Raw genomic sequence first — 420,876 nt, 5'->3', positions numbered from 1 at the left:
GATTCGAACCCCTGTTACCGCCGTGAAAGGGCGGTGTCCTAGGCCTCTAGACGAAGGGGACGCTGAACAAAACAAACAAGTCAGGTTTTCACGTGTACTGAGTGCAGTTTGGTGGAGCTAAGCGGGATCGAACCGCTGACCTCTTGCATGCCATGCAAGCGCTCTCCCAGCTGAGCTATAGCCCCACACCTTGGAACTGCTTCAGTACCCTGACAGCGGGGCGAATTCTAGGGTACTTCCGCCGCTGTCGTCAACCTTTTTTTCGCCTCAACGAACTGTTTGCTATTTTTTTAGGCAACTGCGCTGAAACCACGCCCAATCAAGTGGCTAAGATTCAAAATGATAGATTTCATCCAGCGCTGCGCGGCTATCAACAGTCACGTTCATATCGCGCACTAAACCGTCTTCAATACTATACACCCAACCGTGCAAATTGACCTCTTGACCACGGTCCCAAGCACTTTGGATGATGGTGGTTTTAGCGAGGTTACGCACCTGCTCTATCACGTTCAGTTCGCACATACGGTCAAGTAATGGCCGCGCCGCCAAGCCGACTAACTGCTGCCGATACTCGCGATGAATGTCGCGGATCTGAAACAGCCAGTTGTCCACTAAACCATGACTGGTGCTATCAATCGCCGCTTGCACCCCACCACAGCCATAATGGCCGACTACCAATATATGTTTAACCTTCAACACGTCTACCGCGTATTGCACCACGGATAAGCAGTTGAAGTCGGTTTGGATCACCTGATTAGCCACGTTACGATGCACAAACAGCTCACCGGGTGCCATACCCACGACTTGATTGGCGGGCACCCGGCTGTCTGAACAGCCGATCCAGAGATATTCAGGATTTTGTTGGGCTACCAAGCTTTGGAAAAACTCCGGATCTTCGGTACGTTTTTTAATCGCCCAATTTTTATTATTTTCAATTAACTGACGAATTTTTGGCATCACGTGAGCAACTCGCTGCTGGTTGGCATGATTCGATTAGTTCGCCGCATCAGCGGCGCGCGCCAGTATATAACGAAGTGCTCGCTCAATACGTCCTACCACTTGCTGCTGCTCTAATAACGCCAGGGTACTGTCTAAACTCGGTGAGTTACCGCCGCCGGTGACCGCCACTCGCAACGGCATCCCTACTTTGCCCATGCCAATTTGCAACTGTTCACAGGTATCGGCAATAGCTTGATGAATACCTTCGGCAGTCCAAGTCGACAACGCTGCCAGTTTATCGCGCACCACGCTCAGTGCCTCTGCGGCTACTGGACGCAAATGCTTTTTGGCAGCATCTTCGTCGAAATCAGCATATTCTTGATAGAAATAACCGCTAATTGTAGCCATCTCCTTCAATGTCTTCACCCGATCAGCTTGCACCGCAATAATCTGCTCCAAGCTTGGTCCGTTACTATAATCAATGCCTTGGTCAGCAAAATGCCAAGCTAAGTAGCCTGCCACTTCGCTGGCCGGCATAGTCTTCATATAGTGCTGGTTGAGCCAATTCAGCTTTTCTGTGTTAAATGCCGAGGCGGCTTTGTTCACCGCATCAAGACTAAAATGTTCAATCATTTCGGCCAGTGAGAAAATTTCTTGATCGCCATGTGACCAACCTAAACGCACCAGATAGTTCAGCACCGCTTGCGGTAAATAGCCATCATCACGATATTGCATCACACTCACCGCGCCGTGGCGTTTTGACAGTTTCTTGCCATCGTCGCCTAAGATCATCGACACATGCGCATACTCCGGCACTGGCGCACCCAAAGCTTGAAGAATATTGATTTGTCGGGGAGTATTGTTGATATGGTCTTCACCACGCACCACGTGGGTGATATTCATATCCCAGTCGTCAATGACCACACAGAAGTTATAGGTGGGTGCACCGTCAGTACGGCGAATGATTAAATCGTCCAGCTCGGTGTTAGCAAACTCAATCGGGCCGCGAATATGGTCGTCAAAGCGCACACTGCCGGTTTGTGGGTTGCGAAACCGCACCACAAAGCTATCGCCACTGGCATTAGGGTTGTCGCGGCAATGACCGTCGTATCGTGGTTTTTCACCGGCTGCCATTTGTGCTTCACGCATGGCATCGAGGCGTTCATGCGAGCAATAACACTTATAGGCGCTACCCTGCTCAAGCATCTGGTCAATAAACTGGTTGTACCGATCAAAGCGTTTGGTTTGATAGAACGGACCTTCATCCCAGCTTAAACCAAGCCATTCCATACCTTCTAAAATGGCATCAATAGCCTCTTGAGTAGAGCGCTCGCGATCAGTATCTTCAATGCGTAGCACAAATTTACCACCGTTGGCACGAGCAACTAACCAAGAATAAAGAGCGGTACGTGCACCACCTACGTGTAAATAGCCGGTTGGGCTTGGGGCAAATCGAGTGACCACGGTCATTGTTATATTATTCTCCACAGCATTAAGTGATGCGGCATAGTTTAGCAAGAAGCAGCGTGCTGCGCATTACTGCAAACGAAGACAATCGGCACAAATCAGAGTGGAATCGGCGAAAAAGCCAGCAGTCAGTGCATTGCGTTGTTTTTTCCTGTTGACAGTATCGTTCAGCCACCTATAATACGCCCCGCAACGCACGGAAATTGGATGGTTAGCTCAGCTGGGAGAGCACCGCCCTTACAAGGCGGGGGTCACTGGTTCGAACCCAGTACCATCCACCACGCGTTCCTCCCAATGGATGGTTAGCTCAGCTGGGAGAGCACCGCCCTTACAAGGCGGGGGTCACTGGTTCGAGCCCAGTACCATCCACCACTTTTTTACCCCTCTGAACTCACCAGTTATTGCCCATCATCTGCAGCTAACAGCTGCCAGAAGCGGCGTAGGCTGCGCGAAAATAGCAATAGCCACAACGCCACTAGCCAGCAAAACAGTAATACCCCTTTCACGACTGAAAATTCCGGAAAGCGTGCAGCGATCAAACTAATCAGCAACCAGCCATCGAGCAACCAAGCAATCCATAAAAAGTTAGGTGCCAGCGGTGCAACCCGCACTACCCAAGCTGGGATCTTATCGCCCAGTTGGCTCAGCATCACCACCACAATCAAGGCTGGTAGCCCGATGATCAGGGCCAATAAGAATTGTTCGGTACTGGTATAGAAGAACTGTAGCAAGCGCGAGCGATCTTCCATAAAGGTCAGCGAGATAATCCACGCCGCATAGCCCCGCATAAATAGCAAAATCAGCAGCCATAACGCCACTGGTGTTTGTAGTTTGCCTTCAGGGCTTATGTAGCGTTCGTCACCGGGTTGCAGCACACTTAACCCAACCGCTTTAATTGCTCGCGCAAGGTGGCCACTTCGTCACGCAGCGCCGCGGCTTTTTCGAATTCTAAGTCGCGTGCTGCTTGATACATGGCTTTTTCGGTTTGCTCGAGTTTCTGTACCAAGGCTTTCGGGCTCATTGCCGCTATGTCATAACCAGCTTTTGGCTCTGCCGCAGCGCGTTGCTTCTCTTTACGCGGCGCCCGAATACCACCTAAATCCATGACATCGGTGACCCGCTTGTTCAGACCCACTGGGGTAATACCATGCTTTTCGTTGTAGGCGATTTGCTTGTTACGACGGCGGTCGGTTTCATCAATAGCACGCTGCATGGATCCGGTGATACGGTCAGCGTAGAGAATCGCTTTACCGTTGAGATTACGCGCTGCCCGACCAATGGTCTGGATCAGTGAGCGATCAGAACGCAAAAAACCCTCTTTGTCGGCATCTAAAATAGCCACTAGGCTCACTTCAGGCATATCTAAGCCTTCGCGCAACAGGTTGATACCCACCAGCACATCAAATTCACCAAGGCGTAAGTCACGGATGATTTCCATGCGTTCAACGGTATCAATATCCGAATGTAAATAGCGCACACGAATATCGTGCTCATCCAAATAATCGCTGAGATCTTCGGCCATTTTCTTGGTTAATGTGGTCGCCAGAACACGTTCGTTGAGTTCCACCCGCTTACGCACTTCCGACATTAAATCATCCACTTGTGACGCAACTGGGCGGATCTCAATTTGTGGGTCAATCAAGCCGGTCGGCCGTACCACCTGCTCCACCACCTCATCACCACATTTTTCCAATTCATATTTACCGGGGGTGGCCGAGACATAAATAGTTTGCGGTGCAATAGCTTCAAACTCATTAAACTTCAGCGGCCGGTTGTCCAGCGCCGATGGCAAACGGAAGCCGTAATTAACCAAGTTCTCTTTCCGCGAGCGATCGCCTTTGTACATGGCGCCAATTTGCGACACCGTCACGTGAGATTCGTCAATGATAAGCAGCGCGTCATCAGGCAAATAGTCCAACAAGGTCGGCGGCGGTTCACCCGGCGCGCGCCCTGACAAATAGCGCGAATAGTTTTCAATACCTGAGCAATAGCCCAGCTCCAGCATCATTTCGATATCAAACTGGGTACGTTGGCTAATACGTTGCTCTTCAATCAGCTTGTTGGCTTCAAGTAGCTGTTGTTTGCGGTCTTTAAGCTCAACTTTGATGCTCTCAATGGCTTTAAGAATGGTCTCTCGTGGCGTCACATAGTGGGTTTTCGGATAAATCGTCGCCCGTGCTACATCAGCTTCGGTGACTTGACCTGTCAGCGGCTCAAAAAAGCTTATGCGATCAATTTCGGTGTCGAATAACTCCACCCGCACCGCCAATTGCTCCGATTCAGCTGGGAATATATCAATCACCTCACCGCGCACCCGGTAGGTACCACGCTCAAAAGCGGCATCGTTACGTTTGTACTGCAACTGCGCCAAGCGCCGCAAAATATCACGCTGATCCACCAAATCGCCACGGCGCAAATGCAGCATCATGCTCATATAGGCGTCAGGGTCGCCCAAACCATAAATACACGAGACCGAAGCGACCAGCACCACGTCACGGCGCTCGAGCAACGCTTTGGTGGCTGATAAGCGCATTTGTTCAATATGCTCGTTAATCGAGGCATCTTTTTCAATAAAGGTATCGGTGGTCGGCACGTAGGCTTCGGGCTGGTAGTAATCGTAGTACGAGACGAAATACTCCACCGCGTTATTGGGGAAAAACTCTTTCATTTCGCCGTATAACTGTGCCGCCAGAGTTTTATTGTGAGCTAAAATCAGAGTCGGTCGCTGCACCTTCGCAATGACGTTGGCCATGGTAAAGGTCTTGCCTGAACCGGTGACTCCCAACAAGGTCTGGTGGGCTAAACCAGCGTCAAGATTATCGACTAATTTGGCAATTGCCTGCGGTTGATCACCGGCCGGTTGGTAATCTGATTTTAGTTCAAAAGCCCGACTCATGTACTCTCCTGTTGCCGCTGTAAGGTTTTATTAAACCACCACCACGCTAAACTGGCAGTGATGACATTCGCCACCACACCGCCAATAAATAGACCGGTGATATCAGCCAGCACCGCACCGAGATAACTTAACGGCACGAACATCACAAATAAACGAATAATGCTTAGCATTAATGCTGACATGGGTTGATGTACGGCATTAAAGCTCGAATTGGTCAAAATAATCACCCCTTGCAAGCCATAACTGAGCGGCATGATATAAATAAACAGCCGAATCAATCGGGCCACTTCAGGATCGTTGGTAAATGCCATAGCAATGTAATGAGCGCTGGCGGCGAGTAACAGATAAATGACCAGTTGCACCCCGATCACCGCTTTGATGGCGGTACGGTAAGCCTCTTGCATGCGGCTATAATAAGCCGCCCCAAAGTTTTGACTCATCAGCGGCGGTAATGCCATAGATAGCGCCAGCACCACCACCAAGGCCAATGATTCCAGCCGTGTGCCAACCCCGAAGGCAGCCACGGCTGGTGCGCCATAGGTAGCGACAATAGCCGTCAGTACGGCCATAGCAATAGGGGTAAGCATATTGGCGCTAGCGGCCGGTAAACCAATTTTTAGAATAGCGCGGGCCGAGCGAAACCAACTAGCCCCCTCGGGGGCTTGGAAACTGAGCAGTTGCTTACGGTTAAGATACCACAACACTAACACCGAGCCGATCACCCAACTCAGTACACTAGCCACCGCAGCACCTTGAATACCGAGTTCAGGAAATGGCCCAATACCGAAAATCAATAACGGGTCAAAAATGGCGTTCAACAATCCCCCCGACGCCATAATCAACGATGGCGTGCGGGTATCACCTGCGGCCCGCAAAACCGAGTTACAAACCATTGGCACCACTAACAGAATGGCGCCAGCAAACCACGGTGTCATATAGGCACGGATATCTGGCATTAAGCGCTGTTGCGCTCCCAAAGCTTGGAAAATTGGCTCCATCAACAAATAGCCTAACAGCGCCAAACTGCCTGCCATAAGCGCTGCTACGCTGAGTGCCGCCATGCCATCAAACCGCGCATGTTCGTGCAGCCCGCTGCCACGTTTGCGCGCGATCACTGCCGAGGTGCCAATGCCTAAACCGATACTCAGGCTGACCACGGTAAAAGTCACCGGAAAGGTGAAACTGACCGCAGCGAGTGCATCAGTACCAAGCAAACCAATAAAAAAGGTATCCACCAAGTTAAAACTGATTAGCGTGAGTACCCCCACGATCACCGGCCAGGTCATGCGCCAAAGCGTGACTGGAATAGGATCATGCAACAGTGATTGGGCCTTAGCGGCAGAACTCATGGTGGTTTCACATACATCAAATTAGCAGGCGACCAGTGTAGCTGAATGGACAAAAATGACCAAGCGGTATAGAGTAAGTGCTTCTATTTCAGCCCCTCTTATTAGCCTAAGGATCAAGCCGTGAATTACCTGTTATCCGACCGCGTCAATGCCATTCAACCCTCACCGACTCTTGCGGTGGCGCAAAAAGCTGCCGAGCTCAAAGCTGCCGGCCACGACGTCATCGGTTTAGGTGTCGGCGAACCGGATTTCGATACCCCGAAACATATTGGCGATGCCGCCAAAGCTGCGATTGACGCCGGTTATACGCGCTATACCGCGGTAGATGGTATTCCACAGTTAAAAAAAGCTGTAATGGCCAAACTCAAGCGTGATAATCAACTCGACTATGTGGCCAAAGAAATTTTAATTTCAGTGGGCGGCAAGCACGGTATCTATAACTTGCTAGCAGCCTGGATCAACGACGGCGACGAGGTACTGATTCCAGCGCCATATTGGGTATCCTACCCCGATATGACCAAATTGGTGGGCGGTGTTCCGGTGATTATCAATGCAGGCATTGAGCAACGCTACAAGATTAATGCCGCGCAGCTGGCCGCAGCCATCACGCCAAAAACCAAAATGTTGTTTTTAAATAGCCCTTCGAACCCCACCGGTATGGCCTATAGCCGCGCCGAATTAGCGGCGTTAGCTGAGGTTTTGCGGCAGCACCCGCAGGTATTGATTGCCACCGATGATATGTACGAGCATATTTTGTGGGCCGCAGAGCCCTTTGCCAATATGGCCATGGTAGCTCCTGATTTACGTGATCGTATTGTGATTTTATCGGGCGTTTCTAAGGCTTATGCCATGACTGGTTGGCGTATCGGTTATGCCGCTGGCCCGGCACCTCTGATTGCCGCAATGAACAAGATTCAATCGCAAAGTACCTCAAACCCAACCTCTATCAGCCAGTATGCAGCGGTAGCGGCGTTAGAAGGCGACCAAAGCTGTATTCAAGAAATGGTTAGCGCTTTTAAAAGCCGTCATGACTACTTAGTTGCTGCGCTCAACGCTATTCCAGGTATGCGCTGTTTGGCCGGTGATGGCACCTTTTATACCTTGGCCAATGTTGATGAGCTGATGGCAGCAAAAGGCTGTGCCAGCGACGTTGAATTATGCGAACAATTACTGGAGCAAGCCAAAGTGGCGTTAGTGCCAGGCTCGGCATTTGGTGCCCCAGGTCACGTGCGTTTCAGCTTTGCCACCGCTATGACCATCCTGCAACAGGCGGTGGAGCGTATCGATGGCTTCGCTCGCAGCTAAGTCTTAACGCTTATGGCGGCGGCGCGCCTTCTGGTTGCGCCGCTGATACCATAAATAAATCCCAGTAAACGCCAACAGCAGCGGCAACACACCAACCACTGCATACAAAATTTTCACCGGCAGACCGCCCCACATGCCAAAATGTAAATGGCGGAAGCTATCCAGTGTTTTCGCCCCCAAACCCTGCTCGTTGAGATTATATGAGCTCAAAAACATGCCACTTTGTGCGTCATAATTCGACACACTGCCGTAGTCGCTCAGCAATGGATTACCGGTTGGTGCTTGGCCAAATACCGTAAACGGTAGCTCCGGCTCAAACGGAAACAACAGGTAGGTTGGTCGGAAGCCGTCAATACGTTGGCGACTATCGGTCAGCATGGCGTCAAGATCCACGCTATCGCTATAGAGCCGCTCGGTGACCTTATAATGCTGCTGCCCACCGCCGTGTTCGGTCCACTCTTCATAAAAGATCAAACCGTTGTAATACACCCCGGTAATGCCTAAGACTAGAAGCAATGGCGCCGCAAAGGTACCGGCCATTTTATGGATATCGCTAAACACCACGAGCAACCGTTGATTCCAACGTAAGGTGAAGAAACGTGCCCACCAACGCCGATAAATCACTAAACCAGAAATGCCCATAAACACCAAAAACAACCCTAATACCAGCGTCAGTAACAAGCCAAAATGTTCCGTTGCGAAACTGAATTCGAACGCTTTTAAGTCGTTGAGGAGTAGTGTGTAGTGCAACTCCAATAACCAATCCGTGAAATAATGACCATGCTCTGTCGGTTGACTGCGAAGTTCACCGGTATAGGGGTTTAAATGCACTTTGTGCCAGCTGTCGGTGCCCTCTTTAATCACAAACACACGGTCAGCTTCGTCATGACCGGCAGCAAAAAATTCCCAGCTACCAATTTCATAATCCGGCAGTTGCTGATTCACACGCTGCTGTAATTCAGCCATCGGTAAACGTGGTAACGACGAACTGGGCAAGGCTGCCACCTCGGGCAATAACCAGCTATCGAGTTCTTTTTTAAACACCAAAATGCTGCCGCTTAAGCAAATCAGTAAAAACGGGATCACTAAAATGATCCCGAGCCACCCATGCCAGCGGTGTAAGGTTTTACGATTCACCTGGGCACCTTAAAATTGATAGCGCAGGCTGGCCGAAAAATTACGCGGTGCGCCGTAATAGCCTTGTGCCCACAACAAGCTGTTCAGATAGGTTTTATCGAATACGTTGTTGGCGTTTAACGTCAGCATCAATTGCTCACTGAATTGGTAACTGGCCATTAGATTTAAGCGGCCATAGGCGCCCTGTTCAGTAATGATTGGCTGCCCAGCATTGGCGTAACTCGGCCCCACTAAGCCTTGCAAACGGCTAGTACTGTCTTGCCACAAAAAGCTCGCGCCCACTTTTAGCGCCGCCAGTTGCTCGAACTGATAGGTTAAGCTGCTACGAAATAAGTTTTCCGGGGTGTAGTTTTCCACCAACGCATCACCGTCAACGTCAAAGCTGGTGGCAGCAATACTGCCTTGCAAACCCGCCAACAATTCGCCACTCAGTTCAATTTCAAAACCACTACTACTGACGCCATCAGCGGCTCGATAGACCACCTCTGGCGCATTGGTATTTGGATTCATGACAGTGCCATCACTGACCGCCAAATTACGCTGGGTGATATCAAAGTAGGCCATAGATAACAGCGCTTTATCGCCCAATAGTGCGGTTTTCAAGCCAATTTCGGCGCTTTCACCGGTCAACGCTGGTAACAGCTCGAAATTCCGGTCACGCAGGTTTTGTGCTTTAAAGGTTTCGGTGTACGAAGCATATACCGTGGTGGCATCGCTAAGCGCATGCGTCACACCAAAATAAGGGATAAACTTTTGCTCATCACGGAATCGGTCGACACCATAGCCAATTCCTTCAGCCGTGAACTCATTCCAACGACCACCAACTAACAGCTTGGTATCAGCCCCTAAACTGAAACGCGCCTGGCTATAAAAGGCTTGTTGCTCAGTGTTGATGTCACTGCCGGCCAGCCCATCGGTAAAGCTAGGCAATGGTGTATTACCATCCCAATCTTCTAAACGCGGCATAGCTGGGAAACCGTTCCCTGTGGTGAAGTCGTACAGTGAGCTATCAATAAAATCTAAGCGCGCATGGCTGACCCCGAAGACTACCTCATGATCGCCACCAAAAGCGTTAAAGTTACCACTGAGGTAAAGGTCAAAATTGTCTTGCTTATCATCGTAATCATATTCGCTAGCATAACCGACTAAGCCGAGACCGGTTTGCGGATCGAGGCCAGTAGCCGGATCTGGTAAGTAGGTGTAAAACAACTGGCTGTCTTCGTCGGTGCGCGTGCGCTGATAAGCAGCACGTAGTTTCCAGCGGTCACTTAGCTGACTTTCTAGATCAATAAAGCTTTGCTTTTTAGTGACATTCCAGTACGACCAATTGGCTGAAATATTGGTTTCGCGGGCAAAGTTAGTCGGTGTACCGTCGCCATAGTATAACGTCAACGCGCCCCATAAATTGCCATCGCTATCATTGCGATGCTCACTGTAACCAAAGGTGATCAAAGTGCTGGTGGTCGGAGCATAATCCATGACTAGATAGGCGACCTGGCTGTTGGTGGCGTAGCGATCTAAATACGATTCACGATCATCAGCAACCAGCACCGCACGAGCTCGCCAGGAATCGGTCAAGGCGCCAGATACATCAGCTTCAACGCGTTTTGCCTGCCATGAGCCGAGCATCGTGCTGATACTCGCTTGGCTTGCTGAGGTTGGCTTTTTACGAATTAAATTTACTGTTGCCGCGGGGCTGCCCACACCGGTCATCACCCCATTGGCACCGTGAACGATTTCAATGCGCTCATAAAGCGCCGCATCAACGCGACCAGTGGTGGTGCCGTAATCATGATTCAACCCCAGCCCATCGGTTTGGATGTTGGTGAGCTCAAAGCCTCGAGAGCTGAAGTAGGTGCGATCGGTCTCGACTTGCTCAACGTTGACCGTGGCCGAATACTCCACCGCCGAATTGATATCATTGAGGGCAAAATCTTTCAGCTTCTCAGCGCTGATAACGCTCACGGTTTGTGGTGTGTCTTTGATGCTCAGCGGCAACTTGCTGGCGGAATCCTGATCGTTGACCAGGTAACCACTTTGCCGCTCACCGGTGATCTGCAAGCGTTCAATTGCTTCAGCCGTTTGCGGAAGCTCCGGAGCGGTTGGCGCGGCAATAGCAGGGGCACTGAGTGCAACACTAACAGCGATGGCAACACGAGATACTGCATTCATTTTCGGTTCCTCAATAGATTCACTTCATGACGATAGGCCACAGGTTAATCTAAATGAGAATGATTCGCAATAGTGTTATCGCAATTAATGCTGGGTTAGCTGCAGAAAAATTTCATGACTAGTCACACACTCGCCTACTCGCGCACTGATACGATGAGCGCCAGCACTGCTTAAGGTCAGCAATTCATTGTTTTGCAGCACTGCGCGTTGCCCATTCAGGTACCACTGTACCTGCTCAAAACGGCTACCCACGCGAATACTCAAACTGTCACTAATCAGCCATTCGTCGTGTTCAGGAAACTCAATGAGGCGTTCACAGTTAGTTTTGTCTGGTAGCGGCTTGTGATTGCCGGCCAAAGCAGTCTCTATGCGGCTCAGATTGCTTGGGCTCGCCAGTTGCAATGCATTAATGATAGCCAAGCCAAGCGGCGCAGCATGGCTGGCTCCAGACAATATATCACTGCTCTGATTATCGGCAGCACCCAGCCAGACCACCACCACATGCTGCTCTGTCACGTGTACTGACCAAGCATCACGGCGACCGTTACTGGTACCGGTTTTGTAAACTTGAGCGCCAGCCTGACTGCTATAACCCATGCTCTGGTCTGGCTGTATAGCAAGCACACTAAGCAATTGCTGGCTACTGCTGGCATTCAACAATCCATCGCCATAGCTGCTGCTCACTCCCTGCCAACTGAGTCGCGGAACGCGCTGTTGCAGCAAGCCCAGATAAAGTTGTGCCAACTGCTCGGGGCTCAGATACGCAGCACCAACCGCAAGAGCTAAGCCGGGATCATTGAGTTGACTGGCTGGCAACTGCAAAAACTGCTCGAGTTGCCGGGTGACTAAATCGGCATCGAGCTGCTCCAATGTGGTAATCGCCGGGATATTTAATGACCGCTGTAAAGCCTGTTGCAAACTGACTTGGCCATAAAAACCATCATCAAAATTACTGGGGCGATAGCCATCCACCTGAATTTCGCCATCACGTAAGACACTATTGGGCTGCAACAAGCCGCGTTGCAGAGCAAGTCCGTATATCAGTGGCTTTAAGGTTGAGCCGGTACTGCGCAAACGGGTCAGATAATTGATAGCGCCTTTGCGGGACTGTTGTTGATAGTCAGCTGAACCCAAGTAAACATTAATTGCACCGCTATCGCGCTGGACCACTAATACCGCGCCATTATGCTCATCAGAAAGTGGCTCTACGGCATTTTTTAGCAACTGCCGCGCTTGTGCCTGCCAATGACTATTAATGTCAGTGCTTATCACCCCACCGGCGCTATCTGCCAACCGGTCAATTAAATGTGCATCGCCGCTAACCAAGCTTTGATAACGCAATGGTAACGGCTCATCGCGCCATTCTTGCAGTTGTTCTTGGCTAAAATTAAGCCGCTCGGCGACTGCGTGCAACACCCGCGCACTGGCTTCTGCAGCTTCGCGCGGATGTCGATCGGGGCGTCGACGCTCCGGGCTTTGCGGTAATGCCACCAACAGCGATGCCTCGCGCCAACTCAAATACTCAGGGCTGCGCCCCAACCAGGCTTGACTCGCGGCAGCGACACCTTCGATATTGCTACCATAGGGTGCCAAAGTGAAATAAGCGCTGAGAATTTGCTGCTTGCTCCAATGCTGCTCCAAACGCAATGCCATCAGCAGCTGTTGGGCCTTAGCAAGAGCAGTTTTACGGCCTAACTCAGGGTACATCAGGCGCACGGTTTGCATGGTTAGGGTGGAGGCACCCGAGCGCACGCGTCCACTCACCAACGCATCGCCAGTGGCGCGCAACAACGCCAACCAATCGACACCGTTATGCTGCCAATAACGTTGGTCTTCATAGGCAATCAGTAATTCAAGCAAGCGTGGGTCGATGGCCGCCAAGCTGATGGGTTCGCGCCAATAGCCATCAGCACTCAAGCGGCGCGCCAGCACAGTGCCATCGCTGGCGAGCACCACGTGCGATAAGTATGCTAGCCGTGACGGCGGCAGTGGCTGATACAAATAAGCCAGCAGCGCGCCGCTAAGCGCGCTGACCAACAGGGCTAATACTAAGCCTGCAAGGTAGCCACGGCTGCTGCGCACTACCCGCTGGCTCAACGTGGTATCACCGTGACCTCGGTGCGAGCACTACGACCATGCACTTCTGGGCGATACATAAACTCCACGTGAGTGTCCGGTACCTGCATGGTACCAACAAAACTGGCGCGTACTTGGTACACCAACCGCACTGGCTGTTTGGCTTGCCATGCTGATGATAGCGCCGCACTGAAGCGATCATCCATACGTTCCACACGATCGGGCATGACGGTGATGTAGCTGGCTTTGCCAATATTACCCTTAGCATCGCTTACCCACGGGTCGTTATCATTATCGACCAACTCAAAACCGGCTGGCAGCAAATCAGTAATCATCAGGCGTTCAGACGGCAAATCATCGTCACTGGTGATGGTCAGCATGACGGTCATCAAGCTACCTTGCTGTACCTGCCAGTTACTGTCATTGTCACTGAGTAATTGGCCCTTGGCATCAAACCATTGTTTCTGCACGGTGAAACCACTGTTTTGTGGTTTACTCCCGGCCCGTAAGCCATCCAGTTCAACGCTTAAATACAGTGGCTGGTTACTGGTATGCCCCACACTAAAGCCCTGTTGTGCTTGGCGCGTGGTGATTTGCTGCCAATCAGTCAGGGCTTGACCATTAACTTTTAATTGCACCGATGCTGGGGTTATTTCCGCGTAACGCTGCAACAAAGCTGCTAAGCCGGCATTGTCCCAAGTTGAGCGGAAGCGCATTTGCGCTAAGCCTTGGCTCAATTGCTGCGACAATTTTTGCACGGTACTGCTCTGTTGATCGCTGGCAATAGCGGCCAACAACATGGCGCTGCGACTGCGCGTCAACCACTCCGATTGCGGCTCATCATCATCACTAAACCACTTGCCGAAGCGACTGGTCCAAGAATTTTGTTGGTTATAAAGTGCGGCTAATTGCTTATCAACGGCATCAACACGACCTTGATCTTTGAGCAAGCTGGCAAGCCAATAACCGGCAATCAATAAATCACGCTCTGCAGCATAGCGGTATTGACGCTGCCATGGTTTTTCGTCCTTACCCTCTTGCTGCAACATTTTAATCGCGCGCGGCATTTGCTCATCGAGGGCATACCGTGCGCGGCTGGTTACTTCATAACCTTGTTGCATTAGGATGCCATTGGCGTACATAGCTAACCAAGCATCGCGATAGAACTGCCCATCAATATACTTCAAAGCCTTATCAACCAGGCTTTGCGCCTGCTGCTTATCGGTCAGATAGCCCAACGCTTGTAGCAGCGTATCAGTGGCATACAAGGTATACAGCTCATCAATTTGGCCATTACGGCTCCAATAACCAAAGCCACCGCTACTGTGTTGCTTGGTCGCTAAATTCTGCACTCCCTGCTGCAGCATCGCTTGCCGTTCTGCAGTCATACCCTGCACCGCAATCATCGCCAGCAAGCCCCGTAAACCACTACTGGTTTGCTCTAAACAACCGTATGGATAGCGCTCTAAGCCAGCTACCACCTGTTTCAGCGTAGCGCCGGCTAATGGCGAGATACTCCATTGCATACGCACCTGCTCCGGCTTAGCATAAGCACTGAAATCAACCCCTGGTACTTGCCCCGAGCGACTGACCGGAAAACTCTGCAAGCTGGTCATTGGGTAAGAGCTATCACGCACCACGAGGCGGTAATCGCGACTGATATTTAATTGCGGATTTTGCGCATTCACCCGTACTACCAAGTCACCCACTTCGGCACTGGTGAGGTTCCAATCGATCACCTGTTGAGTATCTTTGCTACCGTTAATCTGCTGCTGACTCACTTGGCTGCCAATTTGCTGATTTAACTGCAAACCGGTCTGGTCACTGTGAAAGCGCAACATTAATTTACTCAGGAGTTCATCGCCTGGGCTCAAGAAGCGCGGTAACGAAACACCCAAGCTCACAGCATCACGCACCTGCACCTGTTGCTCAGCAAAGCCAACCCCAGCTGCACTAGCGCTAATTACCACCACGCGGAAGCGACCCTCCATATCGGCCGGCGCAAAACTATAACTGACGCGGCCATCAACGATATCAAGCAACGGCGAGGCTGCCGTGACGGTGTCAAAGAAGTCGGATTTTTGGATAATTAACGGTTGCTCTGGCGGGCTAGCCATACGCTCAGCCGTCACCATGAACGCGCGATCGCCACCCACACCAATAGTTTTTAGGCTGTCGTCTTGCTTCAGTAGTTGCCCGTAATTCGACAGAAAGCCCATAGCGAAGCGCCGCGCACCAAAGAAAAACTGCTGACTATTGCCATTGCGATAGCCATTTATGGCATGAATGCCTTCATCTACTAAGAAAATCTTCGCCTTACCGGTCGGGCTGCTAAATTCCACATCAATCGTGATTGGCGTGGTGGAAGTCAGCACCTGCGCAGCTTTCACCTTGGTGGTGATGGTGCGTTCTGGCGCTAATTGCGCAACCCAAGCGGTACCCAACGCCAATTGCGGCAAATGCTCACTACCACGGCTAATGGGGCGGACTAAATGGGCTAACACATGAAAGCCCGGCTCGCTGCTGGTTTGCTTACGAACTTGAATGCGGTTAGCGCCCGCTTTGATGGTGAAATCTTGCACCGCTTCAATATCGGTACCAGCCTGCAATACTTTCAAACGACCGGCAAACGGCGCCTGGATCTGAATGATCAGCTGCCCGTCTTGCTCGTTCACTTGCATGGGTAATACATCAGGCTCGTTGAGCGCGACGCCGTTACCCCAACCGACCCGGAATGGCAGCACAGTCTTATAACCATCGCTACTGACCGCGGTTAACTCATACCAGCCCCAGGCTAATGGATTGGCGAAGCTGAGCGTGGCTTGATCGGTATCGCCCTGCTCAATCAATTGATCAGTTTGACGTTTTAAGCGGAAGCGCCAGCCATCACCACTTTGATAAAACCAATCGTAACTGTAATCAACTTTGCGCAATTCATAGTTGACCTGCTGCAAGGCTTGCTCTTGACCTTGCCGATTGATGCGTTGCAAGCTGAACTTAACCGCCTGCCCCTCGTCGAAAGTCGCGCTATCATTCGTTGTCTGTGCGCGCACTCCTAAGTAACTGGCATGGGTATCTAGGCTTATGCGACCTTTAGCATCGTTCGCGCGCCCACTGGCGTCGAATACGCTGCCATCCACGCCGATACTGTACAGCGCTGGTTGCTCAATGGCGTCGGCATCAAGGGTAAATTCAGCACTGAACTTGCCATCGGCATCAAGGGTGCCGCTGGCTTCGTCAAGATAGCTGTAACTGTTGATGGCCTGCCCAAAAAAGTAGCCCTGCCAGCGTTTGTCCTCATGGCTGTTGCGGCCACTTAAAGCTATCGCAATATCAGCATTCAAACCCGCCGCAGCGCCGCCCGACAGATAATCAGCGCGAACACTCACGGCAATGGGTTCGCTCACCGCTACCTGTTCAGGCCCTGCAATAGCCGCCGCAATGGTCAGCGGCACAAAGTCGTCGACTTCAATCACATGGCGCGCTAGCAGGCTGTTATCCATGCTCAGTACCTGTAACTCATACACGCCTAACTGTGCTTGCGCGGCCAGCGGTACCTGAGCCGCGGCACTGCCACTGCTGTCAGTGGTGACCATGCTGCTAAATACCACCTCGCCTTGTGGGTCGCGCAACTGCAACTGCAAATCACGCTGTACCTGGGCATCCAAGCTGGCATCACGGGCTAATAGCAGCCACTCGATGGTATCGCCACCGCGATATAAATCGCGCTCAGTGGTGAGGTAAATATCGCCCGCCACACTGCTAGCGCGGCCACGTTGATTGCTACTGAGATTATTGCCAGCGGCACTAAACGGCATCAAAGCAATACCTTGCTGCTCGGTTTGTACCACGATAAATGCCGGTGCATGCTCACCACTGCCATTGAGCAGGGCACGCGCAATCCGCACCCGCCCTTGTGCATCACTGCGGCCCTCAAACAATAAGCGGTTATTTTTCGCCACCACGTTTACCGCGGCATTAGCGTGCGCTTGCGCCTGATCAAAACTGCCTAACCACACATCAACAAATTGCTGGCCATGAAAACTGGTTACCCCAACGTTAGATCGCAACAACCATTGCGTCGGCCGCTCCTGCCAGCGCTCTTGTTGCAACTCGGGCGAGTCCAATAGCGCAACAAAGAGCCCCTGCTCGTCACTTGGCAGGTACTTATTTAAATCGATATTAAAAGCCTGTTTTTGCTGCTCGCCAGCATTAAGTTTGACGGTAAAACTACCGACTTTTAAACCCACACCCTCAGCAAAATAATCGGCATCGTAACTATTCAGATTTTGGAACAAATCGTAGGCATTGGTGATACTGCGCAAATCTACTTTGAAGAGATTAATAGTTAAGGTATCAACATGAGTTACGGTAATTGGCACCATGGCATTTTGCTGCATTGGCAAAATAGTTTTACCTTGCTGCAATACAATCTCTGCTGGCCGACGTTCAGTGCTAGCAAACAATTTCAGGGTTTGTTCAAGAGTGACATGATGACAGCTGTCGGCCGCACAGTTGCTCAGTTTGAGCCCCGGTAACAGTTCAATTTGATAATCAGCGGCATACTCAAGGCGCTCTATACACAATTGCGCCGACTCATTGAGGTAATCGTAGTATTGCCGTGGCCGCTCTTTGGGCGGTTCACCTGGGCTATTCACACTAAAGCTAACCGCTTGGCCATCGCGAGTCACCCGTACGTAACCCTGCAAATCGCCTTGTTGTGGCCACAACAACTGCTTGTTATCGCGCCGATAAAAATTTGTACAAACCCGCGCTTGGTCGTTGCTCGGCTGGAATACCCAGCTTGCTACCGCAAAAGGTGCTGGAGCTGCTGCACGTTCAAAATCAGCGGCATCCGCAGTGTAGATTTTGCCGTCTAGAGTGAAGGTCAGCAATTGTCCGCTCGTCGCCAAGCTGACTGCCACCTCGTTCACGCCGAGTACCTCAACGGTAGCACCGGCTGGCACCTGCTGGCCCTGTGAGGTGGTCACGGTACGTTTAGCCACATAGGCCGTGGTGGCGTTTGCTGTATGGCTGATAAGCAAGGTGCTGGCTAGCATCACCACCAACAATATCTTGACTGCTAAGAATCGAACCGCCGCGTTCATGGCTATTTCCTTTTTTTATGTAACTGGACGGCGCGACTACTTGCCGAATTTGCGTGTTGAATTTGCGTGTTGAATTTGCGTAAAGAGTAGACTCTATTTTGTAGACAGAGTTGCACTAAAAAAGTATAGCCAAGTTTTCGCCTTTACCTAAACTTTACTTTACTCTGTAATACCAACACCCTCAGCAGTTGTGGTATTTTTGTTATGGGTCTAGAATTCGAGAAGTACCAATTAGATAGGGAAATGTATGAGCATCAAGACAGTAGTGACCGCCTGTGCGGTATTAGCCCTTGCCGGCTGTGCCAGCCAAGCACCGCAACCTAAAGTCAGTAGCGGCGGTGTCAGCAGCCAAGAACAACTGCAGGCTCAGCAGCAATTGCCGGAGCAGCGTCAAGGTTTGGGTCTGAAGCGTAAAATTGCTGTTGGTAGACTGACCAATGAGACCAACTATGGTCGCAGCCTTCTGCGCGAAGCCACCACAGGTGTGCATGATCAGAAGATCTCAGACATGTTTACCCAAGCTATTGCTAACACCAATCAGTTCCTGATTTTTGAACGCCAAGACCTCGCCGCTATTCAAGCTGAGCAAAGCCTCGCGGGTGTCAGTCAGCAACTAGTTGGTGTCGATACCTTAGTGATTGGCTCACTCACTGAATTTGGTCGCAATACCACTGGTGAGCGTGGCTTCGTTTCGAGTAGTAACAAGCAAGAAGCCACCGCCACCGTTGACTTGCGCTTGGTGGATGTTGCCAGCGGTCAAGTGATTGCCTCGGTATCTGGCACCGGAACCTCATCGCTCGAGCAATCACGCACCCTCGGCTTCGGTTCAGTGGCCGGCTATGACGGCAGCTTAAACGACATTGCTATTGGTGCAGCCGTAAACGCCGCGGTTGAAAACATGCTGCAACTCCTGCTCGAAAAGCCGTGGAGTGCTGATATTCTGGCGCAAGAAAACCAGCAGATTTTTATCAGTGGCGGCGAAAGCCAGGGCGTGAAAGCTGGCATGGTATTTGACGTAATGAGCAAAGGCCGAGAAATTTATTCCGCTACAGTCGGTAGCAACATCACCCTACCTGGGCAAAAAGTTGCGGAGCTGGAGATCACCGGCACCTTTGGTACCGATGCCATGAATCAGGGCGCTATAGGTATTATTCGCAGCGGTAGTATTGCTGGCCTTGACCTGAAAACTTTGGAAGTACGGGAGCAAAGCCAATGAAAAATTTCTGCATTATTTTAGCATTGTTGCTGGGCTTAAGTGGTTGTGTGCAAAAGCCCACGGCATTGACCGGCATTGCTGATACCTCACCCACTATAAATTTTCAGGTCAGCGATACAGTGGGTGACCTCGAACTCATCATTGATGGTATTTCCTATGGGGCACTCAAGCAATATCTAGCACCTGAACAGGCGCTGAAATTAATCCCCGGAAAACATGTTATTCAAATTAATCATGCTCAAGGTACGGCTTTTACACAGGAAGTGTATCTCAGCGAATCAACTCACCGTACTATTGAGACCAACCTCTAATGAACAAGAAACTGTTGGGCGCCCTCGTCGGCGCCGCACTTTTATCTGGCTGTGCCACCAATAATCAGTTGTATCAATGGGGTGATTACGAAGAGACTCTATTTGTCTACTTTCATGAGCCTGAAGTTCGCGATGCAATGCTCGCTAACTACTACGTATTCGTCAATAACGCGGCCACCGGCACCAGCAAAAACAAAAAGCCTTTAGCGCCGGGATTATTCGCTGAGGCGGGCACATTTATGTTGGAACAAGGTGATAGCGATGCCGCCATACGGTTTTATCAGCTTGAAGCCAATACTTGGCCGGAAAGTCGTCATTTAATGAATACCTTGATTAAAAATTTGCAGGCACAAAAAGCCAACCAGCAAGGAGCCGCTGATGAAGATTAAACTGCTACTGCCATGGTTACTGCTGTTGTTATCGGCCTGTGCGGTGCAACCACCGGATAAAAGCTACTTAGAACCACTGCATCAAGCGCGCTTGAAATCCATATTAATTGTGCCGGTACAGAATAACGTGATTGATGTGTTGGCACCAACGTCGGTATTGGCCACACTGCCCTATCAATTGGCAGAAAAAGGCTACTACACCTTTCCAGTGAATACCGTGAAAATCTTGCTGGAGGCTGAAGGCTATTACGAAGCTGCAGAAGTTCACAATGCTCCACCAGAGCAGCTAGCAGCATTATTTGGTGCCGACAGTATCTTGTATGTGACCATTCACGAGTGGGATGCCAAATATGTGTTGCTCAGCACCACTACGCAAGTGGATTTTGAATATAAGCTGGTGAGTGCTGATGGTGCCTTATTATGGCAAGCGCGCAAGCAAATGTCTTACTCGCCACAGCAGCAAAATAGCTCAGGCAACCCACTCGCCGACTTGCTGGTGATGGCGATTGCCGCGGCGGTTGAACGTGCTGCTCCGAATTACTTGCCACTGACACGTGCTGCCAATGCACAAGCTTTCAGTGGCATGGAAACCGCGTTGCCACCTGGTCCCTATAGCCGCGACTATCAGCTTTATTATCAAAAGCTCTCACCAGCATCGGTCACAACAAGTCCGACCACTGAAGAGAATTAACTGCCTGTTCCCTATGGGGCCTGTGCTGCCCCAATTTCTTTACAATGTAATATGATTTATGTCATTTGTCGGAATTGACCGGTTAAATTATAAACAAGCAGGCAAATTTGGAATGCACATCGTAACTTATGGATGCCAACAATAACGAGTCGTGCTGCTCAGGTTTTGATGCTAGCACTATGCTCAACAATAAACCTAAGGCAGAACACATGTTTAAAGCACTCAAAACTTGTTCAGCGATGCTCATGATCGGCTTCGCTAGCGTGTCAATGGCGCAAGAAACCACCGTATATACCAGTGATTCGTCGGTTACCGCATGGGACCCTATTTTACCCTCTGTTGCCTACAGCAATTGGCCTGTTGATGCATGTAAAGTGAACCCTGACGTTACCCTCAGTGACAACTGGGTGAACCCTCATGCCGCCTTCTCATTTGGTACCAATGCCCACCCGTGGCAGCCAGGCGCTGCGTTGAGTGCATCATGGATCAATGCATGGAGTAACCTGAATTCAGTTGGTCCTAGCGGTCAAAACTGGTCTCGTTACACCAAGGAAGTCAGCGGTAACGGTGACTTCGTGCTGAATTTGTTGGCCGACAACTGTTCATGGATCTACCTCGATGGCACCTTAGTTGGCTATCAAGGCCCAGTCTCTGTGCCAGGTGAGTATCCAGTGAGTTTAGATGGTACCCATACCCTAGACTTCTTAATCTTTGACGGCGGCGGCTTAGCCGGTGGTATGTTCCAATTAGAAACCAACATCGACACCACCTTTGTCGACACTGATGGTGATGGTTTAACTGATGCTGAAGAAGTATTGACGCAAACCGACCGTTTAAATGCCGATACCGATGGTGATGGTTATTCAGATGGCGAAGAAGTTGCTGCTGGCACCGATCCGAACGACGGTAATGACTTCCCTGTTGTCAATGCCGACACTGACGGCGATGGTATCTTTGATAGCGCTGATGCCTGTGCCAATACTGCTGCTGGTGCAGCCGTTGACCAATTTGGTTGCTCTGGTGTACAGAACGTTGGTAATGCCTGTGCTTGTGAAGGCAGCGCGCCTAACATGCCATGGAAGAACCACGGCCAGTATGTCAATTGTGTGGTTAAAGCACGCAATAGCCAAGTGAACATGGGCTTATTGACTGACGCCGAAGGTGCAGCCTTGGTGAGCTCTGCCGCACAAAGCAGCTGTGGCAAACCGGCTGGCAAAGGTAAAAATAAATAACCATTGGTTGTTGCTGCAAAAGCCGAGCTTGATGCTCGGCTTTTTTGTTGGTTAAGCGGTTAACCGCTTAGCCGTTAAAAGTAGATCGACCAGCCTAGCTTCACACCAAGGTATTGCTGGTGCTCAACGGTCAGCCGAAGATCCGACGACTGAGATTGATAGAGCGCGGCCGCACACTGCGAATGCAATCGTTGTGTGGTAACTCGCTGCGATACCGCTAACGGCTTGGTAAACTCGCATAGCCAAGTATGCTCACCGATAGTTCCCTCCACCCCAACCCGCCCAGTCAGCGTCAGGTGGTGATCATCCCCCAGCGCTTCGGTAGCGTGCAGCCGCGCCCCCGCTAAGGCATAAACGACCACACCTGAATCGAATTGATGCGCTTTACCGTAAGCACCCTCAACATAAACCGCCAAAGGTGCTTGCAACGTGCGGAAACGGCGCCGCTCAGCACCAACAGCTAGTAGCCACGATTCGCCGCCATCGCCAGGCAAGCCAGTATTACTGACGTTCAATGAGGTCAAGTTAAACAGTGATAAACGCTCCAGCAGCAAGCTGCCATCGCGCTGTGAGATAGTGAGCTCACCCATCATTAATTCCGAATGCTTGGGCTTACCGACTTTCGGTTGCAAGCGGTCATAGTAAGTGGGACGCATCGTCAGTTCCCACTGGTCGGCCTGCTCCGCTAGGTTCATATACGAAAACCGAACCAAATTGGGCGGCTGCCCCAAATGGGGTTGTTCCGCTGACGCCAGCACTTGGTGATTGTTACCAGGTTCATAACGCAACAATGCCCGTAATACAAGCTGACGCTGTTGGCTGTGGGCGGCTTCATCGGGGTTTTGCAGTAACAAAAAGTCAAAATATGAAGCGAGTGTAATCAGTACCCGCTTTTGATCCTGAGCCGTTAATTGAGTAAATAATGCCCCTTCAGGTTGGCTATAAACCCACTCATCAACGGCATTTTTTAAAACCTCAGGCAGAGCATTATAGTGTGATTGAAAACGCTTTTGTTCGCTTTCATTTAAGGTAATTGAGTGGACTAAATGTAACTCTGGAGCGGCCACATGAGCGACTACTTCGGATGGAAACACCGTCCAATCACTGTCGCTCACCAAATAGGTTCCCGCAACTAATTCCAGCGCTCTAGCGACATAATAAGCGCAATTCTTACTCATGAAATAGTATTGGTAATCGGTGCTGGCAAGCTCAAATAGATGTGCCGATAACAGCTGTGCGTCAGTGGCACTAACATTGAGTTGGTAATCCCACAAATTACGCAGTTCAATGCGGCCATAAGATAGATTATGGCGATAAAAATGCTGTGATGAATAGCGCGCGCGATAACCACCAAATAAGCCTTTGGCGATATAAGTCACAGGGTCGACATTCTGCGGAACTTCGGCGCCGTAATTGAGGCTGTTATCAAGCAATCGATAGGGTGATTGAGAGTTCGAAAGGTTGAGAAATAAATGTCCGTGAAACGACGCTGGGTTCTTCAAATAGCCATCTGCGAACACTAGAGAAACCTGGTCAATGGTCGCGCTTTTTTGCCAATTGACGAGTGCTTCACATTGTCCACTATCAAACTCAGCAATCAGACCTGCACGCATTAAAAATAACGCACGGGCCGGATATTGGCAGACCAATTCGGGTTCACCTTTAAAGGCAATGCGTGCCGCTTCTAATTCCGCACTTGGGTCGTGATGTCCGGTTGGCGAGAAGAAAAACTCCATCTGCTCAATTTCAGAATAACCACGTTCATTGTACTGAAGTAATTTTTTCCATTGCCACGATTGCGCAAGATCAGTTGCGAGAGCTGGCTGAGCACCAACGAGAAGCAACCCAATAACTACCCAATTCGCTACGCGCAAAACGACTGTCCTCTAAATAAAAACCCGGGCATAAGCGCCCGGGTCAAAAATTACTATCTCGAACAAATTAAGACGCTAACAAATCTTGTACCGTCAGGAATACGTGCTCAGCTTTCTCACTGCGCGTTAATTGCTCATCGATGATCATGGCAGCGCGAAGTTTTGGTAATAACTGGGCTTTTTGCTCAGCAGACACACCAAACATGTTAAACATTGTGTCAACATGCTGACCTTCACCGATAGCCAGCTCAGCTTCTAGCTTGGCATAGTTCTCATCAATGAAGCGTGCGGTCACAACTAATTCAGAATTACAGGTTTCTTTTGAGACAGTGGCCGACGTTAACGCGGTTGTTCCCAAATCCCAAATGATGTTAGAGATAGCAGACGCAGTCCCATTATCTGGGAATACCGCAGCACCGATACCACAATGGCGCCATGCGTTGAATTTCTCTGCAGCAGCCGGTTGGGCTACCATCATACCAGCAGCGATAACCAGTGCTGGAACTGCTAATAGAATACCTTTTTTCATAATGTCTTCCCTTGATTTATAGTGTAACAGCGCAGGCCGCTGTTAAAGATATGATAAGCACTTGTTTAAATAAATCAATGCGAACAATGGTGCAGATTTGGTTTTTTTGTAACATGGGTTACATTTGCTTAAGTGCCTGCCCCTTAACGACAAGGACGAACCATGAGCAAGAGCCATCAGCAATTGAAAGCCTATCAACGCGAACATCGCGAGCGCTGGGGAACTGGGGTAAACATTCGGGTGCATCGAGCACTGAGCTGGTTGCATCGCGCCGAACAAGAACTTAGCCGGGACGACAGCGACGCTGCCTTTATCTTTCTTTGGCTGAGCTTCAACGCAGCCTATGCTAACGAATACGAAGGTGTTACCCGCGCGAAAGCTCGCGAAACCTATGTGGCCTTCTTTGAGCGTATCGTCGGCTATGATCAGCAACGCGCCATCTACAACATCTTGTGGCAAAAATACTCGGGCGCCGTGCGTTCGTTGTTAGAAAATAAGTTCGTCTTCCAGCGCTTCTGGGACCACGCTACTAACGTACCCGGTGCCGAGGATTGGGAATCGAGATTCAACGCTGCCAAACGCGCCTCTCAGCAAGCTCTCGCTGCGCAAGATACCGTTACAGTGCTGAGTATCGTCATGGATCGCCTTTATACACTTCGCAATCAGCTTATTCACGGTGGCGCAACCTGGAATGGCAGCTGGAATCGCCAACAATTGCGCGATTCTGTTGGTTTACTGAGTGATTTGATGCCGGTAATCATCGAGCTAATGATGCACCATGGCACTGATGTATGGGGTGATGCGAGCTACTATTTGGGGGAATGATGGGCTTAAGTGCCTGCCCCTTAGCATCTTGGTCTGCCCACTAGCATCTGGTCTTGCGGCTTAACAGTTGGCGCTTGTAGAGTTCGCGAGAAATTTTTCAGCTGAATGAAACCCTTCGCGGGCTTGGCAAACTTTGAATAACCGAAATAGGTTTTTCGCCGTAGCGTTGCCTTGTGGGCTGACCATGCGACGTAATCCGGCTTCTTGCATATCGAGATCCTTGGCCACGTCGCCAAACGCCTGAGTGCCGTTAAGATAATCGCGCAACAATGAGTTACCTACTGCAATGTCACCTTCAAGGTAGGATTCAAGCGCTTCTAGCAGCAGTGCCGCGCGGTATTCGGGACTCTTGCAAAGCTCCATCACGGTTTGTTTAAATTCACGCGTTAACGCCATATTTTGCCTCATGATTTGCCGTTACTTCTTCGCAATTTGTAATCAGCTAAATACCCTTTAGCTTTTTCAATCGCATCGGACTGATCGGTCTTCTGACTGCCAGCAAACAGGATGACTAGCTCATCGCCCTCGGTAATGTAATAAATACGATATCCAGGGCCATAATCGATTCGACGTTCCTTCAGACCTTTGCCATTTGTGATCGATTTATGGTCACCGAAGTTACCAGCTTCCATTTGCGTAACGGCCTTTGTAACCTTCGCTTGGGCTCTGGTGTCTCGAAGTCCAAAAAGCCAGTCCCGAAAGGGCGCGTTACCGTCTGCAGTTTGATATTCTTCAGCCTTACGTTCGATAACGGGTATTGCCACTACAATACGCTCCTCACTGATTATAATAACATATATGTTATTATTCAATCCCTGATTTGATAGAGATAAAAGCGTAGCAATGAAGCAAATTTCAACCAAACCTATAGTTTGTTGGGATAATGACGAACTAAATCCTTAACTGCCTGCTCCTTAGCAGGTCGGTTAGCAGGTAGCGGATTGCAGTTCACGGATAGCGGCAATGTGGCGCGCATCGAGGTCATAAATGATCAGCACTTGTAAGTAGCGCAGAATGTAGGCGCACTGGTAGGCCTGATTGGGCGGTAGCCAAGCCAGCGGGTTCTTGTCGCCCTTTTGTCGATTGACGGTTTTCGATACCACCATCAGGTTGCGGGTATCGTTGGAGAAGCTGCGACGTTCAGCATCAGTCCACTTATCGGCACCGACAATCCACGCCACTTTTAATGGCACAATGTGATCCACATCGACGTCTTCGGCAGCATAAAAGATCTGCCCGGTGTACGGGTCGTTCCAGCGCCCACGCAACACCTTGCAACCGTCGGCGCTGGTGGTCACCGGCCCAGTTGATAAACTGCTAAGTAATTCATGGCGGGTATTGCGACAATTCCTGTCATCGTCGGCCCAACTGCCGAAAGCACTACGTTCATAGCTATCAGGCTGCTGCTGTTGCGGCTGGTAGCCCTTGGGTAAGCGGCCACCAGAGCTGAGGCACTGTTGCAGCGAGTCATAAGCCTGAAAATTCTTGGTGCGCTCATACCACGGGCTATCGGGGGCATGACAAATGCCGCTGGTGCTCTTTTTGACCACCCCACTCTGGGCATCAGCGGGCCAAGCAAGCAGCAGTAGCACAATGATGAGCCCGATATAGCTCAGCGCTGGCGTCGTTTGTACCCTCATAACTGGCTCTATAACCACTCTTCTGTGCATGTTGGGTTATATCTTACACAGTCGTAGGCGTTTATCGAGCTTTTGACATGGGTTTGTAGTCAAGTGCTGTTGGTACCGGCCAATTTTCAACCTGTAATTTCATCGCGATTTTTAAAGTGAACGAACAACTTTTTGTTGGCGAGTTGTCAATGCCTTATGGTTGAGCTTGTGTCTACCCTAACCCCACCTCAAATCCTAACAATTTCGAACACTTACGCGCTCAATCAATAAACGATATGCACAAAGCGCAAACAATGGCTGTACAAAACCGCGTCACTGCAATGCCGTTCATCGCAAAAGTATCATGAGATTTATAACTAATTGATTTAAAAGAATATTAATATTGGCAGCGAATTTTTAAGCAACAGCTAAAATGCGCCGCAGGGCGCGACACAGCGTACAATTCACAATGTTTTGCACAAGGTTATCCACAGATTTTGGGGATAAGATCATCTAGCCGTTGAACCACGCGAGATCCGTCGATCTGTGGATAACCACGGACCTACAGCAAACATAACTTTTGATATAAAAGCTGTCTAATTTGTCAGCCTTGCTGAATAAACGCGCAAACGGCATTTTTACTATTGACAGCCATCGCAACCACCTTTAACATTCGCACCCGTTGTTTGATGTTCCCTGATAGCTCAGTTGGTAGAGCGGTGGACTGTTAATCCATGTGTCGCAGGTTCGAGCCCTGCTCGGGGAGCCAACATCAACAACCCACACCAAATCAACAAATTGCAATTCCCCGATAGCTCAGTCGGTAGAGCGGTGGACTGTTAATCCATGTGTCGTAGGTTCGAGCCCTACTCGGGGAGCCATCCTTAGCTCCAAAAAACCAAATCAACCGCGTTTCAATAAATCCATGTAGTCATTCAGCTCAGCATCGTTCCATAAGCTGCGGCTTAGCTCGTTGATCGGCTGGCGAGCGCCATCGGCGAGCCATTCAGCTACGCGCCGCGCCACATTCGGCCAGCTCACTTGCCGCGCAGCGCGAGAACTAAACGCCGATAGCCACTGCGCCACCGCATCACGGTCAAGTTCGCTCATCACCGTGGCCAGCCCATGCTCACTCAAACAGCGCGCATTCGCCTGTTGTTCAAACTGCCCTGCTAACGGTCGCACCAACAACTGTTTGCCTTGGCTGAGTGCTTCACAGGCGGTTTCAAAGCCGGCGTTGCTAATCACCCCACTGGCACTCGAGAACTGCTGGGCAAAACCTAGCCGCGACAACGGGAAATATTGAATGTTGCCGACTCGCTGCAATTGCGCGTCGGGGTGAAAGACGCTGAATTGCTGGTCATCAAAGCCTTGCAATAACTTATGCACGGCGCTTAACGGCTCAAACGGCAGATACACCAGAATTTTGCCAGCTTCACGCGCCATTGGTTCGCCGCGATGATGCACGATAGGTGGCAGGATATGCGGTGCATCGGGTAACCAATGCATGCCGACCACGTCAGTGACCGGTGCAAACCAGCGCAACAGCGCGCGTTGGGTGGGATGAATATGTAAGGTAGCGGCGCGGTCGTAAAAGGCGTACTGGCGGCCCATACCAATCACCCGCCGCTGCTGTTTGCGGCCAGCCCAGGCGGTGACTGGCTCGTAATCGCTGACCACTAGGTCGTAACTACTGAGATCCAGCGTGTTGACGTCGTTCCAAAAGGTTTGCCACTGGTTGCGCCGCAAGGTTTCGCGAATTGCTAAGCGGCTGTCTTTCACTACAAAACTGAGACCCTGCCGCCATTGCCAATCGCCAAAGGCTTGTACGTCGAAGTAGCCCTCACGGTCGCGCCCCGACAGCAGATAATCCACCTGCACTTGCGGGTAACGCGCCAATTCTTCGGCTAATGCGCTACAACGGCTCAAATGGCCATTACCGGTTCCCTGTACGCCAATTAAGATACGCATAATAAACTCCCATAACCCAGCGCGCTGCCAATCAGCGCCCCAGCCACAATGTCACCAGGATAATGCACACCCAGCGCTACCCGCGAGCAGCCCACTAGGCTGGCCCAGCCAAACCATAAGGCGGCGTATTCGGGGTAGTAGGCATAACTAATGCTGGCAAAAAGAAAGGCGGCGGTGGTGTGCCCCGACGGCAGGCTAAACTGATCGTGCGCTTGGATCACCGCAATAAAGTCGGGCATTTGCTGATAGGGCCGCGGCCGCTTCCACCAGCGCTTCAGTGCCCGAAACAGCGGCACCTCCACCGCAAACCCCAGCACCAGCGCCTGCACATACCCCCAATCTAAGGGGCAGGCACTTAAGGTCAGCGCAAGTGCCAAGATGGCGTAACAGTAGCCATCACCGCTGCGTGAAATCCAGCGTACGGTCTTGCTATAGCTGAAGGTACCGAGTCGCTCGCTTAGCCAACAAACGAAGCGTTGGTCGTAACTACTGAGTTGCGCGAGCCATCGGGTCATCGGTAATCCTCAATATGAGCTTCGAATAGGCGTCATGCGCACACTGTAGGCGGTCACTATTTAACCAACGTGACACTTATATGAACCTTTTGTGACAGCGTAAATAGCTAAGGGGTAGGCACTTAACGACACGAGCTTAAGTGCCTGCCCCTTAGCACTAAGTGCCTGCCCCTTAACAAGGGCCTAATCCGCACACTTTGTCGGTTGTTTCATGGCGATAAAAAACCGATAATAAGCGCATTCTCACAAGGTAAACGCGAGCGCAGGCATGGGCGACTATCTGCTACTTCTGGTAGCGACGGTTTTGGTAAACAATTTCGTGTTGGTGAAGTTTCTCGGCTTGTGCCCATTCATGGGCGTGTCCAACAAGCTGGAAACCGCTATTGGCATGTCGGCGGCCACCACCTTTGTACTCACGTTGGCCAGTGTTTGCAGCTACTTGGTCAACGCCTATATTCTGGCGCCACTAAACCTGCTGGCCCTGCAAACGCTGAGCTTTATTTTGGTGATTGCGGTAGTGGTGCAGTTCACCGAAATGGTGGTGCACAAAACCTCGCCTACCCTCTACCGATTACTGGGTATTTTCTTACCGCTGATCACCACCAACTGTGCAGTGCTAGGGGTGGCCTTATTGAACATTAATGAGCAGCATAATTTTGTCGAATCCATCGTTTATGGCTTCGGTGCTGCGGTGGGCTTCTCATTAGTACTGATTCTGTTCTCGGCACTGCGTGAGCGTCTGGCTGCTGCCGACGTGCCGCTGCCCTTCAAAGGCGCTGCCGTGGCGATGATCACCGCCGGCCTGATGTCGCTGGCATTTATGGGCTTTGCTGGCTTGGTGGCGAGTACATGAGTTTAGTCACCGCACTGATTGTGCTCGGTATTCTGGCACTGATTTTTGGCCTGATTTTGGGCTTCGCCGCTATTCGTTTCAAAGTGGAAGCCGACCCCATTGTGGAGCAAATCGACGCTATTTTGCCGCAAACCCAATGTGGCCAGTGTGGTTATCCGGGCTGTCGGCCCTACGCGCAGGCCATCGCCAACGGTGACGCCATTAATAAGTGTCCGCCGGGCGGCCAAGCCACTATTGAAAAGCTCGCCGACCTTATGGGCGTTGAAGCCATTCCGCTGGACGACGCCCACGGCAAAGAAGATGTGAAAAAAGTCGCAGTGATCCGCGAAGATGAGTGCATAGGCTGCACTAAATGTATTCAAGCCTGCCCGGTCGACGCTATTTTAGGCGCGGCCAAACAAATGCATACGGTGATTGCCCACGAGTGCACCGGCTGCGACCTCTGCGTCGAGCCCTGTCCGGTAGACTGCATTGACATGGTACCGCTGCCGGTACGACCGGACAATTGGCGCTGGGATCTCAAGCAGATCCCTATTGAGGTGCGCGAATGAGTATTCCTATTACCTTTATTGAGCAAGGTCAGATTTGGAGCTTTCCCGGCGGTATTCATCCGCCTGAGCGCAAGCAGCTGTCTAACACCACGCCTATCTCCACGTTGCCGCTGGCTAGTGAATTCTATGTGCCGTTGCGGCAGCATTCTGGCGAACCCGGCGAGCTGCTGGTCAGCGTCGGCGACCCCGTGCTTAAGGGGCAGGCACTTAGTGCGCCCGGTCTGAACAACGCCCTGCCCGTGCATGCACCAACCTCTGGTACCATCATAGCCATTGAACCGCGCACCATTGCCCATCCTTCGGGCCTGCCGGACACCGTGGTGGTAATTGCCACGGATGGTCGGGACCAAGCCGTGCAACCGCAACCACTGCCGTTAGGCAGTGACCGCGTAAAACTCATAGACGCTTTGCGCCAAGCTGGCATTGCCGGTCTAGGTGGCGCTGGTTTCCCCACCGCGCAAAAATTAGCCCTGCAACGCCCGCTGGAATACCTGATCATCAACGGCGTGGAATGCGAGCCTTATATTAGCGCCGACGATCGGCTAATGCGCGAGTATGCCAGCGAGATCCTGCGCGGCACCGAAATTCTGTTGCACATCAGTGGCGCACCAAAAGCACTGATTGCGCTTGAAGACAATAAACCCGACGCTATTGATGCCTTCAAGCGGGTGTTACCGAAATACCCAGCCATGAGCCTGCGCGTAGTACCGACCAAATACCCCAGCGGCGGCGAAAAACAGTTAATTCAGCTGCTCACTGGCCGCCAAGTGCCGTCACGCGGGCTGCCGATTGATATTGGTCTGTTGATGCACAACGTCGGTACCGCGTATGCGGTGCAACAAGCTATCGATGAAGGCCTGCCGCTAACCCAACGGGTGGTCACGGTGACCGGTGAGAACGTCAGTAAGCCGGGCAACTATTGGGTACCACTCGGTACGCCCGTAGCGCATGTCCTGGAACACGCGGGTTTTACCCCTGAAAAAGCGCAAAAAGTCATCATGGGTGGCCCGATGATGGGTTTCACTCTTGGTAGTTTGCAGGTGCCGGTGGTGAAAATCACCAACTGCTTGCTGGTGCCCAGCAGCCAAGAATTAGCCCCGCCACGCGACGAAATGCCCTGCATTCGCTGCGGTGCCTGTGCTGACGTCTGCCCAGCGCAACTGCTACCACAGCAACTGCAATGGCTGGCTAAGGCCAATGACTACGATGGCCTCAATCAGCAAAACCTGTTCGACTGCATTGAATGTGGCGCCTGCGCCTACGTATGCCCAAGCGAGATCCCGCTGGTGCACTATTACCGTAAGGCTAAAGCAGAAATTCGCGATATTGCTCGTGAAAAAGCTAAATCCGAAGTGGCGCGTGAGCGTTTTGAGGCGCGTCAACAGCGTTTAGAGCGTGAAAAAGAAGAGCGTTTAGAGCGTCATCGGCAAGCCGCCGAAGCTCGCCAACAGGCGCAGCAACAAGCCGTTGCCGAAGGTGCGCCGAACCCCAACGATGCGGTGCAAGCCGCTATTGCTCGCGCCAAAGCGCGTAAAGCCGCACAAGCTGCCGCTGCGCAAGCAACTGAACAGGCAGCCGAACCTAAGGACGACAACGCATGAGCTTTAAAATTGCCGCCTCGCCGCACGCCCATCAACGCCGCACCACCCAACAGGTGATGCGCTGGGTGTATGTGGCGCTGATCCCCGGCTTGCTGGTGCAGAGCTACTTCTTTGGTTTCGGCGTATGGCTGCAAATAACCCTAGCACTATTCACTGCCTGGTTGGCTGAGGCCGCATGCATGGCGCTGCGCGGGCGCTCGGTCAGTCACGCTTGGCAAGACCATACCGCTATTGTCACCGCGGTATTGCTGGCTATCAGTATCCCCTCACTAGCACCGTGGTGGATCATCGTCATCGGCACCGCCTTTTCGATCATTGTGGTCAAACACGTATACGGCGGCGTCGGCCAGAACCTATTTAACCCAGCCATGGCCGGCTATGTATTACTGCTTATTAGCTTCCCAGTACAAATGACCTCATGGCCAGTACCACAACAATTAGCGCTATACAGCATTACCCTACAAGATACCGCGCAGCTGATTTTCACCGGCTTTACCGGCGCTGGTTATAGCCTCGAGCAACTGCGCATGGGCATTGATGGCGTCACCATGGCCACCCCGCTCGACAGCCTGCGCACTGACTTATCACAAGCTCTCACCGTCAGCGAAGCCACCAGCAAAGCAATCTTCGCCAGTGCCCTCGGCGGCGTGGGTTGGGCATGGCTCAATATGGCCTTTTTACTGGGCGGATTAGTACTGGTTAAAGTACGTGTCATCAGCTGGCATATCCCTGGCGGCATGTTGCTTGGCTTATTGCTGCCAGCGCTGTTGATGAGCTGGTTCTACCCCGATCAAAGTGTCGGTCCACTGCTGCATGCCCTTAGTGGTGCCACCATGCTCGGCGCTTTCTTTATCGCCACCGACCCAGTGACCGCCGCCACTTCCAACCGTGGGCGCTTATATTTTGGCCTGCTGATTGGCTTGCTGGTGTTCATTATTCGTACCTGGGGCGGCTATCCCGACGCGGTGGCCTTCGCCGTGCTGCTAGCCAACATGGTGGTGCCGGTGATCGATAAATATACCCAGCCGATTGCCTACGGCCACGGAGGCAAGCTATGAGAAACCACCCAATTTTCCAAAGTATGAGTCGCAATGGCCTGATTTTAGCGGCCTTCGCCATTGCTGCCACGGTGCTGGTGGTCGGTACCGCCAAACTCACAGCACCACGCATTGCCGCCCAACAACAGCAAGAGCTACTGAGCGTGCTCAACCAATTACTGCCGGCCGCTATGCACGACAACGACTTAGTCGCCAGCTGCACCCTCGTCAGTCACCCAGAGCTCGGTGGCGCCCAGCAGAGAGTCTACCGCGCCACCCTTAAGGGGCAGGCACTTAACGATGAACCGACAAACATCCCTCAAGCGCTAGCGCTCGAAGTTACCGCCCCAAACGGCTACAGCGGTGCCATCAAGTTATTAGTCGCCTTCAATGTAAATGGCACGGTGGCCGGCGTACGGGTACTGGAGCATAAAGAAACCCCCGGCCTCGGCGACAAAATTGAATTACGTAAAGATGACTGGATCTTAAGCTTCAACGGCCTCCGCGTGAACGGCTCAGACGATAAGCGTTGGGCGGTCAAACGCGATGGCGGCCAATTCGACGCCTTCACCGGCGCCACCATCACCCCACGCGCGGTGGTGCACGCGGTCAAACAAGCTAATCTGCTCTATCAGCAGCATGGCAGCAGTTGGTTCAAAGCCCCAGCCAACTGTAGCCTAGGAGCATCATCGTGAACGAATATAAAGAACTCACGCGCCAAGGCTTATGGAAAAATAACCCGGCACTGGTGCAACTACTCGGCCTATGCCCACTGCTGGCGGTTACTGCAACCGTTACCAACGCCTTGGGCCTTGGCTTCGCCACCCTGCTAGTGCTGATGGGTTCCAACCTCACCGTCAGCTTAGTGCGCCAATGGGTGCCGAAAGAAATCCGTATCCCGGTGTTCGTGATGGTCATCGCCACCTTTGTCACGCTGGTGCAACTGAGCATGAACGCCTATGTATATGGCCTCTACCAAGCGCTTGGCATCTTCATTCCGTTGATTGTCACCAACTGCGTGATCATTGGCCGCGCCGAAGCCTATGCCTCGAAAAACCCGTGGCAAAAAGCCCTGTTCGACGGTTTTATTATGGGCGTGGGCTTTACTCTGGTGCTGGTACTTTTGGGTGGTATTCGGGAAATCATCGGCAACGGCACACTGTTTGACGGTGCGGAATTATTACTCGGTGATTGGGCTACTGCGCTGCGCGTTGAAGTGGTACAGTTTGATTTTCCGTTGCTGCTGGCGATTTTGCCGCCGGGAGCTTTTATCGCTATGGGCTTTATCATTGCCCTGAAAAATGCCATTGACCAGTATCGTGCCGAGCGTGTCGCTAAACCGGTGAAAGCAGTCACCCGCGCCCGCGTCACGTCGCAATAACGGCTAGCACGAAACGCTATGAACAAACAAAAACGCATTGAGATGTTAACCCGCTTGCGGGCTAACAATCCAAACCCTACCACCGAGCTGGAGTTCAATTCTAGCTTTGAATTGTTGATTGCGGTGTTACTGTCGGCGCAAGCCACCGACGTCGGCGTCAACAAAGCTACGCGTAAACTCTATGCTGTTGCCAATACCCCGCAAGCCATGCTCGATCTCGGCTTAGAAGGTGTGCGCCATTACATCAAAACCATTGGCCTGTTTAACGCCAAAGCAGAAAACATCATCAAAACCTGCACCATCTTGGTGCAGCAATACGGTGGTGAGGTACCTGAAAACCGTGAAGCTCTGGAAGCCCTGCCCGGCGTAGGCCGCAAAACCGCCAACGTGGTGCTCAATACCGCCTTCGGCTGGCTCAAGGATAATGAAGGTAAGTATTTTATTGCCGTGGACACGCACATTCAGCGTGTCGCCAACCGCACCGGCTACGCTAAAGGTAAAACCGTTGAGGAAACCGAGCGCAACATCATTAAACTCACTCCGAATAAATCCGAGTTTATGTTCAACCTGCACCACTGGTTGATTCTGCACGGCCGCTACACCTGCATTGCCCGCAAACCGCGTTGTGGCAGCTGTTTGATTGAAGATTTGTGCGAGTTTAAAGACAAAACAGACTTATAAACTCGCACAAAACAGTATTACAAACTGAAGCGCACTGTTACTGGGTGATGACCGTCTTCTTCTAACTGAACAATCACTACTGCTTTGTCGGTGACTGCAATAGTCGCCACTAAAGCATCGGCACCATCGCTGGTCATGGTTGATTCGTGTTTTTTGCCGCCACTCAATACAGTGATCCGCGCTTTCAGGTCGGCACTTGGTAGCGGCTTACCGTGGTCCCGCACATACAACGTCAGTAGCTCAGCGCTATGCACCAACTCAAACTCCATATCATGGGACACTTGCACTTGCCCACCATGTAACGCCTTAGCGTCACTATGGGCAATACTCGGCGCTGATACCATTAACAACGCCGCCAATAATACGCTCATTAAACCTTTCATTATTTTCAGTCTCCGTAGTTACACTAATGCGTCAGACGCGGTTTGTTGCCAGTTGCGACTCGGCTCTCGACCGAATAACGCAAATAGCAGCGGGGTTAATAACAAATCTAATAACGTTGAGCTGATCAATCCCGAGAAAATCACCACCGCAACAGGGTGTAAAATCTCCTTACCAGGCTGATCAGCAGCTAACAACAGTGGAATCAACGCAAATGCGGTGACCATAGAGGTCATCATCACCGGGGCTAGGCGTTCTTGTGCGCCGCGAACCAACAGTTCTACACCAAAGGTTTCACCCTCAAAGCGCTGCAAGTTTAAGTAATGGCTGACCTTCAGGATACCGTTACGCGCCGCTATTCCAGTCACCGTAATGAAGCCAATGACGGTAGCCACCGATAGCGGTAAGCCTGTCAGCCACATGGCGAATACGGCGCCGAGTAGCGCCATCGGTAAGCTCGCCATAATAATGCTGGCCAATACCCACGAGTTATAACGCACGTACAGCACCAGAAAAATCAGCGCAAATGATAACAACCCGAGCAAGACCAATAATTGCATGGCTCGTTCTTGCGCTAAAAACTGCCCTTCAATGGCAATAAAAGCGCCATCGGGCAAACTAAGTGCCGCGGTTTGCTCACGCACACTAGCCAATATCTGCTCAACATCGGCGTCGCTGGTGGTATTGGCATACACTGCAATACGCCGACGACCATTCTCACGCAGAATCTGATTGGGGCCATCGGTTTCGGCAATGTCAGCAATCAACCCCACCGGGATCATGCCACTGGGGCTGCTAATCAATTGCTGCGCCAGTTGCTGTGGTCCGCGTTGTTGATCCGGTAGCCGCAGCAACAAATCATAGCGTTTCACGCCATCAATGAGCTCGCTAACTGCCTGCCCCTCTGTCAATAACTGCAGTTGCTGTAACGCGGCGCCGGGGGTCAGCCCATAGCGGGCCAGTTGATCATGGCGCAGGTTGACGCTGATCTGTGGAATCAATACTTGTTGCTCCACGCTGATATCGACGAGTCCAGGAATCACAGTGAGTTGCTCGCGCAGACCATTAGCGATTTGCTGCATGCTATCGAAATCATCGGCAAACACCTTCACCACCAGTTGCGCGCGGACACCCGACAATAAATGGTCCAGTCGATGCGAAATCGGTTGACCGATAGCAACTTGACCAGGGATCACCGACAACGCTTGGCGAATATCGGCCAACACCTCGTCGCGCGAGCGCTCCGACGGAATTAAATCCACATCGAGCTCTGATGCATGTACCCCCTCCGCATGTTCATCCTGTTCGGCGCGACCTGTACGGCGCCCTACTTGGCGAACTTCTGGCACACTCAGCAACAATTCTTCCGCCAGCGCTGCTAGGCGATTGGATTCAGCCAGCGAGGTAGATGGCGAAAAAATTACCCCCAACACCAGCGACCCTTCATTAAATGCTGGCAAAAATGCCCGTGGCAGCCAGCTAATAGACCCCACCGCAAGCACCGTCACCGCAACAAAACTCAGCAGCAGTGTCCGTGCCCGCGGCAACGCGAAAGCTAACCACGCCGCCTGCCAACGCTTAAGCCGTAGCACTAAGCCACTATCTTGTTGCCGGAGGGTTTTAACATGGGGGAGCAGCCAGTAGCACAGCACTGGGGTGATGGTCATCGACACCAACAACGACGCCAAAATGGCGACTATATAGGCCACCCCAAGTGGCGAGAATAGCCGCCCTTCAATGCCGGGCAAAGCGAACAACGGAATAAATACCAACACCACAATAGCTGTCGCATAAACGATACCACTGCGCACTTCAACACTGGCCTGCCACACCACCTGAAACACGCTAAGTGGCTCGTTGCGCTGATAATTTTGTTTCAGCCGGCGCAGAATATTCTCCACATCAACCACCGAATCATCGACCAGTTCGCCAATAGCTATGGCTAAGCCGCCTAAAGTCATGACATTGATGGTCTGCCCCAGCCACTGAAATACTAATACCGCAATGGCCAGCGACAAGGGTATGGCCACCAACGAGATCACCGTGGTGCGCACCGACAACAGAAACACAAACAGAATGATCACCACTAAAATGGCACCATCTCGCAAGGCTTCGCTGACGTTATCAATAGACGCCTCAATGAAGTCGGCCTGGCGAAATAGCACCGTGGGTTCTGCAAGTCCAGCCGGTAAACCTTGGCTGAGCTCGGCCAGCGCCTGCTCGACCTGCTCAGTCAGCGCCACAGTATCAGCGCCAGGCTGCTTCTGTACGTTGATAATGACCGCCGCTTCACCATTAAAGCCACCATCGCCACGCTTCACTGCGGCACCATAGCGTACCTCGGCAATCTCACCTAAGCGCAACGGTTGCTGCTGTTGCCAGCTCACCGCCAATTGCTCTAAGTCACTCACGACCAAACTACGACCTAAATGACGAACGAGATATTCGCGATCACCCTGATCAACAAAGCCACCGCCAATATTACTGGCATAATCGCTGAGGGCTTGCCGCAGTTGTTCAATACTGACACCGTAAGCGCGCATTTTGCGCGTATCGGGAATCACTTGCAGTTGTCGTACTTCACCGCCAATTGGGATCACCTGAGAAATACCGGCAATCGCTAATAAGCGCGGGCGTAGCACAAAGTCGGCGTATTCGCGGGCAATCATCGGGTTGACCCCGCCCTGCTCGCTAAGCGGCAAGGCAATCAGCATGATTTCACCCATAATCGACGATACCGGGCCCATCATAGGAGTAACGCCAGGCGGCAATTGACTGCTGGCTAAATCAAGACGTTCGGCTACCAACTGCCGATTACGATAGATATCGGTATCCCAGTCAAACTCGACATATAACACCGATAAGCCAATGCCACTGACCGAGCGCACCCGGGTTACCCCAGTGACACCGTTGATGAGGTTTTCCAATGGAAAACTGACCAATTGCTCCACTTCTTCCGGCGCCATGCCGCCCGCTTCGGTCAAAATCGTGATCACCGGCTTGTTCAAATCAGGAAACACGTCGACTGCAAGTTGTTGCGATTGCCACCAGCCATAGACCATGGTTAACAGCGCCAGCACCAGCACCACCATGCGTTGCTGTAAGCTAATGCGAACTAATTGACTAAACATAAGCCCTCCTAGCGGACCTGATTGATCCGTGAAGCTGCTTGCACCACTACCCGTTGACCGTCGCTGAGCCCAGCAACAATAACCACCTGCCCCGCACCAATGGCGTGATAACGCACTTCTTGCGGCATAAAGCGTTCAGCACTGACCTTGAGCCATACCACCGGCAGATTGGCATTATTACGCACGACCGCATCAGCCGGCAGCACCACGCCTTGTTGCTGCTGATCCAGCAGCGCCACAATTTCCAGGGGTTGATCAATCAATAATGGCTCACTACCATCCGCTTGGTACTCAAAGATCAGCTGTTGTAAGCCTTGCTGGATAGCAGGTGCCACACCGCGTAACACCAGTTCACCGGGACGGTCGGTAAAACGCGCCGCAGTAATAGCTGCCGCAGATAGCTGCTGATCAGCGCTGACCTCAAGCAGGCGCTGATCAGCCGACACCACTTCAAACAAGGTGGTTCCCGCCTCTACCCATTGGCCATTACGTACACCGTGATTGATGACATAACCACTGATAGGTGCCCGCAGCGGCTCAGGTAACTCCAGCCCGGTTTGTAGCGCTTGCTCTTGTGCCAATAAGCTCTGTAACTGAGTTTTTAGACGTTCAACACTTTGCTGATCAGCCAGCTCATCAAGGGCTTGTAGACGCTTCAAATCACGCTCGGTCTGGGCTAACTGATAACGAATTGCAGCTAATTCACTGCTCTGGCTTGCTTGTTCATAAGCATTGTCCTGAAATTGCAAATAGGCCAATGCTTGACCCTGTTCAACCCAATCACCAGTCAGTGGTAACTGCATCGCCACCGTACTAATACGCCCATCGCTACTGGGCTGGACTAACGCATGTCCGCGTGGATGGGCGCGTACCATAGCTGCTAACTGCACCGTGGTAGCTACTGACTGGCTCATGGTTAGCTCCGTACGCACCCCCAATACCGCCTGTTGGCGCATTGACAACGCTACGCTACCATCACTTTGCCGACCCCAACTACCGTCAACGCTGCTGTTGGTATCAAGATGCTCGCCATTCGGACCATGGGCGCCAGGAGCTGCCCACAGATTACTGGTGGCAATAACAATCAGGGTGACTAAAAATGTTCGTTTCATGCCATCACCTCCGCGCGCGCTTTGCTGGTACGACCGAGCCAAACGCCGCCAACCAATGCGACCAGTAAAGCGCCCAACCAGCCCCAAGGTACATGGCCATGATCATCGTACCCGTGCTGGTCAGCAGCCTGCTGCTCAGCAATGATCAAACTAGCCGGCACTAAATCAGCGATCTGCGCACTCAATACTGTCAGCAACAGATTATGCTCACCGGGTTGTTGCAAACGTGCCACCAGCGCCGCATCAGCGATCACATAATGGCCATGCTCGGTGTCATACGCAGCGCTTAGGTTAAAGCCGTCATAATCTAGGGTCATATCGGCATCATTAATGGGGGTATTACTAGCAAATTCATGCAAGTACACACGCAGGCCATCGGCCTGTAATTCACCGACTAGCTCAACCTGCTCGGTAGCGGCTTCAAAACGTGGATGTTGGGTACCAGCGGTGTCGCGCGATATCTCAATATGCTCACCATTAGGGCCATGTGCACCAGGTGCGGCAAAAAGTATTGGCGTGACCAAGGCCACGGCAACTGCGGCAATCATGCCGACAGCAATGGATGTAAGAGTTTTCATGACAGTTCCGTAATTAGCAAAGCAACAGGCAATGCGGCGTTCGCGCAGTGCCAATTAAGTGTGTGCTAAAGGTATTGTCTGGGTGGTGGTTTTTGATCGGATAAAATAGGTGCAAGCCACGATTGGCTCAGTGCCGTGCGTTGAAAGATAGCGGGCGCCGCCATGACTAACGGAAGCGTTAACGTTGCCAGTACCGGTAAGCCGCGATCATGGTGCGGGTTGCTGTGCTCAAATGCAGCATCGCTATAACTGATTTTAAAGTACTCGGGATGCTCGGTATGGTGCTCATGGGGCTGGCCAATATGATGCAAAAGGTGATGGCTATTAGCTTGTTCTATGCTCTGCTGACTAGCATGCTGACTGTGTGCAGAATCATGCGAAGAGCCGTGCACAGGGCTTACAAAACCGGCCAAAACCAGCTGTACAACCACAATGATCATGAGCCCGTATTGTCGCATGCGCTACCCTCTGATGTGCTGCGAAACAGGCTACCACTATTCACAATCAGCAACAAGTTCAATCCCCGCTGCTCGTTAAATATGATATAAATACGCCATAATTATCCGCAAGCCTTAACAGCATAACTAAGGAGTACGCTATGCGCATGTTACACACCATGTTACGAGTCGGTGATTTGGACCGTTCTATCGCTTTCTATACCAATGTCATGGGTATGCAACTGCTGCGCCAAAGCGAGAACGAAGCCTATAAATACACCCTTGCGTTTGTCGGTTACGGCGATGAAGCTAACCACACGGTGTTGGAATTGACCTATAATTGGGGCGTTGATAAATACGAGATGGGTGGCGCCTATGGTCACATCGCCATTGGTGTAGAAGATATCTACGCCACTTGCGACCGCATCAAAGCCGCTGGTGGCGAAGTGTATCGCGAGCCAGGCCCAGTCAAAGGTGGCAACACCGTGATTGCCTTCGTGCGCGACCCGGATGGTTACGCCATTGAGTTGATTGAACGCAAATGATGAAACAACGCTTTCGCGGCTACCTACCAGTGGTGGTCGACGTCGAAACTGCAGGCTTCAATGCCCGCACCGACGCTCTGCTGGAAATCGCTGCAGTCACCCTGCGCTTTGATGAGCAGGGTTTACTGCAGCTGGACCAGACCATTCACTTTCATGTCGAGCCGTTTGCGGGCGCCAACCTTGAACAAGCGGCACTAGATTTCAATGGCATCGACCCCTACCAGCCGCTACGTGGTGCCGTGCCAGAAAGCGAGGCACTCAAAGAAATCTTCAAACTGATCCGCAAATCGCAGAAAGACGTGGATTGCCAGCGCTGTGTGTTAGTGGGGCACAATGCCACCTTTGACCACAATTTTATGATGGCAGCCGCCGAACGTTCAGCCATTAAACGCAACCCATTCCACCCTTTTGTGACCTTTGATACCGCTGCACTATCGGCGCTAACGTTAGGCCAAACGGTGCTAGCAAAAGCTTGCCAAGCCGCCGGCATTGCCTTTGATGGACAGCAGGCTCATTCTGCGCTATACGATACCGAGCGCACCGCCGAACTGTTTTGCTTTATGGTGAATCGCTACCAACAACTCGGTGGCTGGCCGCTTAGTGGTCACAACAGCACCGATAACAACAATAACAATAAGGATGCCAGCGATGACAACGACCTCTCAGAATCCGAGCTCGACCAATAACCTGCGCCGCTACCCATATGCCTTAGCATTAGCCATCGTAGCGCTGATGGTGTGGTCGGTTATCAACCCCGCCATGATGGATGTTTGGATTGCCGAGATGATTCCGGTCATTGTGGTGTTCCTTATCATCGTCGTGACCTACCAGCGCTTCCAGTTCAGCAACGTGGCCTACACCCTGATGGCCGGCTGGCTGATCATGCATACCATTGGCGCTCATTACACCTTTGCTGAAGTACCCTTTGATTGGTTCGGCGAACTTACCGGCTTAGAGGGTCGCAATCATTACGACCGTATCGCCCATTTTGTGATTGGTTTTTATGCCTATCCGGCGGTGGAATTCTTACTTCGTAAGCAATTGGCAACCTTCAAAACCGCGCTATTTTTCGGCTTATTTATGATTATGAGTGTCGCCGCAGGCTATGAGATTATTGAATGGTGGTTCGCCCAGTATTATGGTGGCGACGCCGGTATTGAGTTCTTAGGCTCGCAGGGCGATCAGTGGGATGCGCAAAAAGATATGTTAATGGATACCTTAGGCGCCATCACCAGCCTGATTCTCTATTACTTCATCAGGCCGGATCTGAAACACGCAAAATAAGCGACTTATTCGCTCGGCGCTGGGTGACGCGCAGCAACATCGCTAATGATTTGCTGCAGCTCACCTTGCTGATACATTTCCATGATAATGTCGCAGCCGCCTACTAGTTCACCTTCAATCCACAGTTGTGGGAAGGTGGGCCAATCAGCATATTTCGGCAACTCGGCACGAATATCTGGGTTCTGTAAGATATCCACATACGCGAACGGCTGGCCACAGGCCATCAGTACTTGCGACGCTTGCGATGAAAAACCACAGCTGGGTAGCTTTGGCGAACCTTTCATGTAAAGCAAAATGGGGTGTTCGGCGATTTGCTGCTTAATTTTTTCAATAGTTTCCATGATCACCTCTAGTTGATGGTCAACGATCGGCGCGTAGTCTACCACAAAACAAATTTGCCTTGCCCTTGAAATAAACTAATTTGCCACTATGTAGGTATATAGAGACTGCAACGGTCGTATTCAATGCTAAACTAATACGACCCGAACAAATCATTCATGACTAACAATGGAGAGTCCACATGGCATTCGAATTACCTGCTCTACCGTATGCGAAAGACGCACTCGAGCCACATATTTCTGCTGAAACCATTGACTACCACTACGGTAAGCATCATCAAACCTACGTGACCAAGCTCAACGACGGTATCAAAGGTACTGAGTTTGAAGGCAAGTCGCTGGAAGATATCGTTAAAAGCTCAAAAGGTGGTATTTTCAACAACTCAGCACAAGTCTGGAACCACACCTTCTACTGGCATTGCTTGAGCCCAAATGGCGGCGGCGCAGCAACCGGTAAAGTTGCCGATGCGATTAATGCTAAATGGGGTTCTTTTGACAAGTTCAAAGAAGAGTTCACCGCTAACGCCCTGAACAACTTCGGCTCAGGCTGGACCTGGTTAGTGAAAACTGCTGACGGTGGCGTAGACATCGTCAATACTAGCAACGCTGGCTCAACCTTGACCGACAGCAGCATCAAAGCACTGTTAACTGTTGACGTATGGGAACACGCTTACTACGTTGACTACCGCAACGCGCGTCCAACCTACATGAATGCGTTCTGGAATCTGGTCAACTGGGACTTCGTGAACGAAAACTTCGCGTAATCTGCACAGCGCAACAAAAAAGGCGGCCCATAGGCCGCCTTTTTTATGACACAAAGAGAGTTAACCAATCAGATCAGTCGGAATATCAGCACGCATGCTTTGCCATATTTTGCCTGATTCGTAGCCGTATTGGCGGACTAATAATGCAGCGTCGTTCTTCTCACCCTGCTCGGCTTTAGCCAGTAAGTCAGCGTAATATTTGCGCGCTAATTGACGCGCTTCTGGGTTGGAGAAATAGAAGTTACCAATACGTGAATACAGCCCTTTAAAACCATTCAACACCAGCACATAAATCGGGTTGCCTGAGGCAAACGCTAAATCGTGGTTCAGACGGTAATCATATTGACTGAAGGCTTCTGCGGTATCAGCCAGATCATTGGCTTGCATCAGCAATTCGCGGACTTTCTCCGGCGCATTGCGCACCGCACCGCGAATATAAATAGCACTGATATTGGTCCGTGCTGACAGCAATTGATCCACTAACAATGGCATGCCGTCTTCGTCGAGTTGGGCCAAGGTTTCCAAAATATTTAAACCCGAGGTTTCCCAGAAATTATTCACTCGTGTTGGCTTACCATGCTGAATAGTCAGCCAGCCATCGCGGGCCAAGCGCTGCAACACTTCGCGCAAGGTGGTACGGGTCACGCCAATCAGCTCTGATAACTCGCGTTCGGCAGGCAAAATCGTGCCCGGCGCAAAATGACCGTTCCAGATTGATTTTACAATGTATTCTTCAGCAAAGCCTGCTGGACTCTGTGCCTTGATTAACATGAAATGGCCTGTGGTTTGAATAATCTGTACCTATATAGGTTGAACATCATAGTCTAGCTGGCGATTTTATCAGTCTTTGTAATGGTCGGACAAGTTAATCATCACATGGCCCGGCCAACCCCGTCGACTTTTTGTCGAAGCTGGGGTAATGTTGGCCGCAATAATAACTTATCAGGAACACTCCATGACACAGTCTCACTCATGGCTTTCACGCTTTGCGCAGTTACCCACCCAGCGCTGGCCGTGGGCACTGTTAGCGCTGTCGAGCTTTGCTCTGATTGGCGCCGCCATGTACTTTCAATATGCGATGGATTTACAACCCTGCGTGCGCTGCATCTATCAGCGTACTGCAGTATTAGCCATTGGCTTAATTGCTTTGCTGCCGTTGCTTAACCCGCAGATAAAACCCTTGAAATGGCTGGGTCTGGCTGGCTGGCTGGGAATCGCCAGCTGGGGTTATGTGATTGCTGCTGATCATGTTGCGCTGCAACAGTCCGCCAACTCGTGGTTTGCGGTGTGCGATATCAACCCACAATTCCCTGCCTTTATGCCCTTACATGAGTGGTTTCCCGGCTTTTTTGGCGCACCTGGCATGTGTGGTGATATCGACTGGCAATTCGTTGGTTTAAGCATGCCGCAGTGGCTGCAGGTGATTTTTGCGGGTTATGCAGTGAGTGCGATAGTCGTTATCGCCGCCCACCTAGCGGTTAAATCGAAGCAAAAATAGCCGCTAATCGCAGTCACGCAGCGGCCACGTGACGATGCGATCTTCCAGATCAGTCTGCAATTGATTTTCTCTTTCCACCCGGCCGACCACACTGATCCCCGCAGCAACCATAGCGCTGCGGTCACCGTTATTGAGGAGCGGATGCCAATCCGCCAAACCACGGCCTTCGGCCAAGCGCCGATAGGCACAGCTCGATGGCAAGTAATACAGCGTGGCGAGATTATCTGCGGTAATGGTTACACACTCAGGCACAAAGGTATGGCGTTGCGGGTAATTGCTACATTGCCCGGTGTCGGTGTTAAGCAACTCACAGCATATATCGGTGAAATGTAACGCTTCGGTGTCGTCATCAATCAGTTTATTCAGACAGCATTTGCCGCAACCATCGCACAACGATTCCCACTCGGTATGGGACATTTCATGGAGTTTTTTAGTCTGCCAGAATGGCTTCATGAATCAAACGCGACATCGGCCGGCCATTGCCAGCGCGTCGTGCCCTGAGTCAAACACAGTAGCAGCTGGTCACCAGCATTTAGTGGCCCGACCCCAGCAGGGGTACCGGTCATCACTACATCGCCTGGTAACAGCGTGAATTGCTGACTGATGTCGGCTAACAATTGCGCCAATGGAAACAATAGATCGGCGGTATTGCCCTGCTGTACCAACTGGTTATTTTTAAACAGTTGCAGCCCAAATGGCTGGGCGAAATCAACCTCAGTGGCATGAATAAAAGGCCCCAATGCACACGAGCCATCAAAAGCCTTAGCGCGTTCCCATGGCTGGCCAGCAGCTTTTAATCTGCTCTGCACATCGCGCAAGGTCAAATCAAGCCCTAAACCTACGCCAGCAACCGCGGCGAGCGCCTGGTCAGTAGTCGCACGACGCAATGGGGTGCCGATTAACAACGTCAATTCCAACTCATGGTGGCAGGCACCTTGATGCAGAGGGATCAGCACCTGCGGCAAACGGGTTACCGCAGTCGACGGCTTAATAAACAGCAATGGTTCGGCCGGCAGCGGGTTATTCAGCTCCGCGGCATGCTCGGCATAATTACGCCCCACACAGACAATTTTACTCGGCGTTAACGCCCCAGTGGTGCTGCTCATTAGCGCGGAAAACGAATACGATCAGACAGATAGCCTACCGCCGCAACAAAATAGTGTGAGCGGTTCCAACGCATTAAGGCGTCGTAGTTGTCATAGGCTAAGAATACCCGACCTTGGCGGTCATCAGGGATCACCACCGCAGCAACAATATCGTCTCGCTTCGGCAGGTCGCTGCCGTCCATGCTACGAACACCTAGAGCCTGCCATTCTGCCAGCGGTTTTTTAATGCTTAATTTAGCTTGCTCGATATCAAATTCATCGGGCAATTTCACTTGCCGCCCCCAGGTTACATCGTCATTCCAACCAACATTTTTTAAGTAGTTGGCGGCCGAGGCAAACACGTCGCCCATGGAGTTCCAAATGTCTTTACGACCATCGCCATCATAATCAATGGCATAACTCATAAATGAGCTTGGCATAAACTGGGTTTGGCCCATAGCACCTGCCCATGAGCCTTTCATATTGGCAACATCAATGTGACCTTCTTGAACAATAGTCAAAGCATGCCATAGCTCCTTCTTAAAGAATGCTTCGCGGCGACCTTCATAGGCCATAGTGGTCAACGCCGATACCACATCAAAACCGCCGGTAAACGAGCCAAAGTTGGTTTCAATACCCCACAGCGCAACAATGAAACGCGGCTGTACGCCATACTCAGCACCTATTTTTTCTAATAGCTCACGATGTTTCGCATACATTTCTACCGCTTTCGTGGCTTTCCACTCCGGCACGGCGCGCGGTAAATAGGTATCTAAAGTAAGCTTAAACTCAGGCTGGTTTTTGTCAGCCTCGACTGATTTTTTATAAAACTTAACTTCAGCAAAGGCTTTATCGAGAGTCTCTTGCGTGTAACCGGCAGCCAGCGCCTCGGCTTTCAGCTGCTCCACATAAGCGGCAAAGGCTTCGCCCTCTTCTGCTTGCGCCCATGGGCTTAGCAATAGCGCGGCGGTGAAACTTAGTAGTAGCAAAAACTGTTTCATCCCTGTGACTCCTTATGTTGTTTTAATAGATTTTCCACTGGTGGAGGTAATTGTAGGTAATAGCCGGGCTGGTCTAAATGACGCCGCAATTCATCCACGCTGAGATGGGCTAATTTACGCTCTGTTTTCAGCGCAAACACCATCACTTCTATAGGTTGACCAAAATGTTGCCGCAACGGTTCCGGCAATTTAGAAAAATCTGCCGGATGGGGCATGTATAGGTAAGTATCGGCGCGCCGCGAACTGCGGTAAATAGCACACAACATGAGCGCTTCTCGTCTTGGTTAGCGCTGCACTAATTGCAGCAAATCGGCTTCCAGCTTAGCGCCACGCCAGCCGCTTAACAAGTCAGGTTTGGGTAAAGATGCCTGCCAATCAGCCGGGATCTGCCACAACCAATGCAAGGTATCGTTGATTTGTCGCCGTGAGGCCACCAACACTGGGCTGATATCAAGTTCAGCAGCGAGGGCATCACAGCGTTGCTTCACCGCGGCATACGCGGCTTTATAGCCGTTCATATCGGTCAAGCGTTGCAGCGGCGCCAGCATGTCGGTGCTGGCTTTGCCACGGGCAATCGCGGCCATGATGGCATCGCCGTTATAGCGCACTGTCACCGGTGATAAGTCGGTAATACCTTTGAGCGCCTGCACTGAGCTGATGGGTTTACGTGCCATTTCTAACAGGCTGTGGTCTTTGGCAACAAAGCTTAGCGGAATATCCGACTGCCGCGCCCGTTGTTGCCGCCAGATCAATAACTCGCGCAGCACTCGCAGTTGTTGGTCATTGCACTGCCAGGCATTACCAAAGAACAGATACAAGGCTTGGTCGGGTAAATTACCAGCGCGCTTCTGAATTTGCTCGGCAGTTTCGGCCAAAACCAAGTCGGCAACGCCTTTGTTGCTGACCTGCTCCAGTAACTGCGGATAAATCTCGTACAGATAGTCGACATCCAGTGCCGCATAGTCGAGCTGTTCTTGTGCTAACGGGCGTTGCATCCAGTCAGTGCGTGACTGTGATTTATCCACCAGCATGCCGGTGTATTGCTCAACCAAGGCTGCGTATCCAAGCGCCTCACCGCTGCCGGCAAAGGCGGCGGCAATTTGACTATCAAACACATGGGTTGGGATATGCCCCATCTGCTGCGATAAGATCTCGTAGTCTTCACCACCGGCATGAATCACCAGCTGGGTATGGCTATCACCCAACAACTGCCACAACGGTTGAATAGCGCTGCCGGTTAACGCAACAGTATCGATTAACGCCAACTGGTCGGCTGCGCGTACTTGTACCAGGCCTAATTTGGCGTAATAGGTGCGGGTGCGAACAAATTCGGTATCGATTGCGAGGTAAGGTGCTGAGCGTGCTTGCTGACAAAAATCAGCAAGCACCTTAGCATCAGTAATCAATTGGTAAGGCATCAATGGGCTTTTTTCGCCTCTTCGTCGCGCAATTCCCGACGCAAAATTTTGCCAACATTGGTTTTCGGCAAGTCTTCGCGGAATTCCACGAATTTCGGTACCTTGTAGCCCGTTAGGTTCTCGCGAGCATATTCAATCAGCTCTTTTTCGGTCAAGCTGTTGTCTTTGCGTACCACGAACACTTTCACTGCTTCGCCGGATGAATCATGGGGTACACCCACGGCAGCGACTTCAAGAACTTTCGGGTGCGAAACGACCACATCTTCAATTTCATTCGGATAGACGTTAAAACCAGACACCAAGATCATGTCTTTTTTACGGTCGACGATTTTGACAAAGCCTTGCTCGTCCATAAAACCAATATCACCGGTCATAAACCAGTCATCTTGCATGACCTTAGCGGTTTCATCTGGACGGTTGTAGTAGCCAACCATCACTTGTGGACCACGTACTTGGATCTCGCCGGTTTCGCCAATGGCAAGTTCTGCCCCACTCTCGATATCGACGATACGTACATCGGTAGACGGTAATGGAATGCCAATCGTGCCGGTAAATGACTGAATATCGGTTGGGTTGGTGGTGACCACTGGAGAACACTCAGTGAGACCGTACCCCTCGAGCAAGCGTGACTTGGTAACCCGCTCCCAATGTTCAGCCACAGATCGCTGCACCGCCATACCGCCGCCCATAGCAATTTTCAGGTTGCTAAAATCGAGGTCTTTAAAGCCTTCGGCGTGCAAAAGGCCGTTGAATAAGGTGTTCACCCCTGAAATCATCGAGAACGGATGCTTTTGCAACTCTTTCACAAAGCCGGCCATATCGCGCGGATTGGTGATCAGAATGTTCTTACCGCCATGCTTGATAAAGGTCAGGCAGTTCACCGTTAAGGCAAAAATATGATAGAGCGGCAACGCGGTAATAATAGTCTCTTCGCCATCATTCACCAGCGGTGCAAAGACCGCCGAGACCTGCTCTAAGTTCGCTACCATATTACGGTGCGACAGCATGGCACCTTTGGCTAAACCAGTGGTGCCGCCGGTGTATTGTAAAAAGGCGAGATCATCCCCAGTCACTGTTGGACGGCTGTAGTCAGCCTGCGCGCCATGGCTCAGTACACTGCGAAAATCAATAGTATTGCTGAGCTGATAGCTCGGCACCATCTTCTTCACATATTTCACCACTAGGTTGACAATCCAGCGTTTAGGCGCGGGTAACATGTCACCAATGGCGGTGAGAATCACGTGTTTAACCGGCACGTCAGCCACCACTTTCTCAAGCGTGCTGGCAAAATTATCTAAGATCACGATAGCTTTACAATTTGCGTCGCTAAGCTGATGCTTTAATTCACGCGGAGTGTAAAGCGGGTTGACGTTAACCACCGTCATACCAGCGCGCAGAGTACCAAACAGCGCAATCGGATATTGCAGCAAGTTAGGCATCATAATGGCCACTGCATCACCTTTTTGCAGGCCCTGCGCTTGCAGGTAAGCGGCAAAATTACGACTTTGCTGATCCAGCTCTTTAAACGACAGCTGGTGGTCCATATTCACGTAGGCGATACGGTCGGCGTACTTGGCTAGACTTTCTTCGAAAATTTCTAGCAAAGAGGCATAATGGTCGGCATCAATGGTTGCGGGTACACCCGCCGGATAACGTTTAATCCAGACTTTTTCCACGCTGATAGCTCCAGAGAACAAATCGTTGTTCGTATTATTTTAGACGTTGATGTGCGCAATCATCGCATATCCGACCAGTTTAGACTAGCCGTTCGCGCGGTCGATCATCTGCTCAAACAAGCCGATAACCGCAGCCGCCTGTTCCATGTGTACATGGTGTCCGCCGGCTAAACGGTGAACTTTAAGCTGCGGTACCTGATGTTGCCAGAGTTGCAGTGCCTCGAGTAAGCGCTGATGACCTTGTTCGCCGAGGATCAATTCAATGTTGCAGCTTATCTCGCCCAATACGTTACCAATTTGCTCAGCAGTCAAGCGCAGCGGCGATAAACCACGCAACTGCCCATCGGCGCGAAAGCGATAGTCCCCAGTGCTGAGTTGCTCAATGCCGCGCTCAACCAGCAAGGCAGCGATCGCTTGGTTAAAGTCACCGGCAGCCTGCCGGGCTCGCACCCCGCTCTCTTTATTAGGGTAATGTGGTGGTTCTTTTTGCTGTTGCTGCCAGCGACTCATAAAGCCTTTACGCATGTCCTTGGCAGTTTCATCGGCCGCCGTAGCCAATAAACCAAACGCTTCGATCATCAGTAGGTTCTGAATTCGCAACGGGTCGATTCCAGCCAACATATTGGCGGCATAAGCACCCATCGAGTGCGCCAGCACATCAATATGAGCCCAACCTTGCAGCTCGCACAGTTGCCACAGGTCATACACGTAATCAATAAAAGGATAATAGTTACCAGCGGGGCGATGGTCGGAATGACCATGGCCGGCCCACTCCAAAGCGATGAGACGATGCGATTGCGCTAATGGCGAATTGAGAAAAGCTGCCGCTATGGGCACGAAGCTATGGGCGTTATCCAACCAACCGTGCAACGCTAATAATGGTTTGCCATCATTGGCGCCCCAGGCTAAACCGCGCACGATGCCCCAGTTGAGTTGAAACGAAACAGGCTCAGCCAACTGCTGAGCCTGTTGCCAACCATTGATATCATTACCTAGGGTCATAATAGTCCATTGACTGCTTGCTTAATTGTTGTCCTGTGGCGGTGTAACTGGCACAGGCACAGGATAATAAATTCGGTAAGGTGGGGTTAGATAATGATTACGGAACCATAGATCACTGTAATCAGGTCGCTGCTGACGTTGCTCCAGATCCTTCCACAAGTATTTACCCGTGACATTTAATACCGGAAAGGTATAGCTATAATCATTGATTTTACCTTCAACAGATGCCGCTACCGTTCCCATAAACGTGACACTTTTTCCCCGAGCATAAACAACAGGGTCAACAAAACTAGGTAAGACTGCACGGAATCGTCCATCACTATTATCGCCAACTTGCGGTCGACCATAACCACGTAATGGAAAGTTTACCACCTCAATTTCAGTGCCATCATCGGTATTGCGTATTTCAGCAATTACTCCACCCCAGCGCGCTGGTTGGCCGATACTTTGACCTGGGTCGGTCAACGCTTGGCTAAACGGCGTCAGATTGGTTCCCTCAGCAACGGCTAGCTCGTCAGGGACCTGTGAACAGGCTTGTAAGCCCAGTACGACTAATATCACTGCGATATATTTCATGGTTCCACTCCTTACGTCGACGGCCGTACCTTAGTCACGACCGGGCAATTTTTTCCATGCTACTTCATTACGCACATACAACGGCTGAAGTTCAGCTGCGCTGACCGCTGCACCACCATTTGCTATGGCTGCTAAGGCGATGTGCAACATATCCTGTGCATGCGGCAACAAGGCCGCTTCACACACGCTGACCTGCTGCTGAGGGTCTAATTGAGACGCGTAGGCAGCCCAACCAGTTCCCGCACCCTGCAACTTTTGCGCGTTATTAACGAGATGCGGCCACCACGGTTGTTGTGACAAATCAGTCAATGGTGCCATTTGCGCGGCACTCAGCTGCTCGGCTAGGCCATTAGCGTTTTTAAAGGTAGCGAGATACACTTCATCCATGCGTGCATCAATTGCACTAATCACCCTATCAGTACTGTCATCGAGACGGATCGCTTGCTGCGCCAAGGCCTGCAAAGTATCCACTGGGTATACCGGCAAATCACAACTAAACGCCAGACCCTGTGCTACCGACACCCCAATACGAACACCGGTAAAACTGCCCGGTCCAATTCCACTGACTAAACCATCCAGCTGCTGAAGGCTGATACCAGCCTCGCGCAAAACATCGTCAACAAAGCCGAGAATTTTCTGCGAGTGCTCACGCGGTGTCACTGCTGCGCGCAGGTACAACTGCCCATTGGCCTGCAGAGCCACGGAGCAATGTTCGGTTGAGGTATCGAGCGCTAAAAGATTCAAAGTCATGGGGTATCACACTGTTGTAAAAATTCGATGGCATCGTTTAAATCGCGGCTACGACGCATGTTAGGCAAGCTCTGTAAAAAGATACCGCCATAGGGTTTGCTCACCAAGCGCTGATCACACACAATCAGCACACCACGATCACTGGCATCGCGGATCAGCCTGCCCGCGCCTTGTTTTAAGGCAATAACAGCCTGCGGCAATTGTACCTGAGCAAAAGCATCGATGCCACGTAACTGACAATCTTCAACGCGCGCTTGTAGCAGCGGATCGTCCGGAGAAGCAAACGGTAGCTTGTCAATAATCACGCAGCGCAGCGCATCACCGCGCACATCAACACCCTCCCAAAAACTCGAGGTCCCGAGCAGCACACCATTACCCTGCGTAATAAATTGCTCCAGCAGATCACGCTTACTAGTACTGCCCTGCACTAACAACGGCCGCTCAGTCACCAGCGCTAGCTGCTGAGCAATCATCTGCAGCATACGGTGACTGGTAAACAGCACGAAAGTGCCGCCCTGTTGGTTGGCGTCAAGGACTTGCGTCACGATCTGTAAAATCGCTTCGGCCATGCCGCGCTCATGCGGCTGCGGCAAATAGCGTGGCAAACATAGCAAGGCCTGTTGCTGAAAATCGAATGGGCTGGGCAGACACAGCGTGGTCGGTTGGTGTAACCCGAGCTGGTCGGTGAAGTGATGAAAATCTTCATTCACCGCAAGGGTCGCTGAGGTGAAGATCCAGGCCATATTGCTAGCGCGCAAATAGCCACCAAATTTATCCGCGACACTCAGCGGTGTTTGATGCAAGGTAAATTGCCTTGGTGTGGTCTCGAACCAAAAACTATAGCCGGTGCGGCTGGTATCTTGTAATTGCTGCCATTTATGCAGGAACTGGCCACACCGCTCATAACCATTATCTAAATCATTATGCCGGCCCAGCGCACTTTTCAGTACCTCATGAAAAAAGCTTAGATGCTCTTCTACAACCAGTGCTGCGGCCTGCACCGCTGCTTGCTGGCGGAATGTGCGCCAGTTGCCACGGCTTGGGTCATTGGCAAACACCAAACGGAAATCACGCAGGCTAGTGAGCAATTTATCGGCGGCTTTATCCAGTTGCTTCAAGTCTTTTAAGGTTGCCAGGTAAAGCAGTTTCATCTCGTGCGCCAGCTCTTGCACTTGCCGACTCGATACCGCCTCACCAAAATACTGACTGGCGATATCAGGTAACTGATGCGCTTCGTCAAAAATCACCGCATCAGCGGCTGGAATTAGCTCACCAAAACCGACATCTTTGAGCGCCATATCGGCAAAGAAAAGATGATGATTGACGACCACTAAATCAGCTTCCAAGGCTTTTTTTCGAGCCTTCACCACATAGCAGTCGTCAAAATCGGGACAATCTCGGCCCAAGCAATTTTCTGCAGTGCTGGTCACCTGTGGCAGTACTTCGGCATCTTCTTGTAGGATGTTAATGGTACCCACATCACCGTCATCGGTGCGTTGCGACCAACTACGTACGGCAACCAGCTGACTTTGCAGCGTTTTGTTGTGTTGACCGCTGGCAATCAGTGCTTGGTTCAGACGATGTAAACACAAGTAGTTGCCACGCCCCTTGAGCAGTGCCACCGATTTGTTCGGTGCCAACACTGCTTTGAGCGCCGGTAAATCACGATGAAATAGCTGTTCTTGCAGGTTTTTGGTACCGGTAGAAATAATCGCTTTACCATCGCTTAATAGCGTGGGTACCAGGTAGGCATAGGTTTTACCAGTTCCAGTTTCGGCTTCCACCACTAATTGCCCGCGCTGTTTTAGCGCCTTGGCCACAGCTTCAGCCATGGTGGTTTGCGAAGCCCGCGGAGCGAAACCGCGAACCGTAGTAGCAAGACGGCTGTCCGGCTGAAATAACTGCTTAATGGTTGGCATGAATCGAGTTACCACAAGCCCTTGCAGTTTTCTGCGAGATAGCGCATACCCTGCTCCACCTGCGCTGCTTCATCGGCTGAACTAAGCCAAATTGTGCCTGGGGTTTGGTTGTATGGCGAATACCAGAAGCTAACTTGATTATTGTTACGCTGAATATTGCTTAACTCAGACCAATAGAATCCGTCTTCTAGGCCCATGATAGACGGCAGCGCTTCATCTAAGCGCAGCGTTACAAAAGGGCCGAGGATATTGGTTTCATAGTCGCTGATGTTGTAGCGCAGGTTAGAAATACATAACCGCGTTGGGTTAGCGTCGGTAATAAACGCATCCCCCTCATAATCGTAATCCATGTCGCTCATGTTCTTTAAAAAATTGACCATGTACGGGTCGAGGTATTTTTTTCCGTACAGCAAATTCGCCAACTGCGCCTGCTGGGCATTAATTTGTCCTTCGGGTATCTGCTTACCTGGTGCCTCTTCCTGAGCCCAAGCGCTGTGCCATGACATCACCGCCAAACTCACCAATGCTACTGTCATTAACCGGGTTGTCATCACTGCGCTGCCTCGAGTCATTTCACTGCCTGAGACTATAGCCTGAGGCTGAACTCAAATAAAGCCTGTTGAGTTGCTGTTGCCTATGGGAAGACAACCGCCAAAAATTAGACAACTAACATACAAGAATTTTCTAGCAGCCCTTAAAAACCAGACAAACCGACTTGCGCCAACAATTATCAATCTATACAATTGCACCTGGATTATAGCTAATCACTGTTACAGGTATACATATGCGCTACAACAACGGGCACCACCATCACCATCATTCACGATCGGCTTAGCCTTGTTGTGCGTTGAGGGCTGGCCAAATTTGGTTGCCCTCGCATGTTACTAGAACCCCCGCGAGGCAATCCTTGCGGGGGTTTTTTTTATGGAGAATGACAATGGTCGTTGAAAAGAATTCAAAACGTTTAACTATCGCGATTCAAAAATCAGGTCGCTTGAGCAAAGAATCCATTGCCATGCTTGAAGCCTGTGGTTTCAAATTTAGCCTGCACGAGGCGCGCTTACTGGCTCACAGCAATAACCAACCGGTTGATTTGCTGCGCGTACGTGATGATGATATCCCTGGCTTGGTGATGGATGGCGTTGTCGACTTAGGTATTGTCGGCGAGAACGTGCTGGAAGAAGCGCGTTTAGAGCGCCAAGCAACGCAACTACCCAATGACTTTAAACGGCTGCGGGCGCTCGACTTTGGTCAGTGTCGTTTATCGATTGCGGTACCCAAAGAAGAAGCCTACGGTGGCGTCAACGATTTACAGGGTAAGCGTATTGCTACCACCTATCCGTATTTACTACAGAACTATTTAGCCCAACGCGGCGTAAAAGCCAGCAATGCCATTTTAACCGGTAGTGTCGAAGTTGCTCCGCGTGCTGGTCTCGCTGATGCGGTGTGTGATTTGGTCTCAACTGGCGCCACCTTAGAAGCTAACGGCTTAGTTGAGCGTGATGTAATTTTTCGCTCGCAAGCACAGCTGATTCAACGCCCAGAACCACTGAATGCAGCCAAGCAGGCGGTCGTTGATCAGTTGTTGCCACGTATTGATGGGGTGCAGCAAGCACGCGAAAGCAAATACATTATGCTGCATGCACCGCGAGCCAAATTAGACCAAGTCAGCCAACTGCTGCCCGGTGCTGAACGTCCGACTGTGTTGCCACTCAGCCACACCGATGAGCTGGTCGCAGTACACGTGGTAAGTACCGAAACCTTATTTTGGGAAACCATGGAACAACTGAAAGCGATTGGTTGTAGTTCTATTTTGGTCATGCCAATTGAAAAAATGATGGGGTAGTCAATGCAAATTGTTGCTTGGAATTCACTGAACGTCGCTCAACAAACCCAGCTGTTGGAACGCCCGACCATGGCGCAATCAGCTGCGTTACAACAACAAGTGCAAACCATCGTCGGTGCCGTGCGTGAGCAAGGTGATGCCGCGGTATTAGCCTACACCCAGCAGTTCGATTGCCCTGATTTGCAGCAGTTGCGCGTTGAGTCAAGCGAGATCAGTGCCCGCGCTGCGCTATTACCCGCCAAGACCAAAGCCGCCATAGATAAGGCTTATAGCACCATTCGCGCCTTCCACGCTGCACAACAACCACAAACCGTAGCGGTTGAAACGGCTCCGGGCGTGATTTGTAGCCAGCGCTTTCACCCGCTCGATGCCGTGGGCTTGTACATTCCGGGTGGGTCAGCGGTGCTGCCATCAACGGCATTGATGCTCGGCGTGCCAGCACAATTGGCCAACTGTCGTCGCCGCGTGTTGGTGAGCCCACCAGATAAGGCCGGTCAATTATCACCAGCTATTATGTATGTGGCGCAATTGTGCGGTATTACGGAGGTGTATCGCTGTGGCGGTGCGCAAGCCATTGCCGCCCTCGCCTATGGCACTGAATCTCTTGCCAAAGTCGACAAAATATTTGGCCCTGGCAACAGTTACGTGACCGCTGCCAAGCAATTGGTATCACAAGATGCCCGCGGTGCCGCGATTGATATGCCAGCCGGCCCTTCAGAGTTACTGATTATTGCCGATGATAGCGCTCGGGCGGCATTTGTCGCCGCTGACTTACTCTCCCAAGCAGAACACGGTGCCGACTCGCAAGTCATCTTATTAACTCCGTCTGCGCAGTTAGCCGCCCAGGTAGTTGAGCAAGTCGCCGAGCAACTCGCACAGTTACCGCGCGCTGCCATTGCTACGCAAGCCTTAACCAGTAGCTCAGTGATCGTAGTGGAGAACATTGATCAAGCAATAGCGATCAGTCAGCAATATGCCCCTGAGCACTTGTCCTTGCAGCTTGATGGTGCTGACAACCTGTTGGAACGCTTAACCTTTGCTGGCTCGATCTTCGTTGGTCACTATACCCCAGAGGCCGGCGGTGATTATGCCACCGGGACCAACCACGTGCTACCGACCTATGGCTTTGCCCGCAACTACAGTAGCCTTGGCTTATTGGATTTCTATCGTCGCTACACCGTGCAAAAAGCCAGCCAGCAAGGCTTAGCCGACTTAGCGGAAGCGATTGTTGAATTAGCTGAAACCGAGGGCTTAGCGGCGCATGCCCGCGCCGTAACAATCCGCCTGGAGGCTGACGCATGAGTGCCGATTTAACCAATCAAACTAACATGGCTGAGCGGTTACAACGCAGTCACCTGCGCGACTTAGTGCCCTATGCATCAGCGCGGCGCAGTATGAGTGGTGGTGGAATTTGGCTCAACGCCAATGAAGCGCCGCGAACGCCATCAACAGCACCAGGCGGCGTTGATAACAACCGTTACCCACCGTTTCAAAGCGCGGTGCTGAATCAAGCCTACGCAGATTATGCCGGAGTCGCAGTCGATCAGGTACTGAGTGGGCGTGGTAGCGATGAAGCGATTGAGTTATTGATCCGGGCCTTTTGTGAGCCCAAACAAGATCGCATCTTGATTTGTCCGCCAACCTACGGCATGTATGCTATCAGCGCCCAAACCCACGGCTCAGACACCGTGCAGGTGCCGTTACAACAACGCGGTGGGGCTAACTGGCAACTTGATCTAGAAGGTATCCGCAATAATCTTAGCAGCGTTAAACTGGTGTTCGTGTGCAGCCCGTCCAACCCGTTAGGCAACCCACTGGATGGTGCTGATCTAATAGCATTACTCGAATTAGTCGGCGAGCAAGCCTTGGTCGTAGTCGACGAAGCCTACATCGAGTTCACTGCACAACGCAGCAGCCACACCATGGGCGTGGCCAGTTGGCTTGAGCGCTACCCGCAATTGGTGGTGTTGCGCACGCTGTCGAAAGCCTTCGGTTTAGCCGCCCTGCGCTGCGGTTTTGTGCTGGCTGCCAGCAGTATCATCACGGTATTACAAAAAGTGATTGCACCGTACCCGCTGCCGCAACCCACCATTGACGGTGCCATTAACGCGCTGCAGGCCGATGCTATTGCCGCCATGTGGCAGCTTCGCGATGACACCATCAATCAACGCCAACGCCTGCTTAAAGAGCTACAAGGGCGCAGCTGGGTGCAACAGATCTACCCAAGCGTAACCAACTTTGTATTACTCAAAGTCAGTGATGCCGAGGGATTAGTGCAACAACTTAGCGCCGATGGCATATTAATCCGCAACCAATCGAAACAATTTGCGCTTTCTAACAGCGTTCGTATTAGTATTGGCAGCGCCACCGAAATGGACCAACTTATTGCGAGGCTCCCAGCATGAGCGCACAACGTATTCTTTTTATCGATCGTGACGGCACCCTGGTTGAAGAGCCACCAATCGATAAGCAACTCGATAGTTTAGCCAAACTGCAATTTGAACCGTCGGTAGTGCCTGCCCTACTGGCGTTGCAAGCTGCTGGCTACCGATTAGTCATGGTCAGCAACCAAGATGGTCTGGGTACTGACAGCTTTCCGCAGGCCGACTTTGATGCACCACACCAGTTGATGATGCAAATCTTCGAATCGCAAGGCATTCGCTTTGATGACGTGCTGATTTGCCCGCACTTTGATAGCGATAACTGCAGTTGCCGTAAGCCTAAGCTTGGCTTGGTGGCCGACTATCTGCAACAAGGCAAAGTAGATTTCACCGACTCTTACGTGATTGGTGACCGCGACACCGATATGCAACTGGCGGCTAATATGGGTATCCGCGGGCTACGCTATGATCGCAACGCCACCAACTGGCGTGCTATCCAAGCCCAATTATTGGATAAGCCGCGTAGCGCGAATATTAACCGTAGTACCCGTGAAACCGCCATTGATGTAACGGTTAATCTGGACGCCACCGGCCCAATTTCGATAGCCACTGGGGTGGGCTTTTTCGACCACATGCTCGAGCAAATCGCCACTCACGCTGGTATTGCTCTGCAGGTCAAGGTGCAAGGCGATTTACACATTGATGAGCACCACAGTGTGGAGGATACCGCATTGGCTCTTGGTACCGCGCTGCGCCAAGCGTTAGGGGACAAACGCGGCATTGGCCGCTTTGGCTTTGCCCTGCCAATGGACGAATGCCGTGCCGAGTGTTTGCTCGACCTCTCGGGCCGTCCGTATTTAGTCTTCAATGCCGATTTCAGCCGCGACAAAGTGGGTGATTTATCAACCGAACTTGTACCACACTTTTTCCGTTCGCTGTGCGACACCATGGCCATTTCATTGCACTTAAGCACCACCGAAGGCAACTGTCACCACCAGGTAGAAAGCTTATTCAAAGTGTTTGGCCGCGCCCTGCGCGCTGCGGTTGCGCGTACCAGCGACGGCGCTATGCCGTCTAGTAAAGGAATGCTGGCATGAGTGTCAACAACAGTGTGGTGATCATTGATACCGCCTGCGCTAACTTAAATTCGGTACGCTTTGCTCTTGAGCGGCTGGGTGTTACGCCATTGGTAACTGCCGAGGCAGAACAGATCCAAGCCGCCGATAAAGTCATCTTACCGGGGGTTGGCACTGCGCAAGCGGCCATGCGTAATTTACAGCAACTGCAGCTAGTTGAAGTCATTCGCAACTTACAGCAGCCCGTACTCGGTATTTGTTTGGGCATGCAGTTACTCACCGCTTGGTCTGCTGAGGGTAATGTCGACTGCTTAAATGTGATCCCAGCGCGCACTGAACGCTTGCTCGGCAATGGCTTACCGTTACCACACATGGGTTGGAATACCCTTAAAAACGTCGGTGATGGCGCTTTTGATAGCTTTAATGACGGTGATTACGCCTACTTTGTGCATAGCTATGCCGTGGCTACCGACGCCTACACTATTGCTAGCAGCCATTACGGCCAGACCTTTGCGGCGATGATCCGCCACCACAATTTTTACGGTGCGCAATTTCACCCGGAGCGCTCAGGTGCCGTGGGTGCGCGCATCCTTAAACGTTTTTTGGAGCTGACTGATGCTGATACCCGCGCTTGATCTGATTGACGGTAACGTGGTGCGCCTGCAGCAAGGTGACTTTGCCCGGCAAACCACCTTCGCCAGTGATCCATTGCCATTGGTACAAGCCTATCAAGGCGCTGGTGCTCAGTACCTGCACTTGGTTGATTTGGATGGTGCTCGTGACCCTGCTAAGCGGCAAACCGAGTTATTACGGCGCATCAGCGCCAGCACCACCATGACCGTGCAAGTTGGTGGTGGCTTGCGCAGCCGCCAAGACCTCGAACAACTCTTTGATGCTGGGGTTAAACGCGCGGTGATTGGTTCGCTGGCAGTCAAACAACCGCACTTAGTGCAAGCTTGGCTCAATGATTACGGTGCCGACGCCATTGTGTTAGCGTTAGATGTCAATATCGCCGCCGATGGCAAGGCCTACGTCGCCACCCATGGCTGGCAAGAAACCTCGAACTTAACTCTCAACCAGTTAATTGATAGCTTTGCCGCTGATGGTCTCCGCCACGTATTGTGCACTGATATTAGCCGCGACGGCATGTTGAGTGGCAGTAATATTGCCCTGTATGCCGAGCTCAAACGCCGCTACCCACAACTAATCGTGCAGGCCTCAGGTGGCATCGCCAGCCTTGATGATTTGCGCCAATTGCAAGCAGTACAGTGTGACGCAGCCATATTGGGCAAAGCCCTGCTGACCGGAAAATTTACCCTTGAGGAGGCCTTGGCATGTTGGCCCGCCGCATAATTCCTTGTCTTGATGTACGCAATGGTGAAGTGGTGAAAGGCGTGCAGTTTCGCAACCACGAAGTGATCGGCGCCATTGAACCGCTAGCTGCCCGTTATGCCGCCGCCGGTGCTGATGAATTGGTGTTTTACGATATCACCGCCTCTAGCGATGCCCGCGTGGTCGATAAGTCATGGGTTGAACGCATTGCCCGGCTGATAGATATCCCCTTCACCGTGGCCGGTGGCATTAGCAGTATTGATCAAGCGCGCGAAATTCTTGCTATGGGTGCGGACAAAATCTCGATTAACTCGCCGGCACTGCGTGACCCCAGCCTAATTGACCGTTTGGTCGATGAATTCGGGCAGCAATGCATCGTCATCGGCATTGATAGCTTCTACAATGCCGAAAACGGCCGCTATGAGGTATTTCAATTTACCGGTGACGAAAGCCGAACTCAGCGTACGCGCTGGCAAACTGGTGATTGGCTGCTCGAAGTTATCGCCCGTGGCGCCGGTGAAATTGTCTTGAATTGCATGAATCAAGATGGCGTGCGGCGCGGCTATGATATCGACCAGCTCAGCCACATGCGCGATATTTGCCCAGTACCACTAATTGCCTCTGGCGGCGCTGGCACTATGGAGCACTTTGCTCAGGTGTTTTCACAAGCCAATGTCGATGGTGCTTTAGCAGCGTCGGTCTTTCACAAAGGCGTGATAAATATCGGTGAATTGAAACACTATCTGGCCCAGCAACACATTGCTATGCGCCCCATAGCAACCACGACCGAATAGGATTTTGGCATGAAAATTACCGCGACAACGCTCGACCAACTTGCTTTTGCCAAAAGCGATGGCTTGTTACCGGCTATTGTGCAGCACGCTTTAACCGGCGTGGTATTGATGCAAGGTTATATGAACCGTGCCGCCCTTGAGCATACCTTAAGCTCTCAGCAGGTCACATTTTTCAGCCGCAGCAAGCAGCGATTATGGACTAAAGGCGAAAGCTCGGGCCATACCCTGCAATTGCTCAGCGCCCACACCGACTGTGATCAAGACAGCCTGCTGTTACTCGCTACGCCACTTGGGCCAACCTGTCATAGCGGCTGTGATAGTTGCTTTCAGTTTGCCGATGATAGCACTGCGGCGGCATTGCTAAGCCGTCTTGAACAGACCATTGCCGCGCGTAAAAAGGCTGCCCCATCCAGTAGCTACACCGCAGAGTTATTTGCCGCTGGCACCAAACGGATTGCCCAGAAAGTCGGTGAAGAAGGTGTTGAAGTGGCGTTAGCTGCCGTCGCTGGCGACAATCATGAGTTGCTCAATGAAAGTGCCGATTTATTATTCCATCTGCTGACGCTGTTAGCCAGCCGTGACTTGCAACTCAGTGATGCCTTAGCAGTGCTGGCCGAACGCGAAGCACGGGCCAAGGCGAAGGTATCGCAGTAATGACCTATTGATGTTCTGCTACATAACGGCGGCTAATGATTTTTAGCCGCCAACTGAGTAAAATTGCTGCCACCGTTAAGCCCACAATAAAACCAACCCACATACCAGCGGCACCAATGGCTGGCATCAGGTAATCGGTGCGCGACAACAGTACCCCTAGGGTCAGCCCCAGCGGCCAATACGAAATGAAGGTCAGAATCATGGTAGCTTTGGTGTCTTTATAGCCACGCAAGGTGCCCATGGTAATCACTTGGTAACTGTCCGAAATGGTAAAAATAGCGGCCAATCCCATTAATGTGGCGGCCAGCTCAATCACCTCAGCATCGTTGGTGTAGAGGCTCGCCAACCACGCCCCACCTAAGTACATCAAGATGCCATTAACCGTAGCAAAGCTAAGCCCGTACCAACAAGCCAAGCGATGGTTCAACATGGCGTTTTCGGGCTTACCAGCGCCCAGCGCAAAGCCCACCCGTAAAGTTACCGCCATGGCAATACTAAGCGGCACCATGTAAACCAAACTAGAAATGTTCATAGCAATTTGATGGCTCGCCACCACATTTGCACCCAACGGGGCGATGACCAATGCTGCAGCGGCAAATAAGCTCACTTCAAAAAATAGCGAGGTGGCAATCGGAAAGCCTAGCCGAATGACATACCAGATATCATCCCAATTCGGTGCATAAAAATGGCTAAACACCGCCATTTTCTTAAAGCGTTTACCCCATATCACGTAGCCGAGCAAGCTCAATGCGGCCACCCAATAGACAATGGCTGAGGCCAAGCCACACCCTGCTCCACCCAGCTCTGGCATGCCGTACAAGCCGTGGATAAAGATGTAGTTGACTGGAATATTCACCAGCAAACCAATCACCCCGATCACCAGTGATGGCATAGTATGCGATAGGCCTTCGCAGAAATTGCGCAGCACCATATACAAGACTAAGGCAGGGATGCCGAAGGAGATATAAAATAGGTAATCTAGGGTGATGGTGCGAAAATCGTCGGCTACCTGCATGGCGGTTAAGATACTCGGTGCTAATAGCACCACCGCCAAACTCAACACGCCACCAATCGCACATGCGTACAAGCCTTGTTGCACCATATTAGCCACGCTGGAGCGTTTACCAGCACCATCAAAATGCGAAATGATCGGTGCTAATGCCATCGCTAAACCAAACATCAGCAAGGTCGACGGGATCCACACACTGCCACCCACTGAAACAGCGGCTAAATCAAGTGGGCTGACTCGGCCTGCCATCAGGGTATCGACCACACTCATCAGAATTTGAGTGAGCTGAGCGACTAGAATAGGCCCGGTCAGCTTGGCCAGTTTTACTGACTCTAGCCACCACGCCGTGCGTGCTGTCATGACAAGTAACTCCGCAATTAGATAAGAAGCGCGTGAGCCTGATCAAGTTGGCTCAATAAGTGCTGAATTTGCTGCGCGGTATTGTACGCGCCAAGCGAAACCCGTACCACACTTTCTACCCCAAAATGCTGTAACAATGGCTGCGCACAATGGCTGCCTGCGCGCACAGCGATATCCACGGAATCAAGCCAAACCGCCAAATCATAGGCATGAATAGTATCACTGTAAAAACTCACCAGCGGTGTGGCGGCCGCGCCGCTCGGTAGTACCTTTAACCACTGGCGCTGCTGCAGACCGTGTAGCAATTGCTGACGCAACTGGGCCAAATAGTCATGCAGGCCGGCCTGCTGTTGCTGCTCGAGCCATTGTAGCGCCGCCGCAAAGGTGACTATGGCCGCGCTATCGGGAGTGCCTGCTTCAAAGCGTTGGATAGCATCGACCCATTGCGCCTGCTCTCTACTGACCTGCGCCACCATTCCGCCACCGAGCAGCCATGGCTGCATCTGTGGCCATAATTGTGGCTGCATGTACAGTGCTGCTGCACCGGTTACGCCGTAACACTTGTGAGCACTAAACACTAACGCATCACAGCCGATACTATGTACATTGAAGCGCACATGCGCCGCCGCTTGGGCGGCATCGACCACCGCCAAAGCGCCAACGGCATGTGCTGCGGTACAAAGTTCAGGCAGCGGCAATAACGCGCCGGTGACATTGCTCGCCGCTGTGACGGCTAACAGTTTAGTCCGTGGATTAAATAGCTGCTGCCAATCGTCAGCCAGCTCGCCACTATGGCGATCTAATTCTAGCCAGCGTAACCGTAACTGATAGCGCTTTGCTAAACGCTGCCACGGTAACAGATTGGCGTGATGCTCGGCGACACTGAGCACAATCTCATCACCAGCTTGCCAGGCAATCGGTAACTGCTCAGCGAGCATATTCAAGGCTATGGTGGTACTGGCCGGTAAACACAGGTTATGTGCATCGGCGCCGATAAATTGGCCGATATCGCTGCGCGCCTGTTCGAGCTGTGCGGTTGCTTCGCGGCTGGCGGCATGGCTGCTACGATGCACACTGGCGTGATACTCACGGTAAAACTGCAGCCACTGTTGTAACACTGGTTCCGGCGCTAAACAGGTGGCGGCACTGTCAAAATAACAGGCGCCCTGGTTTAGCCGAGGAAATTGCTCGATTGGCGGAAGGTAATGACTCATCGACCACGCATCCTAGTCAGTTATGCGCTGTTTTGCGCGCGGCGCTGCTGCTGCAAAAAGGCCAGCAGCAGTGGATTCACCAGTTCCGAATGGGTTAACGGACCCATGTGACCACAATCAATGGTCGTGGTGGTAACTTGCGGTAACACCTGGAGTAATCGTGCCGCCACTTGCTGAGCACTGAGTTGGGTATACTTGCCTTGCAATAACAATACGGGTAGCGCCAGTTGTGCATAATCTGTGGCTTTGTGTGGCTCGCCCATCAGCGCCGCGAAATCTAAAATCACTTTGCTGGTTTGGCTGATCATGACTTGTTGTACACGTGCCGGTAAACGGGCAAAAAAGCCCTCATCATTCCAATAATCGACAAACCGCGCTGTTGCTTGTGCAGCATCTAATTGGTCCATTTGCCCGGCAATCTGCTCCACCTGTTGGCGACCACTATCTTGGGCATCTAAGATATGAAAAGCAACCGGTTCAAACACCGCGAGGCTAGCCACAGCAACGGGTTGTTCAAGAGCAATTTTCAGCGCTAAAGCACCGCCATATGAATGCCCTACCAAATGCACCGGTTGCTGCCACTGTGCTTGTCTAACAGCGGCGAGAATACGTGGTAATTCATCGGCAAAGCGGAAACTTTCAGGGCTATCCAAAGTTGCTGCTGGCGCATTACCATAGCCTAGTAAGTCGATGGCTAGCACGTCAAAATCATGCTGAAGCAAGTTAATAAACGCGCGCCATTGGCCGCTATTACTTTGTGAACTATGCAGCAATAACACCGGTGTAGCGCCTGCTACACCGCTGCGATAAACCCCAGCCAACTCGGTCATAGTTGGCTACCAATAAAATAACCGAGCAGGTAACCAGCGGCGACCAATAACACCACAAAGGTACTAATCATGCCGCAAAAACGCATCCATGACGTGCCTGAGGTCTTGGTAATACCCATAGCATGCAATACTCGGCCAAGGAAGAATACGCCACCCATCACATGTAACATCACCATAGATGCACCGGTTAATTCCATCATTAACAGCAGCACCAGTACCAGCGGTACGTACTCATTAAAATTGGCATGCACCCGCACCGCTTTCAGTAAGTCTTTTGAGTCACCGGTACCCAAAGGCACTTTATCGCGCCAGCGTAACTTTATAATCCGTACTGCTAACACAAAATACAGCAGCGTTAATAAGCTGGCATACAAGCCGGTAATTGCAATCTGTTCCATGGTCACCTCAGTGAATGTCATTATTAGTGGTATAAAAAAGTCGTATAAAAAAGCCCACACAAGGTGGGCTTCATTGAACCTGTTATCGCTTGGGGTGCTTACCGACTACCTGAGCAATGCTCCAAGTTCAGCACTGATAACCTCAACCTGACGCGTGCCATCAATGTTCTGAAAGCGCGTCTTACCTTGCTCGGCTAGTGTACGATAATACGCGACCAAAGGCTCGGTTTGTTCATGATAAATTGCTAAGCGCTTGCGCACTGTGCTTTCTTTGTCGTCATCACGAATAATCAGGTCTTCACCGGTTACATCGTCTTTGCCATCGGCTTGTGGTGGATTGTGATCGATATGGTACACACGGCCAGAGCCAGGATGCACTCGCCGCCCCGCCATGCGCTTCACAATGACTTCGTCCGGCACGGCAAATTCCAATACATAGTCAATTTCGATGCCGGCTTCATGCATAGCGTCAGCTTGTGGAATAGTACGTGGAAAACCATCCAGCAAAAAGCCGTTGGCGCAATCTGCTTGGGTCACCCGCTCTTTGACTAAACCAATCATGATGTCATCGGACACTAATTTGCCCGCGTCCATCACCGCTTTGGCTTGTTTGCCGAGCTCTGTGCCAGCAGTAATAGCAGCTCGCAGCATGTCACCCGTTGAGATCTGCGGGATCCCAAAGGTTTTCATGAGGAACTGCGCCTGGGTACCTTTCCCTGCGCCCGGAGCGCCCAACAGGATAATGCGCATGAACAACCTCTTTTGTACTGAATGTTCTGTTGTTTTTGACAACGCGCACTTTACCTTGCAGGCGGCGCCATTACAAGTCCGAGCATTGCCGACTTTGGTCGGACAATGCTCGACTTTAGCATCATCGATTAGGCTTCGGTAAGCTCTAACATCAAGCGATTCAAGCGCGTGACAAACTGCGCCGGATCTTTCAAGCTACCGCGCTCCGCTAACGTCGCTTGATCAAGTAGCAATTGCGCCCAATCATTAAAGCGTTGCTCGTCAGTCAATGCCACGACACGTTGTACCAAGGTATGCTCAGGATTCACCTCAAAGATATACTTGGTCTCAGGCACTTTCTGCCCAGCCGATTCCAATAACTTGGCCATTTGTGTGCTCATGTCGTCGGTATCAGTCACAATGCAAGCTGGTGATTGCGTCAAACGATGGGTAACCCGCACTTTCTTCACTTTGTCACCCAGCGCTTTGGTAAAGCGTTCAAGGTTATCCGCAAAGTCTTTCTCAGCCTGTTCTTGCTGGGCTTTGTCGTGCTCATCTTCTAGCTCGCCCAAATCTAAATCACCACGGGTCACCGACTTGAATGATTTCTCTTTGTAAGCATTCAAATGGCTCATCAACCACTCATCAATGCGCTCTGACAACAGCAGCACTTCAATGCCCTTCTTGCGGAAGATCTCTAAGGCTGGGTTATCACGAGCGGCTTCATAGCTATCGGCAACAATGTAGTAAATACTGTCTTGACCTTCTTTCATGCGCTCAATATAGGCATCAAGGCTGACGGCATTTACGCTGCTGTCGCTATGGGTTGAGGCAAAACGCAGCAAGCTAGCGATCTTCTCTTGGTTGGCTTGATCTTCAGCCGGGCCCTCTTTCAAGACGTTACCAAAGGTATCCCAGAATTCTTGGTACTGCTCGGGTTTGTCTTCGGCTAATTTGCTCAACATACTCAAGATTTTCTTGGTGCTACCACTGCGCATTGCACGGGTGATCTTGTTGTCTTGCAGAATTTCACGCGATACGTTGAGTGGCAGATCGTTCGAGTCCATCAGACCTTTAACAAAGCGCAGATAACTCGGCATCAGTTGTTTAGCGTCGTCCATAATGAACACTCGCTTCACGTAAAGTTTGATGCCACTTTGCTGGTCGCGATTCCACAAGTCCCAAGGTGCCCGTTTCGGTACGTACAACAAGCTGGTGTACTCTGAGGTCCCCTCAACCTTGTTGTGGCTCCACAGCAACGGCTCATCGAAGTCGTGGGCAATGGTTTTATAAAATTCTTTATATTCGTCGTCGCTGATATCCGCTTTATCACGCGTCCACAGCGCCTTTCCGCTGTTTACTGCAGTCCATTTCGGCGCTTTTTTATCGGCGTTGTCATCGTCATCATCTGCCGCCTCTGGCATCTCGACAGGAATACTTAAATGGTCCGAATATTTGGTAATGATGGAGCGCAGGCGCCACTCATCGACAAACTCCTTGGCATCATCACGCACATGCAAAATGATATCGGTGCCACGCTTAGCTTTATCGATGGCTTTAATATCAAACTCGCCTTCGCCTTTGGAGTACCACTCTACCCCTTCATCGGCTGCAGCACCGGCGGCACGCGTGCGCACGGTCACTGCATCAGCAACAATAAAAGCCGAGTAGAAACCGACGCCGAACTGGCCAATCAAGCGGCTATCTTGCGCTTGGTCACCGGATAACTGCTTGAAAAAGTCTGCGGTACCCGACTTAGCAATGGTACCGAGGTTGCTCATTGCTTCATCGCGGGTCATACCAATACCGTTATCACTAATGGTGATAGTACCAGCCTCTTTGTCGACGCTTACGCGTACCCGCAATTCCGCATCATCGCTGAGCAGACTACCATCACTCAAAGCTTTAAAGCGTAACTTGTCAGCTGCGTCCGATGCGTTGGAAACGAGTTCCCGAAGAAAGATTTCTTTATTGGAATAAAGTGAATGAATCATCAGGTGAAGCAGCTGCTTCACTTCGGTTTGAAAACCGTGGGTTTCCGCTTGACGGGTTGCCGCCATAGTAATATCTCCTACCAATGGTTAATGACTACATCAGCAGAGATGGGGCTAAGTGAGGCTATTTCAAGGGGCTTCAGGTAGATTCCTAGCAATCTACCTTAAAAATTTTTGCGCCCGCTAAAGGCGTGGCCAAGGGTTGCTTGATCGACATACTCCAACTCGCCACCTACCGGCACACCATGGGCAATACGTGAGGTGTTAATGCCATGTTTACGGGCTATATCGGCAATATAATAGGCAGTAGCTTCACCCTCTACCGTGGGGTTGGTCGCCAAAATAATTTCGCTGATGGCTTCACCGGCTAAGCGCTTCGCGAGGATATCTAAACCAATATCTTCGGGGCCAATGCCGTCTAGCGGCGACAAATGCCCCATCAGGACAAAGTACATACCGTGGTATTGGCCAGTTTGCTCTATGGCAATCACATCGGCAGGCGTTTCAACAATGCACAATAGCCCGCTGTCGCTGCGTTTGGGGTGCAAGCAAATACCGCACACCGGTGCCTCAGTTAGCGTGCGGCAGCGCTGACAATGGCCAACATGTTCAGTAGCATACAGTAACGCTTGCGCCAACCGTACACCGCCTTCACGCTGCCGTTCGAGGATCTGAAACGCCATCCGTTGCGCTGATTTGGGCCCAACCCCAGGCAACACCCGCAGCGCTTGAATCAACTCTTGAATAGCTGGGCTCAGTTTCATAGTGATTAGAACGGCAACTTCATGCCCGGCGGCAAATTCATACCGCCGGTCACTGCGGCCATTTTTTCTTTGCTGGCTACCTCAACCCGACGTACCGCATCATTCACCGCTGCAGCAATCAGATCTTCTAACATTTCTTGGTCGTCTTCGGTCATCAAGCTCGGGTCAATCGCAACCCGGCGCACGTTGTGGTTACCTAGCATGGTTACTTTAACCATGCCGGCACCGGCTTCACCAACCACTTCTAACGTGGCGATCTCTTGCTGGGCTTTCTGCATGCGCTCTTGCATTTGCTGCGCTTGCTTCATCATTGCGCCCATTCCACCTTTACCAAACATAACAACCTCGTTGATTAATTAAATTCATACGGTTCGATTATAACGGTTTGACACTATCATCGACCAGTTCAGCAGCAAATGTTTGTGTCAATGCCTGCACCAACGGGTCATCACTGAGCACTTGTCGTGCCCGCGCCAAGCGCCGTTGATCAATCTGTTGCTGCAATTCATGTGGTGTGGCTTGGGCTGATTCAGCCACTACCACAGCAGTGATCTGCAAGTCATAATTATGCTGCAAGCACTGCTGTAAATTCGCCACCACAGTGTCATTCAAGACATTGTTTAAGCTTGGCCGCACCAGTAACTGATAGCTGCCATCGCTATGCTTCTGTAGCACTGAACTACGGGCAATCTGCCGCGTAAGCCCAGTCAGGTCTAAATTATCGATCATTGCCGCCCAGCGGTCGATTTCCGCCGCCAGCTTGGTGTCATCGCCGATATCAGCAGCAACGACTGGTAGACTTGGCGCCGACTGCGGATCTGGCTGTGGTTGCGGCTGTGGTTGCGGCGGCAGTTCTGGCTGCAGTTCTGGCTCTGCTGCTGAGGCGGCGGCCAACTTAACCTCGGTATTAGCCAGATTATTCGATGACTTGTTCACCGCTTCATTGAGCGCACTCTGATAGCGCGATGGCGCCTCGGTGACCTTTTCATTCGGCTTTGTTGCAGCCAGTTGCTGACTTTTCTGTTGCAGCATAGTGCGCGTTGCCAGTAGAGCCTGTAAATCATCCTGCAGTGGCTCTGCGGCTGCCGATTCTGCTATCCCATCGAGCTTTGGTTCCGCTGCGTGTTCTGGTTCGACTGCCGGTTCTGGTTCGGCTACTCGCGGCGGATCAACTGTTACCGGCACATCACTGGCCAGCACATCATCAGCGGGTACATCATCAAACAGCGGCTCAACTGCAAGCGTCACCATCGACTCAGACCGTGGTTCTGCTACAAATTGGGGTGCCGCTTGGGCGTCAGCCGTGGGCTTTGGGCTCGGTGCTGGATTGACCTCGCTAGTGGCTTGGGTTGACGACTCACCGGGCTGCGCCTCGCGCAACACAATATGCTGTGGTCGGAACGCCAACAGTCGCAATAAGGTCATTTCTACCCCAGCGCGGGTATCAGCGGCATAGTTCAAGTCGCGTCGGCCTTGCACCAAAATATCGTAATACACTTGAATTAATTCAGCCGGCAGTTGCTGCGCCAAGTCACTCTCAGCAGCGCCGACACCGAGCGCTTCAGCACTTTCAGGTAAGATTTGCAGCAGTGCCAATTGATGCACTAAATTCTGCATCTCGGGCAGCAAACTAGCAATGTCAGGAACCTGCCCTGCCACTTGTTGCAACAACTGCATCATAGTTTGCGCATCACCCTTAACACAGGCGCGCAATAGCCCGATAAGTTGTAAGTTTGGCACTGCGCCAAGCATTTGTTGCACTGCATCCAGGGTGACCGCCTGCTCACCTTGGGCGATGGCTTGGTCGGTTAAACTCAACGCATCGCGCATACTACCTTGCGCGGCCCGCGCCAATAATATTAATGCGGCCTCATCAAAGGGGATGTTTTCGGCTCGTAATACCAACCCCAAATGGCTAGCAATATCCTGCCGACTCAAGGCCTTGAGATTAAACTGCAAGCAGCGTGAGAGTACCGTGATTGGCAACTTATGCGGATCGGTGGTGGCCAGCAAAAATTTGACGTGTTCAGGCGGCTCTTCCAGGGTTTTTAGCAGTGCATTAAAACTGTGCTTAGATAGCATGTGTACTTCGTCTATTAAGTACACTTTGTAGCGCCCTTGGGTGGGCTTATACTGCACGTTATCGAGTAATTCGCGAGTGTCTTCAACTTTGGTGCGTGATGCCGCGTCAATCTCCAGCAGATCGACAAACCGGCCCTCTTCAATGGCTTTACAGGCACCGCATTGCCCGCAAGGCTCAGCGCTCAGGCCCTGCTCACAATTAAGACTTTTAGCAAGAATACGGGCAATGGTGGTTTTACCCACCCCACGGGTTCCAGTTAACAACCATGCATGATGCAAGCGACCGGTTTGCAGGGCGTTAATCAACGGCTTCAAGACGTGTTGTTGACCGACCACTTGGGCGAAAGTATGCGGCCGCCATTTACGAGCAAGTACCTGATAACTCATGCACCATTCCTATGCTTAAAAACGCTAATAGATAATGCCTGTACGTTACCGCAAATCGCTCACAGGGTATAGTGTTTGCGTTGCGCTTAAGTCACTTAATAAGCGTAACAAGCGCTCACCATCAACGGGTTTGGATAGACACAAATCGGCGCCGGCTTTACGTGCCAGCGGCTCAACCTGACTGATCTCTTGCGTGGTTAATAACACGATAGGGGTTTGCTTGTAAGCACTGAGGTCGCGCAGATTACGGCATAGCGTTACGCCGTCCATGAGTGGCATTTTGTGATCGACAATAATCACATCAAAGGTGATTTGTTTAGCGTGGTTTAGGCCATCTAAGCCATCATTGGCGCAGGTAACACGAAACTCTGATTGCTGTAAAACAGTCAGTAATGCCGCTCGTGTTGCTGGCTTATCCTCAACCAGCAGTAACTGTAGGGCCATTGAGATTCCTCAATTGGTAAGTAATTTGATCCAGGATAATACGGCTGGAAGAATCGGAATGCCGACAAACACCACCACCGCTAGCACGCCAAACCCTTTACCCGAACTATCGCGAAATTCTTCATCGTGTGACATCTTAACTACTCCGATTACTGTTTCTGGCTACATCATACCTGACAGAATTTTTCGGCGCGGATCATACTCCATTAAGGTGCCTGTAACAACACACCTCGGTGGATAAAATCTATACATAATTGCGCGACACCTTGGTTAATCGTGGCGTTATCGAGCTGCGGCAACCACTGCTGTAATTGCTGCTGCAACTGCGCTAAGCTTTGCCCCTGCGGCTGCTGCTGTAAGCTACTGATTACCAAGGCAGTCATTGGCTGCAATTGCATAAACTCGACGCTATTGCGCTGTGGATGCCGATAAACCATCAAGATAAAACCACTGTTATTGACCGCCTCAGGTAACAAAGGTTCCCGCTGATGACCACTACCCAACCAAGCCACTGGGTGCTTAAACTGCGCCACCTGTACGCTGGCATTGAGTCGCCAGCGCCATTGTCCGACTAACGCGGTTGCCTGCGCTTGCTCAAGTGACTCAATATCGTCATCAAGCACGGCAAATTGCGCGTCGACTTCCATGCGCTCATAGAAAGCAAGTTCATAGGTAAATTCAGGAAAGTCGGCGTTATCGCTATTGCGTGAACTGAAATACACCGCCAAGAAATCAACAAACTCACGCCCCATATCGCTAAAGTACGGCGATTGCGCAGCGTGTTTGGCAACAAATTCATCCACTAATTGCTGCCATTGTTGCTGACTTAATAATTTTTTTAAAACCGGAAAACCAGTACTTAGAAAGCTAAATATATTGTTGCGGACGAGGCGGCGATAAACCGCCATACGGCGCGCTTCGATACCATTGGGCGTGTTGTTATCATCAGGATTGCGTAACCAGCGGGCAAATTCTTCCTGCACAGCCTTAAAATCAGTCATGCTCAACAACCACCATTAACGCGCTGCTGGGCACCATCAATTTGTTCTGCCTCGTGCAGCAATTGAGCCAAGGGTGGAATATTAAAATCACGCTCGAGAACGGTATCAAACACCCCATGCTGCTGGTACGCGTAATCTAACAACTGCCATACTTCATCACGCACATCAGCACCATGGGTATCCACTAAAAGATCGGGGGCTTCTTCACTATGACCGGCGATATGTCCATAAACAATTCGCTCAGACGGCAAACCAGCAATAAACTGCTTGGCATCGTAGCCATGATTAATACTGTTGACGTAGACATTGTTGACATCGAGCAGCAGCTTACAATCAGCCTCATCTAACACCTGACGAATAAACGTCAGCTCACTGAGTTGTTGCCCAGGCGCCGCATAATAGGAGATATTTTCGAGTACCAGCGGCCGTTCTAACAGTTCTTGAACGCGTTTGATGCGTTGCGCAGTATAGCTAGCCGCCGCCTCGGTAAAAGGAATAGGTAGTAAATCATAGAGCTGCCCTTGCGCCGAGCAATAGCTTAAATGCTCGCTATATAGCTCAATGTGAAAGCGGTCAAGAAAGCGCTTTACTTCAAGCACAAAGTTCTCGTTGAGCGGATCAGGGCTAGCAATCGACAACGATAATCCATGGCAGGTCAACGGGTAACACTCGCGCAACTGGTCTAATTGCCGATACGCTGTATTACCACGTGGGATCCAATTTTCTGGGGCGATTTCCCAAAAGCCGACGTTGGGCTGCTGTGTAACCACATCAGCCAAAAACTCGCGTCGTAAACCGAGACCTACGCTCCGCCGCACTTGCCCTCACCGCACTTACCTTCGCCACATTTGTGCTCTTCAGCTTTTTCATCTTTCTTAGCTGCTTTAGCATCGGCTTTTTTCTTCTTCATTTCAGCGCGATGATCCTCACCACACTTGCCTTCGCCGCACTTCCCTTCACCACACTTATGCTCTTTCGGCGGCTCAGTTTTTTGTTCTTTGACTTGCTCAGCTTGTTGATAGCCACCGGGTAATTCGGTGTAACCAAATGGATTGGCTTGTGCCATTGGTAAAGTCACTGCGCTGGCTAACAGAGCGCCTAGCGCTAATTGCGTTGATTTTTTCATGGTATTCATAATGCCCACTCCTGGTAACTGAACCTCGTGTATATAGGACCCTAATTTAGCAGGTAAGTTGCCAATAAAAAACCCCGCCAAAGCGGGGTTTTCTCAATCTTTAACCAGCTCAGATCTTACAGTTTTACACCACGGTTTTCCGCAGTACGTTTTATGTAAGCTTCCCAAGTCCGGGCACTACGACGTTGGTTATCGAATTTCTGCGCCTGTAAATTGTATTTCAATGCTTCAGCATAATTACGTGAGTAAAAATAAGCCTCTGACAAAGCAATCAACACTGGGCCTTCTTCTTCAATACCGTTATCAAGCGCCTTGTGGAAAGACTGCACTGCCTTATCGTACTGTTGAGCACGAATATAAGCATTGCCTTGGCGACGATACTGAGCCGCTTTGCCTTCAGCACTTGACTCCAACTCTGCCGCCATACCATAAGCTAATGCAGCTTGTTGGTACTCTTTGGCAGCTTCAAAGTTACTGGCAGCACCTTGGAAGTTACGCGCAGTCTTCTCGATATCACCACTGGTCAAATGCTTCATGGTGGTTTTTGCAGCTTTGTATGGAACTTCGTTGTTCGAATAAAGCTGTGCCAACGCACGATATTGACTATCGCGATCTAAATAGCCTGCTAAATAAGCAATCTCAAGTGTCTGTAAGGCTTTGTCGATACGCTCTTCAAGCATGTACATCATACCTAGTTGGTTCCACCAAGCTTTCTCGGTCGGTAACACACCTAAGCCTGTTTCTAACACTTTAATCGCGTCAGAGTACATTTTACGCTCGTAATACGAGGCAACTTTCAATACATACGGGTTCTTGTTGACTTCTTCGTAGTACTGAATAGCCATATCAGCTGGTTTGATGATCATGTCGTATTTTTTCTGCTCATAATAAATATTCGCAATACGTAAAAATACTTCTGGATCATACTCGCCAGTAAACTGCAGCCACTTACCGTAATACGTCAGAGCCTGTTGATAGCGTTCAAGTTGAAGACTTAAGTCAGCGGTCAATTTCAACGCACCAGCTTGGTCTGTCCACCCGAGTACATCGGCATCTGCGGCACTTTTCACCAACTCAAGAGCTTTTTCGAACTGCTCGTCGGCGGCATATAAGTTGCCCAAAAAGCGATTCACATAAGCCGTATCAAACGCTTCGCGCGGTTGCGCTTCAAGCAGTTCGGCAATTGCACCCTTGATGTCTTCTTTTTCGCTGTACAGCTCAAAAGCACCCATGATACGACGACCTACACGATCTGAAACGGCAATATTACGACGCGAGTCTTTCTGCTTTTGGATGGTTTCCGCAGTTGGCAACGTGTAATTAATGTCTTGCGCTTGCACGCTCACTGACGTGAGCGATAAGCCCAAGCACAATACGCTCGCTGTTGCGAAAGCAATAAGTTTGTTGTGCATCATAACTTACCCCTGATCATCCAAGTTGAAGTCCAACTGAACCGTCATGCCTGGCTGAGCCACTGCTTTTCCATCAATAATCTTCGGCTTGTACTTCCAACGCAGCAGCGCACGACGCGCTTCTTGATCGAAAGTACGACGTGGATTTGAATCAATCACTTCTACGTCTGTTACACCGCCAGTTTCATCGATGGTAAAGCGCAATAATACCCAACCATTGATGCCATCACGAGCCGCTTCTGGCGGATAGCGCGGGTTGATACGCACGATAGGTGTTGCATCACCATCAGTCATCAAGCCACCAGTACTAAAACCAGTGTCAGTGCCGCCGACATCGATTTCAAAACCAGGATCAAACTGTAGCGAATCATCCGCTTGATCAGGCTCATTCGGTGGCGTCTCCGGCGGTTGCTCCGGTGGCGTTGGTGGTGTTGGTGGTACCCGACGGCGTCGCTCAGTATCTGACTCCGGTGGTGTGGTCACCAATTCGATCGGTGCCGATTCCGGCGGGCCATCGGCCCGACCGTCACCGCCACTGATCAAGAATGCCATAAAGGCAAACAACAGGAACGTGGCAGCGGCACCTAATAGTAATGCTACTATGAAGCGCACCATATTAATCGTCCTCTGCGGCTATGGATATTTTCTCAATACCCGCTTCCTTGATTTGATCCATGACTTGTACGACAACGCCATGTTTGGCTTCTTTGTCAGCTTGAATCACGACCATATCGGTTGGCTGTTCGGCTAACAGACGTTCAATGTTAGCGCCTACCCGCTCTACATCGACCATACGCTTGTCCATCCACACCTCGCCGTTTGCACGGATAGCGATGAAGATGTTAGCCGATGGCTTTTTGGTGGCCTGGCTAGCGTCTGGTTTGTTCACGTCGATACCCGCCTCTTTTACAAACGAGGTGGTTACGATGAAGAAGATCAACATAATGAATACGATGTCGAGCATCGGTGTCATGTCGATCGCTGCATCTTCATCTTCACGAATACGTTTACGTGCCATAATTCTTCTCTCTTAATGGTGTGGCAGACTATCAATCAACTGATGTTTAGCGCGTTTAACACGAGCTTCTAGGCGCGTCGCAAAAAACATCCCCGACAAAGCCGCAACCATGCCCGCCATAGTCGGAATTGTTGCCATCGAGATACCCGATGCCATCAATCGTGGGTTACCAGTACCTTGTACTGCCATGATTTCGAATACTGAAATCATACCGGTTACGGTACCGAGCAAACCAATTAGCGGACAAATAGCCACGCATGTTTTGATTAACAGAATGCGAGCTGTAAGCTTTTCATCAGCTTCAGAAATCCATGCATCACGGATCTTATGAGCATACCAGGAGGTGGTGTCCTCGCGAGCATCCCAAGAGGCGATAATATCGCGCTTAATCTTTGGAAATACACCCGCTAGGAACCAATAACGCTCTATCATGAGTACCCACATGAGAAAGAGCGCTCCCATGACGACGTACAAGACGTCGCCACCGGTAGCCAAGAAATCCCTGATAGATTCCCAGAGTTCCATCAGGTAGATCATACGATTACCCCTTCTTCTCCGCGTGAGCGGCGACGATACCTGCAGCTTGCTCATCGAGCACATGGACGATGCTCTTCGCACGACCTGCTACCACTGCGTGAATCAGAATCAATGGCAATGCCGCGATCAGACCCAAGGCAGTCGTTACCAACGCCATTGAGATGTCACCCGCCATGATTTTCGGATCACCGGTACCAAACAAGGTGATTGATTGGAACGTACCGATCATACCTACAACTGTACCTAAAAGACCTAATAATGGTGCAATAGCAGCCAAGATCTTGATGATGTTTACACCCGCGTCAATACGTGGTGTTTCACGCAAGATAGCTTCATCAAGTTTCAGTTCTAGGTTTTCTACGTCAGCATTTTGGTTCTCTTGATACACTTTCAAGATACGGCCTAAGGCGTTACCAGATGATGGATTGGCAGTATTTTTCAGCTGCGCACGCATCTTGGTGCCTTCAATGCTTAAGGTAACGAGTTTGTAGAGAGCAATCAGGAAACCAACGATTAACGCAACAGTGATCACGTAACCTACGGTGCCACCTTGGTGATAACGCTCTTCCAAAGTAGCTTTCTGAGTTGCTAAGCCTAAGATTTGGCCACGAGCTGGGTCAATATACAGACCTTCGTAACCAGATTCAGTGCTTTCAAAAGCCTCAACAGTTGACAGTACAAAGCCTTCAGGCTGACGGCCAAGTGGTTGAATCTCGTTTGCAGTGTCATTGAAACGGAAGTATTCACCACCAGCAATCAGGTTGAATACACCGATACGCGTCACATCACGTTGCTCACTGCTACCATCTAACAGGGTTACTGTCGCTGGGAAGGTAACAACACGGCCTGACTCGCGCATTTCAGTTAACAAGGCAATCCACAGATCTTCAAGTTCTGCGATAGTTGGAAGTTCTTGCGCTTCAGCAAGGCTTTCCAATACTTTTTCACGACCAGGATACTGTGAACTAACGATAGAGGTAGCAATACGACCGATTGAGTCGCTGGCTGCACCACGGATTACACCGAAGATTTCGCCTAAAGTACCTTTTGCGTTTTCAAGTTCTTGCTCTTTGTTCGCCAATGCAATTTCGTTCTCAGCGAACTGAGTTTGTAAACGACGGCCACGAGCTTGCTCGTCAGACAGTTGTTTTTGTGCACGGTTTAACAAAGCTTGCTGATTAGCAGTAGCGCGAGTGAACTCGGCTTCACGTTCAGCATTGATTTTTTGCGATGCGGCGCGGTTCTGCTTCACTAGCTCAAGTAATTGGTCTAGTGATTGGGCTTGTTGTGCACTTGCAGAGAAAGCAGCGCCTGTTGACAGAGTTAATGCCACTGCGATCAGGGCAGATTTCACGAAATGTTTCATTGTGCACGCTCCGCTGCATAAATTGGCAATCTGATCAAATCAGGAGCAGTTTGCTTACGCGCCATCCGGATCGCTTTAGTCAGCGAGCTCAGATATTCATCACCTAAAGCTTCCCACTCGTTGGTTTCATTGTTGTAAATCCAACCATTTTTAAGGTCGAGTGATTGCGCCATTAAGGCAACGCGACCAAGGTGGAAAAAGTCTACCGAAATTTGCTCACCTTGAAATTGCAACTTACCTTCATACGCGATCAAGCCGGCGCCGTAATCCATCTCTGCCTGATAGGTTTCGATGATTTGACGGAAACGCTCTGAATCGGTGATGTTGGCTTCTTCCATAATGTCACGCAAACCAGCGACGCGCTCTAAGCGGCGTTCTTTATGAATTGGAATGTCCAACTCAATGAACTGCTCGAGTGAGTCGATCATTTTGTACATTAATGGCACCACGCCCTGCTTGGTCCCTTCGATACCGTCGATCTGACGCTGTAACGAAGCCAAAGAAGCATTCTGGTCATCGACCAGACGCTGGACGTGATCGTTATAGACTTTCAGGTTTTCATACTCGTCAATAACGCCGCGATATTGGAATAACAACTCTTGACCTTGCTCGTACAGGCTATCAATTTTAGCTTGTGAACGAACATCAGCCGCAGTTGTGCGTTGACCTTCACTTTGTAGTTCAGGTACAGATTGTGCGGCAACTGTGGCGCTGCCGGCAATCGCAAACAAACCTATTATAGCTGCTGCGACTTTGCTTTTATTGATTACTTTGGTCATAGTTCCCAACCAATTTGACTTAACCTTCTAGCATAACGGCGACATGCCGCCAGCTTCCGAGTTATTTGAGTGACGAAAAGAGTTTAATCAACACTTGCAGTATTACCACTAGATAAATAAGTGGCAATAATGACCCGATATTCCCACGATCTGGGCGTAGCTGTCAACAGCCGCAAAGCCCTGAACGCAAGATAGAATCAATATTCAAGGATCATTACTTTTACTTAACAGTTCTGCATAAAATTCCATAAATCCCACATAAGCATTTGATCAATACAACAGCACAAAGTTCAATATTAGTCGACAATGATTCGAATTACCGTAAAATTAGGCAACTTATCACCATCAGGGAAGAGCTTTGCATGAGTCTATCAAATTCACTGCTGACGCGGCTTCAACAAGAATTAGACAAGTTGCGTGACCAGGTGCAGCAGCTCGCTATTAATGAGCATGATTTTCAAGATTGGTTTGATGCATCATTGTTTCATCCATCGGCACAACTACCGCTGGATTATGTCAATGAGATAGAGCGCAACCTACACCGGTTACGCGTGGCTAGTGACAGTGCTGACCAGTTATGGCTAGCGGAGCGCTTAAGTCAGCAAATGAATGCTTTACATCGTGCCCTGTTCTATTTTGGCGGACCTTCGCTCGCTGCTCGATAGAATCCCAAGGCGCGCTGAACTTGTTGCGGTAACTGCGGTAAGGCACTCTTCGGCAGTAAGTACGTCGCCATCGAGAAAAAGTCTTTAAACACCCGGTTTTGCTCGGTAGTGCGGCGCAAATAATCATGCCCCGACGAACCACCGGTGCCTATTTTAGTTCCTAGCATACGCTGTACCATCATGGCGTGTTTATACCGCCATATGGTTAATTTCTCATCCATTTCAGCAAGCGCTGTAATGACTTGCCAGGCCAAGTTAAAGGCCGGCTCTTCGCGATATTGGGTGATGAACAATGCTGATAACATCGCTTGCTGCGACAACCGCACACGACCATCCTGTTGCAACTGCTGATAAGCATTGCCATCAAACAATGCATGAAAATTATCACGATTGCTTTGAATGCCAGCTAATTCTGTGGCTAATTGCTCCGTTGCAAAATTATTGGCGCGAATAATCGCTTCATCCTGATCCAGGGCTTGTTCCACAGCGCTTTGATAAACCTGCCAAAAGCTAAAATCTTCAACCTGCATAAACGGCATACGCGCAAGCCATTTGTCGACCAAATCAAACAAACTCGGCTGCTGCTCGAGTTGCTCGAGATAATTGCGATCATGCTCATTTAAGCGGTTAAAAAATGAGGATTGGTCAAAAGCAATGCGCTTATCACGATGCAAACCAAGAATAATTTCCAGCTCTTTAAATTGGATACTCTGAAAGCCTGACGCTGGCACCAGATAATCACGGAATTCGAGGAACTCTTGTGGGGTCATGGTTTCAATCACCCCCACTTGATCGTTCATCAAATCTTGAATCGTCAGCACCCTGCGCAAGCGATGGGCAACTAGGTACAAGCCTTTATCATCGAGGGTTGGTTGTTGAAATTCACGGTGAATAGCACGCAGTTCATGAAGTACTTGCTTAAACCACAGCTCATACACTTGATGCACAATGATGAAAAGCATTTCATCATGAGCTTCTTCGCCATAACGCGGGCTGTGAGGTTGTTGGGCACTAAGCAGAGTATCGAGCTTGAGGTAGTCGCCGTAATAAACCGGCGCAATGTTCTTGGCCATGGATTTCTCCAAAATTGGTGGCGACCTCACCAGCCACACCCCGGCACACATATCCCTAACTACGGCTGCTCCCTTCCGGGCCTGACCGGGTTCGCCAGTTCATGTTGCGAGGGGACCAATGAGGTCACCATAACGGGGCGCATTATCCATGAAAGGACTAGCACCCGCAAGGTAAGCTGGCTTACTTTTTCTGTAACCGCGCCGCAATAGCCGCTTTAGCCGCTGGTGAATGCAACGCCTTGGCGAATATTTCCGCTTCACGTTCAATACGGTCTGCCACTGGCTCCAAGTTTTCTTTCATTAATGCTTTGGCAGCTCGCAGTCCAGCCCGCGGCTTGCTGGCTAACTTAGCCGCTACCGATTGCAAGGTGCTGTGCAATTGATCCGCAGCTACCAATTTATTGACTAAGCGATACTGCAACGCCGTGGCCGCATCAATGGGTTCGCCCAACAACAGCATTTCAGCTGCAGCCAGATAGCCACAAGCCTGCGGTAATAAGAGACTGGAGGCTGCTTCAGGCACTAAGCCTAAATTGATAAATGGTAGCGCAAACACCGCGGTATCCGCCGCGTACACCAAGTCACAATGCAGTAATATAGTGGTGCCAATACCAATCGCCATGCCATTCACACCGGCCACCACAGGTACTGTTAAGCGGCTTAAGGTATAGAGAAACTCAAACGGTGGTGCGCTATCATCAAGTTCTTCTATAGCCAGAAAATCATGCAAATCGTTACCTGAGGTAAAGCTATCGCCACTACCGGTGATGACTACCGCAGCGATATCTGCATCACGCTCAGCCAACTGTAATTCATGGCTCAGCGTGCGGTACATTGCTTGCGTTAACGCGTTCTTTTTTTCCGTGCGTTGCAGTGTTAACCACAACACCTGATCACGCACTTCTACTTTGACATGTTCAGTCATGCTGACGTTTTTCCCACGCTGCTTTGGTATTGAGATGCAACGGCAAAATGAGATCGAGTGCCGACTGCCCATTACTTTCCAGTTGTAAGTTATTATCGCGCTTCGGGGTAATCCGTTGGCCCCATTTGATAATTCCGGCACCACAGGTCAAGCCGCCACCAAATACCGCCGACACGATGGTATCACCCGGCTTCACCATGCCCTGCTCCACCGCTTCGCAGAAGGCAATCGGCAAGGTAGCTGACGAGGTATTGCCATATTTTTGAATGTTAATAAAGGTTTTGTCTTCGGGTACATTGCACATTTTGGCGAGATAGTCGATTAAGCGCTTGTTAGCTTGATGGGGTATCAGCGAGTCAATGTCATCGGTAGATAGCCCAGTTTCGGCGAACACCTTTTCAATCGCAATGTTCATGCCCTTCACTGCACGTTTGAAGATCTCTTGGCCAACAAAGTTGAACGGCATGATGCCGTCAAAACCAAAGCGATCAAAACTTAAGCCAAATTCTAACGCCAAAACGTCACGTGCATCAGCATCACAGGTCACGTGTGATGCCAGTAAACCGCATTCGGTTTCACTGGCTTCAAGCACCATGGCACCGGCGCCATCGCCAAATAACACCGCGCTCTCGCGCTTGGTCCAATCGAGAATGCGGGTTAAGCGCTCGGCGCCAATGATCAGTACTTTTTTGTGCGCACCGGTACGAATGGCTTGCGTGGCGTAGTGCATACCATACAAAAAGCTACTGCAGGCAGCGTTCAGATCAAACGCGGCTGCGTACTTAGCGCCTATGCGTTGTTGTACTGCTGACGCCACATTGGGAATGATTTCATCAGCGGTACAAGTGCCGACCAAAATGAGATCTAAATCGTTGGGGTCAACATCAGCAGCGGCTAAAGCATTCAGTGCAGCAATGGTAGCAAGGTGCGAGGTTCCGACGTGACTAACGCGGCGCTCTTTGATACCGGTACGAGTTTCAATCCACTCGTCCGAGGTTTCCAAGAAAGTCGCTAAATCGTCGTTGGTCATAATGGCGGGTGGTAAACATTTACCCCACCCAGTAATTTCTGCGTATATTTTCACGTTATTGAACCTATAGTCACGGTGCATTTTTGGTTATCATAGCACGAATGTTTCGCAGCGAAATATCCGACCAATCGCTGCTTTAAATAAGGACTTGCTGTGGCTGCGCACGAATTACCCGCTGACTATTTATCTTCCGCTGCTGGACACTGGCGCCTGCAGCGTTATCCATTGCGTAGTCATGATCCATTACAAGCATGGGATAGTGGTGACGTATTGCTGCACCAGCGCATGGCTGCTCACAGCAGTCAGTTACCACTGCTGGTCAATGATCAGTTCGGTGCCCTTGCGGTCGCCTGTCAGCAGCCGCGTATTATCGCCATGAGCGATTCTTACATTAGTACCTGTGGCTGGCAACACAATCTTAAAATCAACCAGTTAGCCACAGAAATCGTGCCTATCACTGGGCTTGATACGGTTCCTGCTGGGGTTGATTTAGTAGTGTTGAAATTACCGAAAAGTAGCAGCCTACTGCAGTTTCAACTACAGCAGATTGCCGCCTCACTGAGCCAGCCTATACAACTATTTGCGGCGGCTAAATCTAAGCTATTTACCCCAGCTATTCGGGCCTTATTTGAGCAGTATTGTGACCAGGTGTCGGTATCACTGATTGAAAAGAAAGCCCGAGTGCTTAGCGCGCAACTGCGGCCATTGGCCAGTGCAGCAGCAACTCCTGCGCCGATGACCTGCTGGCACGACCCAGCCTATCCGTTGCAGCTCTGCCAATATGCCGGTGTGTTTGCCCGCAAGCAACTGGATATCGGCGCTCGGTTATTATTAGACAACCTGCCAGCAGCCGGAGCCGAACAGGTGATCGATTTGGGTTGTGGCAACGGTGTATTGGGTTTGCGTTATGCGCAACTGTCGCCGCAAAGCGAAGTACTTTGGGTCGATGAATCTTATCTGGCCGTGGCCTCATGTCAGCATAATATTACCCTAAATCTAGGTGCAAGCGCGCACTATCAGTGTCATGTCGATGATTGTTTGAGCCAACAAGCTGATGCTAGCGCTGACCTGATTCTCTGCAATCCACCGTTTCATCAAGAGCATGCCATTACCACCCACATCGCCCAACAAATGTTCCGTGATAGCAAACGCGTGCTGCGCTACGGCGGTGAATTGAGAGTGGTAGCGAACCGTCACTTGGCTTATCATCTGGTGCTCGAGCGATTATTTGGCGGCGTTACGGTGGTTGCTTCAAACCCTAAATTTGTGGTGCTATCCGCGCGCCGTTGATAGCGATTGATAGTCATTATTGAGAGGATTTTATGCGTTTAGCGTCTCTACTCGTTGTGCTTGTTGTTAGCTGCCTAGCTATGCCCGCTGCACAGGCTGAAATTCAGCCCAATAATCCATTTCCACGTGTGCGCATGGTCACTAGCATGGGTGACATTGTGGTCGAGCTCAATCGCCTCAAAGCACCGCTTACGGTAGCAAACTTCCTGCAATATGTTGAGATTGGTAGCTACGACAACACCGTGTTCCACCGCATTATCCCTGAATTTGTGGTGCAAGGTGGCGGCTTCGACAAAGACTTTAATTTAAAGCCTGAGCGCCCACCGGTGGTGAACGAATCGGGTAACGGCCTAGCCAACGTGCGTGGCACCATAGCTATGGCACGCAGCAGTGACCCACACAGTGCCACGCGGCAGTTCTATTTTAATGTTGCCGATAATGCGTCGCTCGACCCCAGCAGCAGACGCTGGGGTTATGCGGTGTTTGGCTGGGTGGTTGAAGGTGACGAGGTGTTACAAAACATGGCGGCATTAGCCACTACACCCTACCATGATATCACCGGATATCCTGATGTACCGATCGAACCACCAGTGCTGATTCGCATTGATGTATTACCGCCGCAGTAACCCACGGTGAGCAAACCAAGTTGGTCAGAGGATTTACGTGTCTACACCGAGCCTCGGGTGTGGATCATCTTTGCTTTTGGCATCATGAGTGGCTTCCCATGGGTATTAATTAGCTCAGTGCTATCAGCCTGGATGCAAGAAGCCGGTGTTTCGCGTAGTGAAATTGGTCTGTTTGCCGCGGTTTTTGCCGCTTACTCGGTTAACTTCTTATGGTCGCCGCTGGTTGAGCGGCTGAAGATACCACTGCTTTTTAGATTATTTGGCCAGCGCCGCAGTTGGCTGGTGTTATGTGCCACGGTAATTATGCTGCTGACAGCCTCACTCAGTCAGATTGATTTGGCCAATGACTTGTGGACAGTGGCATTGATCGCAGTATTGATTGCACTGTTTTCAGCCACACAAGATATCGCCATTGATGCCTTTCGCATTGAGAGTTTTGCCGCTCACGAAGCCCGTTTGCAGTCAGCTGGCGCTGCCATGGCTACCGCCGGTTGGTGGACCGGTTACAGTGGCCTGGGCGCTATTCCGTTCTTTTTAGTCAATGGTACCAGTTGGCAATGGCAAGACGCGTATCTACTCCTCAGTGGTGTGCTTGCGGTGCAGCTTCTGGTGGTCATTCTCACTCGCGAACCCACCCGCTACAGTGCTGTGCAGCTGCAATTTAGTCGTTGGCAAGATTGGCTAAAAGCCAGTGCCATTGACCCTATAACCGAATTTTTTAAACGCAGCGGCTGGAAGCTCGCGGTGGGAATGCTGGCGTTTATATTTTTATTCAAAATCGGTGAAGCCTTTTTGGGGCGTATGTCGATTGTGTTCTACAAAGAAATTGGATTTAGTAACGACGACATTGGCTTATATCCCAAACTGGTTACCTGGTGGGTGACCATTATCTTTGCCATGCTCGGCAGTTTTGTAAACTTGCGTATGGGTATTGTCCGCGGCCTACTCACCGGTGGAGTGGCAATGGCGGCCAGTAACTTGATGTTTGCTTGGATTGCTGTGACCGGCCCAAGTACCCAGCTGCTGCTGGCGACAGTACTGGTGGACGGCTTCACCAGCGCCTGGTCAACAGTAGCCTTTGTGGCTTTTATTAGTATGCTCTGCAGCCGCACTTTTACTGCCACGCAATACGCCTTATTAGCCTCGCTGGGTAATTTGGGGCGTACCCTACTCTCGTCATACTCCGGCATTATGGTGGATTGGCTCGAAGGCGATTGGCAAACCTTCTTTGTGGTGACTGCCTTGATGGTAATCCCCAGTTTACTGATTTTGTTTGCTTTGCGGAAACCTCTGACACGCCTTGAACAAGCCTATCAGGATGACTTAAAGCGATGAACTGGGTGATTGTCGGGCAAGGCGCACTAGGCTCGTTGCTGGCGGTTAAACTCCAGCAACAGCAGCAAACTGTGGCTGTTCTAACCCGCGCCAATGCGCCGGCTGAACCACGTTGGCTTGATCAGCAATGTTATCAGTTCAGCGCTATCACCCCAGCTGAATTACTGTGTAGCCAACAGCCCAGCACCGTGGTCGCGGCGGTGAAAGCCTATCAGCTCGACGCGCTACTCAAGCAACTTGCTGAGCTGCCCACACAGCACCAATTGCTGCTGAGTTACAATGGTATGCTCGATAACGAGGCACAGCGGCTACCGCCTAACTGCTTGCACTGGGTGACCACTCATGGCGCTTATCGGGACGCTCAGCAGCTCGTGCATGCCGGCGCTGGAGAGAGTTGGCTAGGCTGGCAACAACCTCAGCTTAAACCAGTACCAGCAGAGCTTATTACAACGCTGAGCGCCGCCTTACCACCATGCCACTGGCAGCCCGAAATTCAGCGCCAACGCTGGCAAAAGCTTGCCATTAATTGTCTCATCAACCCGTTCACGGTGATCCATAACTGTCTGAATGGTGAGTTGCTCGGCTTAGGTTTAGAGGCAGAAATGCTGCAATTAGCCGGTGAAATTAGTGCTCTGGCAGGTCGACTTGATGGTATTGATTTGCTCCCCGAACAATTAGTCACCGCCGCGATGGATGTAGCCACGCGCACAGCCGCCAATCGCTCGTCGATGTTGAGTGATGTGCGCGCCGGCAGACGTACAGAAATTGACTTTTTAAATGGCTTTGTGGCGCGTCAAAGCGCCCAACTCGGCTTGACTGCCAGCGCCAATCAGCTGCTCTGGCAGCAACTTAGCTAAGCTCGCTTAGCGCTCGTCAGGTTGTTGCGGATCTTCAATAAAATCGACCACTTCTAAGCCGAAACCAGACAGCGCCGAATAACGTTTTGGTGAACTCATCAAGCGCATGTCATGAACGCCCAAATCAGCCAAAATTTGTGAACCAATACCAACGTTACGAGACGCATTCGATGCCGCCGCAGTGGGCTTGCTCTCGCCGCGATCTTGCTCGGCAAAATTACTCACCAGTTCCAAAATATCGGCTGGGCTTTGTTGCCGACCAATCACCACCAGAACACCGCCATGGGTACCGATATAACTCATTGCATGCGGCAGCGGCCAGCTGCGCTTAGCGGCGCGGTCAGTGGCAAACAAGTCGTTAAAGGTATCTTGCAAATGCACCCGCACGTTAACCGTTTGACCATCCTCAATTGCCCCATTTACCAGCGCGTAATGCACTTGCTTATCGATAGTGTCTTGGTAGGTATATAGCTCGAAATTGCCATAAGCCGTTGGCAACTGACAATGGCCGCACTGCACCACGGTTTTCTCTTTGAGTGAGCGATACTCAATCAGATCAGCAATAGTGCCAATTTTCAGGTCATGTTCAGCCGCAAATTTCTCTAAGTCTGGACGCCGCGCCATGCTGCCGTCTTCGTTGAGTATTTCAACAATCACCGCCGCTGGTTCATAGCCCGCCAAACGCGCTAAATCGCAGCCTGCTTCAGTATGCCCAGCACGGTTAAGTACCCCACCCGGTTTAGCTTTCAGCGGAAAAATATGACCCGGCATGACTAAATCGCTGGGTTTGGCATCGGCAGCTACAGCCACCTGCACAGTGCGCGCTCGGTCAGCTGCAGAAATACCCGTGGTGACGCCAGTGGCCGCCTCAATGGATACGGTGAAATTGGTCGCGTAAGGTGACGAATTTTGATCCACCATCAGCGGTAGGCGTAATTGTGCGCAACGCTCTTCGGTCAAGGTTAAGCAAATCAAACCGCGCCCATAACGCGCCATAAAATTAATCGCCGCCGGAGTCACACATTCTGCGGCCATAATCAGATCGCCCTCATTTTCGCGATCTTCATCGTCCATCAGAATGACCATCTTACCCTGACGAATGTCCTCGATAATCTCGGCTGCACTGTGCAATGTAGTCACGACCTAAGGCTCCTGTTGCCGATTACGGCTGGTTGACATAATTAGAATAATCAATCACAGCGGTTAGACGAACGTCGTCGCCCACTAGCTCTAGCTCAGTAAAGCGTAGCTGTGTTGCTTGGTTAAGCTCAGTCAGCGCCGGTAACGCCAATAATGGCTGTGCTTGCGCACCTAATAGTTTCGGCGCCAGATAAACGATCAGTTCATCGGCTAGTTGCTGTTGAATCAATTGCCCTGCCAGGGTGGCACCACATTCGGTCCACACCGTATTGATCTGTTCCTGCACCGCTAAATGGGTCATTAATTGGTTCAAATCAAGCCCTTGCTTGGTTTCTGGCAAGGTTATGCTGCGCACATGAGCCGGCCACTGCTGCGCCACCGGCTCGGCTTGCTCGCCATACACCAACAGTATGGGGCCACCAAACGCCCGTACCAAGGCGCTATCTGGGGTGACTTGCGCGCGGCGGTCAAGCACCACACGCAGTGGCTGCGGCAATGCTTCATCGGGGCTTTCAATACGTACTGTTAACTGCGCATCATCACGCAGCACGGTTTGTGCAGTGGATAAGATGGCTTGGCTGGCAGCGCGGTGTTGATGAACATCAATACGTGCTGCGGTGCCGGTGATCCACTTACTGGCGCCGTTAGCCAAAGCGGTGGCACCATCTAAACTAGCGGCTAATTTAACTTGTAGATACGGTCGGTTACGCCGCATACGGCTGACAAAACCACGATTGAGCTGCTCGGCCTCAGCCGCCAACAGCCCCACCTCAACCTCAATACCCGCTGCGCGTAAGCGGGCTATGCCGCTTCCCGCCACCAATGGGTTAGGGTCTTGCATAGCCACCACCACTTTGCCTATGCCAGCTGCAATCAAGGCATTGGCACACGGCGGTGTGCGGCCAAAATGGCTACAGGGTTCAAGGGTCACATAGGCAGTAGCTCCATGGGCGTCACTACCCGCCTGCTGTAGCGCAAATACTTCGGCATGATGGCCACCGGGGCGTCGATGCCAGCCTTCACCTATCACCTGCTGCTGTTTGACAATCACACAGCCGACCATGGGATTCGGCGCGGCACTGAAGCGTGCCTGTGCAGCAAGCTGCAAGGCACGACTCATGTAGGCGTGATCGCTATTCGTCATTGTGGCTAGTCATTGAGGCGGGCAATTTCTTCGCCAAATTCGCGAATATCGGTGAATGCACGATACACCGACGCAAAGCGAATGTAGGCTACTTTATCTAAACTCTTCAGCTGCTCCATCACCAACCCACCAATAAACTGGCTGGTCACTTCACGCTCACCGGTTGCCCGCAGCGACGCTTTGACTTGGTTAATGGCCTGTTCAATGGCCTCAATACCCACCGGCCGCTTTTCTAGGGCGCGCAGCAATCCATTGCGCAGTTTATCTTCATTAAATGGTTCACGGGTGCCGTCCGATTTAATCACCCGCGGCATAATCAGTTCCGCCATTTCAAAGGTGGTAAAGCGCTCCCCGCAATCGGCGCATTCTCGCCGCCGCCGCACCGATGCGCCATCCGCCACCAAACGCGAGTCGATCACCTTGGTATCTTGTGCTTCACAAAACGGACAATGCATCGCTGCCTCCTTAACCGCTTAACCGTATACCGGAAAACGCTTACACAGAGCTTTCACCTGCTCACGGACGTGCGCTTCAACTGCCTCGTTTCCGAGCTCGTCTAACACATCACAGATCCAGTTTGCGACTTGCTCTGCTTCGGCTACTTTAAAGCCGCGGCGAGTAATAGCCGGGGTACCTAGGCGTAAGCCAGAGGTCACGAACGGTGAGCGTGGGTCATTCGGTACCGAGTTCTTGTTGACGGTGATAAAAGCCCGACCAAGAGCAGCATCGGCGTCTTTACCGGTGATGTCTTTATCAATTAAATCGACCAAAAACAGGTGGTTTTTGGTGCCGCCCGAAACGATCTTGTAGCCGCGTGACTGCATCACCCGCACCATGGCATTGGCGTTATCCAATACTTGCTGCTGATAAGCCTTAAACTCTGGCTCCATGGCTTCTTTGAAGGCCACCGCTTTAGCGGCAATAACGTGACACAACGGGCCACCTTGGCTGCCGGGGAATACCCCACTGTTAAGTTTTTTGTGCAGTGCTTCGTCATCTTTGCCTGACAAGATCAAGCCACTGCGCGGGCCAGCTAAGGTTTTATGGGTGGTGGTGGTGACTACATCGGCAAAAGGCACTGGGTTAGGATATAAACCAGCGGCGACTAATCCTGCGACATGGGCCATATCGACCAACAAGTAAGCACCGACTTCGTCAGCGATTTGGCGGAATTTGGCCCAATCAACAATACCCGAATAAGCAGAGAAACCGGCGACAATCATTTTCGGCTTGTGCTCGCGGGCTAGGCGCGCTACTTCAGCATAATCAATTTCGCCAGTGCTCTCGTCCAGACCATATTGAATTGGGTTGTAGTTTTTACCTGAGAAGTTAACGCTAGAACCGTGCGTTAAGTGACCGCCATGAGCCAAGCTCATGCCTAATACCGTGTCGCCATGATTCAGCAATGCCAAAAATACCGCTGCGTTGGCTTGTGAACCAGCATGCGGTTGTACGTTGGCATATTTAGCACCGAATAATTGCTTGGCGCGCTCAATAGCGAGGTCTTCAACTTTGTCAACGTACTCACAACCGCCGTAATAACGCTTGTGTGGATACCCTTCAGCGTACTTGTTAGTCAGCTGCGACCCTTGCGCTTGTAATACCCGCGGACTGGTATAGTTCTCTGAAGCAATCAGCTCAATATGCTCTTCTTGGCGCTGTACTTCGTCTTGCATGGCTTGCCATAAATCCGCATCGTAAGCAGCAATGGTCATATCACGTTTCAACATCAGGGTTCCTCCACAAAATTGTGCCGCTAGTTTACCAATATACTTGGGTTCACGCCAACTTCAGGGTTAAAATAGCGGCCTGAATTTTTGTTCACTGAGGAACAGTCGCTGCCATGGCACAATATATCTATTCAATGATGCGGGTTTCGAAAGTTGTCCCGCCCAAACGCACTATTTTAAAAGACATTTCTTTGTCATTTTTCCCGGGTGCTAAAATTGGCGTACTCGGCTTAAATGGCTCAGGTAAATCGACGCTGTTGCGCATCATGGCTGGCCTTGATAAAGAAATTGAAGGTGAAGCACGGCCACTGGCTGGTATTCAAATTGGCTATTTGCCGCAAGAACCGCAGCTGGATGAGCAAAAGACCGTGCGTGAAGTGGTTGAAGAAGCCGTTGCCGATGTCAAAAACGCCCTCACTGAACTCGACCAAGTCTACGCCGCCTATGCCGAAGAAGACGCCGACTTTGATGCGCTGGCCAAACGCCAAGGGCAACTCGAAGCGGTGATTCAAGCCAAAGACGGGCATAACCTCGACAACATGTTAGAGCGCGCCGCAGACTCACTGCGCCTGCCGCCTTGGGATGCGAAAATTGCCAAGCTATCGGGTGGTGAGCGCCGCCGCGTGGCCATTTGCCGCTTGTTGTTAAGCAAACCCGACATGTTATTACTCGATGAACCAACTAACCACTTAGATGCCGAGTCAGTGGCCTGGTTAGAGCGCTTCTTGCATGACTATGAAGGCACCGTAGTGGCAATCACCCACGACCGTTATTTCCTTGATAACGTGGCGGGCTGGATCTTAGAACTTGACCGTGGCCATGGTATTCCGTGGGAAGGCAACTATTCCTCATGGTTGGAGCAAAAAGAAGCGCGCTTAGAGCAAGAAGAGAAATCTGAAAAAGCCCGTCAGCGCAGCATCAAGCAAGAATTAGAATGGGTACGGCAGAACCCGAAAGGTCGCCAAGCGAAATCCAAAGCACGCATGTCACGCTTTGAAGAGCTGCAAAACAGCGATTATCAAAAGCGTAATGAAACCAATGAACTGTTTATTCCACCTGGCCCACGCCTAGGTGATAAGGTGATTGAAGTCAGTAACTTGCGTAAGTCTTACGATAAGCGTTTATTGATTGATAACTTGAGTTTCAGCTTACCCAAGGGTGCTATTGTCGGCATCATTGGCCCCAATGGTGCGGGTAAATCCACCCTATTCCGTATGATTAGTGGACAAGAACAGCCAGACAGCGGCACCATCACCGTCGGTGACACCGTCAAACTGGCCAGCGTTGATCAGTTCCGTGACAGCATGACCAACAGCAATACCGTGTGGCAGGAGATCTCCGACGGCCAAGATATGCTGCGCATCGGTAACTTTGAAATCAACAGCCGTGCATATGTTGGGCGCTTTAACTTCCGCGGTAACGATCAGCAGAAGCATATTGGTGAGTTATCCGGTGGTGAGCGTAACCGTGTGCATTTGGCCAAGCTATTAAAAGCGGGTGGCAACGTGCTGTTACTTGACGAACCGACCAATGATCTAGACGTAGAAACTCTGCGGGCGCTGGAAGAGGCAATTTTGGAATTCCCCGGCTCAGCCATGATCATCTCGCACGATCGCTGGTTCCTCGACCGCGTAGCCACACACATTCTGGATTACCGCGATGAAGGTCAGGTGAATTTCTATGAAGGTAACTATACCGATTACGAAGCCTACATGAAGAAAACCCATGGCGAGCATGCCATGGATCCGCATCGTATCCGCTATAAGCCAATTGGTTAATCTAATGACCAGCGTTCGCTAAGCGCTTTACAGCTTAGCGAACGAATCCACCGCAATGGCTGCCATGCGCAGTTTCTCGGTTTTCTTCAGCGACGTCTCTTCCTCGGCCGAAATCACCTCGGCCTTACGAGCCGCTTTGGCTAATGCATCACCGCTGAGGTCCTCAGCCATATCGCCTCGCTTCACCGCTTTACGAATACGTTTATACACCTCAGCCTGCTCACGCATAGCTATGAAGGCTAATTCCATATGACCGGTCATATCTTTCGGGTCATCGCGCCAATAACATAAAAACGTATGGCGATCGCGAGTGGTACCCGGCTGCATCATACTATTGGCAATATGCTGCAAGGTTTCATCGCGCGGTGCTTGATAACGAATACCGAACGGAAAAATACTCAGTTTCAACAGCCAAGCCAGACCACGCTTGGGCAGATTCGCTAAGAAACCACGGAAGGCTTCACCCAACTGATACAGGTGATGCTCCAGGGCATAGGTGACAAAAGGTTGATCACCGGCTTGGCGACCATCATCTTCGTAGCGTTTTAGCACTGCTGAAGCCATATACAGGTGGCTCAACACATCACCAAGACGTGCTGATAGCATTTCTTTGCGCTTTAGGTCGCCACCAAAGGTCAACATTGCCATGTCAGCGGTCAACGCTAAGGCACGGCTCATGCGCGTTAACTGTTGGTAATACGGCGCGGTAAAGCCACTGACCGGAGTTTTGATAAAACGCGCACCACCTAGGCCAAACCATAAGCTGCTGAAAAAATTACTAACGCCAAAGCGCAGATGTTTCATCAGCAATACATCAAACTCGCGTAAACCAGCTTCTTCATCGGGGTTACTCGCCGCTGCCATCTCCGCTAATACATACGGGTGACAACGCGTCGCACCTTGACCGAAGATCATCAGATTACGGGTGAGGATGTTCGCGCCCTCAACGGTAATCGATACCGGTGTGGCCATATAGCCATGCCCCAAATAGTTCTTCGGCCCCAACTGAATACCTTTACCAGCATGCACATCCATCGCCGCTTCCATCACGTGACGGCCCATTTCGGTCATATGGTATTTGGTCATAGCGGTGATCACTGCCGGGCTCTTACCTTCACACAGCGCAGTCACAGTCAGTCGTCGCATTGATTCGATGGTGTAATTCAAGCCACCAATTTTACCCATCGCGGCTTGCACGCCCTCAAACATGCCAATCGGCATGCCAAACTGTTGGCGCACATAACCATAAGCACCGGTCATGCGCTCTGCTACGTGGCCGGTTGCTGCGGCCAGTGCCGGCAACGAAATACCACGCCCAGCCGACAAGCACTCCATCAGCATCTGCCAGCCCTTGCCAGCATAATCGGGGCCGCCAATAATCCAATCCAACGGAATGAAAACGTCCTTGCCCGAGGTGGTGCCGTTCATAAAGGCTTGGCCTAACGGCAAATGACGATCACCGGTCACCACGCCTGGGTGGTTGGTTGGAATCAATGCACAGGTAATGCCCAGCTCTTCGTGCTCACCGAGCAGCTGCTCTGGGTCATATAATTTAAAGGCTAAACCCAGCACCGTGGCAACTGGCGCCAAAGTAATGTAGCGCTTGTCCCAATTCAGCCGAATACCTATGATTTCTTTACCATCATGCTCAGCGCGGCAAATAATGCCGTTATCCGGAATAGCACCCGCGTCGGAACCGGCTTCAGGGCCGGTTAAGGCAAAACATGGAATATCGGTACCGTCGGCTAAGCGCGGCAACCAGTAATTTTTTTGCTGTTCGGTACCATAATGAGTAAGCAGTTCACCCGGCCCTAGTGAGTTCGGCACCATAACTGTCACTGCGGCACTAATAGAGCGCGTAGCAATGCGCGACACAATATGTGAATTGGCCGCTGGTGAAAATGCTAAACCACCAAACTCTTTACCAATAATCATGGCAAAGAATTTTTCCTTACGAATAAAATCCCACACCGGCTTGGGCAGATCACGTTGCTTTTGTACGATTTTATAATCGTCCAGCATGGCCAGCAGCTGTTCTAGCTGGTTATCAATAAAATCTTGTTCATCGGCGGTAAAGACCGGTGCATTGACGCTATGCAAGCGCTCCCAATTGGGGCGGCCGCTAAACAGTTCAGCATCCCACCAGACATCGCCGGCTTCCATCGCCGCACGCTCAGTGGCAGATAACGGCGGTAGTACGCGCTTAAAAAACGCAAACATTGGGCGGCTAATGAGGCTCCGGCGAATATCGGTGACCACAAATAACAGGGCCACCAGCACCAACAACAAGATTAAAATACTCATACATCACCTATGTTAAGCAACGGCAGCGTCAACGCCACCGGCTACGAATGGAATCAGTTTGTCGATAATTTGGTCAGCGCGCACACTCTCACCAAAATCTGCCGCGGCGATTTCACGCAGCGCCCGCCCAGACACCTGAGCAAATACCAAGGTGCCAAGCACAAAGTGCAAGCGCCAGAACATATCGAGTGGGCTTAAATTGGGGTTGGCGCGGTGCATCATGGTCTGCAATAGCTGCATCACATCGCCAAAGTGAGTCATGATATAGCGCCGCAAATGCCCTTGAATTTCAGCGTAGGCAAAGCCTAACAGACTAAGAAAATAAGTCGGTCCGTGCTTGCGCACTGTGGTTAATTCCCGCAGCGGTTCACGAAAACAGTCGAATACTTGCCGTGAGTTGATGACCGGTTGCAGCGCGAGTTGCTCGAATTGACGCTGTAACGCCGGCATGAACACCTCAAGATAACGTGCCATCACCGCTTGAATCAGCGCTTTTTTTGAGCCAAAGTGGTAGTTCACCGAAGCAAGGTTAACCTCAGCCTCGGTGGTAATTTGCCGTAATGACGTCTGTTCAAAGCCGTGTTCAGCGAACAATGCTTCCGCAACGTTGAGAATTTTATCTTTCGTTGTTTCTCGCTTCGCCATATGGAGCGCCCTGTTGATGAGTTGCGCGTGTTTAGAACGCGTATTTTAAACGTATGTTTTAATTTAAAACAGATTGACAGACTGTGCAAGCCAATCCTTATCGCCCATAAAGTGGACATAAACATGACAAAATGGACTCACCTTATCTATCTCAGCATCATTGCTGTATTAAGTTATCTGTTATGGCAACAGTCGGCGACCATCACTGAACCTGCGCAGCAACGCGTGAATCCGCTGCCGTTAACTACGGATAGCCAACTTACCGCTTGGCAAGGTAAAGAGCATCAAATTGAACGCGAGATCACTGCCGATACCATCAAACATAGAGCGGTCGAAGTTGCTGAGGTGGATGTTACCGATAATATTTCACCAACTGCACCACCGCCCCGAACCGAATATACATCGCTACAGTATACCGACGCGGAAGTAGCCGAGCTGTTGAAAAAAGCCATTAACGTTGACAAGGTCAAGGAACTAATTCAGACCGAAGCAATTGATCAAGACTGGGCTTATGCCATGCAAGAAAATCTGCAGCTGCTCTATGACAAGAATGAGTCCCTACATAGAGCAACCTTAAATTACATTGAATGCTTTACCACGGTTTGCGAGGTAGAATTTACCAACACCGAAGCACCTATTGATTTTATGACTAACTTCCATCAAAAAATGGTGCAAGAGCAATGGTACAGTGGGCGCTATCAAAGCGTCATGATGACGGATAGCGAAACACAGACACAAACATTTTATATCGTGAAGATAAATTAGTTAGTGGTATCTAATAGTGGGAAATTTTTGACCAATTCATCCACTGCTTTCATTTGTTGTAAATACGGCTCTAGCTTCGCCAATGGCAATGCACAAGGGCCGTCACACAATGCTTCATCTGGGTTTGGGTGCGCTTCAATAAATAATCCGGCCAGCCCCAGCGCTACACCAGAGCGGGCTAATACCGCCGCCTGTGCCCGACGGCCATCAGCTGAATCGGCGCGCCCACCGGGCCGCTGTAGGGCGTGAGTGGCATCAAACATCACCGGTGCCAACTGCTTCATGTCATCCATGCCAAGCATATCGACCACTAAGTTGTTGTAGCCGAAACAACTGCCGCGCTCACACAAAATCACATTATGGTTGCCGGCTTCAGCAAACTTTTTCAAAATATGGCGCATTTCTGCCGGGGCCAAAAATTGCGGTTTTTTCACGTTGATGACGGCACCGGTTTTTGCCATCGCCACCACCAAGTCAGTTTGGCGTGCTAAAAAGGCTGGCAATTGGATGATATCGGCTACTTCAGCCACTGCCGCGGCCTGCTGAGGCTCGTGCACGTCAGTGATAATGGGCACGCCAAAGGTGGCTTTGATCTCGGCGAAAATCTCCAGCCCTTTGTCGAGACCGGGGCCACGATAGGAGTGAATCGATGAGCGATTGGCCTTATCGAACGAGGCTTTGAACACATACGGCATATTGAGCTTTTGCGTCACCGTGACATAGTGCTCGGCAATACGCATCGCTAAATCACGCGATTCCAGCACATTCATGCCGCCAAACAACACCAATGGCAAATGATTTGCCACCTGCACCTTACTACCAACCTGAATGACTTGGCTATTAATCACAGTATTCTCCGTTACAGCGCAATGGCGCGCAGCACTAAACCGCACAGGTAAGCAACATAAGTACCTACCGCGTAGCCGAGCACTGCAAGTAATACGCCTACTGAGGCGAGTGCTGGATGAAAGGCGCTGGCAACCACTGGCGCTGAAGCCGCTCCGCCGACGTTGGCTTGACTGGCCACCGCCATGTAAAACAACGGCGCCTTGATTAGACGCGCCACCCCAACAATCAGGCCGGCATGAATCAGCATCCAAATCACGCCAATCAGAAAGTACTTGGGCGCTTCAACAATAGCAGTGACATCCATGGTCAAACCAATACTGGCGACTAAGAAATATATCATCACCGAGCCGATACGAGAGGCACCGGCGCCCTCCAGATTGCGTGCACGGGTAAACGACAAGCCAATACCAACTGCGGTAGCAATCACAATCACCCATAAAAATTTAGCATCGAGGCTAAGCGCTTTCAGTGCTGGATAATTATCAGCAATAAAGGGCGACATCACATCCGCCACATAATGACCAATAGCAGCTGCGCCAAACGCCACCGCCAAAATCATCATCAGTTCGTTCAAGCTGGGAATACGTTTGTGTTCAGCTTCAAAGTTTTCAACGCGGCGTTTGATATCGTCAATAGCTGAAACATCGGCTCCCAATTTGGCATCAATGCGCTTACTGTTGGCAGCTAAATACAGTAATACTGCCATCCAGATGTTGGCGACAATAATATCCACCGTCACCATGGCAGAGAAAATACCGCCACCTACTTCGAAGGTTTCCTTCATGGCTAATTGATTGGCGCCACCGCCAATCCAGCTACCGGCCACAGTAGTCATACCGCGCCATACTGCTTCAGGGCTGTCGGCACCCAACATTTCTGGGAACATCGTGCCGACGATGAGTAAGGCAATCGGCCCGCCGATGAAAATACCAAAGGTACCGACAAAAAATAGCAGCACCAATTTCCAACCCAATTTGGCGATTGCTTTTAAGTCGAGACTTAACGTCAGTAACACTAAACAGGCAGGCAGCAAATAGGTCTTCACCACCTTGGCAACACCAGAGGTTTCGCCATCAACAATATTGAAGGTGTTCAATAGTGATGGAACGAAGTAGCACAACAGCAGTGCTGGTACCCATTGATAAAATTTTTGCCAGAAGCTATGGCTCGACTGCTGAGTATAAAACACCCCACCCAAAATGGCGGCTAGTAGGCCTAATACCATACCTTCGTTGCTAATTAACGCTGTGCTCTCCATGCGAACCTCATCGTGTTATTGGTTTATGGTGCTGCTCAATGCAAGGTATGCGTTGGCGTCGCCCAGGTTTCGAGTTGTAAGCGCAGCAGTTGTGCGCTCGGGTCATCAGGGCATTGTTCGACAAAATATTGGTAGTCGTCAACTGCTGCTTGCTGGCAATCCAATTCTTCGAAGACATACCCACGGTCACGGATCTCATATGGATCGTCAGGCAACAACTGTAAAATCATATGCACTACAGTGAGTGCATCAGCAAAGGCTAAATCATTGATAAACGCATGTTTTAGCTCGCTTAAATAGCGTACTAACAAACTTTTTTGGTCAGCGACTTCAAGCATATCCCAGCCAAAATCTAAGCTATCTTCGGTGAGATCTTCAAACCGACCTTGCACCTGCTCGCCCGCCAAAATTTCGCCATTGATCGGGTCAATAAAGTAGCTATGCCCGGCATCATCAAAGCGCAATAACGGATAGCCAGGAAAATCTATCAGTTCCAGCGTAAGTCCGGCATAGGCGGCGACTTCTTGCAACAAAATAGCTAAGCTCACCGGCATACCGGTGCGCAACCGAATCACCCGGTCAAGCAACACCCGCTTCGCACCAAGCACAGGCTCTGGCGCATCACTAAAGCCCATGTGCAGATAAAAGTTATCGCATAGCGCATTAAGCCGTTCCATGCCGCTCAAGTCTTCGGTGGCTTCAGCGGCGCCACGGGCTAACTGATAAAACTCGGCGATGTGCTGATCGCTATCACTATGAAACACACGGCTGATATCCCATGCAATTTCAATGGTCGGAAGCAATTCCTGATCGACATAGTCGAGATAACTAAAATTCATACTGTATTAAACCACTGACCCTTTCTTATCATTAGCCAAACAATGGCACTTTGGCATAGGCGATATGTAATAACATCATGATCCAGCCTAATGCTACGAAGAATCCAATATAACGCCATAACGCGGTTTGCGCGCGCATGGCCACAATGCCAAACACGATATAACCAATCAGCCCGATGGTTTTATTCATATACCATGCGGAACCTAACACCAGCCCCTGCCAAACCAAGGCGACAATACTCACCAGTAGCAAGGTATCGATGATGTGTGGAGCTATTTTAACCCACTTTTGCTTGGCAATCTGGGCATCTATGCTGCGCCAAAAAAATCGCAGAATAAAAAACAATACGCTAACCACTACCAGGGTGACGTGAATATGTTTAAGCGCTAGATAAGACATTTAGTGTTGCTCCTCGGATAAGCGTGCGGTGACCTGTTGATAAGCCGCCGGAAAATCGTGTTGTAATTGTTGTAAGACCTGCTCGAGTTGCTGCTGAACATGTTGGCGTTGCTGCTCAACGCGGATAATATCGCGATAGGAACGTAACGCTGACATGACCGCGGTAAACAATTTCTGCGAGGTCAGTTCGGTTTTCGCTTTATAGTCATTAATATCGTAATGTATCACCACCGCGCGCTCCGGTGCTTGGCCCGGTTGCCCGGTACGCAGAATAATCCGCGAAAATTGATTTTTCACGGTATTGCGAACAAACTCAGTCACCTTCAAGCCAGCATCGTCAGTATCCATCACCACATCGAGCAAAATAAGTGCAATATCCTGATGTTGGGTGACCAGTTGCTCAGCCTCAGCGCGCGAATAAGCACTTAAAAACTCAAGCCCGCGTTGCTCAAAGGTTAATTCCATCAGCGCTAGCCGCGTGACCGCATGCACCTCTTTTTCATCATCCACAATCAGCACTTTCCAACCCGGTAATTTTGGGTTCGCTTGCTGTTGTGGTTGCGGTTCATCGGCAAACAAAAATTCTTGATTAATCGTCATTAGCCTACCCATTGTGCCAGCGTAATACGTTCCAGCTTAGCATAATCGCGCTGGCTAGAAACCTGCTGATAACCGCGCTGCAGAAACAATTGCCGCACCGCTTCAGCTTGTTGCCAACCATGTTCCAGCAATAACCAGCCGCCGTGGTGAAGCAGCTGCGGCGCTTGTGCAATCAGCCAGGCTAAATCAGCCAAACCGTGCTGCTCCGCCACCAAGGCAGAGCGCGGTTCAAAGCGCACATCGCCTTGCTGCAAGTGCGGGTCATTGGCATCAATATAGGGTGGATTGCTGACAATGGCATGAAAACGCTGCTGTGCGGGCAGCTGACTAAACCAATCGCTCTGTAGCACCTTGATGTCGAGTTGAAGGCGCTCGGCATTGCGCTGCGCCAAAGCCACCGCACCAGCGTCACGCTCTAATCCAATAACTTGCCACTGTGGCCGCTCACTCTTTAAAGCCAGCGCAATAGCGCCGCTGCCGCAGCCTAAATCAGCTACCTGAGCCTGCTCGGGCAGATCAAGCGCTAGCGTCGCCTCAACCAAATGCTCGGTTTCTGGGCGCGGGATCAAAGTACTATCATTGACTTCGAGTGTTAGCGACCAAAACTCCCGCTGGCCGAGCAAATAGGCTACCGGCTGACCTTGCTCTCGGGCGCTAATCAGCTGTTCAAAAGCCTGCTGCTGGGCCGCGGACACTGCGCGCTCGGGCCATGTCAGCAGATAACTCCGTGGCTTATCCAGTACCTTCGCTAACAATAATTCGCTATCGAGTCGCGCACTATCGCTCTGCCACAAGCGCCGTTGCGCCTGTTGAATCAATTCAGCAATCGATAGTAACGCAGCGGTCATTAATGCTGTTCCGCTAAAGCCGCAAGCTGATCAGCTTGGTGCTCTTGAATAATGGCATCGAGCAGCAAATCAAGCGAGCCATTGAGCACTTCATCGAGACGATACAGCGTCAAGTTAATGCGATGATCACTGACCCGTCCCTGTGGATAGTTATAGGTGCGAATACGTTCTGAACGGTCGCCACTTCCGACCAAGCTACGGCGGGTGCTTTGTTCTTCTGCGGCGCGTTTATCATCGGCCGCTTTTTGCAAGCGCGCTTGCAAAACCGACATCGCCTTCGCCCGGTTTTTATGCTGTGAGCGTTCTTCCTGACATTCCACCACGACGCCCGAAGGAATGTGCGTGATTCGAATTGCTGAGTCGGTCCGGTTTACGTGCTGACCGCCAGCGCCCGAAGCGCGATAGGTATCAATGCGTAAGTCAGCCGGGTTAATTTCAATAGCATCCGCTTCCGGCACTTCTGGCAACACCGCCACAGTACAAGCCGAGGTGTGCACCCGTCCCTGTGATTCGGTCTCGGGTACCCGTTGCACGCGGTGACCGCCTGATTCAAATTTCATGCGGCCATAAGCGCCATCACCGGACATGTGCGCGATCACTTCTTTATAGCCGCCATGTTCGCCTTCATTACAACTGACGATACTAACTTTCCAGCCATTCACTTCGGCATAGCGGCTATACATGCGGAATAAGTCACCGGCAAAAATTGCCGCTTCATCACCACCGGCGCCGGCCCGAATTTCCAAGTAACACGGGTGGTCATCGTTCGGATCACGCGGTAGTAACAGTACTTGCAGTTGCTGCGCTACTTGGCTCAGTTTTTCTTTGCTTTCAGCAAGCTCAAGTTCGGCCATTTCGCGCATTTCGGCGTCGTCTTCTTGCAGCATTTCACGAGCACCGGCTTCATTGGCCTGTAGTTGCTGGTATTCACTGAAACAGGCAACTATTTCTTCTAGTTGCGAATACTCCCGCGACAACGCGCGAAAACGGTCTTGATTGCCAATCACAGTGGCATCGCCCAGCAAATGCTGAACTTCTTCGTAGCGCTCAAGCAAGCCTTCCAGCTTGCGGACAATCGATGGGTGAATCATAGGTTATTGGTCGTCTGTGTTTAATTGTTTAAAGACGGCGAGTGTCGCGTAATCGCCCTGCGCCCCAGCGGCACGAATGAGCCGTGTTGGTGCGTGTAAAAATTTGTTGGTCAAGCGTTGGGTCAGTTCATGTAACACGTCTTCAGCGAGTTTTCCTGCTGCCAGCTGCTGTTGTGCACGCACTAATTGATCCTGCGCTAAAGCCTCGGCGCGCTGACGGTAATCACGCAATAAATCAACATGGTCAAGACTACGCAACCAGGCATTAAATTCGCCGACTTGGCTGCTAATAATTTGTTGTGCTTCAGCGGCAGCCTGCTCGCGGCTGCGCATGTTATCACTAATGATGCCCTGCAAGTCGTCCACGGTGTACAAGTAGGCATCGTTCAAATCATTGACCTGCGCTTCAATATCCCGCGGTACAGCTAAATCAATCAGTAACATGGGTTGCCAGCGACGTTGTTTCAGTGCGGTTTCAACCATGCCTTTGCCGATAATCGGCAAGGTACTGGCAGTCGAGCTGATCACCACATCAGCTTGCGGTAACAATTCCGGCAACTCCGCGAGGGTATGAGCCTGACCATTAAATTTACTCGCTACGCTTTGCGCTCGCTCCAAGGTACGGTTCGCCACGAATAGTCGCTTAACGCCATGCTCGCGCAAATGCTGAGCCACGAGTTCAGCGGTATCACCAGCCCCCACCAGCAGCACCGTTGCTTGCTTCATTTCAGCGAAAATCTGGCGAGCTAAGTTGACCGCCGCATAAGCGACCGATACCGCATTGGCACCAACACTCGTCTCACTACGTACTGTTTTGGCCACTTTGAAACTATGCTGAAACAAGCGTTCGAGCACCCCGCCAACACTGGCTTGGTCTTTGGCAAATTGATAGGCTTGTTTGACTTGCCCGAAGATTTGCGGCTCACCCAACACCAATGAGTCGAGCCCACTGGCTACGCGCATCAGGTGTTGCATGGCTTGTTCGTCTTGGTAGCTGTACACGTGGCTGCGTAACTGCTCAATGGCGATGCCATGATAACCCGCTAACCAACCAATCAGGAGGTCAGCAGAGGCCTCACCATAGCAATACAATTCAGTCCGATTACAGGTGGATAATATCACCGCTTCATCCACACCTGCTTGCACACGCAAAGCTGGCAGCGCTTGATGCAGCTGCTCTAAGCTAAAGGCAACTTGTTCGCGTAACGCCACGGAAGCCGTTTTGTGATTAACACCGAGTGCAAAAATGGTCATAATAACCTGAGTAAACTAGCCCTTAGCTGCTGCGAAACGCTGGCAATTGTACGCCAATGCCCGCATGATGAAAAGCATACTGCTGTTTGGATACGCTGATGATACGAATATTCACCCTACTGCTGCTAGCGTTGCTACAAGTCACTCTCAATGGCTGTAGCAGTACGCCAAAACAACAGCATTTGAGCACGATTGATCGCAGCGCTGCGCTAAGCCATCAACAACAACTGCAAGGCATCACTAGCTGGCGCTTACAAGGGCAAATAGCGCTATTTGATGTGATCGCGCAGAAACGACATTCATTGTACCTAGATTGGCAACACAGTCCTGCCACCAGCACCATTCGCTTTTCGCACCCCTTGCAAGGAACCTTAGCGCGGCTTGAACAAACCCCAGCCGGTGCGGTACTGATTGACGATGACGACAATCGCTATTATGCCGCCGACGCTGAAACACTGCTGCGTGATTACTTTGACCTGGCGCTGCCGTTTAATCTGGTCAGCGAGTTGATGCTGGGCCGTGAGCAGCCCACTATGCAGCAACAACAGTATATTGTGCTAGACCAGCAACAACCGCCGCTGGCGTTACTCAGCAGCTATGCAATTCCAGCCTCGGGGCAGTTATGGCAAGCGCAACTAAGCAACTATAAAGCGGTACAAGGCATTCAATTGCCACAGCAATTTGAACTGAGCGCCCGCGAGTGGCGAATTAAACTGCGGGTTAATCAATGGCAACTTTAACCCTACCCGCGCCGGCAAAGTTAAATTTGTTTTTGCACATTACTGGCCGCCGCAACGATGGTTATCATCAGTTGCAAACCCTGTTTCAGTTTATCGACTACTGCGATCAACTCGACTTTCAACTCCGCAACGACCAACGCATCAGCTTTGATTGTGATGATCCAAGCTTGCGCGGTGACGATAATTTGGTGCTACGAGCGGCGCAGTTGCTTGCCCAGCACTATCCTGGCCAGCCCGGCGTGGCTATTTATCTGCACAAAAAACTCCCCTATGGCGGTGGCTTAGGTGGCGGTTCATCCGATGCCGCGACCACTTTGTTGGCGCTACGGCAGCTCTGGCAATTACCGCTCAGTGATGACCACTTAGCTAGACTCGGCTTGCAATTAGGCGCTGATGTGCCAGTGTTTGTGCGCGGCCACGCTGCCTTTGCCGAGGGAGTTGGTGAGCAATTACAGCGCGCCACACCAAGCGAATGCTGGTATTTGGTGGTACATCCTAATGTCCATGTCGCCACCGCGCAGATCTTTCAGCATCCCGACCTGCCCCGCCAGCATGCACCTCTGAGGTGGCCCAACTGGAGCTGGGACAACAGCAGTAACGACTGCCAACAACTGGTCGGTGATCTGTACCCCGAAGTTGCCAAGGCACTCGACTGGTTGGTACAATACGCACCCGTTCGTATGACCGGTACCGGAGCCTGTATTTTCGGTCGGTTTGAGCATGAAGAGGCGGCCCGTGCGGCGCTTCAACAACTGCCGTCGGCCTGGCGAGGCTTTGTTGCTCGCGGCTGTAATGAATCGCCGGTCTGCCATGCCCTAAGGCAGGCCGCCACTGTCAACCTGACCAACCAAGATTGAGGTTTAGTGTGCCTGATATGAAGCTGTTCGCTGGCAATGCCGTGCCAGAACTTGCCCGAAAAATTGCTGATCGCCTGTATATCAAACTCGGCGATGCCGAAGTAGGTCGTTTCAGCGACGGCGAGATCAACGTCAAAATCAACGAAAACGTGCGTGGTTCCGACGTCTTCATCATTCAATCCACCTGTGCACCCACCAACGATAATCTGATGGAATTGATTGTCATGGTCGACGCCCTACGCCGCGCCTCAGCGGGCCGTATTACTGCGGTCATTCCGTACTTTGGTTACGCCCGCCAAGACCGCCGCGTGCGTTCAGCGCGGGTACCGATTACCGCCAAAGTTGTCGCCGACTTTTTATCCTCAGTCGGCGTTGACCGCGTATTGACCGTCGATTTGCACGCTGAACAGATCCAAGGCTTCTTTGATGTGCCGGTTGATAACGTGTTCGGAACCCCAGTACTGATGGAACACTTACGTCAGCAAGCCTTCCACAACCCGGTAGTGGTATCACCAGACATCGGCGGTGTAGTGCGCGCCCGAGCGCTGGCGAAGTTATTGAACGATATCGACTTAGCTATCATCGACAAGCGCCGCCCGCGCGCTAATGAATCGCAAGTGATGCACATCATCGGTGATGTTAACGATCGTGACTGTATTATCGTTGACGACATGATCGACACCGGCGGCACCTTGTGTAAAGCCGCTGAAGCGTTGAAAAAACATGGCGCCCGCCGGGTCTTTGCCTATGCCACCCACCCGGTGTTTTCAGGCAATGCGGTAGCCAATATCCGCGACTCACACATTGACCAAGTCGTGGTGACTGACAGCATTCCACTGAGCGCCGAAATGAAAGCGCTGGATAAAGTGCATCAGCTGACCCTAGGCGGAATGCTCTCAGAAGCACTGCGCCGCGTTAGTAATGAAGAATCAATTTCAGCAATGTTCGAGTACTAATTGAATTCTGTCGGCGCTGGTGGTACTATTCCGCGCCCTCAAATCAGAGGTATATGTCGGTTATTTGGTCGCGAATAGCCGACGTTCTTTTATTTAACGGAGACACTACCATGTCGACAATCGATTTCGTAATCCATGCAGAACTTCGCACGGACACAGGGAAAGGTGCGAGCCGCCGCCTGCGTCGTGAAGAAAAGATCCCTGCAATTTTATACGGCGCCAATAAAGAGCCGTTGATGCTGACTGTTGAGCACAACAAAGTGAACAACATGGCGCAAAACGAAGCCTTCTACTCGCACATCTTAACCATTATGGTTGATGGCAAGAAGCATCAGGCGATCTTGAAAGACGTCCAACGCCACATGTTCAAGCCTAAGTTAACTCACTTAGACTTCCAACGCGTTGAAAAAGGCCAAAAGCTTCACACTCACGTGCCAGTTCACTTCATTAATGAAAAAACTGCACCTGGCGTGAAAACTGACGGCGGCGTCGTGATGCACCATATCGCTGATATCGAGGTGACCTGTTTACCAGAGCACTTGCCAGAATTCATCGAAGTGGATGTAGCTAACATGAACTTGGGTGATACCCTGCACTTAAGCGATCTGACCCTGCCTAAAGGCGTTGAGTCAGTTGAGCTTGGCAAAGGCGAAACACACAACCAAGCCGTGGTATCTATTGTTGCACCACGTGTTGATAAAGCCGCAGCCGCAGACGACGAAGCAGCAGCACCAGAAGCTGAATAAGGTCGAATGGCCACGATTCGCTTACTCGTGGGCCTGGGTAATCCAGGCCCCGAATATTCTCAAACTCGCCATAATGCCGGTTTTTGGTTAACCGACCAATACGCTCGGCAGCATCAAGTAAGCCTGCAACCCGAAGCTAAGTTTTTTGGCCATACAGCGCGTATTCAGCGCGGTAGCCTCGACTTACGTGTGTTGCAACCTATGACCTTTATGAATAGCAGTGGTCAAGCGGTGGCGGCACTCGCCAATTTTTATAAAATCAGCCCCAGCGAAATTTTGGTCGCTTATGATGAGCTTGACCTGCCCCCTGGTGTGGCAAAATTTAAGACCGGCGGCGGTGCCGGCGGTCATAATGGCATTAAAGACATGATAGCGCAGCTCGGTAGTGACCAGTTTCACCGCCTGCGCATTGGCATAGGCCACCCTGGCGACAAAGCTCGGGTCACCGGCTTCGTGCTCGGTAAAGCCCCTGCCAGCGAGCAACAGTTGCTCGAGCAAAGCATCGACCAAGCGTGCCGCGGTATTGACCTATTGGTCGACCAAGGTATGCTGGCCGCCCAGCAGTTCTTACACAGTTTTAAAGCACAGCGAGATTAATTATGGGTTTCAAATGTGGCATTGTTGGTCTTCCTAATGTTGGTAAATCAACCCTTTTTAACGCCTTAACCAAGGCTGGCATTGAAGCTGCCAACTTTCCGTTTTGTACCATTGAGCCAAACACTGGCGTGGTCGCGGTTCCGGATGAGCGCCTTGATGCCTTAGCGGCTATTGTGAATCCGCAGCGCGTGGTACCTACCAGCATGGAATTCGTGGATATCGCCGGGTTAGTGAAAGGCGCCTCGAAAGGTGAAGGTTTGGGCAACCAGTTCCTTGCCAACATTCGTGAAACCGATGCCATTGGTCACGTGGTACGCTGCTTTGAAAACGACAACATTGTGCATGTTGCTGGCAAAGTAGACCCGGCCGAAGACATCGAAATTATCAACACTGAATTAGCTTTAGCCGATTTAGACAGTGTTGAGAAAGCCATCCACCGCCAAGGTAAAAAGGCCAAAGGCGGCGATAAACAAGCAGCTGCCGAAGTCACTGTGCTGCAAAAATTGTTGCCGGCTTTAGAGCAAGGTGAAATGGCTCGTTCAGTGGCACTAAGCGACGATGAAAAAGCAGTGATCCGCTCATATAACCTGCTGACCATGAAGCCCACCATGTACATTGCTAACGTCAACGACGATGGTTTTGAAAATAACCCGTATTTAGACACGGTACGTGCCATTGCAGCGAAAGAAAACGCCATTGTGGTGCCAGTATGTGCTGAAATTGAAAGCGAAATTGCCGAACTAGATGAAGCCGAAAAAGCCGAGTTTATGGCCGACTTAGGCCTGACCGAGCCGGGCTTAAACCGGGTGATTCGTGGCGGCTATCAGTTATTGAACTTACAAACCTATTTCACCGCTGGGGTGAAAGAAGTGCGCGCTTGGACTATTCCAGTGGGCGCAACCGCCCCACAAGCCGCAGGCAAAATTCACTCGGATTTTGAGAAAGGCTTTATCCGTGCGGTGGTGGTAGGTTTTGATGACTACGTGCAGTTCAAGGGTGAAAACGGCGCTAAAGAAGCCGGTAAACGCCGCGAAGAAGGTAAAGATTATGTCGTTAAAGACGGCGATGTGATTTTATTCCGCTTTAACGTGTAACGCAATGACTGCGTTGAATACCAAGGGCGACTGCATACAGTCGCCCTTGTTCGTTTTAGCTGCTTTGAATCAGCCCCCACTCGGCCCACGAGCCATCATAGAGCTGCTTGCTCGGCGTCAACCCGGCATGCTCGGCCGCCAGCAATAAAATACAGGCGGTGATGCCGGAGCCACAGGTAAACAACAGCTGCTGTTTGTTGCTAAGGCCGAGCGTGCTAAAGGCCGCAGCTAACTGCTCTGGCGGCATAAAGCAAAAGCCCTGCATCAACTCACCAAATGGCAAATTACACGAACCGGGAATATGCCCACTGCGCATGTCGGCGCGGGGCTCGGGTTTGTGCCCGTGAAAGCGATCGGCCGAACGCGCATCGACAATACCAACCTGGGCTTGCTGCAGCGCCGCTTCAACCTGTTGCTTGTTCACCAGCCATGACGGCTCGAATTGCGCCATAAAATTGCCAGCGCTGCTGGCTTGCGCATAGTTCGATTCTGTAGCGCGCTGCTCGTTCAGCCATTGCGGTAAACCGCCATCGAGCACCGCCACCTGCTTATGGCCCATGGCTTTCAGGATAACCCAAGCCCGCGGCGCACTATATATGCCTTGATTGTCGTACAGCACAATGAGGCTGTTGGCATCAACGCCCAGTGCTTGCATCACTGCGCTGACTTGCGCAGCGCTTGGAAAAGCATTTGGTAGCGCCGCGCTTATATCCAGCAACTGCTGCTCTAAATCCAGTTGCTGCGCCCCCGGAATAACGGCAAGGCGTTCATACACTAGGGGCTCTTTACCTACCACTTTGCGCATGCTGCAATCCAACAGCACTAGCTCAGGGCGGCGCAAATTCTCCGCCAACCATGTTGTGCTCACGACTGCTGGAAACGCCGCCTGTTGAGTCATTAAAAAGCCACCTCATCGGTTTCTTCAACACTTGGGAAACACCATAAAATAATCACCACCACCGACCCTGCGGCAGGCACCAAATGCATCAATTGCCACCACGGACTCTGCCCGGCATCGCGCAACCGGCGACTACCAGCAGCCAGCATAGGCAGTAATACCATCAGCTTGGTGATTGTTGCGGCGATTGGATGAATGACCGCGGCGACGGCCAGAAGCACAAGAATGGGTAGCATAAACCACCAAAACTCCGCCCGCGACCAGCGCCCGTGGAATTGATCGAATTGCCGCAGCCCGGCCAATAAGGCGCTCAGCATTGGGCTGCGCTGATACCAAGACTCAGGTTGCTGTTGTGGCGTCAATAACAATTGCTGATAGTCCACCGCAAAAGCTACCGCTAAGGCTTTTAGGGTATCCACCGAGGCTTGAGTACCGCGTTCCAGCCGTTGAATGGTGCGCGCATTCACCCCAGCAATAGCAGCTAATTGTTCTTGTGACCAACCACGTTGTTGGCGCAGTTGGCGAATATACTCACTATTTACTTGCATTGGTTCGCTCTCCTTCTGAGGTCACCAACAGTGTCAATGGATTCACCCGCATTCGCCACGGCAGTCACCCGACTGCCGCACGACAGTGAACCGACATCGGCCACCGCTTAGCTGTAGCCGATGCTCACCGCCACCAGCATAGATACGGCACAGGCCAGCAGCAGCTTCACCATCAACGGCGCAATAAACTTAAACCAGCGCTCATAAGGCACTCCAGCAAGACCCAAAATGCCCATCAGCACCGCGTTAGTCGGCACGATCATATTCATCAGGCCATCGCCCATCTGAAAGGCCAGCACCGCCACTTGCCGACCAATACCTGCGGTATCGGCAATGGGGACCATAATCGGCATAGTGACAAAGGCTTGGCCGCTGCCTGACGGAATAAAGAAGTTGAGAATGCTTTGGATAAACAACATGGAAACCGCACCAAAGTGGGCGCCCAAGGCTTCTACCGGCATAGCCAGGTAATAAATCACGGTATCGAGAATTTGCCCTTGTTCCATCAGCATCGCAATGGAGCGGGCAAAACCAATCAAAATAGCCGTTCCGGTGAGTTCTGCGGCGCCCTCAATAAACCGGTTCGCCGCATTGCTGCTGGTCAGCCCCGATATCAACGCGGCGTAAAGGCCAAAGCCTAGGAACAAGGCACTGAGTTCAACCAGATACCAGCCATGCTCTTTAATGCCCCACACCAGCAAGCCTAGGGTGACTACAAAGCCCAGCAAAATAAATTTATGACGTGTATTTAAGGCCGGATAATCGCTAGCTTGGGTGACCGCACCGCTGGGCTGCAAATCCGCTAGTAGCGACTTGCTTGGGTCGGCAGCGACCATTTTGGCGTAGCGGTAAACATGATGAAAACCAATCGCCAACAGCACCGGCCATAACGCTAAGCGATACCATAACCCCGATGCTGGCGGCACTTCGGCAATGGCTTGCGCAATCAGCAAGGTAAACGGGTTAAACAACGATAAGCCATAGCCGATGCCGTACCCGACAATCAGAATCCCCATGGCGGTGATGCCATCAAGCTTTAAGGCGCGGCACAAGGCAACCAACATGGCGACGAAAATCAAGTATTCTTCTGCCACCCCAATCAGCGCCGAAAAAATACCAAAGGTCAGCATACCACCTAAAATCAACCAGCCGGTCTTATCGGCAAATTTGCGCAGCAGCAAACCAATCACTGCATCGAGCATACCCGTAGCGCGCAAAATACCCATGACCCCACCGATCAGCAGGACAAAGAAAATCACCCCTTGGGCATCGCCAAGGGCTTGCGGTATCACCATTAACAACGCCAGTGGTGATAATTGCTCAGCATCATCCACGGTACTATAGGTGCCAGGCACCACCACGGTTTGACCAAGGTCATTTACACTGATTTGAAATTCACCGGCGGGTACAACCCAAGTGAGGATGAGAGCCCCGATCATGATGTACAACAACAAGATCAGGGTGTGTGGAACTTTAATTTTTACCATGCGGCTACCTGTTATAAGTTGACGACTTCCTTATGCATGGCCGCCAGTATAGCAAGTAATCGGTTTTGTGCACTGACTGCAATCTCATGCTGCTCCATAGCCGCAATCAAATCTTCCACCAGCGCATTAAATTCAGCTGTGGTCACATTCATGCCAGTGTGCACGGTGACCATATCATCGCCTGAATAGCTGCAAGGCCCACCGCTGAGTTCACAAATTTGCTCGGTCAACATACGGTGCAGGCGTTCAATATCAGTTTTCTCAAAATGGTGCACAATACGCTCATCGTCAGCAATCTCAAGAATGAAGGTTTCCATCAAAGCACTGATGCCCTGTTGCTGACCTAAGGCTTGATAGAGCGAATCATCACTTGCTGCCTGTGCCGGCATGACCATACTGCCAAGTAGCAGCGCTAAAGACATGATAACGGGTCGAAACATAATCACCTCTGGTTACAGCGAAACTTGCAGGTTTATATAAAACCCTTTTTGCTCAGGCGCGCCGGCAATGGTTTTTAAATTGGTGTACGCACCGACCACGGCAAAGCGCTTATTCGGAAACCAACCGACGAACACATCGTGCCAATCCTGCTCAGCGGCAAAGCCCAGATTGTTCGGTTTTTGCCGATACTCAACACCGACGATCCAATGACGATTTAGAAACATACCAACACTGGCTTCGGTCATCAGCTCATAGTCGTTATTCAAATCACCGCCAAAACCCAGCAACCCAGTCTCGTTGGCTTTCGTCGCACGCAGTGTGATATTCGCCAGCCAGGTGCGGTGAAAAGGCCCATCAAGCCAGGCTTTGGTAGCCGCTAAGTAATAATCGGTGCCGCTATCAGAGCGCGCACCAACGGCTTGTGGCAGCGCAAAGGTTTGATTGCGTTTGTGCTGCATACCAATACTAAACTGTGGCAGTTCACCATAGATGACATCACCAGCAACACGTACTTTCACCCCATAAATATCTTGTTTGAGCGACCCGCCCAAACGACTGAGGGAAAAATCTTGCCGTGCATAGGATAACTCCAACCGATTTCCATAGTTTAAGGTGGCTCCTACAACGTCCAGTTGATAGTCCTCAACATCGGCGTAATTTAACTGAACCGTGCCGCCCCACTCGCCTTCAGCTGCATAACTCGATAAGGTTGCCCACGGCACGATACCACCGCCGGCACTACCCTCAATGGTGGTGGCTCCGCCAGTCGCTAGTAAGCGCCCCTCGGCATGCGCCGCCGGCACTACACTGACCGCTAGCATGATCAGAAAAAATACCCGAACCATAGCGAAATCTTTGCCGTACATACTAATCTCCATGGATTATGCCCTGGCTGTATTGTACGAGCCATTTATCAAACTCACTAGCGGCCAAGGGCCGGCTAAAATAAAAGCCTTGCATGGTGTCACAGCCAAGCTGTTGCAATACCGTCCACGCGCCCTCGTCCTCAACCCCTTCAGCCACCGTGGTGAGACCCATTTCATGAGCCAGCGCCAGGGTTGAGCGAACAATGGTTTGGTCCGCTGCGCTAGCAGGTAAAAACTCGATAAATGAACGATCTAGCTTCAACTCGTCGACTGGTAACCGTTTCAACTGCCCCAACGAAGCATAGCCGGTACCATAATCATCAATAGAGATACGTATACCTTGTTGTCGAATTGCACTCAACACCGAAATGGCTTGCTCGGGATCAATCATGACTGCACTTTCGGTCACTTCAAAGGTGATTTTTCCGGGGGCAAGACCCCGTTCACGCACCTGTGCGGCGATATACTGTGGTAATTCTTGCCACTGTAAATCAATAGCCGACAAGTTGATTGCCATCATCAGCTGCTGCCCTTGCTCATGCCAGAGTTGTAACTGATCAAGCGCTGATTCAATCACACAGCGGGTGATGCGATTAATTTCACCGGACTGCTCAGCCAATGGAATAAATTCATCAGGCCGCACGACGCCAAGCTCTTCGTCGCGCCAACGAATTAAGGCTTCAGCGCCAATCACCACGCCATTGGCGCAGGCTATTTTCGGCTGATAATGCAACTGCATCTTGCGACTGCGCACCGCTTCGGGAAGCTTTTGCAGGATCTGCAAACGACGCATGTGATGTTCATCCATGCCATCTTGATAATGCACCGCAAATTGCTTTTCGCTCTTGGCTTTGGCGGTACAAATTTGCGTTCGTCGCACTAAGCTGTCGACATCAGTACCCGCTAGCGGAAACTCCAAATAACCACAGCGGAATTCGCACATATAATGCGAGCCATCAAGTAACAGCGGTAGTTCCATCGCTTTGCGCAATTCTGCCAATAACAGCTGAACGGCTCGAATCGACTTTTGCTCGCCAATCAGCACAAATTCATCACCGGCCAGGCGCGCTAGCCACCAATCGCTGGGCACATGGTCACGTAGCCGACGTGCTACCAACTGTAGAATTTGATCACCAATACGTTGCCCTAAACGGTCGTTGAGTTCGCGAAACCGCATCAGGTTCAACAAGACCAAAATACCGGGCTGTTGTGCCTCTAACAGGCCATTTAAACGCTGCTGAAAACTTAAGCGATTGGGTAAGTCGGTCAATAAGTCATGCTCAACTTGGTAGCGAATATGACTTTCGCGCTCAGCAACCGCGGCTTGCATAGCATCAAAGGTATCACCCAACTGACCAAATTCATCGTTACGCTTGAGTGCTACTGGCTGCTGATAATCACCCTCTTGCAGCCTCTGTGCCGCTGCGCTCAGGCGCGCCAAAGGCTGATTAATCTTACGTGCGGTTACGCCAGCAAACACCAATGCCATCAGCAGCATGGCCGCACCAATGCCAACAAACTGCTGGCGCAATAAACGAAACTCAGCAGTAGCCTCGTCACGGTCGGTACTGACAATGATCGACAGTGCATTGGCCGAACTCATGTAACCCAAGCGATGCTGCTGCAAGCTCACTTGCCGTGCGGCCAAATGCTCTTCACCGAGCCAGCGCTCAAAACCTGCGGGGGTCAATTCACTGGCACGCAAACGCTGCTGCTGGTCGGCACTCAAACTCGAGGCAAAAATGGCACGCTGATTAAAGTCCATGAAGGTAATATCAGCTTCGGTGAGTTGCTGCAGTAATTGCGCCAGTTCATCATCAACAACAAAGCCAAAAGTCGCCCACGCAATTAAGTCAGGTGCTTTCACTGGCACAGTGACGAGTTGATAAATACGCTGGTCAATACGTAGCAGCCCTGAGGTACTATTCATACCGGCCAGCATATCCAGTGCTGGCAGCGATTGTAGCGCATGGGTCGCAGCAATTTCTTCACCCATAGGCGTTTGCAACACCATCAAGTCAGTACCGATACGTTCGCCATGATTCACCAGTGCGGAAATAATGGTTTGCTCATCGCCACTGCTCACCGCTTCACGAAAACCAAAATCATCGGAAAGAATCTGTGCGGCTTGCAACAATTGATCGCCACGCACATCCAATAATTCTTCCAGAACCCGTTCACTGACTTCTAGCTCACGTGAAATCGTCCGTTCTGATTGACTATTGGTGGCTAAACTAACTGCCACCAGCGACACAATGAGAGCGCCGCCGGCTAGTCCAGCAAATAAAACAAACAGTCGCGTACGAAAACTTCTAATCATTCGTAGTCTTTCGCTTGTTAAAGCGCTGTTGCAGCGGTGATAGCGGCGGTGGCTGCTGCGCATCCGCAGTGACCGCCAATTGCACCGCAAGCTGCTGTTGGTCAGCACTCACCGTTAGCTGCTGCTCGTTCGTCAGCTGCTCACCAAGGCGCGGATACCATACCCGTATCAAACTATTACCCTGATCAGCTATCGCAATCACCGCCTGCCCGTTCGCATCGGTCGTGACCGATTGTTGATGTGGGCTGACATAGATATAGGCACGCATGTGGTCATGGATATTGCAACCTAAGGCAACAATACCTGCTGTCTCAAAGTTCAAGCTCGGCGCCTGTTGATTACTGTAAAGTGGTAATTCAAACGATTTAGCACTCGAAAAGGAATAGACCTGATGGCGGATATTATCGCTATTGGGAAAACGAACAGTACTACCCACAGGTACGGTCAAAACAAACGGCGAAAACAATTGCTCGACCTGATCCATTTCAGCTTGCCGAGCAGCCGCTGGTGCGCCTTCGACACTGACCACCGCCAGTGCTAATGGTTGCCCTTGCTGATCGCGCACTGTCACTTGCAGCTCACCAGCTATGCTTGCTGTCTGCACACCCAGCAGGGCGAGCGCCACCACCGAACCGAGTAATTTTGTTTGAAACTTAGGCATGCTGCCCCCATGCTGTTATAACAGGTATGGCTATACTGTGTTACAGCATAGGCATTCTTTTCGATCACCACCAGTAGCAGGGGCGAGATATTTATGAGCAAAGCTTCAGCAACGCGCACCGAATACGACAGCATGGGTGCCATTGCGGTGCCAAGCGAGGCCCGTTGGGGTGCCCAAACCGAACGAGCGCGACAGAATTTTCAGCTCAGTTCCCTGCGCTTCCCGGTACTATTTTTAACCACTCTCGCGCATATCAAAGCAGCAGCTGCCAAGGCTAATCAACACTGCCAGGTACTAACACCCGAAGCAGCGCAGGATATTATCGCAGCTGTTGATGAACTGCTCAGTGAGCCCAACCTACAGCAACACTTTCCGTTGGATGTAATGCAAACTGGTTCGGGCACCAGCACCAATATGAATATGAATGAGGTGCTCGCCACCATGGCCAGCGCCGTGCATGGCAACCCGGTCCACCCCAATGATCAGGTCAATGCCTCGCAAAGTAGCAATGATGTAATTCCAACGACGCTGCTGGTGAGCAGTGCCCTAGCCATTCAGCAGATGCTGCTGCCGGCGCTGCAGCATCTACAAAAGGTGCTGGCAGACAAGGCCAGTAGCCTCACAGAGGTGGTCAAAACCGGTCGCACGCACTTAATGGATGCCATGCCACTCACCATGGCCCAAGAACTCACAACATGGCAAGCGCAACTAGCTGAAGTTGAACAAGCTTTGCGCGAACAACTGCCGCGGCTCTATCAACTGCCGCAAGGTGGCACGGCTATTGGTACCGGTATTAATGCGCCAGCAGCATTTAGCGAGCAGTTTTGCTTGGCCCTCAGTGAACGCGTGGCGCTGCCATTTCAACCGGCAAGCAATCGCTTTGCTGGCATTGCCGGGCAGCAGACCAATCATTTGCTGGCTGGCTGTCTGAGCGCTATCGCCGCAACACTGTTAAAAATCGCCAATGATTTGCGCTGGATGAATAGCGGCCCATTAGCTGGCTTAGCCGAAATCACCTTACCGGCGTTACAGCCCGGATCTAGTATCATGCCAGGCAAGGTCAATCCAGTCATACCTGAGGCTGTGGCAATGCTCTGTGTGCAAGTGCAAGGCCATTGTCACAGTGTCGGCTTAGCCGCTCAAAGTGGCAATTTTCAATTAAACGTGATGCTACCGTTGATTGGTTACTTACAATTGCAGAGCATTGAATTATTGGCCAATGGCTGCAATAGCCTTGCTGATCAGGCCATCGCAGAATTTACCGTGCAGCATGACAGTATCGCCGCTAATGTGGCACGTAACCCCATACTAGTCACCGCGTTGAACAGTAAAATTGGCTACGACAAAGCGGCACAAATTGCCAAGGCGGCCTATCAACAACAGCGCCCAATCATTGCCGTAGCGGCCGAAATGACGGATATCAGTGAGACTGAATTAAAGCAATTACTGGAGCCAAAACGATTGACGGAATAGCGATTTTTGGCACCAATGAGCATTAAATGAGCAATCTATTGGTTTTTTCGCCATTCGACTGTAATTACCGCTGAATTTGCGAAAAATAGGTTGACGCTATCGCCCCTGATTTGCATAATACGCGCCGCACTCACAGAGCGCATTAACGAAACTATTGATTGGCTACGTAGCTCAGCTGGTTAGAGCACAGCACTCATAATGCTGGGGTCGCAAGTTCGAATCTCGCCGTAGCCACCAATCAATAGGATGCATCGCGGACGTGGTGGAATTGGTAGACACGCTGGATTTAGGTTCCAGTGCCTATGGTGTGAGAGTTCGAGTCTCTCCGTCCGCACCACGATGTAGTGTCATTCCTGCATGTTGGGGTATAGCCAAGTGGTAAGGCAGCGGGTTTTGATCCCGCCATTCCTAGGTTCGAATCCTAGTACCCCAGCCATTTATCTCTGTGTACTGCGATCATTGAATACCGGTGTTTGGGGTATAGCCAAGTGGTAAGGCAGCGGGTTTTGATCCCGCCATCCCTAGGTTCGAATCCTAGTACCCCAGCCATTGCTTTCCGTTCGTTGCGGAGGTGGCGGAATTGGTAGACGCACTAGCTTCAGGTGCTAGCGAGCTTACGCTTGTGGGGGTTCGAGTCCCCCTCTCCGCACCACTTCGGTGGTGCAGCCAAAACGAACAGAAAAAACCGCCCATCGGCGGTTTTTTTGTGCCTGCTCGCCAGCGGCTGATTAGCCGCCCATGGCCTGTCGAATGATTTGCTGCTTCAACCACGGGGTGCGTTTCAGCAGCTGCAACCCAGTATCTACCACCAATTGCGGCAGCACGTGCTGACTGCTAAAACCAACATGAATAGCGTCCATAGCGCGCATCATGCGCTGGTTGGCAGCTACTCGTTGCCGTTCATAATGCGCCAATGCAGAGGCCAGTGTAGTTTGCTCGCGCAGTTGCTGCTGCAACTCCTGCACATCAGCAAAACCTAAGTTCACGCCCTGCCCAGCCAGCGGATGAATACTGTGTGCAGCATCGCCAATCAACACGACACTGTCATAAGCGTGATAGCTGAGCGCGCGCTGGCGGCGAATCGGGAAGCGCCCATGTTGACTCACGGTAAAGGCGCCAATGTGCGCGGTGAAAACCGCGGCTAATTCAGCCGTTACCTGCGCATCAGTGGGCAAGGTTTGCCACTGCTGTTGACTGCGATAATCAATTAAACACACCTGCTGAGCACCCAGCGGTAGCAACGCATATGGGCCGCACGGCCGAAACACTTCCCAGGTAGCCGCCGGCACCGGTTGTTCGGTGCGCGCAATCGCCAATAAGCAGGTCATGTCATAATCCCAGCCACGCATGCCAATACCGGCTAACTGTGCAACCTGAGAGTTGGCACCATCAGCGCCAATCACTAAATCGTAATCATACCACTGGTCGCCAATACGCAGCCGTTGCTGGGGGCTATCAAGTTGCTCAATGCGCTGCTGTGCCAGTAATGTGACCCGCGGGTGCTGCGCTAACTGCTGCCATAACGCCTGTTGCAAGCTGAGGTTTTCTACCATGGCGCCTAGCGCTGATGCGGCCACCTCACTGGCGGCAAAATCCACCTGCACACCATTACTGCTGCGCACACTGAGTTGTTGATAGGGGAACCATTTAGCGGGTGTAATCGCAGCCCAAACACCGAGTTGCTGCAACCAATCAACATTGGCCTGGTGTACCGATGAAATGCGCAAGTCCCAGCTATCACTGACGTCGTCACTGTAGCCCGGCCCAGCTTCCACCACGGTCACGCTATGGCCATCGTCGGCCAATGCCAGCGCTGCTGCGGCACCAACCATGCCGCCACCTACCACTATCACCTGCATGTTATGAATCACCCCGTAAATTTACTACGCATGATAAAAAATACTACGCCTAGTTTACATAAACCATGAAAACATTACTCAGTGTTAGTAAACCGATCGTGGTAAGATATGGGCTCATTTCCAGTCTGTTCCTTAAGGTCAGGTTCACGGCAACTATGGACACCCCCTACCGTAATATCGTAATCGCGTCACTGCTGATTTTATTTTCAGAAGTGTGTTTTGCCGGTGTCAGCGCCATGATTAAGTATTTGAGCACTGATTTACCGCAACAACAATTGGTGTTTTTCCGTAATTTAATGGCCTTTGTGGTGTTGCTCCCGTGGGTGGTGCGCAAAGGCCCTAGCGCCTTTAAGAGTCAGGCCTGGCGCTGGCATATCAGCCGTGGTTTAGCGGGTATTGTGGCCATGTACCTGTATTTTTATTCGATTGCCAATTTGCCCCTGGCCCAAGCCACCATTGTGTTGCTTATGGCACCATTTTTGATTCCTATCATTAGCCGTGTGTGGTTGAAAGAAATGGTCAGTCGGCAAACCTGGCTGGCGGTTGCTATCGGCTTTGTGGGCGTTACCATCTTTCTAAACCCCACCGCACAGGTGTTGTCACCAGTGCTATTGATTGCCTTTTGCGGTGCGATTTTAGCCGCTTACACCAAAACCTTGATCCGCAAAATGTCAGCCACCGAGTCGTCGTCAAAAATTGTATTCTTCTTTGCCGCCATGGCCACGGTGATCACCGCCATTCCATTGCTGTGGACTCAGCAAAGTATCGCCTCCGAGCATTGGCTGGGCCTTGCTGTAATGGGGGTTTGCGCGGTGGCTGGGCAATTAGGCATGACCAAAGCCTTTTCATTGGCCCCGGCCGCCAAGGTCGGTATTTTTATCTACAGTTCGGTGATTTTTGCCGCTATTGTCGGCTATCTATTCTGGGATGAGCCGGTCACTTGGCACATGTTAGTCGGCGCCTTGGTGATCACCAGTGCGGGCTATTTAGCACTGCGCAATCGCAGCAGTGGCTAATACTGCCGCAAAGTTGGCAGTTCGCGGCGGTTCAGGCTAAAATAACCGCCCGTTGTCGTCACTGCTGGCATCAGCCCGTGGTGTAACTCGTTAAATTATTGGATAAGCAGGACATTATGGCGAAGAAGTTATATATCAAAACCTGGGGTTGCCAAATGAATGAGTACGATTCAGCGAAAATGGCTGACCTGCTCAAAGCAACTCATGGCTACGATGTGGCGGCAGAGGCTGAAGAAGCTGATTTGATCCTGTTAAATACCTGCTCTATCCGCGAGAAAGCGCAAGAGAAAGTGTTTCACCAATTGGGGCGCTGGAAAAACCTGAAAAAAACCAACCCCAATTTGCTGATTGGCGTAGGTGGCTGCGTGGCCTCGCAAGAAGGCGATCATATTCGACAGCGCGCCCCATTCGTCGATATCGTGTTTGGTCCACAAACCCTGCACCGCTTGCCAGAAATGATCAAACAGGTGCAAACCAACCATACCCCCATGGTCGATATCTCGTTCCCTGAAATTGAAAAGTTCGACAGCTTGCCGGAACCGAAAGCCGATGGCCCTACCGCCTTTGTCTCGATCATGGAAGGCTGTAGCAAGTACTGTACCTTCTGCGTAGTGCCGTATACCCGCGGTGAAGAAGTCAGCCGCCCGGTTGATGACGTATTGTTTGAAATTGCCCAACTGGCCGAGCAAGGCGTACGCGAAGTGAACTTATTAGGGCAAAATGTTAATGCCTTCCGTGGTGAGCATCATGATGGCAGCATTTGCCGCTTTGCTGAGCTGTTGCATTTGATCGCCGCTATCGACGGTATTGACCGCATTCGCTACACCACCTCGCACCCGGTTGAATTTACCGACGACATCATTGCCGCCTATGCTGAGATCCCTGAGTTAGTGGACCATCTACACTTACCGGTACAAAGTGGCTCAGACCGTATTTTAACCCTCATGAAGCGTGGCCATACCGCCCTTGAGTACAAGTCGCAAATTCGTAAACTGCGCAAAGTGCGGCCGAATATTGCCATGTCATCTGACTTTATCATTGGTTTTCCGGGTGAAACCGATGACGACTTCATGGCCACCATGGACCTCATCCAAGCTATTGACTATGATCTGAGCTTCAGCTTTATTTACAGTGCACGGCCAGGCACACCAGCTGCTGATTTACCCGATGATGTCAGCGAAGACACTAAAAAGCAGCGTTTGCAGTTGCTGCAACAGCGCATCAATCAGCAGGCGCACAATCATGCTCGGCGCATGTTAGGCACCGTACAACGGGTTTTAGTCACCGGCCCATCGAAGAAAGATCTGATGGAACTCAGTGGCCGTACCGAGAACAACCGAGTGGTGAACTTTGTCGGTCGCCCAGACATGATCGGTCAGTTTGTTGATGTCACCATAACCTCAGTGTTCGCTAATTCATTACGCGGTGAGGTGCTGCGCACCGAAGCTGAAATGGGCTTGCGCGTGGATACAGCACCACAGGCTATTCTGGCGCGCCAAGCGCGACACCAGCCTGATGAACTCGGGGTGTCGACCTTTGTTCCAGCGCCAGCTAAATCGGCGCTGAACCAATAACCAAAAACGAGGTTTGTTTGAACCGCATTAGTACTGTAGAACTTACCCTAGAGCCCGCCGATAGCCGCCGTTTAGCGGATCTGTGCGGGCCATTTGATGACAACCTGAAGCAGCTTGAACGCCGTTTAGGGGTAGAAATCAGCTATCGTAACCATGATTTCCGTATCATCGGTGCCCAACATACCAGTAAAGCTGCGGCTAACATTCTGCGCGATTTGTATGTTGAAACCGCTACTGTGCAAGGCCAATCTAGCCCAGTTGATGCCCACACCGTGCATCTAGCCATTGCCGAGGCCAAAGTGCTCGAGCAAGACCAAAGCGATGAGGTGATGGCTGACGTGAAGCACGACAAGATGATGCACATCAAAACCAAGCGCGGTGTCGTCAAACCGCGCAATCCCAATCAGGCCGCTTATGTGCGGGCTATTTTGAGTCATGATATTAGTTTTGGTATTGGCCCAGCCGGTACCGGCAAAACATACTTAGCCGTGGCTTGCGCTGTTGATGCTCTGGAGCGGCAAGAAATTCGTCGTATTCTGCTCACCCGTCCGGCCGTTGAAGCGGGCGAGAAACTTGGCTTTTTACCCGGCGACTTGGCGCAAAAAGTCGACCCCTATTTACGCCCACTTTACGACGCCTTATTTGAAATGCTCGGCTTCGAAAAAGTCGAAAAGCTCATTGAACGGAACGTCATTGAAGTAGCACCCCTCGCCTACATGCGCGGGCGCACGCTGAACGACGCTTTTATCATTTTGGATGAAAGCCAAAACACCACCCCAGAACAGATGAAAATGTTCCTCACCCGCATTGGCTTTAATTCACGGGCGGTGATTACCGGTGACATCACTCAGGTCGACTTACCGCGTGGGGCAAAATCAGGCCTACGCCATGTCATTGATGTGCTCCATGATATTGATGCTATCAGCTTCACCTTCTTTCAAGCCGGCGATGTGGTGCGACACCCAGTAGTGCAGCGCATTGTGCAAGCCTATGAAGCCTTCGAAGAGAAGCATGCATGATTGAACTAGATATCCAATACGCTAGCGAGGCTGCTGATTTACCCACACAACCGCAACTACTGCACTGGGTAACAACGGCGCTAAATGGCGCCAAACAAACCGAGCCGGTCGAATTAACCATTCGTATTGTTGACGCCGAAGAAGGCCAAGCACTGAATCGTGACTATCGACAACGCGATTATGCCACCAATGTGCTATCGTTTCCGTTTGATGCTGATATCGAACTGCCGGTGCAATTGCTTGGTGATTTAGTCATCTGTGCGCCGGTGGTGGCGCGCGAAGCCAGTGAACAACAAAAACTGCTACTCGCCCATTGGGCGCATATGGTTGTACACGGCTGCTTGCATTTGCTAGGTTATGACCATATTGATGATGACGATGCGGTGACCATGGAAAGCCTTGAAATAGCCATTATGGCTGAACTCGGTTTTGCCAACCCGTATCCTGACGAATTGCACTAACTGGAGCTTTAGCTTGCATGAGCGATGACAATCCCCACTCGACCTCCGGCTCTTCTCGTAAGTCGTGGGCAAACCGTTTGCTACAACTATTTACCGGAGAGCCGAGCAGCCGCGAAGAATTAGTTGACCTCATTCAGGATGCCGAAGAACGAGACCTCATCGATAACGACACCAAAGAAATGATTGAGGGTGTACTGGATGTCGCCGAATTAAAAGTACGCGATATCATGGTGCCACGCTCGCAAATGGTGACCATTCAAATAACCCAAACTGTTGATTCCTTTCTACCCATTGTGATTGATTCACAACACAGCCGCTACCCGGTGGTGAGCGAAAATAAAGACCACATTGAAGGTATTCTGCTCGCTAAAGACTTACTGGCGTATGGCTTTGGCATGACCGACGAAGAATTTTCCCTACACAAAGTCATTCGCCCAGCTGTTATTGTGCCGGAAAGCAAACGTGTCGACGTGCTGCTCAAAGAGTTTCGCGAGCAACGCTATCACATGGCTATTGTGGTGGATGAATACGGTGGTGTGTCTGGGCTGGTCACCATCGAGGATATTCTGGAAGAAATTGTCGGCGAAATTGAAGACGAAACCGACTTTGATGAAGATAACAAAGCTGATATCCGACGTATCAACAAGTCACGCTATGCGGTCAAAGCCTTGACCACCATCGAAGATTTTAATGACTACTTTGACACCCGTTTTGGTGATGATGAGTACGACACCATTGGTGGCATGGTCGCCAACGGCTTTGGTCACTTACCCCAGCCTGGTGAAGAGATCACCATTGGCGGCTTTATTTTTAAGGTGACCGGTGCCGACAAACGCCGTATTCAGCAGTTACAAGTGACCGTTCCTGAGCGCGTACCAACCACCGATGCCGACTAGCACCCTGCTACAGCGCCTTATTCCATTGTTACTAGGTGCTAGCCTAGTATTTGCCTACGCGCCATTTGGCCAAGCCTGGATCACCATCCCAGTGATGGCCTTACTGATCCTATTTACCAGTCAGCACAACGCTCGCCAAGCCTTCCGCATCGGCTTTTTTTTTGGCTTTGGCTGGTTTGCCGCGGGGCTCAGCTGGATCTATGTCAGCATTGATCGCTTCGGCGGGCTAGCACCGATAGCCTCGATTGCTTTATTGGCTCTGTTGTTTGCCTATTTGAGCCTGTTCCCGGCCCTTGCACTATGGCTCTGGCGCCGTATTGGCCAACGCTTCAATACCCTAGCACTTGGCCTAGTACCATTGCTATGGCTCCTTGCCGAAAGCGCTCGCGGCTGGTTATTCACTGGTTTTCCATGGTTGGAACTCGGCTACAGCCAGACTGATAGTTGGCTAGGTCAATATGCCCCGTGGTTGGGCGGTAGCGGTATTACCCTGGTGATGTGGTTAGTGGTCATCAGCCTGATAAGTTGGTGGCAGCAACGGCGCTGGTATCAAGCGACCTTCGCGGCGTTATTACTGACCCTGCCCTTTGCCTTGCCGTGGCTACATCCCAGCGAACGTAGCGATGACAGCATCAAGGTACTGCTGGTGCAGGGTAATATTGACCAAAGCATCAAATGGAACCCTGAGCAGCACTGGCCAACCATGTTGCATTACCTCAATTTAAGTAAGCCGCATTATGCCAGCCATGACCTGATTATCTGGCCAGAGGCGGCGGTGACCATGCCCGAACCCTATACCGATGATATTCTGGCTAACATTCACAGCGCTACCGCTGATGAAGGCGTGGCATTAATTACCGGTATTATCGACTTCCGTGGCGGTCAGTATTTCAATAGCCTCATTACTTTGGGCCAAGATGGCGCTGATGCAGTCGCCGAAGCCTATTTTCATGGGCACAGCAACCGTTACCAAAAACATCAATTATTACCGATCGGCGAATTTGTCCCCTTTGAGGATCTATTAAGGCCATTAGCGCCACTATTTGACCTACCGATGTCATCATTCGCGCGGGGTAATGCCGTACAAGCGAACCTTCAGGCAGCTGGGCACCAGTTTGCCGCGGCCATTTGCTATGAAGTGGTTTTTCCCGACTTGCTGCGCAGCAATATCACCCCAGCGACTGATTTTATTCTGACCGTCAGTAACGATACTTGGTTTGGGGCCTCCCACGGTCCCGCGCAACACATGCAGATTGCGCGTATGCGCGCGCTAGAATTTGCCCGACCACTGCTACGTGCCACCAATAATGGCATTAGTGCTGTGGTTGATGAGCATGGTCATGAGTTGGCTCGCGCTGAGCAATTTGTCGCCACCAGTATCAGTGCCGAGGTGCCCTTAGTGCGTGGTGACACCAACTTTTATCGCTATGGCATGTGGCCGACTTGGCTATTCGCATTATTGTTCGCCTTGATCAGTATTTTCAACGTAGTCAAACGCCGCCAAAATCAGTAAACTGTCGGTTAATCACCACCTGTTATTCGGACCGACACGGAGCTTGCTATGGTCGACATTATCGGCGCAATTCTGTTTGCAATCATTACCGCCACTGGCACCTTAGGTGTTACTGCAGTTGGCTTCTTTATTTTTCACCGCAATGCCACCGACCGTGATGCACAGCAGCAAGAGCGTATTGAATACGCCTTCTTTGGCGTCGCCAGCCTGGTATTCATGGGCTTAGCGCTGTACTTATTTTATTCGCTGTAAGGACGAGCTATACCGATGTCTAATTTGCTGCAGGACCAGTACGATCCAGCTACTATCGAGCCAGCCGTGCAACAGCGCTGGGAACGCGAGCAAGTGTTCGCGGTACAAGAACGGCCGGATCAAGAAAAATTCTACTGCCTCTCCATGTTCCCCTACCCCAGTGGCAAACTTCACATGGGTCACGTGCGTAACTATTCGCTAGGTGATGTGATTGCACGCTATCAGCGCATGCAAGGCAAGAATGTCCTGCAACCTATGGGCTGGGATGCCTTTGGTTTACCGGCAGAAAATGCTGCCATTGCCAATCACACGGCTCCAGCACAATGGACCTATCAAAATATCGACTACATGCGTAAGCAGCTGAAGTCGCTTGGCTTTGGTTACGATTGGTCACGTGAACTAGCGACCTGCAAGCCCGATTACTATCGCTGGGAACAATGGTTTTTCACCAAGTTGTTCGACAAGGGCTTGGTCTACAAGAAAAACGCCACCGTCAATTGGGATCCAATCGATCAAACCGTCTTGGCTAATGAGCAGGTGATTGATGGCCGCGGCTGGCGCTCTGGCGCCAAAGTTGAGCAAAAAGAAATTCCGCAATGGTTTATCAAGATCACCGCCTACGCTGAAGAGCTGCTGAACGATTTAGACCAGCTTGAAGGCTGGCCAGAACAAGTCAAAACCATGCAGCGCAATTGGATTGGCCGCTCTGAAGGGGTGGAGATTGATTTTAGCGTGGTTGACCAGCAACAGCCGCTCACCGTCTACACTACCCGTCCAGACACCCTGTATGGGGTGACTTATATGGCGGTAGCAGCGCAGCACCCATTAGCCCAACAAGCGGCAGCAAATAATCCTGCCTTGGCGGCCTTTATTGAGTCGATCAAGGGCGTGAAAATGGCTGAAGCTGACCTTGCCACCATTGAAAAGCGTGGTATGGACACCGGTATACGTGCCATTCACCCACTCACTGGCGAGCAGATCCCAGTATGGGTGGCTAACTTTGTGTTGATGGATTACGGTTCAGGCGCGGTCATGGCCGTTCCAGCCCATGACCAACGCGACTGGGAATTTGCCACCACCTACCAGCTAGCCATTACCCCAGTTATTGCTCCGCATTCTGGTGAAGGTGATATTAGCCAGGGCGCTATTACCGAAAAAGGTATTACCATCAACTCGGGGGCTTACACCGGGCTAAGCAGTGACGATGCCTTTAATGCTATTGCTGCAGCTCTTGAAAAACGTGGTATTGGCCGCCGCCAAGTCAACTATCGCTTACGTGATTGGGGCGTATCGCGCCAACGTTATTGGGGTGCGCCTATTCCCATGCTGAATCTTGCCGATGGCACCTCAGTACCTGTCCCCGAGCACGAATTACCCGTACGTTTACCTGAAGATGTGGTGATGACCGGTGCCGCATCGCCGATTAAGGCTGACCCAACTTGGCGTAAAACCAGCTATAACGGTCAACCAGCCGAGCGTGAAACCGACACCTTTGATACTTTCATGGAGTCATCGTGGTATTACGCGCGCTACTGTAGTGCCAATTTTGACGACGGTATGTTGAACCCTGAGCAAGCCAACTACTGGCTGCCCGTGGACCAATATATCGGTGGTATCGAACACGCTATCTTACATTTATTGTACGCGCGGTTTTTCCATAAACTACTGCGTGATACCGGTTTAGTGGCCTCTGATGAGCCATTTAAGCGCCTGTTAACGCAAGGAATGGTGCTGGCTGATAGTTACTTCCGTGAAGATGCCAACGGTGCCATGACCTGGTATTCACCGCTCGATGTTGACATTCAACGCGATAGCCAAGGTCGCATCGCCCAAGCCATTTTGCGCAGCGATGGACAGCCGGTGCAGCACGGCGGTATGACCAAAATGTCAAAATCCAAGAATAACGGTATTGACCCGCAAGTTATGATCGATAAATACGGCGCCGACACCGTGCGCTTATTTATGATGTTTGCCGCTCCTCCAGAAGCTACGTTGGAGTGGTCAGACAGTGGCGTTGAAGGTGCGCAACGCTTTTTACGCCGAGTTTACCGCTTAGCCTATGATTTTAGTCAGCATCCTCAGCATACTGAGCAATCGCAGCATTGGTCGCAGTTGAGTGCCGAGCAAGCCGATGTGCGTCGTGCTGTGCATCGCACAATTGCTAAAGTCAGCGATGATTTTGGTCGTCGTCAGCAATTTAATACCGCTATTGCAGCCATTATGGAATTGCTCAATACGCTACAGAAAGCACCTCTCGACAGCCCTCTCGACCGTGCCATTATGCAAGAAGCACTGGATGCCATAGTGCTGATGCTAGCGCCAATCACTCCGCACTTAAGCGAGGTGTTATGGCAGCAACTAGGGCATCACAACGATATTATCAGTGCACCATGGCCGCAGGTTGATAACGCTGCCCTAGTTGAGTCATCGATTACCGTAGTGGTGCAGGTAAACGGCAAATTGCGTGGTAAAGTGGTGGTTGCCGCTGATGCCGATCAGGCCACTGTTGCTGCCGCAGCCATGGCTGATGACAGTATTACCCGTCACCTTGATGGCTTGACTATACGCAAGCAAATCTATGTGGCCGGTAAACTCTTTAACATCGTAGCCAATTAACAAGGAACCACAGATGCGCATTTGGATCATACTGCTGATCAGCTTGACCCTGAGTAGCTGTGGTTTTCAGCTGCGCGATACCTATCAATTACCGGCGTCACTACAGACCTATTACCTCGATGCACCTAAATTTAGTGAGTTCGCTGAGGTGGTCACCGAACGTTTTGAATTAGCTGGTGCTACCCGTCTGGACACTATCAATCAGCAGCCCAGCCCGGTAGTCATCCAAATTCTCGACGATGGCTTGGACCGCCGCGCGCTGTCGTTGTCGGCCAGTGGCCAAGTGGCCGAATACGAATTGATTTACAGTGTTGCCTACGTGCTGCACAAAAGTGACGGCACGGTATTAGCGCCACGCTCGGTTGAAGTGTATCGCGACTACCAAGACGACCCCAACTTTGCCCTGGCAAAAACTCGTGAACGCGAGGTCTTGGTGCGCGAAATGCGCGATGATGCAGCGCGAGCTTTACTGCGCCAGATTATCGCCACTTTGGCTGAGTAACCATGCAGTTATCTGCCGCGCAGCTTCCTCAATACCTGCAGCAGCATGGCTTGCCACCATTGTTGTGCATTTTTGGCGATACCCCACTACTGCTCGACGATAGTTTGCAAATGCTTCGCCAATTTGCCAAACAACAAGGTGTCGATGAACGTGAATACCACCGGCAAGATGCCCAATTCGATTGGCGCATGCTATCGCAACCCAGCAATAATCTGAGTTTATTCTCATCACACCGCTTACTCGAACTCGAACTGCCAGAGGGTAAACCGGGTCGTGAAGGCGGCGATGCCCTGCGCAGTTATGCCGAGCAGCCGGTTGCTGACCAAACCTTGGTGATTATTGGTCCAAAACTGAAAGGCGAGCAACTCAAAGCAAAATGGTTTTTACAGTTACAAGCCAACGCTCCAATAGTGGAAGCCAATAGCCCTGAGCGACGCCAGTTACCCCGTTTTATTGCCGAGCGCGCGCAACGTTATCAGCTGCAACTCGATAACGTAGCACTGCAATTGATGGCCGATTGGTATGAAGGTAATTTGCTCGCGCTCGACCAAGAATTACAGAAATTGGCGCTGATGGACTTACCCCAACCACTTGATCAGCAAGCTATTCGTGTGGCTAGCGCCGACCAAAGTCGATTTTCTGTGTTTGCCCTGCAAGAAGCCCTAGTAGCAGGACAGACCGAGCAAGCGCTCCATCGGTTGCAACGATTGTTTGAAGACGACGCCGAAATTGCCATCTTAAACTGGATGTTGCAACGTGAGTGGCAAAAATTGTGCCGCTTAGAGAGCGCTATGCAAAGCGGTGAATCACTATCCCGGGTGTATCCGCAGTTACAGATCTGGCGCCAGCAAGAACAAGCCTATCAGCAGTTTTTGGCACGCATGCAAGGGGGCAATCAACTGGCGCAAGCGGCCGACTTGTTGCGCCGCATTGAACTTGCTTTCAAGCGTGATAGCGGAGAACAGCTGCGCACCTTAGTGACCCATTTGGTCTGTCTCTATTGTCAGCCCAGTGTCGCCCATTTGCATGCACAATTATGCTACGACTCTTACTAGGCGGTAGTTTCGACCCGATACATTGGGGCCACTTAAAACCATTATTGCAGGCCTTTGAGCTCCTGCAGGCTGATCAGATGGTGCTGCTACCGAGCGCTCAACCACCTCACCGCAATGGCCTTGGCGCCAGCGCAGAGCAGCGTTTTACCATGGCGCAATTAGCCGCCGCCGCACTAGCACCAGCGCCCTGCTGTGCGGATGATTGGGAACTCAAGCAACAACGCCCGTCTTATACTGCCATCACCCTAGCGCAACTTGCTGAGCGTTGGCCGCATGACACGTTAGTATTTGTGCTGGGTGACGATGCTTTTGCCAAACTCGATAGCTGGTATAACTGGCAACAGCTTTTGCATCATGCGCATCTGTTAGTGTTGCAGCGCCCGCAAGCCAAAGTCCCCTGGTCTCCAGCACTGCAAAACCTGGTCCAGCAACGAGGTGCACAGTCCTTGTTACAGCTGCGTCAACAGACGCACGGTTTAATCGGTTTTATCGCCAGCACAGACGTTGCCATATCGGCCACCGAAATTCGTGCCGCGATTAGCACCCAGCAACCTTGGCAACACCTGCTCCCGAAAACCGTCGCCAATTATATTGAACAACAACAACTGTATCGCTAGACGCTGCTATTTCCGCCAACTCCGTGGTAAACTAGTCGACCTATTTTTGTGCCCTATATTAGTGCCTTAGTTAATGAGAGAGAGTGAGTCTTTTGCAAGCGGAACAATTACGCCAGTTTGTGGTAGAAAAAATTGAAGAATTAAAAGGTCGTGATATTCGCGTCATGGACGTGACCGAGCATACCGATGTAGCAACCTATATGATCGTGTGTTCAGGAAACTCTCGTACACATGTCAAAAGTATTGCCAATCATGTTGCCACCCAGGCTAAACACCATGGCGTTCTGCCGTTAGGTGTTGAAGGCCACGAGCACTCCGAATGGGTGTTAGTTGACTTAGGTGACGTGGTGGTTCACGTCATGCAAGAACCTATCCGTGACTTCTACGAACTCGAGAAGCTCTGGAGCCGCAAGTAATGCGTATACAGCTGATCGCAGTCGGACAAAAAATGCCTGACTGGGTCAGTACGGGTTATCACACCTACGCCAAACGATTCCCTATCGATTGCCAGCTGCAGCTGATCGAAATTGCCGCTGGTAAGCGTGGAAAAAATGCCGATATTGCGCGCATCTTGAAAGCCGAAGGCGAAGCCATGCTGGCTGCTGTCGGCAAAGGCGATCGTATTGTCACCCTGGAAGTCACCGGTAAACCGTGGTCGACGCCGCAGCTAGCAGCTCGCCTAGCACAGTGGCAAATGGATGGCCGTGATATTAGCTTATTAGTTGGTGGACCAGAGGGCTTAGCGCCTGAATGTATCGCCGCCGCTGATGAACGCTGGTCGTTATCAGCGCTCACCTTGCCGCACCCGATGGTGCGCGTATTACTGGCTGAGAGCCTCTATCGGGCTTGGAGTGTTAACGCTAACCACCCCTACCATCGCGAGTAGCAGTCCGCATGATAAAACGCCGCGCCCCCATTCGTGACCATCAAGCTGAAGCTGCGTTATTTGCCAGCCGCAGTATTGTTGCCTTGGTGGTGGTGATCGCGGTGTTTGCCGGGCTGCTGTTCAATATGTATCACCTACAAGTGCTGCAGCATGAGCAATATCAAACACGTTCTAACGACAACCGTATCAAGGTGGTACCGTTAGCTCCAAATCGTGGGCTTATTTATGATCGGCGCGGGCGAATACTGGCTGAAAATCGCCCGGTACTGAGCTTAGAAATCATTCCGGAGCGCGTTCCCGACCTCGCCGATACCCTGCGACGCCTCACCGAGTTACTTGAGCTCACCGAGCAGCAATTAGCACAATTTGAAGAAAATCGACGGCGCGAGCGGCGTTTCGATCAAGTCAGTGTGCTGGAACGTTTGACCGAGCAGCAAGCAGCTCGCTTTGCGGTGCGCCAGCATGAATTCCCTGGCGTTAGTATTGAGGCGCGGTTAATTCGCCATTACCCGCATGGTGAGGCACTCACTCACGCACTGGGTTATGTAGCAAAAATCAATCGTAACGATGTGCAGCGTTTACGTGCTAATCAGCAAGATGCTAACTATGCCGCTACCCGCACCATTGGCAAACTCGGCATTGAGCGATTTTACGAAGAGCAACTGCACGGTAATGTCGGTTCACAACAAATTGAAGTAGATATTCGCGGTCGTGCGGTTCGTACACTATCCGTGCAACCACCCATTCCAGGCCAAGATTTAATCCTCGAGCTCGATCTCGAACTGCAGCAATATGTCTATGATTTACTCGGTGATATGCGCGGCTCAATCATTCTCATGGATCCCCGTGATGGGGCAATTCGAGCCATGGTCAGTAAACCCAGTTTTGACCCGAACTGGTTCGTCCAAGGCATCTCTAACGAACAATATCGCAGCTTACTCAACTCGCGTCACTCACCGCTGCTCAACCGCTCTACCCAGGGTGGCTATCCACCAGCCTCAACCATCAAGCCACACTTAGCGGTATTGGCGCTCGAACAAGGCATCATCACCCCACAAAGCAAAATCTGGGACCCAGGTTGGTTCGAGATCAAGGGAGTCGATCATCGCTACCGTGACTGGTTATCCTGGGGTCATGGCTGGGTCGATGTTGATACCGCCATTGTTGAAAGTTGCGATACCTTTTACTACGACATCGCCTTACAAATGGGTATTGATACCATTTCTGAGCATATGATGCAGTATGGCTTTGGTGAACTTACCGGCATCGATATTCATGAAGAGGCAGCAGCAGTGATGCCGACTCGAGGCTGGAAACGGGCACGCTTTAACCAACCATGGTATGCCGGCGAAACGGTGTCGATTGGCATCGGTCAAAGCTATTGGACCAGCACCCCAATACAACTTGCGGTAGCCACGGCAACCTTGATAAACCGCGGCGTGCGCCCGGTACCACGACTATTGCGCAGTATCAGTGATGGCCATGTTGAGCTCCCAGCAGTGGTTGAACAAAAGCCACCGGTGGTGATTAAAAATCAAGCCAACTGGGACGTTGCCATACGCGCTATGAATCGGGTTGTTAGCTCGATCAAAGGTACCGCACACCGCGCTTTCAATGGTGCCAGTTTCACTTCGGGTGGAAAAACCGGAACCGCACAGGTACGCAGCATTGCTCAAGGCGAAACCTACAATGCTGAAGAAATTGAAGAACAGTATCGCGATAACGCCATGTATATGGGGTATGCGCCAGCCGTGAATCCGGAAATTATCATTATGATTGCGGTTGAAAATGCCGGCGGCGGTGGTAGTGTTGCTGCACCGCTAGCGCGCCAAATATTAGACTACTACTTTGCCCTCGAGGCCGCTCATGCAAACCTCTGAAGAACGTCAACGCAATCGCTGGTTACAGCGCCTGCGGCTGGATGGTCCGCTACTCTGTGGGCTACTTGCATTAGCTGCCATTAGTGCAGTGACGGTATTTTCTGCCAGTGGCCAGGATTGGGCCATGACCGAGCGCCAACTGATTCGTATTGGCCTAGCCTTTGTGGTTATGCTGGCGGTGGCTCAAGTGCCATTGGATACCATTCAGCGCTTCTCCTTACCGATCTTTAGTGCGGGTGTGGTGTTGCTGCTCGGGGTGTTGTTGTTTGGCGAGAGTAGCAAAGGCGCGCAGCGTTGGCTTAACCTCGGGATCGTCACGATTCAACCGTCAGAGCTCATGAAACTGGCGGTACCTATGGCGATTGCTTGGTTTATTAGTCAACAGCCGCTGCCAGCGCGCAAGCGCCGCCTCGCTGCTGCGTTTTTATTACTGATGATTCCAACTCTGATGATCGCCAATCAACCTGATCTCGGCACATCGTTACTGATCGCCAGCTCCGGTATTTTCGTGGTGTTTCTAGCCGGTATCAGCTGGCGCTTAATTGCCTTTTTCGCCGTTCTGGTTGGTTCATTCGTGCCGATTTTATGGTCATTTTTAATGCGCGACTATCAGCGTCAACGCGTGCTGACCTTTCTCGACCCCGAACGAGATCCCCTCGGTGCTGGCTACCAAATCATCCAATCCAAAATCGCCATAGGTTCTGGCGGTATTGAAGGTAAAGGCTGGCTGCAAGGCACTCAATCGCAACTAGAGTTTTTGCCCGAGCGCCATACCGACTTTATCTTTTCGGTATATAGCGAAGAATTCGGTCTGCTTGGGGTGATTTTACTGCTTGTCGTCTATGGTTTTGTGGTGGTCCGCGGTATGCAAATTGCTATGCGGGCGCAGCGGGTTTATCAAAAATTACTCGCCGGTAGCCTTACGCTCACTTTTTTTATCTACGTGCTGGTGAACATTGGCATGGTTTCTGGTCTACTACCTGTAGTCGGGGTGCCATTACCGCTCATTAGTTACGGTGGCACCTCCATGGTCACGCTAATGGCCGGGTTTGGATTATTGATGGCAATTGCCACTAATAAACGCTTGGTCATGCACAGTTGATAGAGAGGTAGATAGTGATGATATTTCGTTGCGCGGCACTCGTTGTTGTTATGCTATGGCTAAGTATGGCGCCGAAGATTGTTTCGGCACAGGCCAAAACGGATATTCCGCCGGCTCCGGCCATCGACCCGGCTGAGCGCAATGCCTTTATCAACGAACTCGTTGAGCAACATGGTTTTGACCGCGCTGAGGTTGAGCAAGGCTTGGCCCAAGCTAAATTCAACCAAGCCATCTATGAAGCTATACAGCGCCCGTGGGAGGCCAAACCCTGGCATCAGTATTATCCTATTTTTCTTACTGAGCGCCGCCTTGAGGCAGGTCTAGCATTTTGGCAACAACACCAAGAAACCCTGCAACGCGCCGAACAAACCTATGGTGTGCCAGCACATATTATTGTCGCCATCATTGGTGTGGAGACTTTCTACGGCTCTTACAAAGGCAATTATTCAGTGCTTGACGCACTTTACACGCTCGGTTTTCATTACCCGCCACGGGCAAAGTTTTTCCGCTCAGAGTTACGCGAATACTTTTTAATGACCCGTGAAGAGCAATTACCCCTTACCGAGTTAAACGGCTCCTATGCCGGTGCTATGGGCTATGGGCAATTTATCTCGTCATCGTATCGCTACTATGCCGTTGATTTTGACGGTGACGGCGTGCGTGACTTACTCACCAATCCCGTCGATGCCATCGGCAGCGTTGCTAACTATTTTGCCAAACATGGCTGGCAAACTGGCCAGCCGGTCACCCTAGAACTGGCGCCACATGAGAACCATGCAGGCTTAGTCACTAGCGGGCTAAAACTAGAGCAAACGCTGCAACAGCTGCTTGATGCTGGGCTACAACTCCCTACTGACCATGGCCTAGACCCGGCCGCAAAAGCAAAAGTTTTCGCTTTTGAGCAGGCTGATGGCAGCGACTACTGGTTAGGTTTGCAGAACTTTTACGCCATCACCCGTTACAACCACAGCCCGCTTTATGCCATGGTAGTGCACCAATTTAGTCAACAATTAAAACAAGGTCGTTAGGCTTATGCAGCGGGTAATGTGCGCACAGCGGTTGCTTTTGTCCGCAGTGATACTGATGCTTCTCGGGTTACTTCATGGCTGCAGTTTAGGCCCAAGCGCTGAGCCCAATGCCGGCCGTTATAGTCAAAAATACGATAGTATCCCAAGCCGCCTACCCAGCCCCGAGGAACTGCAGGAACCGTTGCCAAAAACCGAACCACCAAGTCGCCAAGGTAATCGCGATTATCAACTGTTCGGGCAAACCTGGAGTATCATTCCTGATGCCCGTGGCTACAAAGCGACTGGCACAGCTTCATGGTACGGTGAAAAGTTTCATGGCCATCTTACCTCTAATGGTGAAACCTACGACATGTATGCCATGAGTGCGGCACACAAAACTCTGCCGCTACCAACATATGTGCGCGTGACCAATCTTGCCAATCAACGCAGTGTGGTGGTCAGGGTCAATGATCGCGGCCCTTTTCACGGCAATCGGCTCATTGATTTATCGTACGTGGCGGCATACAAACTCGATATGCTGCGCAGTGGCACTGCCGAAGTCATGATCGAGGCATTACACCCCGACGCTGACCAATTGATTACGCCCCCCTTAGCGGCAGCAGAACCACGCTATTATATTCAAATTCATGCCAGTAGCGATTTGCAGCGGCTGCAACAAGAAGCGCATCGGTTAGCAGAAATTTATCATGTTCCTGCAACTACCCAAGCAAATAGCGGTCTACACAGACTATTACTGGGGCCATTTGGTGAAGCCCAAGCGGCTGAACTGATAGAGCGCTTAAAAGCAGATGGTTTTCGCGGCGTGTTTCGTCTGCAAGTGCCCTAACCGCTGCTATCATGGCGCAGATATGCTAGAATCTGCGCTCGTTTTTGTACTCATTCATAACTAACGAGATTGATTATCATGCCATCTGTTTTCCAGCAATTGTTTGCGACCATCACTGTGACTCTGCTGCTGTTAGCGAGTGCTGCACAGGCCGCTATTGTGCCGCCAGCGCCTACGGTCAATGCCCGCGGTCACATCTTAATTGACTACACCACGGGTCAAGTGCTCAGTGAAGCCAATGCCGATGAACGCCTGTCGCCAGCAAGTCTGACCAAAATGATGACCAGTTATATCATTGGTAAAGAGATGCAATCAGGCCGTATTGCTGGCACCGATATGGTGACCATTAGTGAAAACGCATGGGCAAAAAACTTCCCTGATTCATCAAAAATGTTTATTGAAGTGGGTAAGCAAGTTAGTGTTGCCGATCTCAATCGCGGTATCGTCATTTCATCAGGGAACGATGCGTGTGTGGCCATGGCTGAACATATTGCCGGTAGTGAAGATGGCTTTGCTGATTTGATGAACACCTACGCAAAACAACTCGGTATGACCGGCACTAATTTCGTCAATAGCCATGGTCTGCCAGATGCCAATCAATACACCACCGCGCGTGATATGGCCTTGTTAGCGCAGGCATTGATTCGCGAAGTGCCTGAAGAATATGCGCTGTATGCCGAGCAATCATTTACCTTCAATGGTATCAAGCAATATAACCGTAACAGCTTGTTATGGGATCGCAGCATGAATGTCGACGGCATTAAAACCGGCTATTACAGTGATGCCGGTTACAGCTTGGTGAGTTCAGGTACCGAAGGTAATACTCGCATGGTGGCCGTGGTAATGGGTACCAGTAGCGAGCAAACACGGGCTGCTGAAAGCAAGAAATTGCTTAACTACGGCTTTCGCTTTTTTGAAACTGTGAAAGCCTACAGCGCTGGTGACAGTTTTGTTGAACATCGGGTTTGGAGCGGCGAGCAAGATACCGTCGCCCTAGGCGTTGCTAATGACGTGGTATTGACCGTCCCGAAAGGTCAACGTAATGCCATCAAGGCCAATTTTGAGCTCAGTCAAAAGCTCGAAGCACCGATCGCCAAAGGTACTGTCGTAGGCACGGTCTATTTGCAAATCGATGGCGAAGATGTGGCTAACTTCCCGCTCGTCACGCTGCAAGAAGTGGTTGAAGGCGGTTGGTGGAAACAATTTACCGACTGGGTAGCGCAACAATTTAGTGACGACGTGTAAGGCCTCTATGCACAGCACAGTGTTTTTAAATGGCGAGTGGCTCGCCGCAGCAGCAGCAAAAGTCTCGGTCTATGACCGGGGCTTTTTGTTTGCAGACGGCATCTACGAAGTAGTGCCGGTATATCAACGTCGACCATTTTTGATGGCCGACCACTTGGCGCGCATGGAACGCTCGTTAGCGGCTCTGAATATTACTGCGCCAGGGGCTGATTACTGGCAAGCGGTGATCACCGAGTTATTAGCCCGTAATCAACTCGACGACGCCCTAGTCTATATTCAAATTACCCGTGGCGCCGAGGCAAATCGATCACACATACCAACTAGCGCCATGTCCGCTACATTATTTGCCTCGTTATCGCCGCTCAACGTGCATTGGCATCAACCCGCACCATTGGCTGTCACCCTGTTAGACGATATCCGTTGGCTGCGCTGCGATATTAAAAGCATCAGCTTACTGGGCAATATCATGCTCAAACAGCAAGCCCATAACAGCGGATTTGCTGAGCCACTGTTGCAACGCGATGGCTATATCACCGAAGGCGCGTCATGTAACTTTTTTGCCGTACGCGATGGCGTGGTTTATACCGCACCGAAGAGTCATTTGATTCTGCCCGGTATTACCCGTGACCATACCCTTGAGTTAGCGCGCGAATTAGGCTTAGAGGTGCGAGAAGAAGCCTTTGCAGTTGCTGATCTAGCGCAACTTGATGAGCTTTTCTTGACCAGTTCGAGCCGCGAAGTGCAGCCCATTGATCGAATTGATGCTATGATCATCGGCAACGGAGAGTGCGGTCCTGTCACCGCGCAATTGGTCGCGGCATATCATGCCAGCAAACGTAAGTTGTGTGAGATTTCCTAATGCAAAAAACCCGCTTTGACGAATTAGTCGAGTTTCCTTGTGTCTTTACCTTTAAGGTCATGGGCTTGGCAGTGCCGTCCCTGCCCGACAATGTGGTCGCTGTGGTTCAACAGCATGCACCGGGCGATTACTCACCGCAGGTGAAGCCGAGCAGCAAAGGTAACTATCACTCGGTGTCGATTCAAATTCAGGTGCACAGTCAGAGCCATATCGAAACCTTGTATCAAGCATTAGCGGCGATTGACGAAGTTCGTTATGTCCTTTGATTTACGCGTTCGTCACCTCGGCCGCCAGCCCTACCAACCGGTGTGGCAAGCCATGCAGCAGTTTACCGATGAGCGCGACGACAGCACCGTGGATGAACTCTGGGTGCTGGAGCATGACCCGGTCTTTACCCAAGGCCAAGCCGGTAAAGCTGAGCATATTTTGTTGCCAGGTGACATACCGGTGGTGCAAGTAGATCGCGGTGGTCAAGTGACCTATCATGGCCCCGGTCAACTGGTGGTATATTTTTTACTCGATATTCGCCGCCGTAAACTCGGTGTACGGCATTTGGTGACCGCTATCGAAGACAGTATTGTTGCCACCATGGCACAGTATGACATCAGTGCCGCTGCTCGGCCTGATGCGCCAGGCGTTTATGTTGACGGCGCTAAACTTTGTTCGCTCGGTTTGCGTATCCGTAAAGGCTGCTCGTTCCATGGCTTAGCACTCAACGTTAAGATGGATTTAAGCCCATTTGCTCGGATCAACCCTTGCGGTTATGCCGGCATGCAAATGGTACAAAGTGCTGACTTAGGGGGCCCGCAAACTGTTGCCGAAGCCGCCACATTAGTTACTGAAATTTTTGCAAAACAACTTGGTTATCAAGCCATTCAATCAGTTACAGGATTTGCCCACGATTATGTCTAAACCAGTCAGAGTTGAACCCGGAGTGAAACTGCGCGACGCCGATAAAATGGCTTTGATCCCGGTCAAAGTCGTGCCGATTGAACGCGAACAAATGTTACGCAAGCCATCCTGGCTAAAGGTGAAGCTACCGTCGTCGACGCAACGCATTGATGAAATCAAGCAAGCCATGCGCAAGCACGGTTTGCACTCAGTCTGTGAAGAAGCATCGTGCCCTAACCTACCCGAGTGTTTTAACCACGGCACTGCAACCTTCATGATTTTGGGTGCTATTTGTACTCGTCGCTGCCCGTTCTGCGATGTCGCCCATGGGCGGCCCTTGCCGGTTGATCCAGAAGAAGCGGTGAAACTCGGTGCCACTATTCGCGATATGAAAGTGAAGTATGTGGTAGTCACCTCGGTTGACCGTGATGACTTACGCGACGGTGGAGCTCAGCATTTTGCCGATTGTATCCGCGAGATCCGCGCGCAGAGCCCGGGCATTCAAGTAGAAGTGCTGGTGCCCGACTTCCGCGGGCGTATGGAGATTGCCTTAGATATCCTGCAAGCCGAAGCGCCGGATGTTTTTAATCATAATTTGGAAACCGTACCGCGTATGTATAAAGCAGCGCGCCCTGGTGCCAGTTACCAATGGTCACTGGATTTACTCAAACGCTACAAAGCAGCCCGCCCAGACGTGCGCACTAAGTCAGGCCTAATGGTCGGTTTAGGCGAAACCAACGAGGAAATCCTTGAGGTCATGCGCGATTTACGCGCACACAATGTCGACATGCTCACTATCGGCCAATATTTAGCGCCGAGTCGTCATCATATTGCCGTAACCCGCTATGTAACGCCGGAAGAATTTGATATGTTTCGGGTAGAAGGTGAAAAGATGGGCTTTACCCATATTGCTAGTGGCCCGCTGGTGCGGTCGTCGTATCATGCCGACCTGCAAGCTGCTGGTGTTGCAGTCAAATAACCCTGAGGTAGTGCTATGAGTACGCTGATTTGGTGTTTATTAATTGCAGGTCTGTTGCCGATAGCGGCAAAAGCGCCTGTGGTGTATTTCCAAAATCGTGACAAAGGCTACGACAATCGTCATCCGCGCCAACAACAAGCACGGTTAACTGGCCCTGGCGCGCGCGCCGTTGCCGGTCATTATAACGCTTATGAGGCCTTTCCATTATTTGCCGCGGCGGTGCTGCTGGTCATCGCGACCGACCAAGTCACTGAAACCAATGTCTGGTTTGCCCTTGCCTTTGTGGCGTTTCGAGTGATTTATCATGTACTCTATATCGCCAATTGGGACAAACTGCGCAGCCTGTTCTGGTTTTTCGCAATTTTGTGTCCGGTTCTGATGATTTCACAAACCGCTATTGCGCTCAATCAACTCTAAATAGAGCTGCGGCCAAGAATACACATCGACATAATGCATGGCGGTTAAATAATCCACAGGCCGCCATGCATACTTGCCAACTAAGTTACAGGTCTCGATGGCATGCAAACCGATACTGTTTGCAGCGCTGCCAAGTAACCACTGATCATCACCCAGCGACTGTCCTAAATCACGCCAATCAGCCACTGCAAATTGCCACGGTAACCGTCGCCACAAAGCCTCTAACTCAACACTGCTCAGCTGCTTTTCGGTGGTCACCACCACATTAAGTGACGGATGATCATAACGGCCCATACAATAGTTGTGTGCAATGGCGCCAGTCAACGGATACTCATCAGCTAAGCCCAAGGTGTGCGCTAGCTCATGTGCCAGCAAGTTAATCGAGGCATGGAGTGGAAGGTTAATCTGATAATCACCGGCGGCGCTGGCTATGCCCTGCTCGGCAAAGACCAAGTGTGTGCTACTGGTTTCACTGGGTAATAGCGGCAGTTCGCAATGTAAGCGCTGGCGTTCACCACGGAGCTCACAATGGACCTCGTTAGCATGATACCAACGCACTTGTAAGCACGACGCAAAACCAGCCAGTGGATGCTCTGGCCACGCCGCCAAACGCTTAAGGAATGTTGATAATTGCTGGGTTTGCGCCGGTAACCATAATTGCACCGCACTGCCGTGTTGGCATTGCAACAATGCCCAGCCTTGCTGAACGTCAGCATTTAATTGCTGCAATGGCTGTGTTAACGGCCATTGCGATGGTATCTGCCACCATGCGGTGCTGCTCGCAGCACTGGCAGTGAACAGCAGGCTACTGAGGGTTGCGACTAAGCTCAAGGATTTGCTGACTGCGTTCAATTTCCAATCCTGCGTAGCGATGCTCTAAAAAGGTAAACACGTTGGTACTTAGGGCCAGCTGAAAATACACCAGCGCACGCTCATTGTTGCCCTCTAGCTGTTTCAACTTACCCAGATAGAAATATGCTTCGCAGAGTCGTTCTGCCATGGTTTCATCGGCAGCCAAGTTAGCACCTAAATACTGCTGTAAAAACCTGCGCTCGGTCACGACACCCAGCATCAAGTCATTCAATACCCAACCCCATTCGCTAGTCGCGTGGCTCAAGCGACGTTGAGCCAAAGCAATACGAGCAGCTTTATCATCGCTGTGTTGCTCAGCGAAAAATAGCCATAAACTCCGGTATGGATCGCTCGGGTCGGCATTGAAATGACGTTGCAAATCATCAATCGCCAGCGTCATACGGTTATCATAATAAGCGGTAATGCCACGGTTCAAATAGGCATAGGGATGCTCAGGATCAAGCTCAATAGCCGCTTCAAAGGCTTCAAAAGCATAATCAAATTGCTGATTTTGGGTATCGTGAATACCCAGATAATTGTACGCGTCAGCCATACCCGGATTAAATTCTAACGCCATATTAAAATCAAAACGCGCCAGTATCGACAGGCCTAAAGCATCGTAAAGTGCCGCACGACGAAACCAAAATTCAGCCAGTTGTTGGTTATCAATCTCTTCACTATGATGACTGGTTAGGATCTCGGTCAGCTTAGCGATTTCTAATTGGTAGCGCACATTCATAGGTTGTGGTGCAGAGACCACTAAATCACTCAAGCTATCATCAGCAGCATTACCGTTGCCATTACTAGCACAGGCACTCAACAGCAGCGCTACAGTAATACTCAACCACCATTTGTTCATGCGGGTGTCCTTGTCAAAGCAACGAAATCTAGCGCTATCATACCCTAGTGAGCCGAAAAAAAGAAAAGGAGCCGCTCGGCTCCTTTTCGACATTCACACAGGTCAACCTATGCGATTATTCAGCAGTGTCGTCTTGTGCTGGTTCAGCCGCTTCTACAGCAGGTGCTGCAGCTGGCTTATCGCTGGCGTCTTTCATGCTTAACCGAACGCGACCTTGGCGGTCAATTTCAAGCACTTTAACGGCAACGGTGTCGCCTACTTTAATGTATTCGTTGACATCGTTAACACGCTCTTCAGCAATTTGTGAAATATGCACCAGGCCATCTTTACCTGGCAGAATAGTCACAAACGCACCGAAATCAACGATACGTGCCACTTTACCTTGGTAAATACGACCTACTTCGACATCTGCAGTAATCGCTTCGATACGGGCGATTGCGGCATCAGCAGAGGCTTGGTCGGTTGCAGCGATACGCACGGTACCGTCATCGTTAATTTCGATGTTGGTGTTGGTGCTTTCGGTCAGCTCGCGGATCACCGCGCCGCCTTTACCAATCACATCACGGATCTTCTCAGGGTTGATCTTGATGGTGTGGTAACGCGGAGCATAAGCTGACAACTCAGTACGTGCGCCAGTCAGTGCTTCGTCCATCACATTGAGGATATGTAAACGCGCGGCTTTGGCTTGCGCTAGGGCAATTTCCATAATTTCGCGGGTAATACCGTCAATTTTGATATCCATTTGCAAGGCGGTTACGCCTTCTTTGCTACCGGCAACTTTAAAGTCCATGTCACCTAAGTGATCTTCATCACCTAAGATGTCAGATAACACCACAAACTTGTCACCTTCCTTGACCAAGCCCATAGCAATACCAGCAACTGAAGCTTTTAACGGTACGCCGGCATCCATCAACGCTAATGATGCACCACATACTGAGGCCATTGAGCTTGAACCATTAGATTCAGTGATTTCAGAAACCACCCGAACGGTATATGGGAACTCTTCTTGGCTTGGCATCACTGCTTGTACACCGCGCTTAGCTAAACGGCCGTGGCCGATTTCGCGACGCTTCGGTGAGCCAACCATACCGGTTTCGCCCACACAGTACGGAGGAAAGTTGTAATGCAACATGAAGCGGTTGCTGCTGTTGCCAGTCAGGTCGTCCATAGTTTGCGCGTCGCGCTCAGTGCCTAAGGTAGCAGTTACTAAGGCTTGCGTTTCGCCACGGGTAAATACTGCTGAACCGTGGGTGCGTGGCAGCACGCCAGTCGCCATATGTAAGGCACGCACCATATCTGGGTCGCGACCGTCGATACGCTTCTCACCATTGGTAATACGGCTACGCACTACATGGCTTTCTAATGAGTGGAACAAGTCGCCAATTTCTTTCTTGTCTAGGCTCTCGTCCGCGGCGATCAACTGCTCAGTCACTTGTGCTTTCAAGCTACTGATTTGCTCGTAACGGGCGGCTTTCTCAGTGATACGGTAAGCTTCACCGATTCCGGCTTCAGCTAATTCACGAATTTTCGCTAATAACGCTTCGTTTTTAGCTGGTGCAACCCAATCCCACTTCGGCTTGGCCGATTCAGCAGCAAATTCATTGATCGCGTTGATAACGGTTTGCATAGCGTCGTGGCCATAAACCACCGCGCCTAACATGTGATCTTCGCTCAGCAATTGTGCTTCAGATTCAACCATCAATACTGCATTGGCAGTACCAGCAACTACTAGATCCAGCTTCGATACGGCGAGTTCTTCGGTAGTTGGGTTTAATACGTACTCATCATTCACCACACCAACCCGCGCCGCGCCAATTGGGCCAGCAAATGGTACGCCAGAAATGGCGAGTGCTGCTGAAGTACCAATTAACGATACGATGTCTGGATTGATTTGTGGGTTGACCGAGATAACCGTGGCAATCACCTGCACTTCGTTATTAAACCCTTCAGGGAACAACGGGCGGATTGGGCGGTCGATCAGGCGTGAGGTTAAGGTTTCGTTTTCTGATGGGCGGCCTTCACGCTTGAAGAAGCCACCTGGAATTTTACCAACGGCGTAAGTACGCTCTTGATAGTTGACTGTTAATGGGAAGAAATCTTGGCCTTCTTTGGCTTCTTTTTTAGCCACAACAGTGACTAATACCGTGGTGTCATCCATGCTCACCAGTACAGCTGCAGTCGCTTGGCGCGCCATCGCACCAGTTTCTAAGGTTACGGTATGACGACCGTATTGGAACTTTTTAGTAATTGGATTCACGTTTTATTTTCCTTCACTCTTCTTTTTTGCTCATGTTTTCTTACTTGGATTTCTTACTTACATTTCATGCTTAAATTTCATGCTTAAATTTCATGCTTAAAATAACAAAAAAGGGGCCTGTTGGCCCCTTTTTTTGAACACTGATTAGCGGCGTAAACCTAAGCGCTCAAGCAGCGTGAAATAGCGCTGGCTGTCTTTACGCTTGAGGTAGTCCAGCAATTTACGACGCTGGCTAACCATCCGCAACAGACCACGACGTGAGTGGTGATCTTTCTTATGCTCTTTAAAGTGACCTTGCAGAGCGTCAATGTTGGCGCTTAACAGTGCAACTTGCACTTCTGGTGAACCAGTATCGCCTTCGCTTTGTGCAAAGTTTTTTACAACTTCAGCTTTCTGTGCTGCTGTTAGTGACATAACTTACTCCAAAATAGTACTACGCTTTTAAAATGTCAGTGCCAATCACTAATTCAGCACCAACGGATAAGGCGTGCATTATACGCACATCAGTCAGTTTGTGCAATGCTCGCAACGTCATTCATCACTCGTTTTGGCAGCAACCGTTGGCCATCAAACACCGCCACTCCAAGTAGGGCGTTATCGCTCTCGCGCCAGACCCGCAGTAGGCTCTCAGCAGGCCATACTAAGTCGGCAAGAGTAATCGGCATGCCTTGCATAAACTGCTGCGCTGCTTGGTTATCTAATTGCACCGATGGCAGCTGTCGCACTACCGCGTCATTGCCTGCCAGCAGCGCATCAAGCGCAGCGTAATCGCCCTGCTCTGGGTTACACTGCGCCGCCACTTCTGCCACCTGCTCTAGCGTCAGCAACTGGCCTTCCACCCCTTCAATCCAGGTGCGACGAAGTTCAGCCACATGAGCACCACAGCCCAATTGCTGGCCAATATCATCCACTAGGGTGCGAATATAAGTACCTTTTGAGCAGGTCACTTCCAGTTCGGCACGCTGACCATCAAAACTCAGCAAATCGATAGCGCGAATGACAATGTCACGGGTCTTGCGCGGTACCTCAATACCCAAACGAGCATAATAGTACAGCGGTTTGCCTTCATGTTTGAGCGCTGAATAAATAGAGGGTGATTGCTGTTGCGGGCCAATAAACTGGCCAATAACCTGTTGTAACTGTGCCTCGGTGACATTCACTTCGGCTTCAGCGACCACTTCACCTTCGGCATCAGAGGTGGTGGTGCGCACACCCAATTGCGCCATCACGACATAGCGTTTGTCAGCTTCCAAACAGTAGTGACTGACCTTGGTTGCTTCGCCAAAACATAGCGGTAACCAACCCGTAGCGAGCGGATCCAACGCTCCAGTATGACCGGCTTTATTGGCATTAAAAAAACGCCGCACTTGTTGCAGGGCGGCGTTTGAGCTGAGATGTTTCGGTTTATCTAACAGGATCACACCATTGACGTTGCGCCCTGACTTACGACGCCCCATCACTGGTCTCCTGATTTGTCCTTCAATTGGTCGTTGCGAATTGCTTCGTCCACCAACCGTGACATACGAATCCCTTCGTTCAGCGATGGGTCATGCATAAAGCGCAGCTCTGGCATGATCCGCGCGCGTACCCGCTTACCCATCAATGAACGGATAAATCCAGCGGCGTCGTTGAGAATTTTTAGGCTCATCTTCAACTTGTCTGGATCTTCCTCAAAAAAGGTCACAAACACTTTGGCATAGGCCAGATCACGTGAAACTTCAATGGCAGATACCGTCGCCATAGACAAGCGCGGATCTTTGATCTCGCGCTGAATAATCATGGCTATTTCACGTTGATACTGTTCGCCGACCCGGTCGGTACGGCTGTAATCTTTTGCCATAAGGGCTTATAAACTCCGTTCCACTTGAATGGTTTCAAATACTTCGATGTGGTCACCGACGCGCACGTCATTGTAGTTCTTCACGCCGATACCACACTCCATGCCATTACGCACTTCGTTGACATCGTCTTTGAAGCGACGCAATGAGTCAAGTTCGCCTTCAAAAATCACCACGTTGTCACGCAGTACGCGAATCGGTGCTGAGCGCTTGACGATACCTTCAGTGACCATACAACCAGCAATGGCGCCAATTTTCGGTGACTTAAACACGTCACGTACTTCGGCTAAACCAATAATTTGCTGCTTGAATTCTGGAGCCAACATACCGGTCATGGCTAATTTCACTTCATCTAACAATTCATAGATGATGCTGTAGTAGCGCAGATCAACCGCATCTTGTTCCATCAAGCGCTTAGCGGTAGCGTCGGCACGCACGTTGAAACCAATCACGATAGCGTTCGAGGCACTCGCCAACGAGGCGTCAGTTTCGGTGATTCCACCTACGCCGCTACCAATAATGTTGACCTTCACTTCGTCGGTTGACAGCTTCTGCAATGAATCGGCAATAGCTTCTAACGAGCCTTGTACGTCTGATTTCAGAACGATATTCAGTTCTTGTACCGCGCCTTCTTGCATGTTGGCGAACATGTTCTCCAACTTGGCCTTCTGCTGCTTGGCCAGTTTCACTTCGCGGTATTTACCTTGACGGTAGTTAGCAACTTCACGGGCTTTACGCTCGTCCTTCACCACAGTCGCTTCATCGCCCGCTTGCGGTACGCCCGACAAACCGAGGATCTCAACTGGAATGGATGGACCAGCTTCTTTAATATCACGACCTAATTCATCGCGCATGGCACGAACACGGCCATACTCAAGACCACACAGAACAATATCGCCCTGGCGTAAGGTGCCTTCTTGCACCAAGATCGAAGCCACTGGCCCGCGACCTTTATCGAGCCGCGATTCAATCACGATACCGTGGCCCATGCCATCAGCAACCGCTTTCAAATCTAACACTTCAGCTTGCAACAAGATTGATTCGAGTAAGTTATCAATACCTTCGCCTGATTTGGCCGATACTGGCACAAACATCACCTCGCCACCCCAATCTTCTGGGATAACGTCACGCTGAGCTAATTCATTTTTTACTCGGTCTGGATCAGCTTCTGGCTTATCCATTTTGGTGATCGCAACCACCATCGGCACTTTGGCCGCCTTGGCGTGCTGAATCGCTTCTAAGGTTTGTGGCATCACGCCGTCATCGGCCGCCACCACCAAGATCACGATATCTGTGGCACTAGCACCACGAGCACGCATTGAGGTAAACGCCGCGTGACCCGGAGTATCTAAGAAGGTCACCATGCCGCGCGGGGTTTCCACGTGGTAAGCACCAATGTGCTGGGTGATACCACCGGCTTCACCGGCTGCCACTTTGGCTTTACGAATGTAGTCCAATAGCGAGGTTTTACCATGGTCAACGTGACCCATTACCGTGACTACCGGTGCACGCGGTACCGGTTGACCAGCAGTTTCACCGTCACGGTCAGCCAATACTTCTTGCTCCAGCGCGTTATCACTAACTAACAAGACTTTGTGGCCCATTTCTTCAACCACTAAACTGGCGGTTTCTTGGTCCAACACTTGGTTGATGGTGACCATTTCACCCATTTTCATCATGGTTTTGATCACTTCACTGGCTTTCACCGCCATACGGTTGGCCAATTCACCCACGGTGATGGTCTCGCCTAATTTAACTTCACGTTCTACTGGCATAGCGGGCTTATTGAAACCTTGATGGAGTGTTGAGCGTTTAGCACCTTTACGACGCTTCTCGCGGCGCGAACCATCATCGCGATCGTCATCGTAGCCACTACGGCGTTTCGCCGGTGCGCCTTTACGACGGCTGCTGCGACGCTCTTCATCGACGTCCTGCTCATCTTCGGCAACACGTGCGGTGGCCGAGGTGGTGAAATGCACATCTTCTTGCTCAGCTTTCTTGCGCTTGGCTTCTTCTTCTTGCCAGCGCGCCGAGTTCTCCTCAGCTAAACGGCGTGCTTCTTCAGCTTGTAGCGCCGCTTCTGCTTCAGCCTTTTTACGAGCTTCTTCTTCTTGTGCTTTACGCAAACGCTCCGCTTCAGCCTTCATTTCGTCAGCTTTCTTACGCTCTTCTGGCGTCATTGCCGCACGTTTTTCGGCATCTGCTTTCGCTTTTGCTTTGTCTTTTTCACGCCGTGCTAATTCAGCTGCAGCACGTTCTTCCTGTGCTTTCTTATCGGCAGCGATTTTCGCTTCAGCGGCCGCTTTGGCTTCGGCTTCACGTTTCGCTGCTTCAGCGGCTGCGCGCTCGGCTTCAGCCCGCTCTTGTTCAGCGCGTTGTTGTTCTTCAACTTCTGAGCGCTTCACATAAGTGCGGGTTTTGCGTACCTCAACTTGCACTGATTTTGAACGGCCAGGGCCACCACCAATACTCAGGGTGGTTTTTTCCTTGCGCTTCAGCGTCATTTTCTTCGGCTCAGCCGTGCCGGTGCCGCCATGTTGTTTGTTCAAATGCTTGAGCAGTGCCTGCTTCTCGTCTTCGGTGACGTTATCACCCGGCTGCTTTTTCAGGCCGGCTTCGGCAAACTGCTGGACTAAACGTTCAACTGTCGTACCCACATCTTGGGCTAGCTTATCTAGCGTTACTACTTCCATAGTCTGTTGTACCCCCGTTGACCTTATGCTTCATCACCGAACCAGCAAATATTACGCGCTTGCATAATCAGCTCACCGGCTCGTTGTTCGTCTAATTCTTCAATATCAGCGAGATCGTCGATACCCTGTTCTGCCAAATCTTCCAGTGTAACCACACCGCGGCTCGCCAATACATAAGCTAAATGACGATCTAATCCTGGTAAGTCTAAGAGGCTTTGGTCCGGTTCGGCTTCAAGCGTTTCCTCATTGGCCAGCGCCCGCGTCGTCAACACCGCTTTGGCACGGTTGCGCAACTCTTCAACGATGTCTTCATCCATACCATCAATGGCTAACAATTCATCCATCGGCACGTAGGCGATTTCTTCTAATGATGAGAAGCCTTCTTCAACTAACACTCCGGCGAAGTCTTCATCGATATCTAAGTGTTTGGTGAATAAATCAAGCACACGCTGGGTTTCAGCTTGGTTCTTCTCGTTAAAATCGGTGACCGACATAACGTTCAGCTTCCAGCCCGTTAATTGGCTTGCTAAACGCACGTTCTGGCCAGCTTTACCGATCGCTTGGGCTAGGTTGCCTTCTTCTACCGCCACTTCCATGGTGTGCGATTCTTCATCCACCACAATGGATGCAACTTCAGCCGGTGACATGGCGTTGATCACGAACTGTGCTGGGTTATCGTCCCACAACACGATATCGACGCGCTCACCGCCCAACTCGCCTGATACGGCTTGCACGCGCGCGCCACGCATACCAACGCAAGCACCGACTGGGTCGATACGACGGTCGTTACTCTTCACCGCAATTTTAGCGCGTGAACCTGGGTCGCGAGCGGCACCACGAATTTCAATCATTTCTTCGCCAATTTCTGGCACTTCAATGCGGAACAACTCAACTAAGAAATTGGGGTTGGTACGGCTAACAAATAATTGTGCACCGCGCGCTTCTGGGCGCACGTCGTACAGCAAACCACGGACGCGGTCACCGACACGGACAGATTCACGTGGCAGCATTTCTTCACGATAAATAATTGCTTCGGCATTGTTGCCCAAATCTAAAATCACGTGCTCGCGATTAGCGCGTTTGACAATACCGCTGACTAAGTCACCGACTTGGTCTTTGTATTCATCAACAATTTTTGCCCGCTCTGCTTCACGTACTTTCTGCACAATAACTTGCTTGGCGGTTTGTGTGGTGATGCGGTCAAATTCAATCGAATCGATCTGCTCTTCCACATAGTCGCCTTCAACCACTGACGGGTCTTCGTACTGTGCAGCGGCTAAGCTGATTTCGCGATATGGGTGTTCCAACGGCTGTTGGCTGTCATCCACCACCAACCAACGACGGTAGGTATCGAATTCACCGGTTTGACGGTTAATCGCCACGCGCACATCAATATCACCGTCATATTTTTTCTTGGTGGCATGCGCAAGCGCCGACTCTAGAGCCTCAAAAATGGCTTGTTTCGGCACGTCTTTTTCGTTTGATACAGCTTCTGCTACTAATAAAATTTCTTTTGCCATGGTCCTGCCTCGCCTGCGCGATCCTTAGTTAAACTGAGGAATTAAATGTGCTTTCTTGATGGCTGAGTGCTTCACCGAGAAGTTCTCACCATCAATAATAAAATCAATCTGTTCGCCATCGACTGCGCCGATAACACCCTTAAATTTACGTTTACCCTGCTGCGTCATGGTTAGCTCAACCGCGGCCTGTTCGCCAGTGTACAGCGCAAATTGTGCAGCACTAAAAAACGGTCGTTCCATACCTGGTGACGATACTTCTAAAAAATATTCGGCTTGAATAGGATCTTCCACATCCAAGATCGCGCTGACCTGATGACTCACTTGAGCACAATGGTCCACTGAAATACCATCGGCATGGTCAATATACACGCGCAAGGTTGAATGCTTGCCGGCGCGAACGAACTCAACGCCCCATAAGGCGAAGCCCATTGCTTCAACAGCTGGTGCTAACATTTCCGCTAAGCGGTCTTCCATTCGTGCCACGTGCCAACTCCTAAAAACAAAAAAAGGGCGTAATCGCCCAGTGTTTAGACTGCTAAATCGCTTACGCGCTGCAGCAGAGGTCAGATGATAAAAAGCCCCGAACATTGGCGGGGCTTAAACAACACTGGACCCTTTGTCTTACAAATGGTTGCGGGGGCAGGATTTGAACCTACGACCTTCGGGTTATGAGCCCGACGAGCTACCAGACTGCTCCACCCCGCGTCCGAAAACGTCCCGTATTATACGATTTTCCCTAAGGAAAGCAACCGTAAAGGCTGCAAATTTGGTGCCGAAGATGGGACTCGAACCCATACACCCGAAGGCACTACCCCCTCAAGATAGCGTGTCTACCAATTCCACCACTTCGGCAAAGCTGACTGCAACGTGGGCCTAATTACCGCCCGGTACGTCGCTATTATTCTGTTCTACTGGCACTTCTGGAACTTCGGTTTCAGTCATCGGAACTTCGATAGTATCAAAGTTGCTTTTGCTGTCGCCGCGGCCTGAGGCTAGGTTACCAAGCACCAAGCTGAGGACGAAGAAGATAACTGCCAAAATAGCCGTAGTACGGGTCAAGAAGTTGCCTGAACCACTTGAGCCAAATACGGTATTTGATGCACCGGCACCAAACGACGCGCCCATATCGGCCCCTTTGCCTTGTTGGATCATAACGAAACCAATCAAAATCAGGGCTACGATTAAATACACCACAAGTAAAATTTCATACAACATAGATTATCTGCTCCGTGCTTGTGCAGCTGTGCAAATTGCCAGAAATTCATCGGCGTGTAAACTTGCGCCACCGATTAAACCGCCGTCAATATCTGCTTCGGCAAATAGTGCCGTTGCATTATCGGCCTTCACGCTACCACCATACAACAGTTGTACAGCAGCGCCTGATGCGCCCCATTTATTCTCGAGCCACTTACGAATCGCCCCATGCACCTGTTGTGCTTGCTCGGGTGATGCGGTTAACCCAGTGCCAATTGCCCATACTGGCTCGTAGGCAATCACTAGGCGGCTGAGTTGATCAGCCTTGACCGTCGCTAAAGCGCTCTCTAGCTGCGCCTCAATGACCATCATCGTTTGTTCGTTGTACCGTTGCTCAGCGCTCTCGCCCACACACAATACCGCTCGCAAAGGCTGTTCAGTATAGGCCAAAACTTGGCGCAATTTAGCCGCAACACGCGCCTCAGTATCAGCATAAAACTGGCGCCGTTCTGAGTGCCCAATCAGCACATACTCAGCGCCTGCTTCAGCGACTAACTGCACGCTATGCTCGCCAGTGTGAGCGCCATCGGCATGCTCGTTAACATCTTGCACACCGGCGGCCACGGCTAGCTGTTGCGTCGCCTGTTGCCAAGCGTTTAGCAATACTGCCGGTGGACATACCGCTACATGCACCTGCCCTAGAAGTTCTGGCTGGCTGGCAAAAGCCGTCGCCAAGTGGGCGACCAGTGCCTTGCTGCCGTTCATTTTCCAATTACCGATCACTAACGGTTGCCGTTGCATGAAGCCTCTTCTGTATCCGCAGTTGAGAGCGGCGAGATATTACATAACCTGACCGCAACTTACAAGCAAGGAATCATGCCCTAAGCACGATTTGCTCACTATTTATTCAGTGTTTGCAGCAGTGATTAACTGGCTGCTTCCACTTCACTCGCAATTTCTTCAGCAAAGCGCTTAACCTTTTTCGCATCAGCACCTTCTACCATCACCCGAATCAGTGGCTCGGTGCCCGATTTACGCAATAATACCCGGCCATTCTTACCTAATGCGCGTTCAACTTCAGCAACCACCGCCTGCACGTTATCGGCAACTAATGGGTCACCACCCGGTTGGAAGCGCACATTAACCAGCGCTTGTGGGTACTTATCAAAACCCTGCAGCAGTTGATCAAGCGGTTTGCCAGCGCGTTGCATGGCGGTCAATACCTGCAAACCAGCAATAATGCCGTCACCGGTACTATGATATTGGCGATTGATAATATGTCCGGAGTTTTCACCACCGAGACGCCAGTCACGTTTGACTAGCTCTTCCATCACGTAGCGGTCGCCCACTTTGGCACGCACAAACGGAATACGCCGCTCAGCAAAATATTTTTCCAGCGCAAAATTACTCATCAAGGTGCCAACGACGCCACCTTGTAGCAACCCATCTTGCTGTGCTGCGCGGGCCAAAATAAATACGATATCGTCGCCATCGACAATACGCCCGCTAGCTGTCACCAGCATGATCCGGTCTCCATCACCATCGAGTGCGAAGCCAAGGTCAGCGTTCACTTCACGCACCTTGTCTTGCAGCGCATTGAGATGGGTAGCACCACATTTTTCATTGATATTGATGCCGTTTGGCTCACAACCAATTTCCCACACGTCAGCACCGAGTTCACGCAATACATCAGGCGCAATGTGATAGGTAGCACCATGGGCACAATCGACAACTATTTTTAGCCCCTTTAATGATAAATCACCTGGGAAGACACTCTTGCAGAACTCAATATAGCGACCCGCAGCGTCATGGATGCGACTAGCGCGCCCCATACGTTCCGACGGCACACAACGAATCGGTTCATCCAATAAGCGTTCAATTTCAGCCTCTACCGCATCGGCTAGCTTACTGCCTTGATCGGAGAAAAATTTAATACCGTTGTCGTAGAAAGGATTATGCGAAGCACTAATCACCACCCCTGCCGCAGCGCGGAAGTTACGGGTTAGGTATGCCACTGCGGGGGTTGGCATGGGCCCCAAAAATTCCACACTGACGCCGGCTGATAACAGCCCTGCTTCCAGGGCTGACTCCAACATATAACCTGACAGCCGGGTATCTTTGCCGACTAACACGCGGGTATTACCGCTTGCTGATAACACTGTGCCGGCTGCCCAACCCAGTTTTACCGCAAAATCTGGAGTAATTGGAAAGTCGCCCACACGACCACGGACGCCATCGGTACCAAAATATTTGCGTTCGCTCAAATGCCTTCTCCTGCAATGGTTGCGCTGACAATTCGCATGGCGTCAACCGTCTCCCTGACATCATGCACACGAACAATGTGTGCGCCTTTCATAGCGGCAATCGTTGCCGCAGCGATACTCGCCGCTAAGCGCTCGTTAACCGGACGGTCAATCACTGCGCCGAGCATTGATTTACGCGACAACCCAATCAGCAACGGCAAGCCTAATGACTGCAATTGCTCAAGTTGGCGTAACAGCTGATAATTATGCCCCACCGACTTACCAAAACCAAAGCCTGGATCGAGAAAAATACGCTCACGGGCTATACCCGCTTGTTCACAGGCAGATACTCGCTGTGCCAAGAACGCACCAACCTCAGCCACCACATCATCATAACTAGGCTGCTGCTGCATGGTGCGCGGTTCACCTTGCATGTGCATCAAACAAACTTGCACCTTGTCACTCTCAGCAACAGCTGCTAGCGCACCGTCATCACGCAGTGCTTTGACGTCGTTGACCATTCTGACACCGACCTTGATGGCCTCGCGCATGACTGCCGCCTTACAGGTATCTACCGACAGCGCCACAGGGCTCTCAGCAGCAATCAACTCCAATACCGGAATCACCCGATCGAGCTCTTCTTGCACACTCACTGCCGCTGCACCAGGACGCGTTGACTCGCCACCAACATCAATATAGTGAGCACCGTCTGCGACCATCTGCAGAGCTTGCCGCAAAGCCAAATCGCGGCCATTGAAACGGCCGCCATCAGAAAATGAGTCGGGGGTGACGTTGAGAATACCCATGACGTGGAGCATCGTGTGATCCTTATGCGCTGATAACCAGATGACTAACAAAAACCCCGCAGAACGCGGGGCTTTATCAGCTAGTTGGCCGGAGCGTCTCCGGGCTTGCCGGTAGCTAATGGCCGTTCTTCGGGTTCTACTTTCGCGCCCGACTTACCGCTGCCACTCTGGTCTGATTTTTGCCAATCGCGCGGTTCACGCACCGGACGACGATTCATTAAATCATCAATCTGGTCGGCATCAATGGTCTCGTATTTCATCAGCGCATCTTTCATGGCGTGTAAAATATCGAGGTTTTCTTCAATCAGTACTTTTGCCCGGTCATAATTGCGGTCAATAAACAGCTTCACTTCTTGGTCAATAGCGCGGGCAGTGTCGTCAGACATTTGCTTATGCTGGGTAACCGAACGACCAAGGAATACCTCACCTTCATCATCGGCGTACAACAGCGGACCTAATTTTTCGGACAAGCCCCATTGCGTCACCATTTTCTTGGCGATCATGGTGGCGCGCTCAATATCATTTGAGGCACCGGTAGTGACCTTTTCAAAACCATAGATAACCTGCTCAGCAATACGGCCACCAAACAAGCTTGAAATCATGCTTTCTAAGTACTGCTTACTGTGACTTACTCGATCTTGCAACGGCAAGTACATAGTCACACCCAGTGCGCGTCCACGCGGAATAATCGAAACCTTGTAAACGGGATCGTGTTCAGGCACTAAGCGACCGACGATGGCATGACCAGCTTCGTGATAGGCGGTCATGGTTTTCTCTTCTTCGGTCATCACCATGGAGCGGCGCTCTGAGCCCATCATGATCTTGTCTTTGGCTTTTTCAAACTCTTCCATAGCAACCACACGCTTGTTACTACGGGCAGCGAACAATGCCGCTTCGTTGACTAAGTTGGCCAAATCAGCACCCGAGAAGCCCGGTGTACCGCGCGCTATCACTGCGGCGTTAACATCGTCAGCAATCGGTACTTTGCGCATGTGTACTTTCAAAATCTGTTCACGGCCGCGCACATCAGGCAAACCTACCGTGACCTGACGATCAAAGCGGCCCGGGCGCAATAGCGCTGGGTCGAGGACATCAGGACGGTTGGTTGCGGCAATCACGATAATCCCTTCATGACCTTCAAAGCCGTCCATTTCAACCAACATTTGGTTCAAGGTTTGCTCACGCTCATCGTGACCGCCACCTAAACCGGCACCGCGTTGACGACCGACGGCGTCGATTTCGTCAATGAAGATGATGCATGGCGCTGATTTTTTCGCTTGCTCGAACATGTCACGTACCCGTGAGGCACCCACGCCAACGAACATCTCAACGAAATCAGAACCCGAAATTGAGAAAAATGGCACCCGCGCCTCACCGGCAATGGCTTTAGCAAGCAAGGTTTTACCTGTACCCGGTGGGCCCACCATCAACACCCCTTTTGGAATTTTGCCACCGAGGCGCTGGAATTTAGTTGGGTCACGCAAGTATTCCACCAGCTCCGATACTTCTTCTTTGGCTTCATCACAGCCTGCAACATCAGCAAAGGTGGTTTTAATTTGGTCTTCACTCATTAACCGCGCTTTACTCTTACCAAACGACATAGCACCGCGACCACCGCCGCCCTGCATTTGCCGCATGAAAAAGATCCACACACCAATGAGCAACAACATCGGGAACCACGAGATCAGGATCTGGAAGAACATGTTCGGCTCTTCCGGCAGTTTACCGTTCACTTCAACGTTGTTGGTGATCAGGTCATCGAGTAACTTTGGATCTTGCTGGGTTGGAATCACCGTTTTAATGGTGTCGCCACTGCGCGTTTGCGCGGTAATTACACGACCATCAATATCAGCTTGGCGAATAGAACCATTGTTCACCGAGTTAATAAACTGGCTATACGGCACGTTATTAGCGTTGCCACTACCGGGGTTCAGACCATTGAATACCGTCATCAACACAACGGCGATAACGAGCCAAAGGATAAGATTTTTTGCCATGTCGCTCAAAGCTGACTACCTCTTAATAAATGCTTGAAACAAGCCTACTACAATTTGTATCCAGTCGCTACCAGATAGACCTCACGCGAGCGTGCGCGTGACGAGTCTGGCTTGCGGGTTTTTACCGTGGTAAAAGCGGCTCTGACCGCCTTTAAAAACTCTTCAAAACCTTGACCATGGAACACTTTGACCACAAAACTTCCGCCCGGTTTCAGCACCTGGTGACACATATCCAAAGCTAACTCAACCAGATACATGCCTCGCGGTTGATCAACATTATCGTTGCCACTCATATTCGGTGCCATATCAGATAACACTATGTCTACGGTCTTGCCGCCAATTCGGCTCAACAGCGCTTGTAAAATTGCGTCTTCCCGAAAATCGCCCTCTAAGAAGTCAACACCGGCGATTGGGTCCATCGGTAAGATGTCACAGGCAATCACCCGACAATTACCATTGAGATGATCCACCACATACTGCGACCAACCACCCGGAGCCGCGCCTAAGTCAACCACCGTCATACCCGGCCGCAGCAACTTATCGCGTTGCTGAATCTCCTCGATCTTAAACACCGCACGCGAGCGAAAACCTTTCTTTTGCGCCTGCTGTACGTAATGATCGCTAAAGTGTTCTTGCAACCAGCGGGTACTGCTGGCTGAACGTTTTTTTGCCATTGTGTCCTACCAAACTAGCGTCTACCCCCGATATGGCGGTAGAATAGCCAAAATTCAAGTCATCAGTGGGATATTATTACATGGCAACCGCCACAAGCTTAAGCAATAAACAAAAACAACACCTAAAAGGTCTCGCGCATTCACTTAAACCAGTGGTGTTATTGGGTGCCAATGGGCTGACCGAAGGGGTTATGGCCGAGATTGAACTGGCCCTTGAACATCATGAATTGATCAAGATCAAAGTGCCGGAAGAAGATCGCGAGCTGCGTGACATGATTTACACCACCATTGTCAGCCAAACTGGCGCACACCGGGTACAAGTCATCGGTAAGATGTTAATTCTTTACAAGCCAAGTGCAGCCGCCAAAATCAGCTTACCGCGCAAGTAATTGCGCGGTTTTTGCCGAGCTGTTATTGCTTATGGTCCAGCGCTTTAGCGACTTGGCGTAAGGCAAAGTTTAAGCTCACCACTTCATTACGCTGCCCTAAGTACGTTTCAATCAATAGCTCTTTCTCGCTCTCGCTAAGATCTAAATTGAGCTCACGCAACAAGGGTTCAATCCGTGCCATCGCCTTAAGTGCCAGCTGCACCTGGCTGAGGCCATTGAATTCTTCAGCAATTCCTAACGCTTGCGATTCGGCTAAACCGGTTGGATAGGTAAGATGCTGCTGCGGAGCAAAAAATTGATCTAGCGATGTACCGTGCGCTAGCAACGCTTGTACTAAGGTACCGCAACTAACACGTCCACGCCGAAACCAATTACTGTAAGTAGAATAAGGAATAGCAAAATAGGCTGCGGCTTTGCTGTCGCGACTTTCGCCACTGATAGCTCGCAAGCGCGCCATGCAGGTATCAAAATCTAAGAATTCCGTTTTGTTTTCGTCGGGCATGGGTGTACTATTTAAATTCGCGTCAACTGATGGGTTTTTATTGTTTTTTGAGTCATTTGACATGTTAGGCGCTCATTTGAGTTATGTTTTGACTTAAATGTGACTTCAATTATGAATTCATACTTCAAACAGCACAACACCTAATGGAAAGTAAACAGATTAAAAAGGAATTAGCTGCGCGCGGTTTTGATTTTTCGATGCTTGCCGAAGCCATCGACAAAAGTCCGTCGTTAGTGTCCAAAGTAGCCGCTCGCAAGGCCACCTCGCGCTATGTTGCCGTGGCTATTGCTAAAGCACTAGAGCTATCCGTCGTAGAGGTATTTCCTGACGTCGAGGCCTATCACTATGCCCCAACGAGTGATGAAGAGCGCAAACAAAAACAGCGCGAACTGGTCGCGCTGTTAAAAAAATAATAATTCAATCGGCGCTTACTACAGGTACTCGACCTGAACCACCTCATACTCGACTTCACCGGTAGGCGTCACCACCCGCGCCGAATCATCGACCATTTTACCGATCAATGCGCGCGCCAGTGGTGAATTGACCGAAATCAGCTGCTGCTTAATATCCGCCTCATCATCACCGACAATTCGATACACCACTTCTTTGTCGGTGCTAGTGTTGTATAAGGTCACCGTGGCGCCGAAAATCACCTTGCCCTGATTAGGGATCTTGGTGATATCAATCACCTGCGCCGCACCGAGTTTGGCTTCGATTTCCTGAATGCGCCCCTCACAGAAGCCCTGCTGTTCACGGGCAGCATGATATTCAGCGTTCTCTTTCAAGTCGCCGTGCTCACGAGCCTCAGCGATGGCCTGAATAATGCGCGGACGGTCTTCTGTTTTCAGCCGCTGCAGCTCCTCACGGAGCCGCTCTGCGCCTTGTACTGTCATGGGTATTAAATTCATGCCAACAAAACCCTTTGATGCAATGATTGAAGTGAGTTCACCACCGCTCGGTCGTCAGCTTTGTTAGCACTAATGGTGGCAAACGCGGCATTCAATGTGGTGGTGTAAATCACTTTGTTTAATAACGCCTCGCGACGAATATAAACAGAATCGGTAATGGCTTGGCGGCCTTCTACCGTGTTAATAATGTAACTGTACTCGCCGTTCTTAATCGCATCAACAATATTCGGTCGGCCCTCTTGCAGCTTATTCACCACCGAGCACGGAATATTCAGACTTTGCAGATATTTGGCACTACCTCGAGTGGCTTCCAAGGTAAAGCCGATATCAAGCAGCCCTTGCGCCAGCTCGGCCAAGCGATGCTTATCACCATTACGCACTGATAATAACGCTTTACCGGCCTTGGCCAGCGCTACACCCGCACCTAAATTAGCTTTGGCATAGGCTTCGGCGAAATCTTCACCTACGCCCATCACTTCACCCGTTGAACGCATTTCTGGGCCGCGAATAGGGTCCACGCCTTGGAACTTAGCAAACGGAATCACCACTTCTTTGACCGAGTAATATGGTGGAATCACTTCTTTGGTATAGCCCTGTTGCGCCAAACTCTGACCCACCATCACCCGTGCGGCAATTTTTGCCAGTGGCAAGCCGGTGGCTTTGGAAACAAACGGCACCGTTCGCGCTGCCCGTGGGTTGACCTCAATCAGGTAGATATCATCGCCCTGAATCGCAAACTGCGCATTCATCAAGCCGTTCACACCGAGTTCAAAGGCGAGCTTGCTCATCTGCTCACGGAGCTGATCTTGAATACCTTGGCTCAGTGAATACGGTGGTAATGAGCACGCTGAGTCGCCCGAGTGCACACCCGCTTGCTCAATGTGTTGCATAATGCCGCCAATTAGCACGGTTTCGCCGTCACAAATGGCGTCTACATCCACTTCAATAGCATTGTCTAAGAAGCGATCGAGCAGCACTGGGGCTGAGTTGGATACTTTTACCGCATCGTTCAAATAACGCCGTAAATCTTGCTCGTCATAGACAATTTCCATGGCTCGCCCACCCAGTACGTAGGATGGCCGCACTACCAGCGGATAACCAATACGAGCCGCTTCAACAATAGCTTGTTCCACTTGAGTGACGGTGGCATTTTCTGGCTGTTTCAGCCCTAAGCGACGGACCGCCAATTGAAACCGCTCGCGGTCCTCAGAGCGGTCTATGGCCTCTGGTGAGGTACCAATAATCGGTACTCCGTTAGCTTCCAGATCACGGGCTAATTTCAATGGTGTCTGCCCGCCATATTGCACAATCACTCCAAGTGGTTGCTCAACACGGACAATTTCTAACACGTCTTCGAGGGTAATCGGCTCAAAGTACAAGCGGTCTGAAGTATCGTAGTCGGTCGATACCGTCTCTGGATTACAATTAACCATGATGGTTTCATAGCCATCTTCACGCAAAGCCAGCGCTGCGTGTACACAGCAGTAGTCAAACTCGATACCCTGCCCGATACGGTTCGGGCCGCCACCAATCACCATGATTTTTTTGTTGCTGGTTGGCGCTGCTTCACACTCTTCATCATAGGTGGAATACATGTATGCGGTATCTGAGGCAAACTCCGCCGCACAGGTATCCACGCGCTTATACACCGGCAACACGCCGAGGTCATGGCGACGGCGGCGCACTTCTGCTTCGGCCACATGCAATAAATCAGCGATACGCTTATCGGCAAAGCCTTTGCGCTTGAGCAATCGCATCACCCGCGCATCAAGACCGGCCATACCCATCTGCACAATTTCAGCTTCAATGGTGACCAGTTCCTGAATTTGCACTAAATACCATGGGTCGACATGGCTCAGCTCATGCACTTCGGCCACACTCATACCCAATCGGAAAGCATCGGCGATATAGAAAATCCGCTCGGCACCCGGCTCTTTCAGTTCACGAATCACTTTACTGGCGGCTTGCGAATCGTTGATGTCGACCATCGGGTCAAAACCTGACACGCCGATCTCAAGACCGCGTAAGGCTTTTTGCAAGGATTCTTGTTGGTTACGACCAATCGCCATCACCTCGCCCACGGACTTCATCTGGGTGGTTAAACGGTCGTTAGAACCTGGGAACTTTTCGAAGTTAAAGCGTGGGATCTTAGTCACCACATAATCAAGCGCCGGCTCAAATGAGGCGGGGGTTTTGCCACCGGTGATCTCGTTTTCGAGTTCATCCAGGGTATAGCCCACTGCTAATTTCGCCGCCACTTTAGCAATTGGGAAGCCAGTCGCTTTAGACGCCAGTGCTGATGAGCGCGATACCCGCGGGTTCATCTCAATGATGACCATGCGACCGGTATCTGGACAGATACCAAACTGCACGTTTGAACCGCCGGTTTCAACGCCGATTTCGCGCAGTACCGCCATGGCGGCATCACGCATCAATTGGTATTCTTTGTCGCTCAATGTTTGCGCTGGAGCTACGGTGATAGAGTCACCGGTGTGAATACCCATCGCATCAAAGTTTTCGATGGCACAGACGATAATGCAATTATCATTACGGTCACGCACCACTTCCATTTCGTACTCTTTCCAGCCAATCAGAGACTCATCGATGAGTAGCTCTTTGGTGGGTGATAAATCCAGACCGCGGCGGCAAATTTCTTCAAATTCTTCACGGTTATAGGCAATACCGCCACCACTGCCACCCATGGTGAACGATGGCCGAATGATACACGGAAAGCCTAAGCGCTCGAGAATATCAAAGGCTTCATCCAAGCTATGAGCGATTTCGGCATTGGGCGTAGCCAAGCCGATTTTTTTCATCGCTTGGTCAAACCGCTCACGATCCTCGGCTTTATCGATAGCATCGGCATTGGCGCCAATCATCTCCACACCGTATTTCGCCAGTACCCCGTGACGGTCAAGGTCTAACGCACAGTTCAGCGCGGTTTGACCACCCATGGTAGGCAGTACTGCGCAAGGGCGCTCCACTTCAATAATTTTTGCCACGACTTCCCAATGAATCGGCTCAATGTAAGTAACATCGGCCATTTCTGGATCGGTCATGATGGTGGCTGGATTGGAGTTCACTAAAATAACCCGGTAGCCCTCTTCGCGCAGTGCTTTACACGCTTGTGCACCGGAGTAATCAAATTCACACGCCTGACCAATGACAATCGGACCCGCGCCTAAAATCAAAATGCTTTTTATGTCGGTACGTTTTGGCATAGTTACTGGCTCATTAAAGTGATGAAGTGGTCGAATAGCGGCGCTGCATCATTCGGGCCGGGGCTGGCCTCTGGGTGCCCCTGAAAACTAAAGGCTTTCACGTCGGTACGAGCAATACCCTGCAAGCTGCCATCAAACAGTGACTTATGGGTAACCCGTAAGGTGCTCGGCAAGCTGCTTTCGTCTACCGCAAAGCCATGGTTCTGGCTGGTGATCATCACCCGTCCAGTGTCGATATCTAGCACTGGGTGGTTGGCGCCATGGTGGCCGAATTTCATTTTTTCGGTTTTGCCGCCACTGGCCAAAGCGAGTAACTGATGGCCTAAACAAATACCGAAAATCGGCACTCCGGCAGCAATCAGTTGTTGAATGGCGGTAATGGCATAGTCGCACGGCTCAGGGTCACCAGGGCCATTGGATAAAAACACACCATCAGGCTGTAGCGCCAGCACATCGGCAGCGGAGGTTTTTGCCGGTACCAGTGTGACTTTACAACCACGTTCAGCCAGCATGCGCAGAATATTGCGTTTGCAGCCGTAGTCATACGCCACCACATGGAACTTAGGCGCGGTTAATTCGGTAAAGCCAAGGCCAAGCTTCCAGCACTGTGAGGTCCACTCATAGGCTTCGCTAATGGTGACTTCTTTGGCTAAATCTAAACCTTTGAGGCCAGCGAATTCACCGGCCAGCTGCAATGCTTTATCGACGTCCGCGTTGCTGATGCCATCCGCCACGGTGGCACCGGTTACCATAATACAACCGTTTTGAGCACCTTTTTCGCGCAAAATGCGGGTTAACCGGCGGGTATCAAGGTCGGCGATGGCAACCACTTGGTTGCTCACTAGATAATCGTTAAGCGATTGTTCACTGCGGAAGTTGCTGGCTACCAGCGACATATCACGAATCACTAAGCCTTTGGCCCAAACGCGATTAGATTCTTGATCTTCAGAGGACGTGCCGTAATTACCAATGTGGGGATAAGTGAGTGTTACAATTTGTTCAGCATAAGAAGGGTCGGTTAATATTTCTTGGTAACCAGTCATGGCGGTGTTAAAAACCACCTCTCCGACTGCAACACCCGTGGCGCCAATCGCCGTACCGTGGAACACCGTCCCATCTGCCAGTGCCAAAATGGCAACCCGTGCAGACTGGCTCGCTAGAATACTCAAGGCCAACCTCCGTACATAAAAAAACGGGTGAATCAGCACTGACTTCCCCGTTGATTACCTTGCACCAGTGTGCTCAATTTTCGAGCTCTGGAGTGCGCGTTTTAGCTTGCCGAATTGTCTTGGCAAATTCTCGGTATTTTACAGAAATGGGGGCTTTTCGTCTATCAAAAATTGGCGTTAAAATTCACTCGTCGGATTGTTGCAAAAGGCGCTCAAAAGTAGCACTTAAATCCAACATATCGGCCATACGGTAGCGCCCTGGAGGTTGCTTTACCAGCCACTGGGCGGCACGCAATGCACCATCGGCAAATACCCGCCGATCACTCACCTTGTGGGTCAGTTCTACGCGCTCGCCAGGCTGCGCCAATACTACCGTATGCTCACCAATAATGTCGCCAGCACGGATGCTGGCAAAGCCAATACTTCCGGGCGCACGTTCACCATCACTACGAATACCGGCCGATAGTTGTGCCAAGCTACTATTGCGGCCGCGGGCCGCGCTATCACCAAGAATAACGGCGGTACCCGAAGGGGCGTCGCGCTTATGGCGGTGATGAGCCTCAATGATTTCGATATCGGCATCGGCCAAAGCGGCACTGGCAAGCTCGGTCAGTTGTTGTAACAAGGCTACACCGACGCTGGTATTCGCTGCATACAACAGCCCAATGTGCTGGGCGCTGGCGTGCATTAATTGCTGATGCTCTGGGCTTAAACCGGTGGTACAGACAACTATTGGAGTGCTCTGTTGAGCTGCTAGCGCTAAATTATCGGCCAACGCGCTGGGTAAGGAAAAATCGATCCACACCTCAACCTGCTGGGCCTGCAGCTGATCGCGGCTCTGATAACGCAAGTCATTAGTCACTGGCTGGCCAAGCTGTGCCGATTGCCCACTTACGACTGCCGCAGCAAGCTGCAACTGCGGGTATTTGCTAATTGCTGCAATGACCGCTTGACCCATGCGCCCACTGGCACCGAGTACCCCAATTTTCATGCTGTTTCCTTGTTCTGCTTATCGACCACTAAGGCTACCGCCATGTCACCGGTGACATTGGTCATGGTGCGGATCATATCAATAATACGGTCCACGGCGGCAATAAAGGCAATGCCCTCAAGCGGCAGGCCAACCGTACTTAAGGTCACCGTGAGCATCACCATAGCCGTTCCTGGTACACCCGCTGTGCCTACCGACGCTAAGGTGGCCGTTAGAGTAATCAATACATAGTCAAACCAATCCAGCGGGATACCGTAGAGTTGTGCAATAAAGATAGCAGCAATTGCCGGATAGATGCCACCACAACCATCCATATTGATGGTTGCACCCAGCGGTAATACAAACCCAGCGGTGGACGACTTGACCCCAAGCTTCTCGGTAACCGCCTGATGAGCTGCTGGCAAGGTGCCATAGCTGCTACACGTGGTGTAGGCCACTAACTGAGCGCTGAACACACTCTTAAAGAACAGCCAGGGCGACATGCCGCCAACAAAACGTACCATGCTGCCGTACACCAACAGAATGTGAATAATACAGGCCAGATAAATAGCACCAATAAAAGAAGCCAGCGGCAATAACGCGGTTAATCCAAAGTGTCCTACCACCCATGCCATCAGGCCGAATACGCCAATAGGTGTAAGCTCTAGCACCATTTTGGTGATGCGATACATCACCTGGGTAGCGGCTTGAATGGCATCGCCAAACGGCTTTGCGGCGTCGCCAACCTGGCGAATCGCAATACCGACCAGTGCCGCAAACACCACTATCTGCAGCACTTTACCTTCTGCCATAGCGGCAAATGGATTACTCGGAATAAAGTTGAGCAATACCTCGACTGGGGTCGGAACTACTTTAGGCTGATAATCGGCCTGCGCCACTAAGTCAGCCTGCGGTGCGATATTTAAGCTGCTACCAATGAGCAAACCAATAATACTGGCGATCACCGCCGTCAGTAAAAACCAACCAATGGTTTTGGCACCTAAAGCGGCCACACCTTGCTGGCCATTTAACTGCAGAATAGCACTGACAATGGCGCAGAAAATTAATGGCGCCACAATCATACTAATGGCTTTAATAAACAGCGTACCTAGCGGCCGCAGTTGTTCCGCCAATTCAGCGTCGACCAAGCCCACCACAATACCCAGTGCAAATGCCCCGAGTACACGCTGCCAAAACGGAATAGCAAACCAAGTTGCAATCATAAATTACTCAATCTCGTTAAAAAAACGCCTACTTTAGCGAAAGTAGGCGTTTGATGATTAGTCTGATTGAGTATGAGATATAACGAAAACTAGATCAGTTTACCTAGCGCACGCAGTTCGGCCGCTTACCTTGCGCACGGGCTTGCTGATAGCGTCCATAAACTTGATTGGTATAGGCAGTGAGTGCGGCAATACGGCTACTCGAGGTAGGATGGGTGGACAACCACTCTGGCACCGAATTGGGGTTTGCTGCCGCCATATTGCGCCATAGGTTGGCTGCTCCGTTCGGGTCAAAGCCAGCGGCAATCATATAATCCACCCCGAGCTGATCGGATTCACTCTCGTGTACCCGCGAAAACGGTAAGATTCCACCTATTTGCACACCTAAACCCAATGCCATCATGGCAACTGCCGCCGAGCCTTCATCAAGCTCACTATAGGCCAGCGCGCCACCCACTTGTAAAGCCAGACCAGCGCCCACTTGCGCAGTCATCCGCTCATTACTGTGCTCGGCAATAACATGGCCAATTTCATGCCCTATCACCGCGGCTAATTCATGTTGATTTTCAGCAACATCCAGTAAACCGGTATACACACCAATTTTTTCACCGGGCAAGGCAAAGGCATTGACTTGGTCACTGGCAAATACCTGTATTTCCCAATTAGCGGACCGGTAAGGCTCGGGCAATTCGGCAATCAAGGCCTGGCTGACACAGTTTACGTAGCTGATATCAGCACTGTTAGTGCTGAGTTGTTGCTGTGATTTTAAGTCGTCAAAACTAGCCGCACCAAGTGCAGCTAGCTCACTGGAGGGAAATAACTTGACGGTTTTGCGCCCAGTCGGCGAGGTGCTACACGACGTCACTGCGGTAATAGCCAACACCGCCGCTGTGACCAAACTGATTATTGCTTTCATGGACCACCTCTCCTACGTGCTAGGAATGATCAGCCGCGCAAGTCATCGAAAAATTTACGCACACCGTCAAAAAAACCTTGTTCTTTCGGCCGATAACGCGCCGCTTCAGCGCCTGTTCCCATGGAATTATCCAGCTCTTGCAAGAGTTCTTTTTGCCGCTCAGATAAATTCACTGGGGTTTCAATCACCACTTTACAAATCAGGTCACCAGCCGCTCCGCTGCGCACTGACTGCACACCTTTGCCGCGTAAACGGAAGAGTTTTCCGGTTTGGGTTTCTGCCGGCACTTTCAGCTTCAGCTTACCATCAAGAGTTGGCACTTCAATTTCACCACCCAGTGCCGCTCGGGTAAAGCTCAACGGTACTTCGCAGTATAGATTATTGCCATCACGCTGGAAAATTTTATGCTCACGCACATGCACTTGCACATACAAATCACCGGCTGGAGCACCCATCTCGCCCGCTTCGCCTTCGCCGCTTAAACGAATACGATCGCCGCTATCCACACCGGCTGGGATCTTCACCGATAGTGTTTTGGTTTTCTCCACGCGTCCTTCGCCATGACAGCTACGGCATGGGTCTTTAATGACTTTGCCACGGCCACGACAGACCGGACAGGGTTGTTGCATCACAAACGGCCCCTGGCGCACTTGCATATGGCCACTGCCATGACAATGCGCACAGTTTTCTGGCTTAGTACCAGCGCGGGCGCCGCTGCCATCACAATCATCACAATGACTGAGTTTTGGAATTTTCAACTCAACTTCTTTACCACGCACCGCCTCTTCTAGCGATAACTCGAGGTTATAGCGCAAATCTGAGCCACGTTGCGCTTGCGCACGGCCACCACGGCGACCGCCGCCAAAAATATCACCGAACACATCACCAAAAATATCAGCAAAGTCAGCTCCGCCAGCGCTACCACCACCAAATCCGCCCTGCCCTTGCTCAAACGCGGCGTGACCATATTGGTCATAAGCAGCGCGTTTTTGCTCATCAGTGAGAATTTCGTAGGCGTACTTCACCTCTTTGAACTTAACTTCTAAATCTTTATCACCCGCGGTACGGTCGGGGTGATATTTCATGGCTAATTTTTTATAGGCTTTTTTGATGTCGCGTTCGCTAGCATCTTTGGCTACGCCTAGTACTTCATATAAATCTCGTTTTGCCATACGCCTCAATCATCCACCTTATCATCATGCCTCAGAAACCAACACACGGCGGTCACCCTGCGGCAACCCCCGTGCGTTGTTTAGCTTCGACAGCTTAAGTGCTAACACTCGCCGGGCGCGTGCTTACTTTTTGTCGTCTTTGACTTCTTCAAATTCAGCATCAACCACATCATCAGCACTACCTTGTTGCTGACCACCTTGGCCGCCTTCAGCTTGCGCTTTAGCTTGTGCCGCTTCCATCAACTTAGCGGACGCTTCAATCAGTGCTTGTTGCTTGCTTTCAATGGCATCTTTATCATTGCTCTTGACCGCGGCTTCAAGCTCGTTGATAGCAGTTTCAATCGCTTCTTTGTCGGCTTCAGGTAAGCTGTCTTCAACTTCTTTCAGCTGTTTACGAGTAGCGTGTACCAGCGCATCGGCTTGGTTACGTACCTGTACCATCTCTTCAAATTTGCGATCTTCTTCGGCATTCAACTCGGCATCACGCACCATTTTTTCGATTTCTTCATCGTTTAGGCCTGACGAAGCTTTAATGGTGATCTTCTGCTCTTTGCCGGTATCTTTATCTTTAGCCGATACGTGCAAAATACCGTCCGCATCCAAATCAAAAGTCACTTCAATTTGTGGTGTGCCACGCGGCGCTTGGCGAATACCTTCAAGGTTGAACTGGCCCAGTGACTTGTTATCACTTGAACGCTTACGCTCACCCTGCAACACATGGATAGTTACCGCGTTTTGGTTATCATCCGCAGTTGAGAACACCTGTGACTGCTTGGTCGGAATGGTGGTGTTCTTGTCGATCAGCTTGGTCATCACCCCGCCCATGGTCTCGATACCCAATGATAATGGCGTGACGTCCAATAACAATACGTCTTTCACATCACCTTGCAGTACCCCAGCTTGCACCGCAGCACCAACGGCCACGGCTTCATCGGGGTTAACGTCACGGCGTGGCTCTTTACCAAAGAAGTCAGTCACCGCTTGCTGCACTTTCGGCATACGGGTTTGACCACCAACCATGATCACGTCGTCGATATCGCCCACCGATAGCTCGGCATCTTTCAATGCTTGCTTCAATGGCTCCAGTGACTTGGCAATCAAGTCTTCTACCAGCGACTCCAATTTAGCGCGCGTTACTTTAATGGCTAAGTGCTTCGGACCGGTGTTATCGGCGGTGATATACGGCAAGTTCACTTCAGTTTGTTGCGCTGATGACAACTCAATCTTGGCTTTTTCCGCAGCCTCTTTTAAACGCTGCATTGCCAATGGGTCTTTACGCAAATCTAAGCCTGAATCTTTTTGGAACTGTTCCACCAAGTAGTTGATCAAACGGTTGTCAAAGTCTTCACCACCTAAGTGGGTGTCACCGTTGGTCGCTAATACTTCAAAGGTGTGCTCGCCATCCACTTCATCAATTTCAATGATTGAAATATCGAAGGTACCGCCGCCTAAGTCGTACACGGCAATAACGTTGTCACCTTTTTTCTTGTCCATGCCATAGGCTAAGGCTGCCGCAGTTGGCTCGTTGATGATACGTTTGACATCAAGACCAGCAATACGGCCAGCGTCTTTAGTGGCCTGACGCTGAGCATCGTTAAAGTAGGCAGGAACCGTGATAACCGCTTCGGTGACTTTCTCACCGAGATAATCTTCTGCGGTTTTCTTCATTTTTTTCAAAATCTCAGCTGAGATTTGTGGTGGTGCTTTACGGTCGTCGTTGATTTGCACCCACGCATCACCGTTGTCCGCAGCAACGATTTTGTAAGGCATGATACCAATATCGCGCTGCACTTCTTCGTCTTTAAAACGGCGACCAATAAGACGCTTAATAGCGAACAAAGTCTTGTTTGGGTTGGTCACCGCCTGGCGTTTCGCCGGCTGACCTACCAATACTTCACCGTCATCGGTAAATGCTACAACCGATGGCGTGGTGCGGTCGCCTTCCGCGTTTTCAATAACACGTGCTTTACCGCCTTCTAAAACAGCCACACAGGAGTTGGTGGTGCCTAAGTCGATGCCGATAATTTTACCCATAATCAGTCTCCAAATTTATCAATCAATACAGCTTGGTTAACCTTTATATGGGGCTGGAAAAACTAATTTCAACAGCCGCAATAGGGTTATTTTTCTGTGGTTGACTGCTAAATGGGGCTGTCGTTTGGGAAAACAACCTCCGCGGCAAAAAATTTTCCTGATCAGGCTTATACCACCCAGCCCACTGGCTTCGCTGCCGTAGCATATTCAGCCATACCTAAATGTCGCTGCAACCATAATGCATGCGGCGGTAAATGCTGGTGGAAAGTTTGAAGGCGCTGCATAATCGCTGGGTGAACTTTAGTGACTGGGCGCTGACTGCCAAACCAACGGTCACATTCCTCGCGCATAAAATCCATACCGTAGAGAATGCATTCATAACTTTCGTGATTCCACAGCCCACCGGTGTCCACCGCCGGGCGCCGATCACTATCACATAATTCGACTGCTTGCGGCTGCTGGGTCATACCGGCAAACCATTGATCCTGAAAATCATGCGGCGTCGGCGGCTTGTGCTTCCACATTTCAAACTTAGCCTTTAATCGGTCGGTGATATGCTCGGGTTGTTGCACTGTGCGCCAATACTCAGTATCGCTGCGCTGAGTCAAACAATAGTGCATATTAATGAAATCAAGAATTTCGTAAAAACGATTCGACATCAAACGGTTATAGCGGCTGGCTAAGACCTCCATAGCGTCATCTTGCCAAGGAAAATGTTCGGCTAATAGCACCGCACCTAAGTCGCTTAAATACAACCCAGTCGACTCCAAAGGCTCAATAAAACCACCCGCAAGCCCGATGGCAATGACATTACCGGCCCAAATTTTCTTCCGTCGACCCACTTTGAAATCAACAAAACGGCAAGGTAAATCGTCGCAGCCTGGGCCCTGATAGGCACGCATTTCACGCTCAGCCTGCTCTTTGCTGATAAATGCACTGGAATGCACATACCCAATTGAACGGCGAGTTTGCATCGGGATATCCCAGATCCAGCCATTACTCAGCGCGGTTGCTGTGGTATAGGGTCGCACCATACCCGGGTAGAATCGCTCATACGGCACATGCATAGTAACCGCACGGTCATTCAGCAAGTACTGGCTACAGGATTCAACCCCAACACCCATTTCACCCTCAATCAACAAGCCGCGGAAGCCGGTGGAGTCGACGAACAGGTCGGCTTCAATAATGCGGCCGGTATCGGTATGCACGGCTTTTAAGTGGCCATTATTGTGCTTTTCGACCGCCACCATATTTTCTTGGGTATGAACCACCCCACGAGCCGTCGAGAAATCACGTAAATAGTCGGCGAATTTCTGCGCATTCATTTGATAGGCATAGTTTAACCGCGGCCCCAGATTCCATGGGCCCAACGTGAGCGGCGCACGACCCCACTCACAGACTTTTACTTGCGCTGAGCAAGTCTCCATAAAAGGTACGCTGCGGTCACTTTGCAGCCAGTCAAGTCCTGCCCGGTCAAGCGGTTGCGCCCGCATGCTAGAAAACGGGTGATGATAAAAACTATTATCTAAATGTACCCAATTGGTGTACTTAATCGATTGTTTGAAGGTTGCTTCGGTGGCGCGCATAAAATCCATTTCATCGAGACCGACTACCGCAAGTAAATGCCGCATGGACGGAATGGTGGCTTCGCCGACTGAGATACGTGGGGTATCAGGCGATTCCAACAGCTCGATGTCAACCCGCGGCTGCTCACCGCGCTGATTCAACGCACCATTTAAATAAGCCGCTGCCATCCAACCGGCGGAGCCACCACCAACAATCAAAATTTTTCGTTTTTTCATGCCCGTTTACCTATTCCTATCACCTTCGTTACAACTAGCAGTAACCAAGCATAGCGCGCAAGCCTGGAGCAGCAAAATCCACTAATCGCTGTTGCATTTCTGGTAAACGCTCTGGTAGTTCGATATTGATGTTAGTGAGGTTGTCGCGATAAGTACCACTTTGCTCGCGATCAGAGCCAACTTTAACGCGTTTACGCCAATCGCTGGGCAGTTTCTCTAACCCTAATGCTGGGCATAAAAGCGCATGGAAATAAGCTTCGGCATCGTCACTATCAAGCTTTTTCAAATGCTTGATAAGGTCTTCATAACGCACCAACGTCACCCCGGTGCCTAACCACGCTACCGAATTGGTATTAAAAATATCAGCGAGCGTCGGGGCTTTTTGATAGATGCCGAAAATCATCAAATTCAGTATCTCTTCCACACTAATCCGCCCGCTTTTCAGCAGTTGCATGTTGCCATCAAAGTTATCCGACAAGAAAAATCGCGCCCGCGCAATCACCCAGTCATAAGGGTCACGAACCATAACCAGGTGGTGAGCATGCTGAGTAGCTGCGGCTGAAGTATCGTTAAACAATAAATGGCCCCAACTCAGTTTAGGCTGCAGCGGGTTAAAAGCACTGATGTTTTGCTGCAGAATAGGCAGCTGCACAAAGGCATCTTGGTACTGCTGATTGACTGGTACAAACATCCGAAAAATATTCTTAATCAGGTGCGTGCCGCATTTCGGTACTGAATTCAAAAATACTGGTTTAAGCAGAATGGGCTGCTCAAATTGACCATTTACCGCATCCAAGGTATCCGGTTTGACCCGTACATTTACCATGATTTTGTTCTCTTTACGTCATTGAAAATAAAATGCCGACACGAAGTCGGCATTTTTCTACTACTTAACCAGTCACTTAGAACTGATAGGACAAGTTCACGAAGGCACGACGACCTAACCAATCGTATTGACTGTAGAAGGCAGTGTTGCCCATGCGTGATACACCGCCACGGTCAGATACTTTCGGTGGCTCTTTGTCGAACAAGTTGGCGATACCAAAGGTTACGCTAACGCCGGCATCACGGAAGTCACGAGTTGCCGATACCGCATGGTAAATCACCGGTGAGCTATCTAGCACTAAACGTACTTGTTGACCAAAGAAGTTAGCATCTTCACGGTAGGTACCTAAACCATAACGCTCGTGGTTTGATACCGCGCCGATGTAACGCGACGTCCAGTTATAGGTCCAGTCGTCTTGCTTCATGGTCAGACGTAAGTTACCTACGTGTTTCGGCGAACCGAATTCACCCACCCGATCAACTGGCTCACTGGCAGCAAATAACTGACGTGACGCCTCGATTTGAATGGTGTGTTCGTAGGTAATATCGAACTCAGCAAATTCGGTCGAGAACGGATAATTTAACTGCACGTCAATACCACGGTTGATCTGCTTCGCAATGTTTAAGTACTTACCAGTAATTTCCTCAACACGAAGGTCTAGGTTATTTCGGAAGAACTGATCACACAATGGTTCAGTATCAAAGTTTTCAGAGGCATAACAGCCGCGAACGATTTGCGATGCACTCAACAAGGTTACTTCACCATCAATTTCGAAGTTGAAGTAATCAACGCTCATGCTGAAATCAGTCCAGCTTGGAATCCACACCACACCAAAGGTTTCAGCAACCGAGGTTTCAGCTTCTAACTGCCCTAAGCCGCCACCAGTGATAACCGTCGCCGAGCTTGCGCCACCTACGTAATCCGGTGGAATGCCATCGGCGGCACAGTTGTTGCGGGTGATTTCTGAGATTTGGTTATTAGCAAGTGCAGTTTCATAGTTGATACATGGATCAACGGTACGCTGGCCAACAAAGCTTGACTGGTTGTTCAAGAACAACTCGTACAAGGCTGGCGAACGGAACGAGGTACCGCGCGATGCACGTACCCGCAAACCATCATCGATTAACCAGTTTAAGCTGGCCTTAAATGTACGGTCACTGCCATAAGTTGAGACATCGGTGTAACGACCGGAAAGGGTCATTTCAACTTGTTGCGCGAACGGCAGATCACGTAACAATGGGATATTTAACTCAGTAAATAACGCCCGTGTGTTCTGCTTACCTTCGGTAATACCGGCCGAGCTCATACCCCATGTGTTGCTCAACAAGGTTTGTTCGCCGGGAGTGTCAAGAATTGAATCTTGCTGATACGACAGACCAACTGCAAAGCCAATCGGTAATTCATTGATTTCAAACGCTTCACCAGATAAAACAGCTTCAAACGTACGTTGTTTGTAGACGGTGTTACCAATTTCTTCACCGAATAAGAAATCACGCACATCGCTACTGATATTACCCGCTAAGAATTGCGGATCTAACCATGGCACGTCGATACAGTCAGCTCCACGAACAGATGTTTGCGTGCCAACACATGAGCCATAATTAAACCACTGGTCTTCGATTGAGTCGTTGTAGATGATTTTATTTTTATAATCACCATCACTACGGCTGTCTTGGATGCTGATATCGTAGTCGTAATCACCAAGGGTGCCTTCAAGACCAACTACAAAGCGGCGATAATCAACGGTGATTTCGCTACCTGAGTGGTTGGTAATTGGCGTTGGGCTCAACCACTGTGCACCAGTCCAGCCTTGGCTTAACGGGCTACCGTTGCCATTACCGACATCAAAGTTAAAGAAGTCGAAGTTACCGTTATAGATATATGTCCAGAACTGGCGGTAACCATTGGTGGTGGTTTTACGACGGTTCAATAACACCTCAGAATATAAGGTGGTGGTGTCATCTAACCATAATTCGCCAGCACCAAATACTGTGACGATTTCTTGCTCAGGCGACAAGGTCTCTAAGTCTTGGAACGGGTGATCCGCGTTAGTGACCGAGTTTGATACGCGATCATAGTTGACCGGATACCAACCTTCAGGGGTACGCATATCATAGGGATCATTAGCGGTCTGATTAAAGCTAGGAATCAACCCACCTAAATTATTATCATAATCATACTGCGCTAACGTCAGAGTCCGTGTTGGCACGTTACTGTCACCAGTAAACAATGGCGCATAGTCATACACCCACACATGGCCCCACGGTAAGTCGTTACAACGGAATTCACCGGTACGCGGGTCGACTAAATCGGCGCGCTCGCCATTGCTTGGATCGAATAAGTAGTTATTACCACAATCAAAGAAGTCACGATCGCCGTTAGCAAGCTCATTCACGCGCTGATAGTCAGCGACTAAACGGAATGAACCGCTATCGTAGCTACGACCAAAGCTACCGCTCATGCGCATGGTTTCACCACCCGCTTCATTCGGCTGGCTCAAGTTCACGTCGAAGGCGCTTTCATCACCGGTTTTAGTCACGATGTTAACAACACCAGCAACCGCATCAGAACCGTACAGTGATGAGGCACCATCTTTCAGAATTTCCACGCGCTCAACAGCAGCCAAAGGCATGATGTTCAAGTCGAAGGCAGACACCTGACCACGGGTACCGGCTGGGCCGATACGACGACCGTTTAACAGCACCAAGGTACGGTTCGCACCCAAGCCACGCAGTGACAAGGTTTCAGTACCAGTACCGCCTTCGGTGACGAACGCGGTAGAGGCTGCAGCGGTAACCTGGTTAGAACCAGCGGCAACGGTAGAGGTACGCAACAAGTCACCCAAGGTCACTAAACCTTGGCCAATGGCCTCGCTGGCACTAATGATTTCAACTGGAGAAGCAGAATCAAGACCGTCCGTACGGATACGCGACCCAACCACAGTAATTTTTTCTGTGCCTTCACGCGCGGTTGAATCTTCAGTTGCTTCAGTGTCTTGAGCTTGCGCTGAGGTGATGCCACCACCCACCAACACATAGCCAATGGCAAGTGCAAGTGGGCTGCGCTTCAATTCTAGATTTTTCAGCATGTTAGTTAACCCTTGGATTTATTGTAGTGTTGTAGTCGGCCGAGCTTACAAAAACTTAACCCACATCTACTCTGATATTACTGAATAATTTCGAGAATCCAAGCGAAATAACATTTTTTTTAGACAACTACGGAACTTTTAGCTATTTTTCACCACCATCACCATAGCTGGCCGTAATAATCGACCTTGCAACAGATAGCCTTTCTGTAATACCGCCATAATGGTGTTATTCGCCTGCTCAGCATGAGGTTGCATGGCCATCGCCTGGTGCAGCTCAGGATTAAAGGTGTCACCCACCTCACCGACCGCCTCAACACCGAAGCGCTGTAAGGTATTCATCAAGCCTTTGTGCGTCAATTCAATACCCTCGACAAAGCTGCTTAAGGTGTCACTGGTCTCGGCGGTTACCGCAATGGCGAGTGCACGTTCAAGATTGTCCACTGTGGTCAACAAATCGTTGGCGAATTTTTCCAGCGCGAATTTATGCGCCTTTTCGACGTCTGCAGCCGCCCGCCGCCGTACGTTTTCCATTTCGGCAACGGCCCGCACCGCTTGATCAGCGGCGTCATTGGCGCGCTGTTGGGCTTGGCTTAAGGCCAATTCAAGCTCCGCTTCACGATCGCTACGTTGCGAATCATCACTACTTTCAGCACCTGCAGAGGCCAGCTCTGGCTGCTCTTGCTCAACCTCGGTATCATGCTGTGGTTGCTGCTGTTCAGGGTCTTTTGGGCTCATAGTTACATCGCATCCTTATTCTGCTATAAAATGACAACGCCACAATTATGGGGGCAGACGCCATTGAATCAAGGCTCGCTCCAATAAAAATCAGGAAATACTATGTCAACGCCGAGCCAACCGCCATTTCGTCGAGTCGCCCTGCTGGGTAAGGTCAACCACCAAGCAACCCGTAGCACTCTGCTCAATTTGCTCGATGGCTTGCAGGCCGCCGATTATAGCGTGGTATTAGAGCAACGGACCGCAGAACAACTGGGGCAACGGGCCGAATTGACGCTGCCACTGCATGAACTTGCTGGGGCCGCGGATATCGCCGTGGTGGTAGGCGGTGATGGCAATATGTTGGGTGCTGCACGGGTGTTTGCCGAGGCGGGCTTGCCGGTGATTGGCGTTAATCGTGGCAATTTAGGCTTTCTCACGGACCTCGACCCCGACCAAGCATTACAGCAACTGCTCGACGTGCTCAGCGGTCATTATCAAATAGAGCCACGCAGCCTGTTGCAAGCCACGATCATGCGAGGTCGGCAAACTTTAGCGGTGGGCCGCGCCATTAATGAAGTGGTACTGCACTCTGATAAAGTGGCCCACATGATCGAATTCGAAGTCTTTATTGATGACCAGTTTGTCTATAGCCAACGTGCCGATGGCATTATTGTCTGTACGCCAACGGGCTCTACGGCTTATTCATTATCTGGCGGCGGTCCCATAGTAACTCCAGCAGTAAACGCGATCACCTTGGTACCTATGTTCCCTCATACCCTCAGTAGCCGCCCTATTGTAGTATCTGGCAACAGTTGCATTCGCTTGCGCACCGCGCCGCATAACGCTACCTTGCAAATCAGCTGCGATGGCCATGTACGGATGGCGGTGGAACCGGGTGACGAGGTGGTGATAGAGCAATTCCCGCAACCCTTACATTTAGTCCACCCAACCGATCACTGCTACTATCGGGTGCTGCGCAATAAATTAGGCTGGGGCAGCCGGTTGTTTTAAATTTTTTTAAGTCGGTGCCAGCGAGTACCTTGCAATACTGGTTAAATACTGTATAACTACTGTATAGATAACCAGTGATTGGAGGTCTCCATGTTACTTCACCTGCAAATACGCAATCTTGCCGTAGTGCGTACCTTAGCCGTCGATTTTCAGCCCGGCATGACAGCTATTACCGGCGAAACCGGTGCCGGAAAATCAATCGCCCTTGATGCCCTTGGCTTATGCTTAGGCGATCGTGCTGATAGCGCCATGATTCGAGCCGATGCGGAGCAAGCCGAGGTTGTCGCGAGCTTCGCGGTTAACCCGCAATCACCGGCTGGGTTATGGTTAGCTGAGCAAGAGTTTAGTAGTGACCATGATGATGACGACCAATGCGTATTGCGCCGTATCATTACTCGCGAAGGCCGCTCAAAAGCTTGGATCAACGGCTACCCTGTGACCGTTGCCCAGTTGCGCGAATTAGCGCCGCTACTGGTTAATATTCACGGCCAGCATGAGCATCAATTACTGACCCGCAATGACCACCAACTGCACCTGCTCGATCACTATGCCCGTCATCAGCAGTTGCTAGACCAAGTCAGTCAGGACTACCAACATTGGTACCAATTGCGCAAACAACAAAAGCAGCTTGAACAGCAACAAAGCGACCGCCAGGCACGGACCCAACTCATCAGCTACCAACTACACGAGTTACAAGAGTTTGCCCTGCAAGCGGACGAGTTCGAAGAACTTGAGCAACAACACCGGCGCCTGAGTAACAGCGCGGCGTTGCTCGAAGATGCTAGTTTTGCTTTAAATGCGTTGTACGAGGGTGAGCACAATAATGCTTTTGGTTTGGTGCAATCAGCGCTCAATCGGCTTGAGCAGCAGTTAGAAAATGACACCAAGCTAGAGCCCATTGTGCGCTTGTTGCATGAAGCCAGTGTGCAGCTGCAAGAAGCCGCGAGTGAGTTACGGCATTATCACGACCATGTCGAACTCGACGATGAACAGTTAGCGCAAACCGAACAACGCGTCAGTCAGGCCATTAAGTTAGCGCGCAAACACCAGCTCGAAGCAGCACAATTACCGCATTTTCAACAGCAATTAGAACAAGAACTTGCCCAGCTGCAACAGCAAACTCAAAACGCCGATGAAAGTGAGCAGTTGGTTAAAGCAGCAGCGCAGCAATATCGGCTCAGCGCAGAAAAACTGGCTGCCAGCCGCAGTGCCGCGGCCATTGAGTTAAGTAACCGTATCAGCCAAGCGATGCAGCAATTGAATATGCCCCATGGCCGTTTCAGTATTGCCGTGGAGCACCAACCGCAAGCTCCCGCCAGTAAACTCGGTACCGACCAGATCCAATTTCAAGTCACCACCAACCCAGGCCAACCGTTGCAAGCACTCAACAAAGTTGCTTCGGGCGGCGAACTGTCGCGCATTAGTTTAGCGATTCAAGTCATTACTGCCAGTCAAATGACCACGCCAACTCTGATGTTCGATGAAGTCGATGTTGGAGTCAGTGGCGCTACCGCTGCCACAGTAGGCAATTTATTACGGCAGTTAGGGCAGTCCTGCCAGGTCATCTGTGTCACCCACTTACCGCAAGTGGCTGCCAAAGCTCACCAACAATTACGGGTCGATAAAACCACTGATGGTGAACATACTGAAACAGTTATGGTCGAACTGGAACATCAGCAGCGTGTTATTGAATTAGCGCGTTTACTTGGTGGTGATAGCGTTACCGCTGCAAGTACCGCCAATGCTGAAGAATTACTAGCAGTGAGTTAATGTCTAAACGTTAATTGCCAAGCAAAGAGGCTGGTCATTACCAGTCTCTTTGTTTATCATCGCAAAGCAATTGAGCGCTTTACCCCATTTGAGAGTCCATAGCAGGTCGTATGAAAAAATTATTACTCGTCGGTAGCCTTTTGATCATCCTTAGTGGTTGTTCCGTATTTGAAGGGTTGGTATACCGAATTGACATCCCCCAAGGTAACTACCTTGAGCAACGAGACATCGACAAACTGCGTATTAACATGACTAAAGCGCAAGTTGAATTCGTAATGGGAACACCGGTTGCCACCAACGTGTTTCGCCAAGATGTTTGGCATTATGTGTTTACTATGAACGCAGGTACGGGTCCGCAAGACAATTTTAAGAGTTATGCGGTACTGCGCTTCGAGAACGACCGTTTGGTATCCTATGAAGGGACCTTCAAGCGGCCAGAGAACTTCGATATTCCGCTGGATCAGTAACGCAGCTTAGCTGCCCAGCGCATTCACCCGCCTTGTCAAAAGGAGTGTTATGCAATCCGGCAGCACTAGTGCGCAAGCACGGTTGATTACCAGCCCGACCGACAAGCGACAATACCAATATCTGGTATTGTCCAACGGCCTGCGCTGTATTCTGGTGCACGACCAAGCCACTCGCCAAAGTAGCGCTGCATTAGCAGTTGCCGCTGGCCATTTCCAAGATCCAGACAATGCTCAAGGGCTGGCCCATTTTCTTGAGCACATGCTGTTTTTGGGTACCGAAGGCTACCCGCAAGCCACTGACTACCAAGATTTCATCGCGGCCCATGGCGGCAACCACAACGCTTGGACCGGCACCGAGTACAGCAACTATTACTTTTCCATTGCCAGCGAACACTTCGCCCCAGCACTCGACCGCTTTACTCGATTTTTCTATCAGCCGCTATTTGCCGAACAATGGGTACGCCATGAATTACAAGCCATTGAATCGGAGTTTCGGCTTAAGCAGCGCGATGAATTACGACGCCTCTACCAAGTTCATAAGGCGACCGCCAATCCGCTGCACCCGTTCAGTAAATTTTCGGTGGGTAATTTAGCCACCCTTAAAACCGGCAGCACCGCCGCTCTGCGTGACCAGCTCATGGCTTTTTTTCAAACTTGGTATCGGCCTGATCGCATGACTCTAGTGCTTGCTGGGCCGCAACCACTGACCGAGCTCCAGCAGCTGGCCGAACACTACGGCGCAACAATCCCAGCCCGCAGCGGACCAGAGTTCAGCGTTGACCAGGCGCTATATCGTCACGACCAGATGGGTGTGCTGATTCAGGTGAAGCCGCTGAAAGCCGCGCGGCGATTAATTATGGCCTTTGCACTGCCGGGCATCGATGCAGATTATCCGCACAAAACCACCAGTTTCATAGCCCATCTGCTCGGTTATGAAGGTCCTGGTAGTCTCTATAGCCATCTGCATCAGCAGCATTGGATTCACAGCCTAGCAGCCGGTGGCGGTATCAGTGGAAGCAACTTCAAAGACTTTAATATCAATATGCAGCTGACCGAGCTGGGCTTACAGCATATTGATGATATCGTCAGTTCGGTGTTCGCATTTATTGCACTGATTCGCCAACAGGGGCTGCAAGATTGGCGCTACCGTGAACGGCAAATTAGTATTGAAAACGCTTTTTCCTTCCAAGAACCTGCGCGTAGCGAAGATTTGGCGCCGCAGTTAGCGATTAACATGCATCACTACAGTCATGATGACGTTATTTACGGCGATTATCGCATGGATAGCTTGAATCATCGCCTAGCTCAGCAGCTACTGGACAGTATGACCCCGGAACGTTTACGTATTACGCTCATTCATCGTGGCGTCTACACCAACCGGCGTGAGCCTATTTATGGTGCGGAATATTCGCTGCAACCGCTGACCGCTGTGCAGCGAACTCGCTATACCGATGCGCAACCAAGCGCCACCATGCAACTGCCGTTGGCTAATCCATTTTTGCATCAACAATCAACTGTCAAATTACTGCCAACCGAGCACAGTGCGCAGCCGCAATTACTGGTTAGTAGCAGCAATCAGCAACTTTGGTGGTTACAAGACCCCGATTTTAGAGCGCCAAAAGCGCATATTTATCTGCATTTATTACTGCCCCATGCCGTGCAACACGCCTCAAACTATGCCTGCGCACGGCTCTGGTGCGACCTCCTTCTCGATCAGCTCAACGAACAGTATTACGATGCCGAGATAGCCGGTTTGCATTTTAATTTATACACCCAACAAACCGGCATAACCCTGCATTTGTCGGGTTATTCGAATGGTATCGTCGATTTATTTAAGCGACTATTGCTAGAGCTTCCGCAGCTAAGCATGCAGGACACCCGCTGGCACGATATGCGCAGTAAATTAAGTGCTAATTGGCAATCTTCGCTGGCCAGTAAACCGATTAGTTTGTTGTTTGCTCGCGTCAACGTCATGTTGCAGCCATACACGTTCTGTCTGCCCGAACTCGCCCAAGCAATTGAGCAGTTACAGGTCGCTGACTTTACCCAATGGCAACAGCAGCTATTTTCGTGTGTCAGTGCCAAAACCCTAGTACACGGAGACCTCAGCGAAGCTGACGCACAACAAATTGGCCATGCGGTAGAACACTTTATTGGTCATCCATGCACCCAGCCACAGCTCGATTTGACACCGCGTAGCATAGCCACCATGAGTGGCCACATTCCAACGCTGTTGACCACCCAGCATAGCGACCATGCCACCATGCTGGTCTTGCAACACCCCGAATCAAGCATTGCCGCTCAGGCTGCAGTTCTTCTGTTAAATGATTTGATCGCGCCGCGAATATTCTCGCAATTGCGCACCGAGCAACAGCTCGGTTATGTGGTTGGCAGCAGCTACTTACCCATTCAACAACAACCACAGTTGCTGCTCTATGTACAATCTAATAACTACAGTCATGACCAGCTCGAACAGCGCCTGAGCGATTTTGTGAACGATTTTGGCAAGCAACTGCAAACGCTCTTAGCCCAGCAGCTAGCCAGCAGCAAACTCTCCATTCAACAGCAGTTGCGTGAACCCGATACCAATTTGCGTATCCGTAGCCAACGGCTGTGGACCTCCATCATGCAGTCTGACCAAGACTTCGATCGATTAACCGCTCTGGCCACTGCAATCGAGAGCTGGAACCCCGAATCGTTGCTCGTGTTTTGGCAGCAATGGCGAGCCCTTGCGCATGCTCAAGTTTTTGTCCATGCGGTGCCAAAGAGCTTTGACAGTGGCAGCTGAATTGTTTAACGTAATCGCCAATCAAATAGAACGATAAGAGCTGGTTATTAAACCGCCAAACTCGGGGATTTACGTGCAGCAAAACCTTCCTCGCGGGGTCATTAACGCCTTTTATGAATACCTCCGCAGGGGGTGGTCTCGCGCCACGCTAACCGTGCTGAGTTACTTGCTTGTTGCGAGCATGCCTGCAATGGTTTTTGCCCAACAAAGTGACTGGCAGGTTGAGTTGATCACCTTGCGAGTGGCCAATCAGCCCATCCAAGCCAGTCAACTGGATGCCCGCAATCGGCCACAACTGTATAATGCAGAGACCCTCTATCTACCCAATTTGAACCAACCCTTCACCATTGAATTTGGTGCCCCGTACGCGCCGCAGCCACAGCGATTGTTCTATCGTTACCGCTTAGAAGGCTTTGATAGCGGTTGGATTTATACCGATGCGGAGTTTCGCCGCGCGACCTATACCAACTTAGGCTTTGGTCGTTTTCAATTTATTGTTGAAGCCTCGGTGGATGGCACCTCATGGCAAGGCCAGCGGCGTTTAAACCTAGATGTCGCTATGCCCAGCTGGCTATCGCCCTGGGCCATCGCCGGCTATTTATTGCTGACCATTGCCATTGTAGCGGCGGTAGCCTTTACGGTTCGGGCGCGGCGCTTAGCCATTCGACAATTACGTGACAGCGAAGAACGCCTTAAGTTGAGTTTATGGGGAAGCGGTGATCAACTCTGGGATTGGGATATTCGTGACCAAACACTGCACCGGCACAATCAATGGCGACAATTAGCTAGTTTTCCGCAAGACCGTATTCGCTTTGGCCAGCGTAGCCAATCATCAAACATCCACAGCCACGACCTGAAGCGCGTGCAGCAAGCTTTGCATGATTATCTGGACGGCCGCAGTGATTTCTTCGAAGCAACCTATCGGGTAAACAGCGATAACGGCTGGATTTGGGTCCTTGATCGCGGCAAAATTGTTGAGCGCGATAGTCAGCAACAACCCACCCGCATGACCGGTACACTGAAAGATATTACCCCGTTAGTGGCGGCCGAAGAGCGCTTAAAAATGCTGGCCGCTTCAATTACCAATATCTCTGACGGTGTGTGTATTTACGACAATGAATTCAAAGCCATCGAAATCAATCAGTCGTTCACCCGTATTACCGGGTTTCATCGCGATGATATGCTCGGTCGTGAGTTGCAGTTCCGCCTCTATAGCCCTGATTACCTGAATCAAATGAAGCAAACCATTACCCATCATGGTAGCTGGCATGGCGAAATTGAAGACTTACGCAAAGACCAATCCACCTACCAAATTGAGCTCACCTTAGATGCGATTCGTGATGAAGCCGGGCAAACCACCCATTATGTGGCGACCTTTTCTGATATCACTGAGCGTAAAAATGCCGAGCGCGAACTGCGGCGTTTATCCAACACCGACACCCTGACTGGATTGCCGAATCGCTCGTACTTTCAGGTCAGTCATTCCAACTTGGTCCGTAAGCGTATTCAACACGCCATGCTGCTGTTTGACCTCGACGACTTTAAAAAAATTAACGACTCCCTCGGCCACGAAATTGGTGACCAGCTGCTATTGCACGTTGCCGAGCGGGTTGCCGAAGTCGGTCGACCGCAAGATACCTTTTATCGATTGGGTGGTGATGAATTTATTTTATTGCTCGAAGATACCGCTGATGTACGCATCATTACTGCAGCTGCCAAACGTATCTTAGAAAATCTGAATCAGCCGTTTCATATCGCCGACAATGATATTGTGGTCAGTAGCTCTATTGGTATTGTGGTCTACCCCAGCGACGGCCTGTCATCGCAAGAACTGCTGCAAAATGCTGATACCGCCATGTATCACGCCAAAAGCCGTGGTGGTAACGGCTATCAATTCTTCAACGATTCGATGAACAAAAACGCCGTACGGCGCCTGCACATCGAAAACCAGCTACGTCATGCCCTGCGCAACAATCATTTACAGGTTCATTATCAACCCAAGGTATCGTTGCGAACCAACAAATTCGTAGGTTTAGAGGCTCTGGTGCGGCTTGAAATACCGGGCACTGGCATGATCAGTCCTGCTGAATTTATCCCGTTGGCTGAAGAAACCGGATTGATCATCGAAATTGGTGAGCGCGTGTTGCGGCAAACCTGTCGCGATATGCGTGAGTGGGTTGATGCGGGTTTGGTCAAAGGCCGTGTAGCGGTGAATTTATCGGCCAAACAGTTTCTGCTACCTAACCTGACTCAGCGCGTGGTTGAGATCCTTAAAGAGTACAAGTTAGAGGCCAAATACTTGGAATTAGAAATCACTGAGGGCATGGTGATGGAAGATCCTGAGCGCGCTATCAGCATCATGACAGAGCTGCATGCTTGTGGCATTCATTTGGCCTTAGACGACTTCGGCACCGGTTATTCGTCACTGGCGTATTTGAAGCGCTTCCCTATTCAAACGCTGAAAATCGATAAAGCCTTTATCGACGACATCAATGTCGATGAGCGTGACCGTAACATGGTCGCCTCGATTGTTGGTCTAGCGCATAACTTAGGCTTAGATGTGGTCGCAGAAGGCGTGGTCAATCACCAACAATTGAGCACCTTAGCCGCCATGGACTGCGAGTTTGCTCAAGGTTATTTGTTCTCTGAACCACTCGGTCGCGAACAATTCCTCCAACAAATCGCCAAACCCATCACTGCGGTACCAGCACCCGCCGGTACCTTACTCAACTAATACAGTGAACGCTCAGCGTGGCTGCCAGTAGACGTGGTCACGCCCGGCAGCTTTCATCACTAATAAGCGTTTGTGGCTAATAAACATCGGTAGGCTAAATGGCCCAAGGGTGAGGCCTAACAAGCCCCAGCGCTTGGCACCCATAGCGTTCTTCAGTGCTAGTACATAAAGTGTCAGCGCAGACAACAAATAACACAGCGCAATAATCACTTGGCAACTCCAATCAGGTCATTAATAAAAGGTCTTATTCTCGGCGGCATATTCTAACAATAATGGCGCTGGGGTGTAACGCTCGCCATGCACTTTTGCATAAGCTTGCAGGCGTGCCACGACTTCGCTGATACCAATCGCATCCATATAGCGGAACGGGCCGCCACGGAACGGTGGAAAGCCGATGCCGAAGATAGCACCAATATCACCATCGCGCGGACAGCGAATAATGCCATCGGCCAAGCAATAGGCTGCCTCGTTGAGCATTAACAATACCGTACGTTGGGCAATTTCAGCACCCGCCAACTGGCCGTTGAGTTCTACCCCAAGCAGCTTGTAGACGCTGTCATCGACCTTTTTACCAGCTGCTTTAGCGCTGTAGAGGTAAAAACCTTTGCCGTTTTTCTTACCTTTGCGCTCATCATCAAGCAACTTGGCAAAGGCTTCAGGCGCGCGGAAGCGATCGCCAAAGGCATTGGCTAAAATAGGCGCTACTTTGGCTGCTACATCAATACCTACTTCGTCCATCAACTTCATAGGTCCAACTGGGAAACCAAACTTCACCATGGCTTTATCAACCACTTCGATCGGTTCACCGCCTAGCACTAGTCGCGCTGCTTCATTCATATACGGCGCTAAAATGCGGTTGACATAGAAGCCCGCCCCATCTTTGACCACAATCGGTGTTTTGCCCTGGCGCTTGGCCAGCGCCACCGTGGTAGCGATAGTTTGTGGCGAGGTACCGGCATGGGTGATAATTTCCGCCAGTGGCATTTTGTCTACCGGCGAGAAATAATGTAAACCGATGACATTTTCTGGCCGCGCTGCTTTTGCGGCAATATCGGTAATCGGTAAGCTGGAGGTGTTGGTGGCAAAAATGGTGTGCTTGCCACAGACATTCTCAATATCGGCGACCATTTGCTGTTTCAGCGCTAAATCTTCAAACACTGCCTCAATCACCACATCAGCCCGCTCAAAGCCACTATAGTCGAGGCTACCACTTAACCGCAGCATGGTCTTTTCAAGCTCAGCACGACGCATGTGGCGACGCTTCACTTTCTTGTTGAGTAGGTCATAGGTGTATTTCAGCGCGTGCGCTATGCCCTGCTCGCGAATATCTTTGATACGCGCTGGAATACCGGCTTTAGCTGCGGTAACAAAGGCAATACCACCACCCATCAAGCCACCGCCCAAAATACCGACGCGTTCCACTTTGGCCGGTTTGACATCACCTGCCCCAGTTTCTTTTTTCATGTCCGTGGTAGCAAAGAAGATATTCCGTAGCTGCTTGGACTCAGGGGTCATCGCCAGTTCAGCAAAGGCCCGTGCCTCATACTCTAAACCCGCCTGAAAGCCATTGGCAGCGCCATAGGCAATGCTATCGATAATCTTATCAATGGCTGGATAGTTGCCCTTAGCTTTGGCTTGTGCCTGCTTACGGGCGGTATTAAAAATAAACGAACGGCCAAACGGCGTGCGCTCGAGGAGCTTATTGAGCAGGCTTAAACGAACTTTTTTCACCCGTGGCTTGCTGCTGAGAGCTAGTTTCACCGCGGCATCGAGCAAGATACTAGCCGGCACCACGTCATCAACAATACCGAGTTTCTTCGCTTGGGCTGGGCGCAACTGCTTACCGGTGAGGATAATTGGCAGCGCTGCTTGCAACCCAATCAACCGTGGCAGCCGCTGCGTGCCACTGGAGCCGGGTAACAAGCCAAGCTGTACTTCCGGCAGACCAAAAATAGTCTTGGCCGAATCGCTGCTAATACGGTAATGACACGACATCGCCAGCTCTAAACCACCGCCCAAACACACCCCATCAATAGCGGCAACGACTGGGATCTGCAGCTGCTCAATGCGGTCAAACATAGCCTGGCCTTGGCGCGCGACACTCTCAGTATCGGCCGCGGTTTCAAACTGATCAATCATGCTGATATCAGCCCCAGCTACGAACGAACCGGGCTTATCGCTCATTAAAACCAAACCTTTCAGATCACGACGCTGTTCCAGCTGATTCAATGCGCGCGTGACATCGTCGGCAAAGCTCATTTTTAAGGTATTCATCGACTCACCGGGTACATCAATGTGGAGTACCGCAACTAAGTCATCACGCACTTCGAGGGTAAAGGCTGGTTGTGTTGGCATGTTATCGCTCATTAGTTGCTCTCCAAAATCATCGCCGCACCTAAACCACCGGCCGCACAGGCTGTGGTCAACGCCGTACCGCCACCGCGACGGCGTAATTCACGCAAGGTTTGGGTAATTAAACGCGCACCAGTGGCGGCAAATGGATGACCATACGCCAACGAGCCACCTAACACGTTAAATTTGTCCATATCAATCTCGCCAATAGCTTGACTGCGATTCAAATGCTGCTCAGCAAAACGTTTGCTAGCAAACATTTTTACGTTGGCCAACGCCTGTGCCGCAAACGCCTCATGCATTTCAATCAGATCTAAATCGGCTAGCTGCATGCCGGCGCGCTCTAATGCCAACGGCGTGGCATAAGATGGCCCCATTAGCATGTCCTGATGCACGTCAATAGCCGTAAAAGCATAGCTACGCACATAGCCGAGCACCTCGTAGCCTAACGCTTTAGCTTTACTCTCGGTCATCATTAACAAGGCTGCTGCACCGTCGGTCAGCGCGGTGGAATTAGCCGCTGTCACTGAGCCATGCTTGCGGTCAAACACTGGCTTCAATTTGGCATAACCTTCGAGCTTGCTGTCGCTGCGAATGGTGTTGTCGCGGCGTAGAAAATCTTTAAATGGTTCGGCATAAGCGGTCATGACTTCATCGTCCAATTTGCCATCTTCCCAGGCGGCATGAGCCAGCGTGTGTGAGCGGTGCGCTAAGGCATCTTGATCAGCACGACTAATGCCATGAGTTTTAGCCATTTGCTCAGCGGTATCACCCATGCTCAGGCCGGTACTGTACTCGGCAATGGCCGGTGGCACCGGCAACAGATCCTTCAAGCGCAAACGGCGGAAAATTGCCAAGCGCTGGCCCAAACTGCGGGCTTTATTGAGGTCAACCAAGGCATGCGCAAGCGCCCGTGATACCCCAATCGGCAGCACCGATGATGAATCTGCACCACCTGCAATAGCTACGCTGATGTTGCCCGCCAGCATGCTCTCAACCACGTTGACGGTCGCTTGAAAACTGGTCGCACAGGCGCGTGACACGCTGTAGGCATCAGTGCTAACCGGTAGGCTAGTACCCAGCACAATTTCGCGAGCAATGTTAGGCGCAGATGGCATTTGTACCACTTGCCCAAATACCAACTGCTCAACTTCGCGCGGGTCTAAGTTGTAGCGATTCAGCAGCTCCTGCACCACCATCTTGCCCATATCCAACGCTGGTACGCCATGAAAATAGCTTGCCTGCTTGGCAAACGGTGTGCGTAAGCCTGCTACAATCGCGATGCGGTCGCCGCTCGCGGTGAGCAATTGTTGTCGTGCTGCCATCTGTGTTCCCCTGTACATGAATGCGGTGATGAATCGTTAATCTGGTCTGACCTCACACTTGATTACAAATTTTAGCGGGTCTGTGGCGAGAATAAAACCGTTGTTTTCGGTAAAGTGCACCCTTACAGTATAGCGATGTTATTAAACTCACTAAGGATTTTCATGGCAGCCGAACAATTTCAAGCCCTGCGCGACTATCTTGACAGCCAAGTTTTAGGTCAACCCGAGTTCACCGAGGCACTATTGATCGCTGTGTTGGCCGATGGCCATTTATTGGTTGAGGGCCCACCGGGGCTGGCTAAAACCCGCGCCGTCAATGCCCTTGCTGGCGGTATCGAAGGCAGCTTTCACCGTATCCAATTTACCCCAGACCTACTCCCAGCTGACCTAACGGGTACTGATATTTATCGCCCCGAAACCGGCCAATTTGTGTTTCAACAAGGGCCGTTATTCCATCATGTCATTCTCGCTGATGAAATCAACCGCGCACCAGCGAAAGTGCAATCGGCGTTATTAGAGGCCATGGCAGAGCGGCAAATCACCGTTGGCCAAACCACCTACCCGCTGCCAGAACTATTTTTAGTGTTAGCAACGCAGAACCCGCTGGAGCAGGAAGGCACTTACCCACTGCCGGAAGCGCAGCTTGACCGCTTTTTAATGAAACTTAATTTGGATTATCCGGCGGCGGATACCGAACTTAAAATTCTGCAATTGACCCGTGGCGAGCAACTCAGTGGTCAGCTCAGCATGCCTAAGCCCGTGCGCCAAAGCGATATTTTTGCTGCCCGCAAAGAAGTATTGGCTATCTACATGGATGAAGCGGTCGAGAATTATTTGGTGCAACTGGTTATCGCCACCCGCCAAGCACAGCATTACAGTGCTGATATCGCCCGTTGGTTAAGCTACGGCGCCTCGCCACGGGCCACTATTGCGCTTGATCGCTGTGCGCGTGCCAAAGCCTGGTTGGCTGGGCGTGATTTCGTCACTCCTGACGATATTCAGCAAGTGTTCTTATATGCCCTGCGCCATCGTATCATTCTCAGCTATCAAGCCGAAGCCGAGGGGGTTAGCCCTGACCAGGTGCTGCAAGCTATTCTGCAGGCGGTGCCTGCACCCTAATGATGAGCCCAACTGACTGGCTACAAACTTGGCATAGCGATGGCGTTCATGTCGGCAGCGCCGAGTTAATGTATTACCGCAGTAAAGTAGCAGCCTTTAGTCGGCTGCAGCGCAGTCGTCCGGCGCGCAGCAATAATGGTGCACTGCAATCAAAAATCAAAGGCCGCGGTATGGAGTTTGATGAAGTGCGTCATTATCAAGCCGGTGACGACGTGCGCACCATTGATTGGCGTGTCACCGCGCGCACTGGCGCACCGCACACCAAGTTATTCCGTGAAGAACGCGAGCGCCCAGTGCTGTTTGTGGTTGATCTCAGCCATGCTATGCACTTTGGTTCCAGCTTGCTGCTCAAATCAGTCCAGGCCTGTCATTTAGTGGCTGCCCTGGCGTGGCAAGCGGTCAGTCGCGGCGACCGCGTAGGAGCCTTAATAGGCAGCGCAGAAGGCCATAGTGAAGTACGCCCGCAAGCGCGTCAGCATGGGGTAATGCAAATAATTCAACAGCTGATCCAGCAACAGCAACACAGTATCAGTAGCTGGCAGCAGCATGACAGCGTAGACAACAGTGCTGAACAGGTCTGGCAAAAATTACTAGAGCGCACCCAACAACTGGCAAAACCAGGGACACGTATTTACCTGCTCAGCGACTGGGCTGCGACCAAAGAGCCACATTGGCAGCTGCTGCAAGCATTACAACGTCATTGCCAAGTACAGGCCATTCAGCTCTATGACCCGCTGGAACGGCAGCTGCCCAAGCAATTAGCCGGCTACAACTTGAGTTTAACCGACTCGGTAAGACAGTGGCGTATGCCGGCCCATACTGCTGATACGCGTCAGCAATTCCAGCATTTTGCCGCCAGCCAGCAACAGCAGCTTGAACAGGCCATGCAACAGCATGGCATCGTGTTAAGCCAGGTCAGTGCCGCCAGCGCACTGGAACAACAATGGCCGGAGCTACGCTTATGATCGATAGCGCGCAACCATTAGCCGAACTGCATGATATTGTTGCTGCCCCGGCCGCCAGTTGGTGGCCATTAGCACCGGCGTGGTATGTGCTCATAGTGCTGGCTATGGTGGCGCTGGTCACCAGCGCCATTGCCCTCAATCGTTATTATCAACACCGCCGTGTTCGCCGCGCCGCCTTGCGTGCGCTGCGCCAACCGGCAAGTAACTTTAATGCCATCACGCTGGTGCTCAAACAGGCCTGTTTGGGCTACTTTGATGCCAACCATGTCGCCTCGCTTTCGGGGGCCGCTTGGTTTGGGTTTTTACTGCAGCAGTTGCCGCGGCGCACTCAGCCACAGCAACGGGCATTGCTACAACAATTACAGCAATCGGCTTATCAGCCCACTAGCAACGTGAGCTGCGAGCAGTATCAGCAACTGGCGCGCTATTGGCTACGGCATGCGTTACCGCCCAGCAAAGCCAGTAAGGACGCGCGCGCATGATTGAATTTGCTTGGCCCTGGTTGGCGCTGCTTTGGCCACTACCATTACTCATTCGACGCTTCGCAAAAGCGCGTGCGCCGCAATTCTCGCAACTATGGCTACCGCATTTACCACCGCCATCAAAACAAACGTTGTCTCATCGCGGCGCGCTATGGCCACTGCTGTTAGCACTGTTGATTTGGACCAGCGCAGTGATCGCAATGATGCGTCCGCAATGGCTGGGAGAACCACTACCAATACAAAATCAAGCGCGCGAAATGATGATAGCGGTTGATTTATCGGTAAGCATGGAAATAGCTGATATGGCCATTGCCGGTAATCAAGTTGACCGTCTGACCATGGTTAAACATGTGCTCAACGACTTTATTGCGCGCCGCAGCGGTGATCGTCTCGGCCTCATTCTTTTTGCTGATACCGCCTATGTGCAAGCACCCATGACCTATGACCGGCGCACTGTTCAGCAATTATTAGATGAAGCGGTGTTGCGCCTAATTGGTGAACGCACAGCAATTGGCGACGCCATCGCGCTCAGTGTAAAACGCTTTCGTGAGCGCGAGCAAAGCAATAATATTCTGGTGCTTTTAACCGATGGTCAGAACACCGCCGGCAGCGTATCGCCGGAACAAGCCCTAGAATTGGCTAAATTCTATGGGGTTAAAATCTATGCAATTGGTGTTGGTGCTGACGAGATTGTGGTAGACGGCTTTTTTGGTCGCCGCCGGGTCAACCCCAGTCGTGACCTCGATGAAGACATGCTACGCAGCCTCGCTGAGCAAACCGGCGGTCAGTATTTCCGTGCCCGCAGTACCGAAGAGCTAGAACAAATCTATCAAACCCTGGATCAGTACGAACCGGTCGCCGGAGAGCAGCAGTTATTGCGCCCACAACGCAGCTTATTCCACTGGCCAGCAGGTTTCGCGGTGGCATTGGCATTGCTCTGGCTGCTGCTCCGACAAGCGCCATTAGTAGCTCAATTAAGGAGTTCGAATGGCTGATTTTCATCTGTTACGACCTTGGTGGCTGCTATTACTCGCGCTCATTCCGTTACTACTGTGGTGGTGGCGGCGCCCGCAGCACGGCCATGGCTGGCATCAACTGCTGCCGACTCATCTGGCGCAGGTGCTGGTCCGTGATTCAGGTAGTGTGCAGCGGCCACAACGCTGGCAACTACTGTTAGCATTAGCGCTAGCGACTTTGAGTCTAGCTGGGCCAAGCTGGGAACGTCTGCCACAGCCGGTCTATCAGCTTGATAACGGTCAAGTACTGGTGGTGGATATGTCCTTGTCGATGCGCAGCACTGACTTAAGCCCTAACCGATTGTCGCAATTACAATTCAAGGCGATGGCCTTGGTGAGTCAGTACCTCGATGGTGAGACTGGTCTGGTGGCCTATGCCGGTGATGCTTATGTCATTAGCCCACTGACCTCTGATGGTCGTAATATTAACCATTTAGTGCGTGCCTTGAGCCCAGAATTAATGCCGGAATATGGCAGCGCTCCGCTACCTGCGTTGCAGTTGGCACAACGTCTGTTACAAGAGTCAGGCTATGCTAATGGCGATATTTACTGGCTAACCGACGGTATTAATACCGCCGACTACACTGAAATAGCCGATTACATTCGCCAACAACCCAATCGCATTTCTATCTTGGCGCTGGGTACAGCTGCTGGAGCGCCGATTAAGCAACTCGACGGTAGTTTGTTGCGCGATGCCAACGGTGAGGTGGTGATACCACGCGTAGATGCTGAACTATTGCAACAGCTAGCCGCTATTAGTGGCGGTCAATTTAGCCAATGGCAACGCGATGCTAGCGACCTAGTTACCTTAACCGCTGCTGGCCCGCAGCGCCGCGACGGTAAGCAACAAGACGATCAACAAGTTGGTGATCAATGGCTCGACCGCGGACCGTGGTTGTGGCCATTGGTGTTATTACTGGTGCTGCCACTAGCGCGCCGCGGCGCATTGCAAGCCAGTTTACTCGGCCTGCTCAGCCTGACCCTCTATACCCCGGCGGTACCTGCACAAGAACCCCCAACGTGGTATCAGCAACTGTGGCAAACTCCCTATCAGCAAGCTCACCAGGCACTCGAGCGAGGTGATTACCAACAAGCGCAACAACTTGCCGAAGACCCATGGCAGCGCGCTACAGCCAACTACCGTGCCGGTAATTATGAGCAAGCTCTCGCTGACTTTGCTGCCGATCAAAGCCCGATTGGTTGGTACAACCAAGGTAACAGTTGGATGCAACTTGGTGATTATCAACAGGCCATCAATGCCTACCAGCAAGCTCTCGCTGCGCGACCAGAATGGTTAGAAGCGCGCGAAAATATGGCCTTGGCGGAACAATTACTGCAACAACAGCAGCAATCTGATCAACAACAGAACGACCAGCAACAGTCCGAGCAACAGCAGTCTGACCAGCAACAACAGCAGAGCGAACAACAATCTGAGCAGCAACAAAGCGAACAACAAAGTGATCAGCAAAGTGATCAGCAAAGTGAGCAGCAAAGCGAGCAACAGCGTGAACAGCAACAGCAGACTGAGCAGCAGCAACAAACTGAACAGCAGCAAGCCGCTGACACTGAGCAACAAGCGCTGAGTGACGAACAACGCCAGCAACAATTAACGGACGAGCAGCGTCAACAACTCGAGCAATGGCTTAATCGTATTGACGATGATCCGGCCTTATTATTACGCAATAAAATGCGCCTTGAAGCGCAACAACGACGTCTGCAACGGCCACCCAAAGGAGCACAGCAACAGTGGTAACCGCACTCCGTAAGCTGCTAGCGCGGCTGCTAGCCCTCAGCCTTCTCATCGTGAGCTCAGCCATTTCAGCGGTTGAGGTAAATATTAGTGTGGATAAAAATCCAGTCGCTAGTGGCAGCAGTTTTACCCTGACCGTGATTGCTGACGACCACCTATCACGCACCGCTTGGCAACCCGAGCAGCAACTCGATCAATTTCGCGTGCTCTCCACCTCAGTCAGTTCCAGCACGCAAATAGTCAACGGCGCTAGTTCGCGCAGCACTGAATTTCGCACCCTACTGCAGGCACCTACTGCACCAGGCCGTTATCAAATCGGCCCACTTCAAGTTGGTGGCGCCAGTACCAATGTCATTGCATTAGAAGTGTTACCATTGTCTGCGCAACAGCAAGCCGAGCAAGCCCCAGCGGCATTTATGGAAGTCAGCTTAGATCGCAACGAACTCTATGTGCAGCAGCAATTACAATTAACCGCAACGCTTTATTTAGGTGCTAATTTACTCAGTGGCAATATTCTGCCACCAGAACTCGACAATGCCGAAATCAATCAACTCGGAAAAGATCAAGAAAGCTATGAAATGCGCAACGGCAAGCGCTATCAGGTATTTAAACGAACCTACCTGATTACGCCTCAACGCTCCGGCGATTTAGTCATCTCTGCACCAATCTTTAATGGGCAAATAAACAGTGGCCGCAGTCTGTCGCCATTTACCGGCATGAATAGCGCGGAAGCGGTCACAACCTCAGCTCAACAGCTGCCCATTAGCGTGTTGCCAGTGCCCCCTGAATGGCCAGCTGACGCTAGTTGGTTACCCGCTGAGCTAGCCACCATCAGCGTCGAATTGGCTGATACCAACAGCGCTCAAGGAAAAGTTGGTGAGCCACTCACCTTAAATTATCGTGTCACCGCCATTGGTGTGCAGAGTGATTTACTCGCGCCGCTGCAATTAGCCCCACTAGCCAATGCTGATACCTATCCCGAACCCAGCCAACGGCAAACCAGTGAACGTAACGGTAAGTTGATTGCCCAACAACTGACGCAAGTAGCGATTATTCCGCAGCAAAGTGGTCGTCTGCTGATCCCAGCGCAGCAATTAACTTGGTTCAATACCGTCACCCGCCGCGTCGAACGCAGTCTCTCTCAACCCATTGAAATCGATATTGCGGCAGCATCTGGACTACAGCCACAACTACCACAACCACAGCAACGCGAACCGATACAAGCCACTGAACCCGCACCAGCTCGGATTGAATATCGCCATGATGCCGGCTGGTGGCCGTATCTCGCCGTTGCATTAGCAGTGCTTTGGCTCGCCACCACCAGCTTACTGTGGTGGCAACTACAGCGCCTTCGCCAGCGCCCAGTCAGCGCCCCTGCACATACCGTTAAGCCGGCGTTGCAATTGAAACAATTGCAGCGCGCTTGTGAGAGTAATTCGGCACTGCAAGCGGAGTCGGCTCTGAAGTTGTTTGCTGAGCAGCAATTGGGCCTACGACCACCATTATTACCTGCACTCGCGCAGTATTTTCAGCATGCGCCATTAAAGAGCCAACTAGAGCATCTGAGCCAATGTCGCTATGCCTCAGCAAGTGCACCATGGCAAGAAGGTAAAGCCTTGTGGCGAGCTTTACAAGCGGCGCAGCGACAACTGCAGACGCAACAAACCGATGCGCTGGATGCGCTGCCCAAACTGTACCCGCCATCCCGCTAACTGTTGGTGCAAATAAAACCAGGCATAAAAAAAGCCAGTCGCAAGACTGGCTTTTTCACATACTAGAGCTAATTACAAACGGATGTCGATGCTCGCATCAGCACGGAGTGCTTCAATAAATGCGGCATAGATGGTCTGCGTCATACTGTTAACAAACTGCTCTTGCGTTTGCACTGTCGTCGTTTCGTCAACCGTACCGGCCGTCACCTCAGTTAACTGCACCACAGCGATATCACCATTCGTGACCGTGGTGGTGGTGACTTGGCTGGTTGCTGCAGTCGGTGCTGACAAATCAAACAAAGCTGCGATGACCGCGCGCGGATACTCGCTTGAACGACGGGTAACCGCGCTCATATAAACCACCTGCTGGCTCATCGCCTCGCCGTTCTGTAATTGCGCTTGGATGGTCTCGGCATCGGCCTCAGCCAGCTGTTGTGCTTGCTCTTTAAGTACCGCTGCAGTGACGGTGTCACGCACCTCTTCGAGTGGTTGTGTGGTGGCGGCACGATAATCGAGAACGCGGACAATCACCGCAGTAGTATCGCCAGTTTCAATCACATCACTGTTCAGCCCTTCAGCAATAAACTGTTGGTTAAACAACTGCTGTTGCACCGCTGGGTGACGCAACGCTGCTGGGGCATTATTGGCGTTGAAGAAATCGGTTGTTTGCACCGTTAAGCCGGTTTGCTCGGCTAATTCGCTCAAGCTATCAGGAATTTCAAAAGCCAACTGGGCAGCTGTCTGTTGCACTTCATAATAAGCCTGTTTGAGCTGTTGCTCGGTCAAATCGGCAACGATTTCATCACGCACTTCGGCAAGCGGTGTGCTGGACCCTTCAATCCGATCGGTCAGCTTAATGATGTGAAAACCAAAGGAAGTTTGCACGATATCGGTGGTGCTGCCAATATCAGTCAGAGCAAAAGCTGCCTGCTCAAATTCAGCATCCATCGTACCTGGCTCAATGTATTCTAAATCGCCACCCTGCTCAGCCGAGAATAAGTCGTCTGAATACTGTTTCGCCAGTTCGGCAAAATCACCACCCTGCTGTACAGCCGCTAGCGCTTCTTCTGCACGCGCGCGTGCAGCACTGTCGTCACCTTCAATTAAGATGTGTGAAAAGCGATACTGTGATTCAGTCACAAAGCGATCACGATTGTTCTCGTACCACGCTTCAACGGCTGCTTCATCGATACTAATGCTATCGACCAAATCGGCTGCATCCAGCGCTAAATAGTCAACTTGCACCTGCTCAGGCACCGCAAATCGACTGGCATTACGCTGATACCAATCGTTGACTAACTCATCAGTGACTTCAACCTGACTTTCGTAATCAGCTAACGGTAAGGTGATGTAGGCACCACTGCGTTGCTGATTAATCAAAGCCTGTAACGCGGCCGTTTCCGTAGCTAGTACAAATTCGCTATCGACCAAGCTTTGCAACAACTGACTACGTGCTAGGTCGCTACGCATCAATTCGGCAAAACCATCTGGGGTGTAGCCTAAGCTGCGCAAGGTAAATTGATAGCTGTCGTTATCAAATTGACCAGCAACACGAAAGCTTGGAATGTTGCGAATTGCTTCTTTGACTTGCTCATCAGACACGCGTAAACCCTGTTGGTTGGCATACTGCACAACCAGCTTTTGATTCACCAAGTCATTCATAACACGTTGACGCAGTTGCTCATTAAAGCCCGGATCAACGGCTAATTGCTCATAAAAATCACCGAGCTGTTCGCGTTGACGGCTACGCTCATTTTCAACCGCTCGATCAAATTCTGCCCGACTAATGTCTTCGCCATTTACGCTGGCGACTGCTGGATCAGCGGTGCTCGAGATATAACCGCTAATACCGGTCAACGCAAAGGTCAACGCAATGAGTACCAGCAGGATTTTAACGAACAAGCTACCTGACCTTTCCCGTATTGACTCCAACATAATGTATTCAACCTCAAACTGTTCTGTAATGTCGCGCGCTATTATATATGGTTGTGACAGAAAAAAATAACCCGAAGACAAGCTTCGGGCTACTTTTATAATCGCTGGCGGAACGGACGGGACTCGAACCCGCGACCCCCGGCGTGACAGGCCGGTATTCTAACCAACTGAACTACCGCTCCTGAGTGATTAGTTTACCGAATCTTTCAGTGCTTTACCGGCTTTGAAAGAAGGTACTTTAGCTGCTGCGATCTGGATAGTTTTACCAGTTTGCGGGTTACGGCCAGTGCGAGCTGAACGCTCACGAACGCTGAACGTACCAAAACCAACCAAAGCTACTTGCTCGCCACTTTTCAGAGCGTCAGTTACTGCTGAAATGAAAGAGTCAAGTGCACGTGCAGCTGCAGCTTTAGAAATTTCTGCGCCATCTGCGATTTTGTCAACTAACTGAGACTTGTTCACAGTATCATCCCCTTAGATTATTTTTATGAGATTTGCATGGTTCCATTTGCGTTCTGTATGCAACAATGGGCCAGCGAAGGTTATAACAAGCTTGAACAAATTGTTCAAGCTCCTCAACAGGCTAGCAGACTGCTTCGCATACTCCCTGTTGCTCAAGTGGTAAGCCAGTGTTGCCGTAAGGGTTTTGTACTGGTAACTCACTTTGACTCTAGGCTACCACAAGAATTTATCTTGAGAACCCTTTTTCACAACTTTTTTAACGAAAGAATGCGGTCTAGCGGCATATTTATGCTCTACAGACCGCATTTTCTCGTTTTGCAACGCTTATTTGTTCGGTTTTGGCTGAGTTTCCAGCGCTACGGCCAACACTTCATCAATCCATTGCACCGGTTGAATAGTCAAATCACCCTTCACATTGGCACTGATTTCTTCCAAATCACGCTCATTATCTTTGGGGATCAACACATGCTTAATACCACCACGGTGAGCGGCCAATAACTTTTCTTTCAAGCCGCCTATCGCCAGCACTTCACCACGCAAGGTAATTTCACCGGTCATGGCCACATCAGCGCGCACCGGAATGTGTGTCAACGACGACACCAACGCAGTCACCATCGCAATGCCTGCACTCGGGCCATCTTTCGGCGTAGCGCCCTCAGGAACGTGCACGTGGATATCACGTTTTTCATGAAAATCATCGCTAATACCGAGCTTGTTACTACGGCTGCGTACCACGGTCAATGCAGTTTGAATCGATTCTTGCATGACATCACCGAGCGAGCCGGTCGAGGTGATCTTGCCTTTACCGGCCACGTTCGTTGCTTCAATGGTCAGTAAGTCACCACCGACTTCGGTCCAGGCCAAGCCAGTCACTTGGCCAATCTGGTTGTTATCTTCAGCTTTGCCAAAGTCAAAACGCTGCACACCTAAGAAGCTACCGAGATTCTTGCCATTGATTTCGACGTGCTTGACACGCTTATCCAGTACAATTTTCTTCACCGCTTTGCGACACAGACGGGAAATCTCACGCTCTAAGCTACGCACACCAGCTTCACGCGTGTAATAGCGAATAATGCCAGTAATCGCATCGTCGGTTACCTTGATTTCTTTAGCCTTCAGACCATTGCGTTCAATCTGCTTTGGCAATAGATGGCGTTTGGCGATATTCAGCTTTTCGTCTTCGGTATAACCCGACAGACGAATAACCTCCATACGATCTAATAACGGGCCCGGAATATTCATACTGTTAGAAGTGGCAACAAACATCACGTCGGATAAATCGTAATCGACCTCAAGATAATGATCGTTGAAGTTGACGTTTTGCTCAGGGTCAAGCACCTCAAGCAATGCTGAGGCTGGGTCACCGCGCATATCCGATGCCATCTTGTCGATCTCATCGAGTAAGAACAGTGGGTTACGCACCCCTACTTTCGACATTTTCTGAATCAACTTGCCCGGCATCGAGCCGATATAGGTACGGCGATGGCCACGAATTTCAGCTTCATCACGCACGCCACCTAGCGCCATCCGAATATATTTACGCCCCGTAGCCTTGGCAATTGACTGCCCCAACGAGGTTTTACCTACCCCTGGCGGCCCCACTAAACACAGAATAGCGCCGCGAACTTTATTGGTCCGCTGTTGCACCGCGAGGTACTCAAGAATGCGCTCTTTGACCTTTTCCAAGCCATAATGGTCGGCATCAAGGATCTTCTCGGCGTTGGCTAAGTCTTTCTTGATCCGTGAGCGTTTTTTCCACGGTACCGACACCATCCAATCAATGTAACCGCGTACCACCGTGGCCTCAGCAGACATCGGTGACATCATCTTCAATTTTTGTAATTCCGCACGGGTCTTCTGCTCTGCTTCAGCAGGCATTTGCGCGTCATCAATTTTGCGTTGTAAGGTCTCAAACTCATCCGGACCGTCTTCCATTTCGCCCAATTCTTTCTGAATGGCTTTCATTTGCTCATTCAAATAGTATTCGCGCTGGCTCTTCTCCATTTGCTTTTTGACCCGCGTACGAATGCGCTTTTCAACTTGCAATAAGTCGATCTCGCCTTCCATCAGCGCCATCAAAAATTCAAGCCGCTCACGGACATCAGTGATTTCGAGCACCCGCTGTTTATCGGCTAACTTCAGCGGCATATGCGCTGCCATGGTATCAGCAAGGCGGTCCGCTTCATCAATGCCCGACAATGAGGTCAGTACTTCCGGTGGGATTTTCTTGTTGAGTTTGACGTAGCCTTCAAACTGATTCACCGCCGAGCGGATCATCACTTCTTCTTCTTTGTCGTCCATGCGATCAGATGCCAGGTAGTGAACCTGAGCACGGAAGAAGTCATCGGAGTCTTCAAAGTTATCCAGTTGCGCGCGCTGCCCCCCCTCAACCAGCACCTTCACGGTGCCGTCGGGTAATTTCAAAAGCTGCAAAATGGTTGCGACCGTACCAATTTGATGAATATCTTTTTGTTCCGGCTCGTCCACCGATGCATCTTTTTGCGCCGCGAGAAAAATTTGCTTATCGGCGGCCATAGCTGCTTCTAAGCAGCGAATTGATTTTTCACGCCCAACAAATAACGGGATCACCATATGTGGATACACCACTACATCTCGTAGGGGTAAGACTGGGATACTGAGGCGTTCAACCCGTTCTTCACTCATAAACTTCTCCAGGTCGCTGACATCGTGAGGTTGATCTATCTTACTCTGTAATATGGGGCGATACAGATAAAGTTCAATGTTTTGCACAAAAAAAGGGCCTAAATGGCCCTTTTTGCAGTTTTTTTAGCCTAAATGGGCTAATTATTCACCGGCAGCATGCTTTTCTTTACTTTGATTTTGGTAGATCAAAATGGGTTGAGAATCACCTTTAATCACTGATTCATCAATCACCACTTTACTGACGTTATCTACCGATGGCAGCTCATACATAGTATCGAGTAGCACCGCCTCTACAATAGAGCGTAAGCCGCGGGCACCGGTTTTGCGCTCCATTGCTTTACGGGCAATAGCGCGTAGGGCATCTTCACGAAACTCTAAGTCCACGCCTTCCATCTGCAATAACGCAGCATATTGCTTGGTAAGTGCATTTTTTGGCTGCGCTAAAATTTGTACTAAGGCATCTTCGTCCAGTTCGGTTAACGTTGCCAGCACCGGTAAGCGACCAATAAACTCAGGAATTAAACCAAACTTCACTAAGTCAGCCGGTTCAACCTGAGCCAAGGTTTCACCCTCAGCTTTTGGTTTTTTGCTTTTCACCTGCGCACCAAAACCAATACCGGTACCCACGCTAATACGTTGCTCAATCACTTTATCGAGACCAGCGAACGCACCGCCGCAGATAAACAGAATTTTTGAGGTGTCGACCTGCACAAATTCTTGTTGTGGATGTTTACGACCACCTTGTGGTGGTACTGCAGCAATGGTGCCTTCAATTAATTTCAGCAGCGCCTGTTGCACCCCTTCACCAGACACATCACGGGTGATCGATGGGTTGTCTGATTTACGCGAAATTTTGTCAATCTCATCGATATAAACAATACCGCGCTGCGCCTTGTCGACATCGTAATCACACTTCTGTAGCAACTTCTGAATGATGTTTTCAACATCTTCACCCACGTAACCGGCTTCGGTTAAGGTGGTGGCGTCGGCCATGGTAAATGGCACATCGAGGAAGCGTGCTAACGTTTCCGCTAGGTAAGTCTTACCCGAACCAGTTGGGCCAATCAGCAAGATGTTACTCTTACCGAGCTCAACGTGGTCGTCGGTTTTGCTGGCTGGGCTCTTACTGGCATTATGCAGGCGCTTGTAGTGGTTATATACCGCAACTGCCAGCACCTTTTTCGCCAGTTCCTGACCGATTACATACTCATCTAAGTGAGCACGAATTTCACGTGGCGTCGGCAGTTTGTCAGAGCTATCTGTGGGTGAGATATTTTTAATTTCTTCCTGCAAAATATCGTTGCAAAGATCCACGCATTCATCACAGATGAACACTGATGGACCGGCAATTAACTTACGAACTTCGTGCTGACTTTTGCCGCAAAAGGTACAAAACAATGGCTTTTCGCCACTACCTTGGGTTTTATTCGTCATGCTATTCTCCAGTGCGCTGGCTCAATACTTTATCGACCAAGCCATAGGCCACCGCTTCTTGCGCTGACATGAAATAATCGCGATCAGTATCTTTTGCCACTTGCTCTAAATCTTTGCCGGTATTTTCTGCCAACATACGATTGAGTTTATCTTTGATATCTAAAATTTGCCGTGCATGTATTTCAAAATCAGACGCCTGACCTTGGAAACCACCGAGCGGTTGGTGAATCATCACCCGCGCGTTGGGCAGACAGAAGCGCTTACCTTGCGCACCACCGGCTAGCAGAAATGCCCCCATACTGGCGGCTTGGCCAATACACACGGTGCTGACATCGGGCTTGATAAACTTCATGGTGTCATAGATAGCCATACCGGCGGTGACCGCGCCACCTGGGCTATTGATATACAAATGAATGTCTTTATCAGGGTTTTCCGATTCTAAAAACAATAGCTGGGCGACAATTAAGTTAGCCATGTGGTCTTCGACTGGGCCAACCAGAAATATCACCCGCTCTTTTAATAAGCGCGAGTAAATATCATAGGCCCGCTCACCTTTTGCGCTTGACTCAACCACCATAGGCACCAATTGTGCCATCGGATCTAATCCGAACTCAGACATAATCTACAACTCCTGAAATAAAAATGGCTCGTATACCGATATACGAGCCATTAAACCAAGTTGCGCTAGATGCCGTCAACGTTATGTTGCCGGATCGTCACAGCTTATTTCTGTTTTGGGTTCATCAGCTCATCAAAGCTGGTCTTCTTCGCCTTCACTTTGGCTTGTGACACAATGAACTCAATCGCTTGCTCTTCTAAGGCAACGTTGCGTACTTGCTGCAATAACTCGTTGTTACCTTTGTAGTAGGCAATTACTTCAGCTGGGTCTTCGTAGGCTGATGCATTGGTAGCAATGATTTCATCCACTTTGGCATCATCAACTTTCATTTTGTTGCTACGAATCACTTCGCCCAACAACAAGCCTACTTTAACGCGCTCTTTTGCCTGCTCTTCGAACAGGTTAGCCGGTAACTGCGGCATTTGCTGCATGTTCTGATTGAAGCGCTGCATAGCTTGGTTACGCAGATTGTCAATTTCTTGATCAATCATGGCTTTCGGTAAATCAACCTCGTTGTGCTCAACCAAACCTTTCAGCACTTGCTCTTTCACCTTGCCGTTGACGGTATTTTTCAGCTCGCGCTCCATGTTCTTGCGAACTTCAGTGCGCAGTGCATCAACACCACCTTCACTGATACCGAACAAGCTTACGAAAGCGTCGTCTAATACTGGCAGATCACGCTCTTCAACTTTCTTCGCGGTAACCACGAACTGCGCTAGTTTACCTTTCAGGTTCTCAGCGTGGTAATCCTCTGGGAAGGTCACTTCAATAGTTTTCTCTTCACCGGTTTTCATACCAATGATTTGGTCTTCAAAGCCTGGGATCATACGCCCTTGGCCAAGCTCTAAGGCGAAGTCAGAGGCTTTGCCGCCATCAAACTCGGTACCATCAATTGAGCCTACGAAATCGATGGTGATACGCTCACCTTTTTTCGATTTACGTTTGATTTCTTTCCAGCCGCCATGCTGCTTACGCAAGGTTTCAAGCATGGTATCAACATCAGCATCAGTAACCGTCACGTCAGGCTTTTCAATTTTTAGCTTGTCTAACGCTTGCACTGTTACTTCAGGATAAACTTCGAAAGTAGCCGCAAACTGCAGGTCTTTGCCTTCTTCGTTCACCATCGGCGTGATTGCTGGCATACCTACTGGGTTCAGCTTCTCTTGCATGACCGCTTCAAAATATTTGCTTTGCATCACGTTAGATGCAGCACGGGCGCGGGCCTCTTTACCGAACAACTTTTGCAATACGTTAGGCGGTACCTTACCTTTACGGAAACCGTTAATACGGCGGTTGCGGTACTCATCTTTGAGCAAACGTTTGACTTCGTTATCTACGGTTGCAGCCGGCACAGTAATAGTGGCTCGGCGCTCTAATCCTTGGACTGTCTCTACAGAAACCTGCATTGCTTTATTACCTCGGCTTCACTAATGGCCTTGAGCCCACTACATTCGGGACCCTTCAAAATGACGCGGCATTATAGCGACTGCGGGCCAGTGAGTCGAGAGCCGCGTGGCACTTTTTGCGTCGGCGGCCTCGGTTATGGCGTGTTAACGGGCTACCAGCCGATGCCTTCAACCGCATCACGGACGGTACCGCCCATGCTGATGGTGCCAGCGGCGGCATTATAAATAACCCGACATTGAGCCACGCCGCGGCCGCATACTTGGCCACGGATGCGACTACCGGTCGAGCGCCCATCAAAGGTACGCAGTTTATCGAGTTGTTCAACCAAATCGATGACAAAGTCTTCAGTACCGATAGTGCTACTACTGACGGTGATCACTTCCATCGCCTGCACATCACTGCTGCGATGACGCTCAGCGATGGCTTCAACATATGCGATTGATAACTGTTCGGTCTGCTGCTGCAAATCGACTGTACCGACCAATTTTTGCAAGCGCACATTGCTCTCACGATAATTACTACGCGCTAAAAAAGCATACAGCTGCGAGGCTTTCGCAGTATCAACGGCGACCCCGAGACCAGCAGCTTTAATTTGCGCTAGTAGATACATCGACGGTTTGTGTAATTGTTCGGCGGCTAGCTCTAAATCGGCTACGCTAAGACTGTTATCCGCCGCGGTTTCAGAAAAACGCCGCACTGCGCGTTCAAACAGTGCCGGTGCGTACTCGTGCCGAGCAGCTCGGTCAAGCGCCTCATCAGCACGTTCAGCATCTTGTTCAAAGGCTAAGCCGTCACGCAACCACCGCGAGTAGATATGCCATGCACGTTCATCATTGTTGCGCAAGGCGCGCTTCAAGTGTTGCCGTGCTAGAACATGATCGAGCGGAACGCCATCACCAGTTGCGTAGGCCATTGCCACGATGACTTGTGCATCAGGGCTACCATTCAACGAGTAGCGCACTAATTTGGTCATCGCTTCGGAACATTGTTCGCTCGCGCATTCAGCGCTCATGTCAGTATCCTCGGCAGCTTGCTCCAAGGCTACTGGTGTTGCCATAGCAGACCCTTGGAACGTCAAGCCAAAAGAGAATAATGTAACGAGAATCAACGACATATTATTGCTTGGGTTTCGCATACTCAGCACCTTATACGCGGATTAAATAATCGCCTAAGTATGGTTAGCGGAAACGCAAAGGTCAAACAGGAGATGTTTCAAAGAGTAACAAAAAAATCACAAAATGGTCGGCGAGACTGGATTCGAACCAGCGACCCCTTGTACCCAAAACAAGTGCGCTACCAAGCTGCGCTACTCGCCGACGAATGCAAATGAAACGGGGAAAAGCAGAAAATGGGGTGGCTGATGGGACTCGAACCCACGACAACCGGAATCACAATCCGGGGCTCTACCAACTGAGCTACAGCCACCACAACAAACATATGCCAGGTATTTAAAGTGTGCGGCAATGGCGCACCCGGCAGGATTCGAACCTGCGACCCACGGCTTAGAAGGCCGTTGCTCTATCCAACTGAGCTACGGGCGCACTTCTTATTACTGCAAGAAATGGTCGGCGAGACTGGATTCGAACCAGCGACCCCTTGTACCCAAAACAAGTGCGCTACCAAGCTGCGCTACTCGCCGACATCTTCAAAAAACCCGTGCAGGACGCGGCCTGACAACGGGGGCGAATATTACCTGTTGGCATGCAGAGCGTCAAATACTTTTTTGCCGCTTTGCACCGACTGCTGGTTTTTAAATCAATCTCCTTGGAATAGCTTGGTAAACCCCTACAAACAACAGCGGAAACGTGGCAAAATAGCGCTCTTTTTTAGCTCAGTGATTCGGTGCTTATGACTGCTCAATTAATCGATGGTAAAGGTGTTGCTCAACAGGTACGCGACCAAGTGAAACAGCGTGTCAGCGCCAGGCTAGCCGCTGGTCTTCGGGCTCCTGGGTTAGCCGTAGTATTAGTCGGCAACGACGCCGCCTCAGAAGTGTATGTTGGCAGTAAACGCCGCGGCTGCGAAGAGGTTGGTATTCACTCTATGGCCTACGACCTCCCTGCGGACACCTCACAACAGCAGCTCGAAGCATTAATTGATGAGCTCAATGCCGACCCGCAAGTTGACGGCATTTTAGTGCAACTACCGCTACCAGCCACACTCAACGCGCAAGCTATTTTAGAGCGTATTAACCCGTACAAAGATGTTGATGGTTTTCACCCATTCAATATGGGCCGGTTGGCACAGCGCAACCCAGCATTGCGACCTTGCACACCGCGCGGAGTGATGACTCTGTTCGAATCAATTGGGCTATCGTTATACGGCTTAAATGCCGTAGTGGTTGGTGCATCGAACATTGTTGGCCGCCCTATGGCACTCGAATTGCTGCTTGGTGGCGCCACCACCACCGTTTGTCATCGTTTCACTCATGATTTGCAAGCTCATGTAGAGCGTGCTGATGTGGTGGTGGTGGCGGTTGGTAAACCCAACTTTATTCCTGGCGCCTGGATCAAGCCTGGCGCCACAGTCATCGATGTGGGTATCAATCGTTTGGCTAACGGCCGTCTGGTCGGCGATGTTGAATTTGCCGTGGCTGTTGAGCGTGCCGCATTTATCACCCCAGTACCCGGTGGTGTAGGGCCAATGACCGTGGCTACCTTGCTGCAAAATACCCTGCAGGCATGCGATACCTGGCACGCCCCAGAAGCTTAATCAGCTCCGTCATAGCGACTTAAGAGCGGCCCTTTCAGGCGATACCGCAGGCCCCATAGCGGCGCTTCACTCAGGCTTTGCCGTTGCTGACAGAAGCGCTGTACCGCATGACCCACTGGCGTTCGCAAGGCCGCTAAGGCATCCGCCGCCAGCGGCACATGCAACGGCATACACCACCAAATTTCTAGTTCCACGGTGCGGGCGGCAACATAGGCTGGTTGATCGTTACTGGTTTGATAACGCAAGCCGTTATGGTCGACCACAATAGCGCCGTCATGGACGTTGAGCAGCTTTCGACTCGGTTGTATCACTTCAATACGAGCCCCCCACTGCGACCATAATTGACTCCTCAGTAGCGCGCTTAATAGCCGCCGGTAATTACCCTCTTGCTGGTCGCCAGTCGCGCTCAGTTGCGGCTGTACGGCAGTCATGCCAGCGGCTAGTGTGGTCCGCATCGCACCGCTATGCAGCGAATTGATTGTACCTGTGCGCAGCGCATAATTACTGGCAAGTACCAAGTTATGTTGCCACCAAGCAATCCAAATCAGCTGAACCATGAGCAAACTGGCAAGCACAACGAGTGGCAATATAATGGTCGTTTCAATCACCGCTTGGCCATGCTGGCGCTTCACTGACAACCGCCACCGGCACGACATTCTTGCCACAGCGCATCGAAGTCTTCAATGCGTTGCAGCAGAGTTTGTAAATCACCATAAGGAGTCTGCACCGCGGTAGCGGTTAACAGATCGGTCTGTAATTCGATGATGCGTGCGCTGTTGACTAGCACAGCATCACTGCGCAACTGCTGAAATCCTGCTTTTGCCGCCGATAGCGTTCCGATACCGAGTACGTTGTGCCCTTGCATGTGCAAATGTGTCTGCATGCTATTGAGCTCGGGTTGTTCGGGTCGCGCAACGCGATGCAGATACTGATCCTGTGGCGCACTCGATAACGGGCCCCACTGCTGAATCGTCACCTGCTGGCCACTCTGTGTAGCCGCCTGAAACTGGCTGCTAAACCAACTAGCCTGCTGATGACTGGGAGCCGTAATACGCCAATTTAAGACACTCTCAGTAGCAACTAATTGCCATGGCTGCTGCCATGGTAAGGCTAATTGACTAAGTTCCTGCGGCGCTAATAACTCATTGATAGCGGTTGCTGGTCGCCCCTGTTGCAACCAAAATTGTTCCGCCCGCTGCAATAGATACTCAGTGTGCTGCAGCCATTGCTGACGCTGTTCTAGTCGCTGTTGATGCTGCCACCACTGCCCCACCACTAACAGTAAACCAGCCACTAGGGTAATTGCTGCCATGAACTCCAGTAATAGAAAACCGCTGTACCTGCGCATGCCCTAACCTCCCTGTTGCTGCATCAACAACTGCCGTTGCTGCGCTTGTAAGCGCAACAACTGCAGTTTGGCCTGTTCGGTAGCGTTCAGTTGTAATGGCTGATCGAACCCAGTTGACGCAGAAAATCGTGGTAGCAGTTGCCAGCCGGTGATGGTCAAGGTACCGGCCAATGCAAGAACCATAAGGACCTCCAGTAAGCCAAAACCAAGCTGAACGCGCATACGATCAGCCTTGGAAACGTACAATTAAAGTGCCGTTACTGAAGGTTGTATCGACCGCATAGTCCTGAAAATCACGCGCTAACCGTGCACCTTCACCAGCTTGGTCAATGCCAGTTAGTGTCACCAGGTAACGCGTCGCATCAGCGCTATCCACAGCGACAGTAATATCGCCACCCCAAGGGTTGAGTTCAGCGCCAGCCCCCCAACTTTCTGGCACTGCCGCAATTCCAGACATAGAGGCCATGCTAATACCGGTGAAATTACCATTTTTCGGGCGCCATAATTGGGTACCCGATTGAATCGTTATTATTTGGCTTTTGGCTTCGCTAACCCGTGAATTGCCAACTGCCCAATCGCGCACCGCCAAGCTACCGATGGTGGCAATGGCAATAATGGATAACACGGTGAGTACTTCGATAAAGGTAAAACCTCGTTGCTTACGCATAGGTAACGCTCCTTGTGAATGAATCCTGTAAATCATGCTAAGTTATGGTTACATCATGGTTTGCTGAGTCACCGCCATCAACATTGCTCCCATACCGCCAAGAACTAACGCCAACAGCAGAAAAATCAGCACATAGCACACTACCTGTAAGCTCACTCGCAAACGCCTAAGTGCAGCAATTGCATCAGCGCCAGCGTAGCTCGCAACACGCAATAAAGTGCCATGTTCGGTTGCATTTCGACTGCCATTACTGAGTCGAAATAGCATTCGTGGTGATAGCAGAGCACTGCCAAATACTCGGCCAAGTTGTCGCTCTCCCTGCGCCAAGCGCTGACGCATCTGCTGACTGACGTAGCCCATACTGCTATCACCAAAGCGCTCAATCGCCTGCAGTGCCCGATCTAAATTTAAGCGCGCTTGTAACAAGACCGTAATGGTCTGCAGTAACATCACCGCATTAAAATATCGACGAATGGTGAAGGCACCGCGGGCAGCCAACCAACGACACCAACTCCAGCGCCAGTCAATCAGTGCTGATGGCCCCCAGCTGAGCAATACCAGCAGTGCTACCGCCAGCAATAACAGCAGTAAACTGGGACCAGCACTGACCAGCAATAAACTTTCACTGAGTAGCGGCCACTGCTCAGGATCCAAGCCTGTCGCCAACTTAGGCATCACTTGCCGGCCAATTAACAAACTTGCGCAGGCAGCGATAAATACCATAATCAAAGGATAGATGAGTGGCCGCCAGAACTGTTGCTGAGCCTGTTGCCGTTGCAGTTCAAACTGCCGATGCTGCTGCAATAGTTGCTCCAGCACCCCGCTATGCTCACCAACACTGACCAGCATGCACAGATCGCGGTCGAACCATTGTGGCAGTACGCTGGCAAAACTATGCCCCTGATTCAGTGCCTGCAAAATTCCCTCACTGAGCGCTAACTCTTCACGCAAACCATATTGTTGGGCATGCTGCGCTAATTCGATAGTGGCCTGCAGCGGGCTAAGACCATCATGCAAGGCGAGAGCGAAATCTTCTAACAAAGCCAGTTGTCGACTGCGCGCTAGTCGCATGACACGGGCTCCATCAGTTGTGGCTCGAGCGCTTGCCAACCCTGCTGCAGCAGTTGCTGACGCAAGGTACTCAAGCTATCGGTCCGCAGCGCGTCGGCAACCGCACTGGTGGCTGGCAACACTTCCATCACTAACTGCCGGCCGCGCACACCACTGTGTTGGCATTCAACACATCCGCTAGCGCCACAGACTTGGCAGGGCAAGGCCACCAAGCGTTGGGCAATAATCGCCCGTAACACCCCAGGTTGTGCCAGTGCAGTAGCTGATACGCCAAGATCCATCAGCCGTTGCAGCACCCCAAAGCAATCATGAGCATGAATCGTAGCGGTCACTAAATGGCCGGTTAATGCCGCGGTATAGGCGGCCGTAGCAGTGCCCGCATCGCGGATCTCACTAATCGAGATAACATCCGGATCTTCACGTAATGCCACCTTCACCATATTGGCAAAATTCAACTCTGGATGATCGGCGATAACCGGTTTTTGCTCGATGTGCGGTTGAATAATTTCGATCGGATCTTCCAGGCTAATAATCTTATGGGTGCTGGGTAATTCTCGATTCATCGCCGCCAAGGTGGTGGTTTTACCCTGCCCGGTGGGGCCCGCCACAATAATTAAACCCGCTGGCTGACAGAGCAACTGTTGTAACTGTTGAACCAACTCTGGCGCTAGGCCCAAGTCAGACAAATTAGGGATTTGTGCCTGTTCACATTGAATACGCATGGTCACTGCAAAGCCATTACGGGTTGGTGACTTCTGCACCCGCAGCCGAATTCGTTGTGGCTTTCCGTCAAGCAACACACTGAGATTGATACTGGCACTCGACAAACGCTGCTCATCAAACAGCTCATGAAAATCATCCGAACGGGTATTCAATGCCGCAGCTATTGCCGCTGCAAGGGTTTCACGGCTGCGCGCTACCCGCCCAACCATCCGACCGTGTACCCGAAACGCCAAACTGGCATGTTCATGATCAAATAACAAATGGATATCCGAGGCGTCACGCTGCAAGGCTTGTTGCACTAAATCTTCCAGCGCTTGCTGCGCACGGGTGTGATCAAGATTGAGCGGGTTATGCTGCTGCCGCTGGCGCAGTGCATCGGCATCATGTAAACGACTGCGAATATCGCTCGCATCAGCTAATAGATAGCCCCTTACCGGCAACTGACGTAGCTGTTGTAACTGCTGCAAATTAACAAGACTTATGGAGTTACTCTGCCAGGCTGCCGTTGAACATATCAATAGACCGTCTTCGCTTACTAAGGCAGCGCTGTCATTGTCCATGCCAGTATCGGTGTACTGCAAACAACTCTCTAACAGCGGCTCAGCAATGACTAAATCAGCTAACTCATGGGGGCTGATGATGTGCATGTCACCAGCCTCTTGGTAATTCAATTAAGTGCTGCTCTTGTCCACGGCTCAAGCGCACATGCGCGCGATCAATGGTTGCGGTCAAGCCACTGGCGTCGGCTTCGCCAGGCACTAAACGGAGTAACTGCTGTTGATGGCGAAGTACCACCAGTTGTTGCGCGCCCTGCACCACGCCGAGCAGTTCATAATCCTGCAATGCCGGCCCGGTTTGGGCGACACTTACCGGCCCGCGTCCGAGCTGCTGAATTTGCTGTTGCGCCTCGGCGACGGTTAATTCGTGCTGCATTTGTCGTGCTCGTGAGGCGGCTTGCAACTCTTGCAATTCTTGCGCCCGTAGGGCCTTGATACGCTCGTAAGCAGGGTTGTTCGGCTGCGCTGTTATCGCGTTATTGCTAAATGCCAGCGCTAACATCCATAGTTGAATCATCGTCATCTCCTTGACTAAGTGGCTGATAAATTCGTAGCTGCAAAGCTATGCTCTGCTGCGGTTGTCGACGCAACTGCAGTTGCAGAACGCGCACATCAAAACCTTGCAGCAACTGTTGTAGCTCGGTTAGTTCAAGCCAATACCAACTGTTAAAATTGACACTGACATCTTGCCATTGATAGTGCGAATTTTGCCCAGCGCTGCCGAGCAGCCAGTGCACCTCTGGAAATAATTGCTGCACCTGTTGCTGCAGCTGTTGCGCGGCATCATCGAGGTTTTGAGCAAACTGCAGGTCGCCATTGAGTAGCGTAAAACTGCGTGTCAATTGCACCTGTTGCCCAGCTTGGACGAGCTGCCAATGCTGCTGTAGTTGCTGTTGCAGTTCACCAAAGCGGCCATAATCTTGGCTCAGCTCAACCTGCATTTGCGCCCCACTTAAACTGAGCTGCTGTAAGTGCCATCCAGCTAACAGCTCCAACTGCTGCAATTGTTCACGCACCAGCAGCAATACATCAACCCCAGCACCAACTAGTGGTGGGGCCACCACAGCGCTATCTACCATGGTTTGAGGTTGCCGCTGTGGCGGCCAAAAGTGCCAGCTGAGCGCCGCAATCAAACTGATAACGCTGAGGCTGGCGAGCAGCAACTGGCGGCGCCGACGCCAGCTCGGAGGCTGATTTAAACTCAGTAGCAGCGAACTTTTGCTAGGCTTGAGCTGCGCCAGATTCAGCTGCTGCTCGGTGCTACCGAACTGCTGCTGACAGTGCAACAAACAGTCAGGTAAATCAGCACTGGTGAGTAACAGCGGTTGAAACCGTGAGCGCAGTTGCAATCCTCTTAGCACTAACAGTAATTGTTGCTGCCCGCTGGCATCGTTATTCACCGCAATTGCGCATAGCAATTGCTGCTGATCCCAACTAACACAGAGGATTTTCTGTTGATGTGGCAGCAGCGCTAATAATTGGTTGTGTAGCTGAAATTGCTGACGCAGCGCTACGACTAAGTCGTGCTGTTGTTGCTGCCGAGCTCCCAGCGGAGCGCAACACAACCACCAGTGTTGACCGATGCGCTGCATACAATAGCTATCAAAGCCAAGCGCCTTAGCCTGTTGTAGCTGCAGCAACACCTGCTTTCGGCTGCCGCACTGCTGGCGCCAACCATTGATCAACCACAGCCCGGTCATGATGGTTTAACTCGGGCCATGATACGTGGCGTCAACAACACCAATGTCTCGCTGCGACGCTGCTGATTATCGTCATTGCCACCAAGCGCTAAGCTCCACCAACTTTGTTGCTGATTGCGCTGCTCACGTTGATTACGTAAGCCCGATAACAGCAATGTTTCACCATCGGCAATCAAGGCCTTCATAAAGAATTTTTTGCGCGTGGTGTGCGGAGTCTGGATCAGTTGGTCACCCGAACGTACCTCGTCAATGCGTTGTAAATCTGATAACTCCGTAGACAGCTGCAATATCACTTCGCCAGCGCGAATACTCGGCAACACATAGAGCTCAAAACCGGTAGTGACCACGCCAGGTTGGAGCATCTCCGAGGTGCCCACATTAGCGGTTGAGGTACTACCGGCAGCGGCTAAATAGGTTGCGTTATCTTCGAGAACAATTTTTGCAATTTGGTTATTGAGGCTGAGTAAGCGCGGTTGATTGTTAGTTTGTACCAAACCTTGCTCGGCTAAAGCCTGCAAAAACAGTTCTGAACCCTGAGCTTTCCCGCTTAATTGCTGCCAGCTGAGTTGCCCAGCAACGGCACCAGCGGTAGTTAAATAGTTAGACGAGAGACCCAACACCCCTTCACCACCCGCGGTTCGCATCAACGCTTGCCAATCCACTGCAAATTGCTGGGTGTCGTTAAAGGTCACTTCAATAATTTGTACGTCAATGGCAACCTGACGTGTTAAACGCTCGTTCTGCTGCTGTAGGTAGTGTTCCACCGCAGCAACTTGCTCGGGTAAGTCTCGCACCAACACCGAACTCGAACTCTGATTGATACTAATGCTGCCATGCTCCGACAACAGCAAGCCTAGGGCACGTTCCAGGTCGTCCCACACCGACAGTTCTTTGCTGGAGAAATTCAAATACTGCTCGCTGCGCATATCACTGAGTTGGCTACTCGTTTGCCCAGACTGATTGCCTGTCATACCCTGCTGGGTATCGCTATTGCCCATAAAGAAGTTGGTGTTGCCGGCAATAAAAGCGACATCAAATTCAGCCGTGCGGAACTTACTCCAACTCACTTGCTGCTCATCAATGGTGACATGCCAACCATACAGCGCTTGAATGTGCTGCAGCAGACCACCGAGATCGCCTTGATAGGCTAATTGAATCGGCTGTTGTGCTAACTGTGGGTCGAGATAACGCACTCGCACCTGATGTGCAGCTAGGGTTTGTTGCATCACCGCCGCTAATGACAACTGTTCCAGCGCCACCTCAACCGGACGACTATGCCAGCTGGGCTGTTGGTGATGACTGGGATCAATAGCCGGCACGTAGAGCTCGTCACTATAGGCCACCCGCTCCGAGGTATTTGTCGTGGCAGCTAACAGCCAATGCTGTTGCAGCTTTTGAAAGGCCTCATCGCTGTCCTGCTGGAGTGACTCTGACGAGCTGCTACAGGCACTGATGACTAACAGGCTAACGCTGGTGATACTGAACTGCGCTAAGTGTCTCATAGCGCAGCTCCAGCAGCGCTTTGATAACGCACCGTAGCTGACTTATTCGGATACAGGGTAATGGCCAGTTGATAGGGCTTGAGCAGGCGTTCTAACAGCTCATCCCAGCTCGGCGCATGCATACGGTAATCGGCTGGCCAGCCAAAATGCGGTGACACCTGCCAATCCACCACCTCAATATCAAACTGCTGCTGTAGGAGCTGCTCTAATTGTGGCTGTAGTAAGCCCGCCTGCAGGGCAAAACTGACTTGTTGCAGTGCTGAACCGGCGTGAGTTTGGCCAAGATTATCCTGCAACGCTGCGAAAGCAAAGGTGGGACACCCGCTGCTGCCAGTCCAGGCGGCACTGCTGGTGGTAAACGACAGGCTACAACAGGCCAAGCCAAGCACAGTCAAATGATGGATGCGAGCAGAACGGTTGAATAATCGGAGCGGCGGCATGATGACCTCCTTGTCGCTGTTGCATCACTCTCCATAGTGATGTGCTTTGACTCTAGTCCAAGCCCATGGCCAGTACAAGTCAGCAGCAGCGCCTTTCGCTGTGCGAGGCAGCGCACAGCGAAAGGGTAATACCTTATTTCTTGGCTTTTTTAGCGCTCTCGACCTGCCATTTACCCTTCTTATAGAGCGCTACCCAACCACTCGGCTTGCCATTTTCTTCGCTCATCACATACTGCTCTTTTTGTTTGCGACTAAAGCGCACAATGGTTTCACGCCCCTCATCATCCTGACTTGGCGCCTCCGTCAAATAGTGGAACTTGGCCGGGATGCGATCTTTAAAACGCTGCAGTTCAGCCACTTTAACCGCACGGGTTTCACGTGAGCGCGGAAAGGTGTGGGCCGACATAAATATCCCCGAAGCACCATCACGCAAGACAAAGTGGGCATCTGATTGCTCACATTTGAGCTCCGGGAACGCCACCGGATCTTCTTTCGGTGGCGCTGGCAACCCGCTTTTCAGTAACTTACGAGTGTTTTTACAGTCGCTATTGGTACAGTCAAAATACTTACCAAAACGCCCTGTTTTTAACTGCATATCGCTACCACAACGGTCGCATTCAAGGGTCGGGCCATCATAACCTTTAATACGGAACTGCCCTTGTTCTACCACAAAGCCCGAGCAGGCGGGGTTGTTACCACACACATGCAATTTGCGCTGTTGGTCGAGTAAATAGCTGTCCATGGCGGTGGCGCACAATGGGCAGCGCTTCTTCGCCCGCAACACCTCGGTTTCTAGTTCCTCATCATCAGCAACTTTGAGGGCCTCTTCGCCAGGTAATAAATTCAAGGTTTGCGTGCAACGCTCTTTCGGCGGCAATTCGTAGCCTGAGCAACCCAAAAACACCCCGGTAGAGGCGGTTCGAATACCCATAAGCCGCTCACAGCTCGGGCATTTGATATCCGTCAGCACCATCTGGTTACTGCGCATTCCACCCTGCTCTGGTGGCATTTCAGCTTGCGCTAATTTGGCACTGAACTCTTGATAGAACAGGTCGAGGGTGTCTTTCCAATTACGTTTACCCTCGGCGATGTCGTCAAGCGCTTGCTCCATCTCCGCAGTGAAGTTGTAGTTCAGCAACCGAGAGAAGTTTTCTACCAACCGATCGTTGACAATTTCGCCCATTTTTTCGGCATAGAAGCGACGGTTATCGACGCGCACGTAACCACGCTCTTGGATGGTGGAAATAATTGCCGCATAGGTTGACGGCCGGCCAATACCGCGTTTTTCTAATTCTTTGACCAGCGATGCTTCACTAAAACGCGCTGGCGGCTTGGTGAAGTGTTGTTGCGGGTCCAGCTGACTGAGTTTCAACGCCGCCCCCACTTTGACATCGGGCAAGCTGGTATCGTCATCTTTCTTGTTGTTGATTTGCGGTTGCACTAAGGTCCAACCAGCAAAACGCAACACCCGACCGCGGGCTTTTAACTCGTAATCCCCGGCGGTGACCGTGATGGTGGTCGAATCATACTGCGCAGGTGTCATCTGACAGGCCACAAATTGCCGCCAAATCAACTCGTAGAGACGTTGTGCGTCACGTTCCATATCCTTCAGCTGCTCTGCTTTAATAACCACGTCAGAGGGCCGAATAGCCTCGTGCGCTTCTTGCGCATTTTGCTTCGAGCCGTACACATTTGGTTTGCTCGGCAAATAATCACTACCAAATTTCTTCTCAATATAGCTACGGCAACTCATCACCGCCTCGGCACTGAGGTTAGTGGAGTCGGTACGCATATAGGTAATGTGGCCGGCTTCATACAAGCGCTGCGCCATCATCATGGTCTTTTTCACACCAAAACCGAGGCGCGTGCTGGCCGCCTGCTGTAAGGTCGAGGTAATAAACGGTGCCGACGGCCGACTTGAGGTCGGTTTATCTTCGCGCTCACTGACTGTGTAGGCGGCGGTTTCTAGCGCTTTAACCGCGGCATCGGCAGCGGCTTTATCGGTAGCTTTAAAGGTGGCGCCACGGAATTTCGCCACTTGCAGGCGCAACGCCTGCTGCGCAGCGCTATTCACATCAGCGTAGATATCCCAAAATTCTTCTGGAATAAAGGCTTTTATCTCACGTTCCCGCTCCACCACCAGGCGCACGGCAACGGATTGCACGCGCCCCGCTGATAAACCACGAGCGATTTTTTTCCACAGTAGCGGCGATACCATAAAGCCCACTACACGGTCCAAAAAGCGCCGGGTTTGCTGGGCATTAACGCGATCTAAATTTAATGCTGAGGGGCGTGAGAAGGCATCTTGAATGGCCTTTTTGGTGATTTCGTTGAACACCACCCGTTGAAAACGCTGGTCATCACCGCCAATCAATTCACGCAAATGCCAAGCAATGGCCTCCCCTTCGCGGTCTAAGTCCGTTGCCAGATAAATGGCATCAGCTTTGCTGGCGAGTTTCTTTAATTCGGCCACCACTTTTTCTTTGCCCGGCAACACTTCGTAATGCGCGGCCCAACCGTGCACTGGGTCAACCCCCATGCGCGCAACTAATTTGGCAAAATCGCGTTGTTGCTGATATTTCTCTTTCGCCGCCGGTGACATTTTGCGCACTTCGGCCGCAGTTTTGCCTTTCACCGACTCAACCGTACGGGTCGGTAGGTCACGCACGTGACCAATACTCGATTTGACGATGAAATCGCTACCTAAATATTTATTAATCGTCTTAGCTTTTGCGGGCGATTCAACAATTACCAGCGACTTTGCCATGTGTCTCTCTATCGTTTGGTTAAGAACAGCGATGATCAGCGTTCGAAGTGGGATTGCTTTTTTAGATATATCTGTTCTGTAGCGACTTCACAACCACTGGGATCAAAAAACATAAAAATTCGTGTGCTGACCATATCCATGCAATTTTTCTCATCTGGGCTCGCCAGCCCTTATTGATAAAGCCTTTGCTGCTTTACCCTCGGGTCGATTTTGTGCGTATAATAGACACCAAAATACCGTCATCAGCTAGGAGAGCAGTGTGAGCACCCGTCATTACGAAGCAAATTTCGATGGCCTCGTCGGCCCAACCCACAATTATGCCGGGCTGTCATTTGGTAATGTTGCCTCGTTGAGTAATGCCAAAGCGTCTTCAAGCCCACGCTCAGCGGCCAAGCAAGGTTTAGCCAAAATGAAGGCGCTGCATGACTTAGGTTTGGTGCAAGGGGTATTTGCTCCACACGAACGCCCAGACATTGCCACCCTGCGCCGGTTGGGTTTTACCGGCAGCGATAGCCGCGTACTGGAACAAGCTGCGCAGCACGCCCCAGCCATTTTTCAAGCAGTCTGCTCAGCGTCGAGCATGTGGACCGCTAATGCCGCCACGGTATCGCCGGGGGCAGACAGCGCCGATGGCAAAGTGCATTTTACCCCAGCCAACCTCACCAACAAGTTCCATCGGTCCCTTGAAGCCGAAACCAGCGGCCGCATTTTGCAGGCGATGTTCGATAACAGCAAGTACTTTGCACATCATACGCATTTACCAGATAACGAACATTTTGGTGATGAGGGTGCCGCCAACCATACCCGTCTCTGCAGTAATTATGGCCATGCTGGGGTTGAGATCTTTACCTTTGGGCGCTATGCCTTTGATAGTAGTAAGCCGGCGCCGCAGAAATATCCAGCGCGACAGACCTTTGAAGCCTCACAAGCAATTGCGCGTTTACATGGTTTAAATGACGACAACACCGTCTACATTCAGCAGAACCCTGAGGTCATTGACCAAGGCGTGTTCCACAATGATGTCATAGCGGTGGGTAACCAGAACGTGTTGTTCTACCATCAGCAAGCGTTTTTAGACACCGAGGCCAAACTGGCAGAAATTCAACGCAAATTTGGTGCTGATCCAGTGCATTTTATTGCTGTGAAAAATCACGAAGTCAGCGTTGCCGATGCGGTACAAACCTATTTATTTAACACCCAGCTGGTCACTCTACCGAACGGTAACATGGCCATTATTGCGCCCACTGAGTGCCAGGATAACCCACGTGTAGCGGCCTATTTAGCTGATTTGGTCACCCGTGATACACCGATTCGTCAGGTCCACTACTTTGATGTCAAACAAAGCATGCGCAATGGCGGTGGTCCAGCCTGTTTGCGTCTACGCGTGGCGCTCAATGAAGCTGAATTAGCAGCGGTGAACCCTAATGTGTTGATGAGCGACAGCTTGTTCGAGCGCCTCAATCAATGGGTCGACAAGCATTACCGCGATGAATTGCACGTGGATGAACTGCGTGATCCGAGCTTACTCACTGAATCACGCAGTGCTTTAGATGAATTAACGCAAATCTTAAAGCTCGGTTCGGTCTATCCGTTCCAGCGTTAACCTGAACGGTTAGTCTTCGTCGCTCTCGTTGTGCAGCTCGAGATTGGCATCCTCGCTGCTGCTTTGTTGATGCTTAGCGTGATCATTACGCGAGGCATCTAACGCATCGAGGTAACCTTGGTTAATATCACCGGTGATATATTCACCGTTGAATACCGAGGTTTCAAAGCGCTTAATCTGCGGGTTTTCTTGGCTAACGGCAGCAATCAAATCGGCTAGATCTTGGTAGATTAAGCCATCGGCTTTGATCAAGGCACAAATCTCATCGACTTCACGACCGTGCGCAATCAATTCGTTGGCACTTGGCATATCAATGCCATACACGTTGGGGAAACGAATCTCCGGTGCCGCTGAAGCAAAATAAACTTTTTTGGCGCCAGCATCGCGGGCCATCTCGATGATTTGCTCAGAAGTCGTACCACGGACAATTGAATCATCAACCAACAGCACATTCTTGCCTTTAAATTCTGAGCTAATTGCGTTCAATTTACGCCGCACCGCTTTGCGCCGCAGGGTTTGCCCCGGCATGATAAAAGTCCGGCCGATATAGCGATTTTTGACGAAGCCTTGGCGGTACGGAATGCCCAACACATTGGCCATTTCTAAAGCAATATCACAGCTGGTTTCAGGAATAGGAATAATCACATCGATATCCAAATCAGGATGATCGCGCTTCACTTTTTCGCCCAGCTTACGGCCCATATTCACCCGTGAAGCATACACTGAGATTTTATCAATGAAGGAATCAGGGCGAGCAAAATAAACATACTCAAAAATACACGGAACATGCTGCGGACTATCGGCACACTGGCGCGAAAACAGCTCGCCAGCATCGGTAATGTAGACTGCTTCACCAGGTTCAATATCACGCACATAGGTAAAACCAGCACCATCGATAGCAACGCTTTCAGATGCCACAATGTACTCCATACCGGTTGGCGTTTCGCGCTGCCCAAGGGCTAAAGGACGAATACCCCAAGGGTCACGAAATGCCAGCATACCGTGTCCAATGATCATAGCGACGACCGCGTAAGCACCACGTATTTGCCGATGCAAACGGCTTACCGTGGCGAACATATCATCGGCAGTTGGAGTCAAACTTTGCTGTTGATATAGCTCGTGAGCAAAAATGTTCAGCAACACTTCGGAGTCAGAGGTGGTGTTGATGTGGCGCAAGGCCTTTTGAAATAATTGCTGCTGTAATTCATGCGCGTTCGTCAAGTTACCGTTATGCGCCATGGCAATACCATAAGGCGAGTTGACATAAAACGGTTGTGCCTCGGCTGAGCTCGAGCTACCCGCAGTTGGGTAACGCACATGGCCGATACCAATACGACCAGCTAACCGCATCATGTGACGGGTATGAAACACGTCGCGCACTAAGCCATTAGCCTTGCGCAAACGCAGATTGTTGTTTTGCACCGTCATGATCCCGGCGGCATCCTGACCGCGATGCTGAAGCATCGTGAGACTATCGTAAAGCGCCTGGTTAACTGGATCTTTACCTACAATTCCGACGAGTCCACACATGCAATTACAACCTCATTATTACGCTTGTTGGGGGAGAAAGCTTGAGCTGGTCTCCAGATACTCAAAAAACCACTGCACAAATACAGCAAAATGCGGGATCAACACCGACTGCTGCCACCAATCACTGCTTGATAAAGCGGTGAAGGAGTCCATCATGAATAGCACTAAGGTGACAATTAGTACGCCACGAACGGCGCCAAATACTAGCCCTAACACCCGGTCAGTGCCGGTTAAACCGGTGCCTTCTACTAACTTGCCGAGCAGAAAATTAACCAGTGAACCAACAATCAGTGTGACCACAAATAGACATACCGCGGCGAGGCCATTGCGCACCATGGCATCTTCGAACCCGGTAAAGTACACGGCTAAATCTTGATAAAACCAGCTGGCAACAAAAAAGGCTGCGATCCAGATCGCTAACGAGAAGGCTTCGCGCACAAATCCGCGAGTCAGACTGATCAGCGTAGACAGCGCGATGACGATGATAATGGCATAATCAATCCAGACCATGAGCAGTTCCTTGGCTTGATTTAAAACGCGCGCAGTGTAGCAGAAAAGCAGTTATTTTGGCTACGACTATTCACGCGTTGGTTAGGGTTCAAAGCGCACCACAGTACCCTGAAGTTGCGTCGCTTTATTTAATGCTGGGAGTAATTTTTGCGCCTCTTCTTGGCTCAGCAATGGCCCCACCAACAGCTTATGAACCGTTTGCCCATTCACCACCACGGCCTCGCGATAAGCACTGTAACCGGCTTGCTGTAACGTGGTGACCAGGTTATCGACACTGGCTTGATTACGAAATGCCCCCAGTTGCACCGACCAACCCGGCTGGCTTAAGTCAGTTTTTTGCGGCGCCGATGGCTGTTGCTTACTCAGCGGTTGCTGTGGTTGCTGCGCTTGCTCGCCGGTAAGTTCAATGGTTTCTGGTAACTGCGGCACGCCGACAAAGGCATCATCGTCCATTTCGCTTACTTCAAGTTCCACCACGTCAACGTCGGGCTGCAGCGGAATAGTTTCAAACTGCTGTTGCTCCTGTACCGGCTTACCATCAAGTAACTCCGGTAAAATGATCACCGCCAGAGCTATCAAAATAACACTGCCAACGATGCGATTTTGCACTTGTGACGACATAAACGGGCTACCTTAGAGTGCTAAAGGGATTTGTCCAACAGTGTAGAACGAGCCGCACACCAATACCAGCGGCTGCTGGTTTGATTGTTGTAAAGCATCAGTACAGGCGGCTTTATGGGCGGCTTTGACCGAAGCGAAACAACGCCACGGTTGGTCGTAGTTGCCATGACGACGCAGTGCCGTTAGCAACTGCTCAGCGCTGGCCCCACGCGGACCATTCAAATCAGCAAAGTACCAGCGTGACACGGCGCCAGCCAGTGCGCCTAGGGTGCCAGCGATATCTTTATCGTGCAGCATACCTATCACCGCATACACCGGTCGCTGCGGATAATGGCGCTGAATATGCTCAGCTAGAAAGCTCGCCGCATGTGGATTGTGAGCAACATCGAGAAGCTGCTGCGGTGGCCCCGCTAACAGTTGCAGCCGCCCGGCTTCGCGCGCCTGTTGTAAGCCATCGCGCACCGCCTGTTGCGGCACCGCTAATGCCAAAGCTTGCAAAGCGGCAATAGCTGTTGCGGCATTAGGTAACGGTAACTGCGGTAGCGGCAACTGCAACAATTGCTCGGTCTCGCTCCACCAACGCCACTCGGTTGCCTGCTGGCTATAATGGAAATGCTCACCCACCTGCAACAACTTAACGCCGCGCTGACGTACTTCGGCCACTACGTCCGCTGGCATGTCTGGCTCACCACAAATAGCTGGGCGATGGGGCCGGAAAATACCCACTTTTTCGCGCGCAATACCGGTGCGATCGGGCCCTAAAAAGCCAACATGGTCAATACCCACACTGGTTAACACCGCGACATCGGAATCAATGATATTCACCGCATCTAAGCGCCCGCCAAGACCAACCTCTAACACCAACACGTCGAGCGGTTGGCGCTGGAACAACCACAGTGCCGCGAGGGTACCAAACTCAAAATAACTCAGCGAAATATCGCCGCGGGCTTGCTCCACCGCTACAAATGCAGCGACATGCTCAGCATCGCTCAGCAGCTGACGGTTGATACGCACACGCTCATTGTAATGCTGTAAGTGCGGCGAGATATAAGCACCGGTTTGGTAGCCAGCAGCTGCCAGTATGGTCTCCAGATAACGCACTGTAGAGCCTTTACCATTGGTACCAGCAACACTTATCACCTGCGCCTGCGGGTGTAACAACTGCATTCGTTCAGCGACCGCACGAACGCGCTCGAGGCCCATATCAATGGCTAACGGATGCAATTGTTCAAGATAACTCAGCCAGGCATGAAGCCCGGCTGTGGCGTGAGGAGGCGTGATCGATGTCGGCATTAATATTCGTCAGCAAGCGCCGGATGATGTTGAAACTTAGCCAATACAGCAGCTAAGCGATTGCGCATTTGACGGCGGTCGATAATCATATCAACAGCACCATGATCGAGCAGGAACTCGGCGCGTTGAAAGCCTTCTGGTAAGGTTTCGCGAACGGTTTGTTCAATAACTCGCGGCCCTGCAAAACCAATCAGTGCTTTTGGTTCAGCCACGTTGATATCACCGAGCATAGCCAATGATGCTGATACGCCACCCATAGTCGGGTCGGTCAACACCGAAATGTACGGAATACCCTCTTCACTCAAGCGCGCCAAAGCTGCTGACGTTTTCGCCATTTGCATCAATGACATCAAGGCTTCTTGCATACGCGCACCGCCGGATGCCGAAAAACAAATCAATGGGATTTTTTCTTGCAAACATAATTCTGCGGCTTTAACAAAGCGAGCACCGACTACGGAGGCCATCGAGCCGCCCATAAATTCAAATTCGAAAGCGGCAACAACTACCGGCATACCCTTTAGGGTGCCCTTTTCTACCACCAGCGCATCTTTTTCGCCAGTTGCCTTTTGTGCCGCTAACAGGCGGTCCTTATATTTCTTCGAATCTTTAAACTTTAAGACATCTTTTGGTTCAAGTTCAGCGCCAATTTCAACGCCGCTGCCGGAATCAAGGAAACTTTCAAGCCGGCGCCGCGCTGATAAACGCATATGATGGTCGCATTTCGGGCACACGCCCAGCGAACGCTCTAAATCAGCATTGTAGAGGATGGCATCACAAGCGCTACACTTGGCCCATACACCTTCAGGAATATTCCGACGTTTGTTACTGGTCGGTTTTGACAGAATACGCTCAATCCAGCTCATAGTTTATACATCACTCTCCTGACAGCTCAGGCTGATATTAAAGCACAAATAGCGCTCACTGCGCAGTAAAAACTGGTCTTAACAGCCAAGCCAAAGCGGCCCTAATGAGGTTTTCGGTAGACCCCACTGCGGCGGATAATCCACCTCGACTAAATACAACCCATGCGGCTTCGCCGTAGCCGCAGCTAAGGTGCGATCACGGCTTGCCAACAACTCTGCCAGCCATGATTGCGACTGCAGGCCTTTTCCGACCTCTAGTAAACTACCAACAATGTTGCGCACCATATGATGCAAGAAGGCGTTAGCCGCCACCTCAATGACGATAAAATCGCCATGGCGACGCACCGAGATTTCGGTCAAACAACGATTGGGTGAATGAGATTGGCATTGCGCAGCACGAAAGGCACTAAAATCATGTTCGCCCAACAACGCTTGCGCTGCCTGATGCATCGCCTCGGTATCCAACGACTGATGATAATGACTCACACCAAGGCCTAAAATAGCTGGGCGCATAGCGCTATTGGCAATGATATAACGGTAACGCCGCCCAACGGCACTGAAGCGGGCATTGAAGTCAGGCGCTACATAATGCGCCCAACGCACCGCCACACTGTGCGGTAGGTTGCTATTCACGCCCATAGTCCAGGCCGCAAGGTTACGCGGCTGCTCACTATCGAAATGCACCACCTGCCCAGTAGCATGCACACCCGCGTCGGTGCGCCCAGCACAGGTTAGCTGCACTGGGTGCGCAGCTATTTTAGCGAGCGCCTGTTCCAACACCTGTTGCACAGTGGTGACTTCACGTTGCCGTTGCCAACCATAAAAGGCGCTGCCATCGTATTCAATGCCCAGCGCAATTCGTGTCAGACTCATCGACCGCTCTGGCTATCCAATTGCTGTAATAATAATGCGGCTTCGCGATCAGCATCGGCGTCATCGCAACCAATGATACGTTTGAGTAAAGCCCGCGCATCATCTAATTCACCCATATCGATATAGGCTTGCGCTAAATCAAGCATGGCCGCAGGGGTTTTACTCTCGTCGTAGCTACTGCTATCAAAGTCAGGTTGCTCATCATCGCTAGTTTGCTCGGCACTATCGGCCTCGTTCAGCAGACTATCAATCGACACATAACCGTCAGATTGTTCGATGTTTTCATCGGCTAGCGACCAGCTACTCAAACTATCGTCGGCCAGTTTCGGCTCACGTTTAGCTACCGGTGGCTGACGCTCGTCTTCAACCCGGCTATCGCCATCAGCTGGTGCTTCTAAGCTGGCTAACAGCCGCGCAAAGTCATCGTCATCTTCAAGCCCAGTAACCGCCGCATCGCTGCTTTCTATCGCGGCTTCGGTGCCGGCTTCGCTTTCGTTGCCGGTGATATCATCATCACCTAGGTAAAATTCGTCATCGGCAGCCAATAATGGATCATCACTGGATACTTCAAACTCACTCAGATCGAATTCTTGCTCAGCGCCGATAGTGTCATCGGTTGCTGCTTCTGCGCTCTGTTCATCGCCACTGTTGGCATCTAATTCGCCGAACATCGCAGCGAGTTCGTCGTCATTGTAATCCGAGTTGATCGCAACATCATTCGCGTTAGTATCTGCTGTCGCTAGCGTTTCATCATTGCCGTTATCAAGCTCATACTCTTGCTCGCTGGCCATGGTGTCTACCACGACCGCAGCGCCAGTGACCGCGGCTAACCCAGTGACCACGGCATTCGCATCAATGCTATCGGCATCTTCAGAACTGCGACTGGATGGCTGATGCGGTTCAGCGCTGTCATCAGCCTTGGACTCGTCATTGACATCATCAGTGCCAGCATCGATGCCGTCATCGGCAGGGCTATCAGCGCTATCCTCTGGCGCTTCAGTTTGTTGCTCAAATTCTCGTTTGATACGACGAACATAGGCCATATACATCAGAATCAATAACAACAATACCGGCACCGCAATCACTACGTAAAGTTGCGGTGGCTGCAACACCCAATCGAGAAAGTCTGGGGTGCTGCGCTGTGTATTACTTGATTTAGCAGTTTGTGTTGGCGCTTTAGCGACCGGCTCAGCTGGTTGCTCAACCACTGCTTGTTCGACCACCGGCTGCTCAACCACTGGTTGTTCAGTTTGCGGTTGTTGCGGTTGCAACACACCGGTTTGCTCGATGGTCTCTTGGTTACCCTCAACACCTGGCACTTGCGTGGCTAACTCACCGGCAATGGCATCAATTTCTTGGTCGATAGCACGGTCTTCTGCCAACTGCACTTTCAACGCTTCGAGCTCGGCGGTAACATCGTTCAAGCGTGATTGCAGCGCTGCATTTTCGCTTTGCAACGCTTCAATCATGCCAATAGACCCGGCCAGTCGATCGCGCAAGTCACGCAGTTCTTCGGCTTTAAATTGCACTGTATCAGTGCTTTTTAGCTGCTCAACCTGCTCATCAGGTTGCTGTGGTTGTTCGGTTGGCGTGGACGCTAACTTGCCCACCGCAGGGATCACCAAGTAGTAGCCATCCATCATGCGGTCTGGGCGATTATCAATAAACACGCGCGGGTTGGCGGCGACAATTGCATCCATCATCTCGTACACGCTGACGCCAGCCTGACGACCGTAGTAGCTGGCAATGGTCCACATGGTGTCACTGGCAACAATTGGACCGAAACGGTCTACCTGCCAGCGTGAAACCTGTTGCGCCTGCCAGGCCAGTGCTTGCCATACGACTGTATGCGCTCCCGCAGGCGCGACCTTGGTATGCGCAGGCACAGCGAAGGCGCTGGCCAAGCCAACCAGAAGTGCTACTGCACTGATGGAGAGTTTCCGTGTCATTGGTAATATCCTGTTGTTATCGTTCTATCGACAAGCCTATACGAAAATCAATCACTTAAATATAGTCGCGAATTAAATGTTCAGCAATCTGAATACTATTGGTCGCGGCGCCTTTACGAACGTTGTCGGCGACAACCCACAAGTTTAAGCCGTGTGGGTGCGAAATATCATTACGAACGCGACCAACGAAAACTTCATCACGACCAGCAGCATTGCCCACTTGGGTCGGAAAATCAGCATTACTATCAAGTAATACCACACCGGCTGCGTTGCGCAGTAATTCCTTGGCTTGTACCGCATCAAGTGGCTGCTGGGTTTCGATGTGTACCGCTTCAGCATGACCGAAAAATACCGGGACGCGAACCGCAGTGGCATTCACACGAATGCTGCTGTCACCCATGATTTTTTGCGTTTCCCACACCATTTTCATTTCTTCTTTGGTGTAGTCGTTATCCATAAATACATCAATTTGCGGAATGCAGTTAAAGGCGATTTGTCGACTAAAGGTTTCCACTTCAACCGCACGACCGTTTAACAGCGCTGCAGTTTGCTTGGCTAACTCTTCAATCGCTTCTTTACCAGCACCCGATACCGACTGATAGGTGGCCACGTTGATCCGCTCAATGCCAACCGCATCATGAATCGGCTTCAGTGCCACCAACATTTGAATCGTTGAACAATTCGGGTTGGCAATAATGTTGTGATTGCGGAAATCAGCAATCGCATGGGCATTCACTTCAGGCACCACCAGTGGGATGTCATCTTGGTAGCGAAATTCTGAGGTGTTGTCGATGACGATGCACCCAGCATCCGCCGCCCGCGGAGCATAAATGCGTGAAATAGCACCACCGGCAGAAAAGAAGGCAATCTCGACCTGGCTCCAGTCAAACGTATCGGCATCTAATACGGTTAACTCACTTTCGGCAAAGTTCACCGTGGACCCAGCCGAACGGCTACTCGCCAGCGGGTATAAGGTCCCAACTGGAAAGTTGCGCTGTTCTAACAGTTCAATCATGTGCTGACCAACCAAGCCTGTGGCACCCAAAACCGCTACATTATAAAGCCGAGACATGTTGCTTCCCATTCGCTAAAAGAGGTAAACCGGCGCTTAGCAATTCAACGCGCGGGTGATAATTTTTTCGTAACCCATCAAAACCGGCAGGCGTCAGCCCATGCTGGCGCAACTGCCGATCGTCGAGTCGTATATCATAAAGCGCCAGCACCGCAGATGCCAGTGCTCGCCAATGCTTTAGCTCTGTAGCACCGTGGTACTGCGGTAATTGCCAGCGTGCCAACAGCGCGGCTAACGGTGGAAGTTGTGCCTCACTGCCCAAACGCTGCCGCAATTGCTCAGCCAACTGCCAGCTCGCTCCCACTTTACCAGCCAAACTATGACCAGCGATATGTGCCGTCGCCAAGGCAATATGTGGCAGCAAATCAGCAGGTACTTGTGGCTCAAACTCCCACACATCAAATACCCACTGCAGCCGCTGCCCGCGCACAATAGCTTGACGTACCGCCGCCTCACTGACGACCGCGCCACGACTGGCATTAATGAACCAGCAATCGGGACGCAATTGGGCCAGTTGTTGCTGGTCAAACAAATGATAGGTGGCATGCGGGCCGTCATGACTTAAGGGCACATGACAACTAATTACCGCTGAGTTCAGCACGCGCTGCCAATCGGCGTGCGGCGTGATGTCGCTGTCACCTGCTGGCTGCGCCGATAACAGTGGGTCATAATAATGCACCGTTAAGCCCAGCGCTGCCAGCCGCGCTCCGGCAGCGCGACCGGTGTGTCCGGCTCCAACAATGGCCACTTCACCTTGCGGTAAACCGCCGTGAGCGAGACTCAGTGCAGCCACCGCACTCAACACATAATCGCCCACTGCTTGGGCGTTTACCCCCGGTGTATGCGAAAAGGCCACGCCAGCGGCGGCCAATGCGGCTTGGTCAATGTGCTCAGTACCGATAGTGCCGGTGGCTACCCACTTTAAGTTGGGGGCGTGGCGCAATAACGCCGCATCAACGCGAGTCACTGAGCGAACCCACAGAACTTCAGCAACTGCCAGTTGCTCGGCACTGGGCTGACGCTCAGAAAAACTGCTAATGGTTACCGGCCGTTCGGCACAGACTAGCTGACAGAGCTCTTCAGCCAGCGGTAAATTCGCATCAACCAATATCTGCATAGCGAAGAGACTATCTCAACGTTGTCGAATGAATGATGCCTTGAGCATACAAAAAGGTGCGCCTAAGCGCACCCTTTTTATGGCATTTCTGTGACAGCTTAACGCTTTCTTAACCGTTAAACTTACGCATCACTAAGGTGGCGTTGGTACCGCCAAATCCGAAGCTGTTCGACATCACGGTGGTTAAGTCGGCAGGCGTCATTTTGGTGATCACATTCATACCCACGGCTGCATCATCGAGGGTTTCAACGTTAATCGATGGCGCGACAAAGCCATGTTGCAGCATCAGCAAACTAAAGATAGCTTCATGCACACCTGCAGCCCCTAAGGCGTGACCGGTCATGGCCTTGGTAGCACTGATCATCGGTGGCTTATCACCAAATACCGCACGCACTGCTTCGAGTTCTTTGACATCACCTACCGGCGTACTGGTGCCGTGGGTGTTCAAATAATCAATCGGAGTATCGACGGTTGATAGCGCCATTTGCATACAGCGCATCGCCCCTTCACCGGATGGCGCGACCATGTCGTAACCATCTGAGGTAGCGCCGTAACCAACGATTTCAGCGTAGATATGCGCACCACGGGCCAACGCAGTTTCTAGCTCTTCAATCACTAAAATACCGCCACCACCGGCCGGCACAAAGCCGTCGCGGTTGGCGTCATAGGTGCGTGAGGCTTTGCTTGGGGTATCGTTATATTTGGTGCTCAGTGCGCCCATGGCATCGAATTCCATGCCTAAGGTCCAATGCAGCTCTTCACCGCCACCAGCAAATACGCGGTCTTGCTTGCCCAACTGAATCAATTCCATAGCGTGACCGATACAGTGTGCTGAGGTAGCACAGGCTGAGCTGATGGAGTAATTCACCCCTTTGATTTGAAACGGTGTGGCTAAACACGCAGAGGTCGTTGATGCCATACAACGTGGCACCATGTATGGGCCAACGCGCTTCACGCCTTTTTCGCGGCAAGTATCAGCAGCAGCAACTTGGTGTTCACCCGAAGCGCCACCCGAGCCGACCACCAAGCCGGTACGAATATTTGACACTTGCTCGTCGGTCAGGCCAGCATCTTCAATGGCCTGGGCCATCGCCAAGTAAGCGTATGCTGCAGCACTCCCCATAAAGCGCAAGGCTTTACGATCGATATGTTCTTCGGGGTTGATACGAACAGGGCCCCACACTTGACAGCGCAGCCCCATATCGGCAAATTCTTGAGAAAACTCGATGCCCGAACGCCCTTGTTGAAGCGATTCCAACACCTCTTGTTTGTTCACGCCGATACTGGACACAATGCCCATACCGGTAATCACTGCTCTTCTCATGCTAGGTTCCTGTCTTACTGAGCGCTGCTGTATGGTAGCCCAGATCGGTAAAAAAGTGGTCTGCTTTCAAGCTTTTTAACAAAAAATTGTTACACTATTGCGCATCATACTTCGCAACTGCCAATGAGATGTCTGCTGTGAAAAAGCCTACCCCTGCAACGGTCACATTTAATGCGCATGGCTTACCAGTGGCCACTGAATTCGATGATATCTATTTCGCTAACGCTGATGGCTTAGCCGAAAGCCGATACGTGTTTTTACAGCAAAACGATCTTAGCACACGCTGGCAGCAGTACCCAACGCAACCTTTTGTGATTGCCGAGAGTGGCTTTGGTAGTGGGTTGAACTTGCTCGCCAGCTGGCAACTGCTGCGCCAGCAGGGCCATCCAGACCTGCGCCTGCATTACATCAGTTTTGAAAAACACCCATTACAACGCGACGACTTAGCCCGCACCTTACAGGCCTTCCCCGAGTTAGCCGAACTAGCGGCGGAATTGCTAGCCGCCTACCCAGCCGCTGCACCGGGGTGCCAACGCATATTGCTCGAGGGTGGCCGCATTGTCGTTGATTTATGGCTCGGCGATATCTTGGAATTGTTACCAGAATGGCTTCCAAGCGCCAGTGGTCGGGTCAATGCCTGGTATTTAGACGGTTTTGCCCCAGACAAAAACCCCGCCATGTGGCAGCCCGAATTGTTCACCGCCATGGCGCAAAGTGCCGCAGCCGATTGTACTTTTGCCACCTTTACTGCTGCTGGCTTTGTGCGCCGTGGCCTACAACAAGCGGGTTTTAGCGTGCAACGACACAAAGGCTATCGGCATAAACGCGAAATGCTGGCCGGCCACATCCACACAGCCCCAGCCCAAGCAGCCGTGGCAGTGCCGAGCACGGTCACTATCGTCGGTGCGGGTATTGCCGCAGCCTGTGCGGCGGTTGCGCTGCAACGCCAAGGCATTAGCGTAACCGTACTTAGTAGCGGTATCGCTGATGGCGCCTCGGGTAATGCCCAAGCAGCGGTCTATCCGCTGCTACAAGGCGAGCTCAGCCCCATCAGCGAATTTTTCTTAGCGGCTTTTGCTTATGCGCAGCAGTTTTACCGTTGTTATGCACCCGATCTGTGGCACCCCGTCGGCGTTCTGCAACTTGCTTTCAATGACGAGCGCCAGCAGCGCCAAGCCAAAATTGCTGGCAGCATGGCGCCTGGGCATTACAGTAGCGAGACCGTGCAGTACTTTAGCGCCGCGCAAACGCAGGCGCATTGGCAGCAATTACCGCCCTTGGAGAGCTTATATTACCCCAGTGGTGGTTGGTTACCGGCGGCGCAAATGGTGCAGCGCTTATTACACCGGGTGACCATACACAACGCCACAGTCACCGCACTGCAGCGCCGAGCTGATGGTTGGCAGCTCAAGCTAAGCGATGGTAGCCGCCATGACTGCACAACCCTGTTGCTGGCAGGCGGTGGCTCGATGACCGAATTACTCGCGCCATATGGCATTCGCCTGCAAAACGTTCGTGGCCAAGTTAGTTACGTCGCAGCGAATACCACCTCAGCGCACTGCCCATCGGTGATTTGCTACAAGGGTTACTTTACCCCGGCACAACAGGGCCAGCATTGCCTGGGGGCGACCTACGCACGACAATTTGTGCCCGCTGACGCCAACCAAGTTAAAGCGACTGATGATGCCGAAAACTTGGCAACTATTGCCGACAACCTGCGGCAGTTGCCCTGGACGCAGCAACTCAACCTCACCAGCTCTCGGGCATCACTTCGCAATACCAGTCGTGATCATATGCCAGTGGTAGGTCGTATTAGTGAACAATTGTGGGCCATTGCTGGGTTAGGCTCACGCGGCTTTACCAGTGCGCCATTAGTAGCTGAAGTGATTGCCGCCGAGTTAGCTCAGCAGCCGTTACCGTTGCGAGCAGGGCTGCGGCAACGCCTACAACCGCAGCGTCTTAGGGATGCTTAACCGCCGCTAGCTGGGCCAGAAAATCTTGAATGTGTTGAAAATCAGCGGGGCTGAGCTCATGCCGGGCAGCCTCTACCGAGGCCATGACCGCTGGCATCACCGCGGCAGCATCGGCTTGCGCATTGAGCTCAAGCTGCGCCACCACCAAATCAACATGACCACGTAAATAGCCACTGGCAAACAGTTGGTCATCGTTACCGTTCAACACAGTGGCGTCAAAAACCGCTTCGAGCGCTGCTACGTAGTCATTAAAGGCTGAATTGACCATGGTGATCCTTGCTATTTTTGCCCGCTGGGGCTGCCAAAATGTGGCGCATAGCATACTACATTTATGGCACTTTCTGATACACTTGCGCCAGCAAAAAGAGGTTGCTTAAGTATGACACAACGCATTGGCCTATTTTATGGCTCTACAACCTGTTACAGCGAAATTGCCGCAGAAAAAATCCAAGCCCAATTCGCCCCGGGCGTGGTTGAGCTGCACAACATCAAAGATGTGCCATTAGCTGCCAGTGAAGACTATGAGGTGATCATTTTTGGCCTATCGACCTGGGACTTTGGCGAGATCCAAGAAGATTGGGAGAGCCATTGGAGCGACATCAGTAGCTTACAGTTGGGCACTAAAATTGTGGCTTTATATGGCATGGGCGACCAAGTTGGCTATACCGATTGGTTTCAAGATGCGCTCGGCATGCTGCACGACGAACTGGCGAGCCACAGCGGCACCCGCAACTGCATTCGTATCGGCTTTTGGCCCAATCAAGGTTACGATTTCGCCGCCTCGAAAGCGCTCACCGAAGACCGCCAATTCTTTGTCGGCTTAGCGCTTGATGAAGATAGTCAGTACGAGTTAAGCGATCAACGCATCGCTGATTGGTGTGCGCAACTACGCGCAGAGTTAGCCCAACTGCAATAGTTCACGCCAGCGCGCAATGGCCGCCTCGCGCTGCGCCGCAGCCATCGGCTGCCGTGGCGAGTGGCCCCACACCGGTGCTGGCCATGCCGCATCGCCCTCAGCACGTAACACTACGTGCACATGCAGTTGCCGCACCACATTACCGAGCGCGCCAATATTCAGCTTATGCCCGCGGCCATGCTGACGTAATCGCGACGCTACATGCTGCACCGTGCTGGCCAACTGCTGCTGTTGCACTACGGTCAAATCAATCAGCTCAACCGCGCCAACCACCCGTGGCACCACCACCAGCCAATCATAACGCTGCTCATCAAACAGCAGTACATCGTTACCCTGTAATTCCATCAGCCAGCAACTGTCCGCAGCTAAGCGCGTATCTAACGCAAAAGATTCAATGCCCAGCGCAGCTGTGCTAGTGTTTTGTTTGGCTTGGCGATGCGAATCGCTCATCAAATGTCCAACCTTCTTAAAACGGATGTGAAGTTATGAAATCACGCATTATCGCGTATTGGCTGATGGCTGTTGCGGTGCTGAGTTATAGCCACTGGGCCACGGCGCAAGAACAGCCTGATGCTATTGCTGAATTTACTGCGCAAATGCAGCATCAGCAAGGCTTCTTCGATTTTTATCATGCCGCCGAGCAGGGTAAGTTCTACCTGCAAGTGCCGCGCAACAATGCTCAGTTTATCTTTCAAACCAGCTTACCCTGGGGTTTAGGCTCTAACGATATCGGTCTTGATCGCGGTCAACTGGGCGCCACACGGCTGGCGAGTTTTTATCACCAAGGTGACAAAGTGTTGCTACTGCAGCATAACACCCAATTTCGCGCTAACAGTGATAATGCCGCCGAACGCGCCAGTATCGAGGAAGCCTTCGCGGCCTCGGTGATTGCCGGTTTTAGCGTAGTTGCTAGCAATGCTGACAGTGTACTGATTGATTACACGCCGTTTTTACTCAGCGATACCCATGGGGTGGTTGCGCGTTTGACACAAACCAAGCAAGGTAACTACAAATTGGCGCCTGAGCGCTCGGTAATTTATCCGCCGCGCAGTAAAGCCTTTGTTGATAATACCGAATTAGAAGCCAAGGTAACTTTCTCAGGTTCAGGAACCGGCAGCTATGTGCGTAGCGTCGCCGCTGATGCCGACCATCTCACCTTGCACTTGCACCACTCGTTTATTCGTTTACCCGACGACGGCTATCAAACCCGCGCCTTTCACCCGCAAAGTGGCTTTTGGGCCGAGCAATATCTTGATTATGCCGCACCACTGGGGCAATCCATGCGCGTGCAAGTGATTCCGCGGCATCGTTTTGACGGCTCTGAACCGATTGTTTATTACCTCGACCCAGGTGTGCCTGAGCCGGTTCGCAGCGCTCTGCTTGAAGGTGGTCAGTGGTGGGCACAAGCATTCGCCGCCATTGGTTACCCCGATGGCTTTCAAGTACGCGAATTACCACCTGAAGCTGACCCCATGGACGTGCGTTACAACGTCATTCAGTGGGTGCATCGTGCCACCCGCGGCTGGTCCTACGGAGCCTCCATTATTGACCCCCGCAGCGGTGAAATCCTCAAAGGTCATGTTACCTTAGGTTCGTTGCGGGTACGGCAAGACATGCTAATTGCTCAAGGGTTGTTAGCCCCATATCAAGCCGATCTGAGTAGCAGCGAACAGCAGCAGCTACTGGATGATATTGAGGCTATGGCACTGGCGCGCATTCGTCAGCTTTCGGCACATGAAATCGGTCATACCCTCGGCATTGCCCATAATTTCGCCGCCAGCAGCAATGACCGCGCCTCGGTGATGGACTATCCACATCCACTGGTAAGCTTAAACCTCAACGGTGATGGCGTGCGTTTGGCCGATGCCTATGCCGAAGGTCTCGGTCTGTGGGATAAGCAAGTGGTCGCTTACGGGTATGGTAGCGCGGACCCCAACACTGTACTGGCGCAAAATAAGCAACTCGGGCTGAGTTTTATCTCTGATGCCGACGCCCGCGCTAGCGGTGGCGGTCATCCCGACGCTCACTTGTGGGATAACGGCAGCGATGCAGTCACCGAACTCGAGCGTATTCTTGCGGTACGGCAGCATGTGTTGAGTAACTTCGGCCTGGCTAATCTGGCGCCACAACAACCGGTAAGCCGACTGCAGCAAGTGCTGGTACCGATGTATCTGTTGCATCGCTATCAAGTAGAAGCGGCGGTAAAAATGCTCGCCGGGGTGCACTATGATTATGCCATCAACGATGGTTCAGCACCGCTACTACGGCCAGTGAATGCGGCACAACAGCAGCGCGCTTTGGCGTTGTTGAGTCAAACCTTAAGTGCGGAAAAATTGCGCTTGCCGGACAGCATTAGTCGCTTGTTGACACCGCCTGCCTACGGCGAAGATGGCAATGACCGTGAGTTGTTTAAAGGCTTGACGGGGCTGTTCGCCGATACCGATAGTATGGCGGCCAGCAGCGCACGCTTTAGTTTGCAGTTATTACTGCAACCACAGCGTTTAGAACGCTTGGCGCAGCAACGCCAAACCGACAACACCATACCAAGTATTGCGCAAGTACTTGCCGCGGTGACTGAACAGAGTATTGAGCCAGCGTACCGCGCCAGTGCCGATAGCCTGCAGGTGCGTTTAGCCTTTGAGAGTTTGACTGCGGTGGTGGAGACGTACCTGCAACCGCAACTGAGTGCGTCGGTGAAAGCCCCGCTGTATCAATTCTTACAGCAGCAACAGCAGGCCTGGCAGCAGGCTCCCGCGAGTGCCCATCGCGATTTTGCCCTGCACGCACTGGCGCTGTTGTGGCAGCATCAGCAGTGGCCGTTGCACGCTGCACCGGCCCTGCCGCCTGGCTCGCCGATTTAGTCGAGCTTGCCGAAAAAGCTTTCAGCTAGCCAACGTGGACGCTCGTCTGCGTTGGCAATTTCTTGACCAATAGCATAGTTGATATTGGTAAAGGTCACACCGGCTTGGTAATTGATCGGTAAGTCGGTGCTGTCACTGGGCCGATGATAATGTTTGGCAAAGAATTCACCCCAAATTTCACCACCATTTTCGTCCTCGTTCTTGGCGGTAAAGCCAGTCATCAAGAATACCGCGGGCACACCTTTTTTCACGAACGCATAGTGATCAGAACGGGTAAAAATAGCCTGCTCTGGCATCGGGTCCTCACTCAGCGCAATACCAAACTGGCCAGCTGCTTTGGCCACGCTATCACCCATGGTTGAGTGAGTTGAACCAAAGGCAATCACGTCGGCAAAATCGTACAGCAACACCGGCATATCCAAGTTTACGTTACCGACAATTTGGTGCATCGGTACAGTCGGATAATGGGCAAAATAATCCGCTCCCAACAAGCCACGCTCTTCGGCGGTAACCGCTAAGAATAAAATCGACCGGCGCGGAGCCTTGCCGGCATCAACGAACATCCGTGCGGTTTCGAGCATCACCGATACGCCTGAGGCATTGTCCATAGCGCCATTATTGATATGATCGTCTTGGCTTAAGTCTTTGGTGACGCCAATATGGTCAGAGTGGGCGGTATACAGCACGTACTCGTCAGCTAACTCAGCATCACTGCCGGGTAATATAGCCGCCACATTGGGGCTACTAATCTCGCTGTGCACAGATTCTTTACCAAGAGTTGCAGTGAGACCCAATTCAAAGCCTCGTGGTGATTCACCGGCGCTGGCTTGGGCAAAAATATCGCTCAACGCGGTCGGCGCATTGACGAACAGCTTCTCGGCCGCTTCATGATGCACGTACGCAGAGGCGGTAAAGTTCTTATAGGTTTGATTAGGTTCGCCATCAGCGTTTAACCAGCGCACGCTCGGCGCCCGCTGATACATGATAGAAACCTCATACGGGCGCACTTCTTCACGTTCAGGGCTATGCAAGGTGATCATGCCAACCGCACCGCGCTCGGCAGCGAATTTACTTTTGCTGCTGTTTAAATGGGCACCCTCTTCGCTTGGCAACGACTCTGGGCGACCCGTCAAACTCACCACAATTTTACCGCTGACATCAAGACCGGCGTAATCGTCAATGCCAAAGGCTTCTGACACTAAACCATAGCCAACAAACACTAACGGCGCAGTGACCGATTCGGTTTCTGAATACGAACTGGGGCCGGTCAGAAATTCCTTTGGATAGGCCAAGCTAAAAGTCTGATCACCATTAACCACAGAAAAACTAGCGCTGTTCTCTTTCAACGTACTGCTGCGAAATTTCACCCGTTGAAAATAGCTACCGTTGTCGCCGGCCGGTTGTAAGCCTAACTTTTTGAACTCTGCGGCAATGTACAGCGAGGCGATTTCGTGACCACGGCTGCCGGTGTCACGGCCTTCTAGATCATCACTTGCCAAAAATTCTAAATGCGCTTGCAACGCGTCGGCATCGGCGCTAACTGCGCTGGTAGCGGCATCGCTCTGGTTATTACCACAACCCACCAACCAAATGCCGAGCACCGCGGCGCTTACTAAATAACGTAACTGCATGATGTTGTTTCCAGTGAAATAAGAAAAATGATCCGCCACAGTCTACCCAAGCTCAGCGCCAATCACTAGCACTTGCTGAAAAAGCATTGCACGGCAATATTGTTATAGTATAACATTACATTCATGAGTCTATTGGATATCACCTAACACCTTTGTTTCGCGGAGTTCATTTATGTGGTCGAAAACCCCGATTGCCCTTATCGTTGCCGCTGTTTGTGCTGGTTCCCTGCAACCGAGTTACGCGCAACAAGCACAAAACAACGACGATAGTCGTGAGCATCAACACGAAAATACCGAAGTGATTCGCATCACCGCTGACCCGTTAGCGCGTAACCAATTAAATTCAGCCCAGCCGGTGACGGTGTTAGCCGGTGACCTGCTGCGCGAACAGCAACAACATACCTTGGGCGATACCCTCGCCGATTTACCGGGTATTAGCGCCACGCACTTTGCTGGAGTCGCCAGTAGCCCGATTATTCGTGGCCTCGACGGCCCACGAGTGAAAATCACTCAAAACGGTTTAGACACCGCTGATGTCTCACGCGGTAGCCCCGATCACGCGGTCACCACTGAAACCTCAACCGCACAACAAATTGAAATCTTACGCGGCCCAGCTACCTTGCTGTATGGCAGTGGTGCGATTGGCGGCGTCGTTAACGTGGTTGACCAACGTATCGCGCAGAATTTTGTTGGCGGTCAACAAGGTTTCTTCGGCCTCAGTCTCGATAGCGCCAGCAACCGCCGTGAGGGCCAAGTCGGTTTCAGCGCTGACCACAAATCCACCGTCTGGCATGCCGATGCCTTCAAGCGTCGCAGCGATGACTATGAGGTACCGACCTATACCAATGATGAAGGTGAGCGCCTGAACTATGTTGAAAATAGTTTCGTCGATGCACAAGGTATCAATACCGGTGTCAGCTATATCTTCGATGAAGGCTACTTTGGTGTGTCTTATGGTCGCTTGGAACAACAGTATGGTATTCCGGGCCATGCCCATCACGGTGAAGAGCATGATGATGAGCATGGTGACGAGCACGCCGACGAACATGGCGAAGAGGTCGGCCCATTCGGTGACTTGTGGCAAAACCGTATTCAAGTTCATGGTGGCTGGCAGAACCCGACCGACGCCATCAAACAACTCGAATTACGCTATGGTTTTACCGATTATCAGCACCAAGAAATTGAAGATGGCAACCCGGCGACCACTTTTACCAATCGCCAGCATGAGCTGCGTTTAATTGCCAATCACCAGCCGCTGGCAGGCTGGAACGGTGCCGTTGGTTATCACTATTTTGACCAGCAGCAACAAGCCTTCGGTGAAGAAGCCTACACGCCGCCATCAGACACCAGCCGCCATGCGTTATTCTGGTTGCTAGAGCAGCAATTGGGTGAGTTTAACTGGCAAACCGGTGCCCGTGTCGAGAACGTCTCGGTCACCGCAAGCAATGCTGAGTTATTAGGCAACCAAAGTTACGACTTTACCCCAGTGTCCGCCTCACTCGGCTTTACCGTGCCGCTTAACAGCACGCTACAGCTGGCGTTGAATCTAAGCCATGCGCAGCGGGCTCCGTCAGCTAACGAGATCTTCTCGAACGGCGCTCACTTAGCCACCCAAACCTACGAATTGGGCTTGGTCTATGAGCTGCACGAAGAAGCCGAGCACGATTATCACATCGAGCTCAATAGTCGCCGCCCAGCCATTGAGAAGGCCAATACCATTGACCTCAGCCTGCACTACGAGCAGCCGAACTATCACCTTGATTACACGATTTTTTATAACCGTATCAATGATTTCGTCTTCAGTGCTATCAGCGGTGTCAACAGCCTTGATTTAAGCCACGGTGATGAACATGGCGACCAGCATGCTGATGAGCATGGCGGCGAACATGACCATGAAGAAGGTCTGCCGGTATTAATTAATCAACAGCGTGACGTTGAACTCTTCGGCTATGAGCTAAGCGGTGCCTGGCGTATCAACGAGCGTTGGGAACTAAGTGGTTTTAGCGACTTTATCCGCGCTCGTAGCCTTGATGGTGACGGTAATTTGCCGCGTATTCCGGCGCATCGTTTCGGCACTGATTTACGCTATCTAGCCAGTGATTGGGAAGCCAAACTTGGCTATACCTACTACTTCAAGCACGAGCAATTGGCCGCCAATGAAACCGTGACAGATAGCTTTGCGTTGCTGGATGCGCAGCTGAATTTGTTCCCACAAACCCTGAGTGACATGGGCATGAGTGTTTATCTCAAAGCTGAAAACCTCACCAATGAACTCGGTCTGCTGCATACTTCTTTCTTAAAAGAAGATGCTCCAATTCGTGGCCGTAACTTCAGTATTGGCCTGCGGGGTGAATTCTAGCGCACTGCACGGGCGCTTTATCGCAGCTTGTCAGCAGCCGCTGCCTGCTTTGTTACACTATGCATTGATATTCTAACGATGATAGAGGAACACAGCAGGCATGCGTTTCACGCACTATTTGACCGGACTGTTGATAGGGCTACTGATGGTGCATTCAGCGCACGCTGAATTAACCATCGAGCGGATTTTTTCAGCCCCCAACCTCACCACTGCCGCGCCCCAGCAATTACAGTTTTCTCCGGCCGGTACTGTGGTCAGTTATTTGGCCGGTTCAGCCGAGCAACCACAGGTCTATGATCTGTGGCTGTATGATGTGCGCGCCAATCAACACCGCCGCTTAGTCAGTGCCGAGCAGTTGGTCGCCAACCCGGTGCGGCTGTCCGCTGAAGAACAAGCTCGGCGTGAACGCCTGCGCATCCGCGCCAGCGGTATTGTCGACTACAGCTGGTCACCCAGCGGTGATGCCATTTTATTTCCGCTTAATGGTCAATTATTTCTCTATCAGTTAAGTGACAACAGCGTCAAACAACTAACCGTAGCCACCATGAGTGCTACTGATGCGCGTTTCTCCCCGCAAGGTACGTACGTTAGCTTTGTGCATGACCATAATTTGTGGGTGATTGAACGCGCTAGCGGCAGTGTGCGCGCGCTCACCCGCGACGGTACCGCCACCGTCCACTATGCCACCGCAGAATTTATCGCCCAGGAAGAAATGCAGCGAATGAGTGGCTATTGGTGGAGCCCCGACGAGCAGCACATTGCTCTGACCAAAGTCGACCTCAACCCAGTAGCGGTGATGTCTCGTACCGATATTCATGCTGATCGTACCGAAGTGGTGCAACAACGCTATCCGGCAGCTGGTGCTGCTAACGCTGTGGTCGATTTAGGCATTTTAAGCCTCGACAACAATAGCCCGAACAGCAGCATTCGTTGGTTACAATTACCCACCCAACACGGCAATGGCTATTTAGCCCGGGTGAATTGGGTGACCGATAGCAGCCGCTTGAGTTACCAATGGCAAAACCGTAGTCAAAGCGAGCTGACGCTTTACCTGCACGCCATCAATGCACAACGCTCGCAAGCCCTATTGCGCGAAAGCAGCGATAGCTGGATCAATTTGCATGATGACCTGACCTTTTTGGCCGACGCCCGCCATTTTATTTGGTCCTCGGAGCGCAGCGGTTTCAAGCACCTCTATTTGTATCGGCTCGATGGTAGCTTAATTCGCCAACTAACCAGTGGTGACTGGCAAGTTGATGCCTTAGCGCGGGTCGACGAGACCGCTGGCTATGTGTATTTCACCGGCCGCTATAACAGCCCGATAGAGCGTCACTTGTACCGTACCAGTCTGACTACCAGCAACCCCAGTCAACCAACGCAACTGAGCAGCCAACCCGGCATGCACCAAGTAGTATTTGCCAGTGATGCGCGCAGTTACATCAATTATTTCTCTAGCCCACAACAACCGCCGCAAGTCAGTCTGCATGGGCCCAGTGGTGAACGCATTGCCTGGTTGCATGAGAATAAAATCGATAACACTCACCCACTCGCCGAGTACTTGAGTAGCTGGCGTTACCCCGAATTTGGCACGCTAAACGCGGCCGATGGCCAAGTTCTGCATTATCAACTGACCAAACCGGTTAATTTTGCTGATAACCGCCGTTATCCAGCGGTGGTACTGGTCTATGGTGGCCCGCGCGCGCAGCGTGTCACGCGCAGTTGGGGCGACTACTTTGCGCAGTATCTGGCGCAACAAGGCTTTGTGGTATTCCAACTGGATAATCGCGGTAGCGGCAATCGAGGTAAGCAATTCGAGCGGCCAATCTTTCGCCAACTCGGACAGGTTGAAGTCACCGACCAACAGCTCGGCTTACAGTTTTTGCAAAAACTGCCCTACGTCAACGCTGAACGCATTGGCGTATTTGGTCACAGTTACGGGGGCTATATGGCGCTGCATATGGTGTTGCGCTTACCTGAGGTAGCCAGCGCCGTCGCCGGCGCACCGGTCACCGATTGGGCCTTGTACGACACCCATTACACCGAGCGCTACTTGGGTACCCCGCAAGACAATGCCGAAGGTTATCAACGCGCCTCGGTGTTGAGCTATGCCAAGCAACTCAGCAAACCGTTGCTGATCTATCACGGCATGGCCGATGACAATGTGTTGTTCGACCATACCGCCAAGCTAACCTTTGCTCTGCAAGACGCCATGTTGCCGTTTGAAATGATGGCCTACCCCGGCAAAGCACATGGCCTGTATGGCCGCAGTACCAGCATTCACCGCTATCAGATGATTGCCGACTTTTTTGTGCGCACACTGAAATAAACGATATACTGAGCGCATCACAAGTCACCGGAGATAGTTCTGATGCGCTTTTTATCTCGTCGTTTAGTTATGCCCAATGACCTGAATTTTGCCGGCTCACTGTTTGGTGGCCGAATTTTGGAATGGATTGACGAAGAAGCTTATATCTTTGCCGCCTGTCAATTAGACCACAAAAGCTTAGTCACTAAACACATTGGTGCCATCAGTTTTGAAACCTCGGCTTATCAGGGCGATGTGGTGGAATTTGGCCTTGGCGTACAAGCCGTGGGACGCACCTCAGTGACGGTCACCTGCGTGGTACGTAATAAGCAAACCAAGCAGAACATTTGTGTTGCCGATGACATTGTGTTTGTGCACATTGACCCTGAAACACGTAAACCGCTACCGCATGGCAAAACCAAACAACAATTAGACATGCTGAAAGTAGAAGCACCGGCCTAAAGCCGGTGCTCACACTAAGCCACAAAAGCTTAGTTCAAATCTTTATACAAGGTGCGGATCCAACGCTCTTCGTTGATGAAACCCCATGACCAGTCCGCCCATTTGGCGTCAAGACCTTGAGCGACCGCTTGATCTTCCGTTAAGCCAGCGCTTTGCATGCTGCGTACTTCTTCACGGGTGACTTTGATCATTGATACTAAACGCTGCCAGTCGGCCTTTTTCGACAAGCCTCCGTGACCTGGGATAATCAACGTTTCATCATCGATATCGGCCATGACCGCTTCAATGGCATCAATATAGCCCTGTACGCGGCCACCTGAATTCAAATCAATGAACGGAAAGCGATCAACAAAGAACAAGTCTCCGGCGTGGATGACATTCGCCGATGGGAACCATACCACTACGTCACCGTCGGTGTGCGCGGCCGGATAATGGGTCATTTGAATAGTTTCATCGCCTACTTTGAAGCCTAGTCCGCCTGCAAAGGTAATAGTCGGTAAGCCGCTCTTGTCAAACCGGGTGTCGGCGTCTAAGCGCGCCAGCACGTTGGCATGAGCAATGCGGTTCTCAACACCTTTGGCGGCAAACGCTGCATTACCATTCACGTGATCGCCATGAAAGTGGGTATTGATTAAGGTTTTCAGCGGTTGCTCGGCTAACGCGGCAATGGCTGCGGCAATTTTATCAGCCAGCGGCGCATATTGGGCATCAACCATTACCACTTGGTCAGCACCAACGAATACCCCAATGTTACCGCCTTGACCGGTTAACATGTAAACCCGCTCACCCACTTCAGTGGCCTTAATCTCAACGTTATCCATCGAGGATTGTGCGAGTGCAACCGTGCTACTCAATGCCAAACTGGTGGCGATTACCCAGTGTTTCCAACCGTTCATTGTTATCTCTCCAAGGCTATATACGTGCTACAAGAGTCGCTCGATTAGCGCGATAAATAACGCCCCGCAAAGCTCGCCACCGGCGTTGCCGTTGGCTTACCATGCTGCCAATCGCCACCTTCTACACCACTGCCAGCAATATCGACATGAATGTAAGGCAGCGGCTGCTGGCTATTATTACCATGCTGATCAAGGCCCGCCGCAATGGTTAAAAATGCCATCGGGAATTGATGCCCACGCTTGGTGGTTGCTGAGGGTCCATTGTTACTCGACAACACATCATCGGCGCGCGTACGCGCCCGCACAAACTGAAAATCTTCCCGCCGTGACCACGAGATCTCGCTTGGGTCGCCGTACAACTCACCGGCTTGCCAAAGTGGCTCGATGCAGTCGTTTACGCGCGCCGGACCATTCGGGATCAACGCGGTGTAAGGACCTTTTGACAAAGCCGCATGACCGGTCAGGGTAGCGACACTAAATAATTCCGGGTTGGCATAACTGGCCGCGCTAACGCGCAAATGACTGAGCAAATCAGCCAACAACAGACGCCCTTCGGCATCGGTGTTACCAATGCGCACGCGCACACCACTATGGCCAGTAATAATTTCGTCGGCAACGAAGGCTTCAGCGCCAATACTATTGCGCACTAAACCCAGCTCGGCCACCACATTAATGGTCTCTGGGCGCAATAGCGCCACACTTTTGATAAAGCCAGCAACACCCGCTGCACCACCTTTGTCACGGCTCATACCAGCCATATGACCGTTAATTTTTAAATCCGCGCCGCCGGTGTCATAGACAATACCTTTACCGGCGAACATCAGCGTTTTCTCGGCCGCTGGCGCTTTATATTCCAAGCGTACCACACACGGACGGTGCCGTTCGACTTGCACACTCGAACGGGCCACCGCCATCAGCAACGGATAATCACGGCGCAACTGCTCAATATCGTCGATGACGGTGACTTGCACCGGCGATTGCGCAAAGGCTTGCTGCAAATAGCGAGCAAAGTTACGCGCGCTCATGCGCTCTGGCTCAGTACCACATAAGTCACGGGCTAAGCGTTTACCCGCTTCAATAGCCATCAACCAATCGCCATTAACACTGGCCACCAAGCCCATTTCAGTAATCGGCTCTAACGCCTCTTCACCATGCGCTTCGCGCGCTTCTAACGGTTGATACAAAGCTTGACACGCGCCCCAATAAGCAACCGCTTCAGCTTGCGCAAACGGCCCCTCAGCGGGTAATCCAAACACCACCAACAACGGTTTACGCGCGCCCGCTTGTTCGGCAATTTTTGCCGCCACACCGGCAGCTTCAGCCACTTGCCGTACATCGGCATAATCGCTGTCTAAGGCCCCTGTTGGCGCACAGATCAGCCGCCCGCCCGGCACTTCACTGGGCACTAATAAAGCACTGTGGCCGACCCGTTGGTCAAGCCGCTTGGCGCGTTTCACATGAGCGCTAAAATCAGCCGGAAGCGTCTGGTTAAAGTCTCCAACTAACAGCACCGCATCAAAATCATGCGCCGCTGCTTGAGCAAAATCGTCTAATACAGTTAATCGTGGAAATGCCATACTGCCTCCGTTAATGCATGTTTTAGGTGATACGCCGCCATTTTGTACCGTGTGGCGTGTCTTCTAACTCAATATTCAGTGCGCTCAATTGCTGCCGCGCGGCATCGGCTCGTGGCCAGTCTTTGGCAGCGCGTGCGGCATTGCGCTCGGCAATTAATGCTTCGATCTGAGCGGTATCATCGCCAGCGCCTTGTAAAAATTGCTCGGGATCGTGCTGTAAAATACCCAAGATCGCCGCTAGGCTGCGCAACTCAGCCGCCAGCAACGCTGCTTGTTCCGGCTGTTCACTGCGCAAACGGTTGATATCACGCGCTAATTCAAATAATACCGGCATGGCTTCAGGCACGTTGAAATCGTCATCCATAGCCTGGTTAAAGCGCTCGGCATAGGCGGCGGTTTGCTCCGCTTGACGAGCTACCACAGCGACATCACGCAAGGCGGTGTATAAACGCTCTAAACTGGCGCGCGCTTGATTGAGGTTGTCTTCAGTATAGTTCAGCTGCGAACGATAATGGCTAGAGAGCAAGAAAAACCGCACGGTTTCAGCGTCATAGGCCTTCAACACCTCACGAATGGTGAAAAAGTTACCCAACGACTTGGACATTTTCACTTCATCCACCTGCACCATACCGCTGTGCATCCAGTAGTTCACATAGCTGCTTTGGTTGGCACAGCAACTCTGCGCCACTTCGTTCTCATGGTGTGGAAAAATCAAATCTGAGCCACCGCCATGAATATCAAAATGCTCGCCTAAATGGCGCTTATTCATCGCCGAACACTCTATGTGCCAACCGGGGCGACCATCACCCCAAGGCGACGCCCAACTTGGCTCGCCTGGCTTGGCCTGTTTCCACAGCACAAAATCCAGTGGGTCAGTCTTTTGCTGGGTGACTTCAACCCGCGCACCGGCTTGCAGTTGCTCCAAATTCTGCCGGCTCAGCTGGCCGTAGTCAGCAAAACTACTGACATCAAACAGCACATCGCCATCAGCCGCCACATAGGCATAACCACCGGCTAACAACTGCTCAATCATGACAATAATATCGGCCATGTGATCGGTCACCGTTGGCTCAATATCCGGGCGCAGTAAATTCAGCGCATCAAAATCGTCATGCATGGCTGCGGTATAACGGGCCGTGACGGCAGCAATGGGTTCACCATTGTCATTAGCGCGGCGGATAATCTTGTCATCCACATCGGTAATATTGCGCACATAGGTCACCTCATAGCCGCGCGCGCGCAGATAGCGCACCACCATATCAAAGGCCACATAGGTACGCGCATGACCAATATGACAGTAATCATAAATGGTAACCCCGCACACATAGAGCTTCACCTGACCTGGGGTGATTGGCACAAAAGCCTGTTTACTGCGGCTGAGGGTATTGAAAATGGTTAACATGCGGTGCTTTACTCCAAATGCGTAGCGCGGTGGTCATTTTTGTCCGCTCATCATACCGCAAGCTGTAGCCTTGTCACAAACGATGGTAAACTTGCCGCGATAAATTCAATTTTTGGAGATTAACCATGTTTGTAACCCTGCACACCAATCACGGCGATATTAAAATTGAGATGTATGCCGACAAAGCGCCTGCCACGGTAGAGAATTTCGTCACTTATGTGAAAGAAGGCTTTTACAGCAATACTTTGTTTCACCGCGTCATCAAGGGTTTCATGATCCAAGGCGGCGGCTTTAATCTCGAAATGATTCAAAAGCCAACCCGCGCCACCATTAAAAACGAAGCTAACAACGGCTTAAAAAATGTCATCGGCAGTATCGCCATGGCGCGTACTCAAGACCCCCATTCAGCGTCATCACAGTTTTTCATCAATGCCGCCGATAACGACTTCCTTAACTTCCGCAATGAGAGCGTGGGTGGCTGGGGTTACTGCGTATTTGGTCAAGTGGTTGAAGGCATGGCGGTCGTTCAGGCTATTGAGCAAGTACGTACTGGCAGCGCTGGCTTCCATCAAGACGTGCCGGTCGACGACGTGGTGATTGAAAGCGCCAGCGTCAGCGAGTAATAACCCGTGAGTTGTTGGTTGGTAGCCGATCTGCACTTAAGCCCAGCGCGCCCTGATATCAGTGCGCTGTTTGCTGAATTTTTGCAGCAGTTAGCCACGCAGCAGGCGCAGGCGCTCTATATTTTGGGCGATTTAGTTGATGCCTGGATCGGCGATGATGACCACAGTGCCTTTGCCCTGCAATTACAGCAGCAACTGCGACAACTTACCGACAGCGGTGTGCCGGTCTACTTTATGGCCGGTAACCGCGACTTTTTAATTGGTGCTGAATTTGCCAAGCGCACCGGGGTGCAATTATTGTCCGAACCAACGCTCGTCACGCTGCGCCAGCAACCCACGTTGTTGCTGCATGGTGATAGCCTGTGTACCGCCGATAAGAGCTATCAACGCTTTCGCCGCATTATTCGTGCGCCTTGGGTGACCAAGCTCCTACTGGCCTTGCCACTATCCATGCGGATGCGAATTGCCCGGCGCCTGCGTGCGGCCAGCAAAACCCAACAGCCGTTAAGCCCACAGCAACTGCAACTGATGGATGTCACCCCAGCGGCGGTCACCGCGCTGTTTGAACGCTATCAGGTCAGGCACATGATTCACGGCCACACCCATCGCCCTGCCGTACATCAGCATCACCTTAGCGATGGCAGCATCGCCGAGCGTATTGTGCTGGGCGATTGGTACCAGCAAGGTAGTATGCTGAAAGTCGATGATCAGGCGGCCGAGCTTCTCACCCAGCCGCTGTGAAAACGAAACTCGGTATCCTCTGAGGTTATTAAGTCAGCCTCAACACCACCAAAGAAAGCCACCCGCTCGCTAATATCATGACCGGCAATTTGCTCGGCTAAACTCAGATAGTCCTGATAATGACGCGCTTCTGAGCGCAACAAGCTGATATAAAAATCGCCCAAAGGCTTATCCACATGCGGTGCCAGCGCGGCAAATCGCTCACACGAACGCGCCTCTATGTAGGCGCCACAAATCAGCTTATCGATCAAGGTAGCCGGTTCATGGGTACGAATATGCCGCAACAGCCCGCGCGCATAGCGGCTTGAGGTGATATTACGATAGCTAATACCGTAGCTCTCCATGATCTCCAGCACTTGATAAAAATGATGCAGCTCTTCTTTAATCAACAGCACCATCTTGTCAATCAAGTCATCGCTGTAGGGGCTGTCACTACGGGCAATCATGTGCTTGCTTAATTTATCGCCACGGGCCAACTGCCGCCAATCGCCGATCTGCCGATAGGTGAAGTCCTCATAGGGCTTTAACCATGCCAGTAGCGCTTCGCCGCTAGCAGCATCCACTGCATATTTACGGATCAAGAACAGCGCCGATTGCGCTGCCTTTAACTCACACACCAAATGGTCGAGCAGCACAATCGGCAAGTTTTCTGGCTTTTTAGCGTCCTCAACCCAAGCCGCCGGGGTATCGCACTGCAAAAATTGCCGAATGGGCGCTAATAAATTTTCCACATTGATCAACCTTTTCGCTATTTCATTACAATTTGCAGGGAAATATCCCCGATCACCCCTGTCAGCGCCTAAAAAGCGCTTGACTCTGCCGAAAAACCGACCAATATAGAATCAAGCCACAGCAAAAAAGTGGCACATACTATAACGATAAAATGCAGTAACAACGACACATGAAGTAGAGGTTTATCATGATTTTAAACCATATTTGGGGATTATACGCCCATCCACTGGAAGAGTGGAAAAGCATTGACCAACGTCACGAGAGCATGACCTTTGCGGTCAGCCACATTCTCATCATCGCCTTATTACCCTGCCTAGCCGCCTATTATGCCTCAGCACACTTAGGTTGGAGTATTGGCGCACGCGAGGCCACCTTTTTATCACAGCAAAGCGCAGTTATCATGGCGGTAGCCATGTATGCGGGTATCCTTGCTGCGGTATTTGCGCTGGGTTATTTGGTGCACTGGATGGCACAAACGTTTGGCGCTAAGCCAACCTTCACCCAGTCTATGGAACTGGCAGCATACACCGCGACACCCGCTATCATGTCAGGCGTAGCCGCACTGTATCCAGAACTGTGGTTTGTCACCATGGTATTTTTAGCCGGCGTGGCCTACTCGGTTTATCTGCTCTATACCGGTGTGCCTATTTTAATGCACATTCCTGAAGAGCGTGGTTTTATCTACGCCAGTTCAGTGGTGACCGCAGGGCTTATTATGCTGGTCTGTCTGATGGTGGCTTCGGCCATTATGTGGACCAACGGCTTCGGCCCTAGCTACGTCAGTTAAACACTGCTCAAACATGAGCTAAAAAGCCAAGTCGGTAGCGACTTGGCTTTTTTTATGCTGACGAGCCAGCATCAATATAGCGCATTCGCTTACTCGCCTTAAGCTGGGCAATATCAACCATCACCAAGCCATCAATGGCGTCGGCAAAGTCGGCGTCGATATTAAAGGCGAGAAAGCGCACCCCGCCGGGTTCACAGAGATCGGCATATTGTTTGTAAAGCGTCGGTATAGCCACCTGCATACTGGCTAAATACTGTTTTAGACTGGCAAAATCATAGCTGTAGTCGGCACTTGGTGGTGCTAACGGCTGCTGTTCCGCGATATATGGCGTGCGCCCAGCGGCTAACTGCTCAGCATCGACAAAATGCTGGCTAAAAAATTGCACCACGGCGTCTTTTGCCTGTTGCGGTAGCGCACCGCTTAAGGTGACCGGCCCAAATAAATAGCGATAGTTGGGCTGCCGGCGCAGCAGCGCGCCTATACCCTGCCAGAGATATTCCAGACTACGGCGCCCCCAATAGCGGGGTTGCACAAAGCTGCGGCCCAGCTCTAAGCCTTGGCTAAAATACCTATCCATAGCCGGGCTATAACGAAACAGACTATGACTGTAAAGCCCTGCGACGCCATGCTGGGCCAAGATCTCGGCGCAATCACCAAGCCGATAAGCACCGGCTATTTCAAGATCCTGTGGGCTCCATAATAGTAAATGCTGATACCAGGTGTCGTAATTATCTAAATCACGGCGCCGCCCCGTGCCTTCATCAACGGCGCGAAAGGCAATTTCGCGTAACCGCCCCAACTCCCGCAAAATGGTGGAGTTGCCCTGATAGCGATAATGATAAATGTGATGGCCGTCGGCAGTCTCGCCAAGTAATTCGCAGGCTTCGATAGCGCGTTTCAATAATTGCCGCGGTTCGGCGCGAGCAACAGGTCGCTGCGTGCGTAATAAGCCAACCTTATCATGGCCAATACGATACAGGTGTTTACGTACCACGGCGGCAATGTCATGCACTGAGGCAGCATGGTCGCCACCCTGTAATGCGCTGGCAGGTATCACCTCACCAATCCGAAATTTGATATGGCGCTGTTGCTGTTTGAACATCTCTTGCACCAATAACAGCGTACCCAACGGCTTATAAAGCATCGATGCACCGTAAAACAAAGCTGAATTATGGGCGCCAACAAAAATCGGTAATATCGCTGTTTGAGTGCGTTGGGCTAAACGCACAAAACCGCTGTACCACTTGCCATCGCGCACGCCAACCGGGCTCAGCCGTGACACCTCACCAGCGGGAAAGATAATCAATGCACCATCCGCCTCGAGGTGCTGTTGCATGGCGCGAAAACTAGCGCGCTCGCCCTGCTTGCCGAATACCGCCACCGGAATCAGTAATTCCTGCAGCGGTTTTACCGCCATCAGCATATCGTTCGCCAAAACTTTAACGTCGCTGCGCACTTCACTGACCAGTTTCAGCAACGCCAAGCCATCGAGTGAACCAATCGGATGGTTGGCAACAATAATGAGTCGCCCTTGGCTGGCAATATTGTCTTTCTCGGCATCCCGCGCTGAGTAGGTAAAATCGAAGAAATCCAGCACGTGCTCAACAAATTCCAAGCCGTGTAATTGTGGATACTGCGCAGCAAAGGTTTTTATTTGACGCTCGCATAACACACTACGTAACAATACCACCGTAGGCTTGTGCAGCCATGGGTGTTGCTGCAGTTGCGGCATTTTCTGTTGTATCACCTGTTCCACTTGGATCATGGCTGGTCTCCGTTGCTGTTGCTGATAGTGATCACACCACCTCAGCATCACCCTATTGCAACAACATGACCGTGGCATGGCAGTTATATTGCGCTTTTATTGCGCAGTTGAGCGCACAAAACTTTGGCGTTGCAGCAACTTCTGCTAGTCTGTTTGGCATCCGTACTTTCGTTTAACCGCTGGAATCTCGTGAAATGAGCGATAACTCAAAAAAATTAAGCCTCACTACTCGCATTGTCATTGGTATGTTCGCGGGTATTGCCGTGGGCATGCTATTGAAGGTGTTGTTCCCAGATAACCTATTGGTTGAGGGTTACCTGACCAAAGGCTTATTCTTTGTCGTCGGGCAGATTTTTATCAGTGCCCTGCAAATGCTGGTAGTACCGCTGGTATTCGTCAGCTTGGTGGTTGGCACCTGTTCATTGAGCGACCCCAGCAAACTGGGGCGGCTTGGTGGTAAAGCCGTTGGCCTCTACTTGATCACCACCGCCGTAGCTATTTCTATTGCTATTGGCTTTGGCGTGTTAGTGCAACCGGGTGCAGGTATTGAGCTCAGCACTGAGGCATCGTACCAAGCCCAAGCTGCACCATCGCTGGCGCAAGTGATCATCGATTTATTCCCGAAAAACCCGTTTGATGCCTTTGCCGATGGCAACATGCTGCAAGTGATTGTCTTTGCCTTGTTATTTGGTATTGCCATGGCCTTAGTTGGCAAATCAGGTGACCGCTTAAAGGGCTTATTTGAAGACTTCAACGAAGTAATCATGAAGTTAGTCATTATTTTGATGAACTTAGCGCCTTACGGTGTGTTTGCACTAATGGCTAAGCTGTTCACTGAAACCGAGTTTGAGACCATTTATAGCCTTGGCAAATACTTCCTGCTGGTGCTGGGTGTGTTGATTTTGCACGGTGTGGTGACTTACTCCGTGATCTTGAAGTCATTGACTGGGTTAAGCCCAGTGATGTTCCTGCGGAAAATGCGCGAAGTAATGATTTTCGGCTTCTCTACGTCGAGCAGTAATGCCACCATGCCAATCACCCTAGAAACCGTCACCAAACGCTTAGGTGTGCACAATAGCGTGGGTTCGTTCACCGTGCCATTGGGCGCCACCATCAACATGGATGGCACCGCCATCATGCAGGGTGTGGCCACGGTGTTTATTGCCCAAGTATACCTGATTGACCTGACCTTGGCTGATTATGCCATGGTAGTGCTGACCGCTACCCTGGCCTCGGTGGGTACCGCCGGGGTGCCTGGGGTAGGCTTAATTATGCTATCCATGGTGTTGGCGCAGGTTGGCTTGCCGGTTGAAGGCATCGCCCTGATTATCGGCGTAGACCGGCTGTTAGATATGACCCGCACCGCGGTCAACGTGACCGGCGATGCCATGGTATCGATCATTGTGGCGCGCAGTGAAGGCGCCTTTGACGAGAACGTCTTTAATAACCCGAATGCTGATGTCGCCGAGCGTGATATCGCCGATAAGCTGTAACGCCGAGGGTTGCGACGATGGCTGAGGCACGCCTAGCGCGCCTCACGCCACATAAATTGCAGTAATCGTGGCGTATCCAATACCACCTCACCCTGCTCGCCGGCCATCACTTGCTCTAAAATCGGCAGTAATACCTGCAAAATATAGCTATTAACGGCGCCATTCTGCGGTAGTTTGGGGAGCTGCAACGAGGGCAAACGCACACTCATAATCGCCCGCCCCTGATCGAATAAATTCACCACCACATTGTTCAGTTGCACCTGCTCGAGTTGCCACACTAACTGCATGGATGCTGGTTGTGCGGTTGGCTTACGTAACTGCTCCAACATGCTATGCAAGTTGGACTGCCCCTTACCGAAGTAGGCGATGGTCAACTGACTATCCTGTACTGTCATGCTGGTGAGCTTTATTTGCTGCTTTAAGGCCGATTGCCACTCCCCCGCCACCATGATACTACCAGCCTGTAATACTTCATTGAGGCCGTCATCAAGCTGCTTTAAGGCGGTGGTAACGCGTACCTCGGTGGCACTGACCTGCGGTTTGCTGAGATCCAGGGTAAAGCTCTGATAACTCATTTTGGCATTCAAGCTACGCTGTACATGCTCAGTAACCACTGTGCCAACGCGCGCCGACAATGGGTCATTCCACGCCAAGGTGCTAGCGCTCGCAGCTATCCCGGTTGCCACCAGCGCGGCCATAAGACTAATACGAAACATACGCTTACCGCCGTTGATGAAGTTCGCGATTGTGCTGCTTCTGTTCGGCATTCTTTTTTAGCAGCACATACAAGGAGCCAGCACCACCGTGCTGACGCTGGCTGCTATGAAAAGCCATCACCGGCTCCATTTGTTGCAGCCATTTATTGACATAACTTTTCAATAGCGCTGGGTGTGGTTTGGAAAATTTCCCCATACCGTGCACTACTAGGGCACTGCGCACGCCGCGTTTGTGGCACAGGTTAATAAACTCAAATAAGGCTTTACGCGCTTGTCGTAACGAATGATTGTGCAAGTCGAGGGTGGCTTCGAGTTCGTACTGGCCCAAGCGCATCCGCTTATGCACGCCATGCTGCACGCCATCGCGACGATAGTCGAGCACTTGGTCTGGCTGCACGAACTCAACGAACTCCATCGACAGGTAGTTGATGTCGTCAGCCAGCTGCTGCTCGGCCGCTTGACGACGCTGCAGTTGCGCCAAGGTTGGCGCGAACTCAGTACGGGTGTCGGCAATATCGGCGTTATCAATCGGCTTAACGCCCGACATTTCTCGCCGAAACAGCTCAAATTCATCACTCATTTCTGCACAAACTCTCGCAAACTGGTCAGCACCGCGCTGACATGTCTACCAATACGCTCACCCAATGGTTTTTTGTTCACATAGCGCAAGGCAAAGATCTGATAACTCTCGGCTTGCTCCAATAACCAGGCGTCACTGGTTTGCAGTTTATCCAGCAAGCCCAGCTCAATGGCTTGCTGTGCGGTCCAGAATTCACCGGTAGCAACCCGCTCCAGCTCAAGTTGCGGCCGATACTGGCTAATATGCGCTTTAAATTGCTGATGAATTGACTCTAAATCTTGCTTGAACTTGTGGCGGCCAGCATCGGTATTTTCACCAAACAGCGTTAATGTGCGCTTATATTCGCCGGCGGTAATCTGCTCAAAATCAACCTTATGCTTCTTCAAAAAGCGGTTGAAGTTAGGCATTTGTGCTACTACACCAATGGAGCCGACAATGGCAAACGGTGCCGCCACCAATTGATGGGCCACACAAGCCATCATGTAACCACCGCTGGCGGCCACCCGGTCCACACATACTGTCAGCTGTAGCTTGGCATCACGCAAGCGCTGTAATTGTGCCGCTCCCAAGCCATAGCCATTGACCGTGCCCCCACCGCTTTCTAAGCGCACCAACACCTGATCATCGGCTTGGGCCGTGGCGATAATGGCGGTGACTTCGCGGCTCAGCGCATCAACTTCTTTGGCTTCCATACCACCAACAAAATCGAGTACAAATAGTCGCGGTAGTTCAGCCTGCTGCTGATGCTGCCGTTTGGCCTGTTGCTTTTCGACTTTAGCGGCCTTTTTGGCAGCCTTTTTATCAAGCATTTTCAGCTTCAGCCGCGCCACTGTTTGACGCAGGCTGGCAGACAGATTATCTAACTGTAATTCACCTTTTTCACTTTTCTGCCGCTGCGCCGCGTTGGCAATGGTACCGACCACCAACATAATGGCAAATACGATAATGGCGGCCTTCGCCACAAATTCTAGCAGATTCCATAGCAGTTCCATGACAACTCCTTACAGCGCTTGGTGACCTCATTAAGTCACTTAGTTTAGCAAATAAAAAAGGCCGACAAGCGGCCTTTTTTGCGAGCAGATGTAAGCAACTACTTAGTTACACAATACCGCGGTATTGGTAATTGGTAAGGCAGTCGCGTCGGTGGTGAACCAGCCGGCGGTTTGTAACTGCATTTCCATAGTCGCAGCAACTGATGCTGCAGGGCTTACGATAGAGCCGTGGTCGCCCTCACAGAAGCGCACTGCACCAGAAATTTTAGCACCATCAACACTGGCCGTAGTTTGCGTGCGGTTCGGCAATGCTAAACCAGCAATCAATGGCTCAGTACCAGCTAACGGCTTACCTTCAACGGTGTTTGGCACCACTAGGTCTGGTACAACTTCAATCAGGTGCACTGGGCTACCGGTGGAAACCACCCGAGCCGCGTAGTTGATTGGGTCGGCCGAGTCGATAACGGTTTGCGCAGCGAAGGCGAATTGTTCAAACACGCCATTGATCTGTGCCACCGTTGCTGGCGTTGCTGAGGCCATAAACTGGGTGTACACCGAGCCCAACAGCGTTTCAAAGGCTGCGGTGCCTGGTTGCACTTGCGCGTTCGCCGCAGCATCGTTTACCGCAGCAGCAAAGGTGCTGTTAGCGGCATACAACAATTGGCTCTTAATGGTGGTGCCAAAAGCCGGTGACGCTAACAAGAAGTTAGCAATACTCTGACCTGGCGCCATTAAGGTACTGGCGCGTACGTTAAACAAGCCTGATGCTGGCGCTAATGCACCACTCATAGGCGAGTTCGCCATAGCCGTGAACGGCGTACCAGCGATAGCACCTAATGAGTGACCAACAAAGTACACACGCGTACCATCAATTGGTGCACCTTGGGCGGCATTTAAGCTTAAACGCAAGCCCAACATGTCAGAAATCGACTGACGAATGTTGTCCCGTGCGGTCAGCAAACTACCTAAGTTCATGTAGGCTGTAGCACTACCGGTTGAGGCGTTAATTGCGCCAAAACCACGGTCACCATGCAATGGATGATCCATCGCTACAACGGCGAAACCAGCAACCGACAAGCTACCAGCAATGCCAAGTGCGTTGGTTTTGTTACCAGTGATACCGTGTTGGAAGATCACCACTGGCCAACCGCTAGCTGGCATAGTAATTGGCGCTAAACCTTGTACTGCACGCACTTGGTTGACCGCCGCTTCATTCGGTACCGACATGATGACCGGCACGTTAGCTTGGGTCACCACAGCTGGGATTGGGTTGTACTTAGTTAAATGACGCTCGTTATCGATACCAGGGAAGTCGTAACAGTTGTTCGGTGGTAACAACAGCGCTGGATTGGTCAATGCTGCTGGATCAATACCCGCTGTTGCTGGGTTGAGCGCACCGGCCGCAATAGCACCTAAAATAGAGGCTGGGCTGTCACAGGCCGCAGTCCAACGACCGTTAATAGGCGCGGTTGGGTTTTCTGCTGTTGGCACTGGCGAGAAGTATGGCAGTGTCACCGAGCCTTGATAGAACGCTGCAGTGCTTGCTGCCGCATAGGCTGGATTCATTGGGTCAGCAGGTAACTGGCCGGCATTGACCAACACATCGGCGACGGTCAAGCCAGTAGCTTGGGCGCCTAACGCTGGCGTACCGCTGCTGCTGAACTGCTGCACCATCAAGCCTTTAATGGCTTGGAACACATCTTCCACTGACTGCGTGGTAAAGCTTGAGGTGTAAATAATACGATCTTTGTTGATACCGAACGCTTGTAACGCGTTTTCATGCGAGTTGATCAAGCTCTGCAGACCTAATGCTGATGCATCGGCAGAAATTGGGAAGGTCGCTGGGTCGCGCTTCATTAAACCGTAAGTCTGTGATGGCAACACATTGCGGCCCAAGGTATCGCGAATGTTATCGGTCAGCACCGCCACGTAACCCGTTTTGGCTTTCCATGGTTTCAATGGAATTACGGCGACGCCGCTACCGCTGGTGGCGCGGACAATAAAGTCAGTGCCATGAACAAGTTCGCCGACCACCGCACAGGTAGCCGCTGGGCTGGCTGACGCACAAGCTGGGCTGACTGCTGAGCCACCCATGATAGTTTCAAATACGCGAATTGAACCTTGAGCTTCTAACGAAGCCGAAGTCACGGTGACTTGATTGCCACTTGCATCAACAGGCAACGAGAAGTTGAAGGTCAAGGTCGAATGCGTGCCCCAACCGTCAAGGCCGTTAATCGCTACTTGTGGGTTGGTGTTGTCATTCGGGTTAGCAACTGGAATATTCAAGGTGCCGTCGACAGTGCCACCCAACAGAATGTTTGTCGGTACCGGGACTGCACCGGCTGATGGATCAAATAGTACCCGCGTAGCGTTTACTTGGGTTTGCACTTCGGTGACTGGCGCATCGTCACCACTGCCACCGCAGCCCACTAAGAGCGCGCTGCTGATTGCTGTTACTAGCAAAAGTTTTTTCATGAGGCTTCCCCAATCCTTATTCGTGTTGTTATGTAGTGAGCACCTGCAGATGCTTTTTATTCGTGTAGCCCTATCATCACCTTTTCTAACTGGTAGGACAAGAGCCGTTGTTAACAAAATTTTATACACCGAGCGTAGCAAACTTGAAAGTATTTTTGCGGTTTTTTATCGCCTATTGCTGAGAAACCACCGAAAAACCAGTACACTTGCGCTTAATCATTCGTTCTCAGTGTAAGCCTAAAATGACCACAATGCACAACTACCCTATTTCAAGTACCAGCTTAGCTGGAAAAATCATTCTCGTCACCGGTGCCGGCGACGGCATTGGCAAGCAAGCTGCACTGACCTATGCCGCCGCGGGTGCAACGGTGATCTTGCTCGGCCGCACGGTCAAGAAACTCGAAGCGGTTTACGACCTGATTGTTGCTGCTGGCGGCCCCGAGCCAGCCATTGTGCCATTGGATATGAAAGGTGCCACGCGTAGCCACTATCAAGCCATGTGCAGCACTATTAGTGAGCAATTTGGTCGGCTAGATGGCTTATTACAGAATGCTAGTATACTGGGCGTGTTATCACCCTTTGAGCATATCGACCTTGATAGTTGGAATGACATCATGCAGGTCAACGTCACGGCGCAGTTTGTCATGACCCAAGCGCTCATGCCGGCGCTGAAAAAGGCTGAGCAGGCTAGTATTGTGTTTACCTCATCAGGCGTTGGTCGCAAAGGCAAAGCCTTTTGGGGCCCTTATGCGGTCAGCAAGTTTGCCACTGAGGGCTTAGCCCAAGTCATGGCTGACGAGTACGCTGGCACCAACATTCGCGTTAACGTGATCAACCCGGGCGCAACCCGCACCGCTATGCGCTCCAAAGCTTACCCAGCCGAAGATGCCAGTAAACTAAAAACACCAACAGATTTAATGCCACTCTATGTTTATTTGATGAGTGATGACGCGATTGCTGTAAATGGGCAATCGTTAAACGCGCAGTAAGCTCCAATAGTACTGCGCCCGTAACTAAATCGTTAGTGAGGAGTGCTGTATGACCATGCAATTGCAACTGCAGGGAATGAGCTGTGCGGGGTGCGCGCGCAGTATCGAAAAAGCGTTACTGCAAGTACCTGGGGTGGAGCGCGTTGAGGTTAATTTTGCCACTGAAATAGCGGCTGTTAATGGCACTAATCTGCATCCCCAAGAACTCATCGCTGCAGTAACCAGCGCCGGCTATCAAGCTAGTTTGCTATCGACATCGAGTGATACCAGTAGTGCACAAGATGCCCATCAGCAGAAACAATTCCTTCAATTCGTTATCGCCGCACTGTTATCAGCACCATTACTCTATACCATGGTTGGTCACTTCAGCTGGACCAGCGCTATGCCGATGCCGGCTTGGTTGATGAACCCTTGGTGGCAACTGGCGCTGGCAACCCCGGTACAATTCATTATTGGCGCACAATTTTACTGGGGCAGTTGGCTGGCCATCAAGAATCGTGCCGCCAGTATGGATGTGCTGGTCGCTTTAGGTACCTCGGCAGCCTATGGTTACAGCCTGTACCTAATGCTGACGGATCCGCACGCCGCGCATGATGGGCTGTACTTCGAAACGAGCGCAGTATTAATCACCTTAATTGTGCTGGGTAAATGGCTGGAGGCGCGGGCCAAAGGCCAAGCCTCGGCAGCGCTGCAGCAACTGCTACAACTGCAACCACCCACCGCAGCGCTCGAGCAGCCTGATGGCAGCATACTTGCTGTGCCATCCAGTAGCGTGCCGGTTGGCGCTGTAGTCCAGGTCAAGCCTGGCCAAGCTGTCCCGCTAGACGGCGAGGTCATAGAGGGCCACAGCGCCGTCAATGAAGCGATGTTAACCGGCGAAAGCCTACCCATTGAGAAGTCTGTGAATGACTCAGTGTTATCGGGCACCTTTAATCATGATGGTTTTTTGCGCATTCGGGTTACCTCCCGAACGACACACAGTGCATTGGCTCGTATTGTTGCGATTGTCCGTGCCGCCCAGCAATCGAAGGCGCCTATACAACGCTTAGCCGACCGGGTTGCTGCGGTATTTGTTCCGGTGGTGCTGGTTATTGCTCTGCTAACTGGGGTTGCCTGGTGGTTATGGTGGCAGCCCGGTGATGCACGAAGCGCGCTAGAAGCTGTGGTAGCGGTATTAGTTATAGCCTGCCCCTGTGCGCTGGGTTTAGCCACACCGACCTCGATTTTGGCTGGCAGCGGTCGCGCGGCGCAATTTGGCATGCTATTTAAAGACAGTGCGAGTATCGAGCAAGCGGCACAAATTGATACCGTGTTGCTCGATAAAACCGGTACCCTGACCTTCGGCCAGCCACAACTCACGGATCAGCTCTATAGCGATGATACCGACCAAGCCGCTCTGAACGCTATCATTGTTGCCCTGGAACAGCGCTCCGAGCACCCACTAGCACAAGCCATTGTACGTGGTCTCAACAGCACAGCGAGCGCGCCTGCATTAACCGACTTCAAGGCGTTAACTGGTCGCGGCGTGATGGCTTCTATCAGTTACCCGCAACAACCCGCAACAGTGCTTATTGGTACGCGGCGTTTGCTGCAGGAGCACACTATTGCTATCGATAGTTGGCAACAGCGTATTGAAAAGCTTGAAAGTCAAGGCAAAACCGTCATGCTGGTGGCAGTTGAGCAGCAACTCGTTGCCGTGCTCGCGGTCGCCGATCAACTGCGCCCCGAAGCCAAATCAACCATTGCTGCCTTGCAACAACAAGGCAAACAGGTGGCGATAGTCAGCGGCGATAATCAACGCACGGTAGCCAGTATCGCTAGCCAACTTGGTATCGATGAATTTTATGCTGAAATTTTGCCTGAGAAAAAAGCCGGTATTGTCAGTACGCTCCAGCAGCAAGGTCGCCGGGTGGCGATGGTTGGTGACGGTGTCAATGACGCTCCAGCTCTTGCCACCGCCGACTTGGGAATTGCCATGGGCAGTGGCGCTGATGTGGCCTTAGAAACAGCGCGTGTTGCGCTATTAACCAATGACTTATCACGACTGATTCATTGCTTCGCACTGAGCGCCGCAACAGTTGCCAATATTCGACAAAACTTATTCTGGGCCTTTGCGTATAACAGCTTAGGAATTCCGATTGCTGCAGCAGGTTTGCTCGCTCCATGGTTAGCGGGAGCCGCTATGGCCCTTAGTTCGGTTTCAGTGGTGCTTAACGCGCTGCGGCTACAACGCTGGCAGCCGCGCTAAGCTTCCGTTACACTCGAACTCCTTGCTAATGACTGAGAGAGTTTATGTTGGCTAATACGGTTATTGCGAATGCGCTGCTAGCAAGTGCTATTAGCGTTACTCCGCTTGAGAGTCCGGCGGATATCCATTGGATTGGCGTTAGCGCGCCGAGTGCCGAGGTGGTCTGGATCAGCGGCTCAAATGCCACCATTGGTCGTAGTCTTGATGGCGGTAGCAGCTGGGAGTATTTCAACCCAGTCAACCAAGCGCTGGAGTTTCGTGATATCAAAGCACTTGATAGCGACCATGCCTACGCACTCAGTATCGGCACCAATGGCGACTCACGTATTTACTACACGGCCAATGGCGGACAAAGTTGGCAATTGCGTTATCGTGCTGGTGGCACGCAATTCCTCAATTGTATGGATATGGCGCCAAACGGCGAAGCTTGGGTGTACGGTGATAGCAGCGAGAGTAACTGGGAAATGATTCGCGGGGCTGATGGCCGTAATTGGCTGAGTGCGCGCAATGCCGTTGACAACAAACCGCTCGCCGGCGAAGGCGGTTTTGCTGCCAGTGGCGGTTGTGTGCGCTTTGCCAACGACAGTTGGGCAATTGGTACCGGCAATGCCAGCACTGCACGACTGTTACTGAAACGCGCCACCGGCATTCGCTTTAAAACCATCGACACCCCCATGCCGGCAGGGCCTAATGCCGGTATTACCAGTGTTTGGCCATTAGCGGCTGACCACGTATTACTAGCCGGCGGTGACCTGCAACATGCTGAGGCACGGCCACGCTTAATGGAATATCGCAACGAGCAATTTACCGCTCTTTCGGAGCCACCCCTCGATGGAGCGCTCTACAGCCTCACTCTACTACCGGATCAACAAGGCCTGCTGGTCAGTAACCCCAGCGGTGCGGCATTGCTGGCCAAACGAGAGGGTGAGTGGCAGAGCCTCTCGGCAGCCAACGTGTGGAATAGCGCATGTGCTGCGGAAGTCTGTTATTTAGTTGGTAAAGATGGCTATCTCGCGCGCTTTAATTGGCGAGCAACGTCAACCCGCCAATCAATTGACGTACTTGAGTAAAACCATGACGGTGCAGCACCCGTGCTGCCACCGCGCTGCGTTGGCCGCTGCGACAAATGCATAAAATGGGGCGATGTTGCAGCTGCTCACGGTGACTATAAATAAACTGCGCCAACCGTGTGAGCGGCACATTGATCACCTCAGCCTTGACCGGTAGCGGCGTGACTTCATGCTCTTGCTGTTCGCGCACGTCAATCACTAAGGTATTACTACCATCAAGCCAGTCGGTATCCGCTTCTGGGATCACATCATCAAGGTTGCACTCGGCACAGCCATCGGCCAGCTCGCAGGGTTTACGTACCAAGCTAAAGTCATCGTCAATGCTACTACACAGCAAGCTGTGTTCATGCACCATCGGCAAGATAACTGCGGCATTTTCTTGTTCACCAATAAAGGCAAAATCGACCCGCAATTGCTCGGCGCTGCTATTTGGCAACGGTGAACTGAGTAAATACACCGGCTGCCGGCTACCGACCCGAAATAGCCGCCGATCACCGATACTTAAACAACCATGCACCGGCACGGTACAATCTATCGGCGCTGGGCAAACGGTGGGAACTTCCAGTGGCCAACCGACCGCATCACGGGCCGCACCACAACCACTGGCACAGAGTAACTGCGCTAACATGGCCGCTGGGCTTTGGCTATCGTGCGGTTCGGTGGTCAGTACGGCGCGCACCCGATAATGCTGACATTGCACCAGCCGCTCAATCCGCTCAGCTAATTCTGGTAATGGGTCAATCACCACTAGTTGCCGGGCGGCTTTATCGATAATCAAATAGCAGCAGCGGTTATCAAAGCGCAGTTGCACCACACCATCGAGGTCACTATCAATGTCTTCATTGGTATCCGCCAGCAGTAAACACGAATGACGCAGCGCGCTAGCGGCGTGCTGAATACGTTCACAAGCAGCGTTAATGGTGGCTTGGCTGGTGGCTGGGCCAAACGATAAGCGAATAGCAGATTGTGAGCGCCAGGCGGCCAAGTCCATGGCATCGAGCACAAAGCTGCGGGGTACTTTTGAGCTGCAGGCCGAGCCCGAACTAATGCGAATATTGGCCGCGTCGAACACATCCATAATGTCGCGCGACGGCACACCGCGCACCGAGAAGTTTAACGTAGTCGGTACACTCAAGGCTAAGTCGTGATTCAATTCTAACGTTGGAAACACCCGCCGTAACACGGTCAGCAACTGATCACGATAGCCACTCAAGGTGGCATGATCATGAAATACCGCTTGCTGCTTATCCAGTAACAATTCAAATAACGTATGCAGCGCAGCAATGCCGGGCAGGTTTTCGGTACCTGAGCGCAGCCCCTGCTCTTGGCCACCGCCAATAATCAGCGGGGTAAATGGGCTACCGGCACGCACATACAAAAAGCCGATACCCTTTGGCGCATAAAGTTTATGCCCACTAAAAGGCGCGTAATCAATACTGGTACGAGCCAGTTGCAGCGCTTGCTTACCCAACGCTTGCACACAATCGACCATCCACGGCACACTGGCATTGTGCTGACGAATAACCTGCTCTAATGCAGCCAAATCTTGCCCCACGCCGGTCTCGTTGTTCACCGCCATAGTACAAATCATCAGCGCATCGGCGACATGGTCGGCAATGAACTGCTGATCCAGTAAGCCGTTGTGGTCCACCGGAATCGCCTTTAACTCAGCATTGACGCCGAGTAAGCGATTCCAATGTTCCAGCGCCTGCGGCACGGCTTTGTGTTCGGTCGCTCCGTACAGCAGGTAGCGACCGGTAGTGTGCTGCTGTCGGGCCGCACTTAAGGCTGACAACACTGCGGTTTGAATACCCTCGGTGGCACCACTGGTAAACACCACGTGGCCTTTTTCGGCACCAATGACTTGGCGTGCTAAACGCCGGGTATTATCGAGAATGTAGCGGGCTTGTAAGCCGGTGATATGACTACTGGACGGATTGCCAAACACTTGTTCCATAACGTGTTCAACCGCTTGGGCAATATGCGGCAGAACCGGGGTGGTGGCGTTGCAGTCCAAATAGATTTCCGCGGTATGCGGTCGAATATGAACAGGCGTTACCACCGACACTCCCCCTTTTATAAACTGTGTGCGTTACTGAATACGATTATCGAGCCACTGTTGCTGCTTGGCCATACGCTTTTTCTTATCATCGCAGGGTTCGGCACAATCGCAAGCCTTTTCCATACCCAAGGATGAAATGCCACCGCAACTACCAGAAATCGATTTACGTTGTACGATAAAACCAATCGCCATAGCCAATACGACAATAAGAAATATGGCAAATACTGCTAAAAATAAGCCCATGGTCAACTCCTATTGGCTCAAATACGGTGCAAACGCACTACTGCTATGCTCTTTAAAGCCATCAACTTCGCGGGTAATCAGTAACACCGCCAATTGTTTTTGCTCAGCAAACTCAAGCGCGCGCTGCGGCCCCATCACCGTCAACGCGGTAGCATAAGCATCGGCGTCCATACAGGTGTCGGTAATAACTGTTACTGAGACCAGATTATGCTGAATAGGTTTACCGGTATGCGGGTCAATGATGTGGGAAAAGCGCACGCCATCGTGCTCATAGTAATTACGATAATCACCTGATGTCGCTACGGCGGCATCACCGAGTTCAATCACTCGCTGCACCGAACGCTCGGTAGATATTGGCTTTTCAATAGCAATACGCCACGGCTCATCACCGGGCTTACTGCCCTTCATGCGCATTTCGCCGCCAATTTCGACCAGATAGTTTTGAATCTCGAGCTGCTCCAGTACCAGCGCCACGCGGTCTACGCCATAGCCTTTCGCAATGGTAGATAAGTCGACATAGAGCTCGGGAACTTGCTTGCTCATTTGATGATTATCGATCTGCAGCATGTGATAACCCACGCGCTGCCGAATTGCGCTTAATTCAGCCTCGCTCGGCACTTGCTCAGGGCGAGCCTGTGGCCCGAAGCCCCAGAGATTAACTAATGGACCGACGGTGACATCGAGCGCGCCATCACTTTCTTCGGCAATCTCTAATGCCCGCCGCACCACCTGCTCTAAGGCCCGTGAAATCACCACTGGGGTGGTTTGCGGGCGCTGATTAAAGCGTGATAGCTCCGATTCAGGGTCGTAAGTGGACATTTGCGCGTTGACCTGCACCAACACTGCATCTACCGCCTCTTTGACGCGTTCCGGATTATGTCGCGGATTAGCCGATACATAGCGCACATGGTAAGTAGTACCCATGGTCTCGCCACTAATGGCCAGTTGCTGGGGTGCGTGTGTGCATGAAACGAAAAAGGCTAGCCCCAGCAGGGCTAGCCAAATTCGAAACAGCGATTTCAGCTTCGCTATCATCTCTACTTAACCACCAAAGTCGTCCAGCATGATGTTTTCATCTTCAACGCCTAAGTCTTTCAGCATTTTGATCACCGCAGCGTTCATCATCGGTGGTCCACACATGTAGAACTCACAGTCTTCTGGCGCTGGGTGGTTCTTCAGGTAGTTCTCCAACAACACGTTGTGGATAAACCCTGTGTAACCTTCCCAGTTATCTTCTGGCTGCGGATCGGACAAGGCAACATGCCATTCAAAGTTGTCGTTCTCATTGGCAAGCATGTCGAAATCTTCAACATAGAACATTTCTTTCTTCGACCGCGCACCGTACCAGAAGCTCATCTTACGGTTAGTTTTGATGCGGCGTAATTGGTCAAAAATATGTGAACGCATTGGCGCCATACCTGCACCACCGCCAACAAACACCATCTCTGCTTCAGTTTCTTTGGCGAAGAACTCACCAAATGGGCCTGAAATAGTGACTTTGTCGCCTGGCTTCAAGCTGAAGATGTACGATGACATCTTACCGGCTGGCAAGCTCAAGTCTTTCGGCGGTGGCGTAGCAATACGCACGTTCAACATAACAATGCCGTACTCTTCTGGGTAGTTCGCCATAGAGTATGCACGAATAGTTTCGTCATCGACTTTTGATTCAATGTTGAAGAAGCCAAAACGCTCCCAATCACCACGGAATTTCTCTTCGATATCAAAGTCTTTATATTTAACGTGATGCGGTGGTGCCTCAATCTGAATATAACCACCAGCACGGAATGGCACCACTTCGCCTTCTGGCAACTGCACCACGAACTCTTTGATGAAGGTAGCAACGTTGTGGTTCGACTTAACCGTACAATCCCACTTACGAATACCGAACACTTCTTCTTCAAGTTCAATTTTCATGTTCTGTTTGACGTTCACTTGGCACGACAAACGGCAGCCTTCACGGGCTTCTTTACGGTTGATGTGATCGCGCTCAGTAGGCAGGATTTCACCGCCACCTTCGCTCACATGCACCCGACATTGACCACAAGTACCACCACCGCCGCAAGCTGATGACACGAAAATGCCTGAGTTGGCTAACGCGTTTAATAGCTTGGTACCCGGCTGGGTAGTAATTTTCTTGCTTGGGTCGTCATTAATTAAAATTTCCACATCACCCTGAGGCACCAATTTTGATTTTGCGACCATAATCACAGCAACCAAAATCAGTACAATCACGGTAAACATGCCTACGCCAAGAATGACCTCTTGCATCGACTCGTACCTCTCGTTAAATCGTTACGACCGTTACCGGTACTTACAGGGATACGCCAGAGAATGACATAAAGCCCAACCCAATTAGGCCTACCGAGATAAAGGTAATGCCCAAGCCACGTAAACCATCCGGTACATCGGCGTATTTCAGCTTCTCGCGCACCGCTGCCAAAGCAACGATGGCCAGTGCCCAACCAATACCGCTACCAATCCCGTAGACCACCGACTCGCCGAAGCTATAGTCGCGTTCCACCATGAAGGCCACGCCACCGAAAATGGCACAGTTCACGGTAATCAACGGTAGGAAGATACCCAACGCGTTATAAAGCGCCGGGAAGAACTTATCCAAAGTCATCTCGAGGATCTGAACTAACGCCGCGATAACGCCGATAAAGGTCAAGAATCGCAAGAAACTCAGGTCAGCATCGGCAAAGCCAGCCCAAGCCAGCGCACCAGGTGCCAAAATATTGTGATACACGATGTTGTTGACCGGTACTGAGATACCCAATACCACGATAACCGCTACGCCCAAACCGAACGCGGTGGTTACTTTTTTCGATACCGCCAAGAACGTACACATGCCTAAGAAGAACGACAGTGCCAAGTTCTCAACAAAAATCGCTTTAATAAATAAGCTGATATAAGCTTCCATGATGTGGCTCCCTTAGTCCTTCGGCTCAACTTGTTCCTTGCGGAACGTGCGTAATACCCAGATAAAGCCACCGATGATAAAGAATGCGCTTGGCGGTAATACCAATAAGCCCACCGGCTGATACCAGCCACCTTCAGACACCAATGACAGAATCTGATAGCCAAACAAGCTGCCAGAACCAAACAATTCACGGATAAAGCCAACGGTTAATAGCACCACCGAGTAGCCTAAGCCGTTACCGATACCATCAAGGAAAGATAACCCCGGCGGGCTCTTCATGGCATAAGCTTCAGCACGACCCATAACGATACAGTTGGTAATAATCAGACCAACGAATACCGATAATTCTTTGGCGATGCTGTACGCATAAGCGCGCAGGATTTGATCCACCACAATAACCAAACTGGCAATAATGGTCATTTGCACGATGATCCGCACACTTGAAGGAATGTGGTTACGAATCAACGAGATAAAAAAGTTCGAAAAGGCTGTCACGAAAGTCAATGCAATACACATGACCAAGGTGTTTTCCATTTTCGAGGTAACCGCTAAGGCCGAACAAATACCGAGGATCTGCAGGGCAATTGGGTTGTTAGCAAAGATTGGCCCAAACAGAACCTCTTTGATTTCCTTCTTACTAGCCATTGTTCAGCTCTCCTTGACGGATCTTCTCTAACAGCGGGCCATAGGCTTTATCGCTAAACCAATATTGGAAGGTGTTCTCAACGCCGTTACTGGTTAAAGTAGCACCCGACAACGCATCAACATCATGGGCTGGGTCAGCAACGTTTTTAGTCACATCAATTTGCACTGTGCTCATATCGTCACCATACAACTGTTTGCCTTGCCAACCAGCAACCCAGTTCGGGTTTTGAATTTCGCCGCCCAAGCCAGGAGTTTCCATGTGCTCATAGAAGTTCACACCTTTAATGGTGTTCAGGTCCGGCTCAAGTGCCAACAGACCATACATAGTGCCCCACAAACCGTAGCCACGAATAAACACCACCAAGGTTTCTAGTTCGCCGTTGCTGTCGTTGATAAAGTACAACTTGGCGACGTTTTCGCGTGAACCGATACCCGCGGTGTCTTCGGCTTTATCCAGCTTAGTACCTAAGCCTGGCTTTTTCGCCACGCTGATTGGGTTGTAGTCAGTGGCGTTTTTGCCATCGACACTATCCACATAGGTCAGCGTGTTGAGGTCAACAAGACGCGTATCAACGCGTTCTTCGAATAACGCGATGACGTCGGTGCCAGGCTGTAACAAGCCAGCTGCATCAAGCACGTTACGTTGCATATCTAACGCTGCGTTTTTCTGCTGCAGCGGTTTCAAACCAACCGCTGAGCCGGCTACGATGATGGCGCACACCAAACACAGTGCGACCACCACAAACAGCGTTTTGCCGAGAGTTTCGTTTTTGTTAGACATTGCGAGCCAATCTCCGCTTAATGTTCGCTTGCACAACGAAGTGGTCAAACAGTGGCGCAAACACGTTCGCAAACAAGATTGCGAGCATGATGCCTTCTGGGTATGCCGGGTTTACCACCCGAATCAATACCGTCATGGCGCCAATCAAGAAGCCATACCAGAACTTCGCTTTATTGGTAAATGAGGCGGATACTGGGTCGGTTGCCATAAACATCATACCGAAGGCAAAACCACCCACCACCAAGTGCCAGTACCACGGCATCAAGAACATGGTGTTGGTGTCGCTGCCAATGGTATTAAACAGCACCGATAACGCCACCATCCCAATGAACACGCCACTGACGATGCGCCATGAGGCAATGCGGAAGTAAATCAGTGCTAGACCACCAATGAGAATCATCAGGGTTGATACTTCACCCATAGAGCCTTGGATGTTGCCCAAGAAGGCATCCCACCACAGCGCCGTATCGCTGAAATAGTTAGTACCGGTTGCCGCTTGGCCTAACAAGGTAGCGCCAGAGAAACCGTCTACCGCGGTCCACACTTGGTCACCAGAGATTTGCGCTGGGAAAGCGAAGTACAAGAAGGCACGACCGGTCAGCGCTGGGTTTAAGAAGTTACGGCCAGTGCCGCCAAATACTTCTTTACCAATCACCACACCAAAGGTGATACCCAAAGCTACTTGCCACAAAGGAATGGTTGCTGGCAGGGTCAATGAGAACAACACTGAGGTGACGAAGAAGCCTTCGTTGATTTCGTGTTTACGCACGCTGGCGAACAGCACTTCCCAGAAACCGCCCACAATAAAGGTGGTGGCATAAACCGGTACGAAGAAGCAGGCACCGTACAGTAACTTGCCGGCCCAACCAGCATTGGCTAGGTCACCACCGAGCAATTGGAACAAGCCTACTTGCCAGATATCAGCCAGCTCATAGCCGTTGCCGAGTGCTAAAAAGGCTTGGTTACCAACGTTGTACATACCCCAGAACATGGCTGGGAATGTCATCATCCACACCAAAATCATGATGCGCTTAAGGTCCACGCTGTCTTTCACGTGGGTCACACCTTTGGTGACTTTACCTGGCGTATAGAAGATCGTCGCCGCAGCTTCGTATAAGGCGTAAAACTTCTCGTACTTGCCGCCTTTTTCGAAGTTCGGTTCAATCTCTTCGAGGAAATGTTTCAAACCCATGATCAGCCCTCTTTCTCGATGTCATTTAGCATCGTGCGTAATGCTGCCGCGTATTCATATTTGCCTGGGCATACGTACGTACAAAGCGCTAAATCTTCTTCATCAAGCTCCAGCACACCCAACTTAGCGGCCTGCTCGGAATCACCTGATAAAATATCGCGCAACAAAATGGTTGGCAGGATGTCCAACGGCATGATGCGTTCATAGTTGCCAATTGGCACCATAGAACGCTCTGAACCGTTGGTGGTGGTGGTCATAGCGAATAGCTTTTTCGGTGCCAAATGGCCCAAATAAGCACGCGTCACAGAGTGTTGATTGACACCCGGTTTGATCCAGCCGAAGAATTCTTTTTGGTCACCTTCAGTCAGCGCGGTCACTTGCAGATGGAAACGCCCTAACCATTGGTGCGCGTCATCAACCTTATGACCGTTCAATACTGAGCCTGAAATGATACGTTGATTGCCCGCCTGCAGTTCACCTTTGGTCAACTCAGTCAGGTTGGCGCCAAGAACAGTGCGCACTAAACGTGGATTGCTGACGCTTGGGCCAGCTAACGCAACTACGCGGCCGTTATACAGCTCACCGCTGGTGAACAGCTTGCCGTAGGCAATCACGTCTTGGTAGTTGATATGCCACACCTGCTTGCTGCTGCTGACTGCGCTTAAGAAGTGAATGTGAGTACCCACTAAGCCGGCTGGATGCGGGCCAGCAAAGCTTTCAAGCTGCACCTTAGCGTTACCGACAGCAACTTCGGCATCAGCCGCTTTACTGACAAATACCGTACCGCTCGTCAGCGTGGTCAGTACCTGCAAGCCATCAATAAAGGCTTGTTGTTCAGCAGCAATGATAGTAGCTGGGTTAGCCGCCAATGGATTGGTGTCCATGGCATTAACAAAAATCGCGGCAGGTTCTGCGTCAAGTTTCGGCGAGCGGCTAAATGGCCGGGTGCGCAAGGCTACCCATTGGCCAGCGGCATTTAACTGCTCAACCACTTTAGCACGGTCAAGGCTGGCTAGCTGGTCGCTGCTGTAGCTATCAAAGCTGACTTTGTCGTCACCTTCAAGGCTAATAACCACCGCTTGCAACACCCGTTGCGCACCACGCAGCACGTCTTTCACCACACCGGCAGCCGGAGCAGTAAAAGTCACACCTGGGTTTTTCTTGTCTTCGAAAAGTATTTGGCCTTTGGCCACCCGGTCACCCACCTGCACATGCATGGTAGGACGCATACCGACATACTCTTCACCTAAAACGGCAACGGAAGTGATGGCAGGGCCATCATGGATACTTTGCTGGGGCGCTCCAGAAATTGGAATATCCAGCCCTTTCTTGATTGTAATCATACGCGTAAGCACTACTCGTTAGGGAAGATTGATCTTGCTCCACGCCCGCGCTAGCAAGCATGAAACCCTGAAAAATCAATTAGTTAGTGCAACAAAACGGTGCAAAACCACAACTGTTGCACTGCCTGATTTTTGTTCGTGTTCACCTAGGGCGGGCATTTTAGCAATTTGTGTCGCGGGTTACTACCTCACACGACACAAATTTTCCCGATTTCAAAGGGCTGATTGCGTGGTGATTATGACCAGTTTACCACTGGGTCTACATCGGCATCATAATCCACCCCTGCTAGGCCAAAACCGAACAGTTTGAGGAAGTCAGCATGATAGCCTTGGTAGTCCGCCAGCTCATGGAAATTCTCTTGAGTGACTTGATCCCATAACGCTTTGATCTTGGCTTGAGTGGCTTGATTGGTCTCTTTACCATCCATGCGCATACGCCCGGCTTCGTCTAATTGCGGTGCTGCCGCATACAGGCCTTCAGTAAACAGCCGGTAGATCTGCTCGATACAGCCTTCATGCGTGCCCTCTTGCTTCATCACGCCATAAATCAACGAGATATATAGTGGCATCACTGGAATGGCTGAGCTGGCTTGGGTAACTAAAGCCTTGAGTGACGATACATAGGCTTTCAGCTGCTTGTCTTGATGATTGCTACGCAGCGCCGCGGCGGCGCGATCAAGATCTTCTTTCGCTTTACCAATAGTGGCATGCCCGTAAATCGGCCAAGTCAGTTCTTTACCAATGTAGGTGTAGGCCGTGGTGATTGCGTTATCCGCTAAGACACCCGCTTCACTCAATGCCGCCAACCACAATTCCCAATCTTCACCGCCCATAACCTTCACGGTTTGCATGATTTCGTCGTCGTTGGCAGGTTCTAAGGTAATTTCCTTGACCTGATCTTTGTCGGTATCGTAGGTCTTGGTCGTGTAAGCCTTGCCAATAGGTTTCAGGGTTGAGCTGTACAACGTGTCAGTAGTTGGGTCAAAGCGCTTCGGTGACGCCAAACTATAGATCACCAGATCGACCTGCCCCATGCTGGCTTTAATCTGGTCAATCACTTGTGCTTTGATTTCGTTGGAGAACGCATCACCGTTAATGGTGTGGGCTTTCAGCCCAGCTGCTGCCGCAGCTTGATGAAACGCCGCAGTGTTGTACCAGCCAGCGGTCGCGGTGCGCTTTTCTGACGGCTCTTTTTCGAAACACACGCCGAGGGTTTCAGCATCAGCGCCAAACGCCGCGGTGATGCGCGAAGCCAAGCCATAACCGGTTGAACAGCCGATCACTAAAACCCGCTTCGGCACGCCGGCAAGCGGGCCTTGGGCACGGATATAATCGATTTGTTGTTGAACATGAGCAGCACAACCAACTGGATGTGCATTAGTGCAGATAAAACCGCGGATCTTGGGCTGAATAACCATATTCGAGCTTCCTGTAGTGATAAATCGTCGAGCTATAAGTGGGCGCTAGTGTACGCCACTGTGCGCCATTAACAGATCTGATGTGCTTTGCCGTTGTTTGCCGTTAAGGCGCTTTACTGCCACCGCGACAAGCTGGCGACGCCGGCGCCAATTGCTGCCGTTGTTGCCATTCGCTTGGGCTGTAAAGGTGCAGCGCCAGTGCATGCAGCGGGCCCGCTAGTTCTGCCGCGAGCAACTGATTAAGCAAGCGATGCCGAGCAATGCGGCTGAGCCCAGTAAACTGCTCACTCACCAACGTCAGTTTATAATGTGAATCTAATTCACCACGGCCATGCAGATGACTCTCATTGACCAGCTCCAAATAGTCGCAAGGCAAAGCCTGCTGCAGCGTGGCTTCAATACGCTGAGCTACAGCGGTCGTTACAGTGTGACTCGACATCAGTTACTCCCCCCTTGATCAACGGCGCTAAAACAAATGCGTCGATCGCGACCGACACTTGCTAAGGCATTAAAGATAGAGGCGTTACGTTGCTGCCCTTGTGGCACCACCAAGCGATAGAATTGTGAACTGACGGTACCCGACTGTTGCCACAAAATAACGTCGTATTGCTGCTGAAACTCAGCCAGTAGCGCCAAACCCTCATGCCGCCGAGCCGGAAATGCAGTAACTTCGCCAATAACGCGCCAGCGCCGCAATTCATCCGCCTCGGCCATCAGCGCATCGTTGATGCGGTCACGGCAAAAACTCAGTTGTAACACACCATCAGCGAAGGCCCATTGTTGATCGGGTAATAGGCTTAAATCGAGCGCCTGAATCAAGGCAATATCATTGTTGTCAACGCTTTCGGTAACTGGTTCGCAGGCCCATAAAAGGCAGCTAAAAATGCTCACAAGGAGAAGCCGCAGGCGATTGCCTGGAGAAAAACTGAAGCGATAACGAAAAACTGTTGAGGCCATTAAGTTGCTCATCTGACGCCATAAAAGAGGCGCTTAGCATAACAGTTTGTCGGCACTGGGTGAATAAGCTAGATGATAACCACAGGACATTCACAACGGGGAGAGCTTAGGCAAAGAGAGATGTTGTAATTAGACGAACATCCATGTTCCAACGAAGTTACTTCGAATCCTTGAGTTAACTTCTTAATCCTTAAAACGCACTTTATATTAATTTTTGATAACTTTCTATTACAATTTTGAAACAAACACTCAACTGGTTGATTTGGGTTGAAATTTAGTTGTTTACTCGCTCGTCTCAGGGGTTTTGCTAACCAATGCAACGATTTGCCAGCCCGCTTGTGGCTGCAGTTGATCATCACTGGTAAAAGGCCGGCAAATGTCACGTTCATCCAACGCAAATAGCGGAATTGCACTGTCTTTGTAGCGTTGTTGATAGTCGGCGAAGGTAAAGCTTTCGGTCAAATTAGTGGTCTTCACCTGCGCCCCTTGAAACACCAAGCTGGATAATTTCGAGAAACTGCAATGACTATTAAACAACTTCAAGCGCTCGCGATAGTGCTGCGACAATTGATAGCGCGCGGCAGCATCATGTTCATTACTTGGCAGTGCCAGTACTTTATCAGCACCAAACCAGTCACTAAAGTGCATGGCCACCACCGGATTCAGCTGCTTATAAGGCGACATCACTAACACCCGGCCAATGCCGGTTAAGTCCATATGGTTTTCGGCATGTTCCGAGGTCGGGTTACCAAAATACACCGGCAGACCATCCATGCGGGCTTGGCGAATATGTTCCCAGTTGGTGTCGGCTAATAGCACCGCTACGTCGTGCTGTTTTAACGCTTTAGCGATCAGCCGCGCCGGTTGATTAGCACCAAAAATCAGGAAACCATAGGCTGGCGGCTGGCGCAAGCCAAGCCACTGCGCCACCCACTTGGCACTCAAGCTCTGCAAAATGACCGTCGCCATAATCACTAAAAACACCAACGGCACCAGGAGATTGGCGGATTCCCAGCCGGCTTGTTGCATTTTAATGGCGAATAACGCTGAGACCGCTGCTGCCACGATACCACGCGGTGCTATCCAGCTTAGCAGTAGCTTCTCTTTGAAGGTGACATCGGTGCCAAGTGCCGACAGCCAGACGCTCAGTGGCCGCGCCACCACTAAAATGAAAACAATCAGCAAGGCGGCGCCAAAGCCTAACTGGGCAAACGCATTGGCATCTAGACGAGCGGCTAAAATGATGAACAACCCAGAGATCAGCAGCACGCTCAAGGTCTCTTTAAACTCAATGATGTCGTCAAGCTGCAGGCCACGAATATTGGCCATGGTAATACCCATCACGGTCACCGTCAGCAAACCTGACTCGTGTTGTAAGGCATTGGAGATAGCAAACACCCCAAGCACCACCACCAAGGTGGCAACATTTTGCAAGTAGTGTGGCAGCCAGCCGCGCATCAGCGTGACCGCCAGCAGCCGCGCCGCGGCATAACCAATGGCAAAGCCCACCAGTAAGGTGATAGCAAAGGCTTGCAAGGCATGCCACCAACCCTGCCCTTGTTGCGCCACCAAAAATTCAAACACTAATACCGCTAATAGCGCACCGACGGGGTCAATGATGATGCCTTCCCAGCGCAGGATATTGGCAATCTTGCTGGTCGGTCGCACTGAGCGTAGCATCGGCATGATCACCGTGGGGCCAGTAACCACCACTAAAGCACCGAATAGAGCGGCTAATTCCCAGCCTAAATCGGTCAAATAGAACGCCGCTACCGCCACGCTCACCCAAGTTACCAGCATGCCAATACTGACCAAATGCGTTACCATACGACCGTGATCACGAATTTCATCAAAACGCAGGGTTAAACTGCCTTCAAACAGAATAATGGCGACGGCCAGCGATACCATTGGGAATAGCAAATCGCCGAACACTGCATTAGGCGCCAGCACACCAAGCCATGGTCCGAGTGCCAAACCGGTCAGTAATAGCGGTAAAATAGCAGGGATTTTGAGCCGCCAAGCACCCCATTGGCAGACAATAGACAACACACCAATGAATGCCAACGCCGACAAGTCACTCATATTCCATCCTTAATATGCGGGAATCTAACTGTCATTCACCGTAGCTGATCGGTTTCTACCCCGCAAGAAATATCCCTTTTGGTGTAGTAAAATCTTATTGATAATTATTCGCATTTGAGTAAGAATAACGGCTATCTCGAATACTACAGGAGCATCCCTATGCGTTTATTATCTGCGGCCACGATCACTGCGGTGGTGACATCTACCTTACTCAGTAGTTTGGCGCAAGCGGCTACGGTTAATCTGTATTCAGCGCGCAAAGAAGCGCTGATCAAGCCCATGTTAGAGCAATTCACCGCCCAAACTGGCATTGAGGTGCGCTTACTGACCGGCTCAGGTGATGCACTGCTGGCCCGCCTACAAAACGAAGGAGCTAATAGCCCGGCCGATTTATTCTTAACCGTAGATGCTGGCAACTTACATCGCGCCGCACAAGCCGATGTATTTCAACCATTAGGCTCCCCCACTGCCATCAATGCAGTGCCTGAGTACTTGCTCGGCGATGACAATTTATGGGTAGGCTTGAGTGTACGAGCACGGCCAATTTTTTACGCCATTGACCGCGTTGACCCAAGTCAATTAAGCGGCTATGCCGACCTCGCCGCTGCCGAATGGAAAGGTAAAGTATGTATTCGTTCATCAGACAACATCTACAATCAATCGTTGACCGGGGCATTGTTGGAGCATTGGGGTGAAGCCGCAACTGAAAGCTGGGCGCGTGGCTTGGTCAGTAATTTTGCTCGCCCGCCAGTGGGCGGCGACCGCGACCAAATTTCTGCCGTAGCCGCCGGCATGTGTGACATCGCTGTAGCCAACACCTACTATTACGGCATCATGCAGGGCAGCGATGATGCTAAAGAGCGCGAAGCCGCTAGCAAAGTCGCCATTTTTTGGCCCGACCAAGCCAGTCACGGTACCCACATCAACGTATCAGGGATTGGTCTAACCCGGCATGCTAAGAACGTCGACGCAGCCCGCCAACTGATTGAGTTCTTATTGTCCGCCGAAGCACAAGCTTGGTATGCCACTACCAATAATGAATACCCGGCGGTCGAGGGTGTCAACTGGAGCGAACGTCTGCAGAGTTGGGGCACCTTTAAGCAGGACACCCTACCCATGGCGGTGTTAGGTGAAAATAACCCTGCCGCTGTACGCTTAATGAATCGTGCCGGCTGGCGTTAAACCCAGTGCCACAGCAGTTCTGGCGACAAACGTCATTAGTCCTTACCGCAGTGGTATTAGGTATACCACTGCTGGTGATTTGCTGGAGTCTGCTCGATTTATTAGTGAGCGGTAGCGAGACACTCAGCCATTTGTGGCAAACTGTTGTTCCCGAATACATCCGCAATTCACTGGCCTTGCTGCTTGGTGTCGCAATAGGCGTCATATTACTTGGGGTGAGTACTGCTTGGCTGACCACCGCCTGTCGTTTTCCTGGGCAAAAATTTCTCAGTTGGGCGTTATTATTACCGCTCGCCATGCCCGCCTACATCACGGCCTATACCTACACCGGTCTATTGGACTTTAGCGGGCCAGTGCAAAGCACCTTACGCAGCCTCACCGGCTGGGGCTTCGGTGATTACTGGTTTCCAGAAATACGCAGCCTAGGTGGCGCCATTGCCGTGCTCAGTTTGGTGCTGTTCCCCTATGTTTATCTGATTACCCGCGCCACCTTTTTACAGCAATCGGCAACCACTATTGAAGCGGGTCGCAGCCTTGGCCTGAACCCCTGGCAGTGCTTTTGGCGTCTGGCCATGCCATTAGCGCGCCCAGCTATTGTTACCGGAACCACCTTGGCGCTGATGGAAACCTTAGCCGACTATGGCACCGTGCAATATTTTGGCGTGACCACCTTCACCACCGGTATCTTCCGCACTTGGTATGGCTTGGGTGATCTCAATGGCGCCCTGCAACTGGCGGGCATCTTACTGATCGCGGTGGTGATGCTGATGCTGATTGAGCAGTGGTCGCGCCGTGCCGCGCGCTATGACCAGCGCCAGCAACGCAGCGCCGAACCTTTTCGCTTGCGTGGTTGGCGCGCGCTAGCTGCTGCTTCAGTGTGCTGGCTGCCACTGCTATTCGGATTTTTGTTGCCCGCCAGTCAACTGCTCAGCTGGTCCGTGCAACGCTGGCAAATTTGGCAAAGCGCTGAGTTCTGGCAACTGGCTGGTAATAGCTTTCTATTGGCCAGCAGCGCCGCCCTGTTGGTCATGCTCATTGCTCTATGGCTGGCCTATGGCCGTCGCCAAGTCAACAACCCAGTGGTGCGCACCAGCGTTACCCTTGCCGGGCTTGGTTATGCCATGCCAGGGCTAGTGATCGCGGTGGGCCTGTTACTGATGCTGGGGCGTGTTGATCAGTGGCTGATAGCGCTCAGTCAAGACTGGTTTGACTATAATCCCGGGTTGCTGCTGTCGGGTACGTTATTTGCCTTGCTCTTCGCCTACAGCGTGCGCTTTCTCAGTGTCGCCCTGCAAACCATTAGTGCTGGCTTAGCGGAGATTCGGCCGAGCATGGATGAAGCCGCACGCATTCAAGGCTACAGCCCGCTGCAAGTACTGCGCCGTATTCACGCGCCACTGCTGCGCCCGAGTATTTTAACGGCACTATTGCTGGTTGGCGTAGACGTACTAAAAGAACTCCCAGCAACGCTGGTACTGCGCCCCTTTGATTTCAACACCTTGGCGGTACGGGCTTATGAAATGGCCGGTGATGAGCGCTTAGCCGATGCCGGGCCACCCGCCTTAATGATGGTGTTGGTCGGCTTAATTCCAGTTATTTTGTTGTCGCGCGCTATGCTAAAATCATCGCGTAAAGCTTTGAAGGAGCCTGAATTTGTCTAGCCTAACGCTGCAGCACATTGGCATTATGATTGCGCAAAACCCCATTGTACGCCACGTCAGTTTAACCTTGGCCAGTGGCGAAATCGGCTGTCTGCTGGGCCCCAGTGGCTGTGGCAAAACCACATTATTGCGTGGTATTGCCGGTTTTCAGGCGCTGCACGAAGGGCAAATTTTACTCGATGATCAGGTCGTTTCAAGCAGCACCACCACGCAACCGCCCGAGCAACGCGGTATTGGCATGGTGTTCCAAGACTTCGCCTTATTTCCGCATCTCACCGTGGCTGAAAACATTGCTTTTGGAATGCGTAAAGCCAGCTCAACCGAGCGCCGTTTGCGCGTTGACGAACTACTCACACGTATCGGTTTACCCGGTTATCAAGGCCGTTACCCGCATGAGTTATCGGGTGGTCAACAGCAACGTATCGCGCTGGCACGAGCTCTGGCACCACGGCCACGTATTCTGTTACTCGATGAGCCGTTTTCTAGCCTTGACGCGGAACTACGCGAAAAGCTAGCGCTCGAGGTACGGCAGTTATTGAAGCAAGAAGGTATTACCGCGTTGTTGGTCACCCACGATCAGCAAGAAGCCTTCGCCATGGCCGATAAGGCCGGCATGATGTATCAAGGTGAATTATTGCAGTGGGAAACGCCCTATCAGCTGTACCATACCCCGCGCCACCAATTAGTGGCCGATTTTATTGGGCATGGGGTGCTGATGCAGGGCACCGTCAATGCCAGTGGTTCTTTGGCCTCACCGCTGGGCATGATTGAAAATTCAGCGTTATTGCAGGTTGCGGCTGGTACGCCGGTGAGCTTTTTGGTGCGCCCCGACGACATCGTTATGGATCCCCGCAGCCGATTACGCGGCACCATTAAGTCACGCGGTTTTCGCGGCGCCCATAATTTATATACCGTGGCACTGCCCAGTGGTATTGAAATACTGACCCTCAGCCCATCGCATGAGCAGCTTGAGGTGGGCAGCAAAATTGGCCTGCGCCCAGAATTTGATCACTTGGTGGTATTTGCCGCCGATTACTGTGAGCTACCCGGTAGTTGGCAGTTACCAGAAGCGCAAACGCCGTAGGAGCAAGTACTCCACTACTGCAATCACGCTCAGCGCAGCGCAGAAAATCCAGAACGCACGCTCATCGTCTACCCCCGGCATACCGCCAATATTGATACCGAATAAGCCGGTGAGAAAACTGATCGGCAAGAACACCCCAGCCACCATAGAGAGCCAATAGGTGTTACGATTCATTTTCTCCGCCACCTCTTGCTGCAAGTGTTCGCGTAACATCCACACTTGCTCAAGTAGCATTTCGAGATCTTCAAGCACGCGATGACAGCTATCGCGCTCGTTACCGAGCCACTGGAGTAGCTCGGCTTCCATCCATTTCTGACCATCGGCACTCAAACGCTCTAGCGCCGCTAATTGCGGCCGAATGAAACGCAACAAGCGCAGCATGCGGCGATGCAGCGCAGTTAACTGTTGCTGACGTTGCGCCGTAGCAGCTTGATCATTGGTTTCGATGGCTTCCAGCTGCTCTTCAATGGTATCGATGAGCTCTTCCACGCGGTTGTTCATTTCTTCAATCAACATCACCAGAAAATCATGCAGCGACTCGGGCCCTAACTGCTGCGCTAAACGCTCTTGAATAATATGTACGGCTTTAATTTTGCGCCGGCGGAAACTGTACAAGTTGCCGTTGTAATACAGAATACGGATGCTCAGCATATCTTCAGGCTGCTCACCCTCGCCCAAGTTGACACTGCGTAATATCAACAAGAAGCCATCATTGAGGCGCTCAAAACGCGGCCGAGTATCCTCCATCAGTACTGCATCAATCAGTGGTTCTGGAATGTTCGCCTGAGCCAGCCAGGCGGCTAGCCCTGGGACATCGCGCTGCAAATGAAACCAACGTTGTTGCGCTTGATGAAAATCAGCTGTTAATGGCTGCGCTGGATGGGTGGCAAAGTCCCACGCATCGAGCATAAACTCGGGGCGCTGTTGCTTTAGCTGAGTAGCAGATGGTGGCGATGGTTGGGTCATAAGGTATTGATATTTTTGTTGCCTCGTTAATGAGTCAGTGTAGACCTGAATAACCAGCATGCAAATAGAAACATTCACAAGCAGCGCCAAATGACGCTAGAATAACCCCCACACTCTTTCATCAACTCGATAATCAGGATAGCTATGTTACTTGCCATTGCAGCCGTAATTGGTGGTCTCGCCCTACTCGTTTGGAGCGCCGACAAATTTGTTGATGGTGCCGCCGCAACCGCTGGTCATTTGGGTATGCCAGCGCTGCTGATCGGTATGGTGGTGATTGGTTTTGGTACCTCAGCGCCCGAGCTGGTGGTCTCTGCGATTGCCTCTATGCAGGGGAATCCGGCGCTGGCACTGGGTAACGCCTATGGTTCCAACATCACCAACATTGCGCTGATTATCGGTCTAACTGCCCTTCTGGCACCCATTACACTGAATAGCCAAGTATTAAAGCGTGAAATGCCGTTGTTGATCATGGTGACTTTGATCGCCGCTTACCCGCTGTGGGACGGCATCATCACCACCTTTGAAGCGTGGTTCTTATTAGGCGTATTCGCCATCTATATTGGTTGGAGCATTGTCGAGGGCATGAACCAACCGAGCGATCAACTGAGCGGCGAGTTTGAGCAAGAACTCAAGGCCAAGTTGATGCCGATGAAGCAAGCCATCATTTGGCTAGTGATTGGTTTGATTTTGTTGATTATCAGCTCGCGCCTGTTGGTCTGGGGTGCAGTGGATATTGCGACCGCATTGGGTGTCAGTGACCTCGTCATCGGTCTCACCGTGGTCGCTATTGGTACCTCGCTGCCAGAACTGGCCTCAGCCATTGCTGCCATTCGTAAAAACGAGCATGACCTGGCTATTGGTAACGTGATTGGCTCGAATATGTTTAATACCCTCGCGGTAGTCGGTTTAGCCGGAGCTATCCACCCTATCCCACTAGAGCCATTGGTACTGCAGCGTGATTGGGTAACGATGCTGGGGCTGACGTTACTGCTGATGGCGTTCGGCTTCCGCCCGAATAATCGCCCTAACCGTATTAACCGCGTTCATGGCGCCATTCTGTTGTGCTGTTTCATCGGCTATACCGGTTATTTGTTAAGTACTGGGTTTAGCGCATGAAGCCCGAGCAACAAGCATTCGCTGAGCGCTTAGGTTTTGCTGGGCTACTGCCGTTTTTAGGCTTTGCTGTGGCGGCTTTATTGGGTCTCCACAGCGCTGCGGCCACCCTGGCATTTGCCCAGTACAGCGCCATTATTCTTAGCTTTTTAGGCGGTGTTCATTGGGGCATTGCCATGCGCGATAGCAGCGCTAGCAACGCTCAACTGGGCTGGAGCATGGTGCCCTCGGTAATTGGTATGAGCGCCTTACTACTGAGTTGGTTTACCAGTGTAACCTGGCTGTTAGCCCTGTTAGCGCTGACCCATTTATTTTGGCTCAATTACGAGCGACGCCGCTTTGACGGGCAGCAGAACCATGATTGGTATATCCAGCTGCGCCGCCAACTGACCTTTACCGTAGTGGCATTACACGTTATTTTAATCATAATTTCATGGTCATAACCGCCTCAGGCGAACGGAGCAGAGCGCATGTGGAATCGTCTTACCACCACACTGAACGAAGCCTTTGCTGGGCTTGGTACCGAAGTATTTAAAATCGGCGAAGCCAGTATTACCTATGGCGTTATCTTTCGTTCACTGCTGTTACTGTTGGCCGCCTATGTGGTGTCACGCATTGTGCAACAAGCGCTAACCCGCTTCAGCCGCTATCGCCAGAACACCGTCAGCGCCTCATCGCTCTACACCATCAAACGCTTAAGTCATTACACCATTATGGTGATTGGTTTTATCATCGCCATTGCGGCACTGGGTATCGACCTGACCAAGTTCGCCATCTTTGCCAGTGCTCTCGGTGTTGGTATCGGTTTTGGCTTACAAAACTTGATTAGTAACTTCAGCGCTGGATTGATTTTGTTGTTCGACAAAACCTTAAAGGTCGGCGACTTTGTTGAACTTGAGTCGGGTGTTACCGGTGAAGTGAAAGAAATCGCTATTCGTAGCACCATAGTGACCACCAATGACAACATCGATATCATTGTACCGAACTCAGAATTTATTAATTTTCGTGTCACCAACTGGACCATGACCGACACCTTTCGGCGTCTAAAAGTGCGCTTTGGGGTGGCCTACCATAGTGACAAAGAGCTAGTTCGCAAAGCAGTGCTAGAAGCCGCAGACCGCGTCAAGTACACCCTCAAAGATAGCTATCACAAAAGCCCACAGGTGTGGTTGCGTAACTTTGGTGACAACGCCTTAGAATTTGACCTAGTGGTGTGGCTCACTGCCGATGCCATTAATCGCCCCAGTGCCGTGCAAGCCGCCTACATGTGGGAAATTCATACCTCACTCCTCGAGTATGGTATTGAAATACCCTTTCCCCAGCGCGATCTGCATGTGCGCAGCTGGAGTGCTGAGGCAGTGCCACCCAGCAGCGCAGCTGGCAAGCCTAAGCAGGCGGATTCAGCAGACTCTTAAGCTCGTCTACACAGGCCGGATCATCAATGGTTGAGGGGACGTTGACCGGTTTACCCTCGGCCAATTCCCGCAGCAGCCGGCGTAAAATCTTACCCGAACGGGTTTTTGGCAAGCGCGGTACCACCACCACGGTGCGTAAGCACGCTAAAGCGCCAATCTCATTGCGCACCAATTGCACCAACCGCTCACTCAATTGCTGCGGCGATAGCTCCACACCGTCTTTGGTAATCACTAAGCCGATTGGAATCTGCCCTTTCAGTTCATCATGAACGCCAATGACCGCGCATTCAGCCACCGCTGGGTCGAGCGCCAACACCTGCTCCATTTCACCGGTCGATAACCGATGGCCGGCCACATTAATCACATCATCGGTGCGGCCCATGATAAATACATAACCATCGTCATCTTTGTAGCCACCATCGCCACTGCTGTAATAGCCTGGGAACTCGCTTAGGTAGCTTTGCACAAAGCGCTCGTGACTGCCCCAAATACTGGTTAAGCAGCCGGGTGGCAGCGGTAATTTAATCGCCACGGCACCTTGCTCGTTGTCAGCAACGGGGCTGCCATCAGCGGCCAAAATTTGCACATCATAGCCGGGCATCGGTAAAGTCGCTGAACCAGGCTTCACGGGGTATTCACCAGCACCCACCGGGTTGGCACAAATCGCCCAGCCCGACTCAGTTTGCCACCAGTGATCGTACACCGGCTTACCGGTCAGCTCGCGAGTCCACTCGTAGGTTGGCGGATCAAGCCGCTCGCCGGCCATGTAAATACGCTGCAAGGCTGACAAATCATGACCGACCATTAATGCGCCACTGGGGTCTTCCTTTTTAATGGCCCGAAAGGCGGTGGGCGCCGCGAATAATACCTGTACCCGATACTCAGCACAGATACGCCAGAAGGCTGCCGCATCGGGAGTTTTTACCGGCTTACCTTCATACATAATGGTGGTGGCGCCGGCCAATAATGGCCCATAAACAATATAAGAATGGCCAACGACCCAGCCAACATCAGAGGCAGTAAACATCACTTCACCGGGCTTCAGCCCATAGACCATCTGCATCGAATAATGCAGTGCCACGGCATAACCGCCGCTATCGCGCACCACACCCTTGGGCTTGCCGGTGGTGCCGGAGGTGTACAAGATATACAGCGGTGCAGTGGCAGGCATCACCGCACACTTGGCGGGAGTGACTCCCCGCAGGGCTTGCTGCCAGTCGATATCACGCCCCGCGCTTAACTGCGCTGGTGCTTGCGGGCGTTGCCACACAATAACGCGTTGTGGTTGGTAGTGACTGAGTTCTAGCGCCTTGTCGAGCAACGGTTTATAGGCAATCACACGATGAACCTCAATGCCGCATGAGGCGCTGATGACCACTTTCGGCTGCGCATCATCAATACGCAGTGCCAACTCGTGGGCAGCAAAACCGCCAAATACCACCGAATGAATCGCCCCGAGGCGGGCACAAGCTAACATAGCAATGGCTGCTTGTGGGATCATCGGCATATAAATCACCACCCGGTCGCCAGGCTTTACGCCCTGCTGTTGCAGTAGCCCAGCAAATAGCGCTACTTCATCACGGAGTTGACGGTAACTAAATTGCTGTTTGGTGGCAGTCACCGGGGAGTCATAGATCAGCGCAGTCTGTTCGCCGCGACCATTATCGACATGATAGTCCAACGCCATAAACGCCACATTGAGCTCGCCGTCGGCAAACCAGTGCGCACAGCCATCCGCTTGCAAACTAGCACCAGTAGCTGGCTCTTTAAACCAATGCAGCTGCTGCGCTTGTTTCAACCAAAAGCTATCGCGCCGCTGCAATGATGCGCTGTAATCACGTACATAACTCATAATCCACCTCAACCGACTGCATCCATTTGTCCCGCTTTAATGTAGACGACAATTGCCTGCCGCGACAATGCGACTTAGGTCGGAAGCCTGCTGCGCAACCGTGACTGATAAATTACTAATAAGTGTATTGCGAATCATTCTTATTTAGTTTAAGATAATTGCAGTTACTGAGGAGCAAACCATGTACGTGTGTTTATGCAAAGGGGTCACCGATAAGACTATCCGCCAAGCGGCTGATGATGGTGTCACCAGTATGCGTGAATTACGCGCCCTGTATGGTGTCGGCAGCCAGTGCGGAAGCTGTACCAGTTGTGCCCGCGAGGTGCTCAGCGAGCACTTAGCTACACGCCAGCAAAAATTCCAACAATTACCTACCCTTCCTATCGCAGTGTGCTACGCTTAACAGACTATTTTTATCGCTGTTAGTCTGCTGTAGGAGTTTCATCTATGTCTGCTTTACTCACCGGCAGTGCGCCGGTATTAGCCGAGCTAAATCGTGTGCTCACGCGCAAGCTCACAGCCATCAATCAGTATTTCTTACACGCCCGCATGTATCGTAATTTTGGCTTTGAAGCGCTCAACAAACATGCCTATAAAGCCTCCATTTATGAGATGAAGCATGCCGATGCACTGATTGAACGCATTTTGTTGCTTAAAGGCCTACCGAACCTACAGGAACTCGGTAAGTTATTTATTGGTGAAGAGCCCGAAGAGATGCTTCAGCTCGATGCCAAGGTTCAGCTCGCTGATATCCAAGTCATCCGTAGCGCCATCGGAGTCTGCGAGCAAGCGCAAGATTATGTCAGTCGCGAACTTCTCAGCGAAATTTTAGAGCAGCAAGAAGACTACCTTGATTGGTTGCAGACCCAGCTCGACTTACTCAAGCAACTGGGCCAGTCCAACTATCTGCAAAGCAAAATTCATCAGGAGTAATAACCATGTTAGATCGTGACAACGCCGATATCGTCAAGCAACTGAACCGCCTACTGGCCTTTGAATTAACCTCTATTGACCAGTACACCGCGCATTCACGCACTTACGAAGACATGGGCCTGAACAAACTGTATGAACGTATCAACCACGAGGTTGATGATGAACGTGGTCATGCCGATCTGCTGATTCGCCGCATCTTGTTCCTCGGTGGTCAACCGGCTATGAACCAGCGCGAAGCACACAGCATTGCCACCGATGTGCCGACCATGTTAGCCAACGACTTGCAGCTCGAATACAACAACGCAGCGACCCTGCGCGAAGTCATTCAGTTTTGCGAAAAAGTCGGTGATTTCGTCAGCCGTGACATGCTCATTGGCATTTTGCGTGATACTGAGCAAGACCACGCTTACTGGCTGCGTCAACAACTCGAACTGATCGAGCGCTTGGGCTTACCAAATTACCTCCAGGCACAGTTATAAACCATCAATCACCTTGACTTGCCGCGGCTGAAAACCTAACATACGCGGCACTTTATGGAGAGGTGTCCGAGTGGTTGAAGGAGCACGCCTGGAAAGTGTGTATACGGTAACCCCGTATCGAGGGTTCGAATCCCTCTCTCTCCGCCAGATACAGAAGGGCCGCCGCAAGGCGGCTTTTCTGTATCTGGCGGAGAGAGAGGCTTTGATGAGAACCCTTCGGTTCGACCAAACGGCAGGATAGCCGTTTGGCACAGCCGCCGGCTGCCCGCAGGGCGAGGGCCATGGATGGCCCGAGTACATCCCGCCCGAGTAACCCGCATCAGTCCGTTGCACACCATGTCAAATCGCGCTGTAGGGTAAAATACTGCTGCAGCTGCGGGTCACAGCAGACCATGGTGATCCAGCCATTGCCGAATAATTTTTGTAGGATTGGCTGCTGCGCAATGATGGCGTTTAAGCGGGCCTGTGGCGCGCGCACAACCACCAACAAGCGCATTGGCTCATGGTAGCTTTGCTGGTCACTGGCATACACTGATTGCAATGGCAAACCGTGCATCAAGTCGCTGCCATTGCCCTGCATCACCCCTATCTTGCCGGTAATATTTGCAGTCACTTTGCTACCGCCACCAAAGGCCACATTGTCCAAAGTAGCGAATAAGTAATGCGCGTTAATCCATTGCCCAACCACCATGGGCGCCGTCAATATGGTGGTCAACGCACTACCATCGCCATCGCTTTGCCACTCATACGAATGCAAGAAGGCGCGACCATCAAGGTCAATATCCTGGGTCCATGCTCGCGGGCCAACAATAAATGCCGCATTTCGTGCCAATCCCCATTCCGGTCGAACCTCGGCCCAATGCTGTGCACGCAGCGCAGTAGCTCTATGCGCCTCAGCGCCGCGAGCGGTTAAACCCAGTTGCGCTGCTCGCCAGTCACTATTTTGCTCACTCGCCTTGCGCAAGTCCCGTTTGATAACAGCTAACTGTGCTTGTTGTTGCGAATTTGCTGGGCTGCTAAACAGTTCAACCTGATCGGTAGTGGTATTATGCTCAGCAGCAACAAAGGTGGTATCTGAGGGTATTTCAATACCTTCTGCGGCTAACCCAGCACGGACTTCACCATCATTCAATATTGCCGCTAGAATGCGTGCATTTGGCGCACCGTGGCGACCACCACAAGCGCCGCAATCGAGTGCCGTGGCATGAATGTTATTGGTGGTGGTACTACCATGACCACACAACACCACCCATGGTGCAAACTGCTCGGTTAATCCCATCATACGCAACGCACTGGCAGCATAGTTGATACGCTGCGGCAGCGCGATAACAGCGCTATTCGGATGTAGCTGCTGGTGCTGTCCCAATGCTGATTGTACCCGTGTTGTCAGTGCCCCCGCTGTCGCTGGAACCAAACTGCGAAGTCCCATCCATACGCCATGTCCCACCCCCATCGCGTCTGCCAATACAAACGGGGTGGTGAAGTTATATTTCAGCGACTGATAAAGCTTTTTCAGTGTCTGTCCGCGTTGGTGGGCCTTACGACAGTTCTGCAGCGAACCGACGGGAGACTCGACCACCTTATGATTAGGCTTGAGTAACACCGGACAGGACGCATGGCTAGCACCTGTTACGGCATTCTCAATCGCCACCGGCAAGCCAAAAAAACCAGCAAAACCGAAGGTTTGATAATTTCCTTGTTGCTCTATAGCTCGTCGCAAAGGCTCTGAACGGACATCGATACAAAACACTAACTGAGCAGCATAACGGGAGTGCTGTGGGGCGTGTTGATGAGCACTACCGGCACCCTTAAGCTGTGTTAATAAGGCTACTCGATAAGCTTGTTCGCGCGCCAGCATGGTGGTGTAAGCGGAGGGTAATTCAGCGCTGCTTACAGCCTGCTCATGGGTGGCCAAAAGCTGTTTGGCTTGCGGCCATACTAAGCAAGTGAGTATCAAGCGAAAAGCCAGGTATTCGGCCGCGTTAACTTGATGAGGATGCCCACTGTCGTGGCTATCAGCCCAGTGAGTTCGATAGCGAACGTAGCTCGCCCAACCCGGTAAGGTGGTCAGCATCAAGGTTAAAAATTGGCCGTGTTCGGTAACCGGTATAGCCAAAAACTCTAAGGCCTCAGCAATCACCTCATCAGCGTGTTCGGACAGCGCTCCGAGCCACTGCAGTTTTTCCGCGTCATGCCGATGCAAGCTCGCATCCAGCGTGATCATCAGGCGCAGACTGGCAAGCAAGCCGCGCTCACGGTACGGCATAGAAATAGCTGCTTGGCCCTGGTCAAAAAAGGCTTGCAACCATTTGATACTATGCCGATTAACAGTTTGCATTTCCGCAGCAAGGTCGCGCTGTTGAAAATATCCGTGTGCCTGCTGGAGCGCTTGCTCAAAAGGCAGGTGCTCGAAGCCAGCCAGCGGATTCACCGCAATTAAATTTTGCAGTGGCCAGTATGGTGCAATTTTCGACCAACTGCTGACAATCGCTGTATCAAGTAATTGCTGATCACGCATTGCGATAGTAGTCATAACGCTCCTCATTAGACCTGATAGTGATTACGGTGAGCCGTCATCGTTGAAGCCTGCGGCTGACTGCTATTGAGCAATGCGACATAGGCTTTCAGCTGCCACTTCGGCACCTGCTCCGGCGCCGACTTGTGGGCAAAAATAATCCACATCCACGTTGTGGTCATAACCACCAAAGCACTGATGTGAATAATATTGAGCGGCTGTGGGTGCGACATCGCTAGCGGCGCTAGCGTGTGTTCAATAAAGCTCACGCTAAGGCCATAAACAAACGCCAAACTCGCTGTGAGGGTAAAGGCTAACGGCTTCGTCAAGCGCTTGTTAGCCTGCATCAACGGCAGTGCAACTTGGGTTCCGGCAATCACCGTAATCACCAGCAAAAATAATGTTGTGTCACCAGCAAAAACTGATTTGTGGGTGGTGGCGGCAAAAATAACGGCAGCGCTCACTCCAGCAGTAAGCGCCAGTAAAAACTGTAGGGCTGAGGGTGGGTAATGCAAACTAAGCCTTGGCTCCTTTGCTGCTGAGCCAGAGGAAAGGAATAGATAAGCCTTAAACAAACCATGCCAGAAAATATGCGCAATTGCCGCCGGCAACAGTCCTAATCCGCATTGCGCGATCATAAAGCCCATCTGCCCCATGGTTGAGTACGCAAGCATCTGCTTAATGTTGCTTTGTATGAGCTTCCACAGTGTGGCTAGAATGGCAGATACAATACCGATGACAAATATCGCCGTCAGCAGTAATGGCTGTTCACTCAGTAACGGAGCAAAGCGCGCTAAGAGAAAACCTCCACCATTGACGAGACCAGCGTGCATAATGGCCGACACTGGGGTCGGTGCATTAAGTGAATTGCTCAGCCACTTATGGAATGGCCACAGTGCCGACTGGGTCATAGCCGCGAGCACAATCAGCGAACTACTGAGCCACAGAGAACCGCTGGCAATATCGCTGTCAAGCATTGCTTGTATCGAGCTTTCGCCGCTGGCTCCATAGAGAATCAACAACGCAGCGCATAGTAATAACCACCCGAGCGTAAAGTTGCGCCATGCCAGACGCGCTGATTGCTGTGCCGCTGGCCATTGACGATTATGGCCCAGCAACCGCACTAAACCAAAGTTTGCCCCAGCTATAGCACCGAGCAGTACTGCCATGTGGTCGGCCATTACCAGCACAAATAAACACACCACGACTATCAGCAAGTAGCCGTAGAAGGCGCCTTTACCGCGATCACCGGCAAGATATCGCCACGCAAACACGGCGATACATAGCGCCACAAAGCCAATCAATACCATCATCACCGAACTTAAAACATCGTGATGAAATAGTTGTTCAATACCCATCATAGAACACCTTTTGGTCAACCACTGACAACGTTGACGCACGATATAAGAGCACTTAAAATAAGTAAAACTGATAATTCTTATATTTCTTATAAGGAATTCTAATCATGGCGTTTGATGCGCTTACTCTTGAATGCTTTTTAGCCGTAGCTGCAACCCATAGCTTTACCCGTGCCGCCGAAAAAGTTGCGCGCACACAATCGGCGGTGAGCCAACAAATCAACAAGTTAGAGCGCCAGGTCGGCAAACCGCTATTCATTCGCGGCAAGCATTTAACGCTCACCGCAGATGGTGAAATTTTGCTGACCTATGCGCGTAAAATCATCCAGCTCAATCGTGATGCCATGGATCGCTTTAAGCAACCGGAGCTGCAAGGTGAAGTTCGCTTTGGTTTACCGGAAGACTTCGCCAGTGTGTTCTTGTCCGAGGTATTGACTGAGTATGCCTTGCTGCACCCGCGAATTTTATTAAATGTGGAATGTGACCTGACGCTCAACTTGTTAGATCGGTTCAAGAGGCAGCAATTCGATTTGGTCTTGGTAAAAATGAATCGTCCTGAAGATTTTCCCAATGGTATGGATGTTTGGTCAGAAACTCTCGAATGGGTAGGAGACCCTGATTTAGTTGAATCCGCTCAACAAACCATCCCCTTAGTATTATCACCACAGCCTTGTGTCTATCGCGCCCGCGCCATAACGGCCTTAGATAGCATCGAGCAAACCTGGCGTATTGTATTTTCCAGTCATAGTTATGCAGGAACAATTGCTGCGGTCAAAGCCGGTATGGGCGTCACCGTTTTGCCACGCAATATGGTGCCAGAAGAGCTCGAAATCATTCGCCCTAACCGACGCTTACCGAAGCTCGACAATACCCATATTTCGCTGCTCAAACATCATCATCAAAATTTAGCCGTTAACTCGCTTGAGAAATTCGTCATTGAACGCTTACAGCCCTAAAGCAGGCTCTGAGTCATTAACTCGCTCGCTGATTTATTGATCAAGAACAGCTGATGACACGTAGTGTTGATTGAGTAACATCGCAAACTCAACTATAGTGATGGTGCTCTGTCTTCCGTCTTGCCCGTATAGCGAGGTTTACCCGATGTTGAATAAAGTTGTTGCTGCATTGTTTGTTGTTGCTGGTGTTCTGGCAGCAAATCCAGCCCAAGCCAATGAAGAAGCCTTGGCCTTAGCGCAGAAGAACGTCTGCACCGCTTGTCACGGTCTTAATACCAAGTTAGTTGGCCCTGCCTATAGCGATGTTGCCAAGAAATATGCCGATAATCCGAATGCTTTAGCTGAGCTGAAAGCCAGCATCAAAGCCGGTGGTGCGGGTAAATGGGGGCAAATTCCTATGCCACCACAGCCACAGCTGACAGATGAGCAGTTGACCTTACTGGCCGAGTGGATCTTAGCCATTAAATAATCCGTACAGTCTGCCCACAGCCGGTTCAAAGAGCCGGCTTTTTTGTATCTACGCGAAGGAGCTAGCACATGCAGCCATCGGTGTTATTTCTCGGCTATGGCGATATCGCCCAACGTAGCGCGCCGCAGCTGGTAGCCGCTGGTTGGCAGGTGGTTGGAGCCTGCCGCACACCCGCCAATAAATCGAGCATTGCTGGGGTAGAGTTAGTGGCCGCAGATAACGGCAATCAGCACGATTTACAACAGCTGCTGCAGCGCCAATTCGATGCCATTGTGATGACCTTAACCCCAGCACGCGGCAGCAGCGACCCGTATCATCAAGGCTATGTGTTGCCCTGTCGTTTGTTGCAGCACCTGCTGCGCGAGCAGCCAGCGCCACGATTACTTTATGTATCCAGTACCGGCGTGTATGGTCAACGCGATGGGGAGTGGATTAACGAACACAGCCCCACTGAACCTGGCGACCACGGCGGGCAGATGCTGTTACAGGCGGAACAAACCATCGCCAGTTGTAACGCTAACGTGAGTATTTTGCGCTGTTCCGGTATTTATGGGCCAGGCCGCAGTATGCTGCTGCGCGGCATTGCCGCCGGTACCGCCACCATCACACCGGGTTGGAGTAATCGCATCCATAGCGACGATGTGGCGGGCTTTATTGCCTATCTGCTGCAACACCCTGAGCAACAGCAACCAATTTACCTAGTGTCTGATAACCAACCGACGCTGCAAGCCGACATTATCCACTACTACGCGCAACAACTTGGCGTTAACCCGAGTACTCTGAAGCGAAGCGATCAGATTGGTTCACGCGGCAGTAAACGCTGTGACAACAGCCTCTTGCGCGCAAGCGGCTATGTATTACACTATCCCGATTATCGTCACCATGCTGTAACCACTATCGAGGGGTAATATGGACATCCTTGTGCTTGCTTTGCTGGCCAGTAGCGCCACTGGCTTTATGACTGCGGTTGGCGCCCTGCCTATTCTGCTCAAACGGCGCCCGAGCGAAGCACTCAATGACACATTGCTGGGTTTTTCAGCCGGCGTCATGTTAGCAGCGGCATTCTTCTCATTAATTATTCCGGCGTTAGAAATCAGCGAACAGCAACATGGCGAAGGTATGGTTCCAGGGCTGATTGCCGTGGTTGGGGTATTGCTCGGCGCACTGGCAATGGCCGTGATTGAGCGCGTAGTACCGCACCGTCACTTCAATACCGGTATGGAGGGCGTCAAGCCCGAGCGCATTCGCGCCATTTGGCTGTTTGTGTTCGCCATGGCAATTCACAATTTTCCTGAAGGCTTAGCCGTTGGGGTGGGCTTTGGTGGCCCTGATCCTGCCACTGGCTATCCGTTAGCTATAGGCATTGGCTTACAAAACGTGCCGGAAGGTTTAGCGGTGGCTATTGGCTTGTTAGCCGTGGGTTATAGCCGCAGCAAGGCGTTCTGGGTAGCGGCAGCAACCGGCTTATTGGAGCCATTAGGTGGTTTAGTCGGTGGCTTATTCGTCCAGCTATCGGGTACCTTACTGCCATGGGGCTTAGTATTCTCAGCCGGCGCCATGTTGTTTGTCATCAGCCATGAGCTGATCCCTGAAACCCATCGTCATGGCCATCATCGCCGCGCCACCAGCGGTTTTATGGTGGGTTTAGTGACGATGATGTTCTTGGATGTGTGGCTAGCCGCTTAACGGCTAGCCTACCGAGCATTACGGCTTAAAGTTTAGCATTCGCTCAAGTGGCATCAGCGCACGCTTGCCGAGCGCTGGATCAACATGAATTTCGTGCTTATCACCACCATGCTCGAGCGCTTCAGCAATGGCGACTAAGCCATTCATGGCCATCCACGGGCAATGTGCACAGCTACGACAGGTTGCACCATTACCGGCGGTAGGCGCCTCAATAAAGTGCTTGTGCGGCGATAACTGCTGCATTTTGTAGAAAATGCCGCGATCGGTAGCGACAATAAAGGTACTATGCGGCAGCGTTTGGCTGGCTTTCAGCAACTGTGAGGTCGAACCTACCGCATCCGCCAAGTCAACAATCGCCGCTGGTGACTCGGGGTGCACCAATACCGCAGCTTCTGGGTAAACGGCTTTGAGATCTTCCAGGGCTTTAGTCTTAAACTCATCATGCACAATACAAGCACCGTTCCACATGATCATGTCGGCACCGGTTTGCTTAGCAATGTAGTTGCCCAAATGCTTATCGGGGCCCCACAAAATCTTCTCGCCTTGGGCATCGAGGTGATCAACAATTTGCAATGCAATACTTGAGGTCACCACCCAATCAGCACGTGCTTTCACCGCTGCTGAGGTATTGGCATAAACCACCACGGTGCGGTCCGGATGGGCGTCACAAAACGCTGAGAACTCCTCAATCGGGCAACCTAAATCGAGCGAACAGGTGGCTTCTAAGGTTGGCATCAACACGCGTTTATGCGGGGTGATAATTTTAGCGGTTTCGCCCATAAACTTGACCCCGGCGATGATCAAGGTATCAGCCGGATGATTGGCACCAAAACGCGCCATCTCTAACGAATCGGACACACAGCCACCGGTTTCTTCAGCCAGCGCTTGAATTTCTGGATCGGTATAATAGTGCGCTACCAATACCGCATTCTTGTCTTTTAACAACTGTTTAATGCGCGCACGGTAATGTTGCTTGTCAGCGTCGCTAAGCGGTTTCGGTTTAGCCGGAAATGGATAATCCAAGTTGGCGATCACACGGGCTTGAATGTCTGCGGTAAGGCTCATGATATCAGGTCACGTCAGGGAATGAGTGCGGCTATTATAGTGCATATTGGGGGGCGAACGAAACGTCTGCGGCAAAACTGGAAATCGTGGTGGGTCGTGCAGGATTCGAACCTGCGACCAATTGATTAAAAGTCAACTGCTCTACCAACTGAGCTAACGACCCACGATTGAAAGGTAACGATGGATAGAATTGGTGGGTCGTGCAGGATTCGAACCTGCGACCAATTGATTAAAAGTCAACTGCTCTACCAACTGAGCTAACGACCCATTCTATCTGCTGCCCTTATCAGGGGCAACGGCGGCACATTTTACTGAAAAAGCCGCTGGTTGCAACAGCAAATTGTCATAATCGGGTGCGTTTGCTCAAAATGCGCACATAACCCGCTTCTTGCTTACACCGATTCTACATTTCAGCCAACTGCTTGCGTGCTAAGTCGGCTTCTGTCGAGCTCGGGTAACTGTCGATGACGCGCTGAAAGTAGCTACGTGCAGCTTGTGGTTGCTGTTGTTGTTGGGCAATACGACCCAATTTCAATAAGCAATCACCACGCTTGTTGCTGTCTGGAAAATTATCCACCACGATGCTGAATTCTTTCTTGGCATCATCTAACTTACCATCGGCAAACAACAACTGCCCTAACCAATAATGCGCGTTGGCAGCATAGGTAGATTCTGGAAAGCGCTCGAGGAATTCACGAAATGCCGGAATGGCGTCGTCGTAGCGTTTTTGCTCTAACACCAACTTGATCGCCCGATCATAGGCATCGTTCTCATTCAAGTTGCTCGACATCGCAACGCCACCGGCATTACCTTGAACTTGGCCTTCGCTTTGCTGAGTAGGCGTAACGGGTGGGGTCACCGCTAAGCGCCGATCAAGCTCTTGGTAGATTTCCCGCTGACGCTGTAAAATCTGTTCCAGTTGATAGGCGTGCTCTTCGGTGCGACCACGTAATTCAGCCACTTCATTTTGGAGCGTGTTCATTTGATCAAGCAGCGCCATTTGTGCCGCATTGCGCGCGTCCATGACCCGCTCAAGTTGATTAAGGCGCTCTTCAATTGAGCCACTACCCAATTTTGATACCGGTGCCTGAGCAAACACGACACCGGGAATCAACAGGGCCAAAACAATACTCAGTTTTTGCATTGGCTGCTACCGACTATTAGTAAACGATCACACCACGACGGTTCTGGGCGTATGCTTCATTAGTTGATGAGCGTACTAATGGCTTTTCTTCGCCATACGATACAGTCGTTAACTGTGAACTGCTCACACCTAAGTTTTGCAGGTATTGCACCACAGCTTTAGCACGACGCTCACCTAAGGCAATGTTGTACTCTGGGGTACCACGCTCATCACAGTGACCTTCGATAGTCACGCGGATGTTCGGGTTTTTCACCAGAAAGTCAGCGTGTTGCTGCAACACTGCGCCAGCAGTTGCGCTGATACGTGAATCGTCAAACTCAAAAAATACCATATTGACTTGCGCTAATGCGGCGACTTGCTCTTGACGAATTTCTTCAGGGGTTTTGGTGCGTTCAATGGCATCAATTTCTACACCATTAGTACCGCCTTGCTCGACCTGACCTGCGCCGCCCATGCCATTGGTCGTATCAGCATCTTCAACATCTTTGGTGGTTGAACAAGCTGCTAAAGTCATCATTGGCACTGCAATAAACAAACCTTTCACTAATTGATTTGCGTTCATAGTCACGATCCTTATCGTATAAAAAACAAACTGTTGGGTTTTGCTTGTAAAGTAAGCAACTCTTTGTTCAATTCGTTACCGCAGCGCTTAGCGCAAATAAGGCGACCACGCCGGCGATTTTACTTCACCTTCACGGGCTGGCAAGCGTGCCTTAAAACGGCCATCAACGGAAACCAGCGCCAGTACCTGACGGTTATTATGCGTTGTGCTATAGATTACCATACTCCCATTCGGAGCTAAACTGGGTGACTCATCTAAAGCTGTTTGCGTTAAAATTTGCAATACGCCCGTTGGGTAATCTTGTTTGGCAATATGATAATTACCTTGGGTACGATTCACCATCACCACCTGATTACCATCGGGGGTATAGGTACCACCTAAATTTTGTTCGCCCTCAAAGGTTAAGCGACGTACCTGACCTGAATCTAAATTTACGCTATATAACTGCGGTCTGCCACCCCTTTCCGAGGTAAATACCATAGCTTTACCATCGGGCGACCAATTTGGTTCGGTATCGATGGCATGATGATTGGTGACCCGACGTAATTTCTTACTAGCCAGGTTCATCACGTAAATTTCTGGGTTGCCATCTTTGGACAGCACCATCGCCAATGAGTTGCCATCGGGGGAAAATACTGGGCGACTATTGATACCCGGGTAATCAGTCACCTGCTGGCGTTGACGGGTATAAATATCTTGAATAAAGATTTGTGGCTTACGGTTCTCAAAACTCACGTAAGCCAGCTTGCTACCATCGGGTGACCAGCTTGGCGACATCAATGGCTCGGGGCTGCGCAACAATACTTGCTCATTAAAACCATCATAGTCGGCAACGACAAGCTCATAAGGCTTTTCTTGCTTAAAATTTACCGTCACATAGGCAATACGGGTCATAAAGGCGCCACGTTGACCGGTCATGGTCTCATAAAACACATCGGAGATACGGTGCGAATACTGACGGAACTGGCTGCCATCAATGACGCTCGTGCGGGCATCGAGTATATGATCTTGTGAGCGAACTAATTCACCATTACGTAAAATTTGCGTACCACCAGTGATTTGCCCACGCAGCACGTCAACAATTTCAAAGGTCACGCTATAGCGACCCACGCCATTCGGTTCAATGCTGCCTACTAGCACGGCTTCAACGCCAAGACTGGCCCAGCGCGGATAGTCAATTTCACTGGCGGTAGATGGCCGCTGCGGCATGGCACTAACCGGAATCGGATTAAAGCGACCGCTGCGCATTAAATCGGCAGCCACGACCTCAGTCAATTCTACCGGTGCAGGGCCGGTGCCCTTCCAGCGAAATGGCACCACGGCGATGGGTCGAGCGCTGTCCATACCTTCCGTTATGACGATTTCTAAGGCCGCTTTGGCCGGCGTTAACATCACCGCAAAGGTAATGGCGGCCGTGCTAATCAGGGTCAGAAACTTCTTCATAATAGTCATGTGCTACCTATTAATTTTGATACGGCGCCATTTTAATCTTAATGGTGCTCATTTGTTTAAATACATCTGGATCAGGTGATACCGGCAAAGTACCGGCCTTCAGCACCGCGGCACGAGCAGTTTGGCAGACCAGCGCATCACCACGGCCACTATCCACGGAAATGACAAAACCACTGGACGCCAGTTTGATTTCTAACTCGCACTCTTTGCCACGCATCGACTCGTCGGTATTCCAATTACGCTGAATGGTCTGCCGAATCAATGCTGAATATTTTTGTACCTCGCCCTGCACTTGTTGCGCCCGAGCTCGGTCACGTTGGCGCGCTTCTTCAGCCAGCTGTTCTTGCAATTGACGCTCACGTTCGGCTTTTAGTCGCGCTTCTTGTTCACGTTTTTTCTGCTCTTCGGCCAGGCGTTTGGCCTCTGCCTCTTGTTTTTTACGGGCTTCCTCGGCTTTTCGTGCGGCTTCTTCTTCACGTTTACGTTTGGCTTCGGCTTCGGCGGCCGCTTTTTCTGCCGCGGCCTGTTTGGCTGCGGCATCAGCCTTTTGCTTCGCAAGTTGCTGACGCTCGCGTTCTTGCTGCTGGGCCAGTTCACGTTGCTTCTGTTGCTCAGCTTCGCGTTGCTTGCGCGCCTCTTCAGCGCGCCGCTCTAATTCCGCAACCCGCCGTGCTTCGGCAGCTTCCTTGTCACGCTGCTGTTGCTGAATCTTCTGAATTTGCTGGTCTACCGCAGCTTGGTCTACGGTGACCGCCTGCACGATTTCATCCGGGGTAACTTGTTCACTCACCTCAACCTGTATAGCAAGCGGTTGATCAAAGCTCGATGGTAAATGCAGACCGGTCACCAACAAGGCCACGATCGCTAAGTGTAAACCCAACGACAGGAGCAACGGTTTGGTCATTTCTGCAGGCCAATTCAATTTCACCAGGTCACCTACTACTTATCGCCGCGGTTTATTGTCAGCTGCGGCGCCATCGGTCATCAGTCCGACTGAGGGCACACCAGCGCGTTGTAATAACACCATCAGCTGGACAATCTGATTATAAGATACCGACCCATCACCTTTCACCACAATACGGTTGCTGGCATCCATTTGCATATGCGAAGCAACCAACACTGCCAGATCTTCAGCACTCAGCGGTGCATTGGGGTCGCTATTGACCGACAAGTAATACTGTCCGTCGCGATCCACTGAGGCCACAATCGGCGGCTTACTCTCCGGGTCAATCGGTGCCGCATTCGCTTTCGGCAATTCCACGTTGACCCCAGAAGTAATCAGCGGCGCCGTCACCATAAAAATAATCAGTAGCACCAACATGACGTCAATGTAGGGTACCACGTTGATATCTGCCACCGGCTTACGCCGTGAGCGTGTTACCGTCATCATGCCGGTGCTTGCTCCTTGGCGGGTACACTACCTTGGCGCTGCAATATGGCCACCAGTTCATCCATGAAATTCTGATACTGGTTGTCCACTTTCTCCACCGCATAATTAAAGCGGTTATAGGCAATAACCGCCGGAATCGCGGCGAATAAGCCCATTGCTGTGGCAATGAGGGCCTCGGCAATACCAGGCGCAACCATCGCTAAGGTCGCTTGTTGCACCGCACCAAGGCCAATAAACGCATTCATGATTCCCCACACAGTGCCGAACAACCCAACATAAGGGCTGATAGAACCAATGGTGGCTAACAACGACAAATTGCTCTCGAGTTTGTCTACTTCACGTGAGTGCACCACCCGCATGGCGCGATACGAGGCATCGAGTAATTGCTGCTGAGGTAAACCACTTTGACTGCGCAGCCGCGCAAACTCTTTAAAGCCGGCATGAAATAACTTTTCCATTCCCGATGCATTCTGCGCACGAGCGTTTACCTCTTGATACAAGCGCGCTAAGTCAACCCCTGACCAGAAGCGGTCTTCGAACTTCAGTGCTGCTTGGCTGGCAGCATTGATCACCTTGCGGCGTTGGAAAATCATCATCCAACCCACTATCGAAAACGCTAACAACATCAGCATCACCAGTTGTACCACCAAACTGGCTTCTAAAATTAACGCTGTGATCGATAATTCAGTGGGCACTTTTTAACACCTCATAAATTGCTGCCGGCATGGCTACTGCGCGTAACCCTGAATCGGCCTGTCCTAAATCAACACAGGCGGCTTTAACCTGTGCTACACATAATTCTGCGCCATGTTGCTGATGCGTGACCCGTTGTTGAAATTGTACCGACGCGCGGCCCAGCTTTAAGACCTCAACAGACACCAACAGTTCATCGTTAAAGCGTGCCGGTTGTAATAAATCTAGCTGTACTTGGCGCACCACAAAACCTACTCGGGCTGCCAGCCAGCTATCTTGTTCAATACCCAATGAGCGTAACCATTCAGTTCGGGCGCGTTCAAGGAATTTGAGATAGTTAGCATAATAAACGATACCACCTGCATCGGTGTCTTCGTAATAAACACGTACGGGCCAAACAAAGTCGCTCATTTTTTCACCAGACATTTTTTTATCGTGTTTTCTTTACCAAAATCGCTTCAGTTATTGTTTTTGCTGGATTATTTTGGTCTGACCAATTTTGCACTGTTTATAATGTGTACAAATGTAACATCTTGGGATTAGAAAAACTAATTCACATCACAATTTTTCTCGGTTGAACTCTGGTCGGTCCTCTCTATAATACGCGGCATATATCAGAGATTGAGACCGGTTGTCGCATAGTTCTGTTATTGTTCCCTGGATTTAACTTCCTTGTTGTTCTGTACTTTTGCCCGCTCCCTCGAGCGGGCTTTTTTTTTGCCTACGCGGTTAAACCATACCGCTATCAGGGCTGATTGGGGTTAACAACCGCTAGCCCAAAATGGCTATAGGCGTGCGGCGTAGCAATACGCCCTCTCGGCGTACGTTGCAAAAACCCCTGTTGAATCAGATAGGGCTCAATCACATCTTCAATGGTGTCTTTTTCTTCACCAATAGCTGCCGCCAGGTTATCCAAACCCACCGGGCCACCCAAAAACTTTTCAATGATCGCCAGTAATAGTTTACGGTCCATGTAATCAAAACCAGCTTCATCGACATCCACCATAGCGAGTGCCGCATTAGCAATAGTCTGGTCAATGTGACCGTTGCTGCGTACTTCGGCGTAATCGCGTACGCGGCGCAATAAGCGATTGGCGATACGCGGCGTACCGCGAGAGCGACGAGCAATTTCTAAGGCGCCGTTAGCGGTCAAATCAAGCTTCAGAAAATGCGCGGAGCGCCGAATAATGCTGGTTAATTCCTCAACCGTATAAAATTCGAGGCGCTGCACAATGCCGAAGCGATCGCGCAATGGTGATGTCAGCGCGCCGGCTCGGGTGGTTGCGCCGATTAAGGTGAAAGGTGGCAGATCAAGCTTGATAGAGCGTGCCGCTGGGCCTTCACCGATCATGATATCCAACTGGTAATCTTCCATGGCTGGATACAAGATCTCCTCAACCACTGGGCTAAGCCGATGAATCTCGTCAATGAACAACACATCATGGGCATCAAGATTGGTTAACAATGCCGCAAGATCACCGGCCTTTTCTAGCACCGGCCCGGAGGTTTGCTTAATATTTACATTCAGCTCGTTAGCAACAATGTTGGCCAAGGTGGTTTTACCTAAACCGGGCGGGCCGAAAATCAACAGGTGATCAAGGGCTTCACCACGTTGCCGCGCAGCTTGAATAAAGATTTCCATTTGCTCAACCACATGCTTCTGGCCGGTGTAGTCCGTCAGTCGTTTCGGCCGAATAGCGCGGTCAATAATTTCATCATCGCCGCTGGCGGCTGCTCCGGTAATGCGGTCTGGCTCGATCATCCGGCTAAGCTCCGCAGCGCTTGACGAATCACCTCTTCGCTGGCGGCATCATCGCCTAAGGCTTTCACCGCTGCAGCGACCGATTTATCCGCTTGAGCTGGCTTATAGCCCAAGGCCACCAAGGCGCTAAAGGCATCATCACGGGCGCTGCCAGGGCCACTCAAGGTTGGCCGTAGGTCGCCAAAATCAATCGGCATGGCGTCACTTGCTGGGGTCATAGAGCCCCAGTTGCTGAGTCGGTCACGCATTTCCACCACTAAACGCTCGGCGGTTTTACGACCAACACCCGGTAGTTTAACTAAGCTAGACACATCATCGTGGGTGACCGCATGGACGAATTGATGAGCGGTCATGCCAGACATGATCGTGAGTGCCAACTTCGGCCCTACCCCTTGGGCTTTAATCAGCTGACGGAACAAGCTGCGCTCAGCAAAGGTATTGAAGCCATAGAGTAATTGCGCGTCTTCACGCACCACAAAGTGGGTGATCACCCGCACCGCTTGCCCCACGTCTGGCAATTCATACAAGCAGGTCATAGGCATTTGCAGCTCGTAGCCCACCCCGTTGACCTCAATCATGATCTCGGGTGGATGCTTTGCAATTAAGGTACCACTGAGTTGTCCGATCACCGTCGCCCCCTTGGGTTACTGGCCGAGATTAAATAGCTATTACGACTATGGGCATGACACAGCGCTACTGCCAGCGCATCGGCGGCATCGGCTTGTGGCCGTTGCGGTAATTTGAGCATCGCCATGACCATATGCTGTACCTGTGTTTTATCAGCCGCACCGGTACCAACCACCGCTTGTTTGACCAAGCGCGCGGCGTATTCAGCCACCGGGAGCCCAGCGCAAGCCGCTGCCACAATGGCGGCACCACGTGCCTGCCCCAGTTTCAGCGCTGAATCTGGGTTTCGCGCCATAAATACTTGTTCTATCGCAAATTCATCGGGCTGAAACTGCACAATCAATTCACTGATGCCATCATGAATCAGCTTCAACTTATCAGCAAGGCTTAACGGCGCTTTCACACTACCTTGGGCATTGATACAGCCGCTGCCTAAATAGGTCAGTTGCTTACCCTGTTGGCGAATCACCCCATAACCGGTGAGCCGCGAACCTGGATCAACACCCAGAATAATGGTCATTAGGAGCTGCTACTCTCACTGGGTAACTTCACTGCCACACCGAGCTCATCTAACGCCGCGCTGTTGGCAAAGCCTGGCGCATCGGTCATCACACAGGCCGCCGTGGTGGTTTTCGGGAAGGCAATCACTTCACGAATAGAGCTTGCGCCCACCATCAACATCACCAAGCGATCAAGGCCAAAGGCCAAACCGGCATGCGGTGGTGTACCATACTTTAGCGCTTCCAGTAAGAAGCCAAACTTCTCTTGCTGCTCTTCAGGGCTGATACCGAGCAGGCTGAACACCACCTGCTGCATTTCGTTGTCATAAATACGTACCGAACCACCGCCTACTTCAACACCGTTTAAGACCATATCGTAGGCGTTAGAAATAGCATCCACTGGGTTCGCTTTCAGCTCGGCTGGCGTCATATTCTTCGGTGAGGTGAACGGATGGTGAATCGCCGCTAAGCCGCCTTCATGTTCTTCGAACATCGGAAAATCAACCACCCACAGTGGCCGCCATTGATCCGCCACCAACTCAAAGTCATGGCCAACTTTTAAGCGCAAGGCGCCCATAGCTTCGGCCACCACATTGGCTTTATCAGCACCAAAGAAGATCATATCGCCATTGGCGGCATCAAGGCGCTGTAAAATCTGCTCAAGCTCAGCATCAGGAATAAACTTCAACACCGGTGATTGAATACCATCGCGACCAGCACTTAGGTCATTAACCTTCATCCAGGCTAAGCCTTTGGCACCGTAAATAGCCACAAAAGCAGTGTAATCATCAATCATCTTGCGCGTCACTGATTCAGCTTTGCCCGGCACTTTAAGCGCTGCTACACGACCTTTCGGGTCGTTAGCTGGGCCAGCGAACACTTTGAATTCTAACGCCTGCATGATGTCCGCTAAATCGACCAACTCCAGCGGGTTACGCAAATCTGGCTTATCGCTACCGTAGCGGCGCATGGCTTCATGCCAAGTCATTACGGGGAATGCGCCTAAATCGACCTGTAGCAATTCCATGAATAACTTGGCGACCATGCTCTCAGTCACTGCCATCACTTGTTCGGCGCTCATGAACGAGGTTTCGATATCGATTTGGGTAAACTCAGGCTGGCGGTCAGCGCGCAAATCTTCGTCGCGGAAGCATTTCACAATTTGATAGTAGCGATCAAAGCCGGCCATCATCAGCAATTGCTTAAATAATTGTGGTGATTGCGGTAATGCAAAAAATTTACCTTTATGGGTGCGGCTTGGCACCAAATAGTCGCGCGCACCTTCGGGTGTAGCGCGGGTCAACATCGGTGTTTCAATATCGAGAAAGCCAGCGTCATCCATAAACCGCCGCACCGCACTGGTCACCCGTGCGCGGAACTGTAAATTGGCGCTCATTTGTGGGCGACGCAAATCTAAATAGCGGAAACGCAAGCGCGCTTCTTCGCTGACCTGCTGATTGAAGTCAATTGGCATTGGCGCTGAGCGGTTGAGGATGGTTAATACCGTGGCCATCACTTCTATCTCACCAGTAGCCATAGTGGCATTCACTTGGCTGTCAGGACGCGCCCGCACCACCCCGGTGACTTGAATACAAAATTCTTGCCGCAGCTTATTGGCGGTATCGAGTAACTCAGCGTTATCAGGGTCAAACACCACTTGCACTAAGCCGGTGCGATCACGCACATCAATAAAAATCAAACCGCCTAAATCACGGCGTTTGTTCACCCAACCGCACAGGGTTATGGTTTGTCCAACCAGACTACGTTCAAGCTGTCCACTATAATGGCTACGCATGGGAGTTTCCTAACCAACACATTCGAGGATATAAAGCGCTCCATTATAACGGACTAGCGCTATTTGTCAGCATTTGTTCGGCACTGTTACTCGCCTGCTTGCAGGCTTTTTGCTAAAATCAGCCATCTTATTCAGTTAGCCTACAACAAGGAGTCAGCGCCGGTGTCCAGCAGCAAACGTGATGCGCTATTTGCCGAACCGCTTAGTCAAGTCGGTGACTTCGTTTTTGACGCCAAGGTGGTGGAAGTATTCCCCGACATGATCAACCGCTCAGTACCGGGCTATCAAAGCATTTTGCGCGGTATTGGCCAGTGGGCGCAGCGGTTAGTGCCAGAGCATGGCCGCGTTTACGATTTAGGCTGTTCCCTTGGCGCCGCCAGCTTAAGTATGCGCCAACAACTGCAGGGCCGCGCAGGGGTGGAAATCATCGCCATTGATAATTCTGCGGCCATGGTGGAACGCTGCCAACTGCATCTCGATGGCTATCGCAGCGACATTCCGGTGCAGGTACGCTGTGAAGATATTCGTGATAGCGAGATCAGCAACGCGACCTTAGTGGTGATGAACTTCACCCTGCAATTTGTACCACCAGAGCAACGTAACCGGTTATTAGAGCGCATTTATGCTGGGCTAAAACCCGGTGGTGCACTGATCCTGTCGGAAAAATTTCGTGCCGAACAAGCCGACATGGATGCGTTACTGGTCGACTTGCACCACGAATTCAAACGCGCCAACGGCTATAGCGAACTAGAAATTGCGCAAAAGCGCGCGGCCATTGAAAACGTCATGCGTATTGATACCTTAAGCACCCATCAGCAGCGCTTACAAGCCATTGGCTTTGCCCTACCGCAGGTGTGGTTTCAGTGCTACAACTTTGCTTCACTGATTGCTATCAAACAGGACTAAGCATGGATCTGTTCAAACAAGACCTCGTTAGCGTTGCGCAATCGCCTTTGAGTCATTGGCTGGAGGTATTGCCAGCCCAGTTAAGCCATTGGCAAACCAAGCAACTGCACGGTGAATGGGCGCAATGGTATAGCAGCGTACGCCAACTACCGCAGCTTGAGCCCAGCCAAGTCAGTCTTGCCGATACGGTTAGCGTCACCAATCCGCAGGTCAGTCATGGCGAGCAGCAACGCATTGCAGGCCTGTTGCAGCAGCTCATGCCATGGCGTAAAGGGCCATTCCACCTGCATGGGGTGACGATTGATACTGAATGGCGCTCTGATTTTAAATGGCAACGGGTGGCGCCGCATGTCGGTGATTTAAGCGGCCAGCAAGTGATGGATGTCGGTTGCGGCAGTGGCTATCACCTCTGGCGCATGCTCGAAGCCGGTGCTGAACAGGTGTGGGGCATTGATCCCGGGCAATTATTTGTCGCCCAGTTTTTAGCCGTACGGCATTTTATGCCGTCTGAGCTTGCTGCGCGTGTGCACCTATTCCCGCTCGGCATCGACGACCTACCACCACTAGCGCGGCTGGATACCGTGTTCAGCATGGGCGTGTTGTATCACCGCCGCTCGCCGATTGATTTCTTGCAGCAACTGCATGGGTTATTAAAGCCTGGCGGTCGCTTGGTGCTGGAAACCTTGGTGGTTGAGGGTGACCAACAGACCGTCTTAGTGCCGGGGCAGACCTACGGCAAAATGCGCAATGTGTGGTTTATTCCAAGCACCGAAGCCTTGCTGCACTGGTTACAGCGCTGCCGCTTCAAAAATGCTCAGGTGGTGGATGAATCGCTGACTAGCGTCGACGAACAACGCCGCACGGCGTGGATGGAAGGGCAATCGCTGGCTGACTTTCTTGACCCCAACGATCACCGCAAAACCATTGAAGGCTACCCGGCACCGCGCCGGGCAGTCATCATTGCTACAGCTTAAGATTGGCGAGGAATTCACGCATATCGGCACCAATGGTGGGGTGCCGTAGCGCCTGCTCGACAAAGGCTTGGGCATAACCGAGCTTGTTGCCGCAGTCATTACTGCGCCCTTTCATGTAATACGCCTGCACCGGCTGTTGCTCAAGCAGCATCGCCATGGCATCGGTAAGCTGAATTTCACCGCCGGCGCCCACTGGGGTTTGCTCCAGCAGTGGCCACAGTGCCGCCGGGAACACATAACGCCCCACCACCGCTAAATCAGAGGGAGCATCGGCCGTAGCCGGCTTTTCCACCAAGCGCTTAATTGGCGCTTGCTGACCTGGCTGTAACTGAGCACCAGCCAAATCGGCAATACCGTATTGATTGGTCAACTCCCGAGGAACCTGCTCTAACATGACTTGAGCGTGGCCACTTGCGCTAAAATTAGTGACCATCTCAGCCAAATTATCACGGCTCAGATCGCAGCTACTGGCGTCAATCAGAACATCCGGTAACACCACTGCAAAGGGTTCATTACCGACTACCGCACGCGCGCATCGAACCGCATGCCCCAAACCTTTGGCTTGCGATTGACGCACCGCAGCAATGCTCACACCTTTGGGTAACAACCTACGCAGCTCAGCCACCAATGCATCTTTACCGCGTAATTCCATACTGGTTTCAAGTTCAAAGTGGCTATCAAAATGATTTTCAATAGCGCCTTTACTCGAATGCGTCACAAAAATGATCTCGGTTAACCCAGCCGCGGCACATTCTTCAACCACAAACTGAATTAACGGCCGGTCCACCAGCGGCAACAGCTCTTTGGCTATTGCCTTGGTGGCCGGTAGCATCCGCGTGCCTAAACCAGCAACAGGAATGACAACTTTCTTAACCATGCTACGTTCCTTAGTAAACCAATCCTGGTTATTTCTTCGCTTGCTCGCCTAAACCTTCATGCTCAGCAATGCTTCCGAGTTCCTGATCAATACCCTGCTCAACCGAAGTCGGTTGCATGCGTTCAGCACCATGCATCCAGCGCACTAACATGCCTGAAATCAACCACAGTACCACGGCGAACAGTAACAAGCCGACACCTACACCACCGAATACCATCAGTAAGCCTGAGTATTCTGGCGCTAAACCAATGGCTGCCGCCACTTGGTGCGAGAAGGTATAGCCCGCAGCATTTTCACTGAAGGCGCCGACTAAACCCGCCAAGAAGCTAGCAATGGCCGGCATCAAGAACCAAATACCCATCACCAAAGAGGCTAAGCGCAGCGGTGCGAGTTTGGTCATCAGCGACAAGCCGACCGGTGAAATACAGAGTTCGCCCAAGGTATGGAACAAGTAAGCCAGCACCAACCACATCATGTTGGCTTTGCCATATAACTGAATTTCGTACAGACCAAAAATCAGGAACATGAAACCAATCGCTGTCAGTACCAAACCAGCAAAGATTTTAATCGGTGCGTCAGGGCTCTTATCGCGCTTATGCAAAGCCACCCACAATACCGAGAACACCGGCGCGAACAGCAAAATAAATAGCGGGTTCAATGATTGGAAGTAACCGGCTTTGATCTCGGTATCGCCCAGCATACGGTCGGTGTAATCTTGCGCATAAATGTTCATCAGGCCACCAGCTTGCTCAAAAGCCAACCAGAACACCGTCACAAACACAAACAAGAACATGATCACCCGCAAGCGATCAAACTCAACCTTAGTCAGTGGCTTTTTCACCCCACCGGCATTGAGTTTGTCTTGTTGCGCGCCGGGCACTTTGCCGATATCGCCCAAAAAGCGTTGGAACAGCATCAGCTGAGTCACCACGGCTAAGGTCATACCAACACCGGCGGCAAAGTAACCCCAACGCCAACCGTAGTCAGCACTTTCACCTAAAGTGGAGGTTACGAATGGCGCTAAGAATGCACCTAAGTTGATACCCATATAAAAAATTGAGAAGGCACTGTCACGACGGGCATCGCCTTGCGGGTACAAATCGCCAACAATGGTGGAGATGTTCGGCTTAAATAAACCATTACCGGCAATAATTAAGCCTAACCCCACATAAAACAGGTCAATGGAGTGTGGGGTGGCAGCAAACAGGGTGAATTGCCCCGCTGCCATCAAAATACCACCAATCAAAATAGATTTACGTTGGCCCAGATAGTTATCCGCTAACCAACCGCCTAGCAGCGGCGTGAAATACACTAACCCGGTGTAGTAACCGTATAGTTTCAGTGCATCACCTTGGCTCATACCAAAGCCTGGATTGAGTGATTCAGTGGCAGCAACTAATGTCAGAACTAACAGTGCGCGCATGCCGTAATACGAGAAGCGTTCCCACATTTCCGTGGTAAACAGCACATATAGACCTTGTGGATGGCCCCACAAAGTTCCTTTCGATGGCCCCTGGCTCATACGATGTCCTCTTGGTTATTGTTGTTATCAGCACAGAATTGCTGAGCGCAGACGGGCTTTTATAACGCATGAACCTTGCATGGTGCAAGGTTCATCGGTGGTGCATGCGGTAATTAATGCGACAAATCAGTCAAACTGGTCGTAAAAATCCTCGTCCAGCTCGTCCTCTTCAGTTTCTGGCTCAGGCGGCGGATTGCCGTCATAGACCTTATTGCGCCAGTTCTGGAAGTAAGCTTCACGGACAAAACTATAGGAATCGAGTGAGTTCTGCATCAATGCTTGTTGTTCTTGCAAGCGCAAACGCGTGTCCAGTGCTTTCACCACTAGACGGGCAAAGGATACCCCACCATCAAGGTTATCAATGGGGAAATAGGTACCGTCAACGATATCACCGCTACGGTCGATGACCACGGTTGGGCCTATGCCCGGCAGCATCACATAAGGACCATCAGCAACACCCCAGCTGGCTAGAGTTTCGCCGAAACTCTCTGGTTTAGGATCAATGCCAATTTCACTGGCGACATCGAAGATACCCAACAAACCAACGGTACTATTAATGGTAAAACGCCAGAAACTTGAGCCGGCATCAACGAACTTACCCTGCAATACGTTGTTAACTAGGTAGGAAGGTTCACCTAAGTTGTCCACCACATTACGCAAACCGCGGCGCCCTGGCTCAGGGATCTTGCCGTAGGCTTGTGCTGCCGGCCATAGAATCGCTTCATCGAGCTCTTGGTTGAAATCCCAGATATCGCGGTTTAGCGTCTCGATGGGATCACGCGGATCAGCATACGGGTCATTGGGGCTGCTGCTGCAGGCACTGACGCTAAGCGCCAACAGCGCCAGCAGCAAAAAACGTTTTATCACCTATCACTCCTTTAATCGGTGCCTTGGGCACTCACATCAATCACCAGTTCCACCGCTTCTGTACCTGCTGCCACCACTTGCGGCGTGGCATTGAGGTCGCCGGGGCCGGCTTCAATTTGTTCATCACTTGATATACGGGCCATCACTTGCCATTGATCAAGTGACGCTAAATTATAGTCGTCGAGCATGGCATTGGCATTGCTTAAGCGGATGGTCAGTGGAAACTCGGTCACTGCCTGACGGATCACCGCCGCCGGCATAGCCGTACCACTCGGTGCGCGGATATACACAAACAAGCTCGCATTCGCGGGAATTTGTGCGGCCGCTGCAGCGGTAATAGTCACCGTAACAGCGATACCCTGTTCAGCCAAGCGCTGTTGCTGCTCGGCATCAGCAATGGCGGTAATAATAGCAGCTCGACGCGGATCATCGTCAGTCAATTGTTGTAACAAGAGATTCCAAGCGAACACCGCTTGTTGCCAATCGCCACGCTGAAAAGCCACCACACCCAGCAATGACAAGCCTTCTAAATTGGCCGGATCAAGCTCAAGCATACGGCGCAAAATGCGGGCAGCACGACTAATTTGCTCGTCTTCGCCCAGTGTCACCAGCAGCCGAGCATAGCTGCCTAGCGTGCTTAAGCGGCTGTTATCTAAGCGATAGGATTTTTCATAGGCCTCAATGGCTTGCTCATACTGGCCAAAACGGGTCATCAACTCCGCATACACCATCCAGGCCACCGCATCGTCAGGCTCGCGCATCAGCTTTAAGCGTAAGCCTAAGGCCACTTGATCAATATCGGCAGGGTCAAGGTCAACCTCAGCACTGGCTCCAATACCCATGATCTGTGGTAACACCTTTGGCCCTAATTGCGGCAGTTGCTGACTGGCTTGAATAGCTTGCTGCTGCAGGCCATAACTGCCGAACAGGCCGTAGCCAATGGCACCTAATACCATCACCAGCACTGCCGTCAACCACAAACCACCGCCGACACGCTGGTCGTTGACCTGCTCAAGCGCCGAGTTCTCACTGACGAAACGACGGTCAAGTTCATTACGGCTGCGTTGCGCCGCTTGTTCGGTTAAATAGCCGTCACGAACTTCCTGCTCAAGTTCAGCGACACGTTGCTCGTACAGCTCACGATTCACATCCAACCGCGTACGCTGCTGTTCCTGTTGCCGCCGCCCACTAATCAGCAGCATAACGCCAGCACTGAGCACCGCCGCGACTAACATCATCCACAATAGCCAACTACTCATGATTTATTGATCCTGTGCTGGCGAGGATTGCCGCAACTGCGCTAAAGCAGCAGCTTCCTCGGCGGTTAATTCGCTACTATCGCGACGTTGGCGCGCTATCACGCTAATCACTAAGGCGCCAATAATCAGCAGCGCCAATGGCCCAAGCCACAATATCAAGGTGGCTGCCGTTACCGGAGGCTGATAGTGCGCGAAGTCACCATAACGCGCCACCATGTAATCAATGACCTGTTGCTTAGTGGCGCCTTCTTGCACCATGGTGTAGGTTTGATCGCGCAAATCTTTGGCCAGCGGCGCATCAGAATCGGCAATAGCTTGATTTTGGCACTTCGGACAGCGCAGCTCGCCAATCAGCTCGCGGAACAACGCTTCCTTGGCCGGATCACTAAATTGATAGGTTTCGAGATTGGCGCCGTGCGAGGTGCTTGGCAGCATGGCCAGCAGCACCAGCAGCGCCAGCAGTCGTAACAGATGGCTCATGATTGCGGCTCCATGCTGATGTTAGTGCCGTTATAGTCGGCCATCAGCTCACTATACATAGGCCCAATGACTTGCTGCCAAACCCGCTCATTCACATCACCGACATGGCGATATCGAATGCGGCCAGCGGCATCAATAACAAAGGTTTCAGGGGCGCCGTAAACACCAAATTCAATGGCAACCCGCCCACTTTCGTCAAACAGATTAAGCTGGTACGGATCACCCAAAGTATTTAACCAGTCGACCGCTTTACTGCGTGAGTCGTCTTTATAATTTAAGCCAACAATATAAACGCCCTGTGCGGCCAACTGATTCAAATATTCATGCTCAGCACGACAGGTCGGACACCAGGTCGCCCACACGTTCAGCAACATTGGCCGTCCGCGCAGCGCCTGCTCGCTATGTATCACGCTGGTATCGTAGATATCCGGCACGGTGAAGGTCGGCACCGGCTTACCCACCAGTGCCGAACTTAATTCCGTTGGGTCAGAAAATAATCCACGCAGCAAAAACCCAACCAGTAACAAAAATGCCAGCAGCGGCAAGGCTAACACCGCCCAGCGCCATGATGCTGAGGTCTGTTCAGTCATAGGCTAGCCTCCGCGGCAGCTACACGCCGCTGCGAGCGATAGCGTTTATCACTCATCGCCAGCGCGCCACCTAGCGCCATTAAAATGGCCCCCAGCCAGATCCAGCGCACCAGCGGTTTGACATAAATACGTACCGCCCAAGCTTGGCTGTTGTCATCCAAGGGTTCACCCAAGGCGACATAGAGGTCGCGGGTAAAGCCGGCATCGAGCCCTACTTCGGTCATGCTCATACGTTGTACGGTGTAGAAGCGTTTTTCAGTGACTAAGTCAGACACTTTACGGCCATCGCGCCAGACACTGAATTCAGCATGGTCAGTCAGATAATTCGGCCCTTGTTGCTGACTGAGTAGGTCAAAGCGGAATTCGTAGCCCTGCACCACCGTGGTATCACCCGGTGCGAGGCGCACATCACGCTCTACCTCGTACTGGCTCACAGCGGCAATACCCACCAAGGTCACAGCAAAGCCCAAATGGCCCAAAATCATGCCCCAATGGCTACGCCCTAATTTGCTCAAGCCAGCAATACCTTCGCCGCGTTGCTGAATACGCAAACGCAATTCTTGCACCAGCGTTAAGACAATCCACAGCGCTAGCACCAAGCCCAACCAGGTCATGGCCTGCACTTGGTCAGCTAAGATATAGGGCAAGGCATAGCCCAAGCTAATGGCTAACACCAAGGCCAAGGCTAAGCCACCCAAGAGCGGTTGTAGTTCTTGCCGACGCCAGCGGAACAATGGACCAAGCCCCATCAGCAGCACAAATGGCACAATCAGCCAGGTAAACATCTGGTTGAAAAACGGTTCGCCAATAGAAATTGAGCCCAAACCAAGTTCCTTGTGCACCAGAGGCAACAAGGTACCCAGCAAGACCACAAAGGTGGCTGCCATGAGCAATAGGTTGTTACCCAGCAGCATCACTTCACGTGACTTCACTTCATACTTGGTCTGACTACCCACCGCGCCAGCGCGCAGAGCGAATAGCAGCAATGAGCCACCAATAACCACCGCCAATAAGGCTAAGATGAATAAACCACGGGCCGGATCAGTGGCAAACGCATGCACCGATACAATCACCCCGGAGCGCACCAAAAAGGTGCCGAGCAGGCTCAAACTAAAGGCTGAAATAGCGAGTAACACTGTCCACGCTTTGAAGGCACCGCGCTTCTCCGTCACCGCCAATGAGTGGATCAGTGCAGTACCGACCAGCCACGGCATAAAGCTCGCGTTTTCGACCGGGTCCCAGAACCACCAACCGCCCCAGCCTAGCTCGTAATAGGCCCACCAGCTGCCAATGGCGATACCTAACGTCAGGAAACTCCAAGCGGCGGTGGCCCAAGGCCGTGACCAGCGCGCCCATGAGGCATCTAGTTTTCCCGCCATCAAGGCAGCAATAGCAAAAGCAAAGGCCACGGAAAAACCAACATAGCCCATATACAGCAGCGGTGGGTGAATGATCATGCCAGGGTCTTGTAACAATGGGTTCAAGTCACGACCATCGACTGGGATCATCGGCAACGCCCGATCAAACGGGTTAGACACCGACATCATAAACAAATAGAAGCCAACGCTAATTAAACCCAGAATGGCCAGTACCCGTGCCATCATGGTCACCGGCATGCGTTTGGAGAATAACGCCACCGCGGCAATCCAGCCTGCCTGCATCAGCATCCACAGCAGGAACGAACCCTCGTGGGAACCCCACACCGCAGTAATACGGTAAGCCAATGGCAGTGCCGTATTGGAGTTAGCGGCAACATAGGCAATGGTAAAATCGTGCACCACAAAGGCCCAGGTCAGCGCAATATACGCCAATAAAGTAAACAGGAATTGTCCGTAAGCCAGCGGCTTCGCCAGCAACATAGCACCACTATGCCCACGGCTAGCGCCCCACAACGGATATATAGCCAGCACCAGCGAAAACGCCAGCGCCAGCGCCATGGTAATTTGCCCAAATTCAGCAATCATTTAGTTGCCTCCTGAAGGCGGTTTAGTATAGGCCTCATTACTATTCGGATTGACGTGTTTAATACCTTTCATGGCCTCAGCGAGTTCTGGCGGCATATACTCTTCATCATGCTTGGCGAGCACTTCCGTCGCTTTAACAACGTTACCTTCTTGCAACACACCTTGCGCCACAATACCCTGACCTTCACGGAATAAATCTGGCAAGATACCTTGATAAAGCACCTTCACCGTAGGCCCAGTGTCGGTGACCAAAAATTCCACCTCAAGGGTATTGGCATCGCGCTTAACGCTGCCTTCCACCACCATGCCACCTACGCGCAGGCGCTGCCCAACCTGAGGTTTGTGCTCGCCTTCGAGCATTTGCGATGGGGTATAAAACAAATCAACGTTTTTACTCAGTGCCAACAAGATAAAGGTCATGGCGATGCCAACACCGACCACTAACGATAGCACCATCGCCAGGCGCTTTTTCCGACGTGGGATCATCAGCGGTTCTCCTGCTGTTGTTGTTGGCGTCGCGCTAAACGTTGTTGCCGTTGCGCTTGTTGCTGCGCGGCCTGGTGCAACTGCTTACGCACCATGCGGCCATGCCATACCAGTGCCAATAAAGCCGCGGCAGTCACACCGTAGCTCAACCACACATAGAACCCATAGCCACCCATGGCAAAAAATTCCGTCACACTACTAAAGGCCATAACTACTGCTCCTTAACTTTCGCGCCTACCAACAGCTGTTGCACCCACGGTCGATGCAGCTCTTGCCGCAAAATTTCGTGGCGCAAACGCTGGGTAATAAACGCTGCAGTCATTAACATAAAGCCAAAAATACAGACAAATAACGGGATATACATTTCCGGCGGCATCGACGGTTTGGCAAATTTAGTGATGGTGGCGCCTTGGTGCAGTGAGTTCCACCAATACACACTGAAATGGATGATCGGAATATTCACCACGCCCACGAGCGCCAAGATGCTGGCAGCTTTGGCGCCGGTTCGGTTATCGCTAAAGGCGTGATACAGCGCCAACACACCTAAATAGAGGAATAGCAGGATCAGCTGCGAGGTCATCCGCGCGTCCCACTCCCACCAAGTGCCCCACATCGGCTTGCCCCAAGCGGCACCAGTCAGCAACGAAATAAAAGTCAGTACTGCGCCGACGGGCGCTATGGCAGCAATGGACCACTCGGCGGTGCGGATTTGCCAAACTAACGCAACTAGCGCAGCAATGGCCATACCGGTGTAAGTACCCATGGACAGCATGGCCGATGGTACGTGGATGAAAATAATGCGATAGCTATCCCCTTGTTGGTAGTCGGGTGGCGCAAATACCAACCCCCAACCAATACCAATCAACAGCACCAACAGCGCACTAGCAGTCAACCAAGGTAGCCAGCGCCCTAGCAGGTGATAGCTTGCTTCACCTTTTGCATACGGATGTAACCATCGCCACATATCAGTTCACACTCACTTTAATGGCGGCCGCCACTGCCAACGGCGCCAAGGTTAGGGTCAATACCATGAAACCAGCAAGAAACAGCAACTGGCCAATGGCTGGCATACCCAATAGACTACTGTCTACCGCCGCTGTTGCAAATATCAACAAAGGGATAAACAGGGGTAGTAGCAGTAAACTGAGCAGTGCCCCACCACGCCCCAAGCTAACCGTCAGCGCTGCACCGATAGCGGTCATGGCGCTGAGTATCGGAGTCCCCAACAGCAGCGTTAGCATTAGCGTGAGCCAACCCTCGATCGGTAGCTTTAATAATAACGCACAAAACGGCGACAGGATCACCAGCGGCAGCCCACTTAACAACCAATGGGAGCTGATTTTTGCCAGTGCCAGTAACTCCAGTGGCGCCGGTGACAGCACCATTTGCTCAAGGCTGCCATCGAGATAATCATCGCGAAATAGTCGCTCTGAACCGAGCAATGATGCTAACAACGCGACGACCCAAATGACCCCGGGGGCAATACGACCGAGAACCTCATGGCTAGGCCCAACGGCGATTGGAAATAGCGTCACCACCATCAGTACAAACAACAATGGATTGATACTGTCGCTCTTACGCCGCATCGCGACTTTAAAATCACGTTGCATCAGTGCCACTACCAGGCTGCGATAACTGGCCTTATTCATAACCGAGCTCCGCATCGACATGTTTGATCGACAACCGTTGTAACGCGCTGGGTTGCCAGCTCAACGCTTGATGTGACGTCAAAATGATACTACCACCGCCGTGCACATGCGCGGCGAAGCGTTGCTGTAACAGCTCAATACCGCGAGTATCAAGCGCGGTAAAGGGTTCATCGAGGATCCATAATTGCGCCGGGCTACTCCACAAACGCGCTAGGGCAATGCGGCGCTGCTGACCAGCCGACAACTGCTGGGCCGGAATGTCTTCCAAGCCCAGTAAGCCAACGGTTTCTAGAGTTTGCCAGGGGTCATCAAGGTCAGCACCATCAAGTTGTGCTTGAATAGCCAAGTTTTCTAATGCGGTGAGCTCGGCTTTTACTGCAGCCTTATGGCCAATAAATAGCAATTGCCGACGCCAGTAATCTGGGTCATCAGCGCTGTGTTGCGGAAATAACTGCACCTGACCTGCTTGTGGTTTCAGCAGCCCAGCAATAATGCGCAGCAAGGTGGACTTCCCGGCGCCGTTGGGGCCTTCAACATGCAACACTGCGCCAGCACTTACGCTGAATGATAAATCAGCGAATAACGTACGCCCCGCGCGAACCGAGCTTAATTGCTGTGCAGTGACCAACAGCGCCATGTCGAATAACACCCTACTACCATCGGTTTTGAATGCGCCGATGGTAGCACAGTTGCGGTGCGCGGGAGAACCAAAACCGTCTAGTTTTCGGTCATCAACACCGAGTTTTGATCGAGGTTACTCTGTAAGTTGCGAACCGCTATGCTGGCCGGGTTAAAGGTGAAGCCGGCTTTACTAAAGAAAATATCAAAGTTACTACCCGCTGGTATGCCATTACAGGCAAAACTACCGGTGTCAGCGTTGCCTTGTTTGGAATAACTACAGCTGATATTCAGGTTATTGGTGGTGACCGCGACATCGCGGAACTGGGTTGAGCGACACGCCGCCCCAGTAATCTGCAGACAGTTAATTTCGCCGGTCACCGAATACAGCGTGGTGGTGCCGGTGCTGGCTTGTACGGTGACATTGACGGTGCTGGATAACGTTGTGGTGTCGTTAGGATGAATCGGTGCGGTACCTAGCACGCTGGCATTGCCTTCGGAGGCCATGACCGTCATCAATGAACTACCAGTGGTTTTGGCTCCAACGCGGCCACGCGAATAGGTGCCGTAAAAGTCTAAGTCTGGGTCAACAATAGTTTGAATCGGCTCATTGGTAATATCAGCAACCGCATCGTTACTGGCCATCCACTCCGCCAATAAGGTCAGATTCACCTCATAAAACGGCACTTTGGCCAGCCAATCCTGCTCACCATTGTTTATGGCATCACGAATAGCCTGCAAATGCTCAGCAGACATAGTGTCCAAATACACCCCACGGCCAATCATTTGGTAGGAGCCCGGGGTGGCGGTAATATCCCGATCACTCGGCGCACTGGGTAAATCTTCGCCCATCACCAGGGCACGCACAACGGCCTGTACGTAATCGGTATAACTGGCAGCGCCGGTTTCATCGATCAAGTAATCGGCACTGGTTGCGGTGAGCGCTTTAAATTGCCAATCAGGGTACATGGCATAGTAACCATCAATACGCCGCATACGGCATGATTCTAGATACACGTCATTGGGGCCGGCCTGAACAAAATCGCCAAATAACAGACCTTCAAAAAACGTCGGCGCCGCTTTGAAATGGCGATGATTACCATACACTGAGCGATTACTGAGGGCCTCTTCACGATACACGGTACCGTTATTGAACATATTCAGATTGTCGTGATGGTCACGACAACATTGCGTGCATAGTTCAGGCTGATTAGCATCGGCTGGCGCGCCCATGCGCTTGCGTTCCGGCTGGCCGCCGTTTGGGTCGAGCGTTAAGCGGCCATCAATGAGGGTCAAGCGATTCGGTGCGTAACCGCCATCACCCAATTCAGTAAATACGCAGTTGCAGTTAACCGTGACAAAGTCCTCAACCCGCTGTGTTTGTGTGGCTTGGTCGTAAGTCACGGTATCGAACGTTACCTGCAATTTATCACCGCTGCGTTGCACCGTGGGTGTGGGCCGAGTGGTTTCTTTAATTTGATAAATTTGCGCATTGTCATCGGTGGTTAAGCGCACCGCAATAACTTCGGGGGCAGCACCAGGGTTATAGATCACTTGCGGCTGTGAACGTGGCGCCGGTGGCGTTACCACCAAGCCACCATCACGTAAAGTAATGCGGCCCAGCCAAGCTTCCATGGTCAAACTGTCGCTATCGCCACCACGGGCCGTCCAACTAATGCTGATGGTTGCTGCTTTGGCATCCGGTAAGGCTGGCAACGGATCAGGTAAGCCTGCCGCGCCGGTGGTCAGCCAACTGCCGTTATAATAGAACGGCGCTACGGTCCAGGTCATACTGTAATCTTTACCATCGCGACTGAGCGTTTCGCTGCCACCGGTGATGTCGGCATAGGGGGTAAAGCGTAACGTTTCTAACCGTTGTTGAGCAATTTCTAAGGCTGCTGTGCGTTCTGCAGCGCGGCTCGAACTTTGGATAAAGGTGCGCTGCAAAGCCACTAAACCAGCTACACCCACGGCGATAATCACTAAGGCCACCAGCAATTCAACGAAGGTAAAACCACGCTGCTGGCGCTGCGGTGGCACTGTCAGTTTAGAAATCATGCCAACTTCCTCCAATTCGATAAACGCGCCGGAAGGCGTCATTGGTGACCAAGTTACTCAGCACTTCACCGCTGTAACGCACGGTCAGGTTACCATTGGATAAATCGGGGTCGCGATTCGACATCACTGCGCCATTAATCACCGCACCACCGTTCATTTTAAAATCGTAATTTGTCATGTTGCCCGGGGTTGCGAACGAGAACCCGATACCAAAAATTTCCGCCCCACCGTTCATCGTCAAATCAGCATCTTGAATAATCAGCGCGACCGGATTTTCAACCGAGCCAATTTGATCACCAGCCCCTAAGTTGCAGGTGCCGGTGACCCAAATCAGCCCGGTCGAGGTTGGCCCCAAACTATCGCAATTCGCAACCTCGGTGACCGCCATGTCGCGCAGCTGTTGCCAATCAGCCTCGGGCACACCAAATAAATACTCCAACAAATCTGCTGGAAAATTCGCATCGTTATCTAAAATATCAACGCCATGATCACCGCGTTGACTGAATGGCGCAGTAGCACAATTACCTTCACTAAATTCCTGCTGCCCACAGGTAGTACCGTTACCGTTGATATCCACATCGCCACTGGTCCAAATAGATAGCGGTACCCCATCGCCGCCACCGTTCGGGTTGGCCACCACCTGAAAACTACCCGACACATTCATACTGCCGCGAATAGCTACCGGCACATCGGGTTCGGTGCGGATTAACGGCATGATCGCCACTTGTTGCTGCACGGTGCGAGTCGCGCGGCCATCGGCCGAGGTAGCGGTTAAGCGAATATCAACAACATCAATCTCGCCACGTGGCGTGTCTTCATAGCGGGTGCCAACCAGCACTGCGGTATAACTTGCAGCAGCGACTGTACTGGTAATAGTACGGTTCAAGTCAGTACGGTCACTATTGATGAGCATAATGACTTGTTCCAGCGCCGCTTCGGCAATCATGGCCGCTTCTTGGCTAGCCAAGTGATTACGCATAATGCGTTGCTCTTGCATCTTGAAGCGCGCGGTATAAAGCGTCACCAGAATGATGATGGCGAGCAACAGCACCGATAATGTTAGGGTGGCAAAGCCTGTTTGTTTAGAACGCATTGCGGATCACCACGTCAGTTGCGAGTTGTCGTTGCAGTGTGTTATCGGCCGGATTAGCGGTGGTAATAGCAACCGTGATGGTTTGTTCCAGCATCACTCCAGTGGTGCGTTCAGTGAGGCTAAAGCTTAAACTCTCCACCGCTACCATGTCGGCACTGGTCAGCGATTGCCAGCCGGTGCTGGCGCAATCAACTGCATCTTGGCGACGCTGCACTTGGCCGTCCAGCAGTCGATAACCAAACAGTTCACTGCTGCCATCAAAACTACCATTTTGATTGGCGTCATAGCTAAATAGCACACAACTCAGTAAGGCTTCGTCGGGGTGATTGCTAACCACAATGCTATCGTCGAAATCGGTATTCGCAGTATCTGGATCAACCACCAATAAATGCGCGTTGGCACGATAGCCGGCGCGACGCAAATCACTGGTCATCAATTCCAACACTGCGGTTGATTCTTCCTGTAACTGACTCAGTTGCAGGCTGCGTGAATTCACCCCAATGGTGTTGGCAAATATCGAGGTCAGCGCCGCCATCATCAACAAGCCCAATGCCATAGTGATCATCAACTCAATCAGTGATAAGCCCTGCTGGGTGTGCCTACTTAGCATGCTGGATAACTCCCCACACCACCGACTTGGCACTGCCGAACACGGCCCAGGCCACTGACAATAATACGCACTTCATCAGCGACCTCGCCGTCGCCACTGGGTAATTGATAGGACACACTGCCGGCATGACCTTCAGCTAAGCCGCGCAGACCATCAAAGCGGGTATAACTACCACCGCTAAAAGCTGCGTTGGCAAGGCTCACATCAGCAAAATCAGTACTATTTTGTTGCCGCAGAATGCCATCGATACTGCAATCTTCGCTCAGGCAATTACAATCGTTGCGATCACTCACCACCGCACACCAACTGCCACTGGCGCTACTCCATACCACAAAGCGATCGGTGCCAACACGTAACGCGTCGGAACGGGCATATTGCAGCAGTGCATAGGATTCTTGTGCTGCCCCCTGTAAACGGGCATTACGGGCAATTTCCAGCATGGATGGCACGCCGACGCCAAGCACAATAGCCAATATGGCTAAGGTAACCATCAGCTCTAATAAAGTGAATCCGTTTTTTACTCGCATTGCGTTACACACCGAAATAGCGTATCAAATAACAGTGTAGCTCAAGCACTTGGGCTAGCGCCACAGACAACAACCATCATTATACGTCAGGAAGAATAAATGCAAGTTAAAAATTCGTTAAAAGGAATGACGCTCATTGAAGTCATGGTGGTGGTTACCATCATCGCCATTATTGGCGCGGTCGCCTACCCATTGTTTACCGATTATGTGCGTGAAGCGCGCCGTGCCGATGCTATTAGCCAGCTGTTAACGCTGCAATTGGCACAAGAGGAATATCGATTACGTAACAGCAGTTATGCTGAATTAGCGGTATTAGGTACCACCGTGAGTAGTGAATTTTACGCCTTTAGCGCCACCAATGTAGGCGCTGAGACCTACAGTTTGACCGCTACCGCTATCGGTGCGCAAGCCAGCGATACTGAATGCGCCAGCATGACCATCAACCAGAACGACCAGCGTACCCCGGCCGCCTGCTGGTAGTTACAAAATACGGAGCTCGGGCGGAATAGAAAAGGTAATGTTCTCTTCGCGCCCAGCCCGTTCTTCAACGCGCCGACCGCCCCATTGTTGCAGCTGTTCAATCACTTGCCGTACCAACACTTCCGGTGCTGAGGCACCTGCGGTAACACCAACACGTTGCACCGCAGTGAGCCAGTTTTGGTCAATACAGCTAGCATCATCAATCAGGTAAGCACGGGTACCAATTTTTTCGGCCAGCTCGCGTAAGCGATTGGAATTTGAACTATTACGCGCACCAACCACCAGCAGTAAATCCACTTCAGCGGCAATATCGCGCACTGCGTCTTGACGATTTTGTGTGGCATAGCAGATATCATCTTTGCGCGGCCCTTGAATATCCGGGAACTTAGCACGCAATGCATCAATCACTTCAGCAGTATCATCTACCGATAACGTGGTTTGGCTCATATAGTGCAACTGCTGCGGGTTCTTCACCGTTAAGCGCTGCACATCGGCAACTGATTCGACCAAATATATGCCACCCTGCGGGCTGCTGTACTGCCCCATGGTGCCTTCCACTTCAGGGTGCCCGGCGTGGCCAATCAACACACATTCTTGGCCCTTGCGGCTGGCCCGCGTGACTTCCATATGCACTTTGGTAACCAACGGACAGGTGGCATCAAACACGCGCAAGCCACGGTCTTTGGCATCTTGGCGCACCGCTTGCGACACTCCGTGGGCAGAGAAAATCACGATGCTATCATCGGGCACTTCATGCAGCTCATCCACAAACACCGCGCCGCGCGCCCGCAAAGAGTCCACCACGTATTTGTTGTGTACCACTTCGTGGCGCACATAAATCGGCGGCTCAAAAATTTCCAGCGCCCGCTCAACAATAGTAATAGCGCGGTCAACACCGGCACAAAAACCCCGCGGATTTGCCAGCACGATATCCATTACGGATTCACCTCAAGAATTTCCACGGCAAAGCGCACCTGCTGCCCCGCCAATGGATGATTAAAATCGATGGTCACGAACTGCTCGTTAATAGCCCGCACAATACCTGGCAACTCGGTACCATCGCTTTGTGGGAAGGTAAAAATTTTGCCGACTTCAGGTTTATCGCCAATAAACTTGGTGGCATCTACTTGATAAATATTGTCGCGATTAGGCTGACCGAAGGCATCTTCTGGCTCGAGCACAAATTCACGCTCGTCACCGGCCTTCAAACCCACCAGGCAAGCTTCAAAATTGGCGGTGAGATTACCATCGCCCATGCGGCACTTGGCCGGTTTACCGGCCATTTTAGTGCTATCGGCAACGGAATCGTCCATCAGCTTAATAGTGAAGTGGAAGATAACCTCACGGCCATGTTCAATCGGTAAACGTGTGATCATGACGATTGCTCAGGCTGTTTGTCAGTGCGCTCATCGCGCTGTTCAAAAAATGCTTCTAACAGCATCAACGCCGCCCCAATGGTAATAGCTGAATCGGCTACGTTGAACGCCGGCCAATGCCAGTCGCCCACATAGACATCGAGAAAATCAATCACGTAACCATAGATGATACGGTCAATGACATTACCAATAGCGCCGGAAATAATCAGTGCAAAGGCCAGATTCTGCCGCCATAGCCCCACTGGGTTGCGCTTCAACCACACCACCAATACCGCGGTGATAGCGATGGCTAACACAGTGAACAAATAGCGCTGCCAACCACCTTGGTCGGCCAAAAAGCTAAATGCAGCGCCATAGTTACGCACATAGGTCAGGTTAAAGTACGGCATCACCGCCACACTTTCATACAGATCAAACACCCGTATCACCCACTGCTTGGTGAACTGGTCAATCACAATCAACAGTAACGCCAACCATAAATAACGCAGGCCACTGACCGGTTTAATAGCACCTTGATTAGGCAAAATGACGCTCCTCTCCGCTACCGTCTACGTTAGTGACACAACGCTGACATAAGGTTGGGTGGGCGGCAATGGTGCCCACTTCAGCGCGATGGTGCCAGCAGCGCTCACACTTTTCATGGGCCGACTTGGCTACTTGCAGCCATAAGCCTTTTAGCTGGGTGGCTTGGGCGTTTGCTGGTGCTTGCTCAACCGCGCTAACGGTTGCCGCTGAGGTCAGCAAAGCAAAACGCAATTCATCACCTAAGGCCTGCAGCCCCGACGCCAGTTTGGCATCGGCGAATAACTGCACCTCGGCTTGTAACGAACCACCAATCAATTCATCGCGACGCGCTTGCTCAAGTGCTGCGTTAACCGCATCACGCACCTGCAACACCTGCTGCCAGCGGGCATTCTCGTCAGCGCTCACAGTGATCGCCTGCGCCCCTTGGTACCAGCTTTCAGTAAACACATAAGGTTTACGTTGGCTGCCGTCGGCGAGCTGTGGCGCCATCGCCTGCCAGATCTCTTGCGCGGTAAAGCTACAGATAGGCGCTAACCAGCGCACCAGCATTTCAGCAATATGATACAACGCGGTCTGACACGAACGTCGCGCCACGGATTCGCGCTTAGCGGTGTACTGACGGTCTTTGATCACGTCTAAATAGAAACTACCCAAGTCAATGGAGCAGAACTGCATAAGCTTTTGCACCACCACGTGGAACTGGTAGTCATCCAGCGCGGTCAAGATATCCTGCTGAATAGCCTGCGCGCGCGCCACAATCCAGCGGTCAATGGCAACCATATCGGCCACCGGTACTAAATCCGTGGCAGGGTTGAACTCGTTGATGTTGGCCAGCAAGAAGCGCGCGGTATTACGCAAACGGCGGTAACTATCAGCGGCCCGCTTTAAGATTTCATCCGACACCGTCATTTCGGCCGAATAATCGGTCGCTGCCACCCACAAGCGCAGAATATCACCACCTAGTTTGTTCATGACCTCTTGCGGCGCCACCACGTTGCCGATGGACTTGGACATTTTACGGCCCTGCCCGTCTACCGTGAAACCATGGGTCAATACCTGCTTGTAGGGCGCTTGTTGGTACATCGCCACACCGGTCAACAACGAGGACTGGAACCAGCCGCGATGCTGATCGGAGCCTTCCAGATACAAATCAGCCGGCCACTGCAAACCGGCGGTTTTATTCAGCACCGCTTCATGAGTCACACCCGAATCAAACCATACATCCAGCGTATCGGTGACTTTGCGGTACAGTTTAGCCTCAGCTTCACCGAGCAATTCTTCCGGCTGCAAATCAAACCACGCCTGAATACCGCTCACTTCAATACGCTGGGCTACCTGCTCTAGCAGTTCCAGCGTACGCGGATGCAGTTCATCGGTGTCTTTATGCACGAAAATAGCAATCGGATTGCCCCAAGTGCGCTGCCGTGAAATACACCAGTCTGGGCGACCATCGATCATGCCTTCAATGCGGCTTTGACCCCACTCAGGTACCCAGCGTACTTGCTTAATTTGCGCCAGCGCATCGGCACGCAGACCTTGCTTATCCATGCTAATAAACCATTGCGGCGTAGCGCGGAAAATAATCGGTGTTTTGTGACGCCAGCAATGCGGGTAACTGTGATTAAAGGCTTGGTGATGCACCAAACGCCCAGCATCTTGCAAGGCTTGCACGATATTATCGTTGGCTTTGAACACATGCTGCCCGGCAAACAACGGGGTATCGTCTTTATACACGCCGTTATCGCCGACTGGGTTATATACCTCAATGTTGTAACGCTGACCGACAATGAAGTCGTCCACACCATGGCCTGGCGCAGTATGCACCGCACCAGTACCGGATTCAGTGGTCACGTGCTCGCCCAAAATAATCGGCACTTGCAGATCGGCCAATAACGGGTGTTGTAGCTGCATCAGCTCCAGTGCCGCACCTTTACAAAAGCCCAACTTGTGATAATTGCTGATACCCCAGCGGTCCATACAGGCACTGACCAAATCAGTGGCGATAATCAGTCGCTGCGCTGCTCGCTCACCCTCGGCGGCAACCTGCACCAGGGCGTAATCCAGCGCCGGGTGTAACGACACCGCACGGTTAGCCGGAATGGTCCACGGCGTGGTGGTCCAGATCACTAAGCTCAATTCGCCTTCACCTGCATGACCCGCTGGATGATCAAAGGCCGCCAAAGCTTTGCCTTGGTCAACCAGCACAAAGCTAACGTCAATAGCCGGTGAACGCTTGTCTTGATATTCCACTTCGGCTTCAGCCAGTGCCGAGCCACAATCGGTACACCAATGCACCGGCTTAAAACCTTGCTGTAAATGCCCATTGGCAATGATTTTGCCCAGCGCGCGCAGGCTATCGGCCTCTTGCTGTGGCTTCATGGTCATGTACGGGTTGTCCCAATCGCCAAATACGCCTAAACGTTTAAAGTCAGCGCGCTGGGTTTCAATTTGCGCCATAGCGTAATCACGGCAATGCTGACGGAATTCAGCCACCGATAATTTATGCCCTGGCTTGCCATATTTTTTCTCGACCTGCAGCTCAATGGGGAGACCGTGGCAATCCCAACCAGGCACATAAGGTGCATCAAAATCGCTCAACGTTTTTGCTTTGACGATCATATCTTTGAGGATTTTATTGACCGCGTGGCCAATGTGGATCTGGCCATTGGCATACGGCGGGCCATCATGCAGAATAAATTTAGGGCGGCCTGCTTTAGCCGTACGAATTTGACCGTACACATTATCCGCATACCATTGTTCAAGCATTTGCGGTTCGCGCTGCGACAAGTTGCCACGCATGGAGAATTCAGTCTCCGGCAGGTTCAGCGTGTGTTTGTAATCGGTCATAGTGGTGTTACTTCCTGTCTCATCAGATAGCCTCAGTTTACCCTCTCAATAGGGTCTGGGCTAGCTCTGCATCGTCAATAATTTGCCGTTGTAAGGCACTAAAATCAGAGAATTTCTGCTCGGCGCGAATGAACGCCCGCGGAATCACTTCAAGCTGCTTGGCGTACAAGTCGCCGCTAAAATCAAACAGGTGCACCTCAAGCTGCACCAGTTCACCGTTCAATGTTGGCCGCCGACCAATATTCGCCACCCCATGGTAGATCTGGCCAGCATGCCGCACATGCACGGCAAACACCCCTTGCAAGGGGCTCTGTAAGCGTTTTAAGGCGATATTCGCGGTCGGGAAGCCAATGGTACGGCCTTTCTTCTCGCCGTGAATGACCCGGCCTTGAAAGCTGTACGGTCGCCCCAGCATGGCTTCGGCCAAGGCAAAATCAGCGGCTTGCAATGCTTTTCGAATTGCAGTGCTGCTAACCCGTTGCTGTTGTTGCCGATAGCTATGGGTATCAACCACGGTAAAACCATGCACAGCGCCCATGTCTTGCAGCAAGGCAAAATCACCACCACGGTCTTTGCCAAAGCGAAAATCATCACCCACCACTAAGTACTGCACGCCAAGCTGTTGCACCAATACCTGCTCAACAAATTCGCGCGGTGGGTAACTGGCAAATTTGCGGTTAAACTCAATAATGATGTGTCGTTCTACGCCAACCTGAGCGAGTGCCAAATGCTTCTCGCGCAAATTGGTTAAGCGCGCTGGTGCGGCGTGCGGCGCAAACAATTCTTGCGGCTGCGGTTCAAACGTCATCACCGTAGCAGGTACTCCACGCAACGCCGCTTGCGCTTTCACTTGCGCCAATACCGCTTGATGGCCTAAGTGCACGCCATCAAAATTACCGATAGTCAGCACACAGCCATAATGTTCAGGGCGAATGGTATGAATTCCGCGGATTAGTTGCATTGCACGCTTCAATTGCTGAGGTTGCCTGTAAAAGGCGCGATTATAACAGGCTCACTAGCCGCTCACCACCCGTTACGGGCGCATTAATACCAGCTCAATCAACTGATCGCGCAGACATTGCTGAGTGCGCAAGAACAACAACGCTACTGCGCTCTGTGGCGCGGCATCGGTGAGGCGGTAAATGATGCGTACGTTGCGGTCGCCGGCAATAAATTCATAGTAATCGGTAAAACCAAGCGCCGCTGCTTCGGCACACACCTGACAACCCGCTGGAAACTGCTGCAGTACTTGCTCAAAGCGACCAATCAGCTCGCGCAGCAGGCGCTCAGCCGCGGCCGCACCGATGTGCTTTTGCCAATAGTCGAACTGCTGATAAAACTGCTGACTAAAACTAGCGCTGTAGTCAATCTTCATGCTGTGGCTTGTCATGCGGCTTAGCATAAGCAAGGGCGCGATGTTGCAGGCCGCCCAACAAGTCAGCCTGACCAACCACTCGCCCGGCATTGACATCTTTTTCAGCAATAGCCAGCAATTTCAACAGCGCCATCTGCTCTTGCTGCAGCTCATACTGCACCGGGTCTTGCACCACATAGAGCGGATCACCGTTTTGCGTGACTAACACCGGCTCTTCAACATTGAGCGAGGCTAAGCCCCGTTTAAAGTCGGATACTGAGGTCACGCGCGGTTTTTTAACACTGTACATAGGGGGCTATGCTCCATAGCGATAAACAATAAACAAAGCATAGTTGAAGGATACTTAAAAGTCCAAATTTGGACTAAATTTAGACCACGATAAACACCTACCTAATCAGTAGCGCGCCATTTCACTCGCAGTAGCAGCAATGCCAGCAGATACACCGCGGCGCCAACAGCAATTAAAAACGCCAGTTTGAGCATGCGTTCAAAGCTCGGCGCAATCAGCCACCAGTTATACACCGGCGTGAAATACAGCACCGCAGCAGCCATTGCAGCAGCTGCTAGGGTCACTTTACTGATATAGGTTAGGGTACCGGGGTAACGCTTCAGCACGCCATCTTTCCACAGGTTATAGCCCAGCAAACTGGCGTTAATCAGCGCTGACAATGAGGTGGCAATAGCCAAACCAACGTAGCCAAAGGGAATAGCGAAGATAATATTCAGTACCATGTTGGAGACCATGGCGATAATGCCATAACGCACTGGGCGCTTGGTGTCTTGGCGCGAATAGAAGCCGGTGGCTAACACTTTCACCAGCATAAAACTTAATAGACCACTGCCGTAGGCATACAAGGCATACGAGGCAAAGCGCGCGTCTTCGGGGCTGAACTCACCGCGCATAAACAACACCATCAGCATAGGCTCCGCCAACACCAATAGCCCCACCATGGCCGGTAAACCTAGCAGCACCACAGTGCGAATACCCCAATCGAGGGTACGCGAAAACTGCTCCGGCGAACGGTCAACATGGCGGCTCGATAGCGCCGGCAAGATCACCGTGGCAATGGCAATACCAAATAACCCCAGCGGGAATTCCAACAAGCGGTCGGCGTAGTACAACCAACTAATCGAGCCAGTCATCAAAAAGCTGGCAATAAAGGTATCCAGCAATAAGTTAATTTGGCTGACCGACACGCCAAACAAGGCTGGAATCATCAGCGTACGAATGCGCGTAACGCCTGGGTCACGCCAGCCCCAGCGCGGCCTGACCAACAGCCCAGCACGGCGCAAAAATGGTAGCTGAAACAGAAACTGAATCAAGCCACCAAAAAATACCCCCCAGGCCAAACCATATTCCGGCTGCTCGAGCTGCGGCGCTAACCAAATAGCTGCACCAATAATTGCCACGTTGAGAAATACTGGGGTAAAGGCCGCTACGGCAAATTTGCCAATGGTGTTGAGAATAGCGCCGGCTAAGGCAGTAAAGGTAATAAACCACAAATACGGAAAGGTAATGCGCAGTAAGTCACTGGCCAACACAAACTTATGCCCTTGCGGGCCGTCATGATACCAATCGAGGAACCAGCCAGTACCAAACAGCGCGGCTACTAACGGCGATAGAATTACTCCAACTAGGGTGACAATAGTCACCAAGGTGCCCAAGGTGCCCGCCACCCGCGCAATCAGCAGTTTGGTGTCATCAATAGACTTGCCTTGATGATACTCGGTCAATACCGGCACAAAGGCTTGCGCAAAGGCGCCCTCGGCAAATAGCCGACGTAAAAAATTCGGAATTTTATTGGCAAAAAAGAATACGTCAGCAGCCGCACCGGCACCCATTAAGTTAGCAATAACAATATCGCGGACCAAACCCAGCACCCGCGATATAAAGGTCATAGCACTAACAATGAGCCCCGAGCGGGCTAATGACTTGCTCATGATTAGGCGGCAGTCTCAGCAGCCAGTTTCTCCGCCACGTAGGCGTCCACTAAACGCTCCAAAATATGCATCGGCATTGGGCCATTTTTCAGAATCACATCGTGGAAGTCGCGCACATCAAACTGCTCGCCAAGCTGGCTACGCGCTTTTTCACGGAATTCTAAGAACTTAATCATACCCATTTTGTACGAGGTAGCTTGGCCTGGCATGACGATATAGCGCTCAATTTCTGACACCACATCAGACATAGTCATACCGCCTTCCGCCGCCATATAGGCAATGGCTTCTTCGCGGCTCCAGCGTTTGGCATGAATACCGGTATCCACGACTAAGCGAATAGCACGAAATAGCTCAGCCTGCAGGCGCCCCAAGTCACCATGTGGGTCATTTTCATAGAAACCCAAATCGGCCATCATTTGCTCGGTGTACAGCGCCCAACCCTCTGAATGCACTGAGAATGGCACGAATGAGCGGAAAATCGGCAAGCCCTCAATTTCTTGGTTTAAGGCAATTTGGTAATGGTGACCCGGCACGCCCTCATGCACCGCCAAGGTTTTCATACCGTACTTTGGCGTGGCTTTGATATCGTACAAGTTGGCAAAAAAACGCCCAGGCCGCGAGCCATCTAGGGCTGGGCCTTGGTAATAAGCACCCGGAGCATTCTTCTCGGCGTATTCAGGTACCCGTACCACTTCAAGGCCGGCTTGCGGCTTTAACCGAAATGCGGGGTCAATGTAGGTATAAATGTCATCGATAATAGCGCGATAGTCGGCCAAGATTTGCTCACGCCCCTCGGCCGTATCTGGGTACAAAAACTCTGGCGACTCGTTAAGAACTTGCAATAACGCCCCGACCGGAATGGCAGCATCGTAACCAAGCTCATTGAAGATAGCGCGCATCTCAGCTTGAATGCGTGCCACCTCACTTAAACCCAATTGGTGAATCGCATCGGCGCTTAAATCGGTGGTGGTATAGCGGCGTAATTGATAGGCATAATAATCATCGCCATCAGGCAGCTTCCACACGCCCGCGTCATCAGTCGCTTTACCTTGCAAGTTGACGAAATAGGCTTTCAAGTCGGCGTAAGCAGGATACACCACATCGCGCACCGCCACTTCGGCTTGCGCCACAAAGTCAGCTTGAGCTTCAGCGGTAACCTCGGTTTTCGCCAGTTTGTCAGCAAAGGTGGTCACTAACACGTGCTCAGCCGGTGCTGAGGCAATAACGTTGTCCATTTGCCCAATCACCGCCTCAATCACAAAGCGTGGCGGAATAATACCTTCGGCTTCAGCCACCCGCAGCGATTCCAATAACCCGGCAAATTGCTCATCAACGCCATTGAGGCGAGTAAGATAATACTCGGCATCGGTATCATCACCGACTTGATGCATATCGGTCATAAATTGCGGAAAGCGGGTATGCACACCGAACATCTGGTTGACCGGGTAGCCATGATGTTGCCAGCGCTCGCCTTCCACCATTTGGCCAAAGAAGTAGTCAAAAATATCGTAGGAGATTAAATCTTGCCCGTCGCGGCCTTCGCGACCATACGACTGAAACATCGCATAGGTATCTTTCATGGCAGCAAATTGCTCAGCTTGCGCAGCCGGCGACATATCGTCTAGTTTGGCGTTGTGGCCACGAATACCGAATTGCTCTAATACCCGCAATTGGGTCAAAGCTTGCGGCGAACCACCAGCCATCTCAAGCATGCTGCGGTCATAAAACACCCGCATAGAGAACGGCTTAAACCAAATACCGTTGATGATAAAGATGGCGGCAACCACCACCACCGTTAGGAGCGTGCGTTTAGTCCATGTCCACATAGCAGCCTCGATGTCTGTTGTTTTCGTTATTGTCGGGTGAGATCTACTTAAGAATAGCGTAGAATACCGCCAAGGCGTAGAGCTATTTACAGTTGTGTTTTGCCAATTACAGGCTTGACTTTAACTCCAAAAACAGGCATATTCCCCGCCCTATTACACCATTGCACACAGATAACGAATTTTAGGAGTCCACCTTGGCTAATATTAAGTCTGCGAAAAAGCGTGCGGTACAAGCGGAAAAGAACCGCCGCCACAACGCGAGCCGTCGCTCAATGATGCGTACCTTGTTGAAGAAAGTAACTGCTGCAGTTGAAGCAGGCGATAAAGCGGCTGCAACGCAGGCATTCACTTCTCTTCAGCCAGTGTTGGATCGTTACGCGACCAAAGGTTTGATCGGCAAAAACAAAGCCGCTCGCCATAAGGCCCGCTTGAACGCAAAAATCAGCGCGTTGAGCTAAGTCACCGTATTGTAACGGTTACTTACAATTACCTTGAAAAAGCCGACATCATTGTCGGCTTTTTTGTGTTTAAAGGGTTTCATCAGCTTGGTCATGTAGTCATAATGTTACTGTTAACAACGCTAACGATTATATAACAAGGCTTATCATGAAACGTGTAACAATTCTTCTTCACCTCACGCTACTGTTATTTTTGGGGGCCAGCTCAATGCCCACCCATGCCAGTAGCGATTTAATCCCGGTTGAGCATTTTTTCGAACGCTCACAGTATGAAGATGTGGTGATCTCACCCACCGGTAAGTATTTCGCCATTAAAGCCAGCGATGGCCCGCGTGACCAAATAGTCATTTTCGACCGCGAGCAACGCAAAATTACCACCAGCTTTGCCTTCGGTGACAACATTCGCTTCGCCGGTATCTCCTGGGTTACCCCAGAGCGCATTATCTTTACTGGGGCAAAATTTGTTGGTTATCTTGATCGTCAAGGCGGCGTACCGAGTTTGTATGCAGCCAATGCCGACGGCAGTAACCGTCGCGAGATCTTCAAAGTACAACGTTCGGGGTTCACTATCCTCAATTTGTTGCCCGATGATCCAGAACATATTCTGATTGCCAAACGGCATTTCGCCGATGGCGGTGAAGCCAAGGCGCATTTATTGAATGTCAACGATGGTCGTGAATACTTCGTCGGCGACCAACCCCCGAAAGCCAACGCACTATTGACCGATAACACCGGCAAAATTCGTTTAGCGGTCGCCTACGAGGAAACCCGTAAAGACGAATACGGCAAAGGCACCTCATGGTTCTACTATCGCAGCCCCAATAATGATGACTGGAAAGAGCTGAAACTCGACGGCTTGACTGCTACCAGCGTTGGTTTTGCCGGCTTTGCTACTGATAACCGCTATGCTTACATGTATTCGTCGCACGACAGTAAGACCCAAGCGGTGTATCAATTCGATACCGACAGTGCAGAAATTAAGAAAATTGCTGACAATCCAGTGGTTGATGTGTATTCGCGCGTCAATGGCCTGAATGACGAAACTGTCGCCTTCGACTTTATGCCCGGCTATGTCGAACGCACCTATATTGATGATAGCCCATCGGCCAAGCTGTTAAAGAATCTTGAGCAGGCGTTTCCGGGCCAGCGCGTGACCATTCGTAACGTTACCCGCGATGGTAAGCAGGCGGTGGTCTTTGTTCGTTCTGACCGCAACGCCGGCGAATACTATATTTTTGACACCGAAACCCTAAAAGCCGGCTATGTGGCGTCGCCAAAACCTAAGCTTGATCCGTTAGCCATGGGCGAAATGAAGCCATTTAGTTTCACTGCGCGTGACGGCTTAACCATTCACGGCTACATCACCCTACCCAATGGCTATGACGGCAGCAGCCCATTACCAACCATCATGAATATTCATGGCGGCCCACATGGTATCCGCGACGATTGGGGCTTTAGCGACGAGAATCAGTTCTTTGCCAACCGCGGTTATGCGGTGGTGCAAGTAAACTTCCGTGGCTCGGGTGGTTACGGCCAAGAATTTATCGAAGCCGGCTATCGTAAATGGGGCCGCGAAATGCAAGATGATGTCACTGATGCCACCTTGTGGGCCATTGAACAAGGCTACGCCGATAAAGACCGCATCTGTATTTACGGCGGCAGTTACGGTGGCTATGCCTCACTGATGGGCGTGGTGCGTGAGCCAGATCTGTACCAGTGCAGTGTCGGTTATGTTGGCGTGTACTCACTACCAGTGATGAAAACCGATGGCGATATCCCCTCACGAGAAAGTGGCCGACGCTATTTATCGCGCGTTTTAGGCGATGACAAAGCCGAGCTTGAAGCGAACTCACCCGCCTTCCAAGTCGATAAAATCAAAGTGCCATTGTATATCGTTCACGGTGAAGATGACGTACGCGTGCCCATGGCTCAATACGAAGCGCTAACGCGTGCTCTCAAGGCGGCGAAAAAACCGTATAAATCCATGGTCCGCGATGAAGGTCACGGTTTCCAAAAAGAGCAGAACCGCTTCGATTTATACCGCGAACTAGAACTATTCTTTGCCGAGCATATTGGCGGCAAGCGTAGTAGCAAATAACCTTCGTTAAGCCAGGTTAAGTCCCTCTTAACCTGGCTAAGTTCCCGTAGCTCAGCTGGATAGAGCAGCCCCCTCCTAAGGGGCAGGTCGCAGGTTCAAATCCCGCCGGGAACGCCATTTTCTGCTGTAATACTTGGCATTCAAAGCATAACCCTCTACCATCTAGCTGCGACATATCCCATCAACGCTGGGCGCACCTGCGTCTGGCCACTAAGGAGTAACTATGGAACATTGGAGTGCCTATTGGCAAACCAGCGGCGTGCTCAATAGCTTTGCTGAAGGCAACGTCAAAGATGGCTACAGCGGCGAATTAAAACAATTCTGGGAGCACCAATTTGCCAGCGCACCAGCAACCGCGAAGATTATAGACATCGGCACCGGCAATGGCGCCTTAGCTATTTTGGCCTATGATTATGGTCGTGCTAATCAACGTCATTTTAGCGTAGAGGGGCTCGATAAAGCGGTGATCAATCCAGCCAAGCAATTTGAGCAGCAACCTACTATTGCGAAAAAGCTCAAAGCCATTACCTTTCATAGCGCTGTTGCTGCTGAAGAACTGCCTTTTGCAGACCAGTCGGTAGATTTGGCCGTTAGCCAGTTTGGCTTCGAATACAGTGATCGTAAAGAAAGTATGCGGGCATTGGCTAAAGCGCTAAAGCCGGGCGCAAAGGCAATCTTCGTCAGTCACCACAGTAACAGTGAGTTGACTAAAAATTCACAGCATGCGGTTGAAGTGCTGCGCTATTGTCTTGAGGTAAGTCCACTATTTCAGCAAGCGGATATGTATTTTGACTTAGCTCGTCAGGCCATCCCACAAATAGGTTTAGAGGGCTGGCAAACCTTTCCACATCACACTATTTTGAGTCGTTCATTAAAGTGGACCATGGATATCTTACAAGAGCGTTTCAGTGCTGCTGGTCAAAAAGCCTATGTCAACGACGTCATTAGCCGTGTAGCCCGTTTACTACAAGCCATGACCGCAACCAATCAACCTCAGCTCATGGAAGCTCTTGGATTAGAGTATCGTCTACTGAATGACCATCGCATGCGCGTCGAAGACCAGCTAAACGCATCTCTCGCTAAAAAAGACATCAGCACACTGGTTAAATCTGCGAAACAACTCGATATGACTTTAACGGCGGAAGAATTAGCCATTGATGGAAAATTATTTGGCTGGGTGTTGGTACTAACCAAATCTGCCTAACTAAAAAACTATTCTTTCAAACATAAAAAACGGGGCCTTAGGCCCCGTTTTAATTGCGTTCAATAAAACCTCTAGATTAGAAGTTTTGTTGGAAACGAACGTACATGACACGACCCCAACCGTTATACAGGTTGTAGTTGTAGTCACGACCGCCGTATGAACGAAGTTGTGGTAACTTCTCAAACGCGTTCTGAACACCGAAAGTGAAACGGTTGTCCCACTGAGTATCATAGCTCACTTGTACATCGTGAGTAGTCCATGAACCAATGTTACCGCTACGTGCTACGCCATCTGCACCATTTACATCAGCAACAACGCTGTTGTACTGGTTGCCAATGAAGTTCATGTTGTAGGCAAATGTCCAGTCGTTCAGGTTGTAAGTGTTACTGAATACCACGCGGTTACGTGGTAAACCTGGGTCACGAACGATGTTACGGCCACCGTCAGTTGAGTAGTCAAGCATGTGTGATGCTTGCAAGTTTTGCGTCAACGCGCCAGCTGAACCGAAGTCCCAGTTTACGCGAATGTTGAAGTCAAGACCTGAAGTAGTCACAGTACCTTCGTTACCATAACCAGCATCAATACGCGTGATTACGCCGTTGGCATCACGAGTTACACCCAAACCAGGAGGAATTGGATCCCCTGCTAGAGTACGGTCAATCAGTGTCTGTGAACCGAATGAACGAATACGGTCACTGATAGTGATGTCATAGTAGTCTAACGCGAAGTTGATATCATCAGTGACGTTAACCGCTAAACCAGTCGAGATTTGACGTGAGTTTTCAGCGGCCAAATCTGGGTTAGCGATGTAGTAGGCATTAACCTGACAAGCGACAGTAGCGTTACCACACAATACCAAGCTGGTTTGCGCGTCAACGACTGAGTCGGCAGAGAACGAAGTTAACTGAGTTAAGATGTCCAGTGACGGTGCACGGAAACCTTGACCCCATGAACCACGCCAGATGATATCATCAGAAATCGCCCACTTAAAGCTAGCTTTTGGTGAGAAGTTAGAACCGAAGTCTGAGTACTTATCGAAACGGCCTGCAAAGTTCAGTTCGAAGTCATAAGTGACTGGAACTAACACTTCGAAGAAGCCAGAGTTCACACGACGACCACCACCTGCAGAGTTACCTGCTGAACCACCGACCAAGCCGGCTTCTGATTGTGAGTCGTATTTATCTTGATAACGCTCTTGACGGTGCTCGAAACCAACGAAGGCTTGGATCATACCAGCTTCGGTTTCCATTACGTCAAATGAGGTGTTGGCAAAATACTCATCGATATCAAAGCGTGAGATACGTGAGATGGTGACCACACCAGCAGCTAAAACGTTCGCTGGGTTTGCGCCTGGCGACTGAATGTCATAACCAAAGCTACAGTTTTGCGCATCAAACGAACCATCAGAACAGTAACCAGGGTTAAAGTTGTTAACGTTAGACCATGCAGTCGTAGCAGCCAAATAGCCATTACCGATATCGTTAGTAGTGTTACGTACACGACGGTAGCCGAAATCAACTTCTAAATCACCCACAGTACCTTCAAAACCTAACAACAAGTCTTTATTGTTGTTGGTTACGGTGCTGTCACGGTTACCCATGGCGGCAAAGCGGTGATAGAACGCTACTGGCGCGTTTTGTGGACCAGCCCAAGTGAATGCTACTGCATTTGGGTTACGTGGGTCATACATCCACGCATCTGGGTTGGTTGGGTTGTTGTAGCTATCGCCATCAGTTGCTAAGCCAGCGTAGAAGATGTTTGAATCTGGGGCTGGTGCATAACGACCAAATGACTCAGTTTCAGCAATGCTAGCGTTCGCATAGAATGCCCAGTCATTGTTGATCTGGTGACGGCCTTTCAGGAACAATGATTGGTTACGTGAAGAGGCTTCATTAGCGTTAGTAGCGTTAAAGTTATAACGACACAGAGCGCCATCAGCAAAGAAGTTTTCTTCGCCACAGCCATTAGGAACGCCACTAAAACCGCTCCATGCAGTACCAGTCCAATAACGGAAGTTGTTACCGTAGATTGATGAACCTGATTGTACCCATGGGTAGTCACGCTCAAATACGATTTCACGAGTGTTCCAAGATACGCCACCCAATAATTGGGTTTTAGAATCAGAAGAACCGAACAACACGCTACCTTGCTCACGATCACCGCCATCAGCAGGAACAGAAACTTGGCCAGCACCTAAAGTGATTTGTGCGCCGTTGTAGTCTTTACGCGTGATAACGTTGATTACACCACCGATTGCATCAGAACCGTAGATAGCAGATGCACCATCAGACAAGATTTCGATACGCTCTACAGCACCCAATGGGATAGCGTTCAAGTCTTGGCTAGAACCAGTAGATGGCGACATAGTCAAACGACGGCCGTCAACCAATACCAGGGTACGTGATGCACCCAGACCACGTAAATCTACTTGCGCAACACCTTGTGCTGAGCTACCAGACTGTGGACGGAATGAACCGGCAGAGTTAAAAGTAGTGTTACGGATGATGTCAGATACAGACATGTCACCAGACAGGTCGATCGCTTCACGGTCGATAACTGTTACTGGTACTGCACCTTCCATATCGGTACGCTTGATGCGTGAACCGGTAACTTGGATACGCTCTTGCGCTTCTTCAACTTCTTCCCCATCTTGTGCTTCTTGGGCAATAGCTGCGCCTGATAACGCTAATGAAGCGCCACCAAACATAAGCGCTAAGCGGATAGACTTAGCTAATTTATTGTTAGTATACATATCTTCTCCCTGGATCACTTTCTAAGTGACTTACTAGGTTTAAACTGGCACGTGAACGGTCTTCGTGCTCGTTCCGATCGGGGTCTAATGACAGCGAAGCCAGCATAAACGCCAACCGATCAACCCCGATACTAATCAAAAAGAACCCATTGAGCAACCTTGTCGAGGGGCAAAAACTAAGTTTTTTGCGTTTTTATTGATTATTTTGTGACAAATTCGCGAACTGCAACATTGGCGCGGCCTGCAAAGCGGTACGCTTGGGCCAGAAATAGCTCTCCACAGGCAATAGCGTCACTTAAGGCATGATGCGCGGCATAATCGGGCAAGTTATAGCGCTGGCGACAGCGGGCCAAGGTTAAACTGCCGCGCGGCAGGTGATGTTGCTGGTTACGCAAGCGTCTGGCTTCGAGTTGCAAGGTGTCAATCAGAGCCAGAGGTTGTAGCTTTACCTGATGACGCTCGGCAGCACGGCGCAGAAATTGCCAATCTAATTGCACGTGGTGACAAACCAGCACCGCGCCCTCGAGTACCGCCTGCAATTGCTGTAAAGCTGTAACTGGATCGCTGTGAGCAATAAAATCACGTTGTACTAAGCCATGCACCACCGGGCTTTGCTTAAGGTCAGTATCGGCGGTTGCAAACACATGATAGGCGGTCGTGCTAAAATCCATAAGCGGCGGCCGCAGTTCCACCCAAGCCAGTGCCAACAGCTTATCCTGTGCTGGATCCAAGCCACTGGTCTCGCAATCCAAGGCTATATAGCGCTGCTGCTGCCACGATTGCTCCAGCAAGCGCCGTCGCTGCCACCACTGCCGCAGCACTAGCCGACCCGTCCGAATTTCAAGCCAATGCCCTGCTGGCATTCCTTGATGATGCGAAACGCCGACTTGAGTTGCCGCCGCGTTAGGGTGCCGAGGCTATCTGGATCGAGCGCGTTCTTGGGCTGTTCAGTTCCCCACACTTGCAATTGATGCTGTAACCGCAACTCGGTGAGAAACAGCCAAGCTTCTTGCAGCGCTTGACCATCGCGACGATTCAATAATCGACTCCCTTTTAATAACTCGATACGTTGCAAGGTTTGCGGCGCACTAATTCCCGCTTGCAGCGCGTAGGTGCGCACAATGTCATTAATCAGCGCAATGCCGTAGCGTTTGATATTAATAAAGTCGCTATCTTTGCCAGATTCGGTGCCACGAAAGCGATTAAATAGCCCCAACGGCACCTGCACACTAACCTGCAAGCGCGCCAAGTTGGCTAAGAAGAAATCCTGTTGACCGAGTTCGGCGACCTGCTGCCGATACTGCTGGTACAAACGCTTATGCCCGTGCACTAAGCGACTGTCGAAAAAGATCTGGCAATACATCAAGGCCTTTGGGGTCGGCTCACGGGTCCATTGGCTGAAGCGTTCCAACCAACCACTTAAGGTACGGCGGCAGTCGGCATTACTGGCCATGATGTTGCCCGGGCACAACGGAATGCCGCACTGGTGCAAGCCATCACAAACATACTCACCGAGCCCAGCGAACCAAGCTAATTGCGCTTCGTTCAAACCATCGTTGAGCAGCAAGCCATTATCTTGGTCGGAGCTTAAGGTTTGATCTTCGCGCCCCTGCGAGCCAAACGCCAGCCAGCCATAGGCCGCAGGGGCAACGCCATGCTCGCGCTCATAAAAGTGAATGAGGCGCTTGGTCATGGCGTCGGTTAAGGTTGCTAACAGTCGGCCAACCATAGGAGTATCGCTGACTCGCGCCGCGAAGCTCTGCATATAAGCCGGAATTTCTGTTGCCTGCGCCACCAGCTCGGCTAGGTCACCGGCTTTATTCATGGCACTAATGAGCATCACTGGTTCACTGCGCTGTTGTCGCATCAAATCGGTATTGGTGATCATACCCAGCGGCTGCTCGTTGTCATCGAGCACCGGAACATGGTGAATATTGTGCTGGGTCATCACCGCCAGCACATCCATCAGACTCTGGCGACCATACACTGCGGCCGGCGCTTGGGTCATTACGGCATTGACTTGCAGCTCACTACTCAAGCCTTGAGCCACCACCCGGTTGCGTAAGTCACGGTCGGTCAGAATTCCCACTAAGGTATACGGGGCAGGCTCTTTAACGGCATCGTGATCAACAATCATCACCGATGACACGCGTTCGTCGCGCATGCGCTCAGCGGCGGCACGAATGGAGGTATGGCTGGGTAACATCACCGGCTGCCGCTGCAATACCTCCGCCACCGTGCGCTGCAACGAACTATCGGCGGCAGCTTGCCAGCTTGATTGTGGACGGCCCACTGCCCGCCCGCCTTGTTCTTCGAGCAACCGCTGACCATGAGCACGAATAAAGTAGCGTTCAAATTCTTGCTGCTGTTGCCGTAGCTGGTTAAATACCGTAGCCGGTACAATATAAACAATGCCGTCTTCGACTAACTGCAGCTTATTAATCACCGCACGGCCGCTGAGCAGCGATGGATAGCCAAATAAGTCATGTTGTTCGAGGCGCTCAATCACATGGCCATCTGGCGCCAGCAAATCAAATGCCCCAGAACGCACGATATACAGCGCCGGACTATGCTGGGCAAATAACTGGTCAATGGTGTGCTGATTCAGGTAAAAGCCCAACATCTGCCGACTAACATTAGCGAGTTGCTCAGCGTCTAACTCATCAAACGGCGGACAATCCTGCAAAAACCGTTTCAGTTCGGCAAAATCTGGCTGCATAGGCGCTCCTTAAACGAAAAAGGGGCAGGCAGTTAAGCTTAACTGCCTGCCCCTTTAGATATACCACGGTTAGTGGTGGCTAGCACCACCCGCACCGCGCGGGTAACGAATGGACTCGACTAAGTCTTGGGTCGCTTGTGGAGCGTCGCCAGTGGCTTTGTGCACCACATAGGCCACCACAAAGTTCAGCAACATACCCACAGTACCGATACCCTCAGGCGAGATCTTCAGCAGCCAGTTGTCCGGAGTATTGAGCTCTGGGCTGACAAACTTGAAGAAAATAATGTAGCCCAAGGTAAATACGATACCCACTAACATGCCGGCAATAGCCCCAGTACTATTCATGCGCTTGTAGAAAATGCCCATGATAATTGCTGGGAAGAAGCTGGCCGCCGCCAAGCCGAACGCGAAGGCGACCACCTGCGCCACAAAGCCGGGTGGATTGATCCCGAACCAAGTAGACAATGCAATAGCAATACCCGCAGCCACCCGCGCCCAGAATAGTTCTTGGCGGTCGGTAATATTCGGCGTCAGGGTACGCTTGAGCAAATCGTGCGAAATGGAGGTCGAAATAACCAACAGTAAGCCCGCTGAGGTGGATAACGCCGCAGCAACACCGCCGGCAGCCACTAACGCCACGACCCAGGCCGGTAAGTTGGCAATTTCAGGGTTCGCTAACACCATGATGTCACGGTCTACGGTAACCATCTCGTTGCGCTCATCACCGGAATAGAACATGTTGCCGTCTTGGTTTTTATCTTCCCATTTCAGCAAACCAGTTTTTTCCCAGTTTTTCACCCAGCCCGGAGCTGCTTCATACGCCACACCTTGCTGATCAGGACCATTAATGGTGTTGATCAGGTTGGTCTTAGCGAATGCGGCGATAGACGGAGCGGTCAGATACACCACCGAAATGAACACTAAGGCCCAACCGGCAGACAAGCGTGCATCGGATACTTTTGGTACGGTGAAGAACCGCACAATCACGTGTGGCAAGCCAGCAGTACCGACCATCAAGGCAAAGGTGATGGCAAATACGTCAATAGTCGCGCGCGCACCTTCAGTGTATGTGGCCAAGCCCAGCTCGGCTGAGAGGCCGTCGAGGCGTTGCAGCAGGTATTCGCCAGAACCTGGCACACCTTCGGCAATGGTGGCACCAAAGCCAGTTTGCGGCAGAATGTGACCGGTCATGTAGAACGAAATAAATACCGCAGGTACCAAGTAGGCGAACGCCAATACCACGTACTGCGCCACCTGGGTGTAGGTAATGCCCTTCATACCGCCAAGCACGGTATAGAAGAATACAATCACCGCACCAATGTAAACGCCGGTAGAGATATCCACTTCTAAGAACCGCGAGAACACCACGCCGACACCGCGCATTTGCCCAGCAATATAGACAAAGCTGATCAAGATAGCGCAGATAACCGCAATGGTGCGGGCAGTTTGTGAGTAGTAACGGTCACCAATGAAGTCTGGCACAGTAAACTTACCAAATTTGCGTAAGTACGGTGCTAAACAGAGTGCTAACAGCACGTAGCCACCGGTCCAACCCATCAGGTAAACCGAGCCATCATAGCCGGCGAAGGCAATGATCCCGGCCATTGAAATAAACGACGCCGCAGACATCCAGTCGGCCGCTGTGGCCATACCGTTAAGCACTGGATGCACACCACCACTGGCGACATAGAAATCTGAGGTAGAGCCGGCTCGTGACCAAATCGCAATAGCAATATACAGCGCGAAAGTCAGACCGACGATAATAAACGTAAGCGTTTTAATATCCATGGCTCGGCCCCTTATTCTTCGTGAACGTCGTATTTGTTATCGAGCGCCGCCATGCGATTCACATAGACGAAGATCAACACAATAAAGGTGAGAATTGAGCCTTGTTGAGCAAACCAAAAACCCAACTTAAAGCCAAAGAAAGTGAATTGGTTGAGTACATCGACCAATAAAATGCCAAAGCCGTATGACACGAGAAACCAAACTGCCAGTAGTTTGAGTACTAGGCTTAGGTTGTCACGCCAGTAGGCTTTTGCGAGGTCCCCGCTTTTAAAAGCCATACATCCTCCAGTTGTTCTGATTATTAGTATGTGACGATTACTTTTGTTGTCAGGTACGAATCTAGTCGGCATTATGCAATACAGAAATTGGACTTTGGTCGTAGGCAGGTAAAAGGCGGTTCGGATGACACTGATTGTAATTGCGGTTTCGCTGGCTTACATCGCGCTATTATTTGGCGTGGCGCATTGGGGTGACCGGCCCAACTCGGTGGCCAACCGGGTCAGTTATAAACCGCTGGTGTACAGTATGTCACTGGCTATTTACTGCACTAGCTGGACTTATTACGGTGCGGTCGGCAACGCCGCCAGCGGCGGTTGGGCTTACATTCCCATACTGCTTGGGCCGATTTTGCTGTTTGTATTTGGCTTATCGCTGGTGGAGAAATTGGTCAGCGTATCCAAGCAACAAAATATCACCTCCATTGCCGACTTTATTGCCAGCCGTTATGGCAAGCGCCAACGGCTGGCACTATTTGTCACCTTGATTGCGGCGCTCGCTACCATTCCGTATATCGCTCTACAGCTTAAAGCGGTTGGCTTAACCTTTGTGGTGCTGACCGAAGAAGTCAGCGCCTTTACCGAGTTCTCCATTAATGAACTGATGGCTGCTGCGATCATGGCGGTATTCGCCATGCTATTCGGTACTCGTCATATTGAAGTGACCGAATATCGTAACGGCATGATCCTCGCTATTGCTTTTGAATCAGCGGTGAAACTGGTGGCTCTCGTCGCTGCAGCGATATTCGCCTGGTCATTATTTAGCGAGGTGTCGCCGGTGAGCTTGTTTGATCGGCTCGCAACGCCAACCAGCCCAGCCTGGTCATGGGCGGCCTTTAGCGAATTTGATTTTATTGTGCAAACCTTTATGGCTGCTGGGGTGATCTTATGTTTGCCACGGCAGTTTCACGTGGCAGTGGTGGATAACGTTGATGTCAATCACCTTAAAACCGCGCGCTGGGGTTTTCCGCTGTATTTAATCATCACTGCTGCCGCCATTGTGCCGATTGCCCTGACCGGTCAACTATTCTTTGGCGATAGTATTGGCGGCGATACCTTTGCCCTCGAACTACCGCTGCTACATGGCCAAACCGCACTGGCGCTATTTATTTTTATTGGTGGCTTTTCCGCGGCAACAGCAATGGTCATTATCGCCTCGGTAACCCTCAGCACCATGATCACTAACGATGTCATCATGCCGCTGATTTTACAGCGCCGTCGTCGCTTCCCGTTTACCAGCCCGTTAGCCAGCGCCGCCGGGCTCGGTCAGCATACCGAGATACGCAGCTTTCAAGGCAAGCTGCTGCTGATACGCCGCGTTGCCATTGCGGTGATCTTGCTACTGGCCTATGCCTGCTATTACTTGTGGGCCGCCAATACCGGTTTGGTCAGCATTGGGCTATTGGCATTCTCAGTGGTACTGCAGTTACTACCCGCTATGATTGGCGGTTTGTACTGGCGCAAAGGCCATGCTCGTGGTGTTTACGTTGGCTTAGGGGTGGGCTTACTGGCATGGTTATTCGCCGTGGCAATTCCCATGTACCTGCCTCATGAGCTCAGCGATACCAGCATTATTACCCGCGGCACGGTGGTAAGCTTGCTCTGCAACCTGGGCGGTTATGTGCTGTTCTCATTGATGGCGCAACCGCGTTTGGTCGACCGCATTCAAGCCACCGCCTTTGTCAAACCACGCAGTACCCTCACCGAACACACTGTGGGTCGGCACCATCAAGCAACCCATGGCGATATGCTGCTATTACTGCGCACTTTTGTCGGCGACGACCGCGCGCAGCAATTGCTAGCGTTCTTTGCTGAATCAAAAGGCGGCAGTCAGGTCAACTATGCCAATAAGGAAGATGTCGCCTCGCGAGCGCTGATTGACTATGTCGAACGCACCCTCGCCGGGGTACTGGGGGCGGCTACCGCGCGTTCATTAATAGAGGCGGCACTGCGCGACCGCCGTTTGCATTTAGAAGAGGTGGTGCACTTTTTTGATGACACTACGCAGGCGCTACAAACTCAGCAACAAATTCTCTTTAGCTCGTTAGAGAACCTCGCCCAAGGCATCTCGGTGGTCGATGCTGAGCTGCGCTTAGTGGCGTGGAATAAACGCTATTTAGACCTGTTTGATTACCCTGAGGGTATGGTCAAACCGGGTCAACCCATTGCGACCTTAATTCGTTACAACGCCGAACGGGGTGAATGTGGCCCCGGTGAAGTCGACGAACTGGTTAATAAGCGCCTGAACTACATGCAGATGGGTTCACCGCACCGCTTTATTCGTCGCCGTGGTGACGGCCGCGTGATTGAAATGGTTGGCAACCCGCTACCCAATGGGGGCTTCGTCACCAGTTTCACCGATATTACCGAACACGTGGAAACCCAACAGGCCCTGCAAGACGCTAATATTGACCTGGAACAACGCATCAATGTGCGGCAGCGCAAAATTCGTGAAATTAATAACGAGCTAACTGAGGAAATCGAGCGGCGCCGCAAAGTTGAGGTGGAACTGAAACAAGCCAAGCAAGTTGCCGATGAAGCCAATGCCTCAAAAACCCGCTTTTTGGCGCTGGCTAGTCACGATATCTTACAGCCGCTGAATGCCGCCCGGCTGTATTTATCGGCGGTGGACGATAACCAAATCGGCAGCGCCAACCAGCAACTCCTGAGTAAGCTGGATACCGCCTTGGCGTCCACCGAGCACCTGTTATCAACGCTGTTGCAAATCGCTAAAATGGATCAAGGCGCGTTACAGCCGACCTTCCGCCACGTGCGTCTGCGCTCGGTGTTGCAACCGTTACTGCACGAATACGCCATGTTGGCAGAGCAACGCGGTATTCAACTCAAAGCGCATATCATTGATGCGGTGGTCTATACCGACCCCACTTACCTGCGCCGTATTGTGCAGAATTTTTTGAGCAACGCGGTGAAGTACAATCGTGATCACGGCAAGGTGTTACTCGGTGTGCGCCGTCGTGGCGAGCAATTAGTGATTGCTGTGTGGGATACCGGCCCAGGCATTACCAGCCAACAACGGCATCGCATTTTTGACGCCTTTTACCGGGGCCAAAATACCCGCACCGAAGGCGTTGGTTTAGGCTTGTCGGTGGCTAAACGCATGAGCGAGCAACTACGTTGTGAACTCAAGCTAGTCAGCGAAGAAGGTCGCGGTTGCTGCTTCTCGGTGACCATACCCTTAGGTAACGCGGCGCAAGTTTACGAGCGCCAAGAAGTCACTGATGTCGGCACACCCACCGAGCAACTCAGTATTGTCTGCGTCGACGACGACCAAGAAAATTTATCAGCGTTGCGGGCTTTACTGGAAAAATGGGGCTGTCAGGTCGAAACTTTCACCAGCAGCACTACTGCCCTGGCCTATGCAGCCAGCCATGAGCGCCCAGATGCACTGCTACTGGATTATCAGCTCGGTGATGACGACTATGACGGCTTAAGCCTAGCAAGCGCGCTACGGCGGCATTGGGGCGATAGTTTAGGGGGTGCCCTCGTCACCGCCATGCGTGATGACCAACTGCGCCAACAGGCGCGTGACAACAACTTGCACTTTTTACCAAAACCGGTGAAACCAGCAGCACTCAAAGCACTACTGAAACACTTACAACAACGGCGCGGCTAAGGCCGCTGCCGCAATTATTCCGTGGCGGTTGGCAAGGCAATACACTGGCCACCGGCCCACGTCAGCATGGGTTTTGATATCACCTCGCAGGTTCCCATTTGTTGATGCTGCTGATTAAACTGACGCTTCAGATCGCTGTAGCGCTGCGCCATGGCCATCACCACCTTCTCGTCACTCTCCGCAGCGGAAAAGGGCAGATAATAATCAGGCCCGCCGCAAGGCCGAGCGCCGACTTCCGCCATGCGGCAGTAGCTCAAATTACTGGCATAAGGCACACCAACGTAACCGCGTAGTTCTAAATTCAGCAACCGCAGTGCTTCGGCATGCTGTGCCATAGTGGCGCTGCCATCGTCGAATAATTCCGCAACTGCTGCGGCGTCACGCTCAAAGTCGTGCCATTGCTGTGGCAACTGTTGCGTGTCTTGATTGAGCGCTTGCTCTAATTCGGTCAGCACAGATTTTTGCTGAGACTCTTGCTGAGAGCCTTGCTGAGAACCTTGCTGTTGCTCTGGTTCCGCTTGGCTACACGCCACCAGTATGGCGCTTGCCAGCAGGGTATAAATAAATTTATTCGCTATCATGTTGGTTCATCTCCTTGAAAAAAAACCCGTGGCGCAAACCACGGGTTTTATTTTTTTACCCAGACTCATAGTAAGTCATGGGAGCAAATTACATCACCCGACGGCGACGTAATAATGCCATCGGCAGTGCTAGCAAGGCTAACCAGAAGGCGAAGCTACCTGATGATGACTCTTCTTCAACACTGACCGTGTAGGTCGTGCTGTTAGTTGTAGTACCGTCAGATACCGTCAACTGGATACGGAATGACGAACCAGCGGCATCGTCAGGAACCGTGAAGCCAGTAGTGCCCGCAGTTGGTGTTGACAACACAATCGCTGGGCCACTTAAGCGCGTCCAGGTGTACGTCAAGCTATCACCATCTGGGTCAGTAGACGTAGTACCACTGAGGGTAATAGTCGCACCCGGCGCAACCAGTGCGGTTGGACCAGTGATCCGAGCTACTGGAGCGCGGTTGGTTACGGTGACGTTTGCCGTAGCAACCGTTGAGGTAGCACCGGCTTCATCAACGATTTGATAGGTGAACGAATCGCTACCATCAAAACCAGCCACTGGGGTATAGGTAATCACGTTACCTGATACTGAGGCCGTACCATTAGCTGGCTGGCTCACCACCACCACCGATACTGCGCCAGTTGGCTCAATGGTGATTGGGTTGATCGCTGAGTACTCTTCATCTGCTGAAGTTACCGTGACTAAGTTCAGGAACTCAAAACCAGCGCTTTCAACTAACGCGGTTTGGTCAGTAGTCACTGGATTGTTCTTCAGCACCGTCAAGTTCACATCCGCAGCTTCAGCTAGGAATGGTACATCTAAGGTGTACTCAACATTCACTTCAGCTTTATCACCAGTCAAGGTGTACGCACGTACCGAAGTGCCTGAAGTTGGGAAGGTACCTTCACCGTCATAGAACGATTGCAGACCAAAGGTACCATCAGCACTTTCTACGCCAACTGTCGCGAACTCAGGTGCAGCACCCATATCGATATAGTTGTAGTAGATTTCGTCACTGTTACGCTTATACCAAATCGAGAAGGTATAGAGTTCACCAGAGGTGTCGTCGTACACATTGGCGTTTACCCACTCCCATACAAACCAAGGGTTACCCGCACCATCGGTCAGCGCCGCATAACGGATCAACGCGTTGTTGGCTGGTTGTAACTCTAGGTCGGTCCACATTGGTGCGAACAAGCCGTTAGGTACTGCTGCAGTTGGGATGGCTGAATTGGCAAAAGTAGTACCAAACGCACCCGCCTGCTGGTCAATGGCGTTCAAACCATTCATACCCAGGGTGATGTACCGGACCATACGGCCATCAACGATAATACCGTTAGCACCCAAGTCAAAGGTATACACTTGCTCATCACAACCCGTGGTACACAGAGAGCTGCCTAAGTTGTTTGCGAACAGCGAGAAACCAGTGAACGGGAAAGTTGCAGTGGTATCTTCTAAGGTAGCAATGTTTGGATCATCGGTTTGCGTGCTGACTAAGGTGAAGGTACGACCATCGGCTGATAGTTCACGGCTTACTTCAGTCGCCAGAACGGCATCAACCACAATCGATTCTTCATCAAACACCGCACCCACAGGCACATCGATAGTCAGGGTGACATCTTCACCGGTGCTACCTAATGCCGCTTTAGCACTCATCACTAAGTCACCAGCAGCAGTACCAGTACCACCGACGTTAGCCACTGAAACGACTGACACATCGTCCGAACGTTTCGGCATGATAACGATTGGAATGACCACATCTGAATAGCCATCAGCAGAGGTCAGTTTCACTTGACCAAACTTCCATGCTTCTGATGCCCAACGGCTGTCAACATCAACGCTCAGCGTGACTGAGCCATTCGCTGGCACAGAAACTGCAGCAACGTTAGCGGTCGCGCTGATATCGCTGTCAGTAAAGGTAACCGCCACAGACCAATCAGTCGCTTCGCCACTGATATCGGTGATCACACGATCAAAACTACAGCCAATTGAACAGGCATTGTTGGTCATCGATGGTTTATCAACAGTCACCGCTACATTAGCAGCGCGAGTGACGTCTAAGCGACCTGCACCCACATCAAATGCATCAGCTGGGGTGGTGCCATCTTGTTTTCTAACGCCGCCTACGGTTGAGGTCATCAAGATTGATTTCAATTGATCAGAATCAAGCCCGTAGATCTGCTTCATCAACGCTGCTGCACCCGCTACATGTGGGCCAGCCATTGAGGTACCGGAGAGCAAGCGTAACGCGCTGCCTTCTGGTGACGCAGACAAGATATCCGTACCTGGTGCGGCAATTTCCGGCTTCATAAAGCTTGGGTTGCCGTTCGGGCCACGTGAACTTGAGTTGGCCAATACGTCGACATTCTCTGGGTACACTTTGGCTTGCTCAGGATTCAAGGTAACCATGTCACCGGCAGTCCAGTTCGCTAACAAGGTAGCGCCATCTGCTTGCGAAATAGATACACCCGGAATAGTGGCTGCATCCATACTCATAATGATTACGCCGGAGGTGTTATTCGCTAAGATCATAGCAGCACCGCCAGCATCAGCGATATTGTTGGCTTTTACCGTGAACGCACAAGCACCGCGCTCAGTAAATACCGCTTCACCATTAAAGGTACCTGGAGCAAACGGATCACAAGCCAAGGCGTTATTCGGGTCAGCCACCACTGCTGCCGTTAATTCAAACTCTAACGGGGCGGTAATGGTGGTATTGCTACCTTCATAAGACACAAAGGTTTCGCCGCCAGTTACCACTGAGCCTTCAAACACTCGACCGGTGCGGGTGTTGGCTACCGTTAAGGTATCTTCAACACACGACGGGCAACCAATAGTTTGTGCGCCTGGGCCGCTGTTACCAGCAGAGAATACCACCAGTACGCCCGCTTCATTTAAGGCTTCGATGACTGACTTATGGGCGCTGTTTTCAGGCGCTGAACCAGCACCGCCGCCCCATGAGTTGTTGATCACGTCAGCGCCGTCCGATAAAGCATCTTCAAGTGCAGCAATGGTCATCACCGTAGGGCATGAACCCTGGCCAGTGGAGGTTTCATAACAGGCTTTGTAAGACATCAAGCCAGCACCTGGTGCTACGCCTGAAAGCGTGGTGGCAATACCACCAATTTCAGTGGTGATCACTTTACCTACTGCGGTACCCGCTACGTGGCTACCGTGACCGTTAAAGTCTTTTGGCCCCAAGGTTTCGCCGGCTGCAGCGCCAGCTAAAAACGACTCAGTCATGTATGAACGCGCCAAAATGATTTTGTCGTTACAGAAGGTTGGGTCGGTAACCGTACAGTAGTCATCGAACTGCCCAGCAATCGGCGACGCACCGCTTGATTGGAACATTGGGTGTTCTTCGTTGATACCGGTATCAACTACCGCTAGCTTAACGCCAGCGCCAGCCGCAGCACGGCCACCTAACTGTTCCCACACCGCAGGTGCTTCAATTAAATCGAGTGAAGCATCCATATCGACAGTGTGAATTTCGTTGTCAAACACCCGCTTAACGCCAGGAATTGCAGCTAACTGAGCTTTGATATCGGTGTCGTCCATCACTGAGATGATCAAACCGTTCATAGTTAAGTTCAGTTGGCGCTCAATTTTAGCGTTCGGGAATTTGCTTTGAATTTGGCTCGCAACTTTGCTCTGCTCAGCCATCAAGAAATTTTGGTAATTGCTGACATCAGCACTCTGCGCGACAAACTTTTCCGTACCAGTTGCTTGAGTGGAAGTGCCACGCAATCCTTGCATACCGCCGTGGTACATAACCGCCGATGGCGCTTCAAGCTGGATGATGTAGTAGGTTGGCGTTGCTAATTGCAAACGCGAACGCGGCTGTTTCTCAACAACGCGTTGGTTAAGCACAGGCTCAACAGCTGCGTTGGAGTCAACCTTGAATTGCTGAGCCATTGCACCTGTCGCTGCTAACGACGAGGCAATAGCCACCGCCAGCAAGCGCTTGCGGGGTGCCGCAGCCAGTAAGGATTGAACCGATTTCATGGACACTTCCTCTTATAAGTAGAGTTATTATATTTTTATACGTATGAAAAAAACGTACAAAGAGGAATGTACCACTGTTTATTGTCTAGTTGTAGAGTCTTTGTGCGGAGGGTGTTACAAAATGTAACGGTGCATGTAAAAACGTAACCAGTTGCTCAACTAATCGGCGTTTCAAGCTGCAAACGTTCGGCTAACAACACCGCTTGAGTACGGTTGTATACCCCGAGCTTGCGAAAAATTGCGGTAATATGGGCTTTTACGGTGGCTTCGGTGATGGCCAGTTGATAAGCAATCTGTTTGTTCAACAAGCCTTCATGCAGTAAGAACAGCACGCGATATTGCTGGGGCGTCAGATCAGCCACTTTGCGCGCCAGCTCTTGGTCATCATGGGATAAGTTGTCTAAGCGCCCACGTACTGCTTCAGGTACCCACACGTCACCCTGCATGATGATATTAATGGCCTCAGCAATCTGTGCCGACGGCAGCGATTTGGGAATAAAACCCAAGGCCCCAAAACCAATGCACTTAGCCACCACAGCCGGGTCATCCGAGCCAGAAATAATCGCAATAGGTAACATAGGATAGGTATCGCGGATACGAATCAAACCGTATAAATCGCCGCTGCCTGGCATATGCAGGTCGAGCAGCAGCAAATCTAAGTCATCGTCGTCTGCCAAGGCCGCCAAGGTGGCGTCGAGATCACCGGCTTCACGCAGTTGCAGCTGCTCATAATGATTCGCGAGGGCTCCTTGTAGAGCCTCGCGAAACAATGGATGATCATCGGCGATTAAAAACTTGGCCATGCCTACCTGTGTGCGTTGCTGTTAGCGATTCAAGCGTTTGTCTATCAGCGAATCTACCACAGACGGATCAGCAAGCGTAGAGGTATCCCCCAAGTTTTCAAATTCATTGGCGGCAATTTTGCGTAAAATTCGTCGCATAATTTTGCCCGAGCGAGTTTTCGGTAAGTCAGCTGACCAATGAATGTAGTCTGGAGTAGCAATCGGGCTGAGTTCTGAACGAACCCAATCACGTACTTCTTTGGTCAGCGCATCATTGACCTCAGTACCAGCCATAGGAATGATGTACACATAAATACCCTGGCCCTTCAGGTCATGTGGATATCCCACCACCGCCGCCTCGGAAATTTTCGGATGCGCCACCAGCACACTTTCAATCTCCGCGGTACCTAACCGGTGACCTGATACGTTCAATACGTCGTCGACACGCCCGGTGATCCAGTAATAACCATCGTCATCACGCCGTGCACCATCGCCAGTAAAATAGACATTTTTGTACGCCGAAAAATAGGTCTGCTCAAAGCGTTCGTGGTCACCCCATAAGGTACGTGCTTGCCCCGGCCATGAGTCCTTGATAATCAAATTACCCTCGGTAGCGCCGCTAAGTTCGTGACCATCGGCATCGACCAGTGCTGGCTGCACGCCAAAGAACGGTCGCGTTGCTGAGCCGGGCTTCAGATCGGTCGCCCCAGGCAGTGGCGTGATCATGATGCCGCCGGTTTCAGTTTGCCACCAGGTATCAACAATCGGGCAGCGGCTATCGCCCATAGTACGGTAGTACCATTCCCAAGCCTCGGGGTTAATTGGCTCACCAACACTGCCTAAGGTGCGCAAACTGCTGCGCTGACTGCTGTCGGCAGCGGCAGTGCCTTTCGCCATCAAGGCGCGAATTGCGGTTGGCGCAGTGTAGAGAATATTCACCGCGTGTTTATCTACGATTTCACCGATACGCCCCACCGTAGGATAGGTCGGCAGCCCCTCAAACACTAAGGTAGTGGCGCCATTGGCTAACGGCCCATAGACAATATAGCTATGGCCGGTGATCCAACCGACATCGGCTGCACACCAATAAATATCGTCTTCGTGATAATCAAACACATACTGATGGGTCATCGACGCCCAGACCATGTAACCACCGGTAGTGTGCAGAACGCCCTTGGGCTTGCCGGTAGAACCTGAGGTGTAAAGAATAAAGAGCGGATCTTCGGCATTCATGACTTCCGGTTGACACTCGGCGGCGACATCTTTCACGAGTTGGTCCCACCAAATATCACGATGCTCGGCCCAACTCACGTCGCCATGGGTCACTTTACACACCACCACGTGCTCAACACTGGGGCAGCGCCCATCTTTCAACGCCATATCTACGTTGTGCTTGAGCGGTGTAGCTTTACCACCGCGGCGACCTTCATCCGCGGTGACAATGACTTTCACGCCACAATCATTGACTCGATCGGCAATCGCATTCGGTGAAAAGCCACCAAAAATCACCGTGTGCACGGCACCAATACGCGCGCAAGCAAGCATGGCATAGGCCGCTTCAGGCACCATCGGCATATAAATAGCTACCCGGTCACCTTTGCCCACACCCAATTTTTTCAAGCCGTTGGCGAATCGTGAGACCTCATGGTGCAGCTGCCGATAGGAAATATGCTCGCTAACCGATGGATCATCGCCTTCCCAAATGATGGCAGTTTTGTCACCACGCTCAGCCAAATGCCGATCCACGCAGTTGTAACAGGCATTCAAGGTACCGTCTTCAAACCACTTAATACTGACCTTACCAGCCGCAAATGAGGTGTTTTTGACCTGGCTGTATGGGCTAAACCAGCTGATACGCTGGCCCTGTTGTTGCCAAAACTCAGTGGGGTTTTCGACACTTTGGGCATACATAGCAAGATACTGATCGTTATCAATATGTGCCCGTTGCTTTGCTTTTACCGGTACTGAATAAACCGTTTGCGACATAAATCCTCCTCAATTTGGCCACCGCTTTTCTGCCTCATAGCTTGTATTTTCGCGGCTTCAAGCACCATTAGACCATAGTCTAGATTGATTAATCATAACGATAGGTCAATGCTTTTGCCATGGTCATGTAACAGGGCCTGATTGAATGCAGAACTCAACAAGGAGCACCGCAATGCAACAACAACTTAAAAAATCTCTGCTTGCCAGTGCAGTACTCGGCGGCTTACTGATGGCCCCAGCCCAGGCTGCTGATGCGCCAAAATGGAGCTTTGGCGGCTATGTGAAACTTGACGCCTTTATGAGCGACTATGGTGAGGGCACGGCCGCTGGCAGTGGCAACCTGGGTCGCCAGTTTTATATCCCCAGCCTGACCCCAGTGGGCGGCACTGGTGACGATGCGGTCACCGATTTCCATGCCCGCCAGTCACGGTTTTGGTTTGATGCCAAACAGACTCTTGATAACGGCGAGACCATTACTGGCCGTATTGAACTAGATTTTATGACTGTTCCAGTGGGTGATGAGCGCATCACCAACTCCTATGCTCCGCGCTTACGTCAAGCCTTTATCACCTATGGCAAATGGACCTTTGGTCAAACCTGGTCGAACTTCCAGGAACTCAGCATTCTGCCGGAGTCCGTTGATTTTATCGGTGCTACCGACGGTATGGTATTCGTCCGCCAAGCGCAAGTTCGCTACACCGACGGTAACTTCAGTGTGGCACTAGAAAACCCAGAAACCACCGTCACACCATTTGGTGGCGGCGCCCGCATCACCTCGAGCGACAGCGTCATGCCTGATTTTACCGTCAAATACAAAGGTAAAACCGGCGATGTGAGTTGGGCTGTGGCAGGCTTGGTGCGGCAGTTGGCCTATGACGTGACAGGTACTGGTAGTGATGAAACCACCAACGGTTACGGCGTCAGTTTGTCGGCTAAATGGCAGCTCGGCGACAACGATGTGCGCGCTTCATTCACCACCGGTAAAGGTATCGGCCGCTACATGGGTTTAAATACCTTTAATGGTGCCGTGATTGATGCCAATGGCGAACTAGAAGCCATCAAAACCAGTGGCATGACCCTCGCCTATCGCCACGTTTGGAACGATAAGTACCGCAGCAACCTGGTCTATAGCTATGGTTCAGCGGATAACGATACGGTGCTGACCGGTAATGCCACCAAGTCGACGCAACGTATTGGCTTCAACATCATGTATCAAGCAGAACAACGCCTGACCTTCGGTGCTGAAATCTCCAAGGCCATGCGCGAGGTTGAAAACGGCGCTGATGGCGACTTAACGCGCTTGCACTTTATGGCGATGTATAGCTTCTAGCCCCAGCCGAAATTGCATTTTGCGATTGCTTGTATAAAAAAACCGCCAGATGGCGGTTTTTTTGTGCTCCGCGCAGGTACAATGCGCGTATCTTGTACAGCCATTCATGCCCGTACAACAAATCGCTGGAGGTATATCATGCGTATCGTCACTTTGGCTCTGTTAATAACTATCGGCGCCAGCCTAAGCGGCTGTGCCACCCAACCCAATGCCCCTGAAATTGTCGGCGAGCCGCGCGCGGCCATCGATAAAAAAGAGGTGCGGATTTATAATAAACGGCCAACCGGCAGCGAAGAGATTGCTCATTTGAGTACGACCTATGCGCTAGCAACACGCACCACCGACGAAGAAAAACTTGCCTATGCAATTGGTCGATTGCAAACTCAGGCAGCTCGTTTGGGCGCCAATGTCATCGTTATCACCGATGTTGCCCGCGAATCGTCAAGTGCCGGCACTATTATTCGTGGTATCACCAGCGACGCCAGCGCTGAGGTGATTGCTGCTAACGCCTATATCAAAGTAACCGCAACCGCTTATTACAGCTCGTCGATAGGTGCTGGCCGGGCAAAATAAAAGCCCTGCATATAGTTACAGCCGAGTTCGGTAACGAACTCGGCTTGTTGCGGCGTTTCCACACCTTCAGCCACCACATTGAAATTCAAACTCTGGGCAATTTTTATCACGCTCTCAATCAGCACGCGGTCACTCTTATGGGTGCGAATACCGGCCACAAAGGTACGGTCAATTTTCACCTTATCAACGGGTAAACGCTTCAAGTAGCTCAAGCTGGAGAAGCCGGTACCAAAATCATCCAAAGCAACGGTAAAGCCGAGCTCACGCAAGCGCTGTAATTGGCGAATGGCGTAATAGCTATTCTCCAATAAGATCGACTCGGTCATTTCCAGTTCAATCCACTCAGCTTTGACGCCACTATTAGCGAGGGTTTCTTCCAGAAACTCAACAAAATTGGCACGATGGAAATGCAACGCTGAAACGTTCACAGTGATCTTGAACGAACCTTTTTCGCGGATCTGCGCTAAATCATGACAGGCTTGGCGGAACACCCACTCACTCAAGGGTACAATTTGCCCAGTCATTTCCGCCAACGGGATAAACTCACCAGGGCTGACCACTTTGCCATCTTCATGCACCCATCGTAATAGGGCCTCATAGGCTTCTACCTGTTGATTGGCGCAATTGACGATCGGCTGGTAGTACAGTTGTAGGCGGTCGTGCTCAATGGCTTCTTGTAAACTAGAGCGCATAGACACCATGCTTTGCATGCGCTGCGCCATGGAGCGGTCATACTCTTGCACATGGTTATGGCCCAATTTCTTGGCTTGGTGCATGGCCATATCGGCACGCTGAATTAACTCCAATGGCGTACGCTGATCGTCGGTTTGCATGGCCACACCAATACTGGCGGTCAAATAGATCTTGTGCGGCCCAATTCGATATGGCTGAGCGACAATAGACATCATGTCATTAGCACTTTGCAACACGCGCTCAGCATGACCACTGACCCCTTGCATGACCAGTAAAAACTCATCACTAGCAAAACGTGCCAATTCGGTGTTACGTGGGCGATTATTCTGCAGCCGCTGCGCCAGCATGCGCAATAGTTCGTCACCAACCTGCAAGCCAAGACTATCGTTAATCAGGGTAAACCCATCAAGGTCAATAAATAATACCGCCATATCACCTTGTTCGTTAAAACGCTTGGCAATAAAGCGCTCAATACTGTTGCGGTTCAACAACCCGGTTAAGGCATCATGTTCAGCTTGATACTTTAACCGCGCCCCTTGGTCTTCAAGGGTCGCATTACGCTCAACCGCCAATACCACCAGCAGCACCAAGCCCATGCCAGCGAGCACAATCAGCACCTGCAAATTGGCGGTACCCTGCATATCGCGTAAATCATACAGATAACTATAAATAGGAGTGCCACTACTGTAATCGGTGGAGAGCTGACCACCATGCAGGAACAGCGCGCTTTCCTGCAAATACAGCTGGTTTTCTGGGGTCACCCAAAAGCCATGTTGATCCAGCAGCCGCTCATCACCCACTTTGGTGTACGTGAAGATCGGCGAATACACCCCAGAATTAGCCACCGCCAACATTCGTTGTACATCTAATACCGCCACAAACGAGCTGGGGCGTCCCGGCTCATCATCGGCAAACTTTACGCTCAGCCGTACTAAGAGTTTGGAGCGTGGGAACACTAATTGTGGCGATACCACCATCAACTGCACACCGGCCGGGTAAGGATTGGCCGCCAATTCAGCCGCAATAGCAGGGTCGCTGGTGAGCAAATAGGCTGAGGGCTTTTCATTCGGCTTAACCCGTTCCCAGCGCACTTGCCGATTGGGTGCCAGCAAAATAAAGCTATCAAGAAAATCAACTTGCTCGAGAAAATCACGCATATCTAAATCCATCAGCCGATCATGATCAGCCGGTGAATACGATTCCCACCGCGTTGCCAAACGGCGAAACAGATCAATATTGGCAGAACCCGTCGCCTTGCGAGCCGAATTCAAGCCCTCAACAGCCTGCACGCCCTGTAACCGGATAGACTCCATTTCATTATGAAACATCACAATGCCAGCGCTCAGTACACTGTAAAGCACCACTAACGTGAAGGTGAAGCTCGACCGCGCCAGCTTCGGCATCGGCCGACGGCCGCTATGGTGAGTAGCGTATAGCGCGGTTCCCGCCAGCATTAAACTGGCGCAGATAATCAAGCTGCCCATCGGGTGACGGGCCAAAAACGGCTGCTGGAAAATTAAGTGCGGAATCAGCAGCAACAGACCGGCCAAGGCAATCAGCAGCCCATAGGTGGCACAGCCCTGAATAAACTTAACGTCGGTACTGGAACGATGATGGGGCTGGCTTGGTGGCCGAATGAGGGTCAGCGCCGCTACCCCCAACAACACATAGGGAACCGGGTGAATTTGAGAATCAAACGGGTCGAATACATTAAAACCGAGCCCATCAATAGCGGCGACAAAAGCAATCAGGGCCGCGAAACTCGCAGCAATAGTGCGCCGCCCACCTTGATTGCGCCATAACATAGCAACGCCAAGGCCAATCATAATGACGAGATAGGATGAACTGACCGAATGGAACAGCAGTAATTGCGTGGGCTCAAACAACCGATAGGCAAGCACCATGCTTCCCGAAGCCAGCAGCGATAAGGCTGTGACTAGGTGAAGGACTGAGCGACCTTGCAGATCTGTTTTAATAAATGCCATGCGGCAAACAACGCCCCAAAACTGATGAATTGTTCTATAACATCAGTATAAGCACAAATAATAGGGCGTGAATAGATCAAATCGTAGGGCTTGTATGACTCTTTACGCCGACCGAGCAGCTATAATAAGACGCTGAATCAAACCATGGTCGCGGGTGACTATCCAGTCTTTGCCGGCGCGATCACGAAATACCGCGTGGGTTAGAATGGGGTTACGGCTCAGTTCGCCGTGCAGGATCTGTAACGCGCGGCCATTGGTTTCAGCCGATGGAATACTCAACGAAGAAAATTTCTCTTCACCGTTGTAAAGGGTTATCTTACGATGTCGTACACTAATATCTTGCATAGTCGTGAGTAATATCCTTGGGTGTATTCATCCGTTACGTCTTTACTCTACCTTGACAAGGTAAAGATGTCGATTTAACAACCGCCTATAAATCAATGTCATTTGCAATACTAAAATGTTGAAATTTTAGACTAACCTTAAGGGGCTGGCAGTTAATGCAGGCATTACTCTCATCGATAGAATTATTGGCACAACAAGCCGGCGCAGCGATCATGGCGATTTATCAAGCCGACGACTTTGCCAGCGCTGCTGCAGTGCAACAAAAAGCCGATTGCAGCCCGCTTACCGCAGCGGATTTAGCGGCCCAGCGTATCATTAGCGCAGGCTTAGCCGAACTCACGCCGCAGTGGCCGCAACTATCCGAAGAGGCGGCATTAACGCCGTGGCAACTGCGCCAGCAATGGCAACGCTATTGGCTGATTGACCCGCTCGATGGCAGTAAAGAGTTCATTCAACGCAATGGGGAATTCACCGTTAATATTGCCCTGATTGACCACGATGCGCCGGTGCTGGGTGTGGTGTATGCACCCGCTTTAGGCAAGTTGTATAGTGCCGACGTGCAGGCTAAGCAAGCCTATTGCAATGGTCACGCGATTCACACCCAGCCGCAGCTCTGTGCTAACAGCCCCCTGCGTATTCTGGTGTCACGTTCCCATCGCAGCGCTGCCGATAGTATCACTGAACATAACACCACCGAGCATCGTTTCATCCCAATGGGTAGCTCACTAAAATTCTGTCTGATTGCTGAGGGCAACGCCGATGTTTATCGCCGCCTGGGCCCCACCAGTGAATGGGACACCGCCGCCGGTCATGCGCTGTTAGTTGCCGCCGGTGGCTCAGTCTGTACCCTCGATGGTCAGCCACTGCGTTACAATCAAAAGCCAGAATTGCTTAATCCGCATTTTATTGCACGGGCTTAATCGCCACACCGGAGAGTCATTGATGAAAACCAAACTATCGTTACTAGTAATAGTTGCCTGGGCACTGAGCATCACTGCATTACCGAGCGTTGCCAGCGCAAGCTGCAGCTTTGCCGATATTCACTTTAGTAGCGATTTTGACAGTGGTCGGCTGGATGGCTGTGAGCAAACCGCCAGTAATAGCTACACCCTCACACTTAAACCAGAAAACACCCCGATTAATCCAAGCCCTTGGTATGCCTTTCAAGTGACCAATCAGTCCGAAACGGCGCAAACTATCACCATCACCCTGCTCTCTGATGGTGCGCCGGCCCGCTATCAACCGCGCATTAGCAGCGATAAGCAAAACTGGCAGCCAGTGCCGTATGAAAAAGACCAACAACAGATGCAGTTCCAAGTCACCGTTACTGACACTGTGTATGTGGCTGGCGGTGAAATTATCGACACCAGCTTTTATCCAAGCTGGTTAGCTGAACTAGCGCCAACTGCGCTGATTACTTTAGGCGAAAGTAGCCAAGGCCGCCCTATTCACGCGTTAGAGCACCGCGTTGATGGCAGCGCTGATTGGCTGGTAATCATTGGCCGACAACACCCACCAGAGGTCACCGGCGCCCTCGCTCTGGTACATTTTAGCCAGCTATTATTCAGCGACGACACCGCCATGCGAGTGTTCCGGCAGCGCTATAACATTCTGTTGGTGCCGATGGTCAACCCCGATGGCGTAGCCGCTGGCAATTGGCGTCACAATGCCAATGGTGTTGATTTGAACCGAGACTGGAAGCGACGCAGCCAAGCAGAAACCCAAGCAGTGCACGCCAAGTTGACGGCAATCACCGCCGCTGGTGGCCGTATTCGTCTCGCCTTAGATTTTCATTCGACCTGGCGCGATGTGTTCTACACCATGACCGCCGATTATGTCACCGTAAGCGGTGAGCCGCTACAGCAGCCGCAGCTGGTCAATGATTGGTTGACGGCATTAGCCAATGAGCTGGCCATGCCGATCGAAAACAAACCCAGCCATAATCCGAACTCAGGCGTGTTCAAGCAATATATCGCTGACCAGTTCGGCGTGCATGGCGTGACCTATGAAGTTGGTGACCAAACTGACCGCGAGCACATCAAGCGCAGTGCGGAAGCGGCATTAACAACGCTGATAAAGCAGCTATTTCCAGACTATTAAAAAGGGTATATGCTGAATGCAATAGTTGGCTGAGCTTTACATAGAGGGCAGAATGCCAAGGTATCTATCCGCAGTAGGTATGTTATGGCTAATCATCATACTCATGGTGCTGACATTCTTTGGCCTGCAACATGCGCCTGGATGGGTAATTTTCACACATCATGATGATTTCCTAGTCGTACATACCCTGTTTGAATACTACTCGGCGGCTATCGCTGCATTGATTGTCTTGGTCATGCTGCAACAGCAGAACTTGAGCAAACAACCGTCAAGTAAAGCCCTGATTGCTGCCTTCAGTTTGATTGCTGTGATGGATGTGTTGCATGCCTTATCGTATCCGGGCATGCCAAACCTTATTACCGAAAACCCCCTCGATAAAGCAATATTCTTTTGGTTGATCGGGCGCAGCCTCGAGGTATTTTGTTTTGCGGCGTTACTGTGGCGCATCGCTATTCCGCTGAAGTTACCACTGTTGTTTGGTTTAGTATTTGCCGTAGCCGTTGGTTTACTATTGGTAGGTACCATTTACGCCGAACAATTGCCAGTGTTCTATATTCCCGGCCAAGGCCTACAGCCGCCGAAAATTTACCTAGAATATGCTATTAGCATCGCCAACTTTGTGCTCGGCATCTTACTATTTGTGCGAGCCCAACATGAGCAAAGCCGAGAGCTACAGCTGGTCGCCTATGCTGCAATTTTTCTCGCCAGCGCCAGTTGGTACTTCGCCAGCTATACCAACCCCAACGATTTAGCCATGTTTGTGGGTCACTTATTGAAAGTGACTGCTTACACCTTTATGTATTGGGCATTGTATCGGGCGCGTATTCGCGACCCCTATATCAAGCTAGAAGCGTCAGAACTACGCTATCGAGCCGCGGAATTAGCCGCCCGTAAGGTTGCTGAACGCGATTATTTAACTGGCTTGGGCAGCCGCACAGCGCTATTTGATACCATAGAAAAGCTAGTCAGCCACGCTGGCCCGCGTCAGCACAAATATGCGCTATTGTTGGCAGACTTAGACAGCTTCAAAGATATTAACGATACCTTTGGCCATCTCACCGGTGACCTGTTGCTCAAGCACATTACCGTGCAGTTAGAACAAATGCGCGAAGAACATCATAGCCTGTACCGGTTGGGCGGCGATGAGTTTGCTATAGTCACGCCGTTGCAGGATGACTTCGAAAACCCTATTCAGTGGCAGGCACGCAACAAAGCTCAGCAGTTTAATCGGGCCATTTCCGAACCGTTTTTGTACGAGAATACCCAGCTACAGGTCAATGCTAGTATTGGTGTGGTGATTTTTTCCAGTGGCGAGAGCATCGCTGCCGGTGACTTACTCAAGCAAGCTGATTTGGCCTTGTATGCCGCCAAGCGCCAAGGCAAAAACCGCGCCTGCTTCTTTGATGAAACACTGCAGCAAACCGCCGAACGCGATGCCCATCTCATTCAGCAACTGCGCCAAGCTATTGAGCACAATGAACTGAGTTTATTTTACCAGCCGATTATTGCTGCCAATGGCACCATTGTCGGTGTTGAGGCTCTCCTGCGCTGGCACACCAGTGATGGTGAGGCCATTTCGCCCGCTGAATTTATTCCACTCGCGGAGCGTAACGGCCTGATGGTGGCAATAGGTGATTGGGTGCTTGAGCAGTCGATAAAGCAAGTCAGCGTGTGGCAACAGCACCCGGTGCGAAAAAACTGGCATATTGCCATTAATATTAGCGCCACCCAAATGGACCCTCAGCGCTTACCCACTTATGTTGCCGAGTTGCTAGCGCAGCATCAGGTCAACGGCAATAAGCTATTATTTGAGCTCACCGAAACCCTGCTGCAAGACAACATTGAACAATCCATAGCAGTCATGACTGCCATTAGTAAACTCGATATAGCCTTTGCCTTAGATGACTTTGGTACCGGCTATTCATCATTAAGTTACCTCAGCCGCTTACCTATTAAGAAATTGAAAATAGACCAAAGCTTCGTGGCTGGGTTGCATGAACCAAGCAGCCAAGCCATCATTGAGGCCATTCTGGCACTGGCAAAAAGCTTACAGTTGCAGGTAGTCGCCGAAGGCATCGAAACCGCCGCGCAGTTCGCCTTTATGACTAGCCGCGGCTGTGATTTTTGTCAGGGCTTTTATTTCAGTCAACCACTGCCGGTCGACGCTCTGCCAGAAACAGAGCGCCTCGGCTAGTCGGTTACATTTTTTCTATTAATTCCATGGTGTAATACTCGTAATTCGAGTAACTCTGCGAAGTCACGCCGTTACGGGTGGTGCCCGGGCGATCGGGGCGGGTATTCTGCCGTAGCCGGGTGATTTTTATCACCCCAAACTCGCCCGCTTTAAGCAGTCCTGCATGCACCGCAGCGGTTCCCGGATTGCTACCAGAGCTGTATTCGCCATCACCCCACAAATCGCCACTGGCATGCGCATCAATCCAAAACAGTGCAAAGGTATTGTTCTGCAGAGGCAAGCGGTCAAAGCGATAACTCGCCTCAAGTGGCTTATGGGTATCAAGCAACTGCTGATAACGCTGCACTTGCGCAAGTCGCGGCTCATTCACGCCTTTTTGCAATTGCGTGGTGTACTCGGTACCGCGGCGCGAGCCGTCAAAACTCAGCAAACCGTCGGGTGAAAAACGCAGCGAGCTGGTACGATATATGGTGAAATTGGTCGGCTCAAATTTGGTATCACGAACCAAGTTGACGACCACATGGCTGGCATCATTAGCCACCTTAAAGGTCATCGGGATCTCCTGTTGCAGCCATGGCGTGTCATAGTCATACATCACTACGGTGCCTTCGCCAAAGCCACCGGTAGCCGGCGGAAAGGTCAATTCAAACGCCATCTTGCGGCCATCGCGACTGGTAAATATGCCACCGTTGTATAAGGTTGGATTGCGGCTTGACCAGCTGCCTTCAATACGTGCTAGTAGCTCGTTAATTTTAGCTTGCTTAGCGGCTTCGGCTTCAGCGGCCAAACGCTCAGCTTCCTGTTGTGCTAAGCGCTCACGTTCTTGCTGCTCGTCAATAAGGCGTTGATGCTCAGATGAATCAGCAATAACAAACCCGTTAACACCAAAGGCGCTCTCTGCCGCGCCACTAATACGTGGAATATCAAAGCGTTCAATCTCAACCCGCCAGCTCTCACCGCGTGGCGTAGAGCGCGTGATCAATGAACCGGTAAAGCGATCGCCATCTTCAGCCGTCTGCTTCACCACCGCCACATCACCTATGCGGCCAACGCGCTCGTAAAAATTCTCGGTAAAGCGTAACTCAACCTTTGACCGCGCACGAAACTCTGGCTCAATTTGGTCGCCGACATTCTCGGTCACCTCAATAGTGACATCGGTGACTTCAATACCGCGATCAATACGCATTTTAAGGGCATCAGCTATTTGCTCTTCCGATGCACCTTCCGAACTGCCCGAGCACGCGCTAAGCAGCAACAGAGCGCTGACCGCAGAGGTCAGCCAGATAGACGTTCGCATTCGTTTTCTCCTCGTTGTTGTTTATTTGTTATTTAGCGTATATTGACCCATAGGTCAATAAAACATCACCCTTAAGGGGCAGGCACTTAACGCAAAGGAGATGCTTCATGCAGGTCATCCATCACGGCGCACACCGCGGCGTCACGGGCTCATGTCATCAGCTGATAATCAATGAGCAGCAGTCGTTACTGGTCGATTGCGGCCTATTTCAGGGCACCGACGAACTTCAAGGGGCAGGCAGTTACCAACAGGGGGCTTATCTGCCTGCCCCTTATCAGGATGCCAGTGACCTGCGTGGTCTTATCATCACCCACGCCCACATTGACCACGTTGGCCGACTACCGGAGTTGCTTGAGGCTGGCTTTAACGCACCAATATATTGCACCGAAGCCACCGCGCTACTGCTACCGATTGTGATGGAAGACGCGCTCGGGCTGACCCGCCGTGATAGCGATCGCAGCAACCAACTGCTGCTAAAAAAAATGCGCCGCTTACTGGTACCGTTGGCCTATGACAGTTGGCAGGATCTGCAACCACTGCCGGTGCGCTTACGACTGCGGCAGGCCGGTCATATTCTCGGTTCGGCCTATGCTGAAATTGACCATGACAACGGCTATCGGGTGGTATTTTCCGGCGATATCGGCTGTAAAGATACGCCATTACTGCCCGACCCCACACCGCTAGAACGTGCTGACTTGCTGATTTTGGAGAGCACCTATGGTGATCGCAATCACGACGATCGCAGCAGCCGCCAGCAGCGCCTTCAGCAGGTCATAGAGCGCGCCATTGAAGATGCTGGCAGTGTGTTGATTCCGGCCTTTAGTATTGGCCGCACGCAGGAATTGTTGTATGAAATTGAAGACATCATTGCTAGCAATCCGCACTGGCGCAAAATGACAGTGATCCTCGATTCGCCGCTGGCACAGCGCTATACCGCGCAATACCGCAGCTTGAAACGGTTATGGGATAATGAGGCAAAACAACGACTTGACGCTAACCGCCAGCCCCTTAATTTTGCCCGGTTGCATGTTGTGGAGAGTCATCAGGAGCATGAGAATATTGTTGGCTACCTGCAGCAGCATGGCGACCCATGTATTGTGATTGCCGCTAGTGGCATGTGCACCGGTGGTCGCATCGTTAATTATTTGAAGGCGTTACTACCCGACCCGCGCACTGACGTGCTGTTTGTTGGCTATCAAGCGGAGGGAACGCCGGGGCGCGAGATCCAGCAGTACGGTCCTAAGGGCGGTTATGTGGTGCTCGACCATGAACGTATTAGCATCGCTGCGCGCATTCATACCCTTGGTGGCTACTCCGCCCATGCCGACCAGCGCGAGCTGCTCGAGTTTATGCAAACCACCGTAGCACCCGTCAAAGCAGTGCGGCTGGTGCATGGTGAACTACCTGCCAAACAAGCCCTGGCCGCGCAAATCGCCGCCCGCTTCGGCTTAGTCGCCGACTACCACCGCTAACCAGAACTGCTAAGGGGCAGGCACTTAAGGCTAAGGGGCAGGCACTTAACCAATCAGCGGCTTAATATCCGCTGGCAACCCCGGCTTGGCAATGTGGAAGCCCTGAATTCGATCACAACCAAGCCGTTGCAACAGCTCAAATGTAGCGACATCTTCAACGCCCTCAGCGGTCACCTCAATGCCGAGCACATGCGCCAGCTCAATCGACGACTTTACAATGGCACGATTGCGCTCATTGGTGATGACATCGCACACAAACGACCGATCGAGTTTAACTTCGCTCACCGGAAACAGGCTCAGGTACGACAACGACGCATGGCCAGTGCCGAAATCATCGACGCTGCATTGAATGCCAATGGCGACTAGCTCGTCGAGAATACCGCGGGCTTGCTGGGAATCCTCAAAAAATCCGGTTTCGGTAATCTCAAAGCACAACTGCCGAGGGTCAATGCTGGCGACACTGTCGCGCACAAAACTGACAAAGCCCGGCTCTAACAAATCGTGCGGGGTCACATTAATGCTCAAGCGTTGCAAGTCAGGGCCTAACAGCTGTTGCTGCAAAACTCGTACCGATTCGGCAATCACCCAACGCGTTAACTGCGTGATCAACCCCGCATCTTCCAGCAAACCAATAAAGCGCAATGGCCCCAACAGACCGCGCTCAGGATGTTGCCACCGCACTAGCGCCTCCGCCGCATCGATCTTACGGCGACGAGCATTAAACTGTGGCTGAAAATGCAACACAAAGTCGTTGTTACCGCGCCGAGCAAACTCGCGTAATAGCAGCAAATCTTCCGGATCTGGTTCAAAATCCTGCTGATATTCGAGCCAATGATAGCCATGACCTTGGGCATAAGATAACGCCGTTAAGGCGCGCCGACTGAGCTCCTCAGCATCCACCCCGGGCTCCCTCACTGCTAAACCCATGACTTCACTGGGGTCAATGTCGACCACATCAATGGCTAATGGCGTCGCGATAAAGTGGAAAAACTCGTCAATGTCCGACAACTCATTCACCCACAGTGCAAATAGCCCCGCGCCAAAATGGGATTTTTCAATCACCCGCGGGTTGTCCAAGCGCCGAGCAAAACTCTGCAACATGGCTATCGAGGTTTGGTACGAAAAAGCTGTCATCACGCTATCTAAATTATTAATTCGTACCGCCACCAGCACGCCATTTTCACCACGACTGAGACGCTGATTAACGCGTTCCACAAATTCATTGCGCCGCAATAAACCAGTAAACAAATCATGCGATGCCACAAATGCCAGCTGGCGGCGCAACTGCAATAACCACACTAAGCCCGCCAGTGCTAAGGCCAACAATAGCGCCAATAACCATGCAAACTGCTGCAGATAATCGACGAGCGTTTTGGGCTGCCATTCAAGGTAGGGTAGCCAGCGCTCGTACACCTGCTGATAGCTGCCGTCGATAATGATCTCCGCTAACGCAGTATTCAATAGCTGCAAGGTTTTGCTATCGCCCTTTTGCACACCAAAGGAATATGGTTGCGGCCAGAATGGTGGGCTCGCTTGATGTAAATCGAGTTCATAATCGGCAATCAAATGCCGAGAAGTGGCAATTACCTCAATACACGCATCGGCCTGCTGTTGCGCGACCAATTGCAAACAATGTAATTCATCGCGCGCCAATACGGTGTTGACGCTATAGCCGTTGGCGAGCAATTCGAGCTGTGCATAAGCACCCTCCACCACCGCCACGCGACGCTCGCCAAGCTGGTCGATACGGCCATAAAAGCGCTCGTTGGTGCGGGTGAAAATAGCATGAGCGACATAGTAAATCGGTGCGGTAAAGTCGTACCATTGCTGTCGTTGTTCGCTGGCAATAAGTGCCACAGCTTGTACTTCGCCGTTGCGCACAGCTTCTAGCGCATCATTCCAGCGCTGCAACTTATGCTCGGCGGTGAAGATGCCCGTTGCCGCCATCGCCTGCTGCAGCTCCAGCAAAAAGCCAAGGGGCTGGCGGTTAGTGTCAAGCCATTGTAATGGTGGGTAAAATTCTGAACCGGTGAAGATGATATGGGGCGTGTCCGGGTTAAGTGCCTGCCCCTTAGCGTTAAGTGCCTGCCCCTTAGCAGTGGAGCCATGGGCGCTGGACATAAGCAAAGCTGAGCTGACCGCGGCCAACCAAAGAATTAAGCATAATCCTGCCTTGCTCCGAGCCATTCCATTGCACTCCAAGTCATTTCAACAGCTTGATAGTAGCGCTTATTTCCTGAAAAAGCTAAGGGGCAGGCACTTAAGCGCGAACCCCTTAAGTGCCTGCCCCTTAGCCTAGGGGTTGGTGGCGGCGGCGGTGACGGCAGCCCAGTCTTTCGCGGCGATAGCGGCGCGCGGTAAGATCCATGAGCCACCCACGCAGGCCACATTCGGCAGTGCTAAGTAATCGCGATAGTTACCGGCATGAATGCCGCCGGTGGGGCAAAAGGTTATGTCGGGGAACGGCCCGGCAATAGCTTGCAGCATACGCACACCGCCAGCGGCTTCGGCTGGGAAAAATTTCAAGTGGGTGTAGCCATGCGAACGCGCCAGCATCAGCTCCGAAATAGTCGCCACGCCGGGGATCAAAGCAATATCGCCGGCCGCACCAGCGGCCAACAACGGCTCTGTAATGCCTGGGCTAATGGCGAATTGCGCGCCTGCTGCCTGCACTTGTGCCAGTTGCTCCGGCGTTGTTACTGTACCAGCGCCGACCACCGCATCGGGGAGCGCGTCACTCAACAGCGCGATGGCCTCTAGCGCCACCGGAGTGCGCAAAGTCACCTCCAGCAGTCGTACATTTGCCGCCAATAAAGCTTGTGCCATGGGTAGTGCATCGGCCAGATCGTCAATTACAATCACCGGCACCACCGGCCCTAAGGCAAACAATTCAGCCGGCGCTATGCGCCATTGTGGAAAACTCATGCTCAAGCTCCTCGCTGCTGCAATGTTTGTTTCAAATATTGACCAACGCCGCGCAAACCGGCGTATTCGGCGGTGATGACAAAGCACGGAATGGCTTCGGCCACTTTACAAAAGCGCCCCTTATGCTCAAACCGCGCCCGAAACTCCGAAGTCACCATCATGCGCAGCAATTTTGGCACCACGCCACCAGCGATATACACGCCACCACGGGTATTCAGGGTGAGCGCCAAGTTGCCAGCAAAGCTCCCTAAACTCGCAAAAAACACGTTCACGGTCTCCAGCGCCAAGGTGTCGATACCACTGAGCGCGCGCTGACCAATTTTGGCCGCGCTTAACGGCGATACATTGCGGCCATGATAATCCGCCAGCGCCAAATACAAAGTCTCAAGGCCCGGCCCCGAAAGCACCCGCTCGGCCGACACCCGGCCATAACGGTTTTCAATAAAACGGTGCACCGCCCACTCTTTTTCCGTGGTTGGCGCCCAATCAACGTGCCCACCCTCGCCTGGCAGCGGCATCACATCGCCATTACTCAGGGTAATTAAATGGCCAACGCCCAAACCAGTACCCGCACCGACCACTGCTTTAGGCGCTCCGCGCTCAATATCACCGCCGCCAATTTGCGTCAGTTCGTGCGCTTCTAGCGTCACCAAACTCATCGCCGCTGCGGCAAAGTCATTGAGCACAATAAAGGTTTTCAAGCCCATGGCTTTGCGCACACCACGAATAGAAAACTGCCAATGATGATTGGTCATATGGATAGAATCAGAATCCACCGGGCAGGCAATGGCAATGGCCACATGCACCAATGGCACCTTTTGCTGCTCGCGGTAGGCCACCATCACATCGGTGAGCGTCGGAAAATCAGCGCATGGGAATACCTGAATATGATCAAGCTCAAAGGTATTCAAATTGATTCGACAAAAGCGCGCATTGGTACCGCCAATATCGGCTACCACGGCATAATCTTGATTACTCAGTTCGGCTTTTTCAGCTGCAGCAATAGACGTCATAGCGGCTCTCCGGGAAATAACGCACAGGCACCCTGCTCGGCGCCGCTTAGTTGTAATCTAAAGCCGCCAAATAACTCGCGGCCCATGCCGTAATGGCTGGCGGTTAAATCACAGGTTACCTGAGCGCGACTAGCAAGTTCAGCGGCATCTACCAGTAGTTCCAGCACCCCAGCATCGCCATCCACACGGATCAAATCACCATCCTGAACTTTCGCCAACAAGCCGCCATCGAGCGCCTCAGGGGTCACGTGAATAGCCGCCGGCACCTTACCCGAAGCGCCGGACATGCGACCGTCGGTGACCAGCGCCACTTTGAAGCCGCGTTGCTGCAACACCCCAAGTGGCGGGGTTAATTTATGCAGCTCTGGCATACCAATGGCTTTGGGCCCTTGAAAGCGCACCACCACTACGCAGTCACGATCGAGCTGACCGGCTTGGAAAGCAGCGTCGAGCTCATGCTGTGAAGAAAACACCACCGCCGGCGCGGTCACGGCGCCAACACCCGCCGGTAAGGCCGAGGTCTTCAGCACCGCGCGACCTAAATTACCTTGCACCAAGGCTAGCCCACCATGATGACTAAATGGTTGCTCGGCACTGCGCAACACATCGGTGTCGAGCGACTGTTGCGGGCCCGGTCGCCACACCAGTTTGCCGTCGTGCAGCTGCGGCTGTTCAGTGTAGCGGCGCAAACCATGGCCGATGACCGTGTCCACATCCTCATGCAATAAGCCAGCATCGAGCAGTGTGGCAATTAAATAAGCCATGCCGCCAGCGCGTTGAAAATGGTTAATGTCGGCCTCGCCGTTGGGATAAATGCGCGTCAACGATGGCGTCACTTGCGATAACTCAGCAAAGTCATTCCAATCAATCACATAGCCAGCGGCGCGAGCAATGGCAACCAAATGCATGGTGTGATTGGTCGAGCCGCCGGTCGCTAACAAGCCAACAATGCCGTTGACCAAACTCTTAGCATTGATGAGCTGGCCAATTGGTCGATAATCCGTGCCTAAATCGGTTATGCGAGTAATTTGCTGCGCTGCTACGCGGGTTAATTCATCACGCAGTTCAGTACCCGGATTGACAAACGAGGCGCCGGGCAAGTGCAGGCCCATAATTTCCACCACCAGCTGATTCGAGTTGGCGGTGCCATAAAAAGTACAGGTGCCAGCGCTATGGTACGACGCCGACTCGGCTTCGAGTAATTGCTCTTTACTGGCTTTGCCTTCTGCGTACAGTTCGCGCACGCGGGCTTTTTCTTTGTTACTGATACCCGACGGCATTGGCCCCGCGGGCACAAAAATAAACGGCAAATGACCGAAACTAAGCGCACCAATCAGCAGCCCGGGGACAATTTTGTCGCAGATACCGAGCATCAAACCGCCGTCGAACATGTTGTGCGACAAGCTCACGGCAGTGGCCATAGCTATCACATCGCGGCTGATTAAGCTCAGCTCCATGCCTGGCTGGCCCTGGGTTACGCCGTCGCACATGGCTGGTACGCCGCCCGCGACTTGCGCCACGCTACCCACGGCACGCACTGCCTCTTTGATACGCTCAGGGTAATCGTGATAGGGCTGATGCGCCGACAGCATGTCATTGTAAGCGGTTACAATGCCGATATTGGCCTTGGTTAAACTGCGCAAACCGCCCTTGTCGGCTTGCCCGCAAGCAGCGAAACCGTGGGCTAAGTTGCCACACGACAACGCACCGCGATGCGGCCCCTTACGCCGCGCTTCGGCCATACGGCGCAAGTAGTCGGCCCGCAGTTGCTCGCTGCGCGCCTCAATGCGTGCGGTCACTGCCGCGATAGTTGGATGCAGCTGCGGCTGCACGGTATCAGAAGCCATGGTTAAACCTCATTCGTTTCGGCGCGCGGGGCCGCCAGCATCACCGTAACCGGCACCTGCTGTTGGCGCAAAAACGCGCGTATCGGCATTGCGGTGTCCGGCCCCTGTAGCAGCGCTTGCTGAAGCACTGCTGCCTTACTGGCGCCAGACACATGAATATAAATGTGACGACTGTTGAGCAGCCGTTGTTTGCTGAGCGTAATACGTTGGTGCGGCGCCGTAGTCGGTTGCACCAGTAGCGCATCATCGCTGGTGGTCAAGCCGTGTTGCAGCTCAGCGCTGCATGGAAACAGCGACGCCGTGTGGCCATCATCGCCCATCCCCAAGATCACCACATCAAAGGTCGGCAACGAGGCCAGCCGCTGTTGCACCTCGCTGAGACTACCACCGAGGCTGATAAGGCTAAGGGGCAGGCACTTAAGGGCCGAGCCCTTAAGTGCCTGCCCCTTAGCAGTTTTCTGCCCCTTAGCAGTTGCGAGGTGTTCTAGAACTAGGCGTTCGTTGCTGGCGTCGTGGTCGAGGGGCACGCGGCGATCATCGGCGAGGCACACAGTCACGCGCGACCAGTCCAACGGCAACTGCGCCAATTGCTCAAACAGTGGAATCGGTGTGCGGCCGCCGGAGACCACCAAATAAGCATGGCCGCGAACGTCAATGGCGCCCTGTAACTGCTGCTGCAACATCGGCACGAAGGCCGCCAGCAACTCAGCGTCGGAAGCAAAATTGCGTACTGCCAACATCACGACTCATCCCACTGGCGGCCATCTTGCGCCAGCAAATTCACCGCCGCGACTGGACCCCAGGTGCCAGCCTGATAATTCTTGGGTAGCTCGGCCGAATTATGCCAAGCCGCCAACACGCCATCGATAAAGCGCCAAGCATGCTCAACCTCTTCACGATGCACAAACAGATATTGATTACCCTCAATCGCTTCGAGCAGCAGCCGCTCATAGGCATCGGCAATGCGATGGTGCTCAAAGGTTTCAAAGAAACTTAAATCCAGCTTGGTGGTTTGCAATTGCATTTGCTTGCCCAAGCCCGGCACTTTGTTGAGCATCTGAATTTCCACGCCCTCGTCAGGCTGCAAGCGAATAATCAATTTATTAGCCGGCAGCTCACTTAATGTTTCGTAGAAAATATTGTGCGGTTGTGGCTTAAAACTAATCACCACTTCGGTGCGTTTTTCTGGCATGCGCTTGCCGGTACGCAAATAAAACGGCACTCCCGACCAACGCCAATTATCAATATGCACCTTCAGCGCCACGAAGGTCTCGGTAGCACTACGACTACGCGCGCCTTCTTCCTGTAAATAGCCCGGTACTTTCTGATCAGCCACAAAGCCGGCGGTATACTGGCCACGCACGGTATCATCACGCACGTTGCTTACGGTAATAGGCCGCAACGACTTCAAGACTTTGAGTTTTTCTTCGCGAATGTTTTCCGCGTCAAGCCGGGTAGGCGGCTCCATCGCAATCAATGACAACACCTGTAATAGGTGATTCTGCACCATATCGCGCAGTTGCCCAGCGTCGTCGTAATAGCTCCAACGCCCCTCCACACCAACCTGCTCGGCGGCGGTGATTTGCACCGAATCAATCGCGGTGTGGTCCCAATGCGACGAAAACAGTGAATTAGCGAAGCGCAGCGCCAACAAATTCAGTACCGTTTCTTTACCCAGATAATGGTCTATACGGTAAATTTGCGACTCGTCAAAGTAGCGCCCAACATGTTGGTTAATACGTTTTGACGAGGCTAAATCGTGGCCCAGCGGCTTCTCCAGCACTACCCGTGCCGGCGCTTCGGTCAAACCAATACTCGCCAGGCCATCACAAATCACCGGAAACAAAGCTGGCGGCGTGGCGAAATAGCTGATCACCGTACGGCTAGAACTATCCACATGATCGGTCAACGCGGCATAGGCCTCAAGCTCGGCCAAATCAATGCCGCAGTAACTGAGGCGCGCACAAAAGCGTTCAACCACCGCCTCATCCAGCGGCTCTTTGGTAATAAACTTACCTAAACTGTCGGCAACCCGTTGGCGGTATTCACTGACCGACAGCCCATCCCGAGCCACCCCAATAATGCGGCTGGCATCGTGCAATAACCCAGCACGGTCCAGTTGGTAGAGCGCTGGTAACAGCTTGCGGCGGGCCAGATCGCCCAAAGTTCCAAATAAAATAAGGTCACATGGAGCTGCGGTGGTCATGAATTTCCTCATGATTATGTAATTTTCCAACAAATCAGGTAGGATGCTATCAGCGAAATCGATTCAAATCCAATAAATGTAATTAAATTACAAAAACGCTCGGAACATCGTGATGAACCTAATCGATAAAATGCACCGCGACATGGCGCAATTCAGCAAATCGGAACGCAAAGTAGCAGCGGTCATTCTGCACGACCCGAAAGCTGCAATTCATAAGAGCATAGCGGTATTAGCCAAACTCGCCAATGTTAGTGAGCCAACGGTGAATCGTTTTTGTCGGCGCTTGGATACCAAAGGCTACCCAGATTTCAAATTGCTGCTGGCCCAAAGCCTCGCCAAAGGCACGCCGTTTGTAAATCGTCACGTCGAGCAGAGCGACAGCACCGCTGAATTCGCCAGTAAAATTTTCGAATCGACCATGGCGGCGCTGAACATCACCCGCAAACACATTGATCTCAATGCCCTTGAGCAAGCCATTGACGCCCTTAGCCAAGCACCAAAAATTTCATTTTTCGGCTTTGGTGCCTCAGCCTCGGTAGCGCACGATGCGCAAAACAAATTCTTACGCTTCGACACGCCGGTGTTCTTTTCTGACGACTTATTGATGCAACGCATGACCGTCACCAATGCCCGCAAAGGCGACGTGGTGGTGTGCATCAGTCACACTGGGCGCACCAAAGCCTTGTGCGAAATAGCCGGTATCGCGCGGCAAACCCAAGCCACCGTGCTCGGTATTACCGCCGCTGATAGCCCACTAGCACGCGAATGCAACATTGTACTGTCCACCCAAGTTCCCGAAGATACCGACGTGTACATGCCAATGGCCTCGCGTATCGCCCAGTTAGTGCTGATTGATGTGCTGATCACTGGCTATACCCTGCGCAGCGGCCCAGACTTCCGCGACCGCCTGCGACTCGTGAAAGAAAGCCTGCGTGATTCACGCTTCAGCCGCGAAGACGCGCCTCAAAACCCCACCGATAGCGACTAAAATGTAATTATTTTACATTTTTACACCGAAAAACTTGATCATTTGCCACCAAAGTGTAATTTAATTACAGAATGGAGCGCAATAAGCGCCAGCAACAGCAAGTAAGAGGTGTCACATGACTATTCGAGTCGCAATTAATGGCTTCGGCCGCATCGGCAAAAATATCGTTCGCGCGTGGATTGAGCGCCAGCTCGACCAAGATATCAGCATCGTCGCCATTAACGATCTCGGCGACCCAGCCATTCACGCCCACCTACTCAAATTCGACTCGGTGCACGGCATCTTCCCCGCCACCATCACTGCTAAGGGGCAGGCACTTAACATCAATCACCACGAAATTCAGATGTTTAGCGAACGTGACCCTGAGCAATTACCGTGGCAAGAACTGCATATCGACCTAGTCATGGAATGCACCGGGCTGTTCACTGAGCGCGACAAGGCCGCAGCGCATCTGCGTGCCGGTGCCAAAAAGGTGTTGATCTCGGCACCAGCTAGCGGTGCCGATGCCACCATCGTGTACGGCGTCAACCACGACACTCTCGACAGCAACATGACGATTGTCTCCAACGCCTCGTGCACTACCAACTGCCTGGCGCCCATTGCCCTGCCATTACATCAGCAGTTAGGCATTGAACATGGCTTGATGACCACCGTACACGCCTTTACCAACGACCAAAACCTCACCGATGCCTATCACGGCGATATGCAACGGGCACGCGCTGCCGGTAGTAGCTTGATTCCGTCAAAAACCGGAGCAGCTGCCGCCGTAGGCTTGGTGATCCCGGAACTACAAGGTCGTTTTGACGGTCTTGCCGTTCGCGTCCCCACACAAAACGTGTCGCTGGTTGACTTGAACTTTATTGCCAGCCGCGACACCAGCGTACAAGAAGTCAACGACATTATCCGCACGGCCGCCCAGCAAGCACCGTTAAACCAAGTGCTCAGCGTCAACGAACTACCGCTGGTTTCGATAGATTTCAACCACAACCCCAGCTCAGCCATCTTCGATGCCAAACAAACCCGAGTTAACGGTCGCTTGGTAAAAATTATGGCGTGGTATGACAACGAATGGGGTTTCAGCCAGCGCATGTTGGATACCTGTCTAAGTTGGATGCAAGTGCATAAAAACCAACAAAAACAGCCGTTCAACCAACGCTCACAGGTGCAATTAAGCGCAGTTGTTAATCACTAAAAAGTGTCACAATGTGTAGTTTTTAAACATTGGTGATTGACGCTTAGGTGATCTTGTTCTATGGTATGAAAGCGCTTACATTCCGCTTCATATCATTCAGGAACACAGCTATGCAGAACAACAGAAACACCACCCGCTCACGCGCGGCCATACTGCTCACCCTTGGTTTGACTGGGTTTGGGCTTACTGGCTGCGGTGGCGGCGACGTAGAAACCAACTCAGATTTCACCGCGGTAAACCCCACCGTACCGGTCAGCGATTGGCAATTGGTATGGAGCGATGAGTTCGATGGCAGTACCATCGACAGCCGCAAATGGAACTTTGAAGTCAACTGTGCCGGTGGCGGCAACCAAGAGCAGCAGTGCTACACCGACAGCGGCGACAATGCCTTTGTTAGCGGTGGCACGCTGAAGATTGTCGCGCGTCCAGCCGATGCTGGTGCCGATAAGCCGTACACCTCGGCGCGCTTAAACAGCAAAAATAAAGGCGACTTCAAATACGGTCGTATTGAAGTACGCGCCAAAATGCCATTTGGTCAAGGTACTTGGCCCGCGGTATGGATGTTCCCAACCGACGGCGTGTACGGTGGCTGGCCAAAATCCGGTGAAATTGACATTGTTGAAGCGGTCAACCTGAAAACTGCAGATGCCGAAGGCAACGTCGAATCGAAAGTCTACGGTACCCTGCACTACGGCCGTGACGCACCGAACAACTCGTCTTCAGGCAAAGCCTTCACCCCAGCCAGCAACCCTGCTGATGGCTTTCACACCTACGCCATTGAATGGCAAGAGGGTGAAATTCGCTGGTATGTAGACGACTACCTCTATCAAACCCAAATGGAATCGTCAGTGCGCTTTAATAGCAAAGGCGAGCCCATTGGTCTGCGTCATCGTGGCTGGTTCGCTGAATTATTTAACCAAGTCACCGGTGACTTAGAAGTGGTTTACAACGAAGCGCCGTTTGATCAGCGTTTTCACTTGATTATGAACCTTGCGGTAGGTGGCACCTGGCCAGAAAACGTCAATAACCTCGGTATTGACCCCGAAGCCTTTGCCAACGGCCAAACCTTTGAGATCGACTATGTACGGGTTTACCGTTGTGGCTCGGATCCAAATACTGGCCGCGGTTGCGAAACCATTCGTGACGGTTACAAAGATTCAGAAACGCTGGTTGAGGGGCAGGCACCTATCCCATCACCACCATCAGATGGCGTAGCGCGTAACCTGACTATCTTCAATGGCACGCCAAATCCAAACTGGCCAGCGTGGGATTGCTGTGGTGGTTCTACCCCTGAATTGGTGGAAGATGCTGAAGCCGGCAATGCCTATAAGTTCGTGATTGGGCCACAACCAACGGTAATGGGCTTCATTTCACGCCCAGTGTTTATTACCGACCCGAATGGCGTTGCCTCACCCTTTGATGCCTCACCGATTGTTGAAACCGGTGCCATCAAGTTTGATATCAAAGTACTCACCCCACCGAGCAACCCAGCGTCAACCTGGTTGTTCAAGGTAGAAAGCAACGAAGGCTCAACCTTTGCCGAATTACCGCTAAGCTCAAGCAGCGAAGGTCTGTCGCCGCAAACCGGTGTATGGCAAACCGTGACCTTCCCACTGCAAATGCTGTCAGATATGGGCTTAGACCCATCAGCCATTGACGTCGTGATGGTGTTCCCAGCTTGGGATACCGGCAACGGCGCTGAGTACTTACTGACCAACGTGGAAATTGCCGCACCAGAAGCTGCATCACCAGAATTGGTGCTGTTTGGCGATGCGCAAAACCCAGACTGGCCGATGTGGGATTGCTGTGGCGGTACTACGCCAGCTGAAGTAAATGATGAACAACGCGGCAACGTTGCTGAGTTCTCTATCGGTGCGCAACCTACGGTCATGGGCTTTAAGCCACCAGAGGGCAGCGGTATTCAATTTGATGCCAGCGCTATTCTGATTGAAGGCGTGGTGCAATTCGATATGAAAGTTGTTAGTGCACCAGCTAGCCCAGATGCCGTATGGAAATTCAAAATTGAATCCGATGCTGCAGCAACCGCAGTCGAAGTTGATTTAACCACCGGCAGCGGCGGTCAAGCACCAGTCACTGGCGAATGGCAGACCTACACCTTCCCACTGCAGACCTTGTCTGACTTGGGCTTAGATGTATCAGCTATCGACGTGGTGATGATCTTCCCAGCTTGGGGTACCGGTGAAGGTGCGGTATACCGTATCGACGAAGCGCGTATCTATAATCCAAGCGCGGGCAATAACGGTATCAATATCTTTAGTAACACCGTGTTAAGTGGTTGGTCACTGTGGGATTGCTGTGCGGGTTCAACGCCATCGATTGTCGATGCCGGCGCTCCATACGGTTCAGTGGCACAGTTTGAAATTCTTGGCTGGCCAGAAACTGTATTAGGTTTCTTAGCTGACGAAGGTGTTTCAGCAGATGCCTCAAGCATGCTAGCCAACGGTGCCATTAGCTTCGACATGCGCGTGGTATCACCGCCAGCCAACAGCGAGAGCACGTGGCTGTTCAAAGTTGAATCAACTGGCGCGGCTACCGCAGTCGAGCTTCCGTTAGCAAATGGTAACTATGGCACGGCGCCAGTCACTGGCGAATGGGCAACCTATACCTTCCCATTACAGGAACTATTTGATGCCGGTCTGGATATCAGTGATATCAACGTACTGATGGTATTCCCAGCTTGGGGTACTGGTTTAGGTGCGGTGTATCAGATTGATAACGTCCGTATTGCGAACCCTTAATGACGTGCGACTAAAACGGAACATAATTATGAAAACAAAACCATTTATGAAAAGCCCGATTGCTGCGGCAGTATCCGTCGTACTTAGCGCAGGGTTGCTATCGCCGCTGATGCTGCAAGCAGCCTACGCGCAGGACACCACAGCCATTGAAGAGCAAGAAAAAGACGTCGAAATCATTAGCGTCAAAGGTATTCGCGGCAGTTTAACCCGCTCGTCAGATTTTAAACGCGACAGCAGCGGCGTAGTGGATGCCATCTCAGCCGAAGAAATGGGTAAATTCCCAGATACCAACTTAGCTGAGTCATTGCAGCGGATCACCGGTGTGTCGGTGAGCCGAGTCAACGGCGAAGGTAGCCAAATCACCGTGCGTGGTTTTGGCCCTGAGTTTAACTTGCTGACCTTAAACGGTCGGCAAATGCCAGGCACCGGTTACACCCGCTCGTATAACTTAGAAAACTTGTCGTCTGAAGGCGTGAGCGCGCTTGAAGTGTATAAAACCGCGCGCGCCGATGTACCCAGCGGTGGCTTAGGTGCCACCGTTAACATCGTTACCCTGCGACCACTCAGCACCAGCGGTCAGCGCTTAGCGGTGATGGCGAAAGGCATTCACGACAGCTCAGTAGAAAAAGGCGAATCGGTCACTCCAGAAATGTCCTTTGTATTTAGCGACACCTTTGCTGATGACCGCTTTGGTATCGCTGTAACGGCATCGCAATCACGCCGTGATTTCCAACTGCAGCAAGCCAACATTCAAGGTTGGCAGGCCAACGTACCGCTACCTACCCTCGACCCGGCGCTTGGTATTGACCCGCGCCCAATTGATGGTGATGGTAATCGGGTCGGCAACCACTTCTTCCCGAAAGACATGAACTACGGTATCGAAGATGTCGCCACCGAGCGTACCAACGGCCAAATCACCCTGCAGTTCGCTCCTATTGATGATTTGTTGATTACCGCTGATTACACGGCTAGCCGCGCCCTTACTGGCCGCGAGAGCATTGGCTGGGGTATCTGGAACGAGTTTGGTGGCAACATCAACGCCTACGAGCTCGATGAAAACGGTACTGCCATTTTCGCCGATATTTCGGGCAACGATGGTTCATTTACTGCAGCGAAAAGCACCACCGAAGTCAAAGCTAAATCACTTGGCTTAAACTTGGTGTACGACGTGCGCGATGACCTGAAATTATGGTTCGACTTCCATGATTCCAGCAACGAAGCCGACAACGGTGCTGACCGCGGTAGCATGAATGCCGGCCAGGTTATTCTGGGTTCTGACCAGTTACAAACCAAAATCTACGACTACCGTAGCGGCGATATTCCGCAAACCAGCATTTTGTGGAATAACGGCACCACGGTACTGAACCCAAGTGAAATTGACTCCAACTTCAGTCAGTTCATTCGTTCACCGGGTGAGTCCAACATCAAGCAGTACCAGATGCGCGGCGAATGGTTCAACGACAATACCTTTGACCTACCGTTGGTGAAAATCACCGCTGGTTTGTCACGCACTGACCAAGACGTGGGCGGTTACAACGCTTGGAGTGGATTACGCGGTGGCCCGGGTTTTAACCCGTCATTCACCTTCGTATTCCCAGACAGCATGTTTACCCGTGTCAGCACGGCTGATTTCTTGGACCAGTTCAACAGTGGCGGTCTAAATTTAGCCACCAACTACTACTACACCTTCGATTTCGACGAAGCAGTAGCACGGCAACAGGCCTACATCACTGAAGCCTTAATGGGCAGTGACGCTTATGTGCCGGATGCGTTCTTCGATGGTATTGATAGTGAAAGCTACGTCAATGAAGTCACCGACGCTATTTTTGTGCAGTCTGAGTGGGATTTTGATATCGCCAACCTGCCAGCCCAATTGAATGTTGGTCTGCGCTACGAAAAAACTGACGTCACCAGCACTGTACGCCAGCGCGTAGAACGCCAAGTCAACTGGGTATCGGCGTCAGAGTGGATCATGCAGTACGAGCCACAAACCGAAGCCAGTTTCTTAACCCTCACCGGTTCACATAATGTGTTCCTACCGAACCTCGACTTACGCGTAGACCTGATGGAAGACGTGGTTGGCCGGGTTTCTGTGGGTAAGAGCATTGCCCGTGCCCCACTCGGCGCCTTGGCTGGTGGTCGTAGCTTAAGTGGTAGCCCACGCCCTGGCTCACGCAGCGGCGGTCAAGGTAACACCAACTTACTACCGTTTGAGTCAACCAACCTTGATTTGAGCTTAGAGTGGTATTACGCCCCAGGCAGCTACGCGGCGATTGGTTACTTCCGTAAAGAAGTGGATAACTTTATCCAGAGCACCATCACCGACATTACCATTGAAGGCTTACGCGATATCTTCAACGGCCCACGCTACATGCAGGCTATTGCGGACATCGAAGCACGTAACGAGCAAGCCACCAGCAGCGCCATCTTTGACCAGATGTTGGCCAATGGTCACGGCAATGCCGACGGCGTGATTGAACCAGCAGCGGATGATCCATTGATTGTTTGGAGCATCACCCAGCCGAGCAACACCGATAGCAAGAGCGTGGACGGCTTTGAAATTGCCGCCCAGCATATCTTCGGTGAAACCGGCTTTGGTTTAGGTGCTAACGCCACCTTCGTTAGCGGCGACGTAGAATTTGATGTCGACAGCTTGACCGTACAAACGCCATTAACGGGTTTGAGCGACTCAGCTAACTTGCAAGCCTTCTACGAAAAAGACGGTATCAGCGTGAAGTTGACGTACGCCTGGCGTGACAGCTACCTGATTGGCGTAGGCCAGTCACAAGGCTCATCTGAAGGCCCACCACAGTTCGCCAAGCAGTTTGGCCAGTGGGACATCAGCGTCAACTATGACATCACTGAAAACCTGACCGTGTTTGCTGAAGGTATCAACATCAACAACGAAACCGAACAAGGCTACGGCCGCTACGAGCAGCAGTTCTTATTTGCTCGCCAGTATGGGCCACGCTACACCCTGGGTGCCCGTTACCGCTTCTAACGGACCACCCCAATCGCGCTCCCTGGCGCACAAACGTAAAGAGCCTGCATCCGCAGGCTCTTTTTTTTACCCCTATGCTAAGGGGCAGGCACTTAGTGCTAAGGGGCAGGCACCTAACCCAGAAATGCTAAGGGGCAGGCACTTAAGCGTTGAAATGCTTAAGTGCCTGCCCCTTAGGCTTAAGTGCCTGCCCCTTAAGGGTTTAGTTGAGGCAGATGCCGCCGCTAACGCCAGGCTCAACGCGCACGTCGAGTACGCTAATGGTCAGCGGTTGGGCGCTTTCTAGCTCGAAGATGCTAACAGTTTGCGCCAAGTTAAAGCCGCCCTGCTGCCAGCAACCGATATCCAGTTTCAGCGTCTGCCAGCTATCGCGTGGCAACGCCTGTAACTGCTCGGCAATCGATACGCTGTAGTCACAGCCCTCTCCACAGTAGAGGCTTAAGCGCACGTCATCGGGCACCTCACTCTCCACCTGCAATTGCACACTGACCACACTGCCGGCCTCAAGATAGGCGCGTAAATCACGTGGAAACGCCGCGCCAAAGCCGAACGCCACCGCTTCGCCGCCAGCGAAGACATAACGCCGCGCATCTTCTTGCACTGCCACATCAAAAGTACGGCTGCTAATAGCGCCTAATTGCTGCACGCTGCTGACCATCTCCAGCAATTCATCGCCACGGCGCAAGTAGGACATCCACGGCGCTTGCGGCGCCCGATCAAACACCACCATGGGCTGCAACTCCGCAGTAACCGTGCTGATTTCTGGCAAATCAGTCGGCAAAATCTCTGTATCGCCATAACTCAAGCCAGCGCCAATCGGCAGCAATTCGGTCTGATCAGGCATAGCTGGCCAAGCGAACGGCAAACGCCCAGTGACATCGTATTGCACCGCGCCTTCAGCATCCCGCAGCAGCACATCTGCCACCCCAGCGCCTTCGCTGCCCGGCAACCACACCGCCATAAAGGCATCGGCCGCATTCAGCTCAGCATTCACCCACATAGGTCGACCACTGATAAACAGCGCCACCACCGGAATACCCTCAGCCTGTAAACGTTGCAATAAGGCCAAATCAGCTTTATTACCGCGTTGATACTCTAAATTATCGATGTCGCCATTACCCTCAGCGTACGGCTGCTCACCAAACACCACTACCGCCACATCGGGCTTGTCGCTGTAGCTGCCATCCACCGAAAGCTCAGCCGAGCCGCCAGCGGCTTGCACCTGCTCAGCAATACCTTGGTAAATCGACGTGCCACCGGGGAAGTCGGCATTAGTGTTACCGGTGCCCTGCCAGCTAATGGTCCAGCCACCAGCCTGTTGACCGATATTGTCGGCACCACCACCAGCTACCAAAATGCGTTGTTGTGGCGCTAACGGCAGCAATTGCCCTTGGTTCTTCAGTAGCACCAACGATTGTCGCACTGCATCACGGGCAACCGCACGATGCTCCGCCGCGCCAATCAATTCAGTACGACCAGCCAGTGGCCGCGCCGCGGGGTTGGTTTTCACCACCTGCGTGCCACCTTCATAAGGCAGCAACCCAGCGCGCATCTTCACCCGCAGAATGCGTCGCACCGCGTCATCAACCCGCGCCTCAGTAATCACACCTTCACGCACTTGACGCACTAAATTGTCGTACAACGGCCGCCACACATCGGTCGGCACCATGTACACATCCAAACCAGCATTGGCCGCCTGCGGGCAATCATGGTTGCTGCAACCTGGGATCTGGCCATGACCATTCCAGTCGCCCACCACAAAGCCATCAAAGCCCATTTGCTCTTTCAGCACCTCAGTAAGTAAGTACTGACTGCCGTGAATCTTCTCGCCGTTCCAGCTATTAAAACTAGCCATTACCGTTTGCGCACCGGCGCTCAAGCCACCCACGTAGCCCTGCCCATGCACATCAAATAGTTCTTGCTCGCTGACCACCGTATTACCCTGGTCAATGCCATCGGTGGTGCCGCCATCGCCAATAAAGTGCTTCACGGTGCTTATCACCCGTTGCTCACCGAGAAAATCAGCATCGGCGGCGCCCTGCAAGCCACGCACAATAGCTGCAGCATAATCACGTACGATGGCAGGGTCTTGGGCATAGCTCTCATAGCTGCGGCCCCAGCGGGTATTTTTTGCCACCGCAACAGTCGGCGCAAACACCCAATCAATACCGGTGACCATCACTTCACGCGCCGTCACCGTAGCAATTTGTTCAATCAAAGCGGGGTTATTCGCGGCCCCTAAGCCAATGTTATGCGGGAAAATTGTCGCCCCAATCACATTGTTATGGCCGTGCACCGCATCGGTGCCCCACATGGTTGGAATGTTAATACCGTCTTGGCTGTCGTCTACCGAGGCTTCATACATAGCATCGGCCAGCGCAATCCAATCTTGCGGGGTGGCATATTTGTCATTATTGGGGAACGCGCCGCCGCCATTTAAGAACGAGCCAAAGCCATATTTGCGCATATCCTCAACCGTGATATCGCGGATCTCCGGCTGGATCATCTGCGCCACTTTTTGCTCAATAGTCATGCGCGCCAAGTAATCGCTGATGGCTTGCTCCATAGCCGCATCAAGCCCAACCGGCGAGGCGATATGTGGCCATATACCCTGCTTTGCTGCTACCGGGGTATCGGCTGGCTGGTCGCTGCAGGCGGTTAAGCCACAGCCAACCAATACCGCCAGCGCTAATGGTTTGAGTTTAAATGCTTGCATCATGAACTGGCCTCCTGCGCGGCCGCCGCGTTAGATGCCGCGGTTGGGCGATAACCATACATACCGTAAAAAGCAATATAGATGTAGCACAGCAACGGCAGAATAAACGCCGCTTGCACGCCAATACGGTCAGCCAGCATGCCTTGCAACAGCGGTAACACCGCGCCACCAACAATGGCCAAACACAAAATGCCTGAGCCCTGGCCAGTGCTGCGGCCTAGGTTTTGCAGCGCCAAGCTGAAAATGGTTGGGAACATAATGGAGTTACACAAACCAATCAGCAGCAATGACCACATGGCTAATTTACCGCTGCTGAGGATAGTCAGCGCCAGCAATAGCACCGCTGCAATGGCGTTGAACATCAACACCCGGTTGCCGGTGATCTTCTGCATCACCGCCGCGCCAATAAAGCGACCCACCATGGCACCACCAAAGTACCAAGAAATATAATGCGACGCCTGTGAAGCGGTCATGCCACCAATTTCTGGCATCGACAGGTAAATTGCCAAGAAGCTACCAATGCCGACCTCGGCACCCACATACACAAAGATACCTAAGGCACCGAGTACCAAGTGACGGTGTTGCAGGGCGTTACCACGCGTCGCCAACGGCACTGTGGTATCCACTTTGCCCATGCTCGGCAACTTCAACTTCATAAACACCAGCGCCATTACCACTAAGGTAGCGGCTAAAATAAAATACGGCAGGCTCACAGTATCTTTCGACACGCCACTGGCTTCTGGGTCAGCCACGCCGCCGAAAATCAGCCAAGCGCCAAAGAATGGTGCCACCGTGGTACCAAACGAGTTGAATGCTTGTGTCCAAGTCAGTCGGCTAGAAGCCGTTTTAGCATCGCCGAGCACCGTTACATAGGGGTTGGCAGCCACTTGCAAAATGGTAATGCCCGAGGCTAAGACAAACAGCGCCAGCAAAAACAAACCATAAATCTCATTCTGCGCGGCCGGGTAAAACAATAAGCAGCCAGCGCCAGCAATCATCAAGCCAGTGACAATACCAGCCTGATAACCAATACGGCCAATCAACCAGCCAGCCGGTACCGAGACAATAAAGTAGGCACCAAAAAAGCAGAACTGAATCAGCATGGACTGGGTGTAGCTGAGATCAAACAGCAGGCGCAAATAAGGAATTAAGATATCGTTCAAGCAGGTAATAAAGCCCCACATGAAAAACAGCGACGTCAGCGCAGTTAGGGCGAAGCGGTATTGATTGTGTTGTTCAGACATGGTGGCCTCAAGCATTATTTTTATTTTTGACGATAGGGTAAGTTTTAGCCTATTATGTAAGCGCTTTCATTTATAGCATACTTGAGTTTTATCGCAATCTTTTCGCGGTGAATGTTACCAAACACTCCGCACAGAACGAATAGGTGACCATGACCCAACTTCAATTCCCTCAACGCTCAAAGTTATTGCGCCGCGAATTTATTTTTGGTGTGGCTACCTCGTCGTTTCAAATCGAAGGCGCTGCCGATAGCCGCGAACCCAGTATTTGGGACACCTTTTGTGCCGAGCCCGGTCGCATCAAAGACGGTTCAAACGGCCTAGTCGCCTGTGAACACGTGCAGCACTGGCGCGACGATCTCGCGCTGATTAAAAGCCTCGGGGTAGACGCTTACCGCTTCTCAATTGCCTGGGGCCGGGTGATCCGCGCCGATGGCAGCATCAATCACGCCGGCTTGCAGTTTTACGTCGATTTGGTCGATGAATTACAGCGCCTGGGCATCCAGTCGCACGTGACCCTGTACCATTGGGACTTACCCCAATACCTAGAAGACCGCGGCGGCTGGCTGAATCGCGATACTGCCTTCCGGTTTGCTGAATATGCCGAAGTGATTGGCCGCGCGCTGGGCAACAAAGTCAGCAGCTACGCCACCTTGAATGAGCCGTTTTGTAGCGCCTATTTAAGCTACGAAGCTGGTATTCATGCACCGGGCCACAAGAATCGCCAACAAGGCCGCCAAGCCGCGCATCATTTGTTGCTTGCTCATGGCTTAGCGCTGCCTATTTTGCGCCAACACGCGCCAGCCGCACAACACGGTATTGTGCTGAACTTTAGCCCCTGCCACCCGGCCAGCGACAGCGCCGAAGATCGCAAAGCCGCGGCAACCGCGCATGCCTACCACAACTTATGGTATTTGCAGCCGTTATTACAACGCTCATACCCCGACTTGCTGCATGAATTAGCAGCCCATGAGCAACCACAAATTGAGCCAGGCGATATGGACATTATTGCCCAGCCGCTGGATTTTCTCGGCGTCAATTACTACACCCGCACGGTGTTTCGCGCCAAGAACAACTGGTTCTCAGACGTCCCGCCACAAGCCAGCGCCACCAAGCCATTAACCTGCATGGGTTGGGAGGTTTATCCGCATGGCTTAACCGAGATTTTGGTGGAGCTGAAACGCACCTTTGCCAACCTGCCGCCGATTTATATCACCGAGAACGGCGCTGCCTTTCCCGACCATATCGTCAACGGCGCCATTAACGACCAAGCGCGCATTGACTACTACCAAAGCCACTTGCTGGCAGTGCACGATTGCATTGAAGCGGGGGTGACCATCAATGGTTATTTCGCCTGGAGTTTGCTGGATAACTTTGAATGGGCCGAGGGTTACACCAAGCGCTTTGGTATCGTCTATGTAGACTTCGACAGCCAAGAACGTATATTAAAGGCCAGTGCCCGCGCGCTGCAGCAGTTCTGGCTAGCGCGTAAAGCAAAACAACCGGTGGTTGAGGCGATATGATTGCGCGTAAAGAGAAAATAGCATACGGCTTGGGGGATACGGCCAGCAACATCGTGTTCCAAACCATCATGCTGTTTTTGGCATTTTTCTACACCGATATTTACGGCATTTCGGCCGCCACCGTGGGCACCATGTTCTTGGTGGTACGCCTGATCGACGCCGTCACCGACCCATTGATGGGCCTGCTGACCGACAAAACCCGCAGTCGCCATGGCCAGTTCCGCCCTTATTTATTGTGGTTAGCGCTGCCCTTTGCCGCCTGTAGCGTACTGGCATTCACCACTCCAGAACTCGGCGAAAACGGCAAAATTTGGTATGCCTACGCCACCTACACTCTGCTGATGCTGGCTTACACCGCCATTAACATTCCCTACTCGGCGCTCGGCGGCGTGCTGACCAGCGACCCTAACGAGCGCGTATCCATTCAATCGTACCGCTTTGTATTTGGCATGCTCGGTGGCCTGTTGGTCACCCTGTTCACGCTGCCATTAGTTGATTGGTTTGGCCAAGGTGATGCCGCCAGCGGTTATCAGTGGACCATTGCCACCATGAGCCTGCTCGGTATTGTGCTGTTTTTACTGTGCTTTGCCGGCACCCGCGAGCGCGTGGTATGCCCTCCGCAACGCTTGGGGCTGCGCAATGGCCTGCGCATTTTGTGGGCTAACGATGCCTGGCGTACTTTAGCCAAAGTCGCCATCTTGCTACTGATTGGCATCGCTATCAAAAACACCCTCGCTATTTATTACGTCAAATATTACCTGCTGCGCGAAGACCTCATCACCGCCTTTGTGTCGCTCGGTATGGTCGGCAATATCTTAGGTTGTGCGCTAGCCAACCCGCTCACTCGCCGCATCGATAAGGTCAAAGCCTACAAAGCGCTGCAGTTGATTTCCGCCGCCGTGTGCTTAGCCGCATTTTGGGTGCCCGCTGATCAGTTAGTGCTAGCCTTCACTTTGTATTTTTTCTGGGGCTTTTTCTTACAAATGGCCACCCCAATTCTGTGGGCCAAAATCGCCGACGTCGCGGATTACGGCCAACAGCAAAGCGGCATTCGCGCCACTGGTCTGGTGTACTCGTCGGTGGTGTTCTTTATTAAAGTTGGCATTGCCCTCGGTGGCGCCATTGCCGGTTGGTGGTTGTCGTTTTATGGCTACCAAGCCGACCAAGTGCAAAGCGCCGAAGCGCAATACGGCATTCTGGTGGCCTTTACAGTGTTCCCAGCTATCGCTTCACTGCTTGTGGCGTGGGTGATGCGCAGGTACACTTTAGACCAACAACGCGTGGTTCATATCGCACAACAGTTAGCGGGGTAAGGGCGTACAGCATGGCAACTATCTATGAAGTATCGAAACTTGCCGGCGTGTCCCTTGCCACGGTGTCCCGTGTCATCAATAACAACGCGCCGGTGCGTCAGGCTACCCGCGATAAAGTAGAAGCCGCCATGCGCGAATTGGGCTATCGCCCCAACTCAGCCGCACAATCGCTCGCCAGCCAGCGCGCGAATAGTATCGGCATCTTAGTATCCGAGTTGCACGGTCCGTTTTATGGCGTGTTATTGAGCCGTATTGAGGATGAATTCCGCCGCGCGGGCAAGCACGTGATTATTGCGGCGGGCCACAGTGATGAAGCGTTAGAACGAGAAAGTATCGAGTTTTTGCGTAGCCGTAACTGCGATGCGCTGATTTTGCACGTTGAAGCCGTCAGTGATGAGTATCTTATTGAGTTAGCCGCCGACGGTTGCGCATTTGTGCTGATTAACCGCATGGTGCCGCAGTTGGCCGACCGCTGTATCACCTTAAACAATCACCACGGCGGCTACTTAGCCACCCGCCACATGCTCGAGCAGGGCCATCGCGCCATTGCTTATATCTCTGGCCCGATGTGGAAGCACGACGCGCGCGAACGCTACAAAGGCCACCAGCAGGCGCTAGCGCAGTTTGGTGTGAGTGAGAACCCGGCGCTGTTTTTTGAAGGCGACTTTCATGAAACCTCAGGGGTTGAGGGTTTAACCGCCCTGCGCGCGGGGGCTGCGACGTTTACTGCGTTAGTTTGTGCCAACGATGAAATGGCCTCAGGCGCTATGACCGCAGCACATGATTTAGGCGTACAGGTACCGCAACAATTGTCGATTGTTGGCTTCGATAACGTCAACTTTGCCCATTACACCCACCCTAAGCTCACCACCATCGATTACCCGATAGGCGATATCGCCCAGATGGCGGCGCGTTGGGTGCTACGCAATGTTTACCAGCATACGAATGTAGCCGCGCTGCAAGCGGTGTTTGAACCAAAGCTGGTGCAGCGCGACTCAACCTGCTTACTTACCGCGCTCTAGGCACAGATAACCACCACCATCGAACGGCTTGCCCTCATAGTCTAGCGCCCCTGGGTGATAGCCGGCGGCATAATGATTGGCGCTAATTTGCCCACACACGCGAGCACCAGCCTCACGCAGCTCCGCTGGTACCGGGCCAAACGCACTCATACTATTCCACACCCGCTCGCTGGGGTTATCGACATTACTGACGATTTGCGGCGGCACTTTAGCGGGCGCACTGCCCACGCCGGTGCCCATACCCATGAGTTGGCAGCCACTAACAGCCAACGAACAAAACACCACTACAGCTACTTTCTTATACATTGTTATAGCCATGGAACACTCCTAGTTATACGTAAAAAATACAATCAATTATGAGCATAGTAGGCATTTTGCAATTGCGCAAAAAAATTAAGGGGCAGGCACTTAAGGCTAAGGGGCAGGCACTTAAGCTTTTTAATGCTTAAGTGCCTGCCCCTTAGAAGTTTTCCTTAAGTGCCTGCCCCTTAGCAGTTCCCTTAGCAGTGGGTGCGGCGGCGGAAGGCGAGCAGCAGGCCGCCGAGAGTCAGGAACCACCAGAAGGTGCCGGTGGCTGGGCGTACTTCGATCACTTCAACCGGAGCGGCCACCTGCACGGTCAACACGCCGGTCGCTTCAGCGCCACGCCCATCGCTGACGGTGTACGCCACAGCAGCGGTGCCAACGAAGTCTAACGCTGGCGTGAAGCTCACCGTGCTGCCGCTATACGACAGCGTGCCGCTACCTGAACTCAACGAGACCGAGCTGATGCTCAAGGTATCGCCATCAGGGTCGGCGTCGTTGGCCAGCACATTGACGCTGACCGCACGGCCAGACACCGTGACCGCGTTATCGGCAGCGACAATCGGTGCGCGGTTAGCCAATACCGTGACCGCCACAGTGGCAACAGCTAACCCGCCATCGCTATCGCTGACCACATAGGTCACCGTGTCGCTACCGGCAAAGTTATTCAGCGCGTTGTATTGCAGACGCGTGGCACCGCTTAAGATCACCACCTCACCGACATCAGCGCGAGCGCTCAAAATGGTCAGCAAACTACCATCTGGGTCGCTATCATTGGCCAGCACATCAATAATGGCTGAGCCTTGCCACACTACGCCAGCGCTGTCGTCTTGCGCCACCGGCGGCGTATTACCTGCATCATTGACCGCCAGGCCGCCGAACATCTCCACCGCGCCATCAGCAATGCCATCGGTGTCATTCACACCACCATCGGTAAACTGCAGCTGCACGCAGCGGCTACCCGCCACAATACCTGGCTGCCATGCAGCGGCGCCAAGCGCTGGGCAAACGCCAGCAATATCGCTGGCACTCAATAGCGTGTCGGCACCGGCTTGAGCAAACTCGCGCCAGTCGCCGCCTTGCCAAATCAACCATTGGGCATTAGCCGGTAACGGCTCATCCAGCGGCAACACCACCGCGGCGGTCGCGCCAACACTGGCGAGCTGCTGCACACGGAAATCGTAGAAAGCGCCAATAAACCGATACGGTGTAATGTCTAAACCAGCGTCAATCACTGCACTATTAATGAACAGTGGCTGCTCTGGCACCTCACTCACCCGCATCGAACGACCATCTGGCTGTTGCGGATATGTCACCAACTGCGTACCACTAGTACTCACCGCTTCACCCACGCCCGCCGACAACTGATGAGCCACAAAGCTGGTATCGAGGTAATCCGCGATACCGTTGCCATTACTGTCGAAGCGGCCATCAATACAATCGACAAAGCCGTTGTTGTTTTGGTCCAGCTCACACGACAGCGTGACATCACGCGTCACCGCGTACAGCCCGTCGTCACCGCGTGGGCCAGAGCCTGACACCCGCACCGTGAATGGCGTGGCGGCACGACCGCTCAGGCCACCGCTATCGGTTGCGGTAACCACCGCGCGATATCTGCCATTAGTCAGACTGCTTGGGTCAAAACTCAGCACCCCGTTAGACAGCTGATACGGCACAGTAATTGGGCTATTAGTGTCCGCGTTCTCGAGCGCAAAGGTAATTGTCGCGGTATCACCCACGTTAGCATCGGTGACGGTATATCGTACCGCCACATCGCCGTCTGTCGGCACCACCAGTGGCAGCGGCAAGCGCACGTTGGTCACTTGCGGCGCCACATTGGTCAATCTTGCCGTGACCGTGATCTGCCGCACATCACCCGGGTTGCTAGTGCTAGCAATGCTATAGGTCAGGGTATCGCCGTCGGCCGCCAGCCCCGGCTGCGCCAATAGAGCACTGTTACCGCTGGCAAAGCTCACGCTGACAGGCTGATCGCCCACCATCACCGTTACCTGATACGGGTAATCCGGTGCTGGCCCACTGAGCGTCAACGGCACGTTGTAAGCCGTACCTGGCGTCACCGTCAACGACTTGGCCAACGATACCTGCGGCCGAATAATCAGCTGCTGCGGTTTGGTCAGGGTTTCCGTGCCATTGGTGGCGCGCCACAACAGCTGATGACGACCGCTCTTATAGCTGCTCTGGAAATCCACCAACGACACCGCCAATGGCACGCCGGCACCATTGGTGGCTTGTGCGGTTTCAGCCAAAGTCACCACGGTATTCACACCAGTGGCATTCAGGGTCAAATCAGCCGGAACCACCAAGTTAATGGTGGTATCGGCATTAATGGTCACACTGGCAACCGCCTGGGCTTGCTCGCCGTCGGCGTCGGCAATGGTATAGCTGACTTGCACAGTACCCACATAAGATGGCGCTAAGGTCAGCGTTAACGCACTGCTATTATTGCTGACGGAACCCGGGCCTGAAGTCACCCGCGCGCCAATGATTTCCAGCGTATCGTTAGCATCTGGATCGCTATCGTTGCCAAGCACTGTCAGCACATAGCTACCTTGCGCATTTTGCGTGAATGCAAAGCTATCATTCAGCGCTAGCGGCGGCCGGTTCGACACCTCAACGTTAATGCTAAAGGCCGGCAGTTCAGCGCTCAACTCACCATCGCTAACACCCACCACAATACCAATGTACTCGCCCGCTTGGGCATCACTTGGAGTGCCCTGCAACAAGCCCGAGAAGCTGTTTAAGGTCAGCCACTCAGGTAAGTTCTCAGCATAAAAAGTCAACTGGTCATCGGCATCGATATCATTGGCTTGAACGATATAGCTATAGGCTACGCGGGTCATGGCGATAGTTGGCGGCTCACCAGTGATCACCGGCGCATCGTTGACATTGACTACCTGAATAGCAAACGGCGGTAACGCCGCACTCAACTCGCCATCGCTGACGCTGATGCCAATAGCGCTGTAATCACCCACATCGGCGTTGCGCGGCGTGCCACTCAAACGACCGGTGGTTGAGTCAAAGCTGGCCCAGCTCGGCTTGTTGCTGATGCTAAAGCTTAATTGTGCACCAACATCAATATCGGTGGCTTGTGGCGTGAAGCTGTACAACGCATCTTGCAATACGCTGGTCGCCGGAGTGCCGGTAATGGTTGGCGCATCGTTGACGTTCAACACGGTCAGGTTGAAGGCCGCTAAAGTGCTACTGTACTGGCCATCCGACACGCTAATGGTAATCGCGGTGTATTCACCCACGTCCGCGTTACCCGGCGTGCCGGTTAGGCTGCCGTTGCTGGTATCAAACGCGGCCCAGCTCGGCTTGTTGGTGATGCTAAAGGTCAGCTGCGGCTGCGGATCAGGGTCAGTGACCGTCGGCGTGAAGCTATAGGCTTGGTCCTGCAGCACGGTCAGGCGTGGTGTGCCGCTAATAACCGGTTCGCTATTGAAGCGGAACACAAATAGCTCGTCACCATAAGTCAGTGACCGCCCAGTCATATACAGCCGATCATTCAACACGCTAACAAAACTTAAAGCCGAGCTGTTTGAACCTGCTTCTAATTCGGCCAATAAACTCACAGTGGCATTGGCGACGTCAATTTCCACCAACTCGCTATAGCCAAATTCAACGCTCGAGGCGGTTGCCAGCAAACGCCCTTCAAGCACCTCCAAATCAAAACCGTGCGATGGGCTGGTATAGGTATCCGGCAGCTTCGCCATACGGCTACTGCCATCGGTGAGGTCGATAATCTGATACCCGGCTTGCTGTCCAGCAAGGAACACCAGGTAGTTACCTATCTGCTCAATATCATAAACAAAATTAGCGGTATCAAACTGATGCACCACGGTGCCGTTACTATCTACACCAATTAATTTGAAGCCGCCGTTGTAAATAGCAACCCACAACAAATCGCCGAGGCCCGCGATCGGAGCGGCAAAATCGCCACTTGCTGAGCTCAAGCCGAAACTGCCCGCGGTGAATCGGGTGGCGGTGCCATCATCACCCCAACGCATCATGTTGGTGTCGTAGCCGCCATCACCAACCACGGCGTAATTAGCGCCCTGGAAGTAAAAGTTCGGGTACACGTCGTTATCTAAGTAAGACCAGACGTTATCGCCCGTGGTGGTGTCGGCGATGCTAACTAATTCACCGGCGGCATTGATCTCGTAAAATTGTGGCGTATTACCGCCGGCAAAGAAGCGCACCACGGCGCGGTTACCGAACTGATAGAGGTTGTCTGGCTGCGGCAAACTGCCGCGGTCAATCTGCTTGAGGCCGCCGGCTTCGGTGTAGTAATAGAGTTGCAACACCGACTGCTCATCACGGGCACGGAAGGCCACCCCGGCGCTGGTCACCACAGTATTCAACACCGTGCCACTGACTAGCTCACTACTAAAATCAGTCAAGGTGGTCAGGGTATGGTCGGGCGAGGTTAAGCTAAACACTTCGCGCCGAAAACGCTGCTCGTTGCCATTGAAATAGAAGGTATTACCAACCACACCAATGCCGCGCGGGTCACCAAACCCAGCCTCTTGGGCGAATTCTTCCACTAATTGGTAACCATCGGCAGTAACCCGAAACAGCTCCTTGCCGTGCACATCCGAATCGGCAATAAACCACACCTCATTGCCCACCGCCGTCCAGCGCTCGGGGTTACTGTTGCCGCTACTGCGCACATCACCAATAAAGGTAGAGGTCATGGTTTGCGTATCAACCCGATAGGGTTCATAGCCGAGTTGTGGATCAAGGGAGTTCACGTACAGTTGGTCGCCAACCAGGGTAAAGTTTTGTACGCCGCCGAAGCCATTGCTATCAGGCGATACCGCGTGGCTGGTATAGCTCAGGTCGGCAGCGTTCAATTTGTACATGTAGTTATTATTGTTATCTGGCGCATAGCCGTCGAAATAGAAGAAGCCATCTAAACCGGCTGCTTTACCGCGTGACTGCACGGTGCCGCGATCAGTGCGAATATCCACATAGGCAATCGTGTTGTTGGTCAAATCAACAACAAAGGGTTCCTCGCCAATATTATTCGGGCCTTCGGCGACGAAAAATAAGTAGCCAGGAATGCTGGCAAGGCCCTGCGGCCAAGCAAATTGATTCGGGTCAAAGCCGTCTGCGGTTAACACCACGGGTTGAAAACTGAGGCTGGTTTCGTCAAAACGATGCAGACGACTGCCACCGACGGCACTATCGATGAGCACGTAAACTACGCCATCCACCAGAACATAATCTCTGATTGGCAAGCTGGCCGCTTCATCCAAGCGCAACATGGTATCGGTACTCGGGTCGTAGCGATGCACCTTGTAGCCATCACCCACATAGGCTTGAAAATACACATAGCCATTGTCGGCGCGAATGCGCGATGGGCTGCTGCTATTATAATCACCCTCACGCAAATCACGGACGATGCTGAATTCATCGGTAGCGATGTTATAACGATGCAGCTCGCCACCGGTCAGGCCAACGAAGGCGTGAAAGTACAACACCCCATCTACATGCACCATCTCTCGTACTTGCCGGCTGCCATTGGCGGGCGAGATATCCTTCAGCAAAGTCAGCGTTGACGTGGTGGTGTCATACACATACAAATCGGAGCCGTTGGCACGACTGCTGCCGTACATCGCCAGGTAAACCTTATCACCCACCGCAACATAAGACTCGATATCAGGCGAGGTGCTCAAATTAGGCACGGTGTTGATGTCAGCGGTCAGTTGCACCGTTTGCGCGCGACTGGGGGTTACGGCCAATAAACTTACGCCAACGATGAACAGTGCATTAGTGACAATGCCTTTAAGCGAGAAACCATGAGTGGACATGGGGGTGCTCCGTGTGCTGCTGAATTGTTTTTGTTATAGGAGTAGCTGCTATAGCAAAAGAAATAAAAAGATGCTTAAAAACTTAGCAGAGAAGTCCCACTTTGCAAAGACAATGTAAAGAAAAATGCTAAGGGGAAATGCTAAGGGGCAGGCACTTAAGGCAAAGGGGCAGGCACTTAAGCTTTTTAATGCTTAAGTGCCTGCCCCTTAGAAGTTTTCCTTAAGTGCCTGCCCCTTAGGGGTTATGGGTTGGGGGCGGCTTAAGTGCCTGCCCCTTAGCAGTTTCCGTAGCGGAGAGAACGGCGGCGGAAGGCGAGTAACAGGCCGCCGAGGGTGATGAACCACCAAAACGAGCCAGTGGCTGGCCGCACTTCGATGACTTCAACCGGCTGGCGGACCTGCACGGTTAAGGTGCCCGTCGCTGAGCCGCCACGGCCGTCGCTGACGCTGTACGACACCGTCGCCACGCCCACGAAGCTCACTGCTGGGGTGAAGTTCACCGTGCTACCGCTGTACGACACGGTACCAGAACCAGAGCTCACCGATGCGCCGGTCAAACTCAGCACATCACCATCTGGGTCAGCATCGTTAGCCAGCACGTTGACGCTCACTGGGCGACCAGAAACCGTCGCCGCAGAATCAGCACCGAGCACCGGCATGCGGTTCTCAAGCACCGTCACGGTAGCGGTACCCACTGCCACACCACCATTGTTGTCAGTCACCACATAAGTGATGGTGGCAACCCCAGCAAAATCACCCGGCGATACAAACTGAATGCCGGTACGCGCAGCGTTCACAGTCACCGTACCAATATCCGCTGACGCGCTGACAATGCTCAAGCTATCGCCATCGGCATCGGTGTCGTTGGCCAGCGGCAGCAACGACGCGCTGCCACGCCATACCGCAACGGCAGTATCAGCCACCGCAACCGGCGCTGCGTTGCCACTTGAGTCAATGGCCACACCACCGAACACCTCAATAAAGCCATCCGCAGCACCATCGGTATCGTTCGCGCCACCGTCAGTGACCAGCAACTGCACACACCAATGGCCTTCGTTCAAGCCCGGCTGCCAAGCCGCTGAGCCCACCGTCGGGCACTCACCCAACACCGAACCAGCACTATACAACGCACCACCCGCACCTTCAGCGAAGGCACGCCACGCGCCATCTTGCCACAGCAAGAACTCAGCGCCCGCAGCCAGCGGCTCATCCAGCGGTAATACCACCTCAACTTGGTCACCAATAGCTTGGAACTGGGTGACATAGAACTGGTAGAACTCGCCATAGAAGCGATAGCTGCTGATATCTAAGCCGGCCTGGGTAAAGGCATTAAAGCTCTGGATACCCTGCACCGCATCTGGCGTTGCCGTCACCCGAATGCTGGCAGTATCGTTCAGCGTAGGGTACGCACCAATATGCAGCCCTGGCTGGGTATGTGCATACACGCCATCGGCCCAGATATCATTGGCGGTGAGCGCACGGTCTAAATACGCCGGGATACCGTTCGAGTTCAAGTCACCACGACCATCGTGGTAATCCGAGAAGCCGTTGTCGTTCTGATCCAAATCGCGCGACAAGTCCTCGTCTTCAGGGTTGTACTCAAACGCCATGATGCTGTCATCCGAGCCCGGCAAACGACCCGCCCGCACCATGATAAGCGCCGTAATCTGGTAGATCTCGGTGCCGGTATCAATGTTGATAGCGGCTATCTGATGGAATCCAGGTACCGCATCCGCTGGGATCACCACGGTAAACTCAGTCGCCGACACAAAGCTCAGGTCCATCGGCTTGGTGGCGAAGTTCTGACCAGGCGAGTAAAACAGCCCGGTAAAGGTCATATCCGCAGTCACCACAGGGAGATCGGAGCGCGATGGCACGGTCATGGTTAATTGCTCACCAGCCAGCGCGGTGGTGCGTCCGAGACTACCTATCACCTGAACCGGCGGCACTGGGCGACCTTGCGTCACCAATATCGCGCCAGACTTTCCGATATTCTCAGTGGCCGCAATACTGATCTCCAAGTACTCTCGGCCAACCTCTAGCGCTGGCAGCGATAACGTCGCTTCTGTAGCACCATCGGTAAAGGTCACTGTAGTCGGGGCATCGTTCACGACCATGTTCACCACATACGGGTAGCTTGGCGCTGGACCGCTCAAACTCACCGGCACCTCAACGGCAACACCGTTATCGACCCGGAAGCCGCGATGTAGCGATACCGTTGGGATCACCCGCACCGTTTGCGGCTTGCTGACCTGATTGCTACCGCTACCAGCACTCCAGGTAAAGGTATGCACACCTGAGGTGAAGGTTGCGCCCGACTGTAAGCCTGATACGGACACCGGTACCGGTGTGCCATCACTTAAGGTCGCCGTGGCAGTACCTAAATCGGACTGGTAAATAGCCACAGCTGGGCCTTCCGCTAGCAAGGTCACATCAGCCGGCGGCGTCAGGGTGATAGCGTTCGATGGAGCGCTAAACACCAGCGACACCTGGGCAGTATCATCTTCACCGGCGGCATCCCGTATGGTGTAGCTGAGCACGATGGTACCAACAAAGTTACCCTGGCCAGCAAAGGTCTCGATGCTGGTACCCACACCGGCAGCATCTTTCACCACCCGCACGTCAATACCGCCGCCGCCATTAATTACATCGGCATAAACGATATCCAGCACATCGCCATCCGCATCGTCGTCGTTGGCCAACACATCTAACCGCTGGCTCACGGCAAACTGATTGCTGGCAAAGGTAAAGCTGTCATCCACCGCAACTGGTGCGGTATTAGAAGACTCAACCACAATAGTGAATGGCCCCACGCTATCGCTTAAGCCGTCATTGTCGGTCACAGTGATGCTAATAGCTGCCCACTCACCCACATCATCACGGGCTGGGGTACCCGTCAGTGAGCCATCCGCTGGATTGAAAGTCAGCCAAGCTGGCACGTTTTCTTCGGTGAAGGTGAAGCTTTCATCTGGATCCACCGCTAAGTCAGGATCCGCGATTTCCGGCACGAAGCTGTAGGCTTGGCCATCAAGCAACGTCAGCTGCGGCGTATTGGTAATCATCGGCGCATCGTTGACGTTGACGACGGTAATCGAGAATGCTGGCAAGGACGCCGTTGCACCGGCTAAATCACGCACACCAATGACAATATTCTCGTACACGCCGACATCGGCATTGCGTGGCGTACCCGTCAGTATGCCGGTAGTAGGGTCGAACGTCGCCCACTCAGGCTTGCCTTCAATAAAGCCGGTTAATTTATCACCAACGTCCATATCATCACCGGTTGGCTCAAACAGGTATACGGCGTCTTGATTGACGCTGGTTACTGGCGTGCCGAAAATACCTGGCGCGTCGTTAACGTTATCCACAGTAATAGTAAATGCTGGCAACGCCGCAGACAGCTCGCCATCACTCACACTCAAGGTAAACGGACCATAGCTGCCGACATCGTCATTGCCTGGCGTGCCCGATAAAATACCGCTACCAGTGTCAAAACTCAGCCAGCTTGGCGCTGCGGGGCTCAAACTAAAGGTCAGCTGCGCACCTACGTCAATATCGTTGGCCGTCGGCTTGAAGTAATACGGCTGATCTTGGTCTACCCGAAGGTCAGGCGTGCCAGTGATGGTGGGTGCGTCGTTGACGTTGAGCACGGTGATATCAAAGGGCGGAGCAGAAGCCGTAGCACCTGCTAGGTCACTCACGCGAATGGTGATATCACGATACACACCAACATCATCATTGCTTGGCGTACCTGTCAACACACCGGTTTGTGCATTTAAATCCAGCCACTCTGGTTTATTGATACTGCTAAACGTCACCACGTCGCCGAGATCTTGATCGTCAGCACCAACCTCAACAAAGTACAGCTCGCCTTGATTGATCGTGGTGATGGGTACCAGACCAATAATCGGTGCGTCATTAACGTTCACCACGGTAATAGTAAAGCCTGGTAGTGAAGCCGAAGCGCCGGCGGTATCCGTCACAGTCACCACAATAGAACCGCTCACACCCACATCGCTATTGCCTGGTGTACCACTAATAGTGCCAGCATTAATGCTCAACCATGCCGGCGCGCCAGCATTCAAGCTCAAGGTCAGCTGATCGCCCACATCAATATCGGCAATGCTTGGGGTGAAACTCCACACTTGATCTTGCAGCACGCTTAAAGTTGTAGGCGCGCCGCTAATAGTCGGCGCATCGTTGACGTTAGTGACAGTGATAGTGAATGGGTCAAGCTTGGTAGTCGCTTTACCATCGGTGATGCCGATGATGATGTTGCTATGAGTGCCAACATCGCCATTGCCCGGTGTTCCGGTCAGCGCACCAGAGCTCTCGCTGAACGATGCCCAGCTCGGCTTGTTCTCGATGACATAGCTAAATGGTTCGTTATCGGCATCACTGCCGGTTGGCGTGAACTCATAGATAGCGCCTTGCGCCACGGTAGTAGCGGGAGTACCGCTGATCACTGGGGCGTTATTGAAGGTATAGCTGAACAACTCATAACCGTGGGCGTCGGTATTACCTCGCAAAATAAGCTTGCTACCTGATATACCCATAATGACCAATTCGGAATTGCGCGCCCCAGGGTTTAGCTCAGCCAGCAGTTCTACTCTCATGTCCGCAAGGTTGAGAGTGAACAACTCATAATAACCTGATTCTTCGCTACCGGCCGCGAAGACTAAACGGCCATCAATTTCATACATAGCGGCGCCGGTATGAAAAAAGTTAGTAAACGCCGAGGAATCGGCATCTAACAGGGTTTGCTCGGTATAGTCATAAACACCGATACCACCATTGTTTGTGTGGACTACCAGCTTGCCCTGGTATTCGATAGCGGCGGAGATATATTGCCCGCTAAATGCTGGCAACTCCGTCACCGTGCCATTAATGTCGAATTGATACAGACCTAGTTGACCGCTCTGCGTCTGCGCGCGAACGAGCATATAATTACTGTCCATCAAAAGGACATCAGTCCACAAATAAAGGTCGTTAGCGGAACCACCAAAGTCTTCAGCGCTGACCGCGCGCTCAATCGTCATGGTCAGCGGATCAAAAACATACCACCAGTAGTACTGCGTGGCGATGTCATAGGACTGCAGGTAGTACTTATTATTGAAATGATGAACTTCCCACGTATAGCTAATATCTAGGCCGCTGGTAAGGTCATTCAGAGCAACCACCTGCCCTTGCATATCAATCACATAAGGGCGCCACTGACTAAGAGAATTGTAGGCGCTATAGAAGATAAAGCCGTCGGTACCGAACATCTGGTCGATCGTATCCTCGGTCGAGGCAAACAATTCTGTGGTTGCACCAGTACCTAGATCATAACTATGCAGTTTGTAACCGCGCACGCCGTTAACGATGCTACTGTAAATAATCTGATTATCACGCCGTACTATCCCAGTCGTTCTGGTTTGTTGTTGCTGTGATATCGCGGTAAATGCAGATATTTGCTGCAAACTATTATTGCTATGGTTCAGCAGCATCACTTGTTCAGAATTTTCGATGACCTCATTGGTAGCGTCATCAACGCTAATCACTTCATTCAACACCGGAGTAGGCGGAACTGGCGGCTGCGCCGCATAGGCCTGCTGTGTTGTTGACGTGTCTGATAGCTGCTCTAGCTGCGGCTGCTCAGGATCAGCTGTGATATATTGTCCGGCCACATTGGCCCTGATGGCGCTATAATCATCGGCAATGGCGGCGATAGTAGGAAAGGAACTCAACGCAAACTGAGCTAAGTCAGCCACTAAATCAAGTTGTGGAACTTGCGGATCATAAACATAGAGTTCACGGCCGATAGTTGGCGTGTAAGCGTTAAAATAAACCGTGCCATTGAATTCAGTAAAATGCTCGGGAAACGAACCATTTACGCCCGCTACCATGTCAGCTAACGGCAGGAGTTCATCGGTACTGGTGTTAAGAATCCAAGGCTCTTGGCCAGTTTCACTAGTGCCGCGACTCATGTATATAGAAGAGCCAATCGTGGTGAACCCTTGGGCGCTATAGTTAGCGTGGCTGGTAATGACTTCAACGGCGCTGGTAAATTTCAGCAGGTCCCACTGCGTGCCGTTATAGCTGTTCCAGTACACGGCATCGTTAACCATAGTCAGGTTATTCGGTGAAGATGACCCAGAGCCTCCACGCTGATCGAGAACTATGCCATATCCAGAAAATGACGAGTCAAAGTCAACGACCATCGGCTCATGACCGTAGGTGTTGGTGCTGGTTGTCAAAAACAAACGACTACCAGACGCCACGATCTCCCCACCAAATGATATCGAACTGAGCCCCGGCTGAACTGTCGTGAGACTAAGTGTTTCAAAGCTGCTACCGCTGGTATAGAGATGCTGTAAAAACATCACATTGGCATTGCTGTTACCAGCTACCCATAGGCGATCGCCAGCATTGGCTAACTTACTGGCGTTATCAGTTTCATAATTAGTGAGATTCTGAGCCGAGGGCGACGTTTGCGCCGGATCGTACACATAAACATCACGGCGAAAAGTAACTGGTGTGGTTGCAATAAAATACAATTTACCGTCAAAAATGGTTAATGACTGTGGGCTCGATGATTGATTCACATCAGGCATGATATCAACGACTAATTGCGTTTCGCCGGTGCTACTATCGTAGCTAAATAATTCACTACCGGTTCCCCGCGCCTGCGCACGAAAATACAGCTTGCCGTCTAGCCAAGTGAGCTCTTGAGGATGCGAGCCGTTAGACCCATCATAAAGGTCATTCAACCGCGTCAAGACGTTTTGTTGCGGGTCAAAGGAATGAAGCTCATAGCCATAAAGCGGCTCATTACCCACTGTAGACAGATAGAGCAAGTCACCGCCAGCTGCTATATCAATAACGTTCAAGCTCGACGCCGACGATACCCCCGGCTGAATATCCTTCAGCAGCTCTACTTGCCCCACTGCTTGCTGCGCTTGCGCCGGCATGAAAAGTGCACCAAGTGCAACGAAAGTGAGCGCTTTAGCTGCAGCCAAAACGCCGTTGACAGATAGACCACGATGACCCATGGGAATTGCTCCGACCTAGAGTTTTTATTGGAGTTTTTGTTCTAGCCGGAGTCACCGCGACTGCGCTATAGCAAAAGCTGTATAGATTGCTTAAAAATTTAGCACACATTCCCCGCTTAGCAATATAAAAATTAACCTAATTTTAAAATTGTTAAGGCGGAAATGCTAAGGGGCAGGCACTTAAGGCTAAGGGGCAGGCACTTAAGCTTTTTAATGCTTAAGTGCCTGCCCCTTAGAAGTTTTCCTTAAGTGCCTGCCCCTTAGGGGTTTTGGGTTGGGGGGCGGCTTAAGTGCCTGCCCCTTAGCCTTTTCCTTAAGTGCCTGCCCCTTAGCAGTTCCCTTCGGAGTGAGAACGGCGGCGGAAGGCGAGCAATAGGCCGCCGAGGGTGATGAACCACCAGAACGAGCCAGTGGCTGGGCGTACTTCGATGACTTCAACCGGCTGGCGAACCTGCACGGTTAACGTGCCAGTCGCTGAGCCACCACGGCCGTCGCTGACGGTGTACGACACCGTCGCCACGCCCACAAAGCTGGCCGCTGGGGTGAAGTTCACGTTGCTACCGCTGTACGACACGGTGCCAGAACCCGAAGACACCGATGCACCAGTAAGGCTTAGCACATCGCCATCTGGATCAGCATCGTTAGCAAGCACGTTCACACTCACTGGGCGACCAGAAGTAGTAGCCGCAGAGTCAGCACCGAGCACCGGCGCACGGTTCTCAAGCACCGTCACCGTAGCGGTACCCACCGCCATGCCGCCATTGTTGTCGGTCACCACATAAGTAATGGTGGCCGCGCCAGCAAAGCTACCCGGCGATACATACTGAATACCAGTACGCGCAGCGTTCACCGTCACCGTACCAATATCAACTAACGCGCTGACAATGCTTAAGCTATCGCCATCGGCGTCGGTATCGTTGGCCAGAGGCAGCAACGACGCCGTGCCACGCCATACCGCAACAGCGGTATCGGCTACCGCAACCGGCGCAACGTTACCCGTTGAATCAATGGCCACGCCACCGAATACCTCAATGGCACCGTCGGCAGCACCATCGGTATCATTCACGCCACCGTCGGTAATGACTAACTGCACACACCAATGGCCTTCGTTCAAGCCCGGCTGCCACGCAGCAGAGTCAGCTGCTGGGCAAGCACCATAGGCGGAACTGGCACTATACAACGCGCCACCAGCACCTTCAGCAAAGGCACGCCATGCACCGTCTTGCCACAGCAAGAACTCAGCGCCAGCACCAATCGGCTCATCCAACGGCAGCACCACTGGCGCTTGGTCGCCAACAGTCACCAACTGTAACAGCAAGAAGCGGTAGAACTCACCGTAGAAGCGGTAGCTGCTGATATCCAAGCCTGCTTGCGTGAAGGCATTCAGCTCACCAAGGCTAAAGTCACCCATAGCGTCTGGGGTGGTGGCCACACGAATGCTGCTGATATCGCCGTCTAAACTCGGATAGGCAATAAAGTGCAGATCTTGCAAGGTGGTGGCATAGGCACCGTCCGCCCAGATATCATGCGAATTGAACGCACGATCTAAGTAAGCCGGAATACCGTTGCCGTTATCATCCCAACGACCTTCTTCGTAGTCGACAATACCGTTGTCGTTTTGATCCAACTCGCGTGACAAGTCTTCGTCGTTCGGGTTGTACTCAAAGGCCATAATGCTGTCTTCGGCAGCAGGAGATCGTGCTCGACGCACCACGATAGGCGCAATAACGACGGTTTCCTCACCGTCTCGAGTGCCAATCACCGCAATCAAATATACTCCGGGTGGTGTGAAGAGTGGCACAGTCACCGACACTCGGATACTATTTTCTAACACGATAAGGGAAACCTCCCCAGCATCAATATCCGGTGCGCCACTGGCTGGCAACAATACCGCCCGCAGTGTATCGGTGGCTTGAAACACCGGACCACTCTGTCTTGACGCAGCGTTAATCGGCACCTGCTCACCTGGATTTGGCGTCGGGTTTGAGGTTCTTCCGCTAATGGTTTTCGGCGGGCCCGGATTCAAAGGCGACACAGTGATCGAGCCATTTGCGCCAATATTTTCGGTTGAAGCAATGCTTATCTCAAAGCGTTCACTATCAGCCAGACCTGGCAACGACAGATTGGCGCTGGTACCCGATTGGAACACGACCTCACGCGCGCCACCATTCACCAGCAACTGCACGGTATGCGGATAGCTTGGTGCTGGTCCACTCAAGGTCACTGGCACAGACACACCAACGCCAGTGTTGGCCTCCACTTTAAGATCCTGCCCCAAGGTCACCTGCGGAATAATGGTCACGGTTTGTGGCTTACTCACCTCGTCACGACCCATTCCAGCAACCCAGGTAAAGGTATGCACACCAGACGTGAATACATCGGAATCCTGCGGCTTAATGAGCGATACAGCAAACTGCGACTCGCCCAAGGTAGCCGTAGCTATTCCTAATTGTTGCTGGTCAACCTTGGTCAACGCACCCGTAGCATTAATGGTGATATCGTCTGGCGTGATCAGGGTAATACCCGGTGAACCAATAAAGGTGAAGGTCACCGTAGCTGCACCAGAACGTGCATTTTGCCGGTCTTTGATAATGTACTCATAAACCACTTCGCCGATGTAGCCACTCGGTACGCTAATAGTCATACCAGTAACAGTGATTTTACCATCAACAACCGCGTATCTGAGCGCTCCAATACCTGGCCCTGATTTCTTTCCAAACTTGACGATGGTTATCGACTGCCCTTCGAAGTCGAAGTCGTTGTCGAAGATCGGGAATACCGTTGCCGGGTCAAAGCTATCTGTATCAACGGTGTAGGCGTCATCCACGGCAATCGGATCTTGATTCGACTCGGTTACAGTAATGGTAAACGGCCCGACGCTGTCGGTTAAACCACCACGGTCGGTGACGGTGATGGTAATGCCGGCCCACTCAGCGATATCGCCTGCACCTGGGGTACCCGTTAAGGCGCCGGTGCTGGAATCGAAGCTAGCCCAAGTAGGTTGATTAGCGATACTAAAGGTAAAGCTCTCTTCTGGGTCTACCCCAGTATCTGGGTCGCTGACCTGTGGCACAAAGCTATAAGCCTCGCCATCTTTGATAGTCAGCAGCGGTGTGTTGGTGATCACCGGCGCATCGTTGACGTTCGCCACCGTCAGGCTGAATGCCAATTCAGCACTCGCTTGCGCGCTATCGGTCACGGTCAATACGATGTTGCTAGTCACACCCACATCATTATTGGTTGGCGTACCACCGAGCACCCCAGTGCTGTCGTTATAGCTCAACCACTCCGGATTACCGCTGACCTCGACCGTATAGGTATCCCCAACATCAACATCATCAATGGTTGGTCTGAAGCTGTAGACCTGACCTTGGGTTGCGGTGCCGCTTGGCGTGCCAGAAATAGTCGGCGCGTCGTTAACGTTATCCACGGTAATAGTAAACGCTGGTAACGCCGCAGACAGCTCGCCATCACTGACACTCAAGATAAACGGACCATAGCTGCCGACATCGGTATTGCCTGGCGTGCCGTCTAAAATGCCGCTAGCGGTGCTGAAGCTCAGCCAGCTCGGCGCTGCTGGGCTCAGGCTGAAGGTCAGCTGCGCACCTACGTCAATATCGTCCGCGGTCGGTTTGAAGTAATACGGCTGATCTTGATCGACCCGAAGATCAGGCGTACCGCTAATAGTCGGCGCATCATTGACGTTGAGCACGGTAATGGTGAACTCCGGCAATACCGCAGTGGCACCAGCAAGATCGCTGACCACAATAGTAATTGGCCCATGCTGACCCACATCAGCGTTGCTTGGTGTGCCACTTAATAGGCCGCTAGTGCGGTCAAAGCTCAGCCACCGCGGCTCACCGACTACCACATAGGACAACTCATCGCCGACATCGATATCGTTACCCAGCGCCTTAAACTCATACAGCGCGCCTTGGTTGATCTCTAAGTCGGGCGTACCACCAATAGTCGGCGCATCGTTGACGTTCTGCACGGTGATGCTAAAGCCTGGCAGCGACGCAAAAGCGCCCGCAGGATCGGTCACGGTAACCACAATAGAGCCCGTCACCCCCACATCGCTATTGCCTGGCGTTCCGCTAATAGTGCCGCCATTGACCTGCAACCAAGCCGGTGCGCCGGCATTCAAGCTCAAGGTCAACTGATCACCCACATCAACATCGCCAATGGCTGGCGTGAAGCTCCACACTTGGTCTTGCAGCACGGTTAACGTTTCCGGAGCACCACTAATAGTCGGCGCATCGTTGACGTTGGTCACTTCAATGCTAAACACAGGCAGCTTGGTGGTGGCTTTGCCATCGGTAATACCAATGCTGATATTACTGTAGGTACCCACATCGCTATTGCCCGGGGTGCCGGTCAGCGCGCCGGTGACAGTGCTAAAAGAAGCCCAGCTCGGCTTGTTTTCAATTACATAACTAAACGGTTCGTTATCGGCATCACTGCCGGTTGGCGTGAAGGTATAGGTATCGCCCTGCGCAACGGTGGTGTCTGGCGTACCGCTAATAGTCGGTGCACGGTTATAAATCAGGGTGAACAACTCGTAGCCCACGTCGGCACGAAACGCCGGGGCAACAATTTGGTCTGACAGCTGCAACAGCGGGCCAATGTCCATGCTCGCCGCACCTGGCATGGTCGACACATAGGGAGTGATGCTGTTATCGGTTAAATTCAGCGCGAACAATTCGCCTGAACCATCGGTTAGGTTGTTACCCTTAACCAGTACCTGCCCCTCAAAAATCACCACTTGTTCGGCGAAATAGGTCACATCATTGATCGCCGGAGTATAGGAAGCAGTGCTCAACGAATCGGTGGCTAAATCGTACACACCAACTACGGCAGAAAAATCGGTAAAGACCAGTGTTTGATCAACCGCTTCAACACTATAAATAGGTTGATCGGCACCAACAATGGGTAATATTTCGCCGCTGGTGGTCAACATATATGGGGCAAAATTACCAATGCCAGCGACATTAAAAATCAAGCGATCAGCCGCGACAGCAATAACCAAACTGGCGTACGAGCTGGCCGAAGTACCCAAGCCAAACGCCGTCGCATCAAATGCGGGCTCAACAATACCGGTGCCTGGCTGGTAGCGATAAATACCTGTAGCACTGCTCGCTGCGTTCATCGCGCTGAAATACAAATAGCCGTTAAACGGCACCACGCGGCCTACTTCAATCACATCGATGCCAACGGTGACGCTATCGAATGTGACCAGCGATAAATCGGGTTGCAACAAATAATACTCGCGCCGAAAGGTACCTGGGTCGACCAGCTGCAATAGCACGCCTTCAGCACCAAAGTCTTGGCTGCTGCCGGGAATGAAGCCCGCTGGTAGGGTAATTTCAGTCAAGGCACCGGTAGCTTTGTGCATTGCGTAATAGCCAAAGCTCTCGGCAAAATTCACCGCAAAAATGATGTAGTCACCGAGAGTATGTAGTTGCGAGTAAAACGGCGCTTCGGTAGCCGACGAGAAGGTGGTCATTTTGGTGACCACACGGGTATCGACATTAACGCGGTAAATTTCGCGAGTATCTGGGCCTAAGCCGGCGTCTTGAATTTGCTCACGCTCTAGCGTTTCAGCGCGCTCTACCGTTTCAACGCCTTCTACAATAGGCTCTGAACCGGCTTGTGGCTGATCACCGGTAACGCCGATGAAAAACACGTCGCGGCCACTGGCAACGGCATTTTGCGCCCCACCAGAGTTAGCAGCCGAGCCCAACTCTGCCACCAAAGCAAATTCGGTGTCGGTGCCGCCAATGGCGATTAATTCATTGCCGGTATCGGGTAATTCAGCACCGGCATACACCACCCCATTGAGTTCCGTGAACCAGCGTGGGTACGAGGCTTGAGCTCCCGGTAGCAAATCACCGAGCGCTTGGAAGGTGTTGCTGCCCGGCACATAGCGCCATGGCTCTACGCCAAAATTGGGGATATCTGGGTCAAAATACAGACCGCTACTAGCCGCGTACAGCTGCGACACATAGTTGAAGGCGGTGCTGCTTGGGTGCTCAGTCAGCGTAGTTTCGCCTGCCGCGATGCTTTGCAGCGAAAAGCCTGAACCGCCACTGGCATAATCAAACCACCAAAACCGGCCATCGCTCAACACCACATTGCGGTTATTAAAGGTGCCTGCCAACGAGGGGGCATAGGTAACAGTCTGTTGAACGGTATCAAATAACACCGCGCCGCCCAATGGGCTGTATGGCAGTGCCACAATCACGCCGTCTTGGCCTTTGATAGCGCGCGGGCTATAAAAATTGGCCGAGCCGATAGCCGTAGGAGCCGGGATATCAACGCGAGTAAAGCCAGCACTGCCGGCCGTATGGCGGTATAAAAAGTATTTTTCGTTGGTGTTCGGGTCGGTTTCTGCGCCGGTCAGCACCATCCACAGGCCACTGCCAGTAGCGACTAATCCGCTCCAACTTGTCGGGCCGGTCATGGCAATGGTTTCGCCAGTCGCAGAGTCGTACTGAAACACTTTAGGCGTATTGGTGCTATCGACCCCATTAAAATACAGTTTGTTATCAAATACTACGAAACTATTCGGCGAGGTGTTTTGAAAATCTTGCGGGGTTAAATCAACTACGAGCTCAACGCTATTCTCAACCGGGTCGAAAACGAACAGTTCTTGACCTTCTACATAGCGGCCGGCACGGAAATACAACTTGCCGTCATATTCCTGAAACTCCGATGGGAAACTAGACGATTGGCCGGGGCGGATATCGCTGACTAAACGCAATTGGTCGGTAGCTGGGTCATACTCATACAACTCATAGCCAAGATGAAGCTCACCGGTAGCGGCCATATACAACTTGCCGTTGAAGCTGGTCATCTCGTTGATGTTCAAGCCGGGGAATTGGCTGAGCCCGGGATTGACGTCTGCCAGCAGCTCAAAGCTGGGGAGCGACTCTTGCGCCGCTGCCGTTGTCGGCATAGCCGCGCTAACCACCGCGCCAGCTGCGAAAACCAATGCTATAGCCTGAGCTATAGCGCCTTTGAGTGAAAAACCACGACCAACCATGGGAAACTCCAGAACCTGATGAATTTGTTGTTATAGGTACTGCGCTATAGCAAACGATGTAGACTTAGGTGTTAAAAAATAGCCGAATTATCAGAATTTTGCAAAGTAAAAAACATGAAAGGCTAAGGGGCAGGCACTTAAGCTTTTTTCGCTTAAGTGCCTGCCCCTTAGCCTTAAGTGCCTGCCCCTTAGCATTTCAATTGCGCCGAAAACTCGTCAATAGCCAATGAGCTGATCTGTCGTAACATACGTAGTTCGCCGGGTATGCCATTCGCTTCTAGCTGTGCGATGAGCGCATCGGCAGCGGGCCGTATCACTTGCAACAGGCGATCAATTTCACGGTTCGCAATTGCCGTTCGCAAGCCCAATAGAGTTGCCGCTTCCAGCAAATGCTGACGCCGTACTTCGGAAAAGCGCGTGGCGCCCGGTAATGGTTGTGACAGTAACGCATCCGCATACTGGTGCGGCGCCTCATAGATAACAGTAGACAGTAAATCATAATGAGGGCTCAGATCGAGTCCATCGGCGCGCATGTCGAACGACAAATTTTTTAAATGTGCATCACCGTTGCCAAGCAAAAAATTGAACACCAGCCAGCGATAGATACGCAAGGTGTTCTGAGCCTTTCGCCGCGTCTTGCTCAGCAGCAAAGCAAGATTTTCAAGACTACTTTCGCGATACTTAGCATGCGCTGGCAGCCCTAAAACTTGGCATCCATCGAGCACATGCAGGCGCGTCTGGTGTGGATAGCAACCCTGCCGATCAAAGCGCTCGACCAAGTAAATCGCTTCTGGCACGTAATCGACTGCCACTGGGGGCACCCACAGACCGCACGCATCTGCCAAGCGCATCACAAACCACTCGTTTCGGACGGTAAATGGATAAAGCTCTGGTTGGCTGTGTTCCGGCTTCAGAATGTGGCTCGATGGCGTGTCACCCACGGGTTCGAAATACTGTTGCCCGTCGGCAATCAACAGCATCTTATGTTGGGCGCCGGCCAACGACATGCGTTTGCGCTCGCCATCATTCAGTGGCAGACGCGGCAGTTGGCGAATGCGACGACTCAGCTCAGCCTTTGCGAGCGGCTCCGCTGACGCTGCTGGTAACACCTCACCAGGCGCCAATAGCGTCAAGGCACCCGCCGATTCCGCACCGACCGCTTGCAACAGCGCAAAGCTGTCGTCGACCGCCAACCTATGGTGCTGCGCTAATAATTGCCGAGCTTGCTCCTCAGGCAATAAATTATCAAACCACCACTGCACCGGGCGCAGATTAGCGCTATCGATAAATGGCTCGTCTTGCAGCGGCAAACGGGGCGCAATGGCAAAAGCATCCTCAGCACTCAGCCAACTGGCCGAGTAGTGAAACTGCCACCAGCCATCGTGCTCGCTCAACAGCCCTACCTGGCGCTGATTGAACCAAACCGCCAGTTGACGCGACTTAGCGGGCATCGTGTTCACCAAGTTCTGGTGGTAAATCAATCCACACCTTGATGCCGAGTGCATCGAGCAACTGCAGCGCCTTCGCCAGTTGCACGGTCGGTTTGCCGTTTTCGAATTGACTCACAAAAGTCAAGCCACAGCCAGCCACCGAGCCGGCCGTGACCTGGTCGAGTTGCTGCGACTTACGAACCGCCCGAACTAACCGCCCCAACTGCTGGGTATCTTTCACTTCAATCACAGAACCCCCTTAGCATATTTATGCAATCGCATAAATATAGCCTCAATTGGGCTCATTTGCCAAGTAATTTATTCGATCGCATAAATTCTGCACTCTAAGTGACTTCAATCGCCACTATTTTTGCGATCGCATAAAATGCTTAGGGGCATCCGGCCCATTTGGGCCTCCGCATTGAGGGCATGAAGTAAGTATCGCTAATGCTCATTACTCACAATCTTTCGCAGTCTGACTACTTCAGGTTTATCGGTACCATCGATAACTGGTCTCGGAAATAACTGACCATATGAATTTCTGTCAGTTGGTTTACCAGCTAGCTGAGGATAAAGAGTTGCTTTGCAATGATCTGCATTAGCACCATTAGGGATCTGTTGCCCAAGAACGCACAACAACATTCCTTCCAAGCATACAGGTTTAGAAATGATTAACTCGATATTTCCTTGGCGCGCGTTCTTTAAAGCGTCAGCATCAATCGGAATATCTTCATCAAGAAGTAACAACCGTCGATCATAATCGGCATACCGATATTTCCTGATAACATGTTGAATCATGACCGCTGGTGAACCGCCATCTGCAGTATCTACGGTCACCTTTTGGCCAGAGTCATGACTGTACAACCCTTTTAAATGGTTAATGAAAGCTCGGTCCGCAGGGCCTTCGCCAACAGCCAGTAATGTCGCAACTTTAACACGCCGTCTTGGCCTTCCTTGTCTCGCCATACAAATGCTCCCTGCTTATAAGTTCGGTACAGCCTCTAATGCGCCCGCCATATATTTTGCATACAAATTGTCGTCCGCGCGCAAACCGGCTACGTCATCGAGTCGCCATGATTCACTATTCAACGCAGCCTTTTCAACCAAGTAAACTTGGTGTTTTTGCAGCACGTTTAGAATCTCAGGAGTATGGCAGCTAAATACAATTTGGGCATTATGTGGATTAGTAGTTTCGTACCTAAACAAGTCCAAAAGATGCGGAAGCATATGTGGATGAAGATCATTATCAAGCTCATCAATTACCGCAATACCGCCATGTACAAGGACGGGTATTAAGCTTGTTAACAGTACAAACGCAGACTTTGTCCCACTGGATTCCTCCCTAAACCGCAGTTCAAAACGCCCCTGTTCAGACTGATGTACGCCATAAGGAACAGCTATTTCTTGTTCCTCTCCACTTTCCTTAGCGAAAACTTTTTCTTTACGAATTACAACATCCGTCATCCCAAGATCGAGCCGCGACAAACATTCGACAACACGTTTACGAAGGTCTTCGTCATCCAGCAGGTCATGTGCAGAGCCAATCAAAGCGTTATCATCATAATGAAAGCGGCCATATACATGGACATTATGCCGAATAGACTGAGCAAATTTCACAAATGCCAATGCTTCAGGCACGTCAAAACTATACGCGGCTGATAGCAATGACGCATTTCGTCGAATCTCACGCGCCTTTTTAGGAGAAAATGAAAAATCCCGCTGCTTATAGTTGACCTTAACTTCGCCAGATCGAGCCTCAACAAACTCACGAACAAAAATAAAACTGTAGAGACGGCTGGTTTTTTTATAAAGCGCTTCAGATACCACCTGTCGATCTTTAAGCGTCAGCGAATATTTATACTGTTCGCCATTAACAATAAAGCGCAGAACAAAGGTGGTCAGGGCTTGCTCATTCAATAAATGAGGTCGATAGGGCAGCTTTACATCGGGCTCAAGATTGAGAAACGATGACGATATAAACCAACTCAGAAAGGCCAGTGGTTTGATAAACTGCGTTTTACCCGCTCCATTTGGCCCAATCACAGCAACAGCTTTGTTGACTCGCTCGTCATCAGCTAAGTTGATATCAAAGCTCGACTGCATTGGCTTCTTTCCCATCTCAAAGGAAAGAACCGCCTCGCCTGCGAAGCTATAGAAATTGGAGAACTCTAGATTTAGTATCATAGTGAGCCGCTTTTAACAAATTTTTGTAGATTATGGTTCACAATGATGGTTTTAGCAAGGGCGATTACGTTAATCTAATCGGGAGGGATAGCCTCGCTAAGATGTGGGGGGTTGATTATCCTTTGGCGGATGCCTTTACCGCGCTGCTACCGCTGCAAACACGACACTTCCAGGCGCAACGCGCGCGATAGCCACTAATCAAAACAACGAGATCTTCCGTGAGGCGGCAACGCCGCCGGGGTTTGGCTGCGCAGCAGGCAAACCCCATCTTTTGCGATGCCGCGTTAACTGCCTGCACCTTAGCACAGGCGAGGCTTAAGTGCCTGCCCCTTAAGCAATGCCTGCCCCTTAAGCAATGCGCAAATTCTTCAGCCGATAATGCAGCGCCGTAATCGAAACGCCAAGGGTTTCGGCCAACGCAGTCAATGATTCCGCGCGCGCAAAGAGCTCGGGCATCCATCGGCGCGGCATAAGCAATTCAGCGGCAAAGGCATTCGCATCCGTTTCAATGGGAGTATCGTTATCGAAGCGGTCATCGCGCATACGGGGAGTCTTTTGGTCAACATGCTTGAGCATCACGTGACCGAGCTCATGCGCTTGGGTGAATCGCTGACGGGCCAAGGATTCTTGATTATTGAAAGAGCATTTGTACTGCGCAGCGCCCTGCTCCACCCATTCAGCCATACCGCTCGCGCCATTCAAGTCAGCTGTTGACGCGCCAACCAATTCTATCAGTGGCGTGCCACCATCACGCTGGCGCAGCGCATTTAGGGTGCGCACAATCTTCTCGGGGTTCACGGGAAATTTCCCATCCCAAGCGATCTTCGCGACCTGTTGCGCAATGTTCTCAGCGTTCTGAATGCTCATATGCGGCTCAACTGAAAGACTGGTGATGATTATAGCCTAACTCATGAAAAGGTGGTAACCGGCGGCAACGCCGCCGGGGTTTGGCTAGCATCAAGGCTTGAAACTCATAAAAAATAAGGTGCACAAATGTCAATTTACCTAGTCAGTATTATACATACGACGAATAACATCAGAATGTGAAGGGAGTATCACCTGCCCAGTACTGTAGTCTAATTGGCACAGTTTTATGGCGAAAACGATCGTATTCGCTGTGCCTGGATCGGGAACTTCATCACGCAAGTTAATTAGCTTTTTCCAAGTCTTTCCGCTCATACTGTGCGGCGTTGTCAAAAAATTAGCTATAGTTCCGTTCAAATAATGATGTCCCGTTCGTGTGTGTCCAATGTTGCCACCCCGTAGCCCTATATTTGGGGGTGCATTCTTAACTGTTCTGCTATCTTGTCCCTTATCAGAAGGGCTCTCAGCAACTCGCAAAGTATACTTAACTTCATAAAGGGCTTTGCGTTCAAAGCTTACTGACACAATTAGATCAGTACTCGTTGCCCCCCATAAAACAATAAGCAGCTCCCCTTCAGGGGTTTTAAAGACCCACTTAGGTTTAGTCGGATTAGAATCGAAGTAACACCACCCAAAACCCACAAAGTCAAAAAGCGTATATTTGTGGCCATCGCGCACTCCATGCCATCCTGCTGAGCTCGCTCGCACATAGACACTGCCAGCTTTAGAAGAAAATGGAAACGTTCTGATGATGAGATCAGTGTTTATATTATATTGCCCGGAAGCCTCTAAAATATTTCTTCGGAGTGTGACAGCCGAGTGTGCAGGAATACCATGCTCCCGAAGCTTGCGAATGAGATCTATGTCTCCAGTTACAACGCTTGCATCAAGTTTTTTCGCCGCACTGTAGATGTGAGCATCAGTACCAAACTCGGCCTCACATAAAAGGATATCGTTCAAGTCATCATCGATTAACCAGTCAAATTTAACTGCCGATTGATTGAGAGCTATGTAAAATAGTGGTGGATTATCCCGGTATTTTTTAACGGCGTGTAAGGCTTCTTCTATTGTCCGTGACGATACAATCACGACGCCGCCCGATTGAGCTATCAGTCCCAGCAGCTCTCTAACATAAGAATTACTGATCAAGCACACGTGAAGCAGCGTGTTGGTATCGAGCAGATAGCGAGGGCCTTCAAAAGCATCTTTAGCTTTACTCATGGCGTTAAGCCTATTTAGTTTTCGGTCTTAAGAAACGGTATTAAAATTCCTATTTATTCCTAGTACCATGACAGATTGACCATTTTTCTGTCCAAGGTCGGCGATGCGGCGCTAACTGCCTGCCCCTTAAGTCACTTAACCACTTTTAAATGCCTAGTGTTCCCACCAGGGATAGCAATCTCACCTTCAAGATGGTTATCGCGAGGTAATTCAAATGGCGGGTGACTATTTAAGTCTACAAGCTTGATCTTGTGATCACTGAATCGTTGGAAATTGAGCACGTAGGCAGATAGCCAATCACCCCGATTTCCCAAACTGACAGAATCGTAGCACGGAATACCAATATGGTAGTGCCACAGCATATGCTTACGTGCAAACTGCACTTTAGCAACAAACTGTCGGTCGTTAGTATCGACGTCAGTAGATTCCTTCAGCCGACCCGGAAAATGCATTGCATCGCCAAAGCCATGGGCAAGATAGCGTTCTATAAACTGATTAAATTTTGCTTGATCTGAAAGTTCATTAGGGTGACAACGCGGAGGCGATACACTCGCATTCATGTAGATTTTTAAAAAGTGAAAACTTACTGATACCTGTCGTTCCATGACAATTATCCTCGAGGATGACTTCCCTTAACCTTCTTGTGTGACCAGCTGGTAGTACGCGGCTTCCAACTCACGGTGTATTTCTGCCCCTGTCATCGGCCCTTTCAGCACGATAACTTCGCCAGAGTCCTTACCCTCAACAGCCTCAGCCATGCGAGCCAAGTCAAACGAGTAGTTGGATGAGTTGTTTCCCTTAGCATCCGACATGCGGAATAGCTCCTTTAGTTCTTTTTGCGTGAACGGGTTGTAATGATAGTAACTGAGCGAAATTTGGTCAAATTTGATTGGTTAGAGGCGGCAACGCCGCCGGGGTTTGCCAGTTTTACCGAAGGTGGTCTAACATTGAGGCTTCACGGAGTCTTAATCACAAGGATGAATGCAAATGCCAATCAACACCTCGAGCCCACTAAGCCAAGCTATTATCGAACTTCTTCAGAATATTGACCAGGAACTCACGGAACAGCTTGCAGCAGCCCCCGGTGGCGCTATAAAGGCCTATATTTTCGGTGGATGTGCAACTCACCTATTCGTAAACAGTCGTGCAAGTAACGACCTTGACGTTGCTATGGTTGCCAAAGAGGGACTGAATATCGGTGAGATCAAATTTGTTACTAATACAGCATACTATGATCATCCGGACTATGGTCCCTCGTTGATCGAATTTGATAAGACTTTTAATGTAGACTCCACACCTGTAGTCAGTCCCGACTATCGAGATCGAGCTATTCCGCTGGAAACTGGAAATAAATATCTAGATTGCTATGTAGCGAACCCTGTCGATATTGCTGTTTCGAAATTATCCCGATGCGCAGCGGACGATGTTTCTGATATCTTAGCGCTTTACACAAACGGCTGTTTCACCATTGAATCATTCGCTGAGCGAGGCTATGAAGCGGCTGAGTATCACCATGACCCTGAGAAGTTGCGCTCAAATATTGAGCACGTTATACTGCAACTCAAGAAACATCAGCAGTAGACGGTTATAGGCATTGACATGATGAATCTTCAACACGCATTTGACCAATTGGTCAAACAGCCCAATTCAAACCTCTCTAAGAACCGCTTAGAGCAGGTTGCTTTGGCTGTGTGGTATGGAGATTTCGTTCCTAATGTGAACCGCTACAAAGGCCGCCAAGCCGCTCAGGCTGGGTTTGTGCTTGATAAACTCAGTCGCTTTAACTGCCTGACCGCGGAACAAAAGCTCCGCGTACGTGAGCCTCTCCATAGCCTAAAGACTGAGGCGGCAGGCTTTTCGTCGGTGCAAACCAAGGATAGTCTGGCGAAGATGTGGGGAGCTGATTATTCGTTAGCCGACGCCTTTACTGCGCTATTACCGCTGCAAACAAGACACTTCCAAGCGCAACGGGCGCGATAGTTGTGAGCCCCCCCGGAAAATCCGAGCAGTTATAAGTAGAAAATTCCGTTAAACTAAAACGAAGGAGTTTTCTATGCCCAAATACATCGATCTCGAAATCACACTCAACGACACGCCCTACCCGATCACGCGAACTCTGCGGGTGCCGGCGGCGACCGACCTGCATCAGTTGCATCACTACATTCAGCTAGCAATGGGTTGGGAACTCAGCCATTTGCATCTGTTCACCACCATAAAAGGTACGTTTACCGACTATTTTGACGACGTTGAGCCGAGTGACGATCAACCTGAGTTTGGCATCAAAATCACCGAGGTCTTGCCGCGAAAGGGCAGCGCCATGACGTATTTATATGACTTTGGCGATGATTGGGAACATACGGTGCGTCACCTTGGCAGCGTAATAGACGCAAATGAACTAGGCGTGAGATTGCGTAAAGCTACTGGAGCGTGTCCAGAGGAAGACAGCGGTGGCATCTGGAATTTACCTAAACGCAGCACGCGTAAGCCGGACCTCACGCTCTTACAACAACGTTTAGATGAGTTTTACCATTTAACCGTTACCGACGGCGTGGCACCACAGCCGGCCTTTTGTACAGTACATGGCTTCGACCAACTCGACGAAGACGAAGACATCGAGCAATTTCAACACCCTCTAAGTAATGCAGCCGATCAAGCGATGCGTTTTCATATCTACGATACCATTGAAGACCTGTACGGCTTTGAGCATCTCCAACCCTTTGATAATGATCCTTTCGGCTATCGTCCCCTACACATTCAAGCGCCACCCGTTGAGTTAGCAAAGGACGCTCCTATTGTGCGCGCAGTCATGCCGATGTTGGTCGATATGTTGAGTAAACAAATCAAGTTCACCAGTAGTGGCTATTTACCGGTTAAATACGTGAAAGCCATGTTTGCTGAATTGAGCGACGACCGCTATCCCATGATCCGTGAATTGCAGCGGTATCAGCCCAGCTCTGAGTCTGTTGTTAAAGCAGTGACTGTGCTTCGTCACATTTTGCTGATGAGTGGCATAGTTGAAACCACGAAAACAACAATGGGACTTACCCTCAAAGGCCTAGAACTAGTGGCAATGCGCGACTACGCACAACTCTACTTAGTATTGCTCGAGACAACACTGCGCAAGTTTAACTGGGGGTACATCACCTACTCCAATGAATGCCCATTACAGCAGAGCGCGGCGCCAATCATGCTATTACAGAGCAGTTTACTGCATCCGCAAACACCGGTAAGTGATGAAATGCTGTACGACCTACTCGCGGGAATAGTTGCCGGCATTATGCGGGAGCCCATCGAGCGCAAAATTTGGCACGAAGAAGACGAAGATCCACGCAAGTTTCTATTTCGGCAACGCTACTGTTATTTTTTCGGATTGCTCGGCATTTGGGAACATGGAGCGAAACCCAACTTTCTCGCGGCGATTACCGAGTCACGACAAATAACAGTTACCGAGCTTGGCCGCTCGTTGATTGGTTTTAAGAAAGGGGCGAATGTGCGGTGAATGCGCGCTACTCACGAAAATGCGGCCGAAGCCACGAGAAGTGGATCAAAATTAATGGCCGAAAGTGGGTCAGTTTAGTTGGCCATTAACACCCTTAACCTTCTTGTGTGACCAGTTGGTAGTAGGCAGCTTCCAACGCACTGTGTATTTCTGCCCCTGTCATCGGCCCTTTCAGCACGATAACTTCGCCAGAGTCCTTACCCTC

Annotated in this window: 363 protein-coding genes, 21 tRNA genes, 1 other RNA gene and 1 pseudogene; 139 read left to right on the top strand and 247 right to left on the bottom strand. The window is 51.5% G+C overall.

Annotated features, from left to right (window positions below; all coding sequences use genetic code 11):
* Positions 1-109: 109 nt before the first annotated feature.
* From EFO84_RS05195 to gltX, 3 genes are all read right to left on the bottom strand, one after another.
* Positions 110-185 (bottom strand) — tRNA-Ala (locus tag EFO84_RS05195).
* A gap of 142 nt (positions 186-327) precedes the next feature.
* Complete coding sequence (can, locus tag EFO84_RS05190; RefSeq protein WP_127347009.1) at positions 328-957, bottom strand: carbonate dehydratase; 630 nt, start codon at positions 955-957, stop codon at positions 328-330.
* Between the two features lie 36 nt (positions 958-993).
* Positions 994-2,409 carry a glutamate--tRNA ligase gene (gene gltX / locus EFO84_RS05185; protein WP_127346989.1) on the bottom strand — a complete coding sequence of 472 codons (1,416 nt, stop codon included), beginning with the start codon at positions 2,407-2,409 and terminating at the stop codon, positions 994-996.
* Positions 2,410-2,611: 202 nt separating this feature from the next.
* Here gltX and EFO84_RS05180 point away from each other — a divergent pair.
* Together EFO84_RS05180 and EFO84_RS05175 are read left to right on the top strand one after the other, a co-directional pair.
* Positions 2,612-2,687: transfer RNA gene (locus EFO84_RS05180), tRNA-Val, on the top strand.
* A 15-nt stretch (positions 2,688-2,702) separates the two neighbouring features.
* Positions 2,703-2,778, top strand: a tRNA-Val gene (locus EFO84_RS05175).
* A gap of 26 nt (positions 2,779-2,804) precedes the next feature.
* Here the strand turns inward: EFO84_RS05175 and EFO84_RS05170 are convergent.
* From EFO84_RS05170 to EFO84_RS05160, 3 genes are read right to left on the bottom strand one after another with little or no spacing between them, the layout of a single operon-like run.
* Positions 2,805-3,281 carry a DUF2919 family protein gene (locus EFO84_RS05170; RefSeq protein WP_164742378.1) on the bottom strand — a complete coding sequence of 159 codons (477 nt, stop codon included), beginning with the start codon at positions 3,279-3,281 and terminating at the stop codon, positions 2,805-2,807.
* A gap of 2 nt (positions 3,282-3,283) precedes the next feature.
* On the bottom strand, positions 3,284-5,302 hold the full coding sequence (uvrB, locus tag EFO84_RS05165; protein WP_127346987.1) for an excinuclease ABC subunit UvrB: 2,019 nt from the start codon (positions 5,300-5,302) through the stop codon (positions 3,284-3,286).
* Positions 5,299-6,651 carry an MATE family efflux transporter gene (locus tag EFO84_RS05160; RefSeq protein ID WP_127346986.1) on the bottom strand — a complete coding sequence of 451 codons (1,353 nt, stop codon included), beginning with the start codon at positions 6,649-6,651 and terminating at the stop codon, positions 5,299-5,301. Before EFO84_RS05160 ends, uvrB begins: the two co-directional genes overlap by 4 nt.
* Before the next feature lie 120 nt (positions 6,652-6,771).
* Between EFO84_RS05160 and EFO84_RS05155 the strand changes: the two genes are divergently transcribed.
* A complete protein-coding gene (locus EFO84_RS05155) occupies positions 6,772-7,956 on the top strand; it encodes a pyridoxal phosphate-dependent aminotransferase (RefSeq protein ID WP_127346985.1) in 1,185 nt (394 codons plus the stop codon).
* A gap of 3 nt (positions 7,957-7,959) precedes the next feature.
* Here the strand turns inward: EFO84_RS05155 and EFO84_RS05150 are convergent, their stop codons facing one another.
* The 4 genes from EFO84_RS05150 to EFO84_RS05135 form a co-directional block, all read right to left on the bottom strand.
* Positions 7,960-9,093, bottom strand: a complete 1,134-nt coding sequence (locus tag EFO84_RS05150; RefSeq protein ID WP_127346984.1) for a PepSY-associated TM helix domain-containing protein — start codon at positions 9,091-9,093, stop codon at positions 7,960-7,962.
* Positions 9,094-9,102: 9 nt separating this feature from the next.
* Positions 9,103-11,265: a TonB-dependent siderophore receptor gene (locus EFO84_RS05145; RefSeq protein ID WP_127346983.1), complete on the bottom strand. Its 2,163-nt coding sequence runs from the start codon at positions 11,263-11,265 to the stop codon at positions 9,103-9,105.
* Positions 11,266-11,349: 84 nt separating this feature from the next.
* Positions 11,350-13,362, bottom strand: coding sequence for a penicillin-binding protein 1C (pbpC, locus tag EFO84_RS05140; protein WP_127346982.1), 2,013 nt, complete (start codon positions 13,360-13,362; stop codon positions 11,350-11,352).
* Positions 13,359-18,449, bottom strand: a complete 5,091-nt coding sequence (locus EFO84_RS05135) for an alpha-2-macroglobulin family protein (RefSeq protein WP_127346981.1) — start codon at positions 18,447-18,449, stop codon at positions 13,359-13,361. The genes pbpC and EFO84_RS05135 overlap by 4 nt, the downstream gene beginning before the upstream one ends.
* 247 nt (positions 18,450-18,696) lie before the next feature.
* Between EFO84_RS05135 and EFO84_RS05130 the strand changes: the two genes are divergently transcribed.
* The 5 genes from EFO84_RS05130 (at position 18,697) to EFO84_RS11750 (ending at position 22,288) form a co-directional block, all read left to right on the top strand.
* Positions 18,697-19,665, top strand: a complete 969-nt coding sequence (locus tag EFO84_RS05130; RefSeq protein WP_127346980.1) for a CsgG/HfaB family protein — start codon at positions 18,697-18,699, stop codon at positions 19,663-19,665.
* A complete protein-coding gene (locus EFO84_RS05125; RefSeq protein WP_127346979.1) occupies positions 19,662-19,976 on the top strand; it encodes a putative periplasmic lipoprotein in 315 nt (104 codons plus the stop codon). The genes EFO84_RS05130 and EFO84_RS05125 overlap by 4 nt, the downstream gene beginning before the upstream one ends.
* Positions 19,976-20,365: a DUF4810 domain-containing protein gene (locus EFO84_RS05120; RefSeq protein WP_127346978.1), complete on the top strand. Its 390-nt coding sequence runs from the start codon at positions 19,976-19,978 to the stop codon at positions 20,363-20,365. Before EFO84_RS05125 ends, EFO84_RS05120 begins: the two co-directional genes overlap by 1 nt.
* Positions 20,355-21,056, top strand: coding sequence for a DUF799 domain-containing protein (locus tag EFO84_RS05115; protein ID WP_127346977.1), 702 nt, complete (start codon positions 20,355-20,357; stop codon positions 21,054-21,056). The genes EFO84_RS05120 and EFO84_RS05115 overlap by 11 nt, the downstream gene beginning before the upstream one ends.
* 209 nt (positions 21,057-21,265) lie before the next feature.
* A complete protein-coding gene (locus tag EFO84_RS11750) occupies positions 21,266-22,288 on the top strand; it encodes a thrombospondin type 3 repeat-containing protein (RefSeq protein ID WP_205701944.1) in 1,023 nt (340 codons plus the stop codon).
* 74 nt (positions 22,289-22,362) lie between these two features.
* Here the strand turns inward: EFO84_RS11750 and EFO84_RS05105 are convergent, their stop codons facing one another.
* Both EFO84_RS05105 and EFO84_RS05100 read right to left on the bottom strand, forming a co-directional pair.
* Complete coding sequence (locus EFO84_RS05105) at positions 22,363-24,162, bottom strand: lipoprotein N-acyltransferase Lnb domain-containing protein (protein WP_127346976.1); 1,800 nt, start codon at positions 24,160-24,162, stop codon at positions 22,363-22,365.
* Positions 24,163-24,229: 67 nt separating this feature from the next.
* Positions 24,230-24,691: a DUF3015 family protein gene (locus EFO84_RS05100; RefSeq protein ID WP_127346975.1), complete on the bottom strand. Its 462-nt coding sequence runs from the start codon at positions 24,689-24,691 to the stop codon at positions 24,230-24,232.
* Positions 24,692-24,853: 162 nt separating this feature from the next.
* Between EFO84_RS05100 and EFO84_RS05095 the strand changes: the two genes are divergently transcribed.
* Positions 24,854-25,516, top strand: coding sequence for a HEPN domain-containing protein (locus EFO84_RS05095; RefSeq protein ID WP_127346974.1), 663 nt, complete (start codon positions 24,854-24,856; stop codon positions 25,514-25,516).
* Between the two features lie 60 nt (positions 25,517-25,576).
* Here the strand turns inward: EFO84_RS05095 and EFO84_RS05090 are convergent, their stop codons facing one another.
* From EFO84_RS05090 to EFO84_RS05080, 3 genes are all read right to left on the bottom strand, one after another.
* Positions 25,577-25,912, bottom strand: coding sequence for a hypothetical protein (locus EFO84_RS05090; RefSeq protein WP_127346973.1), 336 nt, complete (start codon positions 25,910-25,912; stop codon positions 25,577-25,579).
* A gap of 8 nt (positions 25,913-25,920) precedes the next feature.
* A complete protein-coding gene (locus EFO84_RS05085) occupies positions 25,921-26,280 on the bottom strand; it encodes a type II toxin-antitoxin system RelE/ParE family toxin (RefSeq protein ID WP_205701943.1) in 360 nt (119 codons plus the stop codon).
* 162 nt (positions 26,281-26,442) lie between these two features.
* Positions 26,443-27,156: an HNH endonuclease family protein gene (locus EFO84_RS05080; RefSeq protein WP_164742377.1), complete on the bottom strand. Its 714-nt coding sequence runs from the start codon at positions 27,154-27,156 to the stop codon at positions 26,443-26,445.
* 663 nt (positions 27,157-27,819) lie between these two features.
* On the opposite strand from EFO84_RS05080, the gene EFO84_RS05075 reads away from it, so the two are divergent.
* Both EFO84_RS05075 and EFO84_RS05070 read left to right on the top strand, forming a co-directional pair.
* A tRNA-Asn gene (locus EFO84_RS05075) sits at positions 27,820-27,895 on the top strand.
* Positions 27,896-27,931: 36 nt separating this feature from the next.
* Positions 27,932-28,007, top strand: a tRNA-Asn gene (locus tag EFO84_RS05070).
* Positions 28,008-28,029: 22 nt separating this feature from the next.
* Here EFO84_RS05070 and EFO84_RS05065 read toward each other — a convergent pair.
* Positions 28,030-29,097 (bottom strand): MJ1255/VC2487 family glycosyltransferase, encoded by a 1,068-nt coding sequence (locus tag EFO84_RS05065; protein ID WP_127346971.1) that lies wholly within the window; start codon positions 29,095-29,097, stop codon positions 28,030-28,032.
* On the bottom strand, positions 29,085-29,612 hold the full coding sequence (locus EFO84_RS05060; protein WP_127346970.1) for a phosphatase PAP2 family protein: 528 nt from the start codon (positions 29,610-29,612) through the stop codon (positions 29,085-29,087). Before EFO84_RS05060 ends, EFO84_RS05065 begins: the two co-directional genes overlap by 13 nt.
* A gap of 268 nt (positions 29,613-29,880) precedes the next feature.
* Here EFO84_RS05060 and rsxA point away from each other — a divergent pair, with 268 nt between their 5' ends.
* The 7 genes from rsxA to nth are packed head-to-tail and all read left to right on the top strand — an operon-like array spanning position 29,881 to position 35,716.
* Positions 29,881-30,465, top strand: a complete 585-nt coding sequence (gene rsxA / locus EFO84_RS05055; protein WP_127346969.1) for an electron transport complex subunit RsxA — start codon at positions 29,881-29,883, stop codon at positions 30,463-30,465.
* On the top strand, positions 30,462-31,016 hold the full coding sequence (gene rsxB, locus EFO84_RS05050) for an electron transport complex subunit RsxB (RefSeq protein WP_127346968.1): 555 nt from the start codon (positions 30,462-30,464) through the stop codon (positions 31,014-31,016). Before rsxA ends, rsxB begins: the two co-directional genes overlap by 4 nt.
* Positions 31,013-32,617 (top strand): electron transport complex subunit RsxC, encoded by a 1,605-nt coding sequence (gene rsxC, locus EFO84_RS05045; RefSeq protein WP_127346967.1) that lies wholly within the window; start codon positions 31,013-31,015, stop codon positions 32,615-32,617. The genes rsxB and rsxC overlap by 4 nt, the downstream gene beginning before the upstream one ends.
* Positions 32,614-33,675 (top strand): electron transport complex subunit RsxD, encoded by a 1,062-nt coding sequence (rsxD, locus tag EFO84_RS05040; protein ID WP_127346966.1) that lies wholly within the window; start codon positions 32,614-32,616, stop codon positions 33,673-33,675. Before rsxC ends, rsxD begins: the two co-directional genes overlap by 4 nt.
* A 23-nt stretch (positions 33,676-33,698) precedes the next feature.
* The gene (gene rsxG / locus EFO84_RS05035) at positions 33,699-34,349 is read left to right on the top strand and encodes an electron transport complex subunit RsxG (RefSeq protein ID WP_431355319.1); all 651 of its coding nucleotides are present in this window, start codon (positions 33,699-33,701) and stop codon (positions 34,347-34,349) included.
* A complete protein-coding gene (locus EFO84_RS05030; RefSeq protein ID WP_127346964.1) occupies positions 34,346-35,035 on the top strand; it encodes an electron transport complex subunit E in 690 nt (229 codons plus the stop codon). The genes rsxG and EFO84_RS05030 overlap by 4 nt, the downstream gene beginning before the upstream one ends.
* A gap of 18 nt (positions 35,036-35,053) precedes the next feature.
* Positions 35,054-35,716, top strand: coding sequence for an endonuclease III (nth, locus tag EFO84_RS05025; RefSeq protein ID WP_127346963.1), 663 nt, complete (start codon positions 35,054-35,056; stop codon positions 35,714-35,716).
* A gap of 17 nt (positions 35,717-35,733) precedes the next feature.
* Here the strand turns inward: nth and EFO84_RS05020 are convergent, their stop codons facing one another.
* The 5 genes from EFO84_RS05020 to EFO84_RS05000 all read right to left on the bottom strand — a co-directional run bounded on the left by EFO84_RS05020 (position 35,734) and on the right by EFO84_RS05000 (position 41,358).
* Positions 35,734-36,099, bottom strand: coding sequence for a hypothetical protein (locus tag EFO84_RS05020; protein WP_127346962.1), 366 nt, complete (start codon positions 36,097-36,099; stop codon positions 35,734-35,736).
* 18 nt (positions 36,100-36,117) lie between these two features.
* Positions 36,118-39,228 carry an efflux RND transporter permease subunit gene (locus tag EFO84_RS05015; protein WP_127346961.1) on the bottom strand — a complete coding sequence of 1,037 codons (3,111 nt, stop codon included), beginning with the start codon at positions 39,226-39,228 and terminating at the stop codon, positions 36,118-36,120.
* An 8-nt stretch (positions 39,229-39,236) separates the two neighbouring features.
* The gene (locus tag EFO84_RS05010) at positions 39,237-40,340 is read right to left on the bottom strand and encodes an efflux RND transporter periplasmic adaptor subunit (protein ID WP_127346960.1); all 1,104 of its coding nucleotides are present in this window, start codon (positions 40,338-40,340) and stop codon (positions 39,237-39,239) included.
* Positions 40,337-40,918, bottom strand: a complete 582-nt coding sequence (locus EFO84_RS05005) for a hypothetical protein (RefSeq protein WP_127346959.1) — start codon at positions 40,916-40,918, stop codon at positions 40,337-40,339. Before EFO84_RS05005 ends, EFO84_RS05010 begins: the two co-directional genes overlap by 4 nt.
* 65 nt (positions 40,919-40,983) lie before the next feature.
* On the bottom strand, positions 40,984-41,358 hold the full coding sequence (locus EFO84_RS05000) for a hypothetical protein (RefSeq protein ID WP_127346958.1): 375 nt from the start codon (positions 41,356-41,358) through the stop codon (positions 40,984-40,986).
* A gap of 158 nt (positions 41,359-41,516) precedes the next feature.
* Here EFO84_RS05000 and gloA point away from each other — a divergent pair, with 158 nt between their 5' ends.
* Genes gloA through EFO84_RS04985 form a run of 3 tightly spaced genes read left to right on the top strand, consistent with a single transcriptional unit; the run spans position 41,517 to position 43,184 of the window.
* Positions 41,517-41,900 (top strand): lactoylglutathione lyase, encoded by a 384-nt coding sequence (gene gloA / locus EFO84_RS04995; RefSeq protein WP_127346957.1) that lies wholly within the window; start codon positions 41,517-41,519, stop codon positions 41,898-41,900.
* Positions 41,897-42,586 carry a ribonuclease T gene (gene rnt / locus EFO84_RS04990; protein WP_127346956.1) on the top strand — a complete coding sequence of 230 codons (690 nt, stop codon included), beginning with the start codon at positions 41,897-41,899 and terminating at the stop codon, positions 42,584-42,586. Before gloA ends, rnt begins: the two co-directional genes overlap by 4 nt.
* The gene (locus tag EFO84_RS04985; RefSeq protein ID WP_127346955.1) at positions 42,549-43,184 is read left to right on the top strand and encodes a DUF2238 domain-containing protein; all 636 of its coding nucleotides are present in this window, start codon (positions 42,549-42,551) and stop codon (positions 43,182-43,184) included. The genes rnt and EFO84_RS04985 overlap by 38 nt, the downstream gene beginning before the upstream one ends.
* Before the next feature lie 5 nt (positions 43,185-43,189).
* Here EFO84_RS04985 and EFO84_RS04980 read toward each other — a convergent pair whose 3' ends face one another.
* The gene (locus EFO84_RS04980; protein ID WP_127346954.1) at positions 43,190-43,525 is read right to left on the bottom strand and encodes a Grx4 family monothiol glutaredoxin; all 336 of its coding nucleotides are present in this window, start codon (positions 43,523-43,525) and stop codon (positions 43,190-43,192) included.
* A 179-nt stretch (positions 43,526-43,704) separates the two neighbouring features.
* Between EFO84_RS04980 and EFO84_RS04975 the strand changes: the two genes are divergently transcribed.
* On the top strand, positions 43,705-44,286 hold the full coding sequence (locus tag EFO84_RS04975; RefSeq protein WP_127346953.1) for a Fe-Mn family superoxide dismutase: 582 nt from the start codon (positions 43,705-43,707) through the stop codon (positions 44,284-44,286).
* A gap of 60 nt (positions 44,287-44,346) precedes the next feature.
* Here EFO84_RS04975 and fadR read toward each other — a convergent pair whose 3' ends face one another.
* Positions 44,347-45,057 (bottom strand): fatty acid metabolism transcriptional regulator FadR, encoded by a 711-nt coding sequence (gene fadR, locus EFO84_RS04970; protein WP_127346952.1) that lies wholly within the window; start codon positions 45,055-45,057, stop codon positions 44,347-44,349.
* A 184-nt stretch (positions 45,058-45,241) separates the two neighbouring features.
* Between fadR and dsbB the strand changes: the two genes are divergently transcribed.
* Positions 45,242-45,784 (top strand): disulfide bond formation protein DsbB, encoded by a 543-nt coding sequence (dsbB, locus tag EFO84_RS04965; RefSeq protein ID WP_127346951.1) that lies wholly within the window; start codon positions 45,242-45,244, stop codon positions 45,782-45,784.
* A 3-nt stretch (positions 45,785-45,787) separates the two neighbouring features.
* Here the strand turns inward: dsbB and EFO84_RS04960 are convergent, their stop codons facing one another.
* The 11 genes from EFO84_RS04960 to EFO84_RS04910 form a co-directional block, all read right to left on the bottom strand.
* The gene (locus EFO84_RS04960; RefSeq protein ID WP_127346950.1) at positions 45,788-46,237 is read right to left on the bottom strand and encodes a YcgN family cysteine cluster protein; all 450 of its coding nucleotides are present in this window, start codon (positions 46,235-46,237) and stop codon (positions 45,788-45,790) included.
* Complete coding sequence (locus tag EFO84_RS04955; RefSeq protein WP_127346949.1) at positions 46,234-46,890, bottom strand: fumarylacetoacetate hydrolase family protein; 657 nt, start codon at positions 46,888-46,890, stop codon at positions 46,234-46,236. The genes EFO84_RS04960 and EFO84_RS04955 overlap by 4 nt, the downstream gene beginning before the upstream one ends.
* Entirely contained in the window at positions 46,890-47,870 is a 981-nt protein-coding gene (locus EFO84_RS04950) for a lytic murein transglycosylase (protein ID WP_127346948.1), read from the bottom strand. The genes EFO84_RS04955 and EFO84_RS04950 overlap by 1 nt, the downstream gene beginning before the upstream one ends.
* Complete coding sequence (locus EFO84_RS04945; protein ID WP_127346947.1) at positions 47,867-48,136, bottom strand: YcgL domain-containing protein; 270 nt, start codon at positions 48,134-48,136, stop codon at positions 47,867-47,869. Before EFO84_RS04945 ends, EFO84_RS04950 begins: the two co-directional genes overlap by 4 nt.
* A gap of 18 nt (positions 48,137-48,154) precedes the next feature.
* Entirely contained in the window at positions 48,155-49,288 is a 1,134-nt protein-coding gene (rnd, locus tag EFO84_RS04940; RefSeq protein ID WP_127346946.1) for a ribonuclease D, read from the bottom strand.
* Complete coding sequence (gene fadD / locus EFO84_RS04935) at positions 49,288-50,964, bottom strand: long-chain-fatty-acid--CoA ligase FadD (protein ID WP_127346945.1); 1,677 nt, start codon at positions 50,962-50,964, stop codon at positions 49,288-49,290. Before fadD ends, rnd begins: the two co-directional genes overlap by 1 nt.
* An 84-nt stretch (positions 50,965-51,048) precedes the next feature.
* Positions 51,049-51,966, bottom strand: a complete 918-nt coding sequence (locus tag EFO84_RS04930; RefSeq protein ID WP_127346944.1) for an alpha/beta fold hydrolase — start codon at positions 51,964-51,966, stop codon at positions 51,049-51,051.
* Positions 51,967-51,987: 21 nt separating this feature from the next.
* Positions 51,988-52,542, bottom strand: a complete 555-nt coding sequence (locus tag EFO84_RS04925; protein WP_127346943.1) for a Slp family lipoprotein — start codon at positions 52,540-52,542, stop codon at positions 51,988-51,990.
* A 30-nt stretch (positions 52,543-52,572) separates the two neighbouring features.
* Entirely contained in the window at positions 52,573-53,292 is a 720-nt protein-coding gene (gene tsaB, locus EFO84_RS04920) for a tRNA (adenosine(37)-N6)-threonylcarbamoyltransferase complex dimerization subunit type 1 TsaB (RefSeq protein WP_127346942.1), read from the bottom strand.
* The gene (gene yoaA / locus EFO84_RS04915; protein ID WP_127346941.1) at positions 53,289-55,211 is read right to left on the bottom strand and encodes a DNA repair helicase YoaA; all 1,923 of its coding nucleotides are present in this window, start codon (positions 55,209-55,211) and stop codon (positions 53,289-53,291) included. The genes tsaB and yoaA overlap by 4 nt, the downstream gene beginning before the upstream one ends.
* 8 nt (positions 55,212-55,219) lie before the next feature.
* The gene (locus EFO84_RS04910; protein ID WP_127346940.1) at positions 55,220-55,762 is read right to left on the bottom strand and encodes a hypothetical protein; all 543 of its coding nucleotides are present in this window, start codon (positions 55,760-55,762) and stop codon (positions 55,220-55,222) included.
* Positions 55,763-56,148: 386 nt separating this feature from the next.
* Between EFO84_RS04910 and hisG the strand changes: the two genes are divergently transcribed.
* From hisG to hisIE, 8 genes are read left to right on the top strand one after another with little or no spacing between them, the layout of a single operon-like run.
* On the top strand, positions 56,149-57,057 hold the full coding sequence (gene hisG / locus EFO84_RS04905) for an ATP phosphoribosyltransferase (RefSeq protein WP_127346939.1): 909 nt from the start codon (positions 56,149-56,151) through the stop codon (positions 57,055-57,057).
* Between the two features lie 3 nt (positions 57,058-57,060).
* Positions 57,061-58,359, top strand: coding sequence for a histidinol dehydrogenase (gene hisD, locus EFO84_RS04900; protein ID WP_127346938.1), 1,299 nt, complete (start codon positions 57,061-57,063; stop codon positions 58,357-58,359).
* On the top strand, positions 58,356-59,462 hold the full coding sequence (hisC, locus tag EFO84_RS04895) for a histidinol-phosphate transaminase (protein ID WP_127346937.1): 1,107 nt from the start codon (positions 58,356-58,358) through the stop codon (positions 59,460-59,462). Before hisD ends, hisC begins: the two co-directional genes overlap by 4 nt.
* A complete protein-coding gene (hisB, locus tag EFO84_RS04890) occupies positions 59,459-60,535 on the top strand; it encodes a bifunctional histidinol-phosphatase/imidazoleglycerol-phosphate dehydratase HisB (protein ID WP_127346936.1) in 1,077 nt (358 codons plus the stop codon). Before hisC ends, hisB begins: the two co-directional genes overlap by 4 nt.
* Positions 60,532-61,149: an imidazole glycerol phosphate synthase subunit HisH gene (hisH, locus tag EFO84_RS04885; RefSeq protein ID WP_127346935.1), complete on the top strand. Its 618-nt coding sequence runs from the start codon at positions 60,532-60,534 to the stop codon at positions 61,147-61,149. The genes hisB and hisH overlap by 4 nt, the downstream gene beginning before the upstream one ends.
* The gene (hisA, locus tag EFO84_RS04880; protein WP_127346934.1) at positions 61,130-61,867 is read left to right on the top strand and encodes a 1-(5-phosphoribosyl)-5-[(5-phosphoribosylamino)methylideneamino]imidazole-4-carboxamide isomerase; all 738 of its coding nucleotides are present in this window, start codon (positions 61,130-61,132) and stop codon (positions 61,865-61,867) included. The genes hisH and hisA overlap by 20 nt, the downstream gene beginning before the upstream one ends.
* Positions 61,849-62,640 (top strand): imidazole glycerol phosphate synthase subunit HisF, encoded by a 792-nt coding sequence (gene hisF / locus EFO84_RS04875; protein ID WP_127346933.1) that lies wholly within the window; start codon positions 61,849-61,851, stop codon positions 62,638-62,640. Before hisA ends, hisF begins: the two co-directional genes overlap by 19 nt.
* A 9-nt stretch (positions 62,641-62,649) precedes the next feature.
* Complete coding sequence (gene hisIE / locus EFO84_RS04870; RefSeq protein WP_127346932.1) at positions 62,650-63,294, top strand: bifunctional phosphoribosyl-AMP cyclohydrolase/phosphoribosyl-ATP diphosphatase HisIE; 645 nt, start codon at positions 62,650-62,652, stop codon at positions 63,292-63,294.
* A 4-nt stretch (positions 63,295-63,298) separates the two neighbouring features.
* Here the strand turns inward: hisIE and EFO84_RS04865 are convergent, their stop codons facing one another.
* The 20 genes from EFO84_RS04865 to EFO84_RS04775 all read right to left on the bottom strand — a co-directional run bounded on the left by EFO84_RS04865 (position 63,299) and on the right by EFO84_RS04775 (position 80,753).
* Complete coding sequence (locus tag EFO84_RS04865; protein ID WP_127346931.1) at positions 63,299-64,663, bottom strand: MATE family efflux transporter; 1,365 nt, start codon at positions 64,661-64,663, stop codon at positions 63,299-63,301.
* A gap of 17 nt (positions 64,664-64,680) precedes the next feature.
* Positions 64,681-65,877: an aminotransferase class V-fold PLP-dependent enzyme gene (locus EFO84_RS04860; protein WP_127346930.1), complete on the bottom strand. Its 1,197-nt coding sequence runs from the start codon at positions 65,875-65,877 to the stop codon at positions 64,681-64,683.
* A 20-nt stretch (positions 65,878-65,897) separates the two neighbouring features.
* A complete protein-coding gene (locus tag EFO84_RS04855) occupies positions 65,898-66,707 on the bottom strand; it encodes an alpha/beta fold hydrolase (RefSeq protein WP_127346929.1) in 810 nt (269 codons plus the stop codon).
* Entirely contained in the window at positions 66,704-67,105 is a 402-nt protein-coding gene (locus EFO84_RS04850) for an MAPEG family protein (RefSeq protein WP_127346928.1), read from the bottom strand. The genes EFO84_RS04855 and EFO84_RS04850 overlap by 4 nt, the downstream gene beginning before the upstream one ends.
* 105 nt (positions 67,106-67,210) lie before the next feature.
* Positions 67,211-67,855 (bottom strand): adenylate kinase, encoded by a 645-nt coding sequence (gene adk, locus EFO84_RS04845; RefSeq protein WP_127346927.1) that lies wholly within the window; start codon positions 67,853-67,855, stop codon positions 67,211-67,213.
* A gap of 128 nt (positions 67,856-67,983) precedes the next feature.
* Positions 67,984-69,894: a molecular chaperone HtpG gene (gene htpG, locus EFO84_RS04840; RefSeq protein ID WP_127346926.1), complete on the bottom strand. Its 1,911-nt coding sequence runs from the start codon at positions 69,892-69,894 to the stop codon at positions 67,984-67,986.
* A gap of 98 nt (positions 69,895-69,992) precedes the next feature.
* A complete protein-coding gene (gene recR, locus EFO84_RS04835; RefSeq protein WP_127346925.1) occupies positions 69,993-70,592 on the bottom strand; it encodes a recombination mediator RecR in 600 nt (199 codons plus the stop codon).
* Between the two features lie 5 nt (positions 70,593-70,597).
* Complete coding sequence (locus tag EFO84_RS04830; RefSeq protein ID WP_127346924.1) at positions 70,598-70,930, bottom strand: YbaB/EbfC family nucleoid-associated protein; 333 nt, start codon at positions 70,928-70,930, stop codon at positions 70,598-70,600.
* 37 nt (positions 70,931-70,967) lie between these two features.
* Positions 70,968-73,061 (bottom strand): DNA polymerase III subunit gamma/tau, encoded by a 2,094-nt coding sequence (dnaX, locus tag EFO84_RS04825; protein WP_127346923.1) that lies wholly within the window; start codon positions 73,059-73,061, stop codon positions 70,968-70,970.
* Positions 73,062-73,106: 45 nt separating this feature from the next.
* A complete protein-coding gene (locus EFO84_RS04820; RefSeq protein ID WP_127346922.1) occupies positions 73,107-73,505 on the bottom strand; it encodes a response regulator in 399 nt (132 codons plus the stop codon).
* Positions 73,506-73,514: 9 nt separating this feature from the next.
* On the bottom strand, positions 73,515-73,640 hold the full coding sequence (locus EFO84_RS11870; protein WP_276317313.1) for a hypothetical protein: 126 nt from the start codon (positions 73,638-73,640) through the stop codon (positions 73,515-73,517).
* A gap of 71 nt (positions 73,641-73,711) precedes the next feature.
* Positions 73,712-74,506, bottom strand: coding sequence for an HvfC family RiPP maturation protein (locus EFO84_RS04815; RefSeq protein ID WP_127346921.1), 795 nt, complete (start codon positions 74,504-74,506; stop codon positions 73,712-73,714).
* Positions 74,507-74,508: 2 nt separating this feature from the next.
* Entirely contained in the window at positions 74,509-75,324 is an 816-nt protein-coding gene (locus tag EFO84_RS04810) for an HvfB family MNIO-type RiPP peptide maturase (RefSeq protein WP_127346920.1), read from the bottom strand.
* Positions 75,309-75,641, bottom strand: a complete 333-nt coding sequence (locus EFO84_RS04805) for a hypothetical protein (protein WP_127346919.1) — start codon at positions 75,639-75,641, stop codon at positions 75,309-75,311. Before EFO84_RS04805 ends, EFO84_RS04810 begins: the two co-directional genes overlap by 16 nt.
* A 116-nt stretch (positions 75,642-75,757) precedes the next feature.
* Complete coding sequence (locus EFO84_RS04800; protein WP_240642643.1) at positions 75,758-77,056, bottom strand: tetratricopeptide repeat protein; 1,299 nt, start codon at positions 77,054-77,056, stop codon at positions 75,758-75,760.
* A gap of 3 nt (positions 77,057-77,059) precedes the next feature.
* Positions 77,060-77,668, bottom strand: a complete 609-nt coding sequence (locus EFO84_RS04795; protein ID WP_127346918.1) for an energy transducer TonB — start codon at positions 77,666-77,668, stop codon at positions 77,060-77,062.
* Position 77,669: 1 nt separating this feature from the next.
* The gene (locus EFO84_RS04790) at positions 77,670-78,071 is read right to left on the bottom strand and encodes an ExbD/TolR family protein (RefSeq protein WP_127346917.1); all 402 of its coding nucleotides are present in this window, start codon (positions 78,069-78,071) and stop codon (positions 77,670-77,672) included.
* A gap of 12 nt (positions 78,072-78,083) precedes the next feature.
* Positions 78,084-78,608, bottom strand: coding sequence for a MotA/TolQ/ExbB proton channel family protein (locus EFO84_RS04785; RefSeq protein ID WP_127346916.1), 525 nt, complete (start codon positions 78,606-78,608; stop codon positions 78,084-78,086).
* 4 nt (positions 78,609-78,612) lie between these two features.
* Complete coding sequence (locus EFO84_RS04780) at positions 78,613-79,974, bottom strand: MotA/TolQ/ExbB proton channel family protein (protein WP_127346915.1); 1,362 nt, start codon at positions 79,972-79,974, stop codon at positions 78,613-78,615.
* Positions 79,971-80,753 (bottom strand): DUF3450 domain-containing protein, encoded by a 783-nt coding sequence (locus EFO84_RS04775; RefSeq protein ID WP_127346914.1) that lies wholly within the window; start codon positions 80,751-80,753, stop codon positions 79,971-79,973. Before EFO84_RS04775 ends, EFO84_RS04780 begins: the two co-directional genes overlap by 4 nt.
* Before the next feature lie 362 nt (positions 80,754-81,115).
* Between EFO84_RS04775 and priC the strand changes: the two genes are divergently transcribed.
* On the top strand, positions 81,116-81,418 hold the full coding sequence (gene priC / locus EFO84_RS04770; protein ID WP_127346913.1) for a primosomal replication protein PriC: 303 nt from the start codon (positions 81,116-81,118) through the stop codon (positions 81,416-81,418).
* On the opposite strand, the gene EFO84_RS04765 is transcribed toward priC, so the two are convergent.
* The 4 genes from EFO84_RS04765 to EFO84_RS04750 form a co-directional block, all read right to left on the bottom strand.
* Positions 81,385-82,491 (bottom strand): tryptophan 2,3-dioxygenase family protein, encoded by a 1,107-nt coding sequence (locus EFO84_RS04765; RefSeq protein ID WP_127346912.1) that lies wholly within the window; start codon positions 82,489-82,491, stop codon positions 81,385-81,387. The genes priC and EFO84_RS04765 overlap by 34 nt on opposite strands.
* A gap of 24 nt (positions 82,492-82,515) precedes the next feature.
* Positions 82,516-82,612, bottom strand: an RNA gene (gene ffs, locus EFO84_RS04760) — signal recognition particle sRNA small type.
* 60 nt (positions 82,613-82,672) lie between these two features.
* Positions 82,673-83,416 carry an enoyl-CoA hydratase-related protein gene (locus EFO84_RS04755; protein WP_127346911.1) on the bottom strand — a complete coding sequence of 248 codons (744 nt, stop codon included), beginning with the start codon at positions 83,414-83,416 and terminating at the stop codon, positions 82,673-82,675.
* Positions 83,409-84,527, bottom strand: a complete 1,119-nt coding sequence (locus EFO84_RS04750; protein WP_205701942.1) for a ketoacyl-ACP synthase III — start codon at positions 84,525-84,527, stop codon at positions 83,409-83,411. The genes EFO84_RS04755 and EFO84_RS04750 overlap by 8 nt, the downstream gene beginning before the upstream one ends.
* Positions 84,528-84,599: 72 nt before the next feature.
* Between EFO84_RS04750 and EFO84_RS04745 the strand changes: the two genes are divergently transcribed.
* The 4 genes from EFO84_RS04745 (at position 84,600) to EFO84_RS04730 (ending at position 88,554) form a co-directional block, all read left to right on the top strand.
* Complete coding sequence (locus tag EFO84_RS04745; protein ID WP_127346909.1) at positions 84,600-85,736, top strand: class I SAM-dependent methyltransferase; 1,137 nt, start codon at positions 84,600-84,602, stop codon at positions 85,734-85,736.
* Between the two features lie 80 nt (positions 85,737-85,816).
* Positions 85,817-86,362 carry a peptidylprolyl isomerase gene (locus tag EFO84_RS04740; RefSeq protein ID WP_127346908.1) on the top strand — a complete coding sequence of 182 codons (546 nt, stop codon included), beginning with the start codon at positions 85,817-85,819 and terminating at the stop codon, positions 86,360-86,362.
* Positions 86,363-86,446: 84 nt separating this feature from the next.
* Entirely contained in the window at positions 86,447-87,697 is a 1,251-nt protein-coding gene (locus EFO84_RS04735) for an AmpG family muropeptide MFS transporter (protein ID WP_431355318.1), read from the top strand.
* Positions 87,694-88,554 (top strand): ketopantoate reductase family protein, encoded by an 861-nt coding sequence (locus EFO84_RS04730; protein WP_127346906.1) that lies wholly within the window; start codon positions 87,694-87,696, stop codon positions 88,552-88,554. The genes EFO84_RS04735 and EFO84_RS04730 overlap by 4 nt, the downstream gene beginning before the upstream one ends.
* A gap of 6 nt (positions 88,555-88,560) precedes the next feature.
* On the opposite strand, the gene ribBA is transcribed toward EFO84_RS04730, so the two are convergent.
* Genes ribBA through glyA form a run of 4 tightly spaced genes read right to left on the bottom strand, consistent with a single transcriptional unit; the run spans position 88,561 to position 92,568 of the window.
* Positions 88,561-89,694, bottom strand: a complete 1,134-nt coding sequence (gene ribBA / locus EFO84_RS04725) for a bifunctional 3,4-dihydroxy-2-butanone-4-phosphate synthase/GTP cyclohydrolase II (protein WP_127346905.1) — start codon at positions 89,692-89,694, stop codon at positions 88,561-88,563.
* Positions 89,695-89,716: 22 nt separating this feature from the next.
* Positions 89,717-90,838, bottom strand: a complete 1,122-nt coding sequence (ribD, locus tag EFO84_RS04720; RefSeq protein WP_127346904.1) for a bifunctional diaminohydroxyphosphoribosylaminopyrimidine deaminase/5-amino-6-(5-phosphoribosylamino)uracil reductase RibD — start codon at positions 90,836-90,838, stop codon at positions 89,717-89,719.
* A gap of 5 nt (positions 90,839-90,843) precedes the next feature.
* Positions 90,844-91,293, bottom strand: a complete 450-nt coding sequence (gene nrdR, locus EFO84_RS04715) for a transcriptional regulator NrdR (protein WP_127346903.1) — start codon at positions 91,291-91,293, stop codon at positions 90,844-90,846.
* Between the two features lie 18 nt (positions 91,294-91,311).
* On the bottom strand, positions 91,312-92,568 hold the full coding sequence (gene glyA / locus EFO84_RS04710) for a serine hydroxymethyltransferase (RefSeq protein ID WP_127346902.1): 1,257 nt from the start codon (positions 92,566-92,568) through the stop codon (positions 91,312-91,314).
* A 113-nt stretch (positions 92,569-92,681) separates the two neighbouring features.
* On the opposite strand from glyA, the gene ettA reads away from it, so the two are divergent.
* Positions 92,682-94,346, top strand: coding sequence for an energy-dependent translational throttle protein EttA (gene ettA / locus EFO84_RS04705; protein WP_127346901.1), 1,665 nt, complete (start codon positions 92,682-92,684; stop codon positions 94,344-94,346).
* Between the two features lie 27 nt (positions 94,347-94,373).
* On the opposite strand, the gene EFO84_RS04700 is transcribed toward ettA, so the two are convergent.
* Together EFO84_RS04700 and psrA are read right to left on the bottom strand one after the other, a co-directional pair.
* Positions 94,374-96,650, bottom strand: coding sequence for an acyl-CoA dehydrogenase (locus tag EFO84_RS04700; protein ID WP_127346900.1), 2,277 nt, complete (start codon positions 96,648-96,650; stop codon positions 94,374-94,376).
* 12 nt (positions 96,651-96,662) lie between these two features.
* On the bottom strand, positions 96,663-97,295 hold the full coding sequence (gene psrA / locus EFO84_RS04695) for a TetR family transcriptional repressor PsrA (protein WP_127346899.1): 633 nt from the start codon (positions 97,293-97,295) through the stop codon (positions 96,663-96,665).
* Between the two features lie 123 nt (positions 97,296-97,418).
* Here psrA and EFO84_RS04690 point away from each other — a divergent pair, with 123 nt between their 5' ends.
* Positions 97,419-98,060 (top strand): hypothetical protein, encoded by a 642-nt coding sequence (locus EFO84_RS04690; protein WP_127346898.1) that lies wholly within the window; start codon positions 97,419-97,421, stop codon positions 98,058-98,060.
* Here EFO84_RS04690 and kdsA read toward each other — a convergent pair.
* From kdsA to hemA, 8 genes and pseudogenes are all read right to left on the bottom strand, one after another.
* Complete coding sequence (gene kdsA, locus EFO84_RS04685; RefSeq protein WP_127347006.1) at positions 98,057-98,905, bottom strand: 3-deoxy-8-phosphooctulonate synthase; 849 nt, start codon at positions 98,903-98,905, stop codon at positions 98,057-98,059. The two genes, EFO84_RS04690 and kdsA, sit on opposite strands and share 4 nt — an antisense overlap.
* A gap of 14 nt (positions 98,906-98,919) precedes the next feature.
* Entirely contained in the window at positions 98,920-100,167 is a 1,248-nt protein-coding gene (locus tag EFO84_RS04680) for a DUF819 family protein (RefSeq protein WP_127346897.1), read from the bottom strand.
* Positions 100,168-100,202: 35 nt separating this feature from the next.
* Positions 100,203-101,006, bottom strand: coding sequence for a SirB1 family protein (locus EFO84_RS04675; protein WP_127346896.1), 804 nt, complete (start codon positions 101,004-101,006; stop codon positions 100,203-100,205).
* Between the two features lie 31 nt (positions 101,007-101,037).
* The gene (locus EFO84_RS04670) at positions 101,038-101,406 is read right to left on the bottom strand and encodes a SirB2 family protein (protein ID WP_127346895.1); all 369 of its coding nucleotides are present in this window, start codon (positions 101,404-101,406) and stop codon (positions 101,038-101,040) included.
* A gap of 90 nt (positions 101,407-101,496) precedes the next feature.
* A pseudogene (locus tag EFO84_RS04665) lies at positions 101,497-102,006 on the bottom strand (response regulator); the annotation flags it as partial.
* On the bottom strand, positions 102,006-102,854 hold the full coding sequence (gene prmC, locus EFO84_RS04660; RefSeq protein ID WP_127346893.1) for a peptide chain release factor N(5)-glutamine methyltransferase: 849 nt from the start codon (positions 102,852-102,854) through the stop codon (positions 102,006-102,008). The gene prmC and the pseudogene EFO84_RS04665, both read right to left, overlap by 1 nt.
* Positions 102,854-103,942, bottom strand: coding sequence for a peptide chain release factor 1 (gene prfA / locus EFO84_RS04655; RefSeq protein WP_127347005.1), 1,089 nt, complete (start codon positions 103,940-103,942; stop codon positions 102,854-102,856). Before prfA ends, prmC begins: the two co-directional genes overlap by 1 nt.
* A 6-nt stretch (positions 103,943-103,948) precedes the next feature.
* Positions 103,949-105,199 carry a glutamyl-tRNA reductase gene (hemA, locus tag EFO84_RS04650; RefSeq protein ID WP_127346892.1) on the bottom strand — a complete coding sequence of 417 codons (1,251 nt, stop codon included), beginning with the start codon at positions 105,197-105,199 and terminating at the stop codon, positions 103,949-103,951.
* A 98-nt stretch (positions 105,200-105,297) separates the two neighbouring features.
* On the opposite strand from hemA, the gene lolB reads away from it, so the two are divergent.
* From lolB to ychF, 6 genes are all read left to right on the top strand, one after another.
* A complete protein-coding gene (gene lolB / locus EFO84_RS04645) occupies positions 105,298-105,939 on the top strand; it encodes a lipoprotein insertase outer membrane protein LolB (RefSeq protein ID WP_127346891.1) in 642 nt (213 codons plus the stop codon).
* Complete coding sequence (gene ispE / locus EFO84_RS04640; RefSeq protein WP_127346890.1) at positions 105,927-106,796, top strand: 4-(cytidine 5'-diphospho)-2-C-methyl-D-erythritol kinase; 870 nt, start codon at positions 105,927-105,929, stop codon at positions 106,794-106,796. The genes lolB and ispE overlap by 13 nt, the downstream gene beginning before the upstream one ends.
* A gap of 8 nt (positions 106,797-106,804) precedes the next feature.
* Positions 106,805-107,752: a ribose-phosphate pyrophosphokinase gene (locus EFO84_RS04635; protein WP_127346889.1), complete on the top strand. Its 948-nt coding sequence runs from the start codon at positions 106,805-106,807 to the stop codon at positions 107,750-107,752.
* 110 nt (positions 107,753-107,862) lie between these two features.
* Positions 107,863-108,498, top strand: coding sequence for a 50S ribosomal protein L25/general stress protein Ctc (locus EFO84_RS04630; RefSeq protein WP_127346888.1), 636 nt, complete (start codon positions 107,863-107,865; stop codon positions 108,496-108,498).
* A gap of 6 nt (positions 108,499-108,504) precedes the next feature.
* Positions 108,505-109,095, top strand: a complete 591-nt coding sequence (gene pth / locus EFO84_RS04625) for an aminoacyl-tRNA hydrolase (RefSeq protein ID WP_127346887.1) — start codon at positions 108,505-108,507, stop codon at positions 109,093-109,095.
* Positions 109,096-109,097: 2 nt separating this feature from the next.
* Positions 109,098-110,189, top strand: a complete 1,092-nt coding sequence (ychF, locus tag EFO84_RS04620) for a redox-regulated ATPase YchF (RefSeq protein ID WP_127346886.1) — start codon at positions 109,098-109,100, stop codon at positions 110,187-110,189.
* A gap of 55 nt (positions 110,190-110,244) precedes the next feature.
* Here the strand turns inward: ychF and EFO84_RS04615 are convergent, their stop codons facing one another.
* The 7 genes from EFO84_RS04615 to EFO84_RS04585 all read right to left on the bottom strand — a co-directional run bounded on the left by EFO84_RS04615 (position 110,245) and on the right by EFO84_RS04585 (position 117,410).
* Positions 110,245-111,087, bottom strand: a complete 843-nt coding sequence (locus EFO84_RS04615; RefSeq protein ID WP_127346885.1) for a sulfurtransferase — start codon at positions 111,085-111,087, stop codon at positions 110,245-110,247.
* On the bottom strand, positions 111,087-111,635 hold the full coding sequence (locus EFO84_RS04610) for a DUF805 domain-containing protein (protein WP_127346884.1): 549 nt from the start codon (positions 111,633-111,635) through the stop codon (positions 111,087-111,089). The genes EFO84_RS04615 and EFO84_RS04610 overlap by 1 nt, the downstream gene beginning before the upstream one ends.
* Before the next feature lie 107 nt (positions 111,636-111,742).
* On the bottom strand, positions 111,743-113,122 hold the full coding sequence (locus tag EFO84_RS04605) for a YfcC family protein (protein WP_127346883.1): 1,380 nt from the start codon (positions 113,120-113,122) through the stop codon (positions 111,743-111,745).
* Between the two features lie 11 nt (positions 113,123-113,133).
* On the bottom strand, positions 113,134-113,562 hold the full coding sequence (locus tag EFO84_RS04600) for a group I truncated hemoglobin (protein WP_127346882.1): 429 nt from the start codon (positions 113,560-113,562) through the stop codon (positions 113,134-113,136).
* Positions 113,563-113,574: 12 nt separating this feature from the next.
* Complete coding sequence (locus EFO84_RS04595) at positions 113,575-114,441, bottom strand: DUF3034 family protein (RefSeq protein WP_240642642.1); 867 nt, start codon at positions 114,439-114,441, stop codon at positions 113,575-113,577.
* Complete coding sequence (locus EFO84_RS04590) at positions 114,431-116,749, bottom strand: putative bifunctional diguanylate cyclase/phosphodiesterase (RefSeq protein ID WP_164742376.1); 2,319 nt, start codon at positions 116,747-116,749, stop codon at positions 114,431-114,433. The genes EFO84_RS04595 and EFO84_RS04590 overlap by 11 nt, the downstream gene beginning before the upstream one ends.
* Positions 116,742-117,410: a methylamine utilization protein gene (locus EFO84_RS04585; protein ID WP_127346880.1), complete on the bottom strand. Its 669-nt coding sequence runs from the start codon at positions 117,408-117,410 to the stop codon at positions 116,742-116,744. Before EFO84_RS04585 ends, EFO84_RS04590 begins: the two co-directional genes overlap by 8 nt.
* A 93-nt stretch (positions 117,411-117,503) precedes the next feature.
* Between EFO84_RS04585 and EFO84_RS04580 the strand changes: the two genes are divergently transcribed.
* The 6 genes from EFO84_RS04580 (at position 117,504) to EFO84_RS04555 (ending at position 119,535) form a co-directional block, all read left to right on the top strand.
* Positions 117,504-118,883 (top strand): class II fumarate hydratase, encoded by a 1,380-nt coding sequence (locus EFO84_RS04580; protein WP_127346879.1) that lies wholly within the window; start codon positions 117,504-117,506, stop codon positions 118,881-118,883.
* 160 nt (positions 118,884-119,043) lie between these two features.
* Positions 119,044-119,120, top strand: a tRNA-Met gene (locus tag EFO84_RS04575).
* Positions 119,121-119,136: 16 nt separating this feature from the next.
* Positions 119,137-119,220, top strand: a tRNA-Leu gene (locus EFO84_RS04570).
* Between the two features lie 24 nt (positions 119,221-119,244).
* Positions 119,245-119,319 (top strand) — tRNA-Gln (locus EFO84_RS04565).
* 38 nt (positions 119,320-119,357) lie between these two features.
* Positions 119,358-119,432, top strand: a tRNA-Gln gene (locus EFO84_RS04560).
* A 16-nt stretch (positions 119,433-119,448) separates the two neighbouring features.
* Positions 119,449-119,535, top strand: a tRNA-Leu gene (locus EFO84_RS04555).
* 76 nt (positions 119,536-119,611) lie between these two features.
* On the opposite strand, the gene EFO84_RS04550 is transcribed toward EFO84_RS04555, so the two are convergent.
* Positions 119,612-120,742, bottom strand: a complete 1,131-nt coding sequence (locus tag EFO84_RS04550) for an FAD-dependent oxidoreductase (protein ID WP_127346878.1) — start codon at positions 120,740-120,742, stop codon at positions 119,612-119,614.
* 155 nt (positions 120,743-120,897) lie between these two features.
* Between EFO84_RS04550 and EFO84_RS04545 the strand changes: the two genes are divergently transcribed.
* From EFO84_RS04545 to EFO84_RS04435, 23 genes are all read left to right on the top strand, one after another.
* Positions 120,898-121,758, top strand: a complete 861-nt coding sequence (locus EFO84_RS04545; protein WP_205701940.1) for a DMT family transporter — start codon at positions 120,898-120,900, stop codon at positions 121,756-121,758.
* 116 nt (positions 121,759-121,874) lie between these two features.
* Positions 121,875-123,332 (top strand): tRNA (N6-isopentenyl adenosine(37)-C2)-methylthiotransferase MiaB, encoded by a 1,458-nt coding sequence (miaB, locus tag EFO84_RS04540; protein WP_127346876.1) that lies wholly within the window; start codon positions 121,875-121,877, stop codon positions 123,330-123,332.
* Positions 123,333-123,349: 17 nt separating this feature from the next.
* Positions 123,350-124,351, top strand: coding sequence for a PhoH family protein (locus EFO84_RS04535; protein ID WP_127346875.1), 1,002 nt, complete (start codon positions 123,350-123,352; stop codon positions 124,349-124,351).
* On the top strand, positions 124,348-124,812 hold the full coding sequence (gene ybeY / locus EFO84_RS04530) for an rRNA maturation RNase YbeY (protein WP_127346874.1): 465 nt from the start codon (positions 124,348-124,350) through the stop codon (positions 124,810-124,812). Before EFO84_RS04535 ends, ybeY begins: the two co-directional genes overlap by 4 nt.
* Positions 124,813-124,829: 17 nt before the next feature.
* The gene (corC, locus tag EFO84_RS04525; RefSeq protein WP_127346873.1) at positions 124,830-125,708 is read left to right on the top strand and encodes a CNNM family magnesium/cobalt transport protein CorC; all 879 of its coding nucleotides are present in this window, start codon (positions 124,830-124,832) and stop codon (positions 125,706-125,708) included.
* Entirely contained in the window at positions 125,698-127,221 is a 1,524-nt protein-coding gene (lnt, locus tag EFO84_RS04520; RefSeq protein WP_127346872.1) for an apolipoprotein N-acyltransferase, read from the top strand. The genes corC and lnt overlap by 11 nt, the downstream gene beginning before the upstream one ends.
* Positions 127,222-127,269: 48 nt before the next feature.
* Positions 127,270-127,473, top strand: coding sequence for a hypothetical protein (locus EFO84_RS04515; protein WP_127346871.1), 204 nt, complete (start codon positions 127,270-127,272; stop codon positions 127,471-127,473).
* Between the two features lie 27 nt (positions 127,474-127,500).
* Positions 127,501-130,089: a leucine--tRNA ligase gene (leuS, locus tag EFO84_RS04510; RefSeq protein ID WP_127347003.1), complete on the top strand. Its 2,589-nt coding sequence runs from the start codon at positions 127,501-127,503 to the stop codon at positions 130,087-130,089.
* A gap of 13 nt (positions 130,090-130,102) precedes the next feature.
* Positions 130,103-130,591 (top strand): LPS-assembly lipoprotein LptE, encoded by a 489-nt coding sequence (locus tag EFO84_RS04505; protein ID WP_127346870.1) that lies wholly within the window; start codon positions 130,103-130,105, stop codon positions 130,589-130,591.
* Positions 130,592-130,593: 2 nt separating this feature from the next.
* Positions 130,594-131,646: a DNA polymerase III subunit delta gene (gene holA, locus EFO84_RS04500; protein ID WP_127346869.1), complete on the top strand. Its 1,053-nt coding sequence runs from the start codon at positions 130,594-130,596 to the stop codon at positions 131,644-131,646.
* Complete coding sequence (nadD, locus tag EFO84_RS04495; protein WP_127346868.1) at positions 131,628-132,263, top strand: nicotinate-nucleotide adenylyltransferase; 636 nt, start codon at positions 131,628-131,630, stop codon at positions 132,261-132,263. The genes holA and nadD overlap by 19 nt, the downstream gene beginning before the upstream one ends.
* Before the next feature lie 92 nt (positions 132,264-132,355).
* Complete coding sequence (gene rsfS / locus EFO84_RS04490) at positions 132,356-132,679, top strand: ribosome silencing factor (protein ID WP_127347002.1); 324 nt, start codon at positions 132,356-132,358, stop codon at positions 132,677-132,679.
* Positions 132,679-133,149 carry a 23S rRNA (pseudouridine(1915)-N(3))-methyltransferase RlmH gene (rlmH, locus tag EFO84_RS04485; RefSeq protein WP_127346867.1) on the top strand — a complete coding sequence of 157 codons (471 nt, stop codon included), beginning with the start codon at positions 132,679-132,681 and terminating at the stop codon, positions 133,147-133,149. Before rsfS ends, rlmH begins: the two co-directional genes overlap by 1 nt.
* A gap of 8 nt (positions 133,150-133,157) precedes the next feature.
* On the top strand, positions 133,158-135,029 hold the full coding sequence (mrdA, locus tag EFO84_RS04480; RefSeq protein WP_205701939.1) for a penicillin-binding protein 2: 1,872 nt from the start codon (positions 133,158-133,160) through the stop codon (positions 135,027-135,029).
* Entirely contained in the window at positions 135,016-136,131 is a 1,116-nt protein-coding gene (gene rodA, locus EFO84_RS04475) for a rod shape-determining protein RodA (RefSeq protein WP_127346866.1), read from the top strand. The genes mrdA and rodA overlap by 14 nt, the downstream gene beginning before the upstream one ends.
* Before the next feature lie 65 nt (positions 136,132-136,196).
* A complete protein-coding gene (gene mltB / locus EFO84_RS04470) occupies positions 136,197-137,159 on the top strand; it encodes a lytic murein transglycosylase B (protein ID WP_127346865.1) in 963 nt (320 codons plus the stop codon).
* A gap of 55 nt (positions 137,160-137,214) precedes the next feature.
* Positions 137,215-137,985, top strand: a complete 771-nt coding sequence (locus EFO84_RS04465) for a septal ring lytic transglycosylase RlpA family protein (RefSeq protein ID WP_127346864.1) — start codon at positions 137,215-137,217, stop codon at positions 137,983-137,985.
* Positions 137,986-138,063: 78 nt separating this feature from the next.
* On the top strand, positions 138,064-139,230 hold the full coding sequence (locus EFO84_RS04460) for a D-alanyl-D-alanine carboxypeptidase family protein (RefSeq protein WP_127346863.1): 1,167 nt from the start codon (positions 138,064-138,066) through the stop codon (positions 139,228-139,230).
* Positions 139,231-139,237: 7 nt separating this feature from the next.
* The gene (locus EFO84_RS04455; RefSeq protein WP_127346862.1) at positions 139,238-140,089 is read left to right on the top strand and encodes a D-amino acid aminotransferase; all 852 of its coding nucleotides are present in this window, start codon (positions 139,238-139,240) and stop codon (positions 140,087-140,089) included.
* The gene (gene ybeD / locus EFO84_RS04450) at positions 140,089-140,355 is read left to right on the top strand and encodes a DUF493 family protein YbeD (protein ID WP_127346861.1); all 267 of its coding nucleotides are present in this window, start codon (positions 140,089-140,091) and stop codon (positions 140,353-140,355) included. Before EFO84_RS04455 ends, ybeD begins: the two co-directional genes overlap by 1 nt.
* Positions 140,345-141,001: a lipoyl(octanoyl) transferase LipB gene (gene lipB, locus EFO84_RS04445; RefSeq protein ID WP_127346860.1), complete on the top strand. Its 657-nt coding sequence runs from the start codon at positions 140,345-140,347 to the stop codon at positions 140,999-141,001. Before ybeD ends, lipB begins: the two co-directional genes overlap by 11 nt.
* On the top strand, positions 140,994-141,959 hold the full coding sequence (gene lipA, locus EFO84_RS04440) for a lipoyl synthase (protein WP_127346859.1): 966 nt from the start codon (positions 140,994-140,996) through the stop codon (positions 141,957-141,959). The genes lipB and lipA overlap by 8 nt, the downstream gene beginning before the upstream one ends.
* Positions 141,960-141,974: 15 nt before the next feature.
* Entirely contained in the window at positions 141,975-142,376 is a 402-nt protein-coding gene (locus tag EFO84_RS04435; RefSeq protein ID WP_127346858.1) for an MAPEG family protein, read from the top strand.
* Here the strand turns inward: EFO84_RS04435 and EFO84_RS04430 are convergent.
* From EFO84_RS04430 to rlmE, 17 genes are all read right to left on the bottom strand, one after another.
* On the bottom strand, positions 142,344-143,228 hold the full coding sequence (locus EFO84_RS04430) for a hypothetical protein (protein WP_127346857.1): 885 nt from the start codon (positions 143,226-143,228) through the stop codon (positions 142,344-142,346). The genes EFO84_RS04435 and EFO84_RS04430 overlap by 33 nt on opposite strands.
* Positions 143,182-144,087, bottom strand: a complete 906-nt coding sequence (nlpI, locus tag EFO84_RS04425; protein WP_127346856.1) for a lipoprotein NlpI — start codon at positions 144,085-144,087, stop codon at positions 143,182-143,184. The genes EFO84_RS04430 and nlpI overlap by 47 nt, the downstream gene beginning before the upstream one ends.
* A 115-nt stretch (positions 144,088-144,202) precedes the next feature.
* Positions 144,203-146,344, bottom strand: coding sequence for a polyribonucleotide nucleotidyltransferase (pnp, locus tag EFO84_RS04420; protein WP_127346855.1), 2,142 nt, complete (start codon positions 146,342-146,344; stop codon positions 144,203-144,205).
* A 144-nt stretch (positions 146,345-146,488) separates the two neighbouring features.
* On the bottom strand, positions 146,489-146,758 hold the full coding sequence (gene rpsO, locus EFO84_RS04415) for a 30S ribosomal protein S15 (RefSeq protein WP_127346854.1): 270 nt from the start codon (positions 146,756-146,758) through the stop codon (positions 146,489-146,491).
* Positions 146,759-146,847: 89 nt separating this feature from the next.
* Entirely contained in the window at positions 146,848-147,801 is a 954-nt protein-coding gene (truB, locus tag EFO84_RS04410; RefSeq protein ID WP_127346853.1) for a tRNA pseudouridine(55) synthase TruB, read from the bottom strand.
* Positions 147,801-148,184 (bottom strand): 30S ribosome-binding factor RbfA, encoded by a 384-nt coding sequence (rbfA, locus tag EFO84_RS04405; protein WP_127346852.1) that lies wholly within the window; start codon positions 148,182-148,184, stop codon positions 147,801-147,803. The genes truB and rbfA overlap by 1 nt, the downstream gene beginning before the upstream one ends.
* 6 nt (positions 148,185-148,190) lie before the next feature.
* A complete protein-coding gene (gene infB, locus EFO84_RS04400) occupies positions 148,191-150,875 on the bottom strand; it encodes a translation initiation factor IF-2 (protein ID WP_127346851.1) in 2,685 nt (894 codons plus the stop codon).
* Between the two features lie 23 nt (positions 150,876-150,898).
* Complete coding sequence (gene nusA, locus EFO84_RS04395) at positions 150,899-152,395, bottom strand: transcription termination factor NusA (protein ID WP_127346850.1); 1,497 nt, start codon at positions 152,393-152,395, stop codon at positions 150,899-150,901.
* A gap of 24 nt (positions 152,396-152,419) precedes the next feature.
* Positions 152,420-152,869 (bottom strand): ribosome maturation factor RimP, encoded by a 450-nt coding sequence (rimP, locus tag EFO84_RS04390; protein ID WP_431355317.1) that lies wholly within the window; start codon positions 152,867-152,869, stop codon positions 152,420-152,422.
* 154 nt (positions 152,870-153,023) lie between these two features.
* Positions 153,024-153,100: transfer RNA gene (locus tag EFO84_RS04385), tRNA-Met, on the bottom strand.
* Positions 153,101-153,162: 62 nt separating this feature from the next.
* A tRNA-Leu gene (locus EFO84_RS04380) sits at positions 153,163-153,247 on the bottom strand.
* Positions 153,248-153,268: 21 nt separating this feature from the next.
* Positions 153,269-153,607, bottom strand: a complete 339-nt coding sequence (gene secG, locus EFO84_RS04375) for a preprotein translocase subunit SecG (RefSeq protein ID WP_127347000.1) — start codon at positions 153,605-153,607, stop codon at positions 153,269-153,271.
* Between the two features lie 6 nt (positions 153,608-153,613).
* A complete protein-coding gene (gene tpiA / locus EFO84_RS04370) occupies positions 153,614-154,390 on the bottom strand; it encodes a triose-phosphate isomerase (RefSeq protein ID WP_127346848.1) in 777 nt (258 codons plus the stop codon).
* Positions 154,391-154,515: 125 nt separating this feature from the next.
* Complete coding sequence (gene glmM, locus EFO84_RS04365; RefSeq protein ID WP_127346847.1) at positions 154,516-155,853, bottom strand: phosphoglucosamine mutase; 1,338 nt, start codon at positions 155,851-155,853, stop codon at positions 154,516-154,518.
* Entirely contained in the window at positions 155,850-156,650 is an 801-nt protein-coding gene (gene folP / locus EFO84_RS04360) for a dihydropteroate synthase (RefSeq protein WP_127346846.1), read from the bottom strand. The genes glmM and folP overlap by 4 nt, the downstream gene beginning before the upstream one ends.
* A 68-nt stretch (positions 156,651-156,718) precedes the next feature.
* On the bottom strand, positions 156,719-158,644 hold the full coding sequence (ftsH, locus tag EFO84_RS04355) for an ATP-dependent zinc metalloprotease FtsH (protein WP_127346845.1): 1,926 nt from the start codon (positions 158,642-158,644) through the stop codon (positions 156,719-156,721).
* A gap of 38 nt (positions 158,645-158,682) precedes the next feature.
* On the bottom strand, positions 158,683-159,309 hold the full coding sequence (gene rlmE / locus EFO84_RS04350; RefSeq protein WP_127346844.1) for a 23S rRNA (uridine(2552)-2'-O)-methyltransferase RlmE: 627 nt from the start codon (positions 159,307-159,309) through the stop codon (positions 158,683-158,685).
* A gap of 80 nt (positions 159,310-159,389) precedes the next feature.
* Here rlmE and yhbY point away from each other — a divergent pair, with 80 nt between their 5' ends.
* A complete protein-coding gene (gene yhbY, locus EFO84_RS04345; RefSeq protein WP_127346843.1) occupies positions 159,390-159,698 on the top strand; it encodes a ribosome assembly RNA-binding protein YhbY in 309 nt (102 codons plus the stop codon).
* 22 nt (positions 159,699-159,720) lie between these two features.
* Here the strand turns inward: yhbY and EFO84_RS04340 are convergent, their stop codons facing one another.
* Complete coding sequence (locus tag EFO84_RS04340) at positions 159,721-160,200, bottom strand: helix-turn-helix domain-containing protein (protein ID WP_127346842.1); 480 nt, start codon at positions 160,198-160,200, stop codon at positions 159,721-159,723.
* Positions 160,201-160,343: 143 nt separating this feature from the next.
* Between EFO84_RS04340 and EFO84_RS04335 the strand changes: the two genes are divergently transcribed.
* Positions 160,344-160,613 (top strand): helix-turn-helix domain-containing protein, encoded by a 270-nt coding sequence (locus EFO84_RS04335; protein ID WP_127346841.1) that lies wholly within the window; start codon positions 160,344-160,346, stop codon positions 160,611-160,613.
* Positions 160,614-160,631: 18 nt separating this feature from the next.
* Here the strand turns inward: EFO84_RS04335 and greA are convergent, their stop codons facing one another.
* From greA to grpE, 12 genes are all read right to left on the bottom strand, one after another.
* Positions 160,632-161,108 carry a transcription elongation factor GreA gene (greA, locus tag EFO84_RS04330; protein ID WP_127346840.1) on the bottom strand — a complete coding sequence of 159 codons (477 nt, stop codon included), beginning with the start codon at positions 161,106-161,108 and terminating at the stop codon, positions 160,632-160,634.
* A complete protein-coding gene (carB, locus tag EFO84_RS04325; RefSeq protein WP_127346839.1) occupies positions 161,105-164,329 on the bottom strand; it encodes a carbamoyl-phosphate synthase large subunit in 3,225 nt (1,074 codons plus the stop codon). The genes greA and carB overlap by 4 nt, the downstream gene beginning before the upstream one ends.
* A 2-nt stretch (positions 164,330-164,331) precedes the next feature.
* On the bottom strand, positions 164,332-165,498 hold the full coding sequence (carA, locus tag EFO84_RS04320; protein WP_127346838.1) for a glutamine-hydrolyzing carbamoyl-phosphate synthase small subunit: 1,167 nt from the start codon (positions 165,496-165,498) through the stop codon (positions 164,332-164,334).
* Between the two features lie 184 nt (positions 165,499-165,682).
* Complete coding sequence (gene dapB / locus EFO84_RS04315) at positions 165,683-166,489, bottom strand: 4-hydroxy-tetrahydrodipicolinate reductase (protein WP_127346837.1); 807 nt, start codon at positions 166,487-166,489, stop codon at positions 165,683-165,685.
* Positions 166,486-167,691: a dicarboxylate/amino acid:cation symporter gene (locus tag EFO84_RS04310; RefSeq protein WP_127346836.1), complete on the bottom strand. Its 1,206-nt coding sequence runs from the start codon at positions 167,689-167,691 to the stop codon at positions 166,486-166,488. Before EFO84_RS04310 ends, dapB begins: the two co-directional genes overlap by 4 nt.
* Before the next feature lie 103 nt (positions 167,692-167,794).
* Positions 167,795-168,607: a M48 family metallopeptidase gene (locus EFO84_RS04305; RefSeq protein ID WP_205701937.1), complete on the bottom strand. Its 813-nt coding sequence runs from the start codon at positions 168,605-168,607 to the stop codon at positions 167,795-167,797.
* 29 nt (positions 168,608-168,636) lie between these two features.
* On the bottom strand, positions 168,637-169,779 hold the full coding sequence (dnaJ, locus tag EFO84_RS04300; RefSeq protein ID WP_127346835.1) for a molecular chaperone DnaJ: 1,143 nt from the start codon (positions 169,777-169,779) through the stop codon (positions 168,637-168,639).
* A gap of 123 nt (positions 169,780-169,902) precedes the next feature.
* On the bottom strand, positions 169,903-171,813 hold the full coding sequence (gene dnaK / locus EFO84_RS04295; protein WP_127346834.1) for a molecular chaperone DnaK: 1,911 nt from the start codon (positions 171,811-171,813) through the stop codon (positions 169,903-169,905).
* Positions 171,814-171,980: 167 nt separating this feature from the next.
* A complete protein-coding gene (locus EFO84_RS04290; RefSeq protein ID WP_127346833.1) occupies positions 171,981-173,615 on the bottom strand; it encodes a tryptophan halogenase family protein in 1,635 nt (544 codons plus the stop codon).
* A gap of 34 nt (positions 173,616-173,649) precedes the next feature.
* A complete protein-coding gene (locus EFO84_RS04285; RefSeq protein WP_127346832.1) occupies positions 173,650-174,441 on the bottom strand; it encodes a hypothetical protein in 792 nt (263 codons plus the stop codon).
* Positions 174,442-174,517: 76 nt separating this feature from the next.
* Positions 174,518-177,529: a TonB-dependent receptor domain-containing protein gene (locus EFO84_RS04280; RefSeq protein WP_127346831.1), complete on the bottom strand. Its 3,012-nt coding sequence runs from the start codon at positions 177,527-177,529 to the stop codon at positions 174,518-174,520.
* Positions 177,530-177,667: 138 nt separating this feature from the next.
* Positions 177,668-178,264 carry a nucleotide exchange factor GrpE gene (gene grpE, locus EFO84_RS04275; RefSeq protein WP_127346830.1) on the bottom strand — a complete coding sequence of 199 codons (597 nt, stop codon included), beginning with the start codon at positions 178,262-178,264 and terminating at the stop codon, positions 177,668-177,670.
* A 102-nt stretch (positions 178,265-178,366) separates the two neighbouring features.
* Between grpE and nadK the strand changes: the two genes are divergently transcribed.
* The 5 genes from nadK to EFO84_RS04250 all read left to right on the top strand — a co-directional run bounded on the left by nadK (position 178,367) and on the right by EFO84_RS04250 (position 187,016).
* Complete coding sequence (gene nadK, locus EFO84_RS04270) at positions 178,367-179,257, top strand: NAD(+) kinase (RefSeq protein WP_127346829.1); 891 nt, start codon at positions 178,367-178,369, stop codon at positions 179,255-179,257.
* Between the two features lie 90 nt (positions 179,258-179,347).
* Positions 179,348-181,027 (top strand): DNA repair protein RecN, encoded by a 1,680-nt coding sequence (gene recN / locus EFO84_RS04265; RefSeq protein WP_127346828.1) that lies wholly within the window; start codon positions 179,348-179,350, stop codon positions 181,025-181,027.
* A 110-nt stretch (positions 181,028-181,137) separates the two neighbouring features.
* Positions 181,138-181,494, top strand: coding sequence for an outer membrane protein assembly factor BamE (locus tag EFO84_RS04260; RefSeq protein ID WP_127346827.1), 357 nt, complete (start codon positions 181,138-181,140; stop codon positions 181,492-181,494).
* 49 nt (positions 181,495-181,543) lie between these two features.
* Positions 181,544-184,282 carry an insulinase family protein gene (locus EFO84_RS04255; RefSeq protein ID WP_127346826.1) on the top strand — a complete coding sequence of 913 codons (2,739 nt, stop codon included), beginning with the start codon at positions 181,544-181,546 and terminating at the stop codon, positions 184,280-184,282.
* A gap of 181 nt (positions 184,283-184,463) precedes the next feature.
* The gene (locus EFO84_RS04250; RefSeq protein WP_127346825.1) at positions 184,464-187,016 is read left to right on the top strand and encodes an EAL domain-containing protein; all 2,553 of its coding nucleotides are present in this window, start codon (positions 184,464-184,466) and stop codon (positions 187,014-187,016) included.
* 12 nt (positions 187,017-187,028) lie between these two features.
* On the opposite strand, the gene EFO84_RS04245 is transcribed toward EFO84_RS04250, so the two are convergent.
* From EFO84_RS04245 to fadI, 3 genes are read right to left on the bottom strand one after another with little or no spacing between them, the layout of a single operon-like run.
* Positions 187,029-187,226, bottom strand: a complete 198-nt coding sequence (locus EFO84_RS04245; RefSeq protein WP_127346824.1) for a hypothetical protein — start codon at positions 187,224-187,226, stop codon at positions 187,029-187,031.
* 21 nt (positions 187,227-187,247) lie between these two features.
* Positions 187,248-189,371, bottom strand: a complete 2,124-nt coding sequence (fadJ, locus tag EFO84_RS04240; RefSeq protein WP_240642641.1) for a fatty acid oxidation complex subunit alpha FadJ — start codon at positions 189,369-189,371, stop codon at positions 187,248-187,250.
* An 11-nt stretch (positions 189,372-189,382) separates the two neighbouring features.
* The gene (gene fadI / locus EFO84_RS04235) at positions 189,383-190,693 is read right to left on the bottom strand and encodes an acetyl-CoA C-acyltransferase FadI (protein WP_127346822.1); all 1,311 of its coding nucleotides are present in this window, start codon (positions 190,691-190,693) and stop codon (positions 189,383-189,385) included.
* Between the two features lie 162 nt (positions 190,694-190,855).
* On the opposite strand from fadI, the gene EFO84_RS04230 reads away from it, so the two are divergent.
* From EFO84_RS04230 to EFO84_RS04205, 6 genes are read left to right on the top strand one after another with little or no spacing between them, the layout of a single operon-like run.
* Positions 190,856-191,812, top strand: a complete 957-nt coding sequence (locus EFO84_RS04230) for an AAA family ATPase (protein WP_127346821.1) — start codon at positions 190,856-190,858, stop codon at positions 191,810-191,812.
* On the top strand, positions 191,812-192,777 hold the full coding sequence (locus tag EFO84_RS04225; RefSeq protein WP_127346820.1) for a DUF58 domain-containing protein: 966 nt from the start codon (positions 191,812-191,814) through the stop codon (positions 192,775-192,777). Before EFO84_RS04230 ends, EFO84_RS04225 begins: the two co-directional genes overlap by 1 nt.
* Positions 192,774-193,259 (top strand): DUF4381 domain-containing protein, encoded by a 486-nt coding sequence (locus EFO84_RS04220; RefSeq protein WP_164742375.1) that lies wholly within the window; start codon positions 192,774-192,776, stop codon positions 193,257-193,259. The genes EFO84_RS04225 and EFO84_RS04220 overlap by 4 nt, the downstream gene beginning before the upstream one ends.
* Positions 193,256-194,254 (top strand): vWA domain-containing protein, encoded by a 999-nt coding sequence (locus EFO84_RS04215; protein ID WP_127346818.1) that lies wholly within the window; start codon positions 193,256-193,258, stop codon positions 194,252-194,254. The genes EFO84_RS04220 and EFO84_RS04215 overlap by 4 nt, the downstream gene beginning before the upstream one ends.
* Positions 194,247-196,028 carry a vWA domain-containing protein gene (locus EFO84_RS04210; RefSeq protein ID WP_127346817.1) on the top strand — a complete coding sequence of 594 codons (1,782 nt, stop codon included), beginning with the start codon at positions 194,247-194,249 and terminating at the stop codon, positions 196,026-196,028. Before EFO84_RS04215 ends, EFO84_RS04210 begins: the two co-directional genes overlap by 8 nt.
* A complete protein-coding gene (locus tag EFO84_RS04205; RefSeq protein ID WP_127346816.1) occupies positions 196,022-197,737 on the top strand; it encodes a BatD family protein in 1,716 nt (571 codons plus the stop codon). The genes EFO84_RS04210 and EFO84_RS04205 overlap by 7 nt, the downstream gene beginning before the upstream one ends.
* Before the next feature lie 72 nt (positions 197,738-197,809).
* Here EFO84_RS04205 and ppiD read toward each other — a convergent pair whose 3' ends face one another.
* The 12 genes from ppiD to EFO84_RS04145 all read right to left on the bottom strand — a co-directional run bounded on the left by ppiD (position 197,810) and on the right by EFO84_RS04145 (position 207,897).
* Complete coding sequence (gene ppiD, locus EFO84_RS04200; RefSeq protein ID WP_127346815.1) at positions 197,810-199,672, bottom strand: peptidylprolyl isomerase; 1,863 nt, start codon at positions 199,670-199,672, stop codon at positions 197,810-197,812.
* A 105-nt stretch (positions 199,673-199,777) separates the two neighbouring features.
* Positions 199,778-199,854: transfer RNA gene (locus EFO84_RS04195), tRNA-Asp, on the bottom strand.
* A gap of 7 nt (positions 199,855-199,861) precedes the next feature.
* Positions 199,862-200,134, bottom strand: coding sequence for a nucleoid-associated protein HU-beta (gene hupB / locus EFO84_RS04190; protein WP_127346814.1), 273 nt, complete (start codon positions 200,132-200,134; stop codon positions 199,862-199,864).
* 324 nt (positions 200,135-200,458) lie between these two features.
* Complete coding sequence (gene lon / locus EFO84_RS04185) at positions 200,459-202,798, bottom strand: endopeptidase La (protein WP_127346813.1); 2,340 nt, start codon at positions 202,796-202,798, stop codon at positions 200,459-200,461.
* A gap of 141 nt (positions 202,799-202,939) precedes the next feature.
* Complete coding sequence (gene clpX, locus EFO84_RS04180; protein ID WP_127346812.1) at positions 202,940-204,232, bottom strand: ATP-dependent protease ATP-binding subunit ClpX; 1,293 nt, start codon at positions 204,230-204,232, stop codon at positions 202,940-202,942.
* Position 204,233: 1 nt separating this feature from the next.
* Positions 204,234-204,851, bottom strand: a complete 618-nt coding sequence (clpP, locus tag EFO84_RS04175) for an ATP-dependent Clp endopeptidase proteolytic subunit ClpP (protein WP_127346811.1) — start codon at positions 204,849-204,851, stop codon at positions 204,234-204,236.
* A gap of 104 nt (positions 204,852-204,955) precedes the next feature.
* Positions 204,956-206,257, bottom strand: a complete 1,302-nt coding sequence (gene tig, locus EFO84_RS04170) for a trigger factor (RefSeq protein WP_127346810.1) — start codon at positions 206,255-206,257, stop codon at positions 204,956-204,958.
* Positions 206,258-206,409: 152 nt separating this feature from the next.
* Entirely contained in the window at positions 206,410-207,315 is a 906-nt protein-coding gene (locus EFO84_RS04165; RefSeq protein WP_127346809.1) for a tetratricopeptide repeat protein, read from the bottom strand.
* Positions 207,316-207,497: 182 nt separating this feature from the next.
* Positions 207,498-207,574: transfer RNA gene (locus tag EFO84_RS04160), tRNA-Pro, on the bottom strand.
* Positions 207,575-207,607: 33 nt separating this feature from the next.
* Positions 207,608-207,683: transfer RNA gene (locus tag EFO84_RS04155), tRNA-His, on the bottom strand.
* Positions 207,684-207,722: 39 nt separating this feature from the next.
* Positions 207,723-207,799, bottom strand: a tRNA-Arg gene (locus EFO84_RS04150).
* A gap of 21 nt (positions 207,800-207,820) precedes the next feature.
* Positions 207,821-207,897: transfer RNA gene (locus EFO84_RS04145), tRNA-Pro, on the bottom strand.
* A 209-nt stretch (positions 207,898-208,106) separates the two neighbouring features.
* Between EFO84_RS04145 and folD the strand changes: the two genes are divergently transcribed.
* The gene (folD, locus tag EFO84_RS04140; RefSeq protein ID WP_127346808.1) at positions 208,107-208,970 is read left to right on the top strand and encodes a bifunctional methylenetetrahydrofolate dehydrogenase/methenyltetrahydrofolate cyclohydrolase FolD; all 864 of its coding nucleotides are present in this window, start codon (positions 208,107-208,109) and stop codon (positions 208,968-208,970) included.
* Here folD and EFO84_RS04135 read toward each other — a convergent pair.
* The 11 genes from EFO84_RS04135 to topA all read right to left on the bottom strand — a co-directional run bounded on the left by EFO84_RS04135 (position 208,967) and on the right by topA (position 219,745).
* A complete protein-coding gene (locus EFO84_RS04135; protein WP_164742373.1) occupies positions 208,967-209,602 on the bottom strand; it encodes a TadE family protein in 636 nt (211 codons plus the stop codon). The two genes, folD and EFO84_RS04135, sit on opposite strands and share 4 nt — an antisense overlap.
* Positions 209,599-210,318, bottom strand: a complete 720-nt coding sequence (locus tag EFO84_RS04130; protein WP_127346806.1) for a type II secretion system protein — start codon at positions 210,316-210,318, stop codon at positions 209,599-209,601. Before EFO84_RS04130 ends, EFO84_RS04135 begins: the two co-directional genes overlap by 4 nt.
* A gap of 3 nt (positions 210,319-210,321) precedes the next feature.
* Positions 210,322-210,501, bottom strand: coding sequence for a hypothetical protein (locus EFO84_RS04125; RefSeq protein ID WP_164742372.1), 180 nt, complete (start codon positions 210,499-210,501; stop codon positions 210,322-210,324).
* A gap of 43 nt (positions 210,502-210,544) precedes the next feature.
* Complete coding sequence (locus EFO84_RS04120; RefSeq protein WP_127346804.1) at positions 210,545-210,985, bottom strand: type II secretion system protein; 441 nt, start codon at positions 210,983-210,985, stop codon at positions 210,545-210,547.
* A 48-nt stretch (positions 210,986-211,033) separates the two neighbouring features.
* Positions 211,034-212,056: a type II secretion system F family protein gene (locus tag EFO84_RS04115; protein WP_127346803.1), complete on the bottom strand. Its 1,023-nt coding sequence runs from the start codon at positions 212,054-212,056 to the stop codon at positions 211,034-211,036.
* Positions 212,047-213,426 carry a GspE/PulE family protein gene (locus EFO84_RS04110; protein ID WP_127346802.1) on the bottom strand — a complete coding sequence of 460 codons (1,380 nt, stop codon included), beginning with the start codon at positions 213,424-213,426 and terminating at the stop codon, positions 212,047-212,049. Before EFO84_RS04110 ends, EFO84_RS04115 begins: the two co-directional genes overlap by 10 nt.
* 1 nt (position 213,427) lies before the next feature.
* Complete coding sequence (locus EFO84_RS04105; RefSeq protein WP_127346801.1) at positions 213,428-213,853, bottom strand: hypothetical protein; 426 nt, start codon at positions 213,851-213,853, stop codon at positions 213,428-213,430.
* The gene (locus EFO84_RS04100) at positions 213,819-215,036 is read right to left on the bottom strand and encodes a hypothetical protein (protein WP_127346800.1); all 1,218 of its coding nucleotides are present in this window, start codon (positions 215,034-215,036) and stop codon (positions 213,819-213,821) included. The genes EFO84_RS04105 and EFO84_RS04100 overlap by 35 nt, the downstream gene beginning before the upstream one ends.
* Positions 215,033-216,538, bottom strand: coding sequence for a hypothetical protein (locus EFO84_RS04095; protein WP_127346799.1), 1,506 nt, complete (start codon positions 216,536-216,538; stop codon positions 215,033-215,035). Before EFO84_RS04095 ends, EFO84_RS04100 begins: the two co-directional genes overlap by 4 nt.
* Entirely contained in the window at positions 216,535-216,978 is a 444-nt protein-coding gene (locus tag EFO84_RS04090) for a hypothetical protein (RefSeq protein ID WP_127346798.1), read from the bottom strand. The genes EFO84_RS04095 and EFO84_RS04090 overlap by 4 nt, the downstream gene beginning before the upstream one ends.
* 133 nt (positions 216,979-217,111) lie before the next feature.
* Positions 217,112-219,745 carry a type I DNA topoisomerase gene (topA, locus tag EFO84_RS04085; RefSeq protein WP_127346797.1) on the bottom strand — a complete coding sequence of 878 codons (2,634 nt, stop codon included), beginning with the start codon at positions 219,743-219,745 and terminating at the stop codon, positions 217,112-217,114.
* Between the two features lie 259 nt (positions 219,746-220,004).
* On the opposite strand from topA, the gene astB reads away from it, so the two are divergent.
* Positions 220,005-221,348: an N-succinylarginine dihydrolase gene (gene astB / locus EFO84_RS04080; protein ID WP_127346796.1), complete on the top strand. Its 1,344-nt coding sequence runs from the start codon at positions 220,005-220,007 to the stop codon at positions 221,346-221,348.
* Between the two features lie 9 nt (positions 221,349-221,357).
* Here the strand turns inward: astB and purF are convergent, their stop codons facing one another.
* From purF to fabB, 10 genes are all read right to left on the bottom strand, one after another.
* Positions 221,358-222,878: an amidophosphoribosyltransferase gene (gene purF, locus EFO84_RS04075; protein ID WP_127346795.1), complete on the bottom strand. Its 1,521-nt coding sequence runs from the start codon at positions 222,876-222,878 to the stop codon at positions 221,358-221,360.
* 18 nt (positions 222,879-222,896) lie between these two features.
* A complete protein-coding gene (locus tag EFO84_RS04070; RefSeq protein WP_127346794.1) occupies positions 222,897-223,388 on the bottom strand; it encodes a CvpA family protein in 492 nt (163 codons plus the stop codon).
* A gap of 81 nt (positions 223,389-223,469) precedes the next feature.
* Positions 223,470-224,009, bottom strand: coding sequence for an SPOR domain-containing protein (locus tag EFO84_RS04065; protein ID WP_127346793.1), 540 nt, complete (start codon positions 224,007-224,009; stop codon positions 223,470-223,472).
* Between the two features lie 12 nt (positions 224,010-224,021).
* Positions 224,022-225,302 (bottom strand): bifunctional tetrahydrofolate synthase/dihydrofolate synthase, encoded by a 1,281-nt coding sequence (gene folC / locus EFO84_RS04060; RefSeq protein ID WP_127346792.1) that lies wholly within the window; start codon positions 225,300-225,302, stop codon positions 224,022-224,024.
* Positions 225,302-226,165 carry an acetyl-CoA carboxylase, carboxyltransferase subunit beta gene (accD, locus tag EFO84_RS04055; RefSeq protein WP_127346791.1) on the bottom strand — a complete coding sequence of 288 codons (864 nt, stop codon included), beginning with the start codon at positions 226,163-226,165 and terminating at the stop codon, positions 225,302-225,304. Before accD ends, folC begins: the two co-directional genes overlap by 1 nt.
* A gap of 78 nt (positions 226,166-226,243) precedes the next feature.
* The gene (gene truA / locus EFO84_RS04050; protein ID WP_127346790.1) at positions 226,244-227,038 is read right to left on the bottom strand and encodes a tRNA pseudouridine(38-40) synthase TruA; all 795 of its coding nucleotides are present in this window, start codon (positions 227,036-227,038) and stop codon (positions 226,244-226,246) included.
* Complete coding sequence (locus EFO84_RS04045; RefSeq protein ID WP_127346789.1) at positions 227,035-228,987, bottom strand: FimV/HubP family polar landmark protein; 1,953 nt, start codon at positions 228,985-228,987, stop codon at positions 227,035-227,037. The genes truA and EFO84_RS04045 overlap by 4 nt, the downstream gene beginning before the upstream one ends.
* A gap of 55 nt (positions 228,988-229,042) precedes the next feature.
* Positions 229,043-230,059 carry an aspartate-semialdehyde dehydrogenase gene (locus tag EFO84_RS04040; protein WP_127346788.1) on the bottom strand — a complete coding sequence of 339 codons (1,017 nt, stop codon included), beginning with the start codon at positions 230,057-230,059 and terminating at the stop codon, positions 229,043-229,045.
* Positions 230,043-231,176, bottom strand: a complete 1,134-nt coding sequence (locus EFO84_RS04035) for a 4-phosphoerythronate dehydrogenase (RefSeq protein WP_127346787.1) — start codon at positions 231,174-231,176, stop codon at positions 230,043-230,045. The genes EFO84_RS04040 and EFO84_RS04035 overlap by 17 nt, the downstream gene beginning before the upstream one ends.
* Before the next feature lie 109 nt (positions 231,177-231,285).
* Complete coding sequence (gene fabB, locus EFO84_RS04030; protein ID WP_127346786.1) at positions 231,286-232,500, bottom strand: beta-ketoacyl-ACP synthase I; 1,215 nt, start codon at positions 232,498-232,500, stop codon at positions 231,286-231,288.
* Between the two features lie 137 nt (positions 232,501-232,637).
* On the opposite strand from fabB, the gene mnmC reads away from it, so the two are divergent.
* Positions 232,638-234,473, top strand: a complete 1,836-nt coding sequence (gene mnmC, locus EFO84_RS04025) for a bifunctional tRNA (5-methylaminomethyl-2-thiouridine)(34)-methyltransferase MnmC2/FAD-dependent 5-carboxymethylaminomethyl-2-thiouridine(34) oxidoreductase MnmC1 (RefSeq protein WP_164742371.1) — start codon at positions 232,638-232,640, stop codon at positions 234,471-234,473.
* Here mnmC and EFO84_RS04020 read toward each other — a convergent pair.
* Positions 234,460-234,741, bottom strand: coding sequence for a YfcL family protein (locus EFO84_RS04020; protein ID WP_127346784.1), 282 nt, complete (start codon positions 234,739-234,741; stop codon positions 234,460-234,462). The genes mnmC and EFO84_RS04020 overlap by 14 nt on opposite strands.
* Before the next feature lie 111 nt (positions 234,742-234,852).
* Between EFO84_RS04020 and fldB the strand changes: the two genes are divergently transcribed.
* On the top strand, positions 234,853-235,389 hold the full coding sequence (gene fldB, locus EFO84_RS04015) for a flavodoxin FldB (protein ID WP_127346783.1): 537 nt from the start codon (positions 234,853-234,855) through the stop codon (positions 235,387-235,389).
* Here fldB and EFO84_RS04010 read toward each other — a convergent pair.
* Positions 235,372-235,839, bottom strand: a complete 468-nt coding sequence (locus EFO84_RS04010) for an HIT family protein (RefSeq protein WP_127346782.1) — start codon at positions 235,837-235,839, stop codon at positions 235,372-235,374. The two genes, fldB and EFO84_RS04010, sit on opposite strands and share 18 nt — an antisense overlap.
* Before the next feature lie 35 nt (positions 235,840-235,874).
* Here EFO84_RS04010 and EFO84_RS04005 point away from each other — a divergent pair, with 35 nt between their 5' ends.
* Positions 235,875-238,250, top strand: coding sequence for a zinc-dependent metalloprotease (locus tag EFO84_RS04005; RefSeq protein ID WP_127346781.1), 2,376 nt, complete (start codon positions 235,875-235,877; stop codon positions 238,248-238,250).
* On the opposite strand, the gene EFO84_RS04000 is transcribed toward EFO84_RS04005, so the two are convergent.
* Positions 238,247-239,881 carry a M28 family metallopeptidase gene (locus tag EFO84_RS04000; protein WP_127346780.1) on the bottom strand — a complete coding sequence of 545 codons (1,635 nt, stop codon included), beginning with the start codon at positions 239,879-239,881 and terminating at the stop codon, positions 238,247-238,249. The two genes, EFO84_RS04005 and EFO84_RS04000, sit on opposite strands and share 4 nt — an antisense overlap.
* A gap of 172 nt (positions 239,882-240,053) precedes the next feature.
* On the opposite strand from EFO84_RS04000, the gene EFO84_RS03995 reads away from it, so the two are divergent.
* From EFO84_RS03995 to EFO84_RS03985, 3 genes are all read left to right on the top strand, one after another.
* Positions 240,054-242,240, top strand: coding sequence for a TonB-dependent receptor (locus EFO84_RS03995; RefSeq protein ID WP_127346779.1), 2,187 nt, complete (start codon positions 240,054-240,056; stop codon positions 242,238-242,240).
* Between the two features lie 100 nt (positions 242,241-242,340).
* Positions 242,341-244,566: a S9 family peptidase gene (locus tag EFO84_RS03990; RefSeq protein WP_127346778.1), complete on the top strand. Its 2,226-nt coding sequence runs from the start codon at positions 242,341-242,343 to the stop codon at positions 244,564-244,566.
* A gap of 42 nt (positions 244,567-244,608) precedes the next feature.
* The gene (locus EFO84_RS03985; protein WP_127346777.1) at positions 244,609-245,007 is read left to right on the top strand and encodes an acyl-CoA thioesterase; all 399 of its coding nucleotides are present in this window, start codon (positions 244,609-244,611) and stop codon (positions 245,005-245,007) included.
* A 29-nt stretch (positions 245,008-245,036) separates the two neighbouring features.
* On the opposite strand, the gene EFO84_RS03980 is transcribed toward EFO84_RS03985, so the two are convergent.
* The 3 genes from EFO84_RS03980 to cysS are packed head-to-tail and all read right to left on the bottom strand — an operon-like array spanning position 245,037 to position 248,882.
* On the bottom strand, positions 245,037-245,903 hold the full coding sequence (locus EFO84_RS03980; RefSeq protein ID WP_127346776.1) for an MBL fold metallo-hydrolase: 867 nt from the start codon (positions 245,901-245,903) through the stop codon (positions 245,037-245,039).
* Positions 245,904-245,947: 44 nt separating this feature from the next.
* The gene (locus tag EFO84_RS03975; protein ID WP_127346775.1) at positions 245,948-247,480 is read right to left on the bottom strand and encodes a M17 family metallopeptidase; all 1,533 of its coding nucleotides are present in this window, start codon (positions 247,478-247,480) and stop codon (positions 245,948-245,950) included.
* Positions 247,481-247,502: 22 nt separating this feature from the next.
* Positions 247,503-248,882 carry a cysteine--tRNA ligase gene (gene cysS / locus EFO84_RS03970; protein WP_127346774.1) on the bottom strand — a complete coding sequence of 460 codons (1,380 nt, stop codon included), beginning with the start codon at positions 248,880-248,882 and terminating at the stop codon, positions 247,503-247,505.
* Between the two features lie 125 nt (positions 248,883-249,007).
* Between cysS and EFO84_RS03965 the strand changes: the two genes are divergently transcribed.
* Both EFO84_RS03965 and EFO84_RS03960 read left to right on the top strand, forming a co-directional pair.
* The gene (locus EFO84_RS03965) at positions 249,008-249,505 is read left to right on the top strand and encodes a peptidylprolyl isomerase (RefSeq protein WP_127346773.1); all 498 of its coding nucleotides are present in this window, start codon (positions 249,008-249,010) and stop codon (positions 249,503-249,505) included.
* A gap of 6 nt (positions 249,506-249,511) precedes the next feature.
* Entirely contained in the window at positions 249,512-250,246 is a 735-nt protein-coding gene (locus EFO84_RS03960) for a UDP-2,3-diacylglucosamine diphosphatase (RefSeq protein ID WP_127346772.1), read from the top strand.
* Here the strand turns inward: EFO84_RS03960 and miaE are convergent.
* Positions 250,213-250,977, bottom strand: coding sequence for a tRNA isopentenyl-2-thiomethyl-A-37 hydroxylase MiaE (miaE, locus tag EFO84_RS03955; RefSeq protein ID WP_127346771.1), 765 nt, complete (start codon positions 250,975-250,977; stop codon positions 250,213-250,215). The genes EFO84_RS03960 and miaE overlap by 34 nt on opposite strands.
* A 188-nt stretch (positions 250,978-251,165) precedes the next feature.
* On the opposite strand from miaE, the gene EFO84_RS03950 reads away from it, so the two are divergent.
* Entirely contained in the window at positions 251,166-251,765 is a 600-nt protein-coding gene (locus EFO84_RS03950) for a Yip1 family protein (RefSeq protein WP_127346770.1), read from the top strand.
* A gap of 52 nt (positions 251,766-251,817) precedes the next feature.
* On the opposite strand, the gene olsF is transcribed toward EFO84_RS03950, so the two are convergent.
* Positions 251,818-253,530 (bottom strand): bifunctional ornithine lipid synthase OlsF, encoded by a 1,713-nt coding sequence (olsF, locus tag EFO84_RS03945; protein WP_127346769.1) that lies wholly within the window; start codon positions 253,528-253,530, stop codon positions 251,818-251,820.
* Between the two features lie 194 nt (positions 253,531-253,724).
* Between olsF and EFO84_RS03940 the strand changes: the two genes are divergently transcribed.
* Positions 253,725-255,023: a dicarboxylate/amino acid:cation symporter gene (locus EFO84_RS03940; protein WP_127346768.1), complete on the top strand. Its 1,299-nt coding sequence runs from the start codon at positions 253,725-253,727 to the stop codon at positions 255,021-255,023.
* A gap of 32 nt (positions 255,024-255,055) precedes the next feature.
* Here the strand turns inward: EFO84_RS03940 and EFO84_RS03935 are convergent, their stop codons facing one another.
* The 4 genes from EFO84_RS03935 to EFO84_RS03920 form a co-directional block, all read right to left on the bottom strand.
* Positions 255,056-255,739, bottom strand: coding sequence for a hypothetical protein (locus EFO84_RS03935; protein WP_127346767.1), 684 nt, complete (start codon positions 255,737-255,739; stop codon positions 255,056-255,058).
* A gap of 4 nt (positions 255,740-255,743) precedes the next feature.
* Complete coding sequence (smrA, locus tag EFO84_RS03930) at positions 255,744-256,319, bottom strand: DNA endonuclease SmrA (protein WP_127346766.1); 576 nt, start codon at positions 256,317-256,319, stop codon at positions 255,744-255,746.
* Complete coding sequence (gene sohB, locus EFO84_RS03925) at positions 256,316-257,311, bottom strand: protease SohB (protein ID WP_127346765.1); 996 nt, start codon at positions 257,309-257,311, stop codon at positions 256,316-256,318. Before sohB ends, smrA begins: the two co-directional genes overlap by 4 nt.
* A gap of 102 nt (positions 257,312-257,413) precedes the next feature.
* The gene (locus EFO84_RS03920) at positions 257,414-259,786 is read right to left on the bottom strand and encodes a VolA/Pla-1 family phospholipase (protein ID WP_127346764.1); all 2,373 of its coding nucleotides are present in this window, start codon (positions 259,784-259,786) and stop codon (positions 257,414-257,416) included.
* A 251-nt stretch (positions 259,787-260,037) separates the two neighbouring features.
* Between EFO84_RS03920 and EFO84_RS03915 the strand changes: the two genes are divergently transcribed.
* The 3 genes from EFO84_RS03915 to EFO84_RS03905 are packed head-to-tail and all read left to right on the top strand — an operon-like array spanning position 260,038 to position 264,093.
* The gene (locus tag EFO84_RS03915) at positions 260,038-260,775 is read left to right on the top strand and encodes a YciK family oxidoreductase (RefSeq protein WP_205701936.1); all 738 of its coding nucleotides are present in this window, start codon (positions 260,038-260,040) and stop codon (positions 260,773-260,775) included.
* 49 nt (positions 260,776-260,824) lie between these two features.
* Positions 260,825-263,023: a heavy metal translocating P-type ATPase gene (locus EFO84_RS03910; protein WP_127346762.1), complete on the top strand. Its 2,199-nt coding sequence runs from the start codon at positions 260,825-260,827 to the stop codon at positions 263,021-263,023.
* A 44-nt stretch (positions 263,024-263,067) separates the two neighbouring features.
* Complete coding sequence (locus EFO84_RS03905) at positions 263,068-264,093, top strand: WD40/YVTN/BNR-like repeat-containing protein (RefSeq protein WP_127346761.1); 1,026 nt, start codon at positions 263,068-263,070, stop codon at positions 264,091-264,093.
* Here EFO84_RS03905 and EFO84_RS03900 read toward each other — a convergent pair.
* The 13 genes from EFO84_RS03900 to EFO84_RS03840 all read right to left on the bottom strand — a co-directional run bounded on the left by EFO84_RS03900 (position 264,044) and on the right by EFO84_RS03840 (position 277,736).
* Positions 264,044-266,155, bottom strand: coding sequence for an aminotransferase class V-fold PLP-dependent enzyme (locus EFO84_RS03900; protein WP_127346760.1), 2,112 nt, complete (start codon positions 266,153-266,155; stop codon positions 264,044-264,046). The two genes, EFO84_RS03905 and EFO84_RS03900, sit on opposite strands and share 50 nt — an antisense overlap.
* Before the next feature lie 30 nt (positions 266,156-266,185).
* On the bottom strand, positions 266,186-266,398 hold the full coding sequence (nqrM, locus tag EFO84_RS03895) for a (Na+)-NQR maturation NqrM (protein WP_127346759.1): 213 nt from the start codon (positions 266,396-266,398) through the stop codon (positions 266,186-266,188).
* 9 nt (positions 266,399-266,407) lie between these two features.
* Positions 266,408-267,433 (bottom strand): FAD:protein FMN transferase, encoded by a 1,026-nt coding sequence (locus EFO84_RS03890; protein ID WP_127346758.1) that lies wholly within the window; start codon positions 267,431-267,433, stop codon positions 266,408-266,410.
* 6 nt (positions 267,434-267,439) lie between these two features.
* The gene (gene nqrF / locus EFO84_RS03885) at positions 267,440-268,666 is read right to left on the bottom strand and encodes an NADH:ubiquinone reductase (Na(+)-transporting) subunit F (RefSeq protein ID WP_127346757.1); all 1,227 of its coding nucleotides are present in this window, start codon (positions 268,664-268,666) and stop codon (positions 267,440-267,442) included.
* A 43-nt stretch (positions 268,667-268,709) separates the two neighbouring features.
* The gene (nqrE, locus tag EFO84_RS03880) at positions 268,710-269,318 is read right to left on the bottom strand and encodes an NADH:ubiquinone reductase (Na(+)-transporting) subunit E (RefSeq protein WP_127346756.1); all 609 of its coding nucleotides are present in this window, start codon (positions 269,316-269,318) and stop codon (positions 268,710-268,712) included.
* Between the two features lie 12 nt (positions 269,319-269,330).
* Positions 269,331-269,963: an NADH:ubiquinone reductase (Na(+)-transporting) subunit D gene (locus EFO84_RS03875; protein ID WP_127346755.1), complete on the bottom strand. Its 633-nt coding sequence runs from the start codon at positions 269,961-269,963 to the stop codon at positions 269,331-269,333.
* Positions 269,956-270,744 carry a Na(+)-translocating NADH-quinone reductase subunit C gene (locus tag EFO84_RS03870; protein ID WP_127346754.1) on the bottom strand — a complete coding sequence of 263 codons (789 nt, stop codon included), beginning with the start codon at positions 270,742-270,744 and terminating at the stop codon, positions 269,956-269,958. Before EFO84_RS03870 ends, EFO84_RS03875 begins: the two co-directional genes overlap by 8 nt.
* The gene (locus EFO84_RS03865) at positions 270,737-271,936 is read right to left on the bottom strand and encodes an NADH:ubiquinone reductase (Na(+)-transporting) subunit B (RefSeq protein ID WP_127346753.1); all 1,200 of its coding nucleotides are present in this window, start codon (positions 271,934-271,936) and stop codon (positions 270,737-270,739) included. The genes EFO84_RS03870 and EFO84_RS03865 overlap by 8 nt, the downstream gene beginning before the upstream one ends.
* 2 nt (positions 271,937-271,938) lie before the next feature.
* Positions 271,939-273,279: a Na(+)-translocating NADH-quinone reductase subunit A gene (locus EFO84_RS03860; RefSeq protein WP_127346752.1), complete on the bottom strand. Its 1,341-nt coding sequence runs from the start codon at positions 273,277-273,279 to the stop codon at positions 271,939-271,941.
* 236 nt (positions 273,280-273,515) lie between these two features.
* A complete protein-coding gene (gene fabV / locus EFO84_RS03855; protein ID WP_127346751.1) occupies positions 273,516-274,697 on the bottom strand; it encodes an enoyl-ACP reductase FabV in 1,182 nt (393 codons plus the stop codon).
* A 103-nt stretch (positions 274,698-274,800) separates the two neighbouring features.
* On the bottom strand, positions 274,801-275,136 hold the full coding sequence (locus EFO84_RS03850) for a BolA family protein (protein WP_127346750.1): 336 nt from the start codon (positions 275,134-275,136) through the stop codon (positions 274,801-274,803).
* Complete coding sequence (locus EFO84_RS03845) at positions 275,136-275,588, bottom strand: hypothetical protein (RefSeq protein ID WP_127346749.1); 453 nt, start codon at positions 275,586-275,588, stop codon at positions 275,136-275,138. The genes EFO84_RS03850 and EFO84_RS03845 overlap by 1 nt, the downstream gene beginning before the upstream one ends.
* 348 nt (positions 275,589-275,936) lie before the next feature.
* Positions 275,937-277,736, bottom strand: coding sequence for a cation:proton antiporter (locus tag EFO84_RS03840; protein WP_127346748.1), 1,800 nt, complete (start codon positions 277,734-277,736; stop codon positions 275,937-275,939).
* A 159-nt stretch (positions 277,737-277,895) separates the two neighbouring features.
* On the opposite strand from EFO84_RS03840, the gene EFO84_RS03835 reads away from it, so the two are divergent.
* From EFO84_RS03835 to EFO84_RS03825, 3 genes are read left to right on the top strand one after another with little or no spacing between them, the layout of a single operon-like run.
* Positions 277,896-278,918: a Fe(3+) ABC transporter substrate-binding protein gene (locus EFO84_RS03835; protein WP_127346747.1), complete on the top strand. Its 1,023-nt coding sequence runs from the start codon at positions 277,896-277,898 to the stop codon at positions 278,916-278,918.
* 5 nt (positions 278,919-278,923) lie between these two features.
* A complete protein-coding gene (locus EFO84_RS03830; RefSeq protein WP_127346746.1) occupies positions 278,924-280,579 on the top strand; it encodes an ABC transporter permease in 1,656 nt (551 codons plus the stop codon).
* Positions 280,580-280,604: 25 nt separating this feature from the next.
* Positions 280,605-281,663: an ABC transporter ATP-binding protein gene (locus EFO84_RS03825; protein ID WP_205701945.1), complete on the top strand. Its 1,059-nt coding sequence runs from the start codon at positions 280,605-280,607 to the stop codon at positions 281,661-281,663.
* On the opposite strand, the gene EFO84_RS03820 is transcribed toward EFO84_RS03825, so the two are convergent.
* Complete coding sequence (locus tag EFO84_RS03820) at positions 281,640-282,629, bottom strand: CorA family divalent cation transporter (protein ID WP_127346744.1); 990 nt, start codon at positions 282,627-282,629, stop codon at positions 281,640-281,642. The genes EFO84_RS03825 and EFO84_RS03820 overlap by 24 nt on opposite strands.
* Positions 282,630-282,773: 144 nt before the next feature.
* Here EFO84_RS03820 and EFO84_RS03815 point away from each other — a divergent pair, with 144 nt between their 5' ends.
* Genes EFO84_RS03815 through EFO84_RS03805 form a run of 3 tightly spaced genes read left to right on the top strand, consistent with a single transcriptional unit; the run spans position 282,774 to position 285,160 of the window.
* Complete coding sequence (locus tag EFO84_RS03815; protein ID WP_127346743.1) at positions 282,774-283,748, top strand: calcium/sodium antiporter; 975 nt, start codon at positions 282,774-282,776, stop codon at positions 283,746-283,748.
* The gene (locus tag EFO84_RS03810; RefSeq protein ID WP_127346742.1) at positions 283,745-284,188 is read left to right on the top strand and encodes a DUF3429 domain-containing protein; all 444 of its coding nucleotides are present in this window, start codon (positions 283,745-283,747) and stop codon (positions 284,186-284,188) included. The genes EFO84_RS03815 and EFO84_RS03810 overlap by 4 nt, the downstream gene beginning before the upstream one ends.
* 27 nt (positions 284,189-284,215) lie before the next feature.
* Positions 284,216-285,160 (top strand): mechanosensitive ion channel family protein, encoded by a 945-nt coding sequence (locus tag EFO84_RS03805; protein WP_127346741.1) that lies wholly within the window; start codon positions 284,216-284,218, stop codon positions 285,158-285,160.
* Here EFO84_RS03805 and EFO84_RS03800 read toward each other — a convergent pair.
* Positions 285,132-287,012 (bottom strand): AMP-binding protein, encoded by a 1,881-nt coding sequence (locus EFO84_RS03800; protein ID WP_127346740.1) that lies wholly within the window; start codon positions 287,010-287,012, stop codon positions 285,132-285,134. The genes EFO84_RS03805 and EFO84_RS03800 overlap by 29 nt on opposite strands.
* A gap of 181 nt (positions 287,013-287,193) precedes the next feature.
* Between EFO84_RS03800 and EFO84_RS03795 the strand changes: the two genes are divergently transcribed.
* The 4 genes from EFO84_RS03795 (at position 287,194) to EFO84_RS03780 (ending at position 288,571) form a co-directional block, all read left to right on the top strand.
* The gene (locus EFO84_RS03795) at positions 287,194-287,415 is read left to right on the top strand and encodes a bacterioferritin-associated ferredoxin (protein ID WP_127346739.1); all 222 of its coding nucleotides are present in this window, start codon (positions 287,194-287,196) and stop codon (positions 287,413-287,415) included.
* A gap of 44 nt (positions 287,416-287,459) precedes the next feature.
* A complete protein-coding gene (bfr, locus tag EFO84_RS03790; protein WP_127346738.1) occupies positions 287,460-287,945 on the top strand; it encodes a bacterioferritin in 486 nt (161 codons plus the stop codon).
* Positions 287,946-287,950: 5 nt separating this feature from the next.
* The gene (bfr, locus tag EFO84_RS03785) at positions 287,951-288,424 is read left to right on the top strand and encodes a bacterioferritin (protein ID WP_127346737.1); all 474 of its coding nucleotides are present in this window, start codon (positions 287,951-287,953) and stop codon (positions 288,422-288,424) included.
* A 56-nt stretch (positions 288,425-288,480) separates the two neighbouring features.
* Positions 288,481-288,571: transfer RNA gene (locus EFO84_RS03780), tRNA-Ser, on the top strand.
* A gap of 172 nt (positions 288,572-288,743) precedes the next feature.
* Here the strand turns inward: EFO84_RS03780 and EFO84_RS03775 are convergent.
* Positions 288,744-290,957 (bottom strand): DUF2309 domain-containing protein, encoded by a 2,214-nt coding sequence (locus EFO84_RS03775; protein WP_205701935.1) that lies wholly within the window; start codon positions 290,955-290,957, stop codon positions 288,744-288,746.
* 11 nt (positions 290,958-290,968) lie between these two features.
* On the bottom strand, positions 290,969-292,300 hold the full coding sequence (locus EFO84_RS03770) for a proton-conducting transporter transmembrane domain-containing protein (protein WP_127346736.1): 1,332 nt from the start codon (positions 292,298-292,300) through the stop codon (positions 290,969-290,971).
* Between the two features lie 104 nt (positions 292,301-292,404).
* Between EFO84_RS03770 and EFO84_RS03765 the strand changes: the two genes are divergently transcribed.
* The 4 genes from EFO84_RS03765 to EFO84_RS03750 all read left to right on the top strand — a co-directional run bounded on the left by EFO84_RS03765 (position 292,405) and on the right by EFO84_RS03750 (position 295,408).
* Positions 292,405-293,253, top strand: coding sequence for a LysR substrate-binding domain-containing protein (locus EFO84_RS03765; protein WP_127346735.1), 849 nt, complete (start codon positions 292,405-292,407; stop codon positions 293,251-293,253).
* 145 nt (positions 293,254-293,398) lie between these two features.
* Entirely contained in the window at positions 293,399-293,722 is a 324-nt protein-coding gene (locus tag EFO84_RS03760; RefSeq protein ID WP_127346734.1) for a c-type cytochrome, read from the top strand.
* Between the two features lie 68 nt (positions 293,723-293,790).
* Complete coding sequence (locus tag EFO84_RS03755) at positions 293,791-294,630, top strand: NAD(P)H-binding protein (RefSeq protein WP_127346733.1); 840 nt, start codon at positions 293,791-293,793, stop codon at positions 294,628-294,630.
* A gap of 1 nt (position 294,631) precedes the next feature.
* On the top strand, positions 294,632-295,408 hold the full coding sequence (locus EFO84_RS03750; protein WP_127346732.1) for a ZIP family metal transporter: 777 nt from the start codon (positions 294,632-294,634) through the stop codon (positions 295,406-295,408).
* 18 nt (positions 295,409-295,426) lie between these two features.
* On the opposite strand, the gene nadA is transcribed toward EFO84_RS03750, so the two are convergent.
* The 14 genes from nadA to aspS all read right to left on the bottom strand — a co-directional run bounded on the left by nadA (position 295,427) and on the right by aspS (position 306,398).
* A complete protein-coding gene (gene nadA, locus EFO84_RS03745) occupies positions 295,427-296,473 on the bottom strand; it encodes a quinolinate synthase NadA (RefSeq protein ID WP_127346731.1) in 1,047 nt (348 codons plus the stop codon).
* An 87-nt stretch (positions 296,474-296,560) separates the two neighbouring features.
* Positions 296,561-296,636 (bottom strand) — tRNA-Lys (locus EFO84_RS03740).
* Between the two features lie 28 nt (positions 296,637-296,664).
* A tRNA-Lys gene (locus tag EFO84_RS03735) sits at positions 296,665-296,740 on the bottom strand.
* Between the two features lie 136 nt (positions 296,741-296,876).
* Positions 296,877-297,617, bottom strand: coding sequence for a tol-pal system protein YbgF (gene ybgF, locus EFO84_RS03730; protein WP_127346730.1), 741 nt, complete (start codon positions 297,615-297,617; stop codon positions 296,877-296,879).
* 16 nt (positions 297,618-297,633) lie between these two features.
* Positions 297,634-298,179, bottom strand: a complete 546-nt coding sequence (gene pal, locus EFO84_RS03725; RefSeq protein WP_127346729.1) for a peptidoglycan-associated lipoprotein Pal — start codon at positions 298,177-298,179, stop codon at positions 297,634-297,636.
* A gap of 87 nt (positions 298,180-298,266) precedes the next feature.
* Positions 298,267-299,571 (bottom strand): Tol-Pal system beta propeller repeat protein TolB, encoded by a 1,305-nt coding sequence (gene tolB / locus EFO84_RS03720; protein WP_240642645.1) that lies wholly within the window; start codon positions 299,569-299,571, stop codon positions 298,267-298,269.
* A 70-nt stretch (positions 299,572-299,641) separates the two neighbouring features.
* On the bottom strand, positions 299,642-300,559 hold the full coding sequence (gene tolA / locus EFO84_RS03715) for a cell envelope integrity protein TolA (protein WP_240642640.1): 918 nt from the start codon (positions 300,557-300,559) through the stop codon (positions 299,642-299,644).
* 15 nt (positions 300,560-300,574) lie between these two features.
* The gene (tolR, locus tag EFO84_RS03710) at positions 300,575-301,021 is read right to left on the bottom strand and encodes a protein TolR (protein ID WP_127346728.1); all 447 of its coding nucleotides are present in this window, start codon (positions 301,019-301,021) and stop codon (positions 300,575-300,577) included.
* Complete coding sequence (tolQ, locus tag EFO84_RS03705) at positions 301,018-301,716, bottom strand: protein TolQ (protein WP_127346727.1); 699 nt, start codon at positions 301,714-301,716, stop codon at positions 301,018-301,020. The genes tolR and tolQ overlap by 4 nt, the downstream gene beginning before the upstream one ends.
* Positions 301,706-302,140, bottom strand: a complete 435-nt coding sequence (gene ybgC / locus EFO84_RS03700; RefSeq protein WP_205701934.1) for a tol-pal system-associated acyl-CoA thioesterase — start codon at positions 302,138-302,140, stop codon at positions 301,706-301,708. The genes tolQ and ybgC overlap by 11 nt, the downstream gene beginning before the upstream one ends.
* A 319-nt stretch (positions 302,141-302,459) precedes the next feature.
* Complete coding sequence (gene ruvB, locus EFO84_RS03695) at positions 302,460-303,476, bottom strand: Holliday junction branch migration DNA helicase RuvB (RefSeq protein WP_127346726.1); 1,017 nt, start codon at positions 303,474-303,476, stop codon at positions 302,460-302,462.
* A complete protein-coding gene (gene ruvA, locus EFO84_RS03690) occupies positions 303,473-304,105 on the bottom strand; it encodes a Holliday junction branch migration protein RuvA (RefSeq protein ID WP_127346725.1) in 633 nt (210 codons plus the stop codon). The genes ruvB and ruvA overlap by 4 nt, the downstream gene beginning before the upstream one ends.
* Complete coding sequence (gene ruvC, locus EFO84_RS03685; protein WP_127346724.1) at positions 304,102-304,623, bottom strand: crossover junction endodeoxyribonuclease RuvC; 522 nt, start codon at positions 304,621-304,623, stop codon at positions 304,102-304,104. The genes ruvA and ruvC overlap by 4 nt, the downstream gene beginning before the upstream one ends.
* Positions 304,623-306,398 carry an aspartate--tRNA ligase gene (aspS, locus tag EFO84_RS03680; protein ID WP_127346723.1) on the bottom strand — a complete coding sequence of 592 codons (1,776 nt, stop codon included), beginning with the start codon at positions 306,396-306,398 and terminating at the stop codon, positions 304,623-304,625. The genes ruvC and aspS overlap by 1 nt, the downstream gene beginning before the upstream one ends.
* A gap of 162 nt (positions 306,399-306,560) precedes the next feature.
* On the opposite strand from aspS, the gene cmoA reads away from it, so the two are divergent.
* Positions 306,561-307,304 carry a carboxy-S-adenosyl-L-methionine synthase CmoA gene (cmoA, locus tag EFO84_RS03675; RefSeq protein ID WP_127346722.1) on the top strand — a complete coding sequence of 248 codons (744 nt, stop codon included), beginning with the start codon at positions 306,561-306,563 and terminating at the stop codon, positions 307,302-307,304.
* 2 nt (positions 307,305-307,306) lie between these two features.
* Entirely contained in the window at positions 307,307-308,278 is a 972-nt protein-coding gene (gene cmoB / locus EFO84_RS03670) for a tRNA 5-methoxyuridine(34)/uridine 5-oxyacetic acid(34) synthase CmoB (protein WP_127346721.1), read from the top strand.
* Here the strand turns inward: cmoB and EFO84_RS03665 are convergent.
* The 16 genes from EFO84_RS03665 to EFO84_RS03590 form a co-directional block, all read right to left on the bottom strand.
* Positions 308,268-309,155, bottom strand: coding sequence for a UTP--glucose-1-phosphate uridylyltransferase (locus EFO84_RS03665; protein ID WP_127346720.1), 888 nt, complete (start codon positions 309,153-309,155; stop codon positions 308,268-308,270). The two genes, cmoB and EFO84_RS03665, sit on opposite strands and share 11 nt — an antisense overlap.
* Before the next feature lie 28 nt (positions 309,156-309,183).
* On the bottom strand, positions 309,184-310,677 hold the full coding sequence (locus tag EFO84_RS03660; RefSeq protein ID WP_127346719.1) for a peptide MFS transporter: 1,494 nt from the start codon (positions 310,675-310,677) through the stop codon (positions 309,184-309,186).
* 126 nt (positions 310,678-310,803) lie between these two features.
* A complete protein-coding gene (locus EFO84_RS03655) occupies positions 310,804-311,544 on the bottom strand; it encodes an MlaA family lipoprotein (protein WP_240642639.1) in 741 nt (246 codons plus the stop codon).
* A gap of 11 nt (positions 311,545-311,555) precedes the next feature.
* Complete coding sequence (ccmI, locus tag EFO84_RS03650; RefSeq protein ID WP_127346718.1) at positions 311,556-312,803, bottom strand: c-type cytochrome biogenesis protein CcmI; 1,248 nt, start codon at positions 312,801-312,803, stop codon at positions 311,556-311,558.
* 3 nt (positions 312,804-312,806) lie between these two features.
* Complete coding sequence (locus tag EFO84_RS03645) at positions 312,807-313,283, bottom strand: cytochrome c-type biogenesis protein (protein WP_205701933.1); 477 nt, start codon at positions 313,281-313,283, stop codon at positions 312,807-312,809.
* Positions 313,280-313,873 carry a DsbE family thiol:disulfide interchange protein gene (locus tag EFO84_RS03640; protein WP_127346717.1) on the bottom strand — a complete coding sequence of 198 codons (594 nt, stop codon included), beginning with the start codon at positions 313,871-313,873 and terminating at the stop codon, positions 313,280-313,282. Before EFO84_RS03640 ends, EFO84_RS03645 begins: the two co-directional genes overlap by 4 nt.
* The gene (locus tag EFO84_RS03635) at positions 313,870-315,837 is read right to left on the bottom strand and encodes a heme lyase CcmF/NrfE family subunit (protein WP_127346716.1); all 1,968 of its coding nucleotides are present in this window, start codon (positions 315,835-315,837) and stop codon (positions 313,870-313,872) included. The genes EFO84_RS03640 and EFO84_RS03635 overlap by 4 nt, the downstream gene beginning before the upstream one ends.
* A complete protein-coding gene (gene ccmE / locus EFO84_RS03630) occupies positions 315,838-316,323 on the bottom strand; it encodes a cytochrome c maturation protein CcmE (RefSeq protein ID WP_127346715.1) in 486 nt (161 codons plus the stop codon). It lies immediately after the preceding gene.
* Complete coding sequence (gene ccmD / locus EFO84_RS03625) at positions 316,323-316,532, bottom strand: heme exporter protein CcmD (RefSeq protein ID WP_127346714.1); 210 nt, start codon at positions 316,530-316,532, stop codon at positions 316,323-316,325. The genes ccmE and ccmD overlap by 1 nt, the downstream gene beginning before the upstream one ends.
* 2 nt (positions 316,533-316,534) lie before the next feature.
* On the bottom strand, positions 316,535-317,287 hold the full coding sequence (locus EFO84_RS03620; protein WP_127346713.1) for a heme ABC transporter permease: 753 nt from the start codon (positions 317,285-317,287) through the stop codon (positions 316,535-316,537).
* 1 nt (position 317,288) lies between these two features.
* On the bottom strand, positions 317,289-317,972 hold the full coding sequence (ccmB, locus tag EFO84_RS03615; protein WP_127346712.1) for a heme exporter protein CcmB: 684 nt from the start codon (positions 317,970-317,972) through the stop codon (positions 317,289-317,291).
* Entirely contained in the window at positions 317,965-318,609 is a 645-nt protein-coding gene (gene ccmA, locus EFO84_RS03610) for a cytochrome c biogenesis heme-transporting ATPase CcmA (RefSeq protein WP_127346711.1), read from the bottom strand. The genes ccmB and ccmA overlap by 8 nt, the downstream gene beginning before the upstream one ends.
* Positions 318,610-318,689: 80 nt before the next feature.
* Positions 318,690-320,648, bottom strand: a complete 1,959-nt coding sequence (locus tag EFO84_RS03605; RefSeq protein WP_164742370.1) for a prepilin-type N-terminal cleavage/methylation domain-containing protein — start codon at positions 320,646-320,648, stop codon at positions 318,690-318,692.
* The gene (locus tag EFO84_RS03600; RefSeq protein ID WP_127346709.1) at positions 320,638-321,741 is read right to left on the bottom strand and encodes a pilus assembly PilX N-terminal domain-containing protein; all 1,104 of its coding nucleotides are present in this window, start codon (positions 321,739-321,741) and stop codon (positions 320,638-320,640) included. The genes EFO84_RS03605 and EFO84_RS03600 overlap by 11 nt, the downstream gene beginning before the upstream one ends.
* Positions 321,731-322,351: a prepilin-type N-terminal cleavage/methylation domain-containing protein gene (locus EFO84_RS03595; RefSeq protein ID WP_127346708.1), complete on the bottom strand. Its 621-nt coding sequence runs from the start codon at positions 322,349-322,351 to the stop codon at positions 321,731-321,733. The genes EFO84_RS03600 and EFO84_RS03595 overlap by 11 nt, the downstream gene beginning before the upstream one ends.
* Positions 322,345-322,878 (bottom strand): GspH/FimT family pseudopilin, encoded by a 534-nt coding sequence (locus EFO84_RS03590; RefSeq protein ID WP_127346992.1) that lies wholly within the window; start codon positions 322,876-322,878, stop codon positions 322,345-322,347. The genes EFO84_RS03595 and EFO84_RS03590 overlap by 7 nt, the downstream gene beginning before the upstream one ends.
* Positions 322,879-322,977: 99 nt before the next feature.
* Between EFO84_RS03590 and EFO84_RS03585 the strand changes: the two genes are divergently transcribed.
* Positions 322,978-323,358: a type IV pilin protein gene (locus EFO84_RS03585; protein WP_127346707.1), complete on the top strand. Its 381-nt coding sequence runs from the start codon at positions 322,978-322,980 to the stop codon at positions 323,356-323,358.
* Here the strand turns inward: EFO84_RS03585 and ispH are convergent, their stop codons facing one another.
* From ispH to EFO84_RS03540, 9 genes are all read right to left on the bottom strand, one after another.
* On the bottom strand, positions 323,359-324,294 hold the full coding sequence (gene ispH / locus EFO84_RS03580; RefSeq protein WP_127346706.1) for a 4-hydroxy-3-methylbut-2-enyl diphosphate reductase: 936 nt from the start codon (positions 324,292-324,294) through the stop codon (positions 323,359-323,361).
* Positions 324,294-324,731, bottom strand: a complete 438-nt coding sequence (gene fkpB / locus EFO84_RS03575; RefSeq protein ID WP_431355316.1) for an FKBP-type peptidyl-prolyl cis-trans isomerase — start codon at positions 324,729-324,731, stop codon at positions 324,294-324,296. The genes ispH and fkpB overlap by 1 nt, the downstream gene beginning before the upstream one ends.
* On the bottom strand, positions 324,731-325,258 hold the full coding sequence (gene lspA, locus EFO84_RS03570) for a signal peptidase II (protein WP_127346704.1): 528 nt from the start codon (positions 325,256-325,258) through the stop codon (positions 324,731-324,733). The genes fkpB and lspA overlap by 1 nt, the downstream gene beginning before the upstream one ends.
* The gene (gene ileS / locus EFO84_RS03565) at positions 325,251-328,106 is read right to left on the bottom strand and encodes an isoleucine--tRNA ligase (protein WP_127346703.1); all 2,856 of its coding nucleotides are present in this window, start codon (positions 328,104-328,106) and stop codon (positions 325,251-325,253) included. Before ileS ends, lspA begins: the two co-directional genes overlap by 8 nt.
* A 37-nt stretch (positions 328,107-328,143) precedes the next feature.
* Positions 328,144-329,067 (bottom strand): bifunctional riboflavin kinase/FAD synthetase, encoded by a 924-nt coding sequence (ribF, locus tag EFO84_RS03560; protein WP_127346702.1) that lies wholly within the window; start codon positions 329,065-329,067, stop codon positions 328,144-328,146.
* A gap of 72 nt (positions 329,068-329,139) precedes the next feature.
* Positions 329,140-329,481 (bottom strand): type II toxin-antitoxin system RelE/ParE family toxin, encoded by a 342-nt coding sequence (locus EFO84_RS03555; RefSeq protein ID WP_164742369.1) that lies wholly within the window; start codon positions 329,479-329,481, stop codon positions 329,140-329,142.
* Positions 329,471-329,770, bottom strand: a complete 300-nt coding sequence (locus tag EFO84_RS03550) for a type II toxin-antitoxin system Phd/YefM family antitoxin (RefSeq protein ID WP_127346700.1) — start codon at positions 329,768-329,770, stop codon at positions 329,471-329,473. The genes EFO84_RS03555 and EFO84_RS03550 overlap by 11 nt, the downstream gene beginning before the upstream one ends.
* A 101-nt stretch (positions 329,771-329,871) precedes the next feature.
* Positions 329,872-331,422 (bottom strand): murein biosynthesis integral membrane protein MurJ, encoded by a 1,551-nt coding sequence (gene murJ / locus EFO84_RS03545; RefSeq protein WP_127346699.1) that lies wholly within the window; start codon positions 331,420-331,422, stop codon positions 329,872-329,874.
* Between the two features lie 2 nt (positions 331,423-331,424).
* The gene (locus EFO84_RS03540) at positions 331,425-333,248 is read right to left on the bottom strand and encodes a DUF885 domain-containing protein (RefSeq protein WP_127346698.1); all 1,824 of its coding nucleotides are present in this window, start codon (positions 333,246-333,248) and stop codon (positions 331,425-331,427) included.
* A gap of 194 nt (positions 333,249-333,442) precedes the next feature.
* Between EFO84_RS03540 and rpsT the strand changes: the two genes are divergently transcribed.
* From rpsT to EFO84_RS03520, 4 genes are all read left to right on the top strand, one after another.
* On the top strand, positions 333,443-333,706 hold the full coding sequence (rpsT, locus tag EFO84_RS03535; RefSeq protein ID WP_127346697.1) for a 30S ribosomal protein S20: 264 nt from the start codon (positions 333,443-333,445) through the stop codon (positions 333,704-333,706).
* 148 nt (positions 333,707-333,854) lie between these two features.
* Positions 333,855-335,804: an alpha/beta hydrolase family protein gene (locus tag EFO84_RS03530; protein WP_127346696.1), complete on the top strand. Its 1,950-nt coding sequence runs from the start codon at positions 333,855-333,857 to the stop codon at positions 335,802-335,804.
* 40 nt (positions 335,805-335,844) lie between these two features.
* Positions 335,845-335,921 (top strand) — tRNA-Arg (locus EFO84_RS03525).
* Between the two features lie 106 nt (positions 335,922-336,027).
* On the top strand, positions 336,028-337,008 hold the full coding sequence (locus EFO84_RS03520; protein ID WP_127346695.1) for a class I SAM-dependent methyltransferase: 981 nt from the start codon (positions 336,028-336,030) through the stop codon (positions 337,006-337,008).
* Between the two features lie 76 nt (positions 337,009-337,084).
* Here the strand turns inward: EFO84_RS03520 and EFO84_RS03515 are convergent, their stop codons facing one another.
* The 5 genes from EFO84_RS03515 to EFO84_RS03495 form a co-directional block, all read right to left on the bottom strand.
* Positions 337,085-339,760: a TonB-dependent receptor plug domain-containing protein gene (locus EFO84_RS03515; protein ID WP_127346694.1), complete on the bottom strand. Its 2,676-nt coding sequence runs from the start codon at positions 339,758-339,760 to the stop codon at positions 337,085-337,087.
* A gap of 200 nt (positions 339,761-339,960) precedes the next feature.
* Positions 339,961-340,623, bottom strand: a complete 663-nt coding sequence (locus EFO84_RS03510) for a 3'-5' exonuclease (RefSeq protein ID WP_127346693.1) — start codon at positions 340,621-340,623, stop codon at positions 339,961-339,963.
* Entirely contained in the window at positions 340,581-342,479 is a 1,899-nt protein-coding gene (locus EFO84_RS03505; RefSeq protein ID WP_127346692.1) for a DUF294 nucleotidyltransferase-like domain-containing protein, read from the bottom strand. The genes EFO84_RS03510 and EFO84_RS03505 overlap by 43 nt, the downstream gene beginning before the upstream one ends.
* A gap of 69 nt (positions 342,480-342,548) precedes the next feature.
* Positions 342,549-344,267 carry a sodium:solute symporter family protein gene (locus tag EFO84_RS03500; protein WP_127346691.1) on the bottom strand — a complete coding sequence of 573 codons (1,719 nt, stop codon included), beginning with the start codon at positions 344,265-344,267 and terminating at the stop codon, positions 342,549-342,551.
* Positions 344,268-344,278: 11 nt separating this feature from the next.
* Entirely contained in the window at positions 344,279-344,545 is a 267-nt protein-coding gene (locus tag EFO84_RS03495; protein ID WP_127346690.1) for a DUF4212 domain-containing protein, read from the bottom strand.
* A 124-nt stretch (positions 344,546-344,669) separates the two neighbouring features.
* On the opposite strand from EFO84_RS03495, the gene EFO84_RS03490 reads away from it, so the two are divergent.
* Complete coding sequence (locus EFO84_RS03490; RefSeq protein WP_127346689.1) at positions 344,670-348,176, top strand: hybrid sensor histidine kinase/response regulator; 3,507 nt, start codon at positions 344,670-344,672, stop codon at positions 348,174-348,176.
* A 14-nt stretch (positions 348,177-348,190) separates the two neighbouring features.
* On the opposite strand, the gene EFO84_RS03485 is transcribed toward EFO84_RS03490, so the two are convergent.
* The 4 genes from EFO84_RS03485 to acs all read right to left on the bottom strand — a co-directional run bounded on the left by EFO84_RS03485 (position 348,191) and on the right by acs (position 355,522).
* Complete coding sequence (locus tag EFO84_RS03485; RefSeq protein WP_127346688.1) at positions 348,191-348,757, bottom strand: hypothetical protein; 567 nt, start codon at positions 348,755-348,757, stop codon at positions 348,191-348,193.
* A gap of 88 nt (positions 348,758-348,845) precedes the next feature.
* Positions 348,846-352,754, bottom strand: coding sequence for a S8 family serine peptidase (locus tag EFO84_RS03480; protein ID WP_127346687.1), 3,909 nt, complete (start codon positions 352,752-352,754; stop codon positions 348,846-348,848).
* A 155-nt stretch (positions 352,755-352,909) separates the two neighbouring features.
* The gene (locus EFO84_RS03475) at positions 352,910-353,557 is read right to left on the bottom strand and encodes a response regulator transcription factor (protein WP_127346686.1); all 648 of its coding nucleotides are present in this window, start codon (positions 353,555-353,557) and stop codon (positions 352,910-352,912) included.
* A 21-nt stretch (positions 353,558-353,578) separates the two neighbouring features.
* Positions 353,579-355,522, bottom strand: a complete 1,944-nt coding sequence (acs, locus tag EFO84_RS03470; RefSeq protein ID WP_127346685.1) for an acetate--CoA ligase — start codon at positions 355,520-355,522, stop codon at positions 353,579-353,581.
* A gap of 172 nt (positions 355,523-355,694) precedes the next feature.
* Between acs and EFO84_RS03465 the strand changes: the two genes are divergently transcribed.
* Positions 355,695-356,852 (top strand): DcaP family trimeric outer membrane transporter, encoded by a 1,158-nt coding sequence (locus EFO84_RS03465; protein WP_127346684.1) that lies wholly within the window; start codon positions 355,695-355,697, stop codon positions 356,850-356,852.
* Between the two features lie 138 nt (positions 356,853-356,990).
* Positions 356,991-357,425 (top strand): hypothetical protein, encoded by a 435-nt coding sequence (locus tag EFO84_RS03460; RefSeq protein ID WP_127346683.1) that lies wholly within the window; start codon positions 356,991-356,993, stop codon positions 357,423-357,425.
* Here the strand turns inward: EFO84_RS03460 and EFO84_RS03455 are convergent.
* Both EFO84_RS03455 and EFO84_RS03450 read right to left on the bottom strand, forming a co-directional pair.
* On the bottom strand, positions 357,389-360,103 hold the full coding sequence (locus EFO84_RS03455) for a putative bifunctional diguanylate cyclase/phosphodiesterase (protein ID WP_127346682.1): 2,715 nt from the start codon (positions 360,101-360,103) through the stop codon (positions 357,389-357,391). The two genes, EFO84_RS03460 and EFO84_RS03455, sit on opposite strands and share 37 nt — an antisense overlap.
* 102 nt (positions 360,104-360,205) lie before the next feature.
* Positions 360,206-360,448 carry a hypothetical protein gene (locus tag EFO84_RS03450; protein WP_127346681.1) on the bottom strand — a complete coding sequence of 81 codons (243 nt, stop codon included), beginning with the start codon at positions 360,446-360,448 and terminating at the stop codon, positions 360,206-360,208.
* 155 nt (positions 360,449-360,603) lie between these two features.
* Here EFO84_RS03450 and cysQ point away from each other — a divergent pair, with 155 nt between their 5' ends.
* From cysQ to EFO84_RS03435, 3 genes are all read left to right on the top strand, one after another.
* On the top strand, positions 360,604-361,368 hold the full coding sequence (gene cysQ / locus EFO84_RS03445) for a 3'(2'),5'-bisphosphate nucleotidase CysQ (protein WP_127346680.1): 765 nt from the start codon (positions 360,604-360,606) through the stop codon (positions 361,366-361,368).
* Between the two features lie 22 nt (positions 361,369-361,390).
* Complete coding sequence (locus EFO84_RS03440; RefSeq protein WP_164742368.1) at positions 361,391-362,548, top strand: M14 family metallopeptidase; 1,158 nt, start codon at positions 361,391-361,393, stop codon at positions 362,546-362,548.
* Positions 362,549-362,627: 79 nt separating this feature from the next.
* The gene (locus EFO84_RS03435; RefSeq protein WP_164742367.1) at positions 362,628-364,742 is read left to right on the top strand and encodes a putative bifunctional diguanylate cyclase/phosphodiesterase; all 2,115 of its coding nucleotides are present in this window, start codon (positions 362,628-362,630) and stop codon (positions 364,740-364,742) included.
* Between the two features lie 4 nt (positions 364,743-364,746).
* Here the strand turns inward: EFO84_RS03435 and EFO84_RS03430 are convergent, their stop codons facing one another.
* Positions 364,747-366,039 carry an LCCL domain-containing protein gene (locus EFO84_RS03430; RefSeq protein ID WP_127346677.1) on the bottom strand — a complete coding sequence of 431 codons (1,293 nt, stop codon included), beginning with the start codon at positions 366,037-366,039 and terminating at the stop codon, positions 364,747-364,749.
* Between the two features lie 107 nt (positions 366,040-366,146).
* On the opposite strand from EFO84_RS03430, the gene EFO84_RS03425 reads away from it, so the two are divergent.
* Positions 366,147-367,511 (top strand): MBL fold metallo-hydrolase, encoded by a 1,365-nt coding sequence (locus tag EFO84_RS03425; RefSeq protein WP_127346676.1) that lies wholly within the window; start codon positions 366,147-366,149, stop codon positions 367,509-367,511.
* Positions 367,512-367,556: 45 nt separating this feature from the next.
* Here EFO84_RS03425 and EFO84_RS03420 read toward each other — a convergent pair whose 3' ends face one another.
* From EFO84_RS03420 to zwf, 6 genes are all read right to left on the bottom strand, one after another.
* Positions 367,557-369,698 carry a putative bifunctional diguanylate cyclase/phosphodiesterase gene (locus tag EFO84_RS03420; RefSeq protein WP_127346675.1) on the bottom strand — a complete coding sequence of 714 codons (2,142 nt, stop codon included), beginning with the start codon at positions 369,696-369,698 and terminating at the stop codon, positions 367,557-367,559.
* A 108-nt stretch (positions 369,699-369,806) separates the two neighbouring features.
* Entirely contained in the window at positions 369,807-370,436 is a 630-nt protein-coding gene (locus EFO84_RS03415; protein WP_127346674.1) for a bifunctional 4-hydroxy-2-oxoglutarate aldolase/2-dehydro-3-deoxy-phosphogluconate aldolase, read from the bottom strand.
* 2 nt (positions 370,437-370,438) lie between these two features.
* Positions 370,439-371,449: a glucokinase gene (locus tag EFO84_RS03410; RefSeq protein ID WP_240642638.1), complete on the bottom strand. Its 1,011-nt coding sequence runs from the start codon at positions 371,447-371,449 to the stop codon at positions 370,439-370,441.
* A complete protein-coding gene (edd, locus tag EFO84_RS03405) occupies positions 371,446-373,269 on the bottom strand; it encodes a phosphogluconate dehydratase (RefSeq protein ID WP_127346990.1) in 1,824 nt (607 codons plus the stop codon). The genes EFO84_RS03410 and edd overlap by 4 nt, the downstream gene beginning before the upstream one ends.
* Before the next feature lie 29 nt (positions 373,270-373,298).
* A complete protein-coding gene (pgl, locus tag EFO84_RS03400; protein WP_127346673.1) occupies positions 373,299-374,036 on the bottom strand; it encodes a 6-phosphogluconolactonase in 738 nt (245 codons plus the stop codon).
* Complete coding sequence (gene zwf, locus EFO84_RS03395; RefSeq protein ID WP_127346672.1) at positions 374,036-375,502, bottom strand: glucose-6-phosphate dehydrogenase; 1,467 nt, start codon at positions 375,500-375,502, stop codon at positions 374,036-374,038. Before zwf ends, pgl begins: the two co-directional genes overlap by 1 nt.
* Before the next feature lie 112 nt (positions 375,503-375,614).
* Here zwf and hexR point away from each other — a divergent pair, with 112 nt between their 5' ends.
* From hexR to EFO84_RS03375, 4 genes are all read left to right on the top strand, one after another.
* On the top strand, positions 375,615-376,490 hold the full coding sequence (gene hexR, locus EFO84_RS03390) for a transcriptional regulator HexR (protein ID WP_127346671.1): 876 nt from the start codon (positions 375,615-375,617) through the stop codon (positions 376,488-376,490).
* Between the two features lie 115 nt (positions 376,491-376,605).
* Complete coding sequence (gene gap / locus EFO84_RS03385; protein WP_127346670.1) at positions 376,606-377,682, top strand: type I glyceraldehyde-3-phosphate dehydrogenase; 1,077 nt, start codon at positions 376,606-376,608, stop codon at positions 377,680-377,682.
* A gap of 110 nt (positions 377,683-377,792) precedes the next feature.
* On the top strand, positions 377,793-380,441 hold the full coding sequence (locus EFO84_RS03380; protein WP_127346669.1) for a glycoside hydrolase family 16 protein: 2,649 nt from the start codon (positions 377,793-377,795) through the stop codon (positions 380,439-380,441).
* Between the two features lie 28 nt (positions 380,442-380,469).
* Positions 380,470-383,442 carry a TonB-dependent receptor gene (locus EFO84_RS03375; protein WP_127346668.1) on the top strand — a complete coding sequence of 991 codons (2,973 nt, stop codon included), beginning with the start codon at positions 380,470-380,472 and terminating at the stop codon, positions 383,440-383,442.
* Between the two features lie 202 nt (positions 383,443-383,644).
* Here EFO84_RS03375 and EFO84_RS03370 read toward each other — a convergent pair whose 3' ends face one another.
* Positions 383,645-386,161 (bottom strand): glycoside hydrolase family 3 protein, encoded by a 2,517-nt coding sequence (locus EFO84_RS03370; RefSeq protein WP_127346667.1) that lies wholly within the window; start codon positions 386,159-386,161, stop codon positions 383,645-383,647.
* Positions 386,158-387,402, bottom strand: a complete 1,245-nt coding sequence (locus EFO84_RS03365; RefSeq protein ID WP_240642637.1) for a sugar MFS transporter — start codon at positions 387,400-387,402, stop codon at positions 386,158-386,160. Before EFO84_RS03365 ends, EFO84_RS03370 begins: the two co-directional genes overlap by 4 nt.
* Before the next feature lie 149 nt (positions 387,403-387,551).
* Here EFO84_RS03365 and EFO84_RS03360 point away from each other — a divergent pair, with 149 nt between their 5' ends.
* From EFO84_RS03360 to EFO84_RS03350, 3 genes are read left to right on the top strand one after another with little or no spacing between them, the layout of a single operon-like run.
* Entirely contained in the window at positions 387,552-388,922 is a 1,371-nt protein-coding gene (locus tag EFO84_RS03360) for a GH1 family beta-glucosidase (protein ID WP_127346665.1), read from the top strand.
* Positions 388,919-390,235: a glycoside-pentoside-hexuronide (GPH):cation symporter gene (locus EFO84_RS03355; protein WP_127346664.1), complete on the top strand. Its 1,317-nt coding sequence runs from the start codon at positions 388,919-388,921 to the stop codon at positions 390,233-390,235. The genes EFO84_RS03360 and EFO84_RS03355 overlap by 4 nt, the downstream gene beginning before the upstream one ends.
* Positions 390,236-390,246: 11 nt before the next feature.
* Positions 390,247-391,257 (top strand): LacI family DNA-binding transcriptional regulator, encoded by a 1,011-nt coding sequence (locus EFO84_RS03350; RefSeq protein ID WP_127346663.1) that lies wholly within the window; start codon positions 390,247-390,249, stop codon positions 391,255-391,257.
* On the opposite strand, the gene EFO84_RS03345 is transcribed toward EFO84_RS03350, so the two are convergent.
* From EFO84_RS03345 to EFO84_RS03290, 12 genes are all read right to left on the bottom strand, one after another.
* Complete coding sequence (locus EFO84_RS03345) at positions 391,240-391,575, bottom strand: hypothetical protein (protein ID WP_127346662.1); 336 nt, start codon at positions 391,573-391,575, stop codon at positions 391,240-391,242. The two genes, EFO84_RS03350 and EFO84_RS03345, sit on opposite strands and share 18 nt — an antisense overlap.
* A 182-nt stretch (positions 391,576-391,757) precedes the next feature.
* Positions 391,758-397,394, bottom strand: a complete 5,637-nt coding sequence (locus tag EFO84_RS03340) for an Ig-like domain-containing protein (RefSeq protein ID WP_127346661.1) — start codon at positions 397,392-397,394, stop codon at positions 391,758-391,760.
* Between the two features lie 275 nt (positions 397,395-397,669).
* Positions 397,670-404,428: an Ig-like domain-containing protein gene (locus EFO84_RS03335; protein WP_127346660.1), complete on the bottom strand. Its 6,759-nt coding sequence runs from the start codon at positions 404,426-404,428 to the stop codon at positions 397,670-397,672.
* A gap of 328 nt (positions 404,429-404,756) precedes the next feature.
* Positions 404,757-411,473 (bottom strand): Ig-like domain-containing protein, encoded by a 6,717-nt coding sequence (locus EFO84_RS03330; RefSeq protein WP_127346659.1) that lies wholly within the window; start codon positions 411,471-411,473, stop codon positions 404,757-404,759.
* A 188-nt stretch (positions 411,474-411,661) separates the two neighbouring features.
* On the bottom strand, positions 411,662-412,924 hold the full coding sequence (locus EFO84_RS03325; RefSeq protein WP_127346658.1) for a HipA domain-containing protein: 1,263 nt from the start codon (positions 412,922-412,924) through the stop codon (positions 411,662-411,664).
* The gene (locus EFO84_RS03320; RefSeq protein WP_127346657.1) at positions 412,914-413,153 is read right to left on the bottom strand and encodes a helix-turn-helix domain-containing protein; all 240 of its coding nucleotides are present in this window, start codon (positions 413,151-413,153) and stop codon (positions 412,914-412,916) included. The genes EFO84_RS03325 and EFO84_RS03320 overlap by 11 nt, the downstream gene beginning before the upstream one ends.
* A 194-nt stretch (positions 413,154-413,347) precedes the next feature.
* The gene (locus EFO84_RS11745; RefSeq protein WP_205701932.1) at positions 413,348-413,869 is read right to left on the bottom strand and encodes a hypothetical protein; all 522 of its coding nucleotides are present in this window, start codon (positions 413,867-413,869) and stop codon (positions 413,348-413,350) included.
* 15 nt (positions 413,870-413,884) lie between these two features.
* Positions 413,885-415,087, bottom strand: coding sequence for an AAA family ATPase (locus EFO84_RS03310; RefSeq protein WP_127346656.1), 1,203 nt, complete (start codon positions 415,085-415,087; stop codon positions 413,885-413,887).
* A 348-nt stretch (positions 415,088-415,435) separates the two neighbouring features.
* Entirely contained in the window at positions 415,436-415,954 is a 519-nt protein-coding gene (locus tag EFO84_RS03305; protein WP_127346655.1) for an ImmA/IrrE family metallo-endopeptidase, read from the bottom strand.
* Positions 415,955-416,092: 138 nt separating this feature from the next.
* Complete coding sequence (locus EFO84_RS03300; protein ID WP_127346654.1) at positions 416,093-417,172, bottom strand: PIN domain-containing protein; 1,080 nt, start codon at positions 417,170-417,172, stop codon at positions 416,093-416,095.
* A gap of 131 nt (positions 417,173-417,303) precedes the next feature.
* Positions 417,304-417,777, bottom strand: a complete 474-nt coding sequence (locus tag EFO84_RS03295) for a hypothetical protein (RefSeq protein WP_127346653.1) — start codon at positions 417,775-417,777, stop codon at positions 417,304-417,306.
* Between the two features lie 27 nt (positions 417,778-417,804).
* Positions 417,805-417,984 (bottom strand): hypothetical protein, encoded by a 180-nt coding sequence (locus EFO84_RS03290; protein ID WP_127346652.1) that lies wholly within the window; start codon positions 417,982-417,984, stop codon positions 417,805-417,807.
* A 175-nt stretch (positions 417,985-418,159) separates the two neighbouring features.
* Between EFO84_RS03290 and EFO84_RS03285 the strand changes: the two genes are divergently transcribed.
* The 3 genes from EFO84_RS03285 (at position 418,160) to EFO84_RS03275 (ending at position 420,671) form a co-directional block, all read left to right on the top strand.
* Positions 418,160-418,753 carry a DUF6036 family nucleotidyltransferase gene (locus EFO84_RS03285; protein ID WP_127346651.1) on the top strand — a complete coding sequence of 198 codons (594 nt, stop codon included), beginning with the start codon at positions 418,160-418,162 and terminating at the stop codon, positions 418,751-418,753.
* Between the two features lie 18 nt (positions 418,754-418,771).
* The gene (locus EFO84_RS03280; RefSeq protein WP_127346650.1) at positions 418,772-419,152 is read left to right on the top strand and encodes a hypothetical protein; all 381 of its coding nucleotides are present in this window, start codon (positions 418,772-418,774) and stop codon (positions 419,150-419,152) included.
* 73 nt (positions 419,153-419,225) lie between these two features.
* A complete protein-coding gene (locus tag EFO84_RS03275; protein WP_127346649.1) occupies positions 419,226-420,671 on the top strand; it encodes a plasmid pRiA4b ORF-3 family protein in 1,446 nt (481 codons plus the stop codon).
* Positions 420,672-420,876 lie beyond the last annotated feature (205 nt).

The organism is Pseudidiomarina mangrovi, assembly GCF_003999375.1.
GTDB classification, from domain to species: Bacteria; Pseudomonadota; Gammaproteobacteria; order Enterobacterales; family Alteromonadaceae; genus Pseudidiomarina; species Pseudidiomarina mangrovi.
Note: the sequence above shows the minus strand (reverse complement) of the source record. Positions and strands in the feature narration are given on the sequence as shown.

Bases quoted from the DNA above. Each gene is read 5' to 3' on its own strand.
- EFO84_RS05060 (WP_127346970.1), bottom strand. From the start codon at position 29,612: ATGACCCGATGGCTCGCGCAACTCAGTAGTTACGACCAACGCTTCGTT.
- EFO84_RS03330 (WP_127346659.1), bottom strand. From the start codon at position 411,473: ATGGTTGGTCGTGGTTTTTCACTCAAAGGCGCTATAGCTCAGGCTATA.
- ybeY (WP_127346874.1), top strand. From the start codon at position 124,348: ATGATTGAACTAGATATCCAATACGCTAGCGAGGCTGCTGATTTACCC.
- EFO84_RS03765 (WP_127346735.1), top strand. From the start codon at position 292,405: ATGGCGTTTGATGCGCTTACTCTTGAATGCTTTTTAGCCGTAGCTGCA.
- yhbY (WP_127346843.1), top strand. From the start codon at position 159,390: ATGGCAACCGCCACAAGCTTAAGCAATAAACAAAAACAACACCTAAAA.
- EFO84_RS04465 (WP_127346864.1), top strand. From the start codon at position 137,215: ATGCTTCTCGGGTTACTTCATGGCTGCAGTTTAGGCCCAAGCGCTGAG.
- rimP (WP_431355317.1), bottom strand. From the start codon at position 152,869: ATGGAAGACCGCTTAGCGGAAATGTTAGCACCAGCTGTTGAAGCAATG.
- EFO84_RS05160 (WP_127346986.1), bottom strand. From the start codon at position 6,651: ATGAGTTCTGCCGCTAAGGCCCAATCACTGTTGCATGATCCTATTCCA.
- EFO84_RS03555 (WP_164742369.1), bottom strand. From the start codon at position 329,481: ATGAAGATTGACTACAGCGCTAGTTTTAGTCAGCAGTTTTATCAGCAG.
- EFO84_RS04790 (WP_127346917.1), bottom strand. From the start codon at position 78,071: ATGGCACGTAAACGTATTCGTGAAGATGAAGATGCAGCGATCGACATG.
- pal (WP_127346729.1), bottom strand. From the start codon at position 298,179: ATGAACGCAAATCAATTAGTGAAAGGTTTGTTTATTGCAGTGCCAATG.
- EFO84_RS03825 (WP_205701945.1), top strand. From the start codon at position 280,605: ATGATTGCGCAAAACCCCATTGTACGCCACGTCAGTTTAACCTTGGCC.
- EFO84_RS04285 (WP_127346832.1), bottom strand. From the start codon at position 174,441: ATGGTAAATGTACGGGTCAAACCGGATACCTTGGATGCGGTAAATGGT.
- EFO84_RS03750 (WP_127346732.1), top strand. From the start codon at position 294,632: ATGGACATCCTTGTGCTTGCTTTGCTGGCCAGTAGCGCCACTGGCTTT.
- topA (WP_127346797.1), bottom strand. From the start codon at position 219,745: ATGGCAAAGTCGCTGGTAATTGTTGAATCGCCCGCAAAAGCTAAGACG.
- nadD (WP_127346868.1), top strand. From the start codon at position 131,628: ATGCTACGACTCTTACTAGGCGGTAGTTTCGACCCGATACATTGGGGC.
- EFO84_RS04305 (WP_205701937.1), bottom strand. From the start codon at position 168,607: ATGAAAGCAATAATCAGTTTGGTCACAGCGGCGGTGTTGGCTATTACC.
- rodA (WP_127346866.1), top strand. From the start codon at position 135,016: ATGCAAACCTCTGAAGAACGTCAACGCAATCGCTGGTTACAGCGCCTG.
- EFO84_RS03490 (WP_127346689.1), top strand. From the start codon at position 344,670: ATGACACTGATTGTAATTGCGGTTTCGCTGGCTTACATCGCGCTATTA.
- EFO84_RS05020 (WP_127346962.1), bottom strand. From the start codon at position 36,099: ATGAAAGGTTTAATGAGCGTATTATTGGCGGCGTTGTTAATGGTATCA.
- EFO84_RS04210 (WP_127346817.1), top strand. From the start codon at position 194,247: ATGGCTGATTTTCATCTGTTACGACCTTGGTGGCTGCTATTACTCGCG.
- cmoB (WP_127346721.1), top strand. From the start codon at position 307,307: ATGGATCTGTTCAAACAAGACCTCGTTAGCGTTGCGCAATCGCCTTTG.
- EFO84_RS04070 (WP_127346794.1), bottom strand. From the start codon at position 223,388: ATGGTCTGGATTGATTATGCCATTATCATCGTCATCGCGCTGTCTACG.
- EFO84_RS03550 (WP_127346700.1), bottom strand. From the start codon at position 329,770: ATGTACAGTGTTAAAAAACCGCGCGTGACCTCAGTATCCGACTTTAAA.
- lnt (WP_127346872.1), top strand. From the start codon at position 125,698: ATGCCGACTAGCACCCTGCTACAGCGCCTTATTCCATTGTTACTAGGT.
- EFO84_RS03520 (WP_127346695.1), top strand. From the start codon at position 336,028: ATGGAACATTGGAGTGCCTATTGGCAAACCAGCGGCGTGCTCAATAGC.
- EFO84_RS03375 (WP_127346668.1), top strand. From the start codon at position 380,470: ATGAAAACAAAACCATTTATGAAAAGCCCGATTGCTGCGGCAGTATCC.
- EFO84_RS03915 (WP_205701936.1), top strand. From the start codon at position 260,038: ATGCACAACTACCCTATTTCAAGTACCAGCTTAGCTGGAAAAATCATT.
- EFO84_RS04675 (WP_127346896.1), bottom strand. From the start codon at position 101,006: ATGAATTTTAGTTATCTCGACTATGTCGATCAGGAATTGCTTCCGACC.
- rsxC (WP_127346967.1), top strand. From the start codon at position 31,013: ATGAGTATTCCTATTACCTTTATTGAGCAAGGTCAGATTTGGAGCTTT.
- EFO84_RS04605 (WP_127346883.1), bottom strand. From the start codon at position 113,122: ATGGTAAAAATTAAAGTTCCACACACCCTGATCTTGTTGTTGTACATC.
- nlpI (WP_127346856.1), bottom strand. From the start codon at position 144,087: ATGAACAAATGGTGGTTGAGTATTACTGTAGCGCTGCTGTTGAGTGCC.
- EFO84_RS05000 (WP_127346958.1), bottom strand. From the start codon at position 41,358: ATGATCATTGTGGTTGTACAGCTGGTTTTGGCCGGTTTTGTAAGCCCT.
- EFO84_RS04040 (WP_127346788.1), bottom strand. From the start codon at position 230,059: ATGTCTCGGCTTTATAATGTAGCGGTTTTGGGTGCCACAGGCTTGGTT.
- EFO84_RS04110 (WP_127346802.1), bottom strand. From the start codon at position 213,426: ATGCACATCATCAGCCCCCATGAGTTAGCTGATTTAGTCATTGCTGAG.
- EFO84_RS03940 (WP_127346768.1), top strand. From the start codon at position 253,725: ATGAGCGATAACTCAAAAAAATTAAGCCTCACTACTCGCATTGTCATT.
- EFO84_RS03450 (WP_127346681.1), bottom strand. From the start codon at position 360,448: ATGCAAGATATTAGTGTACGACATCGTAAGATAACCCTTTACAACGGT.
- EFO84_RS04865 (WP_127346931.1), bottom strand. From the start codon at position 64,663: ATGACAGCACGCACGGCGTGGTGGCTAGAGTCAGTAAAACTGGCCAAG.
- EFO84_RS03345 (WP_127346662.1), bottom strand. From the start codon at position 391,575: ATGGCTATAACAATGTATAAGAAAGTAGCTGTAGTGGTGTTTTGTTCG.
- EFO84_RS03275 (WP_127346649.1), top strand. From the start codon at position 419,226: ATGCCCAAATACATCGATCTCGAAATCACACTCAACGACACGCCCTAC.
- EFO84_RS03820 (WP_127346744.1), bottom strand. From the start codon at position 282,629: ATGACCCAACCATCGCCACCATCTGCTACTCAGCTAAAGCAACAGCGC.
- EFO84_RS04035 (WP_127346787.1), bottom strand. From the start codon at position 231,176: ATGCAGATATTGGTTGATGCGAATTTACCGCTGGCTGAAGAGCTCTGT.
- infB (WP_127346851.1), bottom strand. From the start codon at position 150,875: ATGGAAGTAGTAACGCTAGATAAGCTAGCCCAAGATGTGGGTACGACA.
- lon (WP_127346813.1), bottom strand. From the start codon at position 202,798: ATGAGTGAAGAACGGGTTGAACGCCTCAGTATCCCAGTCTTACCCCTA.
- EFO84_RS04120 (WP_127346804.1), bottom strand. From the start codon at position 210,985: ATGCGTAAGCAACGAGGTTTTACCTTTATCGAAGTACTCACCGTGTTA.
- EFO84_RS03485 (WP_127346688.1), bottom strand. From the start codon at position 348,757: ATGATAGCGAATAAATTTATTTATACCCTGCTGGCAAGCGCCATACTG.
- hemA (WP_127346892.1), bottom strand. From the start codon at position 105,199: ATGACCATTTTTGCACTCGGTGTTAATCACAAAACGGCTTCCGTGGCG.
- rbfA (WP_127346852.1), bottom strand. From the start codon at position 148,184: ATGGCAAAAGATTACAGCCGTACCGACCGGGTCGGCGAACAGTATCAA.
- lipB (WP_127346860.1), top strand. From the start codon at position 140,345: ATGTCCTTTGATTTACGCGTTCGTCACCTCGGCCGCCAGCCCTACCAA.
- corC (WP_127346873.1), top strand. From the start codon at position 124,830: ATGAGCGATGACAATCCCCACTCGACCTCCGGCTCTTCTCGTAAGTCG.
- hisG (WP_127346939.1), top strand. From the start codon at position 56,149: ATGGTCGTTGAAAAGAATTCAAAACGTTTAACTATCGCGATTCAAAAA.
- accD (WP_127346791.1), bottom strand. From the start codon at position 226,165: ATGAGCTGGATTGAGCGTATTCTGTCAAAACCGACCAGTAACAAACGT.
- grpE (WP_127346830.1), bottom strand. From the start codon at position 178,264: ATGAGCCCAAAAGACCCTGAACAGCAGCAACCACAGCATGATACCGAG.
- EFO84_RS03815 (WP_127346743.1), top strand. From the start codon at position 282,774: ATGTTACTTGCCATTGCAGCCGTAATTGGTGGTCTCGCCCTACTCGTT.
- hisB (WP_127346936.1), top strand. From the start codon at position 59,459: ATGAGCGCACAACGTATTCTTTTTATCGATCGTGACGGCACCCTGGTT.
- ccmA (WP_127346711.1), bottom strand. From the start codon at position 318,609: ATGGCGCTGTTGGTCACTGCACAGCAATTAAGCTCGGTTCGCGCGGGG.
- hexR (WP_127346671.1), top strand. From the start codon at position 375,615: ATGAACCTAATCGATAAAATGCACCGCGACATGGCGCAATTCAGCAAA.
- murJ (WP_127346699.1), bottom strand. From the start codon at position 331,422: ATGAGCAAGTCATTAGCCCGCTCGGGGCTCATTGTTAGTGCTATGACC.
- ribD (WP_127346904.1), bottom strand. From the start codon at position 90,838: ATGACGAATAGCGATCACGCCTACATGAGTCGTGCCTTGCAGCTTGCT.
- dsbB (WP_127346951.1), top strand. From the start codon at position 45,242: ATGACACAGTCTCACTCATGGCTTTCACGCTTTGCGCAGTTACCCACC.
- EFO84_RS03460 (WP_127346683.1), top strand. From the start codon at position 356,991: ATGCGTATCGTCACTTTGGCTCTGTTAATAACTATCGGCGCCAGCCTA.
- EFO84_RS03865 (WP_127346753.1), bottom strand. From the start codon at position 271,936: ATGGGTTTGAAACATTTCCTCGAAGAGATTGAACCGAACTTCGAAAAA.
- dnaJ (WP_127346835.1), bottom strand. From the start codon at position 169,779: ATGGCAAAACGAGATTTATATGAAGTACTAGGCGTAGCCAAAGATGCT.
- EFO84_RS04340 (WP_127346842.1), bottom strand. From the start codon at position 160,200: ATGCCCGACGAAAACAAAACGGAATTCTTAGATTTTGATACCTGCATG.
- ybgC (WP_205701934.1), bottom strand. From the start codon at position 302,140: ATGTCTGGTGAAAAAATGAGCGACTTTGTTTGGCCCGTACGTGTTTAT.
- EFO84_RS04830 (WP_127346924.1), bottom strand. From the start codon at position 70,930: ATGTTTGGTAAAGGTGGAATGGGCGCAATGATGAAGCAAGCGCAGCAA.
- htpG (WP_127346926.1), bottom strand. From the start codon at position 69,894: ATGGCGGCAACCCGTCAAGCGGAAACCCACGGTTTTCAAACCGAAGTG.
- bfr (WP_127346738.1), top strand. From the start codon at position 287,460: ATGTCTGCTTTACTCACCGGCAGTGCGCCGGTATTAGCCGAGCTAAAT.
- tolB (WP_240642645.1), bottom strand. From the start codon at position 299,571: ATGTTAACGCCGGCCAAAGCGGCCTTAGAAATCGTCATAACGGAAGGT.
- EFO84_RS04045 (WP_127346789.1), bottom strand. From the start codon at position 228,987: ATGACACGGAAACTCTCCATCAGTGCAGTAGCACTTCTGGTTGGCTTG.
- fadJ (WP_240642641.1), bottom strand. From the start codon at position 189,371: ATGCCAACACAACCAGCCTTTACCCTCGAAGTGCGTGATGACTTAGTT.
- EFO84_RS04775 (WP_127346914.1), bottom strand. From the start codon at position 80,753: ATGACCAAAGTAATCAATAAAAGCAAAGTCGCAGCAGCTATAATAGGT.
- EFO84_RS03665 (WP_127346720.1), bottom strand. From the start codon at position 309,155: ATGGTTAAGAAAGTTGTCATTCCTGTTGCTGGTTTAGGCACGCGGATG.
- nusA (WP_127346850.1), bottom strand. From the start codon at position 152,395: ATGGCAAAAGAAATTTTATTAGTAGCAGAAGCTGTATCAAACGAAAAA.
- priC (WP_127346913.1), top strand. From the start codon at position 81,116: ATGAGTCTATCAAATTCACTGCTGACGCGGCTTCAACAAGAATTAGAC.
- hisD (WP_127346938.1), top strand. From the start codon at position 57,061: ATGCAAATTGTTGCTTGGAATTCACTGAACGTCGCTCAACAAACCCAG.
- EFO84_RS03605 (WP_164742370.1), bottom strand. From the start codon at position 320,648: ATGATTTCTAAACTGACAGTGCCACCGCAGCGCCAGCAGCGTGGTTTT.
- EFO84_RS04850 (WP_127346928.1), bottom strand. From the start codon at position 67,105: ATGGAACAGATTGCAATTACCGGCTTGTATGCCAGCTTATTAACGCTG.
- pgl (WP_127346673.1), bottom strand. From the start codon at position 374,036: ATGTTGGCAGTACGCAATTTTGCTTCCGACGCTGAGTTGCTGGCGGCC.
- EFO84_RS03975 (WP_127346775.1), bottom strand. From the start codon at position 247,480: ATGGCATTTCCACGATTAACTGTATTAGACGATTTTGCTCAAGCAGCG.
- EFO84_RS05005 (WP_127346959.1), bottom strand. From the start codon at position 40,918: ATGAAAACTCTTACATCCATTGCTGTCGGCATGATTGCCGCAGTTGCC.
- EFO84_RS04550 (WP_127346878.1), bottom strand. From the start codon at position 120,742: ATGCAGGTGATAGTGGTAGGTGGCGGCATGGTTGGTGCCGCAGCAGCG.
- EFO84_RS04460 (WP_127346863.1), top strand. From the start codon at position 138,064: ATGCCATCTGTTTTCCAGCAATTGTTTGCGACCATCACTGTGACTCTG.
- EFO84_RS03515 (WP_127346694.1), bottom strand. From the start codon at position 339,760: ATGTATACTAACAATAAATTAGCTAAGTCTATCCGCTTAGCGCTTATG.
- EFO84_RS04310 (WP_127346836.1), bottom strand. From the start codon at position 167,691: ATGATTGCAACTTGGTTTGCTATTCCGTTTTGGCAGCGTGTACTCGGG.
- prmC (WP_127346893.1), bottom strand. From the start codon at position 102,854: ATGACCGCTGCGTTACTATCGATTGCTGAATTGATTCAACAGGCGCAA.
- EFO84_RS03455 (WP_127346682.1), bottom strand. From the start codon at position 360,103: ATGGCATTTATTAAAACAGATCTGCAAGGTCGCTCAGTCCTTCACCTA.
- hisH (WP_127346935.1), top strand. From the start codon at position 60,532: ATGAGTGTCAACAACAGTGTGGTGATCATTGATACCGCCTGCGCTAAC.
- clpP (WP_127346811.1), bottom strand. From the start codon at position 204,851: ATGTCTGAGTTCGGATTAGATCCGATGGCACAATTGGTGCCTATGGTG.
- smrA (WP_127346766.1), bottom strand. From the start codon at position 256,319: ATGAGTGATGAATTTGAGCTGTTTCGGCGAGAAATGTCGGGCGTTAAG.
- EFO84_RS04980 (WP_127346954.1), bottom strand. From the start codon at position 43,525: ATGGAAACTATTGAAAAAATTAAGCAGCAAATCGCCGAACACCCCATT.
- lipA (WP_127346859.1), top strand. From the start codon at position 140,994: ATGTCTAAACCAGTCAGAGTTGAACCCGGAGTGAAACTGCGCGACGCC.
- EFO84_RS04735 (WP_431355318.1), top strand. From the start codon at position 86,447: ATGAGTGGCTTCCCATGGGTATTAATTAGCTCAGTGCTATCAGCCTGG.
- dnaX (WP_127346923.1), bottom strand. From the start codon at position 73,061: ATGAGTTATCAGGTACTTGCTCGTAAATGGCGGCCGCATACTTTCGCC.
- ccmD (WP_127346714.1), bottom strand. From the start codon at position 316,532: ATGGCCTTTAGTAGTGTGACGGAATTTTTTGCCATGGGTGGCTATGGG.
- EFO84_RS04860 (WP_127346930.1), bottom strand. From the start codon at position 65,877: ATGAGTCATTACCTTCCGCCAATCGAGCAATTTCCTCGGCTAAACCAG.
- tsaB (WP_127346942.1), bottom strand. From the start codon at position 53,292: ATGACTTTGAATCTTTTAGCGCTCGATACCTCAACCGAACATTGCTCC.
- EFO84_RS03365 (WP_240642637.1), bottom strand. From the start codon at position 387,402: ATGTCTGAACAACACAATCAATACCGCTTCGCCCTAACTGCGCTGACG.
- EFO84_RS03435 (WP_164742367.1), top strand. From the start codon at position 362,628: ATGTTATGGCTAATCATCATACTCATGGTGCTGACATTCTTTGGCCTG.
- EFO84_RS05145 (WP_127346983.1), bottom strand. From the start codon at position 11,265: ATGAATGCAGTATCTCGTGTTGCCATCGCTGTTAGTGTTGCACTCAGT.
- ispE (WP_127346890.1), top strand. From the start codon at position 105,927: ATGGCAACTTTAACCCTACCCGCGCCGGCAAAGTTAAATTTGTTTTTG.
- EFO84_RS04260 (WP_127346827.1), top strand. From the start codon at position 181,138: ATGAAAAAATTATTACTCGTCGGTAGCCTTTTGATCATCCTTAGTGGT.
- EFO84_RS03980 (WP_127346776.1), bottom strand. From the start codon at position 245,903: ATGAACGGTTGGAAACACTGGGTAATCGCCACCAGTTTGGCATTGAGT.
- EFO84_RS04955 (WP_127346949.1), bottom strand. From the start codon at position 46,890: ATGAGCAGCACCACTGGGGCGTTAACGCCGAGTAAAATTGTCTGTGTG.
- folP (WP_127346846.1), bottom strand. From the start codon at position 156,650: ATGCTCCACGTCATGGGTATTCTCAACGTCACCCCCGACTCATTTTCT.
- EFO84_RS03530 (WP_127346696.1), top strand. From the start codon at position 333,855: ATGAAACGTGTAACAATTCTTCTTCACCTCACGCTACTGTTATTTTTG.
- hisF (WP_127346933.1), top strand. From the start codon at position 61,849: ATGTTGGCCCGCCGCATAATTCCTTGTCTTGATGTACGCAATGGTGAA.
- EFO84_RS03810 (WP_127346742.1), top strand. From the start codon at position 283,745: ATGAAGCCCGAGCAACAAGCATTCGCTGAGCGCTTAGGTTTTGCTGGG.
- EFO84_RS04690 (WP_127346898.1), top strand. From the start codon at position 97,419: ATGACAAAATGGACTCACCTTATCTATCTCAGCATCATTGCTGTATTA.
- rlmH (WP_127346867.1), top strand. From the start codon at position 132,679: ATGCGTATACAGCTGATCGCAGTCGGACAAAAAATGCCTGACTGGGTC.
- EFO84_RS05095 (WP_127346974.1), top strand. From the start codon at position 24,854: ATGAGCAAGAGCCATCAGCAATTGAAAGCCTATCAACGCGAACATCGC.
- EFO84_RS04215 (WP_127346818.1), top strand. From the start codon at position 193,256: ATGATTGAATTTGCTTGGCCCTGGTTGGCGCTGCTTTGGCCACTACCA.
- EFO84_RS04000 (WP_127346780.1), bottom strand. From the start codon at position 239,881: ATGCAGTTACGTTATTTAGTAAGCGCCGCGGTGCTCGGCATTTGGTTG.
- EFO84_RS03850 (WP_127346750.1), bottom strand. From the start codon at position 275,136: ATGTCGAGTCACACTGTAACGACCGCTGTAGCTCAGCGTATTGAAGCC.
- EFO84_RS03910 (WP_127346762.1), top strand. From the start codon at position 260,825: ATGACCATGCAATTGCAACTGCAGGGAATGAGCTGTGCGGGGTGCGCG.
- EFO84_RS04435 (WP_127346858.1), top strand. From the start codon at position 141,975: ATGAGTACGCTGATTTGGTGTTTATTAATTGCAGGTCTGTTGCCGATA.
- EFO84_RS03920 (WP_127346764.1), bottom strand. From the start codon at position 259,786: ATGAAAAAACTTTTGCTAGTAACAGCAATCAGCAGCGCGCTCTTAGTG.
- EFO84_RS03430 (WP_127346677.1), bottom strand. From the start codon at position 366,039: ATGCGAACGTCTATCTGGCTGACCTCTGCGGTCAGCGCTCTGTTGCTG.
- aspS (WP_127346723.1), bottom strand. From the start codon at position 306,398: ATGCGTAGCCATTATAGTGGACAGCTTGAACGTAGTCTGGTTGGACAA.
- olsF (WP_127346769.1), bottom strand. From the start codon at position 253,530: ATGATCCAAGTGGAACAGGTGATACAACAGAAAATGCCGCAACTGCAG.
- EFO84_RS04670 (WP_127346895.1), bottom strand. From the start codon at position 101,406: ATGTCTTATCTAGCGCTTAAACATATTCACGTCACCCTGGTAGTGGTT.
- EFO84_RS04020 (WP_127346784.1), bottom strand. From the start codon at position 234,741: ATGGTCAATTCAGCCTTTAATGACTACGTAGCAGCGCTCGAAGCGGTT.
- EFO84_RS04785 (WP_127346916.1), bottom strand. From the start codon at position 78,608: ATGATCTACCTGATGGAACTCTGGGAATCTATCAGGGATTTCTTGGCT.
- EFO84_RS04730 (WP_127346906.1), top strand. From the start codon at position 87,694: ATGAACTGGGTGATTGTCGGGCAAGGCGCACTAGGCTCGTTGCTGGCG.
- EFO84_RS03840 (WP_127346748.1), bottom strand. From the start codon at position 277,736: ATGAGTGACTTGTCGGCGTTGGCATTCATTGGTGTGTTGTCTATTGTC.
- folC (WP_127346792.1), bottom strand. From the start codon at position 225,302: ATGCCGACATCGATCACGCCTCCTCACGCCACAGCCGGGCTTCATGCC.
- EFO84_RS11750 (WP_205701944.1), top strand. From the start codon at position 21,266: ATGTTTAAAGCACTCAAAACTTGTTCAGCGATGCTCATGATCGGCTTC.
- nqrF (WP_127346757.1), bottom strand. From the start codon at position 268,666: ATGCAAGAGGTCATTCTTGGCGTAGGCATGTTTACCGTGATTGTACTG.
- EFO84_RS04975 (WP_127346953.1), top strand. From the start codon at position 43,705: ATGGCATTCGAATTACCTGCTCTACCGTATGCGAAAGACGCACTCGAG.
- EFO84_RS04065 (WP_127346793.1), bottom strand. From the start codon at position 224,009: ATGTCGTCACAAGTGCAAAATCGCATCGTTGGCAGTGTTATTTTGATA.
- EFO84_RS03410 (WP_240642638.1), bottom strand. From the start codon at position 371,449: ATGACGTCTATTGCTGCAGCTGAAAAAGCCGAACTGAGTAATCAAGAT.
- tig (WP_127346810.1), bottom strand. From the start codon at position 206,257: ATGCAGGTTTCTGTAGAGACAGTCCAAGGATTAGAGCGCCGAGCCACT.
- EFO84_RS04515 (WP_127346871.1), top strand. From the start codon at position 127,270: ATGGTCGACATTATCGGCGCAATTCTGTTTGCAATCATTACCGCCACT.
- hisC (WP_127346937.1), top strand. From the start codon at position 58,356: ATGAGTGCCGATTTAACCAATCAAACTAACATGGCTGAGCGGTTACAA.
- EFO84_RS04100 (WP_127346800.1), bottom strand. From the start codon at position 215,036: ATGACCGGGCTGTGGTTGATCAATGGTTGGCGCCAGCAGTGCGGCAGC.
- ychF (WP_127346886.1), top strand. From the start codon at position 109,098: ATGGGTTTCAAATGTGGCATTGTTGGTCTTCCTAATGTTGGTAAATCA.
- nadK (WP_127346829.1), top strand. From the start codon at position 178,367: ATGTCAACGCCGAGCCAACCGCCATTTCGTCGAGTCGCCCTGCTGGGT.
- EFO84_RS04855 (WP_127346929.1), bottom strand. From the start codon at position 66,707: ATGACCGAGTTGGCTGGGGTTTATCGCAGCGGTGTAGCAGGCGCTACA.
- EFO84_RS03340 (WP_127346661.1), bottom strand. From the start codon at position 397,394: ATGTCCACTCATGGTTTCTCGCTTAAAGGCATTGTCACTAATGCACTG.
- tpiA (WP_127346848.1), bottom strand. From the start codon at position 154,390: ATGCAACGGCAACCGTTAGTGATCGGTAATTGGAAAATGAACGGCAGC.
- ribF (WP_127346702.1), bottom strand. From the start codon at position 329,067: ATGCAACTAATCCGCGGAATTCATACCATTCGCCCTGAACATTATGGC.
- EFO84_RS03305 (WP_127346655.1), bottom strand. From the start codon at position 415,954: ATGAGCATTCAGAACGCTGAGAACATTGCGCAACAGGTCGCGAAGATC.
- EFO84_RS03635 (WP_127346716.1), bottom strand. From the start codon at position 315,837: ATGATTGCTGAATTTGGGCAAATTACCATGGCGCTGGCGCTGGCGTTT.
- EFO84_RS03950 (WP_127346770.1), top strand. From the start codon at position 251,166: ATGATTTTAAACCATATTTGGGGATTATACGCCCATCCACTGGAAGAG.
- EFO84_RS04610 (WP_127346884.1), bottom strand. From the start codon at position 111,635: ATGCAAGTAAATAGTGAGTATATTCGCCAACTGCGCCAACAACGTGGT.
- mrdA (WP_205701939.1), top strand. From the start codon at position 133,158: ATGATAAAACGCCGCGCCCCCATTCGTGACCATCAAGCTGAAGCTGCG.
- EFO84_RS11745 (WP_205701932.1), bottom strand. From the start codon at position 413,869: ATGGCGAGACAAGGAAGGCCAAGACGGCGTGTTAAAGTTGCGACATTA.
- fabB (WP_127346786.1), bottom strand. From the start codon at position 232,500: ATGAGAAGAGCAGTGATTACCGGTATGGGCATTGTGTCCAGTATCGGC.
- EFO84_RS03795 (WP_127346739.1), top strand. From the start codon at position 287,194: ATGTACGTGTGTTTATGCAAAGGGGTCACCGATAAGACTATCCGCCAA.
- EFO84_RS04005 (WP_127346781.1), top strand. From the start codon at position 235,875: ATGAAATCACGCATTATCGCGTATTGGCTGATGGCTGTTGCGGTGCTG.
- EFO84_RS03480 (WP_127346687.1), bottom strand. From the start codon at position 352,754: ATGAAATCGGTTCAATCCTTACTGGCTGCGGCACCCCGCAAGCGCTTG.
- EFO84_RS03335 (WP_127346660.1), bottom strand. From the start codon at position 404,428: ATGGGTCATCGTGGTCTATCTGTCAACGGCGTTTTGGCTGCAGCTAAA.
- EFO84_RS03495 (WP_127346690.1), bottom strand. From the start codon at position 344,545: ATGGCTTTTAAAAGCGGGGACCTCGCAAAAGCCTACTGGCGTGACAAC.
- EFO84_RS03360 (WP_127346665.1), top strand. From the start codon at position 387,552: ATGACCCAACTTCAATTCCCTCAACGCTCAAAGTTATTGCGCCGCGAA.
- EFO84_RS03660 (WP_127346719.1), bottom strand. From the start codon at position 310,677: ATGAGCCAGGGGCCATCGAAAGGAACTTTGTGGGGCCATCCACAAGGT.
- clpX (WP_127346812.1), bottom strand. From the start codon at position 204,232: ATGACGAATAAAACCCAAGGTAGTGGCGAAAAGCCATTGTTTTGTACC.
- uvrB (WP_127346987.1), bottom strand. From the start codon at position 5,302: ATGAGTCGGGCTTTTGAACTAAAATCAGATTACCAACCGGCCGGTGAT.
- EFO84_RS03370 (WP_127346667.1), bottom strand. From the start codon at position 386,161: ATGATGCAAGCATTTAAACTCAAACCATTAGCGCTGGCGGTATTGGTT.
- hisIE (WP_127346932.1), top strand. From the start codon at position 62,650: ATGAAAATTACCGCGACAACGCTCGACCAACTTGCTTTTGCCAAAAGC.
- EFO84_RS03475 (WP_127346686.1), bottom strand. From the start codon at position 353,557: ATGGCCAAGTTTTTAATCGCCGATGATCATCCATTGTTTCGCGAGGCT.
- EFO84_RS03590 (WP_127346992.1), bottom strand. From the start codon at position 322,878: ATGCGAGTAAAAAACGGATTCACTTTATTAGAGCTGATGGTTACCTTA.
- EFO84_RS03995 (WP_127346779.1), top strand. From the start codon at position 240,054: ATGTGGTCGAAAACCCCGATTGCCCTTATCGTTGCCGCTGTTTGTGCT.
- EFO84_RS04010 (WP_127346782.1), bottom strand. From the start codon at position 235,839: ATGAGCGATTCGCATCGCCAAGCCAAACAAAACACTAGCACAGCTGCG.
- EFO84_RS04615 (WP_127346885.1), bottom strand. From the start codon at position 111,087: ATGACTCAACAGGCGGCGTTTCCAGCAGTCGTGAGCACAACATGGTTG.
- EFO84_RS04985 (WP_127346955.1), top strand. From the start codon at position 42,549: ATGACAACGACCTCTCAGAATCCGAGCTCGACCAATAACCTGCGCCGC.
- EFO84_RS04700 (WP_127346900.1), bottom strand. From the start codon at position 96,650: ATGAGTATTTTAATCTTGTTGTTGGTGCTGGTGGCCCTGTTATTTGTG.
- nth (WP_127346963.1), top strand. From the start codon at position 35,054: ATGAACAAACAAAAACGCATTGAGATGTTAACCCGCTTGCGGGCTAAC.
- EFO84_RS05120 (WP_127346978.1), top strand. From the start codon at position 19,976: ATGAACAAGAAACTGTTGGGCGCCCTCGTCGGCGCCGCACTTTTATCT.
- EFO84_RS04230 (WP_127346821.1), top strand. From the start codon at position 190,856: ATGGCAGCCGAACAATTTCAAGCCCTGCGCGACTATCTTGACAGCCAA.
- cysS (WP_127346774.1), bottom strand. From the start codon at position 248,882: ATGTTAACCATTTTCAATACCCTCAGCCGCAGTAAACAGGCTTTTGTG.
- ruvC (WP_127346724.1), bottom strand. From the start codon at position 304,623: ATGACCATTATTCTGGGTGTTGATCCAGGTTCGCGGCTCACCGGTTAT.
- sohB (WP_127346765.1), bottom strand. From the start codon at position 257,311: ATGGAACTGCTATGGAATCTGCTAGAATTTGTGGCGAAGGCCGCCATT.
- EFO84_RS03860 (WP_127346752.1), bottom strand. From the start codon at position 273,279: ATGATTACAATCAAGAAAGGGCTGGATATTCCAATTTCTGGAGCGCCC.
- rsxG (WP_431355319.1), top strand. From the start codon at position 33,699: ATGAGTCGCAATGGCCTGATTTTAGCGGCCTTCGCCATTGCTGCCACG.
- EFO84_RS03440 (WP_164742368.1), top strand. From the start codon at position 361,391: ATGAAAACCAAACTATCGTTACTAGTAATAGTTGCCTGGGCACTGAGC.
- EFO84_RS03510 (WP_127346693.1), bottom strand. From the start codon at position 340,623: ATGCCAGCAGGGCATTGGCTTGAAATTCGGACGGGTCGGCTAGTGCTG.
- psrA (WP_127346899.1), bottom strand. From the start codon at position 97,295: ATGGCGAAGCGAGAAACAACGAAAGATAAAATTCTCAACGTTGCGGAA.
- EFO84_RS04600 (WP_127346882.1), bottom strand. From the start codon at position 113,562: ATGTTTCGACCCGTTATCATGTCTTTAGCGCTGCTACTTGGCAGTATG.
- EFO84_RS04630 (WP_127346888.1), top strand. From the start codon at position 107,863: ATGTCGACAATCGATTTCGTAATCCATGCAGAACTTCGCACGGACACA.
- EFO84_RS04750 (WP_205701942.1), bottom strand. From the start codon at position 84,527: ATGCACCGTGACTATAGGTTCAATAACGTGAAAATATACGCAGAAATT.
- ccmE (WP_127346715.1), bottom strand. From the start codon at position 316,323: ATGATCCCACGTCGGAAAAAGCGCCTGGCGATGGTGCTATCGTTAGTG.
- EFO84_RS04095 (WP_127346799.1), bottom strand. From the start codon at position 216,538: ATGAGACACTTAGCGCAGTTCAGTATCACCAGCGTTAGCCTGTTAGTC.
- EFO84_RS04960 (WP_127346950.1), bottom strand. From the start codon at position 46,237: ATGAAGCCATTCTGGCAGACTAAAAAACTCCATGAAATGTCCCATACC.
- EFO84_RS05090 (WP_127346973.1), bottom strand. From the start codon at position 25,912: ATGGCGTTAACGCGTGAATTTAAACAAACCGTGATGGAGCTTTGCAAG.
- EFO84_RS04595 (WP_240642642.1), bottom strand. From the start codon at position 114,441: ATGGAGATTAGTATGTACGGCAAAGATTTCGCTATGGTTCGGGTATTT.
- carB (WP_127346839.1), bottom strand. From the start codon at position 164,329: ATGCCAAAACGTACCGACATAAAAAGCATTTTGATTTTAGGCGCGGGT.
- EFO84_RS04335 (WP_127346841.1), top strand. From the start codon at position 160,344: ATGGAAAGTAAACAGATTAAAAAGGAATTAGCTGCGCGCGGTTTTGAT.
- EFO84_RS03420 (WP_127346675.1), bottom strand. From the start codon at position 369,698: ATGGCTCGGAGCAAGGCAGGATTATGCTTAATTCTTTGGTTGGCCGCG.
- EFO84_RS04800 (WP_240642643.1), bottom strand. From the start codon at position 77,056: ATGATGCACAACAAACTTATTGCTTTCGCAACAGCGAGCGTATTGTGC.
- EFO84_RS04505 (WP_127346870.1), top strand. From the start codon at position 130,103: ATGCGCATTTGGATCATACTGCTGATCAGCTTGACCCTGAGTAGCTGT.
- EFO84_RS03310 (WP_127346656.1), bottom strand. From the start codon at position 415,087: ATGATACTAAATCTAGAGTTCTCCAATTTCTATAGCTTCGCAGGCGAG.
- EFO84_RS03770 (WP_127346736.1), bottom strand. From the start codon at position 292,300: ATGATGGGTATTGAACAACTATTTCATCACGATGTTTTAAGTTCGGTG.
- EFO84_RS04945 (WP_127346947.1), bottom strand. From the start codon at position 48,136: ATGTTGTGTGCTATTTACCGCAGTTCGCGGCGCGCCGATACTTACCTA.
- EFO84_RS04740 (WP_127346908.1), top strand. From the start codon at position 85,817: ATGCCCGCTGCACAGGCTGAAATTCAGCCCAATAATCCATTTCCACGT.
- mltB (WP_127346865.1), top strand. From the start codon at position 136,197: ATGGCGCCGAAGATTGTTTCGGCACAGGCCAAAACGGATATTCCGCCG.
- EFO84_RS04765 (WP_127346912.1), bottom strand. From the start codon at position 82,491: ATGGCCAAGAACATTGCGCCGGTTTATTACGGCGACTACCTCAAGCTC.
- EFO84_RS03875 (WP_127346755.1), bottom strand. From the start codon at position 269,963: ATGGCTAGTAAGAAGGAAATCAAAGAGGTTCTGTTTGGGCCAATCTTT.
- EFO84_RS03465 (WP_127346684.1), top strand. From the start codon at position 355,695: ATGCAACAACAACTTAAAAAATCTCTGCTTGCCAGTGCAGTACTCGGC.
- rsxA (WP_127346969.1), top strand. From the start codon at position 29,881: ATGGGCGACTATCTGCTACTTCTGGTAGCGACGGTTTTGGTAAACAAT.
- ybeD (WP_127346861.1), top strand. From the start codon at position 140,089: ATGCAAAAAACCCGCTTTGACGAATTAGTCGAGTTTCCTTGTGTCTTT.
- EFO84_RS04590 (WP_164742376.1), bottom strand. From the start codon at position 116,749: ATGATTAGAAGTTTTCGTACGCGACTGTTTGTTTTATTTGCTGGACTA.
- EFO84_RS03280 (WP_127346650.1), top strand. From the start codon at position 418,772: ATGATGAATCTTCAACACGCATTTGACCAATTGGTCAAACAGCCCAAT.
- EFO84_RS05100 (WP_127346975.1), bottom strand. From the start codon at position 24,691: ATGAAAAAAGGTATTCTATTAGCAGTTCCAGCACTGGTTATCGCTGCT.
- ileS (WP_127346703.1), bottom strand. From the start codon at position 328,106: ATGACCGATTACAAACACACGCTGAACCTGCCGGAGACTGAATTCTCC.
- ccmB (WP_127346712.1), bottom strand. From the start codon at position 317,972: ATGAATAAGGCCAGTTATCGCAGCCTGGTAGTGGCACTGATGCAACGT.
- glyA (WP_127346902.1), bottom strand. From the start codon at position 92,568: ATGTTGAAACGTGATATGACCATTGCTGCTTACGATGCGGATTTATGG.
- EFO84_RS05065 (WP_127346971.1), bottom strand. From the start codon at position 29,097: ATGCGTATCTTAATTGGCGTACAGGGAACCGGTAATGGCCATTTGAGC.
- EFO84_RS04250 (WP_127346825.1), top strand. From the start codon at position 184,464: ATGCCTGCAATGGTTTTTGCCCAACAAAGTGACTGGCAGGTTGAGTTG.
- EFO84_RS03645 (WP_205701933.1), bottom strand. From the start codon at position 313,283: ATGAGCCATCTGTTACGACTGCTGGCGCTGCTGGTGCTGCTGGCCATG.
- EFO84_RS03355 (WP_127346664.1), top strand. From the start codon at position 388,919: ATGATTGCGCGTAAAGAGAAAATAGCATACGGCTTGGGGGATACGGCC.
- EFO84_RS03775 (WP_205701935.1), bottom strand. From the start codon at position 290,957: ATGACTACTATCGCAATGCGTGATCAGCAATTACTTGATACAGCGATT.
- EFO84_RS03350 (WP_127346663.1), top strand. From the start codon at position 390,247: ATGGCAACTATCTATGAAGTATCGAAACTTGCCGGCGTGTCCCTTGCC.
- holA (WP_127346869.1), top strand. From the start codon at position 130,594: ATGCAGTTATCTGCCGCGCAGCTTCCTCAATACCTGCAGCAGCATGGC.
- EFO84_RS04780 (WP_127346915.1), bottom strand. From the start codon at position 79,974: ATGAAACATTTCGTGAAATCTGCCCTGATCGCAGTGGCATTAACTCTG.
- EFO84_RS03905 (WP_127346761.1), top strand. From the start codon at position 263,068: ATGTTGGCTAATACGGTTATTGCGAATGCGCTGCTAGCAAGTGCTATT.
- EFO84_RS04105 (WP_127346801.1), bottom strand. From the start codon at position 213,853: ATGATTCAACTATGGATGTTAGCGCTGGCATTTAGCAATAACGCGATA.
- EFO84_RS04255 (WP_127346826.1), top strand. From the start codon at position 181,544: ATGCAATCCGGCAGCACTAGTGCGCAAGCACGGTTGATTACCAGCCCG.
- EFO84_RS04815 (WP_127346921.1), bottom strand. From the start codon at position 74,506: ATGACTGATTTTAAGGCTGTGCAGGAAGAATTTGCCCGCTGGTTACGC.
- EFO84_RS03600 (WP_127346709.1), bottom strand. From the start codon at position 321,741: ATGCGTTCTAAACAAACAGGCTTTGCCACCCTAACATTATCGGTGCTG.
- recN (WP_127346828.1), top strand. From the start codon at position 179,348: ATGTTACTTCACCTGCAAATACGCAATCTTGCCGTAGTGCGTACCTTA.
- EFO84_RS03300 (WP_127346654.1), bottom strand. From the start codon at position 417,172: ATGAGTAAAGCTAAAGATGCTTTTGAAGGCCCTCGCTATCTGCTCGAT.
- recR (WP_127346925.1), bottom strand. From the start codon at position 70,592: ATGAAACTGAGCCCAGCTATTCAAGAGTTGATTCAAGCGCTGCGGGTG.
- EFO84_RS04165 (WP_127346809.1), bottom strand. From the start codon at position 207,315: ATGGCAACACCAGTAGCCTTGGAGCAAGCTGCCGAGGATACTGACATG.
- cysQ (WP_127346680.1), top strand. From the start codon at position 360,604: ATGCAGGCATTACTCTCATCGATAGAATTATTGGCACAACAAGCCGGC.
- lolB (WP_127346891.1), top strand. From the start codon at position 105,298: ATGATACGAATATTCACCCTACTGCTGCTAGCGTTGCTACAAGTCACT.
- EFO84_RS03325 (WP_127346658.1), bottom strand. From the start codon at position 412,924: ATGCCCGCTAAGTCGCGTCAACTGGCGGTTTGGTTCAATCAGCGCCAG.
- EFO84_RS05115 (WP_127346977.1), top strand. From the start codon at position 20,355: ATGAAGATTAAACTGCTACTGCCATGGTTACTGCTGTTGTTATCGGCC.
- EFO84_RS03755 (WP_127346733.1), top strand. From the start codon at position 293,791: ATGCAGCCATCGGTGTTATTTCTCGGCTATGGCGATATCGCCCAACGT.
- EFO84_RS04225 (WP_127346820.1), top strand. From the start codon at position 191,812: ATGATGAGCCCAACTGACTGGCTACAAACTTGGCATAGCGATGGCGTT.
- rlmE (WP_127346844.1), bottom strand. From the start codon at position 159,309: ATGGCAAAAAAACGTTCAGCCAGCAGTACCCGCTGGTTGCAAGAACAC.
- EFO84_RS04580 (WP_127346879.1), top strand. From the start codon at position 117,504: ATGAGCAAAGCTTCAGCAACGCGCACCGAATACGACAGCATGGGTGCC.
- EFO84_RS04755 (WP_127346911.1), bottom strand. From the start codon at position 83,416: ATGACTGAACATGTCAAAGTAGAAGTGCGTGATCAGGTGTTGTGGTTA.
- EFO84_RS03870 (WP_127346754.1), bottom strand. From the start codon at position 270,744: ATGTCTAACAAAAACGAAACTCTCGGCAAAACGCTGTTTGTGGTGGTC.
- EFO84_RS03985 (WP_127346777.1), top strand. From the start codon at position 244,609: ATGCGCTTTTTATCTCGTCGTTTAGTTATGCCCAATGACCTGAATTTT.
- EFO84_RS04585 (WP_127346880.1), bottom strand. From the start codon at position 117,410: ATGCCTAAGTTTCAAACAAAATTACTCGGTTCGGTGGTGGCGCTCGCC.
- fabV (WP_127346751.1), bottom strand. From the start codon at position 274,697: ATGGTTATTCAGCCCAAGATCCGCGGTTTTATCTGCACTAATGCACAT.
- EFO84_RS04280 (WP_127346831.1), bottom strand. From the start codon at position 177,529: ATGCTGAAAAATCTAGAATTGAAGCGCAGCCCACTTGCACTTGCCATT.
- EFO84_RS04805 (WP_127346919.1), bottom strand. From the start codon at position 75,641: ATGAATACCATGAAAAAATCAACGCAATTAGCGCTAGGCGCTCTGTTA.
- ruvB (WP_127346726.1), bottom strand. From the start codon at position 303,476: ATGATCGAGCCAGACCGCATTACCGGAGCAGCCGCCAGCGGCGATGAT.
- hisA (WP_127346934.1), top strand. From the start codon at position 61,130: ATGCTGATACCCGCGCTTGATCTGATTGACGGTAACGTGGTGCGCCTG.
- EFO84_RS05125 (WP_127346979.1), top strand. From the start codon at position 19,662: ATGAAAAATTTCTGCATTATTTTAGCATTGTTGCTGGGCTTAAGTGGT.
- fadI (WP_127346822.1), bottom strand. From the start codon at position 190,693: ATGGCAGCACGACAACAATTGCTCACCGCGAGCGGCGACCGCATCGCG.
- EFO84_RS04820 (WP_127346922.1), bottom strand. From the start codon at position 73,505: ATGGCCCTACAGTTACTGCTGGTTGAGGATAAGCCAGCAACACGAGCG.
- EFO84_RS03835 (WP_127346747.1), top strand. From the start codon at position 277,896: ATGCGTTTATTATCTGCGGCCACGATCACTGCGGTGGTGACATCTACC.
- zwf (WP_127346672.1), bottom strand. From the start codon at position 375,502: ATGACCACCGCAGCTCCATGTGACCTTATTTTATTTGGAACTTTGGGC.
- EFO84_RS03295 (WP_127346653.1), bottom strand. From the start codon at position 417,777: ATGGAACGACAGGTATCAGTAAGTTTTCACTTTTTAAAAATCTACATG.
- EFO84_RS03380 (WP_127346669.1), top strand. From the start codon at position 377,793: ATGCAGAACAACAGAAACACCACCCGCTCACGCGCGGCCATACTGCTC.
- tolR (WP_127346728.1), bottom strand. From the start codon at position 301,021: ATGATGACGGTAACACGCTCACGGCGTAAGCCGGTGGCAGATATCAAC.
- rpsO (WP_127346854.1), bottom strand. From the start codon at position 146,758: ATGTCACTAACAGCAGCACAGAAAGCTGAAGTTGTAAAAAACTTTGCA.
- gltX (WP_127346989.1), bottom strand. From the start codon at position 2,409: ATGACCGTGGTCACTCGATTTGCCCCAAGCCCAACCGGCTATTTACAC.
- EFO84_RS03640 (WP_127346717.1), bottom strand. From the start codon at position 313,873: ATGACTGAACAGACCTCAGCATCATGGCGCTGGGCGGTGTTAGCCTTG.
- EFO84_RS04795 (WP_127346918.1), bottom strand. From the start codon at position 77,668: ATGGTGCGCTTCATAGTAGCATTACTATTAGGTGCCGCTGCCACGTTC.
- rnd (WP_127346946.1), bottom strand. From the start codon at position 49,288: ATGCCTTACCAATTGATTACTGATGCTAAGGTGCTTGCTGATTTTTGT.
- nrdR (WP_127346903.1), bottom strand. From the start codon at position 91,293: ATGCATTGTCCGTTTTGTGAAGCACAAGATACCAAGGTGATCGACTCG.
- EFO84_RS05010 (WP_127346960.1), bottom strand. From the start codon at position 40,340: ATGAAACGAACATTTTTAGTCACCCTGATTGTTATTGCCACCAGTAAT.
- EFO84_RS03505 (WP_127346692.1), bottom strand. From the start codon at position 342,479: ATGCAGCCAGATTTTGCCGAACTGAAACGGTTTTTGCAGGATTGTCCG.
- EFO84_RS04090 (WP_127346798.1), bottom strand. From the start codon at position 216,978: ATGCCGCCGCTCCGATTATTCAACCGTTCTGCTCGCATCCATCATTTG.
- EFO84_RS04910 (WP_127346940.1), bottom strand. From the start codon at position 55,762: ATGACAACCCGGTTAATGACAGTAGCATTGGTGAGTTTGGCGGTGATG.
- nqrM (WP_127346759.1), bottom strand. From the start codon at position 266,398: ATGGGCTTATTTTTAGCAGTATTTGCCATATTTCTTATTGTCGTATTG.
- EFO84_RS03540 (WP_127346698.1), bottom strand. From the start codon at position 333,248: ATGTGGACATGGACTAAACGCACGCTCCTAACGGTGGTGGTGGTTGCC.
- nqrE (WP_127346756.1), bottom strand. From the start codon at position 269,318: ATGGAAGCTTATATCAGCTTATTTATTAAAGCGATTTTTGTTGAGAAC.
- EFO84_RS04130 (WP_127346806.1), bottom strand. From the start codon at position 210,318: ATGCGCAGGTACAGCGGTTTTCTATTACTGGAGTTCATGGCAGCAATT.
- EFO84_RS04290 (WP_127346833.1), bottom strand. From the start codon at position 173,615: ATGAAAAAACGAAAAATTTTGATTGTTGGTGGTGGCTCCGCCGGTTGG.
- EFO84_RS04115 (WP_127346803.1), bottom strand. From the start codon at position 212,056: ATGCGACTAGCGCGCAGTCGACAACTGGCTTTGTTAGAAGATTTCGCT.
- bfr (WP_127346737.1), top strand. From the start codon at position 287,951: ATGTTAGATCGTGACAACGCCGATATCGTCAAGCAACTGAACCGCCTA.
- truB (WP_127346853.1), bottom strand. From the start codon at position 147,801: ATGGGGCGTCGTAAGTCAGGGCGCAACGTCAATGGTGTGATCCTGTTA.
- rnt (WP_127346956.1), top strand. From the start codon at position 41,897: ATGATGAAACAACGCTTTCGCGGCTACCTACCAGTGGTGGTCGACGTC.
- gloA (WP_127346957.1), top strand. From the start codon at position 41,517: ATGCGCATGTTACACACCATGTTACGAGTCGGTGATTTGGACCGTTCT.
- nadA (WP_127346731.1), bottom strand. From the start codon at position 296,473: ATGAGCCTTACCGCAGACATTCAAGCCCGTGTGATCGCCAACTTGGAT.
- ispH (WP_127346706.1), bottom strand. From the start codon at position 324,294: ATGGATATCGTGCTGGCAAATCCGCGGGGTTTTTGTGCCGGTGTTGAC.
- EFO84_RS05015 (WP_127346961.1), bottom strand. From the start codon at position 39,228: ATGTTTAGTCAATTAGTTCGCATTAGCTTACAGCAACGCATGGTGGTG.
- EFO84_RS03285 (WP_127346651.1), top strand. From the start codon at position 418,160: ATGCCAATCAACACCTCGAGCCCACTAAGCCAAGCTATTATCGAACTT.
- EFO84_RS04930 (WP_127346944.1), bottom strand. From the start codon at position 51,966: ATGACCCTAGGTAATGATATCAATGGTTGGCAACAGGCTCAGCAGTTG.
- fadR (WP_127346952.1), bottom strand. From the start codon at position 45,057: ATGTTAATCAAGGCACAGAGTCCAGCAGGCTTTGCTGAAGAATACATT.
- folD (WP_127346808.1), top strand. From the start codon at position 208,107: ATGACTGCTCAATTAATCGATGGTAAAGGTGTTGCTCAACAGGTACGC.
- miaB (WP_127346876.1), top strand. From the start codon at position 121,875: ATGGCGAAGAAGTTATATATCAAAACCTGGGGTTGCCAAATGAATGAG.
- EFO84_RS03585 (WP_127346707.1), top strand. From the start codon at position 322,978: ATGCAAGTTAAAAATTCGTTAAAAGGAATGACGCTCATTGAAGTCATG.
- rsxB (WP_127346968.1), top strand. From the start codon at position 30,462: ATGAGTTTAGTCACCGCACTGATTGTGCTCGGTATTCTGGCACTGATT.
- dapB (WP_127346837.1), bottom strand. From the start codon at position 166,489: ATGAAAATTGGGGTACTCGGTGCCAGTGGGCGCATGGGTCAAGCGGTC.
- EFO84_RS03500 (WP_127346691.1), bottom strand. From the start codon at position 344,267: ATGGATATTAAAACGCTTACGTTTATTATCGTCGGTCTGACTTTCGCG.
- truA (WP_127346790.1), bottom strand. From the start codon at position 227,038: ATGAGTCTGACACGAATTGCGCTGGGCATTGAATACGATGGCAGCGCC.
- can (WP_127347009.1), bottom strand. From the start codon at position 957: ATGCCAAAAATTCGTCAGTTAATTGAAAATAATAAAAATTGGGCGATT.
- greA (WP_127346840.1), bottom strand. From the start codon at position 161,108: ATGAATTTAATACCCATGACAGTACAAGGCGCAGAGCGGCTCCGTGAG.
- EFO84_RS04950 (WP_127346948.1), bottom strand. From the start codon at position 47,870: ATGAAACAGTTTTTGCTACTACTAAGTTTCACCGCCGCGCTATTGCTA.
- EFO84_RS03425 (WP_127346676.1), top strand. From the start codon at position 366,147: ATGCAGGTCATCCATCACGGCGCACACCGCGGCGTCACGGGCTCATGT.
- dnaK (WP_127346834.1), bottom strand. From the start codon at position 171,813: ATGGGTAAAATTATCGGCATCGACTTAGGCACCACCAACTCCTGTGTG.
- EFO84_RS03935 (WP_127346767.1), bottom strand. From the start codon at position 255,739: ATGTTTCGTATTAGTCTTATGGCCGCGCTGGTGGCAACCGGGATAGCT.
- EFO84_RS03890 (WP_127346758.1), bottom strand. From the start codon at position 267,433: ATGATAGCGAAGCTGAAATCGCTGTTTCGAATTTGGCTAGCCCTGCTG.
- purF (WP_127346795.1), bottom strand. From the start codon at position 222,878: ATGTGTGGACTCGTCGGAATTGTAGGTAAAGATCCAGTTAACCAGGCG.
- EFO84_RS04455 (WP_127346862.1), top strand. From the start codon at position 139,238: ATGCACAGCACAGTGTTTTTAAATGGCGAGTGGCTCGCCGCAGCAGCA.
- acs (WP_127346685.1), bottom strand. From the start codon at position 355,522: ATGTCGCAAACGGTTTATTCAGTACCGGTAAAAGCAAAGCAACGGGCA.
- EFO84_RS04220 (WP_164742375.1), top strand. From the start codon at position 192,774: ATGATCGATAGCGCGCAACCATTAGCCGAACTGCATGATATTGTTGCT.
- EFO84_RS04680 (WP_127346897.1), bottom strand. From the start codon at position 100,167: ATGGAGAGCACAGCGTTAATTAGCAACGAAGGTATGGTATTAGGCCTA.
- EFO84_RS05080 (WP_164742377.1), bottom strand. From the start codon at position 27,156: ATGAGGGTACAAACGACGCCAGCGCTGAGCTATATCGGGCTCATCATT.
- gap (WP_127346670.1), top strand. From the start codon at position 376,606: ATGACTATTCGAGTCGCAATTAATGGCTTCGGCCGCATCGGCAAAAAT.
- yoaA (WP_127346941.1), bottom strand. From the start codon at position 55,211: ATGCCAACCATTAAGCAGTTATTTCAGCCGGACAGCCGTCTTGCTACT.
- EFO84_RS03415 (WP_127346674.1), bottom strand. From the start codon at position 370,436: ATGAGTTTTCCACAATGGCGCATAGCGCCGGCTGAATTGTTTGCCTTA.
- EFO84_RS03990 (WP_127346778.1), top strand. From the start codon at position 242,341: ATGCGTTTCACGCACTATTTGACCGGACTGTTGATAGGGCTACTGATG.
- ettA (WP_127346901.1), top strand. From the start codon at position 92,682: ATGGCACAATATATCTATTCAATGATGCGGGTTTCGAAAGTTGTCCCG.
- EFO84_RS03800 (WP_127346740.1), bottom strand. From the start codon at position 287,012: ATGAGTTATGTACGTGATTACAGCGCATCATTGCAGCGGCGCGATAGC.
- EFO84_RS03760 (WP_127346734.1), top strand. From the start codon at position 293,399: ATGTTGAATAAAGTTGTTGCTGCATTGTTTGTTGTTGCTGGTGTTCTG.
- pth (WP_127346887.1), top strand. From the start codon at position 108,505: ATGGCCACGATTCGCTTACTCGTGGGCCTGGGTAATCCAGGCCCCGAA.
- EFO84_RS05130 (WP_127346980.1), top strand. From the start codon at position 18,697: ATGAGCATCAAGACAGTAGTGACCGCCTGTGCGGTATTAGCCCTTGCC.
- EFO84_RS03595 (WP_127346708.1), bottom strand. From the start codon at position 322,351: ATGCTAAGTAGGCACACCCAGCAGGGCTTATCACTGATTGAGTTGATG.
- ccmI (WP_127346718.1), bottom strand. From the start codon at position 312,803: ATGAGTAGTTGGCTATTGTGGATGATGTTAGTCGCGGCGGTGCTCAGT.
- EFO84_RS03290 (WP_127346652.1), bottom strand. From the start codon at position 417,984: ATGTCGGATGCTAAGGGAAACAACTCATCCAACTACTCGTTTGACTTG.
- EFO84_RS04125 (WP_164742372.1), bottom strand. From the start codon at position 210,501: ATGGTTCTTGCATTGGCCGGTACCTTGACCATCACCGGCTGGCAACTG.
- EFO84_RS03965 (WP_127346773.1), top strand. From the start codon at position 249,008: ATGTTTGTAACCCTGCACACCAATCACGGCGATATTAAAATTGAGATG.
- EFO84_RS03620 (WP_127346713.1), bottom strand. From the start codon at position 317,287: ATGTGGCGATGGTTACATCCGTATGCAAAAGGTGAAGCAAGCTATCAC.
- adk (WP_127346927.1), bottom strand. From the start codon at position 67,855: ATGCGCATTATCCTGTTGGGCGCTCCGGGCGCAGGGAAAGGTACCCAG.
- ppiD (WP_127346815.1), bottom strand. From the start codon at position 199,672: ATGTTGGAGTCAATACGGGAAAGGTCAGGTAGCTTGTTCGTTAAAATC.
- ybgF (WP_127346730.1), bottom strand. From the start codon at position 297,617: ATGCAAAAACTGAGTATTGTTTTGGCCCTGTTGATTCCCGGTGTCGTG.
- fldB (WP_127346783.1), top strand. From the start codon at position 234,853: ATGACACAACGCATTGGCCTATTTTATGGCTCTACAACCTGTTACAGC.
- EFO84_RS04545 (WP_205701940.1), top strand. From the start codon at position 120,898: ATGGACACCCCCTACCGTAATATCGTAATCGCGTCACTGCTGATTTTA.
- EFO84_RS03805 (WP_127346741.1), top strand. From the start codon at position 284,216: ATGTGGAATCGTCTTACCACCACACTGAACGAAGCCTTTGCTGGGCTT.
- rsxD (WP_127346966.1), top strand. From the start codon at position 32,614: ATGAGCTTTAAAATTGCCGCCTCGCCGCACGCCCATCAACGCCGCACC.
- EFO84_RS11870 (WP_276317313.1), bottom strand. From the start codon at position 73,640: ATGTCACACGATGAAGAATTTCGCGATAGTTCGGGTAAAGGGTTTGGC.
- EFO84_RS05135 (WP_127346981.1), bottom strand. From the start codon at position 18,449: ATGAACGCGGCGGTTCGATTCTTAGCAGTCAAGATATTGTTGGTGGTG.
- EFO84_RS04925 (WP_127346943.1), bottom strand. From the start codon at position 52,542: ATGAAATATATCGCAGTGATATTAGTCGTACTGGGCTTACAAGCCTGT.